Source organism: Gardnerella sp. c10Ua_244 (genome assembly GCF_055818055.1).
Genome location: NZ_JARFVS010000001.1, coordinates 346,029 through 738,206, shown reverse-complemented (window position 1 = coordinate 738,206; position 392,178 = coordinate 346,029). Strand labels below are relative to the sequence as shown.

The following is a 392,178-nucleotide window of genomic DNA, read 5'->3' as shown; positions in this document are numbered from 1 at the left end:
TGCACCGACCCCTGCTCCAACCCCAGAACATGAATCTGGTTCTCATGATTCTGATGAACACACTGGCAACAGTGAAAACAACAGGAATAAGAGCAATAACACTCAGTTACAAGCTCCTAAGTCTCCTGCACGTCACTCCTCCGGCCAGGTTGCGCAATCAAAGTTAACCAACACAGGCTCTGCAATTGCTGCAGCAGGTGCTGTTGCTGCACTCGCAGCCGCAATAGGTGCTGCACTCGCAGTCATTATTCGCAGGAAGAAGCGCGACTAAACGTTGGTGTTGCAACAAATATTAAAATTGAATAAATAATATACATATGCTCCGTGATAAAAGGGTTCGCAAAATTTACGACAACCCTTCAACCACGGAGCATTGTTATATCTGTAAAGCTATAGAACTGTAGGCTACAGAGATATAAGCTACAGAGATATAGGTGCGACAAATAGATGCCGTTAAATGATCTGGGTACTGGCAGCGGGTACTGGTAGCGAGATAGCACACCACTGCGATAATGACAGCGTACTACTGGCATTAGGTAATATCAGGCAACATACGCAATGTTACACGTACTAAATATGGCATACTGAACTACAGAGCTACTTACGTGATTGTTAACGCAACTCCAATCGCCCTACATTTTTCCGGCAAATGTGGTCAAATAAAGCCAAAGCGAAAACAAATGCCGTGGAATAACACAGCAAATGTTTCCACATAACGCCAAAACGACTACAAACGCCGGAGAAAATTCCCCGGCGTTTGTAAAGTCAAAACCAGCTAAAGCAGCAGCTCAGCAGTAGCAGCAACTCAGCAGTAGTATCCGTTCGCATTAAGGCGAGCTTCAGGATTAAGTAACATCGCCTTTTCTGCTTCGTGACCGTCGTAGCGAGTGCCATCTGGAAGGCGCATGCCATCCTTCAGCAAGTGACGATTCTCAACAGGCTCGAACAAAGCAGATCGCCCCATCATGCCTTCCTCAAATCGCCTCTGGCCCGCAGCCAAACGCGCATTCGCCTTGGTACGCCAATTCTTAAGCGCATCAACACCTGCGCTAGCAGCCACAGCCGCCTCAAAAGCACCAGGATGAACCAATGCCATAAATCCGCTAACATGACCGAAGCCGAGCGAAGTTGCGAGAGCAGCCTTCACTGCACAAGAACCTGCACCATCGCCAATGCGCATCGGCTCACGCAACCAAACCATGTGGTCGTCGCGCGCAAGCTTAGGATCCACGCAGTCAAGTGATGCGTTTCCAGGGATTACGCCACTTCTAAACAGTTGAGTCAAACCGTTGATTTGGAAGATGCACGCGCCGCCCTTTGCATGTCCAGTCAGCGTCTTTTGGCTGATTACGAACAGCGGATTTCCGTTCGTGCGTCCGATTGCGTGCGCAAGAGTATTGTGCAGCTCAGATTCGTTCGGATCGTTTGCATTCGTAGACGTATCATGCTTAGAAACCACAGCAATATCGTCCGGAGTAACGCCGAGAGCTGCCAAATCACGCACGAGCTTAGACTTAGCTCCACCCATGCCCGCAGCCAAAGCACCCAAGCCCGGAGCAGGAATAGAAGTGTGAATGCCATCAGCGTAGGAGTGAATGAAACCAACCACACCAGCAACAGGCAAGCCAAGCTTCAAAGCAATATCGCCGCGCGTAACCAAAATCGTACCGCCACCTTGTGCTTCAAGGAAGCCTCCACGTCTGCGATCGTTTGCGCGAGAGAAGAATCGTGGATTGATGCCCTTCGCATACATTTCTTCGCTATTGGCAGTTGCGTTCATATTGCCGAAGCCAACTACGGATTCCACGCCGATATCGTCAATTGCGCCAGTTACTACGAAATCAGCTTTGCCGAGAGCAATCTTGTCGACGCCTTCTTCGAGCGAAACCGCCGCAGTTGCGCATGCAGACACCGGCTGAACCATATTTCCGTAGCCGCCGATATAGGTTTGCATTACGTGAGCTGCAACAACGTTTGGAAGCGCCTCTTGCAATACGTCCGTAGGAATTTCGTGGTTAAGGAAACGATCCAAGTACAGTTTTCGCATTGAGCTCATGCCGCCGAAACCGGTTCCTTGCGTGGAAGCAACCATTGACGGATGCACAGATTGCAAAATCTCCGAAGGTGTGAAACCAGCAGAAATATAAGCGTCTACAGTTGTGACAATATTCCACAGCGCAATCGTGTCAACACTTCCAACCATTGAAGCTGGAATACCCCACTTCAGCGGATCGAAGCCCTTAGGGAATTGTCCACCGACGGTTCTGGTCATTGCAGCCCTACGCGGCACGCGAATCATAGAACCTGCCTTGCGCGTAACAGTCCATTCGCCAGATTCTGCATCGCGAGCAATCTCAGTATGCGATTCGTCAAGTGCCACGTATTCGCGCGCAATTGTTTCTGTTGGAACGCTGAAACTCACGTCGTGATCGAGGAAGATTTCTGCTTCTTCTTCGTTTGCTCCATCCTTGTAATCGCCGCCCATACCGGTTTCGAATGGTCGAATACCGGAACGTGCTACTACTTCATCGCGATATTTCTCTGCAATATCTTCTTCTGGAACAAGCGTGCCGTCCGCATCATACCAGCCTGGCTTTGGCGAATCCTGCCAAGTAAGCAAGCCCATATTCCAAGCCAATTCCAGTACTGCTCCTGCAGAAAGCTCCACGGAACCGTCTTCACGAATTCCAAGTTCTGCTTCGAAACGAGTACGTCCGGAACCCCATGGTCCAAGCTCGCCAACGGAGACGATCACAATTTCGTCTTCTGGACGCGCTGTTACGTTCTTCCAATCAGCCAAGTTGACTCGCGGCTGAGTTGGCACGTAAGGAGTTGGAAGTGCTTTGTTGGTTGATTTAGCAGAAGATTCTGCAGCTTCTTCTACAGCTTCCACCGCTTCTTCCGCAACTTCAGCACGCTTCTGATCTTCCAACGCTTCTGCACGAAGCGCGTTCAAATCAAGAGGCTCCTTGCCTAATCCTCCCGTAAAATCAACATCCAAAGGCGCAATTGCTGCCTGCTCTCGTGCTTCCTTCGTGCACAAATCAAGCAAACGATCTGCCATTTCTTGCGTAGAGTAGGTAGTTAATCCGTGACGCTCAACTACAGTCACAAGCGGATCATTTCCGCCCATTAAGCCGGTTCCACGCACCCATCCAATCTTAGGATGCGCGAAAGTCACGCGATCCGACCACACGCTTTCCGCATGCGCACGGTTCACAATAGCGTCGAAAGCGCTCTTGACTTCGCCGTAGGCACCATCGCCGCCGAACATACCGCGGTTTGGAGAGCCAGGTAACACAACGTGCATACGATGTTGTACATCTGTATCTGCTCCAATCTGTGCAAATCCGGCGATTGCACGCTCCACACCCCACAGCATCAAGCGCGATTGCGATTCAAAAAGCGAACCAGAATCAGCCAAAGTACCGTGAACTGGTGGAGCTGCAAACGGGAAGAACATGCTCGGCTCATAAGCAGGCTTCAAAATAGTAGTAGTTGCGCCACTTACTTTCTTCGAAACCGTGCCAACCCACTTTACAAGCGCATCGACATCGCGATAACTAGACAAGTTTGCTGGCACAAGCCACAACTTTGCGCCCATTTGAGCGTTTTCGCGATACGCTTTCTTTGCCCAAGACTTGACGCTCGGCTTGAAACTGTGCGAAGTTGCAATAACCGTAGCTCCACCCTTAAGCAAGCCCGTTACTACGCGAGCAGCAATCGAGTTAGGAGCAACGCCTGTAACTACTGCAACTTCTCCTGCAAAACGAGTTGCTTGAGCAGCATCGGCGTTGTTTTGCGCAAGTTTAGTGCGAGAATCGCGAGCAATACCTTTAAATATTGTTGCAAGATTGTTTAATTCGCGAGATTTAGAAAGACTTGCAAACCACTCAGCTTCCGAAGCTACTGCTTCCCCGGCACCGAGGAAACTACCAAAATCATTTAAGATTTCAGAAACTCCATTTACCTGAATATCAACATTCTTTCCGGCATACTTGTAGTACAAGCGAGCAACGTCTTCGCGAGCCGAAGCCCAGCGGTCGTCGAAAAGAATCGCTTTTCGCTCATCAAATCGAGGAGCCACTTGCTTTGGCCAATCCGCACCTAATTCTGCTTCAACAGCAGCTACAACAGCAGCATTTTCGTCACTTTCAGTTTCTGCTTTAGGAGCTTCAACACCAAGCTTTGCTAGCACAAACTTAGCAGTTGCAGCAAGTACGCCGTCTGCGCCAACAACTTGCTGCGCAAAAGCGTCAAGAGCTGCAGAATCAACAACAGCACCACCGGCTGCGCCAGCAGCGCCAGGCTGAGAAACGCTAACGCCGTGAGCTTGAGCAACTTGCGCAATTGCGGCGTCGATTAAAGCGTCAGCTGCAGCAGTATTCTTTGCAGGATCAGTTGAAAGTTGCGCAAGATTTTCACCGCGCACGCTAGCACCTTCACGCGTTTGCAAAACCAAAGCCGCAAGCACGTGCGCACGCCAGCCTTCGCCAAGCTGCCAGACTTCCGAAATACGCTTGTCAATTTGTGCTGGCTTCACACCTGCTGCACCGAAAAGTGCACGCAAACGTTCGCGCACAATATCGGAAAGCACTGCACCAAAAGCCTTGTAGCGAGGAGCAACCGAATCCACAAGCTTTCGCAACGCACTCATTGGAGCTTCTGCAGCACCATCCACGCTAGCCACGCCAAGCTCGGAACTAATATCCATAAGAAGCTGGTTTCTGCGTGAAGATACGCCGTTTGTAAGCGTATCAGTTGTGTCAGTGTCGCCGATTTGGTCAAGACGGATTTTTGCACTATACGCAATCAGCATTGAGATTGCGTCGGATGCTTTGAATGGCAAGTCTGCTACAGGTCCGCTTGCTGCTGCATTAGCTGCAGGAGCAGAAGCCGCAGGAGCAGCAGAGACAACATTTGCGGCAGGAGCAGCAGCTGCATCAGCAGTGCTACTTACTTCTTGACTATCTTCCTCAGTAAACACTTCAGGCACAAGCGAATCCGTGTCAGTCATATAAACGCGACCTTCGTCACGACCAACGTTGTAAACAGTCACTTTTTCGCCACTAAACTCCGGCAAAGCAAGAGTTTTAGCGCCAAGATTTGCCAAAGTTGGCGCGTTTCCTAAACCAACTTCAACGTACTCTTCAACGCCAAGACCGCCGCGAGCGCGATCGGCAAACATAAGAGCCTGCGTTTCAATCCAACGAACTGGAGAAGCGAACTGCCATGAAAGAAGCTCCGTAAGAAGCAATCTACCGAGCTTCTGCTCATCCTCTGCATAAGATTTCCACGTAGTTTCATCTTCCAAAGCTGCTTCAATGCGCTCAGATGGCACAACATCCAAAATCTTTTGTGCAAATTCTCGCGTAAGCTCAAACGGGCAAGCCACGAGGTTTGGAATGTAACGGTCTACAAGCACAGAGTAATCAATATGCTTCGGCAGCAGCGAATCGAGCTTGTCGCGGAATTCCGGCACACCCTTTCGAAGAATTCGAGAGTGGAACGGCACGTCAATTCCTGGAACAAACATGAATGGAGGCTTGCCGCCATACTCCTTAGCGCGCTTAGAAGCGTCTGCAGCCAATGCCTTCAAGCCTTTAATAGTTCCAGCAATTGCGTACTGCTGACCTGCCAAGTTGTAGTTTACAATTTGCAAGAATTCGCCAGTAGCCTTGGAAATGCCATCAACGTAAGCGTTCACGCTTTCGTCTGACACTCCAAACTGGTTTGGTCGAAGCGCACCCATGCGGTAGTTCGAGCGACCTTGCGCATCGCGCTCAATCAAATGATGCATTGTAGATCCGCGATGGAACACCAATTCAAGCACAGTTTCGAGTGGAATAATTTGCGCGAAGGAGCTCAAAGCATTGTATTCGCCAAGCGAATGTCCTGCAAAGTAAGCAGGCCAAATATCGCATCCTGCTTCACGCAAACGCGCGGTTTGCGCAAAGGCAACTGTTGCGAGCGCAACTTGCGTAAATTGTGTTAAATTAAGCAATCCTTCAGGATGGTGATAAGTTACGCCGTGAGCAGTAAGCTCCTTTGGATTATCGCGCACGACTGCGAGGATTGAGAATCCAAGCTTTTCGCGAGTAAGCTTGTCTGCTCGCTCCCAAGTATCGCGCACAGCAGGCGACTTTGCGCGCTCATCCAGCGACATTCCTTGCTTTTGGATACCCTGACCTGGGTATACGAATGCTGCACGTGGAGCGCGAGTAAGCGCGCTTGCTTTAGACACGATTTGCCCATCAACTCTGCACGTAACTTCCAAAGCAAGTCCGCCGCGACGAACTTTTCCAACGCGCTCAACTGTGATTTCTACTTCGTCATCAAGTTGAACCATGCCGTACATGTTGTATGACCAGCCAATGAGCTCGTAGCGAGCACCTTTTTCATCAACTGCTTGAGCCACATGTTGAGCTGTTGCAGAAAGCCACATACCGTGTACCAAAGGAGCAGAAAGACCGGAAATTGCAGCACCTCGCTTAGAAGTGTGGATTGGGTTGAAATCTCCAGAAGTACGCGCAAAAGCGGTCATATCGTGAGGAGCGCGAACGACTACTCTGCGCAAAGCTCTGCGAGGTGTGTCTTCAATTTCGTATCCGTGCAATCCTGCAGCTTCGCCATATTGCGCAGCTGGAGCAGGAAGCGCGTTACTGAAGCTTCGTCCACGAATAGCAAAACGCTCAGTTTCGTGAGCCAAACGAGTTCCATCTGCAGTAGTATGCACTACGTGAATAGTTACCACGCGTCCAGAAGCGGATTCTGCATACGGCTCAGCCCAGCCGAGTAAATTAATTCGCTTGTCGACATACTTTTTAAAGTCTTCGGCATCGACGTCAAGCTCTACTAAATGATCTAGGTGAACAGCGTTAAGCAGACCCTCAATAATCGGGTAACCATCAACCATTACGGAACCCAAAGCCGAGTAAATAGTTGGCCAAGCAGGGCCTACTAACGCGTCTGGCACAATGCGAGAAGCAAGCAATCCATCTGGAAGTCTTCCAGCAGTAGCAGACTCGTGGTCAATTCCAAGATTTCTCGAGAAAGTATAGGAAGAATGAACCAATCCAAATGGGAAATCTCTATAACCTTCTGCAAGCAAATCTTCCGGCAATTTTGCCAAACTGCCATCTTCTTTTACTGTTTCAACCTTAGGCATAGCATCAAGCACATCGCCAGTAATCGCTGTATTTCCAACACCTGCGGTTGCTGCAAGCATTTCGTACACGTGCTTTGGCAAGCGCTCGCGGTCAACTACTGGTATGCTTCCAGCTTGACTTGCATCAACAGTTAGCGGAATTACAATATCTCGTACCGCGTGCTTGCGTTTTGGCGAGTTTGCAGCATTTTTTGTAGAGTGTTTTGCTTCCTGATTTTCTTGATTATCCCAGAATGTATCTAGCTTAATATCTAAATCAAGCGAAATTACGTCATTATTACTAGAAGTTACTGTAATTACGTAATTTTCGTCTCCTAAAGACGTTCCGTAAGCAGGGTTTGCAGTTACATGACCAACCCAAGAAATATTCGGGCATGCGCGCACGTAAGCTTCAACGTTTTTAGCATCAGCAATCTGACTAAAAGCAGATTTTGAAGACTTGCTCGCCGCATTTTCCTTATTTTCTGCTTCTACTCCAGTTTCCGAGCCAGATTCTGCACGATTGAGCATAGCTGCTTCAAAACGTCCCAGAATATCGGCAATCGGCTCATCCATAGTCGTAATTCCAGCCACGGAAATCGGTCCTGGAATTACGCGCACAGCGTCTGCCGAGTAACGCGAATCTTCCGACTGCCAAAGCTGATCTTGACCCCACCAACGCAACAAATCGTTGTCAATAACTGGCACGAATGGCATTGGCTTAGGGTATTCGCGCACCAAAGTTGGGAACCAAGCGGCATCCATTGGCACAACGTTCATCTCGCGAGCTTGAGGCAACGCGTCAATCAGCGTATATAAAGCAGCTTGAGGGTGCTTAGAAACTTCTTCGATAGAAGGCAGAATAGAAGTAAATTCGCCTGAATCTTGATTAATTAAACGCGCTTCAATACGCTGCAACAAATGCATGTAGCGATCTACGTAAGTCGGATCCACCCAAGGGTATGCCAAATCTAGGAAACGTTGAGCAAATTGTGCGTAAGTCATGCTTTCTACGTCACCAAAATATGGTTTTGCAGTAGAGTTAAGTGCTTCGATTACTTCATCGCGACGCGCTTCAAGCTCTTCAGGATGTTTCATCATATGAACGAGCAATCGACCGCAGCGAGCAGAAGCGTTTTCTAACTCGTAAATATCTGCGTGCAAATGGCTTAAACCACTCGTCACACCGCCAATCACTTTGCCAGAAGGCACCCAACGCTCACCCAACGGTGCGAACGGATCCTCATCAAAACCTTCAATGCTAGAAGATTTCGGCATCGCAATACCTGGAGTTTCCACAAGCATACGCTTTACTTCAGGGCTTGTATGTGCTTCCTTAGCTGTCATTGCAGCTGTACCAATCATTACAGCATCAACTGGCATATTTGGCAAACCGTATTCATTCGCCCATTCGCCAGAAATGTAGTCTGCAGCACGCTCAGGAGTGCCAATACCACCGCCTGCAACAAGCACCAAATTTTCGCACTCGCGCACTTGCGCGTAAGTTGTCATAAGCAAATCGTCAAGAGATTCCCACGAATGGTGACCACCTGCAGCACCGCCCTCAACCTGTACAATAATCGTGGCTGGAGCAACAGCCTTAGCAATTCGCACAACTTGACGAATTTGGTCAACTGTTCCAGGCTTAAACGTTACGTAAGGGAATCCATCAGCTTGCAAAGATGCTACTAATTCCTTGGCTTCGTCAAGTTCTGGAATGCCTGCAGAAATAACTACACCATCAATAGGAGCTCCCGACTGCCTCTTTTTTGGCACGATTCGCTTCGAACCAAATTGCAAATTCCACAGGTAGCGATCCATAAACATGGCGTTAAATTCAATAGTTGCGCCTTCGCGAAGCTGATTTTCAAGCGACTTCATATGACGATCGAAAACTTCTGCAGTTACTTGACCACCGCCAGCAAGCTCAGCCCAGTAGCCCGCATTTGCTGCTGCAGCAACGATTTCCGGCTCTACTGTCGTTGGTGTCATTCCTGCAAGAAGCACAGGAGCTTTGCCTGTAAGCTTGCTAAATTTGGTAAGCACTTTGCGTCCTGCAGGCGTGTCGATTACTCGAGGAGCAAAATCAGCCCAGCAGCCCATACGCTCTGGCTCAGAAGCAGAGTCAGCTGTTGAAAGCTCAGCGCGAGAGCGCAAGGTAGCAGCCTCTACTATTCCAGCACCGGTTCCTTGCACAAGCACTCCAGTAAGCTTTCCGAGCACTTCGCTAGGACCCATGTCTAAAATCCAAAGCGAGCGCGCGTCGTTCTGCTCCAAAACTTCGCCAATTTGCGCAGCCCAATCAACAGGAGTTACAAGCACTGCATCCGCCAATTCGCGAGCAACTGTAGTGTTCAAGCCAGCCTCGCTCGCCCACTCTACTACCTGCTCAACTGCAGATTGAAGCATTGGCGAATGGAATGGAACTGTAACATCCAAATATTCAGCAACTGGCGCAAATACAGCTCCACCGCGAACTTTCATTTCGCGCAATTTTTTCGAACGCTTTGTTTCTTTTTGCGCTTCGTTTGCAACAGCTTCCATATCTTCTGGGTATCCTGCAATAACCACGTGATTGTAAGCGTTTTTAACAGCAATTGACACTTCACCGCGCGTGCGTTCTACGCGTGAAATTAACGCTTCTGCCTGCTTTTTAGTAACTCCTTTAAGTGACAGCATTGGCGTGTGCTCGCCGTCACCAGTAATTTCAAGCATTCGAGATTCACGATCTCCTGCAGCTCCAATTAAGTAGGCAATTGCGAGTAATTCTTCGATTTGCGCGCGAGCTTTTTGCCAAGACTTTGCTTTTATGCGAGCTTTTACCATTTCTGCTGCGATTACGCCTTGAGAATGACCCAAAACTGCGCACGGCTTGTTTACTTCAAAGTTGTATCCAAGATTTGTTAAGTCGCGCACTGCACCGAACTGTGCAAGCGTAATTCCAGGCACACTAAGAAGCGCGTTTGCAGCGTTAATATGCTTATTTTCTAGCGCGTCAAACACGTTTATGTCGCCGCCTGCATTTGCTAAAAGCTCAGAATAAATTGGCGATAGCAAAGCTTTTGCGCCTGCTTCGTACTCGTGAAGTTCTGCGTTTAATTCTTCGTCTGAACCAAGCTCGCGCAAAGCTTCAACCCACGGAGTTGACTGACCTGCAAACACGAGTGCGTGCGGATTATTAGCGAGTTGGTCGAAAAAGTATGTTGTCATGATGTTTCCTTCTCGTTGATTTGGATAAGTTTTATAAATTCTGTAAGTTTTGTAAGGTTTATAAGTTTTGTAAGTTCTATAGTTTTTAGTTATAAGTTTGATAACCCCTATAATTTTTATAAATCACTTACATTGGCTGATTCCCGTGATGCTTTCCAGTTCTGGAAACTCGCTTTTTACTTCGCAAAAGCTTCAATGAGCCAGCAATCATATCGCGAGTCTGCTCCGGGTCAATCATTGCGTCAATCTGACCAGTTTCCAACGAAAGATTTGCGTTAACAGTAGTCACCTCATACTCGTCAACCAGCTGTTTTCTAAGAGCCGCAACGTCTTGCCCACGCTCTTTAGCTTTTTGCAAATCTTTACGATGAATAATATTTACGGCACCTTGCGCACCCAAAACCGCAATCTGGCTGGTTGGCCACGCGTAATTTACGTCCGCACCCATCGACTTGGAACCCATAACGATATAAGCTCCACCGAAAGCTTTGCGCAAAATCACCGTAACCAGCGGAACTTGCGCGTTCGCGTACGCATAAATCACTTTCGCACCTCGGCGAATAATTCCTGCGTGCTCTTGATCTGAACCAGGCTTATAACCAGGAGTATCTACTAGAGTCACCACAGGCAAATTAAACGCGTCGCACAATCGCACAAATCGCGCGACTTTTTCGGAAGAATTTACATCCAAAATACCAGCGTTCACCTTCGGCTGATTTGCTACGATTCCAACAGGATGACCCTCAATGCAAGCAAAACCAACCACTGCAGAAGCAGCATACAATTCCTGCACTTGCACGAACTCACCGTAGTCAACTATTCTGCGAATCACGTCGAGCACATCGTAAGGCTGACGGTCGTTATCCGGCACAATATTCGCCAACTCGCGCGCAGTTTCGCGATCCGCGCGCGTTGCAGCGTAGGCAAAAGTTGGAGGCTCTACCTCACAGCTAGATGGCAAATAAGCCAAAACTGTGCGCGCGTAGTCAATTGCGTCCGCTTCATCTTCACCCAAATAATGAGCGACGCCGGAAGTTGCGTTATGCACAAGACCGCCGCCCAAATCGTCCATGCTAATAGCCTCGCCGGTTGCAGCTTTAACAACATCCGGGCCAGTTACGAACATATTTGAGTGCTCGCGAGTCATAATAATCAAATCCGTCAATGCAGGACAATACACAGCACCGCCAGCGCAAGGACCCAGAATAATTGAGATTTGCGGAATTAAGCCGCTTGCTTCGCAAGTTTTTTTGAAGATACGCCCGTATTGCATAAGCGCGCTCACGCCTTCCTGAATGCGAGCGCCGCCGGAATCAATTACGGCAACAACTGGCACGCGAAGTTCAACAGCCATATCTAAAAGATGGCAGATTTTCTCGCCTTCCGCTTTGCCAAGAGTTCCGCCGCGCACAGAAAAGTCTTGTGCGTAAACGGCAACTTTTCTGCCATAAACTTCGCCAAAACCGGTGATTACAGCGCATCCGGCAACATCGTTATTGATGTCACCGCCGTTAAAACGGCCGATTTCCACGAATGAGCCGGTGTCAAAAAGCAAGTCAAGACGCTCTCTTGCAGTTGACTTTCCTTTTGCGTGCTGACGCTCACAAGCTTTTTGTTCTGCGTCACGAGCAAGTTGTGCTGCGTGCTGAACTGCAGCTTTTCCGCGACGAGGCTGCAAGTTTGTATCGTCAGCAGAGCTATTAACAGAAGAGTTATTAACTGTTTTCGCTGAAGTTTCAGAGATTTCAGACTTTTCTTTTGCTAAAGTACTCATTTCTGCTCTCCTTCCGGCTTTTCGGAAGACTTCTCACCTTCAGACGAATCTCCATTATTTGAACCAGAAATGTCAATCGTCACAAGCTTTGCACCCGATTCCACGCCGTCACCAGGCCCCACAAAAATTCCAGTAACAGTACCAGCTGCAGGAGCGTAAACGTAATTTTCCATTTTCATAGACTCAAGCACCACAAGCAAATCACCCTTGGCAACCTGCTGACCTTCAGCAACATTCACGCGCGTAATAACAGCTTGCATAGGCGCTGCAATTAAGCCAGGAATCTGCTTTTGTTCTTCAGATTTGTGAGTACTTCCGCGAAGCGAACGTCCACGCAAAGGCTGCGAAGCTCTAGAAACGCTACGAACTCGCGCAGAGCCGGTCAAATTGTCAACAATATCTTGCGGAATTGTAAGCTTTACGCGCTTATTATCAACCTCAATAATGAAGGATTCCATTGCAGGCTGCTTATTTTCGGATTCATCCGCAGACTTTCCAGAAACAAGCGAAGCCGGCTGGCCACCCAAAGAAGCTGCAGGAACGCGGTTCAAATACTTGCGTTCCATCCACTTAGTAGACACGTCAAAACTGTGATTTTCCGCAGTAAACTCAGGGTCGTTAAAAATCTGCTCAAAAAGTTTTGCTGGAGTTGGCACGCCCTCAATACAAAGTTCCTTCAAAGCGCGACGCACACGAGCGACAGCAGTTTCACGACTTTGCGCAGTAATAATAAGTTTGCCCATCATCGAATCGAATTTTGGCGAAATATTATCGCCAACTTCAACACCAAAATCGACGCGAATACCAGGACCGGAAGGCCACTTTATTTTCGTCAAAGTGCCGGAACTTGGAGTCAAATTCGTAGCAGGATCTTCCGAAGTAATGCGAAGCTCGAAGCTGTGTCCGCGAGGCTCTGGATCCTTAATCAACTCGCCGCCGTCAGCAATATTGAGCTGTTCTCGCACTAAATCAAGTCCACTAACTTCCTCACTAACCGTGTGCTCAACTTGCAATCGCGGATTAACTTCCAAGAAGTAGACTTTATGCTGAGAAGTCACCATATATTCGCACGTGCCAAGACCAACGTAGTCAACAGCTTCAAATAGGTTACGAGAATATCGGTAAAGCTGATCCTTTTCATCGTCAGTCAAGAACGGTGCAGGAGCCTCCTCAACCAGCTTTTGGTTTCGGCGCTGCACCGAGCAATCGCGCGTGGAATATACGGTGAAATTTCCGTGAGCGTCGCGGCCGCACTGCGTTTCTACGTGGCGAGCTTTGTCAATAAAACGCTCAATAAAATATTCATCTAAGTCGCCGCCCTGCAAAGCGTCGTGATTCATATAAAAGCCTCGCAACTCGTCATCGTTACGAACGACTGTAATGCCGCGTCCGCCACCGCCATCCGTGCGCTTCATCATCACAGGATAGCCGTGAGTTTGCGCAAAAGTCAAAAGTTCTCGAATATCTTTCACAGGCTCCGAAATTCCTGGAACTGGCGGCACTTTCGCACGAACTGCCACGCGACGAGCCGTAATCTTATCTCCCAAATCAATAAGCGCTTCCGGACGAGGACCAATCCAAATAACCCCAGCATCGTTAACTTTTTTCGCAAAAGACGCAACTTCCGAAAGGAAACCGTAACCCGGATGCACAGCATCCGTGCCGCTTCTTTTAATAATGTCAAGAATCGCATCTTCGTTTAAATAAGTATCACGATACGTGTCTCCGGAAAGTGCGTACGCTTCGTCTGCCATTTCTACAAACTGCGCGTTGCGATCAGTCGGTGCATAAATAGCAACGGTAGAAATGCCCATTTCGTGAGCCGTGCGAATAACTCGCAAGGCAATTTCACCGCGGTTTGCGATGAGAATTTTTTTGATATTCGTAACCATACGTTACAAGATATTAGAAAAGTTGCGTTTACGGATGAGTCGACATACACAAAAGCTAGAGCAAAATTTTGTACACTTCTCCAATGCACATGATTTTTATAACACGTAATGTGATTAGCGAAACGGAAAACAACCGGCAAAACCGTTTAATTGACAACCTATTAGCTGCAAACGGCAAACCGGAAATAACCAAAAGAAGGTTTTCATGACCAACATAAATCAAAATAATGCAACAACAGCATCAGCAAATTCAAACGTTGCAAATAAGTTGAAAGTAGCTGCAGCATGGCTTGCAAAGCCAGCGCTTCTCACTGTGCTTTTGGCTCTTTCTACCATGGCAGGCGCAATTTATCTTCCTATTACTCCTGTGCCTATTACGTTGCAAACTCTTGTTTTGTGCATTATTGGTTTAACTTTGAGCTGGCGCGAAGGCGTAGCTTCTGTAGTTATGTACCTTGCTGTTGGCGCAGCAGGTTTGCCTGTGTTTGCTGGCTTTAAGGGCGGCTGGGCTGTTTTTGTTGGCCCTACTGCAGGATTCTTAGCCGGTTTCATATTTGGCGTTGCTGCAACCGCAGCTTTGAAGCGCGTATTTGACGTAGCTCTTGACGCAATGATGCCAGAAAACTCCTTCAAGAAGACTTTCGCACGCTTCTGCACTTACTCTGTAGCTTCTATAATCGGCACGATCGTGATTTACGCATTCGGCATTTTCGGCCAAAGCTACCTAACTGGCATGCCACTTTCAACTGCCGCCGCAACCTTGATTATCTTCATGATTGGCGATTTGATTAAGGCTTTTGTTGCGAGCGCGGCTTGCTCCGGCTTGTACAACGCACTTAACAAAAAGCGCGCATAGCGGAAACGTTATATTGCAGAAAAACGGCATTTCCTTTACACGACTGTAAAGGGAATGCCGTTTTGTATAAGATTGCCGCGCACTTGCTCTTTGACTGAGATAACTAGCAAACAGCTGACGCTTGCGCTTTAAGCGCTCGCTGCTGAGCTCAGACGGAAAGTCCACTGGACTTTCCGTCTGAGCAAGCTCGGCGCTCCGAGTTGCTTTCGCGCGCGCAATGCTGCGCTCAAGCATGTCGTCAGCGCACACAAAACACAGCAGAATTCCCAATGAACTACCAAGCGAACCTGCCCTGCCTTCGTCTTTACTGACGAAGGCAGACCTCGCTTGCGTTGAAAGCACACCGTGCTTTCAACTCTAAGCAAGCTCGGCGCTCCGAGTTGCTTTCGCGCGCGCAATGCTGCGCTCAAGCATGTCGTCAGCGCACACAAAACACAACAGAATTCCTAATAAACTACCACGCGAATCTGCCCTGCCTTCGTCTTTATTGACGAAGGCAGACCTCGCTTGCGTTGAAAGCACACCGTGCTTTCAACTCTGAGCAAGCTCGGCGCTCCGAGTTGCCTTCGCGCGCGCTGTGCTGCGCTCAAGCATGTCGTCGCGCTTCATACGCAACCGCGTGCACATCGCCGCTTTTTACCACAATCTCCTCGCCAGATGCCTCACGAATCGTAAGCGACGCATCTTCTCCAAGCCGCACAGCAGTTCCTGTCACCACGCTTCCGTCAACTGGATGCACGTTAACTTCGCGCCCAAGAGTCCAACACACACCATTTACTTCTTGAAGCAAATCTGCAGCGTTACTTGGATAATCGCGCATAAAATCACCAAGTCTAGAACGCAATCCAGTAACTATTTTTGCAGCAATCGTATCACGCAATTCTTTAGATTCCGGCAAATCAGTCATATGCATTTGCAGCGAAGTTGCCATCTTAATTGGCAGCACTTCTTGCGGCACGCACAAATTCAATCCGATTCCAAAAATTACTCCAACAACATTGTCTTTGCTTGGATCGGCTACAATTTCTGTTAAGATTCCGCCTTCTTTACAATCGTGCAAAAACACGTCGTTAGGCCATTTAAGTTTTATCGCGCAAGCATCACCGTGCATCGGCGAGCTTCCGCACTCTTTAAACGTTTCTAGAAGTGCGTCACGCGCTGCAAGCCCTGCAATAATAGGCAGCCAGCCATTGTGACTTGCGTCCATAACAATTGACTTCGGCAGCAACGTTACGAATGAAACTAAAAAGCTTTCTCCCGGTCGGCTTACCCACGCGCGTCCAAGCCTGCCGCGACCTGCTGTTTGCTCATCTGCCACAATCGCAACTATTGCTGGCTTCCCGTCATCTCGCGCAATTATTTCGCCTTTTTGTATCATTTCTCGCGCAATATTTTGCGTAGAATCTGTAATTGCGAAATATTTTACCAGATCTGCTACTTCTGAGGTCTGCGGCATCAATGCCACACTTTGCGAAGAAAAAATAGTCATATGTATAATTTACATCAGATTATATTTTTGCGCGCGTCATTGCATGTTTTGCGCGCAATAGCAAACAAAGTAGCTAAGCATCAATTAAGCAGGTGTTAACACATGGAGCGCATACGTCGCAAAACGCAGTACAAGAAGCCGCGCAAATTGCGTGCTGTTGCAGCACGTTTTTTAGATTACACTCTTGCTGCTTTGTTATGCTTTGTACTTGCTTTTTGCACTAGCTTGGGACCAATTTTCCGCAGTCAAGATATTAAAGTTCATTTAGGATCAATCGCTGATTTTTCGTTGGTTAATGCTTTTATTTTCGTCGCTGCCTTCATAATATACGCATTAATACTGACTGCGCTTATTTACTACGGTAAAAATAAAAAGTTTTTGCCTAAATATCAACGTTTTACGAAATTAATAAAGTCAATTGCGTTAAGAAAAAATAGTGAAAATAAAAAACATTCAAAATTACAAAAATTTACTACTAAACACACTATTTTCCGCAATATTGCGCATTTTCTTTTAAAATCTGCAAAACTATTTTTTAATTGCGCTAAATGGTTCATTAACCACTCCACTCGCAATAGAAGAAACCTACTTCTTACTTTTTTCGTGGGCTGGATTTGGGTTCCAGTTACGTTACTTGCCGCATACGGTGCAGATATATGCTCGCAAATTCGTGAGTACAGTTGGACTTGGAATAAAATTACAGGCTTAGATCAGCCTTATATCGGCTTCTTTAGCTTTGTCCCAATGGATATTTACCCAACTGCGCACTACTTGTGGCCAACTTATCCAACTTATTTAACAGATCAGCACAACATTGTTCTAACTGTTATTTATGGCGCAACAACAGCAGTCTCCAGATACTTTACCGACTCAAACGACGCTGGAATTGCACTTCTTGCCTTTGCACAATTTGTATTTGCAGCATGGTGCGTTTCTGCAACAGCACACCGCTTCTTAAACAAACCTTGGCTTGATGCAGAATCTAGCTCAACAAATTGCAGCACAACAACTTTTGCAAGATTCGTTATTCTGCTTATGTTTTTACTTAATCCGCTTGTGTTGTGCTCAACTATTGCGCTTACAAAATCTCCGCTTTTTGCATTCGCTTTTGTTTGGTGGTTTGGCATAAATTACGAGTTAACTAATTGTTATCATGCGAACGACACTAAAAATACACTTAGCACAAAGCCAAATACGCAAAAGCCTAGACTTCACACTGTTTTGGAATTAATTGTTTCAGTGTGCGTAATGCTTATTGCTGCAAAATACGCTTGGTATATTCTGGTTGTTCAATTCATACTTTTAATTATTTTTGAGCGCAAACGCTGGCGTTTGTGGGTTTGCGGAATTTTGCTTCCAATCGTTGTAATTCACGGCTCGTTAATTATGCTTATTTCGAGCGGTGCTATTATTAGCGGCGATCCTATTGAGAGTCGCGGCATTCAGTTACAACAAATTGCACGTATAGCTAAGCTCGATCCGCATAGCATACCGCGTAGCGCAAAGCGCATTATTGCACCAATTTTTAATCTGGATCAAACTGCAGAAGCATACAAACCTTATGACGCAGACCCTGTGAAATCTTCCGGATTGCAATCTAAAAAAGTGAGTTATCGTTGGCGATACGTTACTAAAGACAATATTCGTAAATTAGATTTCGCTTGGTGGCAAATGATTACGCATAGTCCACTCGTTGCAACTGACGCTTTTCTTGCAAAGACTTACGGATACTTTGATATTTTTGACCGCCCGTATGTTGGGCCAGAATACTACATAGACACTGACAGCATACACAAATCTGATTGGATTAAATATTGGAATCCTAAGTGGCGAACTAAATTTGCAGAAGACATTAGCACGTTTAGTGATATTCCTGTTTTAAGTTGGCCAATTCACGGAAATACTTTCGTTATTTTTACACTACTTATTGGAGTTGCAGAAATTATTCTTCGCCGTTGGCGCACATTGTTATGGCATATTCCACTTGCCTTGCTGATTGGAGTTATGATTCTTGCTCCAGCTAATAATTTTGAGCGACACATGCTACCGTTAGCTTTTGTTTTCTGCTTTGTAGCACTTACTTTTTGGCGAGATACTTTTACTCAATCGCGCTATAATAGTAGAGAATGTTAGGATTAAAGGCACAAGATGGACGAGAAGAATACACCTCAGTTTGCGCAAGATAGCAGCGCTGCTTCTTCTGTTATGTCCGAAGAAAATTATGAAGATAAACTTGCAGGAAACAGCTTACTTAGTAACGATTTTCTTTCGATACTAGCAAGCGTACAGGCAGCAGAAAAGCACGCGGAGGATTCTAATATTGCCAATTCTCTTGAAAATCAACAGTTAAACAAAACGCAAGTAAACGCTGTATCAAATGATCAAGAAAGCTCTTCTACAGCAAAGCAATCTAAAGCAGAGCAAGAAAACGAAGAAAAGCACAAACACCACTTGTGGCATCGTCTTTCATCAAATCAAAGTCGTTCGAGTCATTCAAGTCAATCTTCTGAAAATACTAAAGGTAATAATTCACCGAGTTTTACTCCACTGCCCAGCGCGCAAAAATCAACTAGCTCGGAACCGCTTAGAATTTTCGACAATCGTGATGGCCAAGTTTTTGACGCGGCGATGCGCTTGCAATTACACTCGATTATTGCCACGTGTTTAATGAATGGTATTGCAGACGCTCGTATTGACGCTTTCATGCATTTACTTCAATGGTCAGATTCGCCAAAAGTTATTGTTATTGCAGGAACTTTCGGCACTGCAATTAAGCCAGATGACGGACCAAATCGCAAGCCAGCACCAGATATTCCACCTGATAACACTGACACTTTGCGCCGAAATATTTGGCCACAGCTTGGTAGTTGCAATGCGTATGATGCAATAGTTGAGCGCACACAAAGTAGTGCTTTGCAGCGCATTACGGGAGCTTGGCAAAAAACGCAAGCACTGATATCAGCATCTACGAAAAATTCTTCTACTTTTGCAGCGCCTTCTCATATTATTCTGCTTGCTGTGCGCGAAAATCCTAGCGATCAGGCTTTAGAGAAGCTGTGCAAAGTTTTTGAGAATTCTCATAAGACGATTTGTGTTAGCAGCATGGTTGAAGGCGTTGAGCAGATTTCTTCCGCTCTTACTGCTACTCTTGCCGCGATTGCTGTTGCTCCAGCAGTAAAGCATTTGCCGCAAATCATTCACACAGATGATTTGCTTCCAGAACGAGCGCTTATTGGCGATGCCACAGCTTTTGATACTCTTTACAACAAGGTGTATCAAAGTTTGGCTCCTTACAATCATGACGATCCAACTCTGGAAACTATTGACATGTTCTTGCGCTTTGGTGGAGCTCTTGACCAAACAGCACACGAACTTAATGTGCATCCAAATACTGTTCGTTACCGTTTACGTAAAGTTGCGCAAACTACAGGATGGGATGCTACGGATCCGCGCGCCGCTTATGTGCTGCAAACAGCTATAACAATTGGTAGAATTCGTGATTCGCACTAAGACGAAGTGCACGACAATAAAGACGCGCGGCCTAAACTACTCGCGCGCGTGATGGTTAGACCGGATTTTCTTGCGCAGGCGACCTAAACTACTCACGCACGTGCTGTTTTGGTCGCTTAGACAACGCATAAGTAGAAGTGTATTACATATCGAAAATGCAGCTCTTACTGCACATCTCCTACTACGCAGCGCTTACCACAAAAAATTATGAGTTGAATAGTAATCTTTCAAAGAATCTTTAGTAATTTTTTGAACGCATATTGCCGAACCATTAGTAGCATCATAAGCATTCTTCCATGGATCTTCACTATGCGTCATAGCACTCAAATCACTACCAGAATATCCAGCAAACTTTTCGCATACCTTTTCCACAAGAAGCTTTTGACCATCTGTTAAAGAATCATCCTGAAGTTTCTCAGTATTGGGAAGTACAAGCTCACCTTTACGAATCAAAAACTTACCGCGATGCAATGCGAATAATTCTGGGCAAACAGGACCATTTCTCCATGCCTGAAAATCCTCGTTAAATAACGGATGCCCAGTAGTAGCCAAAGAATACGCTTGCGAATAGTAAGCTAGCTTCTGCAGCTTCATAGTGGTAATAGTTCCAGTAATATCAAGGATGTACGCTGCCACATTAAAGATTGTTGTCATACGCACCTCCAGCAAAAATACCACTAACTAATTCAGATGTAATCAGAAAAAAATCGGGCGACGCATAAATGCATCGCCCGCAAAACTTTCGTTTTCAAATCGTATTTAATAAATTACTATGATGGCTGTACATTATGTACAATCTCTTTACAAAAAATATACATCTGCTGCAATGACGTAGACGACTTGTACAAATCCTTATTCCTAACCATCCTACCGTCAAATAATTCCTTGATTTCCTGTAAACAATGATTCTTTAAATCCTCACTCTTTATAACATCATCCACCGCAATAAGCAGCGAAATAAAATCTTGCACGCATTTATTTTTCAACCTGTCTTGAATAGTTCTCTTTTTCACACCTGCCAACAACTTAACAACTCGAGAAACTAAATAATTATTGTAAAACCCAGCTTTATTTGTTAAATCATGAATAACACAATTGCTATGAGCTGCAGCATTCCGTATATTTCTTATATTGTCCAGCAATGTACAATTAAATCCATCATATTCATACTTTGCACAGTAATACTTATAAAAATTAACGAATTCTCCAAATGGAATCACTTCTAGAAAAACATATATAGGATAATTAGGGTGATTATACTTACCCAATAGGGTTTTCACATACGCAGTAGATCGTCTATTATCAAGCTCTGTTATAATACGAGGATATTTTGCAATATATTCACTTACTATATTGAATTCATCAATATTTTTTTCTTGTATATCTTTTAATATATTGACTTTTAAAGAATGTTCCACGCTAAGACTTGCACTAATAATCCAACGTCGTAAATACATATCAATAGTAGATAAATCTTTTAGAGCCATAAAATCAAGACCCACATATTTACCATTATGCTTATGAAAATTTGCCTTATAGGCAGTAACTTTAACATAATAATTATGCTCATTCAAAAATGAAACAGCATCCTCAACTGTACATTCTTGAAAAGCAACACCCTTACTTTTTAGTTTATCTATAAGTTGCTCTGTCTTTAACATAAAACACCCCCATCCACAACCAAAATAGCCCAACACAAATTTAACAAAACTATTTATTTTTTATTTAATGATTCAAGTATAAAAAAGAACATGAGAAGCAGGAAGAGTAAATATGCTTGTTGGAGGATGGTTAATTATATAAGTAGATAGATGTGTAGATTAGTGAGCAGATGAGTAAGCAAGTGAACCGCTAGACAAGTTGGTCACTAAAAGCGCAGGCGACATAAACTACTCACAGCTGAGTCGTTTTGGTCGCATCGCAACAACAACATCTAGCAATAGTACAGTCAGCAAGCAGACACATACGAAGAAAGGGCTTGGAGCCTGATGCCCCTAGTAGCACCAAACCCAAGCCCTTTAACAAAACCGACTCGTTTCCCTAACAAACAAGCCAGCCAAACACTCAACAGTCACGCCCCCGAAAACCAGCGCACAACACTACCGTGAAGAAAGAGATTTGGCAAAACAGTAGAATCATGCAAAAGCCCGAAAGCAAACCCGCCACAAAACACTAAACAGCATTCGCAGCACGTTGAGTGAAAGATTTAACAAGTGAGCGCACCATACTCACGTACAGCACGCTCACAAATCATTAAACAATCAACACACTTAATGTGCTAAAAGCTTAGTGACGGATCTTGCGAAGAGCAGCACCCATGCCAGCAAGCACGGAAGCAGCAACAGCAGCCAAAGCTACAGCAGCACCGGTCTTAGCCAATGGAGCAGCAGCCTTCTTACCAGCAGCCTTCTTATCAGCCTTCTTATCAGCCTTCTTGTCGTTAGCCTTGTCATCAACCTTCTGACCATGACGCTTGAGGTAGTCAGCGACAGCCTTGCACTCGAGAGCATCTTCACCGTAAAGCTTCACACACTTCTTGTAATCCGTGTCCATATTGCCAAATGGAGTATGCTCATACTTATCTTTCTCGTCAGCCGCAATCTTAGCAGCCTTCTCAGCATTCAAACGATCAGCAAGAGCTTGAGAGTCCTCAGGCTCATAGAGCCAATTATCATCCTTCTCATCCTGAGCAGCAGCACCACCCTGAGCAGCAGCACCACCCTGAGCAGCAGCACCACCCTGAGCAGCAGCACCACCCTGAGCAGCAGCACCACCCTGAGCAGCAGGAGCACCAGCAGGAGCATCCTCAGCGAAAGCTGGAGCCGCGAAAGCGAGACCGGAAAGCAAAGTTGCGCCAGCAGCGAATGCGGCGATAGCCTTCTTATTCAACATAATATTTTCCTTTCTTCTTCTCCTTCACGCCAAACGCGCGAAGAAAAAATTAACATTCACAACTTAAGTTTTGTGAATAACTACCAGCGCAGAATATCCAGCCGGAAGCTGTTATTAACATACCCCCCCCCCGTTCGAAAAAGTCAAGAGCAGACGCACAACTCATTAACAGAAAACATTTATATTTTTACGGAAATATTTCAGTCAAACTATTTTTAAGAATAAAAAATACAGTATTATGCATTACTTTTCGTAAAAATATCAATTTCAAGGTTTTTAAAGATTTTTCCCAGAAAACTCTCAGAAAACTCCTGAATACTCCCCCAACCAGCCGCAAAACCGTTGCAATATAGCCACTCTTGCGCGACACGCCGAAACTACATTTGCGTAAGCGCGACCGAATTCCCAATGCAATACCACACAAACCTACCCTGCCTTCGTCTTTACTGACTCAGACAGTCCTCGCTTGCGTTGAAAGTCCACTGGACTTTCAACTTTGAGCAAGCTCGGCACTCCGAGTTGCTTTCGTGCGCGCAATGCTACACTCAAGCAGACCGTCGCGCCACAAAACGTTGCAAAACCGCCATTCCTGGACGACACGCCGCGCGCCTACATGCGCCGCGAACTCTCTAGAGGCGTAACCTCTCACGTCACCTATTCGTTACTAATGCAGATAGCGTACTGCGCCAGTAACGCAAAACATCAATTATTCGTTATTAACGCAGAAATGCAGTAACGCAAGTAACAAAAAACGCTGAAAACATGACTCAAAAGAGCACATTTTCAGCGTTTATAAGTTTTAAACTTAATTTACTACGTACCAGCCATGCTTTCGCATAAGCTACGCAAGCAATAAATCAGGCAGCGATGCTTGCAATATCCACTGGAACACCAGGAGCCATCGTAGAAGTCACAGTTACCTTAGTAATGTAACGACCCTTGATGGTGCTTGGCTTCAAGCGGCGGATTTCGTCTGCGACAGCCTTGAAGTTCTCTTCAAGAGCCTTAGCATCGAAGGAGAGCTTGCCGAAGAGGAAGGACAGGTTGCCCTGGCGATCCACGCGGAACTCAATCTTACCGCCCTTAATATCAGCAACAGCCTTGGCTACATCCATAGTCACGGTGCCAGTCTTTGGGTTTGGCATCAAGCTACGAGGACCGAGAACACGACCCAAGCGACCAACCTTACCCATCATGTCTGGGGTTGCAACGACTGCATCGAAGTCAAGGAAGCCACCGGCAACCTTTTCGATAAGCTCGTCATCACCAACAATGTCGGCGCCAGCTTCCTGGGCCTCAGTAGCCTTTGGGCCACGAGCGAACACCAAAACCTTAGCGGTTTTACCGGTGCCGTTTGGCAAGTTAACTACGCCACGAACCAACTGATCAGCCTTGCGAGGATCCACGTTAAGGCGCATAACAGCCTCAACGGACTCGTCGAAAGCGTGCTTTGGCATGCTCTGCAACAAAGCGATTGCTTCAGCTGGGGTGTACAGGTTATTGCGGTCGATCTTCTCAGCCGCTTCACGATACTTCTTAGAACGCTTAGCCATTTCTACACTCCCTTTCAGTCGGTAACGGTAATACCCATCGAGCGAGCGGTGCCCGCGATGATCTTCATACCGGCCTCGACGTCACGTGCGGAGAGGTCAGGCATCTTAATTTCGGCGATCTCGCGCACCTGAGCCTTGGTCACAGAACCAACCTTGTGAGTCAATGGATTCTCGGTGCCCTTCTGAATGCCAGCAGCCTTAAGCAACAAAGCAGCGGCTGGTGGGGTCTTCAAAATGAAGGTGAAGGAACGATCTTCGTAAACGGTGATCTCAACTGGGACGATCTGGCCCATCTTGTCCTTCGTCTGGTCGTTATACGCCTTGCAGAAGTCCATGATGTTCACGCCGTGGGAGCCTAATGCTGGACCCAGTGGTGGGGCTGGATTTGCCTTACCAGCCTGAATCTCGAGCTTAATAAGCGCGGAGACTTTCTTTTTCGGAGCCATAATATGGTTCTTCTTTCTTGTACAAGCGGTTCAAACGGTTGTTGCAAACGCTGATATAGTCGCTTCTTACAGAAGTAAAGCACTTACGAAACGTTGCTATAAAGCTGTTTTGCAGCTTCCTCCCGCATCTTGTATTGCTGTGCTGTGCTAGCGGATTCCTCCTCCAGTCACAAGCCTTCCTATTATGCCACATCTTCGCGACACGCATCATTACGAAAGCTGCGGCTATTTTTACATAGCTATTTTGCGTAACTATCTTTGCACAACAGCAAAAGTTGGAAGCATACTTCCAAGTTGCATACCTTCGTACAACTATCTTTGCGCAACTATCTTTGCGCAGCTATCTCAGTAGACAATTCGTTAAGTATAGCGTTTCTAGTCCACGCACTCACAGTCATTTTTCTGCGCTTCGCATCGGCTTCGATTAAATGCCAAACGGTATCACTTAACCTAACAGTACGCGGTTTCAACGGCTGAGTTTCATCTTCCTAAGCTCTTCCAGCAAACTCTGTAATAGTGGCACCAGGAAAATTATCTTCTGCCTCCTCAGCCCACTTATCAACAATATCGTCAGTAATAACGAACCCATTTTCCGCAGTATACGTATTCTTACTCATCTCGCATCCCTTATCTCTTGTAAAAATCCCTTTGTAAGACGATTCGCATGAATTATAAGTATTGCGTTGTTTTCAAGCTACCATATCATGCTTTACTTCTATGCTCTTAATACAAACTCCACAAATCTCGAGCAACGCTATAACTAACTCAGAGCAAATAAGAGAACAAGAGAATATCACATTTACTTAAGCAAATTATGAACTGAATAGTACTCTTTCAAAGAATCCTTAGTAATTTTTTGAACGCATATTGCCGAACTATTAGTAGCATCATAAGCATTCTTCCATGGATCCTCACGATGTGTCATAGCACTCAAATCACTACCAGAACACTCAGCAAACTTTTTGCACACTTTTTCCACAAGAAGCTTTTGGCCATCTGTTAAAGAATCATCATTCAACTTATCAGTGCTAGGAAGCACAAACTCCCCTTTACGAATCAAAAACTTACCGCGATGCAATGCGAATAATTCTGAGCAAACAGGACCATTTCTCCATGCCTGAAAATCCTCGTTAAATAATGGATATCCAGTAGTAGCCAAAGAATACGCTTGCGAATAGTAAGCTAACTTCTGACGCTTCATAGTAGTAATAGTTCCAGCAATATCAAGGATGTACGATGCCACGTTAAAGATTGTTGTCATACGCACCTCCCTTTGCGCAACTACATTTGCGCAACAGCAAAAGTTGGAAGTCTACTTCCAAGTTGAGCGCAAAACACTAGAACATTATAAAATGTTAAAACTCTAACTCAGGATTCTTTAACAACTCATCAAACATCGCATGATACAAGCGCAAATTCAAAGACTCTATTCGCGTAATAGTTGAAATTTTGCCGCCAGCATCTTTCGACGAAGCGCCACAAACGTAAACAGCCTCATCATCCGTTCCATAATCTATAACCACATACCTATCGTGATACTTTCTGCCAGCAGTCTTAAACTTCAAATCAACACCAGGACAATCGCTTACAAAATCACCCAACATGCTTTCCGTAAGCATATTCTTGCTCCTAGCGTTATCACTAAAAACTACGATTTCAACCCCTTCACCAGCAAACCGTAATAGTTCCAATGTTTTAAGACCAATATAATTATCAACAACGTAAATGCTTTTCTTAGCTGACTTATATATTTTGCAATACGCAAGATCCGCTTCTATTTTATTGCCGTCCATAAGAAGAAAATGTTTATACGAATCTGGATTAATAAAATTATCCATTACCTTATTAAAATCTTCCTTCGTTGCCATTTGAGATTTTATTTCCGCTATATCATTAGTATTCTGATTCGTTTGAATCGCAAGCTTAGCTAATTCCTTCGCGCCAATAAAATCCTTATTTTCAACAATATAATCCTTCATTTGCTTAAAGGTTCTAACTAATGCCCTACTCTGTTTAACAGCAAGATCACCTCTTAACACAGTCATGAGCATATAAATACCCTGCTCCGTAAAAGCATAAGGCAAATATCGAGAGCCACCCCAACTTGAGGTGAAATTTTTGCACCTCAAGTTTTTGAACTCGTCAGCAGTTAGCCGAAACATAAAATCTTCGCCCTCAAACTTTTCAATATTATTCTTAATCTGTCTATTGAAATTTTTCGTTTCATACCCATATATTTCAGCAAGCTCAAAATCAAGCATGACTTTTTGATTACGAATGTTGTAGATTTTCTCTTTTATTGTTTCAGCGTCTATTATCATTCCAACAGACGCGTTTTTAGAGTCAGCGATAATTAGATTTTTATTCCCCTCTACCATAAGATCACTCCTAAAAAATGTGCGTAAAACCTAGCGCTGTACAACAAAAACTACATTTCTAACACAAAACCCATGAATCGCAAGCAATCAGGGTTATTCCCAAAAATCAATCACAAGCCATAAAACATCTAACAACTAGCAAAACTAGCATGCATCAGCGCATAAATATAATTCTATAAGATTCCACAAATAAAAAGCAACAAAAAAAATCGGTTTTAATACAAACGCACAGCACATTTATGTAGTGCGCTTGTACCTGATTTACGGCATGTCATGCCAAATCAGCCAAACGGCTAAGCCGTGAGGAATAAGTGCACTACATAGCAGCGCGAAGGCAGGTCGGAACGCTACACCAATCCACACATATAAAGTGGTAATATTACGAGATTCAAATCTTTTCTAACGCTAAGCTGTTTAGGAGCAAATACATAACTAGTTCCAATTCTTTTTGAAAACTTGTTCTTAAATTTATCAAGAGAAACTGTTTTAAACACATTCCCAGATTTAACTTCAATAGGAGATATACGCATTTTGCCAGCAGAATCCTGAAAAGCTTTAGAAATCAAAAAATCTATTTCCATAGTATTTTCCGAATTTTCTTTGTCTCTATTTGAATAGAAGAATAGGCGATGTCCAGATGCTATTAGCTGTTGCGCAACAACGTTTTCAACTAGCATTCCTTCATTAATTGAGATTTTTCCAAATAAAATTTCTTTATACAGATCATTAGACGCAATACTACTATCTGAAAGTATCATAGAAGTCAACAAACCGGTATCAGCCATATAACATTTTACTAACGCATCATCTGCATTAAGATTCAATCCCACATTTGGATCTGTAGATTTGTAGCAATTATTTGTAATACTCGCATCCGAAAGCCAAAAAAACGCATCCTTATAGTCACGCATACGAGCATTCTTACCTAAGGAAGTAATCCTATATCTTTTTTCATGTCTGGAAAGCTGTGCTGGTATTCCATCAAACACAGACATAACTTTCATTTCATAACCTTTTGCAAACTTTGCAGCATCCTGCCTATAGAGCGAAAGAATACGACGCTTAACCCTATCTACTCGAGCAAAATCTCTCGAATCAACATATTCATTTACAGACTGCGGCATGCCACCAACTAGCATATATTCTCTAAAAAGTCGCATCGCTTTTTTATGTAAAACATCTGGCAAAGGATTTAACTCATCAAATGAATCTTTAATAACTTTCGATAGATTTTCTTCTCCAAAAGCCCACAAAAATTCTTCAAAATCAAGAGGATACATGCGTTCTTCTTGTTCTTCAGATGGAATCAATATTGTTTCAACATTGTGTTTAATAGACAATAACGAGCCAGTCTCTATATAGTCGTATCTGCCATCTGCAACTAGTTGTTTTACAAATTCTCTAGCCTGTGGGAAAAATTGCACTTCGTCAAAAACCATTACCGATTCACGGTTATAAAGTTTCACACCATATAGTGCAGATATGTATGTAAAGAAAGTGCTTAAATCTGAACGATAATCTTCAAATAGCCGAAGCGCATCTTTTGATGCTTGCGAAAAATCAATAAGAATATAAGACTTGTATTCGTTTCTTGCAAACTCTTCAACTATAGTACTTTTCCCAACTCTTCGAGCACCTGTTACTAAAAGCGCTGTTGAACCGCGATCAGCATTCTTCCAATCGAGCATTTTTTGATAAAATTTTCGCCTTAACATATAACACCACTCTTAATTACCACAAAACCGTTGAAAATACTATTGTTTTATAGTATATATTTCACGAAAATCAATGTCAATTTATGCTAAATTTTCACGAAATCAGGGGTAAATATATGCCGAATTTTCACGAAAATCAAGGTGTTATTTCTCTAAATCTTCGCGACACGCTGCATTACAGCAATTCTAAGCAGTTATATGTTTGGCATGAGCAAGTGAAGCAGCACGGCGGTGGCGCTTGCGAACCGCGGCAATAATCATCGTCGTAAGAATCACAGCGCAACCAATAAGCGCGAGCACAAACATCGTCATCCAAAGCGGCCACTGCAACTTATCGCCCGGCGCGGAAACAGGATCCGGCAGCACGCGATAGCCTGTCACCAGCAATCTCTGCGTATTAACACCATACGGCGTACAGGTAAGCAGCGTCGCCAGATCACGCCCATTCTCGCGTTGAAGTAACCTAATATCATGCGGATCGACCACGCTAATGCGGAATACCCTGTAACGCAGCGTCTCCCCCTGCACGTCAAAGTAGAAGAAATCACCCTTCTTCAACTCCACTAAATCATCAAACATGGTCGCATTTGGCAAACCCGTATGCGCCGTCACAACAGCGTGACGCGTTTTACCCCCAACCGGCAAATCTGTGCCATATAAGTGTCCAGCACCATACGCCAAAACCTCCTGCGAACTACCGTGGTAAATCGGCAGCTTAACGCCAATCTTTGGGATTTTCACAATACCCATAATCCCCATCGGCTCATCCAGCTGCTTCGCATACTCCTTATACTCCGGCGTCTTCATATAATCCGTCGTGCCATCGTAAGGATCAGCCGTAATAATCGACTTGTGGCGCGCATTATAACGACGAGCCGCGTTCAAAATCTTCTCTCTAGCGCTCGCAGTCTGCTTACGACTCAGCCGATCATAAGCTACAGAAATCTCCTTCGACACCTTGTTATTCCACAACGTTGACGCAATCGGGTACGTGAAGCACAGAATCGCTGCAAGCGCGAGAACGATTGGCTCTAAAATACGGCGGAGTTTGGATTTGGGTTTTTTAGCGGGTTTTGTTGCAGTTGCGGAGGCTGCGGTTTGCGTTGCTGTGGAGGCTGGTGTTGTTTCGGTTGCGGAAGCGACGGGTTTTGCTTTGAGTTGCTTGAAGAAAGCATATACTTTAGCAACAGCGTCGTTTAATTTCATGCTTCTTCCTTGTAACGTTTATACACGTAAATTTTGTTTCAAATTACGCGTGAAAACACACGTTTTTAGAGCAAGTGAGTCTAGGATTTAGTTCAGTAAACCCTAGACTCACACTTTGCTATTAGACTACAAGACCAGCTTTAGAAAGCGGATCAAGCGTTCTGCTGCTGTTCCTCTTCTTTGCGATTGCGCATGTAGAGGAACACGCTTGCTGCAATCAAGCCCATGCCAGCAAGCGCAAACAGAATCACGCCAGCAGCACCAGTTGCAGGAAGATTGAACCAGAACTTGTTACCGCCTTTTTCACCATGCAATGGAATGTTAGGGAATTTCAAAGTATCAGGATTATCGTTGGTAGTTGTATCCTTAACAGTTATTTCCTTAACCACAGGAGACAAAGCAAATCCTTCAGGAGCCTTAACCTCAACAACGTACAGCGTTGAACCAGCTTCAGCCTTGTAAGGATTAGAGAATTTACCGCCTTCAACAGTAGTTTCATCAAATGCAGAAGCGGCCTTGCAAGGACTATCTTCCGCATCTACTGCTGTATTTTCCTTAAGAGACTTGGTGCACAAATCTGCTTTATTTTTGTCGGTAAATATCTTGAATTCAGCACCAGAAAGCTTTTTACTCTCATCTTCAGAATTGTACTTATCAACCTGCAAATAACCAAACTTGACTGTAGGCTTACTGCCATCAATATTAGGAATTATAGGATTCGGTGCAGTAGTACCTTCATCATGAGCTGGGAAGAAGCCAGACTTATTAGTAATAGTCTTATCTGTAGTAGAATCCTTGAAGGCTTTACTTATGTCAAACGCAAGCTCAACCTCAACTTGAGGAGCCTCAGATCCAGCAGCAACGTTATTCAACTTAGAAGCAATTTTCTTCAAACCTACTTCAGTGAACTTCACAAGAATGCGAGTGTGACCAGCAGCAAGACCTTTAGTATCTCCAGCTGTAGTAATCTCAGCATTACCAGAATTAGGCGTTGCAGTAACGGTGTAGTCGTTGTTCTCACCCTTAGTAAGGGTAGAATCACTACCTGTACCGAACTTTACAGACTGCACAGCAGCATCAAGTCCCTGATTATTAGGTTCTGTAAACGCTGAGGTTGGAGCATCATCGAATACCGCGTAATCCTTGAGATTCTTCTCAGTCAAATCCTTGTCAATCTTAGTCTTGTTCACCTTCGCGGTAATTGTGTAGTAAATTTTATCTTTTACACCAGCAAAAATGTGAGATTTATCAACATTCTTCTTAATTGCAGAAGAAAGATCAATATTCTTTGGCTTAACTACAGGATTATACTCATACACAGTTGTGGTCTTGCCATCATCAGTCTTCTGTTCAATCAAAGGCAAAGTCATGTAGAAACTACTGAAATCGTAAGCACCATAACCATCAGGAACCTTCTCAACAATCTTATACAAACCAACAGCAAGATCATCAAGTGTAGACTTACCATCCTTGTCTGTAGCAGTCATATTGTGCACATCAGTTCCAGTTCCAAGAGTTACAACTCCAGCTTCTTCCGGATGAGCATTTAACTTAGAAACAATACCAGCAATCTTCTGCCAAGAATCATACTCCGCAAGATTCAAAGTAACATCATTAGTTCCTTCCTTAATGGATGCAACTTTAGTTACAGTGAAACTAACATCTTTAAGAGGTTCAAAACCAGCAGGGCAAGATGTATCTTGCGTTTCGCCTGTCTCATTAGATGCGGACGCATTAGCAGTACTAGACGAAGCAACGGTAGTAGTAGTTGTAGAGACATCCTTTTTCTTGCACTTAACAATAGTTAAACTACCGGTTGTCGGAGCTTTACTCTCCCATGGAGCCTTAGGACCCTTTTTAACAGAAGGTTGTGGAAGAACCGGCTTACCACCAGCCCACGCAACTCCAGCCACAGTTACAGCGCCGGCGACGCACAGCGTGCCAGCCATCGCAAGCGACGCAACTGCCGCCACGAATTTATTAGTGAACTTTTTCATGTTCACTCCTTTCGTAATGCCGTTTTACGGCAAGTAGAGAATTAGTTTGCATTGATAATGCTCTTGACGAGTAAAGTTTTAAAATTTTTGGCATTTACCTTGTGTTATCACGCTCCCGAATCCCGAAAGACTGCGCAATAAAACAATACGCAATAAAACAATGCGCGAAACAGGAAGGCTTGATACGCAAATGCGTACGTAGTCGCCTTATGCGAAGCACAGCGAGTAAATGCATATACAACTGCTTCATACGTGATTGCATAAGCCTCGCCGCCTTCCAAAAATTAATTTGCGAGCGCACTCACTTTGACTTACCACGAAGCCAGCCGCCAGCAGATTTACCAACAGAGCGGCAAGAATACCAAACTGCAAATTCCAACTCTGACCGCCCGTATTCGGCAAAGTAAAATTACTCGCCAAGTGAATATTGAACGTAAAAGCAGCAAAATCCTTCTTTTCTTTAAAAGACGCTGGAGTAGCAGTTAGCGCAGAGCTTATTGAATCAGGCGTTAAGCTGCCTTTTAGACCATCAAACTTAGTAAGAGCATCAGGCTTCAGCGCAAACACAACGCACTGGTAATCGCCAACCTTAGTCGGCTTTATGCTCACTTCCTTATCAGTTCGCGCAGCCACTTTTTTACTTGGATCAACCGACTCGCAAGTCGTCTCCCCTTCTTTACTAGAGTTACACGTATTTTGCTTCGTATCCTCAGGCACACTCAACACCAGACCTGCAGGACTACTGCTCCAGGTCTTGTATTCAAGAGCATCAGCAGGTTGCGACGATTCAGAAGATTGCTCAGATTGCGAGCCAGTACCGCTAGTACCTCTACTTGAGCCACTTAGAGCAGAACCACTTTCAGCAGAGCCATTATCCCCAGTAGAAGTACCACTACCAGCATTATTCTTCTTCTCGCCTTTCGAGCACAGCACGCGCAACGTAATCTTCTTCGTGCTATCCGCCGCAGAAGTAGCATCAACAAACGGCTTAAGCTCCATACCGAGCATCGCAGAAATATTGTTATTGCTGCTAGTCAACGCCGCTGGCAACGGACCCGTGCCGTTTTTAAACGGATACACTTTCAGCGTAAGATCATTTTTGCCAATTTCTGGTGGCTTCGGCTTTGGTGGCTTACTCGACTTCACTTCAATCGTAACTGACTTATAATCCCAGTCAACGCCTTGTTGAATATCATTAGCATTAAGCCACTGATTACTGCTCTTGTCAACAATATTATTTTCTGGATTACTACTAGTAAACAGAAACTTCCTATATTCAGCACTTGTAACTTTTTTGTCGAACTCTTTTGCCACTGTAGAATTTGGATGTTCTTTACCCTCTCCACCGTTCGGGTTGTATTTTAATTCAACATCCTTTATAGCAAACACTTTGCACTCAAAAGTTCCATCATTTTGTGGCTTACCAGTAATCCAACTTTGAGATTCCTCAGTATAAGGATCATTCTCATACAAAGCAAAATTCTCCGCACCAGTAGAAGGTCGATTCTTATTTTCCTTATGCTTGAACTGAGTCTGCGTACCTAAACTCAAACCATTAACACTGTCTAACGTATAACTATCTGCACCATCACCACTACCAGTTTTATGGCAAATCATATGGTGATAGATAGAACCAGGCTTATCTGTCGATTTCGATTCAATAAAAAGCTTATTAATAGAATCGTAAGTATCTTTCTTATCAGTACTGTCAGTAGTACTGCCGTCAGTACCTCCGCTAGGAGCTGAACCTTTAGACTTTGGTTTTATAGTAATTTTATTATCTTTTATCGCAGCATTATCTTGCGTTTTCCCAAAATCGTATAAGCTAAGCGACAAATCACCGGGCTGAGCCTTAGGTAAATCCTTTTCATCAAGTTCCTCCCTAATGGTCTTAGGTCTGGATTTAGAACCATCTGGATAATGTATTACAAACTTAAACTTATACGTCTTAGCTGCCATCCATTTGCTTACAAAAAAACGTATAGAACCATCGCTATTAGACACACCATACGTAGATTTAACAGTATAACTGCCACTGTTATCCTTGAAAAAAGCATACTTCACAGAATCATCACTTTTAACATACTCTTCCAACCCAAGCCAAACGCCATCAGGTAATGTTTGCTGCACTTTACCTGCAACTTTTATTGTTGGAATAATAATCTGAGGAACCCTATTATAAGGCTCGCCATTCTTACTTTTAATGTTTATTGTTTTATTACCATAAGTAATGCTGTAGCATTTTTCAGGAGCCTTATACCTTTTATTATTCTTACACGCTTCCGGAAGATCAGTCGTTTTTCTCGCACCTCTGTCCATTCTGCTAGAAGTTTCCGTAGAGGCGCTTTTCTTTGGAGCATCTTTAACGTTTTTCTTTACATCAGAATCAGTCGACTTAGCCTTATCAACACCATTGTTACTATCAGACTTCTGCTGCTTTTCAGCAGGCTTCGATTCCTTATTATCTTTATTTAAAGTACTTGAAGTATCAGTATTTTTCTTATTAGGCTCAGTAGTATTATTAGATTCACTCTGCTCAGACTGCTTATTCGATTCACCATCGTTTTTAGTAGAACCAGCCTTCGCACCCTCAGCCTTCTCAGTAGAAGTAGCACTTTCGCCAGCACTCAACGCATAAGTTGGAGCAATCACAAAAGTAGCAAGCAACATTGTAATTGCCACGAAAAAAGCAAATAACGAACGGCGAATTGAGCGCACTAGTCGAAGGAAACGGCTAAATATATGCGAATTAAACATATACACCTACCTTCTAATTCGCCCTCTTATATCATAATGTCGTTATTACAACGGCACTGAAAAACTCGAATTCTCGCTAAAATTCTCTGCTAAAAACGCTCTTCTCAAACACTCAGCACTATACCCCCCCCCCACGCCTATTTGCAAGCCAAACTAAATATTTGGAAATATTTATTATTTACATTGATAAAAGCACTGTAATTGCAAGAAAATTTAGGATTATTTCCCCATTTTACGGCGTGTCGCGGTAAATAAACAAAACTAAGCAAAAGCAAGCAAAGCAAAAAACAAAAAATAAACAAAACAAAAAACCGGAGTGCAATACGCACCCCGGTCTATAAAATCTACAAAAGCTAGCTACAAAAGCCTAGGCTTTCAGCTCAAACAATCGGCTCAACTTGGTTAAACCCAAGCTCCACAGGAGTTTCACGTCCAAAGATGGAAACCAACACCGTAAGCTTCTGAGTTGTAGGCTCCACGTCCGAAACCACAGCTGCCATCGCTGAGAATGGACCATCAGTAACTGTTACCTGATCGCCAACCTTGTAAGCAACCTCAACCTTACGCTTACGTGCTGCAGCCGGCTTATCGCCAGCATTCTTCAAAGCTTCAGAAGCAATCATCGGAGCCATCATTGACACAACTTCCTTGCGGCTCAATGGTGCAGGCTCTCTAGAAGGACCAACGAAACCAGTCACACCCTCAGTCTCGCGCACAATGCGGCGAGCGTTCTCATCCGGCCACATGCGAATCAACACATATCCTGGCACACGCACGCGGGTAATAACCTTCTTACCCTTTTCCGTATGCTTCTCGACTTCTTCCATAGGAACTTCGATCTGGAAAATCTTATCTTCCAAACCAAAGTTCTGCACGCGGGATTCAACGTTAGTTTTTACGCGCTTTTCGTAACCAGAATACGTGTGAAGAACGTACCACTTGCCTTCCAAAGTGCGAAGTTTCTTAGAAAATTCTGCTACAGCGATTGCGCCGGCATCAGTCGGGTCGGCTTCGTTCGCATCGTCAGCATCAGTAGTTTCATCAGCATCGCTAGTTTCGCCAGTTTCGTTAGAAACATCAGCAACACTGTCAGCAGCAGCGCCATCAGCTACATCAGCTGCAACATCAGCAGATTCCTCATCCACATCAGCTTCAACGGACTCGCTAGAAGCAGCAACTTCATTATTCACAGCTGATTCGTTTGCTTCGTCAGCATCATGAGAAGCAAAAGCCTCATCAGCTTCACTTGCTTCTTCGAGATTGAATTCATCAGTCATCTTGCATACACCTTCAAAATTTCAACTCAGCCGAACAGCCACATTACGGACTTACCCAAACCGAAGTCCATGCAGGTGACGAAAGCCATCAAAAATACAACAAATATGAAAACTGCAGACGACCAAGCAAACAACTCTTTGCCATGAGGTGCAATAACCTTGCGCGTCTCGTCAATAGTTTGCTTAACGAACATGCCAATACGCACGAACAAGTTATGCTTTACTGCTTTCTTAGTACTGCGTGCCTGCGCCATGCTTGAATCCTTCGTGTAAAAACTTGAACAAAAAACTGGCAGGGACGGCGGGACTCGAACCCACAACCTACGGTTTTGGAGACCGTTGCGCTACCAATTGCGCCACATCCCTAAGGTGAACTTGCTCATCATACCCCAAAAGGAACGAAATAGCAAACCGCCAGATAGACATACTATCTCATGGGCATGATTTCGTTATATCATCGCACAAAAGCGAGTGTCGCGTTTTGCATGGCAAGCAAGTTCTTATTTTGCAATACATACTTGCTTAAGCTTCAACCCACTTCTTCATGCGACGCATGCCCTCAGCAAGCTGGTCGTCAGCAAGAGCGCAAGAGAATCGCAAATATCCAGGAGCACCAAAAGCCTCTCCTGGAACCGCAGCAACATGCGCTTCGTCAAGCAACATTTCAGCAAATCGAGAAGAAGTATGCGGCACTTCGCGATGCTCCCCAAGCGGACACTCAAGCAGTGCCTCAACGTTAGCAAACGCGTAAAAAGCACCGTGAGGAAGAGGGCAAGTAACGCCGTCAATATTGTTCAACGCTTCCACAATCGCTTTGCGTCGAGCATCGAAAGCCTCACGCATAGTGGCAACCACGTCTAGCGAACCGCCGACTGCAGCAATTGCTGCGCGCTGTGAAATATTAGAAACATTAGAAGTCATATGGCTTTGAAGCTTAATTGCAGCTTTAGCAACATCTTCCGGCGCCACCATCCAGCCAACACGCCAGCCAGGCATTGCGTAAGTTTTCGCAACACCATTCAAAATCAGCAGCTGCTCGCGAATTTCCGGCACCTCGACGCCAATATACGAAGTCGAAATGCCGTCGTAATGCAAGTGCTCGTAAATCTCATCAGAAATAACCCAAATATGGTGTTTTACAGCCCACTCGCCGATTGCGCGAATAGTTTGCGCGCTCCAAATAGCACCTGTAGGGTTCGAAGGCGAAGTTACGATAATTGCGCGCGTGCGTGAAGTGCGAGCGGACTCAATTGCCTCAATATCTGGCTCAAAACCGCGATCTGCACCTGCTAAAACCGGCACAGGCACGCCGCCTGCAAGCTTTACTGCTTCCGGATAACTCGTCCAATACGGAGCTGGAATAATAACTTCGTCGCCATCATTTAAAAGAATTTGGCAAGCTTCGTACACAGCTTGCTTTCCGCCGTTTGTAACTACGACTTGATTTGAGGAAACTTCGTATCCGGAATCTCGCTGCACTTTACGAGCAATTGCTTCTCTAAGCTCAGATAAACCTGCAGTAGCAGTATAACGATAGTTGCGCGGATCTTTACACGCTTGTGTTGCAGCATCAACAATGTAAGAAGGAGTAGGAAAATCTGGCTCGCCCGCACCAAAGCTTACAACGTCAATGCCGTCAGCTTTCATAGCTTTTGCCTTGCCGTCTACTGCCAAAGTTGCGCTCGGAGCGACTCGGTTTATACGCTCGCTTAATACGCGCCAATTTTCTGAGGATGAAGTTTCTGCAATATTCTCTGCCATGATTTACAGTGTAACCTTAAGCCGCGAAACGAGCGAAACAAGCGAAACTGTCGAAAACACAAAACCATCTGGTGAAATCGACAAAACACAAGCCGCTAGCAATCACACAAGCACGAGATTGTCGCGGTGCACAACCGGATGCGCATACTGACGGCCAAGTGATTCTTCAAGCTCATCGCTCGTACGCCCCATAATCTCCGGAATTTCCTCCGCGTCAAAAGCCACTAAACCCTTAGCCAAATGGTTACCCTGCTCATCGTCAATCCACACAGGATCCGTCGCCGAAAACTCGCCACGCACGCCAACAATACCAGCCGCAAGCAAGCTCGCACGACCTCCGCGAACCGCCTCCGCAGCGCCATCATCAACCACCAAGACTCCGTGCGGATGCGAAGCAAAACCAATCCAAAGTCGCCTTGAAGAATCGCGCGTATGCACCGGCGCAAACACAGTGCCAACAGCATCTCCAGCCAGTGCCGGACCAGCATTTCCAGCGCAAGTTAGCACAGTTGGAATTCCTGAAACTGCAGCAACATGCGCAGCCTCCATCTTCGTCACCATACCACCGGTACCTACGCCCGAAACACTTGCGCCAACTTTCACTTCTTCAATCGCGCGCGTCACATCTGGCACAAAACTCACACGCTTAGCACCCGGTTCACTAGGTGGGGCAGTATAAAGAGAATCCACATCCGTAAGCAACACAAGAGCTTCCGCTCGCACAATATTTGCTACAAGAGCTGCAAGACGGTCGTTGTCACCAAATCGAATTTCGTTGCTAGAAAGTGCATCATTTTCGTTTACTATTGGGATTACGCCAAGCTCAAGCAAACGTAGCATTGTGCGTTGCGCATTGCGGTAGCGCGACGGCGAAATAGTAACGTCCGCCGTAAGAAGCATTTGCCCGACTCTGAAACCAAATTGCGAAAATGCAGCTTCGTATTGAGCCATAAGCAATCCTTGGCCAACTGAAGCCGTTGCCTGCTGAGTTGGCACATCTTTAGGACGCTCATTAAAGCCGAGCAAACCAAATCCAGCTGCAATTGCGCCAGAAGACACAAGCACAATGCGAGCGCCTTGCATTTGCGCGTGACTTATTGCAGTCACAAGAGCGCGCAACTTTTGCACATCCAGCTGACCGGACGCGCTCGTAAGTGAGCTTGAGCCAACTTTTACAACGATTGTGCGCGCCTCACGAATTGAACACCGAACCCCATCTTCGGTAAGCTCAATTTCTGGATTATTCATAAGATTCCCCTTGACCTTGATTTTTCTAGTTTTTCTGCTCTTCTCCACGACCAAACAAGCTATTTTCATCATGGCGATCGTCATCCACAGAAGGATCCGCCCAGTGACCCGACTTTCGCTCAGCCATCATCGCGTCTCGAACTGCGCTCTTTGCATCCATCATGCTGTGATAATCTCGTCTACGCTCAGCATTCGTGCGCCTTGCTCCGCGAGGATCGTTCGCTTCAATTCGCAAATCCTTGCCACGCGCACCCAAATTAGCACCGTCCAATCCTTCTGCACCGGCAGCAATACTTGGATCCCAATCGAAACAAACCATATGATTCCCAGTGCCAATACGAATTTCGTCTCCTGGACGCGCTCCCTTCTTGCGCAATTCGTCCTCAACACCAAGCTTTGCTAAGCGATCTGCCAAATAACCAACGGCTTCGTCGTTGTCGAAATTCGTTTGTATAACCCAGCGCTCAGGTTTTGCGCCAGTAACAGTGAACCAAAAATCACCATTCCTATCTTCTTCGCGCTTAATTTCAAAGTCTGCGCTATTTCCACGTCCATCATCGCGGCGACGACGCAAAGCTGAAGTCTGCTGCTCAAGCGGCTGGATGACAACACGCTCTTCTTCACGCGCTGCTTCCTCGGCAGCGAGCTTCTCGCGCATCTTTTCAACCAATCGTCCAAGCGCAAAACCGAGCTCTTTCAAGCCTTCGTGAGACGCGGTAGAAATCTCAAATACAGTCAATCCCATTTTCTCAAATTCACCGCGTACAAAATCAGCCAATTCTTTAGCTTCAGGCACATCGACTTTATTTAGCACAATAATGCGCGGACGCTCTGGAATTGGGATTGCACCCAACGGAAGCTCAAGCTTATCAGCGTATTGCGCAAGCTCATGCTCAAGAGCGTGGTAATCGCTAATTGGATCGCGATTTGGCTCCAGCGTTGCGCAATCGATTACATGCGCAATAATTTCTGTGCGCTCAATATGACGCAAAAACTCAAGACCTAAGCCTTTTCCTTCGGAAGCTCCTGGAATTAAGCCTGGAACGTCTGCAATTGTGTAGCGATAGTTGCCGAAGCTTACAACACCTAGGTTTGGCACCAAAGTAGTAAACGGATAGTCAGCAATTTTCGGCTTAGCTGCACTAATTGAAGCAACTAAGCTTGATTTTCCTGCAGAAGGGAATCCAACTAAAGCTACGTCTGCGATAGACTTGAGTTCCAAAATTACATCGCGTTCTTCGCCAGGCTCTCCTAAAAGCGCGAATCCTGGGGCACGACGAGTTTTGTTTGCGAGTGCTGCGTTGCCAAGACCGCCGGCACCCCCCTGCGCCACAACGAATTTGTCTCCAACATGTTGCAAATCCGCCAAAACTTCGCCTGGTCGCTTTTGAGAGCCTACAGCACCGCGTGCAGTAAAAACGACAGTTCCAACAGGCACAGGAAGTACTAAGTCTGCACCTTTTGAACCGTCTTTAGTGTCGCCTAAGCCCATCGTACCGTTTTCTGCAGTGCGGTGAGGCATGAAGCGGTAGTCAAGTAAGCTGTTTGCGTTACGATCAGCTACAAAAATAACGGAACCACCGTCACCGCCATTACCGCCATTTGGACCTGCTAATGGCTTGTACTTTTCGCGACGAACTCCGGCAGATCCGTTTCCACCATCTCCGCCTTTTACATGCACTGTTACGCGGTCTACAAAATCACTCATACTGCTACCTTACTCGAAGATAAACACTTAAATTCTCGGGAACATGCGCGCATTTGTGTACTTACACACCCCGCAACGCTCGCGCTATAAGCGCTCGCTATGAAACTCGCGTTGGAAGTCCACTGGACTTCCAACTTAAGCGAGTTTCCGCTCCGAGTTGCTTTCGCGCGCGCTGTGCTGCGCTCAAGCAGGTCGTCGCGCAAACGCGAGGAAATATGCGAGAACAAAAAAGCCGCACCGAACGGGGGTGCGGCTTAAACGTTTTATTGTCGACTTATTGTCGAATCTGTTTAGGCTTAGCTAAGATTCAGGCGGTAACAACGTCAACAACCTTGCGGTCGCGACGAATACCGAACTTCACATTGCCGTCCACCAAAGCGTACAGCGTGTGATCCTTGCCCAAAGCAACGTTCTGACCTGCGTGGAACTTAGTGCCGCGCTGACGAACGATAATGTTGCCAGCCACTACAGCTTCACCGCCAAACTTCTTAACACCAAGATATTGCGCTTGTGAGTCGCGACCGTTGCGCGAGCTAGACGCACCCTTCTTATGTGCCATCTCACTGTCCTTTCAGGTTTATAACACCGTCAATCAGGCGATGGCCGTGATCTTGACGAGAGTCAACTTCTGACGATGACCCTTGCGACGAGCCACACCAGTCTTGTTCTTATACTTCATAATGCTAATCTTTGGACCTTTGGCTTCGTCGTTCAAGACTTCTGCCTTCACCGTGATCTTAGCAAGATCCTTGGCACTCAAGGTTACCTTAGCACCGTCAACAACGAGCGCGACCGGGAATTCCACGGTATCGCCCTTCTTTGCATCGAGACGGTTCACGAGAATGGCGTCGCCAACCTCGACCTTCTCTTGATGGCCACCGGCCTTCACAATCGCGTACATAATTCGTTCCTTAGCTCAATTGAAAGCTTACTTTTGCCTTGCGCACAGCAAAACACGCGCGGCAAGACACCGACTATCAAAAATACACCTACCCATGTACTAACGTCAAGTCGCTAGATTCATGAGTCAATGCAGACAATATTCAATATTGTACTCAAGGCATATACTTAGTCACTATTCAGAGGCTCAATCATCACTTTCTGTAGTTTCTTGCATAATTTCCTGCGTATTATCTTGCGCAGTTTCCTGCATAGTTTCTTGCGTAGGTTGCTCCGCAGTATACTCAGCAATCTCTTGCGTAGTATCCTCTAAATTATTTTCAACTAATTCTTCAGAAGTTTTATCAGCTTCACTAGTTTCCGCGGTTTCGCCAGCATCCGCAACTTCGCTAGTTTCATTCGCCTTAGAAGATACAGACTCTTCATCAGAATTCAAAAAATTACTATACTGCGTTTCTTCTTCAGATTTATGAGCTGCGTCAGTAATTACAGACGCGGCAGCTATACGCGCTAACTTAGCTCTCACTTCCGCACTAGAACCCTGCTGCTTAACAGGCGCAGGCTGTTCCGTTGCGCTTCCGTGACCATACTTATTTGTTTTAACAAAAGGATCTCCACCCTTAAGCGCGTAAGGATCCGCATATTCCGAAGAAACAGTAGGCTCATCATGCAAAATAAATCCACGTCCCTTACACGTTGGACACTCTTCAGAGAACGCTTCAACTAAGCCTTGACCAACGCGTTTACGTGTCATTTGCACAAGACCAAGAGACGTAACTTCAGCAACTTGATGCTTCGTGCGATCCCTAGCCAAGCATTCCAAAAGCCTACGCAAAACCAAATCGCGGTTCGCTGGCATAACCATATCGACATAATCGATCATGACCATGCCACCAATATCGCGCAAACGAAGCTGGCGCGCAATCTCTTCAGAAGCCTCCAAATTACAACGAGTAACCGTTTCTTCCAAAGACTTACCACGCCCAATAAATCGTCCAGTATTCACATCGATCGTAGTCATTGCTTCCGTACGGTCAATCACAATAGAGCCACCAGCCGGCAAATAAACCTGACGCTCCATACCCTTACGAAGTTGACTATCAATCTGCCACTTATCGAAAACGTCCTTGCCTTCATGCTCAGCAGGATCCCAATATTCAACCTTGCTGCGCAAATCTGGAGCCATCATCTCAAGATATTCATCAATTCGCTGACGCACTCCCTCGCCTTCAACAATAAGCTTTTGGAAGTCATCGTTGAAAATATCGCGCACAACACGAATTGCCACATCAGGCTCACCCTGTAACAGCTTAGGGCGCTTTCCATGCAAGTATTCTTCGCGCTTAGCTTCAATGCGCTCCCACTGCTTAACAAGCGAATCTAAATCTTTTTCAATCGACTCCTCGCTTGCGCCGTCAGCAGCAGTACGAATAATAACGCCCATATCTTTTGGTGCAATCTTCGACACAATAGCACGCAAACGCGAGCGCTCTCGATCCGAAAGCTTGCGACTCACACCGGTCATGCCGCCAGATGGCACAAGCACTAAGAAACGCCCTGCAAGAGTTACTTGCGAAGTCAATCGAGCACCCTTATGCCCAATTGGATCCTTAGTAACCTGCACAAGCACAGGATCACCAGACTTAAACGCAAGCTCAATCCTACGAGGCTGACCTTCAAGACGAGCCATATCCCAATTAACTTCGCCTGCATAAAGCACGCCATTCCTGGCTTGACCAATATCTACGAATGCCGCTTCCATGCTTGGAAGCACGTTTTGAATGCGCCCAAGATAAATATTTCCAACAGTAGCAACTTCTTGAATATCAGAAACATAATGTTCTACAAGAATATTGTCTTCAATAACGGAAATTTGCGTGTGGCGATCGCGCTCACGAACAACCATTAATCGTTCAACATTTTCGCGACGAGCAAGGAAATCTTGCTCCATAAGAAGGTTCTGACGGCTACGCTCACGTCTATTATCTCTACGTCGTTGGCGCTTTGCCTCAAGTCGCGTAGAGCCTTCAATATCCGTAATTTCGTCTATATACTGCTGCTTGCGCGAGCGGCGAGAAGTTAAGTCATCCTCGTTCGCATTAGTGTAGTCGGATGACTCTTCCTGAGAAGACGCGGAATTTGCGTCATCGGAGGATTTGGAACGGCGGCGACGACGGCGACGCGTATAAAGAGTTTCTTCCTCATCTTGCTCACGAAGTTCTTCTGGATCTGGAATTAAATCGCGATCTTCTTGAGAAACTTCATCTATTCTTGCGCGTTTTGTGCGAGAATTCGCGTCATCGTCAATATCATTAGAAATATCGATGTCAAAATCGCGGCTTTCGTTGCGACTTTCGTTGCGGTTTTCGTTGCGATCAGCGCGAGAGCTACGACGGCGACGACGGCGACGCGTAATCATTATTTCATCGTCATCGTTGCCATTATTCGCATTATAATCGTCGTTTATACCTCTGTTATCGCCTTCGTCACTGCTATTGCGGCTATCTCTGTTATCTCTGATATTGCTACCATCTCTGCTGCCTACTGCACCATTTTCATTTCGAGCGTCATCATCATTAGAGATGTTATTCGACATATTGCGACGATTAGAACGCCTATTTGAAGCATTTTCCGCAGATAAAATATCGCTAATATCAAGAGTTTCATCGATGCGCGTATCAATGGGAGCATAAACAATATTGTCGTATGCAAGATCCTCTTCAATTTGCTCAACTTCAGCTGCAGCACGTCGCTCAACAGCATTCAATCTGCGAGAACGGCGAGAACGCTGGCTTTTGCGAGTTTTTTCATCGCGATCATCTTGCGAATCCTGAAAATTCTTAGCGTACCCAGAATCTTGAGAATACATAGAATGACTTGTTTCACGCGATGTTTCACGACTATTCCCTCTGCCACTATCACGCTTTATTTCGCTTGAATTCTCACGTCTTTCAGAACGTGACTTGCGTTCGCTACTATCACGGCTATCATGACTATCGCGACTATCACGGCTATCGCGGCTGTTGCGTCCACCGCGCCTTCCGCGAGAAATATCACGTAAATCATCACGCAAATCATCATTCAAGTCATCACGCGAGTTGTCACGCAAGTCATTACGCGAACTGCTGCTTTCTTCACTACGATTGTTCACTACCTTAGGAAGAACTGGCTCCTGGAATAGGAGCGAAGTTATTGGGCGCGATTTAACAACATGCGGCTCAGAATTCTTCGTACTAGAATCCTCAACTTTTAATTCCATTGCTTCTCCAGCCGCACCAGCACCACGAGTAACTCGTCGACCGCGACGGCGACGCGTAACGCCAGAGCTTTGCTGCAAAGTATCGCCGGCAGCTATATTACTTTCCGCAAAATCTGTAGATTGCATTATTCCGGACATTTCCGCAGAAGTAGCGGTTTTAGACACAGTTCTACTATTTTCAGCTTCAGATTCATTGAAGCGTTCTCTTATTATTCTGGGCACTATGCTCCTCACGAGACGCTGCATCGTCTCGCATCCCTGGCTTTAAGTTGAGCACGCACGTGCGCGAGCCACCCCAAAGCTCTTTACAAAGTCTAGCTGCGCGACAGCGGACGCCAGCCTCGGAAAACGCTCACGAGGGGATCGACGCCATCGATTGCCTGGCGGCTTGCAGTGCCACCGCTCTCTAGTATGCCATATTGCCGAGTCAAATATATGACTCGTTGAATATTAAAATTTGCATCGCTGTTTTAAGCCAATTAGCAGTTACTAAAAATTCCAATAATTTCAAACTCATCCATAACGCACATAAAAGTTGCGTATCTCTCCTATAGTTACAGCATAGGTTCGCACGCATGCAATTTGCGTGCAATTAACGAATTTTGGAGGCAAGAAATGGGCTTAATCAGCGCAATGCAAGGCTTTTGCGTAATTGGCATTGTTATTGCTGCAGGCTATGTTACTGCTCGCATGCGCGTTGGCGGTTCACAGGCTCAAATGGTCCTAAATCGCGTAAGTTTTTTCGTTTCCAGCCCTTGCTTAATGTTTGCAATACTTTCTAAAGAGCCTATTTTTGAGATTTTTCACTCTTCGATTTTTGTTGCATTCTTTTCTGCGATGATTGTTGGAGTTGCGTTCGTGCTGCTTAATCGCTTTTGCTTCCATCTTCCTGCAGCCGACTGCACTGTAGGTGCTCTCAATTCTCTTTATTTAAATTCAAACAATATTGGCTTGCCGGTTGCGACTTATATTTTGGGAAATCCTGCGCTTGTTGCTCCGATTTTAGTTATGCAACAGGCTGTATTTACTCCTGTTGGTTTGACGGTTCTCGACATTACAACTACTGGAAAATGTTCGCTTAAACGCATCGCTCAGCAGCCTTTAAAACAGCCACTTTTAATTGGTTCGCTTGGTGGAATTATTATTTCTGCAATTTCCGCAAAAGTTGGCTACTTCCCTGTTCCTAATTTTCTTTACGATCCAATTAAGATGATTGGCGATTCTGCAGTTCCAATGATTTTAATGGCTTTTGGAATGTCGCTTTACGGAAGCAAACCTTTACGAAAAGATTCCAATCGCGCTGCTATTGCCACGGTTGCTGTGCTAAAAAATCTTATTATGCCTGCAATTGCATTTTTGCTAGCTTATTTTGTTATGGGTTTTCGCGGGGCAACTTTGTACGCGTGCGTTGTGCTGGCTGCGCTTCCAACCGGTCAAAACGTTTACAATTATGCTGCGCGCTACAACGTCGGCTTAAGTTTTGCGCGCGACGGCATACTGTTTTCTACTGTCACTAGCCCAATTTGCATAGCAGTAATCGCCGCTATTTTGGGGTGATTAATCCGCGCGCAATCGTAGAACTTTGTAATCACAACACTTTGTAATCATCTTGCTTTTTGAGCAAGAAGCAGTTTGCATGCTTCGCGCACAACGTCCCCAACTTTCACACCCTGCTTATCGGCAGAAGCCTTTAGAGCATCAGCATCTTCAGCAGATATACGAAAAGTTATAGGCAACATAGCTTCTTTGTAAAGAGGCGGTCTGCCGAGCGGCTTTTTAATACGCAAATTACCAGCTTTACCGTGATATTTGCCTTTTTCAGCATCACTTTCCCATTTATCAAGCATTTCATCAGTGACATCAACGCCACCTTCACCACGAAAATTAGCCATAATCACTCCTACCTATCTTCTACCAAAAATTTGTCTAATTTCTTCTTGACTAAATCCCATTTCAGCAAGAAACTTTTTAGTTGCAGGCACTACATGAAAAATAATCCATTCCCCATCTTCGCCCTTATATGCAATAAGTTCCGTAATAACTCCGCGAGAATCCCAAGCAAGTGAAAGCATCTGACTAGGCTCATATTCACCTTGCCTGGGAAGCTCTCTACAAGATGAGTTCCACATATTTATTACTTCAGTTTCGCTGAACCAAGGTCGTTTTCGAATAACTCTAGGATGCACTAAAACCTTCATAAATATTATCTCCCAACTCTCAATACTTTCGTATACGAAATATTATCACATTGTGCCAGAGATTATCAAAATATGGCTAATCGAACTAATAAAAGCATGCAAAAAGCCTAATGCAAATTGGCAAAAGTTGGAAGTCTGCTTTCAGATTCCGCAAAACTAACTCATACTTGGAAGTCTACTTCCAAATTGAAGCTACCTTTGCGCAGCTATCTTTGCACAGCTAACGAGTCGAGGCAAGAGAATCAAGACACGCGCGGAAACTGTACTGCACACGTACCAGAAGACGGGGTAAATATCAGCATTAAGTGCAGAATTAAAAAGTGATTAGACTCAATTTTTTAGCACGGAATCCAAACTCTTTATTCCAGGATTATTCAAATTCTCAAGAGATAAAATCTGCGTTCGCGCCAAATTTCTAAGTTCCGCCATTCGATCAGCCTGTGGCAAACCCTTAGAGATCAAAACAGCGTTATAGCTTTCCATATTCGCCAATACCAGAAGCTCATTAATACTCGCCTCGTCTCGAATGTTGCCTTTTGACTTAAGATTTGCGTCTCTCCATTGCTTAGCAGTCTTATTAAACAATGCAACATTTAACAAATCTGCTTCATTTGCATACTTATACATCAACTGCTCAGAAGTCAAATCCTTCAACAAATATTCTTTAATAGCATCCGTATGAATCTTGTAATTAATCTTCGAAATCTCACGGTTCAAATTCCAATTCAACGAAAGCCTGGAACCCTCATCAGATTTAAGTCTTTGATAATCTTTGATAATATATAGTTCAAATTCTGCTGAGATCCAAGCCGCAAACTTAAATGCTATATCTTTATGAGCGTAAGTTCCGCCATTCTTACCAGATTTGGAAACTATGCCAATAGCATTTGTTGATTCTACCCATCTTTTAGGAGATAAAGTAAAAGCATTAGAACCAGCCTCATTCTTAAAGGAGTCGAATTCGACCCCTTTAAAATTAGGATTGTTAATACTCTCCCACAATCCCAAGAACTCAATAGTATTCTTCACTCTCAGCCAGTTTTTAACAACATCTTTAGGCTCTTCTTTGTTTTTATATCTCGCAATATCGGTTAAACTAACGTAATCATTCCTAAAATCTTCCGTATAAACCTGAATTGTAAAGCCTTTTGCTGTAATAATATCTTTTTTAATATTTGATGCATTAGACATAATTGCCCCCTAATATTTACGCAAATTTACGCAATTAGTTGCTTTATTTGATTTGTTTACTCTATTTCTATGCGCTTAACACAAAACCCATGAATCACAAGCAAAATTACAAAATCAAGCACAAGCCACAAAACATCTAACAACTAGCAGAAAACTAGCATGTACCAGCGCATAAGTAGTATTTTATAAGATTTCATAGATTAAAAGCAACGCAAACACGTAGATAAAATAAAAAAGTTAATTCCCAAAACAATACTCTAAATAAAATTTCGCAAGTTGGAAGTCTACTTCCAAATTGAAGCTAACTTTGCGCAACTACCTTTGCTCAACTAGCGAATCGAGGCAAGAGAATCGAGACGAGCGCGGAATGACGGCCAATCCGTGCGCATTGCCGTAAGCAGCTTCAGCTTAGGCACGTCGTCAATCGGCACCCACTTAATTTCCATACTCTCGTCGTCGTGCGCGCAAGGATTCACACTATGCCCCGGCTTTTCAAACGCAAAAACCGTTGTATAACACCAATTTCCATGATCTTCGCGGTAAGCTCCAACAACTTCAATATCTCCCGAAGTGATATTTGCTTCCTCGAAAGACTCACGCAACGCGCCCTCAATCGCGCTTTCTCCGTCGGAAATTGCGCCACCAGGGATGCCCCAAGTGCCACCTTCAGCGCTCCAAAGAGCACGATGTTGCATCACAACGTGCGTCACGCGACCAGTTTCAGCATCTCGCCTAGCAAGCAGCACTCCAGCAGCTCCGTTATGACCCCAATGTCTGCGGCCACAATCGCAATGCACCCAGCCATCTCCCGGCTGATGCACATTTTCTTTAGGCACTTCCGTGGAAGTCGGATCATTCTTTTCGCCAGTTTCTTCCAAGCTTTCCTTATTCCACAAATCCGGCCAAGCGTATCCAAGCTCCGAAACCATTTGTCTCAGCAGCGGCAAGCTGATTCCAAGAACACCGTGAGGATCTCCATTAATGCTTTCAATAAAAGCTCCGCCAAAACCTTCTAACGTAAAGGATCCTGCCACTTCCAGAGGCTCACCAGTTGCTACATACGCGCGAATTTCCGCGTCATTCATTTGCGCAAAAGTTACGCTTGCATGACTTGTTTTGCAAATAGTTTTGCCGGTTTTTGCGTTGATTAAGCAGTGACCAGTCCACAATTGTCCTGTTTTTCCACTCATCTGCTTGATTCTCTCAAATGCCACTTCAGGAGTATGCGGCTTTCCGTAGCACTCACCATCGAGTAAGAACATGGAATCGCAGCCAACAATCAGCACACCGCTACAATCATGAGAAGATTTACTCGTATATGCAAAATCGTGAATATCGAAAGTTTTTGTAGGAACAGTAACGCCTGAAAAATCGCGAGTTTGCGCCGTATCTACGTTATGCGTTACGTCTGATTGCGAATCGCTTGCTAAAGCATTACCAGCAGATTCAGAAGATTCAGATCCCGCAGGTTCAGCTTCCAGCGGATACCCCACAACTAAATCGCCACTAGCTGAAGCGGCTGCATCCGCCACAAGTTTCCACGCATGGTACACAGCTTGAGCTTTTGCACGAGCCAAAATAGAAACTCGCTGCTCAACGTTCAACTGCTCAACGCTCGTACCTCGCTCACTAGCGGCATCACGCAAAGCCGCCAGCTCATCCACTTCGCTTACGTGAATTACCGGAATCACGCCCGCTGCCGCCAAAACCGCTCTACGCGAAGGAGACTGCGAGGCTAAAATCAACGAAACTGTCATACCTTACTCTTCCTTTTTATCCTTCACACAGTCTATTTTCTGGTTACTGCAATACTGCCTGTAGCTGGCATTGTTCATTATGCATCTGAGCATCTCTCAAAATCAAAGACTGTAAATACTTGCTTTTATTTGGCATGCCATCTCTTTTAGCAGCGCGAGAAATATATTCACTCCAAGATTTAGGTACACGAAAACGCTCTTGAACACTGCTTTCGCGCCTTTCTTTTGAATTTGGTCTTCCTGGTCCAGATAAGGATGCAAATATTTCAGTTGCATCAGAATCTTCAGAAAGCAAAGTTTGCATAATTTTTGCAGCTTCTTCGCCAGAAAATTGCATTACAGGAGGATTATTTGGAACAGACACATTTTCATCAGCTAAATTCTCATACATATCCATTTCACTCACCTCATTTGCCCCATCTTTTCCAATATTTAAACCATTTATCAGTCAGATGCTCTACGTGAAACACCAAAAAATCTTTACCTTGAGGTCTTGCAAGCACTTCAATTAAATCATCCTTCCACGCACCTGGATGCCTTAAACATATGACTAGCGCAACGAATGTTCCGTTTGAACTAGGCGGATTTGACACATCATTAGGATTAACTAAAGCAAACCATATAGGTTCAGCCATAGCTTTTCGTATCTCTTCCTCATTTAGATGATCTTCATCAAAATGTTTGTATGCAGATTTGGGATCAAATCTAATAACCATTAACTAATTGTACCACAATTTATTGACTTGTTGCTTCATTACAACTTCACATAGGTTATTCGCGAGTTATTGCAACGCCAATAGAATCAACCTGCACATGCAAAACACGCCAGCCAGCACGCGAAAGCCACGGCTCAGCAATTGAGTCGATTTTTTGAGCTGCACTCTTGTTGCACTCAGCGTCTCCTGCATAAAATACAGCAACGCACGATCCTGCTCCCGAAATCGCTGCAGCAAAACCATGCTCGCGCAACGTTTCCACTAGCTTCCATGAATCTTTCATAAGATTTGCACGATACGGTTGATGAAGAGCATCTTGAGTTGCTGCAAAAAGTAACGCATTTCTCGAAATATCAGATTTTACTGTGCCTAATTTATTTTCAGAATCGCTATTTAACTCACCAAAAGCAACCGGTAGCATTGCAGTTCGCGACACGTTAAATATTGCGTCACCATACGGCACTTTTGCTGGAAGCGCGCGCCTAGCAAGCTCTGTAGAAAGCTCGAAATCAGGAACGAATACAGACACGGAAATATCTTGCGAAACTTTGTATCGTACAGTATGAAAACCGGTAGAAAGCGGAGCTTCGCAATCTCCAGCCACGCGCACAGAGCCTTTGCCTTCCCCAGCATCAAGCTTCCAGCTCATCGTCAAACCGCCAAAAACTGCAGGAGCAACATTGTCTGGATGACCTTCAATTGCGGCCGCGATTTCGAAAATTGCTTCGCGGTTAAGATCACCTTCGTGCGCAAAGGCCCAAGCAGCAGCAACTGCAGCAACAATCGCTTCTGCAGAAGAGCCCATACCGCGCGCTTGCGGAATCCGATTATGCGCTTCTAACGTAAATCGCAAGTTTGGCAGACCAAATATTTTACAAGCTTTGCGAAAAGTCGCTACAACTAGATGCGTTTCATCTTTTGGAAGCGTATCCTCGCCTTCGCCGTGAATAATTACGCGCACGTTTCCAGCATAATCGAGCGAATCAAGCGAATTTTTAGAATGATTATCATCCAGAGTAAAAACTAAAGAATCCGCATAATCAAGCGCAATACCGGCTGTATCAAAACCAGAACCAAGATTTGCGCTAGTCGCTGGCACGCGCACGGAAACACTGTTACACACTGGCTTCATACGATCACCTGCAGCTTCTCTACTTTATAACGCGCAAAACTAGCGGCTTTCCACACACAACATCCAACTTCTGCAAATCCTCACAAATAGCTTGAACTGCAGCTTCCGAACATTCGCGCACAAGCACGCGCACACTGCCAGGTCCACCAAGACCGCACTGTGGGCAATCCGAATCAGCTTCAGTTTGCGCATACTTAGCTTGGCACGCCGAAGCCAAACGTTCAGCTGCAACGCCATGATCTACAAAAACATCCATAACTTCGCTGCACAAAGCCAAAGAAGTATCTTCCATATTGCAACGAATCACAAAATCCGCTCTAGTCTGCTCGCTAGAAGCCGGCACATACTTGTTGTACATTGGCACGCCAAAACCTGCGCATCCACGCACAAGATTTCGAGCAGCACTAACAACATCTCCAACAACAGCACTTGCAGTTGGAGCGCCGCCGGCACCGCGTCCGTAGAACATCAAATCGTCTGCAGCCTGCGCCTTCACAAACACAGCATTAAAACTGCCGTGAACCGACGCCAAAGGGTGCTCCGCACCAACAAGCGCCGGATACACATTAACGCTTACTCCGCCATCCGATTTTGACTTACCGTCGCAATGCCTTTCGACTGCTGCAAGTAGCTTAATTACACGCTTTTCCGCGCTCGCTGCAGCAATATCTTCAGCAGTAATCGCGCTAATTCCTTCAACGGATACGTCGTCAATACTTACTGGCATTTGGAATGCAAGAGTTGCAAGAATCGCAGCTTTATTTGCAGCATCGAAACCTTCAACATCTCCGGTCGGATCTGCCTCAGCATAACCCTTTTCTTGAGCCGCGTGCAAAGCCAAATCAAAATCAAGTCCGCGCACAGTCATTTCGTCAAGAATATAGTTGGTAGTTCCGTTTACAATTCCGAAAATTTGCGTAATTTTGTCACCAATAAGCGACTCTCGAAGCGGTCGAACAATAGGAATCGCTCCTGCTACAGACGCCTCAAAGTACAAGTCAACTCCGTGACTTTCTGCACACTCGTATAATTCCGGACCAAACTTCGCAAGCAACGCTTTATTTGCAGTAACAACAGATTTTCCGTGGCATAGCGCACTTTTTACAAAAGTATGAGCCGGCTCAAGTCCGCCAATAAGCTCGACTATAATATCAATGTCTTCGCGAGCGCACAAAGAGGCAGTGTCTGTAGTTAGCAAATCACGCTTAATCCAAGGAGCGTCAACTTCTTCCGGGCGTAAGCATGCAACTGCTGCAAGCTCAATTTCAGCGCCAGTTCGCTTCTTAAGCTCATTGAACTGTTCAACTATTAGTCGCGCTGTTTGAGACCCAACAGTTCCAGCCCCAAGTAGGCCTACGCGAATAGTTTTAGTCGACTGATTGCTTTGCATAACTTTCGCCTCCTTCGTTGATTTATTTTATATTTTATTTTTATGCGATTATTTTTTACTCGCTTTTACACAAATAACATTAGCAAATTAAGAAGTATTGAAATAATCAAAAATGCTATTACTCCAACAGTTCCGTACAATGCTTTGTTGCCAGCTTTATTCGGAAGTTCTTGCGGAGCATTGAAGAATACAAGATACTTGCGGCGGCGAACTAGCAAAACCACGCCTACTATAAGCATGGCAATCATAAACATCCCATAAATTCCAGCTAGAATAAAACCGGTTGGCAGTCTAGTTAATTCCTGACGAGACATCTTTTCTACGTTAATCATATTTCCGCTTGCATCAACCAGCTGCTTTTCCAACCACATTGCAACTATGCTTCCTTGGAAATTCACAATCATATGAAGAAATATGCTGTAGCTCAACTTGGACGTACGAATATAAATGTAGCCAAAAACAAGTCCAAGTCCAAATGCGTAGAAGAATTGGAAAATGTTCATATGGAAAAGCGCGAAAGCAAGTGCAGAAAATACAATAGCTCGCTTTTCTCCGTACGCGCGCAAACGAGAAAGCAGCTGTTTTCTAAAAAGCCATTCTTCCACAATTGGTGCAAGAATTACCACGAATATGAAGGTTTCCCACATATTTCCCGCTGCAATAGTGTCTGATACGCGATTTTCTGCTTTGCCACCGCTAAGAACTGTTGCTAGGAAAACGCCAACTATATTACCAATGTACATAATCGGTATGCACACAGCAAAGAATCCGCCAAATTGGCTAAATTTCATAGAGAATTGTCGGGTTTTTGCCGCAGGAACAGTGCGCATAATAAGCATTGCGATTGGCAAAGCGACTAAATACTGCGAAATATCCGACACAAGTAATGTGTTAAGAGAGTCGCTTAGCATGCTCTTAGGCACAAACTGTGAAGAAAGAACTCCAAGAACATAGGCAACAGCAATCCAAACTACGAGGAATACGCATAAAGACATGCCAATAGTTCCTTGACGTTTGCGCGCTAACAAATAAGTGTCGTCGCGCCATGAATTTTGCAAATCTTGCATACTTATTCCTTTTTATTGCTGCTTTTGCTGCTGATTTAATTGCTGCTTTTTGTTTCTGCTTTTGTTGCTGTTTTACAGTTGATTAAATTATTTCAAAACACCTTCAATAAGCTTTGTAATTAAATCGCTATAGCTTATTCCGGTTGCTTCCCAAGCTTTTGGATACATGGAAATTGGCGTAAATCCAGGCATTGTGTTGATTTCATTGATCATCACATGACCTTCAGGAGTCACAAACGAATCAACACGGCTTAATCCTCTACCGTCTGCTGCTTTGAATGCTGCGAGCGCTGTTTTACGCACTAGCTCCAAAGTTTCCGCAGGAAGATTTGCTGGAACTTCAACGTGCGAAGCTGCGGAATCCATGTATTTGCTGTCAAAATCGTAGAACTGGTCTTCACCAGCCTCGCGCTTGTCGAGCACAACTTCTCCAGGCCAGCTTGCTTTCGGCTCCTCGCCATCGCGAGCTGCAAGAACCGCGCACTCAATTTCGCGCGCATCAATTCCTTGCTCTACCAACACTCGCCAATCGTGCTTTGAAGCTTCAAAAACGGCTTCTGCTAAGGCTTTAGCATCGCGCGATTCAACTTTTGTAACTCCAAAGCTAGATCCTGCGCGGCTTGGCTTTACAAAAAGCGGATACTCGAGTTTTGCTGCCTCAACTTGCGCAAGCATTTCGTTTGCGTACGCAGCAAAGCAATTCGTCGAGTCACTTGCAAATTTTCTAGCATCCAACGCAATTCCTGGAGCGACATCAATTCCGGCAGCCTTAAACAGCTGCTTTGCGTAGTATTTATCCATGCATGCAGCCGAAGCCAACACTCCGCAACCGACGTACGGCACTTGCATCATTTCTAGCAAGCCTTGCAAAGTGCCATCTTCACCGTTCGGACCGTGAAGAACTGGGAAAACAGCGTCAACATGACCTAAACTTTCAAGCGTATCGTCCGCTTTTCGCACCAAGAATCCATCTGCACCCTTTGCAGGGTCAAGCACAACATCGCGCGTTCCAGCGGTTTTTGTGATTACTGGCAACTCACCCTCTTCCATGTGGAAGTTACGAGGATCTTCACCACCAACAATCCATTCGCCTTGTTTTGTGATTGCGATCCGCACAATGTCAAAACGATTTTCGTCTACAGCACTGAGCACTCCAGCAGCAGATATGCAAGAAATCGAATGTTCGTCTGCCTTACCGCCATACAAGAACACTACACGCTTTTTCGTCATTTTTTTCCTTTATATATTTTGAATTATTCTAATTATTTTGGACTAGTTTTGATTATTTTCGCAAACGCTACTTACTCTTCGCAAACGTCGTCGTCGAAAAGCATTGCGAGCATTTCTTGGCAGGAGATTCCTTCTTCAAGCACGCGAGCCATTGCACTTGCGAGCGGAGTCGCAACACCCAAACGCTTGCCCATTGCAACTACTGCGCTTGTGGTTGGCACGCCTTCTGCAACACCATTGCTCACGGCAGTTGCTTCTTCAACGCTCATGCCTTTACCAAGATTTGACCCAAAAGTGTAATTTCGGCTTAGAGGAGATCCACAAGTTGCAACTAAATCACCAAAGCCAGCAAGACCTGCAAAAGTGCGCGAATCTGCGCCTTCTGCAACGCCCAATGCCGTCAATTCTGCCAAACCGCGCGTTTCAATCATAGCCGCCGTGTTTTCACCGTATCCCGCGCCTCGAGCCATGCCAACTGCGAGCGCAACCACGTTTTTAAGCGATCCGCACATTTCTACACCGATTACGTCTGTTGACACAAATGCTTTAAAGTAGCTGTTTGAGCATGCTTTTGCAACTACTTCTGCCTGAGACTTTTCTGCGCAAGCAACTACCGCTGCAGCCGGGTGGCGAGATGCAACTTCCTTGCTCAAGTTTGGTCCGGAAAGTGCAGCAAAACGGTTACGCGGTAAGTTCAAAGCTTCGCACACAACTTCATCCATACGTTTGCCGGTTGTGCGCTCAATGCCTTTCATAAGCGAAACAACGATCGCATTTTGTGGAATCAAACCCACAAAACCTTCCAACGCAACGCGAGCAAACTGTGCCGCAATCGCCACGACTACAATATCCGCGTTCGCAACAGCCTCTGCTCGATCCCCAGTTGCAGTCATGTTTTCTGGAAGTTTTTCTACGCTAGGCAGACGCACGCCATTATGATGATGATTGCGAATTCCTTCAACAATTTCCGGCTCTATTGCCCACATTGTCACTTGATTTCCTGCATCCGCAAGTACTTGTCCAAACGCAGTTCCCCAAGCACCAGCACCCAACACCGTAACGTTCATGTTTTACGTCCTGCCTTTCGGTTGTGAGTTTTATAAGCTACTGTATAGCTATTTATTTGTAATCACACTATTACATAATTCTACACATGCCGCTTTACGGGATTTATAAAAGATACTTTATTTTATTCTTCTGTATATTTTTTATTCTTCCGTAACGCGTTTCATCTGCCTGTAATCGAAGTATCCTGCAGGAGATTTTTCTCCACGAATTTCTTCCATAATCTGCGTCATACGCACACGCACGCGACGAGCCAACTCTTCAGCAGATTCAAGAGGAGGTAGCTCTCCCCAATTTTCGCTTCCCTGCAGCAAGTCGGAATAATCGAGTTGGGTATCGTAGCACATTACAACATTTTTCTTTGGCCACGGCCACCAGTGGTTAATGCTTGCAGCACCCCACACAACAGCGCAAAATAGCGGAATCTGATGTCCGAGTCTACGCGATGCTTCGAGAGCGATTATTCCAACTCCGGGCTTCATGCTCATCGGCCATTTTTTAGGATCGCGCGTAACTGTTCCTTCAGGCCATACACTTAAAGGTCTGCCATTGGTGAGGATTTTAATAGATTCTTCTTCTATTTCTCGCGCTTTTCCGCTTCTGCGAGGAACCGACTGCATGCCTACAAGCTGAAACCATTTGCCTAAGATTGGCCAGTGAGCGAGTTCCGCTTTTGCCATGTAGCGCGGACGACGACCTTGGTGGAATAGTGCAGTCATAGGTATGAAAACGTCAAACATCGTCACATGCGTGCAAGCTGTAATAAACACGCCTTCTTCTGGCACGTTTTCCAATCCCCACGCGCGTACTTTGCAGCGCGAACGCAATACGCGCGACGTTCCTTCTAACAATCTTTCAGCAGCCTTAGGATTTTGCGCGTCAATTTCTGCCTGATTTGGCTTACGTTTTCCTGTTGGATAGTAATACGTTGGATCAACTAAATTGTGTTTACTTGCTAAAAGCTTTACTTGCTCATCACTGAGTGGTTTTACTGCACTTCTTGGCGAAGGTTTTCCTTTTGATACCATACGTCTATTGTGCCGCACGCTATAAACCTACGCTACGACCCACTTTTGCAATCAACCCATGTTTAGGAGAGCACACCCAAGCGAGCACGAATAAAGCGGTTGCTACGAGCACAATTGTTCCGCCTGTTGCTGTATCAAAGCTCCACGAAATATACATTCCAACAATCGAAGAAACGCACCCAATAACAGGAGCTAAAATCATCATTCTTGGCAGCCTATCCGTAAGCAGTCGCGCAGTTGCAGCAGGAGTCACAAGCAGAGCAAGCACAAGCACGTTTCCAATAATTTGCACGGAAACAACTACAGCGATAGCCACTAACACGTACAACATTCCATCTAACCATGCAACTGGCAATCCCATTGCGCGCGAAGTTTCTCGATCCATCGATACGCACACAAGCTCTTTGTGGAACATGCATAATATAGCCAAAATAATCAAACCAGTAAAAGCAACAACAGCAATATCTGAATCAGGAATACCTGTAATCGAGCCAAACAAGAAGGATTCCAAAGAGCCGGCGTAGCCAGATGCTTTAGAAATAATCACAATTCCAAGAGCGAAAGCAGATACGAAAAATACGCCAATAAATGAGTCTTCGCGAAGCCTGCGATTTTGGCTAAAAATAGATACGATTAGCGCAGTTGCAACTCCTGCGAGTGCTCCTCCAAATAGCAGATTTCCTTGCAATACGAAGGCTATAGCAAGTCCTGGGAATACTGAGTGAGCTACAGCATCTCCAATAAACGCCATTCCTCTAAGTACTACGTAGCATCCAACTACACCGCAAATTACGCTAGAAAGGCACGCTACAATAAGTGCTTTTAGCAAAAACCAAAGGTCTGGATTTGTTAAATCTTGTATAAATTCTATTGGAGATAACATTACTCTTTCACCACACTTTCCTTACCAATTACGCGCTCAACTGCTTTAATAAGCGGATTTTGCGGAGCTACGTGGAAGGTTCGTACCCACTGTTCTGTTTGCAAATGTTGCGGCTCATCGTCGCCCACAATAGTGCCATCAAATAGCATTATTCTCGAGCATGAGTTAATTGAACCAATAATATCGTGCGAGCTCATGAGAATTGCTTCACCAGAAGCAGACAATTTTAAGAACAAATCGGTAAGCAGCTCCTGAGTAGGCATATCAAGTCCAGTAAACGGTTCGTCTAGCAAAAGTAAACGCGGCTCTCCAGCCAATGCTCGCGCAACAAGAACGCGTTGCCGCTGACCTCCAGAAAGTTCACCAATCGTGCGATCTTGGAAATCAGCCATTCCTGTGCGTTCAAGCGAGTTTAATGCGATCTCGTAATCTTCTTTTTTAGCGCGACGAACGTAACCAATATGACGAATCCTACCCATCATCACTACATCTAAAACAGAAAGTGGGAAATCCCACGCAATATCGTGACGTTGAGGCACGTATCCAACGTAAGATACGCGAGAATTAAGTTTCGCACCTTCCATATGAGGAGCACGCACTTCGAGTTTTCCAGTATGCGGAATCAAACCCATAATTGCACGAAATAGCGTTGTTTTACCGGCACCGTTTGCGCCAAGTAATCCCACGAATTCGCCACTATTAATGGTAAAAGAAACATCTTTTACAACAGCGCGATTCCCGTACGAAATATTCAAATTTTGTGCGCAAATTACTGCATTTTCTCCCATATTTATTACCTTTAACACTTTCACTTCAAACATTTCGCTAAAGAATCCGCGTTAGCTCGCATCATATCCGCGTAAGTTCGCACATTCGCGTCGAAAGCGTCACCATAAATTGGACAAACTTTCACATGTGCTTCAGACGCAAGCTCTTTAAGCACAGACGAGCGAGAAATCAAATTCGGCTCCAAAAACACTGCAGGGATTTCCAAGTCGCGTAAAATTTGCGAAAGTCTGCGCCTATCTTGCACGCTCGGTTCGCTTGAAGGATTGATTGTTACAAATCCCGCAATATTTACGCCATAAGCTTTACCTAAGTATGCAAAAGCGTCATGCGTTGTAACCAAGTTGCGACGCTCTTTTGGAATTGACGCAACTTTTTTACGCATATAAGCGTCTACGTCGAGAAGTTTATTAATATATCGATCCGCATTTGCGCGATATTTGCGAGCATTTTTAGGATCGACTTCGCACAAGCGGTCAGCTATTGTGCGCACATAAGCAATTCCGTTTTTCACTGACTGCCATAAATGCGGATCAATATCTCCATGAACATGTTTTCCAAGAACAGCTTGAGGAAGTTGATAAATTTTCTGCCTTGCAAATCCAAGGAATCTATAGCCTTGTTCAGCTGGAATTTCTTTTAAAGCATTAGTCGGCACTTCTACTACTACGTCTCGCGGCTCATAGTATACGCGCTTTGGCGCAACTGACCGCTTTTCTTGCAAAGTGTCAACTCTGTACAAAAATCCGCGTTTAGCTAAATCGTAAGCCAAATCTGCATGGCCTTGATTCAAAACTACGCTAGCTCCACGCTTTTTCGCTAATTTCTGCGCGTTAATGCCAACAGCAAAACGCATAGTTGCGTTTCCTAAACTTGCAACTCTTTCGTTTTGAGCATTGAGCATATCTGCATGAAAGTCGAGAGTGTATTCTCCTGGCTTACTAAAAGCCCAACTTAAATGCGTGTGCGCGTCCGCAGGCAAATCTACATGATCTTCATCGTTAATTCCGTTTGCTGAATTAACGTAAGTTTCTACACTTCCAAAAGTGCCAGTAAGGTAAGCGAAAAGCGAACCAGGACCAGTTACTTTAGTTGCAGTTAAGCGGATCCTGTCCGAACGCTTCATGTTGTATGCTTTTGGCTTTATTACAGTAGCGCGTCCTTCTTTCGTTACAGTGGAAGGCGCGTTTGATTGCGAAGATTGAGAAACCTGAGAAGACTGCGACTTATCAGGTTTCTCTTGAGATTTTTGTTGCTCTTTAGCATCTTTAGCTTCCTCAACCGTCTGCGAAGTTTGGCGTTCTGTAGCAAGACCAAGCCAAATAGTGTCCAACGACACATCTTCGACCATTGGAATAATATCCGCCGCATGTTTCACGCTTTCTTCAGCAAGTTGCACATTTGGCACGCCTTTTCGCAAATTTGCGTCTAAAGCAGTAATAACACCATGCTCCTCAAGCATCATGTAATTACTAAAAGCCACATCCGCATACACAACGTCTCGAATTGAACGCAATCGCGGCTCGTAAGAGTGCGGATCTGCATTATCAGGCACGATTGAACTCACATTTGCGGCATCCCCTGCTACATTCGCCACCATATCGCGCAAAACGCCTGTAGTTGTAACTACATTAATGCGACCATCGCGATGTCCTGCACGATTCCCGTTAGCACTACCACAAGCAGAAAGCGGCAAAATAAGCGCAACGGCTGCAATTACAGCAAGCGAAGAGAACAAAGTTTGCTTTACTTTTTTGGGCTTACGAATCACCCTTACACACTCCTACTACTAATAGCGCAACAGCCAGTTGAAGTTAATAAGTCCGCGCTTGTACAGATACCAAATTCCTGCACCCAAAACGCCAAGCACAGCAATAATTCCACCAGCAAGAAGCGAATAAGCAAGTAAAGGATTTCGCTTAAATAATCCTGTTACACCTTTTGCTTCAGACTTCGCAACATCGTCATTATCGTTCAATTTCTGTCGGTACAAACTTTTAGCGAGTCTCTTGTTACTAATTTTTGAAACAAGACCTTTATGCTTTTTAGCTTTTCTTGGCAATTGTTTTCCAGAGTGTGAATTGTTCAATCCTAAACCACGACCAACAAAAGGATTTCCGCCACCAACGGCACCGTTTCCATGACCGCCATTATTTCCGCCTAAACGAGGCAAATTAGTAGGTTTTGCTGGATTCTGAGGTGTAGAAGAACCATCCTTTTTTCCAGTACTTTCGCCGCCGTCAGCATACCCCATTGGTGTTTCTTGTGGATCTACACCAACAGCAACATGAATATTGCGAGTTACTGTAGAATTTCCGTCGGAAGCTTGGAATTGCAATGTGTAATATCCCGGTTCGTCGAAATCCCAATTCGCATGAGCATGCGTATTTGCAGGTATCGTATAATCTGTTGCTCCTTGAGTGGAGAAAATCTCTTGATCTCCACCGCCCAAACCGCCAAACATCCAAACGCGTACGTTTCCAGGACCTTCAACTCCTGTTAGGCTCAATTGAGTTGGCTTATGCGGATTCATAGACTGATTATTCCAACCCATCCATGGCACACCATCAATTTGTGTTTGCGGTATACGATACACGCCGTTAGTTTTACCAGCATCACCAACTGCGAATACAACTGTATCCGGGTCTCTAAAGACGTGGCTTCCTGTCACATCTTCTTGCACAGCCATATCAACTTTATTTGAATCGCCAGTATATACAGCAATATCAACGTGACCGTGGTCTATAACAAGCTTGTCGCCCTTGATGTCTTTGAACTTTGTCACAGCAGATTGCTGACTTTGAGAAACTTGCTTTCCGCTTTTAGCGTTATGTTCCCCATGAATAAGACCACCATTATTACTTCCAAAAAGTCCTTGTTGTTGCATTTTTGCTCCAGGCCATGGAGTCACATACACAGTGTTGTTGTTACCGTTAATGAAGAAAGATCCGTTACTTTGTTGCACATTAATGCTGTGATCCTCACTTTGAGAATCGTCATCATCATCTGAATCTTCTTCGTCGTCTTCACCATCTTCATCACCATCAAAAGATGCGCCATCATAATCAGCAAAATCGCCAGCTGTTACATCATGATTAGTTACATGGAATGTATAAGTCTGCTCAGAACTTTGCTCCTCGTCACCAACGGTAGCAGTAGCCTTCATTTTTAACTTATACACACCAGGACGGTTAAAAGACCAATACATGTGCGAATGCTTGCCACCAGTCTCAGTAATGTCAACATCTTTCGGCCAGTTTTCAGCAGAGCCGAGCATTTTCTCATAATCGTCACCGCTGCGACTGTACATAAAAACTTCGCCGTTGTGGGGGGCTTCGATACCAGTTAATGACAGTTTGACTGTTGGATTAACTTTTGTAGAACCAGCTCCCTCATATAACGGTCTAGTATCTAAACCAGGCCATAATGCACCAGTATTTCCAGCTCCAGATTGATCAAAGAACCAGACTACACCTTCGCGAGTTGTTGCGTAGATTTCTTTTATTATCGGATCGTTCTCATCTTTGGAAAACTGCATGATATTTTTAGAGCCGACTTCAAAAATAAGCCGATTCGTATCGTAACGAGTGCCATTATGATCTTCATTTTCAAACGCATCACCCAAGGTACCTAATACCATGCGGTTATTTGTAGTATCAAAGAAAGTTGCAAAAACGTCAGTATGACCTTTATACGCATGGCACATTGCAACTTTACTATCAGCCGCAGGTTGTGAAGCAGTTTTATCTAAGCGAGCAGCTGCACACGCTTTAAAATTGGCTTGCTTTATTGCGTCAAAATCTTTAGAAGATTTCTTTCCGCTTACAACAGTTGCGTCACTGCCATTGTCAGCAAAAGCCGTGGGAGTTCCCATCATCATGCCACACAAGCACACGCCCACCAACAAAGCGCGAGATAATTTCTTTATACTATTACGAACCATTTTCGTCACACCATTATTTCCACTGAGTGCCATCAGATTGCACATTGTCTGATTGAGAATATTGAGAATTATTAATTGGTGACATTACTGTCGTTTCTTGATCACTCACTAGATCCGACAAAGCACTTTCACCATTTGCATTATTCACAGAATTTGCATTATTTGCATACTGTTGATTAGCTTGTGCAGAAACTTGCTTAGCAAGCGCAAGATTTCGTGCTTTCTTGCTTTTAACTACAGCTATTAGTACAAAAATCACAATAATTACGGCAATAATAGCCACAAAAATACCTACGATTTGAAGAACTAAAGCTGTATCGTCACTTTTTTCAGATACTTTGTGAGAATGCTTATGCTTGTTGTGAAGGAGTTCGTGATGATGATTAGCTTCATCTTTTTCGGATTCATCGTTATCTTCTTCATCTTGACCCTCTTCGTCGCCCTCGTTGCCACTTGCTCCAGCAGCACTCGCACCTAAAGCAGCATTAGGATCGGTATTATCTCCAACCGCAAAATTAAGAACACGCGTATCGCTTACTGCGCGTCCATTTTTAAGCTTTCCTGAAAAAGTAAGCTTTACATGATAAATTCCAGGCTTAGAAAACACCCAATTCACGTGAGTATGAGCGTTGGCTTCAATCCAGCTGTTTTGCGGATATCCTTTAGTACTATCCCAAAGTTGCTGTGGATTGTTGTTGCCATTTTCTAAGTAAACATGCAGTTTACCCGGGCCGCTTACTCCTTCAAGAGAAAGGTTTGCACCGCGATCGAGCTCGTTAAGCACGCCACCTTCCTGCGTATTCCAACCAAGCCACGGCACATCAGGATTTTGAGTTTGTGGAATTACGTAAAGCTTGGTTCCAGGCTTTTCGCCAATAAAACTGTAGGCAGCATCATCAGGCATAGGAATTATTGAATTGCCACCTAATTTAAATACCACATTTTCTGGGTCTCGCCACACTGGTTCGTCACCAGTATCATCGCGAATCTTCAATTTCCATTTGCCGTCGATTAGCGTTGGTCCAAAATCAGCATGACCTGCTTGAATCATAACTGGCTGATTGCCTTCATTAGCATAAGCAGTTTCCTGCATTGGATTTGGTGCGCATAAAGATGCAACCAAAGTTACTAAAGAAAATATGAGCGCAAGCAACGCAGTAGAATATACATGCTTTCGTTTTACTTGCAATGTTTCATTTTGTTTGTAATTCATTATTTAAACTTTCTAGTAATAATACGAATATTATTTACAACAATTTCAATTTAGAACGTATCAATGCTCCGCATGCGCCAGTTATTGTGCATAAGCCGACGCTCGCACCTGAAGCTGCAACCGCAACCCACTTAGTCGAGGAACCATCACCTTTTGTATCATCTGAATCATCTTCATACGCTTCATCAGATTCTTCGTTGTATTGCCTTGCACCTTGCAAAGCATGACGTTCAGTATTCTTAACAAAATCAGAGTTATTGACAGAACTATTTTTAGACTTATTGCCAGAATTATTATCTGTTCTTACGAAATTACGAATAGTCTGTCCACTTTTCTTAGAGCTCTTGTTCTTAGTATGAGTTCCGCCAGAAGTTCGTCGCGATGAATTATGTAACGATGTTCCGCTTGAATTTTCTGTTCTTGTAAAAGAACTAGAACCAGAACTAGCACCACTTTGCGTATTATTTTTAGAATTATTCTTACGATTAGTGCGGTTAGTCTTATTGCGATTCTTCTTTGTGCGCTTGAATTTTCTGTTGGATTTCTTAAAGAAATTAGATTCGAATTGGAATCCACCATTAGAACTAGATCCAAATAGTCCCGAATTTGCAGTGCCGCCGAATACACCTTTCAAAAAGTTCTTTCCACCAACAAAATGCTTAGTCTTATTTTTGCGCTTATTACGACGCTTCTCATGGTGCTTTTTCCCGTGAGAGTTCTCATCATCTTCAGAATCAGAACCACTTTGATCATCATCGCCATCATGGTTATGAGAGTGAGGAACACCTTTCATCTCAATAACATAATCGCAAAACTCATCAAACATTTTATTACGGTAAAGTTCACCGTTCTTTAAAACTAAGGAAGGACGAATCGTTGCACCTTGCATTGACGCATCAAGTTTTAGCTCCAACTTGCTGTTCACGGCACCAGGAATGCGCTTAAATTCGCTTTCTCCTTCCTTTTTTATCAACCAAACATAATCTTTGACTATGGAAGTTACTGGACTTGTCGGATCGTCAATTGGCGCACCGGTAACACCGTCGGTTGCAACATGAGGGTTAAGCAATACTGTTTTCGCGTGTAAAGTATCCCCTGGTTTGAAACGCTTATAAGGAGCAATTGCTTTTACTACAGGATGTCCGTCGGCACCGTGATCTTCAACGGCGATGGTTGCAGACGCAGTATCTTTGCCAACTTGCGTTTCACCTTCAGTTGCGTGAGCATACACTTTCATCTTGTTCATTGCAGGCTCAGCTGGAAGCTGCAATCTCTCAGCAAAAAGAGTGGTTCCATACGCGTCAGGACCTTCGTCAGCACGCACATATCTCCACTCAATACGAGCACCCTTTGGTTTGTTAACTACTTTTAAGTCTAAACCACCATAACCTTCGTATGAATGATAATGCGGATGAGGCCCGGAATCACGAATATTGCCGATGCGCATATCGCCGCCATCGTCTTTATCTGTGTCTTTATGATCTTTGGAAGCTTCGTGCGCTTCTTCATCATCGTCAGGATTAATAAAATCACCGCGACGGTGCAAATCAAGCGTTTCCGTAATGCCAGAAGCAGGTACTTCGCCTGAATATGTATCTTCTACTTCAAAAGTGTATTCTGCAGGTTCGGTTGTGATCTGCTTCTTAGTGTTCTTATTTGTAATAGTTGCTGCTACTTTTAGCTTGTAAACGCCAGGCTGCGTAAATCCCCAGTTTGCATGCACGTGGCCAGCAGTATGTTGGTGAATTACGCCAGGTAGCATAAATCGACTGCCATCAGTATCAGGTTCGTCGTCTAAATCATTCTCTTCAAATGATAATTTCTTCGAATTTTTTCCAATGCCATCGGTAGTCCAAAGCAGAATGCGCCCGTTCATTGGTCCAGTAACTTGCTGAATTGCAATATCTGCTGTTGCATCATCTGCGTGAGATGCGCCAACTAAAGATGCAGCATAACCTGTGTCCCAACCCGGAAAAAGAGGGTTCCCTTTTTGATTTCCGGAACTATCGAGATAGTAGTATTCAGTAGCGAGAGCAGGAAGTTGCGATTTTGTAGTGTACGTGCTTTTAGCTACGCGCAAAGTAGTGTTTTCAGGCTTTAAGAAAGTAGCAGCGTCTTTTTCGACGGCCATAATGAATTTACCATTGTATTGAATTGGGTAAAACACGTCTGTATGGCCGTGACTTAGCACTTCCTTTTTTGTAGGATCGTATTTTTCAGCAGGATTACCATTTTCTAATGCAACTGCCGGTAAAGCTGCACTAAATCCTGATGCGAGCACGGCAATGGCAAGTATTGCAACACTTGCCATTGCAAAAGCACGTTTCACAATATTCCTAATGACCTGAGTCATAATTACTATTTCGCTCTCTACACTTCATCTTCTTATCGTTATATGCGCTCTTCTTTTCGCAAATAATTATGGAAGATTTTTTAACAACGTCTATTAATAATAATAATGATTCTCATTAATAGCAAGTCGACACTCCGAATACATAAAAACGCTGGCAGCTTAAAGCAACCAGCGTCTATTATTCTCAATAACTATTGAATACTTATTTAAATATTTTTAGCTAAAATTCTCAGCCTTCTACAATATCCGCATTAAGGCAAGTCTTAAAGTGGCGCAAAGCCCATTCGTGACCTGCAGGATCAAAGCTTGCAACGGCATCCTTGTGAACCACAATCTTGAATCCAAGATTATACGCATCGACAGCAGTGTGAAGCACGCAAATATCCGTGCAAACTCCCACCAAATGCAGCTCTTCAATGTGACGTTCGCGAAGCTTAATCAGCAAATCCGTGCCATTAAACGAAGAGTAGCGAGTTTTATGAATGTAATACACATTGCTTTTATCTTTATTTTCCTCGTAAAAATCACCAAGCGCGCCGTACAGCTTCTGACCGTGAGTTCCTGCGATATTGTGAGGTGGGAAAAGCTTAGTTTCAGGATGATACGGATCGTTCAAATGGTGCGTATCAATCGCAAAAACCACGAACTCACCGGCGTCAAGAAATTCCTGCGAAATCTCAGTAATACGCTTCTCGAGCTTTTGCGCAGGCTCGCCCACAGTAAGAGAGCCATCGCTTGCCACAAAATCATTCGTATAATCAATGTTAATAAGGGCTTTATTCATACCTACTCCTTGTATGAAATTTACAGAATAATCGCAAATAGCATTACTGCTAACAGCATTATTGCAAATAGCTCTACTGCAATAGCATAATCGCTTTAGTTACAATATTCCGCATTCTTAATTGCTTGATTTTATTTCAATTGATAGCCCAATTATCAACTCAATTGCTGGCCCAATTGCGATCGGCGCAATACCTCAATATTCAAAGAATACTCAAAGCTCACTTGCTTCTGCACCGACTATCATCATTTAATCACTACCTTGCGGCAAATGATGCTACAAAACGTTTGCCGGGAATTTTTCGTTACTGGTGCAGTACAGTTTCTGCGCGCGTGTCTCTGTTGTCTGTTTTTAACTACATTTGCCGTAAGTTTTCCTCGCGTTTGCGCGACGACCTGCTTGAGCGCAGCATTGCGCGCGCGAAAGCAATTCGGAGCGTGAGCTTGCTCAGACGGAAAGTCCAGTGGACTTTCCTTGCAAGCTCAGCAGTGAGCGCTTATAGCGCGAGCGTTGTCCAGAGTTTGGAGGATTACAAAAACAGTAGTATACGAAAATAAAAAAGCGGGGAGTGAAAACTCCCCGCTAGAAAAATAATGCGGCAGCGTGCTAGTCTCCCACACCCTATCGAGTGCAGTACCCTCGCCGTGTCAGGCCTTAGCTTCCGGGTTCGGAATGGGACCGGGCGTCTCACCTGAGCCATGACCACCGCAAAACTAGATTATACACTCAAAACCATTGAGTGGCAACACGTGGCGGTTTGGGAACCGGACATGAACGCGAATAAAAACTCTCTTACCAACTGATCGTTAAGCAAAACATTCAGTACTCATTAACGCTAGAAGAATAATACTCATGAGGAACTCACCCTCCCCACTCACAAAAGTGAGGAAGAATGTCACCATCGCCCGTTAGTACTAGTCAGCTCCACCCCTTACAGGGCTTCCACATCTAGCCTATCAACCACGTGTTCTACATGGGGGCTCACACACTAAAGTGCAAGGAATGCTTATCTTGGAGCAGGCTTCCCGCTTAGATGCTTTCAGCGGTTATCCCTTCCGAACGTAGCTAACCGGCAGCGCCACTGGCGTGACGACCGGCATACCAGAGGTTCGTCCACCCAGGTCCTCTCGTACTATGGGCAGGTCTCCTCAACATTCCAACGAGCGCAGAGGATAGAGACCAAACTGTCTCACGACGTTCTGAACCCAGCTCGCGTGCCGCTTTAATCGGCGAACAGCCGAACCCTTGGGACCTGCTCCAGCCCCAGGATGCGACGAGCCGACATCGAGGTGCCAAACCATCCCGTCGATATGGACTCTTGGGAATGATCAGCCTGTTATCCCCGGGGTACCTTTTATCCGTTGAGCGATGCCACGTCCGTACGCCGGCACCGGATCACTATCTCCGACTTTCGTCCCTGCTCGACCCGTCAGTCTCACAGTCAAGCCCGCTTGTGCGATTACACTCAACACCCGATTGCCAACCGGGCTGAGCGGACCATTGAGCGCCTCCGTTACTCTTTAGGAGGCAACCGCCCCAGTTAAACTACCCGCCAGGCACTGTCCCTGACACGGATAACGTGTCGAGGTTAGACGCCAGATATGGAAAGAGCGGTATTTCACCTGTCGACTCCACGCAAGCTAGCGCCCACGCTTCACAGCCTCCCGCCTATGCTACACGATCCACACCTAACGACAATACCAAGGTATAGTAAAGGTCCCGGGGTCTTTTCGTCCTTCTGCGCTTAACGAGCATCTTTACTCGTACTGCAATTTCGCCGGGCTCCTGGCCGAGACAGTGGGGAAGTCGTTACGCCATTCGTGCAGGTCGGAACTTACCCGACAAGGAATTTCGCTACCTTAGGATGGTTATAGTTACCACCGCCGTTTACCGGGGCTTAAATTCACCGCTTCACCGAAGCTAACGGATCCTCTTAACCTTCCGGCACCGGGCAGGCGTCAGAGCGTATACAGCGGCTTACGCCTTCGCACGCTCCTGTGTTTTTGGTAAACAGTCGCTACCCCCTAGCTTGTGCCACCCCCAACAGCTCAACAGTGTAAAACCATATCACCATCAGGGGTCTCCCTTATGCCGAAGGCACGGGAGTAATTTGCCGAGTTCCTTGGCCAGGATTCGCCCGATCGCTTCGGTATACTCTACCAGACCACCAGTGTCGGTTTAGGGTACGAGCGGAATCACACCTCACGTTGAAGCTTTTCTTGGCAAGCAGGATCACCGGAATCAGCCTTACAGCCTACCCATCACGCCTCAGCTTTAACATCCCCCGGATTTACCTAGGAGACAGCCCACACGCTTAGCCACGGAAAACCACCTCCGCAGCCGGCTACCTACCCGCGTCACTCCCACGCTAACCTACTACCGATACAGTCCCAACACAAACCAGCCAACAACCCCGAAAGGCAATCAACCAGCAAATGAAGGTTAGTACTCTCAGATTCAGTTCGAACGGTGTAACACCGGTACGGGAATATCAACCCGTTCATCCATTCGACTACGCCTGTCGGCCTCGCCTTAGGACTCGACTCACCCGGGGACGACGAACGTGGCCCCGGAACCCTTAGTCATTCAGCGGACGGGATTCACACCCGTCTCTCGCTACTCATGTCTGCATTCTCACTCCTGTAAAGTCCACGACAAGTTCACACTGCCGCTTCACCCCATACAGGACGCTCTCCTACCCCGCATGAAACAAATCATGCAGCCGCGTCTTCGGTGGCGTGCTTAAGCCCCGCTACATTGTCGGCGCGGAACCACTAGACCAGTGAGCTGTTACGCACTCTTTCAAGGATGGCTGCTTCTGAGCCAACCTCCTGGCTGTCTATGCGACTCCACATCCTTTCCCACTTAGCACGCGCTTCGGGACCTTAGACGACGATCAGGGCTGTTTCCCTTTTGACGACGGAGCTTATCCCCCGCCGACTCACTGCCGTGATAAACCTAACAGGTATTCGGAGTTTGGCTGCTATTGGTACCCGGTATGGGCCCGCAAGCATCCAGTAGCTCTACCCCCTGTAAGCAATAACACGACGCTGCACCTAAATGCATTTCGGAGAGAACCAGCTATCACGGAATTTGATTGGCCTTTCACCCCTAACCCCAAGTCATCCCCCCAGTTTTCAACCTAGGTGGGTTCGGTCCTCCACACGGTCTTACCCGCGCTTCAACCTGCTCAGGGCTAGATCATCCCGCTTCGGGTCCAGGACATGCGACTCAAACGCCTTTTAAAACTCGCTTTCGCTACGGCTCCCCCACCCGGGTTAGCCTCGCCACATACCACTGACTCGCAGACTCATTTTTCGATAGGCACGCCGTCACCCCACAAAGAAGGCTCCGACGGATTGTAAGCGCACGGTTTCAGGAACTATTTCACTCCCCTCCCGGGGTGCTTTTCACCTTTCCCTCACGGTACTAGTACACTATCGGTCAGACAGGAATACTTAGGCTTACCCAACGGTCTGGGCAGATTCACGCGGGATTCCACGAGTCCCGCGCTACTTGGGAATAAACATAAAGAGACATCGCACGACAAGCTACGGGGCCATCACCCTCTACGGCTGGGAATTCAATCCCATTCACCTAGCACGACATTTTATCACTCTCCTCAACCCCGTCAGAGGCTGAACAGTCCATCCCACGACCCCGAATGCGCAACACCTGACGGCTATCACACGCACCCGGTTTAGCCTGATCCGCTTTCGCTCGCCACTACTCACGGAGTATCCTTTCCTGCAGGTACTGAGATGTTTCACTTCCCTGCGTACCCCCCACAAAACTGTGGTGACCACTCATAACAGTGGCCGGGTCTCCCCATTCGGAAATCCTCGGATCAAAGCCCACTCGGCAGCTCCCCGAGGCATATCGCAGCCCGTCACGTCCTTCATCGGTCCTGTCTACCAAGGCATCCACCATACGCCCTTACCAGTGACAAACACTAAAGTAAGAACCCATCAGCAAAATTCTCTAGACAAAAAATCATCACACTAAACGATCACAAAACGATCAAGCGACTCCAACAAAAGGAGCCGGTTGAAATTGATAAAAGCAAAAAAATCGAAACCAAAAAGTTTCGCATTTTACTCGCGTCCACTATCCAGTTCTCAAACCACCACAACACCACAAAACCCAAGCCAAACACTCAAAAAGCATCAACCTGAAATCCTGTGAGTCAAGGACCGCAACCCCAAACAAAGGGGGGTGGCAATCCGGGAACCCAAAAGCATGCCCAACAAACTCATCAAAAAAACGTCAACTATTGTTTTCCACACCAGTAACCACACTCAAACCGAGCGTGCACAAAAACTCCGTAGAAAGGAGGTGATCCAGCCGCACCTTCCGGTACGGCTACCTTGTTACGACTTAGTCCCAATCACGAGCCTCACCTTAGACGGCTCCATCCCAAAAGGGTTAGGCCACCGGCTTCGGGTGCTGCCCACTTTCATGACTTGACGGGCGGTGTGTACAAGGCCCGGGAACGCATTCACCGCGACGTTGCTGATTCGCGATTACTAGCGACTCCGCCTTCACGTAGTCGAGTTGCAGACTACGATCCGAACTGAGACCGGTTTTAAGGGATCCGCTCCATGTCACCATGTCGCATCCCGTTGTACCGGCCATTGTAGCATGCGTGAAGCCCTGGACGTAAGGGGCATGATGATCTGACGTCATCCCCACCTTCCTCCGAGTTAACCCCGGCGGTCCCCCGTGAGTTCCCGGCATAACCCGCTGGCAACACAGGGCGAGGGTTGCGCTCGTTGCGGGACTTAACCCAACATCTCACGACACGAGCTGACGACGACCATGCACCACCTGTGAACCTGCCCCGAAGGGAAACCACATCTCTGCAGTCGACAGGCACATGTCAAGCCCAGGTAAGGTTCTTCGCGTTGCATCGAATTAATCCGCATGCTCCGCCGCTTGTGCGGGCCCCCGTCAATTTCTTTGAGTTTTAGCCTTGCGGCCGTACTCCCCAGGCGGGACGCTTAACGCGTTAGCTCCGACACGGAACCCGTGGAATGGGCCCCACATCCAGCGTCCACCGTTTACGGCGTGGACTACCAGGGTATCTAATCCTGTTCGCTCCCCACGCTTTCGCTTCTCAGCGTCAGTAACAGCCCAGAGACCTGCCTTCGCCATTGGTGTTCTTCCCGATATCTACACATTCCACCGTTACACCGGGAATTCCAGTCTCCCCTACTGCACTCTAGCCCGCCCGTACCCGGCGCAGACCCACCGTTAAGCGATGGGCTTTCACACCAGACGCGACGAACCGCCTACAAGCTCTTTACGCCCAATAATTCCGGATAACGCTTGCGCCCTACGTATTACCGCGGCTGCTGGCACGTAGTTAGCCGGCGCTTATTCGAAAGGTACACTCACCCGAAAGCTTGCTCCCAATCAAAAGCGGTTTACAACCCGAAGGCCTTCATCCCGCACGCGGCGTCGCTGCGTCAGGGTTTCCCCCATTGCGCAATATTCCCCACTGCTGCCTCCCGTAGGAGTCTGGGCCGTATCTCAGTCCCAATGTGGCCGTCCGCCCTCTCAGGCCGGCTACCCGTCGAAGCCTAGGTGGGCCATTACCCCGCCTACAAGCTGATAGGACGCGACCCCATCCCATGCCACTAAACACTTTCCCAACAAGACATGCGTCAAGTTGGAGCATCCAGCATTACCACCCGTTTCCAAGAGCTATTCTGGAGCATGGGGCAGGTTGGTCACGCATTACTCACCCGTTCGCCACTCTCACCAACCAGCAAGCTGGTCAGATCCCGTTCGACTTGCATGTGTTAAGCACGCCGCCAGCGTTCATCCTGAGCCAGAATCGAACCCTCCACGAAAAACTTCAATGAAGAGCCAACAAAAGGCTCCAATATTAAAAAGAAAAAGACGAGACATTCTTTAAGGAAAGAACATCCCAACAAAAACCTCACCACCATTTAACCATCTCTCAGGCACCCTGCAATCTGCAAGGCAGGCAATGAACTGGCAATAATTAACTAATAAGTAGTACAGACACGCTCTTGAGTTCTCAAACCACCACCACACCAGCCGGCCCATCAACCTCAACCGAGGAGAACCAGCCGCGCTGAGCAGCAAGAGATAAACTTACACCAACCCACGCTAAAACGCAAACCCACCAAAAACAAACACCCCAAAACCATTGAAAACAAGCCAAAACACCGGCGTGTCGAAAACCACGAAAAAACACCAAAAAAGCATGCTATCTGATATTGAATCTATAAAAACTTTTTAAAAAATAATAGATTTCTTAAAAAATACACAAAATAGGATAAAAATACGCAAAAAATCAATAACGCTCACGCATCAACACTCATATTAAAGATTTCTGCCAGACCTGCAATATCTGGCTCACCATATTTCGCAACCAATTGCATCCAACGATTAGCGTTGTCTTCACCAAATCGCGCAGCCTTGCGACGATAAGAATCGACTGTCAAAAAACGAGGAGGTATCGATTTGCTGTTATATTTATCCGCAACCATAACAATTTCTTGCTCAACTGTTTGCGGAATATAGTCTTCAGCAGGAAGAGACAAATTTTGCGCAATAACTTGCTCTCGAGTTAAGCCAACTCCAGTATGATTGCGCGCAAATTGCGCAGCATCCTCACTAAAACCATTATCAATTAAATATTTATATCCACGCAAACCATGCAAAATATAATTCGGTCCATCAAAGCGTAATATGCCACCAGCGTTGCTACTGCCATCACTTTCAAGCACAAAATACGTGCCAATATCGTGCAACAATCCACCTATTAAAGCTGCGTATTCATCAATATACTGTTTTGGAGCTAAGCCACCACTAAGCGCAGGTAATATTGCATAACTATCTCCGACAAGCTCCTGAAGGCAATTTTTTGCTATTTCAGCACGCTTACGCAAAGTTTCACTCATTTGAGCAGCACGATTTTCAGCGGACAAAAGCATATTGCAATGATGAGCAATTTGCCAAGCAATTGTTGAGATTACAACACAATGACCGTGAATAAGCTCATAAGCAGCAGAAGATGGTGCAGTTGCACTATGCAATTTCTCTACTTCACCAAAATCAGGTAAATCAGCGAGTTTTATCGAGTTGCAATTAAGTATACTTTCTGCACCATTTTCCATTTTAAGGCTCTTCCTTAAGATTCTTACTTAAGATTATTTTTTGCACTCTTTTCAGTTGCTGCACTCTTTTCAGATTTCACACTATTCGCATCATTGGCACGAGCAGCATCCTCCACAGCCTGCACAACAGCATGCGTTACATTCGCTGCATCGATATTTGCTCCATCTTTATTAGGCTTCTTCACGCTAACTTTTTTTGTCTCTTTAATTGGAACTGGGCTAATTTTCCCAGTATTGGCAAGTTTTTCGTTAGCAAACATCACATTAGCAGCAGCAATATCTCGTGCGTTCATAACAGCAGTCTGCTCAGCATCAGTAGGTCTGATATCTTTCACAACGTGAATATTAGTTTCAAGCGCTGAGGCACCTTGCAAAGATTGAACTGCTCGCTGAGAACAGTCTTCACGCTTCAAACGCGGAGGTCTGCGAGTAGAAATAAACAACGGCTGCACTTCAACAACCGGATTGTAAGGAGCCAAACCAAACCATTTAACAGGCGTACCAGCAACATGTCTAATTGCATATTTCATCTTTAAAGATAACGCTCCACGCACAGAAATATTAGATTCCGGCATCAACGCTTTGTGCAACAGAACATATCGAATTGGTCCAATATCTGGATCTGCATCAACCTTCGGATACACGGATTTTTGCTGAGGAAGTTCGCCCGTGTGCGACAAGTCATGCATAATTTGGTGAAGATACGCTGGTATAGAAGGCGACACTTTAAATCCGAGTTTAATTTTTACGCGGAATAAGTAGTCCGTACCGAAATTCTCTACACAATACTCACGAGTAAACGGAGCGTCATCTGTTTCTACAGAAACAGCCCACCAAGCTCTAGCACGCTTCGGATGGTCGGCAAAAATAGAGAAGAAGATTCCAGTATCGAGACGCTTCATTTCACAATCGGAAGTCAAATACACAATATTGTCAGCGAAATACGGAATACGGAAATCTCCGTGCAACTTATCTAGCACAGGTAGGAAATCTTTCGGTTTCATGTGCAAACGTTGCGAACGCTCAATTTTAGTTCCATCTTTCCAAGTGACCATAATGATCAAAATTGAAACACCGAGCAGCATAGTAAACCAGCCACCGTGCATGAATTTCGCCATGGAAGCCACAAAGAACATCATCTCAATCATGAGGAATACGATTGCAAATATGAAGGCACCAAATCGCTTCTTCTGATACCACATGTGCACTGTAAGCAAAATAGTCGTAGCAAGCATAGTTAGAGTTAAAGCTAAACCGTATGCGCCAGAGATATGTTCAGAATCGCGGAATACTGCAAGAACCGTAATAGTGGCAACACACAGCACAACATTCACAACTGGAATATACAGCTGTCCACGAGTTCTAGCAGGATATCGCACTTGCAAATGTGGCATCCAATTTAGGCTTGTTGCCTCAGAAACCATTGTGTATGCGCCTGTAATCAGCGCTTGAGAAGCAATAATGCCAGCAGTAACCGAAAGAATAACGGCAACATATCGCACATTCGGTTCAAGCATTTGGAAGAACGGGTTCAAACCTTCTATTGACCATAATGCTTTATCGTTTTGATTTTTCAACATCCAAGCGCCTTGCCCAAAGTAATTCAGCAGCAAAGCAATTTTAATAAACGGCCAGGTTGCGTACACATTGCCTCTACCAACATGACCCATATCAGAATATAACGCTTCAGCACCGGTAGTAGAAAGGAAGATCACACCCATAACCGCTAATCCCTGCACATTATGCGTGCTAAACAGGAATTTTATGCCATAAATCGGGTTAAGTGCTTCAAAAATAGTCCAATCTTGGCCAATGTTCATGACACCAACCAGCGCAAGGAAAGCAAACCAAAGCATCACAACAATGCCAAATACTTTGCCAATTCGCTCGGTTCCGCGTTGCTGTACAGAGAAAAGTATGACGATTATAATAACCGTAATCATCATCGACAAATTCTCATTTTCTAAGAATATTGGCTTAAACACTGCAATAGTGCGCAAACCTTCAACTGCTGAAGAGATGGAAACTGCAGGAGTCAGCACAGAATCTGCCAAAAACGCGGCTCCACCAATCATTGCCGGTATTGCAAGCCACGCGCCTTTTTTACGTAGAAGCGAATATAAAGCAAAAATGCCGCCTTCGCCTTTGTTGTCTGTTCTCATTGCAACAAATACGTATTTTACGGTTGTAATTAATGTGATTGACCAGAACAGTAGCGAAAGCATTCCGTAGATAGTCGCGCGATTTATGTTTTGTAAGCCGCCTTGACCTGCTAAAAATGTTTGCGCAGTATAAAGCGGAGAAGTACCAATATCGCCATAAACAACGCCAAGAGCAACAATTGCCATTCCCAATGTAAAACGATCGGAACTGGTTTGCAATTTTGCCCACCATCTACCTAACGGACCTCGTACTGCACTAGCAACAAGCTTTTCTGCTTCTTTTACCTCTTGCGCTTGCTGCTGAGCTATTACTTTGCGCTCTTCGCGTGTTGTCGTTTTTTTTGACACCTGAGGAGCCTTAGTAAACGAGGCAGCTCGCAATATAGCATCCTTAGTACCTTTTAAGGATTTAGTGCTTTTCTCGGAATCTTTCGCGCCGTTGCGAGGATCCTTTGTACTATCGTTTGATGGTACAGCAGTGCGTGACTTAGTCATGCTTAATTGTTCCTCCATATATGAGGTTTCTTCTTGATGCCAACAAGAAGTCGCATAAACCTCACACCTCACAGTTTTATTTCCGTACTTGGATATTGTATACAACAATAGTGCATCGCGCAAAAAATATTAAAAAATCCTTGAAAATTAAGGATTTTATATTCCTAAAATTCGTAAATTTTTCGCGTATTTTCGCGTGTAACTTTCGCTGCTTGCAATAACGATATATTTAGAACTTCAGAAAGTGTTTCTACCGTATAAGGAACCATATAAGGCGCGTTTGGTCGTCCACGATACGGCATTGGCGTTAAATAAGGCGCATCCGTTTCAACAGTTATATGATCTTTGCCAATAATTCGCGCAGATTTTCGTAATTCATCATTGCCTTTGTAACTTATCGTTCCAGAAAAACTTGCGTACCAGCCGTGCTCTTTCAATATTTCTGCTAAATCCACACCACCAGCATAGCTGTGAAATACTGTTCGCTCAGGAGCACCATCTTTTAGCAAGACTTTTACTACGTCTTCGTGAGCGTCACGATCGTGAATTTGCAAAGGCAAGTTTAATTCTTTTGCGAGCGCAATGTGGTCGCGGAAAGCCTCTATTTGTGCTTCTCGCGCAGGCTCTCCCGTACGAAAGTAGTCTAAGCCAGTTTCGCCTATTGCCACTACTTCTTTTGGATGAGCAATTACTAGCGAGCGCAAATGTTGCATAGCTTCGTCAAATGGAATATCGTGATACGGCTTGTAAACTATTGGCAATCCGTCAGGACCTTTAGCTCCTTTGTGACCGTGTAATACTGCTTCGTTTGGGTGTATTGCTATTGCTGCGCGAACTGAATTTTCATGCGTTTGAGCAAACTTAATCGTCGGCTCCCAATCTGGATATTCACATCCGACTTCTAGCATGTGCGAAACGCCTGATGATTTTGCTTGAGCAACTAAGTCGTCTGCAGTAGGTTCCGCTATTACATCGCGGCCTTTTTCTGCTAATTCTTGATTTAGATTATGCGCAAAATCCACAACGCTAAGCATGTGCGTATGATCGTCTGCAATTGTTATTCCTTCTTGTAGCAGATTTTCCCATACTGCAGATTGCGTTGCTAAAGCCGGCGCCCAATTATGTTCGCGATGATGTTTACTCATATTTTTAAGTCTACTCGCAAACTCAACTGTCAATTTTTATTGAATGATAAGTATTTATAAAACTGCTTTGCGAATTGCATCATATTGCGATTTTACAAGACGATAATACGCTCCTCTTGCCTCCATAAGCTCGTTATGAGTGCCTTTTTCAACAATTTCTCCATGATCGATTACACAAATCAAATCCGCATTCTCAATCGTCGAAAGCCTATGCGCTATTACAAAAGATGTGCGATTTTTAAGTAATTGAGCTAATCCTGCTTGTAATGCTTCTTCTGTACGAGTATCAATATTACTTGTTGCCTCATCTAGAATAAGAATTCGCGGATTCGCAAGCAATACTCGCGCAAACGATATAAGCTGACGCTGACCTGCAGAAAGAGTGGCTCCGCGCTCTTCAATTTCAGTATCGTATCCGTTCGGTAATCCTTCAATAAATTCGTGAGCATGAACTGCACGCGCTGCAATCTCAATTTCTTCATCAGTGGCATCGAGCTTTCCATAACGGATGTTCTCGCGTACGGTTCCACTGAAAATAAAACTATCTTGCAACATTACGCCCATTTGTTTTCTAAGAGATGCGAGCGTTACTGAACGTACATCGTACCCGTCTATAGTAATCGAGCCTTCTGAAACGTCGTAGAATCTAGAAAGAAGACTTACGAGAGTTGTTTTTCCTGCACCAGTAGGTCCCACAAGAGCTACAGTAGTGCCAGGATTAACATGCAAATCAACCAAGTTTAATATTGGCCTTCCATCTTCTTCGTAACGGAAAACAACGTCGTTTACGTCTACTTTTCCTTCGATTTGAGGCAATTGAATAGCATCTGGCTTATCTACGATATTTGGCTTAATTCGTAGAGTTTCAAAAATTCGTTCCAAATAAACTGAGCACGTTACAAGTTGCGTATAGAAGTTTCCAATATTTACTACTGGATCCCAGAAAGTAGTCGAATACCAAACAAATGCTATAAGTGTTCCCGTGCTCACGTTCATTGCACCTAAGTTTGCTATGCCAGAGTAATACAAAAGCGCTATTGCTGCAGTCTCAATAATTGAAGCACCAGGCCAAAGTAACATTTGCACTCTAACGTTTCGCATCCAAGCACTTCTTACTTCTGCTTGTTGCTCTTGGAAAGTAGCGTATGCTGTAGCTTCTCGCGCAAAAGTTTGCGTTGTTTTTACTCCTGCGATTGATTCGTGCAAATACGCATTTAAATTACTTTGTTTATTTGATAATTTTTTAGACGCTTTTCTTTGCAAAATTTGTAAAGTTCGCGTCCAAATTATAAATATTGGGAATAGCGCTAAGCTCCACAAAGCCATTCGCCAATCTATAACAAACATTGTTATTAATGTAATAATAAGCACAAAAACGTCGGAAAATACGTTAATTAAACCAGACGAAAGCGTGTCAGAAAGCGTATTGATGTAGTTTACGATGCGAATCAGAATTTTCCCATGCGGACGCGAATCAAAATAATCAAAAGATAATGATTGAACATGCGTAAAAATATCGCGTCGCATGTCTTTGATTATCATCTGGCCGATGCGCGTAATTGCTAAAGTTCTGTACGCTAAACCAAGCTCATACAATATAATGAGCAGTGCGAATACGGCAATAATTGTATATAAATAATTGACGTTTTTCTGAGACAATACAACGTCGATTAGCGTTTTCGTAATCATTGGCATCGCTGTCATAATTATGCTGCCGCTAATAACTACCATAATTACGAATAGAAGTTTAGTAGCATACGGCTTCATATATTTTCTAACGCGCATAAGTTCGTGCACGTTTATGTGTTCTTCTTGACCTTCGTCTTCACGATAAGTATTACGTTGTGCCATTTCTACTCCCCCTTCGTTTCGAATCCTGCAGACCTGCCAGTTTTAAAGCCAAGTTGCTTTCTATAGATCTCCCAATACCTCCCGTGCGCTGCAACAAGCTGAGCATGCGTGCCGCGTTCAATAATTTTCCCGTGATCTAGCACAACAATCATGTCTGCATCTTTAACGGATGAGATTCTGTGCGCAATAGTGATTATTGTGCGCGTGCCATCAAGCTTTTTCAGCTCCTGCTGAATATGCTCTTCCGTTTCCATATCTACAGCAGAAGTTGTATCGTCCATAATCAAGATTGCAGGATTATTTGCCAACGCTCTAGCTAAGCTCAAACGCTGCTTTTGCCCACCAGAAAGACCTACCCCACGCTCGCCTACTACTGTTTCATAGCCTTCTGGCATATCCATAATAAAATCGTCTGCTGCAGCAATTGTTGCCATCGTGCGAATGGTATTATCTAATTCCTTACAATTTTCTTTAGTTTGAGGTAATCCAAAACTAATATTTCCTGCAATAGTGTCCGAAAATAGGAATGTTTCCTGCGCAACTATGCTAACTTGGTTACGAACAGTTTCTAACGGCCATTCGCGCACGTCTTTTCCGTCAATTAAAACACGACCACGCGTAGGATCATAGAATCTTGCTATAAGACTTACGAGAGTTGATTTGCCGGAACCAGTTTCACCAAGAATACCCAGTTTGCTTCCAGCAGGAACGTCTAAATCAATATCTTTTAAGATTGGAGAGTCTTGATCGTCTGGGAATGAAAAATCAACATGCTCAAAAGTAATTTTACCTCTAATTTTAACGGTTTCGTCCGCTTCTTTTGGATGTCTAATATGCGATTCTTGCGTAAGAAGTTTGCGAATATTCACGCATCCTGCGTTAAAACGCTGCCAATCATTAATAAGCCAGCCCACCATTCGTACAGGCATGTGTAGCATCCAAAGGAAGCTATTAAAAGTGACGAATGCACCTAAAGTCATGTTGCCATTCAAAACAAGCCATCCGCCGAAACCAACTGTTATAAGCTCAAGCACAAAACCCATGCCATCGAGCCAAGGCATGTATTTTTGAGTATTTTTTGCAAGCGTAATATTGCAATTAAAGTAGTCTTCGTTGCACTTATCGAATTTCTTAGTTTCGTAATCCTCACGCACGAAAGCTTTTACTACGCGATTCCCCTCGATATTTTCTTCCACCATTGAATTCATGCGCGCAAAGGATTCACGAATTGCAAGGAATTTCGGTCTAGCTTTTTTGCCCATAATTTTTGCGAGCAGAAACAAAAATGGCGTAATTGACATAAGTGCTAAAGCGAGCTTCCACTGAATTGAAAACATTATAACCAGCGCTAACACGAACATTACTACACAATCTAACGCCATATACGAAACCCAACTTAAAATATGACGAATCGCGTCAGTATCCGATGTCATACGACTCATAATGTCGCCTGTGCGCGTGTGATTAAAGTACGTAAAATCGAGAGAATGAAGCTTTTCGTACTCGTCGCTCACCAGGCGATACACGGCATTTTGACCAAACTTTTCCATTAAAAGCTGGTAAATATACCTTGAGCCAACGCGAACAATCATCATTGCTACCATCAAAACGCATACGCTTATAAGCAAATTATGCTGTTTGCCAATAATGATTTTGTCTACAATAAAGCCCGAAAGCAACGGCATTGTCATTGCCATCGTGTCATTGATAATAAATAGAAAAATAGCAAGCCAAACTTTCCACATGTCCGGCTTACAGTATTGCAATACCCAGCGCACGTTACTCGCATCTTTGCGTTTATTCGGATTGACGTACATGCGCCAGCTTCTCCTTTGTTTCCGATTTTGCTTTTTGAGACTTAATTTTAAATTTATACTATTTTCTCACATTAGCATACACAAAAAGATGTGGCGTGTAGCCAAAAGACTACACGCCACATGCTATAAGTTAAGCAATCAGCTTAGTAAACTTGCGCGAATTATCGCTACAAATTTACTTACTTCTGCCAGCCCATATCCTCTGGGTAGGTGCTTGCGTAACCAGCAGGGCCGTTGTTAGCAAAGCCCTTCTTGAACACCTGGTAAATAGGAGGAGCAGAAACTGGAAGAGTTCCGTAGAGTGCGAGAGCTGCAGACTCTGCCTTGTTTGCATAATCAGTCTGTTCCTTGTAATCGTAGGTCTTGCCAATCTTGTTGAGCATAGCATCAATCTTCTTATTGCCAACGAGACCGAGGTTGGAATCGCTATCAGACTTGTAAACCTGGCTTGCTGCAGACAAGAAGCTCAATGGAGATGTGGACTGCCATGCCAATGGAAGCACCTGGTACTCGTGCGAAGCAACAACCTCGGAGAACTTAGCAACAGCATGGTTCACAGTCTTGCACTTAATTCCAGCCTTCTTCATCATGGCCTGGAATGCGTTAGCAAGAGCTGCCTGAGTAGAATCATCGCCGAAGAAGGTGAAGGAAATCTCAAGAGTCTTGCCATTCTTGGCGTAGTAGCCATCCTTGCCCATCTTGTAACCAGCAGCTTCAAGGGTCTTCTTAGCGTTTTCGGTGTTGTACTTGCCGTCAGCAGGAAGATTGTTCTTGTAGCCAGCCTGGAACATGGAGAGAAGCTCAGAACCTGGCTGCTCGCTCTTCCAGTTCATGCCCTGGAACTGAATCTTGTTGTAGGTAGCAACGTCGAATGCCTGAACAACAGCCTTACGAACTGCAAGCTCGTTAAGTGGCTTGGACTTAGCGTTGAAGTTAAGCACGCGAACCTTGGTGCTGTAGCCGTAACGCAGCTGAGCACCCTTAACGCTACGAGCAGACTTGATTGCGTCCTTAGAAGAAATGGTATCGGTTACAGCATCGATTTCACCGTTCTGGAAAGCGTTCAAAGCTGCAGTATCTTCCATACGCTTTACAACAACCTTATCGAGCTTTGCCTTCTTACCCCACCACTTTGGATTGCGGGTGAAAACAACCTGATTTTCGGTTGCGGATTCAATCTGGAATGGACCTGCACCCCACTCGTTGTGAGGATTGTTTACCCAACCCTGGTTGAAGGTCTTAACGTCACCGGCCTTTGGATGAACCAGTGGAGCGAAAAGCATTTCCCATGTTGCGCATGGCTTCTCATAAGTCACTATAACCTGCTTTGGAGTGGAACCTTGTTCAACACTCTTGATGCAGTCATAGCCTTCAGTACTTGGGACGGAGTAATCCTTGTTCTTTCCGTTCAAAGCCTGCCAAGTAGCCTTAAATGCGGTGTAATCAATATCAGTGCCGTCATTCCACTTGGCCTTTGGGTTCAAGTTGTACTGAACAACGAGTGGCTTATCGCTAACCTTCTTGACGGAAGTGATGTAGTCAGGGTTGTACTTAAGCTTTTCACCCTTAACGGTGTCATAAGCCATAAGATTTGGCTGGTAGAAGCCCCACAAAGTATTCATGTAACCAGAGTTACCATCGTTGGAAGCGTAGTTCCAGTTTGGACCGAGAACAGGAAGAGCAACGGTGTAAGTGCCGCCGTCCTTAACGTTGTCACGTGACTGTGGATTATCGTAACGCTTGTTGACATCTGGCATTGGAAGTTCGCCAGTGTAAGAAGTGTCAACACCAGCAGCTGGCTCTTCAGTCATACCTGCTTTACCAGCATTGTTAGTAGCACCGCCGCAAGCGCCGAGCAGCATTGCAACAGAAAGTGCAGCTGCGGCAAATACAGTCAGTTTACCTGCATTTGTATTTTTCATGATTCCTCTCATTCCCCGGATGATGTCCGTCTTCCGGTATGTTGTATGAGTATATACAACTCTATGACATTCGACAAATCGTTTTCACAAAATATTGATTTTTTTCTTTTCAACTTTATGAAAATTAGGCAAAAAAGAATAATTTATTATCTATAATGAGCAAAACAGAAAATTTTTTAGTTTATTTTGGCTAAAAAACAAAATATATTACGTTTTTTAAATTTATGTTACACAATAAAAAATCGCGCATGTTGTAATAAACATGCGCGACTAAGTAATTTATTCAGATTGATGAAGATTAACTAAAATCAACAAGTCATGAATTACCTAACATCGTCAAAATTATCTTCTTCAGAAAGAATAATACGCTTACGGTTCTTCTCAATTGTAGGATCCGGAATTGGCACAGCGCTAATCAAAGCCTGAGTGTAAGGGTGCTTTGGATTATCAAACACCTCATCCGTTTCACCAGATTCAACAATTCGACCGTGATACATAACAGCAATACGGCTAGAAATGTGACGAACCACAGCCATGTTGTGAGCCACGAACAAGTAAGCAACACCCAACTTGTCTTGCAAATCTTCAAGCAAGTTAATAATTCCAGCCTGAATAGAAACATCCAAAGCCGAAACTGGCTCATCAAGAAGCAAAAGCTTAGGATTCACAGCCAAAGCGCGAGCAATAGCGATACGCTGACGCTGACCGCCGGAGAACTGCGTTGGGAAGCGATCAACTTGATCAGGATTCAACTCAACCAATTGCATAAGCTCAGCAATACGCTGGCGAATTTCTTCCTTCGACTTCTTTTGCACGAGCAAAGGCTCGGCCAAAATATCGTAAACAAGCATACGAGGATCAAGCGAGCTCATTGGGTCCTGGAACACGTACTGAATCTTAGAACGAAGTTCGCGACGCTGCTCACGAGTCAACTTATCGTTCAACTCAGTACCAAAAACTGTAATAGAACCAGACTCAGGCTTCTTCAAGCCCATAATCTCCATCAAAGTCGTGGACTTACCAGAACCAGACTCGCCAACCAAAGCCACAGTTTCGCCTTCACGAACCTCAATACTCACACCATCAACCGCGCGAACTTCGCCAACCTTGCGTCGCAAGAAGCCACCGCTAGTAATTGGGAATGTTTTAACCAAGTTCTTAACATCCAAAACAACTTTTCGTTGTTCACGAGGAATGCCTTCAAACATTGGCTTAATTGGCTTTTCGGTTTCCGCATGAAGCAACGAGCGAACAGTTTCGCTTTCAGCTTCAAGACCCATCATTGTGCTGTCGTCGCCGCTTTCTTCTTCAGCCATAAGCATATCCATAGTCGGCTTAGAAATTGGAGTCAAACGACGAGTGCGCTTTTGATCAACGCGAGGAACAGCACCCAACAAGCCAATAGTGTACGGCTGAGTTGGGTGAGCAAAAATCTCTTCAACGCTATTATGCTCAACCAAATGACCCGCATACATAACAATAACTTCGTCTGCAACGCCAGCAATTACGCCCAAATCGTGAGTAATAAAAATCATTGCAGCGCCGGTTTCGCGCTGAGCTTTCTTCAAAACTTCCAAAACCTGAGCCTGAATAGTCACATCCAAAGCGGTAGTAGGCTCGTCGGCAATAATAATGTCAGGATTATTGGCAATAGCCATAGCAATCATCACGCGCTGGCGCATACCACCAGAAAACTCGTGAGGGAAAGCCTTCAAACGCTCAGCCGGCTTAGTAATACCAACCAAATCAAGCAATTCAATAGAACGCTCGCGAATCTGCTCTTCAGTCATGTCAGGATTATGAATAACCAAAGCTTCCTTAAGCTGATCACCAATAGAGAAAACTGGAGTTAAAGCAGAAAGAGGATCCTGGAACACCATAGCAATATTCTTGCCACGAATCTTACTCATTTCTGCATCAGACTTAGTTAAAAGCTCCTCGCCCTTATACTTTACAGAGCCTTTAACGCTAGCGTTTTTATCCAGCAAGCCCATAACAGCCAAGGACGTAACCGACTTACCAGAACCAGATTCGCCAACGATACCAATAGTCTTTCCGCGGTACAAATCAAAATTCATTCCGCGCACAGCATGCACAGTACCAGCTTCAGAAGCGAAGCTAATTTGCAAGTCGCGTACTGAAAGCAACGGTTCGTTGTTTTGATCTTCCATCGTGGTTTCTTCCTTAATAGCGTTATTTGCAATATCAGTCATGTTTATCACTCCAAACGCTCGTTAGTCGGCCTTACCAACAGACCTAGAATATGGATCAATGGCATCACGCAAACCGTCACCAATAAGCTGCACGGAGAAGGTTAGCAAAACAAGCACTGCAGACGGCACCAAAAGCACCCACGGAGAAGTCTGCACAACGCTTTGGCCAGCATTAAGCAAAGTACCAAGAGAAGTATCCGGAGCCTTAATACCAAGGCCCAAGAAGCTCAAAGCAGTTTCGCCGTTAATCGCACCAATAACACCAAGAACCGTGTTAATAATCAATACAGAACCCAAGTTTGGAACCAAGTGGCGCACAATAATGCGGAACGAAGAAACGCCCTCGAACTTAGCTGCACGAACATACTCACGTTCGCGCAAGCTCAAAGTCAACGTACGAAGAGTACGAGCGTAACCAATCCAACCAAAAGCTGTTAAGCCAAATGCCAACCACAGCCAATCGCTACCACCACTAGAAGCACTAATGATTAAAGCAATCAGCAGGAAGGAAGGAACAATCAGCAGCATGTCCAAAAGCCACATACCAACCTGCTCAAACCATCCTTCGAAGTAAGAAATAGCAGTACCAACCAAAGCAGCAATAACTGTAATGGTAATAGAGCTAACAATACCAATGGAAAGTGAACGACCAAGTCCGCGCACAACCATTGCGTACATGTCTGAACCGCCTGGCGTAGTTCCCAGCCAATGCTCTGCAGAAGGAGGAGTTGCTAGAGAAGAAAAGTCTGGTTCGTCGTAGCTCCACTTTGAAATCTTTGAGCCAAACAAAGCAAAAAGAATCAAAATTACGAACATAACCAAGCCCACAACTGCAGACGGGCGACGGAAGAATCGACGCGTATAAAGCGTCATCTTACCAGTGCGCTTAAAGTTGCCCCAGGCACCAGCAGTAGCTTTTCTATCTGCAGCAGATTCTTGAGGTTTTGAAGATACATCTTTTTTATTCATATCAAATTCACCTACACTGTTCTGCTAGTTCAAACGAATACGTGGGTCGAGCCAAGCAGAGAAGATATCTGCAAGCAGAGCACCAACTAAGGTACATACAGCACCAAACGCTGCAATAGCAACAGAACCGTTAATATCGTTCTGCATAATGGTCTGAACGAAGTAGCTACCAAGACCGTTAATAGCAAACACGGTTTCAGTAATCACAGCACCCGTAAACACGCCTGCAATAGAGAAGGCGACGTCAACAGCTGTTGGAATCAAAGAAGTACGCAAAGCGTGGCGGCGAATAGCCAAATTCAAAGGTAAGCCCTTAGCGCGAGCCGTACGAACGTAATCAGCATTCATAGTATCGAGAAGATACGTGCGCTGCGTTAAATGATACCCAACCATGCCAGGAATTGTCATAACAATCGTCGGCAAAATCAAATGCTGAAGGAAGTCAAGAAGGAACATGAACGGGTCAGAACCCTGGTAAGAGTGCAAACCAGTAACGTAGAAAAGTCGCACGCCTGTTGCGTGGTTAATGCTAATAGCAGCAAGCACAACCATCAAACCCAAAACTGCTGCAGGAACAACCAACAGGAAGGTTGCGGTGGAATTAAGAACTCTATCTTGCCACTTGTACTGACGGATAGCAGTGTAAACACCAACGCTAACACCGAGAACAATGCCAAGAATTGTAGCGCCAGTAACCAGCTGAACAGATGCGCCAATACGAGACATAATTGCCGGGCCAACTGGAGCCTGATCTGGGCTCAATCCCCAATCCCACTTAGTAAAAATGTTGTAAATCCAACGGCAATAACGAGTAAACACTGGAGTCTGGTCGTTAATATTTGCCAAATCCAAAGAACGGTTGATTGATGCAATAGGTGGATGCGGATGCCTAGACATGTAGTTCGAACGCGGTCTCATAAAAGCACTTGTCAAGAAATACGTCATGGATACGGCAACAAACAACATCACCACATAATTCAGGCATCGTTTAACGATGTATCGTATCATTGTGACTCTTTTCTACGACTAGCCATTTTTTACCTCCATTCGGCATCCATAAATCTTGTGATTTACAGTATTGCCGATCTAACACTCGACCTTGAAAAGGGCGTGTTTGAATCAACCCTTGTCAATCCGGGACACATAATTAGTATATTTTTAGCCAAGCTATGTACAAAGAGACAAACAGAAAATATTTTTGCACAACACTTTTCTCAATACCCAAGGGAAAAATTTCGTATATATAAGTTACATTATACATATCTAAACATGCAAAAAAACGCAAAATATCAGTGATTTCTAGCTATATTTTTACACAAAGACATGTATTTTAAAATCAAAAAAGTATTTTTATACATACAAAATACGTTTTATAAGCAAATATAATAAATTCAAAATTTAATTACAAAAACTGAATATTTACCGAAAAAATTGTAGTTTTACTAAAATAATTAATAGTATTCAAGCAAATGCCGAAAATAGGCATAGACAAGAAACACACGCGAGACATTGAGCAGTATACAATATTTTTTATTCGTACTTTCAACTCTAAAAGGAGAATGAATAAGCTCATGGCTGAAAACGTCAAAGCCGTAACTCTGGAACATGTAAAAAATTATTCCAAACATTTTAACGAACAGCGCGCAAATCTTCTCGCCGCGAATGCAGCAGTAACAAATGGTGTGCTTAAAGCCGCAACAAGCTACCAAGGCAAGCGTGCTCTTCCTCGCGAATTCTCAATAGAATTAAAACAAGGCAGCATTACCAATCAGAAGCGCTCCGGACGCTGCTGGATGTTCGCCTCACTTAATACTTTGCGATACGAAGTAATGCATAAGTGGAATTTAGACGACTTTGAGTTTTCAGAAAGCTACCTATTCTTCTGGGACAAGATTGAAAAAGCAAACGCTTATTTGGAAAATGTGCTTTCAACACTTGATGAAGATGTTAATAGCCGACTTTTTGAGAGCATTAACTATGGTCCAATCGATGACGGCGGCTGGTGGCAAATGTTCGTCAACTTGGTAAACAAGTACGGACTTGTGCCAAAGAGTGCATATCCAGATTCACAGAACTCAGTCGACTCTGATGCATTCGTACAATACATCAATACCAAGTTGCGCGAGTTTGCATACGAATTGCGTGAAGCTCATAAGAACGGAACTTCTTTGGAAGAATTGCGCGAAATGAAAGTTCGCGATTTGGAAACCGTTTATCGTATGACAACTATTGCCCTGGGTGAACCACCTGCACAGTTTGACTTCTTCGCACGAACTAAAGATGACGATGACGATAAGAAGGACGGCGAAAAAGACGAAACCAAGAAAGATGGCGAGAAAACCGGCAAAGCTGACAAGCCAAAAACCGGCAAAGATGAGCGTCCAATGATTTGTGAATACGGAATTACTCCACTTGAGTTCGCAAAGAAGTACGTTCCAGTTGACGTAAACGACTTCGTAACAATATGCAACGCACCTATGGAACGCACACCATTCAACAAGCTCTACCAATTTAAGTACAGCACCAACGTAGCTGAAACAAAGGAAATGGAATTTGTTAATGTGCCTCTCGATGTATTCAAAAAAGCAGCTGTAGACCAATTAAAAGATGGTCATCCAATCTGGTTTGCATGCGATTGCACGCAGTTCTCCTTGCGTGACAGTGGATTCTTCGATCCTGCAGTTGTGCGCGTAGATGAATTGTTTGACGTGAAGTTTACATTCGATAAAGCTCACGGCTTGGAATATATGGATTGCCCAGGAAATCACGCAATGACATTCACTGGCGTGAATCTTAACAAAGATGGCGAGCCAGATCGCTGGAAGATCGAGAACAGCTGGGGCAAGGATGCTGGCGAAGATGGCTATTATGTTGGCTCAGCAGAGTGGTTCGATCGTTATGTGAACGAAATAATCATCAACAAAAAGTACCTTGACAAAGAAACTTTAGCTGTATTGGATCAAGAACCAGTAATGCTTGAACCGTGGGCGCCACTTTCGAAGCGTTGCCGTTAAATCGTTACCATTAAAATTAAGTTTGGTAACTATGTGAGCGCAGATTGTTTTTGCAGTCTGCGCTTTTATTGTTGTTTTACTTTTTTCACAAATTAAAAAGAAGCCCGGCGGGAAGAGAAACCCGCCGGGGCAGAGAGAAAGAGAGAAGAAGGTTTCAATTATGGGGTTCGAAAACGAACCTCGCTAATGGCGAACCATTAACATATGTTAGTATAGCTAAACATTCGTCCAAAGAAAAGAGTTTTTCCTTAAAATTTCCTTAAAATATTTTCTTTTAGAGAACCATTTGCTATGTTCTTTAATTTTACAATTTATTTATTGAGAATTTCAACCTATTTCTCACTATTTTCCAAAGATTTTTTTGCTGCAGCAAGTCTTTCCGCCTCGACACGCTGACGCTCGGACAAAGCAGATGCAAAACGCTCAAGCTCCTCCTCAACTGCTTCTTTTGGAATCTTGGCAAAAATAGGACTTGGCTTAGGCACAGGCGTACCTGCTACCAACTCCTCACTCTCCCAAGGATGAACAGTTTCCCCCAAGCGATAATCGCCCGTAATAATCGGATACTTGAAGTCTGGATTATCCAAATCTTCAACTTCTTCAATATGAGGCAAAGGCGAGAATACGCCAGTGCCACCAAGTGCTTCCCAAACTTTTTGAGCTGCATGAGGCAAGAATGGCGCAAGCAGATGATTAGCATCCGAAACAGCCTGAGCTGCAACATGCAACACAGTACCAAGGCGATCCTCATCATCTTTAATTTTCCAAGGCTCAGTTGCAGAAATATATTTATTAATATCCGCAACTACTCGCATTGCTTCAGTAAGAGCATTCTTCTGACGATGACGCTCAATCAAACTACCAACCAAAGCAAAAGCATCAGAAGTTTGATCGAGAAGAGCGCGATCCATTGCAGTCATAGAATCTTCATCAAGAGGAGGAATTGCACCAAAGTTCTTATTAATAAGATTTGCCACACGATTGACAAGATTACCCCAGCTTGCAGCAAGTTCTTCGTTATTGTGACGAGCAAACTCAGCCCAAGTAAAATCAGCATCAGAATTTTCTGGACCCGCAATAGAAATGTAGTAACGCACAGCATCTACAGGGTAACGTGCCAAAATATCCTTCACATAAATCACGATTCCGCGCGAAGAGCTGAACTTCTTGCCTTCCATAGTCATGAACTCAGAAGCAACAACCTGTTCAGGCATGTTCAATGGGCCATAAATGCCAGCCTCACCACCTTTAGAACCAGCACCGTTGTAGGCAAGCATTTCCGAAGGCCAAATCTGAGAATGGAAAGTAATGTTATCTTTGCCCATGAAGTAGTATCCAGGAGACTTAGGATCACACCACCAATCACGCCAAGCGTCTGGCTTGCCTTGTCGACGAGCCCATTCAATAGATGCAGACAAGTAGCCAATAACAGCATCAAACCAAACATATAAACGCTTATTTGGATTATCAATCCATCCTTCAACAGGAACAGGAATGCCCCAATCAATATCGCGCGTAATAGCTCGCGGCTTTACTTCATTAAATAATCCAAGCGAGAAATTAATAACATTCGTGCGCCAACCTTCGCGAGAATGAAGCCAGTTAACATTCGCTTCAGCCAAAGCAGGCAAATCTAGGAAATAATGTTCAGTTTCTTCAAAGCGCGGAGTTTCACCATTAATTTTAGAAACTGGATTAATAAGCTCATCCGGATCAAGCTCGTTTCCACAAGCATCACATTGATCGCCACGAGCACCATCTGCGCCACACAATGGGCATGTGCCTTCAATATAACGATCTGGCAAAGTACGACCAGTGGAAGGAGAAATAGCAACCTTCTGAGTGCCCTTGTAAATATAGCCGTTCTTTAAGCACTGACGGAACATTTCTTGCACAACATGCTCGTGATTTGCAGTGGTAGTACGCGTGAACAAATCGTAGCTCAAACCTAAATCGCACAAATCCTTAGTAATCACACGATTATAACGATTAGCAAGCTCTTGTGCAGAAACGCCTTCCTTATCTGCTTCAACCAAAATAGGTGTACCGTGCTCATCCGTGCCAGACACCATTAATACGTCATTACCTTTCATGCGCTCGTAACGCGCATATACGTCTGATGGGACCCCGAAGCCTGCGACGTGACCAATATGACGAGGGCCGTTAGCATACGGCCAAGCAACATTCACCAAAATATGACTCATAGACAATTATTATCTTGTTCAACGCGGACAGTACATAAGAACATTGCAAAAAGAATCCCAAATATACGAGAAAAACACGCTGGATAACAAGCCTCACACGAGTTCATCCACATATCCACAAGTTATAAAACCAGCCTGGAATTGAAGCAAATATAAACATAATCTCAACTTATGCACTACGAAACTAATGCACTAGAAAACATGCACTAAAAAACAACAATATGCACAATACGAATCGTAAATAATCGCGCTGAAAAATAAATATGCAAAAAGAAAGGATTAAAGAAAATTGAAAAACCAACAAAATATGCGCAATTTATTGGATATTTGCGAAGAAACACAAACGCAATTCCCAGAATTACTTGACGACAACCATTTACCAGGTCCAATGTGCATGAAAAAACTTTCTCAAATTGGTGTATTCAATAGGCTTGATTTAAATGCAGGATATTCAAATAAGGCAGCTATTTCCACTCAAGGAAGAAGCAATATTGTGAGCAATCTTATGCCTACAGAAAGCATAGCCTGTTTATTTACTGCAGCATGGGTTTGGATAGGGGGTCATTTTCCTGAAAATATAGATGTTATTGATTATGGGCACAGAAGAAAAAAGCCGCACGGTCATGCGATTCGCGCATTTCGAAGACACTTAAACAATGAAGAATACGTAATACTTGGAAAAATTAGAATAACAACGCCAGAACGAACAATTTGCGATTTAGCGTACACTCCAAGCGAAAACGAAGAGCACGAACCTTATAGAAAAGATATTGCTCACCTATTGATATCTAAATACAGCATTGACTTGCGAAAATGCAAACGTACTATTGACGGAAACCCATATTTCCCAGGCTCAATACATGCAAGAAATTGGATACGAAACATTGCGAAAGAAGCAAACAAACCATGGAAATGAAGAACTCTTATGCAACTAAAACAAACAGCCCTCCAAAACCACCTATAATACTCACGCCATCTGTTGCTATCGACCCTGCAACAAAAATGGAAGTGCTATGGTACATCGCGCAAAAAATACCGGAACTTCGAAAATGGATTATTGCAAACCCTTCAGCAGACGCGCAAATTTTAGAATATATTTCTCAACAAGGTGGACCTGACGTTCGTTACAGTTTTGAAGTGCTATTTTCTGCGTATGACAGCAATGAATAGAAAGCAAAAAATAGTAGCAAAAGCAGAAATCTTATTTTTGATCAGGTTTATGCTCAAGACAAGACGCATAAACTTGCTTACGATTAGCAAAAGATCCGTCAGCAAACGGATGCTCTTTTACTACTTTTGTAATTGCTTCTTTTATGCGCAAACCTTCGGATTCTGCACATTCAAGCGAAAGCTTTGCAAGAGCATCAATGCTTAAATCTGTGCTTTCAGACTGCACTTCTTCATCACTTGCACCACCGATAACTAAAACTATTTCACCTCGAGGAGGATCCGCTAAAACACCATCGTGAATACTTTGCACAGTTCCACGACGAATTTCCTCAAAATCTTTTGTAAGTTCACGGCATAACGCCATTGGACGATTAGAACCAAGTACTGCCAATATGTCTTCCATTGCTTCTGCAATACGATGTGGAGCCTCATAAAATACTATTGTTCGTCGCTCGGCTTTAAGTGAGCGCAAATGCTGTTGACGCTCACCAGATTTACGAGGCAAAAAGCCTTCATAACAGAAGCGATCGGTTGGCAATCCAGAAAGAGCAAGCGCATCTAAAACTGCACTAGGACCAGGCGCGCAAGTAACAGGCAAATCTCGCTCTATTGCACGTCGAACAACAGCAAGACCCGGGTCGTTAATGGTAGGCATACCTGCGTCTGAAACAACAAGAACAGTGCTACCCTGCTCAACTTTGTCTAGCAAGCCATCTGCCTTATTTCGCTCATTATGATCGTGGTATGCGATTACGCTACCAGAAACATGCACACCAAGGCGATTCGCTAAATCATAAAGCCTACGCGTGTCTTCAGCAGCAACAATATCAGCAGTTTCAAGAAGATTAATTAATCGTGCAGAAGCGTCTGCCATATTCCCAATAGGCGTAGCAGCTAAAACAACTTTACCTAAACTATCTTCTTCGTTACACATCTTGAATCTCCTTATAAAACTTCTTAAAACTCTACACGAATTTATAAAAGAACGCACTTACAAAGCGAGGTATTTGATTAGAATTATGCTTAGTGTAATTGCAATATAAGCGAAACGAAAAGAGACACTATGAAGATTATAAATCAGAAAATAAAAAGTATAGATGGAAGCGATGCGCAGCTTATTGGGTATATTTTAGACGATAATTTAGATAGCAAAGGCTTGCAAAACCGTCCTGCAATTCTAATTTTGCCAGGCGGTGGCTTCTTGCGCGTATCGAATCGTGAGGCAGAGCCTGTTGCCATGAAGTTTGCTGCAGAAGGATTCCACACTTTTGTGTTGCGATACTCGCTTACTCCAAGCACATACCCAACTCAGCTTTTAGAAGCAGCAGAAGCGATGAGCTTAATTCGCAAAAACGCAAAAGAATGGCACGTAGATGCGCAAAAAGTTGCAATTATTGGATTCTCCGCTGGAGGGCATGTGGCTGCAAACCTTGCAACTAGCGTTAGCGACGAAGTTGAGGAAGCAAACGGGTATGCTGCTGATGACGTGCGACCAAATGCTCTTATGCTCGCATATCCTGTTATTTCTGCTGGGAAATATGCGCATAAGCCAACGTTCGATCGTCTATTTGGAGAAGTTAGCAACGAAGAGCGAACTGAACTTGTCAATAAACTTTCGCTGGAAAATCACGTGGATCGTAAAACTCCACCTGTATTTGTATGGCAAACCATTACTGATCAAACAGTTCCAGTAGAAAATTCAATAATGTTTGTGAACGCTTGCGTTGAAGCTGGAGTAAGTGTTGAAGCGCACCTGTTCCCTAAAGGACCTCACGGCTTAGCTTTGGCAGTTAAAGAAACAGCAAAACGCGACGAAAACGGAAATGTGCTTACTGAATTTGTTCAGCCAGAAGTTCAGCAGTGGGTTAAGCTTGCTTGCGATTGGTTGCATCGCACTTTTGCGTAATTTAACTTCAACTCTCCCGCGTTTGTTCCCTTTTTAACCCATTTGGTAAACAAAGCAAAAACAAAACGTCGCCCACACACCATGATTGATATGTCGACGACGTTTTGTTAATTGCTATTAATAAGTAATTTTAATTAATCTCAATATTTAAGAGAAAATCACACTATTAATATTTCACACTATTTTTGGCATTGGAGTAGTTAGTGAAGATGTGAGATTTACTTGCACAACTCCAGCTCCAGCGTGAACTTCCACTTTCTTCAATGTCACAGTGCGCTCTTCAGCAGACTTATGATCGTCGTCAGTCATAGTTGCTGGCGACTTTACAGCAACAAGCGCGAGGTCATCGAAAACAACTCCAGAATTTGCACACAAATTCTGCGCTTCTTTCAATGAATCAGCAAAACCTGCTTTATCGATCACACGCTCAGTAGGAACACCGTAAGCTTCTGCGCACAGCAAGTTAATTCGCTCCCTAAGCGTCTTTCCACGCCTACTTTCTGGAACTTTCGTTTCAACATCATCAGTTATTGCAGACACAAAATCGTCCAGCTGATTTGCCAAACCATCGCCACCATCGCGGAATAAATTGCCAACAATCGGCTTTCTGAATCCTAAAGACTTAGCTTGTTCCAACAATTCAGGAACTTGATTATCTTCACCTTCCCACAAATTAATCAACGGGAACGTAGGGATATTAAGAGATTCCAAACGAGAAACATGGAATGGGTAACGCCAAGCCAAAGTTTCGTCATCTCGCCAAGTAGTTGCGCGAGTAACTACAACTGCAGCAGCAGGCCACTTTGCACCAAACTCGCGAGCAGCAATATCTAACCACTTTTGAGCACCAGCATCCGTACCATAACCTGCTTCTACAACCACAACATCATGCTCAGCGCAAGCCATTTCAACACTTACAAGGCTTGGAATACCAAGCGAAACGTTCGCAAACGGGCCACAATGAACGTAAATTGGAGAACCATTAATCGTCTCAGTTTTAGCAGGCTTTACAGCGTCGGCAAGAATATTGGTGATTCGCCACAAATCCACAAACTCGCCAAACTGAACAGGCTTACCGTCTTTTGTGCCAGCAATCATTGAAGAAACACGATGAGAAATCTCGTCCATACTGCGCGACAACACTACGATTTGCATGAGCTCGCAAGTTGGCGTCAAAACGACGCGCTCAGGAACAGTCCCCTTGCCAAAATCAACAGCAATGCTTCGCAAAGATCGCGAAGGAACTTCGCTAACTCGAGGAACTAAAATAGTATCAAGGGCACCCTCGTCGACTGCTTTTTCCGCAAACGACACAAGCAAATTCTGCGCGCAAGCAATAGCAGCCATTTCACCACACAAACCCCAGTCAATCAACTCAGGGTGAGAAAGCGAAGACTTACCGCCACCACTTGCACCACCTTTAGAACCAGCAGCTGTAATGCCCATGCTTGGCTGACGAAGAACTGCAGCTGCGTCCACACCTCGCTCACGCAAAGCATCAACCAACGCAATAGTTGTAGTCGTTTTACCTTCTCCGCGAGAAGCTTTCAAAGGAGTATCAGCAGTAACAAGCAGAACTTTACCGCGCTTCCTAGGCTCCTCTGGATGTTGCTTTAAATAATCCAAGTACCCAAAGGCATCAATTTTTTTAACCAAACCGAATGTTGTAGTGTATGAATCAAGAATGCTCATGTACCCCTCTTTCATAGGCATATTGGCACAACTATGCATGCGGATAATGTTAATTACATGATTCATACTATACGATTGTTTGTTCGCAGCATAGGCACCACACGCAATATCTATACGCGCTATTAGCAACGTCTATAGCAAAATAACAAAAGATAACAAAAATGCCTTCCACATGAAATAAAAAGTTCATTTCTTAGGAAGGCATCTGAGTTATTAAATTATTTTCGTAAGTTTTTCCATATCAATTACGAGAAAACTTATTTAATTGCATTTCAGTGATCGGAACGATTAAAACCATTCTTCATACGCATGCTAGTGATGTACAGAACTGTGTCAAGCAAAGAATCGGTTTCTTTCTTCAACTTTGCCGCCATATCGTCATTTGCTTCAGCCAAAGCCTCACGCACTTTATCGTTGCGAAGCTCGGCAATAATAGCTTCGGGATCGCGAACTAAATCATCGTAATCTTCGCCTTCATCACCTTCACGTTCTGGCTCGTAATCAGCCAAATCAACGCCAAGAATATCTGCCACGGCAGCATCCGTAGACTTGACCATTGCGTGACCAAGGGAACCGACAACTTCTTGGTAGCGCTCAATCGCGTTTGCAGTGTCGTTAAATGCGGCATCCGCAAGAGCAGCAATAATGCGATTCTCCCAATAGAAGTTTTCGCTTGTTACGCGAGTAGTCGTATCTTCCAAATACTTTGGAGTGCGATTTACGTTTGGATAGAACGGAATCAAAGAATTGAAAGGATTAGAACCGTAAGTAATCCACTGAATTGCACGCATTGCTTCCGGCATGTAAGGGCGGATTTGCATTACAGCAAGCTCGCTTTGACGGTTAATGCCGATTGGACGCAACATGTGACGAGTATGCTCATCTCCAAGCTTGCCGTAAGGATCATACTCAGTGCCCTGATAGTGAGAGCTCAAAACGTACTTAACGTCTTCAATGGTTACCTTGCGCTCAGGCTGGCGAGCCCAAGGAATATCGTTGCTGTCCGGACGATGATCAGCGTCTTTACCATCCCACACTTCGTCATACGGATTCAAGAAGCGCTCCATGAACCATGCACGAGGAGTGTTGTAAACGTGGTCGGCATCCGAATGAGAGCCGAAAGCGTCGCGAGGATTGAAAGGAGAAGCGTTTTCAACCGACAAATCCAAGTAATTTTCTTCAATAAACTCAAGCAAATCAGCCGAGCACATATGCTCCTCTTGAGTGTCAAAAGCATCATCTAAATCGAACTCGTCAATTCCAAGCTGGTTTGGCATAACAACATAAGCTTCATCCGGCACACGCTTAGCAATCCAATGATGACCACCGACAGTTTCAAACCACCAAATCTCGTTCACATCCGAAAATGCAACGCCATTCATCTCATAAGTGCCGTACTTTTCAAGCAATGCGCCCAAACGCTCAACACCTTCGCGAGCGCTACGAATATAAGGCAAAACAAGCGTTAAGAAGTCTTCTTCACCAATTCCACCCGGCACTTCCGGCTTATAGTCAGCATCCCCAACTTTGCCTTGCGCTTTTTGAAGCTCAACCATTGGATCTGCGCCTAACACACGCTCGTTGGATGTAAGCGTTTCAGTTGCGCTCATTGCAACGTTTGCTTCGTTAACGCCAGCTTCTCCCCAAATTCCTTCGCGCAAGTCTGCGTTTGGCACGCTTGTGTATTGCATTGGATTATCCGGCAACTCAACTGTTACGTGGCTAAGAACAGACTTATAAACGCGAGGTTGATCTTCCGGCTTTACTACCACTAAGCGCTTTGGATTAAATTCGCCATTTGCGGAGTCTTCGTTACGCGCAATAAGCGTAGATCCGTCGTAGCTTGCTTTTCGACCAACAAGAATTGTTGTGCATGCCATATTTGCATCCTCTGTTTTTAGATTTTATATTTTATTTTTAGATTTATTACTGTTTGATTCTAACGCTTAGGCGTTAACTGCTGACCTAATTGGTTGCCCTCGTGCTTGCGTTTAGGCTTTACCAGTAAGGAACATGCCATCAGCATCTACACCTGAAGTTACGTTTCTTACTTCACGCAACAATTCATTCATATAGAATCCCGGTTTAAGGTTTGGCAAAGGCTTTTCTGTACCAAAAACTTCAAACATGTATTCGTGATCTTTATCAGGAGGCTGCGGGCCGTTGTAACGCATAGTAATTGCTGGATCAGTGCAACCAATAAATCTGCTAGCTTGCGAGTTACGTCCTTGAAGCGCTTCTGGAATCATAGAAGTCATCGTGCGAGAAAAATCTTCCGGTATTTGCAAAGCGTGAGAATCGTTAAAATCAAACATTAACGCTTCAACAGGCACGTTTGCAGCAGTCCAGTGAATCCACTCAAAACCGCATACCGGTATTGCGTCGTCGTCAACAAAACGCCAATGCAAATAATGCACGAAAGATGGCAATTTATCTATATAAAATGGAAACGAAACTACTGGAATTCCATTGATTTTATTCTGCTCCGGCGCAGCTTTAGAATAATCGTCTGGAACAGTAGTGAAATCTGTAGAAATATTCATAATTTAAGTATCTACCATTACACAACACTAATCAACTGCGCGAGTAACAAATAAACGCAAACGTTCACGTAATTTAATTGTTCAAGCAGATTGTGACGCTCAAGCAAAAAACACTACAGAAACAACGCTAACTGCATAATTTGACGGTCAATATAAAACGTGCGCCCAGAAAAATCTAAACTGGGCGCATTAACTAAAATGTAATTTTTTACCGTACTCTATTTATTTTGTAACAGCCTCCTCATGAGTTTCAGCAGCCTTAGCTGCCATAGCTGCTTTCTTAGCAGCACGCTCTTGCTTCTTAATTTCTTCAATGAACTCAGCATGCTTTACTGCAGGAAGCCAGCCAGTGTTAACAACCTTAACCTGCCATACCCAAGCCAAGGCAAACAGAATAACAGCAACAATAATCAAGCTTATAGCACCAACGCCAGCACCGAGGTGAGCGAAGTTACCCACAACAGTACCAATCCAACCAAAGTCAGCATCGCCGAAGGTGGAGTTTGCCAAGCCGAAGGAACCCATAACAGTAAGCAATACTGCTGGAAGGAATGTAATAATTAAACCGTTAATAAAACCACCGAGAATAGCACCACGACGACCACCGGTTGCATTACCAAACACGCCTGCACCACCACCATCGAAGAAGTGAGGCACCATTCCTGGGAGAATCAATGCCAATCCCCAAGCTGGACCCATCCAAATTGCAATAAGTCCGAGAGCTACAAGACCTCCAACGAAGGAAGACAAGAAGCCAATAAGAGAAGCATTAGCACCGTATGGGAATACGATTGGAATATCCAATGCTGGACGAGCGCCTGGAACGACCTTGTTAGCAATACCCTGGAATGCAGGAACCAATTCACCTAAAATAATACGAACGCCGTAGAGGATGACACTAACACCAATTCCAAATTGCAAAGCCTGAGCAAAAGCCGCCATGTAGAAGGCACTATAGTCCGTAGGATGAGACGCGAAAATCTTGAAGAGTTCCTTTACTGGCAACACAACCGAAGCCCACACTGCGAATACCAAATACAGCACAACCATCAACAAAGTCGTGGAGACCATTGAATCACGCAAGAAGCTCAATCCCTTAGGGAAGTTGATATCTTCAGTAGACTTAGACTTCTTACCAACAGCAGCACCGACAGCACCAGAAACAATGTAACTTAAGGAGTTAAAGTGACCAATCGAGAGCTTATCGCTACCAGTAATACGGTTCATAAAAGGCTGCGCAAAAGCTGGCAGAACAACCATAACCGTTGCCATAATGACAGAGCCGACAATAACAATAAGCAACTGGTTGCTTGCGCCAAAACCAACGGAAAGAACTAGAGCCAAAAGCATAGACATGAACACCATGTGGTGACCAGTCAAGAATATGTACTTCAGAGGAGTAAAGCGTGCAGCAAGAAGCATAAGAACGAAGCTGAGCACAATAATGTACGCAGAAGTAGCACCGTACTGACCTGCAGCCTGAGCAGTAATAACCTCATTTGTAGGTACAACACCATGAGCACCAGTAGACTTCAAAACCAAGTCGCCAAATGGAGCAAGGGCGCCAACAACAACGCCAGCACCTGCACCCAAAATGAGGTAACCCATAGCAGCCTTTAAGCCGCCTGCAATCACCTGTCCTGCACTACGCTTGAGTGCGATAAGACCGATTGCTGCAATAATACCAATCAAATAAGCCGGCACATTCAAAATCTGCTGACTTATGAAATTTAAAACCTGAACTACAATGTTCATCTTATTTCCTTCTTTTTATTTAGAAAAAGCGAATAGCACATGAAATAACAGTATGACTATGCCAAAGCAGTAAGCACGTAATCAGCATAATCAAACGTTTATTTGTTACACATAATCTATGCGTAACGCTCAAGCACACCCTTCACCTCTTCAACATCCATGAAATTTTCAATTGTTTCTACAGGAGTGGTAGTGCCCTCAAGCTCTGGAGCAAGCTGAGGAGAAGTGAGCACAAGATCATTCATATTGGCAGTACCTTTTGCACTTCCAGCATCGGAAGTAGTAACTGTAACATCAAGACCTAAGTCTGCTGCCGCAGCCTCAACATTGATTTTTAAAAGTACAGACGTGCCAATGCCGTTTCCGCATACACATAGAATATTCATAGATAACCTCTTTCGTTGAGTTGTATTTTTTTAATTTTGCAAAATTAACTAATTCTTTAGTATTTAACTTTTAAGAATTGCGCGAATTTCTTTAGCGTTTTTTGCTTGCGCAAGTTCTCTAGTCTTCACAGGATTAGACAAAGCTGCAGCAACCGCGGACATAACGCCAATATGCTCATTTTCATCGTGACCTGCAAGACCAATTACTAAAGAGACCGGATCGTTGGCAGTGTTACCAAATTTAATAGGCGTACTTAAACGAATCCAGCTCAAACCACTTTTTAACACTGCTTCCGACGGGCGCGAATGCGCCAAAGCCAAGCCTGGGGCAATAACAATATACGGGCCCATTTTCTCAACTGTTTCAATCATCTGATTCGTATATTCATCAGTAGTAAAGCCAGACTCCTTCAAAGCATTGCCTGCAAGACAAATAGCATCACGCCAATCTTTCGCTGGAATATCAAGGTTTACTGCAGAATCCGGAAGAAGCTCATCAATATCAGCACTCATATTTTCTCTTTTCTAAGCATGTTAATTATTCTTGATTATTTCTGATTGGTAATCGAATTTTTAATGTTTTTCGTAATGATCATATTTTGAATTACTCCCTTGGCTTATTCTTGCATGATTGAGTGGTAGAACTTTCCAGCTAAAGCCTCATGAGCTTTAGCTTTAGCTTCATCAAATGTAGTTTGAGCAAGTTCTGCTCGAACATCGTCCAAAGCAACTGGCGTCATAGAAAGCGAGTTAATACCGAGACCTGTAAGAACAATCGCTAAGTCTGGATCTGCTGCAGCTTCTCCACACACTCCGACTGGCATACCATGTGCGTTACCAGCGTCTGCAATCATTTTGATCGCGCGCAACACTGCAGGGTGCCAAGCAGTTTGATAATTAGAAACAGACCCAAGGGTTCTATCTGCTGCAAGAGTGTATTGCGTCAAATCATTCGTTCCGATAGATACAAAATCAGCGACTTGAGCAACCTCCTCGGCAACAAGAGCGATAGAAGGCACCTCTGCCATAATGCCAACCTTTTTAAGACCTTTAGATTTACCAAGTTTTACAAAATATGCTGCTTCATGTTCGTCTGAAACCATTGGAGCCATCACCCATAAGTCAGCATTCGTCACAGCATCAGCACGAGATAATGCCTCCAGCTGATCATCTAGAACATCCATATGCTGTCTTAGAGTACGCAAACCTCGAAGTCCGAGGGCAGGATTTGGTTCATCTTCAGGAGTCAAGAATGGTAACGGCTTATCTGCTCCAGCATCAAGCAATCGAATAACAACTTTCTTGCCTTCAAACTGAGATAGTAACTCTGTATAAGATTCTGTTTGTTCTTCTATACTAGGCGGTTGCTCGTTACCAATAAACAGAAATTCCGTTCGGAATAGACCTACTCCTTCTGCTCCATACTCATGAGCAGTTGCAGCATCTGAGGGCTTTCCTACATTTGCTAAAAGAGGAATCAAATGACCATCTTTTGTACTTCCAGGCAATCCACGCAATTCATGAGCGCGGCTTAAACGCTCACGAGACTCTTTAACATGCGCGATCTCTTCTTCACTAGGACCGCTTATAACATGACCATTAACGGCATCTACTACAACAATTTGATGATTCTTCAGCTGAGAGGCATCGTGTGCTCCAACAACAGCAACAATTCCACGAGCACGAGCAAGAATAGCAGTGTGACTTGTAGGACCACCATCAAGAGTGACAATTGCCTGAACCTTGCTTAAATCAAGTGAAGCTGTATCAGCAGGTGAAAGATCCCTAGCAACCAGCACAAAAGGCGAATCACTTTCCGGCACCCCAGGAGCTTCAACACCAATCAAAGATGCAATAACACGCTGGCCAACATCATGCAAATCTCCTGCACGCTCAGACATGTAACCACCAAGATTACGCAACATGTCTTCAAATTGTGCGAACCCTTCCCAAGTGGCACGTTCAGCTGTTTTCCCCTTATCAATACCAGATTCAATTGCACTTATTAACGCTGGATCCGATGCCATCTGTGCAAGAGCTTGCATAATTGGTGCTGCTTTTCGAGTCCCCTCATCCTTTGCTTCAAGAGCCTCACTTGCACGATGGTTTAGGTCTTTATTTACTTCATTTAAAGCATTTTTAACAGCCTTTTTTGCATCCTCAGCCAACACACTAACAGCACGAGGAGAATCCTCTGGCTCATGCAAAGCAGGTGCCATACACAATACTTCACCATATGCCATCGAGCGCCCAATGCCAACACCAGTGATTACCATACTTAAAACCCTCCTTTAGGTTTAGAAACTTTATTACGGCCGCAACGCCGCATAAGCATTTCTTGTAGGTAAACGTTTCTTACTAATGAAACTATACACCATTAAAAACGTTGTTACAACAAGTGAAAACGTTTTCTGTATTTTTCAATTAATTATGCTACACTTAATGTTGAAAATAGCAAACAAAAAACCTTAAGAAAAAATATGGTTTGCTTTTATATGAAAAATAAAAATAAAAGCAGAATTTGTTAATTATTATTCAAAGGAGAAAAAATGGCAATTGCAACTCGTACTGTTACTATTGAAGACCCAGTTGGAATACATGCTCGCCCAGCGTCAGAATTTTCTCAAGCCGCGATGTCCTCAAATTGCATTGTAACGATTGCGAAAGGCGAAGGTACCCCTGTAAGTGCGAATAGCATTCTTTCAATTATGGGATTGGGTATTACTAAAGGAGATTCAATCACAATTACCGTTGATGGTGAAGACGCTGAAAATGTAGCTAACAATCTTGTCGATGTAGTCACGAAAGGCGAATAATATAAATAAATAAGTGTACATAAACTGACAAATAAATAATATTCAATTTGCGGTGCTGTTTACCAATAATTACAGCACCGCACTTATTCGGGGGCAAATATGACAAATCAAACTAATCAAAACGCCTCCATAACTCATGTAGCAGCTCTTGCAAAAGTTTCAATTGCAACAGTATCTCGTGTACTTTCTGGTAGACGAGCCAAAGATGACGATATTGCAAAACGCGTAAGAAAAGCTGCAGAGCAGCTTAATTATTCAGTAAATTATGCAGCAAGCGCATTAAGAAGTGACACAACTAATACAATCGGCGTAGTAATAGGCACAAGCAACGTAGATGATTCATTCAGTGTAAATATGCTTTCTGCATTGGATGAAGCAGCTCATGAAATAGATAAAATACTTCTTGTTGGAACTGGAAAAGACGCAGAAGCTCAAGAAGAACGCATAGAAGAGCTTATCGGTCATAATGTTGACAGTCTTATTGTCATGCCATCTAACAATAGTGATTTAACAAAAACACTTGAAAACTACGTTGACAATCTTCCCATTGTGCAAATTGGTGGCACTGCTACTTCATTCCACGTCAATTGGGTTGGCATGGATCAAGAATCAATGATGGAAGCTGCTTTAATACATCTTTCGCATCACGATGCCCATAATATTGCTTATTTAAGTGGAAATGTTGACTCCACACAAAGCGCAAACCTATTTGCCAATTTTCAGACTGCTGCAAGCCGATTAAGTTTACTTTCTGAGCCAGATTGGACAACTTTTGGAGAACTTACTTATCAACGTGGATTCAAGGATACAATGCGGCTTTTTTCTGATTCTACTGCTAAGCAATCTCGCAAACCAGACGCTGTTATTTGCGCAAATGACGCTGTCGCACTTGGAGCACTTCTAGCTTTAGATGAGCTTTCTTTGCAAGTTCCGCAGGATGTTCTCGTAATAGGTTACGGAGATAGCAGACAGGCAGAAATATCTGAACCAAAGCTTTCTTCAATCCGTCCTCCGTACCAGCAAATTGCACGCGAAGCAATCCGCCTAACCGCTGTCAACAAATCAGAGCAACATTGGTTACCTGCACATATGGAGTTTAGACCAGAAATCATGCGACGCGAATCAACAAATTCACCAAGAATAGGCACAAGCGATATGTCACTTCCGTGGAGGATATGATACTTTTGCATTTTATTGACTTTGCAAAAGTGAGCAAAATAGCGCTTCAAAAACAAGAGTTGCGTTACCATTTCTCGAAAGCCGACGACGAGCAGTAGCAATACTGTCAACGCAATCCAAGGCTCTACTTGCTGTCATGCTTTGTGCCAACTGGACAATTCTAGACTTGTATTCCTGATTTATAATTGGCGAAGACTTTTGCGCGTCATTAACAACAACTAAAACATCTCTATACACACTATCGATTGCGTCAAGAGAACGGCATAACACGTCACGGCTTACACGAGTTACTTTACGTTTTACATCATCCTTTTTTCCAATTGCATTGTAGCTTGCGCGCAATTTGGGCGGAATGCGATCCTCATCGCCTAATCCGTTAATCCTGCGAAATTCTTTCTGTTGAGCCTCAACATTTCGTTGAACCTCATCTTCTGCTTGTGCTTTTGCATCGTCAATAAGCATTGCAGCAAGCATAATTGCGTCGGCAGCATCATGCATACGAAGCAATCCTGCAACAAGCTCATCTCGCCTACTTAAAGCACGCTCATCGCTTGCGTAAATAAAAGCAGTTGCTATATTTCCTTGAGAAAGCCTGGCTGCACGACTCGCTAGCTTATTATCCGCATCCGTCTTTTTAGTAAGATATTCTGCTATAGACTGCTCGTTTGGAGTAGCTAATTGCACAAGTTGTGTGCGCGAACGAATTGTTGGAAGCACATCCATAACACTTGAAGCGCATAAAAGCCAAATCGTATGTTCGCTTGGCTCTTCAATCTCTTTAAGAAGAACGTTCGTGCTACGTTCCAACATTCGGTCAACATCTTCAATAATTATGATTCGCCAAGGAGCAGTGCTAGGCATCTGCTCAGAAATCCCAATTGTCTCACGCACATCGTCAATGCTAAGAGTTACGCCTTTTGTTGCAAGCGTATGCACATCAGGATGCGATCCTGCTAAAACTTCTTTGGCAGTTTTACTAAGCTCACCTTCGCCACTAATTCCATCACTATCTTCTCCATGATCCGGACTTTCGAGAGCTGCAGCGAAAGCGCGCGCAACTTGCGCACTACCGAATCCAGCAGCTCCGCAAATCAGCCAAGATTGCGCTATTTTACTAGCGTCCGCACAAGCAATTTTTCGCAATCGCGAAACTACCTGTTCTTGTCCAATAACGCTATCCCACACACTCATCGCTTCACCCCCTACATAGCTTCTCTACTTCTTCACTTTATAAAGTTCGCCACTTTATTTAGTTTCAATTTCTTCAATTAAGTTATGTACGTCTTGCACAATAAGTTCAAATAATGATTTCGCCGAGAACGTTGCGTCTAATACGCGATAACGATCTGCAGACTCCTGCGCTAAATCTAAAAATGCTTCTCTAGTGCGACGAGCGAAATCTATTCCAGCTGATTCCATGCGATCTTGCTCGCGATGCAAACGCTTAAAAGCATCTTCCGGTTGCATATCTAGCAAATAAGTGCGATTAGGCCATAGCGAATCCGTTGCCCACTCACTTAAAGTTCGCACATCATCCATAGTCAATTCGCGACCGCCTGCTTGGTAAGCAAGCGAAGAATCAATATAACGATCCGTTATTACTACTGCACCACGGGTAAGTGCCGGGCGAATTACTTGCGCAACATGCTGTGCACGATCCGCAGCAAAAAGCAAAGCTTCTGATCTGGCAGATACACTCGTGCCATGCAACAGTATTTCGCGCAAAGTTTTACCCAACTGCGTACCGCCAGGCTCACGCGTCACTACAACTTCTCGCCCCAAAGATTGCAAATAATCCTTAAGAGCCTCAACTTGCGTAGTTTTGCCAACGCCATCAATGCCCTCGAAAGAAATAAATAAACCTTTATTTGCATAAGATTGCTCACTTCTGCAGCCGCAGTTTCCTCCGCAAGCGCAGCCACCAGAAAAATCGTCATTCTTAGATGCCATATTTTTTTGACTCCATATGCAAGGTCTATTTAATCTTTAGATTTTATTCTATGCTTTTTTAGCGGTAGATTTCTTTGAAGTAGTCTTCTTTGTAGAAGTTTTCTTTGCGATAGATTTTTTCGCAGTAGACTTCTTTTCAGAAGATTTTGCAGTGCTCTTAGTCGCGCGCTTTTTGCGTTTTACGGGACCTGCGGCACGCTTTTGCGCCAAAAGTGCAAATGCATCCTGCGGATCAATCGATTCAGGCGTATACTGCTTTGGCAAAGTGCGATTCGTTTCACCATCAGTAATATAAGCTCCGTAGAAACCATCCTTAATCACTACTGGCTTTCCAGTTTCAGGATCTGTACCAAGCTCACGAAGAGGCGGCTTGGCGGCACCACGAGTACGCTTAACGTACTTTGGTTGCGCAAATAAATCTTTCGCTTCTTGCAAAGTAACAGTAAAAATAGCATCTTCACTAGAAAGGGATCGCGTATCCGGCTTAGATTCCACAGTTTCTCCAGCAGAAGTATCTACAGCAGAATATGTTTTAGTTAAATATGGACCGTAACGACCATTATTTGCTTCGATACGAGCTAGTTTTACAACGCCTTCGGCATCAACTTCTTCATACTCACCAACCAAACGTGGCAAATTCAAGAGTTGCAACGCTTCTTGCAAAGTCAAAGTCGCTGGATCCATGGTTTTAAACAAAGAAGCCATTTTTGGACGAGCTTTAGAAGCCTTAGAAGACTTAGAATCTTCCGCATTATCCTGCTCTTCTACCAGTGCCACGTACGGACCAAAACGACCATTGCGCACTTCTACGTTCCCACCCGTTTCTGGATCTACTCCAAGCACACGTGGACCTTCAGCATTATTCTCAAGCAATTCTCGAGCAGCATCAACAGTTAACTCATCTGGAGCTAAAGTTTCTGGCAAAGAAGCATGACGAGGGTTGCCTTCAGCATCAAGATTCTTAATGTCTTCCAAGTACGGACCATAGCGTCCAATACGCACATGCAAACCATCGCCAATGTCTATGGTATTTATTTCACGCGCATCAATTTCACCAAGCTCTGCAACCTGCTGTTGCAAACCAATATGAGCTTCATCAGCAGAATTAGCAGCACCCTCACCGGAACCGAAATAGAATCTAGTTAGCCAATCGCGACCGGTTTCTTCACCGTGCGCAATTCTGTCCAAACCATTTTCCATATCAGCAGTAAACGCGTAATCAACATACTTTGGGAAATTCGCTTCCAAAAGTTTAATTACAGCAAAAGCAAGCCAAGAAGGAATTAACGCACGTCCACGCTCATACACGTATCCGCGATCAATAATTGTAGAAATAATCGTTGCGTAAGTAGAAGGGCGTCCTATTTCCTTAGCTTCCAAAGTTTTAACTAAAGAAGCTTCAGTATATCTTGCAGGAGACTGAGTTTCGTGAGAATCCGCACTAACACTTTTAGCTTCAAGAACATCCCCAGCTTGCATTTGAGGAAGTGCCTTATCGCTTTCACCTTCAGTTGCATGAGCATTGCCAAAAACCTTCATAAAACCAGCAAAAGTAATTACTGTTCCAGAAGCTTGGAACAAAGCTTCTCCATATTCTCCAGCAGAAGCATTTAACTTAACAGTTGCTGTAAAACCTGTAGCATCAGCCATTTGTGACGCAAGGGTTCGTTGCCAAATAAGCGTATACAATTTTAGCTGATCCGCAGGTAATTTATCTGCAAGCTCGTCCGGGCTTAAGAAACGCGCTCCAGCAGGGCGAATACATTCATGAGCTTCCTGCGCTCCTGCAGACGTAGTTGCGTACTGCTTAGGAGATTGCGAAACATATTCGTCGCCAAATGCTGCACGAGCAGCACTACGCGCAGCTTCGATAGCTTCTTTGGAAAGCGTTACGGAATCCGTACGCATGTAAGTGATATAGCCGTTTTCGTATAGAGATTGTGCAGCTCGCATAGTTTGGCGAGAGCTCATTGAAAGTCGGTTTCCAGCAGTTTGCTGCAAAGTTGATGTAGTAAAAGGTGGCAAAGGACGACGACGATACGGCTTCGTTTCCATAGAGTCAACTACAAAATCTGAATTCTCAAGAGCTTTAGAAAGCTTAGATGCAAAATCAGCGTCAACATGCAAAGCTTTTTGTGATTCATCTTTTGTAGAGACCAACTCACCTTTTGAATTGAAATCTTTAGAACCAGCCAAACGACGACCAGAAAGCTCGCTCATGCGCGCTTCAAAATCAACACTCTCGCCATCTGAGCCTTTAGAACTTAAAACCGCGCTAATATCCCAGTAAGACGCCTTAGTAAACGCCATACGCTCACGTTCGCGCTCAACAATCAACCTAGTAGCAACAGACTGCACGCGTCCAGCAGAAAGACCAGGACCAACTTTCCTCCACAAAACAGGAGAAAGCTCATATCCATACAAACGGTCTAACACACGACGAGTTTCTTGCGCATCAACCATATTGTCGTCAACATTTCGAGTATTACTAAGCGAGGCTTGAATTGCATCCTTAGTAATCTCATGAAACACCATACGCTTTACTGGCACAGTTGGCTTCAATGCTTCTACCAAGTGCCACGCAATAGCTTCACCTTCGCGATCCTCATCAGTTGCCAGATATAATTCGTCAGCTTTTGCGAGCGCAGACTTTAAATCGGAAACAGTTTTCTTTTTATCTGAGCCAACTACGTAATATGGCGCAAAACCATGATCGACATCTACACCAAACTTGCCAAACGCTGCTTTGCGTGAGGCTGGAACTTGGCTTGGCTGAGCGAGATCGCGAATATGCCCAACTGAAGCCATGACGGTGTAGCCATTTCCTAAATACCCGCCAATTTTTCGCGCTTTCGTGGGAGACTCCACAATGACTAGCTTATTCTGTGCTGCCATATTCGCTCCTTTCCTAACACAATCGAACATATAATTCCGAACTATATGTTTCACGCTAACTGTATCGCAACTTAAGTTATACGTCTATTACATTCCACCTCGGTGGATAAAAGCAGATAGAGTAGACAATATTACTTAGAAGCAGATGGCGGCGTCGGCGGAGCGCCTACTAATCCAAGCCTACTCAACGGCGAAGCTGTAGAGTGACGCATTACCATAATTACGCCAAAAACAAGCAAAGACACGCCTATAATCAGCCAATAAGTTGCTACATAAGATACGCTTGCAGCCCATTGAGCAAAAATATCAACACCAGGAAGAATTTGCCATATTAAATAAAGTGCATACAAACACGCCAACACACCAATCGTAATCATAGAGCTTCCTACAATTTGAACGCTAATTGAGGAACGTCGATAAGCTGGCATATCCATTCCACTACTGCGAGTGCATGCGAGCATAATAAGCGTTACAGCACCAACGATAAGTAATGACATAAGAACGTCAGAAACTCTATGCCAATGCGCTGCAACCAACGAAAGTTCCACAAGAACGCTTATAAAAGCTGCAGCTACCGCTGCCCATGCGCGCCAAACACGCGAAACTGCGCAAATAAGCAACGCACATGATGCAGTAATAAGTAAGGTATGACCTGAAGGTGCTGAATTTGCAGACAAATATTCAATACTTATAAGCATTGGGCGCGGAAGAATTTTTTTCAATGGTTCAGCAGCAGCCGAAAGAATAATAATTCCAGCACATTGACCAAGAAGCCACCAACGTTTACGAATACAAACTACTATGAGTGAAACAAGAGCAATTATTATGCTAGTAACTATAACAACCATAGAAACGCTTATAGGTCGCAAGCAAAATGCAAGCCAAGATGGCGTACCATGAGAACCAAATCCATCAATTACCATTTCTTCATAGCTTTGACCAAGTACTGTTTGCACACTAATAAACCATATGAACGCAGCAGAAGCCAAGAAAACAATTGCAATAGCAACACACCACAATATGGTAGATATTCTAGGACGCTTTATAAGCTGACCAAGCTGATCAATATCATCTGCATCTGATAGAGAATCTTTAGAAGATAACTGATTAGTCGAATACGACAAATCGGACGAGCCAGACAAATCAGACAAATCAGACAAATCAGACAAATCAGATTGACGCTTAGTTTGTTTCACAAACTGTTTTACAGACTGTTTAGAAGATTTTTCTTCATTATTTTCTGGAAATAAAGGCGATATTTTTTCGTCATTATCTTCAGATGAGATTGGAGAAAATGGCGTAATAGTATTAATCGAATCCAAAGGATGCGAATAGTCACCACCTTCACTGTTGCGATTAACATCTTGCGAAGTTCCACCTACCGGCAGCGCATCATTTTTCTCAGCAGAATCATCATGCTGATTGTCAATGCTATTGGATTGAATTCCTGCAAATTCTTCACTCATACTTTAGACTTTACGACAGTATTTACGACCGCGCTAGTTTTACGCATAATAAAACCTCCGCGCACCCACCAGAGGCCACTTACCCTTGCTGCATTTCTGCCCTGGGGGGATTGGGTGACTTAGTGCCACACGGAGGCTCTATCTATATTACACGATTTTCGCTACATGTCGAGTAGTAATAAATTATGCGCGCCACACGCTCTTGCCGTGCTCTTTTGCAAATTCAGTATCTTCATCAAGCTGAGACTCGTTAGCTTCAACATCACCAGCAATATAGCGTTCAACTAATTGACGAGCTTCACTATCTTCATGCTGAACTGCAGGAGACTTCATAAAATATGAACTTGGAGCCAAAACCGGACCAGAAAGCTTGCGATCCAAAGCAATTTTTGCGGCTCGAACAGCATCGATAACAATTCCGGCAGAATTTGGAGAATCCCAAACCTCAAGCTTGTACTCCAAATTCAAAGGAACATCACCAAAAGTAGTACCTTCCAAACGCACGAAAGCAAACTTGCGATCATCCAACCAAGCTACGTAGTCAGAAGGCCCAATATGAACATTATGCTCATCCATTTCATGAGACACGATTGAAGTTACTGCACGAGTCTTAGAAATCTTTTTAGACTCAAGTCTTGAACGCTGAAGCATGTTCATAAAGTCCATGTTTCCACCAACATTCAGCTGATACGTGCGATCCAAACGCACACCGCGATCCTCAAAAAGTCGAGCCATAACGCGGTGAGTAATAGTTGCACCTACCTGACTTTTAATGTCATCGCCAATAATAGGAACTCCAGCATCACGGAATTTTTGCGCCCACTCAGGATCAGAAGCAATGAAGACTGGCAGGCAGTTTACAAATGCGCATCCAGCTTCCATTGCAGCAGTTGCATAAGCTTTATCGGCTTGCTCAGATCCTACTGGAAGATAAGAAACAAGCACATCCACATGCTTATCTCGCAAAACTTGAGCTACGTCAACAGGCTCAGCCTCGGACTCGTCAATCATCTCGCGATAATAATCACCTAAGCCGTCATAAGTTGGACCACGCAATACTTCTACACCCAAATTTGGTACATCAGCAAAACGAATTGTGTTATTTTGTGAAGCGCCAATTGCTTCACTTAAATCATGCCCAACCTTTAGAGAATCAACATCAAACGCCGTAACAAACTCAATATCGCGCACACGATACTGACCAAATACAGCGTGCATCAACCCTGGAATTTTCTCACCGTCATCAGCGTTTTTGTAATATTCAACGCCCTGAACCAGCGACGAAGCACAATTGCCGACACCGGCAATGGCAACGCGGATGCTCATATAGACTCCTTGCCCTGCAAAATAAGCGACATTACATTATGCCGCACCATACACATTTCATAATACTATTGCTTTAACAAATATGTACTAATATTCAATATTTTTAATCTTTTCTAAACAAAAACATGCTGTTTTGTAGAAAAATTCAACACCGGACGCTACGGTGGAATGTATGGTTGCACGTAAAGATGGAAGACGAGCGTCTACTTCGCATGAGAAAGCTACTCGAAGCGTATCGTCACAATCACAAAAAAATACGAATATGCCTTCATCTGTCCCACCACGCGGACAAGAATCATATCGTCCAAATTCGTATTCTTTTGAATCAAACAAAAGCAGCCGTAATTCAAGATTCGAACGTTCTCGCGCAGCAACACGCAGAAGGCGTCGTAGAACTTGGCGAGGCAGACATCCTATTATTTTTTGGGCGCTTATCGTTATTTTTGTGCCAATTTTGCTAGGCACAATTGTTTTTGCTTATCTGTATGCAACTACAGACATACCGGCACCAGACAAAGTTGCTATGGCAGATAAGACGAAAGTGTATTATTCAGATGGCAAAACTGAATTAGGTTCGTTCGCTGAGCAAAATCGCGAAATTATCAATTGTTCAGTACTACCTAAATATGTTGGTAAAGCAATAGTTGCTTCAGAAAATCGTTCCTTCTACCACGATGGCGGAATAGATTTTAAAGGAATTGGACGCGCACTACTTCATAACATCACAAAGCACGGGCGTTGGGGCGGCTCAACTATTACGCAACAATATGCGGAAAGATATTATCTCGGTGAAACAAAAACTTATTTTGGAAAACTAAAAGAAGCTATTTTAGCTTTGAAAATTGCGCAAACTCAAGATAAAGATACAGTACTTTGCAATTATATGAATACTATTTACTTGGGTAGAGGAGCATACGGAATTCAAGCTGCAGCCAAAGCATATTTCGGCATAGAAGCAAAAGATTTGTCACTTTCGCAAGCTGCACTTTTAGCAGGTATTATTCCAGCACCAAGTAGCTGGGATCCTGCAATTGGTCCAAAAGAAGCAGGCATTCGTTTTAAGCGCGTGTTACGCATTATGAAAGAAGATGGCTACATTACAGCCTCTCAGGCAGCGCAAGCAAAAATGCCTAAAACTATTACTCAGACGACTCAAAACATTTACGCAGGTCAACAAGGTTACTTATTGCATATGGTTCGCGATGAGTTAACTAGGAATGGTGCTTTTACACAGGAAGATCTCGACAGTGGTGGATATCGCATTATTACTACTATCGATAAAGCTAAGCAAGATTTAATGTTCAAAGTTGCAAGTCCTTCTCAAGATGGACGAGGAATTGTGCCAGAAGGACTGCAAGTTGGCGGAATTTCAATAAATGCAAAAGATGGTTCAATCATTTCCGTTTACGCAGGAGACGATTATCTAAAGAAACAGCTTAATAACGCCACACAAGCGCTTTATGAGCCAGGCTCTACTATGAAGCCTTTTGCGCTTATGGGAGCAATTCAGGCTGGCACTAGCTTGGATACGATGTTCAATGGCAATTCTCCACGCAAGTTTGATGGAATCGATAAACCTGTTGGAAACTTTGCAAACATGAGCTATGGCACCATTAACTTATACAATGCAACTGCAAATTCTGTGAACACAGTGTATATGGATTTGCAAAGTAAACTTGGCGCTAAAAAAGTTGCTCATACCGCAGTTATGGCAGGCTTAAATCCTGAACGAGTCAATGGTGAGAATCCGTTTACTGTGCTCGGAAACGATTCTGTACATGTAAGCGAAATTGCGCGCGCATATGCAACATTTGCAAACCAAGGAAGACGCCCAGATTTGCATATTGTTGCCAGCGTAAAAAATCCCGACGGTAAAGAGTTCTACCGTGCACCAACAGCTGGAAAGCAAGTATTCTCACCAGCCGATGCCGCTTTAGCTACAAAAGCAATGATTGGCGTAGTGCAACATGGTACAGCAACTGAAGCTCGCGCTGTAGGTAGAGAAATTGCAGGAAAGTCTGGAACAGCAAACGATGAAACTGCTGGTAGCTTTGTAGGATTTACGCCAAATATTGTTACCGCATTTGCCATATGGAATCCAGACGCAAAAGGTAGCCCACAAGTAATTAAACCGTTCCACGGATATCTTGGCGGAAGCGACTACCCTGTACACTTGTTTACAAGATACATGCGTCAAGCGGTAATAGGAACCCCGAATACTAAATTCCCTGAAGCAAAAGACACAGGCAAAATTGGCGGACCTGATGGAAAATGGGGATTAGGCGAACAACACACATTCACGCACGCAAAAACTGAGAATGAAGATAAGGATAAAAACAAGGACAAAGATAAAGACAAGGACAACGACAACGATTTAGACCTTGATAGCCAGCTGTATGGTCGTGACGATTCATCATCGGGCGGCGTTGGCAGTTACGATAATAATTCTGGCGGTCATGGTTATGACAATAACTATGACACAACTGGAGGAAACTAGTAAATCAACTGTAGCTAATTTACAAACAGATATGCGAATAGCTATCTAAATAAATAACTAAATAGTTTATTAATTAGTTTTGCTTGTTTGTTAATTAGTTTCGACTCAAAACAATGTTCTCAAGCATTTTAGCAGTCACATTTTCATAACCGTTAAGTTCTGCGTGATGCTTGCTTTCAGATATGTTTGCGCGCGAAAAACCTGTTTGTGCAATTACAGTTGCTCCGGAATTAATTGCGGCAGTAAGACCAGATAGAGAATCTTCTATGGCAATGCAATTAGCCATCTGCTTTGCAACTTCCTCGTCCGTACCCTCAATGCCAACCATTTTTCCTGCAGCAAGATATGGCTCAGCACTAGGCTTCGGTTTAAATCCATCATCTCCACACACATACCCAGCGAAAGCGCCTTCTGGAGCGTGATTCACAATATTTTCAACCAAACAACGCGGCGAATTACTCACCAAAATTGAAGGAATGCCAGCATCCGTAAGGCTTTTAAGTACGTCTAAAACTCCTGGAACCCATGGCACGGATTCAGCTTCACGAGCAGCAACGTAATCAACCATACCTTTGCCGATTTCTTCTACAGTAAGTTTTGTACCGCTTGGAATCATTTTATTGGCAACAGTTTCAAGGGATCCGCCGGAACATTCCCAAGCTAAATCTTCATCCCAGTAACCACCGTATTTTTTTACTAAATAAAATTCCGACTCATGCCAATACGGCTCGGAATCTATAAGAGTACCATCCATATCCCAGAAAACTGCACGCAACACATGTTTTTCTTCACTAGAGTTAAGAGTATTTGCACACACATTTGTCGTCTGTTCAGCCATTCACAATCCTTTATATTGCATATATTTGCTTTAGCTTTTATAGCACATCATTTTCGCACTAATTCTGCATTACTTTTCGCACTATTAATTCTTCTCGTTAATTCTCGCTAATTTCTCACTTAAGCACAATAAGTAGCCATACCTACGTTACTATATGCTCCACGCTCTCCACAACACCACAGATTTTTCATCCGAAGACTTTCGATTTTTATAATTACTGTTATAGCTTTCTGAAGAATACGACGAAGGTAACGCTCGTCTCTCTGCAAGAATGTCCCGCCTCCAGCGACGCGCATTGCGAGAACGCTGCATTTCCACAATGTCACCATCTGCATTTGCAGCAAAAATATTGCGCTCTGAAGACTCTGCAGAATCAAGCAAATGCCTTACTTGTCTTTTCAGCTGTCGATTTTCTTCTTGCAAATCAAGTATTTGCATGATGCCAGCAAGATTAATACCTTCATTTTGGCTTAAATGCTGAGTTTGCACAATCCTGTCTATATCTCGCAAAGAATAGCGGCGAGCGCCACCTTCAGTTCTATTCGGCATTATTAAATGAAGCCGATCATACTGTCGTAAAGTTTGCGGGTGCGTATTGGTTAGGCGTGCCACATGGCTTACGGTAAATATTGGCAAATCAAGAACAAATCCTACTTCATCTGCCCCGTCAAGCGTTGCAGTACCACGCACTAAAGCAACTGCACACATTTCATACAGTGCTTTAGTTTCACGCGTTATTGGTGTCATAGCACGCCTTCCTTTGCCCTTTTTAGTATGTTTAAAGCACTGTTACAAGCAATTCAACAGTGTTTAACCTGCTAAATTATTGTTAACTTAGTTTTGTCTTAATTTTTTAATTTCTTCAGCATAAGTTTCGCCAGCAGTTTTATCAAATTCTTTTGCAACGCGTCTAAGAGACATACTTGAACGCTTTGGCAAACGAATCTGCACAACGCCAACAAAATCGCCATTTTTCCCCGGCACTCCAGCACCTTCTATACGAACTTCATCGCCGCTTGAAACACAAGCTGGAACTTTGAAAGTAACAGGATTGCCGTCTATGTCGTTTACACTAACCTTTGCACCATGCACTGCTTCACTTAACGTTAGCGGCAATGTAGAAATCAAATCGTCGCCTCGCAAAGTAAATTTATCTGATGCTTCTACTTGAACATGCAAGTATAAGTCACCTGCAGCACCACCAAACTTACCTGGTTTGCCTTTGCCTTTCAAACGAATTTTCTGTCCGGTTTTTACACCAGCTGGAATATGCGTTTTAAAAGTTTCACCAGCCGCACGCAACGATACTGTAGCGCCTTTAAAAGCTTGCTTAAATGTGAGCTTTATATCGGTTGTTATATCTTCGCCAACTTCAGGCACATCAGCTTCCTGCGGTTGAGAATACCTCTCACCACCAAAGCCACTCGTACCCTGGAATCCTGCTGAATCTTGAGAGCGCTGACCTCCACCAAACATAGAGAAAATGTCGCTCATATTTGGTCCAGCACCGTTGGATGTAAAGCGAATGCGCGAACCGTTTCCGCCCATGCCACCCATGCTGCCCATGCCAGAGCCGCCGTTGAACATAGAGAAAATGTCCGAGAAGCTCGACGCATCGAAACCACCAGCACCACCTGCTCCTCCAGCGAAACGAGCACCACCAGCACCAAATTGGCGGATAGCATCATAACGTTGGCGAGTTTGACTATCTTTTAGTACGTCGTAAGCTTCAGAAACATCCTTAAATTTTTCTTCAGCTTCTTTTGTTTTGTTTAAATCAGGGTGATATTTACGAGCAAGTTTGCGATACGCTTTGGTAATCGTTGCCTCATCTGCGTCTTTGGAGACACCGAGAACCTTATAAAAATCCTTAGCTAACCATTCATTTTCAGCCATTTGTGCCTCCTTTCTTCACAAGCACATTGGCTATTTCGCTTTTGACCAAATATAGTCTGCTCGTGCTAACTCTTATGAGTCAGCACGAGCAAGTTATGCAATAAAGTCACGACTAAGAGTTTCGTTAGTCATTACTTGGCGAAGAAACGACCACACGAGCGGCGCGAATAACGCGATCTCCTATTCGATATCCTGCTTCAACTACAGCATCAACAGTTTCTTTTGTAGCGTCTGGATCTGGCCTGTGCAAAATTGCATCATGCTTGGTCGGGTCAAAATCTTCGCCCTTCTCACCAAACTTTTCCACACCAAACTTTTCAAAAGCTTTATCTATCTTAGTTGCAACAGCCTTGAATGAATCATCCATTTCGCTATGCTCGCGAATGCGGTCAATGTCATCCAATGCCGGAAGCAATGCTGTCAGCACGTCAATAATTCCATGCTGTCTGAAACGATCCTGCTCTTTGGCAGAACGATTTCTGAAGTTTATAAACTCAGCACGCTCTCGCTGTAACGCTTCCAAGTACTCTGCAGCTTCTTTCTTAGCTTTACCTAAGGGAGTTAAACTGCCGCTATCCGCGTCTTGGCTGTCTTTCGATTCTGAGGATTCAGTGGAATTCGCTGTATCCTCAGAATTTGCGGGATCCGCAGAAACGTTAGCATCAGCTTGTGCATCAGCTTTCGTTTCTGCAGGATTTGCATCTTCAGCAGCTTTCGATGAAGATTGCGCAGACGATTTCGCAGAATCACCTGTAGCTTTTACACCCAGCGAGTCAGCATCTTCCATATCTTGCAAATATTCGTTGGCGTTAAAGTCGGACATTACTTATTGTCCTTATCGTCCTTGTCGTCGTCCACCACTTCGGCGTCAACTACATCATCATCCTTAGCTGCAGAGCCAGCCTGAGCGCCAGCAGCAGACTGAGCGCCAGCTTCGGCACCAGCAGCACCCTGCTGAGCGTAAAGCTGCTGACCGATCTTCTGAGCAGAAGTCATCAACTCGCTTTGAGCAGACTTAATCTTCTCAACGTCGTCACCCTTCAAAGCTTCCTTCAAAGCATTAACCTTGTCGGTAACTTCCTTAGAGATTTCATCGGAAAGCTTGTCTTTATTGTCGTTCACAAGCTTTTCAGTCTGGTAAGCAAAGGCTTCTGCTTGGTTGCGAACTTCAGCTTCTTCCTTACGCTTCTTATCTTCAGCTTCGTGAGCTTCAGCTTCCTTCACCATGCGGTCAATTTCGTCCTTTGGTAAACCAGAACCACCGGTAATAGTCATGGACTGTTCCTTACCAGTGCCCTTATCCTTAGCGGAAACGTGCACAATGCCGTTAGCATCAATATCGAAAGTGACTTCAATCTGCGGAACGCCACGAGGAGCTGGAGCAATTCCAGTCAACTCAAAAGTGCCAAGAGGCTTGTTATCGCGAGCAAACTCACGTTCGCCCTGGTAAACCTGAATCAAGACGGATGGCTGATTGTCTTCAGCAGTAGAGAATACTTCCGAGCGCTTAGTTGGAATTGCGGTATTACGCTCAATAAGCTTTGTCATAATTCCACCCTTGGTTTCAATACCCAAGGAAAGTGGAGTTACATCAATAAGCAGAACGTCTTTGCGATCTCCCTTAATAACGCCCGACTGCACGGCTGCACCAACGGCCACGACTTCATCTGGGTTCACGGACTGGTTAGCTTCCTTACCGCCAGTAAGTTCCTTCACCAAATCCTTCACAGCTGGCATACGAGTAGAGCCACCAACAAGAACCACGTGATCAATCTGGCTTACTGAAATTCCAGCGTCAGAAAGAACGTTGTTAAATGGCGTACGGCAGCGGCCGAGCAAGTCGGAAGTCATTTCCTCAAAGTGAGCACGAGTCAAAGTCTCATCCAAATGCACTGGAGTGCCGTCAGGAGTCATTGCCAAGTACTGCATAGAAATTGAGGTGGAAGTAGAAGAGCTAAGCTCCTTCTTTGCCTGCTCAGCAGCTTCCTTCAAGCGCTGCAAAGCAATCTTATCCTTGCTCAAATCAACACCATACTTGTTCTTAACCTCGCCAACAAGCCAGTCGATAATCTTCTGATCCCAGTCGTCGCCACCCAAGTGGTTATCGCCATTAGTTGCTTGCACCTGAATTGTGGAGAATCCGTCATCATCCTTACCAATTTCAAGCAAGGACACATCGAAAGTACCGCCACCCAAGTCGAATACCAAAATGCGCTCGTCTTCCTTGCCCTTTTCGAGGCCGTAAGCCAAAGCTGCAGCAGTTGGTTCGTTAATAATACGAAGCACGTTCAAGCCTGCAATCTTACCTGCATCCTTAGTTGCCTGACGCTGAGCATCGTTGAAGTAAGCTGGGCATGTAATAACGGCATCGGTTACCGACTCGCCCAAGTAAGCTTCAGCATCGCGCTTCAACTTCATTAAAACCTGTGCAGAAATCTCTTGTGGAGTCCACTTCTTGCCGTCGATATCAACAGTCCAATCAGTGCCCATATGACGCTTTACTGAGCTAATCGTGCGATCAACGTTTGTTACAGCCTGACGCTTAGCAACTTCACCAACCAAGATTTCGCCAGACTTGCTGAATGCCACAACAGATGGCGTGGTACGTGCGCCTTCAGCGTTTACAATAACTGTTGGGCTGCCACCTTCAAGAGTAGCAATGCAAGAGTTGGTTGTTCCCAAATCAATACCTACTGCGCGTCCCATAATTTCTCCTTAACTAGGTATTGCACCTTTTGTGCAATTACGCTTTCCTTCAAGTTTTGTAGTTACGTAAGCTGAACCTTATTTAGATTCCTTGTTGGAAACTAGGTAAATCACCAGCTTTTTTACTTTCCAAAACTTGAGCCTACTACACTCAACTTATAAAAGTCAACTTTTATTCCCAAAAATTACAAAAAACTTTATACAACTAGACTCAAGTTTTGCAATTTAAGCAAAATTAAGGGGAAATTCTGCAAAATTCAATGAGATTCAGTAGCATTCACACGCTGAACTTAAAACGACGCAAAGAATTATCCAGAGCATTGTAGCGCGCCAAAACACCAATAAGCGGCGTGCCAATACCGGTTATGAGTTTGATTGCTTCAGTTGCCATCATTGCACCAACAATAGCCGCAGTCGCGCCCAATACTGCCGATTTTGGCACTTTTTCTTTAGGCGGAGGACAAGGGTACAAGTCGCGCAATCCTGGTCCCTCCCCAGGCATAAAAACGCTTACTTGACCTTCATAATAAAGCACCGATCCGTAAACTTCCGGCGTACCAGCGCTCCAAGCAGCATCCGCAATCAAAAAGCGAGTAGCAAAATTATCGCAACCATCAATTATTAAGTCGTGACTTTCTACAAGTTGCTTTGCGTTGTCTTCATTAAATCTATCTACAAGGTTGATTTTTAAACCCGGAGATAACGCTTGCAGACGCTTAGCCGCAAGTTGCACTTTAGATTTGCCACACTGATCGACAGTATATAAAGTCTGCCTTTGCAAATTAGAAAGCTCAACAACGTCGTCATCACAAATCGTAATTTCGCCAACTCCTGCTGCAGCAAGCGAAAGCAAGCATGGCGAACCAAGTCCACCTGCTCCGACCATGCAGATTTTCGCATCGCGAAGTAACTGCTGATGTTCATGCGTAAAGCCCGGCAGGAGCAAGTGGCGGCTAGTGCGTTCCACCTCAAGCTCCTGCAGGTTGTCGTAAATTTTATTAATCGTCATGTTGAATAATATGCCGAAAAATTACAGTACAAAATTTACAGCACAGAATCAGCCCAAGCGCGGCCCTCAACAGGCGAGGAAGCGAGAGCATGATTTCGCATTGGAATACGTCCAGCGTCGTGAGCAAGCTTTCCAGCAGTTACAGCAGCAGCCATTGCGCGGCCCATCTTCACTGGATCTGGGCAACGAGTTACAGCACTTGCAAGAAGCACGCCGGAGCAGCCGATTTCAAAAGCCTTAACAACGTCGGAAGCAGTGCCAACGCCAGCATCCAAAATCACAGGAACGCCAGCTTCCTTGCATTCTTGGACAATCAGCTCAATATTTTGAGGATTCAAAATACCAAGACCAGTTCCAATTGGAGCACCACCAGGCATAACAGCCTTCACACCAAGCGAAACCAAGCGACGAGCCACAATCGGGTCGTCATTCGTGTAGCAAAGAACGCTAAAGCCTTCTTCAATAAGCTTTTCTGCAGCAAGTAATACTTCACGAGTATCTGGAAGTAAAGTATCGTCGTCTGCAATTACTTCGAGCTTAATCCAGTCAGTTCCAAGCGATTCACGAGCCATTTTTGCTGTAAGCACAGCGTCATGCGCAGTTTTGCAACCAGCAGTATTTGGCAAAACGTTAATATTGTGACGCTGCAACATGCCGTAAATATCCACGCCTGTTTTTGCGTGACGGCGCATTGCAACCGTAGCCACTTCCGCACCTGAAGCTACAAGTGACTTTTCCATAATGTCAATGCTCGTCATGCCGCCAGTGCCAAGCAAAAGCCTTGAATGTAAAGTCTTACCGCAAAGCTGCCAAGTATCGGCACTTTCTTCTGTATTATTTTCTGTCATTTTAAGCCTTTTATTTAATATTTAAACTTAATTAAAATTAAATAATTAAGCGCACTAATTTCACGCTTAATTTTGTGGTGTTTCAGCCGCCTTGAACTGCGCTAAGAATCTCGATTTGATTCCCATCACATATGACGGCTGATTCCCATTGCGAGCGAGAAAGCACATCGTCGCCAATTGCGACCGCTATACCAGGTCCTGCATCCGAACCATAACGTTGCGCAATAAGCTGAGCAACAGTTAATCCGTCTTGCACTTCAACAGTTTCACCATTGACTACGATTTGCATAATCTAACCTTTACTAACTAAAAGCTGAATTACTAAAAGTACTTTCTGCATCACACTTACGTCTATATTGGAACACTTCACACAATTCGCGGCGAAATCTAGCGAATTCACTGAAATTAGCGATTAGAAGCGTGCAGGATTGCAGCTCTCCAAGAAGCCCTTTTCCTTCTCAGTCAACTCTTGCTCAAGCACAAGTTTTGTAGTCAAAGAAGAGCCTAAAGCGGTGAGCAAAATGCCGTGACGGAAGTAACCGGTGGAAATCGTGGTGTGCGTCTTAGGATCAATGCCAATGAATGGCAAATCATCTGGAGTTCCAGGACGACCGCCAGCAGTAACCTCAGTAATCGAGCATTCCTGAATGCCAGGAAGCACGCTTGCGGCATCGCGAAGCAAGTCAAGCACGCCACCGACCTTTGGAATATCGCGGTCATCTTCGCGAGAAGTAGCACCGAGCACAAGCTCGCCTGTTTCCTTAGCGCGAGGAACCAAATAAACTGGACGATCATGCACAAATCCACGAACCACAGAGCTCAAAATTGGGCGCAAAGGCTCTGGAATAGTCATACGAATCATATCGCCCCACACAGCGCGAAGCTTAAGCTGAGGAAGCATATCCTTAGCACCCAAGCCGGATGCCAAAACTGTGTCTGGACCCAAATCGTCTGGAGTGCTTGCGCGACGCTCAATAACAACACCGCGCTTTTCGAGTGCATCAATCATTGCTGCAGTGAAAAGACGAGGGTTGATTTGATGGTCGTCCGGCACGCTTACAGCGCCAGCAATAGTTGGCGAAAGAGCAGGCTCAATCTCACGAAGCTTACTCACAGAAATATGCTCAGCTCTACGGCCGTAACGATGCTGCAAGTTTAGCAACTCGTTTACGTGCTCGTTATCTGCAGCGTCACCGCCAATTACGTAAGAGCCGCACTCTAAGTAGCCAGTTGGCTTATCGGTGTACTTTGCAACCGAATCAACCAATTCCTTATACATAGTTGCAGACTCAAACATAAGAGGATACAACGCTTCTTGCTGATATTGCATTTCTGCGGTAGGAGCTAACATGCCAGCAGCATGGTGAGAAGCGCCCGAGACTGGATCTGGATCAATTATGCTAACTTTTACGCCAGCTTCCGTAAGTCTCCACGCTGTTGCTAAACCAATAATACCTGCACCAATAATACGAATATTTCGCATAATACTCCTTCCCTACGGCGGCATTACCCGCATCAGGTTTACGGTCGGCTTTCGCCCTCTCAGCCTGTATAGAACAAGCTCCCGCGTTTCGTAGCTTTGACTTTCAAAACTGCGATTGTAAAGCTGTAATATTGCCAACTTTAGCGATATTACAAACGCTACAGATAGACGCAACGAAAATATGTGATTTTCGTCACACTACCGTGTAGTATTCTAGCGCTTCTGTGAAAAATTGGTTAATTGAGATGGCATGTCAAATCGCAAAACTAAGCAATTTCGCTACTGACGCAGTACGGTTTCTGCGCGAGTAACGTATAACTCCGTTTTTTCGTTACTGGCGCAGACAGCGCTCGCGCGGATTACGCTCGCGCGCGAAACTCGCGTTGGAAGTCCACTGGACTTCCAACTTAAGCGAGTTTCCGCTCCGAGTTGCCTTCGCGCGCTACGCTCTATGCGCTCAGGCAGGTCGTCAGCGCACACCAACCACAACCTAGTTTCTAAAGCACAGTCACACCAACCTGCCCTGCCATCGTCTTTATTGACGAAGGCAGACCTCGCTTGCGTTGAAAGCACACCGTGCTTTCAACCTTGAGCAAGCTCGGCGCTCCGAATTGCCTTCGCGCGCTAAATCGCAGCGCTCAGGCAGGTCGTCGCGCTCGCGCTGACGGAATTACTCAACCGAGCGCAGCAAAATCTCCTCAAGCGCGTGCTTTACCGAAACAGGCAGTGTGCAACGCCATTGCGCCCACTTAACTACGGAAGGCTGGTCGGTTGCGTAAGCGTTAAGCATATCAACGCTGTTGCGATACTTTTCTGCTTCCGATTCGTTCTCGTATTCAAGAGTTGAGATTTCAGCAATAGCACTTGCACTTCCGCCAGAATCTCGCACTGCATCAAAAGCCATTTCCTTGCCTCTGTACGGCACTTGCGCTTGAAGCAGGAATCGGTAAGCGTCGCCAACTTTAGGGTCGGCAGCGATTTGCAATCCACCGTCAACAATTACGCAAACTTCCGAACGAGCTGGCACGTCTTTCACAGAAACCGACAAGCTCAAAGTCGCCTCTTCGCCTTCGTAAGAAACCGCAAACTCGCTTGCGTTAAGCTCTCGGCTCCCAACAAACACGCGCACGTGAGCAAAATCTATGCAAGCAACTCCTCTAAATACAACGTTCCAGTTGCGTTTTTGCGGCACAGATTCTACGGCAGCATCACATCCTGCAACACCGGAAATAATAAATTGCGAAGAACCATTGCCGTCTCGCCACACAAAATTCATACGTGTATTAGCAGTATTTCCAGCAGACGCGGCAGCAAAATCGCCGTTATCTTCTCGCATCACAAATTCGCCGTCAGCTCCAGGGAATGCAAGAACTCGCAAAGCCCGCGGATTTTCAATGCTATTAACAGATTCAGCGGTCTCAGCACTACGCTCGCAATCTGCAACTTCCGGCAAAACTTGCAGAGGCACAATCGCTCCAGCGCGCGCAAAAGCCGGCACGCGGTCAAGTGAGCGCCACGCTTCAAATCTGCGGCCATTCCAGCCGCGAGACACATACCTGCGTCCGTCAAACAAATCGTACCAATCGCCTTCCGGCAACCAAACTCCAGCACATCCGCGCAAAGCAGCCGCGTCGTTAGGCGAAACAATCGGCGATACTATAAGCTCGCTTCCAAAACGGTACTCGTTAGGAATTTCGTAAGCCATTCCAACTTCCGGCGACTGCCAGTACATTGGCTCAATAATCGGCCTGCCATCAAAAGCCGCGCGATAATTCATCGTATAAACGTATGGCAAAAGTTCCGCGCGCAAACGAAGCATTTTCACCATTGCTTCGCGAGTCTCCCGAGGGAAATTCCACGGCTCTTTTCCAGCGAATGGCGAGCAAGTAGAGTGCAAACGATTAATAGGACTAAACGCGCCGAAAGCGTACCATCGCGCTTCCAACTCGTTATTTCTAACGCCAAGCATGTGTCCGCCAATATCGTGACTCCACCATCCGTAGCCAATATTGGAAGCTGTAGAAGTGAAGTAAGTTTGGAAAGCAAGCGAATCCCAAGTAGTAACGGTATCTCCCGAGAATCCAACTGGGTAGCGATGCGAACCAGGGCCAGCATAACGAGAGAACGTAATAGGCCATCGACCTTCGCGCGCAGCGTCCTCATAATGCATGTGGTTCAGCATCCAAAGAGGATCCAAGCCAGGCTCGCGCGTAACTCCCCCCTGCTGCCAGTCAATCCACCAAAATCGCACGCCTTCATCTTCCATACGATGATGCATGTTGAAGTAAGCCTTCACAAACTGCGGATTCGTTAAATCAAATTCCACAGCTTTGCCGCTTGCCGGATCAATGCCAGCATCTTGCGCAACTTGCGGATAATCTTTTTCAAACGCACGCACGCCGTCGCGCGGATGCAAGTTCAAAGTTGGAGACAATCCAGCAGCGTTAAGTTTACGCAAAAAAGCACGATGATCCGGGAAAAGTTCCTCGTTCCACGTATAGCCCGTCCAACCGGATCCATACTTCGGATCAACATCAGTAACATGCCAATCCATGTCAATAACAGCCGTGCTAAAAGGTATGCCTTCGCGCTTAAAACGATTATGCAATTGCAAATATTCGTCTTGACGGTAGCGATAGTAGCGGCTCCACCAATTGCTTAGCGCAAAACGTGGCAGCAGCGGCTGAGCGCCCGTAAGCTTATAAAAGTCTTGAATTGCTTGAATATAGCGGTGTCCGTAACCGAAGAAATACAAGTCCTTGTATCTACCTGATTGCTCGCTAACTTTTTGCGCACGCGACTTAACCCAAGCCCCATACGGGTTTGGTTTGCCATTTATTTCCTCAGCCGGAGCAATTTCGCAAGTTGCAGAATCGTCTAAAATAGACCATCCGTCGCGCGAAAGTATTCCTTTACCAAGTTTTACCGGGCCATTCGCCTGATCCAAAGTTCTAAAAGTTCCAAGAAGATTTCCCGGGCACGCGTCGCCGTAATGCCACGTATTAAACTGCGTGCACGGCACTCCGCGCACAACAATACTTAAACCTTCTTTGCTAAAAGCTTCGCAATTATAAGTAAGATGCAGCTTTTCAGTTTCGACTTCCAGCCATTCATTTTCGTTTGTGCGCGTACTAAATTGCGGCTGAGCGTCCGCGCTTTTGTGAGCAAAATTGCGGCAGATTACAGTTTGCGTAGGATTGTCAACAAACTTTCCATCATCGCTCCATTCAAGACGAATAAGCGAATCTGTAATAACCGTAATTCGCCACTTTTCGCCCTTAATTACCTGACTATCCTGCGCCTTTGCATTTGAATCAGTTGCGTACTTATAAAAAATTCCCAACTTGGAAGAGTCCATACTACTGCACATCTCTGCTGTTACCTTGCAACTTTGCTTATTAACAATTTTATGTATTATTTTATGTATTATTTTGTTTGCTTACAACTTATAACTTTAATGAATGTATACTGCAAACACTGACGCAATGATCAACATCAGCGGATACCACGCATACATAACACAACGGAACGTCGTCGAGTTTTTAGGACCATCACCATAAGGGCTACGATAATGCAACACAGCTACACCAATACCAGGTGTAAGCATCGACATAGCACCGAACATTCCTGCAGTCATCTCCATAGTAATTTCGCGCTTTTTTAATAATTCAAAAAGAAGTACGAAAATAAGCAAAGTTACGCCGCCGAAGAAAATTCCATGCTGCACAAAAACTTTTCCTATCAAATTCCAAAGAAGACCCGCAATGATAAGCACGGTAATAGCAAAACCTTTACTAAATCCGCTTAAACGTTCCCTAATTGTATCTATACTCGAAAGTACGAATAGGGAAATAACCATTGCAAATACAGGATTTTGCGAACGCATGTCGAACAAACATTTTGAATTCACCAAATCGTATGGAACTTCGCAAACCACTGCTAAAATCAGCAATCTCAACATGTAAAGATTCAAATTATGCGTGTTATGGTATCCGCGTACTAGTATCCACGCATACCATGGCACTGCAGTCCAGCTTATAAATTCACAAACTAATATGACTGTCAATGCAAACATATTATTGGTTACTGTTCCGCCGAACATTCGTGCAATTACTGTGTTACTAAATGCACCTAGCATAAGCATAAAAGCGCCGAGCATTTTGAGTTTATTGAGCGTGATTCCAGTTTTTATGTTACGGTCAGCACGAATTGGTTTGCCGTTTGCATCAAGCATTTCCTTATTCGCGTTACCGCTATCACGCATTATTGCTTTACCACTATTAATACTCATTGCACGTCCTTGTTTATTTGCGCATACCTAGTTTATATAAACTTTATCCGTAGTCGCGTATCTACCTAACCTGTAATTTACATTCCAAACACTGCAAAACTTTGAGCGCCGAGTGTTAAGCAATCACCATCAACTGATATTTCTCCAATTTTCAGTAATGGATTGTAAGCAGATTCTTGCGTAAGATTCGCTAATGCTTCTAATGAAACTGTTTCACTATTTACACCTGGATTCATAACCACAATGCTTCGTTCCACAGCTGATTCTCCTGCGTCACCTTTTGCGCAACGCTCGTAAGCAAAGCCGCGCCCGTCAACAGGAGCATACAGCACTCTCCAAGAAGCGTCAGCTTGCAAAGATTTGCGGCTATGACGAAGCGCAATAAGCGAGCGCACCCACGAAAGGAAGGAATCTTCGCAATTAATTTGCGCAGAAACAGTTGGAATTTCACCACTTTCCACTGCTTGTTTTCGAGAATTTGCGCAAGTTCTTCCGTCTGCTCGCGCTTCAACAGGCAAGTATAATTTAGATTTTGCAGCCATCGAGAAGCCAAAATTCTTTGCATCGTCCCATTGCATTGGCGTACGAGTGCCCGTACGAGCGTAGCCGCCTTCTTTTGTTGGAATATCGCGATATTTCATGCCAATTTCGTCGCCATAATACACGAATGGCACGCCTGGCATAGTGAGTATCATGCCGAAAGCCACGCGACGCTCACGATCGCCAAGACGCGGAGCAAGACGCGGCGTATCGTGATTGCACGTGATGAAACTAAAGTAGCCTTGATTACAGGTTGATTCATACTGCGGGCAGTAGTCGTCCAAGAATGGGCAAATGCTTCCGCCACCGTGCGCATTAAAGTAGCTGCGATCGCGCTCAGAATTGTTATCTAAAGCGTTATCAACGTCACGAAGTAAACGCGCATAACCATTAGGATTGCCATCCCAGCGCCAATTCAAATAGAAGTCCATGTCGAATCCTGCAGTAAGAGCCTGACGCGGTCTGCCCCATTCGGACACAAAAGCAGCCTGCGGATACTCTTCTTTTACAGTGCCAAGCATTTCCTGCCATGCGCGAATTGTATTGTCTTTTCCAAGGCTTCCTTCGCCATTATTGTCATCGTTTTTTACAAGCGAATCAGCCATATCAACTCGGAATCCATCCGCACCAAGCGAAAGCCAAAATCGCATAATATCAACCATTGCAGCGCGAGTTTCTGCCGCTTCTTTGGAATCTGGAGCGGATTGCCAAGCTCGATCCCTATGTGCAAAACCGTAGTTTAATGCAGGCTGACATTTGAAGAAGTTTAGAATATAAGTGGCGTCACGCTCAGTTTCACCGCCAATAAACGGCATAGAATAGCCGCTAAACGCACTGTCTGTCCAAATATATCGCTTGCTAAACTCGTTTTCTTCAGCTTTCGAACTTTCGCGGAACCATTCATGTTCTTCACTAGTGTGACCTGGCACTAAATCAAGCAATATGCGGATTCCTTGATTGTGAGCTTCACTAAAAAGCTGCTTTAAATCTTCGTTCGTTCCGTAACGCGCAGCTACTTTTTTGTAGTCGCGCACGTCATAGCCCGCATCTTTAAAAGGCGAGTCATAGCAAGGATTAAGCCAAATTGCGTTGCAGCCAAGCGATTTTACATAGTCTAACTTTTTGATAATTCCTTGAATGTCACCTATGCCATCGCCATTGGAATCACAAAAACTTTGCGGATAGATTTCGTAAAAAACCGCGTCTTTAAGCCACTGAGCATGATCGTATAATGCCATTATTTCACCCTTCTAGCGTTGTGCTATTTAGTTTACACGCAACCACTTGAAAAAATTTATAGGGCGAAATATACAGATTAACCCGCCACTCATTTGCAAACGACACGATATCCGTGTATACTACACAGTGCTTACGAACGGATTTGTGAGACTTGTGACGCTGCTCTACGCAGCAATCGCGATGTTGCGCCACAACGGAGTCCGTTACTACGCCACCAAATGATATGCCAGTTTTTGGCATGATATAGGAGGTCAAGGATGACGAATATTAAGAAGATGCTGGGTGCAGGTCTTGCAGTTGCTACTTTGTTTGGATTTGCAGCTTGCGGTTCAAGCACTAACAATAGCGCTAAGAAGGCTGCTGATTCAGCACCTGTTCAGCTCACTGTTTGGGGTTCTGCTGACGATCAGAAAGATGGCGGCTGGATTAAGACTGTTGAAGCAGAATTCAAGAAGGAAAATCCAAACGTTACTTTCAAGAACGCTGTTGTTGAGCCACCAGACGCTGCTAAGGCTGTTAAGCAGGATGCTAAGGCTGCTGCTGATGTGTTCCTCTTCCCTAACGATCAGCTCGGCGACTTGGTAAAGGCTGGAGCAATCGGCGAATTAAGCGATGACGCCACAAAGCAAGTTAAGGAACAGAACGAAGATACTTTGATTAAGTCTGTTACCGCTCAGGACGGTAAACTTTACGGCGTTCCTTACACCGGCAACACTTGGTTCATGTACTACAACAAGTCCAAGTTCTCCGCTGATGACGTTAAGTCCCTCGACAAGATGCTTGAAAAGGGCAAGGTTTCATTCGATCTTGCTAATGCTTGGTATCTCCCAGGCTTCTACCTCGATGGCAATATGACGCTCTTCGGCGAAAATGGAAACGATGCTAAGGCTGGCATGAAGCTCAGTGATAAGGCTGCTGAAGTTACCAAGTACATTGCAACAAAGCTCGTTGGAAACGAAAAGCACTTCGTACTTGATGGAAATGGTCGCGGCTTGGCTGGCTTGAAGGACGGCTCCGTTGATGCAATGTTCTCCGGTTCTTGGGATGCAGCCAAGGTTAAGGACGCCTTGAAGGATAACTATGCTGCAGCTGCTCTTCCAACCTTCAAGACTGAGTCTGGCGAGCACCAGATGAAGTCCTTCGCTGGTTCTAAGGCTGTTGCTTACAACACCAACACCAAGTCTCCAGAGATGGCTGCTAAGTTCGCTGCATTCTTGGGCTCCAAGAAGTCCCAGCAGATTGCTTTCGAAAAGGAAGGTGCAATTCCTTCTGACAAGTCCCTTGCTGATAGCGTAAAGGCAGAGCCAGCTGCTGTTGCTCAGATGGAAACAATTGCTAAGACTTCTGTCTTGCAGCCAGCAATTCCTGAAATGGGTAAGTTCTGGGATCCAGTTCAAGCATTCGGCACTTCTATCTCCACCGGTAAGATTACTGGCGATAATGCTGCCGCGCAGACCGCAGAATTTGCTAAGGGCTTAGAGAAGTAAGTAAACAAAACTTACTCTAGCCAACAAATCTAAATAGATGCATAAGCAGTGTTTTATGCACTTTGAGTAAAACAATGCGCCCCAGCCCCCGCTCCGGCAAGGGGTGGGGCGCATTGTTTATCTTCTACAAAATAATTTTGTTTACATGAAAGGCATGTCATGACTGGCACGACATCCACAAAGCGAGAAAGACGCCAGAAGAAGACGTCAACTGCAGAACGCTTTGCTCCTTCACCTTATTCACTGAAAGAGGCTGCAAAACATGCGGACATTCTTTCATGGATTTCTGTTGTCATATTTGGCTTTGGCAATTTTGTCCGCAAGCAATACATCAAAGGCGTTATATTCTTAGCGTGCGAAGCAACTTTATTCGTATTCTTATTTGCAATTGGATTGGATTATCTTCCAAAAATCAACACTCTTGGCACAGTAGAACAAGGCAGAGTTAAAGTCAACGGATTCTGGCGATACAGTGCAGGCGATAATTCTGTAGAAATTTTACTGTATGGAGTTATGTCGATATTAGCGATTGTATTGCTTGTATATCTGGCAACTCTCGCTCTTCGCAGCGCGTACAAAGCGCAATCTGTAATGGCAGACGGCAAGAAGCCACTTAATTTCATTGATGATGCGAAGACTCTTCTTGACGAAAAAGCACACGTCGGTTTTATGACTCTTCCAACTGCTGGCATTGTGTTATTCACAATTTTGCCATTGTTCTTCATGATTTCTATGGCTTTCACAAGCTATGACGAGAATCATCAACAAAAATTCAGTTGGATTGGGTTAGACGTTTTTTCTCAATTCTTAACCGGAAAAAGTGATTTAATTAAAGCTGACGTATTCTTTGACGTATTAATCTGGACTCTTGTTTGGGCATTCCTTGCAACCTTCCTGAACTTCTTCCTCGGCATGTTCATTGCAATGATAATCAATAGAAAGTCCACTCGTCTTAAGGGATTGTGGCGAACTTGCTTCTCCCTTACAATTGCAGTTCCACAGTTTGTTTCATTGCTTATTATGAACAATATGCTTAGCCAGAACGGTGTTATTAACATTGTCTTTAAGCAAAACGGTTGGATACATCAGGAGCTTCCTTTCCTTACGGATGTAACTTGGGCTCGAGTGACGGTAATTCTTATCAATCTTTGGGTTGGTATTCCATTCACCATCATGCAGATTACAGGTATCTTGCAAAACGTTCCTGCAGAACTTTACGAAGCTGCAGAGCTCGATGGCGCAGGTTGGTGGCAACGTTTCATGAACGTCACAATGCCGTACATCATCTTTGTTATGACTCCATATTTGATTACTACCTTTACTGGCAACATCAATAACTTCAACGTTATTTACCTCTTAACAAAAGGTGGTCCAGCAAGTAGCAAAGTCAACAGTGCAGGCGGCACCGACTTGCTTATCACATGGCTCTACAAGTTGACTGTTGACCAGCAAAACTACAACGCAGGTGCAGTAATTGGTATTTTGACGTTCATTGTGCTTGCTGTCGTAGCACTGATTACGTATCGCAACTCTGGATCTTACAAGAATGAGGAGGGATTCCGGTGAGTGATAAAACTACAACTAAGAACGAAGAAGCTGTTGTAAAGAGCACTCGTAGTGTTTCTTTCCTTAAAGATCAACATGTCAGAAGAGTAATTGGAGATACTTTCTCACATTTGTTCTTGCTGGTGTTGTCAGTTATTTGGCTGATTCCAATCTTGTGGGTTTTGTTAGAAAGCTTCAACAAGAACACTGGTTCCTATCAGAAAACCTTCTTCCCAACTGAATACTCACTAAATAACTATATAAAGTTATTTACCGATACCGATGACATTAATTTCCCACGAATGTTCCTCAACACTTTGATTGTGTCAATTTTCGTGTGCATTATTTCTTTGGTGTTTGTGTTAGCGGTGTCCTTCTGCATGTCTCGTCTCCGTTTCAAAGGACGTAAGACATTCATGAATCTTGCTCTGATTCTTGGTATGTTCCCAGGTATCATGGCTGTTATTGCTATCTACTTCATTTTGAAGGCTCTTGGTTTAACAAAAGGTTCGATTGTATTAATCGCACTTATTATCGTTTATTCTGCAGGTAGCGGTGCCGGCTTCTACATTATGAAGGGCTACATGGATACTATTCCAAAGTCTTTGGATGAAGCTGCATACTTGGATGGATGCACAAAGTGGCAAGTATTCTGGAAGATTATTGTTCCAATCTGCAAGCCTATGATTGTGTTCCAAGCAATTACTGGATTCTTGGGACCATGGCTAGACTTCGTTATGGTGAAGACAGTAGTGAGAGACAATAAGGAAAACTACACAGTTGCTTACGGATTAATGGAGATGCTTACCAAAAAGTATCTACCTGATTGGTACGCTGCATTCGCGGCAGGCGCTGTGTGCATTTCCATACCAATCGTAATCCTGTTCATTATTATGCAGCGCTTCTACGAAGAGTCCATGTCTGGCTCCGTTAAAGGCTGATAATTTACAGGATATAAATCTACTGAAGGCTGAGACGCTTTCGAGCGTTTCAGCCTTCTCTTTCGCTAGACAACACGAACACGTAAAAATAAAAAATAACTTAACACACTCGCCGTTTGACTTAATACGATAATGGCTATCGCATAAACCCTACCGTGTTTAGCCAAATAGTGCCGCAAAACATAAAAAAACTTGATAACAGAACAATAAGTAAATAATAAAATTTAAAAACTGTATAATTACTAATACGATTAAATAATTTAGAAAATTTAGACAATTCGCAAAATAGCGAAGGAAGAAGGATACCCTATATGACGACTCCATCTTCGGCAACATGGCCTGTATACGAAGGACCTCTTGGATTTACTTTAAACGCTAAATCTACAACATTTACTGTATGGGCACCAACTGCACAGAATGTGACGTTAAGACTTTTTGAAACCGGAAACAACAGTGAGCCAATTCAAACACACGAATTGAAACCGTTGCATGACGGAGCTTGGCGGATTAATTTCCGTAAGCGTTTAGACGGCATATACTACGATTATCTTGTTACTTTCCAAGATGGCACAGTAAATCGAACTAGTGACCCTTGGGGTGTAGCGAGCGGTGTAAATGGTGAGCGCAGCCTTGTCATAGACGATGAGCGAGTGTCTCCTGCCAATTGGCATAAAGATAAGTCTCCTAAGTTTGTGCGTCATGCAATGGTTGTGTGGGAAACGCATGTTGCAGATTTCAGCAGCAATCCTAATGGCGGCTTTAAGCCAGAGCATAGAGGCCAATATCTCGCTTTTACTGATGAACATACATCTTTGCAAAATCCAGATTCTTCTGAATGCAACTTCCCTACTGGCTTGGATTATTTAAAGCAGCTTGGCATTACTCATGTGCAACTCGAACCTATTTACGATTTTGCAACAGTTGACGAATCCGCAATCGACAATGCGCGCAAAAACGGTGCTTCAGCAGAAGAATTAGATTCTCTATACAACTGGGGTTATGATCCTCACGCTTACAACGTTCCTGAAGGTGCTTATTCTAGCAATCCTTACGACGGCACTGCGCGAATTCGCGAATGCAAAGCAATGATTGCGGCATTACATGCTAATGGCCAACGCGTAATTATGGATGTTGTTTATAATCACATGTACAAGTCTGCAGAAAACGCTTTCGAATGCATGGCTCCTGGGTATTTCTGCAGGCGAGACTCTGACGGATCTTTTGCTAACGGCTCTGGCTGTGGAAATGAAATGGCTTCTGAACATCCTATGTTCCGCAGGTTTATTATTGAATCTTTGCTGCATTGGGCACGCTGCTATCACATTGATGGTTTCCGTTTTGATCTTATGGGATTGACTGATACTGAAACCTTAAATCAGGCACGAGCTGCATTAGATGAGCTTCCTGGCGGTAAAGATATTGTTATGTATGGAGAACCGTGGAGTGCTTCGGATCCTGCTGTTGATGAAAAAGTTCCGATGGGAGATAAAGACGGCAGAAGCACTCTTAACGAGCGCATAGGCTGGTTTAGTGACGAGTCTCGCGATTCCCTCAAAGGCAACGTCATGAACCATCTCGACCGCGGGTATGTAAATGGCAATGAGCTCTGGTGCTCAGATGCGGCTCGCCAAACTCTTAATGCATGGCGTGATACGCCTTCTGCAGGTAAAGAAGTTGGACAGATTGTTCAATATACTTCTGCTCACGACGATTTGACTTTCTGGGATAAGCTTTGTATCTCTATGCGCGAGAATGCTAGCGATTTTGAGTTTGACGCTCAAGATGCACAACAAGTTGCGGATATTTTGAACGCTAATATGTTTGCAGCTGGAATTGTTTTGTGCTCTGCAGGCACGCCGTTTATGCTAAGCGGAGAAGAGTTTGGACGCACTAAGCACGGTTGCGATAATTCTTATAATCGCGGTGTACTAATGAACCAGCTTGACTGGGCGCGCGCTGAACGTTTCAATCCGCTTGTTCAATGGTATCGTGCACTTATAAAGCTTCGCGCTGAATATAGCTCATTGTATGATGGCAAACGCAAACAACTTGAAACGTCTAACCATACTGTTTTGGCTACGCGCATTGGCAATAATTTAATTGTTTGCGCAAATCCTATGTATCATGAAGATGCAACTATTCAGCTACCTGCTATTCATAGCGCAAAGGCTCAAGAGTGGCATTGCGTACTTAATTCAAGTGATTATTTTGCTAAGTGGACTGGAAAACAACCTGACACCGCGGTAAATATTACAACTGAAAAAAGCGCTGCTACCCTACACTTGCCTATCAGAACTTTTGTTGTGCTTAGCAACAAGTAATTGCGTTTTAGTAAGTAAAAAAAATAATAAACTGTCAGACGATTGCAACTAAACATGAGTAATCACAACACTTGTGTTTAGTTGCAATTACTTATAAAAACTAGCAAATATGTCGCAACGCTAATTTGCAAACGATGTCAGGTATTTATATAATTGACAGGCAGGGTGTATTTCAATCCAGAGATGTATTGATTTACACGCTATCGCCATAGTTGCACATTTGGCACGCTTACGACGATGTTAGGAATGTGCCAAATCATAAAGTAGAAGGAGCACCATGACAACAACAGCTACTGGCAAAGCTGATGCTGATAAGCCTATGGAAGAAAGCGCAGAACGTCTTGCACGTCCACTTATTAAGCTTGCTAAGGCGTGCGGCGTTGCCACTTTTTATATTGATCAGCAAGGAAGCTACACCGAAATTACAGATGAAGCATTAGTTGGAGTACTTGATGCATTAGGCATGCCTGCCGACACTCAAGACAATATTGCAATTTCATACGAGAAGGTTCAGCGCAAACGCTCTAGCGAGTTATTGCCACCAACTGTCGTTTCGTTTAATGGCGCAAAAACTTGCGTACCAATTCACGCAGGAGATGCCAAAAAAGAGCAAATTCACATTTCTCTTACACTCGAAGATGGAACAGATTATGAAGACTCGTTAGGCGATATTCAATCCGAAGACGATGGAGACTTGTTCATTGAACTTCCGGATGATTTGCCAATGGGCTACCACACTTTGCATGCCAAAGTAATCAGCGCGAATGGCGAGACGGCTCAACATGCTGATGTCACATTGATTGCCGCACCTGCGCGTATTCCATTGCCTGAAAGCGTTAAGCAAAAGCACCGTTGGGGATTCATGACGCAAATGTATTCTGTGCGTTCAAAAGATTCTTGGGGAATTGGCGATTATGGCGATTTGCGTCGCCTACTTAAGGATGCTGGAGAAATCGGCAAGGCTGATTTTATGCTGATTAATCCAATTCATGCGTGCGCTCCAGTAACACCTCTTGAGCCTTCACCGTACTTACCTGAGTCTCGTAGGTTCTTGAATGTCACTTATATTCGTCCGCAAGATATTCCGGAATATGCTGAATTAAGTGGCGAAGATCTTGCTAAAGTAGAGCAATTGCATGAGTCTATTGCTCCTCAAAACAATAATCCAAATCCTATAGATATCAACGCTGCATGGGATGCCAAGCTTCCTGCGTTGCGTATTATTTTCAAGCAACCTCGTTCTACCGAGCGCGAGCGCGAGTTTAGTGAGTTTAAGCATCGTTCTGGTGAAGATCTTGACGCCTTTGCAACTTGGTGTGTTGCGTTTGAGGTTTGGGGTGCTCCTTGGGGCGAGAATTTGTGGTTTGACACTACAGGCAAAGGCACTCCGCAAATTGAGCGACTTAAGCGCGAACATGCTGACTTGTTTGAGTTCCATCGTTGGCTTCAGTGGATTGCTGATGAGCAAGTTGCTACAGCTCACGCTGAAGCTAAAGCTGCTGGTATGGCAATTGGTCTTATGCAAGACATGGCAGTTGGCGTACACGGCTACGGTGCTGACGTTTGGTGGAGTCCGGAACGATTTGCTAATGGTGTAAGCGTTGGTGCTCCTCCTGATTTCTACAACCAGCAAGGTCAGGATTGGGGTCAACCTCCATTCGATCCAAATTATTTGGATGAAACTGGCTATATTGCTTACCGAGACATGGTTCATAACGTGTTCTTGCATGCAGGAGCTGCTCGTATTGATCACGTTCTTGGATTGTTCCGCTTGTGGTGGATTCCACAAGGACAGGGTGCTAGAAACGGCGCGTATGTGTACTACAATGTAGATGCAATGCTCGCAGTTCTCACTATTGAAGCAACTCGCGCAGGCGGTGTTGTTATTGGCGAAGATTTGGGCACTGTGCCGAAGTATGTTTCTAAGGTTCTTGCATCTCATGGCGTGCTTGGCACTGTTGTTGAGTGGTTCACCCACGACGACGAAGCTGAAGCCGCTACTAAGAAGGCTGGAAAGAAGCAAATTATTTTTGCTAATCCGTCTACATATCGAGAGTATGCTCTTGCTTCCGTTACTACGCACGATATGCCACCTACAGCTGGTTATCTTGCCTTTGAGCATGTCAAGCTTCGCGAGCAACTTCATCTGCTTACAGACTCCGTAGAAACGTTCCAGGAGGCTGCTCAAGCTGAACGCGATGCAATGATGAAGATGCTTCTTGAGAACGGTTGGATTAGCAAAGATGCTGCTGAGGATGTTGAAGGTCATGCACAAGAAATTGTGGAAGCTATGCATGCAATTATGCTCACTTCCCCATCTTTGCTTTTGCAAGTAGCTTTGGTTGATGCTGTCGGCGAGAAGCGTTCACAGAATCAGCCTGGAACTAGTACAGAGTATCCAAACTGGCGTATTCCACTTGCTGATGCTGATGGTCGTGTAGTTCACACCGATGAAGTATTTAAGTCACCACGAGTGCTATCTATGACGGCAGTTATGCGCGGCGAAAATACACGGAAGCATGTATAATTTAATAGTTGGTTTACCGATGAACTGACTCTATTTCCCCCCCTCGTAAGGAATATGATTTGCATAGTAGCAAATCAAAATATTTCTTACATGATGTCCTATGTGAGGCGAGCATCTATAATAGTGCTCGCCTCATTAATTATGGGGTTATGGGGGTTATGGAGTAAGAAGCAAACCCCCTGCCTCAACACCGTTACTCGCGCAGTACGTAATCTGCGTCAATAACACAAATAAGCAGCAACACTCGCGCGCTAAATCGCAGCGCTCAAGCAGGTCATCAGCGCACACCAGTCACAACCTAATTTCTAAAGCACAGCCACACAAACCTGCCCTGCCTTCGTCTTTATTGACGAAGGCAGGCCTCGCTTGCGTTGAAAGCACACCGTGCTTTCAACCCTAAGCAAGCTCGGCACTCCGAGTTGCTTTCGCGCGCACAATGCTGCGCTCAAGCAGGTCGTCACGCCATAACGCAGAAATTACTTCTTAATATACTTTGCAAATACACGCTCTAAAATCGGAGTATGCAGCATAATAAGCGATCCCCAACCAATGAATACCAACAAAGGCAAACCCTGCGGCAAATATACGATTGATGCAAATATTAACACAATAAACACTATATCTAGCAGTGTCATTATAAGAGTTTCTTTCCAATACGAAATACCAAAAATAAGAGAATTAGCCACTGTTTTATCAATTGAATTTTTAAAACGCGCTTGTAATGCAAACACCCATTCGGCAACAATAACCCACAATATGCTCAGAATAAATTTAATAATTAAAAGTGGAGTAAACCACACGCAAAGCCATAGCCAAATAATAGCAAGCAAAACTGGTCCCATTACAGCCCAAATAATAGTAGATTCCAAAAAATTGCTAGCAAACGCGCGAAAATAAGCTGCAGTAATATGTCCTTCACCTTGCTCTGTACGTCTTGCAGCATCATGACCAGCACAAAGAGAAGCGCCGATAGTAATTAAAGGAAAGCTTGTTAAAATCATCAATATTGTAAGCCACACGGCATCAGCAAATGTTTCCATGCTTTGCGCAAACTTTGAATCTGGGCTTCCAAACGAGAAAATCATTCTATACTATCTCCTGGTTTTATGACGCAATTCCTATGCTTTACTATCTATAGATACTCTAATAACGAACTCTACCACCTAATTACAAACTAACGTAACTATTAAAAATAATGACGGTGTGCACAAACGTAATAGTATGCACACACCGCCGCTTTCACTGCCACTTGAATTTTGGAGGAGAATTAATTTATCCCTTTACTGCACCAGACATAACACCTTTAATAATGTACTTCTGGCAGATGAGGTAGAAGATTATGATTGGAACAATTGCCATAACCAAGCAGCCCATCATTGCGCCCATCTCGACAGATCCATAGCCGCCCTTCAAATACTGAACAGCTATAGAAATAGTCTTATACTTGTTGAGATCGAGCGTCAAGAATGGAAGCAGGAAGTCATTCCAAATCCACATTGCCTGCAAGATTGAAACCGAAATAATAGCAGGTCGCATAATCGGCACAATAATCTGGAAGAATATACGTGGCACAGAAGCACCATCAATCATTGCAGACTCTTCGAGTTCTTGCGGAATACCCTTAATCACACCAGTGAAAATAAACACTGCAAGTCCTGCACCAAAGCCTAAGTAAATAATCCACAATCCCCATGGAGTATTCAACTTCAAAGCGTTCGTAATGTAAGCAAGGGTGTACATAACCATCTGGAATGGCACAATCATGTTAAACAGGAACAAAACGTATAGAAGTTTTGCTGCCCAATTGTTCACACGAACAATCCACCATGCACACATTGACGTGCACAGAAGAATGAGAATCACAGAACCAACAGTTACAACAATGGTCCAGAGGAAACTCATCGGAAAATCAGTACGATTTGAGCCTAATACGTAGTTAGACATTCCAACAAACGATTTTGAACTAAAAGTAAAAGGATTGCTGGCAATATCAACCTTAGACTTGAAAGAATTCAGCACTACTAAAGCTATAGGAAAAATCCATAACAAGCTTATAAGAGTGAACAGCACCGTCCATAACGCAGGATGCTTTGTTTTCTCGTTCATGCCGCTACCTCCTTTGACCTAGTGAGTATATTCTGAACCATAGCAATAACAGCCACAACAATGAAGAACATGACTGCCTGAGCCTGGCCAACGCCTTCACATCTTGGAGTAGTGAAAGTTCTATAAATATTAAGAGCTAACATCTCTGTTTTCCTTGACGGACCACCGTTAGTTAATGCGAAGTTCTGATCGAAAAGCTTGAAGCCGTTGGTAATTGTTAAGAATGTGCAAACAGTAATAGAAGGCATCATCAATGGAATAGTAATCTTGAATAAAGTCTGCCTTGGGCTTGCACCATCGACAGCAGCTGCTTCCATAACATCTCCTGGAAGAGCCTGCATTCCTGCGATATAAATAATCATCATATAGCCAATTTGCTGCCAGCAAACAACAATCACAAGACCCCAGAAACCGAATACTTCAGAGAACGTAATCGTACGATTGAAGTAGCCGAGTATACCATTTAACAAGAGCTGCCAAATATAGCTTAAAACGATACCGCCAATAAGATTTGGCATAAAGAACACGGCTCTGAATATCGTCGTGCCCTTGAACTTCTTAGTAAGCATGTACGCAATTGCAAAAGCAATAACATTAATAATTATTGTTGTAATAACTGCAAAAAGCGTTGTGAACAAAAACGAATAAACAAGATGCGGATCTTTTAAAGCTCTATAGTAGTTACGAAAACCCACAAACTTACCATCAGTCACAGTAGTGAATTTTCTAAAGCTCAAGTACACACCCATAATAAATGGCACTAAGAAGCCAACAATAAACGCAGCAAACGTTGGCAGCGCAAATAACCACCACCATTTACGTATTGCTTTTCCGCTCATACTAATCATGACTCGTCACTTTCTCCTCCTTGAGCGCGACATCCACGTAGACATCGCTGTCCCGAACCAATAACTTCATTCTACTACATGAATTAGCTATGTCAAACGTTGTCATTTTCGATATGTCACTTCAAACAAATATCAGAATTTAGTTTTAAAAAAATTGCTTATTATCGTTGGCATTCCAGCAAAATTTGCTAGAATAGAAATGTCTGCAAACGTTTGTTTGTTTCGAACTATAAAAGTTCGCACTAAACAATTAAACACAAGGCTGTGCTACACGTTTGTTATACGCGAATAAAGGAGTTCACATGTCGGCAAATATTCAAGATGTAGCGAATAAAGCTCATGTGTCAGTTTCTACTGTGTCGCGTTCATTTACACGACCGAACTTAGTATCTGCATCCACTCGCAATAAAGTATTGGCCATTGCCGAACAATTGAATTTTTCTATTTCGAAATCTGCAGCAGCACTAAAATCTGGTAAAACCTTGCGCATCGCTTTATTGATTAGCGATCAAATTCGTCTATGGTTTTCTGCATCTATTATTCAAGGATTGAATCAAGTATTCCACACAGCTGGATATGATTTGTCTATTTTTCAGATTTCCAGCAGTAAAGAGCGTAGTGAATTTTTCACAATGCTCCCAACTAGACGTAATGCTGACGCCGTTGTTGTGTGCTCCTTTGACGTAAATACCAACGAAATCGCACAACTTAAATCAACAGGCGTGCCAATTGTTGGCATAAACTGCTTATATCCACAAAAATGCGATTTTGACGCGACTATCAATATTGACGATGACCAAGGTGCAAGACTTATGGCACGCCACTTAATCGGTTTAGGGCATCGCAATATTGCATATGTGCGCACAACTCGTGACGTTTCACTACATTTCAGCGTATTGCAACGTTACCATTCTTTTATTGATGAATGCCAAAATAGCGGGATCACACCTACAGAAATTGTGGCACCTGCTAATTCTGATCGCATAAGTGCCATAGTTTCTATGCTTCTTGGAAGTTCAATTATGCCAACAGCAATTGCATGCCAAGAAGATGGTATTGCAATACCGCTTATGTTTCAGCTTGCACGCAGCGGGTATTCTACTCCAAAAGATGTGTCAATTATTGGTTTTGACGATAGTTTTTACGCGCATGAAACTGGCTTAACTACTATTAGACAGGATCCAGTTGATATTGCTTCTACTGCGGCAAATATCACGCTTGCGCTTATAAACGCAGAGAAAGTTGAAGATCAGTATCGCATTGTTCCAGCGCAACTTATTGTGCGTTCAAGCACAGCTGCATTATTAAAAGAATAGACCTTTTATAGTTTTCTAGAAAATATCGAAATAACAAAATATCGAAATAACAAAATCCGCTAGGACTTAGCACTGTGATGTGCCAGTATCCTAGCGGATTTTCTTACGTCACCTTTGCTTGCTTACGTCAGCAGGTGTAACGTCTGTTTGTTTATTAGTCATCTTCGTGAGCTTGAGAATATTCTTTAGCCCAACCATCCACAAACGCTGTCTTAACCTTATCCCACTTGCCAGTGCCCTGAGCGTACTCAAGCAAAGCAGAGCCGAGGTCGTTCTTCCAGTTATCAGATGGCATTACGGTGAAGTTCCAGCTTACTGGAGTCTTACCAGACTTAGCATCTTCAACAGCTGCCTGAGTCAATGGGTTGTCAGACTTGATATCTGCGAAGCTCTTGAATGGAGTAGTGAAGCCCATCTTCTTAGACAAAGCATCCTTACCAGCATCGGAAGTAAGCAACCACTTCAAGAAGTCCTTAGTTGCCTTCTTGTTAGCGTCAGACGTCTTCTCGTTGATGCACCAATAGTTCTCAGAACCAGTTGCCAAGCCTTGCTTCTCTTCGCCCTTAGCACCAATATAAATTGGAAGCATACCAAGGTCTTCAGCCTTCATACCAGCCTTGGAGAGGTCACCCCAAGCCCAAGTACCATTCTGGTAGAACACAGCTTTACCCTGGGAGAACTCAGCATTAGCATCTTCACCAGTCTTGGAACCAATCTTTGTTGCTGGTGTAGTGGAATCAGTAATGTAAAGATCGAAAATCTTCTTATAACCGTCAAGGAAGCTACCCTTTACCTTTGCAGGCTGCTTGGTAACATGATCTTCCTTGAACTCATAGTACAAAGGAAGATTTGCAAGGTGGGTCTTAAAACGCCAATCAGAGCTGGAATCAAAACCAGCAGAAGTAAAGGCGCCTTCAACGCCAAGATCTGACTTGTGCTTTTGAATATCATCTGCAACAGCCTTCAACTTATCGAAGGAGTTGATTTCTTCAGCAGACTTTACCTTAGCATCCTTAAGCTCGGTGTACTTCTTAAGCAAAGCCTTGTTGTAAATCAAGCCGTAGGTTTCCATTGCATATGGAATACCAACAACCTTATCTCCATCCTTCAAAGCAATATCCTTGTTCTGAAGTTGGCTATAAAGCTCAGTATCCTTCAAATCAGCAGTGTAATCCTTCCAGCTTGCGTAACCAACTGGACCGTTGATCTGGAAGAGTGTAGGAGCTTCATTACCCTTGCTGATTTCACTCTTCAAAGACTGCTCATAAGTTCCGGAAGCAGCAGTTTGAACCTTAACTTCAACACCTGTTTTCTTGGTGTATGCCTTAGCTACTTCCTTCCACTGATCTGCAGCTTCTGGCTTAAAGTTCAAGAAGTAAACCTTACCTTTAGCAGAGCTGTCACTTGAGGAGGATCCGCAAGCTGCAAGCGCGCCAAAAGCCATTGCCGAGCAAGCTACCAGTGCAATTGTTGATTTAATTGTACGATTCATCATCGAACCTTTCTCCTATGCCGACAATCCCGTCATTGGACTGCCACACCTCTAGGTGTCCTTATCGACAATATTTATTATGCCTCAACTGCTGCAATATTGCAAACGATAGCATAAGTAAATTGACGCGTGTCATTATAAAAACACCACCCACTAATATATTCGATAAAATTAGCACGTATTTTTGGCAATAATTAAAGGGATTGCACAACAATTTAGCAAACGATTGTGCAACCCCTTGAGGATTATAGTTCAAAACAAATTATTTAATTAAACTAACTCTGCCCATGAGCAATCTTATATTCCTTAGCCCAGCCATCAACAAACGCGGATTTAAGAGTAGCCCATGCCTTATTAGCGCCAATAGAAGTCATACCGTCTTTTGTTGCTTGAGCGTATGTAAGCAAATCAGAGCCAACATCGTCTTTCCAACCGTTAGATGGCATAGTAACAAACACCCACTTAACAGGCAATTTGCCAGGCTTAGCAGTGTAATCAACAGCAGCCTGAACTAGAGGATTTTCTGCTTTAGGGAAACCTTTGAAAGGAGCAGCAAAGCCCATTTTATTAGCTAAAGCATCCTTACCATAATTTGTAGTAAGTAACCAATTAAGGAAGGCATTAGTTGCTTCCTGATTCCGCCTTGAAGCCTTTTTATTAATGCACCAATAATTTTCCGAACCGGTAGCCATGCCTTGTTTCTCTTCGCCCTTAGCACCAATATAAATTGGTAGCATGCCAACATCGTCAGGCTTTATGCCAGCTTTTGAAAGATCACCCCAAGCCCAAGTACCATTCTGGTAGAACACAGCTTTACCAAGAGCAAACTCATAAACAGCATCCTCGCCAGTTTTAGCACTTAACTGGCTTACAGGAGTTGTGGAATCAGAAATATAAAGGTCAAAAATCTTCCTGAAATTATCAACATAGTCGTAATTAATTGACTGAGGCTGACCATTAACGTTATTCTTAACGAATTGATAATACAAAGGCATATTTGCAAGATGCGTCTTAAAACGCCAGTCGGAGCTTAAATCAAAACCTGCGGACGCAAAAGCACCGTCAATACCAAGCTCATCCTTGCGCTTTTGCAAATCGTCTGCAACAGCCTTCAACGCAGCGAAATTAGTTATTTGATCTTCAAAAGATTTGCCGTTTTCTTCTGGCTGCAACTTTGCATCTTTAAGATCCGCATACCTAGCAAGCAAAGCCTTGTTGTAAATCAAGCCGTAATTTTCAGTAACATATGGCACAGCAACCGGCTTACCGTTATCCATAAAAGCAAGATTTTTATTGCTAAGTTGCGTATAAAGAGGGGAATTAGTTAAATCAGCAGTGTAATCCTTCCAGTTAGCATAGCCAACGGGACCGTTAATCTGGAATAACGTAGGCATGCTATCTGGATTATCTTTATATTTCTCAACTTCGGTTTTAAGTCTCTTTTCATACTGACCGCCAGTTGGCGTAACTATGCTTACTGTAACACCAGTCTGTTTTGTGTATTCTTTAGCAACTTCTTCCCACATAGCAGTAGCTTCAGGCTTCAAGTTGAAGAAAATAACCTTCCCATTAGCAGACCTATCGGCATTTGCGCCAAAAGACTGAGAAAAACCAAAAGCAGTAAACGCACAAGCCGCCAAAACAGCGCAAACCACTAGCGCAATAATCGACTTAACCGAACGACTCATCATCGAACCTTTCCATATACTGCTAATCTCTTACGAACTAACTAATTACTGCTATTGAATACTATTTAAATCACCGTAGTGAACTAATATTACAGCAAACGCAAGACTCAAATATATAAATATCTTTGCAAAAAATTTGCGCAAATCGCACTAAAATATATGGAAATATCTGAAATTTTAAACCGTATTTCAACAATTCCAATGCACAATTACATTGTCGCCTTTATACGTGCCCAACACAGAATAATGCGCGGTATCCATACGAAGAAGTCGCGCAAAATCTGGGTTTACTCCAAGCCAGCGCGCAGTAAGAATACGCAACACATGAGCATGCGCAACAACAAGCACGTCCTTACCTAATCTCAATTTAGGCATTGCCATATCAATAATCTTTTGAGTACGATCCGAAACCTCTTGCAAGCTTTCTCCAGAAGTCCTGTGCACATCCACTGTCTCTCCACTAGGAAGCACTTCTTTAGCATCACTAACCATGTGAGAAGGAAGAACTTTAGGACCATGTTTCCACACATCCCACGCCTCAACTCCACTTAGTTTAGAAATATCAGCGCGCGTGCGACCCTCAGCAGCACCATAATCCCACTCCAGCGCGCTATCACAAATTGTATACGAAGCAAATCCAGCAAACTGAGCTGTTTGCTGCGCGCGACGAAGCGGGCTTACAAGCACACAATCCTCATCAAAACCTTTTGTGAACACACACTGCAATCTAGCACCAGCCTCTTTTGCTTGCTCAACACCAACTTCAGTAAGAGGCAAATCCGTGCGCCCAGTATGCTGACCAGACACACTCCAAGCGGTTTGACCGTGACGAAGTAACACCAAGCAACCCTGCTTCGAGCATTCTTTCTGAGAGGATTCTTTAGTGCCGTTATTTTGCATAGTCTTCACATTCCTCACCAGCGCCATGTACACACATCGCACTGGACGCCTAGCAGCACGATTGCTTTACGTAAGCATTTCTTAACTTGCAGCCACTTTGCCGCAAATCAAGATTACTGTTCCATGGTACCGCCAAAATTGGTATTTCGTTACCACTAACATAGAAAATATGACGCAATTATCATCGGCTAATACTAAAACTCAACGAAACCATCGTGCGACTCAAGCTACCGTACAACGACTGAATGCAGCGAATCGTAAGATTGATGCGCTTCGCGAGCGCCGATTAAAAAATCCAAATACTTTAGGAGATTCGTTGCTTAAAGCCGCACTTCCGTCTTTTGCAACGTTTATAGCTGGGCAGATTGCGCACTTAATATGGGAAAAACATGTTGATACTAGAAAAATCAATTTAAACTCTAATAATCGTCCTAACAATCTTTCTAAAGAAAAAATCACACAAAAGCAACGTGTTAAGCAAGAAGAACCATTGCTAATGTCTCTTGGGTTTGCAGTATTTTCTGCGATTCTTACTACGCTTGTTGGTCGCTTAGTAAGTCACGGAACCTTGTCTTATGTTGCGCGAAGGCAAAGAAAGCGACAGTTTCGAAAAAATAAATTCTAATTTTGAACAAATGAAACTAAATGCAGAAATAATCGAAGAATAAGGAAAGTAAGGAATAAGAATAACGTGCAAAACTTACGTCACAACGAAACTATTGATACTCTACTGAACCGCCGATCTATTCGCGCTTTTTGCAACGAAGCAATTGACGAAGATACAGTCGCGACTCTTGAAACCGTGGCTCAACGCGCTGCTTGCAGCCAGTTTTTGAACGACTGGTCAGCGATTAAAATTACGAATAGCTCAATTAAGCAGAAGCTTTCCGAAATTGGCAATCAAACATATATTGCTACAGCTCCGCTGTTGTACGTTTTTATTATTGACCAGCACAGAAACGCTGCAATTGCACAAAAAAATGGCATCGATACAGGCAGCGACGAATTTATGCTTAAAACTCGTTACCGCTTTACTCAAGCTCAAAACGACGTCATTTTGGCACTTCACACCATGGAAACTGCCGCGGAATCTTTGGGTCTTGGTTGCGTAATCCTCGGTTCAATTTTGAACAGTAGAACTCAGCTTATTGATATTTTGAATTTGCCTGAATACACGTATCCCGTGCTCGGCTTGGCAATTGGTAAGCCTGCACAAAATCCGGAATTAAAGCCGCGCATGAGTACTAGCATGCAGATTTTTGAAAACACTTACCCTGCTGACGATGCTGAATTACTAGAGAATCTTGCCGATTTCGACAATCGCGTGCATCAATATTACGATTTGCGAAATACTAGCAGACCGGTTGACGCTTTCAGCGCGCAAATTCTTGCTATAGCAGCAGACGATATTGCCAAAAAACACGAAGCAGAAGATGTTGAGCAGGTTGCAAGGCAAGGTTTTAATGTCGCATAAGATTTAACACCGTTTTAATTTAGTGCCGTTTTAACTTAACGCCGTCTTGGCTTGTACCCGCGCTTTCTAGATTTAGGCTTCGTGCTTGCGGATGGCGAGCGCATATCGGAATACATGCGATTTACCGGGTTTTTATGTGTCAAATGCCAGCAACCACAATATTCACAAGCATAAACCCATAACTGTGTTCCACGCTCTCGCAAACTTTGCTCCGCTGCCATAAGAGCCTGCCCTTTATTCTTGTACATGATTTTTTGGGTAGATTCGCAGCGTCTCGGAGTAAAGAAATACATAGCTTTTATGGTAGCAAACCGCTTAACAGTTTATGATACGTCCAATAATTACATATCCACGTTAGCATCAACGTTCATAACGTACACGTTATTGCGCAATTGCCGCTCTTGCATTCGCGTAATATCCCCATCTTCGTACATGTCATGAATTATACGTAACTCTATTGCGTAACTTTCACGCTTTACTTCTTCAATATTTTCGATTAAACGCACGCTCAAGCTCACATTAGGTCTAGAACGCAACAATCGTTCAACACTCCTGTACTCGCGCAAAAGTGCAGAACAGTACTCAGCTGCGTATTCCTGATTGCTCATGACATTATATAGTCGTTCAATAACGTGCTGAATAACTTCAATATGCAACTGACGAATATGCACAAAAATAACGTCTTCTTGTAAGAGTGGAGCTGTTCTGCGAATCATATTACTTACTCGCATTATGACTGTTCCAATACGACGCTGTAATGCTCTTAACCTTCCGCGAACATGCCACATGAGGGTTCCCAACTGCCTATCAGTGTGAATGTGACGTAAAGAATTCATAATTTGATCCAACAGACGCTCACAAGCTTCAACCTCCAGCAATTCCTGTTTCGATAAAGAACAAGCTTGCTTCAGCTTACGCAAACGCTGCTTAATATAATCTTTTTCCCAGTTAAGAGTTTCAATGCGCAAATCCAAATATTCTTTGGAGTCTCTATGCCCAATATTTTGCTTTAAACGTTCAATTCGTTCGGTATAAGAGTCAACAACAGACAATACTGCACGACGATTTTCGTTAGTAATACTAGAGGTTAATTCTTCAACCGTACGTCTAAGCACTTCAATGGCAATAGGAGTAACTTCCTCAAGTTCAGTATCGTTCTTTTTGGGAGAAATCATGGGTAACAAGAAGTTCGCCATAAGTAGCGTAACCACGATCACTACTCCCGATATAAAAATAAGTTCATTCCTAAGTGGAAACTTCACCGGTAATGTGAACATTAACGCTAAAGTTAAGGTTCCTTTTGCTCCACCTAAAGTCATAATTACAGCAGATTTTAATCCGCCTGTTAATTGGAATTGAGAAGATCTTGCGATGCGAACCATGGTGACCATCCATAAGAACCTCATGCCAACAACCGCAAGCAACGTTACAGCAATAATAGCCACAAGCAACAGGTTATTAACACCATAATCATTCCAACTTGAACTTACAACTTTTGGCAAAGCAATGCCAAGAAGAACAAAAACTGCACCATTCAGCCCAAACGAAAGAACACTCCACACGCTATTGGCAACAATATTAGTGCGCGAAACATTCGGACCTACTCCAGAACGATCAAATCTTGCTAGTAATCCTGCGGTAACTAACGCTAGCATTCCAGAAGCGCCAACACCTTCAGCACCCATGTAGAGCAGGAACGGCAAAAATAGTTCCATTAATATTCTTGTTTTTGTAGTTTCCCAACCTAAAGATCTAATCTTTTCAAAAAGCCAGTTTGCAGCTAATCCTACAAATACGCCAATTGCAATTCCACCAAAGAATTTTGATGCAAAACTGCTTAGTGCTGGCGTGATATCGAAAACACCAGACGCAGCAACAAGAACTGCAAACTGGAAGCCTACGATTCCGGACGCATCATTAAACAGTGATTCACCCTGTAGTACGCTAAATTGTTTGTCAGTAAGCGATACTTCATGACTTAACGCACTTACTGCCACAGCGTCAGTCGGTCCCAAAGCTGCCCCTAACACAGCTGCAGCGGCAATCGGTATAAATGACCATATTGCAGGTAAAAGCACAGCAACTGCGACCATAGTTGCCAGTACTAAACCAACAGCAAGAGTTGCTGAGTATTTAAATGAAGACAATAACGCTAACTTATTTATCTCACGCGATTCAAAATAAATTAAAGGCGCAACAATTACGATCATAAAAAGCTCTGGATCGAGAGTAACGTTTGGGAAGAAAGGCAGTTCTGAAGCTATAACACCCATGGTTATCTGCACAAGCGGCACTGAAACTCTCGGTATAAAACGTTCCAAGAATGATGACAGCACTACAACCGCCATGATGTACAGAATTAGCTCAAAAACTGGCATACTATTATAACTTCCTCTATTTATTTACCTTATTTTTCAGCTTATCGAAACATGGCAACTAATATAAAATCTATTGAAATGCAAAATAATTTAAAAATAAAGAGGAACTTGTTCAAAAGTTCAATATAAATTCAAAATAAATTCAATTTTTACTTTGCAAAATACAAATTTGCGCGTAAAATCATCACTAAAAATATAAATAGTTCAATTTAATACTTATATTTTGAACTTTGCTATAAACTTGTTCAATTTATAAATGCCGATTTTACAAGAAAGACAGATTATGGCACAGAATTTTGCTGATGAGCTTAAAAAAGCTATGAAGCGTAAGGGGTACAAGCAGATTGACGTAATCGAGCTTGCAGCAAAAAACGGTCATAAGCTTGGCAAAAGCCAGTTAAGCCAGTATTTAAGCGGCAAAACCGAGCCTCGCAAAGACGTACGTAACATGCTAGCTGAAATTCTTGGAATCAGCAGCGACGGAATCAAAGGCGGTCATTCTTGTGCAAAAATCGAGCAAAACTGCCAGTCTGCAGAAGAACCACAATTAAATCAGCCACAGCTTACAGAAGCTGAACTTTCCCAAACACTCAAACATAGAACCTTCAACAAATCAACCAAACTCGAGCACGTGCTTTATGACGTTCGCGGCCCAGTTGTTGAAGAAGCAAACCGCATGGAAGCGAACGGAACGCATATTCTAAAGCTCAACATTGGAAATCCTGCGCCTTTCGGATTCCGCGCTCCAGACGAAGTGATTTACGACATGCAACAGCAGCTTATTGACTGCGAAGGCTACTCGGATAGTCGTGGACTTTTCTCCGCTCGCAAGGCGATTATGCAATACGATCAGCTTAAGGGCATTCCAGGCGTGCAAATGGAAGATATTTACACTGGAAACGGAGTTTCCGAGCTGATTAATCTTTCTATGCAAGCGCTGCTTGATTGCGGCGACGAGATTCTTATCCCAAGCCCGGACTATCCTCTGTGGACTGCGTGCGCGAGCCTGGCCGGCGGCACTCCTGTGCACTACATGTGTGACGAAAAGTCGCATTGGTACCCAGATATTGCCGATATTCACTCTAAAATCACGCCTCGCACTAAAGCAATCGTGATTATTAACCCAAATAATCCTACGGGTGTGCTGTATAGTCGCGAAGTTTTGGAAGAGATTGTTAAGATTGCGCGCGAGTTTAATTTGATTATTTTTGCAGACGAGATTTACGACCGTCTTGTTATGGACGGCAAGAAACATATTTCGATTGCTTCTCTTGCTCCAGACGTGTTCTGCGTAACTTTTAGCGGACTTTCTAAGTCGCATATGATTGCTGGCTTCCGTATTGGTTGGATGAGTCTTTCGGGAGATAAATCCAAGGCTCGCGACTACATTATGGGACTTAACATGCTGTCTAATATGCGCTTGTGCTCTAACGTTCCTGCGCAGTCAATTATTCAGACTGCTTTGGGCGGATACCAGAGCGTTGAAAAGTATTTGGAACCAGGCGGACGCGTGTATGAGCAGCGCGAGTATTGCTATAACGCGCTTCAAGAGATGGATGGCGTAAGCGTTGAGCGACCAGACGCTGCTTTCTACATGTTTGTAAAGCTCGATCCAAGTCGATACAACATTCACGACGATGAACAGTTTGCTCTTGATTTGCTACGCAATCAGAAGTTGCTGATTGTGCACGGCAAAGGCTTTAATTGGCAGACTCCGGGCTACTTCCGCGTAGTCTACTTGCCGCGCTTGCAAACGCTTCGTGACGCAATGGGCAAACTCTCTAACTTCCTCTCCTACTATCGCCAGTAGAAAAAATAATTTTTATATAAACAAAAAAATTATGCATATAGTGCCACGCTAAAAAAACTTAACGTGGCACTATATTTTTCATAGGAGGAAGGAATCAAAGTATTTACTACGCAGCCTATTCTCTTATAGATGCTGCTGGGCCAATTGACTCACGCAGCAGCACAGTAATAGGTAGACATACGTGACGGGATGATGCTCGTTCATACCCAGCATTCAAAGTCTCTACTATATATTCAGCAGCTAAACGTCCTTTAGTTGTAACAGGCTGTTTAACTGTTGTCAACGGTGGATTACTACATGCAGACTCATCTAGATCATCAAAACCTGTAACAGAAATATCACGTGGGATTTGCAAACCAAACTGTCTAGCAGCATCCATTACTCCAAACGCAATAACATCACTAAAACAGATGAATGCAGTTGGCAATACAGAATTATTTTGTTTTATTTGCGCAAAAGCTTCTTTTCCTCCAGTACGAGTACATGGCACTTCAATAACATTTTTCTTATCGACCAGTGGGGCTATTCCATTCTCTTCTAAAGCAGAAATCACACCATCAATACGGCGACGAATTGTTCCATGCCAAGAAAGATACCCATCATCATTGCCTGATTCTGGAGAAATCACCACAAAATTGCGATGGCCCAATGAAATAAGATGCTCAGTTAATTCCTTCATAGCGCGCGTCTCATCAATATTGATACTTGGAGCCTGACTATGCACCTCACTGTCAACAATAACAAATGGCTTTCCTTGCTGCATAAGAGCTTCAACTTCACCACGATCTTCTTCTAAACCAGTTACTATAAAACCGTCAACTGCAGCATAAGGAATTGCTTTTAACATAGAATTACGAAGTGGAGGCACTAAAAGAAGCGTCAGTCCCTCTCGCTCACAGATTTGCCCAATACCTTGAATAAATTCCGAATAGTATGGATTTTCTAGCACTCGCCCTAATTGCTGTGGTAGTAACAATCCCAAACTATTTGTCTTTTGAGTTCGCAGCATATAAGCAACAGGATTACGCACATATCCTAGTTCCTTTGCAACTGAAAATATGTGTTCTACAGTTTCTGATGATAAGCGATCAGGAGTATTATACGCAAAGGAGACAGCAGATTTAGAGACACGCGCTGCATCAGCAATATCCTGCATTGTAATTTTCTTTCCCATGTCTCACACTTCTTACTTCTACATTATTTTTACTGTTGAGCTTGCAATACAATCATAGAATTATCTTTATTGGGGCGCCAACTATTTCCAACAGTTACACCATTTATAATTCGCCAATTATGATTTTGCAATTGTTGAGGTAGCTTCGATGAATTATATTCTACCAAATTATTACGTGAAATAATCATCAAAAGAGATTCTTCCTTATGCTCTCGAGAAATAATGACAGTATCTTCGTCAACAGCGTAACAACTTTGCGTGCCTCTTCGCAACGCAATATGATCACGCCGCAATGCATTTAATTGAACAATTGTACGGAATATTTCAGCATTTGCATCAAGACTATCCCACTGCATACCAGAACGACACCCTGGATCATTATCGCCAACCATACCAAGCTCATCACCGTAATAAATCATTGGAGCACCTTCGCAGGCAAACATGCAATAGTACGCGGTTATGCAATCCTCAGTATTATTTTGATGCGCAGTTAAAACACGCTCAGTATCGTGGCTACCCAACAAATTCATCATTCCATGGTGATATCCATACGGTATGCGCTCCTGCAAACGGTTAATACCGTCAACAAAATCGTATGCATTGAATCGCTTTGTCGCAGTAAAACCTAAAACTAAATCACGCAGAGTATAATTCATTGTGCTATCAGTAGTGTCTCCTTGCAACCATTGAGCAGGGTCTCTCCACTCTTCAGCTATCAAACATAATTCCGAATTTTTTGCTTTAACAACTTGCCTAAAGTCCTGCCAAAATTCTGGATAAATAAAATATGGAACATCAAGACGATAACCATCGATACCTTGATCGATCCAATATCTTGCAACATTAAAATGATGCTCACGCACCTTTGGATTAAACACATTCCACTTCGGTAGATATTCACAACCAGAACAGGTTTTATAATTAGGCACAGGCAATGACTTAACTGGAAAGTTTTTCACTGAAAAATAATTCACATATTCTGAATTCTCTTCATTTTTAACAACATCTTGAAACATCCAATGAGTTTTACCACAATGATTTAAAACTGCATCTAGTACTATACGTATATTCCGCTTATGCGCTTCATCTACTAATGTATGGAAATCTTCAAGAGTTCCTAAAAGTGGATCGATTTTAAAATAATCGTTTGCATCATAACGATGATTTGTTGCAGCAGAAAAAATTGGATTCAAATAGAGCGCATTGCAACCTAAATCATGAATATAATCAAGTTTTTCTGTAATTCCAGCAATATTACCACCTAAGAAATTCTCACGCGTAGGCTCAGCATCCCATGGATCAAGCGGCACATGACCCTCAGTTAGCATACCGTAGCCTTCACAACGATGGAAACGATCAGGAAAAATCTGATAGAATCTTGCATCAGGCAACCACTGTGGTATAGACATAATAAACCCCATCCTTAATATTTCTACAATTTCTAATCTTTCATACCCGTATTTGCGATTCCTCTAACGAGCGCACGTTGGAAGAAAAGGAACACAATGATACTTGGTATTGTTGCAGTCAAAGTTCCTGCCATCAAATAATTCCAAGAGGTTCCATAACGCCCTACGAAGGATGCTAAACCAATCTGGATTGTACGAGTTTCATCCGTATTCGTAACCAATAACGGCCAAAGGAAATCATTCCACGCAAAGAGAAAACTGAAAATACCAAGCGTCGCAAACGCTGGATATGACAATGGAACAATCAGTTTGAAGAATATTCCAAACCTGCCACAACCGTCAATGCGCGCTGCCTCATCAAGCTCTCGAGGAATTGTTGCAAAATATTGGCGAAGTAAAATAATGCCAAACACATCTGCAAGTCTAGGAACAACCAAAGCGTACAGCGTATCAACCCACCCCAAATTAGCGACTATCTCATAGGACGGAATAACAATCACAAAATTAGGAATCATCAATGCAGAAAGCAGCAGAATGAATATTGTTTTCTTCAAAGGAAATTCTAAGCGCGCAAAAGCGTAAGCAGCAAAGGCATCAAATATTAAATGTCCTACAACAATTCCTACTGTCATCAATAGCGTATTCCAGTAATATTGTGCAAACGGCGCAGCTTGCCAAGCGTGAATATAGTTTTCCCAATGCCATGATGTAGGAAAAATTGAAGTATTCGTGTATGTTTCAGCACGCATTTGCAAAGAAGTAGTGAACATCCACAAAAATGGAATGATTACTGTTGCTGAACCTAAAATCAGAATCGCATGACGCGCTAAACGCGACCATAATGATGATTTCATTATTCTTCTCCTTGTGCTCCAGAAACTTTCCATTGAACCATCGTCACGCCTAGCACTAGCGCAAGTGTAATAAACGCTATTGCTGTTCCATAGCCAAAATCACCAAGCTTGAACGCATCCCGATACATCATCATGCCAAGCACTTCCGTGCCTCCGCGAGGCCCGCCACCCGTGAGCATGTATGCAAGGTCGAAGGATTGGAAGCTCGTCACCAATGCCTGAACTACTACAAAAAACGTCATTGGAGACAGCAACGGGAAAGTAATCTTCCATAATTTTTGCCACCCAGTAGCTCCATCTAATGCAGCCGCTTCATACACGCTTTTTGGCAATGCTTGTAACGCAGTTAAATACAAAATAGCGTTAAAACCAATATTTTTCCACACGGTCAAAAGAATTAATGCAATAAGCGCAAGCCAGCGATTTTGTAACCAATCTGGTCCGTGTATATTGAATTTCATCAACACACTGTTCACAAATCCAGAAGGATCGAGCATATATTTCCACACAATGGCTGCAGCTACAGAAGATGTAACCACTGGAAGGAAGTAAATACTACGATAAATACTCCTACCTCGTATAGGTGCATCAAGCAAAAGTGCGAGAAATAACCCAGTCAGCACACTTAATACACATACACCAGCAGCATAAATAATTGTTACCATTAAGCTGTTGAAAAACTCAGGATCTTGGAAAAGACGAGCATAGTTTCCCAAGCCAATAAATTTCTTTTCCGGAGAGAATCCATCCCACGATGTTAGTGAAATATATACAGCAGACAACACAGGGTACAGCACGAAACCACCAATAATAAGCACTGCTGGCAACAAGAATACCGCAGCACAAATTACCTGATCTTTCTGGTAGTGCCTGTGCGCAGACTTGAGAAAATGACGTTTTTTCATTACATACTCCTTGATACAAAGAACTCCGATAGCTGAGCCAACTTTATTTCATTCGACCCAGCTATCGGCACAGTATTTATGCAATCAGCCTTTGGCAATCACGTCGTTTACTGCCTTTTCAGCATTCGCAAGCGCTTCGTCAACACTCTGCTCTCCAGCGAAAGCCTTCTCCACAGCCTTTGCAAATTCGAAGGAAATCTTTGGATACAATGGCGTATTTGGACGTGTATGAGCAATCTCCATTTGTTCCACAAACGGAATTAAACGAGGCTGTTCTTTCTTAACCCAATCCAAATACTTATCAGACTTTGCAACACTCTTCGTTACAGGAAGCATGCCAGTCTTTTGCGACCACTTAATCACCTGTTCTGGCTGCAAGAACCAATTCAAGAACTCGCCAGCAGCCTTGGCACGAGCGTCAGAATTGTGGAAGACGATTGCTTGTTCACCACCGAGATTGGTTGCCTCCTTACCATCCTTTGGATGAGGGGCTTTTGCTACACCGAAATCAAACGGTGGATCTGGCGCCCAGATGCCAACCATCCAGCTACCTTCCTGAGCAGAACCACCCTTGCCCTTTTCAAATTCGCCCCACTTAGCATATGGGCTCACGCCGCTCTTGATAAGATCCATCCAGAAGTTCATAGCCTTCTTGCCTTCTGGCGTATTGAATGCAGCCTTAGAATTATCCTTCGTCAAGAATTCGCCACCAGCTTGCCACAAGTTGACCTGGAAGTTCCAAGTTAAACCTTCGCCGTTATCTCCTGCTTGAGTAAGCAAATCATACCCTGGCTTGCCCGTCTTTTCCTTGATTGTCTTGGCAACTTTCTTCAACTCATCCCATGTTTGCGGTGGCTTGTTAGGATCTAACCCAGCTTCTTTATAAACATCCTTGTTGTACATGTACGCAAGATTATTAGCAGTCACTGGCACAGAAACTTGTTTGCCGCCAATATGACCATAGTCAATCAATGCAGGAGTCACATCATCGAGCGTTTTCGAGCTGATAACCTTAGAAAGATCAGTCAAATTGCCCATTTTTGCAATCTGTGGCACCCATACCAAATCACTTATAGAAATATCTGGCAAGCTCTTCGACGAAGCCGATGCACGAAGCTTCGTCATAAAATCAGAATTCGGGACGCTCGCAGTCTTAATATTAATATTTTTATGCGAAGCATTAAAATCCTTCACCATTGCATCAAAGGTATCAGCATTAGCACCATCCCAATAATGCCAAATGGTAAGCGATGTTGCACCATTAGCGTCGGACGATTTTGCACTACCGCACGCACTTACGCTAATAATCATTGCAGCAGCACCAATCAGTGCACATATTTTTGTAAGTTTCTTCATTGTAACCTTCTTTTTATATTCATATGTTAACTTGCACTCATTTTGCATTTAGAAAATGGATGACGAACTATTCTCTAAAGCATCAGAAAACAAACTAATAATTTTTGTATTCTTTGTTGTATGACTACATAACAAGCAAACAGTTTTTTAATTGCCACAAACACTGGCTCATATAAATCTACATGTCATGTTCACACAGACACCAAATCAAAAATGCACGCTTGTTTCTACCTCCTCCCCTCCAACTCCGAAGACATTATCTTTAGACACCCACTGTTTGTCATCAAGCAATGCCTTAAATTGGAACTTTTTACCTTTAGGTATTCTTTCCATTTCAAATTCCCATATGTCGTTACCCAAATAATGACATGCACGACCATAATTCCAAGAAAGTGGATAAGTATCTCCTCTTACAGTTAGCGAATGACCTAAAGGAACATTCGCATGAACCATAATCTTCGTAAGATTCCGACGAACTGGGTGATACTCAGAAGTAGACGTCTCTGCGGCAAAAATAGCGACATCATGCGAAGATAATAGCACCTTAATCTGTTTACCGGTTACTCCTCCTGGCACAACAGTTGCCTTACGATTCGTATTCATCATATCTGTCAAAACAGTTCCTACAGAGATATGACTTTCTGCTCTAAGAGGTATAGTAACCATCTTTTCACCCCAAGTATTATGAGCAACTGTAATAACCTCATCGCTATTATCCTTGGCCATACGAGAGAAAGCATACACATCTTTGGCAGACCACATCTCAAGTTGACGACCTGTCCTCAATGAAGTGTGCTTACGACGAATCTCTGTTAATCGTTTAATATGCTGGTATAACGGAGATTTAGTGTTAAACGATTTCATATCTTTACGATTATCCTTATTTGCAATAGGGACTTCTGAACCATTGCCATTACCGTCATCAGCCTGTTCAGTGCCATAATAAATAATTGGCAAACCACGGGTAGTCATCATAAACGACAAGGCAGAACGTAAACGTTGATAATCATCATTTGCCCAAGTCAAAAACCTTGCTCTGTCATGATTATCAATAAATGTCTCTAATTGGTTTGGATTCCTATATTTCGTATCCTGCGAAAATAGCTTCCCTAAGTCACGCATATCCGTGTCTGCTGAAAAAGTTCTACGCACAGTGAAGAAATAAGGAAAATCTAATGCACCCCATTCGTAGTTTTGGTAATCAGCAACATAATCAACATCGCCAACAAATATTTCTCCAAATGATGGAACCCCAACTTCTTTCTCAAATTTCTTTAACCAAGGTTTCGGGATAGAACGAGCAGCATCTACTCTCATTCCATCAAAGCCCATATCAATCCAATCTTTATATGTCTTAATAAGATATTTAGAGACTTGCGGATTAGACTGATCAAGATCATCTAAACCACCAAGATCACATTGCTCTATATCAGACTGCGATTCAGTATTATCGAATTTACAATCACCAAAATGATGATAAAATGCTGGATTATTCAAAAACCCTTCTGGATGATATGCCCCATTATATTTACGAGCATAAGCATCAAGATAGTCTGACGTGTGATTTGGCACAACATCGAGAATCATCTTTAATCCACGATTATGAGCTTCATTAATAAGCCTTTGCAAATCAGCTCTACTACCAAAATGTTTATTTGGTGTTGCAAAATCTTTAGTGAAATAACCATGATAGCTTGCTTCTTTACCGTCTTTTGACAACGGTTCTTGTTCAGACACAGGAGAAATCCAAATTGCAGTAACACCCAACCCTGCTATATAGTCCAAATGATTAGTTAGACCTTTCCAGTCGCCACCATGATAAAAACCTAAATCATTAGGGTTATATTCACCATGACCAAAATCATTGTTGGATGAATCACCATCCGCAAATCTATCAACTAAGACTTGATAAATAACATCACCTTCTTCCAATGGTCGCACACTATGAGCAGTGTTCGCAAAAGCAGAAGTAGGTGAATTAAAAAGTAACATTAAACTAATAAAAAATGAAACTATAAAAAATAAAAACCTACGCATAAATGCGCTAAACTTCATCGCTCGAGAGTTCATTTCAGTCTCCTTTGAACCGTAATGTTAAACTCTTGTAAATCAATTTACTACATTGTTAAACAAACGTCAATCCCTTAAAATAATTACATGTTATCTACTTGCTACGCTTGCAAACACTTCGTGACGCAATGGGCAAACTCTCTAACTTCCTCTCCTACTATCGCCAGTAGCCGCAGCCCCTGCCTATAAACAGCAATAAAACACTAATTTCACTCGCAGTCCAGAAAAAGGTGTATATCAATAGGCATATATCATTCAGAATATGAAAGATATTCATAACATGAAAGAAAAAGAGAAGGAAATGAACGCTGCGGCACGGATTCGCACAACTCTTATTATTGCCGTTTTATCGCTTAATGCTTTTCTTTTAACAAGCTGTAGATTTGGCGTGAGTCTATATCTTTTAATGCATGTTGACTTATCTCACGCAGCACTTAACGCAGTGTCCGTAGCACTTATGACCTGCATAGCAGCACCACTTGGCGGCATTATCGCAGATAAATATCCACCAACTAGATTGTTTATAGCTCTAACGTTCTGCTTTGCCTTGCTGTGCACTGGATATGGTTTCGCTTTAGTAGCACAGCATAACCTTATTGCTATTATGGTTACGCTACTCGGCATAATATTCGGGTTCTTTACTGCATTTTCTTCACCTAATCAAAAAGTATTGATGGCTTATAGCGTACCGACTGGCGAAAAAACCAAATTTTTAGCAAGCATGCGCATGTGGATTAATCTCAGCAGGCTTGCTGCACCTGCGATTACTGGCATATTTGTTGATATATGCAATCCTCTCATTTTCTTTACGAGCATTGCTATTGTGATGATACTAGCGGCGCTACCTCTACTGTTAGTTAATCTAAACCAGCAATCACAAAATAGCACAAACAATACGAAGACAGGAAGCAATAAAACTGCTGGTTTTGCAGCTTCTCTACACTATATGAAATCTACACCATGGTTAATAGTCTTAGGAGTAGTATCAGCATTACAATCAGGCTCATGGCTTGCTGCATTCAGACTAATGGGAGCACACCATTGTCTTACACTTTTTCATTCGGCATCCACGTGGGGTTCAATAGTCAGCATATTTAACATTGGCATGATTGTAGGTTCAGTATTATGCAAATACATTGTGCTACATTATGAGATTTTATACTCTATTTTATTACCTGGATTCCTTTCTATTCCTTTACTTATTTTCGCACTTAATAATTGGATTGCTCTTTTTCTTTGCTCTGCTTTCATTGCAGGTATTATTTTTGACGCAACTATCGTCTATGGGCAAACAGCTCTTCTCGACGGCATACCAACACGCATTCTCGGCGCGACTACTACTTTTACTTCCATTATGGAGCAATGCGGAATTATCGTGGGATATGCAAGCGTACTAGCATGGGGAAATCTAAATTCATCATTATTCATAATGATTGCAGCTGGTGTAATACTTGTTTCAACAGGTATAGCCTTATGGATTATTCAAGCTCGTAAACAAACATACCCATCAATGCTTACCAAAGATTATTGGACACCATCAACATGGGTAAAAAGAAGCATATAACAAGCCATTTAGTGCAAAAGCACAATAAAGCTATGCAAATGCAATTACATCACAGGACAATTAGTTTGCACATCCTGTTGGAATCCTGACGGATCTCCTAGTTTTGCTTTACGCATATGCTCTTTGAAAAAGTTTCGCGTTGCATCATCACAACGGTCTGGACCCATAAACGGCATGCTAGGCACTTTTTCGAGCTCATGCAAAGCTTTACTTGCCGCTTGCTCATCACTAGCATACGTGTCTAACCATTGCCGTTCCCAAGCACACTGATAATAATTAGATGCTTGCGTATCACCATATCCACTCTGGAACTGGCTGTCTTTTTCTTCTCCAACCAAGTTTGCAGGAGCTTTATATTTTTCAGGCCAACTAAGCTTTGCCACAGATTCCTGATACTCCTTCTCTATATGAGCAAAATCAACAATCTCTCTAGACGAACTATTTTGCGATCGCGCACCATCCACACCACTCGCATTATTGTTGCCTATTCCTCCACACGCATTAAGCATAAGAAGCGCACTAAGCACACCAACAATAAGAGTTGCTTTACCAATAGTATGATTATTCATTATTCCTTCTTTCTTATTTTTTGAAAATTAACGCAATGCTAATGCTGGCTGTAAACGCGATGCTTTTATTGCCGGCACCACACTTCCAGCAAGTGCTGTGATAAAAGCCGCAATAACAGCTCCAATAGCAGCTTCATATGGGTAAACTGGCGGACTAACTGGGCTTGCTGCATCCCAAAAACTTGATGCTATAGACACAAGACCAAAAGAAACAGCAACAGCAGCAATCGAAACTATTAGTGCTAAAATAATCGCACTGCCTAACACGAGTGAAGCAATCGACCATTTAGTAGCACCCAAAGCTCTGCGTATAAGCAGTTCATGCGTGCGCTGCTCCAACGATGCTAAACCAATATTGATTAAACCTAGCGCGGAAACAAAAAGCAATAATGCTGCTACGATAGCAAAACTTAATTGCAATACTATTATCACATTCTCGTAATCATCACTATTATCATGTCTTCTAATTTCGTTTACTTGTCCACCACAACAGTCGTAAAGAGCATCTGAAACATAAGATTTAATTGATTTTTGAGGACGATTTTCTTTATTCAACCAGTAGATTGAGCCTTGAGCTTCTTTTCCAGAATATTCCCAAAGAGTTGGAGCGTAACGTAATAATCCTAGAATATTCACGTATACTTTTGCTGAGTCTACGCCATCGTTCACAACTCCAACAATCCTTATAGGACTCATTTGTGTTGTTTTACGAGAAGTAATAAATGCTACTTCACCAATCTTGTATCTTTTGCTAGCAGATTGGTTTACTACCATTTCTAATGCGTTGCTTTTAGCGCTATTACTAAACCATCTTCCACTTACAATGGGTAAGTTATAAACTTTGTTGTATCCTGCCGTAGTGTAAACAGCGTCAACATATTGAAGATTGCCAGTCTTATATTCTTTGCTTATTTTTACACTCTTCGAGGCTGGCATAGAAGCGCTAAACAGTAGTCCAGTGTTTGGTTGTAGCATAACATTAGCGTTACGGTTTGCGGATTCAATGCGATTTAAGAATTTGTTAAATACTGAATATTCGTCAAAATTTTGTGCTGAAAAAGTAATCTCGTATGTTGGTCTACGACCGTTTAGCTGTTCGTTAGTTGCAATAAGATAGTCCTTACCAACCGTGCCAATAAGCACTGACGCAATAACGGCAATGATGCCTATAAACATTGAAAAACCTGTGAGGAAGGATCTCATAGGAGACAGGCGCAAATCTTTAAGCAGCATGATCATAAAGAACACCGCCTTCCATAGTAAAAATGTGAGAGCAAGAACGAGCCACTTTCATATCATGAGTGACTAATAGTAATGTTGTTCCAGATTCTTGAACACGATCATGCAACACTTGAAGCACTTTTTCTCCCGTACTACTATCGAGCGCACCAGTTGGCTCATCGCAAATAAGTAATTCGGGATTAGTAACGAGAGCACGCGCTATCGCAACTCTCTGCTGTTCACCGCCTGATAGCCTTCCAGGGTATTCATTTAGTTTATCTTGCAATCCAACAGCACATAATGCTTCTTCTATCGTTTTTCTTCTTGTCTGCTTGCTTTGTTGTAGTCCTGCGTATAAAAGCGGCAACTCAACATTTTCTCTAATGCTTAAATGCTTAATAAGCGAATAGTTTTGAAAAACAAAACCAATATTTCGAGCGCGCATATGCGATACTGTAGCATCACTACACTTTTGGATTGATTTGCCAGAATAATAGTATTTTCCAGTAAAATTTTTATTCAAAAATCCAATAATAGAAATAAGACTTGTTTTGCCGGAGCCAGACCTGCCAACTACCGCGTATGTTTCACCTTGATTAAGTAACATAGAAGCAGAGTTGACAGTGGTAAGCCATTCGCCATTGCCTAGTTTTACACGCGCTGACACGTCTTGTAGTTCAACCAGTGGAACAGGATTGTTCTCCATAATCATTGCACTCCTGGAATGAGATCAGGAGAAACACCTGCTACAACATCACCCTCATGCAAACCAGACGTAATTTCAATATTAGCGCCGTCACTGATTCCAAGACCAACTTCTTTACGCTCCCAATTATCGCCTTTCTTGTATGAGACTAATCCTTTTTGGACTCTTCCAGCAACTGCACTAACAGGCAGAGTTAGAACCGATTGTTTATGCTTGCCATTAAAAACAAGCGTCGCATTTTGGCCTGATTCTACTTCTGTGCTTTTATCTATTAAACACGTTAAAACTTTTGACGATACACTAGGCGTACTTTGCGCACTCGACTCATCTGTTTGAGTTGAATCAGCATTATCATTCTTGCTACTACCCGAAGCTGCAACATCTGTAGAAGTTCCACCGCTTTGTACTATTTGCAAACAATTGGTTGGCCCAACACCATCTTCAACTTGGAAGCGACCTTTAACATCTGCAATATCCGCAGAACGAAGTAAAGCTTTTGCGTTAAGGCTTATTGAAAAACCTTCATATTTAAGAGTAAATAGCGGGAAAGATTTAGGCACGTCCGCAGACGATTCAGCTACTGACACAACTTTAGCGTCTACGGGAGCAATAATTTTGTTACTAGCATTGTAGCCTAGAACACTTCCAGCTTTTACAGTACTGCCTGCTTTTACCGATGGAGAAAAATTCCCTCTACTTACAGCAGTGATAACAAAGGTAGACGATTGTTCTATTGCTGCTTTACCCGACACAACTTGTGTTAAAGGCTGTTTTTTGACTGAAACAAGTGGAACTGAATCATGTGATGCCTGCTGTTGACTATTATCAACTGCTCTACCAGAGCATGCAGTAAGCAAACACACTGGCAGAGCAGCAAGCAAAAGTACTTTCATAAACTTACTCATAACACAAATCTCCTTACTCACCAAACTCGTAGACACATAGTATGCGTCGAAACAAGCCTCTCAAACTGATCCAAAATAAATAAAGTGCTTGGTAATGCTACAATTGACGTTTTTATGATTGTCACTTTATTGAAGATTTAAGCTTTTGCTTAATAGCCTATAATCGCCGTAAAGAGTTTGCATCAGACTAAATGATGATTTTATTTATGATTCTTGGAGCTTGCGTAATACCAGAGAATGATTTGTTTTGCATAGAGTTTATACACTACTGAGCGACTTCCGTGCGCATAGCCCCCAACCACATTGTGATTAAATCACTAAGCTTTAAGCGAACTTATTCGCTGCGGAGTAACCCTCGTAAGCTCCAGTAACTACCTTTATACAATCTGCTTTGTAAAGGTTTTCCTAGACAAGATATTCATCATACAAATTCAAGTACTATTATTACTTAAATAATGCTTTTCTAAAGGAGCAATATGATAGCAAAGCATATTACTGTTGGCATTGTTGATGATGATTGTTTTTGTCTACACGGCCTAAAAACATATATTGAACAGGTTGTTCCGTCCTGCAGTATTTGCTGGTTATCCGCGTACGCCGATCAAGCAATTCAATTTTGTCAAAATCAATGCCCAGACGTGCTGCTAATTGACATGTATATGTCTGGGGTTTCGGGAATTAAAATATTATACGAATTGCGAAGAAGATACTCACTCCCAATAATAATTGCTATAACTTCATTCCCTATAAACGATTATGCTTTAAAAGCATCAACAGCAGGCGCACAAGGCATTGTTGGAAAGAACCACCCAGAAACTATTTGCGCCATGCTTAGCAGTATTGCCCATGGCACATTCAAGCCACAAATAATAGGCAATCTTCATTTTGACGACACGACGACAGCATTTCAACGTTTGCAAAATAAGCCAAAAAATGGACGCCTTGCTTTAACGGATCATGAGACTGAAATTGTAAAGTTGTGCAGTAGAGGAATGACTAATGCGCAAATCGCTAAACGTTTATTTGTTGAAACTTGTACTGTGGAAACTATCCTTCGTCGCGTGTTCAAAAAACTGAATGTGACGAATCGTTCACAACTTATTACTACATGGCTGCATGATGAATATTTAGGAAATGATACACAATGATTATTTTCTTAATGCGTCGTTTACGAGAAAAGCTTATTGACAATAAAACATTTTTACTATTGGGATGTTTGTCGAGCGCAATGGATGCGTATATTTACTCGAATAGCGACAATAGCACAATACAACTTGTTATAGTTTACATGATTCTTGCTGTTATAAATCTGTTCCTTTGCTTGCTTCCGCATTTTATGAGCATGTGCTATATTTTTGTGCATCTCAGCATTCTTGCTATTCCTAGTCTGAATCTTCCACCAGTAACTTTCGGGCTCATCATATCATTTGTTTTTATTTCGTATTTATATCCGATTCAATTTACACTACCTTTATTCTTAGTAATAGATGCATTACACTACGTTGCATACCGATACTTATCAACTTTGTCTTTCAAGTATCTTATTGCTTACCTTTTAATAAATATATTTTGCGTTTGCACTGGTATTATTTTGCGCATTTCTCACCAAAAAATGGTTCTTTATGAAAAAGATAAGCAAACAATTAATAATCTTCATCTGGCTGTGCGAATGCACGATAGATTAACTAATAAGATTGCAGATATTGCACTACAAAGTAAAATAGCATTACTTGACAAGTCTATTTCTAAAAAACAGCGAAGTGCTATTGAGGCAATAAATGATTTGGCAGATCAGGCTTTTGAAGAAGGACATAATATTATCGACATTCTACGTGGAAATACTGCTAAGCAAGATGCTCGAAGCGAGTTCATTCAGCACATTGAAGATACACTACAAATGAACGACTCAATCAATACATCTTGTGGATTAAAAGGAAGATCCATATGCAATATATCTAGTAACGATATTCCTGAAGACATTAGCGATGAAATCATCTGTGAAGTTATTGAATTAATCGAAGAACTATATTTGAACATGCGAAAATATGCTTCTTTAGTTTATTACATCAGAATTTCGATACGTAAAAAACAAATTGTTATAAAACAGTTCAATGTTCGATTTTTGGGCGGGAAAAGTAAAGATGCAATTCGCTCAGTATCTCAAAAAGGACTTCTGCTTCATCGCGATACCATAAAGCATTTAGGCGGTTCACTCTATTTTCGAGCCTTTGGTAAGTATTGGGAATGTAATGCAGTTATACCTTTAAAAAATAAACATAACTATATAGATAGTATGCCTTACTGATTCAGTTTAAAAGATTAATGAATCTTAAACAGTTTTAGATAGTAATTATTTGTAAAGGTTTTCATATACAAGATATTGTTTACCTTTTAGCACGCCATTAATTTATAAATTGTCAAGATTTTTGGCATAAACAGTTACTTCTCGTACAGAAAGGCATATTATGAAGAAGTTAGCTATAGCATGCGTATTATCTGCTTCATTAATTTTTAGCAGTATTGTTGTTCCTTCTTCTACTGCACTCGCTCTTGAGCCAACAGATAGCACCGTTGAAAAAAACATAACATGCGAACACATCACAACAAAAGATGGTTACCGCGTGTATGTAGTTAATGGATATCTCATTAAAATTCCAGCATCTAACGCAGAACCAACGCAAGCAGAGCTTCGTAACATATTACAAGAACGTGGAAAAATTAGTCTTGTAGTTAAAACAATTAAAACTATTTATCATAAACTACCTAAGCAAGTTAAACAATTCATTAAAAGTCATTTAGGATTAAATGAGCTTATAAAATTTTTGGAGCATTGGACTGGAAAGATTGAAGACGGAATTTATAATGCCTGCAAATCAGCAGGGATGCCAGATTGGATGGCTTGGGTTGTAACAAAAGCAATTATGATGCTGCTATAGTAGGAAAAATATGAGTAATTCAGAATATACAAAAGCACAAATTCCATCCGTATTTTGGACAATAGCCAATGGCGTATTTCTTGCTAGCGGAATTGCGCTGATTGTAATGCGTAATGATTATCTATGGGGAGTGCCTCAAATTATCGCTGGATTATTTGGACTTGCAACCATGTTTCTCATTAAAAAACCGTGGTGCGCGCAACTATATTTTATCGTATCCTCACTAGCTGTAATAGCAAATGGGCTTATGGAAATATTCGGCATAATCCACGGATCTGGATACGGTTATGTTCCGCTGATTATTGGTATAATCGTGCTTTTATTTATAGGCCTTGACAAGGATGAAAGTTCAAAAGCTCTTGGAATTGCCAAGAATAAATAAAAGCATTAGACTGCGATTTTATAACATAAAAAACATATCACAATTTTCAAAGGTCAAGTTGTAGCCACACATCCTACGGCTTGACCTTTACTTATTTATCTGTTAATGATTTGTTTTGCATAGAGTTTATATGTTACTGAACAATTTATTTGCTTATAACCTCAACCACATTGCGATTAAATCACTAAGCTTTAAGCGAACTTATTCGCTGCGGAGTAACCCCCGTAAGCTCTGCAACATCACGAACCGTCAAGCCCTGATTCCTTAGTATGCGAACCGTTTCACGCATAAGCATAGATGCCTCTTGCTGAGTTTTTATAGCTGCAGATTTTGCATCTAGCATGCGCTGAAGCATAAGCTCATCTTGCTCACTAAGTTTCGGAGTTACTTTCACGCCATTGACTTTAACATTTAACGTTGCAGCAGCATCTTTTACCATTGCTGCAACCTGGTCAAGCCTACGTACTTGAGTAAACAATCCTGGTATTTCCGGCACTTCTATCTGATATTTTCCAAAGTACTTTGGATTTTGCGAGATAGATTGGTTTATTCGAAGTTACTTTTCTTGCGCAAGCTCGATTGGCGGATGCTCCGCGCGGAAAGCATTTACGTGCGCTTCAGACGCATACCCTAACGCAAAACCAGTAATCAGCGCATACTCCGGCGGAATGTCGAATACTTCGTCAAGCGGCGAACGCCATGTAGCAAGAACGCCAAGCGGGCATGAATCTACGCCTTGCTCTTTGGCAGCCAACAGTAACGTTTGCAGCATAATTCCAGCATCCAGCGCAGCAAACGGCAGAAAATCACGGCGCACAAGCACAAATCCCATAACTGGCGCACCGAACGCCTGGAAGTTGCGCAAAGTGTGAGCATTTCGAGCAGGAAAATCTTTGCGATCAATATTTAAATGTTTATACAACGCCAATCCTAAACGAGCGCTGCGTTCTTTAAGCGATTGTGGATACGGAGCCATTACAGGAAAATCTCCATCCGGCTGGCTCATTTTCTGGGCTATAAGGCGTTCTTCTTCGCTAAGGGTAGCGTCTTTAGTGCGAAACATTGCTTTGCATTTTTGCACATATGCGTCGATTAGCTGTTGCTTTAGTTCTCGTTGAGCAATAGCGAGCATGTAGCCACGCGTATTGGACCAGCTCGGTGATTGTGCAGCTGTTTGCAAAATAGTTTCAAGTATTTTAGAATCGACTGGCTTATTTAGAAAATCACGTACAGAAAATCGCGACTTTGCGAGTACTTCAAAAGTTTGTGTAGTCATGCTTTTAGTATATCGCACCAAATACGCACGCAGTACTTTCCTGGCGTTTGCGCGACAACCTGCTTGAGCGCAGCATTGCACGCGCGAAAGCAATTCGGAGCGTGAGCTTGCTCAGACGGAAAGTCCAGTGGACTTTCTGTGCAAGCTCAGCAGTGAGCGCTTATAGCGCGAGCGTTGTCCAGAGTTTGGAGGATTACAAAAAACGGGTTATAGGCCAAAAAGTGTGTAAGAAATCATGTCTTAGACCTTGCAATACAAGGGTTTTGCGGTAATCGAATCTGTTTTCTGCACATTCGCCACCTGGACAAAAAGTGTGTAAAAAATAAGCTCATAACCCTTATAGCAGTAGGGCTCGCGGTATATCGAATGTGGGTTATTTCTTATGTTAAGCGGCGTTCGAAGCATGTATTAGCTGAGTATTTAACAATAAATCGTCAAAGGCTGTTACTAACGCAGATTACGTACTGCGCGAGTAACATATGACCGTTACTTTCTTAAGATACTTGACTGAGTTTTTAACAGTGCTGAGACTAGTTTATGCCACAGAATACTCATCAGCTTAGCTTTACACACTTTTTGGCCTATAACCCTCCATTTGCGAGAGGTTGTTCTCGTAAATGGAGTTGTTCTCTCAATTAATCGCTCCCTTCATGAGAGGACGTTCTCACGAATGGAGAATTACAGATAATAGAAAATAAATAACAGTATACGAAAATAAAAAAGCGGGGAGTGAAAACTCCCCGCTAGAAAAATAATGCGGCAGCGTGCTAGTCTCCCACACCCTATCGAGTGCAGTACCCTCGCCGTGTCAGGCCTTAGCTTCCGGGTTCGGAATGGGACCGGGCGTCTCACCTGAGCCATGACCACCGCAAAACTAGATTATACACTCAAAACCATTGAGTGGCAACACGTGGCGGTTTGGGAACCGGACATGAACGCGAATAAAAACTCTCTTACCAACTGATCGTTAAGCAAAACATTCAGTACTCATTAACGCTAGAAGAATAATACTCATGAGGAACTCACCCTCCCCACTCACAAAAGTGAGGAAGAATGTCACCATCGCCCGTTAGTACTAGTCAGCTCCACCCCTTACAGGGCTTCCACATCTAGCCTATCAACCACGTGTTCTACATGGGGGCTCACACACTAAAGTGCAAGGAATGCTTATCTTGGAGCAGGCTTCCCGCTTAGATGCTTTCAGCGGTTATCCCTTCCGAACGTAGCTAACCGGCAGCGCCACTGGCGTGACGACCGGCATACCAGAGGTTCGTCCACCCAGGTCCTCTCGTACTATGGGCAGGTCTCCTCAACATTCCAACGAGCGCAGAGGATAGAGACCAAACTGTCTCACGACGTTCTGAACCCAGCTCGCGTGCCGCTTTAATCGGCGAACAGCCGAACCCTTGGGACCTGCTCCAGCCCCAGGATGCGACGAGCCGACATCGAGGTGCCAAACCATCCCGTCGATATGGACTCTTGGGAATGATCAGCCTGTTATCCCCGGGGTACCTTTTATCCGTTGAGCGATGCCACGTCCGTACGCCGGCACCGGATCACTATCTCCGACTTTCGTCCCTGCTCGACCCGTCAGTCTCACAGTCAAGCCCGCTTGTGCGATTACACTCAACACCCGATTGCCAACCGGGCTGAGCGGACCATTGAGCGCCTCCGTTACTCTTTAGGAGGCAACCGCCCCAGTTAAACTACCCGCCAGGCACTGTCCCTGACACGGATAACGTGTCGAGGTTAGACGCCAGATATGGAAAGAGCGGTATTTCACCTGTCGACTCCACGCAAGCTAGCGCCCACGCTTCACAGCCTCCCGCCTATGCTACACGATCCACACCTAACGACAATACCAAGGTATAGTAAAGGTCCCGGGGTCTTTTCGTCCTTCTGCGCTTAACGAGCATCTTTACTCGTACTGCAATTTCGCCGGGCTCCTGGCCGAGACAGTGGGGAAGTCGTTACGCCATTCGTGCAGGTCGGAACTTACCCGACAAGGAATTTCGCTACCTTAGGATGGTTATAGTTACCACCGCCGTTTACCGGGGCTTAAATTCACCGCTTCACCGAAGCTAACGGATCCTCTTAACCTTCCGGCACCGGGCAGGCGTCAGAGCGTATACAGCGGCTTACGCCTTCGCACGCTCCTGTGTTTTTGGTAAACAGTCGCTACCCCCTAGCTTGTGCCACCCCCAACAGCTCAACAGTGTAAAACCATATCACCATCAGGGGTCTCCCTTATGCCGAAGGCACGGGAGTAATTTGCCGAGTTCCTTGGCCAGGATTCGCCCGATCGCTTCGGTATACTCTACCAGACCACCAGTGTCGGTTTAGGGTACGAGCGGAATCACACCTCACGTTGAAGCTTTTCTTGGCAAGCAGGATCACCGGAATCAGCCTTACAGCCTACCCATCACGCCTCAGCTTTAACATCCCCCGGATTTACCTAGGAGACAGCCCACACGCTTAGCCACGGAAAACCACCTCCGCAGCCGGCTACCTACCCGCGTCACTCCCACGCTAACCTACTACCGATACAGTCCCAACACAAACCAGCCAACAACCCCGAAAGGCAATCAACCAGCAAATGAAGGTTAGTACTCTCAGATTCAGTTCGAACGGTGTAACACCGGTACGGGAATATCAACCCGTTCATCCATTCGACTACGCCTGTCGGCCTCGCCTTAGGACTCGACTCACCCGGGGACGACGAACGTGGCCCCGGAACCCTTAGTCATTCAGCGGACGGGATTCACACCCGTCTCTCGCTACTCATGTCTGCATTCTCACTCCTGTAAAGTCCACGACAAGTTCACACTGCCGCTTCACCCCATACAGGACGCTCTCCTACCCCGCATGAAACAAATCATGCAGCCGCGTCTTCGGTGGCGTGCTTAAGCCCCGCTACATTGTCGGCGCGGAACCACTAGACCAGTGAGCTGTTACGCACTCTTTCAAGGATGGCTGCTTCTGAGCCAACCTCCTGGCTGTCTATGCGACTCCACATCCTTTCCCACTTAGCACGCGCTTCGGGACCTTAGACGACGATCAGGGCTGTTTCCCTTTTGACGACGGAGCTTATCCCCCGCCGACTCACTGCCGTGATAAACCTAACAGGTATTCGGAGTTTGGCTGCTATTGGTACCCGGTATGGGCCCGCAAGCATCCAGTAGCTCTACCCCCTGTAAGCAATAACACGACGCTGCACCTAAATGCATTTCGGAGAGAACCAGCTATCACGGAATTTGATTGGCCTTTCACCCCTAACCCCAAGTCATCCCCCCAGTTTTCAACCTAGGTGGGTTCGGTCCTCCACACGGTCTTACCCGCGCTTCAACCTGCTCAGGGCTAGATCATCCCGCTTCGGGTCCAGGACATGCGACTCAAACGCCTTTTAAAACTCGCTTTCGCTACGGCTCCCCCACCCGGGTTAGCCTCGCCACATACCACTGACTCGCAGACTCATTTTTCGATAGGCACGCCGTCACCCCACAAAGAAGGCTCCGACGGATTGTAAGCGCACGGTTTCAGGAACTATTTCACTCCCCTCCCGGGGTGCTTTTCACCTTTCCCTCACGGTACTAGTACACTATCGGTCAGACAGGAATACTTAGGCTTACCCAACGGTCTGGGCAGATTCACGCGGGATTCCACGAGTCCCGCGCTACTTGGGAATAAACATAAAGAGACATCGCACGACAAGCTACGGGGCCATCACCCTCTACGGCTGGGAATTCAATCCCATTCACCTAGCACGACATTTTATCACTCTCCTCAACCCCGTCAGAGGCTGAACAGTCCATCCCACGACCCCGAATGCGCAACACCTGACGGCTATCACACGCACCCGGTTTAGCCTGATCCGCTTTCGCTCGCCACTACTCACGGAGTATCCTTTCCTGCAGGTACTGAGATGTTTCACTTCCCTGCGTACCCCCCACAAAACTGTGGTGACCACTCATAACAGTGGCCGGGTCTCCCCATTCGGAAATCCTCGGATCAAAGCCCACTCGGCAGCTCCCCGAGGCATATCGCAGCCCGTCACGTCCTTCATCGGTCCTGTCTACCAAGGCATCCACCATACGCCCTTACCAGTGACAAACACTAAAGTAAGAACCCATCAGCAAAATTCTCTAGACAAAAAATCATCACACTAAACGATCACAAAACGATCAAGCGACTCCAACAAAAGGAGCCGGTTGAAATTGATAAAAGCAAAAAAATCGAAACCAAAAAGTTTCGCATTTTACTCGCGTCCACTATCCAGTTCTCAAACCACCACAACACCACAAAACCCAAGCCAAACACTCAAAAAGCATCAACCTGAAATCCTGTGAGTCAAGGACCGCAACCCCAAACAAAGGGGGGTGGCAATCCGGGAACCCAAAAGCATGCCCAACAAACTCATCAAAAAAACGTCAACTATTGTTTTCCACACCAGTAACCACACTCAAACCGAGCGTGCACAAAAACTCCGTAGAAAGGAGGTGATCCAGCCGCACCTTCCGGTACGGCTACCTTGTTACGACTTAGTCCCAATCACGAGCCTCACCTTAGACGGCTCCATCCCAAAAGGGTTAGGCCACCGGCTTCGGGTGCTGCCCACTTTCATGACTTGACGGGCGGTGTGTACAAGGCCCGGGAACGCATTCACCGCGACGTTGCTGATTCGCGATTACTAGCGACTCCGCCTTCACGTAGTCGAGTTGCAGACTACGATCCGAACTGAGACCGGTTTTAAGGGATCCGCTCCATGTCACCATGTCGCATCCCGTTGTACCGGCCATTGTAGCATGCGTGAAGCCCTGGACGTAAGGGGCATGATGATCTGACGTCATCCCCACCTTCCTCCGAGTTAACCCCGGCGGTCCCCCGTGAGTTCCCGGCATAACCCGCTGGCAACACAGGGCGAGGGTTGCGCTCGTTGCGGGACTTAACCCAACATCTCACGACACGAGCTGACGACGACCATGCACCACCTGTGAACCTGCCCCGAAGGGAAACCACATCTCTGCAGTCGACAGGCACATGTCAAGCCCAGGTAAGGTTCTTCGCGTTGCATCGAATTAATCCGCATGCTCCGCCGCTTGTGCGGGCCCCCGTCAATTTCTTTGAGTTTTAGCCTTGCGGCCGTACTCCCCAGGCGGGACGCTTAACGCGTTAGCTCCGACACGGAACCCGTGGAATGGGCCCCACATCCAGCGTCCACCGTTTACGGCGTGGACTACCAGGGTATCTAATCCTGTTCGCTCCCCACGCTTTCGCTTCTCAGCGTCAGTAACAGCCCAGAGACCTGCCTTCGCCATTGGTGTTCTTCCCGATATCTACACATTCCACCGTTACACCGGGAATTCCAGTCTCCCCTACTGCACTCTAGCCCGCCCGTACCCGGCGCAGACCCACCGTTAAGCGATGGGCTTTCACACCAGACGCGACGAACCGCCTACAAGCTCTTTACGCCCAATAATTCCGGATAACGCTTGCGCCCTACGTATTACCGCGGCTGCTGGCACGTAGTTAGCCGGCGCTTATTCGAAAGGTACACTCACCCGAAAGCTTGCTCCCAATCAAAAGCGGTTTACAACCCGAAGGCCTTCATCCCGCACGCGGCGTCGCTGCGTCAGGGTTTCCCCCATTGCGCAATATTCCCCACTGCTGCCTCCCGTAGGAGTCTGGGCCGTATCTCAGTCCCAATGTGGCCGTCCGCCCTCTCAGGCCGGCTACCCGTCGAAGCCTAGGTGGGCCATTACCCCGCCTACAAGCTGATAGGACGCGACCCCATCCCATGCCACTAAACACTTTCCCAACAAGACATGCGTCAAGTTGGAGCATCCAGCATTACCACCCGTTTCCAAGAGCTATTCTGGAGCATGGGGCAGGTTGGTCACGCATTACTCACCCGTTCGCCACTCTCACCAACCAGCAAGCTGGTCAGATCCCGTTCGACTTGCATGTGTTAAGCACGCCGCCAGCGTTCATCCTGAGCCAGAATCGAACCCTCCACGAAAAACTTCAATGAAGAGCCAACAAAAGGCTCCAATATTAAAAAGAAAAAGACGAGACATTCTTTAAGGAAAGAACATCCCAACAAAAACCTCACCACCATTTAACCATCTCTCAGGCACCCTGCAATCTGCAAGGCAGGCAATGAACTGGCAATAATTAACTAATAAGTAGTACAGACACGCTCTTGAGTTCTCAAACCACCACCACACCAGCCGGCCCATCAACCTCAACCGAGGAGAACCAGCCGCGCTGAGCAGCAAGAGATAAACTTACACCAACCCACGCTAAAACGCAAACCCACCAAAAACAAACACCCCAAAACCATTGAAAACAAGCCAAAACACCGGCGTGTCGAAAACCACGAAAAAACACCAAAAAACCAACACAAGACCAGGAACAATAATCAAAACCAACAAAAAATAATCAAGAATAGCCCCAAAAACATCAAAACCGGGAGTGTCGCATCGACTTGCTTTTCGCTTAAAGCGTAGCGCGAAAAGCAACCCGATGCGGTAGCGCTTGCTTATGCAGAAAGCACAGTGTGCTTTCCGCGCAAGCGCGCAAACAATTACGCTTTCTTTAAACTAATTAAGAAAGCGTAATCTGACGACCAAAGAAGATTAACTTAAAGTGAGCTTAATGCGGTAGCGCTTGCTTTACAACGCTCGCACAAACTCAGCAGCAGTACATACAAAATATATGAGCTCTATTTATGAAATAAGAAATACCTATATAAATAGATACTTATTAAATAAACTTTTATAAAGAATACAAAGCACATAAAAACACAAAAAGCGTAAAGCGCATAAAGAAAAATAAGAAAATAAGAATAGGGTATTAACAGACATTAATAAAAGAAGGAGCAGAAGAATGAGCAACAAGCAATCGAGCAATAGAGCACACCACATTGTTGTGCTCACAGGCGCAGGAATCTCCACAAGCGCAGGCATTCCCGACTTTCGCGGTCCAGATGGAGTTTGGACTAAGCACCCAGAGCAAATGAACGTTTATGACATAGACGCATTTTTAAGCAGTAAAGAGGAACGCGTCTACTCTTGGCGCTGGCAAAAAGAGTCTCCCGTTTGGAACGCACAGCCGGGGACTGCGCACAAAGCACTTGTAAAACTCGAGAAGGCAGGAATGCTCGACCTTATAGCCACCCAAAACTTTGATGCGCTTCACGAAAAAGCTGGCAATAACCCAAATATTATAGTGAACTTGCATGGAAGCATCGGAACTTCGCACTGCATGAGCTGCCACGCGAGCTATAAAACTGCCGATATTATGGCAGATTTAGATGAGCACCCGGATCCGCATTGCAGACGCACTCTGCCGTACCGCAGCAATATGCCTTGTAACGGTCTCATAAAAACAGACGTTGTTTATTTTGGAGAAGCGCTTCCAGAAGGTGCTATGGAACGCAGTGCGCAAGCAATAGTTAAAGCGGACGAGCTGTGGGTTATTGGTTCCACGCTGGAAGTATTTCCAGCTGCCAGCCTCGTGCCGTTAGCTGCGCGCGCTGGAGTGCCGATTACGATAATGAACCTGGGCTCTACGCAATACGACTATTTGGCAGAGCGTATTATTCGCGAAGATATTGCGAAAGCTCTGCCAAAGTTAGTAGACGAAACTATTGCAAAGTGATTATTGCAAATTAATGCTATTAAAACTATTGCAAAGTAACAGCTATACCTTCCCAAGGCGCAAGCGTACCGTTTTTAAGCGATGTAAGCGCGTGATTCACGTCGTAGGTTGTAACCATTACGTCACGCCCCACAAAAGCGTTAGAGGCGCGATTTTGCAATAATTGCGCGCTCTGCGTAGGGATAGGCACAGTTGAGTCAGTCATATTAACCATTACGAGCATGCGTTCTGTAGATTCCGCGGAATTTGCAGCAGATTCCGCAGCAGTCTCTGCAGAATCTTCCTGCTTTTCGCAACCAGATTTAAGCTCGCGCACAAAAGCATACACGCACTCGTCATCTGCATCAACCAAATCCCAAGAACCAGCAGAAACAATCGTCTCCGAATGACGAAGCGCAATCAAATACTTATAGAAAGCGTAAACGGAATCTGAATCTTCCATCTGCTCTGCTGCGTTAATATCCACATAATTAGGATTCACACTAATCCACGGCTCTGCGTTATTTACCGACTGAACATTAAAAGGCATGAATCCCGCGTATTTAGAAGCATTCCACTGCATTGGAGTTCGAGAATTGTCGCGGCCGCGCTTTGCGAGCGCATCCATCATCGACTCAGCAGACTGAATATGCGCTTTTTCTACGCGCTGCTTAAACATATTCAACGCTTCCAAATCGCGATACTGCTCGAGACGCGTAAAGTGCGCGTTAGTCATACCAATTTCCTCGCCTTGGTACACGTAAGGCGTGCCGCGGTGCATGTGAAGAAGCATGGCAATCGCCTTAGCAGAGCGCACGCGCATCTCCTCGCTAGCCTCACTACCCCAGCGAGAAAGCGCACGCGGCTGATCGTGATTATTAAAGAACAGGCTCGCCCAACCAGCATCCGCTACCGCTTGTTGCTGCTCTGCCATCACGCTCTTTAATGCCGTAAGCTTTAGCGGCACAGGATTCCACTTAGTACCGTTTTCGCAATCGATATCCACATGATTGAACAGGAATAACATGTCAAGTTCGCTGTGAGCAGGGTCAGTAATATAAGTATTACGGTGCGGAGAAATTCCCGGAGCCTCGCCAACAGTAAGATAACCTTCGCGACCGTCGAAAACTTCTGCACGCATCTCACGCAAGAATTCGTCTAAACGAGGACCGTCCGAGCAGAACGGGAATGGCGAAGAATAGCCGTCAGCACCAGCTGGCAAATCTTCAATTTGGCAGCCATCTTCACCCGGCAAACGACCTTCAGAATCAACATGCTTGGAAATTTGCGTAATCACATCCATGCGGAAGCCATCAATTCCGCGATCCATCCACCAATTCATCATCTTGTACACGGCAGCGCGAACAGCAGGATTTTCCCAATTCAAATCTGGCTGCTTTGGTGAATACTGGTGAAGGAAGTATTCTCCGCGCTTCGGATCGTAAGTCCACGCGGAACCGCCGAAATACGAACCCCACTTATTCGGCTCCGCACCCGGCTCACCAGGCACACAACCTTCACGCGCAGGCCTCCACCAATACCAATCAGCGTAATCACTAGAAGCATCTCTTGAAGCCTGGAACCAAGCGTGCTCGTCAGAAGTGTGATTTACTACTAAATCCATCACGACTTTAAGACCGCGCTCGTGAGCTCCAGCCAGCAGCTCGTCCATATCTTCCAAAGTTCCGAAAAGCGGATCAATATCTTGATAGTCGGAAATATCGTAACCGTTATCGTCTTGTGGGGACTTGTAAACAGGGCTGAGCCAGAGCACGTCAACGCCTAAATCAGCCAAATAATCAAGGCGAGAAGTAATTCCCTTCAAATCTCCAATGCCGTCACCGTTCGTGTCCTGGAAGCTTCGCGGATAAATCTGATACACTACTGCATTCGCCCACCAAGGGTTTGGAGTAGCGCCGTTCGTGCGCACGGATTCTGGCAAGTTTGCTCTGTCAAAAGTAGTCATTTAATCCCCATTAATTTACATTGATAAGTATTTTTATTGCAGTTTTATTTATTACAAATAATTCTATTTACTTAATAATATTTATGATTTTAGACTCTAAACTTTATCATCATACTAGATGTTACGCGCGGATAATAAAAAGCGGCCCGCAGTAAAAACCGCGAGCCGCGCCTCCTTCTCATTCATTGCAAGAGCTATAGGGATACTCTCTAAATTATTGCTGATTATGAAGTTTGAACGCGAGTTCTGCCAAATGAACTCCATGCGTTAAGAATTCGTGAGTGCGGCAAACGTAATCATTTTCGCGACCGAGCTTCGCTATGTAACCATTAATGTAATCGACTTCAGTCTTTCGTCCGCGACTCATATCTTGGTACATAGAAGGATAGTGCAGAGGATTTGCAACGCGACTTACGTAATCGATAGCCTCTAGCTCCTGCTGACGCGTATTAACCATACGAATTCCGGCACGATCGCACACGTCGTACGCTTCGTTAATAAGCTGTTGAGCCATATCCATAGCCCCAGGGTACGAAATAAACTGACCCATTTGAATCTGATACATTGTGCACAAAGTGTTAACTACGGAATTGAAAACTACCTTCGCCATGCACGTACCCTTGAAATCTTCCGTAATAGTAGGATTCAATCCGGCAGCTTTAAAGTCGTCTCGCATAGCAAGCTCAACGTCACTCACCTGCTCGTTCAACGCGCACATATTCATAGTTCCAACGCCAACTTTACCAATAAAATCAACGTCGCCCGGACCGTTCAAAACGGTTGCAATCATGGCAGTTCCGCCGTAAATATGATCATCCGGGAAGTACTGCTGCAACTTTTCAAAATGACCCCAGCCATTCATAGCAGCAAACACTACCTGATGCTCTTTAAACAAATGCTTACAACGCTCCAACATTTCCGCAAGCTGCATTTGCTTCATAAACACAATCCACACGTCTGGATCGCCATCATAATCTTCAGGCGTATACATATTAATCGGTACCAAATGACGGTTTTCATGGTCACGGCTCACCATTACGCCGCCTTGCTCGCGAACTTTATTCACATTCTCATCCCAGGCATCAATGAAATCAACATGAATGCCAGCCGTTTCCTGCAACAAAACGCCATAGCGATATCCCATAGCTCCCGAACCGATCATTGCATATTTCATGCCACTCATAGTGACACCTCCTTTTAGGTAAAAATGTGCTTAGGCGAAATTCGTGCATACATGAAAATTCGTCGAAGCGACTGTAAATATAGTAAAAAGCAGTAAGGCTGATTGTAGTGACTAAAATCAGCCAACTGCTTTTTGGTTTTTATAGCATATTACACAGTTTTAGAAGAATGTCAAAATTCTGTACATCGGCAAGGCGCGAACGTCAACTGAATATACTTACAATTTATGCATGCATCACCTACTTACAAGTGAAAAAATTGACGAATTTGAGCAACTGTACCGTAAGAAGCTTGGGCACCAAATCCAGTAGCAGCATATGCCGCTACATAAGAAGCGAGTGACGCTGCATCAACCAACCGCATATCCACAGACAAACACGCAAGCACAGTACCCATAAAAGCATCGCCACAACCCGTAGTATCAACGGCATTGACATGCTGAGCCATAATTCGATGCACCGAATTATCAGCATAATCCAAAACCATAGACCCACGTGAGCCAAGTGTTACTATTGCCTCATTAAAGCCAAACTCATGCATTGCATGAAGCGTATGCTTCCAATCAAATGAATCCCAATCACCGCTATCTGGTTCTGAAATATGCAATAGCTGTGCCATTTCATGCTCATTGACCAGTAAGATATCTGCAGATCGTATAAGATCTTGCGGTAATGTATCCAAAAAAGGCGAATTATTAAGCAAAACTTTTACGCCATGTTCATGCGCTAAGCGAGCGCACATCGTAACCGATTCTAATGGACTTTCCAAGCAAAGCCCTAATACTTTTGCATTAGTAATAGCAGCTTGCACAGATGGCGACTGAATATAATCAATATCAACTTGCGAGTTAGACCCAGGCGCATAAACAATAGTATTTTCGCCACTTTGCGCATCCACTGTAATCACTGTTGCGCCACTGTTGCAATTGGGTACATGACGTACATACGTCGTATCAACACCAGATTCTCGCAAAGCACCAGTAAGAAAATCAGCATTAGCATCATCACCTACAGCACCGAAGATACATACGTGCGCACCAAGCTTTGCAGCAGATACTGCCTGATTACCTGACTTGCCTCCAGGCAGTATTCGTATTTCGTTACCTTTAATGGTCTCACCAGGCATAGGAAGACGATTAGCAACAATAGTATAATCCGCATTCATAGAACCAACTATCGCTACAGTAGGCATCTTCATATTTCGTAACGCAGGCAATGTCTCATGTTGCAAAGCCACGTTAACAGGCTGAATGACTTTAATCTTTTCTAAACTCTCTAACGAGTCAAGCATATGATAACTACACATAATTCTCCCTAAATATTGCGCAAAACAAAGCTTAGAATGGAACGCCACAACGCAGCAACACGTTAGAATACGGAGTAGTCTCACCCGTTCGAATCACGAATTTAGCTTGCGAAACAAGAGCCTTAAACCCTCGTTCGCCATCATGCGGCACATAAGTCAATGGCACACCAAGCAAATCCTTGATCCATGTTTCTGGAACATCATCACAAGCTTCTTCCGCCATAATACCAGACTCAAGAACAAGATCATCCTTTATTGATGCAAGCACATCAGGAAATCGCGGTATTCCAAAAACCAAAGCTAAATCAATAACTTCTACGCCCGCTGGGACAGGCAAGCCACAGTCAGAAACAACAAATTGATCCTTATGCCTCAATTTTGCAATAGCAGCTGCTAATTGTGCGTTCAAGATACCATGAGTTAACATAATTCACCCCATATCGTGGCTCATGAAAGTGACATCAACAATGATCATCACCTTCATAACAAGTGCGCCACCACGAACATATATGATAAAAAATCTTATTAAGAAAACAATGGCGTTGAGAACACTAAAGCATACGGTATTAATAAATTTTACTGTTGCGATTATTTTCACGAAAGCATCATGAATGCTCTCAACACCATATAAATTTTGCATTAGCTATATTAATCCATAAAACTACTCAACATAAACTTTAATGTTTATATACAGAATTACATAGTTTTATGCAAATATGTATTACTCAAAATCACCCACATTCTTTACTGTCACTGTTTTCACAGTAATTGGTTCAGTCTTTGGAACACTTTGCCCCTTAATAGCTTTTACAGCAGCAGCAACGGCAGAACGACCAAGTTCCTTTGGCTGCTGAGCAATTGTTCCAGCCATTGTGCCGGCCTTAATAGCTTTCATACCGTCAGCAGTGCCATCGAAACCGACTACTTTAATTTCTTTACCAGCTTTAGCTCCTAATGCTTGAATGGCACCTAATGCCATCTCGTCATTTTCGGCGTAAATGCCGGTTGCATTCGGGTGCGATTGCAACAAATTAGTAGCCACATTTAATGCTTCAGCACGGTCAAAGTTAGCAGTTTGTTCTGCTACAACTTTAATATTTGAATATTTCTTAATACGATCTTTGAATCCTTTGCCACGGTCGCGAGTAGAAGCCGCTCCAGGAATACCTTGCAAAACCAAAACTTCACCCTTTTCGCCCATACTATTAGCTAGCGTGTCAGCAGCCTGAGCACCACCAGCAACGTTATCGGAAGCAATATGCGAAGTAACTTTTTCACCAGTTACAGAACGGTCAACAGAAATCACAGGCAAGTTCGCGCTTAGCAACGGGGCAACTGCAGGACCAGCAGCATCAGAATCTACAGGGTTAATAATAACAGCTTTTGCACCTTGTGATTGAGCATTCTGCGCTTGATCCTGCTGCTTTGCAGAATCATTCTGAGCGTCGGAAACTTGCAAATCAACACCAAGTTTCTTTGCTTCAGCTTGGGCACCATCACGCAAATCCACAAAGAACGGATTGTTCAAAGTAGAAACTAACAATGCGACTTTATCGCCACCATTAGTACTACCACATGCACTCATGCTGACAATAAGTGCAGATGCTGCTGCAACCGCGCAAGCAATCTTTACACCTCGACGCATAATTGGATAATTCATCATATCTCCTTTGATTATTGCCCTGTGCTACCGCAAGTTTTAGTTCGATAAATCCACAATGTTGCAGTGACATAAGGCTGATGTTTCACCATCTCTTTACCTTATTGTTACGTAGTTTTGAGTTATAAAGTTCAGTTATAATATTCCAAATCGTCTCAATTCTTGCTGAAAATATTGATTACTCGCCACTTACGAATCAACATTTGCAAGATTCACCTCCTTCCTACGAGAAGATCAAGTTTATAAAAAGTATTAATTTGCTGTCAGTGCGTATCTTCCTTGCGGCGCAAAGTGTCAAGGCTCACAGCAAAGGCAATAACCAAACCAATAACTACTTGCTGCCAGAAGGAGGAAACATTCAAAATATTCAAGCCATTACGAATTACAGCCAGCAAAATTGCTCCTACGAAAGTGCCAGAAATCTTACCTTTACCGCCCGAAAGCGAAGCACCACCGATAACAACAGAAGCAATAGCATCCATTTCATAGCCAGCGGCAGCCTGAGGCTGAGCGGAATGTAAACGACCGGCAATAACTAAACCAGCGATGGCAGCGAAAATACCGGAAAAAACAAACACCATAATTTGCGTTTTATGAATATTGATACCAGAAAGGCGAGAAGCCTCCATATTTCCACCAACAGCATACATAGAACGACCAGTAGTGGTGAAGTTCAGTATTACTGCAGCAATAACACCCATGATAATCATCATCACAATTGGCATTGGAATACCTAATATCTTGGCACCAAAGAAATTCACCATGCCAGAAGTGGAAATAGGACGACCGTCTGAAACAACAAGGGTAAGTCCACGCGCAACAGACATCATTGCCAATGTAGCAATAAACGACGGTAACTTAAGAAAAGCGTTTGCAACACCTGAAATAAGACCAAAAAGCGCACCGGTTACTATGCCTACAACAACAGTTAACACTGGTGGCAAACCCATAGAAACGCCTGTATACGCAACCAACATACTAGAAATTGCAGCCACCGCACCTACTGACAAATCAATACCAGCGGACACGATAACAAAGGTTTGACCGAATGCCAAAATAGCAACTGTCGCAGCTTGAATACCCACATTGAGAATATTCACACTTGTCAAAAATGCTGGCGTGGCGCACGAAAGCGCAGCACACAAGATAATCAAGCCGATAAGAGCGCCATTGCGTGATGCAAACTTTTTCGCTGCAGGCAAAAATCCTTTATCAACTGCACCGTATCCCAAATGCTCAGATTTTGCACTACTCGTAGCAGCCATAATTTATACTCCTTTAACAAATTTTGCTATAACTCACTGCACTGCTGTGTGCAATAAATTGTTGTATGCAAGTTTTACGTTTGATTGGTAACTTTAATTTTTAAGATTTCAATATGGCTCATGTATCAGTTTCATATTGAAAGCAGTAAGGTTTTACTCATTCCTGTATGCTCAAATACCAGATGTATTAAGGTGAGTCACTGCAAGTTCCATCACACTTTCCTGCGTAGCCTCGCTTGCAGCTAATTCACCGCTGATTCTGCCGTTCGACATCACCAATACGCGATCTGACATGCCAAGCACTTCAGGCAAATCTGAGGATGCCATCAGCACAGCACCTCCATTTTCTACGATACTGTTAATCAACTCGTAAATTTCTACACGAGCACCAACATCAACACCACGAGTAGGCTCATCCAGCAATAGCACTTTCACGTTCGCCATAGACCATTTGCCGAACACGATTTTTTGTTGATTACCGCCAGATAGCGAACCAGCGAGTTGATCAATGTTTGCCATACGAATACGCAATTTTTTTGCAGTTTCTTCCTCGCGAGTACGCTGCCCTTTCAAATCCGCAAATCCTGCATGTGCTGTAGGAACTAATGTAGAAATTCCCAAATTTTCTGCAACAGATGCTTCAAGAATCAACCCTTGTACTCGACGATCTTCTGGGACTAAACCAAGACCAGCTGCGATGCTTCCTGCAATATTCGCTTTTGCAATAGATTTACCATCAACAGTTATTGAACCTGAATCATAACTATCTGCACCAAATATTGCACGAAGAACTTCGGTACGACCAGCACCTACCAAACCTGCAAGACCCACAACTTCGCCAGCATGAACGCTGAAGGATACATTTTCTAACGTACCTTTTCGCGTTAAGCCTTCTACTTTTAGCAGCTCTTTGCCTTGACTACGTTTGCCATGAGGGAATTGATTTGTAATATCACGACCTACCATGAGTTTTACAAGTTCCTTCTCAGGAACTTGCGCATCAACAGTATCGACATATTTGCCATCGCGAAGTACGGTTACAACATCACCAATACGCGCAATTTCATCTAAATGATGAGAAATAAACACCATTCCAACATTTTTGGATTTTAAATCTTCCATAATGTTAAATAACTGTTCACATTCTGGTTTTGTTAGAGCAGCTGTTGGTTCATCAAGAATAAGGATAGATGCATGCTGCATAAGTGCTTTGGCTATTTCTACCATCTGTTGACGAGCTACACCAAGTTGTCCCATTGGCTTATTGACATCTTCATCTAAACCGATAACTTGCAATGCAGATTCCGCACGAGCACGCATCGTCGCGCGACTAACAAAACCAGCTTTCGTAGGAAGCATACCAAGGAACAAATTTTCCATAATAGAAAGTTCTGGCACCAAATTTAACTCTTGGTGAATCACAGCAATGCCCAATTTGCGAGCAGTATCCACATTAGGAATTCGCGCTGTTTCACCATTGATCTCAATATGACCTTTATCTGGCTGATAAATGCCGCTCATCATCTTAATAACTGTTGACTTGCCCGCACCATTTTCACCAAGGAGAACATGCACTTCACCTGGTTTTACTGTTACAGACACATTGTCAACTACCGTAGAATTACCGAATATTTTCGATACTCCTACTAGCGATAGTTCCGTCATGTCTTACCTCTTTCTTCGCTACAGCACCACTGCTGCCACGAAAATGCAATAAATTACGCTACATTACGCTTGTACTTTGGATGAGAATTATGCCGCAATGTGCATGCAAAAACGTAACAACAACGGTACGCTCAGGTGATTGCTGCACACGCTTACAAAGTCACGGTACAAAAATCAATAACAATAGTGTCAAGCTATAGAATAACAGCCTTACAGCTACGCATTTCCTAACGATTCACGCGGAATATACATAGTTTCTACTCGCTGCGATTGAACATCAACATTATGTTCTAACATATCCAAAAAAAGTGCAGCACTAGTACGACCAATGCGCTGAACTTGTTGCGAAATAGTAGAAATACGCGGCGTTGCTAAGCGGAATATTTCAACATCATCAAACGAGATAAGTGAAATGTCACTGCCTATCACTAATCCTTCACGAGCCATTACATCCATCACTCGCAGCGCATCTGGCGAATAACCGACAATAAGTGCTTTTACACCAACGCTAATCATGCGATGCAACACGCTAGCGCATGAGGATTGTTCAAATCCCGTAGATTCTACAAATACATGTTCTTCGCCAAATATCTCCGAAGCCACTGTACGAAATACTTGTTCACGTTCTTGCAGTGACGGTGAAGCGATAATTGGACCCGACACGTAGCCAACTGAGCAAAAACCATGTTGTTTAACATCCAATAATGCTTCACGAATACCTTGCTCTGGATCCGAATCCACAACTGGCACATGCGTCAAATCGCCAGTCCGAGACTCCACATGTCGATCCATAAACATAAGTGGAAGATGCTGCTCCATCAACATTCTCATAGCATCAGTTTCCTCACCTTGAGGCACAATAATCGCACCATCAATGCGTTGAGAAAGAATACTTGTAATGAATGAATCTTGACGAGCTGCACTCTCAGAAGATGTTCCAATAAACGCACAATAGCCGGCATCAAACAACGAGTCTTGCACAGTATACGCAAGCTCAGCAAAATACGCATTGCGTATATCTGGCACAAGTAGCCCCACTGTCTTAGTACGAGATGACCGCATCGCCTGAGCGCGAGAATCTGGTATATAACCTAGTTCCGCAACTGCACGCTCAACTTTCGCCTTAGTGTTTGCCGATATACGACCCGTATTATTCAATGCGCGAGAAACAGTTGATACTGATATACCAGCACGTTGCGCAACATCGCGAATCGTAATGTACGACATGACACCTCCAGCTCATCTCTTATGCTCAACCAGTGTTAACAATTTTGCACTGTTATCGATATGTTTTGATTTTAGCTTGTACTCCATGTTTTATACTACGTTTTTCTATATACTCCTCTCGTTGGAGAAAAACAGCACTATGCAACCATGCATAAGAGCCTCTGTGCAATCTTATTCTCAATGAGCAGCTTCATCAGCGCTGAATAGAATCCGCAATTGAGATAACGTTCCCACAATTGTCGGTTTCTTCAACTTACCTCATGCGGTAACGTTACCGCAACTATAACATTTTGCTAGAATGAACACAAGGGGAACACGCTAAAAATTACTTTTCATGCACTGCGTTATCTTGAATTAAACGCAACATTAAAAAATAATGCAACACTTATCTAACGTTGATGCGCAAAAAAGTTTCGCAAGGGTTGAGCACACTCAGATTCGCATACTGAACCAATGACTTCCGGACGTGAGCCAACATGAGGATCTCGCAAAATATCCCATACAGAACCACACGCACCAAGTTTGGCATCCCACGCCCCGAAAATCACGCGTTTAAGGCGCGTTTGCAGCACAGCTCCAGCACACATAGGGCAAGGTTCAAGAGTTACTACCAGAGTACAGTCAGATAGATTCCAAGATTTACGCGAGGTAGCAGCATCTTTCATAGCAAGCACTTCAGCATGAGCCAAAGGATCAGCGCTCTGCTCTCGCATATTTGCGCCTTTGCCAATAATATTACCGCTACCATCAAGCACAACTGCTCCAACTGGGACTTCGCCTGCAGAAGCAGACTCTCGAGCCAAATTCAAGGCTTGATTCATTGCAAATACTATCTCATCGCGCATATTCATGAAATCACTTTACAAATTAATTTACAGATTAAGAAAAAACAAAATCGAATAAATTTACATAAATCTAAGTAAATTTACATAAGCCCAGAAGAAATATCGTGAGTTACGAACCACTTGCGAATATCGCCAATTTCGTTCATATCAACAGCGTGATCCAACCCGCGATAACGACGTTCTTCAAGCCAAGTGTGCTCCTCAAGCCACGCTGCAGCAGCCGAGAATTCGTAAGGAGGAATCACGCCATCCTCTAATCCGTAGCCGAAAAATACAGGAGTATTACGCTCAGCTAAATCGTTATCTTGTAATGCGATTTCTTCCGAGGAAGCAGGAACACTAGGCGCTATGAACCCGGAAAGCGAAACGGCCGCACGGTAGCGCGAAGGATTCAAACGCAAAACGTGCACCGCGAGCGCAGCGCCTTGCGAAAAACCAAATGGCACAATGTCGCGATTCGCTGGAATATTTTCATGCACCCATTCGTCAATTGCTACAGCAGCAGCATACATATCGTAATCTAAATCTTCTCGCTGCGGCACAGCATCGTGGAACCAACTGTAAGCGCCTTCTGCCAGCTTAAGTGGAGCACGTAAAGCGATTGCATCATTATATGGTGCAACTACTCGCAACAAATCCAATAAATCTTCCTCGTTAGAACCCCAACCGTGAAGGAGCAAAAGCAGCGGATGCGTTGGATGAGCTGAAGCATTCCCTTGCGAATACTGTGCATTCATAACTTTTAAAGGCTCACCAAAACGACCCGGCACAACGTGAGATTCGCGACCAATATGTGGATCGTAAGAATTGTCACCTACATTATTGATATTTAGTTCATCGTTAGTGTTCATTACATCACCGTCGCTTGTAATAAATAAAAGTTTGTACAATACTCGCACTTTTTTGCATTGCAGTTGCAATATAGTTGCCTTATATTTGCACAAAAGGCCAGAATAGTAAGAGGCAAAGCCCTTGCAATTCCAGCCTTTTTAACTAGTGCGAACGGCGGGACTTGAACCCGCACGAGCATACGCTCACTGCCACCTGAAGACAGCGCGTCTACCATTCCGCCACGTTCGCATACAAAGTGCAAGGCTATCATATTTAACATAAATTCGCAATATTTAACCTAGCATTTTGCGCTCAAAACTACTCTCAGCCTTTAGAACCGTTTTCGTAATAGTGTGCAAGAGTCTCATCGCGGAACTCTTCAAAATATCCGCCGTCAATAGAAGCTCGAATATCGTCGAGCAGCTTCACAAAGAAACGCTCATTATGAATGGTTGCAAGCGTAAATCCATTCATTTCACTAGCGCGCAACAAATGATCCACATACATTCTGGAATAATGCGTGCAAGTGTAGCAATCGCAGCCTTCTTCAAGCGGACGCTGATCATGCTTAAACTCTGCACGTTTTACGTTGTAGCGACCATGACGAGTAAAAATTGCTCCGTTTCTTCCGCAGCGAGCTGGAGCCACGCAGTCGAAAGTATCTCCGCCGTTTTCAACGCAAGCAAAAATATCATCCACGGCTGCAATACCAAGCACGTGGCGTGGGCGATTTTCCGGCATAGCATCGCAAATCCAAGCGCAAGTATCACCAATAATTCGCTTCTCAATAGCGCCACCAATGCCTACGCCATCAAAATCTAAAGAAGCAATCTGCTCGGCCGCATGCCTACGCAAATCCTCATAATTAGCACCCTGCACAACGCCATACAATGCTTGATACGGCTTGCCTACACGCTCCTCGGTTAAACGCTGATGCTCTGCAACACAACGCTTTGCCCAGCGGAAAGTGCGCTCTACAGATTCCTCTTGATATCGGCGAGTATTCATCAAAGTAGTAAGCTCGTCGAAAGAAAACATAATATCCGCGCCCAGCTTATGCTGGATTCCCATAGAAATTTCAGCACTAAAACGGTGCTTAGCTCCGTTAAGAGGAGACTTAAAAGTTACGCCATCCTCGTCAACAAAAGCCATACGCTCCTTACCGGCTGCAATAACATCATCCGACTTCATGCCAGTAACGTCCATTGCAAGGGTCTTCTTAAAACCAGCACCCAAAGAAAGAACCTGAAAACCGCCAGAATCCGTAAAGGTTGGCTTATCCCAGTTCATAAACTTTCCCAATCCGCCAGCTTCGTCAAGAACATCCGCGCCAGGACGTTCGTACAAATGAAAAGCGTTTGAAAGCATGCACTGAGCGCCCAAATCCTTAATGCTTTCTGGCAACACTGCCTTCATTGCAGCTTGCGTTGCAACAGGTACAAATGCTGGGGTCTGAATATCTCCGTGAGGCGTGTGAATTACGCCGGTGCGCCCATAGCGAGCACCGTCACGACCTTTACCTTCAGCAGTATTGGAAAGTCGCGTTTTAGTTGTAAACGAAAATTCTTTGCGGTCACCAGGCTTCCCAGGCTCAGCTCCGCGTGGATGTTCAAGAAGACTTGTCATAGCATTTACTTTATTAGAAGGCATGACGAGTATAAATAAAAAACACACACAATTTATATTTTTCTGTGACAATATCCAAATTAATTTGCAAAATTTATGAAATTTACAAGGCAAATTATTTAAAAAATTATAAAAAAACATACTATCTCTTACATAGATAATGGCATGGTTTATTATGGTGTGTTAAGAGTCTTTTGTAAGGAGGATGAATGGCTGACGATATGTATGGTGCAAATCAGCAGGAATCCAATGAAACTGCAAATAATGGATATTACGAGCAGCAGGAACAACCGACGCAACCAGCACAACCAACGCAAACAACGCAACCAGCACAAACATATAGCCCAGCTCCTGAATTCGGAGCTTACGGCCCAACAAATAACGAAAATGAAGTTGGTACAAACACTACACAGTATCCAGCTAACAATTACGCCGTAAACCAAAATAACGATGCGGATAATACAAATATCAACAATGCTCCTACGCAATACATTGGATCACAAAATTACTACGGAAATAATAATTTTAACGGCTTCGGAAATCCGTATAATTACGGCACAGACAATAATTCTTACCCAAATAATGAAGTTGGCAATCAAACACCAGCGCAACAGAATTTTAACAATAATGCAAGTAACGAAGAAAATGAAAATATAGCAAAAACAAGCATTATTAGCACAAATGCAGCAAATACAAACGACACAAACAAAAAAGGTAACAAAAGAAAAACAAAAAGCTCTTCGTCAACTGCTTTTGTTGCCATTTTATCCTCCGCAATTTCTGCAATAGTTTGCGTAGTTGTAGTTCTATTTGTAATCTCGCAAGGTCTTATTTCAATTCCACAAAGCGGCTCTTTCGCAAACATCGGCTCTCATTCTTCTGGCCCTGGGACCGCAGTAGTTAAAGGCGGACAATCTCCGGATTGGCAAGGAGTTGCAAAAAATGTTTCCGGAGCCGTTGTTTCTATACAAACTCGTTTAGAGAAAGGCATGGGGAAGGGTTCTGGAGCAATTATTGATTCAAAAGGTTATGTTGTAACAAACAATCACGTAATTGCTAATGCAAAAGAAATTCAAGTAACCCTTTCTAATGGTCAAATTTATTCAGCTACATTAGTCGGAGCAGATAAAACTACTGATTTGGCAGTACTTAAATTAGACAATTCACCAAATAATTTAAAGACAGTCCAATTTGCAGATTCTAATCTGCTTTCCGTTGGCGAACCGGTTATGGCAATCGGAAATCCGCTTGGATATGACGATACAGCTACCACAGGCATTGTTTCGGCTTTAAATCGTCCAGTATCAGTTATGGACGACCAAAGCCGCTCTGAAATTGTAACTAATGCAGTACAAATTGATGCAGCTATTAATCCAGGAAATTCAGGCGGCCCAACTTTTAACGCTGCCGGAAAGGTCATAGGTATTAATTCTTCTATTGCAGCGACATCAGCTCAAGGGGAGACTACAGGATCTATCGGCATCGGCTTTGCAATTCCAGCAAATCTGGTGAAACGAGTAGTTACAGAAATTATTAAGAATGGTTCTGTAAAGCACGTAGCACTAGGGATCATGATTAAAAGCACAGCAGTTGAGTCCGAAGGAATTACTCGCGGAGGAGCTCAAATTGTTTCTGTCAATCAAGGAAGCCCTGCTGAAAAAGCCGGACTCAAAGCCAATGACACTATTGTTGCCTTTGACGATAAGCCTGTATCCAATAATTACGCACTCCTCGGGTATGTGAGAGCAACAGCGTTCAATCAAAAAGCTACGCTCACAATAGTTCGTAACGGCAACACACTTAAGTTGCAAGTTACATTCAACCAAGAAGAAACTGCTGTTAATGGCACAAATAAGCAAGAAAAGAAATTAAAGAAAAACCAAAAGAAGCCTGGTAAAAAACGCGGAAGTAACTCGTACGATGGTGACGATGACGATTTACAACAACGTGGAGATGACGATGGTGACGATGGTGGAATATTTGATCCATTCGGTTTCTGGTAAATAAAACCGCATGTTCTACTATTAAAAAGTAAGACACTGTAATAAAAATGCCCCTAAATAAGTTAGTTAACTTACGCAGGGGCATTTTCATAATGTAATTAAATATATTTAAATATAATTATATAAATGCGCTAATTATTTTTTGCGCTCATATACAATAATTCTTCCTTCTGAGACTCCTGCTTTCCAAGATGATTTTGTTTTAGCAATAGTATGCTCAGTATAATGGTCGATATTGTAGTTTAAATACACAAAATAATACCAAGGCTTATCTGATTCTGTGACAAAGAATTTAGGTTCTTTCTTTGCTTTGCAAGCACCCATTTCATTTGATGCCTGTTCTTGAGATGGCTGCTCATTTGTAATAAACGAGCTATTCTTATAACTGCAATCAATAAGATTCTTCGAGAAATAAGGATTTGCTGTAATAAGCTGCCACGAATATTGATGAATATCTTCAAATTCAGGAACAATAACATTACCTTGTTTATCCGTTTTTTCATCTTGATGTAGCCAAGACGTTACGAATCGCATGTTTTCAGCATGATTTTGCTTAATAAATTGCGCAAGTGCGCGCGAACCTGAATAGTCGAATCGAATATCGTTAACGCAAGAATACCCGTTCCAAATCAAGCTTGGGGATAATAAAACAACAATAATAATGCCAGCAATAACTTTGCTTCCGGCAGATTTACTTGCAGATTTACTATTGCTATTTTCAGCTTTATTTGCAGCTTTGAACAACCTAAAAATAATCGCCGGAATATCTTTAGATTCCAGTGGCTTACGCGCAATACACATCCAAAGTTGAGATACGAAGAATGCAAAAACGATTCCTGCGTGATGCAAAGTGAAATATTGCGTGGCAATTGCCGCAAAAGTCAAGTAAGGAAGTATCAAAGAAACAAGCATGCCTCTTCGATAAGCGATTCTTACAGCGAAAGACCATATTAAAATCGAAATAATAACGCAAATAATCGCGGAAGGTACGCTTAGCATAAGTCTACGTAAAGAAACATCGCCAGCAAATTGAGTGAACATACTTTCTGATGGCATAACGAAAATAAATGACAAGAATTGTATAAGAGGAGAATTTCCGTCGAATGTTTCACGCGATGCGAAAGCGTTAGCAGCAGGCCAAATGCAAATAATGCTTGCAATTCCAACTAAAGCAAGGATTATCCAGCTTACTAATCTGTTAGTGTTAGAGACTATTTCAGCGAAAGCTTTTTTAATTCCTGCAGATTTTACAACTCTCCAAATCCACGCAAAAGCAAAACCTGCTGCTAAAGCAATGCCATAAGCACTGATTGCACATAAAAGTACAAGACTCAAAGCGAGTTTCCAAGTATCAGAAGGCTTAGAATCAGATCGTTTCCAATAATGTGCAACCATAAACAAAGCCGCGCAAAGAAGAGCATACGGGCGTGAAGTAACGCCATATTGGAAGCACAAAAAATACGTAAACGGAAGCAAAAACACAGCCAATTTACTAAAAGGCGCGCGGAAAATAAGCCAGCCACCCAAAAGCGCAGTGCATAGAAGTTGCACGCCTTTAAGACCAATTTCGTATGGAACTCCTGTTTTTGCAGGTATGGAAAGAAGCAAAGTCCAAAGCGGCGGATGGCCTTCATAATGTGGTCGAAGAGTTAACAAATCAGCAAACGAAGAATCGCGTGCAATAAGCCAACTTTGAGCTTCATCAAACCAAGGCTCGTGGAAGCACATAACTGCTACGACGACAGATAGGTATGCAATAAAAATAAGCGAACGAGCATTCTTTACGAACCATAATTTATTTGTTGTTTTTAAAGTTTTTGTCACATTTAAAGTTTTTTTTGTTTTTGACGTACTTGTGTTCGTATTTGTACCTGTATTTGTAACAGTATTTTCGTTCATAAGTGTTTTATTTTCTTCTATAGTATTTTCGCTAATATGCATATTTCTATTTAATTATTTCTTTCAAAATTGCGTAAGTACTAAACTTCAGCAAATCCAAAGCCCCAACCAAATAAAATCACGCTAACACCGTAACAATACAGTGCAAGCGTGATTTTAAAGTTTGAAAATTTCAGTTTTGATTCAATGCAGCCAAACGACGAGCGTTAGCAACAGCGTACAAACTGATGCCTGCTGCAACAGAAGCGTTAAGAGATTCAACCGCGCTAGAAATTGGGATTCCAGCAATAGCATCGCACGCTTCTCTCGTAAGGCGACTCATGCCCTTACCTTCAGAGCCGAGCACAACAACTAACGGATCAGTTTCAAAGCCAGTTTCTCCAACAAGCTTATCGCCGCCGCCATCAAGACCAATTGCATACCATCCGCGCTCTCGCAAACCTTGAATTGCCTTATTTAAATTAACAACTCTAGCAACTGGCAAATGAGCTGCAGCACCAGCAGAAACCTTCCAAGCAGCAGCAGTTACGGAAGCACTTCTGCGCTCAGGCAAAATCACACCATTAGCACCGAAAGCTGCTGCAGAACGAATAACAGCACCCAAATTTTGAGGATCCGTAACGCCATCCAAAGCAATAAACAATGGTCGAGCATTAATGCGAGCAGAATCTGAATCAGCAGCTTCCATTGCGCGCGCCTTCTTTTCCGCTCGTTCAACCAATTCTTGCAAAGAGTGATACTGGTAAGGCTGAACTTTCAAAATAATGCCCTGATGATTCGTACTATGCGCAATACGATCCATTTCAAGGCGATCCGCTTCAAGCAAACGCAAACCCTGCATGCCTGCTAACTTCACGATTTCGCGCGTGCGATCGTCATGCTCAATGCGATTAGCCACATACAATTGAGTGCTTGGAACTCCAACTCTTAACGCCTCTAAAGCAGCATTGCGACCAATTACCAACTCATCTGAATCGCTACCAAGCTTATCCACTCTGCGGCGCGCAGCCAAACGCGGATCTGCAAATGTGCGCTTAATAGCAGCTTTCTTAGCAAAATAAGCTTTGTGATACACGCGATCTTCAGCCTTCGGAGTAGGACCTTTTCCGCGCAAAGCATTGCGATGTTTTCCACCCGACCCCTTGGTCGGCCCTTTTTTCGTAGTCATACTCCTATTCTCACATGCCCCCAAGGCATTGTTTAATAGCTTTCTGAAGCTGGCAAAGTCTGCTGATTCTAAGCTCGGCGCGTTGTATGGCATAATAGAACGGTACTTAATTGTTGCAAACTATTGCAATATTCCACAACCGCGCAATAGTTACAATACGAAGCGCTAAAAATAGCGTTAGCATTGCGATTATTGACTACTCCGCGGCACTCCCAAGGGGGAAGATATGGTTGATCACGCTCTTGATCAATCCAATAAAACAGCTGACTCTTCAGCTAATAGCAAAGATCCATCATTGTGCGATGTTCAGCAAGTAGCTAAATCACTTAACGTAGATATTACATGCGGTTTAAGCTCTGAGGAAGCTGCAAAAAGACTTAATCAATTCGGCCCAAATGCACTTGCTGCTGCTCCTAAAATTCCAGCATGGAAACGGTTCCTTGATCAATTTAAAGATCCGCTCGTTTACTTGCTTATTGCAGCAACTATTATTTCTGCAATTGCGTGGTTTGTTGAGCGCGCACAACATAAAGGAAACAGCGGTGGAGAGATTCTGCCGTTTGATTCAATCGTAATTATCATTATTTTGATTGCAAACGCAGTGCTTGGCTACATTCAAGAGTCGCGAGCAGAAGAAGCAGTCGAAGCTTTAGCTAGAATGAGTGCTCCGCAAACTTCAGTTTTGCGCGATGGTAGCGTGGTGCGCATTAATACTGCAGAAGTTGTGCCAGGCGATATCTTAGTGCTTGGCGAAGGAGATGCCGTGTCTGCAGACGGTCGACTTATAGCAGCGGCTTCATTACGCGTAGCTGAGGCAAGTCTTACAGGCGAATCTGTTGCAGTAAGCAAACGTCCGAATACGCTTTCGTCTGCAAAAGCTTTAGGCGATCGCACAAATATGGTTTTCAACGGAACTGCTGTTACGCAAGGAACCGGTCGCGCTGTAGTCACCTCTACAGGTATGCGCACACAAGTTGGCAAAATCGCGGATATGCTTTCAAAATCAGATGACGAAGCAACACCTCTCGAGAAAGAAATGGTACACGTTTCTAAAGTTCTTGGAATTGCGGTGTGCATTATTGCAGCTGTTGTTCTTGCTTCCATGTGGCTGATTGAAGGCTTCCACAGTATTCAAGATATTATTGATTCTCTGCTGCTTTCTGTTTCCCTAGCTGTTGCTGCTGTTCCAGAAGGTTTAGCTGCGATTTTGACAGTAGTTCTTGCGCTTGGCGTGCAACGAATGGTGAAGCATCATGCTGTTGTAAAAAAGCTTTCATCCGTGGAAACACTTGGTTCTGCTTCTGTTATTTGCTCCGATAAAACAGGCACCTTAACTCGAAACGAGATGACTGTTGAACGCGTAGTAACACCTAGCGGCGAAGTTCAGCTTACAGGAAGCGGCTACAAGCCTGAAGGACGCATGATATTAATTGGTTCTGCGGACGCAGATTTAGCAGTACCGCAAAATCTTGCTACAGAAGTATTAGGCGCGTTAGGCTCCGGATGTTTGGCTAACGACGGCGATTTACATTATGACGAAACTACTAAAAGTTGGCAGCCAGTTGGAGACCCTACAGAAGTTTCGCTAGTAGTAGCAGCTCGTAAAACAAAAGCGGACAAACGTTACGCTCATTTGACTCGAGTTGCGGAAGTACCTTTTACTTCTGAACGCAAACGTATGTCTGTTGTTGTTAAAGATGGTTCGGATTCTGGAAATCTGATTGTTTGCGCTAAGGGCGCTCCGGACGTGTTGCTTTCTTATTGCACGCGTATTGCAGTAGCTGGTGCCGTGCGTCCGCTTACTGACGGCGATCGCGAAGATATTTTAGCAACTGTTGAACGTCTTTCTGGAGAAGCCTACCGCACGCTTGGAATGGCTTATAGGCCGCTTGGAGTCGATAGTCTTTCAAAAGTTGATGGCATGGTTTCTAACGCTGCAGGTCAAATCGCGGACGTTGCGGAACAAAGTGACGTACTAGAATCTGATTTGATTTGGAATGGTATGGTTGGAATTATTGATCCTCCGCGAATTGAAGTTCGAGATAGTGTAGCTCAAGCTCATCGCGCTGGAATCCGTACTGTTATGATTACAGGCGACCATCCTCTTACGGCTACGCGTATTGCTCGAGATCTTGGAATTATTGGAAAAGATGAGCATGCACTTACAGGCGACGAACTTGACGAATTGCTTTCACGCAACGACGATAATATTGCTTTTGATGAAGCTATCAGTAAAACTAGCGTGTACGCGCGAGTAGCCCCTGAGCACAAGTTAGCTATCGTTTCTTCGCTTCAACGTCAAGGAAACATTGTTGCTATGACTGGTGACGGCGTAAACGATGCTCCAGCCGTAAAGTCTGCCGATATTGGCGTTGCTATGGGCATTACTGGTACAGAAGTAACTAAAGAGTCTGCCAAGATGATTTTGGCTGACGATAACTTCTCTACAATTGTTGCAGCAGTGCGCGAAGGTCGCGGAATTTTCGACAATATTCGTAAATTCTTGCGATACTTGCTCAGTTCTAACGTTGGCGAAGTTTGTACTGTTTTCGGCGGCGTTGTTTTCGCTGGCGCACTGGGAATTACACAGCCAAACTCTGTTGGTGTAACTTTGCCTTTGCTTGCAACTCAGCTTTTGTGGATTAACTTGCTTACGGATGCAGCTCCTGCACTCGCGATGGGCGTTGATCCGCAAACTGACGACGTAATGGATCGAAAGCCCCGAAAGCTTACCGATAGCGTTATTGACCGACGAATGTGGGGAGATATTGTATTTATCGGCATAATCATGGCTGCTATTACGTTAATCGGTATGGATATGCATTTGGCAGGCGGATTCTTTACAGACCGTTCTGTTGGAATTATGGATCACGCTGCTCAGCTTACTCACGCTCGCACAATGGGCTTTACAATTCTTGTGTTTGCGCAAATGCTGAATGCGTTAGCATCTCGTTCAGACTCACAAAGCGTATTTGTAGGCTTATTTGCAAATCGTTGGCTTTGGGGTGCTATAGCAGTTTCTGTTGTGCTCCAGTTGGCTGTAATTTACATACCGTTCTTGAATGAGCCATTTGGCACTGTTCCTTTGAGCGTAACGGAATGGTTCGAGTGCCTCGGTCTTTCAATGGTCGTGTTAATTGCTTCCGAATTGCGTAAATGCGTGCTTCGTTTCATTGCAAAACGTAAAGCAGCAAACGCCTTAACTATTGCCGCTTAATAAAATACATTATTAAGCTGTTTTACAAATACGCGGTACAGTACGTAGTTTTCTTACATAACCTACGTTTCTGTGCCGCGTTTTGTGTTTTTATTTTCTATAAAATTTTTTGCTGATTGCTCATGAATATTTATTTGTTTTCAGGAAATAGCTTGCAGAATACTCACAGACCGCGGCACGCGCTACAATTGTGCGTATTGTATTTTTCGCGCAAAATAGCAATAAATATTTCGTGCGAACAATGAAGTTACTGATGTATAAGCTTTATTGCAAGGAGATTTGACGTCATGCTGTTGTCTGATCACGACATTCTCAAAGCTCATGATGAGGGTCATATTGATTTGACCCCATGGACCCCGGAAATGGTACAGCCTGCGTCGATTGACGTGCGCCTCGACCGTTTTTTCCGCTTATTTAACAACCATGCTTACACGTATGTTGATCCTGCAGAAAATCAGGGTGAACTTACAGAACAGTTCGAGGTAGCTCCTGACGAGCCATGGATTCTTCATCCTGGAGAGTTCGCACTCGGCGCTACGTGGGAGTATGTAAAACTTGACGCTACTATTGCTGCACGTTTGGAAGGCAAAAGCTCGCTTGGTCGTCTTGGTATTTTGACACATTCCACAGCTGGCTTCATTGATCCAGGTTTTGAAGGTCATATTACTTTGGAGCTTTCAAACGTTAGCACTTTGCCAGTTAAACTTTGGCCTGGCATGAAGATTGGTCAAATGTGTTTCTTCCAGTTAAGCTCACCATGTGAAAACCCATACGGTTCAGCTGTTAACGGATCGCACTATCAAGGTCAGCGCGGTCCAACTCCGTCACGTTCGTATGAGCATTTCTATCGCGCTGATTTAAGCGAATAATATTTTTAGAAAAATGATTCCGTTTTTAGAAAAGTAATTCCTAAAATAGCAAGATTTAGAAGAAAAGTAGATAATTCTCAGGTAATTATCAGTTAGCGTTACTGTTCTGCTCAGAATAGTGTGATTGTATAATATTGTCGACAAAAAGACAGGTGCAAAGCACTTAAAACTTATTCTTTTCTTCTCTCCTTTATTCCCCCGGCGCATGGACGCCGGGGTTAAATTTTTTCTGCACGAAACGCCGAATTAACACTAAAAGGTTGACATTGTCACAGCTAAGGCTAAACTTGTGCAACAAGATTGGAGGTTGATGAACATGAATACTCGTTTCTGGCGCAGCTGGCGTAGTTAAAAGCGAGTTCACATATCGGTGTGGGCTTGCTGATTTTAAACAATCAACGGGGCTATGCCGGATTCATCATCAACATTATTTGAGCTGAATGGCATATAAGCTGCCATCCAGCTTTTTTGTTATCTGAGCACACGCCCTTCAAATTTACAAAATAATCGACATAAAAATAATAAAGAACAAACTTAATGCCGATTTCCTCGGCACGCACAAGAAGGGCAAAATTATGGTAAACGCAGTTGAACAAAATATGTATTACGGTGAATTTGGCGGACAGTACGTACCAGATATGATTCGTCCAGCACTCGACGCAGTAGCAGCAGCTTACTTACAATACAAAGACGATTCAGAGTTCCGCAATGAATTAGCTGGATTATTAAAAGATTACGACGGTCGCGAAACACCTTTATACTATGCTGAATCTTTCACAAAATATTTAGGCGGCGCAAAAGTATATTTAAAGCGCGAAGATTTAAACCATCTCGGCGCTCACAAAATGAATAATGTTCTCGGACAAATTTTACTCGCTCAGCGCATGGGTAAAAAGCGCATTATCGCTGAAACCGGAGCCGGTCAGCATGGCGTTGCCACTGCTGCTGCTGCAGCACGATTCGGCATGGAATGCGAAATTTTTATGGGCGCACTTGATTGCGAACGCCAAAAACTTAACGTTTTTAGAATGACTTTGCTCGGTGCAAAAGTTCATGCTGTTCAAGAAGGCACAAAAACTTTAAAAGATGCTGTAACTGCAGCATTTATGGATTATGCACAGCACTTGGATGATACCTTCTACATCGTTGGTTCCGCAGTGGGACCTTACCCTTATCCACAAATGGTTCGCGATTTTCAAAGCGTTATTAGCAAAGAGTCGAGAAGGCAAATCCTAGAAAAGGAAGGCAGATTGCCGAATGCTGTAATTGCTTGCATTGGTGGCGGTTCTAATGCAATTGGTTCTTTTGCAGCATATATTGATGATCTGTCTGTACGATTGATTGGTGCTGAAGGCGCAGGTAAAGGCGCTGATACTCCTCAAAATGCTGCTACTATGACGAATGGAAAAGTTGGCATTACGGATGGCATGAAAACTTATGTTCTTATGGATGATGACGGTAACGAGCTTCCAGCCTACTCTATTTCTGCGGGATTGGATTACCCTGGAGTCGGCCCAGAACACTCATATTTAAAGGATTCTGGTCGCGCAGAATACTACGCAATCACTGATGATGAAGCAGTTCAAGCTTTTCGCGCACTTTCTAGAGTTGAAGGAATCATCCCAGCTTTGGAAAGCTCACATGCAATAGCACAAGCTATGAAGATGGTTCCAAAGATGAGTAAGGATGACATTGTTTTAGTAACAGTTTCCGGCCGTGGAGATAAGGATGTGAATCAAGTAGCACGCTATCTTGGAATTGAATTATAAATCATTAATTTAGCAACAAATAAAACACAGCAAATAAAACGAGGCAGATAATTCTCAAAATAAAGTGAGAATAAAAAGTAAGAGAAGAAGAACATGGCACTTCTGTAGCTAACATAGCATACAGAAGTGCCTATTTTTATTTTTAAGCAGAATATCCCACTTATTTTTTATGCAAATCAGAGCATGCTGAACTAATTATTGTGCACAATTCTTCCATAATTTTGTCTACTGGAGAAGCTGCGCGCCAATTCAAATATAACGATCGATAAGGTTTAGGATTCTTAAACTCACGCAACATCAAACCAACTGGTTGCACAATTGGAGGTACAGTTGCAAGACGCGGCAATAATGTCACATCTTTGCTACCTACAACCATATATCGCAAAGTTTCTAACGACGTTGCCCTAAATTCTGATTGTTTCGCCCCCACTTTTTGGCATACATCGAGCATGCTTCTACGCATACAATGCCCATCTTCTAGTAAAAGCACTTTCTGAGTAGACAAATCTGAAAGTTCAATTGGTTTACTCTCGTGTCCTAGCAAAGAATTTGTAGAAGTCGCAAGAAGAAAATCTTCGTCAAAAACATGACACACTTTTATTGAAGGCGCATTCAAACTTTCGCTTAATATAACTGCGTCGACTTGACCACTATCTAGCAAATCAATAAGTTTCGCTGATTTTTCTTCTATAAAACGAATAGTAAGTTTTGGTTTTAAACGCCTGAGTGCAGGCATAATTCTTGGAAGTAAGTATGGTCCTAACGTTGGGAACACACCCAAAACTACTGTAGATGACCATGGATCTTCTGAGCGTCTTGCAGCTTGTCGAATACGTGACATATCTGCCTGAATACGTTTAGCGTAATAAACCACTTCCCTCCCAGCAGGAGTTAAGATTTGTTTCCCGGGAGTGCGCTCAATAAGTTCTACGTCTAAAGTCTCTTCAAGTTTTTTAATTTGCGTTGAAAGAGTAGGCTGAGAGACGCGCATACGAACAGCCGCCTTGGTAAAGCTTCCTTCTTGTGCAAAAGCTATTAGATATTCTAACGCTCTAATATTCATAAGACGCCCCCATTGTTTATTGCATAATAAATTTTATAAATTATTTATTATGCGGGCTGCGGATAAGATAGTCAAATGCAGATAACGCAGCATTGGCTCCAGAACCATACGCTGTAACAATCTGCTTATACGGTTCGTCTGAACAATCTCCAGCAGCAAAAACACCCGGAGTATCAGTGCATCCAGCGCGATTCGTAATAATTTCTCCTCGATTATTGAGAGAAATATTATTTACAAGCCAACGAGTATTCGGAGCTAAACCAATTTGCACAAAAACCCCATCGGTTTCAACAATATGTTCTCTGTTTTCATCATCGTCTGCTTTATTGCGATCTATGTAACGTATTGCAGTAACTTTACTACCATTACCTTCAATACTACTTACGGCAGCACTCGTAATAACTTCAGCGTTAGGTAATTTATGCAAAGTATTAAGCAATACTTGATCAGCTTTAAGCACATCCATGAACTCAACCACCGTCACATGTTTTGCAACTCCTGCTAAATCAATAGCAGCTTCAACACCAGAATTTCCGCCGCCAACAACGACAACATTCTTATCTTTGAAAAGTGGGCCGTCGCAATGAGGGCAGAATGATACGCCTCTATTCCTATACTCATCTTCTCCAGGAACGCCCAACGTACGCCAAGTCGCGCCAGTTGCAATAATCACTGCACGCGCTTTCAAAGATCCGCCAGAACGCGCATGAATAGTATGTAACCCATATGGTTCCTTAGATAAATCGAGCGAGTCTGCCCAATCAGGAGTAAATACGTCAATATCGTATTGAGAAATATGCTTAGTTAAATCTGCTGCTAGTTGAGAACCAGTCGTATGCGTTTGGGAAATATGATTTTCAATACTTTCAGTTTCTACAACCTGTCCGCCACGATGATCCATAATCATAGCTGTACGCAAACCCTTACGAGCAGTGTAAATTGCGGCAGCAGAAGCAGCAGGACCGCCGCCAGCAATAACAATATCGTATGGATTTTGCGAATTCATTTTTTCTGCGAGCGCAACATTTGCCGAAGAAACGCTATTACCATTATTGCCATTCTCATTTTGCTCAACAGATTTTTCTTGTTCTGCGAGCACAGATACAAGTTCGTCAATTCCTGCCCGTCCGGAGGAAATAAGTTTGCCATTTTCAAAAACTGCTGGCACGCTCATTACACCGAGTTTATCTACTTCTTCACGGAAAGCGCTACCTTCAACTACAGTATGCTGGATTTTAGGGTTAATAATAGAAATGGTGTTAAGCGATTGCACAACTTCTGGGCAATTCAGGCAAATTACCGACATGTATGTTGTCACATTGTGTGAACCAAGCTTTAGTATTGCATCGCGTTGCTCATCACTAATTTTTGGCGCATAGCCACTTACTTGTAGAAGTGCTAGTACTAAAGAGCTGAATTCGTGCCCTAAAGGCAATCCCGCAAAACTAACCGATACAGTAGATTCTCCATTTACTGGATTATCTAGTTTTCTACGCAATTCAAAGCTTGGCTTACGCTTTACATTGCTAATTTCATTATTATTTACTTCAGAAATACTGATTTTGTCACTTTGCTGAGATACTTCTTCCAGTAAGGATTTAACTTTTTGAGATGTTTCAGAATTATCAACGTAAGAAATGATTTCTATTTTAGATACCATCTTTTTTAGTAATTCTGAAAGCTGAGCAGTTAATGATGCATTCAACAAAGACATAGTTTACTTCCTTCCGCAATTTTAGTCACAAGCAAAAATAAGAGAAATGCGTAGGAAACTATGAACGTAGCTCCCTACGCATTGAGATGATTCTTTAAAAAAATATTCTTTAATATTTAATTGCAAAAATCAGATTTTGCCGACTAAATCGATAGAAGGTTCCAAGGTTTCTTCGCCCTGCTCCCATTTTGCTGGGCAAACTTCGCCTGGGTGCGCTGCAATATACTGTGCTGCTTTAACTTTACGAAGCAGCTCGTCGGCGTTACGACCAATTCCGTCTGCGGTCATCTCAAAGAACTGAATCACACCTTGCGGATTCACGAGGAATGTAGCTCGGTGAGCTAAACCGGATTCTTGATTCCAAGCGTCAAAATTACGCGAAAGAGCTCCGGAAGGATCACCCAACATAGTGTACTTTACTTTTGCAATTGCTTCAGAATCGTCATGCCATGCTTTGTGTACAAAATGTGTATCCGTAGAGACTGAGTAAACTTCAACGCCTAGCTTTTGCAATTCCTCATAGTGGTTTGCAAGATCTTCCAATTCAGTTGGGCATACGAATGAAAAATCAGCTGGATAGAAGAAGAAAATTGCCCATTTGCCAAGAACATCAGTATCACTTACTTCAACAAATTCGCCATTCTTATAACCATTTACTTTGAATGGAAGAATATGTGTGTTCATTAAACTCATATCATTCTCCTAAATAGGTCATTTGCGCCTTCGTTGCGCTTTTATTTTCATTATTAAGAATAGATTATGGCTATTGATAATTCTAGTTATATAGATGTTTTCTATGACTCTTATACACATCGTCAATGATTTTAGTAAACAAAAAAGGAGCAACAACATTTATTTAGAAGTATGGACTTTTGTTTATGTAGACTATACAATTGATGAACTGTGTAGAATAGCAATTGTGGCGGCAAAATAAATTTCGATTAATTTATATAACGCACGTAGTTAACAAAGAGGTGCTACAAATCGTAAACAGTCGTCCTATACATTTGTTGACTACAAAACTAAACAAAATATGGGAGGATACTATGAAACGCAATGCAGTAACAGGGTTTTTAACTAGCCTATGCATGCTCTTGAGCCTATCTGCTTTCGCAATGCCAGCAATGGCAACAACCGCAGATAATTATGCAAAAACTCCACTTACTGCTGAAACAGCTAAACAAATCGCAAATGGAACTATAGGCTTAGATTTACCTGGGGCTTTGGATATGTCTTTATATCACAAGAAGCCTCTTGATCCACAAGCTGATTTAGATGGTGACGGCTTAACTAATAGTCAGGAAATTTACACTTACACTAAAGACGGTAAGACTTATTATGGGTACAATTCTCACCCTATGATGAACGATACCGATGGCGATGGTATTCCAGATAATCAAGACAGCAATCCTCGCAGGTGGGATATTAGTCCTCGCGATATGGCTTTATTCTCTGAACTTTCTTATCGAGATGATAATTACATAAATAAGGTACTCGATTACACTAAACCGCTTCACGACATTTACAAAAATCGCAGTGAGTACCGCCTTATGCACAACGAGCTTGCACCATTCTGGAAAGTTAAGGAAACCTACCACAAAAGGGGAGGATTTGATGCTGTTTTGTTTGAAAATGTAAGTCCATACCCATTCTTAGAACAAGGCACTGTTCAAGTACTAGCAATTCGTGGAACTTCCCAATTTAATGATTACGATGATGATTTTGCAATAGCTGTAGGTCATAACCCAGATCAAGCTAAAGATGTTGAGCAGTTGATTGAGCGTTATGGTCGCGAAAATACTGTTAGCAATTTGTATATTACCGGACATTCCCTCGGAGGATATCTTGCACAGCGTGCTTTAATTCGTGCTAAAGGCAAAGGCTACAACTGGATTAAGAAAATTTACACATTCAATTCACCACAAATTTGGGGAAATATTTTCAACCGTTGGTTGCGTGCCGTCGCCAATACTGGCGATAAGCTCACTCGAGAAGGTTACGCTGTTCATTACAAAGTAGACAACGACAAGGTTATTCGTTCTGTTGGCAATTTTGCTGGAGCTATAAGCGTCAGCAATTCTGCGCAAGGACATAGCTCTCGAAGCTATCTTGAGGCCCGTATGAACAATTTCCCAGGTTTCACCGTAGGTACTAGAGGAGATATTTCTGGCACTGGACGTTGGATGGAAGAACTTAACAACTTCTACGATGTTCGCACGTTCTAATTACTGCTAATTAATGATTATTAATTAGCACCAGCAATAGATAGCTATCTCGTGTAATTTATTAACAATAAGCTAAGTGCTGATTTACCGATGATTCATTAATATCACAAGTAGCTCAGTGCTTTTCCTATATCAATTAATCTAATGAAATTCTTTCCTATTACACCGCATCAGCTTAAGTATTAACTTTTGGTACTTATTAAAATTATCTGATTCAACTAGATACAATTTTATAAAGTTGTTAAATCTGATAAAACCAACACGTTGAGCTAAATCTGTTGTGCTGCTCGCAAAAATATTTTCAAAATAAAGTAGAAGTCTGTACAAAAAGTAAGGAATAGCAGTATGAGAAAAGTAAGTACCGTTCACACAATTAGTGGAATTGTATTAACTTTTGGTTTGATCATTTCATCGCTGGTTTACATACCTTCGCTAGCAACAACCGCAGCGGCAGAAGAAACATCACCAGTGCACGTACCTCTTACCGCACAAACCGCTCACGACATTTCTACTGGTCGAATTCGTTTGGAAAATAATCAGATTGATTCTTTGCTTTACCATAAAGCCGCGCTAGATCCAGATCAAGATAGCGACGGCGACGGTCTGAAGAACAGCGAAGAGCTTTACACTTACGTAAAAAACGGACGCACATATTACGGATATAATTCGCATCCACTTATTAAGGACACCGACGGCGACGGATTAGATGACAAAAACGATAGCAATCCTCGCAGGTGGGATATTAGCCCTCGCGATATGGCGCTTTTTATGGAGCTTGTGTATAGGGAAGACAGCTACGTCAAAGAAGTACTTGACTACTCAAAACCGCTCAGGATTATTTATGAAAATCGCAATGAGTACCGCCTTATGCACAACGAGCTTGCACCATTCTGGAAAGTTAAGGAAACCTACCACTTCGGGAGTGGGTTTGACGCTATCCTTTTTGAAAATGTGAATCCTGCGTACCCATTTATTAAGCAAAACGGCGTGCAAGTATTAGCAATTCGCGGCACTAAAGGCGCAACAGATGTATGGAATGATGTCTTGCTTGGAACTGGCTCAAACCCAGGCCAAGCTGCTGATATAGATAAATTAATTGATGAATATAAACAAAAGAACACTGTAAGCAATTTATATGTTACAGGTCACTCTTTAGGTGGGTACTTAGCACAAAGAGCCTTAATTCGAGCTAAAAGTAGTGGCGCAACTTTTAATATTAAAGCTTATACTTTTAACGCTCCGAGAATCAAAGGTAATATATTCAACAGATGGCTTTGGGAAACATCTGATTTTGGCGATAAACTAACTAAAGAAGGTTATGCCGTTCATTATAAAGTTGATAACGATACAGTAATAGGCGGAATAGGAAATTTCGAAGGTGCAATAAGCGTAGGAAGTTCTGGAGCCGGTCATGGATCCAGAAGCTACTTTGAGCCTAGAATGAATGCTTTCCAAGGATTCACAGTTGGCGAACGCAATAAAATTGAGGGAACCGGTCGCAAAATTGATGCACTCGACGGATTAGTTAACGAACCAGTTATTAAAACTGACGAACAAGCTTTCGAACCTAAAATTACGAATATTGACATTATGGAAAATGATCCATTGCCAAAAGGCACAACAATAAAGCATCTTCTTAATCCTAACGATATACCGCAAGGCTCTACCATTACAGACATTACAGAATACGACAAAATTGACACTTCTCAATGCGGCAACTACGAAGGGAAAATACTACTCGTACTATCTGGTAGAATATTAAAAACTATTATAGTTCCAATAACCATTCATAAACGATTGGCTAATATCGAGGAACTTCCAAATGTTACTGCTGAACCTGGCAAGAAAATAGAAGTCAAAAAAGACAATAAAATCCCCGATAATTTCGACTTCAAACCATACTTAAAAAACTTACCAGAAAACAGCACAGTACAAGTTGTAAAACAACCAAACACAACAAACACTGGAGAAACAACATTTATCATAGAAATAACCTTTGCAAACAAAGCAAAACAGAAAGTAACTCTTAAAGCTCACGTTGTAGAAATCATTCCAGCAACACCACTAAACCCAGCTAAAAAGAGTATTACGTGGGCCGAGTTAATTCCTGCAAAGAAATCAACACCATGGATCGAGCTAACACCAGCGACACCAGCTCCAACACCAACTCCCGTACCTCCGACACCTGTTCCACCGACACCGGAACCAACGCCTTCGCCTACGCCGACACCGACGCCTGATCAACAACCTGCAGTGCCTCTGCAGCCGAAACCAAACCCGGTGAATCCAACACCCGTTCCGCCAAAACCTGCGCCTAAACCAGAGTCACAACCTGTTCCACCAACACCAGAATCTCATTCTGACAACAGTGAACACTCTAGCAATGGCGAACCTGATAAGTCTGCAAATAGCACAACCCCACAGACTAATAAGTTCGATCAAGACCATAAGGAAATTCCAAGCATGGGATTTCCCGAACCAACACATCCTTCCAAAACTCTACAAACTCCTGCAGTTAGTAACGATTCTATGCGCGAAAACCACATAGAGCTTAACGCAAACTCAGAATCACACACATTACAGCAACAGATTCCATCAGCACCAAAGAGTATTGCAGATTTACTTCCAGCGTTGTGCAACACTCTCACCGTCGGGAATAATAACATTGCTTATGCGGGAAAAAATAACCATATCACTGTTACAGTAAATGCAACATCAGAATTCATGCGCAGATTACAACTAGAAAAAGCAGTAAAAGCTTATGCCTACATATATTCCAACCCTAAACTTCTTTATAGCGCAAATGGAATGAAATATGTAACAGTTCACATTAATGAATATGGCAGAATTGTATTCGACGTAGTTATCCCAGAAGAATATAAAGGCAATCATACGATTGTCCTTATTGACGAAAACGGTAAACAAGTTGCGTGGACGAATACTTTAGTAAAGAAAGACCCTCATTTACACAAACAATCCACAATAGCCAATAATGCACTCCCTCGTACTGGAATACAAATAATTCCAATTGTACTTAGCGTTGCATTAATGCTGTTTGTTAGCACAATTGTGACAATTGCAAGAAAAAGAAAGTTTAACTAAGCGTAAGTTGTAGTTTTTATACATCCAATGTACAAAAACTACAACTTATACAATTTTACAATCTGAATGGAGCGGATGACGGGAGTCGAACCCGCCTCTGAAGCTTGGGAAGCTTCCATTCTACCGATGAACTACATCCGCATGCTGTAACTAAAAGTAAACTAGTTTCAACAACCATCTAAGGGTATCATGCACAGCTTACCGCTTCAATATTTAGGAATCAGTTTATGAACTCAATAAACAAGACAAGCAAGTTCAACAAACAAAATATTCATGCAGCAATGCTCATTAAACGCCCAATCCTATCCTGAACAGTAGGACGCGCAGTACACAAATGCACAAGCGCAGGAGCGTTATTATTCCATGGACAAATAATCATCAAAGAAGCAACAGCCTGCAATCCAGCAGTAGATTTCATCTCGTGAAGCTGCATGCCGTAAGTAATTTTATTAAGTGCGGAAGCAAGCGCAGCAAAATCTCCAGTAATTTCACTACTTCCCTTATCTGCGTCAAATTCACGCGAACCAGGAATAATTGCATTGATAATAACAGAAGCAATAGGAGCGAATAAAATATTCAAAAACTTACCAATAAATTTGCAATACTTGCGAATATCACGACGATATGTATCACCGACATAAACAAGCCAAGAACCAACGTACGTTAATACTGTTGCTGTAGCAGTAGCCAGCGAAGAAGCGAGAATATCATGATTATAAATATGAGTTAATTCATGACCAATAACACTACGTAACTCGCGCTCGTTAAGAATATTAATCAAACCACGAGTACAACATATACTCGCATGACGCTCACTTCTACCAGTTGCAAAAGCATTAGGACTTTCGTAGGGAGAAACCATTACTCGCGGCATAGGTTTACCAATTCGAGCAGATAAATCTCTGACCATTGCGTAAAGCACAGGCTCTTCTTCTTCACTAACCTCTGTAGCATGCATAGCAATAATCGCAAGCTTACTTGAGCACCAATAAGCAAAAACACTAAATGCAATACCAGGAATAATGAACCATATTAGTGAAGACAGATGCGAGCCAGTAAGAACCCAACATAAGGCAAGAAAAAGCCACACAACAACAAAAAATAGTGCGGCTTTTAAGCTGCCATAGTGTATTCTCAAGCCTTTCAACATATGAGCTATCTTAATAATGCGAACTTAAATTTTTCTGAATATATACTGCGTATTTACTAACTACAAACTTAAATACTAAGTAATATTTTCAGTTTATTTAGGGCATTATTTGCTACCTAAAGCAATATTTACAAGTTCAGAAGCTGAAACAACTTTCTTTCGAGTTCTCTGCTCATTGGCTCCAAGTTCACGCTCATAAGAGTCAACTCGCTTCCAACCGGCGTAATCAATTGGTTTAATGCCCTTTTCTGCCAATAATTTATCTATAGAATTTTCATCGCGATCAGGTGCGATTCGCCCAGCATTGCCAGCTTTAGATAAATCTTCAAGCATATTATTAACAATCAAAAGAGCATCAGATTTTGTAGAACCGATTAATCCTACCGGCCCACGCTTAGCCCAGCCAGTTGCATACAATCGCTCACGAACTTCGCCATTTTCCACAGACTCCACTAAGCGCCCATCAATATTTGCAAGCAAAGTACGCTTTTCGTCGTAAGCAATACCTGCAACTTCTGCAGGATGGTAGCCAATGGCATGGTATACAGCTTGAACGGCGTATTCCTCGAACTCTCCAGTACGAGTCATTTTGCCATCGGCGCTTGTAGTCGTGCGCTCAACTCGTATTGCTTTCACATGTCCATCTTCACCAAGAATTTCTACCGGCGCACAGTTGAAGTGGATAATATAGCGTTTGTTGGCTGGCTTCCCCTCAAAATCAACGTTTCCGCCATCTTCCATGTCTTCAGCCATATCGCGAATAGCGAAAAGCTCCTCAACCATTTGACGCGTGAGCTTATCGTTACCGGCTACTTCAATAGTCTCATCGTCAAGTTCAAAATCATCCTCATTAATAACAATTTGCACTCCGGATAACTTTTCCATTTCGCGCAATTCTTGAACAGAGAATTTTGCTTGGGCAACTCCACGACGAATAAATAAATGCAAGGTTTGGGTTTTATTTTTTTGCAATCCCTCATACACGTCATCTGGAATATCCGTATGAGCGCGCAAATAATCAGGATCTCGTAAAAGCTCACGAGCAACATCCATTGCCACATTTCCGCCACCAATAACAGCTACTTCCTTGGCTTCAAGCGGCCATTCTCGATTGCTAGTTGGGTATCCATCGTACCATTCTACGAATTTTGCAGCTCCGTACACTCCGTCTAAATCGGCACCTGGAACTCCTCGAAGAGGCCTATCTTTCACAGCACCCGTTGCAAATAACACAGCATCATATCTATGAAGTAAATCTTCTAATGCAATATCTTTACCAAATTCAACATTTGCATAAAGATGAATATTTGGATTATCAAGCGTCTTTTCAAGCGCATCCGCAATAAATTTGATACTTGGATGGTCAGGAGCTACTCCGTAACGCACTAAGCCGAAAGGCACTGGCAATTTTTCAAAAAGATCAATGCGAGCGCTAGAGCCTAATCCCAATTCTTCTCCACGCTTTGCAATCTGACGTAAGAAGATATCGGAAGAGTACACTCCTGCAGGGCCTGCTCCTATTACAGCAATACGCAGTTGAGATGTTTCTTGTGAAACATTTTCGTTTAAGTTATTTTTTTCCATTATTATCCCCATATTGAACTGTATTATACGGCACTTTTCGCCGTTTTCGCGCTATTTAGCGCGGCCTACAAGCATAGGTTGCCTCAATCACTCAGCAGCGTAACTGTAAAGCGTTTATATGTAATTCTTCGCCAGAAATAAGTTACGTACAAGCTTGAGCCGTTACCGTTTGCAGCTAACTCGTATGCTTTCATAATTAGACTAGCGCATTACTTCGTCTTACAACATACTCAAACGAATATTATTAAAGATGTCGTAATGAATATCGTAAAAATATTGCCAAAAAATATTTTTATTTTCGTTCGCGCAATGCTGTTAAAGCCCACATAATAGCAACAACATCAATTGCTTCTTGCATCATTGCGCCAATAACTGCTGGAATAAAACCGAAAGCCGCAAAAATCATACTTATAATTGCTAATCCAATGCCCATCAATACTGACTGAACCATAACGCGTTTAGTATGTTTTGCTACTCTTATTGCGCTTGCAACAGAAGAAATATCATTGTTCATAATAACTACCTGTGCGCATTCAGATGCTGCCGTATCTGTGCCATCCGTTACTGCTACGCCAATATCGGCAGCTGCAAGCACTGGAGCATCGTTTACACCATCTCCAACCATCATTGTTACAGTTGAATTTTGCTTATTTTTATACGCATTGTAATTATGTTTTTTTACATGCGCTAATTTATCTTGCGGAAGTAAATCTGCATATATTGTTTCAATTCCAACACTTTTACCAATTGTTGTTGCAGCTTGCAAACTATCGCCAGTAAGAATAGATATTGAGCGTGCACCAAGTGTACACAATGCGTCAATGGTTGATTTCGCGTTATCGCGCGGCACGTCTTTTAATACGATTCTTCCTACCAGCACGCCGTCAAAAGACACGTAGGTTGCCATTTCGTCTGCTGCAAGAGATTTGCCTATAGTTTGATTCGCGTTTTGCTCTGTAACGTACTTGCGTCTGCCTACACGTACTAAAATACCGTCTACAACGCCCTGAATACCCTGACCTGCAGTTTCTTTAACACTGTGCACTACAGGGTATTCTCGCACGCTAGGAAGCTGCGGAACCGACGATGGGTGAGCATTTTCCCACAAGCTTGCTCCCGCTTTAGCAATACCACCTGCAAGTATGTGCTGAGAATACGTCTCTAGAACACCTGCGAGCATTACAATACGATCAGCCTTCTGCGTAGTATCGATTACGTCTACGTTTACAACTTGCGGCTGTTTTACAGTCAACGTGCCAGTTTTGTCAAAAAATACATCTGTTACACGACTTAATTGCTCAAGCACATCCTGACTTTTAACAACAATTCCAAGTTTCGCTAAACGCTCAGTTCCAGCCATGCACGCAACCGGCACCGCAATAAGCAGCGGGCAAGGAGTTGCCAAAACTAGCACTTGCGCAAATCTAAGAGCATCTCCAGAAAAGCCCCAAGCAAAACCAGCAATTACAAAAGACAAAACAGTAAATGGCACAGATAACATGTCTGCAAATCTAACTACTGCAGCTTTAGAAGACCTAGCAGACTCAACAAGCTGCATGATTTTCTGATACTGCGAGTTTTTAGACAGCTTTGTTACGCGCATAATAAGCACAACTCCACCGTTTACACAGCCTGAAAGCACTGCAGCTCCCGCATAGACTTCTCTAGGAACGGATTCTCCGTTAATAGCACTTGTGTCTAAAATTGCAGAACCGCTTAACAGCTCACCATCAACTGGCACAGTTTCGCCAGGAAGCACAATAATTACGTTTCCAATATTTAATTCATCAACTGGAACCGTTTTGTAACGCTGCAAATTTGAGGAGATTTCGCCGTCTGTAGACGCTTGCAAAAATGGACAAATATTGTGTTTATAGTCGCAATTTTGCTCGCTAATATTAGATTGCTTAGAATTAGCGGCATCCACTTTTCTGAATTCAGCATGCCGGCACAGAACACACGAGCTAGGCTTGCACTGATTTTCACTCAAACATGGCGGTTCGTATGATTCATCATTTGCTTGATTATTATCCATTTCATGCTCAATACCTGGCAAAGTCATAAGATGAGCAGTTTTTGGAGCTGCGCTTACTAAAAGAGACAGATTGCGCTGGGCTTTCATATGCGCAAAATCTTCAATTGCCTCTCCCGTCCAAACCATTACAACAATCAAATAGCTTGCCCAAAACTCACCAATACAAAGCGTTGCAAGTAATGCAACAAAAGCTAGCAAATCAATGCCTAAAGTTCCGCGCAATAAATTTTTAATCATGTTGCGCAAAGAAATAAGGCTGGTATACAAAACGAGAATAGCGATAATAGTTTTCCCGATACTAAGACTTATGGAAATATCGCAACCAAGATTTAAGAAATCAAAGATTTGCTGCGAAAGATTAGATATTTGCTCACAGAAAGTAGTTAATATAGGCAAATTATACGAGTACAAAGCCACAATAAACGGAAAAGCAAGAATTACGACTGTTAATTGAGGTGCACGACGGCAATATGCTAAAAGTTTACGCATACACTTTCCTTACGCTGATCAGGTTAACCGCTTAAGACGCTGCCAACACACGATTTCACGCCTTGTTAACCCATTGAGAGCAGATTTGATTTAGCTGCGCTCAATACACGGCGTAAAGATATTCATGTTTATTTATATGTGATTAGTATACCAATAGGCCTTGATGAGAAGCATTCTCATGTAAATATTATGCTTCCAAAAAAGCACCATAATGAGTTCCAACAATTACTAATTGTACTATTTGAATTATTAAATTAATAAGTTTATGCTTCATATCTTTTTAAAATTTAGGTTATAGGCCAATTTATTTGCCATAGATTCGGCCTATAACCCTAAAATTTACTGTTCTTTAGTGAAAAGAGTTCTTACAATTTTGAAAAGCATAAATAATAGACGTAGTGTGATATATGTTGCTACGAATGTTGCAAGCCAAATCATAATATTTTGAATATTCCAACCTTGACCTTTAACAAATGAAGCTACTAATAAAGAAACTACGCCAGCAGAAATATCAGCAATATTTTGTTTTATCTTATAAATCATTTTTTACATCCTTCCGTCTAAAATGAAAACCTTTATGGTTTTCATCTCTCTTTAATACCTTTCAAGTTAACAATATATTGTGTATAGTTCCACAGCAAAATATATGCCGCAATCTCTGGGAAGAGATTCAACCATTTAAACATTTTTATATTTTTTACAACACTGACAAATATCAGGGTGTCACCCTAATTTTATTAGGGGTAATCAGTAAAAAATTGGGTTATTCCCCAAAAATTGAATGGGCACGCGACAAGAAAGAAATTGATAAACAAAAAGTTCTGATTGAAAAATCAATCAGAACCCTGTTCGTGGAGCTAAGGAGACTCGAACTCCTGACCCTCTGCTTGCAAAGCAGATGCGCTACCAGCTGCGCCATAGCCCCATTCGAAAGAATGATGTCATTCTATCGTGGGCCCGGGAGGACTTGAACCTCCGACCTCATCCTTATCAGGGATGCGCTCTAACCACCTGAGCTACGGGCCCAACTCGTATGCCTAAAACATACAAGTAGTTACATTAGCACAGACACAGAAAATGTCAAACCGCAACACGCCATAAAAAGAAAACAGCGTGTTGCGGTTTGAATCAAAAAAATTAAACAGAGAATAATTAATCAAGATGGCTACGCATGAACCACTGGAACTTTTCCAACTGTTGAACATGATCTTGAATAATATTTGAGCTAACTAAATCAAGCTCATCAAGTTCCGCGATAGCCTTGCGATCGTCTGCAATCATATCGTTATAGTACTCAATAAGCGCTTGCAAATACTCCTTTGTAGACTTGCGACCAGTCAAAGCAAAACGCTTCCATGTGCGAGCAGCAACAACATCGTCTGCGCGGCCAAGTGGAGAGCCGCCCAAAGTTGCAATTCGCTCAGCAGTTTCATCCGCCTGCGCCAAAACTTCAGCAACCTGTGGATCAAGCATTTCGTGCACTGCAATAAAATCTGGACCAGTAACATTCCAATGCGCATGCTTGAGCACCAAAGCAGCTTCCTGCTCGTGGCTTAAACGATTCTGTAAAATGGCAACAGCCTTTTCACTGGCCGCTTCGTCGAGACCTGGCAAAATATGCAACAAAGCCATGTTCTATCCTTCCTTAGGTTTGTTAATACCGTTATTATTCTACTGCTATGGCTTAAACTACGCGCGGCGACGCACTTCAATCGTCGCAATACGCCTACCATCAACCGCAGTCACAGTCATATCGTAACCATCCGCATCATGCAAAACAGCTCCAACACTTCCCATTGAACCAGTATGCGCTAAAAAGTAGCCTGCAACAGTCTCATACGGACCGTCCTCAAGCTCAATGCCGGTAATGTCAGCAAAATCTTCAATGGTCATACCGCCATCAATTTTTGCAACACCATTTACAAAAGCAGTTGTTTTATTCACATTATTTTGCTCAGTTTCACCAGGCAAATCATATTCATCGCGAATATCTCCAACTAGCTCTTCTGTCATGTCCTCAAGCGTAACAATACCGTCAGTTCCACCATATTCATCGATGACAACAGCCAAATGAATACCACGTTTACGAAGAAGTTCCAGGCTCGGCAATAGTTTGGAAGTTCCAGGAAGACTAATTCCTTCGCGAGTTACATCTGCAACAGTTTTTGCATTTGGATCACGCACATCTAGCAAATCACGAACATGCACAAAACCTATAACATCATCAAAATCTTTGCCAATAACAGGGTAGCGAGAATACGGAAGCTCACGAATTTTCGCGGCAGCTTCTTCAAGGCTCAATGAACCATCCAAAAACTCAACATCAGCACGAGGACGCATTACTTCAGCAACAATAGTTTCAGACGCATCAAACACATCATCCAAAATAGTACGCTCATCCTGACTTAAACGTTTATTGCTATTGACAAGAACACGCAATTCTTCGTCAGAAACTTCGCTTTCCTTCTCATTAGGATCAAAGCCAAGAATGCGCACAAAACCGTTAGTATTCTTTCCAATAAGCCAAATTAAAGGCTTGCAAATCTTTGAGAAAACATCAACCGCCGGCACAACCGCTCGCGCAATCTGCTCAGCACGCTGCATAGCAATACGTTTTGGAACTAATTCAGAAATAACAATAGAACAGTAAGAAATAACAAGAGTTAGAAAGATTGTTGTAAGTGGGCCAGCAACGTGCGAAGAAACACCCCATGAACATACAACCGGCACAACATACGGAGCTAAAGCAGACTCACCAAACGATGCAGAAAGAAAGCCAGAAAGAGTTACTCCAATTTGTAGAGCAGATAGAAAAGTGTTAGGGTCGCGGGCAATTTTTGCAACTCTAGCGCCACGCGCATCCTGCAATTCCATGCGATCAATTTGCGAACTTCTCAAGCTCACTAAAGCTAATTCGGTTGCCGCAAATACGGAACCAAATAGCAAAAAAATCATAATGAGTAGAATATTAAAACCAATCGCCATACTTGTTATCTTAGTTTACTTCTATGCGATATCAACAATTCTAAAATAATTATCACCATTAACGAAGATAAATTATTTATGGGCGATAAAAATATCCAGTTGGAGCTTGAGCTGTTTGCATTGATATAACGTGCAGCACAACTCCAGGATGCTGATATCCAGGAATGCCAATATTGCCTCTAGAAACGCGTGCACGAACACGCACCCATTCATGATCTTGAATTTCGCCAATATTTGATTTTTCGGCAACTAATCCAAACGGAGACATGTCGAGAATACAGCATGACATAAGCTGACGAGATACCCTAAATTGATTTGCATTCAACGTAGAATCTCTGCTGACAAAACCTGTAAGAGTAATCGCGTATCCATCATATTTTGCAGCATTATGATCGATTTCGTCATACCAGGAGCCGAAATCATCATCATCAACTGTTATCTCATGAGATTTTTCATACAATCCTGGCAAAGGATAATTTTGGCTACGAATAGCAATAGCACGACCGCCAGCATACTGGTCGAATCCATCTACACTAATATTTTGAGCGTAACGCAAAGGAACAATAATAAGTAGCGCAGGAACAACGAAAGCTACAAACATACGCCAAACATCGCGCGAAGAAACAGAAAACCATCCAATCGCAGCACATATAGACAAAATAAATAGCAAAATAGCAGTAATTAACAAATAATAATATGCTCTAGGCGTAGTAAAAAGCGTATATCTACCGCTTAAAGTAACTTCCGCAATTATGACTGCAAAAAATAGCAATAAAATAGCTTCTACCAATTGAGCTAAAGTGATTTTTTTACAAGCATTATGCTCAACACATTTTTGCTTTTTCATGCGATGAACCCCCAAGCCCAGTGAGCTAATAATGACGCTAGGAAGCACGCAAAAGCAATAGTTAATGTTAAGCGCCACACAAATTTACCACGGCAATCCTCAACGAGCATAAGCGTATTCTTTAAATCAAGCATAGGACCAAACAGCAGAAATACTAGCACCGACGACATAGGCAATGATGTTGCTAAACTTCTTGCAATTACAGCATCTGAGCTGGAGCATAGAGAGCTTGCGTACGCAATAGCCATCATTACAGGAATAGCAATGAAAACATTACTCACTTGCACGCGAGAAGCAGGATCAGCTCCGAGCCATGCGCGAATTACAGAAGCAACTATAGTTCCACATACAATAATTGGAATTAATTTTATTAAATCCTGATGTATATGCTGCACATATTTGCGAATTTGCGCAGAAATACTATGCTTTTCAATATTATTTTTTGTGAGATTACTTTCGTTATTCAATTCGCAAGAACAATGTAAAGAAGATTCGCTTTCTACTAAAATTTTCTTACGCAAAATATTGGTTTTCGAAGGGAATATAACAAAACTTAATCCAACTAATAATGCAATACCAACACCTAGAGCAATACGCATAATAGCAACAGCTGGAGCGTCAGAAAACGCATAAAATGTTGCCAATACAGATACTGGATTTACAACAGGAACTGCACATAGAAAAGTTATGGCGCACGGCAATGGTAGTTTTCTTGCAACTAAACGAGAAAACGTTGGAACGACTACACAATCACAAACCGGCATACAGACGCCGGCTAATATGGCAGCCAAGAAACCATTTGCTGTAGATTTTGGAACATGTTTCTCAATAAAATCAGCAGTTACCCAAGTTTCTACTGCAGCAGAAACAAGCACACCTATGAGCGTAAAAGGTATAGCTTGTAGCAACAATCCGGAAACACCTCGAATTGTTGTATCAACGAGAAACCAAGGATGTTGCCCTTGTAAAGCAGGAGCAGCTGCAATAATAAAAGCTACTAAAGGAGCTCCGACAAGCAAGAAAAGATAGTTCGCAGAATTAGCGGAATTTGCAGAATTTGCAGAATTTGCATCAAGCGTATCTTTAGATGATTGATTCATATCTGTAACCTAACAACGTATTAATAATTCTGTTAAAAATGCGACTACATGCTACTTAGCATGAAAGAACCTCTACTAAACCATCACTCATTCTATACCTAGCGCCAACTAGCATAAGGTTATCGTTAAAAGCGGCTTCACGAATAATTTGAGATTTATCGCAAATTTCAGCCAACATATTAGACACGTGAATGCGCTCAATATCGTCCGTGCTCAAGTCTTCTTCAATACCTGCGAGCGCAGCCGGCCCTAAAGAACGAAGCAATATTGACCCGCTAGACTCAATTATTTCGCTTGTTTCATCTTCGCCGTATTTAGAAACCAGCTTTTGCACATTCGGCAAAACGGCTTGTACAGCACCGCAATGCTCGTGTCCAAGAACAACAAGCACTTTTACTCCCAAATCGCTTACAGCGTATTCTAAAGATGCAATTACAGCATCATCAAGCACTTCGCCTGCAGTGCGGACAGAAAAAATATCACCTAAACCAGCACCAAACACAAATTCTGGAGCCACGCGCGAGTCAGCACAGGAAAGAACAACAGCTCCAGGATGCTGACCTTCAATAAGAGATAATCTCGTTTCTTCACTAAGTCCATGGCAATTTAATGAGCCTTCTGCAAACTTACGATTACCAGCTAGCATCGCGCTCCACACAGATGTAGCCAAAAGTGAATCTTCTTTTAAAAGATCTTCTTTGACTGTCTCGTGCATTATTACCTCCTTGTATTGATGCGCTTGCGCAAAGATGACAAATACAAGCTATCAACAAATTTTGAAAAACACTTCGACTTATAAAACATATTCTATCGTTACTGTGTTAAATAGAAAATATGCTATAAAAGCTAACAAAATTTATAAAATATGATTATAAAAAGAAAAGCCAACGCACAGCTAATAAAGCAGTACGAAGGCTTTTCTTAATCACATAAACTTATAAAATCATCCAGTATTCTGCAAGCCTGCAGCAACACCAGAAACAGTGCAAAGAATAAGGTAGATGAACTCTGCCTGTTGGCTTTCGCTAAGCTCTTCTTTGTCTACCTTGTTGCGAAGCTTGTGCAATGCAAGCGACTGGATTACAGACAGCGCGTCAACATAAGGCGAGCGCACGCGGATTGCCTGACCGAGCACGTGACGATGTTGCAAAGGCCACTTGTCGTCAACAATTTGCAAAACCCACTTGCGAGTAAGCTGCATTTCTGAAAGTACTTTATCACTCAAATCTTCGCGATCTCCAAGGCTTAAGTACATGCGAGCAATACGCTCATCCGTTTTAGCCAAAGACATCTCAATATTGTCAATAAAAGTACTAAACAGCGGCCACTCTTCGTAAGCGCGACGCAAAGTTTCCAAATCGCCAAACTTTTCGCAAGCAGTACCCAATCCGTACCATGCTGCTAAGTTAATGCGAGCCTGAGCCCAGGAGAACACCCACGGGATTGTGCGCAAATCATCCAACGACTTCGCACCCAAACCGCGCTTAGCTGGGCGAGAACCGATTGGAAGCAAACCAATCTCACTAAGCGGCGTAACCGTAGAGAACCATGGAGTAAAGTCATCCGTTTGCAGCAAATCAAGGAAACGCTCATGAGCTGCAACATCAAGTTTTGCAGCCATATCCGCATACTTCTTCGTCATATCAGTGTTAGTTTTCTCAACACTTGGCGAAGACTGAAGCAAAGTTGCAGAAGCAACGGATTCAACGTGACGAATAGCAAGAATTGGATTGCCATATCGTGCGAAAATAACTTCGCCCTGCTCAGTAAGCTTGAAGCGGCAGTTGACGGAACCAACTGGCTGAGCAAGCACTGCACGGTTTGCAGGACCGCCACCGCGACCAACAGCACCGCCGCGGCCGTGGAACAGTGTCAAATCAATATCGTGCTTCTTAGCCCACTTAGCAATGCGCTCCTGAGCAGAATGCAAAGCAAGCGTTGCGGAAGTAGGACCAGCATCCTTGGAAGAATCCGAGTAGCCAAGCATAACTTCCATCTTGCGGCCAGTAGCCTTAAGACGAGCTTGCACTTCAGGAATTTTAATAATCTCCTCAAGCACATTTACAGAGTTTTGCAAATCTTCCAACTGCTCAAACAGCGGAATGACGTCGATTGTTGGCGCATCCTGTGGGTGAGCGAAAGCAAGACGATTTAGCTCAAATACGTCACGTACATGCTGAGCAGATTTTGCGAAGGAAATAATATAACGTCGAGCAGCGCGCATACCGTTGCGCTTTTGAATTGCTCCTAAGGCGCGGAACGTATCGAGTACTTCACGAGTCATTGGCTGAAGCGGACCGCGTTCGCCATGCAATCCATGTTCGCGAATATCTTCCAAAGCGCGAGAATGCACGAGAGAATGCTGACGGAATTCCATTTCAACCATGTGGAATCCAAAGGTTTGCGCTTGCCAAATCAAATCCTGCAAAGGACCATATGCAGCACGAGGATCTCCGCCTTCTGCCAAAGAGCGTTGCACAATTTGCAAATCCTCAATGAAATCTTCGCAAGAATGATACATCAAATCCGTATCGCGGCTAATAGTGCGATGCAAACGGTCAGCCATTACCAACATTACTGCACGATGTGGCTCACTATTAGAAACGTCTGAAGCGTTTTCTGTAAGCTGTTCGCTCATTTCGCGCTGACGATTCCATAATTCAAGCAACTCCACGCTTGGAGGAGTTGTGCGAGTTTCCATAGTTAAGCACTTGCCAACTTCGCGCGTGCGATTCTCCAAAGCTGCAAGCACGTGATCGCTAAACTTTCGAGCGACTTGACGGCTCACTTTAGCTGTCACATTAGGATTGCCATCTCGATCTGAACCAATCCAGCTTCCTGGATGGAAGAATGCAGGGCAACGCGGAGGAACTAATCCAGCCTTCTTACCAAGCAGCCAATCGTCAAATCGACGATACACGACTGGAATCGTGTCAAACAAAGTGGCGTCAAAAATGTCAAGAATAGTATCCGCTTCTTCAACCGGAGTCGGCTTCTTTAAAGCAATCGGAGAAGTACGAAGAAGCGCATCAATTTCGTTATAGAGACGACGATAATTTTCGCGCTTATCAGATCCACCTAAACGATGATGTTCGCTTAATAATTGCGAAATTCTGCGAATCTTACCTGCAACGGCTTTACGACGAGCTTCGGTTGGGTGCGCGGTAAATACAGGATGAAACTCAAGCTTTGCAAGCAATTCTTTCGCTTCAGCAGGGCTCATTTCAGTGAGCAACTTGTGATAAGCACAAGTTAGTTCGTTAACTGGATCAACAGGCAATGAATCTTCAACTTCACATTCACGCTGATGAAGTACAGAAACACGATAATTTTCCTCGCACAAATTTGCCAAGTGGAAATATGTTGCGAAAGCACGAGCTAAAAGCTGCGTATCGTGCAAATTCATTCCGTTGAGCCTGCTAACAGCTTTACTTAAGCCATCATCTGCAGTTACTTTTGCGTCTACCATTTGCGCAAAATGAGCCGCACTAGCTTCTACAGCATTCAAACGCACATCGTCGAATACTGCTAATAATTTTTCATCGAATTCGCCAAGAACATCGCGAAGAATATGCAAGCACAAATCCATGTCTTGCTTAAGTGATGCTGGAAGGTCACGCTCCTCTGGGCCTTTTCGCCCTAAACCAGACGTAACAATAGTTGCGTCTGCCGGAGTAACCTGCTGATTTTCTGTTGCCATCAGACCTCCTTACGCCAGACTAAGGTTGCTTGGTCGTCTGACTTCCGCAGCTCCTCCGCGGTTATGTAGGTCAGAAGTTGCAAGCCCACAGCCTTGTTTCCAGCGAGATACCAAGTTAATTGTGAAACTACCACCGGACGTAGTAAAGAATGCTGATTTATCAACAAAATATAACTCGGCAACGGGGTTGCGTATACTAAAAAATTGTGAGTACAGCAGAGAATAATATTGAGAATAATGAATACGACAACAGCATCAACAACTGCGATTGCGATAAGCCTGAAATTCTTTCGACTGGTCATATAGTCGGAAAACCTTCTGGGCGTTTTCATACTCATGCTATTCCACTCGATATGGACGATGTTGAGCGAGATTGGGATAAGCCAGTTACACAAGCAGGAATTGCTGCAAAATCGAGTATTATTATTCGCGTCGGTGCGCTCGGCTTAGGAGCAGGCACAGGAAGCTACCGAGTTCGCGAGCTTATGCACAGAATCGGCGAACCAATGGGTGTACATGTGCGCGCGGACGTGAATCTCACAGATATTGAAGCAACTTGTACTGATAAGCATGAGCGAATTACTGAAGTTGTAGATCTTCCAACCACAGGTGTTAACACTGAGCGCATTTGGCTTCTAGAACATTTTGCAGATTGGTTTAACGTCAAGCTTGGAAACGATTCTTTATATCACTCTAAAGCTGCTGTTTCTAAGGAATTAGTTGACACATTGCAAGCGAGCGACGACGAACATACCATTGTACAAACAGCTAAGCAGTCTGAAGAAAATGCTACTAAAATTGCAAAAAAGAAAGCGTTGCAAGAAGCTATAAAAAAAGAAAAACCACGCGGCATTTTTGCATTACAGCCAGAAAGTGCTTATGCTGAACATTTTTCACACGTAAACACATCCAGTAGTAATGGCGAGCCTAAAAATAATCATCCTCTTACGGTTAGAGAAGTACATGACCGTCTTGATTTGATTAAAAATAGGAAACCGCTATACAAACCGTGGTTTGCTGGTCTTGCTTCGGCAGTTGCTTGCGCATCCTTTGCGTTCTTGCTTGGCGGCGGCATTTACGACATGATTGGTGCTTTTATTGGAGCAGGAATCGGTCACTATATTCGTCGCAGAATGTTTATGAAGCATCTAAACCAGTTTGTAGTTACATTCGTAGCTGTTGCAATAGGTGCACTATCATGCATTGGGGCTTTACGTCTTATTGGCTTCTTTGACCCTAGCGCGCTCAATCATACAACTGCATATATTGGCTCAGTGTTGTTTGTTATTCCTGGATTCCCTCTTATTACAGGCGGTTTAGATATTGCAAAAATTGATTTCCCTTCAGGAATTCAACGACTTTGTTACACAATGGCTATTATTTTGATGGGAACTCTTGCGGGATGGACAGTTGCAAGCCTTGTACATCTCAATCCTCAAGGCTTCCCTCCTCTCGGATTAAATCCTTGGCTTAACGCAGTTCTTCGACTTATTACAGCTTTTGCCGGAGTATGGGGCTTCTCAGTTCTATTTAATTCTCCACAACGAATGTGCTTAGTTGCTGGCGTTATTGGCGCTATTACTGACACATTGCGTTTAACTATGACAGATTTTGGAGTTGCTGCCGAAATTGCAGCTTTCAGCGGTGCTTTATTGGCAGGTTTGCTAGCTTCTGCTTGGAGAACTATCGTTCGTCACGGATTAGCGCCTCAATATTTGGGTTATCCACGAATAGGTCTTACGGTTCCATCTATCGTAATTATGGTTCCTGGACTTTATATGTATCGCGCAATGTTTTATCTTGGTCAATTTCACACGCTTCCAGCGTTAGACTGGACTTTCCGCGCTTTCATGGTAATTATTTGCTTACCTATTGGTCTTGCTGTAGCACGCGTTATTACAGATAAAAGCTGGCGTTACGACGTGTGATGTTCTAAGTTTCAGTTCGTTAATTTTTAACAAAAAGCCGCTTACAAGTTTTCTTGCGAGCGGCTTTATTTTTTATTAATTTACTTATTGAAATTTAATTAATACTTCATTCCCATAGCATCTCGCACTTGGGAAAGCGTTTCTTCTGCAATAGCATTTGCACGCTTATTGCCATCATGCAAAATGTCTCGAACAGTATCCATATCTTTTGCAAGTTCTGCACGACGCTCACGGTGAGGTGCCAAGAAATTATTTACATTTTCAATTACGTAAGCTTTCAATGCGCCAGCACCAGCGTTACCAATTTCTTCAGCAATCTCTTTAGGATCCCTACCTGTAACTAAACCTGCAGTAGTAAGAAGTGCAGAAACTTGCGGACGAGTTACTGGATCAAAAGTAATCATCCTCTCAGAATCAGTTGGACTCTTCTTAATTAATTTGGCAGTTTCTTCGGCAGTAGCCCCGAGCATAATCGAGTTACCGTAAGATTTGCTCATCTTTCGTCCGTCCAATCCTGGAATTTCAGGAGCATCAGACAAAATTGCTGCTGGCTCTGGGAACACTGGATTCTTTTTTGCGTATCTCTCATTAAAACGACGCGCAATTGTACGAGTGATTTCAACATGCGGCAAATTATCTTTACCAATCGGCACAACATTAGCTTTACAGAACAAAATATCGCAAGCCTGGTGCACTGGGTACGTAAGGAGCAATCCGGTTAAAGCATGTCCAGATGATTCCATTTCCGACTTTACAGTAGGATTCCTGTGTAATTCTGCTTCTGTAACAAGCGAAAGGAAAGGCAACATAAGCTGATTTGCTGCAGGAACTGCGGAATGAGTAAATATCATTGTTTTTTCAGGATCAATTCCGGCAGCCATATAATCCAGCACTAAATTCAAAACATTATCTTCAATATGCTCAGTGGTGTCACGATCAGTAATTACTTGATAATCTGCAATAATAATATTGGTTTTTACTCCGCGCTGCTGCATTGCAACACGCTCACGAATAGATCCAAAATAATGTCCTAAATGCAAACGACCAGTTGGGCGATCTCCAGTAAGCATAGTAAAAGACGAAGGGCTAGCTTGTAACTTTTCAAGCGTTGCATCTGAACGTTTACGCGCTGCAAGGAAGCTTGCGCTCATCTCATTACCAGCAGCTGTAACCTGTGCTTCTTCCGGCATTTTAGGCTCCTTAATTGTGCGTATTTTTACGCTGAAAATATGGCTTTTATGGTAAAAGTTTACACAGACAATATACTCGGTTGCGGTTAAGTGGTACGCTCTTGTGTGATGAACTGATTGTTACTTAATTTTTAGAGGGGGTCAGATGGGCCGCGGACGACAGAAGGCAAAGCAACAGAAAATTGCCCGTAAGCTCAAATACCTGACGACCGATACGGATTATGACGAGCTTGCTAAGGAACTTAATTCCAGCGAACCCGGACAAGGATCCTTCGATCCATTTGCGTCGAGCGAAAGCTATGAGGAAGATACATATCTTCCAGAAGAGAATGACACAGATCAAGAAAATGATGTCGTTGATGCTTCAAACGAAGATGATTTAGACGAGTATGCCAAGTGGGCTGCGGAAGCAGCTGCAAAAGCCGTTAGCAGCGAAAACTCTTCTACAAACTCGGGAGCGCACACGCCAGCGCATCATCATATCCCTATGCCAATTCCAAACTTCATACACAAACACGACAATTAAAAATTAAATTTATTAAAATTATTTTATTTACGTATCCTGGGCATTCGAAATACTGTTTGCCCAGGATATTTGTAAATACACGCTGTAAATACGCAATTAAGCTACAATAAAGTCAACTTACAGCGGCAAAATATCGCTTAAATCATCACGCTCGCCAATTGCACTTATGTTGCCAAAGTCCTGTTCCTGATGCCATTTAGTAACACCACTCGCTAATCTAAGCCATACTTTAGGCTCAAGTTCAATAACATCTGGCGGTGTGAGATTATGCGGATCCGAAGCTGGTCCTTCCAAAATTTTTACTGCACCAAAAGGCGCAACCCTTACTTCTACTGCGCACCCAGGCACTTTATTCTCAAGAAGATATAGCGAATATCTAACCGCTAAAGCTTCGTCGTTTAAAGAGATATTTAAAATATTACTATTTATTTGCATGGCTTCTATGCCATTGCCAAGTGCTTTAATAGCAGATTCACGCCAGAATTGCCAAGCACATTGTCCTCGTTTTATATCTCGTTCAAGTATTACTGACATATTTTTATTATCTTCTAAACAACCTACTTTCAGCAATATATTTGTATTAAGACGTTATATACAAATATTTAAAGGGATTAGGTTGTGGTATTCTTGGGGTTATCGTGTGCATTCACATGCCTCTTGTAGTTATCTTCAAAAGTTATCTGCAAAATGGTGATGGTTTAATTGCCTAAACACAAAGTTTTAGGCTGCACACTTTTAGGAAATATATCAAACGGCACAAGGAGTCAAATATGACTAAACACGTCGCGCCGAAAGCCAAAACTACTGCGACGGCATTTGCCAAAGAACTTCAAGAGCACCTCAAGTACACCCAGGGTGTAACGCCAGAGCAGGCCACTACGGCAGATGTGTATGTTGCCGCTGCTACCGCAGTTCGTCGTCACTTGATGGACTCTTGGATGCAGACTCAGCATGACATGGTTAATGGCAACACCAAGGCTGTGGGCTATTTGAGCGCAGAGTTCTTGATGGGTAAGCAGCTTGAGAACGCTTTGTTGAACGCTGGTCTTACTGACCAATTCAATAAGGCTGTTACTAAGCTTGGCTTCGATCCAAAAGCTGTTATCGATGCCGAGTATGAACCAGGTTTAGGTAACGGCGGTTTGGGTCGTCTCGCAGCCTGCTTCATCGATTCACTCGCCTCTATTGGCGTTCCAGCATTTGGCTACGGCATCCAGTATCGTTACGGCATCTTCAAGCAGCGCTTTGATGAAGAAGGTAAGCAGGTTGAAACCCCTGATTACTGGCTTAGCAACGAAGAGCCATGGGGTCACATTGATTATGGTCGTGACCAGCGCGTCAACTTCGGTGGTGAAGTTGTAGAGGAAAACGGCAAGCGCGTTTGGAAGCCAGCTTGGTCTGTTCGCGCAGTACCAGTTGACTACATGGTTCCAGGTTATAATTCTGGTCGCGTAAATACTCTTCGTTTGTGGACCGCTAAGTCTTACGATGAGTTTGATTTGCTCACCTTCAACAAGTCCGAGTACTTGGATGCTGTAAAGCCACAGGTTGCAGCAGAAAACATTTCTAAGATTCTTTACCCAGAAGATTCCACTCCAGAAGGTAAGGCTTTGCGTCTTGAGCAGCAGTACTTCTTCGTAGCTGCTTCTATTCATGATGCAATCCGCGTATTCTACCCAGGTCAGGATAAGCCGGATCTCACTACCTTCCCAAGCAAGATTAACTTCCAGTTGAACGACACTCACCCAGTTATCGGCATTCCAGAGCTTATGCGCGTTCTTATGGACGAGTACGGCTACGATTGGAACACCGCTTGGGGTATCACCACCAAGACCTTCAACTACACTTGCCACACCTTGCTTCCAGAAGCTTTGGAAGTTTGGCCAGCCAAGCTTATTGGCGAACTGTTGCCACGCCACCTTGAAATCATTCAGGGCATTAGCGAGCAGTTCCGCAACGAGCTTCGCGGTAAGGGCGTTGCTGAGGATCAGGTTGAGCGCATGCGCATCGCTACCGACGCTGACGAAAATGGCGAAGGTGCTGTAGTTCGCATGGCTTACTTGGCTACCTACGGCGGTTCTTACGTTAACGGTGTTGCTGAACTTCACTCTGAGTTGTTGAAGGATGTCACTTTGAAGGACTTCTCCAGCGTTTACCCAGATAAGTTCAAGAACGTTACTAACGGCGTAACTCCTCGTCGTTTCGTGCGCTTGAGCAACCCACGCATGTCTGCTCTTATTACTGAGGGCTTGGGCACAGACGCATGGCAGGGTAATTTGGAGCTTCTCGAAGGCTTGAAGCCATTGGCTGACGACAAGGCGTTCGTTAAGAAGTTTGCTGAAGTTAAGAAGCAGAACAAGCTTGCCTTCGTTGATTTCGCAAAGCAGAAGTATGGCTTTGAGATCAACCCAGACACAATGTTCAACACCATTGTTAAGCGTTTGCACGAGTACAAGCGCCAGTCCATGAAGATCCTCCAGGTTATCTCCACATACGCTGGAATCAAGAATGGCACAATCGACGTAGACAAGATGCTTCCACGCACCGTGTTCTTCGGCGCTAAGTCTGCTCCAGGCTATGCTATGGCAAAGCTTACGATTCAGCTCATCAACAATGTTGCTCGCGTTGTGAACAACGACCCAGCTTGCAAGGGCAAGCTCGCAGTGTTCTTCCCACCAAACTACAACATTGAACTTGCTATGAACTTGATTCCTGCAACCGATTTGGATGAGCAGATTTCTCAAGCTGGTAAGGAAGCTTCTGGCACTGGTAACATGAAGTTCGCTTTGAACGGTGCTTTGACTGTTGGTACTCTCGATGGTGCAAATGTTGAGATTCGCGAGCGCGTTGGTGCTGAGAACTTCTTCCTCTTCGGCATGACCGTTGACGAGGTTGAGAAGCTCTACGCTGAAGGCTATGATCACGGCGGCTCCCGTAAGTACTATGAATCTGATCCTCGCTTGAAGACTGCTGTGGATATGGTTGCTGACGGCACCTTCTCCAACGGCGACAAGAGCGTGTATGAGCCACTCGTTAACGATTGGCTTACCCATGATTACTTCATGGCAATGGCTGACTTCAGCTCTTATATGGATATTCAGGCTCAGATTGAGGAAACTTACCGCGATCCAATGAAGTGGGCTCGCATGGCAGTCTTGAACGTAGCCAACTCTGGTTACTTCTCTTCTGACCGCTCTATCGAAGATTACCTCGATCGCATTTGGCACACTGGTGCTCTTCCAACACCTGTTGCTGAGTAATTGAGTATTCTCCAATAGCAATACATAGAAAATAAAAGGCGGAGGCTGTTAATCAGTTTCCGCCTTTTTGTGTAGATTTTAGTTAAATTGCATGTAAGACAAACGCTTTTGTTTGCAACAATTCTTTAGTAATTACAAATAAAGGCGACTACGAATATACGCAATCGCCTTTATTTTGGACTGTATAAAGCAAATGTCACTTATGCCTCGGCGGCAGGAGTATCGTTAGCTTCTTTCTCTTCTTTTTCTAACCCTAGGTCAATTGGCGAAGAACTGTTCTCCCATGGTTCCTCCCAAGGGTCATAATCAGGATTATGCTGCTTGTACACATACAACGCAGCAATACCTGCGAGCAGTGCTCCGAAGAGCAGTGCAAAGAACTTCCAACCGCCAGAGGATCTGTTCTCCATGATGGCTCCTTTCCGGTTAAGCTGACCTGCTCGTCCAAGTCAACAATCTATACCGCTTTTTGTCGCGTAATAACTATCATAGTTGCTTTTCTTCAGAGTTGCATCTTTTTTAAATAATGTTATTGATTAAATTTGTGAAGTAAAACCGATATCATAAGCATATGCACAACTTTGATATTAAAAATATTTTAAATAATATAAGACTTCGTTTTAACACAACCACAGCCATTTTAGTATATTCATGCATTTTTATTTGGATATTGGAAATGATACTGAACTTTGCATATCCAAATTATTATTCGACTCTAATAAGCTATACTGCGTTTCTTCCAATTACTGCGTTACAAACACCTTGGACTTGGTTCACATCAATGTTTGTTCACGCACCAAATTTAACCCATATTTTCTTCAATATGCTATGTCTTTGGTCGCTCGGAGTTGAATTAGAACGATTCTTCGGTAAATGGAAGTTTTTTGGATTGTATTTAATATCCGGCTTTGGTGGAAGCGTAGCTGATATTGTATGGTGCAAACTCACTAATAATTGGTTCGTTGCTTCATACGGTGCTTCGGGAGCTATTATGGGGCTTATAGGTGCACTTCTCGTAGCACAATGGCGACTAGGAGAAAACATGCGAGGAACAATTATTTGGATTGCTATTACTCTCGCTATGCCAGTCATTGTGCCTAATATCGCTTGGCAATCACACGTTGGAGGCTTAGTTTCTGGTACCGCAATTGCAGCATTGCTCGGAGTACAAAATCCGCTACTTAAAAAAGCTTCGTTTAATACGCGTTTCTTAGTATATTTTGTATCACTATTTGCTATTCTCACTGCTTGTGCAATGTTTTGTTTGAAGGCATAATTTGTTAAATTACACGTGTGTAGTTTTCCACCAATGTGCACAGGATTGTGTATAAGTTGTGCCTAAATTGGTGACAACTATATAAGTTATCCACATAGTTAATCACAAACGTTGATAACTTGCCTTTTTTGAACCTGTGCACAAGTGTATAAGAGTTATCCACAATTTAAGTTTTTTGTGGACTAAACTATCGACTACATAATTTTAATCTTTACTTGCTCTAAAATTTTCTACACCTCAACAAGGAATGAGATTCATGCCTACACTTCAAGTTCCAAAAACAATCGAACCAGCAAACGCTTCTACACTCACTTTTATTAAAGAAAACGCACAATTGTCACCAAGCAAAGCTGCTCTTAAAGCACCACGCAACGCAAATATCGACATACCTTTTGCAATTAACCAAATAGCAGGTAGGCAGATCGCGCAACAAAAACTGCCAAAATGGGCTTCCTGCAACGAAGTTATATACCCTGCGCATATTTCTATGGAACAGTGTTCTTCTCAATCAACAGCACAATACAAGGCAAATGTTGCAAAAGAATTACTCAACAAATTAAATTCAGAAAATTTTAGTAGCACACTTGTGGATCTTACTGGCGGCTTTGGCGTTGATTGCGCAATAATGTCTGAAGTTTTCGATTCTGCTATTTGTATTGAACAGCAAAACGAACTTTCTAGCATTGCACATCACAATATGAATGCACTTGGTATTACAAACGTAAAATGCTACAACAACAATAGTCTTGATGCACTCAAAAATATTCCTAAGTCAACGATAATATACGTCGATCCAGCTCGTCGTAACAAACAAGGATCTCGCACATACGCTATTGAAGATTGCACTCCAAACGTATTAGATCTTAAAAATCAATTGCTCACTAAAGCAGAAATAGTGATTATTAAACTTTCTCCAATGCTTGATTGGCACAAAACAGTTAGCGATTTTAGTGGCAATGTAGAAGCCGTACATATAGTCGCACATAGTAACGAGTGCAAGGAACTATTGATAATACTCAGCAACTCTCAGCACACAAAAGTACCAGTATATTGCGCAAACGATGATCAGATAACTGTTGTACAAGCAACTTACAATACTTCAACAAATCAGGTATCAATACAGCCTGGGTCAAATGTTTTAAATAATAGAGAAGAAAATAATAAAAAAGATAAAATTTTAGATATAAATAACTGGCAAGAATGGTCGCAATACGTTTATGAGCCAAATGCAGCAATCATGAAAGCTGGCTGTTTTTCATTGTTAGAAACTCAATACAATATACAACAAATCAGTGCGAATAGTCATGTTTACGTATCGGAAGAATACTACTCAGAATTTCCAGGAAAAATATGGAAAATTGAAAATATATGCAGCATGAATAAACGAGAAATAAAACAAACTTTTGCTGATATTACTCATGCAAATATTGTTACTCGTAACTTTCCAATACCTGTAGAAGCATTGCGCAAAAAATTAAACTTACAAGATGGCGGAAATACAAGAATTATTGCAACAACTGATAGCAATAAAAATCATATACTTATTCGCGCCGCAGCAGCAACAAAATAAAAAGTAGCTACGCAATATTTGCATAACTACTTTTAAAACATATTAAGCAGTTTGTTTTACAGACTAACGCCACCACATTGTCATAATGAATCCAGTCATTACTATTACTAATGCAATAACTAAATTCCATGCACCAATTCCAGGAATTGGAAGCACAGGGTTCAAATAATAAACAACAGCCCAAATTAATCCAACGACCATTAATGTGCAGAACAGCGGCACAAACCATGCAGCATTAGCTTTTGTGCCTTTAATGCTTTCTTCGACACGTCGCCTATTTTCAGCTTGTCTCTGCATCATTTGCTGAATCTGTGGAGAAAGCGCTGCTTTATCCGCAGTAGCATTCAACACTGCTTCAACTTCGTCCATAGGAACGCCATAAGTATTCTCATTTGACGTATCGCTCTTCTTTGCAGCGTCGTCAGCTGCAGTCGTGTGCAATTCTTCATCAGCCATAACTGTAACTCTCCAATCAATCGGCTACACGCTATAATAGTGGTTACACTCGAACGCGTGAAGGATGAAGATAAAATATGGCTAAGAGAACTGGGAAACATCGTGCTCAACACTCGCTGTTAAGCAGTTTTGCTGTTGCCGTTGCAGTATTTCTTACCGGCTATTTATTCGTTCTTAACTTGCGCGTAAACCGCTCTGCTTTTGTGACTTCTAATACGAGTCAAATGGTTGAAAGAAATTCACAGCGCACAAAAAATTTACGAGAAGATATAAAATCTTTAGATTCTAAAATTAATTTACTTAATAAAACGCTTGGTAGCAGCACTAGTGAAGGAAAAGAATCTTCTGATACTGGAAGTAGTACCGTACTTCCAAAACTTGAAGGACCTGGAATTGTTGTAACTCTTAACGACTCTCCTCTATGGAAAGGCGCAGTTAATGGTTCCGGAACATCCGGAACCATTAATGATTACGTAATCCACCAGCAAGATATTGAAGCTGTAGTAAATGCTTTGTGGCGCGGCGGAGCAGAAGCAATAACTATTCAGGATCAGCGAGTATTATTTAACTCCGCAGTTGTTTGTATTGGTAACGTTCTTATGTTGCAAGGTCATCAGTACTCGCCACCGTATAAAATATCTGCTATTGGTCCAATGGATAGCATGGTTGATGCTCTAAACAATTCACCAGCCATACACACCTACAAGGAGTATGTAAGTTCGTTTGGATTAGGATGGAAAGTGGAGAAAAAGAATAATCTGCGATTCCCTGAAGCATCGGCTTTGTTGCAACCATTAAGGTACGCAACAGTTCCTAAAGTGCTAAACAAATAAAATATGTTGCAAAGTCTTCATACATCAATAAAGGAGTAGCACACTATGCAATCTGCTAATATGCAGGAAGGAAAAACGAAGCGTAGCAGCTCGAATTTCTGGTGGCAAGCCGCTGGAATTATTGGCGAACTGTTGATAGCTTTTGCAGTTATTTGCGCATTGTACATTGCATGGCAAATGTGGTGGACTGGAGAGCAGGCTGAGCACACTCAAGTAGAGGCACGTCAAGCAATATCTTGGCAAAACCCAAAAACTGGTGATAAAACGAAGATTGCTTTACCACAGAATACTGACCCACCTGCTTTAAGCAAACCAAAGTCTGAAGACCTTGTAGCTCGTTTATACATACCACGTTTTGGAAATCAGTGGGAACGAAATGTTGTAGAAGGCATTACGCCAGACATCTTAAGCAAGCGTGGTTTAGGTCATTATCCAACCACACAAATGCCTGGTGCAATAGGTAATTTTGCAGTAGCAGGTCACCGAAATGGTTATGGTCAGCCATTGGGAGATGTAGACTTACTGAAGCCTGGCGACGCAATAGTAGTTCGCACAAAGGATTATTGGTTCGTCTATAAGTACACTTCTTACAAGATTGTTACACCAGATCACGGTGAAGTTATTGATGCAAATCCTGATCATCCTGGTGAGAAACCAACAAAACGTATGCTTACTCTTACAACGTGCGAACCTAAGTATACTGCTGCAACTCATCGCTGGATTAGCTACGCAAAATTCGCTTATTGGGCAAAGATTAGCGATGGCATTCCAAAAGAACTTTCTACTATTGATGAGCAAGGAAAAGTGAAGTTTATTAACAATGAGCAACAATCTCTAGTTTCTCGTCTTTCTTCACTAGTGCCAGTTATGGTGGTTGTTTTATTAGTGTATATGATGATTTTCGTAGCAGGAGCAATTGCTTGGCAATGGCCAGAACTTCGCGCTATTCATTCTGGATTAAAGAAAAAGCCTGATGCAAGCATTTTTGGCGGTCTTTTGCGCATACAACCAGGTATTACAGCGATTCGTTGGATTCTTTCGATTCTGATTTATTTCTTCATTGTATTAGCATTATTCCAGTGGATTTTCCCTTGGGGCGCATCTACAATTCCATTCCTTCAGCAGATGTCTAATTACTCAACAACTGTATGATAACGGGTTAAGTAGTAAGTTTTAAATATTCTTACGATTGCTTTAAAACTTACAAAATAAAAACATTTAAGGCGATTGCGTATGAAGCGCAGTCGCCTTTTGTTTATATTAATAAAATAAAAGCCTATAGAAACACATAAAATAACGCATTGCTGTAAAACTATGTCTAAATAAACAAACATATCTTAAACAGCTATTTTTTCGTTTTATCACATACTTTGCAACCTAATATAAGTCTATTTATGCAGATCTATTTTCACGCATCAATTTTTATAAGTAATATACGAATTTTATTAGAGATACAAACATTAGAGATACAAAAATGCTGCTTGTTCTACTTTTCTTGTAGAACAAGCAGCATATACATTATTTTTTACAGACTTAATCTAATACAAATCTAAATCAGTCTGAATCAGATGAAGAACCAAGGCTTGGACGTGTAACTAATGTAATCGCTTTGCCCTTCTCAACCTTGCTTCCTGCTTCCTCAGACATGCTCATGACTATATCGTCATCTTTTGCCATTGAATCAGATACTACTCTCAAACCTTTTGCTTCAAGTATTTTCTTCGCCTGTTTGAAGGTAACAGTACCAAGATCTATACTAGGAACTTCAACTTTCGAAGCACCTTGAGAAACATACACAGTAATAGAGCTGTGTGGTTTAACAGAGGAACCAGACGACGGATTTAGTCGAGTTACAGAACCTTCAGGCACATTATCTGAATCTTCCTTAACTACATCCGTAGTAAAACCAAAATTCTCTAATTGGCTAACCACAATGTCTTTGCTTTGACCAACAAGACCGTCAGGAATTTTAGTTAAACCGGATGCAATATATAAAGTAATTAACGTACCCTTATCAGCAAACGAATCTGCGTCAGGATCTGTGCGAGTTACATGATCTTTCTTAATATCTGCACTATCTTCTACTCGAACATTAGCAATCTTAAACCCAGCACGCTCAAGCATTTTACGAGCAGCTTCTTGCGTTTTACCACTTACATCTGGCACGCGAGTTGATTGTGGTCCAACCGAGAACCATACAGTCACCTTGGATCCAGAAGCAACATGCTCACCTCCACGCGGTGATTGCTTAGTAAAAGTTCCCTCAGGTTGAGAAGAATGATCATCTTCACGAATATCTGGAACCAAACCAAGTGCACGCAACTTTTCACGAGCAGCATCCTGCGTTGTTGTCTCCATAAATGTTGGAACTACAACATCTCCAGTAGCACGACTTCGATTGAGCATAAACAGCACACCCAGAAGAACTAATACTGTTACTAATACTCCAACTATAGATCCGATTACTACTCGTTTACGACGTTGCGCTTGCATTGTTGCTCTTTGTGACGCGCGCGTGCTAGGAGAAAATGCAATATTTGCAGATTCAACTTGACCAGTAATAGGATTAAACGATTGAGTTGCAGCACCATCTGTCATGCCCATAGCCATAGTTGCAGCATCCTGTTCAGCCTGCTTACGCGCCTTCATATTAGCTAAATCAGTCAATGGATTAAACGCTGCTGCAACAGGCACTCCGCCGTTCATAAACGCTAGAATGTCATTCTTAAACTCTGATGCTGTGGCATATCTATTTTGTCTATCTTTTGCCATTGCTTTAGCACAAATCTTGTCCCACATAGCAGGCATGCCTGGAACAAGTGTGCTAAGAGGTGTCGCCACTTCTGAAACATGCTGATATGCGATGGCAACAGCTGAATCTCCAATAAAAGGAGGACGTCCAGTTAGCATTTCATACAGCACACACCCTGCAGAATACAAATCAGAGCGCATATCTACTTGTTCACCACGAGCCTGCTCTGGAGACAAATATTGTGCTGTTCCAACAACACCTTGAGACTGTGTCATAGTTGTTGCAGAATCGTCAAGAGCACGAGCAATGCCGAAGTCCATTACCTTCACCATGCCCTGCTCGGAAATCATAATATTTCCAGGCTTAATATCGCGGTGAATAATACCCATTCTGTGTGAGTACTCTAAAGCATTGAGCACGCCAAGCATAACTTGTTCAGCGTCTCTCTGACTTAAAGCTCCATTCATTTTTAGAATATCGCGTAATGTTTTACCTTTAATGTATTCCATTACAAGATACGGTAAACGCTCTTCTAAGCCATTTTCTGCTATAACAGATTCTTCTCCAGAATCATAAATATTCACAATATTAGGATTGTTCATCTGCGCAATGGCATGCGCTTCCCTGCGGAATCGCGAAAGGAAAATCTCATCGTTCGCTAAATCAGAACGCATGATTTTCACAGCAACTGTACGACCTAAGCGCTTATCAACAGCAACACGCACTTCCGCCATGCCGCCGCGGCCAATAAGCTCCCCTAATTCGTATCGACCATTCGCTAATAAGGTGGGCATTGTGGTATTCATTGCTGCTCCTTGCGATCATTGGTATTAAAAATATTAATAATATTTACTTGGTTTTGCGGCATACTTTTAATACATCTTCGTTGTCGCAAATTTGTAGAAAGTACTCCTGTTGTATTGTTGAAGGCTGTTTCTTGATCTAGCAGTCTGCGCTCAATACGAGATAATACTTTCGACACAACTAATGCATCTTTTGGACGATCTTTTGGATTCTTTGCAAGCATAGACATAATAAACTGTTGTAATTGCAAATCAACATTTTCTGGCAAAGGTGGTACAGGATCATTAACATGTGCAGCAGCAATATCTACCGGCGTTGCTCCAGTAAATGGACGATGTCCGCACAAACCTTCATATGCCACAACACCTAACGAATAAATATCAGATTGTGCAGTAGCTTGTTCACCTTGTGCTTGTTCTGGAGAAATATATTGAGCTGTTCCAACTACCATGCCATCTTGAGTGATCTGTTCTTGGTCACTGGAATATGACACACCAAAATCTGTGATTTTCACATTGCCAGTATCAGAAACCATAATATTTGCAGGTTTTACATCGCGATGAATTACGCCATGAGAATGAGCTACAAAAAGTCCTCGAGCTGTTTGGATAAGAATAGGAAGTAACTTGGTAGGATCAATTATTTTTTCTTTATGATACAAATCTGCCAATGATTTACTTGGCACATATTCCATAATTAGGAATCCAATACCATCGTGCTCATAATAGTCAAATAATGCTGCAATATTAGGATGCGCTAAATTTGCTGAATTATGCGCTTCAGCACGAAGACGACGTAATTTTGCTTCAACGTTTACGGTATCTGTACGTAACGCCTTAATGGCAACAATTCGCCCAAGTTGAATATCAAAGCCTTTCCAAACTTCTCCCATACCGCCTTGAGCAAGGCGGCGATCAAGTCTATAACGATGATGAACTAACTGTCCTTCAACGAGTTTCATTGTTTAAGCGCCTCCTCCATCACTTGTCGCATAATAGGTCCTGCCGCGTAACTACCAAATGTACTTGTGTTATGTACTATAACCGCTATAGCTATTCTAGGATTTTCAGCAGGAGCAAATCCAATAACCCAACCATTAGCAGCTTGATTATACATTCCAATCTGTGCAGTACCTGTTTTAGCCGCAACATGAATATTAGGTAAAGCAAGATTAGGATTTTCTTTTGTAACAACAGCCTGCATCATAGAAGTTAATTTAGATGCACTGTCACTACTCATTACTTGGTTCATAACGGTTGGTCTAGTTTGTGACAATACTGACAAATCGCTAGATCTTACACAATCAACAAGAGTAGGCTTCATCAATGTTCCATTATTTGCAATAGCTGCCGCAATCATAGCGTTTTGCAAAGGTGTAACCTTTGCATCACCTTGACCTATTGATTCCAGAGCTAGTCTATCTGGAGTTGGCTTAATAGAAAAAGTAGATTTCACGGATCGTATTGGGAATCCAGTAGAATCAGAACCATCAATAGGCAGCGAATCGAAGAATCCAAACTTTCTTGCCTGCTTTACAATTACGTCAGATCCTAAAGAATTACCCAATTGAGCAAAAGCAGTATTAGACGAATATGCTAAAGCATCCTCAAAAGATATTTTTCCATCAACGCCATTCGCTTGGTAAGTGACATTTGTAAGAGACGTCTTGGTTCCAGGCAAAACATAGCTCGCACCAGCAGGTATTTTCGTATCAGGCTTGTATTTTCCAGATTCTAATGCTGCTGCTGCAACAACAGTTTTGAACGTAGAGCCAGGAGCATAAAGCTCAGAAACAGCACGATTCAGCATAGGATTTGACACATCTGATGTTATTCTCTCATACGATTTATTTACTTCATTAATATTGTGAAGAGCAAGATCATTCGGATCATAACTTGGAGTGCTTACCATGGCGCGAATTCTTCCGGTTTTTGGCTCAATTGCAACTAAAGCTGCGTCTTTGCCTTTAAGAAGATTGTAAGCAAGATTTTGCAAACGTGAATCAATTGATGTTTCTATAGAAGCTCCGCGATTAGTTGCTCCAGTAAATAATGAACGGAATCTTTGCCAGAACAGAGCATCTGATTCTCCACTTAATAAACTATTACGAGAAGCTTCAATTCCTCTATCTGCACGCTGGCTAATAGAAAAATATCCAGTAACTGGAGCATATACTAATCCGTTAGAATACTGACGTTGATACACAAAAGCATCTTTAGATGGTTCAGATTTCACTATAACTGTGCCATCTGATGTAAGTATTGCTCCACGTGGAGCTCCAAACTCATGGTATAAAGCTCTGCGATTTCGAGGATCAGAATTTAGAGCATTCGCTTTAATAGAAGTAATAATTGTACTTGAAATACCAAGTATTACAAAAAGTACCAATACTGCAGTAAAAAGTTCTCTAAGACTTTTATTCATTGTTATCACCTCTTTCTGAAGAGGAAATAACAGCAGAAGCATCTATATTATTTTCATAATCTGTATTGTTATATTCACTATTATTTGTATTCGTATTAGCTCGCTCTTGCAATTCACGCTCGCGCAACGCTGCTAAGGCAGCGTATTGGAAAGTATCTGAAACAGGAGCAGGTTCAGGTTTATTTGCAGCGTGAGAAATAACAATAAGCAAAGATGCAAGCAAATAATTTGCTACTAAAGAAGAACCTCCAGCTGCCATATACGGCAAAGTTAAACCGGTTAATGGAATAACCAAAGTAATTCCACCAACAACAGTAAACACTTGGAAAGCCATAGTAAAAACAAGCCCTGAAGCTAATAATTTTCCAAAGCCATCTTTAATTTTCATTGCAGTAATCATTCCGGATGCAATAATAATTAAATACAAAACCAATACGGCTAGAAGCCCAGTAAGACCAAGCTCTTCACCAACAGAAGCATAAATAAAATCAGAATTAGCTAGCGGTGTTATAGAAGGATGACCTTGTCCTAAACCTGTTCCAGTTGTTCCTCCAGCAGCCAAACCAAACAATCCAGATACAATTTGCGCTGAGCCACCAGGGAAACGATTATAAACCGCATTATCAAATGGATGAAGCCACGAATCCACACGATATTGCACATGTGCGAATAACTTTACTGCCATCAAGCATCCAGCTACAAAAGCAATACCCCCAACAGCAATCCATCCTCTTCGACCTGTTGCCACATACAACATTGACACAAACATTGCGAAGAACATCAATGACGTTCCAAGATCATGCTGGATAACAAGCACACCCATTGATGCTGCCCATACTAAAGCAATAGGTCCCATGTCTTGTAATCGAGGAAGGTGAACTCCCAAAACCTTATTTCCACCTACAGCAAGTCGATCACGATGATTAAACAGGTACGCAGCAAAGAAGAATGACAGGAAAAGCTTAGCAAACTCTCCTGGTTGCACTGTGTGATCTCCAAAACCTATCCAAATTCTCGCTCCACCAATTTCTTTACCTAATCCAGGAACCATAGGTGAAAGCAAAAGAATCAAGCCTATAACCATATTCACATAAGAAAAACGCCTTAAAATGCGATAATCTTTCAAAAGAATAACGAAAATAATTGATAATACTAATGCTGCACAAATCCACACCATTTGTTTTATTGCAACATTTGTATTATTTTGCCTATCGATTCTAGCTATAAGAACTGTTCCAATTGCAGTTAAAAGCATAATACAAGGTAAAATAGCTTGACTTGCATATGGCTGTTTAACAAGAAGAACACCCCAAAATACGAAAAACAGTGCCATAACGAGAATCAACATTGCTGCATAATTAGCAGAAATATAACCGTCAATACGGAAAAACATCTGTAAAAATGCCATGCCAGAAAGCAATGTTGCAAAAAGCAATAATGCTATCTGTCTGATACGCGTAGCAATCATATTCATGAGGTTTTACCCCCTTGCTTCGCGTTATCTTTATTTTTATTTATTTTATTTTCTAATTTCTTTTGATTCTGTTCATTAAGTTTTTCTTGTTCTCGCGCACGCATTTCTCGACGAATTAACGAAGCATGACCACGAGCCTCAACTAAGCTGCCAAAACTAATACCTTCTTTTAATTGATCCTGCCAAGATTTATCTAGTTTATTAACAGGGATGTCAGTAGATTCCACTTTGTGAGATAATGCAATACCAAAAATATTTGTTGGCACTCCTTGATAAATAACAACTTTGTTACTGTCTTTTCCAATATAATATTGCGTTTGAGTCCACGCATATACTCCGTAACCTACTCCAGAAATAACAAATAATACTAGTAATATTCCCAAAGATATGCCTATGCGAGTCCATCTACGCCTCAATGAATGAGCACGATGTGCCTCATCCTGCTCATGTTTAACAGCACGAGCAACATCTGGATCATGAGGATCTGTTGAAACTTTACCATTCTTTTTTTTGACTATAGGGATCTCATTAGTGTCAGGTGTATGTAATTCTCCAACTTCTTCACGAATGTGTGAAGGTTGCACAATTCTTGTAATAGATATTGTTCCTTCATCTGGATTTTTAGAATTATCATCATCTTGAGCTAGCGCGGCTGCTCTTTGAGCTGGTGAATTCTTATCTTCGCGCAATGCCGGTGCTGAAGCTACTGCTTTATTTACGATATCTGCAATTGACTCGAGATCCTTACTTGCAGCTCCTCCAATAAGTGGAGTTTGATGCGGAAGATCAAATGCATCAGCATCAAGTGCAAGCGTTGCATCTGCAATAACGGCTGTAACATTATCTGTACTACCAGCACGAAGTGCCATAGATACTAATTTTTGAGCGCATTCTTCTTGATTAGAAATACTACTCATCACATCTTGAATAGTTGAATCTTCAAGAACTCCACACAATCCATCAGAGCAAAGAAGCCAACGATCAGAAGGATGAGCTGAACGCAAAGCAATATCAGGACGAGGATCTATATCAAAATCACCTAGTACTCGCATAACAACATTTCGTTGAGGATGATTTCGCGCTTCTTCAGGCGTAATATGACCTGTATCAATCAAATGCTGAACATAACTATGATCAGTAGTCATGCGCATAAGATGATTATCTCTTAGTAGATACGCTCTAGAATCACCTAAATGAGCCAGAACCCAGTATCCTCTTACAAGAGTTACTGCAGTAACTGTCGTTCCCATTCCAGCAAGACGGCGCTCACGCTTAGCTTTACCAACAATCGCATCATGAGCAGCCATAATCGATGTTTCCATCATTGAAGAAACAGTTTTAACATCATGCGGTCTTGAATCTTGTTCAATATGTGCAAGAGAACGAATCGCTATAGTAGAAGCTGTATCTCCTCCAGCATGACCACCCATTCCGTCGCAAATTGCAGCTAAATGTTCACCAGCAAATGCAGAATCTTGATTATTACTACGAACAGTTCCAACATCACTGACAGCCGTAGCATACATAAAAAGTATTTTTTCTACAGAATTTGCGCGATTTTCTTTAATATCATTTTTATCTGTTATAGATGATATTTTTTCTATTTGCCCAGTAACTGCGGTCTGAATTTCTTCTTCGTTATTTGAATTGATTTGTTTCATTTGTTACCTCAATTCAAACATTGTTGCGCCGATTCGCACAGAAGTACGCGGAGCTAATATAACAGGCTCATTAACACGATTATGACCAATCATGGTTCCATTTGTGCTACCTAAATCTTCAAGAACCCAAGAATTAACTGATTGATTAAAATAAACACGAGCATGGTGTGAAGATACAAATTCATCATTTAATACGACTGTATTAGAAGCAGCACGACCAAGAGTCACACCAGCAGCGTTCAATGGGAATGAAGATCCTGCCAAAGGTCCATCAATAACAACTAACAAAGTTGGAGAACCGGATGTATTTTCTTGATTTTCTGCTTTGGCAAATACTGGCGTCTCACGCACTTGCATAACTTGTGAAAACTTTGCTTCACGAGAATTACGACGAGAACTTTTCTTCCAAAAACGAGATTTTTTAGGACTAAATACTTCAATATCGCAGCGAAGCGAACGGATAGCGCACCATACAAAAATCCAAAGTAAGACTAAAAAGCCATACTTAAGTATTGCAAACGTTAATTCAGTAAACATCATGCGCGTTATCGTCTCCTAGCTCGGAAATACTTATTACTCCTGGTCTTGAGACGATGCCCAATAAAGAATACGCGTACGACCAATAGTAATAGTGTTGCCATCAACCAATGTTGCTGCAGGAACCTGATGACCTTCTACATATGTACCATTCGTAGATCCAAGATCACGAGCAATAACACCGTCAGGAGTTATATCAATACCAAGATGATGACGAGAAATACCTGGATCATCTATTACAATATCGCAACCAGACCCACGTCCTAAAATAGTACGATCCTTTGTAAGCAAGTACTGGTTACCATTAATTTCAAGCATCGGGTGATTCTGCGATTGATCCTCAGTAGTAACAGGAACAGCATTACCCTGAACAGATTCAGATGTCAAATGGAAATTACCTTTAGTTAATTCCAAATCCTCTTCAAAAATAACAACTACAGGTCCTACGAAAGCATAATGCTGACTCTTAGCATATTGAGTAAGATTATCTGCAAGCTCATTAGCTAATGCTTCACTACCCCATTGTTCAATATGATCAAAATCAGGCGTACTCAGCTTAAAACGGTACTCATTTGGAGCAACTGTGTGATCTCTGCCAATAGGCATGGCTTCAGCGTCAATTTCACGTTCCAAAGCACTCGAAAAATCGACTGGCTGCAAATCTTTGGAGCCGAATTTTGCGAAGACGCTGTTCATTGCACCTTCCACGCTCTTCTCAAATCGGTCAAACACGCTCATGGTAAACCCTTTCTATCTGTTCATCATAGTACTCGTCACCGGGTACGGTGTTCAACTACCACACGCTTTTCTTCTAATATATTTTCTTTTTTATACATATTATTTCGTACTCTCCAACGTGCATTTACATCATTGTGCGTGTAATCTTAACAAGTATGATGCAGAAAAATAACAGTAATCACAGCGGATTATCGGTTTTCACTAGAAATTCCGCTACTATTTTTACACTATTACTCGCAGTTGTTATTCCGTTCTTAGGAAAAGCACTATTAGTTACGAGTAAAGAGCGCACTTATGAATCATCCATAGTCTCCTGGTTCCACAAGAGTGTTCCCTCTGTAATTCTCAGTATTTCAAAAATATTAGCTTTAGTTTTTTCAACTAAGGGTTGCATAGCAATACTTGTTTTATTAGCAGTGCTTTCATTATTTATAAATAAAAATTGGAAGATGACAATAATTCAACTTTTAATTTCGCTTCTTCCTATGATTTACATTTTTGCAGTTAAATTTGCTGTAAATCGTCCGCGTCCGTACATTGGTTTGAATATTAAATTACCAACTGATCCAAGTTTCCCAAGTGGACACACTTCAGCAGCTGTAGCAGTTTGCGTTATGGCAATGTTGATTCTTTACATCAATAAACCATCATCAATTCAATTTGGATTACTTTTTAGCGCAATTCTTGTTGTTATAGTTGCTGTTTCACGTATTATTGTCGCTGCTCATTTCCCTACGGATGTATTAGCTGCAGCAATTATATATCCACTACTTTCTGTTACAATTTTGCGCTCGTTCCAGCGACATAATTTATATATTGACAACAGAAATAATGACAAATCTACTTACGAAGAACAAATATTAGATTCTAACTCACAATCTAATATTCAATAATATATAAAAGGAAGAAAATACTAATGATAAAAGGATTTAAAAAATTTATTTTACGAGGCAGCGTAATCGACATGGCTGTCGGTGTTGTTATGGGTAGTGCAGTAACTTCAGTAGTAACAACGATAGTTAATTATATTATTAATCCTCTTATTGCAATGATTTTTGGAAAGCCAGAACTTAATGGTGTTCTAACTATTAGTATGAATGGTGCAACAATTTCTTTTGGCGCAGTAATTGGAGCATTATTGAATTTCCTTATTGTTGCTACAGCAGTTTATTTCTGCATTGTTTTACCTATTAATAAATTGCGTGAAATTGGTGCAGATTTGTTGCAAATTGAACATGAAAAAACTGAAGAAGAAAAAAGAAAAGAGCGTGAAGAAAAAACTATTCAACTGTTACAAGATATTCGTGACGAACTAGTAAAACGTTAATTTCTTATTTTTCTTATAAAAAATTCCCACTGCTTCGTAGTAAACAGTGGGAATTTTATTATCCAAAGCTAAATTATTCACACTATCAGTCGTCACCTAAAGTAATGTGAATTCCTCCAACTAATGAACCAACAACGTTATATAGAAGAGCAATTATTGCAGATAATACGGTTATTATAATTATTTCTACAATTGAAAAAATAGTCACAGTACTTAATACTGTTGGGAGTGAGAACACATCTGCAAGATTAAAACCGTTACTATCCAAACCAGTAGAAGAAACAATCTGCGTTACTTGATCAAATACACCAATCATATTCAAGAACAACCACACTAAACCTGCAGCAATAACTTGAATAATTCCTCCTGCAACGCTTAAAAGGAATGTTACTTTTGCTACAGACCATGCATCTACTCTTACTAAAGAAAGACTCATACGACGAGCACGCGGAACACGTCCCGATTTTGTTGCATTTGATTTATTGGAAATAGATGAAGCAGCACCACCAATTGTACGACGATACGTATTGGAACTACCACTAACACGTCCAGAAGATGATGAATTTTTAACAATATTTCCTAAAGAAGAATTACCAGATATTTCATCAAAATTATTTTCTTCACTTGAATAATTAACTTCCTTAGAAGGAACCATTTTTTCTGCAGATAATTCTGTGTCATTAGACAAAAATCTTGCAGATTCCTCATTCATATTCATCGGATTTTGCGATGGCTCAAAATTTTCGCTCATCTCAGTGTTCCTTCTCTTATTAATTTGCCTATAATCAGTGTCATTATACCAATGAGAGTACCAATAAAAACAGACTAGAACAGTTTTTATTAGTACTCTCAAATTTTTGTGGAATAATATTATTAATATTATTCCACATAAGAAGTTTCTTAAGCTTCCTCATTTTCTGAAGTAGCTTCTTTTTCTTCTAATTGATTTTCTTCGTCATCCGTTTCTTCATTACGGGCAATAGAAATAATTTCATCGCCTTTATCCGGCTTAGCTAAGGTTACGCCTTGAGTTGTTCTACCAGTGCGCTTCACTTCATTAACGTCAGAACGAATTACCTTACCGGACTTCATAATTGCCATTACTTGATCTGTTTCTTCAACAATCAAAGCTCCAACTAATGAACCACGACCCTCTGCAAGTTGAACAGCTTTAACACCGTAGCCGTTTCTTCCTTGCAAACGATACTCTTCAATAGCAGTTCGCTTAGCAAAACCTTCATTAGTAACAACAAGAAGATCTTTACTAGTTTCTGCCGCAACAACGTCCATATCGAGTAATTCGTCACCTTCACGGAATCTCATACCCTGAACGCCGGCAGTCTGACGACCCATTGGTCGAAGTTGTTCATCATCTGCTCTAAACTTCAAACTCATTCCAAGCTTAGAAACAAGAATAATGTCATCTTCTGAATTGCACAAAGCTGCACCAATAAGCTCGTCGACAGGTTCACCTGTTTCTTCATTTGCCATCAAACGTACAGCAATCAAACCGCCTTGACGTGGAGAATCATACTCTTGCAATGCAGTTTTCTTAACTTTCCCGGAACGAGTTGCCAATACCAAGTATTTAGCAACATCATAATTTGGAATTGATAACACTGCTTGAATTGTTTCTCCAGGAGTAAATTGCAACAAATTAGCAACATGCTGACCTTTAGAATCGCGAGATCCTTCTGGAAGTTCGTAGGCTTTCAGACGATAAACTCGACCACGATTAGTAAAGAAGAGCAACCAATTGTGTGTAGAAGTTAAGAAGAAGTGATCAACTACATCATCTTCACGAAGCTTTGCACCCTTAATGCCTTTACCACCGCGGTGTTGAGCACGATACTCGTCTGCCTTAGTACGCTTAATATAACCTGCGCGAGTTACTGTTACAACAACGTTTTCTTCAGCAATAAGATCTTCAACATTCATTTCACCAGAGAATGGAAGAATCTTAGTTCTGCGATCATCACCATATTTTGCAACAATTTCATCAAGTTCATCGCCAACAATTTTGCGCTGACGTTCTGGGCTTGCCAAAATATCGTTGTAATCAGCAATTTTAATCATCAAATCTTCATGCTCGTCGAGAATCTTCTGACGTTCCAAAGCTGCAAGTCTACGAAGTTGCATTGCAAGAATGGCATCCGCTTGAACTTCATCAACATCAAGCAAATTCATTAAACCAGTACGAGCAGTTTCAACATCTTTAGATGAACGAATTAAAGCCACAACTTCATCAATCATATCCAAAGCTTTCAAATAGCCTTGCAAAATATGATCTCGCTCTTCAGCTTCACGCTTTAAGTAACGTGTACGCCTATCAATTACTTCAAGCTGATGAGTTACCCAATGACGAATAAACGCATCCAAACTCAAAGTTCTAGGAACGCCATCAACCAAAGCAAGCATATTTGCGCCGAAAGTTTGCTGCAATTGCGAATGCTTATACAAATTATTTAAAACAACTTTTGGAACAGCATCACGCTTAAGAACAAGAACCAAACGCTGACCAGTACGACCAGACGTTTCGTCGCGCATATCTGCAATACCTTGAATTTTGCCATCTCGTACAGCTTCACGAATAGAAGCAGCTAAGCGATCAGGATTAACTTGGTATGGAAGCTCGGTAACAACCAAGCACATGCGTCCCTTAATTTCCTCAGTATTAACTACTGCTCGCATTGTAATTAAGCCGCGACCTGTGCGGTACGCTTGCTCAATTCCCTTGTGACCTAAGATTGTTGCTCCAGTAGGGAAATCAGGTCCTTTAATTCGCTGAATTAAAGCTTCAAGAAGTTCTTCTTTGCTTGCATCAGGATGATCCAACGCCCAGTGCACACCATCAGCCACTTCACGCATATTATGAGGTGGAATATTGGTTGCCATACCAACAGCAATACCAGCAGAACCATTAACTAAAAGATTCGGGAAACGAGCTGGCAAAACCGTAGGCTCTTGAGTTTTACCATCATAATTTGGCAGGAAATCAACGGTATCTTTATCGATATCTCGTACCATTTCCATAGCCAACGGTGCCATACGGCATTCCGTATAACGCATTGCTGCTGCAGGATCATCACCAGGAGAACCAAAGTTTCCTTGACCATCAACAAGCATATAGCGCATTGACCAAGACTGAGCCATACGCACTAAAGTGTCATAGATAGCAGAATCACCATGAGGGTGATACTTACCCATAACATCACCGACAACGCGAGAACACTTGTTATATCCGCGATCAGGCCTGTATCCTCCATCATACATTGCATAAATAACACGACGGTGAACAGGTTTTAAACCATCACGAACATCTGGTAAAGCACGCTCAACAATAACAGATAATGCGTAAGCTAAATAAGATTCGCGCATTTCCTGCTGCAAATCCATGTTCTTTACGCGAGCACCCTTCATTAAGCCATAATCAGTATTATCTGCTTCCTGAGGGCTCTGTGGTTCCATAGAACCATCTGGAAGCTGATCTCGCTCAGCATCATCACGAGCGGAATTTATTTCGTCTACCACTTCAATTCCTTCTTAATCTTATAAAAATTAAAGTTTTTTCTTTTTATCTTTTCGAATAAATTAATACTTTTAAGCGTCAATAAACCTTGCATCATGAGCATTTCTTTGAATAAAGAGTCTACGAGGCTCTACTTCATCGCCCATAAGCATGGAGAATGTTTCATCAGCTCGAGCAGCATCTTCAATATGAATTTGCTTCAAAATACGATGCTCAGGATCCATTGTTGTTTCCCACAACTCCTGATAACTCATCTCACCCAAGCCCTTGTATCGCTGAATACCTTCACCTTTAGGAAGTTGACGACCAGCAGCTTTACCTTCTGCCAAAACTCTGTCTCGCTCAGCATCCGTATAAACAAAATCATGTGCTCCCTTGCTCCACTTCAAACGGTACAAAGGTGGCATAGCAACATAAACGTATCCTGCAGTAATCATAGGACGCATATAGCGGAAGAATAATGTCAAATTCAAAGTAGCAATATGAGCACCGTCGACATCAGCATCAGCCATAATAATGACTTTGTGATATCGAACCTTGCTTAAATCGAAGTCTTCTCCATAACCACCACCAACAGCAGTAATTAAGGATTCAATAGTTTCAGACTTCATCATTCTGTCGATTGAAGCGCGTTCAGTATTCAAAATCTTACCACGCAAAGGCAAAATTGCTTGCGTAATAGGATCGCGACCTTGAATTGCTGAGCCACCTGCAGAATCACCCTCGACTATGAATAATTCACATTCTTCAGGATTACTTGACTGGCAATCCTTCAACTTATCTGGCATTCCAGCAGTTTCAAAAATAGACTTGCGACGAGTATTTTCGCGAGCTTTTTTAGCAGCAAGTCGAGCACGAGAAGCTTCTATAGCTTTTTGAATAATATTTTTTGCTTCATTTGGATGAGCATCAAACCAATCTCCAAGCTTTTCAGTCATGACTCTTTGCACAAAAGTCTTAGCTTCAGAATTGCCAAGCTTTGTTTTAGTCTGACCTTCAAACTGTGGAGTTGTAAGCTTTACTGAAACAACTGCTGTTAAGCCTTCGCGAACGTCATCACCAGAAAGATTAGTATCTTTCTCTTTCAAAATATTCTTTTCGCGAGCATAACGATTAACTAAAGTAGTAAGTGCTGCACGGAATCCTTCTTCGTGAGTACCGCCTTCAGTAGTCGAAATAGTATTAGCAAAAGTGTGAACTGCTTCAGAATAAGCAACAGTCCATTGCATAGCAATTTCCGCAGAAATACCAATTTCAAGATCTTCAGCCTCAAAGTCAATAACATCTGGCTCTACTGGAACAGCTTTTCGAGATTTAACTAAGTAATCAACATAGTCTTTAATACCATGCTCATACTGGTAGCTTACGCTTCTATGCTTTTCTTCACTAGAAGATTCAGAATCACCTGCAACTTCATCTCCAGCTTCATCTGGCTTACGTAAATCAGTTAAAGAAATCTTCAAACCCTTATTTAAGAAAGCCATCTGCTGGAAGCGAGAACGCAAGGTTTCAAAATCATAAACTGTTGTTTCAAAAATTGTTCCGTCTGGCCAGAAAGTCACAGAAGTTCCAGTAGATTCTCCTTCTGCCATTGGCTCACCTTTTGCCAAAGGAGCAGTTGGATGCTGATCAACATAAGTTTGAGTCCAGTGGAATCCTTGACGACGAACTTCAATTTCTACACGAGTAGAAAGTGCATTAACAACAGAAATACCTACACCATGTAAACCACCAGAAACAGCATAACCACCGCCGCCAAACTTACCGCCAGCGTGAAGCTTAGTCATAACTGTTTCAACACCAGAAACACCTTCGCCTGGCACTTCATCTACTGGAATACCTCGACCATCATCGACAACACGAATAGCATTATCAGGCAAAATTGTTACTTCAATATGCGAAGCATATCCTGCCAAAGCTTCATCAACAGAATTATCAACAATCTCATAAACCAAATGATGCAATCCACGAGGACCAGTAGAACCAATATACATACCTGGTCTAATACGAACTGCCTCTAATCCTTCTAGAACGCGAAGGTCACTCGCATCATAATGTTCAGGAGCAAGTGAATCATCGAGTTGAGCATCATCGAGTTTATGCTCTTCGACGGCATTATCCATCGAATTATCTTCCGTGTTTGCCACTTTAGGTCCCTTCACAAATTGCCTCATATTAAAAGGCATTTATAGAGCCAACATATGCCAGAAAGCACATAAAAGGGGATTCTAGCGTTTTAGCCATAATACATGACATTCTACACACATACTATGACCTCTCTTCAGAAATAGGCATTTTTACTATTTTTAAAAAATATAATAATATTATTAAAATTTATTTCTTAAAAATCCCAATCCACTCGTTGTTGGACCAATAACTTTAATTTCTTTTATTTCAATATTTTCAAGGTTATTATTAATTTTTTCTTTTAATTGTGGAATTAAATAAGAAAGTTGAGTTGCCCAAACTGTTGATTGAGCACGAACAATAAGCACGCCATTTACAACTTGACTTATTTCACAATGTTTTGCAATACTTTCCCCTACTACTTTATGCCAAGAAGAACGTAATTTTGCTATAGAAAGTTGACTATTCCAATTACTTTCAGAAGCAAAATTTTTTAAAATACCACAGAATGATTTAGGATCTCTACCAGGTTTTCCAAAATTTTCCCAAGCTTGTTCTGCATTTTTTTCACGATTATTTTCGCGTTCAGCTTTTCTATTAATAGGATCAAAAATAATTGCAGGTAATTTTCGAGTATCAATTTTTAAAAGAATATTAACAGGAATCATTATTTTTTCTCCTGCTTATTTTTTCTTTGTTCTATTACATCAAGCAAAATATTATTATGCTCTTCACTGAAATTATTAATTTCATTATTTTTTTCTAATAGTTTTCCAATATTTATAAGATTTGTTTTTTTAATATATTCTTTATTAGGAATGTCGCTAAGAGAAGAAGTAGTAATAAAAACTTGACCTTGATTAAGTGCAAAATTTAATATTCTTATACGCCTGTTTTCATCAAGTTGTGCAAATACATCATCGAGAATAACAATAGGTTTATCATTATTTTTTTCTTCTAATGCTTTGCATAATGCCATTTTTGAAGCTATTGCAATTGTCCAAGATTCACCATTCGAAGCAAAATCTTTAGCAGAAATATTATTAATAGCAAAGTCAATATCATCACGATGAGGGCCAATAAGATTGCATCCTCTAGCTAGCTCTCCATCATAAATACGTTGAAAATGCTCACTTATTTTAGAAAAAAGCTCGTTTTTATTTTCAATATTTTCATCACTCTTTTTTTCAAATAGTACTTCTTCAAAAGAAGGAACATATATTATTTCCGTATTTTCTTCATTAGTAAAAGATTTAATTATATTTTTGAAATATTTATTAATAATTTGCACAGTTTCTTGGCGTGCTTTTGTTAAGTTAATACCACTTTCAATAAATTTACCAGTCCAAATTTCTAATCCGGATAATGAAACTGTCTGATTTTTGTATGAAAAATCTCTAATATTTTTTAGTAATGCAGCACGCTGTTTAGAAATATGTTTAAATTCTTGCAATAATTGCACATAATTTGGTATTAACAAAGATCCAGCTTGATCGATAAAAGTACGTCTAACATTAGGATCACCAATTATAAGAAATTGGTCTCTTGGAGTAAAAGAAACTATTGGCAATAATCCAACAATGTCTTTAACATATAATGCTTTACCAGAATTTATATGTGCTCTATTAGAACCTTTTACGTAAAGATCTATTTCATAAGTTGTTTGATTTAAATTACTTTCTAAAGATGCAATATTACTTAAGCCAGTATTTGTTTCATCTTTTTTATAATTTATATCATTATTAATGGTATTTATTCTTATTATTGATTTTTCATAGCCTTTTTTAATAAGAGACAATGTTGAAGATGTTCTGTGACTTATTCCAGTACCAGTAACTTCTAATGCTTCTACAATATTGGTTTTTCCTAAACCATTATTGCCATATATAACATTTATTCCAGGGTTGAAATCACAAATTATATGGTTCCAAGAACGAAATGTATCAAGGGCAATTCGCGAAATATACATTGCTTAATTACCCTTTCTTAATAGTTTTAAAAGAAAAATGCGATATTACATTGTACATCAAAAAATAATCTAAAATACAATGCAATATCGCAACAATATTAATTATTAAAACGCATAGGAACAAGCAAATAGCGATAATCTGTTGATTCATCACCATCTGATTCCTGCTGACCATTAAATTCAACAGGTTTTACAGCTGTTGCCATTTTCATATGCACAAATGGCTCTGGAATAGCTCCTAACCCTTCAAGTAAGTAGTTCGGATTAAAGGCAACAGTTATGTCTTCTCCATCCATATCGATATCAAGTACTTCTTTTGCTTGTGATTCGTCAGCAGTACCAGCACTCAAAGTTAACTCCTGATTTGAAAAAATCATTCGAATAGGAGCATTTCTTTCGGCGACTAAAGATACTCGCTTAATTGCATTTATCAATAATTGTTTATTAATAATTGCGTGAATAGGATATTCATCTACGAATAGTCGATCTACAGAAGGGAATTCTCCATCAATTATTTGTGAAGTACTTGTACGACCGGAATTTTCAAAACCTAAAAGTGACTTATCTTCCTCATTAAAATGGATAATAACATTTTGATGATCGTCGAGAGAATGAGCAATATCTCTTAGTAATGACCCACGAGTAAGAGTGGTCGAATGAATGTCATTATGTTCTGGTGTCCACTTAAAAGTAGATCTAGATAGACGGAATCTATCAGTAGAAGTCATAGTAACGGTGTCATCTTCAAATTGGATCCTAATTCCAGTTAGAACCGGTCTATTTTCTTCTCTAGATGTAGAAACAGATGCTTGATTTACAGCTTGAATAAATGTTGGTGCATCAACCTGACCTAATTTATGAGGCAGTTCAGGCAAGTCAGGATACTCTCCAAGAGGCATAAGTTGTAGAGTAAATGTTGATTTTCCGGAAGTAATAGTCAAAGTATTATTTTCAGATTTTAGATAAGTTTTTTCTGCAGGAAGAGACTTAGTAATATCTGCCATCAATTTGCCTAGAATAAGTATGCTTCCCTCTTCGTCAACACCAGCTTCGATGTGATGGCAGCTAGAAATTTGATAGTTGAATGCAGAAAGCTGCAATGTGCCATTTGCTGCTTCAATTTTTAAGCCTGCAAGAATAGGGTTTGCAGGGCGTGAGTCAATTACGCGTGTAGCCCAAGCTACAGCATCAGCAAATGATGCAGAGTTGACTTCTACTTTCATGCTTCCTCTTTTCTGTAAAGTCTGCATTTATTCTACAGTATGAGGGTGTCTACAAAAAAAATATTTTTCAATGTTTGCATTGCTTTTGCAATTGTTATTTTTTCTTATTAACTAAGTAGTAAATAAGAGTAGTAATAAAGACTGTGTATATGTGGAAAAGTGCTTAAAAACCGCTTTTAAAAAGACTTATTAACAATTAAAAGATGTGGATAACACAAGAACAACAATGTGTATAAGTGGGGAACTTATCCACAACTTTTTCTATTTTTTAGAGTTTCCACATTTTTAAATGCCTTATAAACAACTTAATAACATTTTTAAGCGGCGTTTTCCACGAGTTATGCTCAGCTTTTACCCACATTTGTTATTAAGTATGTGGATAACTTTTTATAAACTTTTAAACATTTATTCATGAATATGTGGAAAATAAGTTTAATTTCTACGCTCAACAGGATTTTGTTTTAAACGAACAGTTAATTCCATAACGTAGTTATAAATTTCTTGCTTTTCTTGCATCTCGCCACTTACTCGAGTATAAGCATGCATAACTGTAGTATGATCCCTACCGCCAAAAACTTCGCCAATATCAACCAAACTCATGCTTGTCATTTCTCTTGCAAGATACATTGCAATTTGACGAGCGAGTGCAACATTCTTTGTGCGCTGACGACCAACAAGTTCATCAAAAGTCATGTGGAAATACTGAGCTACTTGACTAATGATGTCAGTTGGCCTTACTTCAATATCTGTAGCAAAGAAATCTTGTAATGCTTGTTCAGCTAAAGCTTTACTAACAGGCTGATTACTTAAAGATGCTACAGCAGTAACGCGTGTCAATGCACCTTCAAGTTCACGAATATTTTCTGTAAAACGTTCAGCAATTAAATCAAGTACGTCACTTGGAACATTACAGTGATTCATTGATGCCATCATTCTCAGAATTGCAATACGCGTCTCCAAATCTGGCGGTTTAATATCAACCGTAAGACCTGATTCAAATCTGGAAATTAAGCGTGCTTCAAATCCCTTAAGATTTTTTGGCGCAACATCTGAAGCTATAACTATTCGCTTATTTGCTTGATATAAAGAATTAAAAGTATGGAAGAATTGTTCAAGTGTTGCTTCTTTTCCACCAAGGAACTGAATATCGTCAATAAGAAGAACATCTACTTCACGATATCGCCTATTAAAATCAGCGATTTGACCTTGACTTTGATTTGGTGTTTGAAGAGCTTCAATAAATTCATTAGTGAATTCCTCACTTGTTACATAACGCACTTTAAGTGAAGAATCTTTTACTAAAGCATAATTGCCAATTGCATTAAGCAAGTGAGTTTTGCCAAGACCGGAGCCACCATAAATACATAAAGGATTAAAATCTCTGCCGGAACCCTCTGCGACTGCCAAAGCTACAGTTCTTGCAAAACGATTTGAATCGCCAGGCACAAAAGTATCAAAAGTTGCGCACGTATTTAAATGTGTAATTGCATCGCGTTGAACAGAGACAGGCATTTTTTGCTGTGCAGCCTGTTCAGTAGAAATATCAGTTTGTTGAAGAGTAGATATTCCAGTTGCATGATCAAAATCTGGTTGTACAGGAGATGAATTATTTGCTGTAACCGATGACAAATTATTAGATGATGAAACTGAAATATTATCAACAGGCAAAACTGTATTATCAGTTACTATTTTATTTTTATTTAAATTCGCATTGTTCTGTGCTTGATGAGATAAAGAATTTGAAGAATTTTGTGCAGCTTTTTCCTGATATTCAGATTGAGGGACGATCCTAAAAGCAGGAAACATATCTTTACCAGTGCAAATTTTTAATGCTGTAAGTAGAGGAGAATTTAATTCATTTTGCAAAGCTTGTTGCGTTTCAGCATTAGATACGCACAAAACAATGGTCGTTCCAAAGATTGCTTCTGGTTTAACACCTTCAAACCAACCTTTATCGCGCGCAGTTAAAAGGGCATTATGCTGTAAAACAGTAAGCGTATTAGACCATACCAAAGCAGCTTGCGATGTAGAATCGCCTAATGTATCAGCCATTTCACCCCCCAAACTTGCATTTAGCACATGTAATAATGCTGATTCTGTTTACGCGCGCACGTGTGTAATAAGTATCAGTAAGATATGTTTACTCTGACCCTACGAAGTTATCCACAGTCTAGCGTGTTGAAATTGTTTAATTGTGAATAACATGTGTGTAATTTGTGGATAAGTTTAAAGCTGAGATTTGGCTATTTTTCAACGATTTTGCGTGTACAATAAATTGTAATAGAAATGTGAATAAATCATTTTTATTTATATCTGACTATGTTGATTCTTTAATAAGAAAATGTGGAGTTTTGAGCATTGGTGAGGGGTAATAGTATTTTGGTATAGCTTGACTCATACGGGGCCATGCTTTTGCATGGCTGAATACAGGAGCATTAGTTATGAAGAGGACATTTCAGCCGAATAATCGTCGTCGTCACATGAAGCACGGCTTCCGCGTTCGCATGCGTACGCGTGCAGGTCGCGCAGTAATTAATCGTCGTCGTGCCAAGGGCCGCAAGTCACTGTCTGCCTGAGTTAAGGTAGCGTCGTAAGGCATGGAAAGGCTGAAAAGCCACCGTGATTTTGTTGCGGTGCTAAAAAAACGGCGCAAGGTGAGTTCTCGGGATATCGTCGCGCATTACATTATGCGTGACGATATAGCCGTGCAGAGCACACTTAACGAAGATAGAAGTGCAAGTTTAGATTATATTGCCACGGGTTTTGAAAGTGATACTCCCGCGGCATTTTCTGATACCTTCTTACATGATCAAAAATTTGAACATGTAAAGAGGCTAGGTCTTGCTGTATCTAAATCAGTGGGGAAAGCTGTAGTTCGCAATAAGGTAAAAAGACGTCTGCGAGTAATCGCAAAAAATTATGAATCTTTATTACCTGCAGGTTGTGATGTGGTGCTAAGAGCAAAACCTTCTGCAGCTCAATCTTCATTTGATTCGTTACAATGCCAGATACAAAAGCTTTTTGGCAAAATTAGTGCAGATTTATGTTCTACACAAAATTGCAAAATGCATGAGAATAATCAGAATCAAGGATAATTGAAATATATTATTTTGAGTAAATGGTGGTTATTGTTATGCGTAGTAAAAAAAGTTTAAGTTCTAAGTTTGTAATTAGTGCAATTAGATGGTATCAGCGCACGATTTCTGCAAATAGACCAGCTTGCTGTAGATACTATCCTACGTGTTCGCGTTATGCTATTGAAGCAATTGCTAGGTATGGCACGTTTAAAGGTGGTATTCTTGCATTATTACGCCTTCTACGCTGTAGACCTTGGACAAGCTGCAGTATTGATGATGTACCCCGCAAATATTCGATTTTTTACAGATGTGCTTGGTCTAAAGCACATGAAGAGCCACGGCTAACTCCCTTGGCTGAAGAAGACAAGGAAAACTAATGTTTAATCAAGATAACTTCATACTTGATAATGGATTCTTGGGATGGTTTTATAAAATCTTGACGCCAGTTGAGTGGCTCATGACTCAAATTATGTCATTATTCCATAAGTTATTAACTCTTCTGGGAATGAATGAAGTTGGCTTCTCTTGGGTTTTTTCCATCGTATTCTTGGTATTAGTTGTGCATGCGTGCATTTTCCCTGCATTTATTAAAAGCATTAAAGGCATGCGCAAAATGCAAGCTATTGCGCCTAAGATTAAGAAAATACAGCAAAAATATAAAGGCAAAAATGATCCTGCAAGTAAAGAAGCTATGCAGCGTGAAATGATGAAGCTTTATCAAGATAACAAAGCCAATCCTGCTGGTTCGTGCCTACCTATGATGATTCAGGGTCCTGCATTTATGAGTATTTGGTATACGCTTTCCGTTATTCCTTTTATTGCTCGTGGTAAGCATGCAGCTCTTGGTGCCTTTGATATTGCAACAGCACAGCAATTCATTAAAACTCGCGTATTTGGGGTTGGTGTTGCAGATACTTTTATGACAACTGCTGGCGCAGGTAAAATTGTCATAGTTATATTTGTTGTACTTATGTGTGCTGCAATGTGGTACATGCAATTCAATAATATTCGTAAGAATCTTCCGCCTGAGTCTAAGCAGGGTAGCCAATATACTGTACAAAAGCTCATGATGTGGGGATTCCCGTTGATTTACGTTTTCTCTGCGTTTGCTATGCCATTTGCAATGTTGGTTTACTGGTTAGTAAACAATGTTATAAATATGTTGCGTTCAATTTGGCAGGTTTACGCATTCCCAACTCCTGGATCTCCTGCAGCTGAAGAAAAAGAAAAGCGTGACTATCAAAAAGAAACTGCTCGTCGTGAGCGCGAAGGGTTGCCTTCTATTGAAGAAGAGAATCTTCAAAAAGCTCGTGAAGAAGCTGAGCGTAGAGAGATTGAGGGATTCCAGCGCAAACAGCCACAACGTAAACGTAAGGTGGCAAAGCGCTAATATTTAGATACATTTTGCGGATATATAAAGTCATTTTTATGACTTGAAAATAAGTTAGTAACTTGGCTTTATTATCCGCTAAACTAGACTTCAGGAATTTGTAAAACGTGAATTTTCTCACGATAAGGAGTAATTAATGGTACAAGATGAGAAGAGGACGGTTGATCAACTCAATGAAGAAGCTGATATTGCCGCAGATTATTTAGAAGGCTTACTCGATATTGCTGATTATGAGGGTGATATTGAGATGGGTGTGCGCAATAATCGCCCAATGATTCAGATTGTTGCAGATGATGACACTGATATTAAGAATTTAATTGGTCGCAATGGTGAGGTTGTCGATGCCTTGCAGCAATTGAGTCGTCTTGCTGTTCAACAAAAAACTGGTGATCGTTCGCATCTTATAGTTGATGTAGATGGATTCTTAAAGCGTAAGCGCCAGCATTTGCGCGATATTGCGTTAGATGCTGTTGATGAGGTGCGTGAAACTGGTGAACCTGTGAATTTGAAGCCAATGAATTCTTTTGAGCGTAAAGTTGTGCATGATACTGTACGTGATGAAGGTTTGCGCTCCCGTTCACATGGGGAAGAACCACGCCGCTATGTAACTGTTTACATGCCTTCAGTTGCTTCTGAAGATGAGAATATTGATGAAATTGACGATGTAGAAGGCGAATATTCTGAAGAATAATTAATTTTTATTTAATTGTTTCTTTTCGAAGGAAAAGAGAAATAAAATGAAAAGTAACACAATGGAACAAAAAATGTTTTGTTGTGTTACTTTTTATTTATTTTTTATATTGCTTTTATTTGTTTTGGGGAAAATATGGAAGCTAATTTAGATAAAAAATACGAGGAAAATACACAAAAAATAGCGGACGAATTGGAAGGGTCCCCGTTGCTGAACGAGGTTTTAGGTGAAGCATTAGAAAAGTGTAAGCTGTTTCACGTGAAACTTCAGCAAGAAGGATTAATAAGAGGTCTTATCGGTCCTAGAGATATGAATATTCTCTGGGAAAGGCATATATTAAATTCTGCAGCAGTTGTTCCTTTTATTAAAGAAGCAATAGTTGGTAGAAAAAATAAAAGAGTTGCAGATGTAGGTAGCGGCGGAGGTTTTCCTGGTCTAGTTTTAGCTGCGTGCTTACCTGATTATGACGTTACTTTGATTGAACCTATGGAGCGTCGTGTTGATTGGTTGTGTGAGTGCGTTGCTCTTATGAAATTAAAAAATGTTACTATATTTCACGGCAGATCAGATGAAGTTATTGACAAAGTTAAGTCACATGAAATTCCAGCGTTTGATGTAGTAACATGCAGGGCTGTAGCTCCTATGACGAAATTAGCTGGATGGACTATTCCTCTATTGAATAAGCACGGGAAATTAATAGCATTAAAGGGTAAATCTGCTCAAGCAGAAGTAGAAAAAGCTGTAAAAATGATTCGAAAAGCCGGTGGAATAGATACTCATGTTTTTGAGGCACCTGTTGCATCTGGCTTACAACCAACTACAGTTGTAATAGTAAATAAAGCCTAATTTTTTAATTAAAATTTGTGTTTTCTATGGCGCGAGTTTATTTTCGATGTTCTTGCGTATCGTCTATGAGTTTTGACTGGTGTTTTCTGAAAACGGTCTGATGAGCCTCGAAAGTTCTTGTTTGGCGTGGCGTGAGTTTTAGCTGGTGTTTGGCTGGCGGGTTTCTTTGTGTGGCTGTGTGAGATAGGAATTACTTGTCTCGCAGCGCTCCGCTCTTATACCTTATTTGGACTTAGCGGTTGTGTAGTTAAGTTTAGTTTTTTATTTACTTTTTCTGCAAAAATAGTATTCATCAACAAGATTATTACTATCGTTCCGCTTTTATATTGCTCGACCAAGCAATTCCTATCTCCCACTATTAGTAAAACCGCTAGTGTTTTTGGTGTGGTAGGAGTGCCTGGTGTGACGTGCGCAGCAGCACGGATGCTAGTGTTCTCTATGCGATAAATATTCAACGTCCGCAGAGCAATACTGTTAAAGTTTGCTAATCAATAAATAATCGCCGTTTGCAAAGCATTACTGCAAAGCTTCATGTGCAACGTTTGCAAAGCATTGGTGCAAAGCTACAGAAACATACAAGCATCCAATCAATGCGAAAAATCGAAGAATCTCACCACATGAATATAAATTGTTCAATTAGGTTTTGGGGAGAGCGAGGCATTGATTGTTTCTATTTTGTAGTGTGCAGCAGCATTAACATTAGTGTTCTATGATTAGAAAAATATGTAGTTAGTTATGGAATAAGGTGTTGATGTTTCATGTGAAACATCAACAAATTTGTGCTTTTTATGTCCATGGAAACGACGAAACTTAAAACACGATATTTTTATTTTAAGAGTTTCGCATATTTAATTGGGGGTGATACGTCGTGGAATCAGCTGCTGAAACGATTCAACGAATTTTTGGAGATTCGAAATCCTCCCTAGGTATTGAATTGGCAGATTTGACATCTCGTTTTCATTCCATTGAACAAGCGAAATATCCTAAGCCTAAGCAAACGCGTTTTATTGCTGTTGCTAATCAAAAAGGTGGAGTAGGAAAAACAAGTTCTGCTGTAAATCTTGCTGCAGCTATGGCAGTAAGTGGATCAAAAGTACTTCTTATTGATATGGATCCACAAGGGAATGCGTCAACTGCATTAAATACTCCTCATGCTTCTGGTAATTTGTCGGTTTACGATGTTCTTGAAGGGCGAAAAAGTATCGCTGAAGTAAAACATGCTTGCCCAGATATTGAAGGACTTGATGTTGTGCCAGCATCCATTGATTTGAGTGGTGCTGAATTAGAGCTTGCAGATATGGATAATCGTAATAATCTGTTAAAGGATGCCTTGCAAGAATATCTTGATAATAGCAGCGAACATTACGATTATGTTTTTATTGATTGTCCTCCGTCGCTTGGCTTGTTAGTGATTAATGCCATGTGTGCAGCACGTGAAATGCTTATACCAATTCAAGCTGAGTATTATGCTCTTGAAGGTTTAGGACAGCTTATAAGAACTATTGGTTTAGTCCAGCAACATTACAATCCAATTTTAGTTGTTTCTACAATGCTTGTTACTATGTTTGACAAGCGAACTTTATTAGGCAGAGAAGTTTTCCAAGAAGTTAAAAAACATTATCCAAATATTGTGCTTGAGACTACGATTCCTCGTACTGTGAAAATACCTGAAGCGCCAAGTTTTAACCAAAGTGTTATTACTTATGATCCTCATGGATCAGGAGCGATTTCTTATCGCGAAGCTGCGTTAGAAATAGCGAAAAGGTCTAAGACAGTATTATCTGTTATTGCAGCAAAGCAAGATGCTAATCGACAAGAACAACAGGAGAATCAATGATGAGTGGAAATAAGTCTCGCCTGGGTAAAGGTTTAGGCGCTTTGTTCCCAGCTTTGCCTGGCGAGGATGCGCTTGCCGATGCATCTAATAATTTGCAATTTAATGTTTCACATGAAACAAAAAAATCCGAATCTGTGGATAGTCAATTAGAAGAACAAGCAAAAGTTTCACGTGAAACGTTACATAAAGATAATAATCAATCAAAAAATGTTTCACATGAAACAAAGGTCCCTAGTATGAGCAATTCAATTGCTCCTCACGCGGATAAGAATAATAACAAAATAAAGAATGTTTCACGTGAAACCGTGCCGTCAATTCATACTAACAAGCATTCTCATAAACGTTCAACTATGCCATCTCTTGGAGATGTCACTAGACCTATGGATTTCTTTTTTGGAGATTCAGCATCAACGACATTTATGTCGTCTAAGGCAAAAAATAGTGAAGAAACCGTTATTGGTGAAAAAAATAACGCTGCTGAAAAATCGAATAAAACCGCAAAAAATGAGCCTTTGAAGCCAGTAAAAGGTGGATATTTAGCTTATCTTAAGCCGTTAGATATTGTTCCTAATGCGCATCAACCTCGAACAATTTTTGATGAAGATGAGCTGCGAGAACTTGCGTCATCTATTAAAGAAGTCGGCGTTTTACAGCCTATAGTTGTGCGACCTATTGTTGATGCAGATAAAAATGATGAACAAATTGCACATTATGAACTTATTATGGGCGAGAGAAGATGGCGTGCTTCTCAGCTAGCTGAACTTGATACAGTTCCAGCGATTGTGCGCACAACTGCTGATGAAAATATGTTAAGAGATGCATTGCTTGAAAATCTTCATCGCGTTGCTCTTAATCCTCTTGAAGAAGCGGCAGCATATTCTCAGATGATAGATGATTTTGGTTTAACACAGATTCAGCTTTCTCAGTCTGTATCAAAATCACGTCCACAAATTGCTAATACTTTAAGACTTCTCAATCTTCCTGCTAGCGTGCAAAAACATGTCGCCTCAGGCGTGCTTTCTGCAGGTCACGCACGAGCACTACTTGGCTTGGAAAATCCAGAAGATATGGAAAGTCTAGCCAATCGTATTATTGCAGAAGGATTGTCAGTTCGTAGTACTGAAGAGATTGTTTCGTTGAAGAATGAAGATACATCTCATGGAGCAGTACGTACGCGTGTGCGTCGCAATAATCAGTGGTCTTCTTCGCCTGTGCGCAAGCAGCTTGAGGAGTATTTTGCTACCAAAGTTTCTATTAAGGGCACAGAAAATCATGGAAGAATCGAGATTGTCTTTTCTTCTCCTGAAGAAATGCAACGAATTATTGGTTTACTTGTTTCTAAAAAAGAATAGTAGTTTTAATAAAATACGTGTGACATTTGTCTACAATATAATAGCTTAGACTGTAATGTCACACGTAAATTTAATTGTATTTATGCTTTTACTTTTAGTAAGCCTTTGTGTAATGAGTAAGATTTAAGCGTATTTTTCGTTAAGATAAGTTTGAGCATCAAGAGCTGCTCTGCATCCCATTCCTGCTGCAGAAATTGCTTGACGATACATGTTGTCGACAACATCTCCCGCAGCAAAAACGCCTTCAACAGAAGTGCGAGTAGTTGCACCATCAACAACAATTGTTCCATCTTCATTAAGTTTTAATTGGTCGTTTAAGAACTTTGTTGCAGGAGTGTGACCAATTGCCACAAACAATCCAGCTGACTCAACTTCTTGAGTTTCTCCTGTAATAACATTGCGAACAGTAAGTGAAGTAGCTTCTACATCGTTGCCGTGCACTTCATCTACAACGCTATTTGTAATAAATTTGATTTTTTCGTTTTCTTTTGCTCTATCAACCATAATCTTTGAAGCGCGGAATTCATCTCTGCGGTGAATTAAAGTAACAGAAGAACCAAATCGTGTGAGGAACAATGCTTCTTCAAAAGCAGAATCTCCTCCACCAACTACAGTAATTGGTTTTCCTCGGAAGAAGAAGCCGTCGCAAGTTGCACAATAAGATACACCTCTGCCGGAGTACTCGAGTTCTCCCGGAACGCCCAATTTGCGCACTTGCGAGCCCGTAGAGACAATAACTGCGTCGAACTCATAAGTTATACCGTCATCGGTAGTAACGAGCTTTATAGCGCTTTTAAAGTCTACAGAAGTGACATCGTTCAGCAATATTTCTGCACCAAATTTTTCAGCTTGTTTTTGCATAGACTCCATTAAGTCAGGGCCTAAAATACCTTCTGGGAATCCTGGATAATTCTCTACTTCCGTTGTGTTCATCAATTGACCGCCTGGAGTAAGAGCTCCAGCAATAACAAGTGGTTTGTACCCAGCGCGACCCAAATATATTGCAGCAGTGTATCCTGCAGGTCCGGATCCAATTATGATAACTTTTCGAAGTTTATTTTCCATTACTTATTTCCTTAAAAGCACTTATTTAAGAGATTCAATACAGTTTTACAGAATTGATGTACAAACTGTTCTTAGGCATGCTATCTTTTGGAACCCATAGCATGAAATCTTGAGATTTTACAATCTTCTTAAGTTTTACATCTGTTGTTCCGCTTTCATCGAATGTAAATTCTGCTACTTGAGTTCCCTTAGTTGGATCATCCTTAGTATCTGCCAACAAATATGCGTGACCTCCAGAGGAACGTATCGAAACAACGAAGCGATACACAGTTTGTGGTTCGGTTAAGTGAATATAGTATCCATATCCAGCTTGATTAGCCGGGAAGCTTAAGAATTGATAACGATCAGCTTCGTAAGCAACGTTATTAGTAGGAATTTTAGGCTTAGGCACAGGTTTTACTTGCTTACGACCCATATTTTTCTTAACAGGTTGTTTTTCTTGAGGAAGAATACCTTGGCTACCAAACGGAACATTTTCTAGACTAGTGCTATCCCATGAGCCGTTGTTTCCGAAGCTACCTGTGCTTTCATGATTGCCAAATAAACCATGTAATGCCAAAGCTAATCCAGCTACAAGGAGTAACGAAACAGCCCCGATAACAATAACTTTGGTTGAAAGACCCCACCAAATCTTAGCATCTGCAATAGTGTTGTTATTTTGTGTATTCTGCTTTTGTTTGTGCAAATTAGCAGTTTGTTCCAGAGGCTGGAAGCTTGGCGGCAAAGAAAGTGCTCCATTTTCTTGGATATCGTCGTTTTGGTCATTGTTTATTTCGTCTCTAAGTGCTCTTGCTGATTCCTCTCCAGGAGCTACAAATCTTCCGTGAGAATCAACAACAGGAACGCGACCAGTAGCTTCGCCTTCTGAAGTTAAGTTTTGTGGTCTTGAGATTAATTCTGTGTGTTGATTATTTTCAGTAAGAAGATGCCCAAAATCAAAACTACTAACTACGCCTGTTTCGCTAATAGTATTTTTGGAAGTTTGATTTCTTGTATTTTCAACGTGATCAAAAATATTTTTAGACGTAGCAGTATCGGGAAAATGTTTATATGAAGCAGACAATGTTGGGAAAAGAGCATCGTCTGTATCAAGTTCTGTAGGAGCGAGAATGCTAGCCATTTCTGCTGCTGCAATATCATGAAAATCTATATCTGTATTAGTGTTAGTTTCGTCACTAAAACTATTGTTACCAATGCCTTCAGAATCTGAGTTAGTATTGCTTCTTTTAAGAAGAGATCCCAATGTTCTTCCAGCATTTTTGAAGCTATCACTTAACTTAGCGGATCCATTTGTATTATTTGAAATAGTGTTGGCTGAATTAGTTGAAGAAAAATCGTTAGAATCCTGATTATTTCTTTGCATTAATTGTGCATCAAATTCTTCTTCACTTTGTGAAAGACCTTCAGGCAAAGGTAGTATACAATCATCTTTTGCTTCGCGAAGTCGAACATTGCTAATAGAAGCAACACTTGTTTTACCATCAAGCACAATATCTCTTGTTGTGAGCTTCGATAAAGGCGTGTATGAACCTAATAATGCTACTAATTCTGCAATAGACGCCATAGGTATTACGTTGTTATTTTTATTTGAAGCTAGGCTTCTTGTGCAAATCATCCTAAATTCTGAAGGAGTATTATCTGGCAAAAGAGACGCATCAAAACGAGCTTGTATTCGAGAAGAAGTTCTAGTAATCAAAGTGTATAACAATGATGCAAGTTGCTTAGTTGCAATATGTTCAACATTTTGCCTTGGAATTTGATCATCATCTTTTTGAGTCACATCTTCCAAAAGAGGACTTACTGGAGTATCTGCTAACTCAATTCCTGAAGAACTTATGCGAACAGTGTCACTAGAAACAGCGTGGTGAGTAATATTGCTAGCAAGTAATCTGCTTAAAGCTTGTGCAGTTTCTGCAACAATAGTTCTTATTGCTTCGTAGCTTAAAGGTGCTTTTTTAAGAGCCAAATAATCATTGATAGTAATACCGCGATCTAAAGCTGTAACAATAATTGCAACAGAATCATGATGCCGTAATTGAAGTACTTGCGTAAACTTGCGGCTATGCGATAAAGCCAAGGTTGATGCAATTGTATTTACTTGCGGCAAAAAACGTGAATCTCGTACAATAAAAAGCTGGCAATCCTGCGTAAGTATGCGGTCATTGGCTTGCCATACTTGCAAGCCTGCTTCGTTGCGCAAAAGCGATACTAGTACGTATCGATTTAGTACAATATCTCCTAACCGAGGTTCCATTTGTTCCTCATCTTCCTACGCATGTGCAATAAGTAACTTAACATTTTTTACTAACACATAATTGTACTGGTGAGCCGTCATGTTATGTACAGCATTTTGCTGTTATTGAAATAATTTCCCAAATAATCACATATTTTAAGGAAAAGCTCAATATGAAACTACGCTCTTAGAAGTTTTTGCTGTTAGAAGAATCATGATATTTTGCATCGGATTGTATTCTACGCGGAATTCTAAGATTTTTCTGTTCGTGCTGTGATTGACTTTTTGCAGTTTCTTCAAAAATTTTAGCAAGAGGAGCAAGAGCAGGAATCTTTTGGGCAAGCTTACTAATTATTGGGGCAGACAAATCTACAAGTTCTCTGGTCTTCAAAAGTAAGAGTGCTGACAGATAAACAACAGCAATAATAATTGTTGTTATTGCGCAAATAAGTATTGCGTATACCCACCTTAATATTCCATGCATATGTGGGGAATTGAAGTTTAAAACATGCAATAGCGGTTTACTCACTAAGAGACCAACAACAATAGATACTATTGAAGCAATAGTAATTTTTATATGCGTAATTGCAAGATTTCGATCATCTAAGTCATTGTTGAAACGATTTCGAAGCATATGAACAAGTGATGGGAAAGTCAAGAAGTAGCTTATTGAAACTGATGAGCCTAAAGCTGTAACCCAATAAGTAGGTGGCAGTACATTAATGCAACATACAAAGGCAAAAAGCTCAGTAAGAAGTTGCGCTGCTGCGAAAATAAAAGGACTTTTACCGTCTTCAAAAGCAAAGAATGTGCGTTGAATAATCAAATAGCTACTAGTTAAAGGCAAGCCAAAAGCTAGCATCATTAGAGGTGCAGACATAAGGTTTGCTTCTTGAACACTTATTGATGGTATTAAAGCTAACGAAATAGGTGTCGGAATAACAATAAAAATGACTGTAAAGAAGCACATAATTATGCTTACATGCCTGAGTGCTTCACTTAAATCATTGCGCGCGCTATGTAAATCGTGAGATGCAATGGAGCGTGAAATTTTAGGGAAAATTGCTGTTGCAACAGATACTGCAACTAAAGAGTAGGGCAATAGGAACATTGTGTAAGCGTTTTGATAAGTAGCATTACCTGCTACTTCAAACTGATCTAATCCTAAACGTTTTTCGGCAACAAATGGGACGCTTGTTGTTATATGCGTAGTAATCATTACAACTATTTGTGTAACAATAACAATGCCCATGCTCCATGCAGCAACAGGGCCCATTGATCTTAAACCGATATCTCGTATACCAAAACTTGGCTTGTAGTGTATTCCGCATTTTATAAGAGGTAGGAATAACACTAAGGCTTGTGCTGCTACGCCAATAGTCCAGAATCCTGCAGTGAGCAAAAGAGTATTGCCATTCCAAAAACTTAGTGGCATCCTATTTGCTTTACCAAAGATGATGATAAAAACGCCAAAGCCTAGGCAACTAATAATATTTGCTGCAACTGAACTCCACGCGTACATGGCAAAATGCTCTTTTGCTGCCAAAACTTGCCCAAGTACTGTATAAATACCGTAAAAGAAAATTTGAGGCATGCACCATAAAGTAAATGAACATGTTAATGTTTGCATTTCGGCGCTTCCGCCGGCGTATAGCATAGTGAGCACAGGCGTTGCTATAGACATAAGAACTGTTAGCGCGAGAAGCAGAAGAATTGCAAATGTAATAAGTTTATTTAAGCGTTCCTCGGCATTTTTCTTTTCGAGAGTGCGAACAATTTGCGGTACTAATACAGCGTTGAAAATTCCACCTGAAACAAGCGTATATATTAGCTGTGGAATCATAGATCCAGCTTGATATGCGTTTGCTGCTAAACCTGTTGTTCCAAGGGCTGCTGCTAATAAGATAGTACGTATTTGACCTGTAATGCGTGATGCGGCTGTTCCGCTAGCCATAATTACAGAATTTCGACCTACTGAACTCATTCGTCTGGATCCTTCTTACGGTGGAATTGCCTCCAAAGGCCAAGAAGACCAAGAATGAAAGCAAATACTATAATAATCGTACCGCTTTTATCACTAATTTGCAGTGTACTAGTAATAAGTGTGCTTTGTTCTTTTGCAAATACGCGATGCTGATTGTCTTCAAGCACAAAAGTAGCTTTTGTGTGAATTGATGTAGTGATTCTCAGTGGTAAAGTTACTTGAGTTTCGCTATTAGCTGGAATTTTTACTAAAGTTTTACGGCGTGTAACAATTTCCATAGCATGAGTATTTGCAGATAAATACACTTGCACAGGGTAAGAGTATGTGTTGCTTATCGTAATAGGCATGCTTGCTGTTTCGCTTACGGCAGTAATATCATGCGGTGGGATTATGTGAATGCCATTCATCAGTGTATTTGCAAAAGTCTTAGCAGTATTTTTACTTATACAAGACTTGTTATTTTTCTTGCTGTGTGCAGTAGTTTTGGCTGAATCTTGCTGCTCGATCGTATTATTGGTAAATTCGTGCAAAGAAATATCGTCGTATAAGCGTAATAAATACTTTTCTAAGTCTTTTATGTTAATAAGTTTTTTTGTTTTGGCTGTTTGTTTTGCAAGTGCTTGAGCGTCACCCTCAGTATTATGAGGATGCTTAGCGGAACTATAGTCGAGAATATTCTTAGTAAAACGTAAAACGTCTTTCCTTGAATGTGACAAATCGTTTAGGCAAGAGCGTCGTTTTTCAGTAATATTCTCGCTTATAGAGCTGTTGCGAGATATTTCACGCATTATGGAATTTTTCTTCCAGTCAGGCAAGGCATTTTGCTTCGTATTTGCCATTGTTTGCAAGTCGCTTAACGACAGCCAAGGAGATTGTTCTAATGCGTTCATAACAGCATCAATATTTGAATTAGATGCATTATTCGAAAAAGTAATGAGAATATGTCTATCAACATACGGCTGTTCCATTTGGTAGAACGCGCTTTGTGCCACTAAACGATTAATGCGCCCAGCCTGAGTTCGTTCGCTTGTTGCGTTATCGCTTGTAGGCTTTCCGTTTGCCAGAAGAGTAAGCACTGATTGAGGTGACAAAACTCGCACATTCCCTGCAGGCGTATCTATATCGTATATGCCATTTCTAACAGCAAACTGTGAAGCATTATTGTCAAATTCGTCTGTTGCAATAACAGTTTCATATCCATTACGTTTTGCTTGCTCTAGTGCATGAATAGTCCATTTGCCGTATGTTTGCCATGCATAAGCTTTATTTAAATTATGATTAGTTGAGTCTGTTTGTTTTGAATTATTTGCTTTAGTAATATTTTTCTGCGATTGCGAATTTTTTGCAGACCATTTTTCTTTAGTAATTCCTGCCGATTTATACAAATCGTCATTATTGTCATCTGCATAAGCACTGATATCAAAACCAGATTGTTGCATATAAGCGCTTGGTTTGAGTGTTAAATGCGATGCTTGTATTGTGCTTAAATCTGCGATTGTTTGTAATTTTGAGTGTTTATTTGCTAAATCAGCTTTCCCAATAATGTTGTGAATACTATCTTTGTCTGCTCTAAGTAACGTTTCTAAATGATCGCTAGGTTGAATGTTATTAGCTTTAAAATTGCGTAAATCGTTTTGTGTACGAATTAATATTGGCATGAGCGCAGTAAGTTTCATCGCTGGTAAGTTAGCTGAGTGCATGCCAATATTTGCTCTTGTCAAAAAAGAATGTATCGATTTGTATTTTGAATAATCTTGTGAGAAATACGTAATTTTTAATGGTTTGGGACCCCAATTCAGGATGGAACGTAATTCTTGTTTATCTGCAGGTATGTTAAAGCTAAGAGTGCACGTGTGACCGGAAGCTAAACTTGGAGTTTTTACGGAATCTAAAATTTGAGGAGTTGGTATAAGAGATTCCTCTTGCGACCAATTTTGCACGTCCGTGCGCGAAACAAAAGTGTAATTGGAATTTATAGAAAGTTGTAAAGTGCCTTCTGGAAGTGCCGTTTTTACGGCTTTTAGTGTTGCAGTAAGGTGGTATCCGCTTTTATCTGTTACTACAGGCGTTGCTTGAGTTATATCTATTTCAATGCCCTTGCTATGCGGATTTTCATACGTAGATTGTTTTTTATTTTGTCTTGTAGAAGTTTTGTCAGATAAATCTGCTTTTTTCGTGTTTGCATATGCGTAATTTGCTAATCCTGCATATTTTGCTGTTGGAAAAGCAAAAATTGTTGCAAATACTACGAATAATATAAAAATAAAACGTGCAGAAATTAAGCAAGTATGTAACGTAATTCGTAATAAAGAAAATACGTATGAAAGTGCCTTCTGCTTTAGAACAGTAGACGCATTTGTGGTCTGATGTTTACGCGTGAGTTTCTTCACTGTTAGACCGCCTATGTGCTTTTTTGGCATAAAGCCATGCAATTTTACGTTCATTTGGATAGCTTAGTATTGCATTAAGTTCTTTAAAATTCACCCATATTGCATCTTCTGCTTCGTGATCGGGATCTCCTAATACAGATAAGTCGCCACTTACGTAACGTAACGCAAAATGGTGCACTAGCTTGTGTACTCTATGCGTTGTGCCTGTAAACCAATAGTCGATTGTGGCAATCGAATCTACTACTTCGCCAACTATACCCGTTTCCTCATGAATTTCGCGAACTGCTGTTTCTTGGGGTGTTTCACCTTTTTCTATATGTCCTTTTGGTAGACACCATTCAAGGTGTCCGCTTCTTGAATGACGAGCAATAATTGCGACACGCCCGAGAGAGTCAAATACTAAACCGCCTGCGGAATATTCTCGAATAATTGGCAAGTCTTGCGCATCTAAAGAAGCAAAAGTTGTAGGAGTATCTGCCTGTCTGCGTGGTGGCATAAGTGCTGGAGATACGCCTGAGAAAGAAGATGTTTTTTGAAGATTATCTTCCGGTGATCCTGAGTCTTGTGCAGTGCTGTCATCCTTAGAAAACAGCGGAATATCAACAACATTTTGTTCTTCACAACTGTCTTGCTGGCAAGACTTTTTTCTATGCATTTTAGCTAAATCAAGTGGCGTAATAACAGGAGCAGCTTGATTTTGGGCATGATTATCCGCAAGCTTGGCGAGCGTACGTCGTAAGTCTGCAGGAGTAATCATATAGTCAACATTACTCAATCCGCTGTGCATTGGGGTAACGGTATGCTGGAATATAGATTGATTTTTGCTGAAAGGGTGTCGGTAAGGGTGACTGAGAACTTCGAAGTTTGGCCTGAAGCTATAGAGTTGGGGCGACTTTTTGCTGAGCGTCATTATGAACTTGCATTAGTTGGTGGTCCTGTGAGAGATATGCTACTGCATCGCGTGTCGCATGATCTTGATTTTTGTACATCAGCTCGACCCGAAGAGTTTGAACCTATTTTGCGTCGTTGGGGACATGATGGTTTTTGGGATATGGGTCGCAAATTTGGCACGTTGGGAGCTATGCGTCGACGTGCTGATGGTACAGAAGTAAAAGTTGAAATTACTACATACCGTTCTGATGTGTACGATCCAGATTCTCGTAAACCTGAAGTGCAATATGGCGATACTTTAGAAGGTGATCTTTCTAGGCGTGATTTTACTGTCAACGCAATGGCGTTGCGCGTGCCAGATTTACAGTTTGTAGATCCTTTTGGCGGTGCTAGTGATTTAGCTAAAGGCGTGTTGCGAACCCCGGTTGATCCTCGTCAATCTTTTGATGACGATCCTTTGCGTATGATGCGTGCAGTTCGTTTTGTTGCGCAACTTGGGTTTAGTATCGAAGCAAATACTGCTGAAGCGATTGTGGACATGGCAGATAGGTTAGATATTGTTTCTGCTGAAAGAATTCGCGACGAAATTACTAAAATGTTACTTTCGGACAGACCTCGTAAAGGATTAGAAGCTCTTGTTGAATCTGGTATAGCTCAGCGTGTTCTTCCGGAGATTCCAGCTTTACAGCTTGAAATTGACGAGCATCATCGTCATAAGGACGTTTTTGAACACACAATGATGGTTCTTGAGCGCGCTATAGCTTTGGAAACAGATCAGGAAGGTCCAGTGCCGTCTCCAGATTTAACGTTGCGTCTAGCTGCTTTATTGCATGATATTGGGAAGCCAAAAACTCGAAAATTTGAAGATGGAGGGAAAGTTAGTTTCCACCACCATGATGTTGTTGGCGCAAAAATGACTCGTAAACGTTTGAAAGCACTGCATTTTGATCATCATCTTATCGAAGATGTTACTGAATTAGTGAATTTGCATTTGCGTTTTCATGGGTATGTTGATGAACCGTGGACTGATTCTGCAGTTCGTCGTTACGTAAAAGATTCAGGACATCTGTATGAGCGGTTGAACCGACTTACTAGAGCAGATGCAACCACTCAGAATCGTCGCAAATCGTTAATGTTTGAGCATGCGATGGACGAGATGGAAGAGCGCGTAAAGGAGCTTAAAAAGCAGGAAGATTTTAACGCTATTAGACCTGATGTAGACGGTAATGAAATAATGCAATTATTGCATTTGCAACCAGGTCCAACAGTTGGTGAGGCTTATAAGCATATGCTTGATTACCGTCTCGATAATGGTCCGGTAGACCATGATATTGCTGTAGAAGAATTACAGCGATGGTATGAGGAAACGTACAAAAAGTAAAAGTTTCTTCACTTAAATAAAGAGTAGCAGTATAAAATATTTTACTGCTACTCTTTTTTATTTAACTTCCTTATGCTGATCTGCCTTAGGAATGTTTTTCATAAGATCAGCTCTTATACATCCTTGCACTTCATGTATTGTTGCGCCTGCTGCTGGAACATCTACTTTAGGGCGAAGATTATTAAAAGTAGAGCCAAGCACAATATCGACGAGCTTATCTTTTCTATCATCCATTCGCATAATTGCATCGGTAAAATTAGCGTTTACTGTATAAGCTTCATTAATAGCGTTTTTTCCAAAGTAAATGATTGTTCGTTTAATGTTACTGGATTTGTTATTGTTAACTTCTGTTAAGTTAAATCCGCGAGCGTTTAAAGCTTCGCCAACCGCGCGAGCAAGACCGCGGAACTTTGTGCCGTTGAGAACTCTGATTGCTACAGATCTATTATCTACGTAAGGGGCTTTGGCTCCTTCTTTTCCTATTATTGCGCATGGAGCTGGAACGCCGTAATTTGGGTTATCTTTTGGAGCACGCACAGAATTTATGCCAAAAGCGTGGAATTGCACAAGTAAAGCAAATATAAAAGTGACGCCCAAGCCTACGCCCACTGTAGTGAGTACAGATCTTTTTCTTTGATACATGAAAGCTTTACGAGCAATACGTTCGTCGTATTCTTGCGTCATGTTCACTTCCGATCTGTGGTTTGTAACTTTGTTAGCAGCAAGTTTACACAAGCTGCAGAATATACGTAATATTTCATTGCGTAATATTTTATTTTGCATATTTATTCAACGAATAAATATGCGTTTTATTTATAATTTTTACAATCTTTGCATGCGCGATATAAAGCAATAAATTCATCGCAAGTAAGCGTCTCGCCGCGTCTAGTTGGGTCAATTCCAGAATTTTTATATGCTTCTTCTGGAACTTGATTTTTAAGAGCTGCGTGCAATGTCTTACGTCGTTGCTGGAAGGCGGCATCAATGAAAGCGAATACTCCCTCACGTTCATTATTGTCACCTTTGCCTGTGCAATTGCGAGTAAAAGAAACTAATGCTGAATCAACGTTTGGCGATGGCCAAAATACATTACGACCGATAAGCCCTGCGCGTTGGGCTTTGCCGTACCACGCCAACTTAACACTTGGTGTGCCATATACTTTATTCCCAGGTTGTGCGCATAAACGATCTGCTACCTCTTTTTGAACCATAACTAGAAAATTCTGTAAGTTACTAAATTTTTCTAGCAAAGTAAGAATAATAGGCGTCGCAACATTGTATGGCAGGTTTGCAACAAGAGTAAATTGTTTAGCCTGCGCAATCTGTGGAACATCATCGGCATTTACTGTCAAAGCGTCTTTTAGAATGACGTTAAATTTTTGCATTGATTGAGGCATAAATTCTTCTACAGTATGCGGCAATCGTCGAGCTAGCGGAGGGTCTATTTCTACTGCAGTAAGCTGTGCTCCTGTTTGCAATATTGCAAGAGTAAGAGAACCAAGACCAGGCCCTACTTCCATAACGATATCGCCAGATTTAACTTCAGCTGCCGCTACTATTTTTCGCACTGTACCAGGATCAATAACGAAATTTTGACCAAACTTTTTGGTAGGAGTAATGCCTTCCTCGGCAGCAATACGTCTAATATCTGCTGCACCTAAAAGCTGACCTTCATTTTCAATGCTGATTTCTGTCAAAGTTTTACCGTCCAAATTTCGTAACAATTAATCCGTTGCGCCAAAGTGCGTTAAAACACGCTGCTGCCTTTTAATACCAGCCAATTTCGCGCGAATGCTTTACTGCTCCACTAGGTGTTTTATATTTGCTCTTAATGTAACTTAGACCCCAGCTAATTTGTATTGCGGCATCTTCATGCCAATTAGCTCCTGCACTGCTCATTTTATTTCCAGGAAGAGCTTGAGGAATGCCATAAGCGTGTGAGCTAGGATTTTCTGCGTTCCATCTCCATCCAGATTCCCTATTCCATAACCATAAAAGATCTTCCCATTCTTTACCGGTCCAACCCATTTGCGCAGCTGCGCCCTGAGCGAATAGTTTAGCTTGTTCTGGAGTAGCATGTACAAGGCTATCGGGATTAGAGCTTGGAGCGGGTGCAGGTGGATTAGCTGCAGGTGCGGGAGCTGCAGATGCGGTTTGTTGTTGAGTTTGCTGTTGGCTGTTTTTCTTCTCCTGTTTTGCAGGCTGCTCAGTATTCTGCTTTTTGTGTTGAGCGTTTGTTTGTTGTTTGGATTGTTTTGACTTTTGCGTATTTGTATTATTTTTGTGAATTGGTGCAGGAGCAGCCTTACCTACAGCAATAACTTGATTAACTGCAGGCTTTACCAAATTTTGCGAAACTAAAGTTGCGCTTTCTGCTTTGCCATCTACGTATGTAACGTTATAAACATCTTCGCGCTCACCATTCACGCCAACTTGTTGTACAACGCGAGAATTCGCTGGAAGTTTAGGATCTACTACAGTTTGTGTGGCAAAAGGTAATGAAACTGTACGACTTTCTTTGCCATGAGTAACTCGAGAAACACGTAAAACAGTATTTCCATCATCTTCTTCTACGCTTACGCGATCTTCCTTGCCGAGCACTATACCTTGAGAATCAAGAATTGCGCTCGCAGGTAAGTCTCCATTTTGCACAATGCGTGTTTTCCTGTCAGCGATAACGCTAATTGGACCTTTTTTATTAATTGATAAGCCGCAAGTGAGTTTATCGTAAATATTTTGCAAATTTACTGTAATTCGTGAAGCGTTCTTAGCATTAGCTTTAAAAAAGCCGATTAATTGATCGACACTAGTTGCAACAGTCCAGAACGGTATAGTTACTCCATCTACAGTGATAGAAGTTTGATAAGCACTGCGAACTGTTACAGTAGAATGATTTGTGAGAATATCTCCAGAAGAAGAAATAATTTGATCGTGAGTTTTTACTGGCACGTGTTGTTCTTCCAATAAACGTATTGGATTTGTTGAATAAGTGCTTACAATATGCGTTTTTCCATTTATAATCATTGCAACAGATTTTTTAGCTGTAAATATAAACAAGCTTGTTGCTGTGAGTGATATAGATAAAACGCAGGCGATTATTCTTGCACGACGCATCACTATTAATCGTCTAGGCGTCCATCGACGTGCCATACAATCACTCCCTTTGCAATAATGCTAACTTCTCTATTATACCTTCAGTATTGCATTCAAAATTGAGTGCAAAACAAAATAAAAGTGGGGGCGGGAGAGAAGGGGATATTCCCGCCCCCTATGAGGTGGAGCTGGTTGGGGGACGCTCCACTCTCACCTCGGAAACCCTGAGTTGGGGGAAGGTTCCCGAGTTCTTACTCGCGAAAAGTTTTGTTATAAAGATAATCATGCGCACAGATATAGATTTGTTATTTTCATAATACGCCATAATCTGGCACTGTATATGAAAAATAAAAATCTTTTCTATTTTTGAATAGTTAATTAGCCACTATCCCCTCTGCTTTAATCATTTCACGTCATTATATGTGATACGAAAGATAACAAAACTATAGTTCTGGAATATGTGAATGGAAAATAAGAAATACTCGCGAAACGAGTGGAATAAAAATGGAGCCTCCTGCCGGGATCGAACCGGCGACCTGCCGCTTACAAGGCGGCCGCTCTGGCCATCTGAGCTAAGGAGGCGAAGTTTCTCGTTAGCATGACGAATCATGCTAAGTAGAACAATTGATTAGTGTACCATATGCCACGTCATTACAAAATTACGGCGATGTTGAATATAGAAACGGCGTGTTTTTTGTTGTTTATATTTGCGTATTTGGCAATATAAGGCATTAACATAATGCAGTATGGAAGATACAAGCATGTTCGATTTGCAACCAGGGACTAATGTAGGCGGATACACGCTTATTTCTAGGCTTGGCGGCGGCGCAATGGGGTCAGTTTGGCGCGTTAATGACGATGGCGGCAATCAATATGCTATGAAAATATTACGTGCGTCTGTTCATGCAAAACAGAGTGAAGATGAAGATTCTGAGCAGGAACGCGCTCGAATACGTTTAAAACGTGAAGCTTTGGCTTTGCAGAGGATTCATCATCCAGGTGTTTGCGCGATAGTGGATATGGAATTAGATGCTTCAATCGCTTTTATTGTGACAGAGTTGATTGAAGGACATAATTTGCGCGAAGACGTGGATGAGAATGGACCTTATATTGCAGATGATTTGGAGCGTCTTGCGCATAAGCTTATTGAAGCTGTTAAAGCAGTTCATGAAGCCGGTATTGTTCATCGCGATATTAAACCAACTAATGTAATGATTTCTGCTACTGGACCTGTATTGGTAGATTTTGGGATTGCGATGGGCGAAGGTGAAAGCCATGTTACTCGCACGGGATTAGTGATGGGCACTCCTGGTTTTATTGCTCCAGAAATTATTGAAGGCGGAGATTCAGATGAACTTACAGATTGGTGGTCTGTTGCTGCTGTGCTTGCATTTGCGGCTACCGGTAAGCCTGTTTTTGGCACAAAGCCTATGATGGCGGTTTTGGAGCGTGCTGCCTCAGGCAATGCAGATTTAACTGGGTTACCTCCTAGAACAATGGCTGCTTTTCGTAAGGCTTTGAATCCGATTCGAGAGCAGCGTTGCATGCCATCTGATTTAGAAAATGCAATTAGTCAAGATGCTATGGATCCTTTAGCCTGGCCGGAGGCGAACCGCCCTTTTGACCGTAATGCCACTAACATAACTATGCGTAAAATGTGGTGTGAAACAAGTCGTGAAACAAAAGAAAAAACTGCTATACTAACAAATTCTCGTACCTGCGATGCAGCTGGTACAGCTGGCATAACAAATCTTAATTCTGATGGAGAAATGCCAACCGTAACTGTTCGTTCTACTACTGTTATGCCACATTCATTAGATAATAGTGAAGACGATAAAACATTTTGTGTGGATGAAAAAACACGAATTAATACGTTAAACGATGTAGATTTTCAGAATATACAGGACGACAATTCAAACAATTCACGCATTGCACAATCTTCAAAACTTATTCGTTCTTCTGATAACACTTTTGATAATGGCAATATTGAAAATGAAGCAGGTGATTCTCTACACGTTAAAAGTGATGAAGTGTCTTCTGTTGATCCTGCTCTTAATAAACATGATTATGCGCGTAGAGGAACATGGATACTGCTGATTTGTATAATTCTTCATTTAGCCATTGCTTGCTTAAGCATTCTCGATTCTATTGGTTTTGCGATGGTTTTTATGTGGATTAGTGCAACATCCGGCTACAGTATTTCATCAAGCTTGCGAAGATGGCAACTTAACGATGGAATAATTCCTCGCCATGATTCTGTAGTGCTTATTGCAACTTTACCGTGGCATATTATTCGAGGATTTGTTTACATGCTTCCACGAGTTATAGCTATTGTTGTTTCTGGAGGTATTGGAGCTGTTATATATCCATTTTTCTGCGGTAATAATCCTGAATTACTTTCTATAGATGTTGGATCCTTGCGTATTCTTTTACCAACTTACTCACCTAATATTTTTTCAAGTACTGCAGTTGGATATGCTCTAGGATTTATTGTTGCATGGGTTATTTTTGCTGCAGTTAAGTGGACTACAAAATTCCGTTTAGGATTAGGTGCGTTATTTTATTCTGGAAAATCATTTGAAAAATAAAAATAGTATGATACGTAATGTGTATTTTCCGTTGATGCCATCTACTAAACTGTGATGAAGTTATTATTTCATTAGCAAGAATGCTGCTAGGAACGAGTCTTAGTGTGCGAAATAAATGGTTGAAGGATAACAATGCCTAAAATTCAGATGCGTGATAATAAGCAGGGAGATTCATCTGCTACTCGCCTACAAAGAACTATAGAAAATCGCGAACGTGCAGCGCGTGAGGCGCGTGAGCGTCGTCAGCAAGCAATTATCGGCGCTATTGTAGTAATTATTGTTGCGGCTATGTTGGCTGCTGTAGGCATTACTGCGTATCAGGCAGCTTACGTTCAGCCTCAGAAAAAAATAGAGCAATCTGCAAAATCTAATCATAATTTGGATAATATTGATCCAAGTATTCGTCCAAGCGGTGTTAATTCTAAGAATGGCATTCTTTTTAGCAAGGATGGGTACGGCAAGCAAGCTGCTGGTGCTCCTACAGTTGCCACTTATTTTGATCCTTTGTGCCCTGGTTGCGGATCCTTTAATCGTACTGTTGATGAAACTTTAATTAAAATGGTTGAAGCAGGTCAAATTAACCTAGAACTTCACCCAATGTCATTCTTGGATGGACTTTCTACTGACCATTACTCGACTCGTGTTTCTAGTGCTATTGCTTATATCGCTTCATATGATAACAATCCAAAGCATTTGCTTCAGTTTATCAATGGCATTTTTAACGAAAAATTCCAGCCGGAAGAAAGCGAGGGATATAAGCCTGTAAGCAATAAAGAGTTGATTAAACTGGCTAAGAAATCTGGAATTCCAAACGAAATTGCAAGTAAAGCTTTTAACCGCCAATATTTGAAGTGGCAGCTGCTAGTTAATAAATACACTCCTGATCGTAAGGAATTGTGGAATGTCAGCGGTCCAAATAAAGGATCTATGACAACGCCGACTGTAACTATTAACGATAAATTGCTTGATATGAATGCCATTAATGAGAAAAAAATGAAGGTGCTTGATGCTCTGCTTCATTGCATCGGCCTGGATAAAAAACAAGTTGGAGTTGCAGGTCAGATGCCTAAAGTGTCTGACACTAGTTCCCCTATTGCATTGTAAATAAGCTAAATTATAGAAATCTAAATTATTAAATAAAAACGGACGTTAAGTGTATTCTTAACGTCCGTTTTAGTATAGAGATTACTTAATTTTATTTATAAATCAAGCGGCTTACTCTTATACGTAACTTTCGGCATATGACCAGATTTGCCAACATGTTTTTTATCGATTCCCAAAGACTTTAATATAGCTTCCAAAGGATCCATTTGCTTTTCAGAAGCTGCATTGAGATCTACTAGCTTACCGTTAATTGTTACTGTTGGAGTTGTCATAGCGCCTTTATTAGAGCCAGAAACATTCCATAAAGCTTTTTCTTCTGGAGTATTCTCATTAATAACTTCTTGCCACTTAACATAGTGTAAGTTAAATGCTTCATTCGCAATCTTATCTGCAACTCCAGCATCTTCAGCTAAATCAATAAGAGCTTTATTTGGTGTTGCTTGGTATCCGTCGCCTTCTTCCGGCTGGAATCTTTCGCTAAAAATACTATTGATGAACTTAAGCAAATGCTTTGGATCGTTGTCGTGCGAAGCGATATAGGCAATACCGCCTGAGACGCGATAAGAATATTGATCTGAGCTAAAACGATTTAAGAATGACATTGGGTGAAGTTCTAGGTTAATTTGACCTGCTTCAACCATTTTAATTAAAGTTTCATCAACAGTACGATTAAAGGATCCGCAACCAGGGCACAAAGGATCAAAATAAGTGGCAACTGTAGGAGCACCAGCAGCTTGCTTGCCGTACCCATCCTTGCTAAGAAGAATTCCGCCTTGTAAATTAGATGCTGGTGGGATGTCAGAAGAAGGCAATTTTTTAATCTCTTTGGTTATTTGGGAGTCTGCTGTATCCTCAGTTTGTGTATCTGGCTTATTGGTTGTTGGATTTTCAATTTTTACTTGTGGTTTATTGATTGAATTGTAATAAGTCATAAACCCAGCTCCTGCAGCGAATGCAAGAATAATTAGTGCTATTACGATGCCAATTAAGCTTTTACTATAAGGGGTATTTGATTTTTGCATTTCATTATTTGTTGTTTCTTGTTGTTGATCCATAGTTATTCTCCTTTTGTGCACCTTACTCGACACGCCGAGTTTATGCAAAATACTGATTTTTTACTGTTTTTCTAAGATAAACATGATATATTAAGGCATGGCTCAACGAAGAGAACCTTCAATGGACCAGGTAAGTAAACTGTGGACGATTGATACCCGCCGATGTAGGAATTGGGGTCATGAGTGCACACCCTTCACTACGGATCGTTCGGCACGTACCTGCCGATGAAAGGACATATCATGGCAGAAGTTGTATTTGATCATGTGACTCGTATATACCCGGGCAACGATAAGCCTTCGGTTGATGACTTGAACATGACTATTAAAGATGGTGAGTTCCTCGTACTCGTTGGTCCATCTGGTTGCGGTAAGTCAACTACTTTGCGTATGTTGGCAGGTCTTGAAGAGGTTAACAAAGGACGTATCCTCATCGGTGGTCAGGATGTTACTACAATGCAGCCAAAGGATCGCGATATTGCAATGGTCTTCCAGAATTATGCACTGTATCCGCATATGACAGTTGCTGATAACATGGGCTTTGCTTTGAAGATTGCTGGTGTTCCTAAGGAAGAAATCCGCAAGCGTGTTGAAAAAGCTGCAGAAGTGTTGGATTTGACAGAGTATTTGGATCGTAAGCCGAAGGCTTTGTCTGGTGGTCAGCGTCAGCGTGTTGCTATGGGTCGCGCAATTGTTCGTGAACCAAAAGTCTTCCTCATGGATGAGCCTCTTTCCAACCTCGACGCTAAGCTCCGCGTTCAGACTCGTACTCAGATTGCTGCTTTGCAGCGTCAGCTTGGTGTTACTACTCTGTACGTTACCCACGATCAGACCGAAGCTTTGACCATGGGCGATCGCATTGCAGTGATTAAGCTTGGCGTATTGCAGCAGGTTGGAGCTCCTACTGAGCTTTATGACCGCCCTGCAAATGTATTCGTTGCAGGCTTCATTGGTTCACCATCTATGAATATCAATCAGCATCCAGTTGTAAACGGTCGAGCTCAGATTGGTGAGGATTCTATACTTCTTCCAGCTGAGGCTGTTGACAAGCTCACTGCAGAAGATAACGGACAGATTATTGTTGGCTTCCGTCCAGAAGATGCAAGCTTGGCAACATCCGATGATCCAAATGCGTTCTCCTTGAAGGTAATGAACGTGGAAGATCTCGGTTCTGATGGCTATATCTATGGCAATATCATCACCGATGGTTCTCCTGAGGAAGCATCTACTATGATGTCTGATCAAAATAAGCTCACGACTATTCGCGTGAACCCACGTGCTCTTCCAAAGGTTGGCGACACCGTGAAGATCAAGATTGATCCATCTAAGATGCATCTGTTCGCACCTTCTACGGAGTTGCGTTTGAACTAAAACGTTGGTTTGCCTGCTTATATAAGCTAATGGGCAAACTTTTGGTATAAGGTATAGAGCGGGGTTCGCAATATGACGCGAACCCCGTTTTTGGCACAAAAAAGCAGCATAATAAGTGTACAATAATACATCATTACAATGCATCGCTTATTATATATAGTTGTTATCAATAATTCGTCGGTGGTTGAGCTGTGTTTATCTGGAATGCAGTGATATCGTTGGCATGAGCTTGATTGGTAAATAAACTTTATGGAATGGAATGACGCTCCTCAATTAGACCCGCGTGCTGTGCAAGCAACTTCGGTATCTGCACAGGACGAGAATGCGTCTTCTCAAGAGCCGCAGGCACTGAAGATTACTGCGGCTAGTTCAAATCCAAAAATGTTTACACTGCCTTGGGAATTACCACTTTCTCAATGGCCTGCTGATTTATTCGTGAATTTGCCGCGTGGTATTTCTCGCCACGTTGTGCGATTTGTTCACGTTGGCGATGAAGTGTATGCAATGAAGGAAATTACTCGTCAAGTTGCAGAACGTGAGTATGAGCTTTTGCGTAGGCTTCGTAAACTTGAGTTGCCTACAGTTACTCCTATAGCTGTTGTTGCAGGACGCCATGACGCTAATGGTGAAAAGCTTGAGGCAATGTTAGTTACGAAACATTTGAAGTTCTCACTACCATATCGTGCATTATTTGCTCGTACGTTGCGTCCGGATACTGCAGAGCGCCTTATCGATGCGCTTGCTGTTCTTATGGTGCGCTTGCATCTTTCTGGCTTCTATTGGGGCGATGTATCGCTTTCCAACGTGCTGTTTTTGCGAGATGCAGATGCTTTTTCTGCATTCCTAGTTGACGCAGAAACTGGTGATTTGCATGGAAGTTTAACAGAAGGTCAACGAGAATACGATATCGATTTAGCTCGGACCAACATTATTGGTGAGCTTATGGATTTGAGCTCCGGTCAGCTTTTACCGACAGAAGTAGATGAAATCAGTATAGGCAATCGTCTAGTAGATCGCTATCATTCGCTTTGGAGTACGCTTACTGACGTTGATAAGTTCAGTCCTGATGAGATGTGGCGAATTGAACGTCGTGTTAATCGTCTAAATGAGCTTGGTTTCGATGTTGATGAGTTGGAGATGAAGACTTCAGAAGATGGTCGAAGGGTTTTGGTTCGACCTCGAGTTGTGGATGCTGGCTATGCTTCCCGCAAGCTTCTTCGTCTTACTGGATTGGATGTTCAAGAGAATCAGGCTCGAAGGCTGCTAAACGATTTGGATGCATATCGCACTTCTACATGGCGTCAAGGTGAAGAGCTGGAAATCGTCGCAACTGATTGGATGCGTGAAATTTTCGAGCCAACAGTTCGTATGATACCTCCTGAATTCCGTTCGCAAATTGAACCAGCTCAGTTCTTCCATGAAGTGTTGGATCATCGTTGGTTTATGGCAGAAAAAGTTGGCCATGACGTTGCTATGCAAGATGCTGTGACAAGCTATATTAAAAATGTGCTTCCTCAGTACAAAATGGATAAGCATGTTCTTGCTGCTATTAATGCAGATGCTGATTCTGGCGTTGTGGATGATGAATACACGTATTCTTCTCCAGCACCTGTAGGTCACGATATAGATGAAGATGATCAAGATGCTAGTGTTTGGGCAAGTTGAGTATTGTGTTATATAAGTAATTAGCTAATTCTCAATAAGTACGGCATTGATTGCCGTCTTTGATTTTAAGTGAATTTTTCGTCGGGGAGCTTCAACTCCCCGTTTTTTTATTGCAGTTTACTCGCTTACCCTAAATTTGGGTATAAAAAAGTGCCCCCTGTGGGACTCGAACCCACAACCCAAGACTTAAAAGGACTCTGCTCTGCCAATTGAGCTAAAGGGGCAACAAATGCTAAGTATACTACATTCAATCGACGAAGTGAATATCGTGTTAACTTATGCGTGTTACATATATTTATTGCAGTATTCCGAGTGACTCAAGTTTTGCTTTTATTTGTGTTGCTGATGGCTCAACCATAAAAGTATTATCTGCAAAAGTAACAACTGGAATATGCTTTTGATTGCTAATTTCAATCGCTTTTTCTTCAGCACCCTCTTCTGTTTCAATATCGTGCCAAACGAATGCCACACCATACTGGATTAGCGCAGCTTTCGCACGTTTGCAATCTCCACACCAATCTGCACCGTATACATTTACGGTAGGCTGATCTGACATAAAATCCTCCTCAATGATTTTGTGAATTCAAATTTTGCGTAATAAATAGCTCGTGCTATTTATTACTACTTTTACTAGTGTAATAGATGCAGGTGTACCTAAGCATATTGACGTTGAAGTGTAACAAAGATGAGAAAAAATAGTGAAATATATTGCTAGTGTCCCTTGACTTTCATAGTCTTGATGTCATGAATATGGTTATGGATATGAACATGCTAATTTGGTTTGCGGCTGCGGCTGTTGTTATTGTCATCTTATTAGTAACAGTTGCAGTGATTTTGCGCATTCACAGCAATAGTCATGGACCAGTAATTCCTGAAAGCGTTGATAGTGCAATCGATACAAGCAAAACTAAAGCGCGTGGAACAAAAAAATCTGAAAAACAGATAGAAAGTAACGTCGCTGTTGTACCTAATGAAGAAGTAAAGTCTGAATTATTGCCAGAAAGTACTTCTTCGCGTATTAAACGTCTTCGCGAACGTTTGGCTCATAGTGCAAATCCATTTGGTCGTGCATTGTTTAATATCATAAGCAAGGACCATCTTTCGGAAGAAGATTGGGAAGATGTAGAAGATACTCTTCTTATGGCCGATGTTGGTTCTCGAGCTAGTGAAGAATTAGTAGAAGATCTACGCAAAGATGCACGCATTGCTGGTACCTCTAATTCAGAAGATGTGCATTCAGCATTGCGTACAAAACTATTGAAAATAGTAGATGAAGACGCTGATCGACGCTTAAATGTAGATAAATCAAATGCGCATCATCCTAGCGTTATTATGATGGTCGGCGTTAATGGCACCGGTAAAACCACTACTGCTGGTAAATTAGCGCGATTGTTTATTGCCAAAAAACGTTCAGTAATGTTTGCTGCAGCAGATACTTTTCGTGCGGCTGCAGCTGATCAACTTGAAACTTGGGCGTCTGCAGTAAGCGTGCCAGTTGTTCGTGCAAATAAAGATGGTGCTGATCCTGCTTCTGTTGCTTTTATTGCTGCGAATAAGGCAAAAGAAGAGCAAACTGATTTATTGATTGTAGATACTGCTGGTCGTTTGCAGAATAAAGCAAATTTAATGGAAGAGCTTGGCAAAATTCGTAGGGTTATAGAAAAAACTATGCCTGTTGATGAAGTATTGCTGGTATTGGATGCTACTACTGGTCAAAATGGCATGTCTCAAGCAAAAGTATTTGCTGAAGCTATTGGCATTACGGGCGTAGTCCTTACTAAGCTTGATGGTTCCGCTAAAGGTGGAATTGTTATAGCTGTACAGCGTGAACTTGGTGTACCGGTTAAGCTAGTAGGTCTTGGCGAAGGACCAGATGATTTAGTGCCGTTTGATGCTCAAAGCTTCGTAGACGGTTTGCTCGCTTAATGCTGAGCATTGATGTAGTTGCATGAGTGGTAGTTTTTAATGTTCCACTAAAGTCTTTATGAGTTTTGGCTATAAGAGTTTCTCGGTACAATAGTTATATAAAGTAATACTTAAGCTGCAATGATGTTATTGTTGCGCTGTTTCAAATAATTGAGGTGAAAAATGACCACAATGGATCCGCAATGGGCATTGTTGGCTGGCGCGTTGGTGTTTATTATTACGCCGGGTATTGCCCTGTTCTATGGAGGCCGTGAACGCGCTACTTCCATGGTGAATATGATGATGCTTTCAGCTGGCGCTATTGCTGTAACCACACTGGTTTGGACGCTGTGGGGATGGTCGTTAGCTTTTGCTGGCAAAGATATGGCTGGTGGTGTTATAGGTGATCCATTGAGTGGTTTGCTATTCCGTGATTCGATGGTGGCAGATCATGGTGTGTTTACGTCTATGGACGCAAATTCCGGATTATCTGGCGGCATTCCTGCAGCTTTTCGTTTAGCATGTGCTGTTGTTGCAGTAGCGCTTATTACTGGAGCTCTAGCCGGTCGAGTGCGTTACGCTATTTGGCTTATTTTCGTAGCTGTGTGGATTACTTTAGTATTCGCTCCATTAGCACATATGGTGTGCGGTGGTGGATTGCTTTCGCCTAATGGTGCTATTTCACAGGCGTTAGGTATTTCAGTGCATGACTTCGCGGGTGGCTCTATATTGCATATTGCTGCGGCTGTTTCGGCTTTTGCAATTGTTATGATTATTGGCGGACATGCTCACTTCCCTCTTAAGCGTTTTGTTTTGCATATTAAGAATGTTGCGCATACGAGTGGCAATGCTAATTCTGGAGCTACTAATTCGCGTAATCCTAAAAGTCGTTTATCGCGCGCATTGTGGGCTGATGTTGAGCATGCTAAAAATGCTGCTAGTGAGACTGTTGTCTCTCCAGTTGCTACAGTGACTGAGGTTGCTGCTGAATCCACTGCAACGCAGTCGGCCGTTGAAAATGGTGTTGCTGCTCGCCATCCGCATAATGTTCCTTTCGTTATGCTTGGCGTTTTCTTGATTTGGTTCGGTTGGCTTGGGTTAATGATTGGTTCTTCTGCAGGCGTTCCTGGAGTTGCAGGTTATGCTTGGGTGAGTTCCACAATAACTGCTTCTGCTTCAATGCTTGCCTGGGGTGTGACTGAACGTTTACACTCTGGATGCTTTACTGCTTTGGGAGCTGCGTCTGGTGTTATGGCTGGATTGGCTGCAAGTGCTGCAGCCGCGGATGTTATTGCTCCATTGTGGGCTTTAGTTTTGGGTGTTCTTTCTGGTGTTATTACTTCTCTAGTGACTCACTCTCGTACTTTTGTGCGCTACGATGGTGCCTTGCATGTAGTTAGCGTGAATGGTGTTGCTGCGCTTATTGGTGTGCTTGCAGTAGGCTTATTTGCTGATGGTTCTGGATTACTTGCTGTTGGTGATTGGCATCAGTTAGTTGCACAACTGTGCTTAATTGGGATTACGGTGCTTTATGCAGGTGCTGTAACTGCAGTATTAGCTTTTGTTCTTGAAAAGCTTTTTGGATGGCGTATTTCGGAAGCTAAGGAACGTAAGGGCGTTGATTTGGTTGATCAAGGAGAGCGTGCTTACGATTTTTCTTCTATTGCACAAAGTCATGATGGCGCTGTAGTTGCTGTTGCAGATGATGATGCAAATAAAACTCAAATGGCTGTTCTTACTTCTGTTGATATTGATATGGGTGAAAACGAGGTTGAACAATCTGATTTTATGGTTAATCAATCTGAGGCAAATCCTGAGCAAGGCGATTCTGAGGTTGATTCTAAATCTGAAGTTGAGCAAAAAGAGTCTTCTTCTGAAGAAGAGTTTGAAACTGTAAAAAAAGATGAATCATCGCAAAAGAATAAAAAAACAGAAAAACGAAATAATAGTGCTAAAGAATAGACGCATGTGCGTAAGCGTTATGATTTAGCAGCAAGTTCGAATTATGTTGGTATAAACCGCATGTCTTATCTAAGATATGCGGTTTTGCTATTTTTGCTAATTTAAAATCAAGTTTTCAATTAATAAGTTATTTTTAGTGAATAAGTTATTCATATGACACGCACGAATTGCTTGATGTGGATAAAAAAGATAAGTTATCCACATTTTAGGCGTGTCTACGTGGATATCACACAAATTTATCCACATAGTGGGGATAACATTGTGGATATCCTGCGGATAACTTTTTAAAATAATATTTTTATTTGCGATTTACGCATATTTGTGTTACTTCACTCGCAATTGCTTTTGCATAAAATTTGTTAGCATATTGCAATTTTCTTTTATGCAAGCGTGACAAAGTAGCAGTAGAATGAAGCATTATGACAAATCAAAAGTTGGACAACCAGAACAAAAAAGACGTACTGCGCAATATTTGGCTACTAGCTGTACCGACTTTTGGACAGCTCATATCTGAGCCGGCATTTGTACTCATTGACACTGCTATTATTGGTCATATTGGCAAAAGTGCTCTAGCGGGTCTTTCTATTGGATCAACGGTACTTCTTACTACTACAGGTCTTTGCTTATTTTTGGCTTACAACACAACTTCACAGGTTGCGCGTCTTTTAGGCGCAGGTAAGCGTCAAGAAGGTTTTAGCATTGGAATGGATGGATTGTGGCTTGCATTATTGCTTGGCATAATTCTTACAGTCATACTTATTTTTGCCGCTGAACCGTTATGCTACGCAATAGGCGCGCGTGGCTCTACGTTGCAAAATGCTATTGTGTACACACAAATGGTTATGCCTGGATTGCCTGCGATGCTACTCGTATATGCAGCAAATGGCATATTTCGCGGTCTTTGCAACGTGCGCATAACATTATTTGCTGCTGTAAGTGGAGCTGTTCTAAATACTATTCTCGATATAATCGCAGTATTTGGTCTCAACATGGGAATTGCTGGTTCTGGTATTGCAACAATGATTGCGCAATGGTATATGGGACTTGTTCTCACTATTCCTGCAATTATTTGGGCTACTCAAAGTGGTGCGCGTCTCAAACCACATTTCCAGCATATTCTACATTCTGCTGGAACTGGTATGCCTTTGTTTGTTCGTACACTTGCATTGCGCGTGTGCATGGTAGCTACGGTTGTTACTGCGACCCATCTCGGCACCAATACTCTCGCTGCGTATCAGGTTGCTAATTCCTGTTGGAATTTTGTTATGAATATTTTGGATGCAATTGGTATTGCTGCGCAGACTATTGTTGCTGCAGCGCTAGGTGCAGGCTGTCGTAAGCGCGCAGGAATGATTACGCGTATTTGTGCTCAAGTGGGAGCTGTAAGCAGCGTAGGAGTCGGTTTATTCATGATTTTCGTGGGTTGGAGTTGCGCGCCACTATTTAGTCAGCATACAGATATTCAGTTTTTAATTTCTGTAGGCATGACAATATTAGGATTGTTCTTGCCTCTTGCTGGATGGATGTGGGCACTAGATGGCGTATTAATTGGCGCAGGTGATCACCGTTACTTAGCAAAAGCTTGCTCAGTAATGGCTGCTGTGTATTTAACATTTTTGGCGCTCACAAGCGTTTTTGATGTCGTCGTCGATGCTAATGACGTGGTAAGAACTATTACTTTATGGGTTGTTTTAAATGCTGTTTATATTGGGGGGCGTGCAATAGGCAATAGTTTGCGCATAAGAAATGATACGTGGATGGATTCTGCGCTAAAAATGTAAATAAAGTTTTGTGTTAATGCATTTACGTTTTTTCATAATACGTGCGCGCGTTTATACTCGTTTTTATGGCAGATAATGATATGTGGCAATCTACTAAAGGCAATGTTATCCGCGCAGGGAGCAATCGTGGTGGCAATGGTGACGCCTCTGCATATGGTTCTGGCGTTGCAAATCGTGGTGCTGAAGTAGGTGCTACGTTGTTTGATCGTGTGCCTCCTCACGATGTTGATGCAGAAATGGCTGTGCTTGGCGGAATGCTTATGAGCAAAGATGCTATTGGCGAAGTGTCTCAATTGCTTGAAACATCAGATTTTTATTTACCGCAGCACCAAACAATTTATGATGCTATTCTTACGCTTTTTGCAGGATCCCAGCCTGTTGATGTTGTGCTTGTAGCTAACGAATTAATGAAAGATGGAAATCTCGATAAAGTTGGCGGAGCTGACTATTTGCACAGCCTAGTAGCTTCTGTGCCAACAGCCGCAAACGCAATGTACTACGCAGATATTGTGCACCAAAATGCTGTTCTTCGTAACGTTATTACTGCTGGCACAAAAATTGCGCAAATGGGCTATTCTGCTTCCGGAGCGCAAGCAGAAGATATTGTAAATCTTGCGCAATCAGAAGTGTATGAGATGAGTGCCGGCAAAGTGCGTCAAGATTACGTTGCTATTGGCCCAGTTTTGCAAAATACACTTGATCAGCTAGATAAAATGCAAAATCACGAACTTGAACAAGGTGTACCGACTGGATTTAGAGATATTGACGAAGTTACTCAAGGTTTGCAACCTGGCCAAATGATTGTTGTTGCTGGTCGTCCAGCTATGGGTAAGTCAACACTTGGTATTGATTTTGCGCGCTCGGCGGCGCTACACCACAATATGACGTCTATTGTATTCTCTCTAGAAATGAGCAAAGTGGAATTGGCTCAGCGCATTATTGCTGCAGAAACTAATATTCCGCTTGCTGCTATGCGAAGAGCGGAAGATATTACTCCAGATCGTTGGAATACTCTTAATACTTTTTGGACAAAAATGCAAAACGCTCCGCTTTTTATTGATGACAGTCCAAATATGAGCTTGATGGAAATTCGCGCAAAATGCCGTCGTTTGAAGCAAACTAATGATCTGAAACTGGTAGTTATTGATTACCTTCAGCTGATGAGTTCCGGCAAGCGCGTGGAAAGTCGTCAGCAGGAAGTTTCAGAATTCTCGCGTGCGCTGAAGCTTCTTGCTAAAGAGCTTGAAGTGCCAGTTGTGGCTTTGAGCCAGCTTAACCGCGGACCGGAAATGCGAAACGACAAGAAGCCACAGCTTTCAGATTTGCGCGAATCTGGTTCTATTGAGCAGGATGCTGACGTGGTGTTCCTTGTGCATCGCCCTGATTTTTACAATAAGGAAGATCGCCCAGGCGAAGCCGATATCATTATGGCAAAGCATCGTAACGGCCCTACTGACACGTTTAATCTTGCCTTCTTGGGTGCAACTTCCAAGTTCATGGATATGCCGCAAGACTACCAGCAATAAGGGGTGTGATTTAGTATGTCAAGCCGCGACCATAAATCGCATAAAAAGTTGCGCCGAAATTTGCATAAGCATTGGTACAGTTTTGCAATGCCTGCTGTTGGTAAACTTGTTTGCGCTCTTTCTAGGGTGCTACATCATGGCGGAAGCGCATTGCCGGGTAAAGTTATTGAAAGCCTCGATTCTGGCTTTCTAGCGCGCACTCTTGCATCATTGCCGTACGGAATAGTTCTTATTTCCGGAACTAATGGCAAAACTACCACAACGCGTATGGTAACTTCTATGCTGCGCGACGCAGGGCTTAATGTATTTACTAATCCAACCGGTTCAAACTTTACTAGAGGAGTAGTTGCGGCTCTTGCTAAAACAATGCCTGCTTTTGGCACAAAACTAAATGCGGATATTGCAGTTTTAGAGCTCGACGAAGCGTACGCAGTGCATTTTGTAAATCAAATCAAGCCTCGCTACTCTTTATTGCTAAACGTTATGCGAGATCAGCTCGACCGATTCGGCGAAATTGATACAACTGCAAAACTATTAAGCAACGTAGCTGCTGCAACTGAAGGAACAGTAGTGCTAAATCGCGAAGATCCACGTATTTGCGGGCTTGCAAAAGTTGTTCCTTCCGGGACTTGTGTGCGGTATTTTGGTTTGGATGACGCAGTAAAAAGCATGTTCCCAACGGATGATGATTTGCACAATACTGCCGAAAAAAGCGAAAATTGCGAAGATACTGCAGAAAGCAAGGCTAACAATCTTCCTAAAGCAGACGTTGTGCTTTCAAAAGTCGGAGACCATGAGGCCGAGTTTATACTTGATGGCAAGAGTAAAACCACATCTGTAAAACTCGACGGCGCTTACAACATTTTCAACGCTGCTGCAGCAGCAACAGTAGTTCGCGCTATCTTGGCGGACGCTAAAAAACAAAATTCTACGCTGCAAAAATTCGACGACGACGCGCTTATGGAAGCGATTTCGCACGTAACTCCTGCTTTTGGTAGAGGAGAAGTAATTGAAGTTAATGGCGCTCCTGTTGAGCTTGTTTTAGTGAAGAATCCTATTGGTTTTAGACTTGCGATTGCTTCGGACCATCCGCAAAATCACGATACCATGATTGCAATTTGTGACGAATACGCTGACGGTAGAGATATGAGCTGGCTGTGGGACGTTGATTTTGCAAGCTTTAGTGGCACTGGAGTTGCGTGTGTTTCGGGCACTCGCGCATGGGATATGGCTTTGCGGTTGCAATACGATAAGGTTGAGGCTCGCAATGTGAATACGGATTTGGAAGAAGATGCTAAAGCTTTTGTAAATGGCGATTTTAGTGGCAATACTAAAAATGCTAAGCGCATATATTGCACGTATACTGCTATGCTTCGCGTGCGCGCTGCTTTAGCACAACTTGCAGAAGTTAAAGACGTTGGAGTTGGGAAGTAATTGTCATGAATGGTTCCAGTGATATTAGTAAAGCAAATGCTACTTGTGAAGAAAATCGCGTGCTAGATATTGTGTCGTTGTACCCGAAAGACATGAATATTTACGGGGACTACGGGAATGTGCTTACGATTATGCGCCGAGCGGAATTGTATGGCTACGAGCCTGTGCTACACGAGTACAATGTTGGCGATTTATGGCCAGAACACGTGGATATGATTCTTGGCGGCGGCGGTCAAGATCATGGTCAAAGCAGAGTCACTGAAGATTTATTTGCGCGAGCAGACGCGATTCGTGGGCTTGCAAAAGATGGCGTTCCAATGCTTATGATTTGTGGGCTTTACCAGCTTTTTGGAAAGTATTTTGAAACCGTTGAAGGTCAAAAGCTTAAAGGAATTGGAATACTTGGCGAGCATACGGTTGGTCAAGATGTGCGCATGATTGGAAATCTTGTGGAACATAGCGACGATTTTGGCGATATTGTGGGCTACGAGAATCATTCTGGGCGCACAAGCTTGGAGGGTGATACTCATCCACTTGGCTCGGTTGATAGTGAAAATTGCGGTAATAATGGCAAGGATCACACGGAAGGAGCGCGCAAATACAATGTTATTGGAACGTATATGCACGGCTCAGTTTTGCCGAAAAATCCGCGTCTGGCTGACTTTTTAATCCGTACTGCTGCGCAAAATCGTTACGGCGAATTTTCGCCAAAGCAAACTGATGCTCAACGCGCGGAGCTTGCGAAACTAGACGAATTAGCAGAGCGCGCTCGCGAAGTGGCCGTAACTCGTCCTCGGTAAGAGATTTATCTGCGCTAAAATTTGTTAACGCTAAACACAAAAGCCTGCTGAAGTTGCAAAGTGTTGCAAATCAGCAGGCTTTTTGTAGTTTTGATTTTAGCTTTTATATTCTAGCTTTCGCTTGATTTGGTGAGTGTATTAGTCAATCAAACCATACAAGCGATCGCCAGCGTCGCCAAGACCTGGAACGATATAAGATTTGTCGTTCAAATGCTCGTCAACAGCGCAAACAACAACCTTAAAATCAATGGAAGGATCAAGTTCCTTCTCCAAGCGCTCTAAGCCTTCTGGGGCTGCCAAAATGTTAATAGCAGTAACATCCTTAGCGCCGCGCTCAGCCAAATAGTGCGTAGCGGCAATAAGAGTACCACCAGTGGCAAGCATTGGGTCAAGAAGGAAGCATTGACGACCGGTCAAATCTTCTGGCAAACGGTTGGCATAAGTGATGATATCGAGCGTCTGCTCGTCGCGCTTCATGCCAAGGAATCCAACCTCAGCGGTTGGAAGAAGGCGAGTCATGCCGTCGAGCATGCCAAGACCAGCGCGCAAAACCGGCACAACCATTGGGCGTGGGCGGTTCAAATGCTTGCCAGTCATCTTGCAAATAGGAGTTTCAATCTCGCGATCGCTAACTTCCAAATTGCGGGTTGCTTCGTATGCTTCGAGGGTTACCAATTCGGAAACCAACTCGCGGAAAATATTAGAAGGTGTATTCTTATCACGCAAAACGGTGAGCTTGTGGTCCACCAGCGGATGATGTAAAACATGAAGATCCATACCTTCTAGGGTAATGCAAGCATGGCATGTTAAGCTATCGGCGTGCCGTTATTTTTGCGCAAAATATAAACAAATGTGAGTAAAAATATATTTTATCTAAAATTAGCTAGCAAAATCTAAAATCTAAAATATAAAATCTAAAATTCGAGATTCAGAGCAGAAACGATACTGACTTGCGAAAGCGCCTGTCGGCGCAAACGCCGCTCGCAGCGGCAAAAAATGGAGCCCGGGGCTTAAACACAAGCCAGCATCATTTTGAGTATACCTTGTTTTCTATTTTCACGCGCCGCACAATTTTAATCGCAAATAATTTATTCCAACTTTCCTGCGCGCCATAATTTCGCTCCATGAGCAAAAGATAACGAAAGTGCGTGCATATTTGCGGAGATATGCAAAACTTTTGCAATTTTCTGCGTGTGCATTGTATTTGCTTGCTCATCTAACTTTTTTGCGTAAACTCGCATTCCGCGCGCAATAATCGAAGTAAAAGCTGAAGCGCGGTAAAGAGCTACGGCAAAATCGCCTGTAAAAGCACCAGAAAGAATAGAGTCTGCAAGTTGCGCAATATCTTCTCCGGTAGGAGCGTCGTCAATTCCTGTAATAGCCGAAGCGCTTGTTGTTTCAGGCTCGCCAAGACTCCAGTACTCGGCGTAAGCTTCGCGCTGCTTTCGTAGAGACATGCGCAGTAAGTACAGTCGCCACAACATTCCAGGAAGAGACTCAGCCTCCGCGTGACTCCACAAATCTGCAATAACTTCAATGCCTTCATTTTCAACTAAATTCAGCACGCGTTCAACGATTTCCGGCGACTGCGTTTTATGAACGCGGTTAAGCAAAACTGCAGCGGAAGTGTGGCTAATTTCGTTTACAACCTGCGGATCCGTGCCGCCTTCAATCTGCGCGAGCATTGCAGGATCCATTTGTGCAGGTCGGCTTGGGCGTGAAGCTCCTGTAGGGCTTGGCATAAAAGCAGATCTGCTTGAATGAATAGAACTCGATTGAGAATTTAAACTAGTAGACACTTGGCAGAACCTTTTCAATATCAATAATGCGAGCACCCTTAGGAGTACTAATTATGTGCAAAACTATTGCGCTTCCTGTAGGCATGTATGGAGATTTTTGGCTGAGTATGCGCTTGTGTGCTCTAGGTTTTGTTATTTCGCGCAAATAATCGAAGAAAGTGCCAATCACTGGGCGGTGCAAGCACATGACGGTTGCGTTGTTGGATGCGATTGCGCTGTTGGCTGTGCTTACATTGCTAGTTTTACTTGTATTTTGTGCGTTGCACTCAAGATTTTGTATTTCGTTTATAAGCACAGACAATGTAGATTTTGGTTGTTTCTCGTGATGGTCTTCAGTAAGTTCCGCAACCTGTTCTATTTGAAGTGAAGAGTCGTGCGCAAAAGCCGCAACCGTTTCAACGCAACGTTTCCAAGGTGACGATATGATTTTATTCGGCGCGTAGCAGGCAAGCTCGCGTCCTAGAGCGTATGATGCGGCTGCTCCAAGAGGTGTGATTGGTCGAGTCGCTTCGCTTCCTTGCCAAGTTTTTCGAGACTCAGCTTTTCCGTGACGCACTAGAAGCAACGTGCTGTATTCTGCTTTACCTGCGTGGAGCTTTTCTAAGAAAGCGTCTAGCACTTCACGGTCGCTATCGTGCGTAAGCTTTTTTCGCGCTTGAGAAGGAGTAAGCCATAAAACATTGCCAATTTCAGTAGGTTTTGCTGGCTTAATTGGTCCGAAAGCAGGGAGACGCTTTGCTGCAGTTGGCTTGTCGATTAAGCGCATCATCCAGTAGTGGATTCGCTTTATTACTTCCGGCTGAGAATTGCGATTTTGGCTGCTATTTGATGAGCTGTTCTTGGAAGATTTTTTGCCTTCGCGCTCAAGCGGATACTCTATTTTGGCAATGTGTGGGCCTAGTGTGACTGAATATCCTGTTTCTTCTCCAACTTCGCGCACGGCTGTGTGGCGATGCGATTCGTTTGGCTCATTCTTTCCTTTTGGCCAGCTCCAATCGTCATATTTAGGACGGTAGACTAGGCAAAGCTCAAAATCGTCGTCGCTAGACTTTATTGCGCTGATTGGCTTATTCGCATGGTTTGGATTTATTGCATTGCTGCCTGTTTTTGTCTCTTCATCTGCATTTGAGCTGTTTGTAGTATTGCGCTTGCGATAAATAATTCCGCCAGCTGCTTCAACGTATTGCGTCGTTACTGCACTCATATTCACTATTTTAGCGGTTTTCTTTCGCAATTTTTAGTTGTGCTTGGTTATTTATTGCAATTCGATTATTTGCTCATTTGGTTAGAATCAATTTAGTTGCTGATTTTTGTATATTTGCGCTGCTTACGTTTATCACAGTCATGACTGTGATATAAGTGTTGTTACAGTCATTTTTCTCGTTCGTAACAGTGATTTTCGTATACATGACTGTCATTTTTTGATTTTGAACGTGATTGGCTATATTTTGACAGTGATCTTATGTATTTTGACCGAGATGCGTAGATCTATGACAGTCATTCTGGCTTCCGCGACTGTGATACCACAAGTTATGACTGTGATACAGATGTGCTGAGTAAGTCAGATATTTTGTTATATAACCCAAAATTCCTAAAACTGGCAAATTATGGCGTAAAAAACTTCCTAAAACTGGCAAATGGTGCTGTAGAAATTTCGGCTATTGCCGGGAATACTTGAGATTTAGCCAGATTATAAAGGGTTAATAAACACAACAAGAGCCAGAAACATGTTACTGAATCTGGCTCTTGCTTATTGTTTATTAGTTATTTGCGATTAGTTCGCACCGCGAGGCTTACGTGTGTGAGTATGAATTAAGTAAGCCTGGCTGTCTACGAGCGGACGACCTTCCTTATCGCGAGAATGCAAGGTATACGTGCCGTCGCCATCCATCCACCACGAAACAGTAGAATCAGCCATTTGTAAATCAATATACTGAATCAACGCTTCAACCTGATCAGGCGCACTGATACGGACAAGCGTCTCAACGCGGCGGTCAAGATTGCGGTGCATTAAATCGGCCGAGCCAATCCAAACTTCTGGGCCGCTTGCAGGGCCGTCACCAATCTGCGGACCGCAAGAATTAGCGAATGCGTAAATACGGCTGTGCTCAAGGAATCGGCCAAGAATAGAGCGAACGCGAATATTCTCACTCAATCCCTCAATGCCAGGCTTCAGTGAGCAAATTCCACGCTCAACAATATCAATCTTCACGCCAGCTTGAGAAGCACGGTATAAAGCGTCAATAGTTTGCTCATCAACTACGGAATTGACCTTAATCTTAATCCACGCTTCCTTGCCAGCAAGAGCTGCGGCTTCCTCGCGGCGAATACGCTGAATAATGCCAGTGCGAACGGTTCGTGGAGCTACAAGTAAGCGATGGAAGCTTGACTTTGGAGCATAACCGGAAAGCTGGTTAAACAAGCGAGTCAAATCCTGTCCGACTACAGGATCGCAAGTAAGCAACCCCAAATCAGTGTAAAGGCGAGCAGTCTTAGGATTGTAATTACCTGTGCCAACGTGGCAGTAGCGACGCAACCCTTCTGCTTCTTGGCGTACCACGAGTGAAAGCTTGCAGTGAGTCTTCAAACCAACAATGCCGTACACAACGTGAACGCCTGCGCGCTCAAGCTTACGAGCCCAAGCAATATTTGCGTCCTCGTCAAATCGTGCCTTAATCTCAACCAGCGCAAGTACCTGTTTGCCAGCGTGAGCTGCGTCAACAAGAGCGTCAATAATTGGCGAATTGCTAGACGTTCGATACAAAGTTTGCTTAATTGCAAGCACTTTTGGATCTGCAGCAGCCTGCGCGAGGAATGCCTGTACAGAAGTAGAGAACGAATCGTAAGGATGATGCAACAAAATGTCATGCTCGCGAATAGAAGCGAAAATATCTTGAGCGTGGCTAGTTTCAACTTCCGCAATCTGACGGTTCGTAGTAGGAATAAACGGACGATACTTCAAATCTGGGCGGTCAAGCGCCTGCAATTCAAACAATACCGTCATATCAAGCGGCGAAGGCAAGCGATAGACTTCCTCAGGGCTTACGCGAAGTTGATTTGCAAGAAGCTGAGAAAGGAATGGGCTGGCCTCGTTAGAAATTTCCAAACGAATTGGCGGCCCAAAGCGGCGGCGAAGAAGTTCCTTCTCCATAGCGTTAAGCAAGTTTTCTGCATCGTCTTCCTCAACGTCAATATCTTCGTTACGCGTAACGCGGAAAGAGCGAGCTTCCTTAATAATCATTCCTGGGAAAAGTGATTCCAAGTGTGCTGCAATCAGCTTTTCCATAGTGATGAAGCCGTAGCGCTCTTCGCGACCTTCTTCGTCTGTTAAATCGTCAACTGGTACAAGGCGATTCAAATTATCTGGAATCTTTACGCGAGCAAAATGCGACTTTCCAGAATTTGGATTTTCGACGATAACAGCCAAGTTAATAGACTTGCCGGAAATGTATGGGAATGGGTGAGCAGGATCCACTGCAAGAGGCGTAAGAACAGGGAATACTTGCTTTTTGTAGTAATCAGACAAACGTGCTTTTTCTGATTCTGTAAGCTTATCCCAGCTGAGCAACACAATGCGCTGTTTGGCAAGCTCAGGAAGAATGTGCTCAATAACATAGTGAGCGTGCTCATCTTGACGGCGGTGAGTTACTTCACTAATAGCGCGCAATTGCTGACGAGGGCTTAAGCCGGATGCTGCAGTTACTGCTATTCCAGAATCTATTCTGCGCTTTAATCCTGCAACTCGAACCATAAAGAATTCGTCGAGATTTGACGCAAAGATAGCAGCAAAATTAGCGCGTTCAAGAAGTGGCAAATCTGTATTCTGAGCCAACTCGAGCACGCGACGATTGAACTTCAACCAGCTTAATTCTCGGTCGAAGAAACGATCTTTTGGCAACGGTAGCTCACCCTCACGAGCTTCACGCTTTTCTGCCTTTTCATCTTCGGCGATGTGTTCGGCAATTTGACCGCGCAGTATCGCCTTTGAGGGAGCGTCAAAAATTTGTACCATATTCTGTAATTGTATGCGTTGCAAGGGAAGTGCGCGACTGAGTGTCGATTTTATTGCTTGCTTTGCGCTCTAAAAATATCTTGCGACACGCCGGAGTGTGTCTCATGCGAACGTAATTTAACATGATAACCTTTGCATGTTCACAAAATGCCGCAAGAGTTGCGATTTTTCGTGTGCAATTGAACAGTAGTGACAATATGTTAACAAAGGCTAATTTGCTCTTTACTATTAGGCAAAAAACGATGATAATAATAATTACAAAAACAAAAAAGAGATAGCGGTAACCCACAAAAGTGTATGGATATGAAATCCGTGGACGTTGGACGGGATATTTAAGACTTTAACCGTTGCAACGAGGATGTTGTGAAGATGAAACCGCAGATATTGTTTTTGTAGATAAGAGGCTCGCCAAGGTGGCGGGCCTCTTTTGGTGTGAGGGCGATTTTACTATTTACGCAGACTGTCGCGCGTATAAGGGAAACTATCAAAGAATAAATGTTGGAATTCATTTTCTTAGCTTCTTTGAAAATGAGAATATATTGTGTTCCATGCTGTGCTAATCGCAATTGCGAGTTGTTGGACGATTGTTAAGCGACGAGTCGTTATTTATACGCGTGATTACGTGTGTGGAGTTTGAAACAAGTAAGAAGGATCGAAGGACCATGCAACATTCGTTTATGGCAATGTTGGCTGCAGAATTTATTGGCACTGCTATTCTCATGATTTTCGGAAACGGTGCTGTAGCAAACGTTGAATTAAAAAATACTAAAGGACACCATGCTGGCTGGCTAAATATTGCTATGGGCTACGGTTTTGGCGTGATGTTCCCAGTGCTCATGTTTGGCGGAATCTCAGGTGCGCATATCAATCCTGCTATGACAATTGCGCAAGCTGTAAACGGCATGTTCCCGTGGGCTAACGTTGCGCCTTATATTGTAGCTCAGCTTTTAGGCGCGCTGGTTGGTCAGCTTATTGTGTACGTAACTTATTTGCCGCATTACAACGAAACTGAGGAGTCAGAAGCAATTCTTGGCACTTTCTGCACTACGGATGCGTATAACAACAAAATTAACTACTTCCTTAACGAGTTCTTCGGCACGCTTGTGCTTGTTTTAGCTGCACTTTGCTGCCTTACTTCTCCTTGGGGTGAGAAGAATTTGGCTGGCGCTTCAATCGTCGTTGGCTTCGTTGTTTGGGGCTTGGTGACTTCTATGGGTGGTCCAACTGGTCCTGCTTTGAATCCTGCTCGTGATCTTATGCCGCGTTTGCTTCACGCAATTTTGCCAATTCCGCACAAGGGATCTTCTCGCTGGGGTGAAGCGTGGATTCCAGTTATTGCTCCTATTGCCGGCGCAATCTTGGGTGTGGTTATGTATAAGTCGTTATTTGCATAAAACATTTGCTTTTAACTGTGATTGATTGCGGTTTATTGCGATTGTAAGAAGCGCGTAATGCTAGTATGAATGCGTTACGCGCTTTTTATTTTGCAAGCTTATGCTTTGCAAGCTTGTGCTTATTAAGAAAAATATTGGAAAAGATTTTAAGAAAGACGAAATCATGTTTTCGAAGTCAACTATTGCAATTGGTCGTTTTGCGCCGACTCCTTCCGGGCGTATGCATATTGGAAACATGGTAGCAATGTTGGCTGCGTGGCTTTCTGCAAAATCGCAGGGTGGCCACATGCTTTTGCGTTTGGAAGATCTTGATATTGCGCGAATGCCGAAAGATGCTAGCGCGCGAGTTATTGACGATTTGAAGTGGGCTGGTCTTGATTGGGTCGGCGAGCCGACTTATCAGCATGAGCGCACTGCAATCTACCAAGAAGCTCTTGATGCGTTAGAATCTTTGCAAGATGCTGACGGAAATTCGTTGATTTACCCGTGTTTTTGCTCGCGTTCCGATATTCGTGCAATCGCAGCTCCGCAAGAAGGCGACGGTTTTATACGCTACCCGGGTACGTGCAGAAATCTGTGCAAAACTGCGGAAGGCTTGGCGCAAATCGAAAGGCGTTTGCAAAATAACCAGCAACATTCTTTGCGACTTGCAGTGCCGTCTGCTGATTCGCTGCAAGCAAATGTGAGTTTTGAAGACGCGATTTTTGGCGCGCAATCGTTTAACATTAATCGCGATTTGGGAGATATGGTGATTCGCCGCGCGGATGGCGTTTTTTCTTATCAGCTTGCGGTTGTTGTTGACGATGTTTTGAGCGGAGTAAATGATATTGTGCGCGGCCGCGATTTGCTTCGTTCGGCAGCGCTTCAAATTTGGATTGGTGAGCTGCTTGAAAAATCGGGATTTTTTGCGGCTTATGGCGTGCACTATGTGCGTCCGCAATTTGCGCATTTACCGCTGATTGATAACGCACAAGGCGAGCGACTTGCAAAAAGTAAGCACTCGCTAGACGTCGGTGCTCTTCGTGAATCTGGCTGGAGTGCCGAGCGCATGATTGGCTATTGCATGTATCTTTTGGGATACAAAAAGCCTGGTCAAAATCAGCCTGTAGATATGAGTGCCGACGATGCGCTTGCGTTATTTAAAAGCCTTGACACGCCGTGGGGTTCTGTTCGCGCAAACCTAGCCGACAAATCCGTGCCCTTCCTCGACTAAACTATGTATTTAGATTGATAGATTGGGGCAATAAATGGCATATATGGCGCAAAAAGATTTAGCGAATACTGAGGTTGATTGTGTTCGTGCGCGTCAAATTGCCGACGGCGTGCACAGCGTGCAAGACGCCATTGCTCAAGCCGAATCGCATTATGGTCGCAAAGCTGAGTCGGTTACGCTACTTGCCGCAACTAAAACGCGAGATGTTGGCGAAATTATGGCAGCGCTTAAAGCTGGGGTGAGAGTAATTGGGGAAAATCGCCCACAAGAAATCGTTGCAAAAGCCGAAATTTTACGCGCACAAGCTGCTAGAGAAGGTTTAAGCGTTGGTGTAAACGGCGAAATTCCGCTCTACTTAATCGGTCAACTGCAAAGCAATAAAATAAACAAAGTTTTACCACTTGCAAATGGTATTCAGTCGGTTGACGGCATTGAACTTGCGCAAAAGATATCTGCTCGCGCGCAAAATTTGGGACTTTGTGTAGACGTTATGTTGGAAGTGAACGTTTCGGGAGAAGCTACGAAATCGGGGTGCGCGCCAGAACGCGCGATTGACGAAGCGTTCGCTATATCTAGTCTTCCGGCACTTAATTTGCACGGATTTATGACGCTTGGAGCGCGCGTGGATGATGAAACAATAGTGAGAAGCGGTTTCGCAAAATTGCGAGAAATTAGAGATTGTGTGAGTAAACAACTCGTGCAAGATTATGATGGAAGCTCTGTAAAATTAGAGCTTTCGATGGGAATGTCTGGTGATTTTGCGTGGGCGATTGCCGAAGGTTCAACAATGGTCAGAATCGGTTCGGCAATCTTTGGCCCACGCGCATTTGTGTAGTGTGCTGCGTAATCTTGAACTATGAGAATTGCACGTTTTTCATATAATGAAGTTCCGCAATACGCTTTCGTTCAAAAAGACAAAGCCGACGGTAAAGATTATTTAGTAGCGCTTGAAGGTCATCCTTTAAGCTCGCAAGGAGTTAAACCAACTGGTAAACGTTACGCGTTGGATGCGGATGGCGTGCGCTTGCTTGTACCTGTAATTCCTTCGAAAGTTTACGGCTTGGCAAAAAATTACGATACACGTTCCGACGATGAGCGCGCTACTTCTTCTGCGGCTTCTTCGCATACTGCTGCAGATATGGTGATTTTTACAAAGCCGAGCACTTCTGTAATAGGACCTGACGATCCGATTGTTATTCCTACTTGCTCAAACGACATGAATTTTGAGCCAGAAGTGGCTGTTGTTATGGGCAAAATCGCCAAAAATGTGTCGGCAGATACTGCAATGGATTACGTTTTTGGCTTTACTTGCGTAAACGACGTAACTTTACGAGATTGCGCAGGTAGCGACCCAATGTGGACGCGCGCAAAAGGTTTCGACACTTCTTGCCCGCTAGGCCCATGGATTACAACTGAGCTAAATTGGCGAGACGCGCATATCTCATTTACGCTTAATGGTAAAAATGTGCCGGAAGCCGATGGAACTACAGCTCGACTTATTCACAGTATTCCTGAGCAAATTGCTGCGATTTCAAGCTTCTCAACGCTTCTTCCGGGAGATGTGATTTTGACAGGAACTCCATACCCGGCTGGGACTTTACGCGCAGGTGACGAAGCTATCGTGCACGTAGATGGCATCGGTTATTTGCGAAACGTTGTTGTAAGTGAATAAGAGTTAAAGGAAGGGGTGTCTTATTTGTAAGACACCCCTAAGTTTTTCCATAAACTGTAATTTAGCAAATCGTCTACATTTGTGGATTAATTGCAAAATCGCTGAAATGGCATCCATCTACTTTCCCAGCAAGAAGATTACTTGTTGTGTTATCAAAATGCACGGTTTGTTGTAGTTTGAAATTCTTTTTGTTAAGAAAATACAATGTAGATTGTGGTGTCTTTTCTCCATTTGCGTTATCTAAAATTGCTATAGCATTTTTAGTGGTTTGCATCCAATATCTTTTTGGATTGAACTTGCTTGAAGTATTTACTGGGATGGTAAATGTAATTTGCGTTTTCCCAGTAATTGTATTAATTTTATACAGCACGCCTGTGCCTTGGTCGAGTGCTAAGAGCTCGCGATCATTGAGCATTGTCCTATTCCCATATGAAATATTTTCAAAATCGTGTTTTTCCCCATAGTTATAGGCTATGCGCTTATTTTGCAAGGTTAGCGGTATAAAATCGAATTTTCCTGATTGCGTATTCCACCGATTAATACCGTACGTGGTGAAAGTGAATTCAGGATCGTCTTTTTTATATTCCGTTGTGTCTCCAATCGAAATGATGGTGTTGCGAATGCAAGGAGCTGTATCGTTTCCTATCGTAGAAAAACTATGTACCGTCGTTTCAGAATCTTTGAGTATATGTTTTACGGGTATTGAATCTTGGAGTTTTTTTATTACGAATCCATTTGTTCCATTAAAACTATTAGTTCCATTGTCGCTGGGGCTAATGGTGTACGTGCCACTCTCGCAAGCGCTCGATACATCATATATACGTGATTGCATAATATCTGTATTTCGCGGTTTGCCAAGGGTAATACTATTGAATTCGAGTTGATTTTTCCTAGTGCGAGTAAAACCGTGGTCAAGAACACTAATAACTTCGTGCTGATTATTTTCAAAAATTCCAACTTGTGCAGCAGGTAATTTTTTGTGATGTTTAATTGCAATACGCATGTTACTTTTTTGGGCAAGGAAATAGTCAAATTTAGCGTCTACGAAATACAAACCATCAGTGTTCCATAATATGTTAGGAGATTCAATGGCAGAAGTGGTAATAGTTTGAGAAGTTCCATCGTTGTTGAGTAATACGATGAATCCATCTCGCTTCTTCTCTTTGCCGGCAGTCATGTCACTTATTGCCACAGCGCCAACGGCATGTGAAAGATTTGCTTGTTTATAACTAATTTGTGTAGGCATCTGCTGCCAAAACAGTAGAAACAATATAGCTGATGCGATGACGGTGGCAGAAAAGCACAGTAAAACAATAATTATCTTCTTGCTTAATTGTTTCATCTTGTCATCAAAGCTTTCTGTATGTTGTGGCTTTTGTTGTTTTTTCAAGATCCCAAGGCCAGACGAGTTCATCGTCGCCATCGTCAATGTCTATTCCAGCGCCATATTTATAAGAAGCCCAGACTAATTGCGCGCAATGTAGTCCTCCCCAGTCGTTTTTATGCGGTTGGAAGAAAGCACTATTATATCCACGACCGATATAAGTTCGAGCTCGATCTGCAGCTTTTGCTCTATTGGCATTAGATGTATTAACAGAACGTATTATTGCTCCTGGAGCTACAAGAGTCTCGGAAGCTAGTTTTTCTCTAGCTACTTCTCCTGGTCCTACTGCCTCAACAATTTTATTTTTTTGCGAGTAAATGTCTGTGTGACCATGTAGTCCTGCAGGAGTGAAATAAAAATCACCACGATGTTGAGCGTTTGGTAGCGCTATAGTTGCTTGGCTGGAAGATTTATCTTGTTGGTATTTATTGATATTTGGATTTTGCAATAATTCCATTTCTGCATCGAGCGCTTTTTCTTTGCTCCAATGATGATATTGAGCTATTTCTTGCACGCTTTTATCTAGCTTTTCTTTATTTACGTAATAGGGTAACGCATTTGCAAAATTTGATAATTTATCATCATATGATTCTTTGGCAAAAGCGGAAGATGTAGGCCATAGTACGCATAAAACAGCTGCAATTGTAATTGTTTTAAAAAGTTTCTTATTCATAATAGCCTCATTGTTATTGTGGATAATTTTACCTGTAATATGTCGCCGACGATATATTTATATTGTAGATTATTTGCAGAAGTCAGTCTATAAAATATTCGTAAAACATTGCAATTTCACCTTAAATATGCAACATGTGATTGATTTTAGGGAATAGCCCTTAATCTTGATTTCAAAACTTGAGTCTAGTACACTCAAGTTTTAGGAATAAAGTTATAGAAAAATCTGTTATACGTATCAGATACATGAAAGTGAAAGCTCGTTAGAACTCGAAAGTATCGTCAAAAAGCTTGAAATTGCAACGAGAGTTGCAATAAAGGTTGCAACAAAAGTTGCAGCGATTTGACTTAACTGAAATGTGTTTTACAGCTTTCGTGGAAGTGAGGTAGATATGGAACAAAAGTTTACAACCTTAGCGCAAGACGCATTAAGTGATGCTGTGCAAAGTGCGGCTGCAGCTGGCAACGCGCAAGTTGACACTTTGCATTTGGTGGATGCTTTACTTCGTCAAGAGCAGGGCGTCGTTCGCGCGCTTATTGCGCAAACGGGGGCAGATGCGCAACAAATCGGTGCTGAAATTCGCAACGCATTAGTGTCATTGCCTTCATCTACTGGCTCAACTACAACTAAGCCAGATGCAAGCCGTCAGCTTTTGGCTGCGCTAAGCCAGGCAGAAAAAGAAATGCGCGCAATGGGAGACGAATACGTTTCTACGGAGCACATGCTTATTGGCATAGTTGCGAGCGCGCCGAATGCAGTTGCGGATATTTTCAAAAAGCACAACGTTTCCGCAGACGCGTTGCGAAAAGCTGTGCCAACTGTACGCGGAGGCACAAAAGTTACAAGCCCAGACGCGGAAGGCAACTACAAAGCACTCGAAAAGTATTCTGTTGATATGACTGCGCGCGCTCGCGAAGGAAAGCTCGACCCAGTAATTGGACGAGACCAGGAGATTCGCCGCGTGATTCAGATTCTTTCTCGCCGCACGAAGAATAATCCTGTGCTGATTGGCGAGCCGGGCGTTGGAAAAACGGCAGTTGTAGAAGGATTAGCTCAGCGAATCGTTGCAGGGGATGTGCCTACGACTTTGCAAAACAAGCGTCTTATCAGTCTTGACTTGGCTTCGATGGTTGCAGGTTCGAAGTATCGCGGCGAGTTTGAGGAACGCTTAAAAGCAGTGTTGAAGGAAATTCAACAATCAGACGGTCAAATTATTACGTTTATTGACGAAATTCACACTGTTGTTGGCGCGGGATCTGCAGAAGGTTCAATGGATGCTGGCAATATGCTTAAGCCAATGCTTGCGCGCGGTGAGCTGCGCTTGGTTGGCGCGACTACGCTTAACGAGTATCGTGAGCATATTGAAAAGGATTCTGCGCTTGAACGCAGATTCCAGCAAGTGTTTGTTGGCGAGCCATCTGTTGAAGATACGGTGACGATTTTGCGTGGACTTAAGCAACGTTACGAAGCGCACCACAAGGTGACGATTAGTGACGATGCAATCGTAGCTGCAGCAACGCTTTCAAACCGCTATATTACCGGTCGTCAGCTTCCAGATAAGGCGATTGATTTGGTGGATGAAGCGGCAGCTCACTTGCGTATGGAGCTTGATTCTCAGCCAGAAGAAATCGATGAATTGCAGCGCAAAGTTACGCGTCTTGAAATGGAGGAAATGCAATTAAAGAAAGCGGAAGATGCTGCTGCGCGCGAACGCTTAGAAAAGTTGCAAGAAGAATTAGCTAACTCGCGCGAAAAGCTTGCTGGATTGAAAGCGCGTTGGGATGCGGAAAAGGCTGGTCACAACAAGGTTGGTGATTTGCGAGCGCAACTCGATGCTAAGCGCGTAGAAGCCGACAAATTCACGCGTGAAGGCAACTTGGAGCAAGCAAGCCGTATTTTGTATGGCGAAATCCCAAGCATTCAAAAAGCTTTGGAAGAAGCAGAGTCCGAGGCTGCTAACGCTAAGAGTGAAGCGAAAGAGCCAATGGTTCCGGATCAGGTTGATGCTGATTCTATTGCAGGAGTCGTTAGCGAATGGACGGGCATTCCTGTTGGTCGCTTGATGCAAGGCGAAAATGAGAAGCTGCTCAACATGGAAAAGGAGCTTTCTAAGCGTGTGGTTGGTCAAAGCGAAGCAATTCAGGCTATAGCGGATGCTGTGCGCAGAAGCCGTGCTGGAATTGCAGACCCGAATCGCCCGACTGGTTCGTTCCTATTCTTGGGTCCTACTGGCGTTGGTAAGACGGAGCTTGCTAAGGCTCTTGCTGACTTTTTGTTTGACGACGAGCGTGCAATGGTTCGCATTGATATGAGCGAGTACATGGAAAAGGCTTCCGTATCGCGGCTTATCGGTGCTGCTCCTGGTTACATTGGCTACGAGGAAGGCGGCCAGCTTACTGAAGCTGTGCGTAGACGTCCGTATTCTGTAGTGCTTTTTGACGAAGTCGAGAAGGCACATCCAGAAGTATTCGACGTTTTGTTGCAGGTTTTGGACGATGGTCGTTTGACTGACGGTCAGGGTAGAACGGTTGATTTTACGAATACGATTTTGATTATGACGTCAAACTTGGGTTCGCAATTCCTTGTGCAAGAAGGCTTGGACGATGCTGCTAAACGTAAAGCTGTTATGAACGCTGTTCACGCTGAGTTTAAGCCAGAGTTCATCAACCGTTTGGATGAACTTGTTATGTTCCATCCGTTGAGCCGCGAAGAGCTTGGTGGAATTGTGGATATTCAAGTTCGTCAAGTGGCTGCACGCTTGAGCGACCGCCGCATTAGCTTGGATGTGAGTGACTCTGCTCGCACTTGGCTTGCGGAGCATGGCTACGATCCAGTTTATGGTGCTCGTCCTTTGCGCAGATTGGTTCAAACGGAAATTGGCGACCAGCTTGCGCGATTGTTGCTTTCTGGAAAGGTGCATGATGGCGCTCGCGTAGTTGCAGATTGTGAGAATACTAGCGACCATGTGACCCTAAAGATTGCGTAGTGCCTGCATTCTTTAATGTAGTCAAATAATGTAGTCAAATAAAACAAAGCGTGCTGTTTGTTGGATTATTCCCCAGTAGACAGCGCGCTATTTTGTATTAGATAATGCACGTGTCTAGTTATGTTTTAAAAGTCAACTCAATAGTGTTTAATAGAACGTATGTTCGATAATATTGTGATGTTTGTTTTAATGGTGGTTGCTGTTGTAATAACCGCCATTGTTGTGCTGGCTATTGTTAAGCACAACTCTGGAACGCAAGGCGCTAATGGCGTAAACCAGCGCGAATTTAACGAATTGCGCTCGCAGTATGAACAAGCGCGCGCTCAAGCTCAAGAAAATGGCAATCAGGCTATACGCTATCGCACGCAAGCAGAGCAGCTTGCTGAGCGATTAAAGTTTGTTGAAGCAGAACTTGCTAAAGCGCAGCAGGCAGAGCAATTGCGAGTGAATCGCGAAGAACAATTGCGCGCAGAGCGAGAAGAACGCGAACGGTTAAATCGTGAAAAAACTTTGAAAGAGCAAGGTAAAGTTTTGGAAGCGCTTGCTCCAGTAAAAGACAATCTCGAAGCATTGAAGAATAAAGTTTCGCAGATTGAAGAAGGGCGTAAGCAAGAAATGGGCGTGCTAAGCACTCAGCTTAAAGGGTTAAGTGAGCAGCAAACAAGGCTTGACCGCGAAACAAGTTCGCTTTCTGCAGCATTGCGAAATAATAAGGTTCGCGGAGCTTGGGGTGAGGCTCAACTAAAGAATATTGTTGAATCTGCAGGCTTGCTTGAGCATGTTGATTTTGATACGCAGGTTGTTGTAACTGGAGTAAATGGCGAACAGCAGAGGCCAGATATGGTTGTGCATCTGCCAGGAGGCAAAACAATTCCAGTTGATGCAAAAGTTCCGTATGCGGATTATCAGCGCGCTTGCGAAATACCAGATAATGCAAGTGACGAAGAATTAGCTAGAAGGAGTGAGCTTCTAAAAGCGCACGCTAAGGCTTTGCGAGAGCACGTGCGAGTATTAGGAGCTAAAGCGTATTGGCAGGCTTTTGAAACAGCACCAGACTTTGTAGTTGCATTTATTCCAAACGAAGCGTTGCTTCAGGCGGCTCTTGAGGCGGACCCAACACTTATGGATGATGCTTTTGCGCAAAAAGTAGCACTCACTTCCCCAGTTACTTTGTGGGCTGTGCTTAAGTCTGTTGCGTACGCATGGCAGCAGCAAAGTCTTACAGATGATGCAAAAGAACTTTTCGATTTATCTCGAGAATTGTATGATCGTTTTGCAGTTCTTGGAGAAAATGCTTCAAAACTTGGCGTATCTTTGGCAAGAACGGTTGCAGCTTACAATAAGTTTGCTTCCTCGCTTGAGTCGCGAGTGTTGGTAACAGCGCGTAAACTTCAGAAGTTAGATCAAAGTAAAGTTATTGCTTCAATAGATCTTATTGACTCTGATAAAGCTGATGTTAAAGAGCTGAGCGCTCCAGAAGTATCAGTAGAAGATCGTTAAGCATAAAGACATTAAAGCATCAAAAATTGAAGAACTCTAAATGCTAAGGAGTGCAAAAATGACAGAATTACAAGAGGAACGCGCGGAACTTAAACGCATGCTTTGTGCGGATATGAGTGCAAAACCATTTAGCGAACTGTTTTCTGTTACTTTTGCTCAGCGCGGCTCCAAGTTGGTTGGTGATGTTCTTTTTGATGCAATTGAGAAAGCTGGGTATTCGTTAGAACGCGATGTTGACGCAGTTGGAGCGTTAACTGCTGCTGCCGTGCCGATGGTTTTTGCGCTTATTCATGCTGCAGAACGTAAAGGAATTGCACTCGACGGCTTCGTTATGGATTTTGTTTTCCCTGCAACAAAAGGTCCGTCTGTTAAAGGCAAGCGAGTATTGTTACTTGACTCTTGGCTTTCTGAAAAATCGTATGTTCAAACTTCTTCGCTTGTGACTTTACGACACGACAATGAATTAAGTCTTGATTTTGGCATTGTTCATCAGCAAGGTGCGCAAATTCTTGCTATAGTTGCATTAATTGGTGGTGTTGACGCCGACGAACAAGGCACAAGGCATCTTCAATTAGTAAATCCAATAAGTGAGGAGAGTACTAAAATGGCATTTGTTCAAGCTTTCGATGAAGAAGAATTACGTGCAGATGCAGATTACGACAATTGCTGCAACGATCATTGCTGCGGTGGTCATTGCAAAGTAGAGTGCACGGGTGATTGTGCTCACGATGGTTGCACTGAGCCATGTTGCGAAGACAACTGCTGCGGTGGTCATTGCAAAGTAGAGTGCACGGGCGATTGCGCTCACGATGGTTGCACTGAGCCATGCTGCGAGGACAATTGCTGTGGCGGTCACTGCAAGTCAGGCTGCACAGGTGATTGCGCAACTGACGGCTGCCAAGACTAGTTGCAATTACTAGCTGCCAATACTAAGCAAAAGTATTAAACGGAGCAAAACTCACACATGCACGAACCGAATCCAATTACTTTGGCTGCAAAAGCTTCCGATGAGCCAGAATTCCGACCTATAGGAGTTGGCCCATGGGAAGACGAGCATCCAGGTGAACCTCGTCCAGATAATCCAGAATCGCCAAATTATGATGCGCGGTTTAGCACTGAATTACTAGACGAAGGCGACCAGCGTAACGTCCTAGACCGTTACCGGTACTGGAAAGTAGAAGCCATAAAAGCGGATCTCGATTCTAAGGGCCGTCATGAGTTTGAAGTAGCTGTAGAAAATTGGACTCACGATTTCAACATAGGCTCTATGGTTCGCACTGCAAACGCATTTACTGCTAAAAAAGTGTATATCGTAGGGCCTCATAAATGGAATCGCAAAGGCTCGTTAATGACTGAGCTTTACCAATACGTTGAATGCTGCCCAACTATTGAAACTCTAGTAACTAATTGGCGCGAAAATATAGCACGGGAAGCAGAAGAAGCGCATCAACTTTTGCTTAAAGCGCAGGCAGAAGGCAATAAAGAAGCCGAAAAAATCGCAAATATCAAGGAACAAGATGCTAAAAACGCTCGCGTTATAGCGCTCGATATTATTCCAGGTGCTGTTGCTATGGAAACCTACAAGTTCCCTAGACGTTGTCTTATGCTTTTTGGTGCAGAAGGTCCAGGTCTTTCTAAAAAAGCACTAGAGATGGCGGATGACGTTGTTTATATTTCGCAATTCGGCTCTGTTCGCTCACTAAATGCAGGAGCTGCTGCAGCTGTTTCTATGCACGCGTGGATTGCTCAGCATGCAGTACCAAATTGCTGAATCTTAATAAAATATTAATTAGAATTTCGGTAGCAGAATTTTGTCAGCAGAATCTCATCAGCAATATTAGTTAAAACGTAGCAGCTTGTACTTATAAACGCTTACATTTGATGTTTATTTTTTTATTTGTGATACTGTTGATTTATGTTAGAATTTCAACATATTACAAAGCGTTTTGGCGCAAAAACAGTGCTTAACGACGTTTCTTTCGTCGCTGAAGACGGCAAGGTCACAGGCTTTTTAGGTCCTAATGGCGCTGGTAAATCTACCACCATGCGTTGCGCGTTAAATCTTATTCACGCCAATAGTGGCACTTCTCTTATTGACGGAAAACCTTACGCAAAAATCACATCCCCAATGACGGAAGTTGGCGCGGTTCTTGATGCAAAGTCTGCTCACAGAGGTCGAACGGCTTACAATCACCTGTATTCATTGGCTTTAACTCACGGAATATCAAAGAAACGTGTCGATGAAGTCATTGATATTACTGGTTTGACTAGTGTAAAAAATCGCAAGGCAGGTTCATTCTCGCTTGGCATGGGTCAGCGTCTTTCCATTGCTGCGGCTCTTTTAGCAGATCCGCACAATCTCATACTTGACGAACCGGTTAACGGCTTGGATCCGGAAGGTGTTAAGTGGGTTCGCGAATTATGCAAGTATTATGCAAGCGAAGGCCGTGCAATTTTACTTAGTTCCCACTTAATGAGCGAAGTTGCTCTTACTGCAGATAATCTTGTGATTATTGCGCACGGAGAAATTTTGGAGCGCACAACAGTACAAGATTTTGTTAATGCACATTCTCAGCACGCTGTGCGACTTGTAACTCCAGAAGGTGAAAAACTAAAGCAAGTGCTTACACAAAATCATCCCGAATGCAAGATTTTGCCTGATAAGCGCACGCCTCAAGACGCTCAAGAAGGCGAACTTTTTAAGGTAACAGGTTGCGAGCTTAATCAACTTGCTCGCGAAATTGCAGATAATCAAATTATGGTTTACCAGCTAAATCAAGAGCACGCATCGCTTGAGGAAGCATATTTGGCTCTTACGCACGGTCAAGAGCAGTACGTAACAAAAGCATTGCCAAATGCTACTGCTGCGACTGGAACGCAATATGCAGATGGAGGAAGCGCAAAATGAGTGAGCAAATTAATCAATCTGTTAATCAATCTGTTGATCAAGCAACAAGCAACTCTTACAAAACCGGCAGAAGCATGAACGCTCAGCACCTACGTCTTACATTTATGCACTCTCTTAAATCTGAGATGGTTAAGTTGCGTGGGCTTGCATCCACTTGGTGGTGCATGGCATTGGCCATTGTTTTGCCTGTAGTTTTCAGCTTTATTATCGCGATTGTGCAAAAAGCAATATCTAAAGTTGACTTTACTAAACAGGGTGCGTCTGCTAGCAAATCAAGCGGTGCAGTCACCATGGGGCCGAGCGATAAAAGCAGCCTTATTTCTTCTCAAGAAGGTATTTTCAACTTAGTTATTAGTTTTGCCTCTATATCTTTGATTGTTATTGCGATTTTTGCAGTGCTTGCTATAACAGCTGAGCATTCCACAACTTCAATTCAAGCTTCGCTTACTTCTGTACCTCGAAGGGGTATGTTCTTTACCGCTAAGTTTGTTGCAATCGCAATCTACGTTTTTGTGGTACAACTTATTGCAATGGCAGTTTCATTAGTTGCTGCAGAATTAGCATTTATGGGTGAGAATATCTCAGGCTTGTCTGGAAGTAGAACATGGCAATTACCTCTTATGCTGTTCCTTGGATCTCCTGTAATTATGGTTGTTGTGGCAGCAATGGCGTACGGCTTCGGCATGATTTGCAAGTCAACTGCTGGCGGAATTATGTGCGTTATTGGAGCTGTGATGATTTTGCCTACTGTTCTTAGCATTATTGTGATTTCAAGTGGTTTTGCAAAATGGACTTTAGTGCTTACTCAGCTTTTGCCAGCCACAGCTGTAAGTCAGTTCTTGGGTGATTCTTCTAGCTCTAACGGAAAATTCGCATCAAATGTAAATGTTGCTTTCGAATGGTGGCAGTCCGGTTTGGTAGTTCTCGCTTGGGCTGTAGTCATGTACGCAATTGGCTACGTTATTGAAAAGCATCGCGATATTTAAACATAGTAAGTATAAATAAAATAAGCCCTGTTCAATTGCAATCATTACTGAGCAAGTGAGCGGGGCTTATTTGTTGCAACTATTTGCCGATACTAATTTCTAATTCTTCTTCTTGCTAGAAATAGAGCACCCAGCTGCAAATAACGCGATAGCCCAAGCAGCCATAGTAATAATAGATGGCACTAATTCTGGCACTAAGCTCATTGTGTATTTTCTTGAGAATCCTAATCATCTTGTTTCTTTTTAGCAAATTGAGGATGAGCCAATATATGAAGTATCAGGCAATGGTAGCTCGGTAGTAGGCTTAGCATGTTGTGGTTGCGCATGCCGGTTGATATTTCTTTGATTTTCATATTTTGCATAGAGCTGATTCCGGCAATATCCATAATCTCTGATACGCGACTTTTTGGAATTTTACAATATTTTGCAACGAATGTGAGCTTTTTATAGAACTAGTATTTCTATAATTAGCTTTTAAATCTAATACTTTGCCGACTGTTTTTATTGGGGAATTAAGCTTTTTGTATGGGACGCCGTCGAATAATACTTCACCTTCATTGGCTTTTATGAGTCCCAATGCGCAATATAGCGCAGTTGATTGAACCGTTAGGGCCAACAAATCCCGTAACTTTGCTATCTTCTGCTACAAAAGAAATATCATTGAGTACTTGCTGTTTTATAGTACTTGGATATATTTTGTATCTCTAACATAACTAAATCCTACTGCGAAAAATGTAATAGAAACCCTATTTGTGTAAAAAATTAAGGACTTTATCTCGTAACTGGCTACAAGATAAAGTCCTTAATTTTTTCAGTTTTATTTATTTATGCTCAATTGCAATATGAGTTCAGTCATTCTTTACAGTTTCAGCAACGTGAGGCCACAAGGTTGTGCCCCAGTTCTTGATTGTGCGCTGACGAACCAACGGCAAATCAGTACGGTTGTACACTGTACGCCATGGTTCCCATACCAAGCCGGTCTTTTCTTCCAACTTAATGCGAAGATTGCGCACATTGCCCTTGAACTGAATCGTTGTGCTGAAGTGAGCGGTACGATACTTGCCGTTTCCTTCCCAAGCGCGAGAACGTACGTATGGAGTTCCGTCGATATCAGTGCCGTACTCATCCCAGTAGACGTAGTAGCGAGCTACATAAGCTCCACGGTGATCCAAGGTCAAATAACCGTCACGGTAAGCAGAAACCTTAGTCTCAACATAATCGCTGTTGCTCTGGAGAGTTGCTACTTCGTTATCTTTTACGAAGGAAGTAGTGTAAGCGATTGGAACAGCTGGGCTAGAGGTGCTCAAATTTGCACCTTCCTGAATCAAAGCCTTCAGCGTATCGATATTGCCGGTAATAACCTTTGCTGCGCCGTTAGCGCTGCCGCCGAGAATCACTGCAGTAACAGAAGTATTCTGGAGAATGCGATGGAATTCGGTGTTTGGCTTAATTTCTACGCCCTTAATTGCCGCTTCTACTGCAGCCTGGAAATCAGTGCTCTTGCTGGTGGTATCGAACTTTACGTACATTGAGCGACCATAAGCTACGTTTGACACGTAAACTGGTGGGCGTTTGCTGTCAACGCCACGGTTCTTCAAGCTTTCTGGCGTAGTGCATGGAGCAAAGAAATCTGCTGGGCTATCTGGAGCGTCGACGCTTACTGTGTAGTAAGTTTGCTTGAAGTTCACAATTTGAGTCTGCTTCTCACCCTTGTGTACTGCATCGAAATCAATCTTCAGCGGTACGCCAATCTTTGCAAAATCAGCACCAAACTTAGCCTTGAGCTGGTTCATGCTCTGTGCGCTTGCGGAATCATACTGCATACGAGCTGCCACATGATGGCTTGCTGCATATTGTGCATTCCACTTAGAAACTAAACCGTTAACTGCTGAAGTAACGGAGCTCTTGGTTGGATGTTGCACAGTTACAGCACTCTCGCCGCCGTGGAAGCCTGGCAAATCAATGCTCAAAGTTAATGGTGCGCGATTTGCTGAAATCAAGCTTGGCATGTTATCCATCAAATTCTGGTCAGCGCGGAATAATGCACCAGGATACACGCGATCATTGTTGGCCGAAGTTACCGACAAGTTTGACGTTGTATTGGTGATGTTCTTCTTCTGATGCTCAACAACAACGAATTCGCCGTTCTTGTTGAAGCTGTCGCTGGAGAATTTATTGTTAATTGTTTCGCCGTGACGTGCGAGAATATTCGTTTTATCGTAATGCAAATCCCACAAGTAGTTGTTCAGCGAGTCCTTGCTGGCTGCGCAAGATGCAGCTGGTGCAGAAGGCTTTGCAGAAGAATCTGCCATTGCTGGAACTGCTAAGCATTGTGGAATAATAGTCGCGCCCGCGAGCAACAACATTGCTGCATTACGGTAGAACTTTGTGCTCTTCATATGTATCCTTCGATTTTTATTAGATTTTATTTCAAATTATTTTTTCAGTGAGATGCTGCAAATACGTGCTTCAGTGCATATATATGCTTCAGTGCATCAGCTTCAGCTTCTCACATCACACGATTATTACACACTTTTTATTTATGCGATAATTGTTTAAAATAATTTTTTAAGTTTCAAACAAAAGTTTAAATAATGCTGAAATACCAACACTTTTTTGTTACGTCAGTTTTGTTGTTTCGGCGTGTTGACAGATAAAATGAACGGATTTTACGTATTTTGATTCGTGATAATTTTGTGAAAATATATGCAAAATATTTGTGCAAGTATTATTTAGTGTTACACATGCGCAATTTTTAATTGCTTCAGTCTTAAAGAATTAATTTGTAGTACTTTCTCAATAAAACAAAATAATCAACAAATAATTCTCATAAAGCTTTTATCCACATTGCTTTTTTCTACTAACGAAGGTCACGTATCACACATATAGTTGAGGTTATGCCTACATTCACACGCGAAGAAATTGAGCATTTGGGCGTTTTATCCCAGATTGCTTTAAGCGACGAAGAAATCAGTCGCTTGCAAGGCGAATTGAACGTCATTGCAGAATCTATTAATAAAGTGCAGGAAGTTGCTGGCGAAGATGTGCCACCTACTGCAAATCCAGTGCCTTTGGAAGCTTATTTGCGTCCAGATGAGCCTGCTACACCTTTGACTCAAGAAGAAGCTCTTTCGGATGCTCCTAGAAGTGAGTCTGGCATGTTTGTAGCGCCTCGAATTTTGGGGGAGGAATAAAAACATGACTAATACTCAAGATTTGGTAAAACTTTCTGCTGCCGATATGGCAAAGGCTGTAAAAGCTAAAGAAGTTTCTAGCCGTGAACTTGTTGAAGCTCACTTGGCAGTCATTGAATCTGCAGAGCCAGAAATTAAGGCATTCTTGCATGTTTCTGCAGATATTGCTCTCGAGCAGGCAGATGCTTTTGATGCTAAGAACGCTAATGGTGAGACTGAAGGCTTGCCTGAGCTTGCAGGCGTTCCAATTGCAATTAAAGACATGATTGTCACTAAAGGCATTCCAACCACTGCAGCATCGAAGATCCTCGAAGGCTGGGTTCCACCTTACGATGCTACTGTTATTGAAAAGCTCAAAGCAGCTGGCATGCCAATTCTCGGCAAGACTAATTTGGATGAGTTTGCTCAAGGTTCTTCTACAGAACATTCTGCTTATCAAACTACTTGCAATCCTTGGGATACTGAGCGTGTTCCTGGTGGTTCCGGCGGCGGTTCAGCTGCAGCTGTTGCTGCATTCGAGGCTCCTATTGCTTTGGGTACAGATACAGGTGGCTCTATTCGTCAGCCAGGTGCTTTAACTGGTACAGTCGGCGCAAAGCCAACTTATGGCGGTGTTAGCCGTTTTGGTGCAATCGCTATGGCAAGTTCCTTGGATCAGATTGGACCTGTTTCTCGTACCGTTCTTGATTCTGCGCTTTTGCAGGAAATTATCGGTGGTAACGATAGGCGCGATTCTACTTCTATTCCAGCTCCTGTTCCTCCAATGGCTCAGGCTGCACGCGAGGGTGCTCGCCGTGATTTGAAGGGCTTGAAGGTTGGTTTAGTTAAAGAGCTTAGTGGCGAAGGCTTCCAGCCAGGCGTTGAAGCTCGCTTTAATGAGGCGGTGCAGCTGCTTAAGGATATGGGTGCAGAGGTTACGGAAGTTTCCTGCCCTCATTTCCCTTATTCTTTGGCTGCTTACTACATTATTATGCCTTCCGAAGTTAGCTCCAACTTGGCTCGCTACGACGGCATGCGCTACGGTTTGCGCGTAATGCCGCCAGCAGACAAGCCTCAGACGGCCGCAAATATGATGGCTGCAACTCGTGAAGCTGGTTTCGGTGACGAAGTAAAGCGCCGTATTATTCTCGGTACTTACGCGCTTTCCGCTGGCTATTACGATGCTTGGTATGGTTCTGCACAGAAAGTTCGTACGCTTATTATTCGCGATTTCGAAGAAGCGTTTAAGAAAGTAGATGTTCTTATTTCTCCAACAAGCCCTACAACGGCATTTAAGTTTGGTGAGAAGATGGACGATCCGCTTTCTATGTATATGAACGATATTGCTACGATTCCTGCAAACATGGCTGGAGTTCCTGCTTTGAGTCTCCCAGCTGGCTTAAGTGACGACGGTTTGCCTGTTGGCATTCAGATTATTGCTCCGCAATGCCATGATGAAAAGATGTACAAGCCTGCAGCAGCGTTGGAAGCTGCTCTCGAAGAGCAGTGGGGCGGCTCAATCTGGAAGTCGCTTAAGGCTGGCTGGCTCGATTCATTGGCTAAGTAAAGTTAAGCAAAGCTTAAGTAAGAAGGATTCTCATGGCTGAAAAACTTATGAAATACGCCGATGCTGTTGAGCAGTTTGATCCAGTATTCGGTTTGGAAACTCACGTTGAGCTTAGCACGCGCACAAAGCTGTTCTGCCCAGCAGAAGTATCTTTTGGCGGTGAGCCAAATACTCAGCTAACTCCTGTAAGTCTTGGTTTGCCAGGCTCTTTGCCAGTTGTAAACAAGGCTGCAGTTGATTATGCAATTAAGCTTGGTTTGGCATTGCATTGCGAAATTGCTGAGTGGAGCCAGTTCGCTCGTAAGAACTACTTCTACCCAGATATGCCTCGCGATTATCAGATCTCCCAGTACGATAAGCCTACTAATGGCAACGGTTACTTGGATGTTGAGCTTGAAGATGGAACCGTGTTCCGCGTTCCGATTGAGCGCGCTCACATTGAAGATGATGCTGGTAAGAATACGCACGTTGGTGGTGCTGACGGCCGTATTGAAGGCGCAAATCATTCTTTGGTTGATTACAATCGCGCAGGTGTGCCTTTAATCGAGATTGTAACTAAGCCAATCGAAGGCGCTGGCAGCCGCGCTCCAGAAATCGCAGGCGCATACATGCGTGCTATTCGCGATATTGTTCGCGCTCTCAACATTTCTCACGCTCGCATGGAGCAGGGCAATATGCGTGCTGACGTGAACGTTTCGCTCCGTCGCAAGCCAACCGATCCATTTGGTACGCGTTCAGAAACTAAGAATGTGAACACATTCCGCGGAATCGAAAAGACGCTCCAATATGAGATTCGTCGTCAAGCTGCTATTTTGAGTGAAGGCGGCGAGATTTTGCAGGAAACTCGTCACTGGGATGAGGTAACTCAGACTACTGCTGGCGGTCGTGTGAAGTCGGATGCTGACGATTATCGCTACTTCCCAGATCCTGATTTGGTTATGCTTCACATCACTAAAGAGCATATTGAGCGCATGAAGGCGCAAATGCCTGAAATGCCTCGCGAGCGCCGCAACCGCTTGCAAAGCGAATGGGGTATTAGCGATCTTGAAATGCGCGATATTCTTAACGCGGATGCTCTTGATTTGGTTGAAGAAACCGTTAAGGCTGGAGCAACTGCAGCTGGTGCTAAAAAGTGGTGGCTTGGTGAGCTTGCTCGCGAAGCAAACACTCGTGGCGTAACTTTGGAAGAATTGCCTATTACTCCACAAGACGTTGCGCAAGTTGAAAAGCTAATTGCAAGCGGCAATCTTAACGATAAGCTCGCTAAGCAAACTGTTGCATGCGTTTTGGCTGGCGAGGGTAAGCCTGATGAAGTTGTTAAGAAGCACGGATTCAAGGTTATGAACGACGACGGTGCTTTGGAAGCTGCTGTTGACGCTGCTCTTGCAGCCGATCCTGAAGTTGCCGAAAAGCTTAAGTCTGGAAACATGAAGCCGATGGGTGCAATTATTGGCGCTGTTATGCGTGCGACTAAAGGTCAGGCTGATGCTAAGGCTGTTACTAAGATTGTGATGGCAAAAATCAAAGGCTGAAAAGTGCCGTAAAGGCTGAAAAATTTAATGTTTGATAACGCTAATGTATAAACGTAAAAGCGTAATCAATATTCAAAAGTAAGTGCTGCGTACTTGCTGCATGCTCAAATCAGATTTGTTTGTGTAGCAGGTGCGCAGAATTTACTATTTATCAACATTGCGAGGCATTTTTCGTCTTCGGGATTATCATATATTATGCGACATGAGAATTATGCGAAGGGCTTAATTCTCAAAGGCACAATACAAGTAGGTGACTATGCAACAAACCAATGATGGTGTTATTAACTCTCGCGAGTTACCAAAATCTATAGTAATTCCTCAAATTCGTGGAGAGATGGCGCACCTTCGTCCAGCTACGTGCAATGATTTGCAAAGAATGGATGATTTGTGCGCATTTGATGGTGCTGCAGTTATTACTGGAAAGGATGCTAATTCAGAGCGTTCTATGGTTCATTCGTGGGTTGAAAGCTCTATGCAATGGACTAAAGATAGTCTTATTGGCGAAAATCCTTCTGAATCTTGTCGTTTTGCTGGCGATGTTCAATTGCGTCACACTATTGCGTGGGCGATTGTTCCTGATGTTTTGGATGATTCAAATAACGCTTCCGGCGACATTATTGGCATGATTTTCCTTATAGATATTGACGGATGGTCTCGCAGTGCTCGAATTCAAGTTGTTTTAGGCAAAAATTATCGAGGAAGAGGCTATTCGCGCGATGCGATGCCTAGAGTGATGACTTATGCTTTTGCATCAGAGCCGACTGGTCTAGGGTTGCATAGAATTTGGGTGGGAGTTCCGGCAACTAATACTCGTTCGCTTTCGGTGTATCAATCGCTTGGCTTTGTAAAAACAGGCACTGCGCGCGATGCATTATGGGATGCCCAGAATCAAAAATATCAAGATTTTGTTGTAATGGACACTCTTGTAGATGAATATGATGCTATTCGCTCGCTAGATGCTTTTGGGTTACACGTTATTGAAGAAAATCCTGGTGTAATTGAAGCTTTGAGTGCGCATGAACATTCTGTGGCTATACCTGTGCATCGTGATAATCTTGATGAAGCATGGCCGTACAATGTAAACGTCTCTGAAGGAAGTTCATCAAAAAAAGCTTGGTGGCGCATTATAGGTCGTGGACGCAAACGTAATACGGAAGGTAAGTAATGAGCGCCGAAGATCTCGACAACTATGAAACCGATGCAGAACTTGCGTTATACAAAGAATACCGTGATGTTATTAAGCTTTTTACTTATGTTGTAGAAACAGAGCGACGATTTTATTTAGCCAATAAAGTCGATTTTAATGTGCGTTCAGCAGGTCAGGATGTTTATTTTGATGTTCAACTTACGGACGCTTGGGTATGGGATGTTTACCGCCCTTCGCGTTTTGTTAAAAATGTACGAATAGTAACTTTTAAAGATGTAAATGTTGAAGAAGTACAAAAAACAGACATTGACATTCCTGAATCTATCGCGTGATGCGCGTATGCTCAATAAGGATGTATAGGAATTGCTTACCTAGCACGCAAAGTGTTTTCGTAAAAATTTGATGTATTAAGATGGAGGACAAGTGACGGATACACAATCCCCAAAGGAATCTGTGGTAATTATTGGTGGTGGTCCGGCAGGGTTGACGGCAGCCTGGGAACTCGTTAAGGATGGCGGATCTAGCCGCTACGACGTAACAGTGCTCGAAGCCACGCGTGAGTTTGGTGGCATTTCGCGTACTGTGAAGTATAACGGCAATCGTATGGATATTGGCGGTCATCGTTTCTTCTCAAAAGATGACCGTATTATGCAGTGGTGGCGTGAAATGCTACCTCTCCAGGGTGCGCCTTCATATGATGATAAAAAGCTTGGTCGTCATCATGATTTGGAAGCAGGTGGACCTGATCCTGAAGTTGAAGATGAAGTGATGTTGAAGCGTCATCGCGTTTCTCGTATTTTCTGGAATCATCATTTCTTTGATTATCCAATTTCTCTTTCTGCAGCAACCTTGCGTTCTATGGGCTTTATCTTGACTATGAAGGTTGGCTTCAGCTATTTGTGGTCTATGATTCACAAGTTGCCAGAAACTAATCTTGAGAATTTCTACATTAATCGTTTCGGCAAGAAACTTTATTCCATGTTCTTTGAGGGCTATACAGAGAAGCTTTGGGGTAGACATCCAAGCCAGATTTCTGCCGATTGGGGTGCTCAGCGCGTTAAGGGTTTGAGCATTGTGGAAGTGTTGAAGAACGCTTTTTCCAAGCTTTTCCCTAAGAAAAAAGGCAAGGAAAAGGAAGTAGAAACCTCATTAATTGAGGAATTCTGGTATCCAAAGCTTGGTCCTGGTCAGTTGTGGGAAACGGTTGAGCGTCGTTGCCGCGAAAACGGTGCTACTGTGCGCACAGACGCAAAGGTAGTTGCTATTAAGCAAGCAGACGGAAAGATTTCCAGTGTTGTAGTTGAAGATGCAAATGGAGAGCGTTCAGAATTGCACGCCGACCAGTTTATATCTTCTATGCCAATTAAGGATTTGGTAGCTGCTCTTGAGCAGGGTGCAAATGGTGACGAAAAGGCTGAAGTTCCAGCAGAAATGCAACGCGTTGCCAAAGGTTTACCTTATCGCGATTTTGTGACTGTAGGCTTGCTTGTTAAGCGCGTGCGTCTGCGTAATACTACCACTATTCCAACGCTTGGTAATCCTCCTATTGTTCCTGATTGCTGGATTTACGTGCAGGATCCTGGATATAAAGTCGGACGTTTGCAAATCTTCAACAACTGGAGCCCATATCTCGTTAAGGATGTTGATAACACTGTTTGGATTGGTCTTGAGTACTTCTGCGACGAAGGCGACGACTTCTGGAATATGAGTGATGATGATGCTCGCAAGATGGCTATTGACGAGTTGACTCGTATGCAGGTTATCAATGGTGAGGAAGATGTTCTTGATTCTCACCGTGAGCGAGTTCCAAAGGCATATCCTGCTTACTTTGACACATACGCTCAGATGCCTGAATTGATTGATTATCTTGATGGCTTTGGTAATTTGTATTGTGTTGGTCGTAATGGACAGCATCGTTATAATAACCAAGATCATTCAATGGCAACTGCTATTGAGGCTGTAGAAGATATCCGAACTGGAGAAACTTCTAAGAAGAACGTGTGGTCTGTTAATACTGAAAAGTCGTATCACGAAAAGAAGTAGTAATTAATTCTCGTATAAATTTGAGCGTTTGATTTTAAAGCGCAAATAATTTAGCGATATAGCGTCAATAATACTGGGTGTTACCCAGGTTATTGGCGCTTTTTGTTTATGTGAGTAGCTCTTTAAAGGCTTTATAGAAATTGCAATAAAATACTAAATACTATGGCGCGTCGCATTGTACAGCGTCGTATAGCTGTAGTAGCATACATAATGTTCGTTGTTATGTACATATGAATTGTTATGAAATAGCAACGAGTTCGTGACGGATTTTTCCGTAATCTTCCATGTAAAGACTTGCCGGGTCTCTATTCCGTGCGAGTTAAGGAAAGGTAAAATTGTGGCAACAGGCCAGAATCTTGAAAAAATGAAGCTTTCAGAATTGAAAGATCTTGCGAAACAAATGGGTTTGCGTGGTACATCTACAATGCGTAAGCCTGAGTTGGTGGCTACACTGACGGCTGCTCGTAATGGGGGAGAAGCGCCTGCAGGTGTAAGTGTGCGTGTTCCTCGTGATGTTGTGAATGCTAATAAAACTGCAGATACTAGTACGGATATAGAAGATGTTAGGTCATCGAAAGACAATAGTGATTTAGAAGCGTTAGAAGTTTTGGTTCCCAATGCTGCTTCAGATCGTCGATATAGAGACGAAGAAGATTTTGGGAATAAAAATTATCGACGCGATGCGAATCGTAATAATACATTCCAGCGTCGTCGTTCCTCAGAAGATCGTAATGATAATCGCGATCGTAGAGAAGATGGGATGGATTCGCATGAGTTGGATCAAATTTTGGCAACATTACCTGGTGAAGATTCTCACGCAGAGGGCGAGCAGCGTCGTCAGCGTGTAGCTTCTCGTGACTTTGATAGAGAAGAACAGCAAAATCGTGCTGATCGTTTCCAGCGTCGTATGCGCGGTCGTGCGCGTGATTACGATGAGTCTCGTTCAGATTATTCAGATCGACAGAATCGTTCAGAACGCATGGATCGAGTAGAACGTGACGATCGTGATGAACGTCGTGCTGAGCGTGGAGAACGTCAAGATCGTAATGATCGCAATGTTCGTCTTGATCGCGATGCGCGTGATGCACGTGACTCTCGTGAAGAACATGATTTACGCGAGATTCGCCGTGAAGAGCCTCAGGAAGAGCTCGTACCAGTAGCCGGAATTGTTGATGTCTTAGAATCTTACGCATTTGTGCGCACTTCTGGTTATTTGCCTGGTCCTAACGATGTGTATGTTTCAATGAGCCAAATTAAAAAATATGGTTTACGCAAGGGTGATGCAGTTCAAGGCTCCATTCGTGCTCCTCGCGAGGGTGATCGCAGGAATCAGCGTCAGAAGTTTGTTCCGTTGCAAACTGTTAATAGCATTAATGGCATGAGCGTTGAAGAAGCTCAGTCTCGACCGCAATTTGCTAAGTTGACGCCGTTATATCCGCAGGAGCGTTTAAAGCAAGAAACTACTCCTAATCGCATGTTGGGACGTGTCATTGATTTAGTTGCCCCAATTGGTAAAGGTCAGCGCGGTTTGATTGTGTCGCCACCAAAGGCTGGTAAAACTATTACTCTTCAGAATATTGCAAATGCAATTACTACAAATAATCCTGAAGTGCATCTTATGGTTGTGCTTGTCGATGAGCGTCCAGAAGAAGTTACCGATATGGAACGCACTGTGCAAGGCGAAGTGATTTCTTCTACATTCGATCGTCCTGCAACGGATCACACTACTGTTGCTGAGCTTGCTATTGAGCGCGCTAAGCGTTTGGTTGAGCTTGGCCAGGATGTTGTGGTTTTGCTTGATTCTATGACTCGTTTGGCTAGAGCCTACAATATTGCTGCTCCTACTTCTGGTCGTATTCTTTCCGGTGGTGTTGATGCTCAGGCGTTGTACCCACCAAAGAAGTTCTTCGGTGCTGCTCGAAATATTGAAGACGGCGGCTCTTTGACGATTATTTCTTCTGCATTGGTTGAAACCGGCTCTAAGATGGATGAAGTAATCTTCGAAGAGTTTAAGGGCACTGGAAATATGGAATTGCGTTTGAGTAGAGATTTGGCTGATAAGCGTCTCTTCCCAGCAGTAGATATTAATGCTTCTGGAACTCGTCGCGAGGAGTTAATTACTCCAGCTGCAGATTTGCCAGTTATTTATCGTTTGCGCCGTCTCTTTGGTGGTCTTGAGGCAGAGCAAGCGTATCAGACTTTGATTCCTCGATTGAAGAAAACTGCTTCAAACCGTGATTTCTTGGCTGCCATAACTCAACAAACTGGCACTGCTACGAATAATTCTTCTTCTACGACTATTGCGTAGTTCTTATTTCGTAAGGAATTAAAATTATTGCCCTTTGGATTATCTACCAAGGGGCAATAATTTTATTTATATTTATATTCGTTAATAACTAATATTTTATGCAGCATGTAAAGCTTGTTGCGCAAGTGCAAATTTGCTTATGCGCGCTACGCCTTCTTTAAGTTCTTCTGCTTTCCCAGCGTAAGATAGTCGCACGAATCCGCTTCCTTCTGCGCCAAAGGCTTCTCCTGGCACAACAGCAACTTTTTCTTCATCTAAAAGTTTTTTGCTAAATTCTTCTGAACTTAAACCAGTTGGTCGAACGTCAACAAAAACGTAGAATGCACCTTGAGGCTCTATAAGACGCAATGCATTGCAATTTGCCAATCCGTCTATAACAAGCTGACGTTTTGCGCGATATTCTTCTCTCATTTCGCGCACGTGATCTTGCGGACCTGTTAATGCAGCTACGCCGCCATATTGTGCGGTAGAATTTACAGAAGAATGCATCATTTCTGCAATTTTGCTGGTTTGCTCAATAACTTGACTTGGTGCAAGAATATATCCAATTCTCCAGCCTGTCATGGCGTAAGTTTTCGATAAACTTTCTACAATAATGGTTCGTTCGTGCATTCCTTCAGCTGCTGCAATAGATGGTGCTACAGCATTTCTGCAAGGTTCAGTTTCTGGATTGCTTGCGAATACGAATGGATGGTAGACTTCGTCAGAAATTACCCAAAGATCAAATTCTTGGCATAATTTTGCAATTTTTTCGAGTTCTTCTGCGGTTGTTACTGCACCGGTTGGGTTGCATGGAGAATTGATAATGATGGCTTTAGTGCGTGGTGATATAGCTTTGCGTATTTCTTCTGCATTAATATGCATTCCATGTTCTGGCTTAAGGGCTACAGTTACTGGAATTCCTTCGCACATTAGCACTTCTGCATCGTATGATGTGAAGTATGGAGATGGAATAATAACCTCATCTCCCGGATCTATTACTGATTTAATAGCTAAATATAATCCAATAGTAGCGCCGTCAACGGCTTGAATTTCTGTGTCTGCGTTGTAGTTTAAACCTTTTACTCTATTCGTATAATTTGCAGCTGCCTCGCGGAATTCTGGTATGCCTAAAACGTCTGTGTATTTTGTTTTTCCCTCTCGTAATGAGTTGCACGCGGCTTCAACAATGTGTGAGGAAGCAGTTTCGCCTGGTTCTCCTAGGCATAGTGAAATAGCGTCTGGTATTTGTTCTACACGGTCAAATACATCTCTAATACCTGAACGAGGTATTGAAATTGCATGTTTCGCTACTTTTGCCATGCTGTGCTCCTTTTTGATTGTTGGTTTTGATTTTATAAGAATAATCTTTAAAGGTTATAGGTTTCGTTTATACGCTTATTATGCGAATTGTACAACACTATTACGGCTGATGTTAAAAGAAAAAATTATTTTTAACGTAATAATTTGTATTTTTTATTATTTTTTGAATAAATTTGTTCTTTTTCTGTAAAAAATACTGTACCATAAAAGAGACTGCAATGTGGCGCTACATAGATTCGTTTTAGATTCTCAATTCAGCGTCGACTGGAGAATGGAGGACGTATGGCTGGAAATCCTCATAAAGCTGAAACTAGTATAGCTATGGATTCAACTGATGCAATCATTGTTGATATTCTCGAACATGATGGTCGAGCGACGTTAACTCGTTTGGCTAAGGCTTCGGGTTTGTCTGTTTCTGCGGTTCAATCTCGAGTGCAAAAGCTTGAGCGTAAAGGTGTTATTACCGGTTATCGCGCGTTAATTGACTATGAGCGTCGTGGTTTACCTGTAAGCGCATTTGTGTCTGTTACGCCACTTGATTTTGGGCAGGAAGCTACAATACCTAACAAATTGCGTGATATTTCTGGTATTGAAGCTTGCTATTCGATTACTGGTAGTCCAAGTTTTATGCTGGTAGTGCGTGTTGCTACGCCAAGCAAATTGGAAGAACTTATTAATACCATTCATCGCATAGTCCCTGTCAGTACAGAAACAACTATGGTTCTGCAAACATATTTCGATTAAATAATATGTGTGATTTTTCTGAAACAACGGTTGACGCGCGCGATACATCTCTTACGACATGTTGCAAAGTTGCTGCCGAAGAGATTATTGTGTTGCGTCAATCTGTTGATAATTTTGATAATGCAATAATTGCGCTGCTTGCTGAGCGGTTTAAAACTACGAAACGAATTGGTGAGTTGAAGGCTGAAGCTGGATTTGCTCCTGAGGATTCTAAAAGAGAGCAGCAGCAAATAGAAAGTTTGCTAAATATTGCGGAAAATGCCGGATTAGATTCTTCGATTGCGTTGAAATATCACGAGTTTGTTGTTACTGAGGCTAAGAAACGTCATCAGCAAATGCAGTCTTGAGATTAGATATTTCTGTTATTTTAATTGCGTTGAACTATGAATCACAATCAGTTTGTAGATTTTGAAAATAGATTTTCGCATATCGGTATGTAATGTTTTTGTGCATATGCGTGGCTATCTGAGTAATAAAGGCGGATAATACAAGTATGACTATTGCAACTGTTGAACGTTATGCGCATATGCTTGATGCTGCAAGTCGAGGTGGCTACGCATACCCTGCTATCAATGTTACTAGTACGCAAACTCTTAATGCAGCTTTGCAGGGATTTGCTCAAGCTGAATCTGATGGCATTATCCAAGTTTCTGTCGGTGGCTCTGCTTATTTTTCGGGTCAATCTCTCAATAATCGTGTTGTTGGTTCAATAGCATTTGCAAAATTTGCGCACGAAGTAGCAGCTCAATATCCTAATATCACTATTGCGCTTCATACAGATCATTGTGCTGAGCAATATTTAGATGATTGGATTCAACCACTAATTTCTTATGAAACAGAACAAGTCAAAAAAGGCGAAGAACCATTATTTCAGTCGCATATGTGGGATGGCTCAACGGTGCCTTTGCAACATAATCTAGACGTTGCAGAACAGTTGCTGGATGCTTCGCAAAAATCTCGCACAATTCTTGAAATTGAGATTGGTGCTGTTGGTGGAGAAGAAGACGGGCATCGTGCTGATATTGACGAGAGATTGTATTCTACGCCTGAAGATGCTTTGCGTGTTGTAGATAAACTTGGCTTGGGTGAACGTGGCAGGTATATGGCAGCGTTTACTTTTGGCAACGTTCATGGAGCCTATAAGCCTGGCGTTGTAAAACTGCATCCTAAATTATTGCAAGAAATCCAAAAAACTGTATATCAGAACTATCAAAATATTTGTGATACTCGCACCTTTGGCGCTTCTAAAAAGCCGTTCCTGCTGGTATTTCATGGCGGATCTGGCTCTACTGCTCAAGAGATTGCTGAAGCTGTGCGTTACGGCGTAATTAAAATGAATATAGATACCGACACTCAATACGCTTTTACTCGTGCAATCGCTGGTCACATGTTCAGCAATTATGACTCTGTTCTTAAAATAGACGGAGAAGTTGGCGAAAAGAAGTTGTATGATCCTCGATCTTGGGGTCGTGAAGCCGAAAAAGCCATGGCTCAGCGTGTAGCAGAAGCTTGTGTGCAGTTAGGTTCTGCTGGTAAAGCACTGAAATAGTAAATTTTTAATTTTATATATTTCATTTTCTTATTCGGTAGGGGCATAGAGATAGTCTTAACAGGTAAGGATTGTGCTTATTTGAGCAGCGTTAGCTCAAAAATGGAGGTGCGGCATGCCTGGTATTGTGCTTATTGGAGCTCAATGGGGTGACGAAGGTAAAGGCAAAGCAACAGATTTAATTGGTTCAAAGGTTGATATTGTCGCACGTTTTAATGGCGGTAATAATGCTGGGCACACTGTCGTTGTTGGCGATAAATCTTATGCATTACATTTACTTCCAAGCGGAATTATCAGCCCTAATGTTACGCCTGTAATTGGTAATGGTGTTGTTGTTGATCCAGAGGTATTGCTTGAAGAAATTGACGCTTTGGAATCTCGCGGTGTAGATTGTTCGCGCTTGCTTGTGAGCGAAGCTGCGCATGTTATTACTCCGTATCATCGAGTTATTGATAAAGTAACTGAGCGTTTTCTTGGCAAACACAAGATCGGCACGACTGGTCGTGGTATTGGACCTACTTACGCAGATAAAATTAATCGTGTTGGTATTCGAGTGCATGATTTATTTAATGCTGATCATTTGCGCGACAAAGTTGAAGCAAGTTTGCATCAAAAGAATCAAATGCTTGTAAAACTTTATAATCAACATCCTATTGATATTGATGCAGTTACTGCTCAACTTGTGGAGCTTGGCAAACGCTTGAAGAAATATGTTGCTGATACTTCATTAGTATTGAATGAAGCAATGGATGAAGGCAAAACTGTGCTGTTTGAAGGTGGACAAGCCACAATGCTTGACGTCGATCATGGCACTTATCCGTTTGTAACTTCTTCAAACCCTACTGCTGGTGGCGCTTGCACGGGTACTGGTGTTGGTCCTACTCGTATTACGCGCGTAATTGGAGTAGCGAAAGCGTATATTACTCGTGTTGGTGAAGGTCCATTCCCAACTGAACTTTTGGATGAGCAGGGTGACTGGTTGCGTGAGCAAGGCCATGAATATGGTGTTACAACTGGTCGTCCTCGTCGTTGTGGATGGTTTGATTCTGTAGTAAGCCGTTATGCAACTCGCGTAAATGGTTTGACGGATATTGTTCTTACTAAGCTTGACGTTTTGACTGGTTTGAAGGAAATCCCAGTTTGCGTAGCTTATGATGTGACTTTGTCTGATGGAACAGTTCAGCGTATGGAAGAAATGCCTGTAGATCAATCACTGTTTGCTTCTGCGAAACCAGTATACGAGATGCTTCCAGGCTGGAATGAGGATATTTCTCAAATTCATAAGTTTGAAGATTTGCCTCAAAATACGCAAAGTTATGTAAAGCGTTTGGAAGAGCTTTCTCATTGCCGTATTTCTGCTATTGGAACTGGTCCGCAGCGTGATCATATCATTAGTGTTCACTCACTAACTGACTGAAATTGTTTATTATTTTATGATCAACTTAGCAAAACGGCACTTCTCGATTGGGAGTGTCGTTTTGGTTTATGACGATAATTTCAAAAAGAGTGAAAATGAGTAAAATAAGCGGAAAAAATAAAAAAAATAATTGTCGATTATATTTTTTAGTTTTTATTGGTGGTACATGTGGAGCTTTCGTGCGTGCAGTAATTTCTTCTTATGCGCACACGATTCACCAAGTAGACGGACAATCATTTATATTTGGTCAGCTTACTTTAGGGACTTTTTTGTCGAATATGATTGCATGCTTTATTTTTGCTCTTGTTACTGCAATATCTGTTAAAGCTTTAACGCAAGAAAAGCAAACTTTGTATAAATATGCGCTAGGAACAGGCTTTTGTGGCGGATTGTCGACTATGTCTACTTTCGCGTTTGAAAGTGCAATGTCTTTTATGTCTCCACGCATGACGCTTGTTGTTTTGGGCATGCTTTTTTCGCTGCTTTTTGGCGTTTTTATGGCTTTTGTTGGTAATTGGGTTGGAACAGGAATTGCGAATTGCATGAACAAAAAGCAAAGTCAATCTGTTGCAGAAGCTAATACTAAGGTGATGAAGTGATGAATTCTTTATACGTTTTTATTATGTTTATTTTGCCTTGCTTTTTTGGCGGTTTAGGTGCTGTTTTAAGATGCGCAATGACTAAAAAAATTTCAGCTGCTCATAAAAGCGAAGTTCCAGTTGCAACGCTATTTATCAATTGCGTTGCTTCATTTGCTATAGGTGTTATGTCTAATGTTTTCATGGTTGCAGCTGCAATATGTGGAGTACGTTTTGCTTATTTGATGATTTTGGGATTTTTGGGTGGATTTTCCACGTTTTCTACTGCAATTTTTGAAGGTGTGGATCTTATTCAAAGAAAGCGCATAAAAGATGGAGTGTTCTTGCTTTTTGCAGAACTTATTGTTCCATTCTTTGCTGCTTCTGTTGGGTATATTGTTTCGCAAATATTGTTACTGTACGTAATTTAGTATTTAGAAGTTAAGTGTTGTGCGCAGAATCGAGTTGTAGTGAAGTTTAAGAATGCATTGAGCTTTTTGAGTAATAACTTAAAGCAAATATCAAAAACTTTTTGCCAGCTTCGTTGGAAAGTAATATTAGCTGGGATATTTGTCGGCGTTGTTTCTGGTTCATTAGTAGCTTCTTACAGGCTTGGTATTGAATACGGTACAGATTTTGCGCGTTGGATGTATTTACAAATCCGGCATAACGCATGGTGGATTTTGCCATGCTTAATTTTTGCTGTAATTGCAGGTTTAATTATTGGCTGGATGAGTCGTAAAGAAAGTATGGCTTCTGGAAGTGGTATTCCTCAAGTCGTGGGATATGTTAATCGCGGTTTGAATATGCGATGGCACACGATTCTGCCAGTGCGTTTTGTTGGCGGTTTACTTGGTTCTTTATTTGGATTGTCTCTTGGACGTGAAGGTCCATCTATTCAAATAGGTGCATGTGGTGCTCAGATGTTGTCTCGAATTTTTCGTAAAGGTAGGCGTGACGATATTAAAGAGCATTATGTGGTAACTGCTGGAGCTGCAGCCGGTTTATCTGCTGCGTTTTCTGCGCCACTTTCTGGAGTTATGTTTGCTATGGAGGAGATTCAGCACGGCTTAACTTCAATTGTTCTTATAGGAGCTGCTGCAGCTGCTTTATGTGCTGATTTTGTTTCGCAAACTTGTTTCGGGTTGCGTCCAGTTCTTGATTTTGGTCAGATTCCAGATTTGCCAATGAACTTGCATATTTGGATTATTCCTCTTGGTATTTTTGCAGGTTTTGTAGGCTCGATAATGAATCGTTCGTTACTTGGTCTGCAAACATTATACGGATATTTGCCAAAGTGGATGCCTGTTGCTGTTGCTTGCTTAATTGCAATACCAGTTGGCTTGTTCCTGCCTGAAGTTCTTGGTGGCGGATCTAATTTAGTGCGACTTTCTGAATATGGAAAAGCAAGTCTTGTAATGCTTTGTTTGCTATTTGTGGCAAAAATGTTGTTTACTTCTACGAGTTTTGGCTGTGGCGCTCCTGGTGGTATTTTTATGCCTATTCTTGCAGTAGGTGCGCTCGCAGGTGGTGTTGCTGCGCGCTGTATTACTAGCGTTTCAGCATTTGGCATTGATACAAAATTTGTATCTGTGTTTGCAGTTTGCGTTATGGCTGGTACGTTGTCTGCATCTGTAAAAGCTCCACTTACTTCGATTTTGCTTACTGTTGAAATGTCTGGAACTATGATTCATACGCTCCCAGTTGCAGCTTCTGCATTTATAGCATTGCTTATTTCAGATATTCTAAAAACTAAGCCAATTTATGGTGAGTTACTTGAACGCTATATGAAAGTTAATAAAGATTTAGTATTGCCATCTGTAAATTCTGTAAAATAGATGTTTTTATAGATAATTTTTGTGCAATATTTGCTTATTCTTAATATTTTCTGAGCTTTTAACCACATTGCATGAATATTGTTGAAAACTCATTGCTGTATGCGTTTCAATAGGCGCATGAGTATGAATATGAGTGTAAACAATAAATCAATTGGCGTTAAGCAGATTGATAAGAATTATAACAATGGCGAAGCTGTAGGCGCATTTAGAGATGTTAAACGTTATGTTTATCCTCCTCAAGTTGCAGATAAATCTATATACGAATCTGCGTCTAATGGTATAAAAATTGCGCCATGTATAGCTGACGATCATACTGTTATGACTCTTTTGCCTAAGAGTTCTCAAGATGTAGAGAGTTTTCAAAATACTGAACGCTCGCAAGATATTTCTATTAAGCATAAATCTCGTATGTTTAATAATGCTGAAGAAGATAATCTTATTGCGCGTGATTCTTTAGATCCATTGCCTAAAAATATTTTGGTTGGAATGTCTGCTGCAGATGGCATTGGGCTAAGCACTTCTCTATCTATTCTTTCTCGCTATATAAGTGAACAAGGCCATAGTGTTGCTCTTGTAGATGCTGATTTGACTCATGGCGGTTTAGACGTTCTGCTTGGTTTGGAATCAGATGAAGGTCGCAGGTTGCAAGAAGTTGATGCTCCCTTAGGTAGATGCGATGGCTATGTGTTGCGCAATGAGCTATTGCATTGGGATAATGTGGATGTTTTAGCATTTTCTCCATGGCATGGTAAATATCCTGAACCTTGGGTTTTGGAGGCTGCTATTAGAGGTCTAGCTGATGCTGTTGATGTAGTTATTGTAGATATAGGTTCTGGCGAGACTGCTATGAAGTCTTACCGTAATATTCCGCAATTTATTGACAGTGCGACTCTTGCTGCGGTTGAGCTATCTGTGCTTGATTTAGCAAGGTTTAGAGCGTTGCTACAAAAATTAGATACTTTGTGTGATTCTGGCGTAAAGTTCAACAAATTTGCTGTTGTGGGATTGCCTCCTCGCGGTTTAATGCAAAAATCTTATGTTTTAAGTATCGATGAAGCTTCTGAATATCTATCAACTACATTTCTTGGTTCATTGCAACATGATGCTCGCATGTACACCGACATTATAGGGGGCTACGGTATTCGAAATGTGCCATCTTCAATGAAGGAAACCATGAAACGCATAAATAATTGGCTTATTGGAGATGTTATATCAAATACAAAAAATGTTGTAACTAAATATCGTCGTTCGCAATATCGTCGTTCGAAATATTCAAGAGGTAAATATGATCGTAAATAATATTCGTGATATCGATTTTGGGATTTTGCAGGGATTTGCCAATGACGTAAGAGTCACAGACATGGTTGTAAGCGAGTCTGGTCGTGTGTGGGTAGATTGTGGGCAAGGTCTTAAGGAACGCGCAACTCGAGTTCCACTTAACAACCCTGCTTTGTTAAGAGAATATGCTGTATGGCTCTGTGCACAATTAGGCAAAAGACTGGATGATGCGTGTCCTATTGCTGATGCTTCAAGTACTTCTGGCATTCGCATACATGCTGTTTTAGCGCCACTTGTATCTCAAGGAGCAGCATTGTCAATTCGTTTTCCTTCAATTAATCGTTATGATCTTGTTTCTTTGAGTGATCAAGGCATGTTTCCAAAAGAATTGTCTTGTATTCTAAGCGTTCTAGTTAAAAAGCGAGCAAATATAATGATCACTGGAAGTACTGGATCTGGGAAAACCACACTTATGAAGGCTTTGTTGGCTGCTGCTGATTGCGAAGATCGTATTGTATCTGTTGAAGAAATTAGAGAGCTTGGCGAGTTGACACAAAATCATGTTTCGTTAAGTGCGCGAGAAGCTAATGTAGAAGGTGTAGGAGAAATTGGCTTATCTCAATTAGTAAAAGCAACATTAAGAATGCGTCCGGATCGCATTATTCTTGGTGAATGTCGTGGGGAAGAAATTGCTGATTTGTTGAGAGTATTTACTTCTGGTCATAAGGGTGGAATGACAACTCTTCATGCAGATGAAATAGAGAAAGTTCCCGCTCGTCTTATGGCATTAGGGTTATTGGCTGGGTTGGAGCCTGCAGCTTTATGTGCTTTAGCTGCTGGAGCATTCGATGTTGTTATTCATGTAGAGAGATCCTCTAACGGGTGTCGAATGATCAAAGAACTCGGTATTTTGCAATACGTTTCTAGCGCTTCGTTGCTGTGTGGCGTTCCAGTTTTGCAATTATCTTGTGGAATTGACGGCAGTATTGTCATGAAATTTTTGCCTGCATGGGTTAAGTTTTCAAATTATTGGAATCTGCCCGAAAATATGGCCAGCATATGTGTTGACAGTTCAAATAATTAGTAGTCGATTGTGTTGCTTGGAGCATAAAAATGGATATTGAAGAAGTTCTTGCTGGAATGATTGCTGCATTACGTTCTGGTTCTACTTTTGCAATGATTGTTCACAGTGACTCTAAGTCTCAACAATGTATTTGCAGTAGTGCAGTTAATACAAAAATTATTTATAAATGGCTTTATGAACGTTGTTTTCCAAAGAACCGCAATATGAATAAGAATCAACGTCGTCAGCTTGAAAAACATATGCATACTGTTTCTGAAAGTCTTATGGCTTCATATGAATTGAGTAATACTCTTGGTTGTGCTATGGCAGAATGTGTGGAAGCTACGGCAGCGTCATATCATGCTCAGAAGCGTGCAGAAGATTTACGTGCTGACGTAGCTGCAATGCCAAAAGCAACAATAAAATTACTTACTGCTCTACCTATTTTGGCTCTTTTTGCTGGTGAATTACTAGGTGGGCACCCTATTTTGATGTTAATTACAACAGTAAATGGATGGATTTTATTAACAATAGGTGGAATATGTTATGGATTGGGTTTGGCATGGGTTAGTTCTATGTTGCAAATATCTCAGCATGCAATGGATGCTGCTTCGCTGGAAGGATGATTTATGGAATCCACAAAGCAGCTTTTGTTTATCATCCCATTGTTTGTTGTAATTGTTTGGCAATGGGTGAGTTTGAAATTAGAGTGCGATTCATTAGATAATCGTATGCGTTTTAACAGTAAAATTATGCTAGTTAAATACGAATGGCGTAACTCCAAAGTTTCATATGTAGATCCTCTTCTTGGTTTACATATGATTATTGTTTCACTTCGTAGTGGTGTTGCTATTACTAGGGCTCTTAGTGCTGTTGGACAAGTGTTTCCTTGTGGTCAAGGCATGTGGCTTTTCTCTGTTTCCAATGCTTTACTTGCAGGAGATACGTGGCATGAAGCATGGTCTTCTACTTATACTAAACAAGATAATTTTGAATTAGAAAATAAATCAAAATTTACTAATCGTAAAAACTTAGATTCTTCAGAAATATTAGCTAGATGGTTAATGACATCTTTAAAAGAATCATGGTGTTATGGTTCATCTCCAGTTCCTGTATTGTCTGCACTTGCTCAACATTATGAGATAAATATGGCCAATATTGCTAGACAAGAAAGTTCTAAGTTGTCTGTGCGATTGCTGCTTCCTGTTGGATTATGTTTTTTGCCGTCTTTTATATGCATAGGAATTTTGCCAACAGTTATGTCGCTTATGCGCTAGCTTTTTAAAAATAAATTTCTAGAAAAATAAATTAGCTTTTATCCACAATGCAATTTTTTTATTTTCATTCGCAAAACAAGTTGTAATAATATTTCTATCCGAAAATTTCGGATAGTTTGAAGTGAAAGGTACAAGATGATGGTTGGGATAATGCAAAAACTTGTTGCACGATACGCTGTGTCTATGCTTCAAGTAAATGAACAATTAGTGAATATTGAGTCACGTTTGTGTCAAAAAAGAAAACTGTACGCTGAAGGTCTTAAAAATAAGGATTCTGGAGCTGTAACAGCTGAGTATGCAGTAGTTATTATTGCTGCTACTGGTTTTGCTGCACTGCTAGTTGCTATTTTGAAATCAGATACGGTTCGCACAACGTTGACAGATTTAGTGAAAAAAGCATTGAAAATCGGCTAACGGCATGTTTTAGCAGATGAAATGAGCTTATGATGCGGAAAGTTATTGTGTGCAAAAGATTGTTGCGCAAAATTAGTGATTATGACAGAGGGACGGTAACTGCTGAATTTTCTATTGTTTTGCCTTGTGCATTAATACTGTTATTTGTATTAATTGGCATAGGTAGAGCAGTTGTATGTACTATGAATTGTCATGATGCTGCTGCGCAAGTTGCGTATTATCTTGTGACTCATAAGGACGATAAAGCTGCCGCAAGTATTGTGCAGTCGGTCGCAGGTCAAGGAGCGTCGGTGAAAATAAGTCGTAGCAATAATATGGCGAATATTGTTGTTAAATGTCCTCTTATTCCCGATCCTCTTCATATTTTGCCGCCTCTAGTGGAAAGTCATGTAAGCCAGGTTTTAGTATGAGTAGGCGCAAGAATTTTGTGAAGCATTCAATAAATTTCATTCATAAGCGATGTAAGGGCATTGACTGCGGTTCTGGCACTATGCTTGGCATTATGCTAGTGATCGCAGTCTGCTCAATACTTGTGTTCTCTGCTATTTTATGTAATGTTCTTGGAGCTAAACATCAAGCTTATGCTGTTGCAACTTCTGCTGCTTTATCTGGTGCTTCTGCGTTGCAAAGGATGGAGGATAATGCGTGTGAGGTTGTTGCGCGTACTGTTGCTTCGAGCAATGCTTTTTTGAAATCTTGCAACTCTACTAGTAATGATGTAACTGTTCGTGTTTCTGTTGGGCTGAATATTCCATTTGCTTCTAACGTGGAAGTTTCTGCTAGAGCAGGACTAGAAGATTGCAATAAGTAGTAAGTAGCAAAAACGAATATAAATATCAGCAGTCGGGTGGCGGCTGCTGATAGTCTTAACTAAGATATATCGGGGAAATAGTTAGGTCGCAGTAGGTTAGGAAACATGGCACTTGCACTGTATCGTAGATATCGTCCTGACACGTTTGATGGTGTTATTGGGCAGGATCAGGTTACCATACCTTTGTCTAGAGCATTAGACCAAGGAAAAATAACGCATGCATATTTATTTTCTGGGCCGCGTGGATGCGGTAAAACAAGTTCTGCGCGAATTTTAGCTCGCTGCATTAATTGCGAAAAAGGACCAACTTCGCACCCATGTGGAGAGTGCCAAAGCTGTAAAGATTTAGCTACTGGCGGTGCCGGTTCTATCGACGTTGTAGAGATTGATGCTGCAAGCCATAACGGTGTCGATGATGCTAGAGAGTTGCGTGAGCGTGCTGGCTTCGCTCCTGCTCGTGACCGTTATAAGATTTTCATTCTCGATGAAGCTCATATGGTTACGCAGCAAGGTTTTAATGCTTTGCTTAAGATTGTAGAAGAGCCGCCTGAACATGTAATGTTTATTTTTGCTACCACTGAGCCGGATAAAGTTATTGGCACTATTCGCTCGCGTACACACCATTATCCTTTCAGACTTGTGCCTCCAGAGGTAATGTCTCCATATCTTGAAGATATTTGCAAAAAGGAAGGTATTCTGCCACAGCCGGGAGTTCTTCGTCTTGTTATGCGCGCTGGTGCAGGATCAATGCGAGATACGTTATCTGTGCTCGATCAGCTTATGGTGGGTGCTGTTGATGGTTCAATTTCTTTGGATTCTGCGGTTGCTTTATTAGGTTTTACGCCTAATTCATTGATTAGCGAATTCATTGACGATCTTATTAATCATGATGGTGCTTCGATATACGATGTAGTTCGTCGCGTTATTGTTGGCGGCTACGATACTCGTAAGTTTGTAGAAGATTTATTAGGTAGAGTTCGTGATTTGTTGCTTATGGTATCTGCAGGTCCTAAAGCGGCTTCAAGCTTACTTAATGATGTTTCTCCAGAAGATTTGGAAATATTGAATAAGCAATCTGCAAGCATGACATTGCATGATTTAGCACGTATGGCTCAAACAATTAATGATGCTTTAAGTGCAATGGCTAGTGCAATTTCTCCTCGAATGAATTTGGAAATTTTAGTTGCTCGTTTGCTTGCAGACAGCGAAACTTCAAATACTGTTGCAACTAATTTGCGCATCAATAACGTGCAGCAACAAAATATTTCAACTTCTAAGCAGAATATTCAAAATAAAGTATCTTCTGGTGCTCATTTCGTAGGTTCTACAAGCAATAAAAAATATGTTTCTGCAAATAGTGAGAATAATAGTACTTCAAATTCTTCGCTACCTTCTGAAACTACGGCATCTCCTATTGCTAAAGCAGAAACGCAATCTGCTCCACGCACAAAAGAAATGGAATCTAAAAAAGCGTTTTTGAACGATGCACATAATGCTAATTCAAAGAATGATTCCATGGATGCTGATGCAATGTGGGATAAAGTAGTTTCAAAATTGCCTGATGACGTACGTGAATATGTAACTCGTGAGTATGTTCCTACAGTGCAACTTACTCCAGTACAATCAGGTCGGCAGCGTCTTATTTTGACTTTTAATGAGCCTATGAGTCAACATGCATTTGCGCTCGCAGTATGCACTACTTCTCCATATGATGGACAAAAAGTGCCAAAAGTAGTAATGAATGAAGTGCATGAGATATTTGGAGCGCAAGTAATGATTGCTCCTGCACCAGTTGCTGCTAATGGTGAACAAGTAGAATCTGTTGCTCGAATGGATCCGCAGAAGCTTGCAAAAGTTAAGCGCGATATTTTATTACGCAAAACTGGCCTATCTGCTGGTTTTAGTAATAAAACTGATTCTGATAGCAGCGGAATAAATAAAAATCCTACTAAAAAAGAATCTTCGGGTTTTAGTGGCGCTGATGGCTCCGCAGCATCAGTAGCTTCTGAAAATACTGCGGATGAGTTAAGTGATGTTGCGAATGCGGATGATGATGTTTGGGCAGACATGTCGTCTATGCCTATGTCGGATGTGATTGCAATGCCAGAAAACTCTTCTTCTGAAGAGTCTTCTTCCAAAGGCTCTTCTATTGAAGATGAGCATATGAATCATGATGACGAGATTACAATACAGAAGAGTTCGCATTCTCATAACCAAGATGAAGCTATTTCTGGTGTCTTGGATCAAGCTAAACTACAGTCTCAAGTTCAGAATGCAACTAATACTTCAGAATTGTCTGCTGAATCAATTCAGACTACTGTTTCTCCTACGAATGGAGCTACTGCTGACGAATGTTCAATGGATGATGCTTCATTAGAATCAGCAACATCTGTAAGCACTGATGAGCTTAAACAAATTTTTGAAGTTAAATCTGTTGAAGAATTTGCTTCCACTGATCCTAAAAATCCTAAAAATGCGATTATGAGCGTTAAGAAAAAGCAAGAGGAGTAGTTTACAGTGCATAATTCATCGTCATATGATGGAGCAATTGGTCGCTTAATTGAAGCATTTTCAAAGCTTCCAGGGATTGGACCTAAAGGCGCTCAGCGTATTGCGTTTTACTTACTTTCTTCCTCGGATAAAGATGTTCAAGAGCTAATAGACGCAATTAATAACATGAAAGAAAGTGTGCGTTTTTGTGATGTATGCGGAAACGTATGTGAGCAGAGTCCTTGCATAGTATGCGCAGATCCTCGGCGTGATCATAGCAAAATTTGCGTAGTTGAAGAACCTAAAGACATTATGAGTATTGAGCGAACTCATGAGTATTCAGGTGTTTATCATGTTCTTGGTGGTGCAATTAACCCAATGGCAAATGTTGGGCCGGGGGACTTAGCAATTACGCAATTACTTGAACGTCTTAAAGATGCAAAAGTTCAAGAAATTATTCTCGCGCTTGATCCTGATATAGAAGGTGAAGCGACTGTTACGTATTTGGCTCGGTTGCTCAATCCTCTAGGAATTAAAGTTACTCGTTTGGCAAGTGGATTGCCTGTTGGTGGAGATTTAGAGTATGCGGATGAGATCACTTTAGGTCGTGCATTTTCTGGTCGTCAATCTGTGTAATTTTGAATATTGTTTTTATGAGCACAAATCATTATTAGTAAATAGGGCATAGTTGGTAGTCTGATATTGAAGCCATTATTTGGCATATCCTGTGCGTTTATCAATATTGACATGAGCAAGGGGTAAAAATTGTCGCTTATCGTACAGAAATACGGTGGTTCTTCTGTAGCGGATACGGATTCCATACAACGTGTTGCCAAACGCATTCTTTCTACAAAAGCAGCAGGCAATGATGTTGCTGTTGTAGTTTCAGCGATGGGAGATACGACTGACGATTTAATTGATCAAGCAATGAGTGTAAACACTCATCCTCCTGCTCGCGAAATGGATATGCTTATGACAGCAGGCGAACGAATTTCTATGAGTTTGCTTGCAATGGCTATTCATGCTCAAGGATCTCATGCTTATTCTTTTACTGGTTCTCAAGCTGGATTTATGACAGATACTCAGTTTGGAGCTGCGCATATTCGTGCGGTTAAGCCTGATCGTGTCAGAAGAGCTCTTAGCAAAGGCAGTGTTGCAATTGTTGCCGGGTTCCAAGGAATTAACGAAGTTGGAGATGACACGACTCTCGGTAGAGGCGGTTCGGATACTTCCGCTGTAGCGCTTGCGGTTGCTTTAGGTGCTGATGTATGTGAGATTTACACGGATGTAGATGGAGTATTTACTGCGGACCCACGTATTGTGCCAACTGCAAAACGTATTCCTGTAATTGATTATGATTCAATGCTTGAAATGTCATCTTGCGGCTCGCGCGTGCTTGCGTTGCGTTGTGTTGAGTACGCTCAGCGTTTTGGTATGCCTCTTCATGTTAGAAGTTCATTCTCACATAGGAACGGAACGCTTATAGTTCCAAATAATATTAATCCGAACGATTTGCCTAATCTGAGTTAGGAAATACAAAACTAAATATTAATAGATAATGTCAAATAATCTTCGAGCTTAAAGGCGGTAACAATGGTAAACCACGATATTCTTTCGACTATGGGCGATTTATTTCCTGATTTAGGTCCGGAAACCCCTGTTATCTCTGGCGTTGCTCATGATCGCAGTGAGGCAATGATTACGGTTCGCGGTATTCCAGATATTCCTGGTATGGCTGCGAAAGTATTTACAACTCTTGCAAAAGCAAATGTAAATATTGACATGATTGCGCAAGCAAGTGCTTCTACTGGTACAGCAGATATTTCTATTACTGCTCCAGGAGCATCAATGGAAGCAGTCCGTAAAGTTCTAGAAGAAGCGCATGATGAATTGAAATTTACTTCTATGGATGTCGTTCCAGTAGTAGGAAAAGTAGCTGTTGTTGGTGTTGGTATGAAAACACATTCAGGCCTAGCTGCTACCTTCTTCACTGCGCTAAGTGAACATGGTATAAATACTTTGATGATTTCTACTTCGGAAATTCGTATTGCTGCCATGGTTCCTGTTGAACAAATTGATGAAGCTGTTCGCGCTTTGCATACTGCTTACGGTTTGGACGCAAGTCAGGTTGAAGCAGTAGTGTACGGCGGAAGCGGGCGCTGAAGCAATTTAAATTATTAAATTAATAAATTAACTAAATTATTTAAATTGTAGAATTGTAAAAACTGTAGAAATTATACGTGCTTACTTTTAAGGGAGTCTCGATGACAATTATCAACGAAAAAGGCGTGAACGTGGCAGTACTTGGCGCAACTGGCCAAGTTGGTATGGTAATGCGTCGAGTGCTTGACGAGCGAGATTTCCCAATAAAAGATTTACGTTTTATGGCTTCCGCTCATTCTGCTGGTACAGTTTTGCAATATCGTGGCAAAGACGTAGTCGTAGAAGATGTAGAAAAAGCAGATTTGCACGGGATTGACATAGCTATTTTTTCTGCAGGCGGCGGAACTTCAAAAATTTGGGCTCCGAAATTCGCTGAAGCTGGCGCAATTGTAGTAGATAATTCTTCGCAATGGCGTATGCATAACGATGTGCCTTTGGTAGTTGCGGAAGTAAACCCTGAAGATTTAGATACTATTCCAAGAGGAATAGTAGCAAATCCAAATTGCACAACTATGGCTTGCATGCCTGTATTAAAGCCGCTTGCTGATGCTTTTGGATTAAAACGTTTAATAGTTTCGTCTTATCAAGCTGTTTCTGGTGCCGGTCGAGCCGGTGCTTTGCAACTCATGAATGAGGCTCAAGCTGCATTAAACCAAGGAGCAGATAAACTCGTTTTCGACGGTAGCGCAATAGATTTCCCTGAGCCTACAAAAGTTGCTCGTACTATTGCTTTTAATGTAGTGCCTTTTATTGGTTCAATAGTTAATGACGGATCTGAAGAAACTGACGAAGAACAAAAATTGCGCAATGAAAGCCGTAAGATTTTGCATTTGCCAAATCTTGCAGCCTCATGTACTTGTGTGCGAGTAGGTGTTTTCACTGGTCACGGCATGAGCGTAAACGCTGAGTTTGAGCATGATGTAACTCCAGACATGGCTCGCGAAGTATTGAGCAAGGCTCCGGGAGTCGAGCTTAACGATATTCCTACTCCTCAGCTAGCAGCCGGAAAATCTGCAAGTTATGTTGGCAGAATTAGGAAAGATCAAGCAGTAGATGGAAATAAGGGATTGGCACTTTTTATCACTAACGATAATTTGCGAAAAGGTGCTGCATTAAATGCTGTGCAATTGGCGGAAATTATTGCTAAAAAGCGTAATTTCCTAAACTAATTATGGTTATATTGCGCTCGCGATTATGTAAGATTTTGCGTAAACTGGAATTATGTCAATAGCATCTGAAGAAATACAGCAGCAACTCGATCGTATAGTGGCACTTGGGTATCCAGATGTGGCTGATATGAGTGCCAATGCTTTTCGTAAGTTGGCAAATCCTATATTATGTGCGCTTGAAAATAGTAGTTTAGGTGCGAATATTTTATTGATTCCTACGCGTGAATTAGTTTCGCCTGAATCGTTGATTTCTCGGACGAGTATTAATCGCATGGCTGGATTCACTACTATGCCTCCGCGAGATATCATAAGTTTTCTTCCTAAAGACGGGTATGAGTTTCCTGAAGGTCCGTTCTATATAGTTGTCGATCCGCATACTGGCTCATCGTATTTGAATCGAGAGCCTGATGTTGCTCGTAAGCTTATTGATTCTGATGAGCGTTTGCCTCTTACGCTGGAAGAAGGGCTTGCTATTGCAACACAACATCCAGATTGGCTTGAAAGCAAGAATGGATTTAATTTGCTTGGTTCGCAAAGCGCAGATGGGCGTGTGCCAAGTATATGGATGAGTCAATGTGCTCCGCGTTTAGGTGCTGTCTGGCCAAATTCTCGTCATACTTGGCTTGGTAATGCGTATTGCATGGAAAGATGTGGAGTGTCATCGCTGAAGTAAGTTAGCGAATTTTGCGCTCATTTAGTAAAATAGTACGAAATATAACGGTAGATAATACAAATAAATAGAAGTTGAATTTTTATAGTTTCTCATATTGTGAAGGTGTGTTGTGGCATATATAACTTTTGATCATGTAGTGAAAGAATACCCATCAGGTTCTGGTGCTGTGCGAGCTTTAGATGATGCCAGTTTTACTGCACAGAGCGGTGAGCTTACAGTAATTTTAGGTGCATCTGGCGCGGGAAAAACTACAGCATTAAATATTTTGGGTGGTATGGATACTGCAACAAGCGGTCGTGTTGTTGTTGGCGATTGCGATGTTACTAAGCTAAAAGGTCGTAATTTGGTTCGCTACCGCAGAGAAGACATTGGTTTTGTTTTTCAATTTTATAATTTAGTTCCAAATTTAACTGCTCTTGAAAATGTAGAGTTAGCTTCGCAAATTTGTGCAGATCATTTTGACCCTGCTCAAACGCTTATCGATGTTGGCTTGAAAGAAAGACTACATAATTTCCCAGCTCAACTTTCTGGCGGTGAGCAGCAACGCGTATCTATTGCGCGCGCTCTTGCTAAAAAACCTAAATTATTGTTATGTGACGAGCCTACTGGTGCCTTGGATTATGAAACAGGTAAGGCAGTATTGCAATTATTGCAAGATATTTGCCGAACTGAAGGCATGACAGTGCTGATTATTACTCATAATGCTGCCATTGCTCCGATGGCTCACAAAGTTGTTCGTTTCCGTTCTGGAAAAGTTGTAGACGAAACTGTGCAAGAACATCCTATGGCTATAGCCGATATTGAGTGGTGATTAGGTGGTTGTTATGCGGAAAGTAACAGCGGTTTCAAAGCAATCTGATAATAAAAACGCTAATAATGGCAGTGAAGGTAAGCGTACGCACTCATTGCTGCCAATAGTATTTATTAGCGCAATTAGAATGTGGGTTCGCGAATGGCGTCGCTTCTGTGTTCTTGCGGTTATTGCAATGCTTGGCGTTGCTGTTATGACTGGTATTTATGCAGGCTGCAACGACATGTTTCTCGCTACTAACGATATGTATGCGAAATTGCATGCTTATGATTTGCAAATCGTATCTACTCTTGGTTTAACTAAAGACGATGTTGCAGCATTACGCGCGTTGCCAAGTGTGAGTGAAGTTGAAGCAGAGCGTTCTTGGAAAGCAACAGCGCACGCAACAGATGATGCAAAGTCTTCATACGCAATGAATTTCGTGCATTATGTAGAATCGCAAAAAAATCTTAATCGTTTGCATTTGCTTAAGGGCAATATGCCTAAAAATAATAGTGAAGCTGTTGTAACTCAGCGATTTTTACACGATAGTGGCTTGAGCATTGGCAATGTGATAGTAGTCAACATGCAGCAAAATGTGGGCGTTGGAAATCTTGATTCTTCTAATTCAAAGTCTAAAACTTATCGTTTGCGCATAACTGGTAGCGTGCTAGATAGTAACGATTTAAACAATCCTGATGGCTATCAATCTAAAGCATTTCGCAACTCTGTGACGTCTAGATATCCAATATTTACTTCTGCTGCTCCTGATAACGTGACCGGCTTGCCGTATACAGCAATATCGGTACGTTTGAATGATACTCAACATGTCAATGTTTTTTCTAAAGATTATCGGGGCATTGTCGACGATGCATCTGAACAGATTCAAGAACGCGTGCAATCTAAGCGAGAAACAGCTCGACGTAATCAAATTATCGACAAACAAGTTAACTCAGAATTAAAAAACATTATTGCAAACGATCCTAGGCTTCAGCGTGCTCCAGATTTTGTTAAAGAGCAGGCAAAAAAGCAAATTCGTAAACAAATTAAGTCAGAGATTCAAAAACGTGTTCCTCAAGCTCAATGGCATATATCTACTCGTATAGCTAACGATAGTTATGCGAGTTTGCGTTCTGACGTTGCTTCAATACAGTCACTTGGATACGCTTTCCCGGCAGTATTTCTGGTTGTAGCAATGATGATGAGTTTAACTGCTATGGCTCGTATGGTTGAAGAAGAGCGAGGGCTTATTGGCACATACTTAAGTTTGGGATACGGTCGTTCTACTGCAGTAACAAGACATGCTTTCTTCGCAATATTTGCGTGCTTTGTTGGCGGCGGAATTGGCGATATTATGGGTTTTCTTGCAATCCCTTCACTTTTACTAAAAATCTTGCGTGGTTTATACGCTGTGCCAGACGTTAGGTTGAAGTATGACTGGCTATATGGCTCTTTGTGTGTGCTAGCATTTGTGATTCCTGTTGCAATATGCACAATCGTTGTTAGTTGGCGAGAAACAAAGCAAGTTCCTGCAGCTTTGTTAAGACCAAAAGCTCCAAAAGCTGGTTCTCGCGTTCTTCTTGAAAGGTTGCCTTGGATTTGGAAGCGAATGAGTTTCTTAAATAAGGTTACTGTTCGCAATTTGGCGCGATTTAAAGGCAGATTGTGCATGACTATTGGTGGAGTTGCTGGTTGCACAGCGCTTATTGTTTGCGGTCTTGCTTTGAACGATACTGTTGCGACCTTGGGTATTCGCCAATACGAGGGAATTTATCGATACGATATGATTTCTATCTCGGCTCCAGGATCTTTCCAAAATATGAAGAAAAGCGTTGAACAAGACAAGTCAAATAATAAAGTAGAAACTATACTTCCAGCTTATGTGGGCTCTGGAGAAATAGCTAAAAATCAATCAAATAAGTCGCATAGTCGTCATGTTGAGGATGCTGAAAGCGTGCAGTTGATTGTTGTAAAAGACACAAAAACTTTGTCTTATCTTGTAAATTTACAGGATGTGGGCAATAATTTGCAAGCTATTAAACTTACAGATGAAGGTCCGTTGCTTTCTCAAAGCGCTGCTGCATCTCTGGACATTACTCGTGGTAGCGAAATTAATGTGACGAATACTAGTTTTAAACGTGCGAAGGTTAAAGTTAAAGCTATTGTTCGTAATCTTATCGGTTCTAATATTTACATGACTGAACATTGCTACGAACGCTTATTTAATGGAGAAAACAGTAAGCTTTTGAAACATAATGCGTTAATTTTGCGTTTGCGAGGTAGCGATAATAATAAAATTAAATATGCCGACAAGGTTTCTGAACGTGACGGTGTGCTTGCTGTTATGAATATTACGCGTATGAAGCATGCTTTTAGTTTTGATCTTATGAATGCTGTTGTTGCTTTAATCGTAACTTTGGCTGCTGGCTTAGCTTTAGCTGTGCTTTTTACTCTTGCAAGTACTAATATTTCGGAGCGTACTCGCGAAATGGCTACGCTGAAAGTTCTTGGTTTTTATCGTAGAGAAGTTCATTCCTATGTGCATAAAGAAATGCTTACTTTAACTGTTATCGGCATTGCAGTTGGATTGCCATTAGGAAGGCTTATTGCAGGATTGTTGACTAGCGCGCTTCGTATGCCGTCTTTGTATTTTGAAGTTGAAGTAGCTCCTTTAAGCTATTGCATTGCTGGCGTTGCAACACTAATTTTTGCGTTAATTGTGCAATGGGCTACCAACCCAGCTTTGGATCGCATAGATCCAGTAAGCTCACTTAAAAGTGTGGAATAGTTGCGCGAATTGTGGAATGCGTAATGAATAGTTAAGGGTTCCTATAAAATTAGGAATTCGTGGCTATTAAGGAACGGAGTTGTAATAATGAGTGAGACTGTGAATAGTGACATTAATGTAGGTTCTAAACAAACAGAATCTGCAGAGACGCACAATAGCACATCTTCTCATAATCAATCTTCAAACCAATCTTCTCGCGTATCTGCGCAAGAAAATGCAAGTAGCAACGCAAACCAAATGGAGCGTAGTCTTACCAAGCGTCATGTGCAATTTATTGCTATTGGCGGCACAATTGGAACAGGCTTATTCCTTGGTTCTGGAAAATCAATTAGCTTAACAGGTCCGAGTATTGTATTCGTTTACATTATTGTGGGCTTGATTATGTTCCTGCTGATGCGTGGCATTGGTGAGCTAATGTACAAGGATCCAAACCAGCATACTTTTATTAGTTTTATTACGCGTTATCTTGGCAGAGGTTGGGGTAATTTTGCCGGATGGTCGTATTGGTTTGTGCTTGTACTTATTGGTATGAGCGAAATTACGGCAGTTAGTACGTATTGTGTCACATTCTTCCAAACTTTCGATATTGACGTAAGTCATTGGAAATGGCTTATAGAAGTAGTATTTTTAGCGGCTTTAGTATGCATAAATTTGGTAGCTGTAAAGCTATTTGGGGAAACTGAGTTTTGGTTCTCAATGATTAAAATTACGCTAATTGTTGCTCTTATTGTTACAGCCGTAGTTATGGCTTTAATTGGTTACCATTACTCTGCAACTCCTTTGCATGGTGGTGTAATGAGTCCTGCTGGTCACGCTGGATTAGATAATATTTTCAACAATTTCTCGCTTATGCCAAATGGCTGGCTTTCCTTCTTGATGAGCTTCCAAATGGTGTTTTACGCGTACCAGCTTATTGAGTTTGTTGGTGTGACTGTTTCGGAAACTAAGAATCCTCGTCAGGTTTTACCAAAGGCTGTTAATGAGATTATTGTGCGCGTACTAGTTTTCTATGTTGGTGCTCTTATAGCGATTATGCTTATTGTGCCGTGGCAACAGTTTAAAGCTACGAATGCGGAAGGCGTATTTATGTCACCATTCATTATGGTGTTCCAATACGCAGGATTGCATTGGGCTTCTGCGCTTGTGTTCTTTGTGGTTATTACAGCTGCTTCTTCTGCGCTTAATTCTTTGCTGTATTCTGCTGGTCGCCACATGTATCAGATTGCGCTTGAGTCACCTTCGCCTCTTTTGGGTAAGTTGCGTAAGGTTTCACGCACGAAGGTTCCTGCTCGCGCGATTTTGTTCTCGTCTGCTTTGATTCTTCTTTCGCCAATTATTAATTCGATCCCTGGTATTCATGGTGCGTTTATTTTGTTTGCTTCGGCTTCTTCGGCAGTGATAATCATGATTTATATTTTGATTATGGTTACGCATCGTAAATACCGTGAATCTGCTGATTTTATGCCAGACGGCTTCGTTATGCCGCATTATAAGCTTTTGAATTCTCTTACTATAGCGTTCTTTGCTTTTGTGTATGTGACTTTGTTTATTAGCGACGATACGCGAGCTTCTGCAATTGGCGGACTAGTGTGGCTCGTATTGTTCGGCGGATACTGCGCCTTACATCAACATTGGCAGAATCGCGATTTAGCTGAAGCTTTGGGGAAGTAAGGTACTTCTTTACTTGATTTCTGTTATGCTTGCTGTGTGCGAATTATTGTTGCAGATTGCAGTGCAGAGTATACAGGTAGGTTAAACGCCACGCTTCCTTTAGCTAAGCGAGTGTTGCTTATTAAAGCAGATGGCAGCGTACTTATTTTTTCTGAGCTTGGTGCGTATAAACCTCTTAATTGGATGGTAGCCCCTTGTAGTATGCGTGTTTTACGTAAAGAAGATAGCGGCGAATCCGATGCTGGCGTTGTTGTAGATGGCTGTATTTTGCGTGTTGCTGCCGCTAAAAGCGATGATTTGCTTATGGTTTCGCTCGAGCATGTTTATAGCGATAATACTTACGATTTGGGTGAGGATCCTGGCTTAATTAAAGATGGTGTTGAGGATCATTTGCAACGTTACTTGGCTGAGCAGATTGAACGAATCGGCGATGGTGCAACGTTGGTGCGCCGTGAGTATCCTACGGCTATCGGCCCAGTGGATATTATGGCTCAGGACGCGGATGGTGTACATGTCGCTATTGAGATTAAGCGGCATGGCGGTATCGACGGCGTTGAGCAACTTACGCGTTATTGTGAGTTGCTGAATAGAGATCCGTTACTTAAGCCGGTTAGAGGTATTTTTGCTGCGCAAACTATTAGTCCGCAAGCTCGCGTTTTGGCTGAGGATCGTGGATTTACTTGCTTAATATTGGATTACGATGAAATGCGTGGAGTCGAGTCCAACGATCTTCGTCTGTTCTAAATATGTGTTCTAAATATGTAAAAACCCCTCGGGAAGGAGGGGTTTATTATTTATGAATCGCTAGTTAATTTTGCAACAGTTTGCAAAATTACAAATCTCACGAAGCATAGAGAATATCGACTACAAAGTACAGCGTGGCATTTGCAGGAATAGTTACGTTTCCGCGCGCGTCCTTCTTTTCTTCTTTACCGTAGCCATCTTCTGGTGGGATTACCAAAAGAACTTGGGAGCCAACTTTCTTTCCAGTTAAGCCTTTAGTCCAACCAGGGATTACTCCTCCAGCAAGTTGGAAGTCTGCAGGTATGCCACGAAGCCAAGAAGAATCAAATTGATGCAATTTGCCGTCTTTATCAGTAGTCCAGCCAGTGTAATGAGCAGAAACTGTGTCTTTTGCAGTTACTTTTTTGCCGGTTCCTTCAATCAAAGTCTGAGAAACAAGCTTTCCGTCTGGAACGTAGTTATTTTTATCTAAGGTTGGTGCTCCAGATTTATCAAGAGTTACCTTCGGCAAATTTGCGGGAATATTCGTAACAGCCTTGCCCGTTGCTCTAGTTATAGCCTTTGATCGCGAAACCATTGTAAGAACCATAACATATGAAGGATTTTTATATCCTTCACTTACGCCAAAAGCAATAGTTGTATTAATTTTCTTGCCTTTAATCAAAGCGTAATATGGGCGGCTTGTAGAATTTTTATTAATGTAAATCGAGCAATCAACTTTGCCTTTTTCCCAAGTATTCATAAGCTCTTTGCCGGTTTTGGAGTCGAACACAATGCCCTGAGAGCATACGCGATCGCCTTCTTTAATTGTTTCTCCGTTGCCTCGTTGCAAAACAGCATAAGTATTTTGCTTTACTTTTACAGGCGTTTTCAGCGTTATTTTAGGCTTTTTCCCAAGTGCTCCAGATGCGCTTACGCCTTCCAGCAACTGCATTCCAGCTTTTTGAGCGTTCTCATCAGTTAAATTGTTTTTGTTGTTGGAACTTTCTCCGCATGAAGCGAGTACTACACACATTGCCACTGCACTAATAGTTGCAAAAGTGCGAAGCAAAAAGGATTTTTGTTCTAATGTTTTGATTTTTTTCATAGCCTCACATTACCGCTTGACGCTGATTTTTACATCAAAACATGCAAGTAATATTAAAAGACTGTAGAATGGTATCGTTATGACAAATATAGAAGATGCTTCTGATGCAGAAGGACGACCAATGCGACGACCAATGCGACGGCTCACTTTGCGCAGTAAAATCATGCGCGGCGTTGTAGCTCCATTTTTTGCTTTGCTTGCAGTATTAAGCGTTGTTCTTGGAGTTGCTAACGCAACATTTTGGAAGCCTAGCAACGTTGTTATTGCGTACGCTAACGTATCTGGAACTCGTTATATTGTCACTGATCCTGGTGTTTTGAATCTTGTAGATAACAGGGTTCGTATTAGTGTTGCTGCTTTGCATACGCGTAAGCCTATTTGTGTTGCTGTAGGTTTAACGAAAGACGTAAGAGGCTGGGTGGCAGGTTCTCCAGTACAAAGAATTACTGGTTTGCGTGATTGGGATAATCTTTCAGTTTCTGAAGTGTCTGGTAAAACCTCTGTGCAAGCGGGTGACTCTGTGGACATTAAAGATCCTGACGTAAAATTCCAAGAATCTAATTTATGGCCTATAGTTACATGCCAGCTTGGTTTAGCGAAATTGGCAATAAATACTGCAGATTATGTTCAATCTTCTGGTTCTGCGTCATACGATCATGCTGTTGCAAACGGCACAATGTCTAAATCAGGTACTCGCTCTAGTAAGTCAAATAGCCCTGATACTGCTTCTTCCGCGCTGCGCTCGCAGGCTGCTAGACGTGTTTTGCTAATTGATTTGGGGGATAATGTACCGGAAGCTTCCATAGAATTGCGGTGGCGTCGTAATCAAATTCCAGATTTTGCAACGCCTTTATATTTTGTAGGCGCGCTTTTTGCAGTATTAGCTATACTTTCTGCAACTATTTTTGCAATGGCTCCGCATCGTCGTCGTAATAAGCAATTAATAGCTAGCCGTTCAGGAGCGTTGACAGTAAAGTCTGCACAGCGTGACGAAGTCACCTTTGCTGAGGCGATTTCTGGAACCATGTCTGGTATTTTTGGTCACAAACGACACAAGAAGGATTCTGGAAGTCACGCAAGGCATGGGGGTCATGCGCGTCGTCGCAAAGATTCAATGCAAAGCGGCGACTCAAATGGTATGCAAACTCGAATTGCGTCTGCTTCTACAGCAGTTGCATCTACTGATTCTTTGGCTGAAACTACTGTTATTGCGCAAGATGAAATGCTTGCGTTTGCCACACGCTTTATGCAGCAACATGACGATAATTCTTATTTAGATGACTTAGGCAATGCTGATGATGAATTTAATGATTTGCACAATCAGGATGCTGCGGCAAACGGGGAAGATTTAGCAAATGCGGAAGATATAGGGAATGCGAAATATTCTGGAAATTCAGCAGAATCAGCAAATTCAGAAAATAAGCAATATAAGCGGAATTCTCAGAATATTAAGACTCCGCGAAATAAGAAAAAATCTTACGCAAGCGCGTCGGATGGCAATAGTCTGAGTGATCATAAGGATAAGCGTCAGCAGCAAAATAAGTATGCACAGCAGAATAACAAGAGGCGTAACCGTCAGAACGATAGAAACAATGCTAATAATTCTGAAAAGTTTGCAAAGAAACGTTTAGAAACGGTCAAGCCTTCAGATAGTAATAGCAAGATTTCACATGAATCTAGTAAGAAAAAGCTTAATGATCGCGAAAACTATCGCAACTCAGAATCAAACAAACGTCAAAATTCGTCTAAAAATAGCAACGATAAGCAGTCTCGCATAAAACGAAATGGGTTTAGAGGAGACGGCGGTAACGGTCGCTACAGAAAAAATGGGAAAGGCTACCGCGGTAATTCTTCAAGTGAGCGAGGAAATGAGTAAAATGCGTAATAGTAATGTCGATATTCACCGAGTAAAAAGTAAAAATAGAGGCGTATTGCGCAACAACGTAGTCACATTAATAGCATGTGTTGTATCAACGGTTATGGTAACCGGATTATCTGCTTGCGATGGGCAGGTGCCGAAACCTGCTGAAGCGCGTAGTAATCAAGAGTTACCTAATGTGACTATGCTGCAAGAAAAAGATATCCGCTTGGGGTTGCTTCGCACTCTAGAAAAGGCAAACGACGAAAAAGATGTGGATTCATTATCTCAAGCAGTTTCTGGACCTGCTCTCGATATTCGTACGAGCGAGCTTACGATTGCAAACAAAACTGGAAACTTAGATCCTAAGGCCACTATTCCGCGTGAAGCCGCGCAAACTATTGTGCCAACTAATTCTGGTTGGCCAAGAGATTTAATGACTATTACAACTACTACTAAAGATCAGCAGTCAAAACGTTTGCTGGTTTTACGTCAACAGAGAGCGCGTTCGAATTATAAACTTTGGGCTGTTGCGCGCTTATTCCCTGGAGTGCATCTTCCTAAATTTGCTGTGCCAAGTATTGGTTCTTCAATGGGTAAATCTAACGATACTGGTTTGGTGATGACTCCAGATGAAGCGGTAGCTGCGTACGCTGACGTTTTACAAAATGGTGAAAACAGCAAGTATGCAAAGCATTTTGCTGACGATTATTTGCGTAAAAAGTTAGTTGAACTTTCTAAAGCAGTGCAAGCTGGAATGGAGCGAAATAAAGGCTCTCAAGAACAAGTCTTTACACCAAATCTCAAACAAATAAGCATTATGCGTTCAAGCGATGGAAGTGATTTGGTTGTTGCGCGCATAGATTCTGTGTGGACTCGTAAAGCTGGTGAAGGGCGTGAATCTCGTCCTGCTTCTGATGAAGAAAAAGCATTATTTGGCGACGGTAAAGCAAAAGGTACTATGCGAGTAACTTACGTAAATGTTATTGCTCTAGTAGTTCCTCCAGCTAGTTCTCATATGAAGATTATTCCTGTTGGTGCTGAGCGTCAGCCTATTAAGGTAGAAGCTTTATAAATTTTGTAAGTGCAATGTAGTGTGCTTGGAAAAGAGGAAAAATGGTGAGTAGTAAAGCGCAAGGCATGAATCCTGGCGGATTTTCGCTTGCTGGGGCTGTAGATTTAGAAGGCGTAAAGCGTCGTGTAGAAGCTCAAGCTAAGCAAGCTGCTAAAGCTGCATCGGGTTCTACTGGTTCTTCTGCTCCAAAAGCTGGCGGCTATGTAATCGATGTTAATGAGCAGTCTTTTCAGGCGATGGTGCAAACGTCTGTAAGTTTCCCAATTGTTATTTTGCTTTGGCAAGCTAATGACGAGGCCTATTATGATGTGGCACAGAAATTAGCGGATGCTGTTAACGCGCTTGACGGTCGTATGCAGTTAGCTCGTATCGACTCTGATGAAAGCCCAAGTATTGCTCAAGCATTGCAAGCGCAGCAGCTTCCTGCAATTTACGGTTTAATTGGCGGACGCCCTATGCCTATTGCGCAAGGTTTACCTAGCGATGAGGAATTACAGCAGATTTGTGGCACTATTTTGCCGCAATTGGTTCAGGTTGCTGAACGCTCTGGTGTTGCTGGAACTGCTCCTTTTGTGGAATCCTCGGTTGAGAAAAAGTCTGAAACGTCTAAAGACTCAGATCAAGATAGTTCCGAGAATAATTCTGTTGAGAGTGTTCCACCTGCTCATGAGCAAGCTCATTCGCTTGCTATGAAGGGTGATTATGAAGGTGCTGCACGCGAGTATGCAAAAGTAATGGAAGCGGACCCTCATGATGTGCTCGCATCGCGTGAACATGCAAAAGCTTTGTTGCTTTCGCGTAATACTAATACTGATGTTGCTGCGGTTAGAAAGGCTGCTGGCGATAATAAGGATGATTTAGATTCGCAGCTTGCAGTAGCAGATGTAGATATGATTGACGGTCATATTGATGACGCTTTTGGGCGACTGCTTGACTTCCTTGCATCTGGTCATAAGAGCGATGCGGATGCTATTCGTTCTCGTATGCTTGAGTATTTTGCCATACTTCCTGCAGATGATGAGCGTCTTGCGCGCGCTCGTCGCCGTCTTGCAATTCTTCTTTACTGATTATTGCGCGATGACGCATTTTTGACGACTTATGTAGTATTAAACAAAAAAGCCAAGAACCACAACAATCGTGAGAAATTTGTGTGATTCTTGGCTTTAGTAGCGGGGCATGGATTTGAACCATGGACCTCTGGGTTATGAGCCCAGCGAGCTACCGAGCTGCTCCACCCCGCGTCGGCTACTTTTAGCAGCTCTATCTACGATAGGTGCAAATTTAGATTTGTCAACTTTCGGGCGTGTCTCGCTGTATTTGGTTAGAATTTTACGATTCGTGCACATGCGTGACATAGGCACAATAAACATAAACAAGTGTGGAGTATAATAAACATATGCCTATTAAGATTCCTGAAGGATTGCCAGCGCGAAGCATATTAGATGCTGAGCGAATTTTTGCATTGGAACGCCCAGAAGCAGAACAGCAGGATGTTCGACCACTTCGTTTGTTGATTTTGAATCTTATGCCCAAAAAAATCGAGACAGAAACTCAGCTTTTGAGACTCATTTCTAAGTCTCCTTTGCAAGTCGACGTCGATTTTATGAAAACTTCTACGCATGTATCAACGCATGTTAGCACTGATCATTTAGTAAAATTCTATGAAAATCTTGACGCACTTCGTAACAACTATTATGACGGATTTGTTGTGACGGGCGCTCCTGTTGAGCATATGGAATTTGAAGATGTCGACTACTGGCACGAATTTACGCAAATTCTTGACTGGGCATCAACACACGTTTTCTCAACAATGTATTTGTGCTGGGGTGCAATGGGTGCGCTTTACTATCGATATGGCGTAAAAAAGCATGTTCTCAGCAAAAAAGTTTTTGGTGTGTTCCCGCAATATTTGCAGGATGAGTACTGTTTCCTTACAAATGGTTTTGATGAAATCGCTTTACAACCGCATTCTAGAATAGCGAGTGTTGATGTTGACAGCATTTCTGCAGATCAGCGTTTGCAGATTCTTACGTATGGTCCCGAATCTGGTCCGGGCTTAGTTGCTACGCGTGATTTTTCTGAAGTTTTTGCCCTAGGGCATTGGGAATACGGCAAAATGACTCTTGCGCAGGAATATGAGCGTGACATGTTAAAAGGTTTGAGCAACGTTCCATTTCCTTACAACTATTTCCCTAATGATGATCCAAAATTAGAGCCACTATTTTCTTGGCGCGCGCACGCGAATTTGCTTTGGCGCAACTGGATTAATTGGGTGTACGAAACTACGCCTTACAATCTTTCTGATATTCCTCATTTAAGAACTGCTGGAAGGCTTGGAACTGAACGTTCTATAAGACATGAGCCAGCTTCTCCGCGCTCCGATAATTTTTATCCATTTGACGGAGTTAAGTACGGTATGAATAAATAAATTTTGACGTTGCGTAATTTTATGTACAAGCAAAGAGTACAATCAGCAATTAGATATATTTTTCGTTTCGTGCCCCGCGCCTTACGAAATATGAAACATATGATCTAGTTTGATATATATGCCGCGAGAATGATTGAATTGAGTATGTGAGTGAGCGGCACTGAATTGAGGCGTGTGAACGAATTGCTATAAGGAGGCACTTATGGATGTAATGGTTGATGTTTTACAGAAGACCACAACTGTAGCTTCTACTGTAGCTTCGAATAAACCAGAGCTACCTAATATTAGTGAGTTTTTGCCTCCAGAAATTTTGTTCCAAGGCACTCCATTTGCCATGAATCGCATTATTTTAGTGCGCTTACTTATGGCAGTAGTAGTAATGATTATTTTTGGAATTGGTGCTATGCGAGCAAAGGTTGTTCCTGGCAGATTCCAAAGCGTGCTTGAAATTTTGATGGATTTTGTGCGCTACAACATTGTTTACGAAATGATTGGCGAGGAACGCGGCAAGCGCTATGTGCCAATGATGTCCACATTATTCCTCACTATTTTCTTCTTTAATCTTTGTTCTGTGATTCCAGGATTAAATATGGCTGCAACCGCAACCATTGCTTGTCCGTTGGTATTTGCTTTGTGGGTTGTTTGCCAATATCTTATTGCTGGCATTCGCGAAAAAGGTTTTTTGCGATTCTTCCGCGAAGCATTGTTCCCAGCGGGTGTGCCATGGCCGATTTACTTTATTCTTTCGCCATTGCAGCTCATAGAATTAATAATTGTGCGACCACTTTCGCTTACAATTCGTTTGTTTGCGAATATGATTGCTGGCCATTTGCTGGTGGCCACTTGTTTAGTATTCACCAATTTCTTCGTGGTGGATTCCAGCAATAAACTCCTTGCCTTAGGCGGTGCTTTGTGGCTGCTTGGTGGCATTCTGTTTACCCTATTCGAAATTATGGTAGCTGGCTTGCAGGCATTTATTTTTACAGTGCTTGCTTCAGTCTACATTTCGGAAAGTTATCCGGAAGAGGAAGAAAAGTCTGCTGTTGTAGCTGCTTAATAAAAGTAGTTTAGATTTTCAGATTTTACATATCTTACGGGTTTATACTGGTTACTGTTTCAACAGAAAGGAAACCAATGAATAGTATCATCGCTCTTGCAGGTTTGACCGGCAACCTGAGCATTCTTGGCTTTGCTGTAGCAACTATTTCCCCTGCACTCGGCATGGCAATAGTAGTGTCTAAGGCTATGGAATCTACTGCACGTCAACCAGAGGTTGGCAACCGCATTCAGCTGTTTATGTTCGTCGGCTTGGCATTTATTGAGGTTTTGGGCTTGCTTGGCTTCGTTTCCTACATTATGGGAGCCTGAACAAAACTCACAATGCACAACACGAATAGTGTTGAAAGAATAGAAAGGACAAGCCATGGCATATGCAGCCGGAAGTAATAAGTTGGCGTTGTTCTTGCCTGAGCCTTATGACGTACTGTGGTCATTAGTAGTTTTGGTAGTTCTTGCAGCGTTTTTCTACAAGTTTGTTATGCCTAAATTCCAGGCAATTCTTGATGAGCGTGCAGAAAAAATTGAAGGTGGAATGGCCAAGGCTGCTAATGTGCAGCGTGAAGCAGACGAATTAAAGAGCCAGATTGAAAACGAACTTTCTCAAGCTCAAACTGATGCTGCAAAGACTCGTGAAGAGGCTCGATCGGAAGCTTCAAAAATTATTGGCGAAGCTAGACAACGCGCTGAAAAGGATGCTGCGAAGATTATCAGTGAAGCACAGCATTCTATTGAGGCTCAGCATAAGCATGCCATGTCCAGCCTCCAAGGAGAAGTGTCGGTTCTTGCAGCAGCTTTAGCTGGCAAGATTCTTGCATCCAAATTGGATGACGATACCGTCAGCTCCAAGATTATTGATCATGTAATCGATGAAGTTGGAGACACTAAAAATTCGGATCAAAGCAAGTAAAGTAATGTACAAAACTGAATAATCGCAAAATAAAATTACGGTTATTTCATTTTGTATTATTTGCATTACTTCGTTTTTTACAGAAACGAGGAGGTAAGAATGCCAGAAAAGGCATCGCGAGCAAACGATAGTTTGTCGCGTTCTTCGCTTGCTCAGGCCATCTCAGATGCGCACGATGAAGCGCAGCGCATTTCAGACGAGCTTTCGTCAATGATGGACATGATTGATAAGTATCCTGAGCTTTCTGATGCGATTACTGATCCGAATAGGTCTTCGGAAGATAAGTCTCGCCTTATTGACGAGCTTATTGGAGGTAAGGCGCACCCTGTTGTATTGCGCATTATGCATTATCTAGTAGGAACTTGGCACGGAGGTGCCGAAAGCGGTAAAACCGGTAGCTTCGGTGGTGCTTGGTCAGGATTTGAGCGTGAGGCTGGAGAAACATTGGTTACAGTCACTACTGCTCAGCCGCTTACAGATAAGCAAATTAAGCGTTTGATTGAAATCTACAGCAATAAGTTGGGTCATCGTGCATACATTAACCCAATTGTGGATCCAAACGTGCTTGGTGGTATGCGTATACAAATCGGTGATCAAATAACCGATCGCACCATGTTGATGCAGCTTAAGCAGTTGCAGCGTTCTGCGCGAAATGGTGCTTGGACACAGGCAGTGAAGTAGTAAATTAAGGAGAATTATGGCGGAACTATCTATTGATCCCGCCCTGATACGCAAGGCACTCGACGGGTTTGTTGACTCGTATAAGCCTACTGACATGCCAACGCAAGAAGTTGGCTATGTTGTTACGGCTGGTGACGGCATTGCGCACGTAGCTGGATTGTCCGGCTGCATGGCAAACGAGCTGCTCACATTCGAGAACGATACCTTGGGTCTTGCGTTCAACCTTGATGCGCACGAAATCGGCGTCGTTATTCTCGGCGATTTTACAGGCATTGAGGAAGGGCAGGAAGTATACCGCACAGGCGAGGTGTTGTCTGTGCCGGTTGGTGACGCTTATCTTGGTCGTACTGTGGATCCGTTGGGTAATCCAATCGATGGTTTGGGTGCGATTGAGTGCAATGAGCGTCGTATTCTTGAAGCCCAGGCTCCAGACGTTATTCACCGTCATCCAGTCGATGAGCCATTGTCTACTGGTTTGAAGGCTATTGACGCAATGACGCCAATAGGTCGTGGTCAGCGCCAGTTGATTATTGGTGACCGTCAAACAGGTAAGACTGCAATCGCAATAGATACGATTATTAACCAGCGTGCTAACTGGGAAACTGGAGATCCAAAGAAACAGGTTCGCTGCATTTATGTAGCAATCGGTCAAAAGGGTTCTACTATTGCTTCAGTGCGTCAAAGCCTTGAAGAAGCAGGAGCTATGAAGTACACCACAATCGTGGCAAGCCCAGCTTCTGATTCTGCAGGTTTTAAATACATTGCACCTTACACTGGTTCTGCAATCGGTCAGCACTGGATGTATAACGGCAAGCACGTTTTGATTGTTTTCGATGATCTGTCGAAACAAGCAGAAGCATACCGTTCAATTTCCTTGCTTTTGCGTCGTCCACCTGGGCGTGAAGCTTACCCAGGCGACGTGTTCTACTTGCACTCTCGTCTGCTTGAACGTTGTGCTAAGCTTTCTGACGATTTGGGTGGCGGTTCTATGACCGGTCTTCCAATTATCGAAACCAAGGCAAACGATGTTTCTGCATACATTCCAACCAACGTGATTTCTATCACCGATGGTCAGATCTTCTTGCAGTCTGATTTGTTCAATGCCGGTCAGCGTCCAGCAGTAGACGTTGGTATTTCCGTGTCTCGTGTTGGTGGTGCAGCTCAGGCTAAGGCTTTGAAGAAAGTCTCCGGCATGTTGAAGATTTCTTTGGCTCGTTACAAGTCTTTGGAATCCTTCGCAATGTTCGCTTCTGATTTGGATGCAGCCTCAAAGGCGCAGCTTACTCGTGGTGCTCGTTTGACTGAGCTACTTAAGCAGAAGCAGTTCTCTCCTCGAGCAATGGAGCAAGAAGTTGTTTCTGTGTGGGCTGGTACTCATGGCAAGCTTGACGATATTCCTGTGAAGGATGTGTTGCGTTTCGAAAGCGAATTGTTGGATTACTTGGATAAGGGAACCGACATTTTGCAAGTAATTCGCGATACTGAAGACTTCACTAAGGAAACTGAAGCTAAGCTTGATGCAGCCATTGATGATTTCCGTAGGACGTTTAAGACATCTGCTGGCAAGCCTTTGATTGTAAAGGATTCTTTGCCGCCGGCTGAAAACCCTGCTCCTGTTGAGAAGGAACAGCTCGTAGCTAAGCCGAAAGCAGACAGTCGCGAGCCTGAGGGGAAGTAGCGTATGTCCTCCCAACTTGCATTGAAATCGAGAATTATTTCCACACAGTCTTTGGGTAAAATCTTTAAGGCTCAGGAAATGATTGCGTCTTCTCATATCGCTAAAGCGCGAGATATTGCGCTTAATGCTAAGCCTTATAGTGACGCAATTTTCGATGCCGTGCAGGCGTTGGTAGCTCATCACGAAGCAAATATTAAGCATCCTATTTTTGGTAAAGAGCATGCTGGCAATCGTGTAGCAGTTTTAGCTCTTACTTCTGATCGTGGTATGGCAGGTGCGTTTACGTCTTCGATTATTCGTGAGACTGAAGCACTTCTTGCAAAACTCGATGCAGAAGGTAAGCATGCAGAACTGTACGTGTACGGTCGACGCGGTGCAACTTACTACAAGTATCGCAATCGCGATGTGGCAGGTACTTGGGAAGGTTCTACTGACCACCCAGACGTTACTATTGCTGAAAAGATTTCCGATACTTTAATGGACGCTTATATGACGCCGGAAGCAGAAGGCGGAGTTTCGGAACTGTATATTGTGTTCACTGAATTTATAAATATGGTGAGGCAAAAAGTTCGTACGTTGCGCATGCTGCCAGTTGAGCTGATTCCTTTGAAGGACGGTGAAGAGTTTTCTATGCATCGTCCTGACTATGAAGCAGCTTCTGGTCCTTCAGCAGCATTGTCGTCTACGAGCGCAGTTTCGGCTCGTGAAGAAGCAGTGAGCCGCAGCAATCCAGAAGCTGTGGAGTATTGCTTCGAACCAAGCCCGGATGAAGTATTGGATGCTGTTTTGCCGAAGTATATTCAGTCTCGTATTCACGAGTGCTTACTTACTTCTGCTGCTTCCGAAACGGCAAGCAGACAGAACGCTATGCATACGGCTACAGATAACGCCCGCAATTTGGTGGATGATTTGACAAGAAAGCTTAATGCTTCTCGTCAGGCATCCATTACTCAAGAACTTACCGAAATTATCGGCAGCGCTGATGCGCTGAATAATGAGGAGGATTAGGAGCATATGGCTGAAAATCAGACCACAGCGCCTCCAGAAGCTGAGCAGGAGGTCGATCCAACAGCTGGTCGCGTAACCCGCGTTCAGGGTTCCGTGATTGACGTTGAATTCCCGGTCGGCTATCTGCCGGATATTTACAATGCTCTCAAAGTCGATATCAACACCGTTGGAAACACCGAGGGAGATACCGTCCACGAGATTACGCTGGAAGTTGAGCAGCACCTTGGTGATTCGACTGTGCGTGCAGTTGCTTTAAAGCCTACTGACGGTTTGGTTCGTGGTGCTTTAGTGCGAGATACTGGCGGCCCAATCTCTGTACCTGTTGGTGATGTTACTAAGGGTCACGTGTTCGATGTTACAGGCAACATTTTGAATGCTAAGCCTGGCGAGCACATTGAAGTAACTGAGCGTTGGCCAATTCACCGTAACCCACCTGCTTTTGATCAGCTTGAGTCTAAGACTCAGATGTTCGAAACTGGTATTAAGGTTATCGATTTGCTTACCCCTTACGTTCAGGGCGGTAAAATTGGTCTGTTCGGTGGTGCAGGCGTTGGTAAAACTGTGTTGATTCAGGAAATGATTCAGCGCGTTGCTCAGAATCACGGTGGTGTGTCTGTGTTTGCTGGCGTTGGCGAACGTACCCGTGAAGGTAACGATTTGATTGGCGAAATGGCTGATGCTGGCGTTTTGGAGAAAACAGCGCTTGTCTTTGGTCAGATGGATGAGCCTCCTGGGACTCGTCTTCGCGTGCCTCTTACCGCTTTGACTATGGCTGAGTACTTCCGCGATGTGCAGAATCAGGATGTGTTGCTGTTCATCGATAACATATTCCGCTTTACTCAGGCTGGTTCTGAGGTTTCCACGCTGCTTGGTCGTATGCCTTCCGCAGTTGGTTACCAGCCAAACTTGGCAGATGAAATGGGTGCATTACAGGAGCGTATTACTTCTACGCGCGGCCATTCCATTACGTCACTTCAGGCTATTTACGTTCCTGCAGATGATTACACTGATCCTGCACCTGCAACAACCTTTACGCACTTGGATGCAACTACTGAGCTTTCGCGTGATATTGCAGCTAAGGGTATTTACCCAGCTGTGGATCCTTTGACTTCTACTTCTAGAATTTTGGATCCGCGTTACGTTGGTCAGGCTCATTATGATTGCGCGAACCGCGTTAAGGCTATTTTGCAGCGTAACAAGGAGCTTCAGGACATCATCGCTTTGATTGGTATCGATGAGCTTGGTGAGGAAGATAAGACTACTGTCAGCCGCGCTCGTAAGATTGAGCAGTTCCTTGGTCAGAACTTCTATGTGGCTGAAAAGTTCACTGGCCGTCCAGGTTCTTATGTGCCAGCAGACGAAACCATTGAGGCATTCACTCGCATTTGCGATGGTGTTTACGATGAGATTCCTGAGCAGGCATTCTCTGGTATCGGTGGCATTGATGATCTTGAGCGTCGTTGGCACGATATGCAGCAAGAGTTTGGTGCGTGATTATGTCGGAGAAGCAAGTAAAATCGCTGCACGTTAGTGTGGTGGCAGCCAGGCATCCTGTTTGGGAAGGTGACGCCAAGTTTGTGGTTATTCCTTCTGTGAATGGCGCAATGGGCGTGCTTCCTGGACATGAGGCTGTGCTTGCGTTGATTGATCACGGTTTTGTGAAGGTTGACGATTTGAAGGGTGTGCGTCACGTTTTTAAAGTGACAGATGGCTTCTACTCGGTTGACTCTGACAATATTACGATTGCTGTTGAGCATAGTTGTAACGTTGATAAAGACGGCAACGTGCTGCCTAACGCTAAGGTGATTTAAGGTTGCTTTTGTTGCTTATGTAAGTTTGTTGCTTTTGTAAGTTTATGAACTTGTGTAAGCAAGGTAATCTCTTCTAAGGCAGGAGTTTGGGATATTCTCAAGCTCCTGCCTTTTTGTTTTTATAGCGCATTTGTAAAGAAAATAGATCTCAGAGGCGAAGCACTGTTACTAACTCAGCTAACGAACTGAGAAAGTAACGGTGATTGGCAAAACACTGTTAAAAACTCAGTTAGCCGACTGAGAAAGTAACGCTCACAAACGAAACGACGTGTTTGTTTCGAGCAGCCATTGCGCTATGTCTATTACGCGGATTCCTTCAATGTCGTAAGAATCGTGACGAGTGTTTGCAAGCAGATTTGCACTTTCACTTTCAAAACTGTAAAATTTTTTCACTTTTGAAAGTGAGTGCCTATTTGCGTTCGCGTGAAGGCTCTTTCTTTTCGCATCTTTCGATCGCGTTCTGTTTATTGGGTTCTTCGGCTTGTGCGAATATCGTTTCATTTCGCAAAATTAAAAAATTTTCAAATTTGCGAAGTGGAGTTTGCTTAGTTTCTCGAAATTGATTTTGCCTGGCATTAAAGCGTGTAAATCATGCTACGCCGAAACGAGTGGCTGTATCTTGCCTATGCTGGATTCGTCAAATCGCAAAATATGCTGTAATCAAAATGCATTGCGAATAGTAAAATAGTACGTAGTTATTTTTGATTTTTGAGCGGGTTCTGGCAGGGAGAAGAAATGATTGATAAAGAAACGCAACGTAGGCGTCAAGAAAATTTGGGTCTTGCAATAGCTTCAGGCAAACTTGAAGGCAATTCGCCTTCAAAAGAGTTTCTTTATGACGCAAATCAATATGCTAATGGTCTTATAAGTAGCAGTGAATTTGTTGCTAGAATGCGTTCTAGATATGGCGTGATGGATTAAGTTATTGGGTTGTGTGTCGTGGAAACAGTTTTTGACCCTTATCTTATTCCTCACACAAGGGTATTGAAGAACAAATCTAATATAAATAATCAGATTGAATTAGATAAATATGAGAACGATGCTGTTCTCACAAGATGTTCTATTTTGTACGAAAACTTGCCACATGTTGAAGGAACTGTTAAACAATTGCAGTGGATTCATCATTATCTTTTCCAAGATGTTTACGATTGGGCTGACCAGATTCGCACTATAGACATGACTAAAGGCGGCGGCGAACCGTTTCATCCGCTTGAATACATGGGTGTTGGGATTTGTTACTGTGAGCAAACGCTTAAAAATGATAATTTATTGCAAGGTTTATCTATTGATGAGTTTATTAGTAAGCTAAGCGTAAATTACAATAATTTTAATGTTTTGCACCCATTTCGTGAGGGCAATGGTAGAACACGGCGCGTTTTTTGGGATATAGTTGCGAGAGATGCTGGATACCATTTTGATTGGGGATTAATAACTCAGCGCGTTAACGACGAAGCTTCAATCCAGGCTAAAGATGCTAACGATACGAAGCTTCTTGAGGATATGTTCCACATTATTACAAAGCCTTTGAATGTTGAGCTTTTAGCTCAGCAGCAGTTTGCGCATCTTGTTGAAGAAGAATACGAATATGCGCCGAATGTGGCTAGTGTTTTGCAAGATAAGGATTACGCGGCGTATAAAACGTGTTACGGCATAGATTGAATTTAGCGTTTGAGTATTGCGAACGCCGAAACGAGTGGTGTGATGTTGCCAATGCTTCCGATGTTTCTATAGCGCGTTTTTGCCAAAATGTCGGTATAGACGAATGTTTTTTGCTCTCTATGCCTTCATTTTGGCAAAATGTCGGTATAGAACATGTCTTTCTGTAAACCATGACGACATTTTGCTATTTTGTGGCTTTTGGTGGATATTATTGTGGTTTTTGATGATTGATAGAGTGTTTGATGTTGGGAGTGAAGCAAGCGATGTTTAGGAATGTAATGGCGTTTGAGCGCGCGCTTGGAACGGGAATTATTATTTCTAGCAGCGTGCCGATTTCGCAGCGCGTGCAGAAGAAGATTCGTGCTTTTATTGAAGAGTATGAGCGTACACTTTCTAGGTTTCGTGCAGATTCGCTAGTTTCGCGCATGGCTAGTGCGGAGCATGGCGGCGAGTTTGAGTTTCCAACGTGGGCTCAGCCTCTTTTTGCTCTTTATAGCGAGTTTTACGCTGCTACGCACGGTGCTTTCGACGCGTGCATTGGCGCGGATTTGCTTGCGCTCGGCTACAACAATTCTGTTCACTTTATTCCGCAATCGGCAGCTGGCTTAGGTAAGAATGAGAATAGTAGCAGTGACAGTTGGTCTAACTATCGCCGCGCTTTGCCAATTACGTGGGCAGATATTTCGCAAGGTGGCGGCAGTACAACGCTTTGCACAAATCAGCCAGTGCAGCTTGATTTTGGTGCAGCTGGAAAGGGCTATTTTGTAGATCTTGTAACACAGATTATTAAAGAGGAGCTTAGCGGAGATTCGCGTGCTGATTTTGATTTTCTTGTAAACGCTGGCGGAGATATGCGCGCTTGTTTTAGCGAAGAGAATAATCAAATAAAAGTTGCTCTGGAAAATCCGTTTGACACAACTCAAGCAGTTGGAGTGGCGTCAATTGCAAGCGGAGCGTTGTGCGCTTCGTCTAGTGCAAGAAGGCGTTGGAAAGTAAAAGACGCAAATGACTTTGAGTCTAATTTAATTGCGACTCACTTGATTAATGCGCTTGATGGCATTCCTGCTTGCGATTTATGCGCAAGCTGGGCGTATGTGCCTAGCAAAACTTGCGATTTTCCAACAGCTTATGCCGATGCGCTCGCAACGGCATTGTTTGTATCGCAAGAAAGCAATTTGCAAAAAATCCTGCAAACTACCAGTGCTGAGTTTGCTGTAATCTCGCCAAATCATGCGCTTCGCAAAACGCGTGCATTCCCAGCGCACTTTTTTGCTGAATGATGCTGAATAATGCAGGATAATGCCAACTAATGCCCAATAATGACTATGCAAGTTAGCTGGCTTGCAAGAATCGAAGCTAGACGCAAGCGATGCGAGTAGCGTTGCTGCTGATTGTGCGCGTTTACAGTAGAATATTAAAGAACGCTTATTTAATTATTGCGTAATTATTGCGTAATTATTGCGTTTATTTAATTATGGCGCATACGCGTGCACAAATTGCACAAATAGGGAGCAACAAAATGGACACTCGCAAAGAAGAAGAACGCGCGGAATTGCATCGCACGATTTGGAAGATTGCCGATGATTTGCGAGGTTCTGTTGATGGCTGGGACTTCAAAGCATACGTATTGTGCACAATGTTTTATCGCTATATTTCCGAGAATTTATGCGATTATATTAATAAAGATGAGCATGAATCTGAAGGCGGCGATCCAAACTTTGATTATGCAAAAATAAGCGATGAAGATGCTGAGCCTCTTCGCGGTGAAATGATTAGTGAAAAAGGCTTCTTTATACTTCCTAGCGAGCTGTTTTGCAATGTGTTGAAGCGTGCTCCTCAAGATAGTGATTTAAACGAAACATTAAGTCGTGTGTTCCGCAATATTGAAGCTTCTTCTCAAGGCACTGATTCGTCTGGTGATTTTAAGGGATTATTCTCCGATTACGATGTGAATAACATTAAGCTTGCAGATACTGTTGAAGGCCGCAATAAGCGTTTTGTTAAGTTATTACAAGTGATTAGTGAGATGAAGCTTGGCAGTGTAAACAACAACGTGATTGAGGCTTTTGGTGACGCTTACGAGTATTTGATGGGCTTGTACGCTTCTAACGCTGGCAAGTCTGGTGGCGAATACTTTACGCCTGCAGAAGTTTCAATGCTGCTCACGCGCCTTGGAACAGTTGGAAAATCAAGCATTTCAGACGTATACGATCCCGCGTGCGGTTCTGGCTCGCTTCTGCTAAAGGCCAAAAAAGTGCTAGGCATTGAAAATATTAATGGCGGTTTTTACGGTCAAGAAAAGAACGTTACTAGCTACAATTTGTGCCGCATGAACATGTTTTTGCACGATGTGAATTTTAACAAGTTTGAGATTACTTGTGGTGATACTCTTATAAATCCGCAAATCGATGCTAATAAAAAGTTTGAGCTAGTTGTTTCTAATCCGCCTTATTCCACGAGTTGGGAGGGGGATTCTAATCCGTTGATGATTAACGATCCTCGTTTTGCTCCAGCTGGAGTTCTTGCTCCAAAAAGCAAGGCAGATATGGCGTTTGTGTTGCACTGCTTAGCGCATCTGGCGGAAGATGGTGCTGCTGCTATTGTTTGCTTCCCTGGAATCATGTACCGCGGTGGAGCTGAGCAAAAGATTCGCCAATATTTAGTTGAGCATAATGCTGTTGATTGCGTGATTCAACTTCCGAGCAACTTGTTCTTTGGCACTTCGATTGCTACGTGCATTATGGTTTTGCGCAAAAACAAGCAAAACGATACTTCCATATTGTTTGTTGACGCGAGTAAAGAGTTTGTAAAGTCAACGAATAGTAACAAGCTTTCGGACGAGAACATTGAGCAGATCGTTAAGTGGTACACTTCTAGGCAAGATGTGGAGCACATTGCGCACGTAGCGTCTTTGGAAGAAGTGGAATCCAATAAATACAATCTTTCCGTTTCTACATACGTTGAAGCAGAAGATACTCGAGAGAAGATTGATATTACGGAGCTTAACGCGCAAATTGCGTCGGTTTGCGCTCGCGAGCAAGAGTTGCGCGAACAGATTGAGAAGATTGTAAGCGAGATTGAAGCTGGCGATGTTAACTTTGATAATAGCGAGGTGGCTCAATGACTAGCAAACTTGAGGAGTTAATCGCTGAGCTTTGCCCGAATGGTGTAGAGTATAAGGCACTAAGTGAAGTGTCAGATATGAAGCGTGGTACGACTGTTACAAAAAAGAGTGTTAATCCTGGGGATATCCCTGTGATTTCTGGAGGTCGTGAACCTGCCTATTATTGCGATATTTCTAATCGAAATGGCGAAACTATCACTGTTGCTGGAAGTGGTGCTGGAGCAGGGTTTGTACAATACTGGGATAAACCTATTTTTGTTTGCGATGCTTTTTCTGTTAAAGGTGTAGATGATTTAACGTCAACTAAATTTTTGTATTATGTTTTGCTTAGTAAGCAGGAAGCTATTTATGCTACGAAAAAAGGTGGCGGCGTACCACATGTGCATATTTCAAGCATAAAAGATTTTGAAATCCCAGTGCCGCCTCTGGAGGTTCAATCGGAGATTGTGCGGATTTTAGATACGTTTACAGAGCTTACAGCAGAGCTTACAGCAGAGCTTACAGCAGAGCTTACAGCTCGTAAAAAGCAATACGAGTATTATCGAGATACCTTGCTCACCTTCAACGATAATAATCCTCTACACTCGCTTATATCACGCTACTGCCCAAACGGTGTGGAGTATAAGAAACTCGGTGATGTATGCGATTTTGTCAGAGGTCCCTTTGGTGGTGCACTGAAAAAGAATATTTTCAAGTCTTCGGGATATGCAGTATATGAACAGCAGCATGCAATTTATAAAAATCTTAATTTTCGCTATTTTATAGATGAAAAGAAATTTAATGAACTGAAACGATTTTCTGTTAATGCAGGAGATATAATTATTAGCTGTTCTGGAACAATTGGTGAGACATATATTATCCCATGCAATGCTCCGTGTGGTGTAATAAATCAAGCATTATTAAAATTAACCCCAGCAAAAAATATTAATGTTTTTTACTTGCAATATTTTTTCAAAAATAAAATTTCTAAACTTTTGAACGGAATAGCAAGAGGTGGTGCTATAAAGAATGTGCCATCAGTAAATGAATTAAAATCAATAACAATCCCCGTTCCACCTCTAGAAGTACAGCGTCAAATCGTACAAATTCTGGATCGCTTTGACGCATTGTGCAATGATCTAACTCAAGGCTTGCCTGCAGAAATCGAAGCTAGACGCAAGCAATACGAGTATTATCGCGATCAACTCCTAACCTTCAAGCGTGCGTAATGTAGTTATGCACAATTTATGTAAAGTAAACTATAAAAGCGTATTTAGTATTACAATTTACATAAATTACATTTCTAGTGAGACTCGCCGAAGAGATTGAGGAGGTAAAAAATGTCTGATAGACTTGCTGATAACAGCAGCCCCCTAAGCCTACTAACAGTGCTCAAACCTGGGGGTTCTTCTTGTTTTTCAGCTGATTCAAAGCCTCCAAAATCTATTGACGATATGATTCAACTCATGAAAACTCGAGAATTAGTAGTTACAGATGAAAATAATTTAAAAAGTATGCTATATAACTGCAACTACTATAGATTATCTGGGTATTTTCGAGTGTTTCAAGTCGATCCTTCTTCTGGCAATAATCAGTTTAAGCCAGGCAGCAAAGATGTTGATTTTCTTGTGCCGTACAAAATGGATGAAGAATTGCGAACAATTATTCTTAAAGGTACCGCACAAGTAGAGTTAACATTAAGATCTAGATTTGCATATCACGTTGCAAACTCTGGAGGAGCATATACATACCTCAATTCAGATTCGTATATTAAAAAATCTAACATAAGCATAAATAATCTTTTATCTAATATGAATAAATGGCTGGAAAAATCTAACGAAGTTTGTATAAAACATTACAAGAGTAAGAAACAACCTATACCAATATGGGCTGCTGTTGAAGCTTTTCCATTTGATACTATTTCACGAATGATTTCTTTGTACAAAGATACTAATGTGTTGCGAAAACTTTTTGATTCAATGGGGTTAAAAACAGAAATTCGTAAATCTTCTGAAGCAATCCATTCAATAGTTTACTTGCGTAATTTGTGTTCTCATCATTGTAGATTATGGTATAAGGAAACTGTAATATCGACTCCTTCAATTCGTGATGTTAAAAATTCTTCTTTATTAAATGGTTATACGGATAAATCTATTGCTGCAGCATTAGTAAATTTAATGTATTTAGTATCAAAAATAGAAAACAATCATAATTATGAGACTGAAATAAAAGATTTTCTGAATAAAAATGAAGAATATAAAAATGGGATATTTAACCATTTACATTGGAGATAATTTAAATTTGTAGAATATGCAATGCGTTATGTGAGTAAGTAAGAAAGAAGGAAGCAAAATGAAAATCGTGTTAGAGAATCAAGATAGCACTGTAATGTCTACGTTTACGCCGAGCGCGCGCAACGACGGCAGTTATCAAAGCGAAGCACAACTCGAAGAAGAGTTCATTAACATTTTGCAATCCCAAGGCTACGAGTATGCTCACATTCACAACGAGAAAGATCTTATAGCAAACCTTCGCGTGCAGCTTGAAAAGCTCAACGACTATCATTTTTCGAATGACGAGTGGGAAAGATTTTTCAAAGAAAATATTGCAAACAGCACTGACGATATAGTTAAGAAAACAGATGCTATTCAGCGAGATAACGTTAAAATACTCAAAAGAGATGACGGCACAGATAAGAACATTACTATTATTGACAAAGAAAATATTCACAAGAATATTGTGCAAGTAATCAACCAGTATGCTGTTAATGCAAACGATAATGCAAACAATAATGATGCAAATGGTTCTGCGCGTAGCAATCGTTACGATGTGACTGTTCTAGTAAACGGCTTGCCAATGGTTCACATTGAGTTAAAGCGCAGAGGCGTGCCTATTAGAGAAGCGTTCAATCAGATTAACCGTTATGCTCGTGATTCATTTTGGGCTGGAAGTGGTCTATTTGGATACGTGCAAATTTTCGTAATCTCAAACGGCACTGAAACAAAGTATTACTCCAACTCAACTCGCAATAATGCTTACAATGAGCAGAAAAGTAAAGGATCTAGCAAAAGCACAACAAGTAACAGTTTTGAATTTACAAACTATTGGTCCGATGCTCAAAACACTATAATCTCCGACTTATGCGATTTTGCTAGAACATTCTTTGCAAAGCACGTGATTCTTAACATTCTTACAAAATATTGCGTTTTTAATGCAGAAGATTGCTTGATGGTTATGCGTCCATACCAGATTACTGCAGCAGAAAACATAGTGAATCGCGTAAAATACATGTTTGCTAATGCGAACAAAATGCCAGCGTCAGAGCGTCAAAAGGGCGGATATATTTGGCATACTACTGGATCTGGTAAAACGCTAACTAGCTTCAAAACATCGCAGCTAGTAAAAGCTTTGGAAGATGCAGAAGGCAATAATCTTGTTGACAAAGTTTTGTTTGTTGTAGACCGTAAAGATCTTGATTATCAAACAATGAGAGAATACGACAGGTTTGAAAAAGGAGCCGCAAATAGTAACACTTCAACATCTGTGCTTACAAAACAGCTAGAAGACAATACGGAAGAATGCAGGCTTATTATAACCACTATTCAAAAGCTTAGTAGATTTATAAGCATCAACCAAAGTCATGAAATTTACAAAAAGCGCATAGTGTTTATTTTTGACGAATGCCACAGAAGTCAGTTTGGAGGCATGCATGCAGATATTGTAAAACACTTTAAAAATGCTCTGCTTTTTGGGTTTACTGGCACGCCAATTTTTGAAGCGAACGCTGCTGGCTCCGACGCTGCGCATATTTCTACAACCGAGCAAACCTTTGGACCGTGCTTGCACACGTACACAATCATTAACGCGATTAACGATAAAAACGTGTTGCCATTCCGCGTGGAATACGTTGCTACTGTAAAAACGTCTAGTGAGCTGGAAAAAGCAACCGACGAATTGGTTAAAGATATTAATCGACCAGATGTAATTAGTCACCCAGAGCGCGTGCACAATGTTGTTCAATACATTATTGAGCATTTTACTCAAAAAACGTATCGCAACGAGAAAACTTACAAGTACAAGCGCATTCTTAACGTTAAAGAACTTGCTGCAGATAAGCATAATACTTTAGAGGCTAAAAAATCTTCTGAAGCAGTTGACGTAAACGGCTTTAATTCAATCTTTGCTGTTGCAGACATTACTCTTGCAAAAGCGTATTACAACGAGTTCAAAAAGCAACAGCAAAACTTGCCACCAAGCGAACGCTTAAAAGTAGCAACTATTTTCAGCTATGCAGTAAACGAGGGTGAGTCAGATTCTTCGGCGTACGCCAACGGCATGGGTTCTCTTGGAGAAGAAAATTCCGAAAGTACTGCAAAGTTAGACGCAAATTCGCAAGAATTCTTGGAAAGCGCAATAAAAGACTATAACGAAATGTTTAATACTACTTACGATGCGTCAAATAACAAATTCCAAAACTATTACAAAGATGTTTCAATTCGCATGAAAAATAAGGAAATTGACGTTTTGATTGTAGTCAACATGTTTCTAACTGGTTTTGATGCAACAACTTTGAACACGCTTTGGGTAGATAAAAATCTTCGCATGCACGGGCTTATTCAAGCGTTTTCGCGCACAAATCGAATCTTAAACTCCGTTAAAACATTCGGAAACATTGTGTGCTTTAGGGATTTGAGTTATAGAGTTGACGAAGCGGTAGCTCTTTTTGGAGATAAAGATGCGCAAGGTATTGTGCTTTGCCCTACGTTTGAGCAGATTTACAACGGTTATATTGACGCTAAAGGAATTGAGCGCTGTGGATACAGTGATCTAGTAAATGAGCTTATGGAAAAGTATCCGCTACAAGGATTCAACATTGTTGGAGAAGAGAATCAGAAAAAGTTTATATCGCTTTTTAGCAATATTTTGCGCTTGCGTAACATGCTGAAAGCTTTTGATCAATTCAAAGGCAAAGAGATAATCAAAGAGCGCGATATGCAAGATTACTTGGGGCATTACCAGGATTTGCATGAAGAGTGGAAGCGCAAAGAGCAAAAAGGCGAGATTGCAGACATTACAGATGACGTTGTGTTTGAGATGGAGCTTGTGCGCCAAGTAGAAGTAAATATTGACTACATTTTGATGCTAGTAGAACATTATCATAGCAAGCATTGTAAAGATAAAAATGTTCTTGCCTCTATTAGGGTTGCGGTTGACTCTAGCCCGCAGTTGCGTAGTAAAAAGAAGCTTATTGAAGGGTTTATTGCGCAGCTTAACGAGAATGAGCTTGATAAGCTTGTGGATTCTGAAGGTAACATTACCGTTTACGATTCTAACGGCAACAAGTTGAGCATTGTAGATTGCTGGAGCGAGTATGTTGAGAAAAAGTATAATCATGATTTGGAGCAACTCGTGCAAAGCGAAGGATTAAACGATGCTTTGACTCGCAAGTTTATGGAGAAATCTTTTAGTGCTGGCGAAGTAAGTGAGCTTGGTACAGACATTAATGATTTAATGCCTAGAATGAGCAGATTTGGCGCTGCGGCTAAGGCGCGCGCTGAGAAGAAAAGTCGCATTGTAGAAAGTATGAGAAACATGTTTAATGAGTTTGTTGGGCTTATTGGCTTTTCTCAATACGATTCGCAAAAAGATTGATAATTATCGTTATCAATATCATTTTTGTAATATTTGCGAGTTTTTTGCGCCGAACTATATCAATCTACATGATATGTCGATATTATGTACCTGTGGGGCCTTTGTAATGGCAAGTTTTAGTTGGGTGCGCTCAATTTGGGGTAGAGCGCGTAGATATGCAGGAAATGCGTTAACGCAAAAGGCGTAAAACGCGTGAGAAGTGCGGAATCGCAAGAAGACGCGGAAGAACGCGAGGAGATGTTATGCGCGCGTATGTAAAAGTGCGCCGAATTATTCGTGACTCGGCTGCACTGATTCTGGCTGTGTGCATGTTGGTGGGTTGCATAGTGAGCTCGTTTGCTACAACTATTCCAGCTTTTGCAACAGATGCAGATCGTTCGTATACTAGCTGGACAGAAGTTTCTAAAGCAATCGACAAAGAATTGCTACAAGGTCAATCAGAATACAATAGTGGCAACAATTCTGGAGCTGCAACTCGATTTGAAGCAGCATACAATTCCGTTTATGTTGCTTCTAACATGATTACGGTTGTGCGAGATGCAATTGGGCAGAATAAAGTTCAGGCACAAACTGATCAATTCCAGCAGCTGCAAACGCTTGTATACCAGCAAAATCAAGGTTCACAAATAAGTGCTGTTTCAACGGCTCTTTCAGTGGATGTTGCACAAACTGCATCTAGTCTCGATGCCAACTTAAAAGTGGATAAGCCAAATGTTTATGCACAAAAGTTGCGTGCGCAAATTAAAGCAGAGCGCAAAAAGCTAGATGCTGCAAAAAAGAAAAACCTTGGACGTAATGGTCGTACGTGGGGTCAAGTTGCTCGAGAAATGAACGTTATTCTCGACAAATCTGTTGCAAAATACAAGTCTGCAAAAGGTAATAAAACTCAAGTAGCAACAGCAGTTGATTTAATTAACGAAGCCTATTACCAGTATTACGAAAAGCTCGGTTTTGAAAAGAACGTAATGAACGCAATAAGTGGTAGTCGCGTTTCGACTGTCGAATATCAATTCAAAGAGTGCCGCCAAACAATGAACAACGGTGCAACTGTTGAGCAAGCTAAAAAGTTCGTAACGGATCTTAAAGCGATGCTTATTGAAGACGCAGCAAAATTAGACAAAGGTGCATCTTCAAGCGCAAATCCATTTATGCAATTCATAACTAGCTCATTTGGTCAAGCTTTCGTGATTTTGCTTCGTGAAGGTTTGGAAGCGCTGCTAGTTGTTGCAGCAATTATTGCATACCTTGTTAAATCCGGTCACAAGAATATGGTGAAGTATATTTACCTAGGTATTGCGGCTGGAATTGTGGCATCTCTTGCTGTAGCTGCACTATTCGGCTTGCTATTTAATGGCTCTGGTCCGCAGCAGGAGATTACAGAAGGCGTTGTTGCATTGTTCGCAATGCTTATGCTGCTTTACACGAGTAACTGGATGATTTCTAGATCTTCAGTGCAAGCATGGAATAAGTATATTAGTGAGCAAACAACGGCAGCAGTTTCTAAGGGAAGCTTGGTTTCTTTAGCGTTATTGAGTTTCCTTGCGGTGTTCCGCGAAGGTGCTGAAACTGTAATCTTCTATCAAGCAATCTTTGCAGTTTCAAACGGAGCTGACTCTATGATTTGGGGAGGCTTCATTTCCGCTGCTGCAGTTCTTGTAGTGATATTCTTGCTGATTCGTTTCGCATCTGTGCACATACCAATTCGCCCATTCTTTACTGGAACAAGTGCTCTTATGTCTGTTCTCGTAGTGATTTTTGCAGGCGGTGGTGTGCACGCGTTAATCGAGGGCGATGCTCTCGAAGGAATGTATATTCAAGGCTTGCCAACTAACGATTGGCTTGGGTTCTATCCGTATGTTGAGACGATTGTTGCTCAAATTGTGGCAGCAATTGTTGTGATTTCATTGCTTTGCGTATCTATTGCGCGAAGTCGTGAGAAACGCGCGATAGAAAATAAATAAGCAAAACAACAAATAACCAACTAATAAATAATTAATAAACAACCAATAACAACAATTAAATAAAAATAACTAACAACAAACACAGAAGGTTAGATATGAAGAATAATAAAATGACAGCAATTGCAGCTTTAGCTCTTGCTGGACTGCTTGCGCTCGCTGGATGCGGTTCCAATGGCAATTCAGCTAAAACTGATGCTAAGTCACAAGCAACCGAGCAGAAGGCTGATAACAAGTCTGATGACAAGGGCGGCGATAAGGGCTTTGAGGAGGTTCCAGTTGGTCCTCACCAAGATCAGAACATTGGACCTCTTACTATTGGTGCCGTGTACTTCCAGCCAGTGGACATGGTTCCAGCTGGTATGGGCTTGAAGGCAAGCGAAGCAAGCTTCCACCTTGAAGCCGATATCCACGCTAACCAAAAAGGTACAAAGCTTGGCTACGGTAAGGGCGAGTTCATTCCAGATTTGACTGTGAATTATGAGATTGTCGATAAGGCAAGCGGCGAATCCGTTGGTAAGGGCACGTTTATGCAGATGAACGCTTCCGATGGTCCTCACTACGGTGCAAACGTTAAGCTTGACAAAGCTGGAAATTACAAGCTCGTGCTTTCTATTGAATCCCCAGAAAAGAAGGGTTGGATGCTTCACGTCGATCCTGCTACCGGCGTAACCGGTCGCTTCTGGACTGAGCCAATTAAGGCAACCTTCGACGATTGGAAGTACACTCCTCGTCAATGGTAGTGATAGCTAGTTAATAATTAGCGATTAATTAATAATTTTAGTAAATAATAAGTAATAGCAAAGGAGGGAGTTATGCTCAGACTGTTTGTGGCAGTTATGCCTGGGCTGCTCCCTCTTGCGCTACTCACAATGGGATTAAGCACATCGCTTACTGTTGGCGAGGGGCGAGATAAGCCTCTGAGTGCACGTTGGAGATTGTATGGGCTGTCTGCAGGCACAGTCGCAGCTCTTATTTTTGCTATACTCCGCGCATCTGTGGTAATTAATCAGCGAAACTTTATTAATATGCCGGCGTTGTGCATTGCAGTTCCGCTTGATATTGCTGCAATTATTGTGGTTATTTTTTCACACAAAATAATAAAAAATTGGCGTAATTGCCCGCTTTTAATGCACGTAAGTAACGCGATTGGTGCATGTTGCTTAGCGTTTACTGTGTTTTATGCTTTACCAGATGTTATTTTGCAGCTTACTATTTTCGTAGATTCAAGCACTCCGCCTTTTACATCAGACATGTTACTTCGCGCGCTTGGTTTTGTGCTTGGTGTTATTGCTGCTATCTGCTTAAGTCTTATGGTGCGTTCTTTGCGCACTGCATCTAACGCGATTTGCTTCAAAATTGCTGTAGTTTTAAGCATGATTATTCTGCTAGTGCAACACATAACTTCACTTTTGCAGATTATGCAAGGAAGCATTCTGCTTTATATGGATGACTTTTCTTTCAGCGTGCTTGTTTGGCTAATTAATAATGCTCCGTTAATGATTATGGCGCAAATTAGCGTGTTCATGATTCCTGCTGCTGCGTCCGTAATAATCGGCTTTAAAACGGCTGTAGTTGGTGAAAATGCAGCAGAAATTCGCACGAAGCGAGCGTTTAAAAGGAAATCTCGGAAGTCTGCGCTCGCAGCTCTTTTGGCTGCTATCACAGTAATACTTACGCTTACTGTAGGCGTATCTATTATGAATATTAAACCAACTCTTACTCCTCCAGAACCGTATGAATTGCACGATGGTGTTGCAACTATTAATTACGTTCAAGTTTCAGATGGTCATTTGCATCGTTTCCAATACAAAGCAAAAGACGGCACTGTTATGCGTTTTATAATCATTAAAAAGAATGGTGGAGCGTATGGCGTTGGATTGGATGCTTGCGAAAACTGCGGCGATGCAGGCTACTATGAAAAAGACGGTAAGATTATTTGCCGTAAGTGCGATGTGGCAATTAATTTGGCAACTATCGGTTTTAAAGGTGGTTGCAATCCGATTCCGTTCCCGTATAAGGCTGGGCATGGCAAAATCACAATTCATACTGCTGATTTAGACGTGCTCAGTTCGCATTTTAAGTAAGGGAGAGTTGCTATGTTTATGATGCGCATGGTTGCTCGATCTCTTGTGCGGCAATTGAAAAAGCGTGTGTTGATTGCGCTCGTAGTGTGCTTAAGTGCGTGCGTTAGCGTGTCAATGCTTAGCGTTGTGTATGACGTTGGAGACAAAATTAACGCAGAGCTGAGTTCATATGGTTCAAATATTGTGGTTCAGCCAAAATCTAGCGCTGTTGTAAATGATTTGTATGCTTCTCGAGAGCAGATTGATACTAATGGTTCTGAGAGTTTAAAGGCTGCGGAAAGCCACGAGTCTACTGCTTCGCTAAAAGAATCTGATGCTGCAAAAATAAAAATGATTTTCTGGGCGTTTAATATCACTAATTTTGCGCCGAAAATAACTGTTCATGCAAATCTTGAAGCGAAATCTTCTGGCGATTTGGTAGTGCCTATTGTTGGAACTTGGTTTAATCGCAAGCTTGCGCTGGCTTCTGGTGAAACAACGGTTGTTGGTGTTAGAGGTTTGCGCTCTTGGTGGAAGATTAATGCAGGTCGTTGGGCAAAAGATAATAAATCTGAAGCAATGGTAGGTGTGCAGCTAGCTGATCGTTTGCACTTAAAACTTGGCCAGCGTTTGCGTTTGATTCGTGACGGACGCGAGGTTTCGTTGCGCTTGGTTGGCGTATACGATTCTGGCGACGACGACAATAACGCAATTTACGCAAGTTCTAGTGACGCTCAAAACCTTGCAAATAAGCCGAATAAGGTTGATTCGATTGAAGTAAAGGCGCTTACTACTCCTGAAAATGATTTAGCGCGAAAGGCTGCTAAAAATCCGGCAGCACTCAGCCAGGAAGAGTGGGAAACTTGGTATTGCACTGCTTACCCGAGTTCGATTACTTACCAAATTGAGGAGGTAATTCCTGGAGCTGTTGCAAAGCAGGTTCGTCAAGTTGCGGCGTTGCAGGGTAACGTATTAAATAAGACGCGTGCTGTTATGGTTTTGATGACTGCGTTGAGTTTAATTGCTGCGGCTGTTGCTGTGGCGAATCTTATGGCTGCTTCAATTTCTGAGCGTTCTGGCGAGCTTGCATTGCTTAAGGCTTTGGGTGCGCGTGATGGTGCTGTTGCTCGTCTTATGCTTATGGAAACTGCGGTTATTGCGTTTGGTGGAGCGTTACTTGGCATGGCTTTAGGATTTGCTGTTGCGCAGATTATTGGTTTCACAGTGTTTGGCTCTTCGATTTTGTTCCGACCAATGGTATTTGTTCTGGTGTTCGTGCTGCTTGCGTTGACTGTGCTTGCGGCTGCAGGCTCGTCGATTCGTTCGATTTTGAGTGTGCGTCCTGCGGAGGTGCTTCATGGCAGGTAAATCTTATATGACTTCCAACAATTCTATGTTTATTACCATGCTATTTAGCGCGGTATTTCGTAGAAAATCGCGTGCTTTGATGGCTGTTATTGCAACGCTTGTTGGTGCTGCTACGCTGTTTTGTTTAGCTGCAATCTGCCTGGTTGTGCCTCAGCAAATGAGCGATGAAATGCGTGCTTATGGAGCGAATATTATCGTAACTCCAATTGAGGGCGAGTGGAAAAACGGTATTGATCGCGCGATGGTTTTGCACACAAACGATATGGTTCTTGCAAAAGGTGCTATGCGATCTGCTACATATCGTTACGAAAACGTGCGTATTAACGCAGCTCCGTATGTTTTAGCAGGAATAGACGTTCGTTCAGTAAAGTCGCTTAATAAGCATTGGAATGTAGACGGCTCTTGGCCTAGCAGTGGAAATGTTATGGTTGGGCGGGATGTAGCTCTTGCGATGGGTTTAAAAATAGGCTCTCGTATTGCGATTGCGTATAGATCTTCGGATAATACTGCCGGCTCGCATAAGCCAGCAGAGAAGTCTGCAAATAAGTCTGCAAGTGAATCTGCAAATAAGTCTACAAATCAGTCTGTAGAGAAGCCAGCAGAGAATCAAGCGCAAAATTCTGCTGCAAATTCTTCAGATCAGTCTGCGCAAAATTCATCTCAACAAAAGCTCGTTGAAGGCAGAGTCTCAACGGATATTATGGATACTCACGGCACAACTTTCCGCGTTTGTGGCATTTTGGATACAGGCGGTGCAGAGGATTCTATGCTATATGCGCTAAACGCAGATGTAAATTCTCTTACGGGAGTTAAGCGTGGAGCAGATGTAATTGCTTACTCGTCTTCTTCACCTAGCGTTGATGCGGTTGTGAGAAGTATTAACGACATGACTTCTATGCGCGTGCGCGCTCAGCAAGTTACTAAAGTTACTGCTGCTGACACTGGTATTATCACTATGCTTCGCAGCCTGTTCTGCATTGTATCGCTAGTTGTTCTAGTATTGATGATGGTTGGCGTGAGCACTACGATTTCTTCGATTGTGCAGCAGCGTCGAAATGAAATTGGTTTGCGCAAAGCTTTGGGTGCGAGCGCACGGAGTATTGGCGTGGAGTTTACTGCTGAAGCTGGATTATATGGCTTCGTTGGCGGTATTGCTGGTACGGCAGTAGGGTATGTGTTTGCGCGTTTACTTGCGGCAATGGTGTTCTCGAGAGATTTGGGCGTGAATTGGTGGCTAGTCGTGTTCTCTATTGTATTTAGCGTTGCTGCGTCTTGCGTTGCTGCGTTGCCGCCTGTTTTGCGTGCTTCAAAAATTGACCCTGCGATTGTACTTCGGGAAGAATAGTTTTAAGCGTAAATTTAGAGATTGTTTAAGATTTGAGTTAAGGATTTAATATGACAGAGAATATAGAAAATAAGTTAGATAGCGCGGAGTCTAAGTCAAAAATGCTGTTGACTTTGGATCATATTTCCAAGATTTACGGCTCTCTTCGTGCGGTTGACGATTTGTCGCTTACTGTGCCAGAAGGTGAGTGGCTTTCTATTGTTGGCTCCAGTGGCTCTGGCAAAACAACACTCATGAACATTATTGGCTGCATGGATTCGCCGTCCAAGGGTTCCGTGTCTTTGCAAGGCCGCAAACTTGAGGATTTGAACGCAGGTCAGCTTGCAGACGTTCGTAAAAACGTAATCGGCTTAGTTTTTCAAAAGTTTTATCTTGTGCCGCATTTAACGGCAGTTGAAAACGTGATGGTTGCGCAATACTATCATTCGGTTGTTGACGAAGCTCAAGCAATGGATGCTTTGGATCGCGTGGGTTTAAAGGATCGCGCTCACCATTTGCCAAGCCAGCTTTCTGGTGGCGAGCAGCAGCGTGTTTGCGTTGCTCGTGCGCTTATTAACTGCCCTAAGTTGCTTCTTGCGGATGAGCCGACTGGCAATTTGGATGAAAAAAATGAGCAGATTGTGCTCGACTTGTTTAAGCAGCTACACAAGCAAGGCACGACGATTATTGTTGTAACTCACGATTCTTTGGTAGCTCAATGCGCGGATCGCGAAATTATGCTTAATCACGGTGTGCTTGTTGGTGAGCGCTGGAATAATGAGGATGCGCGTAAAGTATACGAGGCGATTGGCGGCAAGCCTGCGTTTACGAGTGCTCACGTTGATGAAAGCGTTGCGGAAGCTTTGCAAGACCATGAGCCTACTAAGTCGCCTAAATTAGCGAATTTAGATGATTAGTTGCGCAAGGTTTTAAAATATACAAGATTTAAAGGCGATGATTTTATGGTTTCAGATAATATGTTTCACGATGTTTCACGCGACGATTTGAAATCCAAAAAAGTTACGAAAACCGTTGCTGCGCTTGCGATTGTAGCTGCATCGTCCGCTATGTTTTCTGCTTGCGGCGAGCCGAGCGCTGTGCCGATGAACGATGAGTTTGCTGGCAATTCTGGTCAAAGCGCGGATGATGGTGGTAATCCTTCTGGAAAGTACGATGCTGGTGCTCAGCAATCTAAATCTTCTGCGCAAAGTGAGGATTCTCAGAACCAGCAGAATCAGCCTAAAACAGACACTGGCAATTACAAAGATGGCGACTATAAAGTCAAAGCTACGTATGGTCCGGTTGCAGAAGACAGTTTTGATGTGCGCTTAAGTGTTGCAAATGGAAATGTTAGCGATGTGCAAATGACGCTTCATCCGTTTACGCCGATTTCAAGAGGCCATATGGATGCATTCTCAAAGGCTATTCCAGGAAAAATCGTTGGAAAACCGTTGAAAGATTTGCATATTTCGGTTGTTGCTGGAGCAAGTTGGACTAGCGATGCCTTCAACAAAGCACTTGACGTTGCTCGCCAAGAGGCTTCAATTCAATCCGCAAAATAATCTACAACCACCTTAATCTTTGACTTCAAGAATAGTGCCTTCGTCGCGAATCATTGTTGCTGCCATGGCTCCGGTTGCTGCCATAAATGGAATAATAGCATCACTGTATTCGTCCATGAACTGTGCAAAATCATGATTCCAAGAAATAATTGCAACATACAAAAGAAGGAACTCAACTGCTGTAAATAATGCCCACTTAAGAATCTAAATAAGCGTTTTTTTAATAACTTTTATAGAGTCCTTGCTCATGAGTTGCCTTCTTTCCAATTTGCTGTTTTGTTCGTGAGCATTGTAGTTAATTCATGTACATTGCTTCTCGTTCGTATGTATTTTGTATTTCTAGTATAAATATTGCAATTCTTTGCAGCAATATGATGTACTCAAAACTTAATACTCAACGTAATGGTAGATTGCCAATAAGTCTTAAATCTTTACAAATCGCTTTCATCAATAGGGTGACCTTGTGGACGCTTTATTACTCGCCACAAAATCACCAATGTTAAGACGCCATTTGCAATTCCGTAGTAATAAATCCAAGGAACGTGAATAAGCCCACAAATAAAGCATGAAATAATATTTGTTAAATTATTTAGATAATTACTAAGTATTTGCTTATTTTGTGATTCGACTTTTTTGCGTTTTTGCTCAAGAGTTGTTATGTAATCTTTGTTGTTTTCTATATTCTCAACATCACTACTTATGCTGTTAGCGCCTGCGCCGTTAAGATTAGATATATTATTTCCTATATACGCATTTTTTGCTTTAATAACGCTTTTGCGCAAGAAAAAATATGCATAAGAATACAATGCAACAGAAAGAAGTCCTAAAACAAGCCACAAAACGAAAAAGCCAAAGCTACGCATAAAAGCAGCTGTTGAGGCAAGTGCCATCGCAGCTACTTCTGCGGAGTGCAATACTACTAATCGTTTTGTCATATAATCCTGCTGCAATCAATATTGAAAATGAATTTTCAACGCAACTAAAAGCTGCATATTGTTACTTATTATAATCACATTTGACTTACATGCATTACTTGTAATCATTTATTACTACACGATTTGCCCTACTTTGCGCATGCTTATAAAGTAGAATATAAGAAAAGTAGCATAAGATTGCAAGAAAGCCATTATGCAAAAAACGTATGCAATAGTAGATAACGACCCACTAGTTTTAGCGGTTATGCGAAACGTGCTCAGCAAGCTTTTGCCAAGCGAGTACGTGTGCAAATGGTGCGTAAAATCAGGCGTGCAAGCTTTGAAATATTGCCAAGTAACAAAAACGACTCCGGATTATATTTTGATTGATATGTCAATGAAAGACATGTCTGGAGTAGAGGTAATACGCGCAATTCGCGAGAAAAACAATAACATTATTTTAATTGGTATGACTTCGTATGACTGTAGATCCTACGCTTCGTCAGTAGCGCAAGTTGGTGGGCAGGCAATGGTTGCTAAAGACAATTTCAAAGGACTAGCAGAAGCTTTGCAATATTGCGATAATCAGAAGGTGTATGGCTGCCGATGTGTTAGAGATGTTGCTTACGATTTTGCTACTCCGCAAGAATCTTTTATTAGGCTTTCTAAATCAAGGTCGCGTAGCGTTTTGCCGCCTCAAGAACTAAAAATCATGGATCTGCTCTCTAAAGGTTGCACAACAAATCAGATTGCGGCTCAACTTGGTCTTATGCCAAACACTATTAACACGCATATTCATAGGATTTACAAAAAATTGCATGTTTCTAACCGAGTGCAAGCAATATCCGCGTTTGCTGCAATGCAAAATCGTGAGCAAACTAGCAATCTGCAATATTTTAATAATTCGCTTCAGAATCATCCGAATCCTTCTCAAGAAACGGATAACGCATGTTAATGAAAACATTTTCGCGCGTTATTGAGTTGGTTAAAAGCTGGAAAATTCAGCGAACTTTATTCATAATATTGGCGATTCTTGTAGTGTCAATGGATGTGCAATCGTGCAATACAGCTGGGCTGTGGCATAACCCGCAGCAATCTGCGTGTCAATACGTTTGGATGTTTGCAATATTTCTTTTGATTGCTTTTCCGCGTCAAGTATCACTCGTAACTCCGATTTTGTATTGCGTAACGTTAGCAGTACCAGGTGTAAATGCAACTTGCGTGCTTTTTGCGCTGATTGCTAGCATGTTTGTTGCAGGCTTTTATGATTCGTGGAAGTATTTGCTTTGTGCGTACATAGTTTCGCTGAATATTATCTACTTTGCAAAAATTGCGTACATTTCGCTTACTTTTCCTTGTTTTATTCTTATTTCCATGATTTGTGGTTACGTTTTGCGCAAATATTTGAACATGTTGGAAGAAAATAATCGCGCAAAAATGGATATTGTACGAAGTAAGTTCCAGTCTTATATTGCGTCGGTTGCGTTGCAATTGCATGACGATGTGAACAATGAGATTACGGATATTACACTACTTGCAACGGATGCTTTATATGCTAAGAACAATGAACATACAAAAGAATCGTTAGAGCAGATTATTGAACATTCGCGTAATGCACTTTCCAAAGCGAGACTTGTTATCAGCCTGCTTGAGCAAACTGAACAAAAGTATGATGATTCTTTAGATTCAAATATTGCTAGTACGCAGTTTGTTTATAGTTCTAATAGCAATGATTGCATGAATTTGGCTGATTTCTTATGCAATATTCGTGCGCGTTTACAGGCTGAACGGCAAATTTGTGAGCAGCTTGGGTACTATGGTTCTCTAACAGTGGTTGATAAAAGTTCGGGGAGTGGTGATTTTGCTGCATCTGCAACTGTTAGTACTGAAAAAGCTCAATGTGCTATTCGCATGTGCAGTGAGTTGCTTACTAATATTCGTAAGCATTGCAGTACTAGCGTTGACTTTTCTATGAACGTTACTGTTGATGAGCGAGAATGCAAAATAATGTGTATGAATTCGTTGTCGAATAAGTTTGGTGGAAGACTTGTTTTTGGCAAAGGACTACTATTCCACAAAAAATCCGTGGAACGTTTAGGTGGATCTTTAAACGCGCAAAAAGATGATGATGCATGGTTGGTCAATGTTGTTATTCCGCTAAACTAGTATCAATCAGACTCTCGCTTTATCGTGGTTAATTTACGCTACCTGTCCTCTTCAAGACCAGCAGTGAATTTTTCTGCTAAGATGTGAAAGCCTTCTAAATATTCTTCATAACCATCGGCAATAATCGCATCGTCATGAACTACAAACTTATTATTTTCTAACACTACATACTTGGTAAAGAATTGCTCAAGCTCTGCAGCCAATTTATCAAAATCTTCTTCAGAAAGATTATCGTCATCGTTACTAATATTTGCTGCAGCAGATGGATTCCAATTTTTTACTCCAAAATCTTGACTCATGACATTCCTTCTTCTTAATGTAATCTATGAATATTGCATATTAGCATCTTAGACAGTAACCGAAAAGTTACTGATAAATAAAAACAACCAAATAGGATTAAAATCTACCGTAATATAACTTAGAAAATATGAAATAGAAGATTAGCGAAGTGCTGTGTGCATTTCGCTAATCTTCATGAAATAAATTGTTCAATAACGATTATCAGGTATAAAGGCACGTGCAAAAGCAACAATAAGTGTAAAAACAAATGTTTCAATCCACCTATTTGGAGATGAAATGTAAGCAATTGTATTGCCACTAAATATTGCAAAAATTCCAAGCAAGCCAATAAATGTTAACGGCATATAAGTAGCTTCTCGTTTGATAAGTCGCTTAAAATAAGCCAAGATTTGCTTTTTCATAATGATTTACCTACCACTGGTTGCGACACATTGTCACTGTTGTAACTATTGCAGCTACTGTCTTTGCTAAGCACTTCACCGCATAACTCCTTTATTTAAAACGCTATTTTGCTGCGCAAATAAATTGTGCAATGGCTCTCAGTGTAATAAAAAATACTGTCATGTAATCAGCTGTAACTATTTTTAGCGACACAGTAAAATTGGCAATACTTGTAATTGTTATTTTTGGCTCAGTAGAAATTTTATGCTGCAAAAATCAACCCAAACACATACGTTATAGTGGCAGAAATTGCAAAATTAGCAAAAACTGTCACGATAACTGATATGATTGTTTACTTATATTGCAAAACTGTATCCTACAGGATAAAATACTTTTATGGAGATACTTAAAACAGATGAGTATCGCAATTGGATGAAAAACTTCGCGATACTCAATCTAAAGCTCGAATTAACGCGAGACTGAGATTATGCGAAATTGCAGGTAAGCCAGTAGGTGATTTACATCCAGTTTGCAATGGTATTAGTGAACTGCGTTTCACTTTTGGACCAGGGTATCGTGTGTATTTTGCACAAAAAGGCTTAAAACTAATGCTATTACTTGCTGGTGGAGATAAAAGTAGTCAAAGTAAAGATATTAAGCAAGCGAAGATACTTCTCGCACAATTAATTGAGGAGAAAAAATGGTAAATATAAGTAAATGGGATGCGAGTGAGTATCTTGAGGACGATGATGATGTTATTGCGTATCTCAATGCTGCAGCAGAACTTAACGATCCTCGTTTGTTGCAAGCTGCTATAGGCGATATTGCAAAAGCTCGAGGCATGAAAGAGATTGCTCAAAAAGCTGAGGTTGGAAGGGAAAGCCTTTACAAAAGCCTAAGACGAGATGGCAATCCTAGCTTTCAAACTATTGCGAAAGTTGTTCAAGCGTTAGGTGGACGCATTGCAATAGAACCAGCAAATGCGTGACATACCAAGTTATCGTGGCAGTTTTTGCTAATTTTGCAATTTTTGCCACGATAACTCGTATAGCATAGCGACTGTGCAATTAAAGTTATGCGATACAGTCGCGTAATCAGTTAAAAAATATTGCCTGTTCATCAACGATATTGATGAACAGGCAATATTTTCAAGACAACAAAATTTGGAAACTAATCTAAGTTATATTGCTAAATCGTTTACTATTTTGCTACGTCAAGAACTACTAAACGTTGTCCGCCATAAGTTCTGGCATCGAGACAAGTTTGAATAAAGTAAGCAGATTTAGGGAATTGCTCAACGTACTCTTTGAATACTTTTAGCAACTTATCCGAGCTTCCGCCACCCTCAAAGTCTTTATAATCCGCCACTTTGTAATCTTTGCCGTTTAATTTAACTGGCATGCCTTTTTGGAGTTTCTTTAATAAGATGCCTGAACTGTTCAAACGGTCTACAACCATATAATGGCCAGTGTTAACCTGGAACCAGTCGTCTTGAAGAGTCCAGTGATAGAAAGCATCTTTAACGTAAGCCAACTGATCAGGATAAGCGTCCCAAATAACGCGTTTAGTTTCACCTAGGGCTTCCAAAGTCCCTTCTTGTCCCTTTACAAAAGCTTCGGCGATTTTCTTTTTTGAGGCTTTTTTGATTGGTTTTGAATGTTTTTTGGTAGAATGACGGCTTATTTTTGTTGGTACTGGTTTGTTTGCTTCGGAGTTACCGCAGGCTGCTAGCCCCACTAGCGAGCTGAAGAGCACTACAACACAAAGTAATTTTTTATAAGTCATTTTCCCCATAAATGGATTTCTTTCTTCTTGTAGATGCGTCTAACGGATGTTAGTCATCTTTATAAACTTGAACTCCAACTTTAGTGCCTGCTCAGTTCAGTTCAAAAATCTTGGTTTGAACGTGAGTAGGAAGTGATAATCGCTGCCGATTTTTGCATAAACGAATCAACAAGACCAGTTCCTTTTCACATAGTGTACCATAAAGGCTGAGTGACCTGTGTTGCTTTCTGACTTTTTAGCTTTTTATATAGACTCTATTTAGCTGCAATAATTAACCTAACTAAATTAAAATTGGTTAACTAATTAAATTAATTAGTTAACCAATCAGTTAGTTATTCAGTTATTCAGCAAATCAGTTAGTAAATCAACTATTTGATTAGAAATCCCAATCATCGTCGTCGGTTTCAACTGACTTGCCCATAATGTAGCTGGAACCAGAGCCGGAGAAGAAGTCGTGATTTTCGTCGGCTGCAGGAGAAAGAGCAGCGAGAATTTCTGGGCTTACGTGAGTTTCTTCTTCGCTGTACTTGGCAGGGTAACCAAGATTCATCAAAGCCTTGTTAGCGTTGTAGCGCACGAAGTCAAAAACGTCATCATGGAAGTCAAATCCTTCATAAATCTGACCAGAATACTCAACTTCCAGATCATACAAAGTGTCGAGCAAGTTCATAGTGAACTTTTCAAGATTCTTCTTATCGTTCTCGCTTCTAAGCTCCAAACCGCGCTGGAACTTGTAGCCAGAATAGTAGCCGTGAATCGCTTTATCGCGCAAAATCAAACGAATCATATCTGCAGTGTTCATCATCTTACCGCGAGAAGCAAAATAAAGCGGAAGGTAGAATCCCGCGTAAAGAAGCAACGAAGAAAGCATAGTTGCAGCAATCTTGCGCTTAAGC

At 42.5% G+C, this 392,178-nt stretch carries 300 protein-coding genes, 8 tRNA genes, 6 rRNA genes, 1 other RNA gene and 1 pseudogene (1 of these 316 cut by a window edge); 132 read left to right on the top strand and 184 right to left on the bottom strand.

The features are described 5' to 3' along the window. A partial coding sequence (locus P0108_RS03110; protein ID WP_473730737.1) for an LPXTG cell wall anchor domain-containing protein occupies window positions 1–271 on the top strand: 271 nt, incomplete at its 5' end. A 534-nt stretch (window positions 272–805) separates the two neighbouring features. Here the strand turns inward: P0108_RS03110 and P0108_RS03105 are convergent. The 3 genes from P0108_RS03105 to P0108_RS03095 all read right to left on the bottom strand — a co-directional run bounded on the left by P0108_RS03105 (window position 806) and on the right by P0108_RS03095 (window position 14,023). Then, a complete protein-coding gene (locus tag P0108_RS03105; protein ID WP_473730736.1) occupies window positions 806–10,357 on the bottom strand; it encodes a fatty acid synthase subunit beta domain-containing protein in 9,552 nt (3,183 codons plus the stop codon). A 127-nt stretch (window positions 10,358–10,484) separates the two neighbouring features. After that, complete coding sequence (locus tag P0108_RS03100) at window positions 10,485–12,131, bottom strand: carboxyl transferase domain-containing protein (RefSeq protein ID WP_174182512.1); 1,647 nt, start codon at window positions 12,129–12,131, stop codon at window positions 10,485–10,487. Continuing rightward, complete coding sequence (locus P0108_RS03095) at window positions 12,128–14,023, bottom strand: ATP-binding protein (protein ID WP_174182511.1); 1,896 nt, start codon at window positions 14,021–14,023, stop codon at window positions 12,128–12,130. The genes P0108_RS03100 and P0108_RS03095 overlap by 4 nt, the downstream gene beginning before the upstream one ends. Before the next feature lie 205 nt (window positions 14,024–14,228). Between P0108_RS03095 and P0108_RS03090 the strand changes: the two genes are divergently transcribed. Continuing rightward, window positions 14,229–14,879 (top strand): biotin transporter BioY, encoded by a 651-nt coding sequence (locus tag P0108_RS03090; protein ID WP_004109189.1) that lies wholly within the window; start codon window positions 14,229–14,231, stop codon window positions 14,877–14,879. Window positions 14,880–15,465: 586 nt separating this feature from the next. On the opposite strand, the gene P0108_RS03085 is transcribed toward P0108_RS03090, so the two are convergent. Beyond that, window positions 15,466–16,368, bottom strand: coding sequence for a biotin--[acetyl-CoA-carboxylase] ligase (locus tag P0108_RS03085; protein ID WP_064621591.1), 903 nt, complete (start codon window positions 16,366–16,368; stop codon window positions 15,466–15,468). A 102-nt stretch (window positions 16,369–16,470) separates the two neighbouring features. Between P0108_RS03085 and P0108_RS03080 the strand changes: the two genes are divergently transcribed. Together P0108_RS03080 and P0108_RS03075 are read left to right on the top strand one after the other, a co-directional pair. Continuing rightward, window positions 16,471–18,501 (top strand): DUF6020 family protein, encoded by a 2,031-nt coding sequence (locus tag P0108_RS03080; RefSeq protein ID WP_102704458.1) that lies wholly within the window; start codon window positions 16,471–16,473, stop codon window positions 18,499–18,501. A 15-nt stretch (window positions 18,502–18,516) separates the two neighbouring features. Then, on the top strand, window positions 18,517–19,878 hold the full coding sequence (locus tag P0108_RS03075) for a PucR family transcriptional regulator (protein ID WP_004109186.1): 1,362 nt from the start codon (window positions 18,517–18,519) through the stop codon (window positions 19,876–19,878). Window positions 19,879–20,070: 192 nt separating this feature from the next. Here the strand turns inward: P0108_RS03075 and P0108_RS03070 are convergent, their stop codons facing one another. From P0108_RS03070 to P0108_RS02970, 21 genes are all read right to left on the bottom strand, one after another. After that, the gene (locus P0108_RS03070) at window positions 20,071–20,532 is read right to left on the bottom strand and encodes a Panacea domain-containing protein (protein ID WP_064621589.1); all 462 of its coding nucleotides are present in this window, start codon (window positions 20,530–20,532) and stop codon (window positions 20,071–20,073) included. A 116-nt stretch (window positions 20,533–20,648) separates the two neighbouring features. Further along, the gene (locus P0108_RS03065; protein WP_102704457.1) at window positions 20,649–21,539 is read right to left on the bottom strand and encodes an Abi family protein; all 891 of its coding nucleotides are present in this window, start codon (window positions 21,537–21,539) and stop codon (window positions 20,649–20,651) included. A gap of 625 nt (window positions 21,540–22,164) precedes the next feature. Then, complete coding sequence (locus P0108_RS03060) at window positions 22,165–22,770, bottom strand: peptidase (protein ID WP_473730735.1); 606 nt, start codon at window positions 22,768–22,770, stop codon at window positions 22,165–22,167. A gap of 857 nt (window positions 22,771–23,627) precedes the next feature. Further along, window positions 23,628–24,323, bottom strand: a complete 696-nt coding sequence (rplA, locus tag P0108_RS03055; RefSeq protein WP_004106273.1) for a 50S ribosomal protein L1 — start codon at window positions 24,321–24,323, stop codon at window positions 23,628–23,630. A 14-nt stretch (window positions 24,324–24,337) separates the two neighbouring features. Further along, window positions 24,338–24,769, bottom strand: a complete 432-nt coding sequence (rplK, locus tag P0108_RS03050) for a 50S ribosomal protein L11 (RefSeq protein WP_004118588.1) — start codon at window positions 24,767–24,769, stop codon at window positions 24,338–24,340. Window positions 24,770–25,257: 488 nt separating this feature from the next. Beyond that, on the bottom strand, window positions 25,258–25,386 hold the full coding sequence (locus tag P0108_RS03045; protein WP_004109178.1) for a hypothetical protein: 129 nt from the start codon (window positions 25,384–25,386) through the stop codon (window positions 25,258–25,260). Window positions 25,387–25,568: 182 nt separating this feature from the next. Continuing rightward, window positions 25,569–26,030, bottom strand: coding sequence for a Panacea domain-containing protein (locus P0108_RS03040; protein ID WP_064621788.1), 462 nt, complete (start codon window positions 26,028–26,030; stop codon window positions 25,569–25,571). Between the two features lie 94 nt (window positions 26,031–26,124). After that, the gene (locus P0108_RS03035) at window positions 26,125–27,147 is read right to left on the bottom strand and encodes an ORF6N domain-containing protein (RefSeq protein ID WP_116440658.1); all 1,023 of its coding nucleotides are present in this window, start codon (window positions 27,145–27,147) and stop codon (window positions 26,125–26,127) included. A gap of 347 nt (window positions 27,148–27,494) precedes the next feature. Next, window positions 27,495–28,862: an ATP-binding protein gene (locus P0108_RS03030; RefSeq protein WP_033888488.1), complete on the bottom strand. Its 1,368-nt coding sequence runs from the start codon at window positions 28,860–28,862 to the stop codon at window positions 27,495–27,497. 186 nt (window positions 28,863–29,048) lie between these two features. Continuing rightward, on the bottom strand, window positions 29,049–30,068 hold the full coding sequence (locus tag P0108_RS03025; RefSeq protein ID WP_410309320.1) for a class C sortase: 1,020 nt from the start codon (window positions 30,066–30,068) through the stop codon (window positions 29,049–29,051). 152 nt (window positions 30,069–30,220) lie between these two features. Next, complete coding sequence (locus P0108_RS03020; protein WP_473730734.1) at window positions 30,221–32,065, bottom strand: SpaH/EbpB family LPXTG-anchored major pilin; 1,845 nt, start codon at window positions 32,063–32,065, stop codon at window positions 30,221–30,223. Between the two features lie 246 nt (window positions 32,066–32,311). Continuing rightward, window positions 32,312–34,822, bottom strand: coding sequence for a hypothetical protein (locus tag P0108_RS03015; RefSeq protein WP_415707530.1), 2,511 nt, complete (start codon window positions 34,820–34,822; stop codon window positions 32,312–32,314). 380 nt (window positions 34,823–35,202) lie between these two features. Further along, on the bottom strand, window positions 35,203–36,099 hold the full coding sequence (gene nusG, locus P0108_RS03010; protein WP_473730733.1) for a transcription termination/antitermination protein NusG: 897 nt from the start codon (window positions 36,097–36,099) through the stop codon (window positions 35,203–35,205). Window positions 36,100–36,125: 26 nt separating this feature from the next. Then, window positions 36,126–36,353, bottom strand: a complete 228-nt coding sequence (gene secE / locus P0108_RS03005) for a preprotein translocase subunit SecE (RefSeq protein ID WP_004106254.1) — start codon at window positions 36,351–36,353, stop codon at window positions 36,126–36,128. Window positions 36,354–36,389: 36 nt separating this feature from the next. Then, window positions 36,390–36,465, bottom strand: a tRNA-Trp gene (locus P0108_RS03000). A 156-nt stretch (window positions 36,466–36,621) separates the two neighbouring features. Next, the gene (locus tag P0108_RS02995) at window positions 36,622–37,860 is read right to left on the bottom strand and encodes a pyridoxal phosphate-dependent aminotransferase (RefSeq protein WP_064621511.1); all 1,239 of its coding nucleotides are present in this window, start codon (window positions 37,858–37,860) and stop codon (window positions 36,622–36,624) included. A gap of 102 nt (window positions 37,861–37,962) precedes the next feature. Continuing rightward, entirely contained in the window at window positions 37,963–39,108 is a 1,146-nt protein-coding gene (gene proB / locus P0108_RS02990) for a glutamate 5-kinase (protein WP_415690150.1), read from the bottom strand. Between the two features lie 25 nt (window positions 39,109–39,133). Next, complete coding sequence (gene obgE, locus P0108_RS02985; RefSeq protein WP_415690149.1) at window positions 39,134–40,816, bottom strand: GTPase ObgE; 1,683 nt, start codon at window positions 40,814–40,816, stop codon at window positions 39,134–39,136. Between the two features lie 307 nt (window positions 40,817–41,123). Next, window positions 41,124–41,375 (bottom strand): 50S ribosomal protein L27, encoded by a 252-nt coding sequence (gene rpmA, locus P0108_RS02980; protein ID WP_004106248.1) that lies wholly within the window; start codon window positions 41,373–41,375, stop codon window positions 41,124–41,126. 33 nt (window positions 41,376–41,408) lie between these two features. Beyond that, window positions 41,409–41,717: a 50S ribosomal protein L21 gene (gene rplU, locus P0108_RS02975; protein WP_004111933.1), complete on the bottom strand. Its 309-nt coding sequence runs from the start codon at window positions 41,715–41,717 to the stop codon at window positions 41,409–41,411. Window positions 41,718–41,903: 186 nt separating this feature from the next. Beyond that, window positions 41,904–45,197, bottom strand: a complete 3,294-nt coding sequence (locus P0108_RS02970) for an Rne/Rng family ribonuclease (RefSeq protein WP_415690148.1) — start codon at window positions 45,195–45,197, stop codon at window positions 41,904–41,906. Window positions 45,198–45,590: 393 nt separating this feature from the next. Between P0108_RS02970 and P0108_RS02965 the strand changes: the two genes are divergently transcribed. Further along, window positions 45,591–46,532, top strand: coding sequence for an AEC family transporter (locus P0108_RS02965; protein WP_012914484.1), 942 nt, complete (start codon window positions 45,591–45,593; stop codon window positions 46,530–46,532). Between the two features lie 47 nt (window positions 46,533–46,579). Here P0108_RS02965 and P0108_RS02960 read toward each other — a convergent pair whose 3' ends face one another. From P0108_RS02960 to P0108_RS02805, 32 genes are all read right to left on the bottom strand, one after another. Continuing rightward, window positions 46,580–46,867: a toxin-antitoxin system antitoxin subunit gene (locus P0108_RS02960; RefSeq protein WP_248893526.1), complete on the bottom strand. Its 288-nt coding sequence runs from the start codon at window positions 46,865–46,867 to the stop codon at window positions 46,580–46,582. Window positions 46,868–46,879: 12 nt separating this feature from the next. Next, entirely contained in the window at window positions 46,880–47,173 is a 294-nt protein-coding gene (locus P0108_RS02955) for a hypothetical protein (protein WP_041160532.1), read from the bottom strand. Window positions 47,174–47,503: 330 nt separating this feature from the next. Continuing rightward, window positions 47,504–48,364 (bottom strand): KilA-N domain-containing protein, encoded by an 861-nt coding sequence (locus P0108_RS02950; protein ID WP_116431523.1) that lies wholly within the window; start codon window positions 48,362–48,364, stop codon window positions 47,504–47,506. 329 nt (window positions 48,365–48,693) lie between these two features. Beyond that, the gene (locus tag P0108_RS02945) at window positions 48,694–50,121 is read right to left on the bottom strand and encodes a Maf family nucleotide pyrophosphatase (protein WP_103013892.1); all 1,428 of its coding nucleotides are present in this window, start codon (window positions 50,119–50,121) and stop codon (window positions 48,694–48,696) included. Between the two features lie 43 nt (window positions 50,122–50,164). After that, window positions 50,165–50,518 (bottom strand): hypothetical protein, encoded by a 354-nt coding sequence (locus tag P0108_RS02940; RefSeq protein ID WP_064621518.1) that lies wholly within the window; start codon window positions 50,516–50,518, stop codon window positions 50,165–50,167. Window positions 50,519–50,528: 10 nt separating this feature from the next. Beyond that, entirely contained in the window at window positions 50,529–50,756 is a 228-nt protein-coding gene (locus tag P0108_RS02935; protein ID WP_233186355.1) for a hypothetical protein, read from the bottom strand. A 136-nt stretch (window positions 50,757–50,892) separates the two neighbouring features. Next, the gene (thrB, locus tag P0108_RS02930) at window positions 50,893–51,969 is read right to left on the bottom strand and encodes a homoserine kinase (RefSeq protein ID WP_102703266.1); all 1,077 of its coding nucleotides are present in this window, start codon (window positions 51,967–51,969) and stop codon (window positions 50,893–50,895) included. A 19-nt stretch (window positions 51,970–51,988) separates the two neighbouring features. Next, entirely contained in the window at window positions 51,989–53,359 is a 1,371-nt protein-coding gene (locus P0108_RS02925; protein ID WP_102703267.1) for a homoserine dehydrogenase, read from the bottom strand. A 65-nt stretch (window positions 53,360–53,424) separates the two neighbouring features. Next, the gene (locus tag P0108_RS02920) at window positions 53,425–54,426 is read right to left on the bottom strand and encodes a CPBP family intramembrane glutamic endopeptidase (protein ID WP_102155603.1); all 1,002 of its coding nucleotides are present in this window, start codon (window positions 54,424–54,426) and stop codon (window positions 53,425–53,427) included. A gap of 87 nt (window positions 54,427–54,513) precedes the next feature. Then, window positions 54,514–55,656, bottom strand: a complete 1,143-nt coding sequence (locus P0108_RS02915) for a D-alanine--D-alanine ligase family protein (RefSeq protein ID WP_102703269.1) — start codon at window positions 55,654–55,656, stop codon at window positions 54,514–54,516. Between the two features lie 71 nt (window positions 55,657–55,727). Then, window positions 55,728–56,723 carry an NAD(P)H-dependent glycerol-3-phosphate dehydrogenase gene (locus P0108_RS02910; RefSeq protein ID WP_119504541.1) on the bottom strand — a complete coding sequence of 332 codons (996 nt, stop codon included), beginning with the start codon at window positions 56,721–56,723 and terminating at the stop codon, window positions 55,728–55,730. A 141-nt stretch (window positions 56,724–56,864) separates the two neighbouring features. Next, window positions 56,865–57,749: a lysophospholipid acyltransferase family protein gene (locus P0108_RS02905; protein WP_004109108.1), complete on the bottom strand. Its 885-nt coding sequence runs from the start codon at window positions 57,747–57,749 to the stop codon at window positions 56,865–56,867. 19 nt (window positions 57,750–57,768) lie between these two features. After that, window positions 57,769–58,632, bottom strand: a complete 864-nt coding sequence (locus P0108_RS02900) for an anchored repeat-type ABC transporter permease subunit (RefSeq protein ID WP_004109107.1) — start codon at window positions 58,630–58,632, stop codon at window positions 57,769–57,771. Further along, window positions 58,632–59,420 (bottom strand): anchored repeat-type ABC transporter ATP-binding subunit, encoded by a 789-nt coding sequence (locus P0108_RS02895; RefSeq protein ID WP_199172879.1) that lies wholly within the window; start codon window positions 59,418–59,420, stop codon window positions 58,632–58,634. The genes P0108_RS02900 and P0108_RS02895 overlap by 1 nt, the downstream gene beginning before the upstream one ends. Before the next feature lie 20 nt (window positions 59,421–59,440). Next, window positions 59,441–61,189 (bottom strand): anchored repeat ABC transporter, substrate-binding protein, encoded by a 1,749-nt coding sequence (locus P0108_RS02890; protein WP_415690145.1) that lies wholly within the window; start codon window positions 61,187–61,189, stop codon window positions 59,441–59,443. 18 nt (window positions 61,190–61,207) lie between these two features. Continuing rightward, a complete protein-coding gene (locus P0108_RS02885) occupies window positions 61,208–63,361 on the bottom strand; it encodes a choice-of-anchor M domain-containing protein (RefSeq protein ID WP_199172882.1) in 2,154 nt (717 codons plus the stop codon). A 13-nt stretch (window positions 63,362–63,374) separates the two neighbouring features. Continuing rightward, window positions 63,375–64,574 carry a choice-of-anchor M domain-containing protein gene (locus tag P0108_RS02880; protein WP_103013886.1) on the bottom strand — a complete coding sequence of 400 codons (1,200 nt, stop codon included), beginning with the start codon at window positions 64,572–64,574 and terminating at the stop codon, window positions 63,375–63,377. 34 nt (window positions 64,575–64,608) lie between these two features. Further along, the gene (locus tag P0108_RS02875; protein WP_103013885.1) at window positions 64,609–66,927 is read right to left on the bottom strand and encodes a choice-of-anchor M domain-containing protein; all 2,319 of its coding nucleotides are present in this window, start codon (window positions 66,925–66,927) and stop codon (window positions 64,609–64,611) included. 229 nt (window positions 66,928–67,156) lie between these two features. After that, entirely contained in the window at window positions 67,157–67,711 is a 555-nt protein-coding gene (locus tag P0108_RS02870; RefSeq protein WP_103013884.1) for a cysteine hydrolase family protein, read from the bottom strand. A 593-nt stretch (window positions 67,712–68,304) separates the two neighbouring features. Then, window positions 68,305–68,421 (bottom strand): 5S ribosomal RNA (rrf, locus tag P0108_RS02865). A gap of 179 nt (window positions 68,422–68,600) precedes the next feature. Continuing rightward, window positions 68,601–71,661: ribosomal RNA gene (locus tag P0108_RS02860) — 23S ribosomal RNA — on the bottom strand. 378 nt (window positions 71,662–72,039) lie between these two features. After that, window positions 72,040–73,566 (bottom strand): 16S ribosomal RNA (locus P0108_RS02855). Together the 16S, 23S and 5S rRNA genes form the textbook arrangement of a ribosomal RNA operon. A gap of 191 nt (window positions 73,567–73,757) precedes the next feature. Continuing rightward, entirely contained in the window at window positions 73,758–73,904 is a 147-nt protein-coding gene (locus P0108_RS02850) for a hypothetical protein (RefSeq protein WP_162720529.1), read from the bottom strand. A 142-nt stretch (window positions 73,905–74,046) separates the two neighbouring features. Further along, on the bottom strand, window positions 74,047–74,862 hold the full coding sequence (locus P0108_RS02845) for an HD domain-containing protein (protein WP_473730732.1): 816 nt from the start codon (window positions 74,860–74,862) through the stop codon (window positions 74,047–74,049). A gap of 23 nt (window positions 74,863–74,885) precedes the next feature. Further along, complete coding sequence (locus P0108_RS02840) at window positions 74,886–77,519, bottom strand: KUP/HAK/KT family potassium transporter (RefSeq protein ID WP_102155833.1); 2,634 nt, start codon at window positions 77,517–77,519, stop codon at window positions 74,886–74,888. Window positions 77,520–77,683: 164 nt separating this feature from the next. Continuing rightward, entirely contained in the window at window positions 77,684–78,664 is a 981-nt protein-coding gene (locus tag P0108_RS02835; RefSeq protein WP_473730731.1) for a TatD family hydrolase, read from the bottom strand. 54 nt (window positions 78,665–78,718) lie between these two features. Then, window positions 78,719–80,515 (bottom strand): ABC transporter ATP-binding protein, encoded by a 1,797-nt coding sequence (locus P0108_RS02830; protein ID WP_004107992.1) that lies wholly within the window; start codon window positions 80,513–80,515, stop codon window positions 78,719–78,721. 2 nt (window positions 80,516–80,517) lie between these two features. Further along, window positions 80,518–82,332, bottom strand: coding sequence for an ABC transporter ATP-binding protein (locus P0108_RS02825; RefSeq protein ID WP_033888404.1), 1,815 nt, complete (start codon window positions 82,330–82,332; stop codon window positions 80,518–80,520). 179 nt (window positions 82,333–82,511) lie between these two features. Next, window positions 82,512–84,254 carry an ABC transporter family substrate-binding protein gene (locus tag P0108_RS02820; protein WP_004107996.1) on the bottom strand — a complete coding sequence of 581 codons (1,743 nt, stop codon included), beginning with the start codon at window positions 84,252–84,254 and terminating at the stop codon, window positions 82,512–82,514. Between the two features lie 323 nt (window positions 84,255–84,577). Next, window positions 84,578–86,467: an ABC transporter ATP-binding protein gene (locus P0108_RS02815; protein ID WP_064621661.1), complete on the bottom strand. Its 1,890-nt coding sequence runs from the start codon at window positions 86,465–86,467 to the stop codon at window positions 84,578–84,580. 21 nt (window positions 86,468–86,488) lie between these two features. Then, a complete protein-coding gene (locus P0108_RS02810; protein ID WP_064621662.1) occupies window positions 86,489–87,436 on the bottom strand; it encodes an ABC transporter permease in 948 nt (315 codons plus the stop codon). A gap of 24 nt (window positions 87,437–87,460) precedes the next feature. After that, a complete protein-coding gene (locus P0108_RS02805; protein WP_033888405.1) occupies window positions 87,461–88,444 on the bottom strand; it encodes an ABC transporter permease in 984 nt (327 codons plus the stop codon). A gap of 563 nt (window positions 88,445–89,007) precedes the next feature. On the opposite strand from P0108_RS02805, the gene P0108_RS02800 reads away from it, so the two are divergent. Beyond that, window positions 89,008–90,450 carry a C1 family peptidase gene (locus tag P0108_RS02800; RefSeq protein WP_033888419.1) on the top strand — a complete coding sequence of 481 codons (1,443 nt, stop codon included), beginning with the start codon at window positions 89,008–89,010 and terminating at the stop codon, window positions 90,448–90,450. A 332-nt stretch (window positions 90,451–90,782) separates the two neighbouring features. Here the strand turns inward: P0108_RS02800 and metG are convergent, their stop codons facing one another. After that, on the bottom strand, window positions 90,783–92,654 hold the full coding sequence (gene metG, locus P0108_RS02795) for a methionine--tRNA ligase (RefSeq protein ID WP_004108005.1): 1,872 nt from the start codon (window positions 92,652–92,654) through the stop codon (window positions 90,783–90,785). 289 nt (window positions 92,655–92,943) lie between these two features. Here metG and P0108_RS02790 point away from each other — a divergent pair, with 289 nt between their 5' ends. Then, on the top strand, window positions 92,944–93,570 hold the full coding sequence (locus P0108_RS02790) for a hypothetical protein (protein WP_012914503.1): 627 nt from the start codon (window positions 92,944–92,946) through the stop codon (window positions 93,568–93,570). After that, window positions 93,561–93,824 carry a variant leucine-rich repeat-containing protein gene (locus tag P0108_RS02785; RefSeq protein ID WP_004108011.1) on the top strand — a complete coding sequence of 88 codons (264 nt, stop codon included), beginning with the start codon at window positions 93,561–93,563 and terminating at the stop codon, window positions 93,822–93,824. Before P0108_RS02790 ends, P0108_RS02785 begins: the two co-directional genes overlap by 10 nt. A 31-nt stretch (window positions 93,825–93,855) precedes the next feature. Here the strand turns inward: P0108_RS02785 and rsmI are convergent, their stop codons facing one another. Then, a complete protein-coding gene (gene rsmI / locus P0108_RS02780; RefSeq protein ID WP_004108018.1) occupies window positions 93,856–94,758 on the bottom strand; it encodes a 16S rRNA (cytidine(1402)-2'-O)-methyltransferase in 903 nt (300 codons plus the stop codon). A gap of 129 nt (window positions 94,759–94,887) precedes the next feature. On the opposite strand from rsmI, the gene P0108_RS02775 reads away from it, so the two are divergent. Next, a complete protein-coding gene (locus P0108_RS02775) occupies window positions 94,888–95,730 on the top strand; it encodes an alpha/beta hydrolase (RefSeq protein WP_004108020.1) in 843 nt (280 codons plus the stop codon). A 174-nt stretch (window positions 95,731–95,904) separates the two neighbouring features. On the opposite strand, the gene P0108_RS02770 is transcribed toward P0108_RS02775, so the two are convergent. From P0108_RS02770 to ptsP, 7 genes are all read right to left on the bottom strand, one after another. Then, entirely contained in the window at window positions 95,905–97,422 is a 1,518-nt protein-coding gene (locus P0108_RS02770; RefSeq protein WP_473730746.1) for a formate--tetrahydrofolate ligase, read from the bottom strand. 272 nt (window positions 97,423–97,694) lie between these two features. Then, on the bottom strand, window positions 97,695–99,302 hold the full coding sequence (locus P0108_RS02765) for a C69 family dipeptidase (protein ID WP_473730730.1): 1,608 nt from the start codon (window positions 99,300–99,302) through the stop codon (window positions 97,695–97,697). Between the two features lie 111 nt (window positions 99,303–99,413). After that, the gene (locus P0108_RS02760; protein WP_004108030.1) at window positions 99,414–99,965 is read right to left on the bottom strand and encodes a YbhB/YbcL family Raf kinase inhibitor-like protein; all 552 of its coding nucleotides are present in this window, start codon (window positions 99,963–99,965) and stop codon (window positions 99,414–99,416) included. Between the two features lie 222 nt (window positions 99,966–100,187). Next, complete coding sequence (locus tag P0108_RS02755) at window positions 100,188–101,720, bottom strand: PTS ascorbate transporter subunit IIC (protein ID WP_012914509.1); 1,533 nt, start codon at window positions 101,718–101,720, stop codon at window positions 100,188–100,190. 116 nt (window positions 101,721–101,836) lie between these two features. Next, window positions 101,837–102,106 (bottom strand): PTS sugar transporter subunit IIB, encoded by a 270-nt coding sequence (locus P0108_RS02750; RefSeq protein WP_004104746.1) that lies wholly within the window; start codon window positions 102,104–102,106, stop codon window positions 101,837–101,839. Window positions 102,107–102,169: 63 nt separating this feature from the next. After that, window positions 102,170–102,619 (bottom strand): PTS sugar transporter subunit IIA, encoded by a 450-nt coding sequence (locus P0108_RS02745; protein WP_288231325.1) that lies wholly within the window; start codon window positions 102,617–102,619, stop codon window positions 102,170–102,172. A 104-nt stretch (window positions 102,620–102,723) separates the two neighbouring features. Continuing rightward, a complete protein-coding gene (gene ptsP, locus P0108_RS02740) occupies window positions 102,724–104,382 on the bottom strand; it encodes a phosphoenolpyruvate--protein phosphotransferase (protein WP_473730729.1) in 1,659 nt (552 codons plus the stop codon). Window positions 104,383–104,655: 273 nt separating this feature from the next. Here ptsP and P0108_RS02735 point away from each other — a divergent pair, with 273 nt between their 5' ends. After that, window positions 104,656–104,922 carry an HPr family phosphocarrier protein gene (locus P0108_RS02735; RefSeq protein WP_004108039.1) on the top strand — a complete coding sequence of 89 codons (267 nt, stop codon included), beginning with the start codon at window positions 104,656–104,658 and terminating at the stop codon, window positions 104,920–104,922. 99 nt (window positions 104,923–105,021) lie between these two features. Then, window positions 105,022–106,101 carry a LacI family DNA-binding transcriptional regulator gene (locus tag P0108_RS02730; RefSeq protein WP_004108041.1) on the top strand — a complete coding sequence of 360 codons (1,080 nt, stop codon included), beginning with the start codon at window positions 105,022–105,024 and terminating at the stop codon, window positions 106,099–106,101. Window positions 106,102–106,113: 12 nt separating this feature from the next. Here P0108_RS02730 and P0108_RS02725 read toward each other — a convergent pair whose 3' ends face one another. The 6 genes from P0108_RS02725 to P0108_RS02700 all read right to left on the bottom strand — a co-directional run bounded on the left by P0108_RS02725 (window position 106,114) and on the right by P0108_RS02700 (window position 113,738). Continuing rightward, window positions 106,114–107,292 (bottom strand): DNA polymerase III subunit delta', encoded by a 1,179-nt coding sequence (locus P0108_RS02725; RefSeq protein WP_473730728.1) that lies wholly within the window; start codon window positions 107,290–107,292, stop codon window positions 106,114–106,116. Window positions 107,293–107,346: 54 nt separating this feature from the next. After that, a complete protein-coding gene (gene tmk, locus P0108_RS02720) occupies window positions 107,347–108,051 on the bottom strand; it encodes a dTMP kinase (RefSeq protein ID WP_473730727.1) in 705 nt (234 codons plus the stop codon). Window positions 108,052–108,099: 48 nt separating this feature from the next. Further along, complete coding sequence (gene topA / locus P0108_RS02715) at window positions 108,100–110,946, bottom strand: type I DNA topoisomerase (RefSeq protein WP_473730726.1); 2,847 nt, start codon at window positions 110,944–110,946, stop codon at window positions 108,100–108,102. Between the two features lie 131 nt (window positions 110,947–111,077). Then, a complete protein-coding gene (locus P0108_RS02710) occupies window positions 111,078–112,412 on the bottom strand; it encodes a phosphatase PAP2 family protein (RefSeq protein WP_004108062.1) in 1,335 nt (444 codons plus the stop codon). Window positions 112,413–112,457: 45 nt separating this feature from the next. Next, window positions 112,458–112,554: signal recognition particle sRNA small type (ffs, locus tag P0108_RS02705), an RNA gene on the bottom strand. A 41-nt stretch (window positions 112,555–112,595) separates the two neighbouring features. Continuing rightward, a complete protein-coding gene (locus P0108_RS02700) occupies window positions 112,596–113,738 on the bottom strand; it encodes an inositol-3-phosphate synthase (protein ID WP_473730725.1) in 1,143 nt (380 codons plus the stop codon). Between the two features lie 172 nt (window positions 113,739–113,910). On the opposite strand from P0108_RS02700, the gene P0108_RS02695 reads away from it, so the two are divergent. Continuing rightward, window positions 113,911–116,235, top strand: coding sequence for a transglycosylase domain-containing protein (locus P0108_RS02695; protein ID WP_116440690.1), 2,325 nt, complete (start codon window positions 113,911–113,913; stop codon window positions 116,233–116,235). Between the two features lie 94 nt (window positions 116,236–116,329). Here P0108_RS02695 and P0108_RS02690 read toward each other — a convergent pair whose 3' ends face one another. The 12 genes from P0108_RS02690 to P0108_RS02635 all read right to left on the bottom strand — a co-directional run bounded on the left by P0108_RS02690 (window position 116,330) and on the right by P0108_RS02635 (window position 131,084). Then, the gene (locus P0108_RS02690) at window positions 116,330–117,073 is read right to left on the bottom strand and encodes an HAD family hydrolase (protein WP_288231311.1); all 744 of its coding nucleotides are present in this window, start codon (window positions 117,071–117,073) and stop codon (window positions 116,330–116,332) included. Window positions 117,074–117,223: 150 nt separating this feature from the next. Further along, a complete protein-coding gene (locus P0108_RS02685; RefSeq protein ID WP_064621750.1) occupies window positions 117,224–117,820 on the bottom strand; it encodes a heat shock protein transcriptional repressor HspR in 597 nt (198 codons plus the stop codon). Between the two features lie 87 nt (window positions 117,821–117,907). After that, window positions 117,908–118,969, bottom strand: coding sequence for a DnaJ C-terminal domain-containing protein (locus tag P0108_RS02680; RefSeq protein WP_064621751.1), 1,062 nt, complete (start codon window positions 118,967–118,969; stop codon window positions 117,908–117,910). Between the two features lie 124 nt (window positions 118,970–119,093). Further along, complete coding sequence (gene grpE / locus P0108_RS02675; protein WP_473730724.1) at window positions 119,094–119,792, bottom strand: nucleotide exchange factor GrpE; 699 nt, start codon at window positions 119,790–119,792, stop codon at window positions 119,094–119,096. Next, a complete protein-coding gene (dnaK, locus tag P0108_RS02670) occupies window positions 119,792–121,675 on the bottom strand; it encodes a molecular chaperone DnaK (protein WP_410311043.1) in 1,884 nt (627 codons plus the stop codon). The genes grpE and dnaK overlap by 1 nt, the downstream gene beginning before the upstream one ends. A gap of 277 nt (window positions 121,676–121,952) precedes the next feature. Then, entirely contained in the window at window positions 121,953–122,684 is a 732-nt protein-coding gene (locus P0108_RS02665) for a HesA/MoeB/ThiF family protein (protein ID WP_012914521.1), read from the bottom strand. 35 nt (window positions 122,685–122,719) lie between these two features. Then, window positions 122,720–123,532, bottom strand: coding sequence for a thiazole synthase (locus tag P0108_RS02660; protein WP_415693452.1), 813 nt, complete (start codon window positions 123,530–123,532; stop codon window positions 122,720–122,722). A gap of 82 nt (window positions 123,533–123,614) precedes the next feature. Further along, on the bottom strand, window positions 123,615–123,821 hold the full coding sequence (gene thiS / locus P0108_RS02655) for a sulfur carrier protein ThiS (protein ID WP_064621649.1): 207 nt from the start codon (window positions 123,819–123,821) through the stop codon (window positions 123,615–123,617). Between the two features lie 123 nt (window positions 123,822–123,944). Further along, window positions 123,945–125,015, bottom strand: coding sequence for a glycine oxidase ThiO (gene thiO, locus P0108_RS02650; protein WP_004104781.1), 1,071 nt, complete (start codon window positions 125,013–125,015; stop codon window positions 123,945–123,947). 670 nt (window positions 125,016–125,685) lie between these two features. Continuing rightward, entirely contained in the window at window positions 125,686–128,373 is a 2,688-nt protein-coding gene (locus P0108_RS02645) for a glycoside hydrolase family 31 protein (RefSeq protein WP_421782850.1), read from the bottom strand. Between the two features lie 96 nt (window positions 128,374–128,469). Beyond that, window positions 128,470–129,306, bottom strand: a complete 837-nt coding sequence (locus tag P0108_RS02640) for a TraX family protein (RefSeq protein WP_004108130.1) — start codon at window positions 129,304–129,306, stop codon at window positions 128,470–128,472. Window positions 129,307–129,383: 77 nt separating this feature from the next. Next, the gene (locus P0108_RS02635) at window positions 129,384–131,084 is read right to left on the bottom strand and encodes an alpha-amylase family glycosyl hydrolase (protein ID WP_473730723.1); all 1,701 of its coding nucleotides are present in this window, start codon (window positions 131,082–131,084) and stop codon (window positions 129,384–129,386) included. A 258-nt stretch (window positions 131,085–131,342) separates the two neighbouring features. On the opposite strand from P0108_RS02635, the gene P0108_RS02630 reads away from it, so the two are divergent. From P0108_RS02630 to malQ, 5 genes are all read left to right on the top strand, one after another. Then, complete coding sequence (locus P0108_RS02630; protein ID WP_004108134.1) at window positions 131,343–132,572, top strand: extracellular solute-binding protein; 1,230 nt, start codon at window positions 131,343–131,345, stop codon at window positions 132,570–132,572. 159 nt (window positions 132,573–132,731) lie between these two features. Then, window positions 132,732–134,138, top strand: coding sequence for a carbohydrate ABC transporter permease (locus P0108_RS02625; RefSeq protein ID WP_410310280.1), 1,407 nt, complete (start codon window positions 132,732–132,734; stop codon window positions 134,136–134,138). Beyond that, window positions 134,135–135,058: a sugar ABC transporter permease gene (locus P0108_RS02620; RefSeq protein WP_004104797.1), complete on the top strand. Its 924-nt coding sequence runs from the start codon at window positions 134,135–134,137 to the stop codon at window positions 135,056–135,058. The genes P0108_RS02625 and P0108_RS02620 overlap by 4 nt, the downstream gene beginning before the upstream one ends. A gap of 311 nt (window positions 135,059–135,369) precedes the next feature. Next, on the top strand, window positions 135,370–137,379 hold the full coding sequence (pulA, locus tag P0108_RS02615; RefSeq protein ID WP_004108138.1) for a type I pullulanase: 2,010 nt from the start codon (window positions 135,370–135,372) through the stop codon (window positions 137,377–137,379). Between the two features lie 277 nt (window positions 137,380–137,656). After that, window positions 137,657–139,906 (top strand): 4-alpha-glucanotransferase, encoded by a 2,250-nt coding sequence (gene malQ / locus P0108_RS02610; RefSeq protein WP_004108143.1) that lies wholly within the window; start codon window positions 137,657–137,659, stop codon window positions 139,904–139,906. A 476-nt stretch (window positions 139,907–140,382) separates the two neighbouring features. Here malQ and P0108_RS02605 read toward each other — a convergent pair whose 3' ends face one another. The 3 genes from P0108_RS02605 to P0108_RS02595 all read right to left on the bottom strand — a co-directional run bounded on the left by P0108_RS02605 (window position 140,383) and on the right by P0108_RS02595 (window position 142,860). Then, window positions 140,383–140,991, bottom strand: a complete 609-nt coding sequence (locus P0108_RS02605) for a YesL family protein (protein WP_004108152.1) — start codon at window positions 140,989–140,991, stop codon at window positions 140,383–140,385. 187 nt (window positions 140,992–141,178) lie between these two features. After that, a complete protein-coding gene (locus tag P0108_RS02600) occupies window positions 141,179–142,012 on the bottom strand; it encodes a carbohydrate ABC transporter permease (protein WP_076003104.1) in 834 nt (277 codons plus the stop codon). Further along, window positions 142,009–142,860, bottom strand: coding sequence for a carbohydrate ABC transporter permease (locus P0108_RS02595; RefSeq protein ID WP_248893559.1), 852 nt, complete (start codon window positions 142,858–142,860; stop codon window positions 142,009–142,011). The genes P0108_RS02600 and P0108_RS02595 overlap by 4 nt, the downstream gene beginning before the upstream one ends. Window positions 142,861–143,162: 302 nt before the next feature. Here P0108_RS02595 and P0108_RS02590 point away from each other — a divergent pair, with 302 nt between their 5' ends. Then, window positions 143,163–144,176: a LacI family DNA-binding transcriptional regulator gene (locus P0108_RS02590; RefSeq protein WP_033888411.1), complete on the top strand. Its 1,014-nt coding sequence runs from the start codon at window positions 143,163–143,165 to the stop codon at window positions 144,174–144,176. A gap of 154 nt (window positions 144,177–144,330) precedes the next feature. On the opposite strand, the gene P0108_RS02585 is transcribed toward P0108_RS02590, so the two are convergent. From P0108_RS02585 to P0108_RS02575, 3 genes are all read right to left on the bottom strand, one after another. Continuing rightward, window positions 144,331–145,671: an ABC transporter substrate-binding protein gene (locus P0108_RS02585; RefSeq protein WP_004108164.1), complete on the bottom strand. Its 1,341-nt coding sequence runs from the start codon at window positions 145,669–145,671 to the stop codon at window positions 144,331–144,333. A 272-nt stretch (window positions 145,672–145,943) separates the two neighbouring features. Continuing rightward, window positions 145,944–147,359 carry an ABC transporter substrate-binding protein gene (locus tag P0108_RS02580; protein ID WP_102703479.1) on the bottom strand — a complete coding sequence of 472 codons (1,416 nt, stop codon included), beginning with the start codon at window positions 147,357–147,359 and terminating at the stop codon, window positions 145,944–145,946. Window positions 147,360–147,545: 186 nt separating this feature from the next. Next, window positions 147,546–148,256: a histidine phosphatase family protein gene (locus P0108_RS02575; RefSeq protein ID WP_421777328.1), complete on the bottom strand. Its 711-nt coding sequence runs from the start codon at window positions 148,254–148,256 to the stop codon at window positions 147,546–147,548. A gap of 169 nt (window positions 148,257–148,425) precedes the next feature. Between P0108_RS02575 and P0108_RS02570 the strand changes: the two genes are divergently transcribed. Next, window positions 148,426–148,881 (top strand): DUF4235 domain-containing protein, encoded by a 456-nt coding sequence (locus P0108_RS02570; protein ID WP_004108175.1) that lies wholly within the window; start codon window positions 148,426–148,428, stop codon window positions 148,879–148,881. 66 nt (window positions 148,882–148,947) lie between these two features. Then, window positions 148,948–149,730: a nitroreductase family protein gene (locus P0108_RS02565; protein WP_004108178.1), complete on the top strand. Its 783-nt coding sequence runs from the start codon at window positions 148,948–148,950 to the stop codon at window positions 149,728–149,730. A gap of 35 nt (window positions 149,731–149,765) precedes the next feature. Here the strand turns inward: P0108_RS02565 and P0108_RS02560 are convergent, their stop codons facing one another. After that, the gene (locus P0108_RS02560) at window positions 149,766–150,023 is read right to left on the bottom strand and encodes a hypothetical protein (protein WP_076003106.1); all 258 of its coding nucleotides are present in this window, start codon (window positions 150,021–150,023) and stop codon (window positions 149,766–149,768) included. A 48-nt stretch (window positions 150,024–150,071) separates the two neighbouring features. Further along, a complete protein-coding gene (locus P0108_RS02555; RefSeq protein ID WP_033888413.1) occupies window positions 150,072–152,108 on the bottom strand; it encodes a cation:proton antiporter in 2,037 nt (678 codons plus the stop codon). Between the two features lie 283 nt (window positions 152,109–152,391). On the opposite strand from P0108_RS02555, the gene P0108_RS02550 reads away from it, so the two are divergent. Next, window positions 152,392–153,918 carry an aminotransferase class I/II-fold pyridoxal phosphate-dependent enzyme gene (locus P0108_RS02550; RefSeq protein WP_421777257.1) on the top strand — a complete coding sequence of 509 codons (1,527 nt, stop codon included), beginning with the start codon at window positions 152,392–152,394 and terminating at the stop codon, window positions 153,916–153,918. 115 nt (window positions 153,919–154,033) lie between these two features. On the opposite strand, the gene P0108_RS02545 is transcribed toward P0108_RS02550, so the two are convergent. The 6 genes and pseudogenes from P0108_RS02545 to P0108_RS02520 all read right to left on the bottom strand — a co-directional run. Continuing rightward, window positions 154,034–155,092 (bottom strand): LacI family DNA-binding transcriptional regulator, encoded by a 1,059-nt coding sequence (locus P0108_RS02545; RefSeq protein WP_076003108.1) that lies wholly within the window; start codon window positions 155,090–155,092, stop codon window positions 154,034–154,036. Between the two features lie 29 nt (window positions 155,093–155,121). Further along, window positions 155,122–156,501 carry a glycoside hydrolase family 13 protein gene (locus P0108_RS02540; protein WP_076003109.1) on the bottom strand — a complete coding sequence of 460 codons (1,380 nt, stop codon included), beginning with the start codon at window positions 156,499–156,501 and terminating at the stop codon, window positions 155,122–155,124. A 32-nt stretch (window positions 156,502–156,533) separates the two neighbouring features. Continuing rightward, window positions 156,534–157,355, bottom strand: coding sequence for a carbohydrate ABC transporter permease (locus tag P0108_RS02535; RefSeq protein WP_004108195.1), 822 nt, complete (start codon window positions 157,353–157,355; stop codon window positions 156,534–156,536). Then, window positions 157,355–158,260 (bottom strand): carbohydrate ABC transporter permease, encoded by a 906-nt coding sequence (locus tag P0108_RS02530; protein WP_064621607.1) that lies wholly within the window; start codon window positions 158,258–158,260, stop codon window positions 157,355–157,357. The genes P0108_RS02535 and P0108_RS02530 overlap by 1 nt, the downstream gene beginning before the upstream one ends. An 84-nt stretch (window positions 158,261–158,344) precedes the next feature. Further along, on the bottom strand, window positions 158,345–159,616 hold the full coding sequence (locus tag P0108_RS02525) for an extracellular solute-binding protein (RefSeq protein ID WP_162863161.1): 1,272 nt from the start codon (window positions 159,614–159,616) through the stop codon (window positions 158,345–158,347). An 873-nt stretch (window positions 159,617–160,489) separates the two neighbouring features. Continuing rightward, window positions 160,490–161,608: pseudogene (locus tag P0108_RS02520) on the bottom strand (alpha-amylase family glycosyl hydrolase); the annotation flags it as partial. A gap of 379 nt (window positions 161,609–161,987) precedes the next feature. On the opposite strand from P0108_RS02520, the gene P0108_RS02515 reads away from it, so the two are divergent. Next, the gene (locus P0108_RS02515; protein WP_064621614.1) at window positions 161,988–163,250 is read left to right on the top strand and encodes an MFS transporter; all 1,263 of its coding nucleotides are present in this window, start codon (window positions 161,988–161,990) and stop codon (window positions 163,248–163,250) included. Window positions 163,251–163,294: 44 nt separating this feature from the next. Here the strand turns inward: P0108_RS02515 and P0108_RS02510 are convergent, their stop codons facing one another. From P0108_RS02510 to P0108_RS02495, 4 genes are read right to left on the bottom strand one after another with little or no spacing between them, the layout of a single operon-like run. Continuing rightward, a complete protein-coding gene (locus P0108_RS02510) occupies window positions 163,295–163,819 on the bottom strand; it encodes a hypothetical protein (RefSeq protein ID WP_119522948.1) in 525 nt (174 codons plus the stop codon). 27 nt (window positions 163,820–163,846) lie between these two features. Then, a complete protein-coding gene (locus tag P0108_RS02505; protein ID WP_119522947.1) occupies window positions 163,847–165,058 on the bottom strand; it encodes an ABC transporter permease in 1,212 nt (403 codons plus the stop codon). Next, the gene (locus tag P0108_RS02500; RefSeq protein ID WP_102703485.1) at window positions 165,042–165,752 is read right to left on the bottom strand and encodes an ABC transporter ATP-binding protein; all 711 of its coding nucleotides are present in this window, start codon (window positions 165,750–165,752) and stop codon (window positions 165,042–165,044) included. Before P0108_RS02500 ends, P0108_RS02505 begins: the two co-directional genes overlap by 17 nt. After that, entirely contained in the window at window positions 165,749–166,651 is a 903-nt protein-coding gene (locus P0108_RS02495) for an efflux RND transporter periplasmic adaptor subunit (RefSeq protein ID WP_119522946.1), read from the bottom strand. Before P0108_RS02495 ends, P0108_RS02500 begins: the two co-directional genes overlap by 4 nt. A gap of 476 nt (window positions 166,652–167,127) precedes the next feature. Between P0108_RS02495 and P0108_RS02490 the strand changes: the two genes are divergently transcribed. The 4 genes from P0108_RS02490 (at window position 167,128) to P0108_RS02475 (ending at window position 169,969) form a co-directional block, all read left to right on the top strand. After that, entirely contained in the window at window positions 167,128–167,799 is a 672-nt protein-coding gene (locus P0108_RS02490; protein ID WP_119504703.1) for a response regulator transcription factor, read from the top strand. Continuing rightward, window positions 167,796–168,956, top strand: a complete 1,161-nt coding sequence (locus P0108_RS02485; protein ID WP_119522944.1) for a histidine kinase — start codon at window positions 167,796–167,798, stop codon at window positions 168,954–168,956. The genes P0108_RS02490 and P0108_RS02485 overlap by 4 nt, the downstream gene beginning before the upstream one ends. A 160-nt stretch (window positions 168,957–169,116) precedes the next feature. Continuing rightward, entirely contained in the window at window positions 169,117–169,587 is a 471-nt protein-coding gene (locus P0108_RS02480) for a hypothetical protein (RefSeq protein WP_119522943.1), read from the top strand. 10 nt (window positions 169,588–169,597) lie between these two features. Continuing rightward, a complete protein-coding gene (locus P0108_RS02475) occupies window positions 169,598–169,969 on the top strand; it encodes a hypothetical protein (protein WP_116712672.1) in 372 nt (123 codons plus the stop codon). 184 nt (window positions 169,970–170,153) lie between these two features. Here the strand turns inward: P0108_RS02475 and P0108_RS02470 are convergent, their stop codons facing one another. The 6 genes from P0108_RS02470 to P0108_RS02445 all read right to left on the bottom strand — a co-directional run bounded on the left by P0108_RS02470 (window position 170,154) and on the right by P0108_RS02445 (window position 177,599). After that, a complete protein-coding gene (locus tag P0108_RS02470) occupies window positions 170,154–170,519 on the bottom strand; it encodes a hypothetical protein (RefSeq protein ID WP_064621606.1) in 366 nt (121 codons plus the stop codon). 6 nt (window positions 170,520–170,525) lie between these two features. After that, window positions 170,526–171,245, bottom strand: a complete 720-nt coding sequence (locus P0108_RS02465; RefSeq protein ID WP_064621613.1) for a nitroreductase family protein — start codon at window positions 171,243–171,245, stop codon at window positions 170,526–170,528. A gap of 754 nt (window positions 171,246–171,999) precedes the next feature. Continuing rightward, window positions 172,000–172,116 (bottom strand): 5S ribosomal RNA (gene rrf / locus P0108_RS02460). Window positions 172,117–172,295: 179 nt separating this feature from the next. Beyond that, window positions 172,296–175,356: ribosomal RNA gene (locus P0108_RS02455) — 23S ribosomal RNA — on the bottom strand. A 378-nt stretch (window positions 175,357–175,734) separates the two neighbouring features. Next, window positions 175,735–177,261, bottom strand: a 16S ribosomal RNA gene (locus tag P0108_RS02450). A gap of 191 nt (window positions 177,262–177,452) precedes the next feature. After that, window positions 177,453–177,599, bottom strand: a complete 147-nt coding sequence (locus P0108_RS02445; protein WP_162720529.1) for a hypothetical protein — start codon at window positions 177,597–177,599, stop codon at window positions 177,453–177,455. Window positions 177,600–178,130: 531 nt separating this feature from the next. Here P0108_RS02445 and P0108_RS02440 point away from each other — a divergent pair. Continuing rightward, the gene (locus P0108_RS02440; protein ID WP_064622136.1) at window positions 178,131–178,904 is read left to right on the top strand and encodes an SIR2 family NAD-dependent protein deacylase; all 774 of its coding nucleotides are present in this window, start codon (window positions 178,131–178,133) and stop codon (window positions 178,902–178,904) included. A gap of 25 nt (window positions 178,905–178,929) precedes the next feature. Here P0108_RS02440 and P0108_RS02435 read toward each other — a convergent pair whose 3' ends face one another. The 12 genes from P0108_RS02435 to tgt all read right to left on the bottom strand — a co-directional run bounded on the left by P0108_RS02435 (window position 178,930) and on the right by tgt (window position 192,479). Beyond that, on the bottom strand, window positions 178,930–180,849 hold the full coding sequence (locus tag P0108_RS02435) for an alpha-glucosidase (protein ID WP_064622138.1): 1,920 nt from the start codon (window positions 180,847–180,849) through the stop codon (window positions 178,930–178,932). Between the two features lie 214 nt (window positions 180,850–181,063). After that, window positions 181,064–182,032 carry a ketopantoate reductase family protein gene (locus P0108_RS02430; RefSeq protein ID WP_064621534.1) on the bottom strand — a complete coding sequence of 323 codons (969 nt, stop codon included), beginning with the start codon at window positions 182,030–182,032 and terminating at the stop codon, window positions 181,064–181,066. 242 nt (window positions 182,033–182,274) lie between these two features. Beyond that, window positions 182,275–183,321, bottom strand: a complete 1,047-nt coding sequence (locus P0108_RS02425) for a ribokinase (protein WP_421783226.1) — start codon at window positions 183,319–183,321, stop codon at window positions 182,275–182,277. 46 nt (window positions 183,322–183,367) lie between these two features. Beyond that, complete coding sequence (rbsD, locus tag P0108_RS02420; protein WP_004109421.1) at window positions 183,368–183,763, bottom strand: D-ribose pyranase; 396 nt, start codon at window positions 183,761–183,763, stop codon at window positions 183,368–183,370. A gap of 294 nt (window positions 183,764–184,057) precedes the next feature. Beyond that, window positions 184,058–184,996, bottom strand: a complete 939-nt coding sequence (locus tag P0108_RS02415; RefSeq protein WP_004119817.1) for a D-ribose ABC transporter substrate-binding protein — start codon at window positions 184,994–184,996, stop codon at window positions 184,058–184,060. A 263-nt stretch (window positions 184,997–185,259) separates the two neighbouring features. Next, on the bottom strand, window positions 185,260–186,261 hold the full coding sequence (locus P0108_RS02410; RefSeq protein ID WP_004109423.1) for an ABC transporter permease: 1,002 nt from the start codon (window positions 186,259–186,261) through the stop codon (window positions 185,260–185,262). 171 nt (window positions 186,262–186,432) lie between these two features. Further along, window positions 186,433–187,926 (bottom strand): sugar ABC transporter ATP-binding protein, encoded by a 1,494-nt coding sequence (locus P0108_RS02405; protein ID WP_033888531.1) that lies wholly within the window; start codon window positions 187,924–187,926, stop codon window positions 186,433–186,435. 216 nt (window positions 187,927–188,142) lie between these two features. After that, window positions 188,143–189,153, bottom strand: a complete 1,011-nt coding sequence (locus tag P0108_RS02400; RefSeq protein ID WP_004109425.1) for a LacI family DNA-binding transcriptional regulator — start codon at window positions 189,151–189,153, stop codon at window positions 188,143–188,145. Between the two features lie 389 nt (window positions 189,154–189,542). Then, a complete protein-coding gene (locus P0108_RS02395) occupies window positions 189,543–190,004 on the bottom strand; it encodes a nucleoside deaminase (protein WP_064622043.1) in 462 nt (153 codons plus the stop codon). A gap of 74 nt (window positions 190,005–190,078) precedes the next feature. Beyond that, window positions 190,079–190,849: an alpha/beta hydrolase gene (locus tag P0108_RS02390; protein WP_004109429.1), complete on the bottom strand. Its 771-nt coding sequence runs from the start codon at window positions 190,847–190,849 to the stop codon at window positions 190,079–190,081. A gap of 146 nt (window positions 190,850–190,995) precedes the next feature. After that, window positions 190,996–191,078, bottom strand: a tRNA-Leu gene (locus tag P0108_RS02385). Between the two features lie 75 nt (window positions 191,079–191,153). Continuing rightward, window positions 191,154–192,479, bottom strand: coding sequence for a tRNA guanosine(34) transglycosylase Tgt (gene tgt / locus P0108_RS02380; RefSeq protein WP_004109431.1), 1,326 nt, complete (start codon window positions 192,477–192,479; stop codon window positions 191,154–191,156). Between the two features lie 185 nt (window positions 192,480–192,664). On the opposite strand from tgt, the gene P0108_RS02375 reads away from it, so the two are divergent. Continuing rightward, window positions 192,665–194,458, top strand: a complete 1,794-nt coding sequence (locus P0108_RS02375) for a S1C family serine protease (protein ID WP_004109433.1) — start codon at window positions 192,665–192,667, stop codon at window positions 194,456–194,458. Between the two features lie 135 nt (window positions 194,459–194,593). On the opposite strand, the gene P0108_RS02370 is transcribed toward P0108_RS02375, so the two are convergent. Next, the gene (locus P0108_RS02370) at window positions 194,594–196,399 is read right to left on the bottom strand and encodes a hypothetical protein (protein ID WP_102704531.1); all 1,806 of its coding nucleotides are present in this window, start codon (window positions 196,397–196,399) and stop codon (window positions 194,594–194,596) included. Between the two features lie 130 nt (window positions 196,400–196,529). Next, window positions 196,530–197,525, bottom strand: a complete 996-nt coding sequence (rlmB, locus tag P0108_RS02365) for a 23S rRNA (guanosine(2251)-2'-O)-methyltransferase RlmB (RefSeq protein WP_064621762.1) — start codon at window positions 197,523–197,525, stop codon at window positions 196,530–196,532. Window positions 197,526–197,751: 226 nt separating this feature from the next. On the opposite strand from rlmB, the gene P0108_RS02360 reads away from it, so the two are divergent. From P0108_RS02360 to trpB, 3 genes are all read left to right on the top strand, one after another. Continuing rightward, entirely contained in the window at window positions 197,752–200,742 is a 2,991-nt protein-coding gene (locus P0108_RS02360) for a cation-translocating P-type ATPase (RefSeq protein ID WP_064621761.1), read from the top strand. Between the two features lie 287 nt (window positions 200,743–201,029). Further along, window positions 201,030–201,611, top strand: coding sequence for a dCTP deaminase (gene dcd, locus P0108_RS02355; protein ID WP_004109442.1), 582 nt, complete (start codon window positions 201,030–201,032; stop codon window positions 201,609–201,611). Between the two features lie 575 nt (window positions 201,612–202,186). Then, window positions 202,187–203,380: a tryptophan synthase subunit beta gene (trpB, locus tag P0108_RS02350; RefSeq protein ID WP_064621760.1), complete on the top strand. Its 1,194-nt coding sequence runs from the start codon at window positions 202,187–202,189 to the stop codon at window positions 203,378–203,380. A gap of 160 nt (window positions 203,381–203,540) precedes the next feature. Here the strand turns inward: trpB and P0108_RS02345 are convergent, their stop codons facing one another. The 3 genes from P0108_RS02345 to ahpC all read right to left on the bottom strand — a co-directional run bounded on the left by P0108_RS02345 (window position 203,541) and on the right by ahpC (window position 206,850). Further along, entirely contained in the window at window positions 203,541–204,443 is a 903-nt protein-coding gene (locus tag P0108_RS02345) for a LysR substrate-binding domain-containing protein (RefSeq protein ID WP_473730722.1), read from the bottom strand. Window positions 204,444–204,483: 40 nt separating this feature from the next. Beyond that, entirely contained in the window at window positions 204,484–206,157 is a 1,674-nt protein-coding gene (gene ahpF / locus P0108_RS02340; protein WP_473730721.1) for an alkyl hydroperoxide reductase subunit F, read from the bottom strand. A 129-nt stretch (window positions 206,158–206,286) separates the two neighbouring features. After that, window positions 206,287–206,850, bottom strand: a complete 564-nt coding sequence (ahpC, locus tag P0108_RS02335) for an alkyl hydroperoxide reductase subunit C (RefSeq protein WP_012913675.1) — start codon at window positions 206,848–206,850, stop codon at window positions 206,287–206,289. Window positions 206,851–207,203: 353 nt separating this feature from the next. Between ahpC and P0108_RS02330 the strand changes: the two genes are divergently transcribed. Further along, window positions 207,204–208,382: a lipase family protein gene (locus P0108_RS02330; RefSeq protein ID WP_012913676.1), complete on the top strand. Its 1,179-nt coding sequence runs from the start codon at window positions 207,204–207,206 to the stop codon at window positions 208,380–208,382. A 345-nt stretch (window positions 208,383–208,727) separates the two neighbouring features. Further along, on the top strand, window positions 208,728–211,484 hold the full coding sequence (locus P0108_RS02325) for a Rib/alpha-like domain-containing protein (protein WP_076002502.1): 2,757 nt from the start codon (window positions 208,728–208,730) through the stop codon (window positions 211,482–211,484). Between the two features lie 67 nt (window positions 211,485–211,551). On the opposite strand, the gene P0108_RS02320 is transcribed toward P0108_RS02325, so the two are convergent. The 13 genes from P0108_RS02320 to P0108_RS02260 all read right to left on the bottom strand — a co-directional run bounded on the left by P0108_RS02320 (window position 211,552) and on the right by P0108_RS02260 (window position 225,374). Further along, a tRNA-Gly gene (locus tag P0108_RS02320) sits at window positions 211,552–211,625 on the bottom strand. A gap of 130 nt (window positions 211,626–211,755) precedes the next feature. Next, window positions 211,756–212,634: a M48 family metalloprotease gene (locus tag P0108_RS02315; protein ID WP_012913678.1), complete on the bottom strand. Its 879-nt coding sequence runs from the start codon at window positions 212,632–212,634 to the stop codon at window positions 211,756–211,758. A gap of 105 nt (window positions 212,635–212,739) precedes the next feature. Further along, window positions 212,740–214,218: an FAD-dependent oxidoreductase gene (locus P0108_RS02310; protein ID WP_064622088.1), complete on the bottom strand. Its 1,479-nt coding sequence runs from the start codon at window positions 214,216–214,218 to the stop codon at window positions 212,740–212,742. A 292-nt stretch (window positions 214,219–214,510) separates the two neighbouring features. Beyond that, the gene (locus P0108_RS02305; protein ID WP_473730720.1) at window positions 214,511–216,742 is read right to left on the bottom strand and encodes a heavy metal translocating P-type ATPase; all 2,232 of its coding nucleotides are present in this window, start codon (window positions 216,740–216,742) and stop codon (window positions 214,511–214,513) included. Between the two features lie 339 nt (window positions 216,743–217,081). Then, window positions 217,082–217,285 (bottom strand): hypothetical protein, encoded by a 204-nt coding sequence (locus tag P0108_RS02300; protein ID WP_012913681.1) that lies wholly within the window; start codon window positions 217,283–217,285, stop codon window positions 217,082–217,084. Between the two features lie 309 nt (window positions 217,286–217,594). Further along, window positions 217,595–217,667, bottom strand: a tRNA-Ala gene (locus tag P0108_RS02295). A gap of 27 nt (window positions 217,668–217,694) precedes the next feature. Beyond that, window positions 217,695–217,768: transfer RNA gene (locus P0108_RS02290), tRNA-Ile, on the bottom strand. 126 nt (window positions 217,769–217,894) lie between these two features. After that, on the bottom strand, window positions 217,895–218,374 hold the full coding sequence (locus tag P0108_RS02285; protein ID WP_012913682.1) for a Dps family protein: 480 nt from the start codon (window positions 218,372–218,374) through the stop codon (window positions 217,895–217,897). A gap of 57 nt (window positions 218,375–218,431) precedes the next feature. Continuing rightward, complete coding sequence (locus tag P0108_RS02280; RefSeq protein ID WP_012913683.1) at window positions 218,432–219,727, bottom strand: hemolysin family protein; 1,296 nt, start codon at window positions 219,725–219,727, stop codon at window positions 218,432–218,434. A 76-nt stretch (window positions 219,728–219,803) separates the two neighbouring features. Beyond that, complete coding sequence (locus tag P0108_RS02275; RefSeq protein ID WP_004109484.1) at window positions 219,804–220,574, bottom strand: TIGR03943 family putative permease subunit; 771 nt, start codon at window positions 220,572–220,574, stop codon at window positions 219,804–219,806. After that, window positions 220,571–221,674 carry a permease gene (locus tag P0108_RS02270; RefSeq protein WP_473730719.1) on the bottom strand — a complete coding sequence of 368 codons (1,104 nt, stop codon included), beginning with the start codon at window positions 221,672–221,674 and terminating at the stop codon, window positions 220,571–220,573. The genes P0108_RS02275 and P0108_RS02270 overlap by 4 nt, the downstream gene beginning before the upstream one ends. Window positions 221,675–221,729: 55 nt before the next feature. Beyond that, on the bottom strand, window positions 221,730–222,389 hold the full coding sequence (locus P0108_RS02265) for a carbonic anhydrase (protein ID WP_004109491.1): 660 nt from the start codon (window positions 222,387–222,389) through the stop codon (window positions 221,730–221,732). Window positions 222,390–222,617: 228 nt separating this feature from the next. Then, the gene (locus P0108_RS02260) at window positions 222,618–225,374 is read right to left on the bottom strand and encodes a phosphoenolpyruvate carboxylase (protein WP_102703284.1); all 2,757 of its coding nucleotides are present in this window, start codon (window positions 225,372–225,374) and stop codon (window positions 222,618–222,620) included. Between the two features lie 206 nt (window positions 225,375–225,580). On the opposite strand from P0108_RS02260, the gene P0108_RS02255 reads away from it, so the two are divergent. After that, on the top strand, window positions 225,581–227,302 hold the full coding sequence (locus P0108_RS02255; protein ID WP_076002508.1) for a threonine/serine exporter family protein: 1,722 nt from the start codon (window positions 225,581–225,583) through the stop codon (window positions 227,300–227,302). 98 nt (window positions 227,303–227,400) lie between these two features. Here the strand turns inward: P0108_RS02255 and trpS are convergent, their stop codons facing one another. Then, window positions 227,401–228,492, bottom strand: a complete 1,092-nt coding sequence (gene trpS / locus P0108_RS02250; RefSeq protein ID WP_004109506.1) for a tryptophan--tRNA ligase — start codon at window positions 228,490–228,492, stop codon at window positions 227,401–227,403. Between the two features lie 145 nt (window positions 228,493–228,637). Here trpS and P0108_RS02245 point away from each other — a divergent pair, with 145 nt between their 5' ends. Then, the gene (locus tag P0108_RS02245; protein ID WP_004109509.1) at window positions 228,638–229,018 is read left to right on the top strand and encodes a DUF3073 domain-containing protein; all 381 of its coding nucleotides are present in this window, start codon (window positions 228,638–228,640) and stop codon (window positions 229,016–229,018) included. Between the two features lie 117 nt (window positions 229,019–229,135). On the opposite strand, the gene P0108_RS02240 is transcribed toward P0108_RS02245, so the two are convergent. Continuing rightward, window positions 229,136–229,552, bottom strand: a complete 417-nt coding sequence (locus P0108_RS02240) for a sterol carrier family protein (protein WP_004109512.1) — start codon at window positions 229,550–229,552, stop codon at window positions 229,136–229,138. Window positions 229,553–229,788: 236 nt separating this feature from the next. Here P0108_RS02240 and P0108_RS02235 point away from each other — a divergent pair, with 236 nt between their 5' ends. Beyond that, on the top strand, window positions 229,789–232,278 hold the full coding sequence (locus tag P0108_RS02235) for a glycogen/starch/alpha-glucan phosphorylase (RefSeq protein ID WP_012913689.1): 2,490 nt from the start codon (window positions 229,789–229,791) through the stop codon (window positions 232,276–232,278). Between the two features lie 200 nt (window positions 232,279–232,478). On the opposite strand, the gene P0108_RS02230 is transcribed toward P0108_RS02235, so the two are convergent. After that, window positions 232,479–232,688: a hypothetical protein gene (locus tag P0108_RS02230; RefSeq protein ID WP_004106126.1), complete on the bottom strand. Its 210-nt coding sequence runs from the start codon at window positions 232,686–232,688 to the stop codon at window positions 232,479–232,481. Between the two features lie 161 nt (window positions 232,689–232,849). Here P0108_RS02230 and P0108_RS02225 point away from each other — a divergent pair, with 161 nt between their 5' ends. Both P0108_RS02225 and P0108_RS02220 read left to right on the top strand, forming a co-directional pair. Further along, window positions 232,850–233,554 carry a rhomboid family intramembrane serine protease gene (locus P0108_RS02225; protein ID WP_102155571.1) on the top strand — a complete coding sequence of 235 codons (705 nt, stop codon included), beginning with the start codon at window positions 232,850–232,852 and terminating at the stop codon, window positions 233,552–233,554. A 256-nt stretch (window positions 233,555–233,810) separates the two neighbouring features. Beyond that, a complete protein-coding gene (locus P0108_RS02220) occupies window positions 233,811–235,124 on the top strand; it encodes a THUMP-like domain-containing protein (protein ID WP_102155569.1) in 1,314 nt (437 codons plus the stop codon). 63 nt (window positions 235,125–235,187) lie between these two features. Here P0108_RS02220 and crgA read toward each other — a convergent pair whose 3' ends face one another. Beyond that, window positions 235,188–235,580 (bottom strand): cell division protein CrgA, encoded by a 393-nt coding sequence (crgA, locus tag P0108_RS02215; RefSeq protein WP_004109527.1) that lies wholly within the window; start codon window positions 235,578–235,580, stop codon window positions 235,188–235,190. A 77-nt stretch (window positions 235,581–235,657) separates the two neighbouring features. On the opposite strand from crgA, the gene P0108_RS02210 reads away from it, so the two are divergent. Then, window positions 235,658–236,413 (top strand): DUF881 domain-containing protein, encoded by a 756-nt coding sequence (locus P0108_RS02210; RefSeq protein WP_004109529.1) that lies wholly within the window; start codon window positions 235,658–235,660, stop codon window positions 236,411–236,413. A gap of 45 nt (window positions 236,414–236,458) precedes the next feature. Further along, on the top strand, window positions 236,459–237,565 hold the full coding sequence (locus P0108_RS02205) for a class E sortase (RefSeq protein ID WP_004109532.1): 1,107 nt from the start codon (window positions 236,459–236,461) through the stop codon (window positions 237,563–237,565). A gap of 402 nt (window positions 237,566–237,967) precedes the next feature. Here the strand turns inward: P0108_RS02205 and pknB are convergent, their stop codons facing one another. The 7 genes from pknB to P0108_RS02170 are packed head-to-tail and all read right to left on the bottom strand — an operon-like array spanning window position 237,968 to window position 246,803. Beyond that, on the bottom strand, window positions 237,968–239,971 hold the full coding sequence (pknB, locus tag P0108_RS02200; RefSeq protein WP_012913692.1) for a Stk1 family PASTA domain-containing Ser/Thr kinase: 2,004 nt from the start codon (window positions 239,969–239,971) through the stop codon (window positions 237,968–237,970). After that, the gene (locus P0108_RS02195; protein WP_004109538.1) at window positions 239,968–240,930 is read right to left on the bottom strand and encodes a serine/threonine-protein kinase; all 963 of its coding nucleotides are present in this window, start codon (window positions 240,928–240,930) and stop codon (window positions 239,968–239,970) included. Before P0108_RS02195 ends, pknB begins: the two co-directional genes overlap by 4 nt. Beyond that, the gene (locus tag P0108_RS02190) at window positions 240,927–242,393 is read right to left on the bottom strand and encodes a peptidoglycan D,D-transpeptidase FtsI family protein (protein WP_004109541.1); all 1,467 of its coding nucleotides are present in this window, start codon (window positions 242,391–242,393) and stop codon (window positions 240,927–240,929) included. The genes P0108_RS02195 and P0108_RS02190 overlap by 4 nt, the downstream gene beginning before the upstream one ends. Then, entirely contained in the window at window positions 242,386–243,867 is a 1,482-nt protein-coding gene (locus P0108_RS02185; protein WP_004109544.1) for an FtsW/RodA/SpoVE family cell cycle protein, read from the bottom strand. Before P0108_RS02185 ends, P0108_RS02190 begins: the two co-directional genes overlap by 8 nt. Then, the gene (locus P0108_RS02180) at window positions 243,864–245,528 is read right to left on the bottom strand and encodes a PP2C family protein-serine/threonine phosphatase (protein WP_004109546.1); all 1,665 of its coding nucleotides are present in this window, start codon (window positions 245,526–245,528) and stop codon (window positions 243,864–243,866) included. Before P0108_RS02180 ends, P0108_RS02185 begins: the two co-directional genes overlap by 4 nt. 3 nt (window positions 245,529–245,531) lie before the next feature. After that, complete coding sequence (locus P0108_RS02175) at window positions 245,532–246,068, bottom strand: FHA domain-containing protein FhaB/FipA (RefSeq protein WP_012913693.1); 537 nt, start codon at window positions 246,066–246,068, stop codon at window positions 245,532–245,534. A gap of 33 nt (window positions 246,069–246,101) precedes the next feature. Then, a complete protein-coding gene (locus tag P0108_RS02170) occupies window positions 246,102–246,803 on the bottom strand; it encodes an FhaA domain-containing protein (RefSeq protein ID WP_012913694.1) in 702 nt (233 codons plus the stop codon). A 155-nt stretch (window positions 246,804–246,958) separates the two neighbouring features. Between P0108_RS02170 and P0108_RS02165 the strand changes: the two genes are divergently transcribed. Both P0108_RS02165 and mscL read left to right on the top strand, forming a co-directional pair. Next, on the top strand, window positions 246,959–247,696 hold the full coding sequence (locus tag P0108_RS02165; RefSeq protein ID WP_102704528.1) for a phosphatase PAP2 family protein: 738 nt from the start codon (window positions 246,959–246,961) through the stop codon (window positions 247,694–247,696). Between the two features lie 23 nt (window positions 247,697–247,719). Further along, entirely contained in the window at window positions 247,720–248,130 is a 411-nt protein-coding gene (gene mscL / locus P0108_RS02160) for a large conductance mechanosensitive channel protein MscL (RefSeq protein WP_012913695.1), read from the top strand. A gap of 85 nt (window positions 248,131–248,215) precedes the next feature. On the opposite strand, the gene P0108_RS02155 is transcribed toward mscL, so the two are convergent. The 7 genes from P0108_RS02155 to dnaA all read right to left on the bottom strand — a co-directional run bounded on the left by P0108_RS02155 (window position 248,216) and on the right by dnaA (window position 259,030). Next, the gene (locus P0108_RS02155) at window positions 248,216–248,785 is read right to left on the bottom strand and encodes a DUF3566 domain-containing protein (RefSeq protein ID WP_369827461.1); all 570 of its coding nucleotides are present in this window, start codon (window positions 248,783–248,785) and stop codon (window positions 248,216–248,218) included. A gap of 245 nt (window positions 248,786–249,030) precedes the next feature. Then, window positions 249,031–251,661, bottom strand: a complete 2,631-nt coding sequence (gyrA, locus tag P0108_RS02150; RefSeq protein WP_103013749.1) for a DNA gyrase subunit A — start codon at window positions 251,659–251,661, stop codon at window positions 249,031–249,033. A gap of 69 nt (window positions 251,662–251,730) precedes the next feature. Then, window positions 251,731–253,806, bottom strand: coding sequence for a DNA topoisomerase (ATP-hydrolyzing) subunit B (gene gyrB / locus P0108_RS02145; RefSeq protein ID WP_004106076.1), 2,076 nt, complete (start codon window positions 253,804–253,806; stop codon window positions 251,731–251,733). Window positions 253,807–253,986: 180 nt separating this feature from the next. Continuing rightward, the gene (locus P0108_RS02140) at window positions 253,987–254,454 is read right to left on the bottom strand and encodes a DciA family protein (RefSeq protein WP_004109579.1); all 468 of its coding nucleotides are present in this window, start codon (window positions 254,452–254,454) and stop codon (window positions 253,987–253,989) included. Continuing rightward, a complete protein-coding gene (gene recF / locus P0108_RS02135; RefSeq protein ID WP_473730718.1) occupies window positions 254,454–255,755 on the bottom strand; it encodes a DNA replication/repair protein RecF in 1,302 nt (433 codons plus the stop codon). Before recF ends, P0108_RS02140 begins: the two co-directional genes overlap by 1 nt. Window positions 255,756–255,853: 98 nt before the next feature. Then, a complete protein-coding gene (dnaN, locus tag P0108_RS02130) occupies window positions 255,854–256,978 on the bottom strand; it encodes a DNA polymerase III subunit beta (RefSeq protein ID WP_102155568.1) in 1,125 nt (374 codons plus the stop codon). Between the two features lie 432 nt (window positions 256,979–257,410). After that, a complete protein-coding gene (gene dnaA, locus P0108_RS02125) occupies window positions 257,411–259,030 on the bottom strand; it encodes a chromosomal replication initiator protein DnaA (protein ID WP_004109588.1) in 1,620 nt (539 codons plus the stop codon). 389 nt (window positions 259,031–259,419) lie between these two features. On the opposite strand from dnaA, the gene rpmH reads away from it, so the two are divergent. From rpmH to P0108_RS02085, 8 genes are all read left to right on the top strand, one after another. After that, window positions 259,420–259,554 (top strand): 50S ribosomal protein L34, encoded by a 135-nt coding sequence (rpmH, locus tag P0108_RS02120; protein ID WP_004106067.1) that lies wholly within the window; start codon window positions 259,420–259,422, stop codon window positions 259,552–259,554. A 21-nt stretch (window positions 259,555–259,575) separates the two neighbouring features. Further along, window positions 259,576–260,073, top strand: coding sequence for a ribonuclease P protein component (gene rnpA / locus P0108_RS02115; RefSeq protein WP_033888537.1), 498 nt, complete (start codon window positions 259,576–259,578; stop codon window positions 260,071–260,073). Window positions 260,074–260,111: 38 nt separating this feature from the next. Next, window positions 260,112–260,432: a membrane protein insertion efficiency factor YidD gene (gene yidD, locus P0108_RS02110; RefSeq protein WP_076003119.1), complete on the top strand. Its 321-nt coding sequence runs from the start codon at window positions 260,112–260,114 to the stop codon at window positions 260,430–260,432. Next, window positions 260,432–261,445 carry a membrane protein insertase YidC gene (gene yidC, locus P0108_RS02105; protein WP_064621826.1) on the top strand — a complete coding sequence of 338 codons (1,014 nt, stop codon included), beginning with the start codon at window positions 260,432–260,434 and terminating at the stop codon, window positions 261,443–261,445. The genes yidD and yidC overlap by 1 nt, the downstream gene beginning before the upstream one ends. A gap of 136 nt (window positions 261,446–261,581) precedes the next feature. Beyond that, on the top strand, window positions 261,582–262,136 hold the full coding sequence (locus tag P0108_RS02100) for a Jag family protein (RefSeq protein ID WP_004109601.1): 555 nt from the start codon (window positions 261,582–261,584) through the stop codon (window positions 262,134–262,136). Window positions 262,137–262,271: 135 nt separating this feature from the next. Continuing rightward, window positions 262,272–262,982: a 16S rRNA (guanine(527)-N(7))-methyltransferase RsmG gene (gene rsmG, locus P0108_RS02095; protein WP_473730717.1), complete on the top strand. Its 711-nt coding sequence runs from the start codon at window positions 262,272–262,274 to the stop codon at window positions 262,980–262,982. 868 nt (window positions 262,983–263,850) lie between these two features. Next, window positions 263,851–264,819, top strand: a complete 969-nt coding sequence (locus P0108_RS02090) for a ParA family protein (RefSeq protein ID WP_473730716.1) — start codon at window positions 263,851–263,853, stop codon at window positions 264,817–264,819. After that, complete coding sequence (locus P0108_RS02085; RefSeq protein WP_248893595.1) at window positions 264,819–266,171, top strand: ParB/RepB/Spo0J family partition protein; 1,353 nt, start codon at window positions 264,819–264,821, stop codon at window positions 266,169–266,171. The genes P0108_RS02090 and P0108_RS02085 overlap by 1 nt, the downstream gene beginning before the upstream one ends. 123 nt (window positions 266,172–266,294) lie before the next feature. Here P0108_RS02085 and trxB read toward each other — a convergent pair whose 3' ends face one another. From trxB to P0108_RS02060, 5 genes are all read right to left on the bottom strand, one after another. Further along, window positions 266,295–267,236, bottom strand: a complete 942-nt coding sequence (trxB, locus tag P0108_RS02080; protein WP_064621503.1) for a thioredoxin-disulfide reductase — start codon at window positions 267,234–267,236, stop codon at window positions 266,295–266,297. Between the two features lie 34 nt (window positions 267,237–267,270). Next, window positions 267,271–269,490, bottom strand: a complete 2,220-nt coding sequence (locus tag P0108_RS02075; RefSeq protein ID WP_033888539.1) for a protein kinase family protein — start codon at window positions 269,488–269,490, stop codon at window positions 267,271–267,273. A gap of 166 nt (window positions 269,491–269,656) precedes the next feature. Then, window positions 269,657–271,453, bottom strand: coding sequence for a murein biosynthesis integral membrane protein MurJ (gene murJ / locus P0108_RS02070; RefSeq protein WP_064621505.1), 1,797 nt, complete (start codon window positions 271,451–271,453; stop codon window positions 269,657–269,659). Further along, window positions 271,450–273,873: a DUF6049 family protein gene (locus P0108_RS02065; RefSeq protein WP_004110182.1), complete on the bottom strand. Its 2,424-nt coding sequence runs from the start codon at window positions 273,871–273,873 to the stop codon at window positions 271,450–271,452. Before P0108_RS02065 ends, murJ begins: the two co-directional genes overlap by 4 nt. Continuing rightward, window positions 273,824–274,600 (bottom strand): NUDIX hydrolase, encoded by a 777-nt coding sequence (locus tag P0108_RS02060; RefSeq protein WP_004110180.1) that lies wholly within the window; start codon window positions 274,598–274,600, stop codon window positions 273,824–273,826. Before P0108_RS02060 ends, P0108_RS02065 begins: the two co-directional genes overlap by 50 nt. Window positions 274,601–274,642: 42 nt before the next feature. Between P0108_RS02060 and P0108_RS02055 the strand changes: the two genes are divergently transcribed. Beyond that, the gene (locus P0108_RS02055; RefSeq protein WP_049762339.1) at window positions 274,643–276,115 is read left to right on the top strand and encodes a CCA tRNA nucleotidyltransferase; all 1,473 of its coding nucleotides are present in this window, start codon (window positions 274,643–274,645) and stop codon (window positions 276,113–276,115) included. A gap of 57 nt (window positions 276,116–276,172) precedes the next feature. On the opposite strand, the gene P0108_RS02050 is transcribed toward P0108_RS02055, so the two are convergent. The 4 genes from P0108_RS02050 to P0108_RS02035 form a co-directional block, all read right to left on the bottom strand. Continuing rightward, window positions 276,173–276,799 carry a LytR C-terminal domain-containing protein gene (locus P0108_RS02050; RefSeq protein WP_116431993.1) on the bottom strand — a complete coding sequence of 209 codons (627 nt, stop codon included), beginning with the start codon at window positions 276,797–276,799 and terminating at the stop codon, window positions 276,173–276,175. A 125-nt stretch (window positions 276,800–276,924) separates the two neighbouring features. Next, window positions 276,925–277,827: a 16S rRNA (adenine(1518)-N(6)/adenine(1519)-N(6))-dimethyltransferase RsmA gene (gene rsmA / locus P0108_RS02045; protein ID WP_116432053.1), complete on the bottom strand. Its 903-nt coding sequence runs from the start codon at window positions 277,825–277,827 to the stop codon at window positions 276,925–276,927. A gap of 55 nt (window positions 277,828–277,882) precedes the next feature. Further along, window positions 277,883–279,265 (bottom strand): aggregation-promoting factor C-terminal-like domain-containing protein, encoded by a 1,383-nt coding sequence (locus P0108_RS02040; RefSeq protein WP_033888540.1) that lies wholly within the window; start codon window positions 279,263–279,265, stop codon window positions 277,883–277,885. Between the two features lie 448 nt (window positions 279,266–279,713). Beyond that, window positions 279,714–279,790, bottom strand: a tRNA-Thr gene (locus tag P0108_RS02035). 164 nt (window positions 279,791–279,954) lie between these two features. Between P0108_RS02035 and P0108_RS02030 the strand changes: the two genes are divergently transcribed. Both P0108_RS02030 and P0108_RS02025 read left to right on the top strand, forming a co-directional pair. Further along, entirely contained in the window at window positions 279,955–281,796 is a 1,842-nt protein-coding gene (locus P0108_RS02030; RefSeq protein ID WP_076002522.1) for a serine/threonine-protein kinase, read from the top strand. 132 nt (window positions 281,797–281,928) lie between these two features. Then, window positions 281,929–282,900: a DsbA family protein gene (locus tag P0108_RS02025; RefSeq protein ID WP_102703295.1), complete on the top strand. Its 972-nt coding sequence runs from the start codon at window positions 281,929–281,931 to the stop codon at window positions 282,898–282,900. Window positions 282,901–282,995: 95 nt separating this feature from the next. Here the strand turns inward: P0108_RS02025 and P0108_RS02020 are convergent, their stop codons facing one another. Beyond that, entirely contained in the window at window positions 282,996–283,955 is a 960-nt protein-coding gene (locus P0108_RS02020) for a DsbA family protein (RefSeq protein WP_012913711.1), read from the bottom strand. A 240-nt stretch (window positions 283,956–284,195) separates the two neighbouring features. Between P0108_RS02020 and P0108_RS02015 the strand changes: the two genes are divergently transcribed. Both P0108_RS02015 and P0108_RS02010 read left to right on the top strand, forming a co-directional pair. Then, window positions 284,196–285,323 carry an ABC transporter ATP-binding protein gene (locus P0108_RS02015; protein ID WP_004110155.1) on the top strand — a complete coding sequence of 376 codons (1,128 nt, stop codon included), beginning with the start codon at window positions 284,196–284,198 and terminating at the stop codon, window positions 285,321–285,323. A 249-nt stretch (window positions 285,324–285,572) separates the two neighbouring features. Then, entirely contained in the window at window positions 285,573–286,988 is a 1,416-nt protein-coding gene (locus P0108_RS02010; protein ID WP_004110152.1) for a DUF4032 domain-containing protein, read from the top strand. A 151-nt stretch (window positions 286,989–287,139) separates the two neighbouring features. Here the strand turns inward: P0108_RS02010 and P0108_RS02005 are convergent. Then, window positions 287,140–287,212 (bottom strand) — tRNA-Lys (locus tag P0108_RS02005). A gap of 71 nt (window positions 287,213–287,283) precedes the next feature. Further along, window positions 287,284–287,544, bottom strand: a complete 261-nt coding sequence (locus tag P0108_RS02000) for a glutaredoxin domain-containing protein (protein ID WP_004110149.1) — start codon at window positions 287,542–287,544, stop codon at window positions 287,284–287,286. Between the two features lie 188 nt (window positions 287,545–287,732). Between P0108_RS02000 and ftsY the strand changes: the two genes are divergently transcribed. The 6 genes from ftsY (at window position 287,733) to P0108_RS01970 (ending at window position 296,396) form a co-directional block, all read left to right on the top strand. After that, window positions 287,733–288,914, top strand: a complete 1,182-nt coding sequence (ftsY, locus tag P0108_RS01995) for a signal recognition particle-docking protein FtsY (protein WP_102155559.1) — start codon at window positions 287,733–287,735, stop codon at window positions 288,912–288,914. A 162-nt stretch (window positions 288,915–289,076) separates the two neighbouring features. Then, window positions 289,077–290,855: an ammonium transporter gene (locus P0108_RS01990; protein WP_012913714.1), complete on the top strand. Its 1,779-nt coding sequence runs from the start codon at window positions 289,077–289,079 to the stop codon at window positions 290,853–290,855. Between the two features lie 419 nt (window positions 290,856–291,274). After that, window positions 291,275–292,636: an MATE family efflux transporter gene (locus tag P0108_RS01985; protein ID WP_102155557.1), complete on the top strand. Its 1,362-nt coding sequence runs from the start codon at window positions 291,275–291,277 to the stop codon at window positions 292,634–292,636. Between the two features lie 65 nt (window positions 292,637–292,701). Continuing rightward, window positions 292,702–294,162 (top strand): replicative DNA helicase, encoded by a 1,461-nt coding sequence (dnaB, locus tag P0108_RS01980; protein WP_032835455.1) that lies wholly within the window; start codon window positions 292,702–292,704, stop codon window positions 294,160–294,162. Window positions 294,163–294,177: 15 nt separating this feature from the next. Next, window positions 294,178–295,596: a Mur ligase family protein gene (locus P0108_RS01975; RefSeq protein ID WP_102155556.1), complete on the top strand. Its 1,419-nt coding sequence runs from the start codon at window positions 294,178–294,180 to the stop codon at window positions 295,594–295,596. A 5-nt stretch (window positions 295,597–295,601) separates the two neighbouring features. Next, window positions 295,602–296,396, top strand: coding sequence for a type 1 glutamine amidotransferase (locus tag P0108_RS01970; protein ID WP_102155554.1), 795 nt, complete (start codon window positions 295,602–295,604; stop codon window positions 296,394–296,396). 138 nt (window positions 296,397–296,534) lie between these two features. Here the strand turns inward: P0108_RS01970 and upp are convergent, their stop codons facing one another. The 4 genes from upp to P0108_RS01950 form a co-directional block, all read right to left on the bottom strand. Next, on the bottom strand, window positions 296,535–297,173 hold the full coding sequence (gene upp / locus P0108_RS01965; RefSeq protein ID WP_102155552.1) for a uracil phosphoribosyltransferase: 639 nt from the start codon (window positions 297,171–297,173) through the stop codon (window positions 296,535–296,537). A 311-nt stretch (window positions 297,174–297,484) separates the two neighbouring features. Then, window positions 297,485–298,138 carry a thymidine phosphorylase gene (locus P0108_RS01960; protein WP_102155550.1) on the bottom strand — a complete coding sequence of 218 codons (654 nt, stop codon included), beginning with the start codon at window positions 298,136–298,138 and terminating at the stop codon, window positions 297,485–297,487. A gap of 46 nt (window positions 298,139–298,184) precedes the next feature. Next, window positions 298,185–299,399, bottom strand: coding sequence for an NUDIX hydrolase (locus tag P0108_RS01955; protein ID WP_174182789.1), 1,215 nt, complete (start codon window positions 299,397–299,399; stop codon window positions 298,185–298,187). 570 nt (window positions 299,400–299,969) lie between these two features. Beyond that, entirely contained in the window at window positions 299,970–302,207 is a 2,238-nt protein-coding gene (locus P0108_RS01950) for an RNA degradosome polyphosphate kinase (RefSeq protein WP_116431984.1), read from the bottom strand. Between the two features lie 662 nt (window positions 302,208–302,869). Here P0108_RS01950 and P0108_RS01945 point away from each other — a divergent pair. The 4 genes from P0108_RS01945 to P0108_RS01930 all read left to right on the top strand — a co-directional run bounded on the left by P0108_RS01945 (window position 302,870) and on the right by P0108_RS01930 (window position 306,486). Further along, the gene (locus P0108_RS01945; protein ID WP_012913721.1) at window positions 302,870–303,601 is read left to right on the top strand and encodes an MIP/aquaporin family protein; all 732 of its coding nucleotides are present in this window, start codon (window positions 302,870–302,872) and stop codon (window positions 303,599–303,601) included. Window positions 303,602–303,764: 163 nt separating this feature from the next. Continuing rightward, entirely contained in the window at window positions 303,765–304,814 is a 1,050-nt protein-coding gene (locus P0108_RS01940) for a glutamyl-Q tRNA(Asp) synthetase (RefSeq protein WP_473730745.1), read from the top strand. Between the two features lie 34 nt (window positions 304,815–304,848). After that, entirely contained in the window at window positions 304,849–305,649 is an 801-nt protein-coding gene (locus P0108_RS01935; protein ID WP_102155545.1) for a YggS family pyridoxal phosphate-dependent enzyme, read from the top strand. A 21-nt stretch (window positions 305,650–305,670) separates the two neighbouring features. Next, on the top strand, window positions 305,671–306,486 hold the full coding sequence (locus tag P0108_RS01930) for a fumarylacetoacetate hydrolase family protein (protein WP_473730715.1): 816 nt from the start codon (window positions 305,671–305,673) through the stop codon (window positions 306,484–306,486). A 73-nt stretch (window positions 306,487–306,559) separates the two neighbouring features. On the opposite strand, the gene P0108_RS01925 is transcribed toward P0108_RS01930, so the two are convergent. Both P0108_RS01925 and P0108_RS01920 read right to left on the bottom strand, forming a co-directional pair. Next, window positions 306,560–307,900 (bottom strand): hypothetical protein, encoded by a 1,341-nt coding sequence (locus P0108_RS01925; RefSeq protein ID WP_473730714.1) that lies wholly within the window; start codon window positions 307,898–307,900, stop codon window positions 306,560–306,562. After that, on the bottom strand, window positions 307,836–308,543 hold the full coding sequence (locus P0108_RS01920; protein ID WP_421782903.1) for a cell wall hydrolase: 708 nt from the start codon (window positions 308,541–308,543) through the stop codon (window positions 307,836–307,838). The genes P0108_RS01925 and P0108_RS01920 overlap by 65 nt, the downstream gene beginning before the upstream one ends. A 391-nt stretch (window positions 308,544–308,934) precedes the next feature. Here P0108_RS01920 and clpB point away from each other — a divergent pair, with 391 nt between their 5' ends. The 6 genes from clpB to P0108_RS01890 all read left to right on the top strand — a co-directional run bounded on the left by clpB (window position 308,935) and on the right by P0108_RS01890 (window position 316,923). Then, the gene (gene clpB / locus P0108_RS01915; RefSeq protein WP_473730713.1) at window positions 308,935–311,529 is read left to right on the top strand and encodes an ATP-dependent chaperone ClpB; all 2,595 of its coding nucleotides are present in this window, start codon (window positions 308,935–308,937) and stop codon (window positions 311,527–311,529) included. 159 nt (window positions 311,530–311,688) lie between these two features. Continuing rightward, on the top strand, window positions 311,689–313,029 hold the full coding sequence (locus P0108_RS01910) for a DNA recombination protein RmuC (RefSeq protein WP_004105862.1): 1,341 nt from the start codon (window positions 311,689–311,691) through the stop codon (window positions 313,027–313,029). Window positions 313,030–313,087: 58 nt separating this feature from the next. Next, window positions 313,088–313,936, top strand: a complete 849-nt coding sequence (locus tag P0108_RS01905; protein WP_473730712.1) for a hypothetical protein — start codon at window positions 313,088–313,090, stop codon at window positions 313,934–313,936. 57 nt (window positions 313,937–313,993) lie between these two features. Then, window positions 313,994–314,800: a TrmH family RNA methyltransferase gene (locus P0108_RS01900; protein WP_473730711.1), complete on the top strand. Its 807-nt coding sequence runs from the start codon at window positions 313,994–313,996 to the stop codon at window positions 314,798–314,800. Window positions 314,801–314,944: 144 nt separating this feature from the next. Then, complete coding sequence (locus P0108_RS01895) at window positions 314,945–315,937, top strand: ATP-binding cassette domain-containing protein (RefSeq protein WP_004110073.1); 993 nt, start codon at window positions 314,945–314,947, stop codon at window positions 315,935–315,937. After that, a complete protein-coding gene (locus P0108_RS01890; RefSeq protein ID WP_076002565.1) occupies window positions 315,934–316,923 on the top strand; it encodes an ABC transporter permease subunit in 990 nt (329 codons plus the stop codon). Before P0108_RS01895 ends, P0108_RS01890 begins: the two co-directional genes overlap by 4 nt. Window positions 316,924–317,771: 848 nt before the next feature. On the opposite strand, the gene vly is transcribed toward P0108_RS01890, so the two are convergent. Beyond that, window positions 317,772–319,322 carry a cholesterol-dependent cytolysin vaginolysin gene (vly, locus tag P0108_RS01885; RefSeq protein ID WP_248893054.1) on the bottom strand — a complete coding sequence of 517 codons (1,551 nt, stop codon included), beginning with the start codon at window positions 319,320–319,322 and terminating at the stop codon, window positions 317,772–317,774. A gap of 498 nt (window positions 319,323–319,820) precedes the next feature. Here vly and gatC point away from each other — a divergent pair, with 498 nt between their 5' ends. From gatC to rho, 7 genes are all read left to right on the top strand, one after another. Then, window positions 319,821–320,117, top strand: a complete 297-nt coding sequence (gatC, locus tag P0108_RS01880; RefSeq protein WP_004105888.1) for an Asp-tRNA(Asn)/Glu-tRNA(Gln) amidotransferase subunit GatC — start codon at window positions 319,821–319,823, stop codon at window positions 320,115–320,117. Window positions 320,118–320,121: 4 nt separating this feature from the next. Further along, on the top strand, window positions 320,122–321,663 hold the full coding sequence (gene gatA, locus P0108_RS01875) for an Asp-tRNA(Asn)/Glu-tRNA(Gln) amidotransferase subunit GatA (protein ID WP_102155533.1): 1,542 nt from the start codon (window positions 320,122–320,124) through the stop codon (window positions 321,661–321,663). A 32-nt stretch (window positions 321,664–321,695) separates the two neighbouring features. Then, window positions 321,696–323,195, top strand: a complete 1,500-nt coding sequence (gatB, locus tag P0108_RS01870; RefSeq protein WP_473730710.1) for an Asp-tRNA(Asn)/Glu-tRNA(Gln) amidotransferase subunit GatB — start codon at window positions 321,696–321,698, stop codon at window positions 323,193–323,195. Between the two features lie 256 nt (window positions 323,196–323,451). Continuing rightward, on the top strand, window positions 323,452–324,360 hold the full coding sequence (locus P0108_RS01865) for a GNAT family N-acetyltransferase (RefSeq protein WP_012913734.1): 909 nt from the start codon (window positions 323,452–323,454) through the stop codon (window positions 324,358–324,360). Beyond that, complete coding sequence (locus tag P0108_RS01860; RefSeq protein WP_004105898.1) at window positions 324,360–324,674, top strand: DUF2469 domain-containing protein; 315 nt, start codon at window positions 324,360–324,362, stop codon at window positions 324,672–324,674. Before P0108_RS01865 ends, P0108_RS01860 begins: the two co-directional genes overlap by 1 nt. 91 nt (window positions 324,675–324,765) lie before the next feature. Next, on the top strand, window positions 324,766–326,385 hold the full coding sequence (locus tag P0108_RS01855; RefSeq protein ID WP_012913735.1) for an NAD(P)/FAD-dependent oxidoreductase: 1,620 nt from the start codon (window positions 324,766–324,768) through the stop codon (window positions 326,383–326,385). Between the two features lie 337 nt (window positions 326,386–326,722). Next, the gene (gene rho / locus P0108_RS01850) at window positions 326,723–328,693 is read left to right on the top strand and encodes a transcription termination factor Rho (RefSeq protein WP_012913736.1); all 1,971 of its coding nucleotides are present in this window, start codon (window positions 326,723–326,725) and stop codon (window positions 328,691–328,693) included. Window positions 328,694–328,789: 96 nt separating this feature from the next. Here the strand turns inward: rho and P0108_RS01845 are convergent, their stop codons facing one another. After that, complete coding sequence (locus tag P0108_RS01845; protein WP_102155529.1) at window positions 328,790–329,995, bottom strand: pyridoxal phosphate-dependent aminotransferase; 1,206 nt, start codon at window positions 329,993–329,995, stop codon at window positions 328,790–328,792. Between the two features lie 282 nt (window positions 329,996–330,277). On the opposite strand from P0108_RS01845, the gene P0108_RS01840 reads away from it, so the two are divergent. The 24 genes from P0108_RS01840 to nucS all read left to right on the top strand — a co-directional run bounded on the left by P0108_RS01840 (window position 330,278) and on the right by nucS (window position 353,452). Further along, on the top strand, window positions 330,278–330,739 hold the full coding sequence (locus tag P0108_RS01840; protein WP_004105907.1) for an Lrp/AsnC family transcriptional regulator: 462 nt from the start codon (window positions 330,278–330,280) through the stop codon (window positions 330,737–330,739). 5 nt (window positions 330,740–330,744) lie between these two features. Next, the gene (locus P0108_RS01835) at window positions 330,745–331,086 is read left to right on the top strand and encodes a chorismate mutase (RefSeq protein WP_004110050.1); all 342 of its coding nucleotides are present in this window, start codon (window positions 330,745–330,747) and stop codon (window positions 331,084–331,086) included. Between the two features lie 146 nt (window positions 331,087–331,232). Then, on the top strand, window positions 331,233–332,288 hold the full coding sequence (gene fbaA, locus P0108_RS01830) for a class II fructose-bisphosphate aldolase (RefSeq protein ID WP_012913738.1): 1,056 nt from the start codon (window positions 331,233–331,235) through the stop codon (window positions 332,286–332,288). Between the two features lie 115 nt (window positions 332,289–332,403). Further along, a complete protein-coding gene (locus P0108_RS01825) occupies window positions 332,404–333,705 on the top strand; it encodes an adenylosuccinate synthase (RefSeq protein ID WP_004110044.1) in 1,302 nt (433 codons plus the stop codon). A 95-nt stretch (window positions 333,706–333,800) separates the two neighbouring features. After that, window positions 333,801–334,304 (top strand): fluoride efflux transporter FluC, encoded by a 504-nt coding sequence (locus P0108_RS01820; protein WP_102155526.1) that lies wholly within the window; start codon window positions 333,801–333,803, stop codon window positions 334,302–334,304. Then, window positions 334,304–334,714: a fluoride efflux transporter FluC gene (locus P0108_RS01815; protein WP_004110041.1), complete on the top strand. Its 411-nt coding sequence runs from the start codon at window positions 334,304–334,306 to the stop codon at window positions 334,712–334,714. Before P0108_RS01820 ends, P0108_RS01815 begins: the two co-directional genes overlap by 1 nt. Before the next feature lie 39 nt (window positions 334,715–334,753). Continuing rightward, window positions 334,754–336,121 carry a ClC family H(+)/Cl(-) exchange transporter gene (locus P0108_RS01810; protein WP_410310933.1) on the top strand — a complete coding sequence of 456 codons (1,368 nt, stop codon included), beginning with the start codon at window positions 334,754–334,756 and terminating at the stop codon, window positions 336,119–336,121. 123 nt (window positions 336,122–336,244) lie between these two features. Then, entirely contained in the window at window positions 336,245–337,420 is a 1,176-nt protein-coding gene (locus P0108_RS01805; protein WP_421780964.1) for a CpaE/TadZ family protein, read from the top strand. Next, complete coding sequence (locus P0108_RS01800; RefSeq protein WP_004574192.1) at window positions 337,407–338,483, top strand: CpaF family protein; 1,077 nt, start codon at window positions 337,407–337,409, stop codon at window positions 338,481–338,483. The genes P0108_RS01805 and P0108_RS01800 overlap by 14 nt, the downstream gene beginning before the upstream one ends. A 29-nt stretch (window positions 338,484–338,512) precedes the next feature. Next, window positions 338,513–339,088 (top strand): type II secretion system F family protein, encoded by a 576-nt coding sequence (locus P0108_RS01795; protein WP_004110029.1) that lies wholly within the window; start codon window positions 338,513–338,515, stop codon window positions 339,086–339,088. A 3-nt stretch (window positions 339,089–339,091) separates the two neighbouring features. Then, window positions 339,092–339,739, top strand: coding sequence for a type II secretion system F family protein (locus tag P0108_RS01790; protein ID WP_473730709.1), 648 nt, complete (start codon window positions 339,092–339,094; stop codon window positions 339,737–339,739). A 138-nt stretch (window positions 339,740–339,877) separates the two neighbouring features. Beyond that, window positions 339,878–340,153 carry a DUF4244 domain-containing protein gene (locus P0108_RS01785; protein ID WP_033888546.1) on the top strand — a complete coding sequence of 92 codons (276 nt, stop codon included), beginning with the start codon at window positions 339,878–339,880 and terminating at the stop codon, window positions 340,151–340,153. Between the two features lie 29 nt (window positions 340,154–340,182). Then, on the top strand, window positions 340,183–340,563 hold the full coding sequence (locus tag P0108_RS01780) for a TadE/TadG family type IV pilus assembly protein (RefSeq protein WP_032835337.1): 381 nt from the start codon (window positions 340,183–340,185) through the stop codon (window positions 340,561–340,563). Next, window positions 340,560–340,964: an Rv3654c family TadE-like protein gene (locus P0108_RS01775; RefSeq protein ID WP_473730708.1), complete on the top strand. Its 405-nt coding sequence runs from the start codon at window positions 340,560–340,562 to the stop codon at window positions 340,962–340,964. Before P0108_RS01780 ends, P0108_RS01775 begins: the two co-directional genes overlap by 4 nt. A 105-nt stretch (window positions 340,965–341,069) precedes the next feature. Continuing rightward, window positions 341,070–343,475, top strand: a complete 2,406-nt coding sequence (locus tag P0108_RS01770) for a DNA polymerase III subunit gamma and tau (RefSeq protein ID WP_473730707.1) — start codon at window positions 341,070–341,072, stop codon at window positions 343,473–343,475. Window positions 343,476–343,481: 6 nt separating this feature from the next. Further along, entirely contained in the window at window positions 343,482–344,090 is a 609-nt protein-coding gene (gene recR, locus P0108_RS01765) for a recombination mediator RecR (RefSeq protein WP_421782927.1), read from the top strand. Between the two features lie 129 nt (window positions 344,091–344,219). Continuing rightward, window positions 344,220–344,984 (top strand): aspartate kinase, encoded by a 765-nt coding sequence (locus P0108_RS01760; protein WP_004109991.1) that lies wholly within the window; start codon window positions 344,220–344,222, stop codon window positions 344,982–344,984. 63 nt (window positions 344,985–345,047) lie between these two features. Beyond that, entirely contained in the window at window positions 345,048–345,617 is a 570-nt protein-coding gene (locus P0108_RS01755) for an ACT domain-containing protein (protein ID WP_004105778.1), read from the top strand. A gap of 101 nt (window positions 345,618–345,718) precedes the next feature. Then, window positions 345,719–346,786: an aspartate-semialdehyde dehydrogenase gene (locus tag P0108_RS01750; protein ID WP_473730706.1), complete on the top strand. Its 1,068-nt coding sequence runs from the start codon at window positions 345,719–345,721 to the stop codon at window positions 346,784–346,786. 52 nt (window positions 346,787–346,838) lie between these two features. Beyond that, window positions 346,839–347,459 carry a DUF5701 family protein gene (locus tag P0108_RS01745; protein WP_004109989.1) on the top strand — a complete coding sequence of 207 codons (621 nt, stop codon included), beginning with the start codon at window positions 346,839–346,841 and terminating at the stop codon, window positions 347,457–347,459. 109 nt (window positions 347,460–347,568) lie between these two features. Then, a complete protein-coding gene (locus tag P0108_RS01740; protein ID WP_004105770.1) occupies window positions 347,569–348,270 on the top strand; it encodes an ABC transporter ATP-binding protein in 702 nt (233 codons plus the stop codon). Between the two features lie 13 nt (window positions 348,271–348,283). Then, the gene (locus P0108_RS01735) at window positions 348,284–351,037 is read left to right on the top strand and encodes an ABC transporter permease (protein ID WP_473730705.1); all 2,754 of its coding nucleotides are present in this window, start codon (window positions 348,284–348,286) and stop codon (window positions 351,035–351,037) included. A 237-nt stretch (window positions 351,038–351,274) separates the two neighbouring features. After that, window positions 351,275–352,708, top strand: coding sequence for an amino acid permease (locus P0108_RS01730; protein ID WP_410311024.1), 1,434 nt, complete (start codon window positions 351,275–351,277; stop codon window positions 352,706–352,708). 36 nt (window positions 352,709–352,744) lie between these two features. Beyond that, window positions 352,745–353,452 carry an endonuclease NucS gene (gene nucS, locus P0108_RS01725; protein WP_064621458.1) on the top strand — a complete coding sequence of 236 codons (708 nt, stop codon included), beginning with the start codon at window positions 352,745–352,747 and terminating at the stop codon, window positions 353,450–353,452. 97 nt (window positions 353,453–353,549) lie between these two features. Here nucS and P0108_RS01720 read toward each other — a convergent pair whose 3' ends face one another. Then, complete coding sequence (locus tag P0108_RS01720) at window positions 353,550–354,539, bottom strand: FKBP-type peptidyl-prolyl cis-trans isomerase (protein ID WP_012913749.1); 990 nt, start codon at window positions 354,537–354,539, stop codon at window positions 353,550–353,552. A 79-nt stretch (window positions 354,540–354,618) separates the two neighbouring features. On the opposite strand from P0108_RS01720, the gene P0108_RS01715 reads away from it, so the two are divergent. The 3 genes from P0108_RS01715 to P0108_RS01705 are packed head-to-tail and all read left to right on the top strand — an operon-like array spanning window position 354,619 to window position 358,539. Continuing rightward, on the top strand, window positions 354,619–356,415 hold the full coding sequence (locus P0108_RS01715) for a hypothetical protein (protein WP_410310938.1): 1,797 nt from the start codon (window positions 354,619–354,621) through the stop codon (window positions 356,413–356,415). Continuing rightward, the gene (locus P0108_RS01710) at window positions 356,408–357,472 is read left to right on the top strand and encodes a DUF8094 domain-containing protein (protein WP_004109972.1); all 1,065 of its coding nucleotides are present in this window, start codon (window positions 356,408–356,410) and stop codon (window positions 357,470–357,472) included. Before P0108_RS01715 ends, P0108_RS01710 begins: the two co-directional genes overlap by 8 nt. 41 nt (window positions 357,473–357,513) lie before the next feature. Further along, complete coding sequence (locus P0108_RS01705; protein ID WP_064621456.1) at window positions 357,514–358,539, top strand: tetratricopeptide repeat protein; 1,026 nt, start codon at window positions 357,514–357,516, stop codon at window positions 358,537–358,539. A gap of 100 nt (window positions 358,540–358,639) precedes the next feature. Here P0108_RS01705 and P0108_RS01700 read toward each other — a convergent pair. Next, window positions 358,640–358,713: transfer RNA gene (locus P0108_RS01700), tRNA-Met, on the bottom strand. Window positions 358,714–358,868: 155 nt separating this feature from the next. Here P0108_RS01700 and P0108_RS01695 point away from each other — a divergent pair. From P0108_RS01695 to P0108_RS01585, 23 genes are all read left to right on the top strand, one after another. After that, window positions 358,869–359,900, top strand: a complete 1,032-nt coding sequence (locus tag P0108_RS01695) for a homoserine O-succinyltransferase (protein ID WP_064621455.1) — start codon at window positions 358,869–358,871, stop codon at window positions 359,898–359,900. Between the two features lie 202 nt (window positions 359,901–360,102). Then, window positions 360,103–360,957: a F0F1 ATP synthase subunit A gene (atpB, locus tag P0108_RS01690; RefSeq protein ID WP_004109952.1), complete on the top strand. Its 855-nt coding sequence runs from the start codon at window positions 360,103–360,105 to the stop codon at window positions 360,955–360,957. 77 nt (window positions 360,958–361,034) lie between these two features. Beyond that, complete coding sequence (gene atpE, locus P0108_RS01685; RefSeq protein WP_004109950.1) at window positions 361,035–361,268, top strand: ATP synthase F0 subunit C; 234 nt, start codon at window positions 361,035–361,037, stop codon at window positions 361,266–361,268. Between the two features lie 55 nt (window positions 361,269–361,323). Next, entirely contained in the window at window positions 361,324–361,866 is a 543-nt protein-coding gene (locus P0108_RS01680) for a F0F1 ATP synthase subunit B (RefSeq protein ID WP_004109948.1), read from the top strand. A gap of 99 nt (window positions 361,867–361,965) precedes the next feature. Further along, window positions 361,966–362,547 carry a F0F1 ATP synthase subunit delta gene (locus tag P0108_RS01675; protein ID WP_004574172.1) on the top strand — a complete coding sequence of 194 codons (582 nt, stop codon included), beginning with the start codon at window positions 361,966–361,968 and terminating at the stop codon, window positions 362,545–362,547. Window positions 362,548–362,563: 16 nt separating this feature from the next. Further along, window positions 362,564–364,225 (top strand): F0F1 ATP synthase subunit alpha, encoded by a 1,662-nt coding sequence (gene atpA / locus P0108_RS01670; protein WP_004574171.1) that lies wholly within the window; start codon window positions 362,564–362,566, stop codon window positions 364,223–364,225. Between the two features lie 3 nt (window positions 364,226–364,228). After that, entirely contained in the window at window positions 364,229–365,233 is a 1,005-nt protein-coding gene (locus tag P0108_RS01665) for a F0F1 ATP synthase subunit gamma (RefSeq protein WP_473730704.1), read from the top strand. 6 nt (window positions 365,234–365,239) lie between these two features. Continuing rightward, window positions 365,240–366,727, top strand: coding sequence for a F0F1 ATP synthase subunit beta (gene atpD, locus P0108_RS01660; protein ID WP_004109936.1), 1,488 nt, complete (start codon window positions 365,240–365,242; stop codon window positions 366,725–366,727). A gap of 2 nt (window positions 366,728–366,729) precedes the next feature. Beyond that, window positions 366,730–367,044: a F0F1 ATP synthase subunit epsilon gene (locus P0108_RS01655; RefSeq protein ID WP_033888552.1), complete on the top strand. Its 315-nt coding sequence runs from the start codon at window positions 366,730–366,732 to the stop codon at window positions 367,042–367,044. A 735-nt stretch (window positions 367,045–367,779) separates the two neighbouring features. Beyond that, complete coding sequence (locus tag P0108_RS01650; protein ID WP_473730703.1) at window positions 367,780–367,965, top strand: antitoxin VbhA family protein; 186 nt, start codon at window positions 367,780–367,782, stop codon at window positions 367,963–367,965. Between the two features lie 18 nt (window positions 367,966–367,983). Then, a complete protein-coding gene (locus P0108_RS01645; RefSeq protein ID WP_473730702.1) occupies window positions 367,984–368,703 on the top strand; it encodes a Fic/DOC family protein in 720 nt (239 codons plus the stop codon). Window positions 368,704–368,981: 278 nt separating this feature from the next. Then, complete coding sequence (locus P0108_RS01640; protein ID WP_064621451.1) at window positions 368,982–369,983, top strand: FAD:protein FMN transferase; 1,002 nt, start codon at window positions 368,982–368,984, stop codon at window positions 369,981–369,983. A gap of 239 nt (window positions 369,984–370,222) precedes the next feature. After that, window positions 370,223–371,827 (top strand): type I restriction-modification system subunit M, encoded by a 1,605-nt coding sequence (locus P0108_RS01635; protein ID WP_473730701.1) that lies wholly within the window; start codon window positions 370,223–370,225, stop codon window positions 371,825–371,827. Beyond that, window positions 371,824–373,035 (top strand): restriction endonuclease subunit S, encoded by a 1,212-nt coding sequence (locus P0108_RS01630; RefSeq protein WP_464400512.1) that lies wholly within the window; start codon window positions 371,824–371,826, stop codon window positions 373,033–373,035. The genes P0108_RS01635 and P0108_RS01630 overlap by 4 nt, the downstream gene beginning before the upstream one ends. A gap of 111 nt (window positions 373,036–373,146) precedes the next feature. Further along, window positions 373,147–374,100, top strand: coding sequence for an Abi family protein (locus P0108_RS01625; protein ID WP_075038442.1), 954 nt, complete (start codon window positions 373,147–373,149; stop codon window positions 374,098–374,100). Window positions 374,101–374,158: 58 nt separating this feature from the next. Continuing rightward, window positions 374,159–377,458, top strand: a complete 3,300-nt coding sequence (locus P0108_RS01620; RefSeq protein WP_473730700.1) for a type I restriction endonuclease subunit R — start codon at window positions 374,159–374,161, stop codon at window positions 377,456–377,458. A 242-nt stretch (window positions 377,459–377,700) separates the two neighbouring features. Further along, entirely contained in the window at window positions 377,701–379,419 is a 1,719-nt protein-coding gene (locus P0108_RS01615) for an FTR1 family iron permease (RefSeq protein ID WP_119504612.1), read from the top strand. Between the two features lie 95 nt (window positions 379,420–379,514). Beyond that, entirely contained in the window at window positions 379,515–380,159 is a 645-nt protein-coding gene (locus P0108_RS01610; RefSeq protein WP_119504611.1) for an iron transporter, read from the top strand. 72 nt (window positions 380,160–380,231) lie between these two features. Continuing rightward, window positions 380,232–381,503, top strand: a complete 1,272-nt coding sequence (locus P0108_RS01605) for a DUF2318 domain-containing protein (protein ID WP_119504610.1) — start codon at window positions 380,232–380,234, stop codon at window positions 381,501–381,503. A 12-nt stretch (window positions 381,504–381,515) separates the two neighbouring features. Next, window positions 381,516–382,850, top strand: a complete 1,335-nt coding sequence (locus tag P0108_RS01600; RefSeq protein ID WP_119504609.1) for an ABC transporter permease — start codon at window positions 381,516–381,518, stop codon at window positions 382,848–382,850. Then, window positions 382,840–384,195, top strand: coding sequence for an FtsX-like permease family protein (locus P0108_RS01595; protein WP_174182688.1), 1,356 nt, complete (start codon window positions 382,840–382,842; stop codon window positions 384,193–384,195). The genes P0108_RS01600 and P0108_RS01595 overlap by 11 nt, the downstream gene beginning before the upstream one ends. Window positions 384,196–384,245: 50 nt before the next feature. Next, entirely contained in the window at window positions 384,246–385,091 is an 846-nt protein-coding gene (locus tag P0108_RS01590) for an ABC transporter ATP-binding protein (protein WP_082915431.1), read from the top strand. Window positions 385,092–385,136: 45 nt separating this feature from the next. After that, entirely contained in the window at window positions 385,137–385,736 is a 600-nt protein-coding gene (locus P0108_RS01585; RefSeq protein ID WP_064621414.1) for an FMN-binding protein, read from the top strand. 12 nt (window positions 385,737–385,748) lie between these two features. Here P0108_RS01585 and P0108_RS01580 read toward each other — a convergent pair whose 3' ends face one another. Further along, a complete protein-coding gene (locus P0108_RS01580) occupies window positions 385,749–385,940 on the bottom strand; it encodes a hypothetical protein (RefSeq protein ID WP_473730744.1) in 192 nt (63 codons plus the stop codon). A 227-nt stretch (window positions 385,941–386,167) separates the two neighbouring features. After that, on the bottom strand, window positions 386,168–386,671 hold the full coding sequence (locus tag P0108_RS01575; protein WP_012913773.1) for a hypothetical protein: 504 nt from the start codon (window positions 386,669–386,671) through the stop codon (window positions 386,168–386,170). Between the two features lie 193 nt (window positions 386,672–386,864). On the opposite strand from P0108_RS01575, the gene P0108_RS01570 reads away from it, so the two are divergent. Both P0108_RS01570 and P0108_RS01565 read left to right on the top strand, forming a co-directional pair. After that, window positions 386,865–387,605 (top strand): response regulator transcription factor, encoded by a 741-nt coding sequence (locus P0108_RS01570; protein ID WP_012913774.1) that lies wholly within the window; start codon window positions 386,865–386,867, stop codon window positions 387,603–387,605. Next, the gene (locus P0108_RS01565) at window positions 387,599–388,816 is read left to right on the top strand and encodes a histidine kinase dimerization/phosphoacceptor domain-containing protein (protein WP_064621676.1); all 1,218 of its coding nucleotides are present in this window, start codon (window positions 387,599–387,601) and stop codon (window positions 388,814–388,816) included. Before P0108_RS01570 ends, P0108_RS01565 begins: the two co-directional genes overlap by 7 nt. A gap of 38 nt (window positions 388,817–388,854) precedes the next feature. Here P0108_RS01565 and P0108_RS01560 read toward each other — a convergent pair whose 3' ends face one another. Together P0108_RS01560 and P0108_RS01555 are read right to left on the bottom strand one after the other, a co-directional pair. Beyond that, window positions 388,855–389,115 (bottom strand): hypothetical protein, encoded by a 261-nt coding sequence (locus P0108_RS01560; RefSeq protein ID WP_012913776.1) that lies wholly within the window; start codon window positions 389,113–389,115, stop codon window positions 388,855–388,857. Between the two features lie 189 nt (window positions 389,116–389,304). Continuing rightward, window positions 389,305–389,517 (bottom strand): hypothetical protein, encoded by a 213-nt coding sequence (locus P0108_RS01555; protein WP_004109881.1) that lies wholly within the window; start codon window positions 389,515–389,517, stop codon window positions 389,305–389,307. Between the two features lie 408 nt (window positions 389,518–389,925). Between P0108_RS01555 and P0108_RS01550 the strand changes: the two genes are divergently transcribed. Together P0108_RS01550 and P0108_RS01545 are read left to right on the top strand one after the other, a co-directional pair. Continuing rightward, a complete protein-coding gene (locus P0108_RS01550; protein WP_004109878.1) occupies window positions 389,926–390,204 on the top strand; it encodes a type II toxin-antitoxin system RelE/ParE family toxin in 279 nt (92 codons plus the stop codon). Then, the gene (locus P0108_RS01545) at window positions 390,198–390,485 is read left to right on the top strand and encodes an addiction module antidote protein (protein WP_004109873.1); all 288 of its coding nucleotides are present in this window, start codon (window positions 390,198–390,200) and stop codon (window positions 390,483–390,485) included. The genes P0108_RS01550 and P0108_RS01545 overlap by 7 nt, the downstream gene beginning before the upstream one ends. A 212-nt stretch (window positions 390,486–390,697) precedes the next feature. Here P0108_RS01545 and P0108_RS01540 read toward each other — a convergent pair whose 3' ends face one another. Continuing rightward, window positions 390,698–391,291, bottom strand: a complete 594-nt coding sequence (locus P0108_RS01540; protein WP_041160459.1) for a hypothetical protein — start codon at window positions 391,289–391,291, stop codon at window positions 390,698–390,700. Between the two features lie 367 nt (window positions 391,292–391,658). Beyond that, window positions 391,659–392,178 carry the final stretch of a class 1b ribonucleoside-diphosphate reductase subunit beta gene (nrdF, locus tag P0108_RS01535; RefSeq protein WP_012913780.1) on the bottom strand. The gene runs 560 nt beyond the window's last position, so the window shows 520 of its 1,080 coding nt (coding positions 561–1,080); its start codon lies beyond the right edge, outside the window — the gene reads right to left on this strand; its stop codon occupies window positions 391,659–391,661.

What these genes read in the sequence shown, in the direction of transcription:
- P0108_RS03105 (WP_473730736.1), bottom strand. Translation starts at nt 10,357, where the DNA reads ATGACAACATACTTTTTCGACCAACTCGCTAATAATCCGCACGCACTC.
- P0108_RS03100 (WP_174182512.1), bottom strand. Translation starts at nt 12,131, where the DNA reads ATGAGTACTTTAGCAAAAGAAAAGTCTGAAATCTCTGAAACTTCAGCG.
- P0108_RS03095 (WP_174182511.1), bottom strand. Translation starts at nt 14,023, where the DNA reads ATGGTTACGAATATCAAAAAAATTCTCATCGCAAACCGCGGTGAAATT.
- P0108_RS03090 (WP_004109189.1), top strand. Translation starts at nt 14,229, where the DNA reads ATGACCAACATAAATCAAAATAATGCAACAACAGCATCAGCAAATTCA.
- P0108_RS03085 (WP_064621591.1), bottom strand. Translation starts at nt 16,368, where the DNA reads ATGACTATTTTTTCTTCGCAAAGTGTGGCATTGATGCCGCAGACCTCA.
- P0108_RS03080 (WP_102704458.1), top strand. Translation starts at nt 16,471, where the DNA reads ATGGAGCGCATACGTCGCAAAACGCAGTACAAGAAGCCGCGCAAATTG.
- P0108_RS03075 (WP_004109186.1), top strand. Translation starts at nt 18,517, where the DNA reads ATGGACGAGAAGAATACACCTCAGTTTGCGCAAGATAGCAGCGCTGCT.
- P0108_RS03070 (WP_064621589.1), bottom strand. Translation starts at nt 20,532, where the DNA reads ATGACAACAATCTTTAATGTGGCAGCGTACATCCTTGATATTACTGGA.
- P0108_RS03065 (WP_102704457.1), bottom strand. Translation starts at nt 21,539, where the DNA reads ATGTTAAAGACAGAGCAACTTATAGATAAACTAAAAAGTAAGGGTGTT.
- P0108_RS03060 (WP_473730735.1), bottom strand. Translation starts at nt 22,770, where the DNA reads ATGTTGAATAAGAAGGCTATCGCCGCATTCGCTGCTGGCGCAACTTTG.
- rplA (WP_004106273.1), bottom strand. Translation starts at nt 24,323, where the DNA reads ATGGCTAAGCGTTCTAAGAAGTATCGTGAAGCGGCTGAGAAGATCGAC.
- rplK (WP_004118588.1), bottom strand. Translation starts at nt 24,769, where the DNA reads ATGGCTCCGAAAAAGAAAGTCTCCGCGCTTATTAAGCTCGAGATTCAG.
- P0108_RS03045 (WP_004109178.1), bottom strand. Translation starts at nt 25,386, where the DNA reads ATGAGTAAGAATACGTATACTGCGGAAAATGGGTTCGTTATTACTGAC.
- P0108_RS03040 (WP_064621788.1), bottom strand. Translation starts at nt 26,030, where the DNA reads ATGACAACAATCTTTAACGTGGCATCGTACATCCTTGATATTGCTGGA.
- P0108_RS03035 (WP_116440658.1), bottom strand. Translation starts at nt 27,147, where the DNA reads ATGGTAGAGGGGAATAAAAATCTAATTATCGCTGACTCTAAAAACGCG.
- P0108_RS03030 (WP_033888488.1), bottom strand. Translation starts at nt 28,862, where the DNA reads ATGTTAAGGCGAAAATTTTATCAAAAAATGCTCGATTGGAAGAATGCT.
- P0108_RS03025 (WP_410309320.1), bottom strand. Translation starts at nt 30,068, where the DNA reads ATGAAATTAAACGACGCTGTTGCTAAAGTATATGCTTTCTTCAAGCAA.
- P0108_RS03020 (WP_473730734.1), bottom strand. Translation starts at nt 32,065, where the DNA reads ATGAAAAAGTTCACTAATAAATTCGTGGCGGCAGTTGCGTCGCTTGCG.
- P0108_RS03015 (WP_415707530.1), bottom strand. Translation starts at nt 34,822, where the DNA reads ATGTTTAATTCGCATATATTTAGCCGTTTCCTTCGACTAGTGCGCTCA.
- nusG (WP_473730733.1), bottom strand. Translation starts at nt 36,099, where the DNA reads ATGACTGATGAATTCAATCTCGAAGAAGCAAGTGAAGCTGATGAGGCT.
- secE (WP_004106254.1), bottom strand. Translation starts at nt 36,353, where the DNA reads ATGGCGCAGGCACGCAGTACTAAGAAAGCAGTAAAGCATAACTTGTTC.
- P0108_RS02995 (WP_064621511.1), bottom strand. Translation starts at nt 37,860, where the DNA reads ATGGCAGAGAATATTGCAGAAACTTCATCCTCAGAAAATTGGCGCGTA.
- proB (WP_415690150.1), bottom strand. Translation starts at nt 39,108, where the DNA reads ATGAATAATCCAGAAATTGAGCTTACCGAAGATGGGGTTCGGTGTTCA.
- obgE (WP_415690149.1), bottom strand. Translation starts at nt 40,816, where the DNA reads ATGAGTGATTTTGTAGACCGCGTAACAGTGCATGTAAAAGGCGGAGAT.
- rpmA (WP_004106248.1), bottom strand. Translation starts at nt 41,375, where the DNA reads ATGGCACATAAGAAGGGTGCGTCTAGCTCGCGCAACGGTCGCGACTCA.
- rplU (WP_004111933.1), bottom strand. Translation starts at nt 41,717, where the DNA reads ATGTACGCGATTGTGAAGGCCGGTGGCCATCAAGAGAAGGTCGAGGTT.
- P0108_RS02965 (WP_012914484.1), top strand. Translation starts at nt 45,591, where the DNA reads ATGGGCTTAATCAGCGCAATGCAAGGCTTTTGCGTAATTGGCATTGTT.
- P0108_RS02960 (WP_248893526.1), bottom strand. Translation starts at nt 46,867, where the DNA reads ATGGCTAATTTTCGTGGTGAAGGTGGCGTTGATGTCACTGATGAAATG.
- P0108_RS02955 (WP_041160532.1), bottom strand. Translation starts at nt 47,173, where the DNA reads ATGAAGGTTTTAGTGCATCCTAGAGTTATTCGAAAACGACCTTGGTTC.
- P0108_RS02950 (WP_116431523.1), bottom strand. Translation starts at nt 48,364, where the DNA reads ATGTCTAATGCATCAAATATTAAAAAAGATATTATTACAGCAAAAGGC.
- P0108_RS02945 (WP_103013892.1), bottom strand. Translation starts at nt 50,121, where the DNA reads ATGACAGTTTCGTTGATTTTAGCCTCGCAGTCTCCTTCGCGTAGAGCG.
- P0108_RS02940 (WP_064621518.1), bottom strand. Translation starts at nt 50,518, where the DNA reads ATGGATATGTATGAGAATTTAGCTGATGAAAATGTGTCTGTTCCAAAT.
- P0108_RS02935 (WP_233186355.1), bottom strand. Translation starts at nt 50,756, where the DNA reads ATGGCTGAACCTATATGGTTTGCTTTAGTTAATCCTAATGATGTGTCA.
- thrB (WP_102703266.1), bottom strand. Translation starts at nt 51,969, where the DNA reads ATGAAGCCAGTGTGTAACAGTGTTTCCGTGCGCGTGCCAGCGACTAGC.
- P0108_RS02925 (WP_102703267.1), bottom strand. Translation starts at nt 53,359, where the DNA reads ATGCAAAGCAATCAGTCGACTAAAACTATTCGCGTAGGCCTACTTGGG.
- P0108_RS02920 (WP_102155603.1), bottom strand. Translation starts at nt 54,426, where the DNA reads ATGCAAGATTTGCAAAATTCATGGCGCGACGACACTTATTTGTTAGCG.
- P0108_RS02915 (WP_102703269.1), bottom strand. Translation starts at nt 55,656, where the DNA reads ATGACGAAAAAGCGTGTAGTGTTCTTGTATGGCGGTAAGGCAGACGAA.
- P0108_RS02910 (WP_119504541.1), bottom strand. Translation starts at nt 56,723, where the DNA reads ATGAACGTTACGGTGTTGGGTGCTGGTGCTTGGGGAACTGCGTTTGGA.
- P0108_RS02905 (WP_004109108.1), bottom strand. Translation starts at nt 57,749, where the DNA reads ATGGTATCAAAAGGAAAACCTTCGCCAAGAAGTGCAGTAAAACCACTC.
- P0108_RS02900 (WP_004109107.1), bottom strand. Translation starts at nt 58,632, where the DNA reads ATGTTATCTCCAATAGAATTTATACAAGATTTAACAAATCCAGACCTT.
- P0108_RS02895 (WP_199172879.1), bottom strand. Translation starts at nt 59,420, where the DNA reads ATGGGAGAAAATGCAGTAATTTGCGCACAAAATTTGAATATTTCGTAC.
- P0108_RS02885 (WP_199172882.1), bottom strand. Translation starts at nt 63,361, where the DNA reads ATGGTTCGTAATAGTATAAAGAAATTATCTCGCGCTTTGTTGGTGGGC.
- P0108_RS02880 (WP_103013886.1), bottom strand. Translation starts at nt 64,574, where the DNA reads ATGAATTACAAACAAAATGAAACATTGCAAGTAAAACGAAAGCATGTA.
- P0108_RS02875 (WP_103013885.1), bottom strand. Translation starts at nt 66,927, where the DNA reads ATGACTCAGGTCATTAGGAATATTGTGAAACGTGCTTTTGCAATGGCA.
- P0108_RS02870 (WP_103013884.1), bottom strand. Translation starts at nt 67,711, where the DNA reads ATGAATAAAGCCCTTATTAACATTGATTATACGAATGATTTTGTGGCA.
- P0108_RS02845 (WP_473730732.1), bottom strand. Translation starts at nt 74,862, where the DNA reads ATGGAAAATGGTGCAGAAAGTATACTTAATTGCAACTCGATAAAACTC.
- P0108_RS02840 (WP_102155833.1), bottom strand. Translation starts at nt 77,519, where the DNA reads ATGACTAAGTCACGCACTGCTGTACCATCAAACGATAGTACAAAGGAT.
- P0108_RS02835 (WP_473730731.1), bottom strand. Translation starts at nt 78,664, where the DNA reads ATGAGTAAACATCATCGCGAACATAATTGGGCGCCGGCTTTAGCAACG.
- P0108_RS02830 (WP_004107992.1), bottom strand. Translation starts at nt 80,515, where the DNA reads ATGGCACAACGTAATACTTATCGTGAAGACGAAGGTCAAGAAGAACAC.
- P0108_RS02825 (WP_033888404.1), bottom strand. Translation starts at nt 82,332, where the DNA reads ATGTACGTCAATCCGAATAAACGCAAAGATGCGAGTAACGTGCGCTGG.
- P0108_RS02820 (WP_004107996.1), bottom strand. Translation starts at nt 84,254, where the DNA reads ATGAAAAATACAAATGCAGGTAAACTGACTGTATTTGCCGCAGCTGCA.
- P0108_RS02815 (WP_064621661.1), bottom strand. Translation starts at nt 86,467, where the DNA reads ATGACTGATATTGCAAATAACGCTATTAAGGAAGAAACCACGATGGAA.
- P0108_RS02810 (WP_064621662.1), bottom strand. Translation starts at nt 87,436, where the DNA reads ATGAATAAAAAAGATGTATCTTCAAAACCTCAAGAATCTGCTGCAGAT.
- P0108_RS02805 (WP_033888405.1), bottom strand. Translation starts at nt 88,444, where the DNA reads ATGATACGATACATCGTTAAACGATGCCTGAATTATGTGGTGATGTTG.
- P0108_RS02800 (WP_033888419.1), top strand. Translation starts at nt 89,008, where the DNA reads ATGGCTGAAAACGTCAAAGCCGTAACTCTGGAACATGTAAAAAATTAT.
- metG (WP_004108005.1), bottom strand. Translation starts at nt 92,654, where the DNA reads ATGAGTCATATTTTGGTGAATGTTGCTTGGCCGTATGCTAACGGCCCT.
- P0108_RS02785 (WP_004108011.1), top strand. Translation starts at nt 93,561, where the DNA reads ATGGAAATGAAGAACTCTTATGCAACTAAAACAAACAGCCCTCCAAAA.
- rsmI (WP_004108018.1), bottom strand. Translation starts at nt 94,758, where the DNA reads ATGTGTAACGAAGAAGATAGTTTAGGTAAAGTTGTTTTAGCTGCTACG.
- P0108_RS02775 (WP_004108020.1), top strand. Translation starts at nt 94,888, where the DNA reads ATGAAGATTATAAATCAGAAAATAAAAAGTATAGATGGAAGCGATGCG.
- P0108_RS02770 (WP_473730746.1), bottom strand. Translation starts at nt 97,422, where the DNA reads ATGAGCATTCTTGATTCATACACTACAACATTCGGTTTGGTTAAAAAA.
- P0108_RS02765 (WP_473730730.1), bottom strand. Translation starts at nt 99,302, where the DNA reads ATGGCATGCACAACAATTCTTGTTGGTCGAAAAGCAAGCTACGACGGA.
- P0108_RS02760 (WP_004108030.1), bottom strand. Translation starts at nt 99,965, where the DNA reads ATGAATATTTCTACAGATTTCACTACTGTTCCAGACGATTATTCTAAA.
- P0108_RS02755 (WP_012914509.1), bottom strand. Translation starts at nt 101,720, where the DNA reads ATGAACATTGTAGTTCAGGTTTTAAATTTCATAAGTCAGCAGATTTTG.
- P0108_RS02750 (WP_004104746.1), bottom strand. Translation starts at nt 102,106, where the DNA reads ATGAATATTCTATGTGTATGCGGAAACGGCATTGGCACGTCTGTACTT.
- P0108_RS02745 (WP_288231325.1), bottom strand. Translation starts at nt 102,619, where the DNA reads ATGAGTGCTGATATTGATGAGCTTCTTCCGGATTCTGCAGTAAACCTT.
- ptsP (WP_473730729.1), bottom strand. Translation starts at nt 104,382, where the DNA reads ATGGTAATCACTGGTGTTGGCATTGGGCGCTCGATGGCATATGGTGAA.
- P0108_RS02735 (WP_004108039.1), top strand. Translation starts at nt 104,656, where the DNA reads ATGGCAATTGCAACTCGTACTGTTACTATTGAAGACCCAGTTGGAATA.
- P0108_RS02730 (WP_004108041.1), top strand. Translation starts at nt 105,022, where the DNA reads ATGACAAATCAAACTAATCAAAACGCCTCCATAACTCATGTAGCAGCT.
- P0108_RS02725 (WP_473730728.1), bottom strand. Translation starts at nt 107,292, where the DNA reads ATGAGTGTGTGGGATAGCGTTATTGGACAAGAACAGGTAGTTTCGCGA.
- tmk (WP_473730727.1), bottom strand. Translation starts at nt 108,051, where the DNA reads ATGGCATCTAAGAATGACGATTTTTCTGGTGGCTGCGCTTGCGGAGGA.
- topA (WP_473730726.1), bottom strand. Translation starts at nt 110,946, where the DNA reads ATGGCAGCACAGAATAAGCTAGTCATTGTGGAGTCTCCCACGAAAGCG.
- P0108_RS02710 (WP_004108062.1), bottom strand. Translation starts at nt 112,412, where the DNA reads ATGAGTGAAGAATTTGCAGGAATTCAATCCAATAGCATTGACAATCAG.
- P0108_RS02700 (WP_473730725.1), bottom strand. Translation starts at nt 113,738, where the DNA reads ATGAGCATCCGCGTTGCCATTGCCGGTGTCGGCAATTGTGCTTCGTCG.
- P0108_RS02695 (WP_116440690.1), top strand. Translation starts at nt 113,911, where the DNA reads ATGGTTGCACGTAAAGATGGAAGACGAGCGTCTACTTCGCATGAGAAA.
- P0108_RS02690 (WP_288231311.1), bottom strand. Translation starts at nt 117,073, where the DNA reads ATGGCTGAACAGACGACAAATGTGTGTGCAAATACTCTTAACTCTAGT.
- P0108_RS02685 (WP_064621750.1), bottom strand. Translation starts at nt 117,820, where the DNA reads ATGACACCAATAACGCGTGAAACTAAAGCACTGTATGAAATGTGTGCA.
- P0108_RS02680 (WP_064621751.1), bottom strand. Translation starts at nt 118,969, where the DNA reads ATGGCTGAAAATGAATGGTTAGCTAAGGATTTTTATAAGGTTCTCGGT.
- grpE (WP_473730724.1), bottom strand. Translation starts at nt 119,792, where the DNA reads ATGTCCGACTTTAACGCCAACGAATATTTGCAAGATATGGAAGATGCT.
- dnaK (WP_410311043.1), bottom strand. Translation starts at nt 121,675, where the DNA reads ATGGGACGCGCAGTAGGTATTGATTTGGGAACAACCAACTCTTGCATT.
- P0108_RS02665 (WP_012914521.1), bottom strand. Translation starts at nt 122,684, where the DNA reads ATGACGATTAATAAAATTTACGACAACCTGCAGGAGCTTGAGGTGGAA.
- P0108_RS02660 (WP_415693452.1), bottom strand. Translation starts at nt 123,532, where the DNA reads ATGACAGAAAATAATACAGAAGAAAGTGCCGATACTTGGCAGCTTTGC.
- thiS (WP_064621649.1), bottom strand. Translation starts at nt 123,821, where the DNA reads ATGCAAATCGTAGTCAATGGTGAAACTGTTGAAGTGCAAGACGGATTA.
- thiO (WP_004104781.1), bottom strand. Translation starts at nt 125,015, where the DNA reads ATGCGAAATATTCGTATTATTGGTGCAGGTATTATTGGTTTAGCAACA.
- P0108_RS02645 (WP_421782850.1), bottom strand. Translation starts at nt 128,373, where the DNA reads ATGGACTCTTCCAAGTTGGGAATTTTTTATAAGTACGCAACTGATTCA.
- P0108_RS02640 (WP_004108130.1), bottom strand. Translation starts at nt 129,306, where the DNA reads ATGAGTATTAATAGTGGTAAAGCAATAATGCGTGATAGCGGTAACGCG.
- P0108_RS02635 (WP_473730723.1), bottom strand. Translation starts at nt 131,084, where the DNA reads ATGGCATTATACGATCATGCTCAGTGGCTTAAAGACGCGGTTTTTTAC.
- P0108_RS02630 (WP_004108134.1), top strand. Translation starts at nt 131,343, where the DNA reads ATGACGAATATTAAGAAGATGCTGGGTGCAGGTCTTGCAGTTGCTACT.
- P0108_RS02625 (WP_410310280.1), top strand. Translation starts at nt 132,732, where the DNA reads ATGACTGGCACGACATCCACAAAGCGAGAAAGACGCCAGAAGAAGACG.
- pulA (WP_004108138.1), top strand. Translation starts at nt 135,370, where the DNA reads ATGACGACTCCATCTTCGGCAACATGGCCTGTATACGAAGGACCTCTT.
- malQ (WP_004108143.1), top strand. Translation starts at nt 137,657, where the DNA reads ATGACAACAACAGCTACTGGCAAAGCTGATGCTGATAAGCCTATGGAA.
- P0108_RS02605 (WP_004108152.1), bottom strand. Translation starts at nt 140,991, where the DNA reads ATGATTTTCTCGTTTGGAAGCCCAGATTCAAAGTTTGCGCAAAGCATG.
- P0108_RS02600 (WP_076003104.1), bottom strand. Translation starts at nt 142,012, where the DNA reads ATGAACGAGAAAACAAAGCATCCTGCGTTATGGACGGTGCTGTTCACT.
- P0108_RS02595 (WP_248893559.1), bottom strand. Translation starts at nt 142,860, where the DNA reads ATGATTAGTATGAGCGGAAAAGCAATACGTAAATGGTGGTGGTTATTT.
- P0108_RS02590 (WP_033888411.1), top strand. Translation starts at nt 143,163, where the DNA reads ATGTCGGCAAATATTCAAGATGTAGCGAATAAAGCTCATGTGTCAGTT.
- P0108_RS02585 (WP_004108164.1), bottom strand. Translation starts at nt 145,671, where the DNA reads ATGATGAATCGTACAATTAAATCAACAATTGCACTGGTAGCTTGCTCG.
- P0108_RS02580 (WP_102703479.1), bottom strand. Translation starts at nt 147,359, where the DNA reads ATGATGAGTCGTTCGGTTAAGTCGATTATTGCGCTAGTGGTTTGCGCT.
- P0108_RS02575 (WP_421777328.1), bottom strand. Translation starts at nt 148,256, where the DNA reads ATGCAAAATAACGGCACTAAAGAATCCTCTCAGAAAGAATGCTCGAAG.
- P0108_RS02570 (WP_004108175.1), top strand. Translation starts at nt 148,426, where the DNA reads ATGACGCAATTATCATCGGCTAATACTAAAACTCAACGAAACCATCGT.
- P0108_RS02560 (WP_076003106.1), bottom strand. Translation starts at nt 150,023, where the DNA reads ATGTATTTCTTTACTCCGAGACGCTGCGAATCTACCCAAAAAATCATG.
- P0108_RS02555 (WP_033888413.1), bottom strand. Translation starts at nt 152,108, where the DNA reads ATGCCAGTTTTTGAGCTAATTCTGTACATCATGGCGGTTGTAGTGCTG.
- P0108_RS02550 (WP_421777257.1), top strand. Translation starts at nt 152,392, where the DNA reads ATGGCACAGAATTTTGCTGATGAGCTTAAAAAAGCTATGAAGCGTAAG.
- P0108_RS02545 (WP_076003108.1), bottom strand. Translation starts at nt 155,092, where the DNA reads ATGGGAAAGAAAATTACAATGCAGGATATTGCTGATGCAGCGCGTGTC.
- P0108_RS02540 (WP_076003109.1), bottom strand. Translation starts at nt 156,501, where the DNA reads ATGTCTATACCACAGTGGTTGCCTGATGCAAGATTCTATCAGATTTTT.
- P0108_RS02535 (WP_004108195.1), bottom strand. Translation starts at nt 157,355, where the DNA reads ATGAAATCATCATTATGGTCGCGTTTAGCGCGTCATGCGATTCTGATT.
- P0108_RS02530 (WP_064621607.1), bottom strand. Translation starts at nt 158,260, where the DNA reads ATGAAAAAACGTCATTTTCTCAAGTCTGCGCACAGGCACTACCAGAAA.
- P0108_RS02525 (WP_162863161.1), bottom strand. Translation starts at nt 159,616, where the DNA reads ATGAAGAAACTTACAAAAATATGTGCACTGATTGGTGCTGCTGCAATG.
- P0108_RS02515 (WP_064621614.1), top strand. Translation starts at nt 161,988, where the DNA reads ATGAACGCTGCGGCACGGATTCGCACAACTCTTATTATTGCCGTTTTA.
- P0108_RS02510 (WP_119522948.1), bottom strand. Translation starts at nt 163,819, where the DNA reads ATGAATAATCATACTATTGGTAAAGCAACTCTTATTGTTGGTGTGCTT.
- P0108_RS02505 (WP_119522947.1), bottom strand. Translation starts at nt 165,058, where the DNA reads ATGATCATGCTGCTTAAAGATTTGCGCCTGTCTCCTATGAGATCCTTC.
- P0108_RS02500 (WP_102703485.1), bottom strand. Translation starts at nt 165,752, where the DNA reads ATGATTATGGAGAACAATCCTGTTCCACTGGTTGAACTACAAGACGTG.
- P0108_RS02495 (WP_119522946.1), bottom strand. Translation starts at nt 166,651, where the DNA reads ATGAGTAAGTTTATGAAAGTACTTTTGCTTGCTGCTCTGCCAGTGTGT.
- P0108_RS02490 (WP_119504703.1), top strand. Translation starts at nt 167,128, where the DNA reads ATGATAGCAAAGCATATTACTGTTGGCATTGTTGATGATGATTGTTTT.
- P0108_RS02485 (WP_119522944.1), top strand. Translation starts at nt 167,796, where the DNA reads ATGATTATTTTCTTAATGCGTCGTTTACGAGAAAAGCTTATTGACAAT.
- P0108_RS02480 (WP_119522943.1), top strand. Translation starts at nt 169,117, where the DNA reads ATGAAGAAGTTAGCTATAGCATGCGTATTATCTGCTTCATTAATTTTT.
- P0108_RS02475 (WP_116712672.1), top strand. Translation starts at nt 169,598, where the DNA reads ATGAGTAATTCAGAATATACAAAAGCACAAATTCCATCCGTATTTTGG.
- P0108_RS02465 (WP_064621613.1), bottom strand. Translation starts at nt 171,245, where the DNA reads ATGACTACACAAACTTTTGAAGTACTCGCAAAGTCGCGATTTTCTGTA.
- P0108_RS02440 (WP_064622136.1), top strand. Translation starts at nt 178,131, where the DNA reads ATGAGCAACAAGCAATCGAGCAATAGAGCACACCACATTGTTGTGCTC.
- P0108_RS02435 (WP_064622138.1), bottom strand. Translation starts at nt 180,849, where the DNA reads ATGACTACTTTTGACAGAGCAAACTTGCCAGAATCCGTGCGCACGAAC.
- P0108_RS02430 (WP_064621534.1), bottom strand. Translation starts at nt 182,032, where the DNA reads ATGAGTGGCATGAAATATGCAATGATCGGTTCGGGAGCTATGGGATAT.
- P0108_RS02425 (WP_421783226.1), bottom strand. Translation starts at nt 183,321, where the DNA reads ATGCTTGACTCGTTAGAGAGTTTAGAAAAGATTAAAGTCATTCAGCCT.
- rbsD (WP_004109421.1), bottom strand. Translation starts at nt 183,763, where the DNA reads ATGTTAACTCATGGTATCTTGAACGCACAATTAGCAGCTGCTATTGCA.
- P0108_RS02415 (WP_004119817.1), bottom strand. Translation starts at nt 184,996, where the DNA reads ATGAATTATCCAATTATGCGTCGAGGTGTAAAGATTGCTTGCGCGGTT.
- P0108_RS02410 (WP_004109423.1), bottom strand. Translation starts at nt 186,261, where the DNA reads ATGGCTGCTACGAGTAGTGCAAAATCTGAGCATTTGGGATACGGTGCA.
- P0108_RS02405 (WP_033888531.1), bottom strand. Translation starts at nt 187,926, where the DNA reads ATGACGGAACTATCGCTAGTAGGAGTATCGAAAATATTCGGTAATTCT.
- P0108_RS02400 (WP_004109425.1), bottom strand. Translation starts at nt 189,153, where the DNA reads ATGTCGTACATTACGATTCGCGATGTTGCGCAACGTGCTGGTATATCA.
- P0108_RS02395 (WP_064622043.1), bottom strand. Translation starts at nt 190,004, where the DNA reads ATGAATATGCGCGATGAGATAGTATTTGCAATGAATCAAGCCTTGAAT.
- P0108_RS02390 (WP_004109429.1), bottom strand. Translation starts at nt 190,849, where the DNA reads ATGAACACTAACGATGAACTAAATATCAATAATGTAGGTGACAATTCT.
- tgt (WP_004109431.1), bottom strand. Translation starts at nt 192,479, where the DNA reads ATGCCTTCTAATAAAGTAAATGCTATGACAAGTCTTCTTGAACATCCA.
- P0108_RS02375 (WP_004109433.1), top strand. Translation starts at nt 192,665, where the DNA reads ATGGCTGACGATATGTATGGTGCAAATCAGCAGGAATCCAATGAAACT.
- P0108_RS02370 (WP_102704531.1), bottom strand. Translation starts at nt 196,399, where the DNA reads ATGCATATTAGCGAAAATACTATAGAAGAAAATAAAACACTTATGAAC.
- rlmB (WP_064621762.1), bottom strand. Translation starts at nt 197,525, where the DNA reads ATGACTACGAAAAAAGGGCCGACCAAGGGGTCGGGTGGAAAACATCGC.
- P0108_RS02360 (WP_064621761.1), top strand. Translation starts at nt 197,752, where the DNA reads ATGGTTGATCACGCTCTTGATCAATCCAATAAAACAGCTGACTCTTCA.
- dcd (WP_004109442.1), top strand. Translation starts at nt 201,030, where the DNA reads ATGCTGTTGTCTGATCACGACATTCTCAAAGCTCATGATGAGGGTCAT.
- trpB (WP_064621760.1), top strand. Translation starts at nt 202,187, where the DNA reads ATGGTAAACGCAGTTGAACAAAATATGTATTACGGTGAATTTGGCGGA.
- P0108_RS02345 (WP_473730722.1), bottom strand. Translation starts at nt 204,443, where the DNA reads ATGAATATTAGAGCGTTAGAATATCTAATAGCTTTTGCACAAGAAGGA.
- ahpF (WP_473730721.1), bottom strand. Translation starts at nt 206,157, where the DNA reads ATGTCTTTGTTGAATGCATCATTAACTGCTCAGCTTTCAGAATTACTA.
- ahpC (WP_012913675.1), bottom strand. Translation starts at nt 206,850, where the DNA reads ATGAGTTTAATGAACACACATATTCTTCCATTCAAAGTAAATGGTTAT.
- P0108_RS02330 (WP_012913676.1), top strand. Translation starts at nt 207,204, where the DNA reads ATGAAACGCAATGCAGTAACAGGGTTTTTAACTAGCCTATGCATGCTC.
- P0108_RS02325 (WP_076002502.1), top strand. Translation starts at nt 208,728, where the DNA reads ATGAGAAAAGTAAGTACCGTTCACACAATTAGTGGAATTGTATTAACT.
- P0108_RS02315 (WP_012913678.1), bottom strand. Translation starts at nt 212,634, where the DNA reads ATGTTGAAAGGCTTGAGAATACACTATGGCAGCTTAAAAGCCGCACTA.
- P0108_RS02310 (WP_064622088.1), bottom strand. Translation starts at nt 214,218, where the DNA reads ATGGAAAAAAATAACTTAAACGAAAATGTTTCACAAGAAACATCTCAA.
- P0108_RS02305 (WP_473730720.1), bottom strand. Translation starts at nt 216,742, where the DNA reads ATGCGTAAACTTTTAGCATATTGCCGTCGTGCACCTCAATTAACAGTC.
- P0108_RS02300 (WP_012913681.1), bottom strand. Translation starts at nt 217,285, where the DNA reads ATGATTTATAAGATAAAACAAAATATTGCTGATATTTCTGCTGGCGTA.
- P0108_RS02285 (WP_012913682.1), bottom strand. Translation starts at nt 218,374, where the DNA reads ATGGCTTTGTTGCATATTTTGCCAGGTCTCGACGAAGCGGCCAGTGAA.
- P0108_RS02280 (WP_012913683.1), bottom strand. Translation starts at nt 219,727, where the DNA reads ATGGCGATTGGTTTTAATATTCTACTCATTATGATTTTTTTGCTATTT.
- P0108_RS02275 (WP_004109484.1), bottom strand. Translation starts at nt 220,574, where the DNA reads ATGAAAAAGCAAAAATGTGTTGAGCATAATGCTTGTAAAAAAATCACT.
- P0108_RS02270 (WP_473730719.1), bottom strand. Translation starts at nt 221,674, where the DNA reads ATGAATCAATCATCTAAAGATACGCTTGATGCAAATTCTGCAAATTCT.
- P0108_RS02265 (WP_004109491.1), bottom strand. Translation starts at nt 222,389, where the DNA reads ATGCACGAGACAGTCAAAGAAGATCTTTTAAAAGAAGATTCACTTTTG.
- P0108_RS02260 (WP_102703284.1), bottom strand. Translation starts at nt 225,374, where the DNA reads ATGGCAACAGAAAATCAGCAGGTTACTCCGGCAGACGCAACTATTGTT.
- trpS (WP_004109506.1), bottom strand. Translation starts at nt 228,492, where the DNA reads ATGCCGGAAGAAGCACAGGTTACAGCTGCTGGTAATGAGATGAGCGCA.
- P0108_RS02245 (WP_004109509.1), top strand. Translation starts at nt 228,638, where the DNA reads ATGGGCCGCGGACGACAGAAGGCAAAGCAACAGAAAATTGCCCGTAAG.
- P0108_RS02240 (WP_004109512.1), bottom strand. Translation starts at nt 229,552, where the DNA reads ATGTCAGTAATACTTGAACGAGATATAAAACGAGGACAATGTGCTTGG.
- P0108_RS02235 (WP_012913689.1), top strand. Translation starts at nt 229,789, where the DNA reads ATGACTAAACACGTCGCGCCGAAAGCCAAAACTACTGCGACGGCATTT.
- P0108_RS02230 (WP_004106126.1), bottom strand. Translation starts at nt 232,688, where the DNA reads ATGGAGAACAGATCCTCTGGCGGTTGGAAGTTCTTTGCACTGCTCTTC.
- P0108_RS02225 (WP_102155571.1), top strand. Translation starts at nt 232,850, where the DNA reads ATGCACAACTTTGATATTAAAAATATTTTAAATAATATAAGACTTCGT.
- P0108_RS02220 (WP_102155569.1), top strand. Translation starts at nt 233,811, where the DNA reads ATGCCTACACTTCAAGTTCCAAAAACAATCGAACCAGCAAACGCTTCT.
- crgA (WP_004109527.1), bottom strand. Translation starts at nt 235,580, where the DNA reads ATGGCTGATGAAGAATTGCACACGACTGCAGCTGACGACGCTGCAAAG.
- P0108_RS02210 (WP_004109529.1), top strand. Translation starts at nt 235,658, where the DNA reads ATGGCTAAGAGAACTGGGAAACATCGTGCTCAACACTCGCTGTTAAGC.
- P0108_RS02205 (WP_004109532.1), top strand. Translation starts at nt 236,459, where the DNA reads ATGCAATCTGCTAATATGCAGGAAGGAAAAACGAAGCGTAGCAGCTCG.
- pknB (WP_012913692.1), bottom strand. Translation starts at nt 239,971, where the DNA reads ATGAATACCACAATGCCCACCTTATTAGCGAATGGTCGATACGAATTA.
- P0108_RS02195 (WP_004109538.1), bottom strand. Translation starts at nt 240,930, where the DNA reads ATGAAACTCGTTGAAGGACAGTTAGTTCATCATCGTTATAGACTTGAT.
- P0108_RS02190 (WP_004109541.1), bottom strand. Translation starts at nt 242,393, where the DNA reads ATGAATAAAAGTCTTAGAGAACTTTTTACTGCAGTATTGGTACTTTTT.
- P0108_RS02185 (WP_004109544.1), bottom strand. Translation starts at nt 243,867, where the DNA reads ATGAATATGATTGCTACGCGTATCAGACAGATAGCATTATTGCTTTTT.
- P0108_RS02180 (WP_004109546.1), bottom strand. Translation starts at nt 245,528, where the DNA reads ATGAAACAAATCAATTCAAATAACGAAGAAGAAATTCAGACCGCAGTT.
- P0108_RS02175 (WP_012913693.1), bottom strand. Translation starts at nt 246,068, where the DNA reads ATGATGTTTACTGAATTAACGTTTGCAATACTTAAGTATGGCTTTTTA.
- P0108_RS02170 (WP_012913694.1), bottom strand. Translation starts at nt 246,803, where the DNA reads ATGAGCGTGTTTGACCGATTTGAGAAGAGCGTGGAAGGTGCAATGAAC.
- P0108_RS02165 (WP_102704528.1), top strand. Translation starts at nt 246,959, where the DNA reads ATGATGCAGAAAAATAACAGTAATCACAGCGGATTATCGGTTTTCACT.
- mscL (WP_012913695.1), top strand. Translation starts at nt 247,720, where the DNA reads ATGATAAAAGGATTTAAAAAATTTATTTTACGAGGCAGCGTAATCGAC.
- P0108_RS02155 (WP_369827461.1), bottom strand. Translation starts at nt 248,785, where the DNA reads ATGGTTCCTTCTAAGGAAGTTAATTATTCAAGTGAAGAAAATAATTTT.
- P0108_RS02140 (WP_004109579.1), bottom strand. Translation starts at nt 254,454, where the DNA reads ATGATTCCTGTTAATATTCTTTTAAAAATTGATACTCGAAAATTACCT.
- recF (WP_473730718.1), bottom strand. Translation starts at nt 255,755, where the DNA reads ATGTATATTTCGCGAATTGCCCTTGATACATTTCGTTCTTGGAACCAT.
- dnaN (WP_102155568.1), bottom strand. Translation starts at nt 256,978, where the DNA reads ATGAAAGTAGAAGTCAACTCTGCATCATTTGCTGATGCTGTAGCTTGG.
- dnaA (WP_004109588.1), bottom strand. Translation starts at nt 259,030, where the DNA reads ATGGCTGATACATTAGGCGATTCTACATCGCAAGCTGCTTTGGTATGG.
- rpmH (WP_004106067.1), top strand. Translation starts at nt 259,420, where the DNA reads ATGAAGAGGACATTTCAGCCGAATAATCGTCGTCGTCACATGAAGCAC.
- rnpA (WP_033888537.1), top strand. Translation starts at nt 259,576, where the DNA reads ATGGAAAGGCTGAAAAGCCACCGTGATTTTGTTGCGGTGCTAAAAAAA.
- yidD (WP_076003119.1), top strand. Translation starts at nt 260,112, where the DNA reads ATGCGTAGTAAAAAAAGTTTAAGTTCTAAGTTTGTAATTAGTGCAATT.
- yidC (WP_064621826.1), top strand. Translation starts at nt 260,432, where the DNA reads ATGTTTAATCAAGATAACTTCATACTTGATAATGGATTCTTGGGATGG.
- P0108_RS02100 (WP_004109601.1), top strand. Translation starts at nt 261,582, where the DNA reads ATGGTACAAGATGAGAAGAGGACGGTTGATCAACTCAATGAAGAAGCT.
- rsmG (WP_473730717.1), top strand. Translation starts at nt 262,272, where the DNA reads ATGGAAGCTAATTTAGATAAAAAATACGAGGAAAATACACAAAAAATA.
- P0108_RS02085 (WP_248893595.1), top strand. Translation starts at nt 264,819, where the DNA reads ATGAGTGGAAATAAGTCTCGCCTGGGTAAAGGTTTAGGCGCTTTGTTC.
- trxB (WP_064621503.1), bottom strand. Translation starts at nt 267,236, where the DNA reads ATGGAAAATAAACTTCGAAAAGTTATCATAATTGGATCCGGACCTGCA.
- P0108_RS02075 (WP_033888539.1), bottom strand. Translation starts at nt 269,490, where the DNA reads ATGGAACCTCGGTTAGGAGATATTGTACTAAATCGATACGTACTAGTA.
- murJ (WP_064621505.1), bottom strand. Translation starts at nt 271,453, where the DNA reads ATGAGTTCAGTAGGTCGAAATTCTGTAATTATGGCTAGCGGAACAGCC.
- P0108_RS02065 (WP_004110182.1), bottom strand. Translation starts at nt 273,873, where the DNA reads ATGCCAAAAAAGCACATAGGCGGTCTAACAGTGAAGAAACTCACGCGT.
- P0108_RS02060 (WP_004110180.1), bottom strand. Translation starts at nt 274,600, where the DNA reads ATGATTACTCCTGCAGACTTACGACGTACGCTCGCCAAGCTTGCGGAT.
- P0108_RS02055 (WP_049762339.1), top strand. Translation starts at nt 274,643, where the DNA reads ATGCTGGAATATAGATTGATTTTTGCTGAAAGGGTGTCGGTAAGGGTG.
- P0108_RS02050 (WP_116431993.1), bottom strand. Translation starts at nt 276,799, where the DNA reads ATGACGCAAGAATACGACGAACGTATTGCTCGTAAAGCTTTCATGTAT.
- P0108_RS02040 (WP_033888540.1), bottom strand. Translation starts at nt 279,265, where the DNA reads ATGGCACGTCGATGGACGCCTAGACGATTAATAGTGATGCGTCGTGCA.
- P0108_RS02030 (WP_076002522.1), top strand. Translation starts at nt 279,955, where the DNA reads ATGGAAGATACAAGCATGTTCGATTTGCAACCAGGGACTAATGTAGGC.
- P0108_RS02025 (WP_102703295.1), top strand. Translation starts at nt 281,929, where the DNA reads ATGCCTAAAATTCAGATGCGTGATAATAAGCAGGGAGATTCATCTGCT.
- P0108_RS02020 (WP_012913711.1), bottom strand. Translation starts at nt 283,955, where the DNA reads ATGGATCAACAACAAGAAACAACAAATAATGAAATGCAAAAATCAAAT.
- P0108_RS02015 (WP_004110155.1), top strand. Translation starts at nt 284,196, where the DNA reads ATGGCAGAAGTTGTATTTGATCATGTGACTCGTATATACCCGGGCAAC.
- P0108_RS02010 (WP_004110152.1), top strand. Translation starts at nt 285,573, where the DNA reads ATGGAATGGAATGACGCTCCTCAATTAGACCCGCGTGCTGTGCAAGCA.
- P0108_RS02000 (WP_004110149.1), bottom strand. Translation starts at nt 287,544, where the DNA reads ATGTCAGATCAGCCTACCGTAAATGTATACGGTGCAGATTGGTGTGGA.
- ftsY (WP_102155559.1), top strand. Translation starts at nt 287,733, where the DNA reads ATGAATATGGTTATGGATATGAACATGCTAATTTGGTTTGCGGCTGCG.
- P0108_RS01990 (WP_012913714.1), top strand. Translation starts at nt 289,077, where the DNA reads ATGACCACAATGGATCCGCAATGGGCATTGTTGGCTGGCGCGTTGGTG.
- P0108_RS01985 (WP_102155557.1), top strand. Translation starts at nt 291,275, where the DNA reads ATGACAAATCAAAAGTTGGACAACCAGAACAAAAAAGACGTACTGCGC.
- dnaB (WP_032835455.1), top strand. Translation starts at nt 292,702, where the DNA reads ATGGCAGATAATGATATGTGGCAATCTACTAAAGGCAATGTTATCCGC.
- P0108_RS01975 (WP_102155556.1), top strand. Translation starts at nt 294,178, where the DNA reads ATGTCAAGCCGCGACCATAAATCGCATAAAAAGTTGCGCCGAAATTTG.
- P0108_RS01970 (WP_102155554.1), top strand. Translation starts at nt 295,602, where the DNA reads ATGAATGGTTCCAGTGATATTAGTAAAGCAAATGCTACTTGTGAAGAA.
- upp (WP_102155552.1), bottom strand. Translation starts at nt 297,173, where the DNA reads ATGGATCTTCATGTTTTACATCATCCGCTGGTGGACCACAAGCTCACC.
- P0108_RS01960 (WP_102155550.1), bottom strand. Translation starts at nt 298,138, where the DNA reads ATGCCAAGCCCTACAGGAGCTTCACGCCCAAGCCGACCTGCACAAATG.
- P0108_RS01955 (WP_174182789.1), bottom strand. Translation starts at nt 299,399, where the DNA reads ATGAGTGCAGTAACGACGCAATACGTTGAAGCAGCTGGCGGAATTATT.
- P0108_RS01950 (WP_116431984.1), bottom strand. Translation starts at nt 302,207, where the DNA reads ATGGTACAAATTTTTGACGCTCCCTCAAAGGCGATACTGCGCGGTCAA.
- P0108_RS01945 (WP_012913721.1), top strand. Translation starts at nt 302,870, where the DNA reads ATGCAACATTCGTTTATGGCAATGTTGGCTGCAGAATTTATTGGCACT.
- P0108_RS01940 (WP_473730745.1), top strand. Translation starts at nt 303,765, where the DNA reads ATGTTTTCGAAGTCAACTATTGCAATTGGTCGTTTTGCGCCGACTCCT.
- P0108_RS01935 (WP_102155545.1), top strand. Translation starts at nt 304,849, where the DNA reads ATGGCATATATGGCGCAAAAAGATTTAGCGAATACTGAGGTTGATTGT.
- P0108_RS01930 (WP_473730715.1), top strand. Translation starts at nt 305,671, where the DNA reads ATGAGAATTGCACGTTTTTCATATAATGAAGTTCCGCAATACGCTTTC.
- P0108_RS01925 (WP_473730714.1), bottom strand. Translation starts at nt 307,900, where the DNA reads ATGAACTCGTCTGGCCTTGGGATCTTGAAAAAACAACAAAAGCCACAA.
- P0108_RS01920 (WP_421782903.1), bottom strand. Translation starts at nt 308,543, where the DNA reads ATGAATAAGAAACTTTTTAAAACAATTACAATTGCAGCTGTTTTATGC.
- clpB (WP_473730713.1), top strand. Translation starts at nt 308,935, where the DNA reads ATGGAACAAAAGTTTACAACCTTAGCGCAAGACGCATTAAGTGATGCT.
- P0108_RS01910 (WP_004105862.1), top strand. Translation starts at nt 311,689, where the DNA reads ATGTTCGATAATATTGTGATGTTTGTTTTAATGGTGGTTGCTGTTGTA.
- P0108_RS01905 (WP_473730712.1), top strand. Translation starts at nt 313,088, where the DNA reads ATGACAGAATTACAAGAGGAACGCGCGGAACTTAAACGCATGCTTTGT.
- P0108_RS01900 (WP_473730711.1), top strand. Translation starts at nt 313,994, where the DNA reads ATGCACGAACCGAATCCAATTACTTTGGCTGCAAAAGCTTCCGATGAG.
- P0108_RS01895 (WP_004110073.1), top strand. Translation starts at nt 314,945, where the DNA reads ATGTTAGAATTTCAACATATTACAAAGCGTTTTGGCGCAAAAACAGTG.
- P0108_RS01890 (WP_076002565.1), top strand. Translation starts at nt 315,934, where the DNA reads ATGAGTGAGCAAATTAATCAATCTGTTAATCAATCTGTTGATCAAGCA.
- vly (WP_248893054.1), bottom strand. Translation starts at nt 319,322, where the DNA reads ATGAAGAGCACAAAGTTCTACCGTAATGCAGCAATGTTGTTGCTCGCG.
- gatC (WP_004105888.1), top strand. Translation starts at nt 319,821, where the DNA reads ATGCCTACATTCACACGCGAAGAAATTGAGCATTTGGGCGTTTTATCC.
- gatA (WP_102155533.1), top strand. Translation starts at nt 320,122, where the DNA reads ATGACTAATACTCAAGATTTGGTAAAACTTTCTGCTGCCGATATGGCA.
- gatB (WP_473730710.1), top strand. Translation starts at nt 321,696, where the DNA reads ATGGCTGAAAAACTTATGAAATACGCCGATGCTGTTGAGCAGTTTGAT.
- P0108_RS01865 (WP_012913734.1), top strand. Translation starts at nt 323,452, where the DNA reads ATGCAACAAACCAATGATGGTGTTATTAACTCTCGCGAGTTACCAAAA.
- P0108_RS01860 (WP_004105898.1), top strand. Translation starts at nt 324,360, where the DNA reads ATGAGCGCCGAAGATCTCGACAACTATGAAACCGATGCAGAACTTGCG.
- P0108_RS01845 (WP_102155529.1), bottom strand. Translation starts at nt 329,995, where the DNA reads ATGGCAAAAGTAGCGAAACATGCAATTTCAATACCTCGTTCAGGTATT.
- P0108_RS01840 (WP_004105907.1), top strand. Translation starts at nt 330,278, where the DNA reads ATGGCTGGAAATCCTCATAAAGCTGAAACTAGTATAGCTATGGATTCA.
- P0108_RS01835 (WP_004110050.1), top strand. Translation starts at nt 330,745, where the DNA reads ATGTGTGATTTTTCTGAAACAACGGTTGACGCGCGCGATACATCTCTT.
- fbaA (WP_012913738.1), top strand. Translation starts at nt 331,233, where the DNA reads ATGACTATTGCAACTGTTGAACGTTATGCGCATATGCTTGATGCTGCA.
- P0108_RS01825 (WP_004110044.1), top strand. Translation starts at nt 332,404, where the DNA reads ATGCCTGGTATTGTGCTTATTGGAGCTCAATGGGGTGACGAAGGTAAA.
- P0108_RS01820 (WP_102155526.1), top strand. Translation starts at nt 333,801, where the DNA reads ATGAGTAAAATAAGCGGAAAAAATAAAAAAAATAATTGTCGATTATAT.
- P0108_RS01815 (WP_004110041.1), top strand. Translation starts at nt 334,304, where the DNA reads ATGAATTCTTTATACGTTTTTATTATGTTTATTTTGCCTTGCTTTTTT.
- P0108_RS01805 (WP_421780964.1), top strand. Translation starts at nt 336,245, where the DNA reads ATGAATATGAGTGTAAACAATAAATCAATTGGCGTTAAGCAGATTGAT.
- P0108_RS01800 (WP_004574192.1), top strand. Translation starts at nt 337,407, where the DNA reads ATGATCGTAAATAATATTCGTGATATCGATTTTGGGATTTTGCAGGGA.
- P0108_RS01795 (WP_004110029.1), top strand. Translation starts at nt 338,513, where the DNA reads ATGGATATTGAAGAAGTTCTTGCTGGAATGATTGCTGCATTACGTTCT.
- P0108_RS01790 (WP_473730709.1), top strand. Translation starts at nt 339,092, where the DNA reads ATGGAATCCACAAAGCAGCTTTTGTTTATCATCCCATTGTTTGTTGTA.
- P0108_RS01785 (WP_033888546.1), top strand. Translation starts at nt 339,878, where the DNA reads ATGGTTGGGATAATGCAAAAACTTGTTGCACGATACGCTGTGTCTATG.
- P0108_RS01780 (WP_032835337.1), top strand. Translation starts at nt 340,183, where the DNA reads ATGATGCGGAAAGTTATTGTGTGCAAAAGATTGTTGCGCAAAATTAGT.
- P0108_RS01775 (WP_473730708.1), top strand. Translation starts at nt 340,560, where the DNA reads ATGAGTAGGCGCAAGAATTTTGTGAAGCATTCAATAAATTTCATTCAT.
- P0108_RS01770 (WP_473730707.1), top strand. Translation starts at nt 341,070, where the DNA reads ATGGCACTTGCACTGTATCGTAGATATCGTCCTGACACGTTTGATGGT.
- P0108_RS01755 (WP_004105778.1), top strand. Translation starts at nt 345,048, where the DNA reads ATGGTAAACCACGATATTCTTTCGACTATGGGCGATTTATTTCCTGAT.
- P0108_RS01750 (WP_473730706.1), top strand. Translation starts at nt 345,719, where the DNA reads ATGACAATTATCAACGAAAAAGGCGTGAACGTGGCAGTACTTGGCGCA.
- P0108_RS01745 (WP_004109989.1), top strand. Translation starts at nt 346,839, where the DNA reads ATGTCAATAGCATCTGAAGAAATACAGCAGCAACTCGATCGTATAGTG.
- P0108_RS01735 (WP_473730705.1), top strand. Translation starts at nt 348,284, where the DNA reads ATGCGGAAAGTAACAGCGGTTTCAAAGCAATCTGATAATAAAAACGCT.
- P0108_RS01730 (WP_410311024.1), top strand. Translation starts at nt 351,275, where the DNA reads ATGGAGCGTAGTCTTACCAAGCGTCATGTGCAATTTATTGCTATTGGC.
- P0108_RS01720 (WP_012913749.1), bottom strand. Translation starts at nt 354,539, where the DNA reads ATGAAAAAAATCAAAACATTAGAACAAAAATCCTTTTTGCTTCGCACT.
- P0108_RS01715 (WP_410310938.1), top strand. Translation starts at nt 354,619, where the DNA reads ATGACAAATATAGAAGATGCTTCTGATGCAGAAGGACGACCAATGCGA.
- P0108_RS01710 (WP_004109972.1), top strand. Translation starts at nt 356,408, where the DNA reads ATGAGTAAAATGCGTAATAGTAATGTCGATATTCACCGAGTAAAAAGT.
- P0108_RS01705 (WP_064621456.1), top strand. Translation starts at nt 357,514, where the DNA reads ATGGTGAGTAGTAAAGCGCAAGGCATGAATCCTGGCGGATTTTCGCTT.
- P0108_RS01695 (WP_064621455.1), top strand. Translation starts at nt 358,869, where the DNA reads ATGCCTATTAAGATTCCTGAAGGATTGCCAGCGCGAAGCATATTAGAT.
- atpB (WP_004109952.1), top strand. Translation starts at nt 360,103, where the DNA reads ATGGATGTAATGGTTGATGTTTTACAGAAGACCACAACTGTAGCTTCT.
- atpE (WP_004109950.1), top strand. Translation starts at nt 361,035, where the DNA reads ATGAATAGTATCATCGCTCTTGCAGGTTTGACCGGCAACCTGAGCATT.
- P0108_RS01680 (WP_004109948.1), top strand. Translation starts at nt 361,324, where the DNA reads ATGGCATATGCAGCCGGAAGTAATAAGTTGGCGTTGTTCTTGCCTGAG.
- P0108_RS01675 (WP_004574172.1), top strand. Translation starts at nt 361,966, where the DNA reads ATGCCAGAAAAGGCATCGCGAGCAAACGATAGTTTGTCGCGTTCTTCG.
- atpA (WP_004574171.1), top strand. Translation starts at nt 362,564, where the DNA reads ATGGCGGAACTATCTATTGATCCCGCCCTGATACGCAAGGCACTCGAC.
- P0108_RS01665 (WP_473730704.1), top strand. Translation starts at nt 364,229, where the DNA reads ATGTCCTCCCAACTTGCATTGAAATCGAGAATTATTTCCACACAGTCT.
- atpD (WP_004109936.1), top strand. Translation starts at nt 365,240, where the DNA reads ATGGCTGAAAATCAGACCACAGCGCCTCCAGAAGCTGAGCAGGAGGTC.
- P0108_RS01655 (WP_033888552.1), top strand. Translation starts at nt 366,730, where the DNA reads ATGTCGGAGAAGCAAGTAAAATCGCTGCACGTTAGTGTGGTGGCAGCC.
- P0108_RS01650 (WP_473730703.1), top strand. Translation starts at nt 367,780, where the DNA reads ATGATTGATAAAGAAACGCAACGTAGGCGTCAAGAAAATTTGGGTCTT.
- P0108_RS01640 (WP_064621451.1), top strand. Translation starts at nt 368,982, where the DNA reads ATGGCGTTTGAGCGCGCGCTTGGAACGGGAATTATTATTTCTAGCAGC.
- P0108_RS01635 (WP_473730701.1), top strand. Translation starts at nt 370,223, where the DNA reads ATGGACACTCGCAAAGAAGAAGAACGCGCGGAATTGCATCGCACGATT.
- P0108_RS01630 (WP_464400512.1), top strand. Translation starts at nt 371,824, where the DNA reads ATGACTAGCAAACTTGAGGAGTTAATCGCTGAGCTTTGCCCGAATGGT.
- P0108_RS01625 (WP_075038442.1), top strand. Translation starts at nt 373,147, where the DNA reads ATGTCTGATAGACTTGCTGATAACAGCAGCCCCCTAAGCCTACTAACA.
- P0108_RS01620 (WP_473730700.1), top strand. Translation starts at nt 374,159, where the DNA reads ATGAAAATCGTGTTAGAGAATCAAGATAGCACTGTAATGTCTACGTTT.
- P0108_RS01615 (WP_119504612.1), top strand. Translation starts at nt 377,701, where the DNA reads ATGCGCGCGTATGTAAAAGTGCGCCGAATTATTCGTGACTCGGCTGCA.
- P0108_RS01610 (WP_119504611.1), top strand. Translation starts at nt 379,515, where the DNA reads ATGAAGAATAATAAAATGACAGCAATTGCAGCTTTAGCTCTTGCTGGA.
- P0108_RS01605 (WP_119504610.1), top strand. Translation starts at nt 380,232, where the DNA reads ATGCTCAGACTGTTTGTGGCAGTTATGCCTGGGCTGCTCCCTCTTGCG.
- P0108_RS01600 (WP_119504609.1), top strand. Translation starts at nt 381,516, where the DNA reads ATGTTTATGATGCGCATGGTTGCTCGATCTCTTGTGCGGCAATTGAAA.
- P0108_RS01595 (WP_174182688.1), top strand. Translation starts at nt 382,840, where the DNA reads ATGGCAGGTAAATCTTATATGACTTCCAACAATTCTATGTTTATTACC.
- P0108_RS01590 (WP_082915431.1), top strand. Translation starts at nt 384,246, where the DNA reads ATGACAGAGAATATAGAAAATAAGTTAGATAGCGCGGAGTCTAAGTCA.
- P0108_RS01585 (WP_064621414.1), top strand. Translation starts at nt 385,137, where the DNA reads ATGGTTTCAGATAATATGTTTCACGATGTTTCACGCGACGATTTGAAA.
- P0108_RS01575 (WP_012913773.1), bottom strand. Translation starts at nt 386,671, where the DNA reads ATGACAAAACGATTAGTAGTATTGCACTCCGCAGAAGTAGCTGCGATG.
- P0108_RS01570 (WP_012913774.1), top strand. Translation starts at nt 386,865, where the DNA reads ATGCAAAAAACGTATGCAATAGTAGATAACGACCCACTAGTTTTAGCG.
- P0108_RS01565 (WP_064621676.1), top strand. Translation starts at nt 387,599, where the DNA reads ATGTTAATGAAAACATTTTCGCGCGTTATTGAGTTGGTTAAAAGCTGG.
- P0108_RS01560 (WP_012913776.1), bottom strand. Translation starts at nt 389,115, where the DNA reads ATGAGTCAAGATTTTGGAGTAAAAAATTGGAATCCATCTGCTGCAGCA.
- P0108_RS01555 (WP_004109881.1), bottom strand. Translation starts at nt 389,517, where the DNA reads ATGAAAAAGCAAATCTTGGCTTATTTTAAGCGACTTATCAAACGAGAA.
- P0108_RS01545 (WP_004109873.1), top strand. Translation starts at nt 390,198, where the DNA reads ATGGTAAATATAAGTAAATGGGATGCGAGTGAGTATCTTGAGGACGAT.
- P0108_RS01540 (WP_041160459.1), bottom strand. Translation starts at nt 391,291, where the DNA reads ATGGGGAAAATGACTTATAAAAAATTACTTTGTGTTGTAGTGCTCTTC.